General features: G+C 66.1%; 421 protein-coding genes, 2 tRNA genes, 1 other RNA gene and 1 pseudogene (2 of these 425 running past the window's edge). 197 read left to right on the top strand and 228 right to left on the bottom strand.

Annotation, left to right across the window (positions count from 1 at the left end; all coding sequences use genetic code 11):
• Window positions 1–268 carry the 5' portion of a hypothetical protein gene (locus ACSION_RS10925; protein WP_056881654.1) on the bottom strand. The gene continues 137 nt to the left of window position 1, outside the view, so the window shows 268 of its 405 coding nt (coding positions 1–268); its start codon is at window positions 266–268; its stop codon lies beyond the left edge, outside the window.
• Between the two features lie 152 nt (window positions 269–420).
• Here ACSION_RS10925 and ACSION_RS10930 point away from each other — a divergent pair, with 152 nt between their 5' ends.
• Together ACSION_RS10930 and ACSION_RS10935 are read left to right on the top strand one after the other, a co-directional pair.
• Window positions 421–783: a hypothetical protein gene (locus tag ACSION_RS10930; RefSeq protein WP_056881653.1), complete on the top strand. Its 363-nt coding sequence runs from the start codon at window positions 421–423 to the stop codon at window positions 781–783.
• 137 nt (window positions 784–920) lie between these two features.
• Window positions 921–3413: a heavy metal translocating P-type ATPase gene (locus ACSION_RS10935; protein WP_312771456.1), complete on the top strand. Its 2493-nt coding sequence runs from the start codon at window positions 921–923 to the stop codon at window positions 3411–3413.
• Between the two features lie 105 nt (window positions 3414–3518).
• On the opposite strand, the gene ACSION_RS10940 is transcribed toward ACSION_RS10935, so the two are convergent.
• Window positions 3519–4016: a DsbA family protein gene (locus tag ACSION_RS10940; RefSeq protein ID WP_312771709.1), complete on the bottom strand. Its 498-nt coding sequence runs from the start codon at window positions 4014–4016 to the stop codon at window positions 3519–3521.
• A 219-nt stretch (window positions 4017–4235) separates the two neighbouring features.
• Between ACSION_RS10940 and ACSION_RS10945 the strand changes: the two genes are divergently transcribed.
• Together ACSION_RS10945 and ACSION_RS10950 are read left to right on the top strand one after the other, a co-directional pair.
• Window positions 4236–4502 (top strand): BPSL0761 family protein, encoded by a 267-nt coding sequence (locus ACSION_RS10945; RefSeq protein WP_234882450.1) that lies wholly within the window; start codon window positions 4236–4238, stop codon window positions 4500–4502.
• Window positions 4503–4504: 2 nt separating this feature from the next.
• Window positions 4505–5266: an SseB family protein gene (locus tag ACSION_RS10950; protein WP_435305935.1), complete on the top strand. Its 762-nt coding sequence runs from the start codon at window positions 4505–4507 to the stop codon at window positions 5264–5266.
• Window positions 5267–5644: 378 nt separating this feature from the next.
• Here ACSION_RS10950 and ACSION_RS10955 read toward each other — a convergent pair whose 3' ends face one another.
• From ACSION_RS10955 to ACSION_RS10965, 3 genes are all read right to left on the bottom strand, one after another.
• Complete coding sequence (locus ACSION_RS10955) at window positions 5645–6127, bottom strand: copper resistance protein B (protein WP_435305936.1); 483 nt, start codon at window positions 6125–6127, stop codon at window positions 5645–5647.
• Window positions 6124–7926, bottom strand: a complete 1803-nt coding sequence (locus ACSION_RS10960; protein ID WP_435305937.1) for a copper resistance system multicopper oxidase — start codon at window positions 7924–7926, stop codon at window positions 6124–6126. The genes ACSION_RS10955 and ACSION_RS10960 overlap by 4 nt, the downstream gene beginning before the upstream one ends.
• 115 nt (window positions 7927–8041) lie before the next feature.
• Window positions 8042–8446: a CopL family metal-binding regulatory protein gene (locus ACSION_RS10965; RefSeq protein WP_435305938.1), complete on the bottom strand. Its 405-nt coding sequence runs from the start codon at window positions 8444–8446 to the stop codon at window positions 8042–8044.
• Window positions 8447–8598: 152 nt separating this feature from the next.
• On the opposite strand from ACSION_RS10965, the gene ACSION_RS10970 reads away from it, so the two are divergent.
• Window positions 8599–9594, top strand: a complete 996-nt coding sequence (locus ACSION_RS10970) for a glucokinase (protein ID WP_435305939.1) — start codon at window positions 8599–8601, stop codon at window positions 9592–9594.
• 312 nt (window positions 9595–9906) lie between these two features.
• Here ACSION_RS10970 and ACSION_RS10975 read toward each other — a convergent pair whose 3' ends face one another.
• From ACSION_RS10975 to ACSION_RS10990, 4 genes are all read right to left on the bottom strand, one after another.
• A complete protein-coding gene (locus ACSION_RS10975) occupies window positions 9907–10065 on the bottom strand; it encodes a hypothetical protein (RefSeq protein ID WP_435305940.1) in 159 nt (52 codons plus the stop codon).
• A gap of 18 nt (window positions 10066–10083) precedes the next feature.
• Window positions 10084–10845 carry an SseB family protein gene (locus ACSION_RS10980; protein WP_435305941.1) on the bottom strand — a complete coding sequence of 254 codons (762 nt, stop codon included), beginning with the start codon at window positions 10843–10845 and terminating at the stop codon, window positions 10084–10086.
• A 2-nt stretch (window positions 10846–10847) separates the two neighbouring features.
• Window positions 10848–11120 carry a BPSL0761 family protein gene (locus tag ACSION_RS10985; protein WP_435305942.1) on the bottom strand — a complete coding sequence of 91 codons (273 nt, stop codon included), beginning with the start codon at window positions 11118–11120 and terminating at the stop codon, window positions 10848–10850.
• A 74-nt stretch (window positions 11121–11194) separates the two neighbouring features.
• Window positions 11195–11329, bottom strand: a complete 135-nt coding sequence (locus ACSION_RS10990; RefSeq protein WP_435305943.1) for a hypothetical protein — start codon at window positions 11327–11329, stop codon at window positions 11195–11197.
• On the opposite strand from ACSION_RS10990, the gene ACSION_RS10995 reads away from it, so the two are divergent.
• Both ACSION_RS10995 and ACSION_RS11000 read left to right on the top strand, forming a co-directional pair.
• Window positions 11328–12410, top strand: a complete 1083-nt coding sequence (locus tag ACSION_RS10995) for a hypothetical protein (protein WP_435305944.1) — start codon at window positions 11328–11330, stop codon at window positions 12408–12410. The two genes, ACSION_RS10990 and ACSION_RS10995, sit on opposite strands and share 2 nt — an antisense overlap.
• Window positions 12410–12829 (top strand): hypothetical protein, encoded by a 420-nt coding sequence (locus tag ACSION_RS11000; protein WP_435305945.1) that lies wholly within the window; start codon window positions 12410–12412, stop codon window positions 12827–12829. Before ACSION_RS10995 ends, ACSION_RS11000 begins: the two co-directional genes overlap by 1 nt.
• A gap of 10 nt (window positions 12830–12839) precedes the next feature.
• On the opposite strand, the gene ACSION_RS11005 is transcribed toward ACSION_RS11000, so the two are convergent.
• Window positions 12840–13712 carry a DNA-binding protein gene (locus tag ACSION_RS11005; protein WP_435305946.1) on the bottom strand — a complete coding sequence of 291 codons (873 nt, stop codon included), beginning with the start codon at window positions 13710–13712 and terminating at the stop codon, window positions 12840–12842.
• 12 nt (window positions 13713–13724) lie between these two features.
• Window positions 13725–17438 carry a hypothetical protein gene (locus ACSION_RS11010; RefSeq protein WP_435305947.1) on the bottom strand — a complete coding sequence of 1238 codons (3714 nt, stop codon included), beginning with the start codon at window positions 17436–17438 and terminating at the stop codon, window positions 13725–13727.
• A 185-nt stretch (window positions 17439–17623) separates the two neighbouring features.
• On the opposite strand from ACSION_RS11010, the gene ACSION_RS11015 reads away from it, so the two are divergent.
• The gene (locus tag ACSION_RS11015; RefSeq protein WP_185896178.1) at window positions 17624–18736 is read left to right on the top strand and encodes a site-specific integrase; all 1113 of its coding nucleotides are present in this window, start codon (window positions 17624–17626) and stop codon (window positions 18734–18736) included.
• A gap of 21 nt (window positions 18737–18757) precedes the next feature.
• Here ACSION_RS11015 and ACSION_RS11020 read toward each other — a convergent pair whose 3' ends face one another.
• Window positions 18758–19111, bottom strand: a complete 354-nt coding sequence (locus ACSION_RS11020) for a helix-turn-helix domain-containing protein (RefSeq protein WP_185896177.1) — start codon at window positions 19109–19111, stop codon at window positions 18758–18760.
• Window positions 19112–19224: 113 nt separating this feature from the next.
• Between ACSION_RS11020 and ACSION_RS11025 the strand changes: the two genes are divergently transcribed.
• The 6 genes from ACSION_RS11025 to ACSION_RS11050 all read left to right on the top strand — a co-directional run bounded on the left by ACSION_RS11025 (window position 19225) and on the right by ACSION_RS11050 (window position 25807).
• Window positions 19225–20001 (top strand): hypothetical protein, encoded by a 777-nt coding sequence (locus tag ACSION_RS11025; protein WP_249720642.1) that lies wholly within the window; start codon window positions 19225–19227, stop codon window positions 19999–20001.
• 274 nt (window positions 20002–20275) lie between these two features.
• Complete coding sequence (locus ACSION_RS11030) at window positions 20276–20572, top strand: type II toxin-antitoxin system RelE/ParE family toxin (protein ID WP_185896994.1); 297 nt, start codon at window positions 20276–20278, stop codon at window positions 20570–20572.
• A 20-nt stretch (window positions 20573–20592) separates the two neighbouring features.
• Window positions 20593–21711: a HigA family addiction module antitoxin gene (locus tag ACSION_RS11035; RefSeq protein WP_185896176.1), complete on the top strand. Its 1119-nt coding sequence runs from the start codon at window positions 20593–20595 to the stop codon at window positions 21709–21711.
• A gap of 17 nt (window positions 21712–21728) precedes the next feature.
• Window positions 21729–22208 carry a hypothetical protein gene (locus ACSION_RS11040; protein WP_185896175.1) on the top strand — a complete coding sequence of 160 codons (480 nt, stop codon included), beginning with the start codon at window positions 21729–21731 and terminating at the stop codon, window positions 22206–22208.
• Window positions 22209–22275: 67 nt separating this feature from the next.
• Window positions 22276–22518, top strand: a complete 243-nt coding sequence (locus ACSION_RS11045; RefSeq protein ID WP_185896174.1) for a hypothetical protein — start codon at window positions 22276–22278, stop codon at window positions 22516–22518.
• Between the two features lie 7 nt (window positions 22519–22525).
• Window positions 22526–25807, top strand: a complete 3282-nt coding sequence (locus ACSION_RS11050; protein ID WP_435305948.1) for a hypothetical protein — start codon at window positions 22526–22528, stop codon at window positions 25805–25807.
• A 270-nt stretch (window positions 25808–26077) separates the two neighbouring features.
• Here the strand turns inward: ACSION_RS11050 and ACSION_RS11055 are convergent, their stop codons facing one another.
• The 3 genes from ACSION_RS11055 to ACSION_RS11065 form a co-directional block, all read right to left on the bottom strand.
• Complete coding sequence (locus ACSION_RS11055) at window positions 26078–26635, bottom strand: hypothetical protein (RefSeq protein WP_185896171.1); 558 nt, start codon at window positions 26633–26635, stop codon at window positions 26078–26080.
• Between the two features lie 104 nt (window positions 26636–26739).
• Complete coding sequence (locus tag ACSION_RS11060) at window positions 26740–27408, bottom strand: hypothetical protein (RefSeq protein ID WP_185896170.1); 669 nt, start codon at window positions 27406–27408, stop codon at window positions 26740–26742.
• 69 nt (window positions 27409–27477) lie between these two features.
• Window positions 27478–28008 (bottom strand): EYxxD motif small membrane protein, encoded by a 531-nt coding sequence (locus tag ACSION_RS11065; protein WP_185896169.1) that lies wholly within the window; start codon window positions 28006–28008, stop codon window positions 27478–27480.
• Between the two features lie 749 nt (window positions 28009–28757).
• Here ACSION_RS11065 and ACSION_RS11070 point away from each other — a divergent pair.
• Window positions 28758–30119, top strand: coding sequence for a transposase (locus ACSION_RS11070; protein ID WP_185896168.1), 1362 nt, complete (start codon window positions 28758–28760; stop codon window positions 30117–30119).
• A gap of 325 nt (window positions 30120–30444) precedes the next feature.
• Here the strand turns inward: ACSION_RS11070 and ACSION_RS11075 are convergent, their stop codons facing one another.
• From ACSION_RS11075 to ACSION_RS11090, 4 genes are read right to left on the bottom strand one after another with little or no spacing between them, the layout of a single operon-like run.
• Window positions 30445–31560, bottom strand: coding sequence for a hybrid sensor histidine kinase/response regulator (locus tag ACSION_RS11075; protein ID WP_394694839.1), 1116 nt, complete (start codon window positions 31558–31560; stop codon window positions 30445–30447).
• Window positions 31557–32147, bottom strand: coding sequence for a chemotaxis protein CheB (locus tag ACSION_RS11080; RefSeq protein WP_185896167.1), 591 nt, complete (start codon window positions 32145–32147; stop codon window positions 31557–31559). Before ACSION_RS11080 ends, ACSION_RS11075 begins: the two co-directional genes overlap by 4 nt.
• On the bottom strand, window positions 32144–32968 hold the full coding sequence (locus ACSION_RS11085) for a CheR family methyltransferase (RefSeq protein WP_425504916.1): 825 nt from the start codon (window positions 32966–32968) through the stop codon (window positions 32144–32146). The genes ACSION_RS11080 and ACSION_RS11085 overlap by 4 nt, the downstream gene beginning before the upstream one ends.
• Window positions 32965–36084 (bottom strand): hybrid sensor histidine kinase/response regulator, encoded by a 3120-nt coding sequence (locus tag ACSION_RS11090; RefSeq protein WP_185896165.1) that lies wholly within the window; start codon window positions 36082–36084, stop codon window positions 32965–32967. The genes ACSION_RS11085 and ACSION_RS11090 overlap by 4 nt, the downstream gene beginning before the upstream one ends.
• Window positions 36085–36220: 136 nt before the next feature.
• On the opposite strand from ACSION_RS11090, the gene ACSION_RS11095 reads away from it, so the two are divergent.
• Entirely contained in the window at window positions 36221–36610 is a 390-nt protein-coding gene (locus ACSION_RS11095; RefSeq protein WP_185896992.1) for a response regulator, read from the top strand.
• A 60-nt stretch (window positions 36611–36670) separates the two neighbouring features.
• Here ACSION_RS11095 and ACSION_RS11100 read toward each other — a convergent pair whose 3' ends face one another.
• The 8 genes from ACSION_RS11100 to ACSION_RS11135 all read right to left on the bottom strand — a co-directional run bounded on the left by ACSION_RS11100 (window position 36671) and on the right by ACSION_RS11135 (window position 43991).
• Complete coding sequence (locus tag ACSION_RS11100; protein ID WP_435305949.1) at window positions 36671–38965, bottom strand: xanthine dehydrogenase family protein molybdopterin-binding subunit; 2295 nt, start codon at window positions 38963–38965, stop codon at window positions 36671–36673.
• Window positions 38958–40016 carry an FAD binding domain-containing protein gene (locus tag ACSION_RS11105; protein ID WP_185896163.1) on the bottom strand — a complete coding sequence of 353 codons (1059 nt, stop codon included), beginning with the start codon at window positions 40014–40016 and terminating at the stop codon, window positions 38958–38960. The genes ACSION_RS11100 and ACSION_RS11105 overlap by 8 nt, the downstream gene beginning before the upstream one ends.
• Window positions 40013–40576, bottom strand: a complete 564-nt coding sequence (locus ACSION_RS11110) for a (2Fe-2S)-binding protein (RefSeq protein WP_185896162.1) — start codon at window positions 40574–40576, stop codon at window positions 40013–40015. Before ACSION_RS11110 ends, ACSION_RS11105 begins: the two co-directional genes overlap by 4 nt.
• Before the next feature lie 105 nt (window positions 40577–40681).
• Window positions 40682–41077, bottom strand: coding sequence for an H-NS histone family protein (locus tag ACSION_RS11115; protein WP_185896161.1), 396 nt, complete (start codon window positions 41075–41077; stop codon window positions 40682–40684).
• 92 nt (window positions 41078–41169) lie between these two features.
• Window positions 41170–41832, bottom strand: coding sequence for a M23 family metallopeptidase (locus tag ACSION_RS11120; protein WP_394694836.1), 663 nt, complete (start codon window positions 41830–41832; stop codon window positions 41170–41172).
• Window positions 41833–41834: 2 nt separating this feature from the next.
• Window positions 41835–42791 carry a L,D-transpeptidase family protein gene (locus ACSION_RS11125; protein ID WP_394694835.1) on the bottom strand — a complete coding sequence of 319 codons (957 nt, stop codon included), beginning with the start codon at window positions 42789–42791 and terminating at the stop codon, window positions 41835–41837.
• A gap of 76 nt (window positions 42792–42867) precedes the next feature.
• A complete protein-coding gene (locus ACSION_RS11130) occupies window positions 42868–43266 on the bottom strand; it encodes a hypothetical protein (RefSeq protein ID WP_185896160.1) in 399 nt (132 codons plus the stop codon).
• Window positions 43267–43271: 5 nt separating this feature from the next.
• Entirely contained in the window at window positions 43272–43991 is a 720-nt protein-coding gene (locus ACSION_RS11135; RefSeq protein ID WP_185896159.1) for a response regulator transcription factor, read from the bottom strand.
• A 417-nt stretch (window positions 43992–44408) separates the two neighbouring features.
• Between ACSION_RS11135 and ACSION_RS11140 the strand changes: the two genes are divergently transcribed.
• From ACSION_RS11140 to ACSION_RS11150, 3 genes are all read left to right on the top strand, one after another.
• Window positions 44409–45740 (top strand): hypothetical protein, encoded by a 1332-nt coding sequence (locus tag ACSION_RS11140; protein ID WP_185896158.1) that lies wholly within the window; start codon window positions 44409–44411, stop codon window positions 45738–45740.
• A 222-nt stretch (window positions 45741–45962) separates the two neighbouring features.
• On the top strand, window positions 45963–46886 hold the full coding sequence (locus ACSION_RS11145) for an NAD(P)/FAD-dependent oxidoreductase (protein WP_185896157.1): 924 nt from the start codon (window positions 45963–45965) through the stop codon (window positions 46884–46886).
• Window positions 46887–47276: 390 nt separating this feature from the next.
• Window positions 47277–48356 (top strand): catalase family protein, encoded by a 1080-nt coding sequence (locus ACSION_RS11150; RefSeq protein ID WP_185896156.1) that lies wholly within the window; start codon window positions 47277–47279, stop codon window positions 48354–48356.
• A gap of 100 nt (window positions 48357–48456) precedes the next feature.
• Here the strand turns inward: ACSION_RS11150 and ACSION_RS11155 are convergent, their stop codons facing one another.
• The gene (locus tag ACSION_RS11155; RefSeq protein ID WP_185896155.1) at window positions 48457–49116 is read right to left on the bottom strand and encodes a DUF6766 family protein; all 660 of its coding nucleotides are present in this window, start codon (window positions 49114–49116) and stop codon (window positions 48457–48459) included.
• Window positions 49117–49255: 139 nt separating this feature from the next.
• Between ACSION_RS11155 and ACSION_RS11160 the strand changes: the two genes are divergently transcribed.
• The gene (locus tag ACSION_RS11160; RefSeq protein ID WP_185896154.1) at window positions 49256–49687 is read left to right on the top strand and encodes a response regulator; all 432 of its coding nucleotides are present in this window, start codon (window positions 49256–49258) and stop codon (window positions 49685–49687) included.
• 96 nt (window positions 49688–49783) lie between these two features.
• Here ACSION_RS11160 and ACSION_RS11165 read toward each other — a convergent pair whose 3' ends face one another.
• Window positions 49784–52183 carry a catalase gene (locus ACSION_RS11165; protein WP_185896153.1) on the bottom strand — a complete coding sequence of 800 codons (2400 nt, stop codon included), beginning with the start codon at window positions 52181–52183 and terminating at the stop codon, window positions 49784–49786.
• Between the two features lie 87 nt (window positions 52184–52270).
• Window positions 52271–52879, bottom strand: coding sequence for a hypothetical protein (locus ACSION_RS11170; RefSeq protein ID WP_185896152.1), 609 nt, complete (start codon window positions 52877–52879; stop codon window positions 52271–52273).
• Between the two features lie 169 nt (window positions 52880–53048).
• Between ACSION_RS11170 and ACSION_RS11175 the strand changes: the two genes are divergently transcribed.
• Window positions 53049–53225: a hypothetical protein gene (locus tag ACSION_RS11175; RefSeq protein ID WP_249720555.1), complete on the top strand. Its 177-nt coding sequence runs from the start codon at window positions 53049–53051 to the stop codon at window positions 53223–53225.
• On the opposite strand, the gene ACSION_RS11180 is transcribed toward ACSION_RS11175, so the two are convergent.
• Window positions 53226–54251: a magnesium transporter CorA family protein gene (locus tag ACSION_RS11180; RefSeq protein WP_185896151.1), complete on the bottom strand. Its 1026-nt coding sequence runs from the start codon at window positions 54249–54251 to the stop codon at window positions 53226–53228. It lies immediately after the preceding gene.
• A 52-nt stretch (window positions 54252–54303) separates the two neighbouring features.
• On the opposite strand from ACSION_RS11180, the gene ACSION_RS11185 reads away from it, so the two are divergent.
• The 5 genes from ACSION_RS11185 to ACSION_RS11205 all read left to right on the top strand — a co-directional run bounded on the left by ACSION_RS11185 (window position 54304) and on the right by ACSION_RS11205 (window position 58377).
• Window positions 54304–54573, top strand: coding sequence for a hypothetical protein (locus tag ACSION_RS11185; RefSeq protein WP_185896150.1), 270 nt, complete (start codon window positions 54304–54306; stop codon window positions 54571–54573).
• Between the two features lie 565 nt (window positions 54574–55138).
• Window positions 55139–55522 (top strand): hypothetical protein, encoded by a 384-nt coding sequence (locus tag ACSION_RS11190; RefSeq protein WP_185896149.1) that lies wholly within the window; start codon window positions 55139–55141, stop codon window positions 55520–55522.
• A gap of 76 nt (window positions 55523–55598) precedes the next feature.
• Window positions 55599–56366, top strand: coding sequence for a histidine phosphatase family protein (locus ACSION_RS11195; RefSeq protein WP_308442946.1), 768 nt, complete (start codon window positions 55599–55601; stop codon window positions 56364–56366).
• On the top strand, window positions 56363–57241 hold the full coding sequence (locus ACSION_RS11200) for an NAD(P)H-hydrate dehydratase (RefSeq protein ID WP_185896147.1): 879 nt from the start codon (window positions 56363–56365) through the stop codon (window positions 57239–57241). Before ACSION_RS11195 ends, ACSION_RS11200 begins: the two co-directional genes overlap by 4 nt.
• A 131-nt stretch (window positions 57242–57372) precedes the next feature.
• The gene (locus ACSION_RS11205; RefSeq protein ID WP_185896146.1) at window positions 57373–58377 is read left to right on the top strand and encodes an SDR family oxidoreductase; all 1005 of its coding nucleotides are present in this window, start codon (window positions 57373–57375) and stop codon (window positions 58375–58377) included.
• A gap of 55 nt (window positions 58378–58432) precedes the next feature.
• On the opposite strand, the gene ACSION_RS11210 is transcribed toward ACSION_RS11205, so the two are convergent.
• A complete protein-coding gene (locus ACSION_RS11210; RefSeq protein ID WP_185896145.1) occupies window positions 58433–59182 on the bottom strand; it encodes a hypothetical protein in 750 nt (249 codons plus the stop codon).
• A 158-nt stretch (window positions 59183–59340) separates the two neighbouring features.
• On the bottom strand, window positions 59341–59496 hold the full coding sequence (locus tag ACSION_RS11215; RefSeq protein ID WP_185896144.1) for a hypothetical protein: 156 nt from the start codon (window positions 59494–59496) through the stop codon (window positions 59341–59343).
• 263 nt (window positions 59497–59759) lie between these two features.
• Between ACSION_RS11215 and ACSION_RS11220 the strand changes: the two genes are divergently transcribed.
• On the top strand, window positions 59760–62543 hold the full coding sequence (locus ACSION_RS11220) for a PAS domain-containing hybrid sensor histidine kinase/response regulator (protein WP_249720557.1): 2784 nt from the start codon (window positions 59760–59762) through the stop codon (window positions 62541–62543).
• A 295-nt stretch (window positions 62544–62838) separates the two neighbouring features.
• Here the strand turns inward: ACSION_RS11220 and ACSION_RS11225 are convergent, their stop codons facing one another.
• The 3 genes from ACSION_RS11225 to ACSION_RS11235 are packed head-to-tail and all read right to left on the bottom strand — an operon-like array spanning window position 62839 to window position 76726.
• Complete coding sequence (locus ACSION_RS11225) at window positions 62839–63840, bottom strand: OmpA family protein (RefSeq protein WP_435305950.1); 1002 nt, start codon at window positions 63838–63840, stop codon at window positions 62839–62841.
• 11 nt (window positions 63841–63851) lie between these two features.
• Complete coding sequence (locus tag ACSION_RS11230; RefSeq protein ID WP_213604977.1) at window positions 63852–67214, bottom strand: hypothetical protein; 3363 nt, start codon at window positions 67212–67214, stop codon at window positions 63852–63854.
• 44 nt (window positions 67215–67258) lie between these two features.
• Window positions 67259–76726, bottom strand: a complete 9468-nt coding sequence (locus tag ACSION_RS11235; RefSeq protein ID WP_435305951.1) for an SdrD B-like domain-containing protein — start codon at window positions 76724–76726, stop codon at window positions 67259–67261.
• A 733-nt stretch (window positions 76727–77459) separates the two neighbouring features.
• Between ACSION_RS11235 and ACSION_RS11240 the strand changes: the two genes are divergently transcribed.
• The 3 genes from ACSION_RS11240 to ACSION_RS11250 all read left to right on the top strand — a co-directional run bounded on the left by ACSION_RS11240 (window position 77460) and on the right by ACSION_RS11250 (window position 81331).
• Complete coding sequence (locus ACSION_RS11240) at window positions 77460–79703, top strand: DUF11 domain-containing protein (RefSeq protein WP_213604979.1); 2244 nt, start codon at window positions 77460–77462, stop codon at window positions 79701–79703.
• A 129-nt stretch (window positions 79704–79832) separates the two neighbouring features.
• Entirely contained in the window at window positions 79833–80981 is a 1149-nt protein-coding gene (locus tag ACSION_RS11245; protein ID WP_185896139.1) for a two-component system sensor histidine kinase NtrB, read from the top strand.
• Window positions 80978–81331: a response regulator gene (locus ACSION_RS11250; protein WP_249720559.1), complete on the top strand. Its 354-nt coding sequence runs from the start codon at window positions 80978–80980 to the stop codon at window positions 81329–81331. The genes ACSION_RS11245 and ACSION_RS11250 overlap by 4 nt, the downstream gene beginning before the upstream one ends.
• 18 nt (window positions 81332–81349) lie before the next feature.
• Here the strand turns inward: ACSION_RS11250 and ligD are convergent, their stop codons facing one another.
• The 8 genes from ligD to ACSION_RS11290 form a co-directional block, all read right to left on the bottom strand.
• The gene (gene ligD / locus ACSION_RS11255) at window positions 81350–83926 is read right to left on the bottom strand and encodes a DNA ligase D (protein WP_185896138.1); all 2577 of its coding nucleotides are present in this window, start codon (window positions 83924–83926) and stop codon (window positions 81350–81352) included.
• A 5-nt stretch (window positions 83927–83931) separates the two neighbouring features.
• A complete protein-coding gene (locus ACSION_RS11260) occupies window positions 83932–84108 on the bottom strand; it encodes a DUF3606 domain-containing protein (protein WP_185896137.1) in 177 nt (58 codons plus the stop codon).
• A 24-nt stretch (window positions 84109–84132) separates the two neighbouring features.
• Window positions 84133–85059 (bottom strand): Ku protein, encoded by a 927-nt coding sequence (locus ACSION_RS11265; RefSeq protein ID WP_185896136.1) that lies wholly within the window; start codon window positions 85057–85059, stop codon window positions 84133–84135.
• 78 nt (window positions 85060–85137) lie between these two features.
• Window positions 85138–85491 carry a hypothetical protein gene (locus ACSION_RS11270; RefSeq protein WP_185896135.1) on the bottom strand — a complete coding sequence of 118 codons (354 nt, stop codon included), beginning with the start codon at window positions 85489–85491 and terminating at the stop codon, window positions 85138–85140.
• Window positions 85492–85498: 7 nt separating this feature from the next.
• The gene (locus ACSION_RS11275; protein WP_185896134.1) at window positions 85499–85846 is read right to left on the bottom strand and encodes a response regulator; all 348 of its coding nucleotides are present in this window, start codon (window positions 85844–85846) and stop codon (window positions 85499–85501) included.
• Window positions 85847–85959: 113 nt separating this feature from the next.
• The gene (locus ACSION_RS11280) at window positions 85960–86907 is read right to left on the bottom strand and encodes an SOS response-associated peptidase family protein (RefSeq protein WP_308442947.1); all 948 of its coding nucleotides are present in this window, start codon (window positions 86905–86907) and stop codon (window positions 85960–85962) included.
• Window positions 86908–86946: 39 nt separating this feature from the next.
• Entirely contained in the window at window positions 86947–87375 is a 429-nt protein-coding gene (locus tag ACSION_RS11285) for a hypothetical protein (protein ID WP_185896132.1), read from the bottom strand.
• Complete coding sequence (locus ACSION_RS11290) at window positions 87372–87611, bottom strand: hypothetical protein (protein ID WP_185896131.1); 240 nt, start codon at window positions 87609–87611, stop codon at window positions 87372–87374. Before ACSION_RS11290 ends, ACSION_RS11285 begins: the two co-directional genes overlap by 4 nt.
• Before the next feature lie 262 nt (window positions 87612–87873).
• Here ACSION_RS11290 and ACSION_RS11295 point away from each other — a divergent pair, with 262 nt between their 5' ends.
• From ACSION_RS11295 to ACSION_RS11310, 4 genes are read left to right on the top strand one after another with little or no spacing between them, the layout of a single operon-like run.
• Window positions 87874–88341: a LexA family protein gene (locus tag ACSION_RS11295; protein WP_185896130.1), complete on the top strand. Its 468-nt coding sequence runs from the start codon at window positions 87874–87876 to the stop codon at window positions 88339–88341.
• 1 nt (window position 88342) lies between these two features.
• Window positions 88343–88750, top strand: a complete 408-nt coding sequence (locus ACSION_RS11300) for a hypothetical protein (protein WP_185896129.1) — start codon at window positions 88343–88345, stop codon at window positions 88748–88750.
• Between the two features lies 1 nt (window position 88751).
• Entirely contained in the window at window positions 88752–89198 is a 447-nt protein-coding gene (locus ACSION_RS11305) for a hypothetical protein (protein ID WP_308442948.1), read from the top strand.
• Window positions 89155–90015, top strand: a complete 861-nt coding sequence (locus ACSION_RS11310; RefSeq protein WP_313770789.1) for a DinB/UmuC family translesion DNA polymerase — start codon at window positions 89155–89157, stop codon at window positions 90013–90015. Before ACSION_RS11305 ends, ACSION_RS11310 begins: the two co-directional genes overlap by 44 nt.
• 6 nt (window positions 90016–90021) lie before the next feature.
• Here ACSION_RS11310 and ACSION_RS11315 read toward each other — a convergent pair whose 3' ends face one another.
• Entirely contained in the window at window positions 90022–91557 is a 1536-nt protein-coding gene (locus ACSION_RS11315) for a GGDEF domain-containing protein (RefSeq protein WP_435305952.1), read from the bottom strand.
• Between the two features lie 146 nt (window positions 91558–91703).
• Between ACSION_RS11315 and ACSION_RS11320 the strand changes: the two genes are divergently transcribed.
• The 3 genes from ACSION_RS11320 to ACSION_RS11330 are packed head-to-tail and all read left to right on the top strand — an operon-like array spanning window position 91704 to window position 93051.
• On the top strand, window positions 91704–91994 hold the full coding sequence (locus tag ACSION_RS11320) for a hypothetical protein (RefSeq protein WP_185896127.1): 291 nt from the start codon (window positions 91704–91706) through the stop codon (window positions 91992–91994).
• A gap of 9 nt (window positions 91995–92003) precedes the next feature.
• Entirely contained in the window at window positions 92004–92603 is a 600-nt protein-coding gene (locus ACSION_RS11325) for a DNA-3-methyladenine glycosylase (protein WP_185896126.1), read from the top strand.
• A 28-nt stretch (window positions 92604–92631) separates the two neighbouring features.
• Window positions 92632–93051, top strand: a complete 420-nt coding sequence (locus ACSION_RS11330; RefSeq protein WP_185896125.1) for a hypothetical protein — start codon at window positions 92632–92634, stop codon at window positions 93049–93051.
• A gap of 15 nt (window positions 93052–93066) precedes the next feature.
• Here ACSION_RS11330 and ACSION_RS11335 read toward each other — a convergent pair whose 3' ends face one another.
• A complete protein-coding gene (locus tag ACSION_RS11335) occupies window positions 93067–93993 on the bottom strand; it encodes an SDR family oxidoreductase (RefSeq protein WP_435305953.1) in 927 nt (308 codons plus the stop codon).
• 115 nt (window positions 93994–94108) lie between these two features.
• Between ACSION_RS11335 and ACSION_RS11340 the strand changes: the two genes are divergently transcribed.
• Window positions 94109–94828: an SOS response-associated peptidase gene (locus ACSION_RS11340; RefSeq protein WP_213604986.1), complete on the top strand. Its 720-nt coding sequence runs from the start codon at window positions 94109–94111 to the stop codon at window positions 94826–94828.
• A gap of 73 nt (window positions 94829–94901) precedes the next feature.
• Window positions 94902–95417 carry a lipocalin family protein gene (locus ACSION_RS11345; protein WP_213604987.1) on the top strand — a complete coding sequence of 172 codons (516 nt, stop codon included), beginning with the start codon at window positions 94902–94904 and terminating at the stop codon, window positions 95415–95417.
• 339 nt (window positions 95418–95756) lie between these two features.
• On the opposite strand, the gene ACSION_RS11350 is transcribed toward ACSION_RS11345, so the two are convergent.
• The 4 genes from ACSION_RS11350 to ACSION_RS11365 are packed head-to-tail and all read right to left on the bottom strand — an operon-like array spanning window position 95757 to window position 100607.
• Entirely contained in the window at window positions 95757–97058 is a 1302-nt protein-coding gene (locus ACSION_RS11350) for a hypothetical protein (protein ID WP_213604989.1), read from the bottom strand.
• Window positions 97059–97089: 31 nt separating this feature from the next.
• Entirely contained in the window at window positions 97090–98010 is a 921-nt protein-coding gene (locus ACSION_RS11355; protein ID WP_213604990.1) for an ATP-binding protein, read from the bottom strand.
• A complete protein-coding gene (locus ACSION_RS11360; RefSeq protein WP_435305954.1) occupies window positions 98000–99979 on the bottom strand; it encodes a hypothetical protein in 1980 nt (659 codons plus the stop codon). The genes ACSION_RS11355 and ACSION_RS11360 overlap by 11 nt, the downstream gene beginning before the upstream one ends.
• Entirely contained in the window at window positions 99972–100607 is a 636-nt protein-coding gene (locus ACSION_RS11365; protein WP_213604992.1) for a hypothetical protein, read from the bottom strand. The genes ACSION_RS11360 and ACSION_RS11365 overlap by 8 nt, the downstream gene beginning before the upstream one ends.
• 359 nt (window positions 100608–100966) lie before the next feature.
• On the opposite strand from ACSION_RS11365, the gene ACSION_RS11370 reads away from it, so the two are divergent.
• The gene (locus tag ACSION_RS11370) at window positions 100967–101806 is read left to right on the top strand and encodes a hypothetical protein (RefSeq protein WP_435305955.1); all 840 of its coding nucleotides are present in this window, start codon (window positions 100967–100969) and stop codon (window positions 101804–101806) included.
• Window positions 101778–103004, top strand: coding sequence for an IS256 family transposase (locus ACSION_RS11375; RefSeq protein ID WP_435304588.1), 1227 nt, complete (start codon window positions 101778–101780; stop codon window positions 103002–103004). The genes ACSION_RS11370 and ACSION_RS11375 overlap by 29 nt, the downstream gene beginning before the upstream one ends.
• Here ACSION_RS11375 and ACSION_RS11380 read toward each other — a convergent pair.
• The 7 genes from ACSION_RS11380 to ACSION_RS11410 form a co-directional block, all read right to left on the bottom strand.
• Window positions 102967–103446: a hypothetical protein gene (locus ACSION_RS11380; RefSeq protein ID WP_435305956.1), complete on the bottom strand. Its 480-nt coding sequence runs from the start codon at window positions 103444–103446 to the stop codon at window positions 102967–102969. The two genes, ACSION_RS11375 and ACSION_RS11380, sit on opposite strands and share 38 nt — an antisense overlap.
• A gap of 308 nt (window positions 103447–103754) precedes the next feature.
• Window positions 103755–104084: a DUF3325 domain-containing protein gene (locus tag ACSION_RS11385; RefSeq protein WP_435305957.1), complete on the bottom strand. Its 330-nt coding sequence runs from the start codon at window positions 104082–104084 to the stop codon at window positions 103755–103757.
• The gene (locus tag ACSION_RS11390; RefSeq protein ID WP_435305958.1) at window positions 104077–105747 is read right to left on the bottom strand and encodes a PepSY-associated TM helix domain-containing protein; all 1671 of its coding nucleotides are present in this window, start codon (window positions 105745–105747) and stop codon (window positions 104077–104079) included. Before ACSION_RS11390 ends, ACSION_RS11385 begins: the two co-directional genes overlap by 8 nt.
• A gap of 16 nt (window positions 105748–105763) precedes the next feature.
• Window positions 105764–106072: an iron uptake protein gene (locus tag ACSION_RS11395; protein ID WP_435305959.1), complete on the bottom strand. Its 309-nt coding sequence runs from the start codon at window positions 106070–106072 to the stop codon at window positions 105764–105766.
• Between the two features lie 29 nt (window positions 106073–106101).
• A complete protein-coding gene (locus tag ACSION_RS11400; protein WP_435305960.1) occupies window positions 106102–108279 on the bottom strand; it encodes a TonB-dependent siderophore receptor in 2178 nt (725 codons plus the stop codon).
• Between the two features lie 187 nt (window positions 108280–108466).
• Window positions 108467–109297 (bottom strand): formate dehydrogenase accessory sulfurtransferase FdhD, encoded by an 831-nt coding sequence (gene fdhD / locus ACSION_RS11405; protein WP_435305961.1) that lies wholly within the window; start codon window positions 109295–109297, stop codon window positions 108467–108469.
• Window positions 109287–111596: an FdhF/YdeP family oxidoreductase gene (locus ACSION_RS11410; protein WP_435305962.1), complete on the bottom strand. Its 2310-nt coding sequence runs from the start codon at window positions 111594–111596 to the stop codon at window positions 109287–109289. Before ACSION_RS11410 ends, fdhD begins: the two co-directional genes overlap by 11 nt.
• Before the next feature lie 168 nt (window positions 111597–111764).
• On the opposite strand from ACSION_RS11410, the gene ACSION_RS11415 reads away from it, so the two are divergent.
• On the top strand, window positions 111765–113012 hold the full coding sequence (locus tag ACSION_RS11415; RefSeq protein ID WP_435306698.1) for an MFS transporter: 1248 nt from the start codon (window positions 111765–111767) through the stop codon (window positions 113010–113012).
• A gap of 45 nt (window positions 113013–113057) precedes the next feature.
• Window positions 113058–114464: an oxygen-independent coproporphyrinogen III oxidase gene (gene hemN, locus ACSION_RS11420; protein ID WP_435305963.1), complete on the top strand. Its 1407-nt coding sequence runs from the start codon at window positions 113058–113060 to the stop codon at window positions 114462–114464.
• A 9-nt stretch (window positions 114465–114473) separates the two neighbouring features.
• Here the strand turns inward: hemN and ACSION_RS11425 are convergent, their stop codons facing one another.
• Window positions 114474–114605 carry a hypothetical protein gene (locus tag ACSION_RS11425; RefSeq protein WP_435305964.1) on the bottom strand — a complete coding sequence of 44 codons (132 nt, stop codon included), beginning with the start codon at window positions 114603–114605 and terminating at the stop codon, window positions 114474–114476.
• A 456-nt stretch (window positions 114606–115061) separates the two neighbouring features.
• Between ACSION_RS11425 and ACSION_RS11430 the strand changes: the two genes are divergently transcribed.
• Complete coding sequence (locus ACSION_RS11430) at window positions 115062–115436, top strand: DUF4345 domain-containing protein (RefSeq protein WP_435305965.1); 375 nt, start codon at window positions 115062–115064, stop codon at window positions 115434–115436.
• Window positions 115437–115448: 12 nt separating this feature from the next.
• Here the strand turns inward: ACSION_RS11430 and ACSION_RS11435 are convergent, their stop codons facing one another.
• The 9 genes from ACSION_RS11435 to ACSION_RS11475 all read right to left on the bottom strand — a co-directional run bounded on the left by ACSION_RS11435 (window position 115449) and on the right by ACSION_RS11475 (window position 125399).
• Entirely contained in the window at window positions 115449–116963 is a 1515-nt protein-coding gene (locus ACSION_RS11435) for a transporter (protein WP_435305966.1), read from the bottom strand.
• A gap of 51 nt (window positions 116964–117014) precedes the next feature.
• A complete protein-coding gene (locus ACSION_RS11440; RefSeq protein WP_435305967.1) occupies window positions 117015–117518 on the bottom strand; it encodes a hypothetical protein in 504 nt (167 codons plus the stop codon).
• A gap of 1 nt (window position 117519) precedes the next feature.
• Entirely contained in the window at window positions 117520–118218 is a 699-nt protein-coding gene (locus ACSION_RS11445; RefSeq protein ID WP_435305968.1) for a C39 family peptidase, read from the bottom strand.
• Window positions 118215–118550 carry a hypothetical protein gene (locus ACSION_RS11450; protein WP_435305969.1) on the bottom strand — a complete coding sequence of 112 codons (336 nt, stop codon included), beginning with the start codon at window positions 118548–118550 and terminating at the stop codon, window positions 118215–118217. The genes ACSION_RS11445 and ACSION_RS11450 overlap by 4 nt, the downstream gene beginning before the upstream one ends.
• A 202-nt stretch (window positions 118551–118752) precedes the next feature.
• Entirely contained in the window at window positions 118753–120279 is a 1527-nt protein-coding gene (locus tag ACSION_RS11455; RefSeq protein ID WP_435305970.1) for a hypothetical protein, read from the bottom strand.
• Between the two features lie 212 nt (window positions 120280–120491).
• Window positions 120492–120902, bottom strand: a complete 411-nt coding sequence (crcB, locus tag ACSION_RS11460) for a fluoride efflux transporter CrcB (RefSeq protein ID WP_435305971.1) — start codon at window positions 120900–120902, stop codon at window positions 120492–120494.
• Window positions 120903–120920: 18 nt separating this feature from the next.
• Entirely contained in the window at window positions 120921–122276 is a 1356-nt protein-coding gene (locus ACSION_RS11465) for a replication-associated recombination protein A (RefSeq protein ID WP_435305972.1), read from the bottom strand.
• 34 nt (window positions 122277–122310) lie between these two features.
• Window positions 122311–122934: an outer membrane lipoprotein chaperone LolA gene (gene lolA / locus ACSION_RS11470; RefSeq protein WP_435305973.1), complete on the bottom strand. Its 624-nt coding sequence runs from the start codon at window positions 122932–122934 to the stop codon at window positions 122311–122313.
• Between the two features lie 101 nt (window positions 122935–123035).
• On the bottom strand, window positions 123036–125399 hold the full coding sequence (locus tag ACSION_RS11475) for a DNA translocase FtsK (RefSeq protein WP_435305974.1): 2364 nt from the start codon (window positions 125397–125399) through the stop codon (window positions 123036–123038).
• A 288-nt stretch (window positions 125400–125687) separates the two neighbouring features.
• On the opposite strand from ACSION_RS11475, the gene trxB reads away from it, so the two are divergent.
• The 6 genes from trxB to ACSION_RS11505 all read left to right on the top strand — a co-directional run bounded on the left by trxB (window position 125688) and on the right by ACSION_RS11505 (window position 130331).
• On the top strand, window positions 125688–126641 hold the full coding sequence (trxB, locus tag ACSION_RS11480; protein WP_435305975.1) for a thioredoxin-disulfide reductase: 954 nt from the start codon (window positions 125688–125690) through the stop codon (window positions 126639–126641).
• A gap of 22 nt (window positions 126642–126663) precedes the next feature.
• Window positions 126664–127548 carry a metallophosphoesterase gene (locus tag ACSION_RS11485; protein WP_435305976.1) on the top strand — a complete coding sequence of 295 codons (885 nt, stop codon included), beginning with the start codon at window positions 126664–126666 and terminating at the stop codon, window positions 127546–127548.
• 10 nt (window positions 127549–127558) lie between these two features.
• Window positions 127559–128686: a GNAT family N-acetyltransferase gene (locus ACSION_RS11490; RefSeq protein WP_435305977.1), complete on the top strand. Its 1128-nt coding sequence runs from the start codon at window positions 127559–127561 to the stop codon at window positions 128684–128686.
• A 31-nt stretch (window positions 128687–128717) separates the two neighbouring features.
• On the top strand, window positions 128718–129464 hold the full coding sequence (aat, locus tag ACSION_RS11495; protein ID WP_435305978.1) for a leucyl/phenylalanyl-tRNA--protein transferase: 747 nt from the start codon (window positions 128718–128720) through the stop codon (window positions 129462–129464).
• Between the two features lie 86 nt (window positions 129465–129550).
• Entirely contained in the window at window positions 129551–129769 is a 219-nt protein-coding gene (gene infA / locus ACSION_RS11500) for a translation initiation factor IF-1 (RefSeq protein WP_055943174.1), read from the top strand.
• Between the two features lie 196 nt (window positions 129770–129965).
• Entirely contained in the window at window positions 129966–130331 is a 366-nt protein-coding gene (locus tag ACSION_RS11505) for a hypothetical protein (protein WP_435305979.1), read from the top strand.
• Window positions 130332–130400: 69 nt separating this feature from the next.
• Here the strand turns inward: ACSION_RS11505 and clpA are convergent, their stop codons facing one another.
• Window positions 130401–132680, bottom strand: coding sequence for an ATP-dependent Clp protease ATP-binding subunit ClpA (gene clpA / locus ACSION_RS11510; protein WP_435305980.1), 2280 nt, complete (start codon window positions 132678–132680; stop codon window positions 130401–130403).
• A gap of 152 nt (window positions 132681–132832) precedes the next feature.
• Window positions 132833–133153, bottom strand: coding sequence for an ATP-dependent Clp protease adapter ClpS (clpS, locus tag ACSION_RS11515; protein ID WP_056880281.1), 321 nt, complete (start codon window positions 133151–133153; stop codon window positions 132833–132835).
• Between the two features lie 112 nt (window positions 133154–133265).
• On the opposite strand from clpS, the gene ACSION_RS11520 reads away from it, so the two are divergent.
• Genes ACSION_RS11520 through hflD form a run of 4 tightly spaced genes read left to right on the top strand, consistent with a single transcriptional unit; the run spans window position 133266 to window position 135942 of the window.
• Entirely contained in the window at window positions 133266–133742 is a 477-nt protein-coding gene (locus tag ACSION_RS11520; RefSeq protein WP_435305981.1) for a hypothetical protein, read from the top strand.
• Window positions 133743–134219, top strand: coding sequence for an NUDIX hydrolase (locus ACSION_RS11525; RefSeq protein ID WP_435305982.1), 477 nt, complete (start codon window positions 133743–133745; stop codon window positions 134217–134219).
• The gene (gene mnmA / locus ACSION_RS11530; protein ID WP_435305983.1) at window positions 134216–135334 is read left to right on the top strand and encodes a tRNA 2-thiouridine(34) synthase MnmA; all 1119 of its coding nucleotides are present in this window, start codon (window positions 134216–134218) and stop codon (window positions 135332–135334) included. The genes ACSION_RS11525 and mnmA overlap by 4 nt, the downstream gene beginning before the upstream one ends.
• Window positions 135331–135942, top strand: coding sequence for a high frequency lysogenization protein HflD (gene hflD / locus ACSION_RS11535; RefSeq protein ID WP_435305984.1), 612 nt, complete (start codon window positions 135331–135333; stop codon window positions 135940–135942). The genes mnmA and hflD overlap by 4 nt, the downstream gene beginning before the upstream one ends.
• Window positions 135943–135999: 57 nt before the next feature.
• On the opposite strand, the gene acnB is transcribed toward hflD, so the two are convergent.
• From acnB to ACSION_RS11550, 3 genes are read right to left on the bottom strand one after another with little or no spacing between them, the layout of a single operon-like run.
• Window positions 136000–138591: a bifunctional aconitate hydratase 2/2-methylisocitrate dehydratase gene (gene acnB, locus ACSION_RS11540; RefSeq protein WP_435305985.1), complete on the bottom strand. Its 2592-nt coding sequence runs from the start codon at window positions 138589–138591 to the stop codon at window positions 136000–136002.
• 60 nt (window positions 138592–138651) lie between these two features.
• Complete coding sequence (locus tag ACSION_RS11545; RefSeq protein WP_435305986.1) at window positions 138652–139053, bottom strand: type II toxin-antitoxin system VapC family toxin; 402 nt, start codon at window positions 139051–139053, stop codon at window positions 138652–138654.
• On the bottom strand, window positions 139050–139256 hold the full coding sequence (locus tag ACSION_RS11550; RefSeq protein ID WP_435305987.1) for an AbrB/MazE/SpoVT family DNA-binding domain-containing protein: 207 nt from the start codon (window positions 139254–139256) through the stop codon (window positions 139050–139052). Before ACSION_RS11550 ends, ACSION_RS11545 begins: the two co-directional genes overlap by 4 nt.
• Before the next feature lie 224 nt (window positions 139257–139480).
• Between ACSION_RS11550 and acnA the strand changes: the two genes are divergently transcribed.
• Window positions 139481–142246: an aconitate hydratase AcnA gene (gene acnA / locus ACSION_RS11555; RefSeq protein ID WP_435305988.1), complete on the top strand. Its 2766-nt coding sequence runs from the start codon at window positions 139481–139483 to the stop codon at window positions 142244–142246.
• Window positions 142247–142312: 66 nt separating this feature from the next.
• Here acnA and ACSION_RS11560 read toward each other — a convergent pair whose 3' ends face one another.
• The gene (locus tag ACSION_RS11560) at window positions 142313–144769 is read right to left on the bottom strand and encodes a S9 family peptidase (protein ID WP_435305989.1); all 2457 of its coding nucleotides are present in this window, start codon (window positions 144767–144769) and stop codon (window positions 142313–142315) included.
• A gap of 124 nt (window positions 144770–144893) precedes the next feature.
• On the opposite strand from ACSION_RS11560, the gene ACSION_RS11565 reads away from it, so the two are divergent.
• Window positions 144894–145391, top strand: a complete 498-nt coding sequence (locus ACSION_RS11565; protein ID WP_435305990.1) for a hypothetical protein — start codon at window positions 144894–144896, stop codon at window positions 145389–145391.
• A gap of 3 nt (window positions 145392–145394) precedes the next feature.
• On the opposite strand, the gene ACSION_RS11570 is transcribed toward ACSION_RS11565, so the two are convergent.
• Entirely contained in the window at window positions 145395–145856 is a 462-nt protein-coding gene (locus tag ACSION_RS11570; protein ID WP_435305991.1) for a nuclear transport factor 2 family protein, read from the bottom strand.
• Between the two features lie 94 nt (window positions 145857–145950).
• Between ACSION_RS11570 and ACSION_RS11575 the strand changes: the two genes are divergently transcribed.
• Window positions 145951–147630 (top strand): long-chain fatty acid--CoA ligase, encoded by a 1680-nt coding sequence (locus ACSION_RS11575; RefSeq protein WP_435305992.1) that lies wholly within the window; start codon window positions 145951–145953, stop codon window positions 147628–147630.
• A 268-nt stretch (window positions 147631–147898) separates the two neighbouring features.
• Window positions 147899–148765 (top strand): crotonase/enoyl-CoA hydratase family protein, encoded by an 867-nt coding sequence (locus ACSION_RS11580; protein ID WP_093486051.1) that lies wholly within the window; start codon window positions 147899–147901, stop codon window positions 148763–148765.
• A 194-nt stretch (window positions 148766–148959) separates the two neighbouring features.
• On the opposite strand, the gene ACSION_RS11585 is transcribed toward ACSION_RS11580, so the two are convergent.
• From ACSION_RS11585 to prfB, 4 genes are all read right to left on the bottom strand, one after another.
• A complete protein-coding gene (locus tag ACSION_RS11585) occupies window positions 148960–151149 on the bottom strand; it encodes an ATP-binding protein (protein WP_435305993.1) in 2190 nt (729 codons plus the stop codon).
• Between the two features lie 3 nt (window positions 151150–151152).
• The gene (locus tag ACSION_RS11590) at window positions 151153–152292 is read right to left on the bottom strand and encodes a response regulator (protein WP_093486055.1); all 1140 of its coding nucleotides are present in this window, start codon (window positions 152290–152292) and stop codon (window positions 151153–151155) included.
• Between the two features lie 356 nt (window positions 152293–152648).
• Window positions 152649–154169, bottom strand: coding sequence for a lysine--tRNA ligase (gene lysS, locus ACSION_RS11595; protein WP_435305994.1), 1521 nt, complete (start codon window positions 154167–154169; stop codon window positions 152649–152651).
• Between the two features lie 71 nt (window positions 154170–154240).
• Window positions 154241–155366 (bottom strand): peptide chain release factor 2 gene (gene prfB, locus ACSION_RS11600; RefSeq protein ID WP_435305995.1). Its coding sequence is split into 2 segments (ribosomal slippage): window positions 154241–155290 and window positions 155292–155366, totalling 1125 coding nucleotides; the frame shifts between segments, so codons are not numbered across the junction.
• Between the two features lie 127 nt (window positions 155367–155493).
• Here prfB and ACSION_RS11605 point away from each other — a divergent pair.
• Window positions 155494–157404, top strand: coding sequence for a diguanylate cyclase domain-containing protein (locus tag ACSION_RS11605; RefSeq protein ID WP_435305996.1), 1911 nt, complete (start codon window positions 155494–155496; stop codon window positions 157402–157404).
• A gap of 4 nt (window positions 157405–157408) precedes the next feature.
• Here ACSION_RS11605 and ACSION_RS11610 read toward each other — a convergent pair whose 3' ends face one another.
• Window positions 157409–158293, bottom strand: a complete 885-nt coding sequence (locus tag ACSION_RS11610) for a LytTR family DNA-binding domain-containing protein (protein WP_435305997.1) — start codon at window positions 158291–158293, stop codon at window positions 157409–157411.
• Window positions 158294–158447: 154 nt separating this feature from the next.
• On the opposite strand from ACSION_RS11610, the gene ACSION_RS11615 reads away from it, so the two are divergent.
• Window positions 158448–159659, top strand: coding sequence for an acyltransferase family protein (locus ACSION_RS11615; protein ID WP_435305998.1), 1212 nt, complete (start codon window positions 158448–158450; stop codon window positions 159657–159659).
• 4 nt (window positions 159660–159663) lie between these two features.
• Here ACSION_RS11615 and recJ read toward each other — a convergent pair whose 3' ends face one another.
• The 15 genes from recJ to hrcA all read right to left on the bottom strand — a co-directional run bounded on the left by recJ (window position 159664) and on the right by hrcA (window position 180330).
• Window positions 159664–161385, bottom strand: a complete 1722-nt coding sequence (recJ, locus tag ACSION_RS11620; protein ID WP_435305999.1) for a single-stranded-DNA-specific exonuclease RecJ — start codon at window positions 161383–161385, stop codon at window positions 159664–159666.
• Window positions 161382–162335: a phosphoglycerate mutase gene (locus tag ACSION_RS11625; RefSeq protein WP_435306000.1), complete on the bottom strand. Its 954-nt coding sequence runs from the start codon at window positions 162333–162335 to the stop codon at window positions 161382–161384. The genes recJ and ACSION_RS11625 overlap by 4 nt, the downstream gene beginning before the upstream one ends.
• Window positions 162336–162341: 6 nt before the next feature.
• Window positions 162342–162809 carry a transcription elongation factor GreA gene (gene greA, locus ACSION_RS11630; RefSeq protein ID WP_175502069.1) on the bottom strand — a complete coding sequence of 156 codons (468 nt, stop codon included), beginning with the start codon at window positions 162807–162809 and terminating at the stop codon, window positions 162342–162344.
• A gap of 8 nt (window positions 162810–162817) precedes the next feature.
• Window positions 162818–166063 (bottom strand): carbamoyl-phosphate synthase large subunit, encoded by a 3246-nt coding sequence (gene carB / locus ACSION_RS11635; RefSeq protein ID WP_435306001.1) that lies wholly within the window; start codon window positions 166061–166063, stop codon window positions 162818–162820.
• An 18-nt stretch (window positions 166064–166081) separates the two neighbouring features.
• Window positions 166082–167980, bottom strand: a complete 1899-nt coding sequence (locus ACSION_RS11640; protein WP_435306002.1) for an alpha/beta hydrolase family protein — start codon at window positions 167978–167980, stop codon at window positions 166082–166084.
• Window positions 167981–168053: 73 nt separating this feature from the next.
• The gene (carA, locus tag ACSION_RS11645; protein WP_435306003.1) at window positions 168054–169187 is read right to left on the bottom strand and encodes a glutamine-hydrolyzing carbamoyl-phosphate synthase small subunit; all 1134 of its coding nucleotides are present in this window, start codon (window positions 169185–169187) and stop codon (window positions 168054–168056) included.
• 226 nt (window positions 169188–169413) lie between these two features.
• Window positions 169414–170133, bottom strand: a complete 720-nt coding sequence (dapB, locus tag ACSION_RS11650) for a 4-hydroxy-tetrahydrodipicolinate reductase (RefSeq protein ID WP_435306004.1) — start codon at window positions 170131–170133, stop codon at window positions 169414–169416.
• Window positions 170134–170178: 45 nt separating this feature from the next.
• The gene (locus ACSION_RS11655) at window positions 170179–171501 is read right to left on the bottom strand and encodes an EAL domain-containing protein (RefSeq protein ID WP_435306005.1); all 1323 of its coding nucleotides are present in this window, start codon (window positions 171499–171501) and stop codon (window positions 170179–170181) included.
• A 128-nt stretch (window positions 171502–171629) separates the two neighbouring features.
• The gene (locus ACSION_RS11660) at window positions 171630–172343 is read right to left on the bottom strand and encodes an MOSC domain-containing protein (RefSeq protein ID WP_435306006.1); all 714 of its coding nucleotides are present in this window, start codon (window positions 172341–172343) and stop codon (window positions 171630–171632) included.
• On the bottom strand, window positions 172340–173455 hold the full coding sequence (locus tag ACSION_RS11665) for a prephenate dehydrogenase (protein ID WP_435306007.1): 1116 nt from the start codon (window positions 173453–173455) through the stop codon (window positions 172340–172342). Before ACSION_RS11665 ends, ACSION_RS11660 begins: the two co-directional genes overlap by 4 nt.
• A gap of 19 nt (window positions 173456–173474) precedes the next feature.
• Entirely contained in the window at window positions 173475–175355 is a 1881-nt protein-coding gene (locus tag ACSION_RS11670; protein WP_435306008.1) for a DUF3857 domain-containing transglutaminase family protein, read from the bottom strand.
• Between the two features lie 116 nt (window positions 175356–175471).
• The gene (gene dnaJ, locus ACSION_RS11675; RefSeq protein WP_093486085.1) at window positions 175472–176593 is read right to left on the bottom strand and encodes a molecular chaperone DnaJ; all 1122 of its coding nucleotides are present in this window, start codon (window positions 176591–176593) and stop codon (window positions 175472–175474) included.
• A 94-nt stretch (window positions 176594–176687) separates the two neighbouring features.
• Window positions 176688–178607 carry a molecular chaperone DnaK gene (dnaK, locus tag ACSION_RS11680; RefSeq protein WP_093486087.1) on the bottom strand — a complete coding sequence of 640 codons (1920 nt, stop codon included), beginning with the start codon at window positions 178605–178607 and terminating at the stop codon, window positions 176688–176690.
• 110 nt (window positions 178608–178717) lie between these two features.
• The gene (grpE, locus tag ACSION_RS11685) at window positions 178718–179239 is read right to left on the bottom strand and encodes a nucleotide exchange factor GrpE (protein ID WP_435306009.1); all 522 of its coding nucleotides are present in this window, start codon (window positions 179237–179239) and stop codon (window positions 178718–178720) included.
• A 41-nt stretch (window positions 179240–179280) separates the two neighbouring features.
• Window positions 179281–180330: a heat-inducible transcriptional repressor HrcA gene (gene hrcA / locus ACSION_RS11690; protein WP_435306010.1), complete on the bottom strand. Its 1050-nt coding sequence runs from the start codon at window positions 180328–180330 to the stop codon at window positions 179281–179283.
• 126 nt (window positions 180331–180456) lie between these two features.
• On the opposite strand from hrcA, the gene recN reads away from it, so the two are divergent.
• Entirely contained in the window at window positions 180457–182124 is a 1668-nt protein-coding gene (gene recN, locus ACSION_RS11695; RefSeq protein ID WP_435306011.1) for a DNA repair protein RecN, read from the top strand.
• 25 nt (window positions 182125–182149) lie between these two features.
• Here recN and fur read toward each other — a convergent pair whose 3' ends face one another.
• The gene (gene fur / locus ACSION_RS11700; protein WP_435306012.1) at window positions 182150–182554 is read right to left on the bottom strand and encodes a ferric iron uptake transcriptional regulator; all 405 of its coding nucleotides are present in this window, start codon (window positions 182552–182554) and stop codon (window positions 182150–182152) included.
• A 102-nt stretch (window positions 182555–182656) separates the two neighbouring features.
• Between fur and ACSION_RS11705 the strand changes: the two genes are divergently transcribed.
• The gene (locus ACSION_RS11705) at window positions 182657–183049 is read left to right on the top strand and encodes an outer membrane protein assembly factor BamE (RefSeq protein WP_435306013.1); all 393 of its coding nucleotides are present in this window, start codon (window positions 182657–182659) and stop codon (window positions 183047–183049) included.
• A 9-nt stretch (window positions 183050–183058) separates the two neighbouring features.
• On the opposite strand, the gene ACSION_RS11710 is transcribed toward ACSION_RS11705, so the two are convergent.
• Both ACSION_RS11710 and ACSION_RS11715 read right to left on the bottom strand, forming a co-directional pair.
• Entirely contained in the window at window positions 183059–183310 is a 252-nt protein-coding gene (locus ACSION_RS11710) for an RnfH family protein (protein ID WP_435306014.1), read from the bottom strand.
• A 1-nt stretch (window position 183311) separates the two neighbouring features.
• Complete coding sequence (locus ACSION_RS11715; RefSeq protein WP_435306015.1) at window positions 183312–183740, bottom strand: type II toxin-antitoxin system RatA family toxin; 429 nt, start codon at window positions 183738–183740, stop codon at window positions 183312–183314.
• A gap of 41 nt (window positions 183741–183781) precedes the next feature.
• Here ACSION_RS11715 and smpB point away from each other — a divergent pair, with 41 nt between their 5' ends.
• The 6 genes from smpB (at window position 183782) to ACSION_RS11745 (ending at window position 188950) form a co-directional block, all read left to right on the top strand.
• A complete protein-coding gene (smpB, locus tag ACSION_RS11720) occupies window positions 183782–184270 on the top strand; it encodes an SsrA-binding protein SmpB (RefSeq protein WP_093486097.1) in 489 nt (162 codons plus the stop codon).
• A gap of 224 nt (window positions 184271–184494) precedes the next feature.
• Window positions 184495–184848: a transfer-messenger RNA gene (ssrA, locus tag ACSION_RS11725) on the top strand.
• Between the two features lie 99 nt (window positions 184849–184947).
• Window positions 184948–185610: a DUF3348 family protein gene (locus ACSION_RS11730; protein ID WP_435306016.1), complete on the top strand. Its 663-nt coding sequence runs from the start codon at window positions 184948–184950 to the stop codon at window positions 185608–185610.
• 16 nt (window positions 185611–185626) lie between these two features.
• Window positions 185627–187702 carry a DUF802 domain-containing protein gene (locus ACSION_RS11735; RefSeq protein ID WP_435306017.1) on the top strand — a complete coding sequence of 692 codons (2076 nt, stop codon included), beginning with the start codon at window positions 185627–185629 and terminating at the stop codon, window positions 187700–187702.
• Window positions 187699–188346, top strand: coding sequence for an OmpA family protein (locus ACSION_RS11740; RefSeq protein WP_435306018.1), 648 nt, complete (start codon window positions 187699–187701; stop codon window positions 188344–188346). Before ACSION_RS11735 ends, ACSION_RS11740 begins: the two co-directional genes overlap by 4 nt.
• A complete protein-coding gene (locus ACSION_RS11745) occupies window positions 188336–188950 on the top strand; it encodes a DUF2894 domain-containing protein (protein ID WP_435306019.1) in 615 nt (204 codons plus the stop codon). Before ACSION_RS11740 ends, ACSION_RS11745 begins: the two co-directional genes overlap by 11 nt.
• Before the next feature lie 543 nt (window positions 188951–189493).
• Here the strand turns inward: ACSION_RS11745 and ACSION_RS11750 are convergent.
• On the bottom strand, window positions 189494–190756 hold the full coding sequence (locus ACSION_RS11750) for an exo-beta-N-acetylmuramidase NamZ family protein (protein WP_435306020.1): 1263 nt from the start codon (window positions 190754–190756) through the stop codon (window positions 189494–189496).
• Between the two features lie 138 nt (window positions 190757–190894).
• Here ACSION_RS11750 and ACSION_RS11755 point away from each other — a divergent pair, with 138 nt between their 5' ends.
• On the top strand, window positions 190895–192964 hold the full coding sequence (locus tag ACSION_RS11755; protein WP_435306021.1) for a hypothetical protein: 2070 nt from the start codon (window positions 190895–190897) through the stop codon (window positions 192962–192964).
• Window positions 192965–193012: 48 nt separating this feature from the next.
• On the opposite strand, the gene ACSION_RS11760 is transcribed toward ACSION_RS11755, so the two are convergent.
• Entirely contained in the window at window positions 193013–195376 is a 2364-nt protein-coding gene (locus ACSION_RS11760; protein WP_435306022.1) for a Tex family protein, read from the bottom strand.
• 154 nt (window positions 195377–195530) lie between these two features.
• Here ACSION_RS11760 and pip point away from each other — a divergent pair, with 154 nt between their 5' ends.
• The gene (gene pip / locus ACSION_RS11765) at window positions 195531–196475 is read left to right on the top strand and encodes a prolyl aminopeptidase (protein WP_435306023.1); all 945 of its coding nucleotides are present in this window, start codon (window positions 195531–195533) and stop codon (window positions 196473–196475) included.
• Between the two features lie 54 nt (window positions 196476–196529).
• Here pip and ACSION_RS11770 read toward each other — a convergent pair whose 3' ends face one another.
• From ACSION_RS11770 to ACSION_RS11810, 9 genes are all read right to left on the bottom strand, one after another.
• Complete coding sequence (locus tag ACSION_RS11770) at window positions 196530–197204, bottom strand: OmpA family protein (protein ID WP_435306024.1); 675 nt, start codon at window positions 197202–197204, stop codon at window positions 196530–196532.
• A gap of 110 nt (window positions 197205–197314) precedes the next feature.
• Window positions 197315–198775, bottom strand: coding sequence for a WS/DGAT/MGAT family O-acyltransferase (locus ACSION_RS11775; RefSeq protein WP_435306025.1), 1461 nt, complete (start codon window positions 198773–198775; stop codon window positions 197315–197317).
• Between the two features lie 58 nt (window positions 198776–198833).
• Entirely contained in the window at window positions 198834–200252 is a 1419-nt protein-coding gene (locus tag ACSION_RS11780; RefSeq protein WP_435306026.1) for a cryptochrome/photolyase family protein, read from the bottom strand.
• 29 nt (window positions 200253–200281) lie between these two features.
• A complete protein-coding gene (gene alr, locus ACSION_RS11785; RefSeq protein ID WP_435306027.1) occupies window positions 200282–201475 on the bottom strand; it encodes an alanine racemase in 1194 nt (397 codons plus the stop codon).
• A gap of 40 nt (window positions 201476–201515) precedes the next feature.
• Window positions 201516–202916, bottom strand: a complete 1401-nt coding sequence (locus ACSION_RS11790; protein ID WP_093486126.1) for a replicative DNA helicase — start codon at window positions 202914–202916, stop codon at window positions 201516–201518.
• 202 nt (window positions 202917–203118) lie between these two features.
• Complete coding sequence (gene rplI / locus ACSION_RS11795) at window positions 203119–203568, bottom strand: 50S ribosomal protein L9 (protein WP_093486128.1); 450 nt, start codon at window positions 203566–203568, stop codon at window positions 203119–203121.
• A 97-nt stretch (window positions 203569–203665) separates the two neighbouring features.
• Entirely contained in the window at window positions 203666–203896 is a 231-nt protein-coding gene (gene rpsR / locus ACSION_RS11800) for a 30S ribosomal protein S18 (RefSeq protein ID WP_435306028.1), read from the bottom strand.
• 11 nt (window positions 203897–203907) lie between these two features.
• Window positions 203908–204336 carry a 30S ribosomal protein S6 gene (rpsF, locus tag ACSION_RS11805; protein ID WP_093486130.1) on the bottom strand — a complete coding sequence of 143 codons (429 nt, stop codon included), beginning with the start codon at window positions 204334–204336 and terminating at the stop codon, window positions 203908–203910.
• Between the two features lie 175 nt (window positions 204337–204511).
• Window positions 204512–204850, bottom strand: coding sequence for a HesB/IscA family protein (locus ACSION_RS11810; protein ID WP_435306029.1), 339 nt, complete (start codon window positions 204848–204850; stop codon window positions 204512–204514).
• A gap of 111 nt (window positions 204851–204961) precedes the next feature.
• On the opposite strand from ACSION_RS11810, the gene asnS reads away from it, so the two are divergent.
• From asnS to ACSION_RS11890, 16 genes are all read left to right on the top strand, one after another.
• Window positions 204962–206362: an asparagine--tRNA ligase gene (asnS, locus tag ACSION_RS11815; protein WP_435306030.1), complete on the top strand. Its 1401-nt coding sequence runs from the start codon at window positions 204962–204964 to the stop codon at window positions 206360–206362.
• Window positions 206362–206667 carry a hypothetical protein gene (locus ACSION_RS11820; protein WP_435306031.1) on the top strand — a complete coding sequence of 102 codons (306 nt, stop codon included), beginning with the start codon at window positions 206362–206364 and terminating at the stop codon, window positions 206665–206667. Before asnS ends, ACSION_RS11820 begins: the two co-directional genes overlap by 1 nt.
• Window positions 206664–206972 carry a hypothetical protein gene (locus tag ACSION_RS11825; protein WP_435306032.1) on the top strand — a complete coding sequence of 103 codons (309 nt, stop codon included), beginning with the start codon at window positions 206664–206666 and terminating at the stop codon, window positions 206970–206972. Before ACSION_RS11820 ends, ACSION_RS11825 begins: the two co-directional genes overlap by 4 nt.
• Before the next feature lie 7 nt (window positions 206973–206979).
• A complete protein-coding gene (locus tag ACSION_RS11830) occupies window positions 206980–207609 on the top strand; it encodes an FMN-binding negative transcriptional regulator (protein WP_435306033.1) in 630 nt (209 codons plus the stop codon).
• Window positions 207610–207666: 57 nt separating this feature from the next.
• Window positions 207667–208455, top strand: a complete 789-nt coding sequence (locus ACSION_RS11835) for an SDR family oxidoreductase (protein WP_435306034.1) — start codon at window positions 207667–207669, stop codon at window positions 208453–208455.
• A gap of 42 nt (window positions 208456–208497) precedes the next feature.
• Window positions 208498–209919, top strand: a complete 1422-nt coding sequence (locus ACSION_RS11840) for an aldehyde dehydrogenase (RefSeq protein ID WP_435306035.1) — start codon at window positions 208498–208500, stop codon at window positions 209917–209919.
• A gap of 15 nt (window positions 209920–209934) precedes the next feature.
• A complete protein-coding gene (gene can, locus ACSION_RS11845) occupies window positions 209935–210609 on the top strand; it encodes a carbonate dehydratase (RefSeq protein ID WP_435306036.1) in 675 nt (224 codons plus the stop codon).
• Complete coding sequence (locus ACSION_RS11850) at window positions 210602–210997, top strand: RidA family protein (RefSeq protein ID WP_435306037.1); 396 nt, start codon at window positions 210602–210604, stop codon at window positions 210995–210997. Before can ends, ACSION_RS11850 begins: the two co-directional genes overlap by 8 nt.
• Window position 210998: 1 nt before the next feature.
• Complete coding sequence (locus ACSION_RS11855) at window positions 210999–211529, top strand: 3-hydroxyanthranilate 3,4-dioxygenase (protein ID WP_435306038.1); 531 nt, start codon at window positions 210999–211001, stop codon at window positions 211527–211529.
• A gap of 19 nt (window positions 211530–211548) precedes the next feature.
• Complete coding sequence (locus ACSION_RS11860) at window positions 211549–212904, top strand: amidohydrolase family protein (protein ID WP_435306039.1); 1356 nt, start codon at window positions 211549–211551, stop codon at window positions 212902–212904.
• A 9-nt stretch (window positions 212905–212913) separates the two neighbouring features.
• Window positions 212914–213924, top strand: a complete 1011-nt coding sequence (locus ACSION_RS11865; protein WP_435306040.1) for an amidohydrolase family protein — start codon at window positions 212914–212916, stop codon at window positions 213922–213924.
• A gap of 58 nt (window positions 213925–213982) precedes the next feature.
• Window positions 213983–215257 (top strand): kynureninase, encoded by a 1275-nt coding sequence (gene kynU / locus ACSION_RS11870; RefSeq protein ID WP_435306041.1) that lies wholly within the window; start codon window positions 213983–213985, stop codon window positions 215255–215257.
• A gap of 15 nt (window positions 215258–215272) precedes the next feature.
• Window positions 215273–216643, top strand: a complete 1371-nt coding sequence (locus tag ACSION_RS11875) for an FAD-dependent oxidoreductase (RefSeq protein ID WP_435306042.1) — start codon at window positions 215273–215275, stop codon at window positions 216641–216643.
• Window positions 216640–218079 carry an exodeoxyribonuclease I gene (gene sbcB, locus ACSION_RS11880; RefSeq protein WP_435306043.1) on the top strand — a complete coding sequence of 480 codons (1440 nt, stop codon included), beginning with the start codon at window positions 216640–216642 and terminating at the stop codon, window positions 218077–218079. Before ACSION_RS11875 ends, sbcB begins: the two co-directional genes overlap by 4 nt.
• A 77-nt stretch (window positions 218080–218156) precedes the next feature.
• Window positions 218157–218843 (top strand): DUF2461 domain-containing protein, encoded by a 687-nt coding sequence (locus ACSION_RS11885; protein WP_435306044.1) that lies wholly within the window; start codon window positions 218157–218159, stop codon window positions 218841–218843.
• Between the two features lie 16 nt (window positions 218844–218859).
• Window positions 218860–219402, top strand: coding sequence for a DUF2939 domain-containing protein (locus tag ACSION_RS11890; RefSeq protein WP_435306045.1), 543 nt, complete (start codon window positions 218860–218862; stop codon window positions 219400–219402).
• Window positions 219403–219419: 17 nt separating this feature from the next.
• Here ACSION_RS11890 and ACSION_RS11895 read toward each other — a convergent pair whose 3' ends face one another.
• The 5 genes from ACSION_RS11895 to ACSION_RS11915 all read right to left on the bottom strand — a co-directional run bounded on the left by ACSION_RS11895 (window position 219420) and on the right by ACSION_RS11915 (window position 227534).
• Window positions 219420–220331: a 5'-nucleotidase gene (locus ACSION_RS11895; RefSeq protein ID WP_435306046.1), complete on the bottom strand. Its 912-nt coding sequence runs from the start codon at window positions 220329–220331 to the stop codon at window positions 219420–219422.
• A gap of 40 nt (window positions 220332–220371) precedes the next feature.
• Entirely contained in the window at window positions 220372–220863 is a 492-nt protein-coding gene (locus ACSION_RS11900; protein ID WP_435306047.1) for a hypothetical protein, read from the bottom strand.
• Window positions 220864–220982: 119 nt separating this feature from the next.
• Window positions 220983–221750, bottom strand: a complete 768-nt coding sequence (locus ACSION_RS11905; RefSeq protein ID WP_435306048.1) for an NAD kinase — start codon at window positions 221748–221750, stop codon at window positions 220983–220985.
• Between the two features lie 28 nt (window positions 221751–221778).
• A complete protein-coding gene (locus ACSION_RS11910; RefSeq protein WP_435306049.1) occupies window positions 221779–222291 on the bottom strand; it encodes a hypothetical protein in 513 nt (170 codons plus the stop codon).
• Between the two features lie 173 nt (window positions 222292–222464).
• Window positions 222465–227534, bottom strand: coding sequence for an NAD-glutamate dehydrogenase (locus ACSION_RS11915; RefSeq protein WP_435306050.1), 5070 nt, complete (start codon window positions 227532–227534; stop codon window positions 222465–222467).
• Between the two features lie 299 nt (window positions 227535–227833).
• Between ACSION_RS11915 and ACSION_RS11920 the strand changes: the two genes are divergently transcribed.
• The 6 genes from ACSION_RS11920 (at window position 227834) to ACSION_RS11945 (ending at window position 237570) form a co-directional block, all read left to right on the top strand.
• Window positions 227834–228544: a TetR/AcrR family transcriptional regulator gene (locus ACSION_RS11920; protein WP_435306051.1), complete on the top strand. Its 711-nt coding sequence runs from the start codon at window positions 227834–227836 to the stop codon at window positions 228542–228544.
• Window positions 228541–229722 carry an efflux RND transporter periplasmic adaptor subunit gene (locus ACSION_RS11925; RefSeq protein ID WP_435306052.1) on the top strand — a complete coding sequence of 394 codons (1182 nt, stop codon included), beginning with the start codon at window positions 228541–228543 and terminating at the stop codon, window positions 229720–229722. Before ACSION_RS11920 ends, ACSION_RS11925 begins: the two co-directional genes overlap by 4 nt.
• 15 nt (window positions 229723–229737) lie before the next feature.
• On the top strand, window positions 229738–232905 hold the full coding sequence (locus ACSION_RS11930; RefSeq protein WP_435306053.1) for a multidrug efflux RND transporter permease subunit: 3168 nt from the start codon (window positions 229738–229740) through the stop codon (window positions 232903–232905).
• 276 nt (window positions 232906–233181) lie between these two features.
• Window positions 233182–233679 carry a hypothetical protein gene (locus ACSION_RS11935; RefSeq protein ID WP_435306054.1) on the top strand — a complete coding sequence of 166 codons (498 nt, stop codon included), beginning with the start codon at window positions 233182–233184 and terminating at the stop codon, window positions 233677–233679.
• Window positions 233680–234378 (top strand): efflux RND transporter periplasmic adaptor subunit, encoded by a 699-nt coding sequence (locus tag ACSION_RS11940; protein WP_435306055.1) that lies wholly within the window; start codon window positions 233680–233682, stop codon window positions 234376–234378.
• Window positions 234379–234390: 12 nt separating this feature from the next.
• Complete coding sequence (locus tag ACSION_RS11945; protein WP_435306056.1) at window positions 234391–237570, top strand: efflux RND transporter permease subunit; 3180 nt, start codon at window positions 234391–234393, stop codon at window positions 237568–237570.
• A gap of 52 nt (window positions 237571–237622) precedes the next feature.
• On the opposite strand, the gene ACSION_RS11950 is transcribed toward ACSION_RS11945, so the two are convergent.
• Complete coding sequence (locus ACSION_RS11950) at window positions 237623–238006, bottom strand: winged helix-turn-helix transcriptional regulator (RefSeq protein WP_435306057.1); 384 nt, start codon at window positions 238004–238006, stop codon at window positions 237623–237625.
• Window positions 238007–238132: 126 nt separating this feature from the next.
• Here ACSION_RS11950 and ACSION_RS11955 point away from each other — a divergent pair, with 126 nt between their 5' ends.
• Together ACSION_RS11955 and ACSION_RS11960 are read left to right on the top strand one after the other, a co-directional pair.
• Window positions 238133–238675 carry an NmrA family NAD(P)-binding protein gene (locus ACSION_RS11955; protein ID WP_435306058.1) on the top strand — a complete coding sequence of 181 codons (543 nt, stop codon included), beginning with the start codon at window positions 238133–238135 and terminating at the stop codon, window positions 238673–238675.
• A 210-nt stretch (window positions 238676–238885) separates the two neighbouring features.
• A complete protein-coding gene (locus ACSION_RS11960; RefSeq protein WP_435306059.1) occupies window positions 238886–239029 on the top strand; it encodes a hypothetical protein in 144 nt (47 codons plus the stop codon).
• Between the two features lie 60 nt (window positions 239030–239089).
• Here the strand turns inward: ACSION_RS11960 and ACSION_RS11965 are convergent, their stop codons facing one another.
• Entirely contained in the window at window positions 239090–240964 is a 1875-nt protein-coding gene (locus ACSION_RS11965) for a DUF885 domain-containing protein (protein ID WP_435306060.1), read from the bottom strand.
• A gap of 169 nt (window positions 240965–241133) precedes the next feature.
• Window positions 241134–242282 (bottom strand): acyl-CoA dehydrogenase family protein, encoded by a 1149-nt coding sequence (locus ACSION_RS11970; RefSeq protein WP_435306061.1) that lies wholly within the window; start codon window positions 242280–242282, stop codon window positions 241134–241136.
• A gap of 130 nt (window positions 242283–242412) precedes the next feature.
• Between ACSION_RS11970 and ACSION_RS11975 the strand changes: the two genes are divergently transcribed.
• The 4 genes from ACSION_RS11975 to ACSION_RS11990 all read left to right on the top strand — a co-directional run bounded on the left by ACSION_RS11975 (window position 242413) and on the right by ACSION_RS11990 (window position 248421).
• Window positions 242413–243342, top strand: coding sequence for an ArsR/SmtB family transcription factor (locus tag ACSION_RS11975; protein WP_093486197.1), 930 nt, complete (start codon window positions 242413–242415; stop codon window positions 243340–243342).
• Window positions 243339–244424, top strand: a complete 1086-nt coding sequence (locus tag ACSION_RS11980; RefSeq protein ID WP_435306062.1) for a homocysteine S-methyltransferase family protein — start codon at window positions 243339–243341, stop codon at window positions 244422–244424. Before ACSION_RS11975 ends, ACSION_RS11980 begins: the two co-directional genes overlap by 4 nt.
• Complete coding sequence (metH, locus tag ACSION_RS11985) at window positions 244421–247108, top strand: methionine synthase (RefSeq protein WP_435306063.1); 2688 nt, start codon at window positions 244421–244423, stop codon at window positions 247106–247108. Before ACSION_RS11980 ends, metH begins: the two co-directional genes overlap by 4 nt.
• Before the next feature lie 119 nt (window positions 247109–247227).
• The gene (locus ACSION_RS11990) at window positions 247228–248421 is read left to right on the top strand and encodes an MFS transporter (RefSeq protein WP_435306064.1); all 1194 of its coding nucleotides are present in this window, start codon (window positions 247228–247230) and stop codon (window positions 248419–248421) included.
• Window positions 248422–248426: 5 nt separating this feature from the next.
• Here the strand turns inward: ACSION_RS11990 and ACSION_RS11995 are convergent, their stop codons facing one another.
• The 5 genes from ACSION_RS11995 to ACSION_RS12015 all read right to left on the bottom strand — a co-directional run bounded on the left by ACSION_RS11995 (window position 248427) and on the right by ACSION_RS12015 (window position 252292).
• Window positions 248427–249053, bottom strand: coding sequence for a DUF2058 domain-containing protein (locus ACSION_RS11995; protein WP_435306065.1), 627 nt, complete (start codon window positions 249051–249053; stop codon window positions 248427–248429).
• A gap of 36 nt (window positions 249054–249089) precedes the next feature.
• Window positions 249090–249326, bottom strand: coding sequence for a SlyX family protein (locus tag ACSION_RS12000; RefSeq protein ID WP_435306066.1), 237 nt, complete (start codon window positions 249324–249326; stop codon window positions 249090–249092).
• Entirely contained in the window at window positions 249316–250668 is a 1353-nt protein-coding gene (locus tag ACSION_RS12005) for a UDP-glucose dehydrogenase family protein (protein WP_435306067.1), read from the bottom strand. Before ACSION_RS12005 ends, ACSION_RS12000 begins: the two co-directional genes overlap by 11 nt.
• A 43-nt stretch (window positions 250669–250711) precedes the next feature.
• Complete coding sequence (locus ACSION_RS12010) at window positions 250712–251647, bottom strand: FKBP-type peptidyl-prolyl cis-trans isomerase N-terminal domain-containing protein (protein WP_435306068.1); 936 nt, start codon at window positions 251645–251647, stop codon at window positions 250712–250714.
• Window positions 251648–251731: 84 nt separating this feature from the next.
• Window positions 251732–252292, bottom strand: coding sequence for a glutathione peroxidase (locus ACSION_RS12015; protein WP_435306069.1), 561 nt, complete (start codon window positions 252290–252292; stop codon window positions 251732–251734).
• A 137-nt stretch (window positions 252293–252429) separates the two neighbouring features.
• Between ACSION_RS12015 and ACSION_RS12020 the strand changes: the two genes are divergently transcribed.
• The 7 genes from ACSION_RS12020 to ACSION_RS12050 are packed head-to-tail and all read left to right on the top strand — an operon-like array spanning window position 252430 to window position 257195.
• A complete protein-coding gene (locus ACSION_RS12020; protein WP_435306070.1) occupies window positions 252430–252690 on the top strand; it encodes a hypothetical protein in 261 nt (86 codons plus the stop codon).
• A 3-nt stretch (window positions 252691–252693) separates the two neighbouring features.
• The gene (locus tag ACSION_RS12025; RefSeq protein WP_093297801.1) at window positions 252694–253056 is read left to right on the top strand and encodes a GntR family transcriptional regulator; all 363 of its coding nucleotides are present in this window, start codon (window positions 252694–252696) and stop codon (window positions 253054–253056) included.
• Window positions 253056–253934, top strand: a complete 879-nt coding sequence (locus ACSION_RS12030; protein WP_435306071.1) for an ABC transporter ATP-binding protein — start codon at window positions 253056–253058, stop codon at window positions 253932–253934. The genes ACSION_RS12025 and ACSION_RS12030 overlap by 1 nt, the downstream gene beginning before the upstream one ends.
• Window positions 253931–254929, top strand: coding sequence for an ABC transporter permease (locus tag ACSION_RS12035; RefSeq protein WP_435306072.1), 999 nt, complete (start codon window positions 253931–253933; stop codon window positions 254927–254929). Before ACSION_RS12030 ends, ACSION_RS12035 begins: the two co-directional genes overlap by 4 nt.
• A 56-nt stretch (window positions 254930–254985) precedes the next feature.
• Window positions 254986–255645, top strand: a complete 660-nt coding sequence (locus ACSION_RS12040; protein ID WP_435306073.1) for a hypothetical protein — start codon at window positions 254986–254988, stop codon at window positions 255643–255645.
• A gap of 25 nt (window positions 255646–255670) precedes the next feature.
• Entirely contained in the window at window positions 255671–256513 is an 843-nt protein-coding gene (locus ACSION_RS12045) for a DUF4097 family beta strand repeat-containing protein (protein ID WP_435306074.1), read from the top strand.
• Between the two features lie 16 nt (window positions 256514–256529).
• Window positions 256530–257195: a DUF2884 family protein gene (locus ACSION_RS12050; protein WP_435306075.1), complete on the top strand. Its 666-nt coding sequence runs from the start codon at window positions 256530–256532 to the stop codon at window positions 257193–257195.
• Between the two features lie 42 nt (window positions 257196–257237).
• Here the strand turns inward: ACSION_RS12050 and ACSION_RS12055 are convergent, their stop codons facing one another.
• The gene (locus ACSION_RS12055) at window positions 257238–258659 is read right to left on the bottom strand and encodes a class II fumarate hydratase (RefSeq protein ID WP_435306076.1); all 1422 of its coding nucleotides are present in this window, start codon (window positions 258657–258659) and stop codon (window positions 257238–257240) included.
• Between the two features lie 139 nt (window positions 258660–258798).
• Here ACSION_RS12055 and purB point away from each other — a divergent pair, with 139 nt between their 5' ends.
• From purB to pilH, 11 genes are all read left to right on the top strand, one after another.
• Window positions 258799–260166, top strand: coding sequence for an adenylosuccinate lyase (gene purB / locus ACSION_RS12060; protein WP_435306077.1), 1368 nt, complete (start codon window positions 258799–258801; stop codon window positions 260164–260166).
• A gap of 21 nt (window positions 260167–260187) precedes the next feature.
• Window positions 260188–260586, top strand: coding sequence for a VOC family protein (locus ACSION_RS12065; protein ID WP_435306078.1), 399 nt, complete (start codon window positions 260188–260190; stop codon window positions 260584–260586).
• Window positions 260583–261491, top strand: a complete 909-nt coding sequence (gene bla / locus ACSION_RS12070) for a subclass B3 metallo-beta-lactamase (protein WP_435306079.1) — start codon at window positions 260583–260585, stop codon at window positions 261489–261491. The genes ACSION_RS12065 and bla overlap by 4 nt, the downstream gene beginning before the upstream one ends.
• Before the next feature lie 84 nt (window positions 261492–261575).
• Window positions 261576–262823 (top strand): JmjC domain-containing protein, encoded by a 1248-nt coding sequence (locus ACSION_RS12075; RefSeq protein ID WP_435306080.1) that lies wholly within the window; start codon window positions 261576–261578, stop codon window positions 262821–262823.
• The gene (locus ACSION_RS12080; RefSeq protein WP_435306081.1) at window positions 262820–263728 is read left to right on the top strand and encodes a GNAT family N-acetyltransferase; all 909 of its coding nucleotides are present in this window, start codon (window positions 262820–262822) and stop codon (window positions 263726–263728) included. Before ACSION_RS12075 ends, ACSION_RS12080 begins: the two co-directional genes overlap by 4 nt.
• Before the next feature lie 189 nt (window positions 263729–263917).
• Window positions 263918–266746: a 2-oxoglutarate dehydrogenase E1 component gene (locus tag ACSION_RS12085; RefSeq protein WP_435306082.1), complete on the top strand. Its 2829-nt coding sequence runs from the start codon at window positions 263918–263920 to the stop codon at window positions 266744–266746.
• Window positions 266747–266798: 52 nt separating this feature from the next.
• Entirely contained in the window at window positions 266799–268022 is a 1224-nt protein-coding gene (sucB, locus tag ACSION_RS12090; protein WP_435306083.1) for a dihydrolipoyllysine-residue succinyltransferase, read from the top strand.
• 110 nt (window positions 268023–268132) lie between these two features.
• On the top strand, window positions 268133–269569 hold the full coding sequence (gene lpdA / locus ACSION_RS12095; protein ID WP_435306084.1) for a dihydrolipoyl dehydrogenase: 1437 nt from the start codon (window positions 268133–268135) through the stop codon (window positions 269567–269569).
• A gap of 95 nt (window positions 269570–269664) precedes the next feature.
• A complete protein-coding gene (locus tag ACSION_RS12100; RefSeq protein ID WP_435306085.1) occupies window positions 269665–270258 on the top strand; it encodes a TIGR00730 family Rossman fold protein in 594 nt (197 codons plus the stop codon).
• A 107-nt stretch (window positions 270259–270365) separates the two neighbouring features.
• Entirely contained in the window at window positions 270366–271361 is a 996-nt protein-coding gene (locus tag ACSION_RS12105; protein WP_435306086.1) for an oxidoreductase, read from the top strand.
• A gap of 104 nt (window positions 271362–271465) precedes the next feature.
• On the top strand, window positions 271466–271858 hold the full coding sequence (gene pilH / locus ACSION_RS12110) for a twitching motility response regulator PilH (RefSeq protein ID WP_093297747.1): 393 nt from the start codon (window positions 271466–271468) through the stop codon (window positions 271856–271858).
• A 66-nt stretch (window positions 271859–271924) separates the two neighbouring features.
• Here the strand turns inward: pilH and cfa are convergent, their stop codons facing one another.
• The 3 genes from cfa to ACSION_RS12125 all read right to left on the bottom strand — a co-directional run bounded on the left by cfa (window position 271925) and on the right by ACSION_RS12125 (window position 274253).
• Entirely contained in the window at window positions 271925–273043 is a 1119-nt protein-coding gene (gene cfa / locus ACSION_RS12115) for a cyclopropane fatty acyl phospholipid synthase (RefSeq protein WP_435306087.1), read from the bottom strand.
• 7 nt (window positions 273044–273050) lie between these two features.
• Window positions 273051–273893 (bottom strand): PdaC/SigV domain-containing protein, encoded by an 843-nt coding sequence (locus ACSION_RS12120; RefSeq protein ID WP_435306088.1) that lies wholly within the window; start codon window positions 273891–273893, stop codon window positions 273051–273053.
• A 66-nt stretch (window positions 273894–273959) separates the two neighbouring features.
• Window positions 273960–274253, bottom strand: coding sequence for a GNAT family N-acetyltransferase (locus tag ACSION_RS12125; protein WP_435306089.1), 294 nt, complete (start codon window positions 274251–274253; stop codon window positions 273960–273962).
• 198 nt (window positions 274254–274451) lie between these two features.
• Between ACSION_RS12125 and ACSION_RS12130 the strand changes: the two genes are divergently transcribed.
• Window positions 274452–274655, top strand: coding sequence for a hypothetical protein (locus tag ACSION_RS12130; protein WP_056880390.1), 204 nt, complete (start codon window positions 274452–274454; stop codon window positions 274653–274655).
• A 148-nt stretch (window positions 274656–274803) separates the two neighbouring features.
• Here the strand turns inward: ACSION_RS12130 and ACSION_RS12135 are convergent, their stop codons facing one another.
• The 3 genes from ACSION_RS12135 to ACSION_RS12145 all read right to left on the bottom strand — a co-directional run bounded on the left by ACSION_RS12135 (window position 274804) and on the right by ACSION_RS12145 (window position 277826).
• Window positions 274804–275517: a hypothetical protein gene (locus ACSION_RS12135; protein WP_435306090.1), complete on the bottom strand. Its 714-nt coding sequence runs from the start codon at window positions 275515–275517 to the stop codon at window positions 274804–274806.
• 67 nt (window positions 275518–275584) lie between these two features.
• On the bottom strand, window positions 275585–276202 hold the full coding sequence (locus tag ACSION_RS12140; protein ID WP_435306091.1) for a rhomboid family intramembrane serine protease: 618 nt from the start codon (window positions 276200–276202) through the stop codon (window positions 275585–275587).
• Between the two features lie 7 nt (window positions 276203–276209).
• Window positions 276210–277826 carry a POT-type proton-dependent oligopeptide transporter gene (locus tag ACSION_RS12145; RefSeq protein ID WP_435306092.1) on the bottom strand — a complete coding sequence of 539 codons (1617 nt, stop codon included), beginning with the start codon at window positions 277824–277826 and terminating at the stop codon, window positions 276210–276212.
• Window positions 277827–277974: 148 nt separating this feature from the next.
• On the opposite strand from ACSION_RS12145, the gene ACSION_RS12150 reads away from it, so the two are divergent.
• Window positions 277975–279729, top strand: coding sequence for a M14 family metallopeptidase (locus ACSION_RS12150; protein WP_435306093.1), 1755 nt, complete (start codon window positions 277975–277977; stop codon window positions 279727–279729).
• An 18-nt stretch (window positions 279730–279747) separates the two neighbouring features.
• Here ACSION_RS12150 and ACSION_RS12155 read toward each other — a convergent pair whose 3' ends face one another.
• The 3 genes from ACSION_RS12155 to ACSION_RS12165 form a co-directional block, all read right to left on the bottom strand.
• Window positions 279748–280500, bottom strand: coding sequence for a glutathione S-transferase family protein (locus tag ACSION_RS12155; protein WP_435306094.1), 753 nt, complete (start codon window positions 280498–280500; stop codon window positions 279748–279750).
• Window positions 280501–280551: 51 nt separating this feature from the next.
• Window positions 280552–281436, bottom strand: coding sequence for a ZIP family metal transporter (locus ACSION_RS12160; RefSeq protein ID WP_435306095.1), 885 nt, complete (start codon window positions 281434–281436; stop codon window positions 280552–280554).
• A 123-nt stretch (window positions 281437–281559) separates the two neighbouring features.
• Entirely contained in the window at window positions 281560–282162 is a 603-nt protein-coding gene (locus ACSION_RS12165) for a YdeI/OmpD-associated family protein (RefSeq protein ID WP_435306096.1), read from the bottom strand.
• A gap of 116 nt (window positions 282163–282278) precedes the next feature.
• Here ACSION_RS12165 and ACSION_RS12170 point away from each other — a divergent pair, with 116 nt between their 5' ends.
• Genes ACSION_RS12170 through dbpA form a run of 4 tightly spaced genes read left to right on the top strand, consistent with a single transcriptional unit; the run spans window position 282279 to window position 285493 of the window.
• Window positions 282279–283058 (top strand): YbaY family lipoprotein, encoded by a 780-nt coding sequence (locus ACSION_RS12170; protein WP_435306097.1) that lies wholly within the window; start codon window positions 282279–282281, stop codon window positions 283056–283058.
• Window positions 283059–283101: 43 nt separating this feature from the next.
• Window positions 283102–283647, top strand: coding sequence for a ribonuclease domain-containing protein (locus tag ACSION_RS12175; RefSeq protein WP_435306699.1), 546 nt, complete (start codon window positions 283102–283104; stop codon window positions 283645–283647).
• The gene (locus ACSION_RS12180) at window positions 283644–284078 is read left to right on the top strand and encodes a barstar family protein (RefSeq protein ID WP_435306098.1); all 435 of its coding nucleotides are present in this window, start codon (window positions 283644–283646) and stop codon (window positions 284076–284078) included. The genes ACSION_RS12175 and ACSION_RS12180 overlap by 4 nt, the downstream gene beginning before the upstream one ends.
• Before the next feature lie 38 nt (window positions 284079–284116).
• Window positions 284117–285493, top strand: coding sequence for an ATP-dependent RNA helicase DbpA (gene dbpA, locus ACSION_RS12185; protein ID WP_435306099.1), 1377 nt, complete (start codon window positions 284117–284119; stop codon window positions 285491–285493).
• Between the two features lie 68 nt (window positions 285494–285561).
• On the opposite strand, the gene ACSION_RS12190 is transcribed toward dbpA, so the two are convergent.
• A complete protein-coding gene (locus tag ACSION_RS12190) occupies window positions 285562–285771 on the bottom strand; it encodes a cold-shock protein (RefSeq protein WP_056880400.1) in 210 nt (69 codons plus the stop codon).
• Window positions 285772–286080: 309 nt separating this feature from the next.
• Here ACSION_RS12190 and ACSION_RS12195 point away from each other — a divergent pair, with 309 nt between their 5' ends.
• From ACSION_RS12195 to ACSION_RS12205, 3 genes are all read left to right on the top strand, one after another.
• Window positions 286081–286638, top strand: a complete 558-nt coding sequence (locus tag ACSION_RS12195) for a YaeQ family protein (RefSeq protein ID WP_435306100.1) — start codon at window positions 286081–286083, stop codon at window positions 286636–286638.
• 1 nt (window position 286639) lies between these two features.
• Window positions 286640–287821 (top strand): NAD(P)/FAD-dependent oxidoreductase, encoded by a 1182-nt coding sequence (locus ACSION_RS12200; protein WP_435306101.1) that lies wholly within the window; start codon window positions 286640–286642, stop codon window positions 287819–287821.
• Window positions 287822–287890: 69 nt separating this feature from the next.
• Window positions 287891–289504 (top strand): carboxylesterase/lipase family protein, encoded by a 1614-nt coding sequence (locus ACSION_RS12205; RefSeq protein ID WP_435306102.1) that lies wholly within the window; start codon window positions 287891–287893, stop codon window positions 289502–289504.
• 102 nt (window positions 289505–289606) lie between these two features.
• On the opposite strand, the gene ACSION_RS12210 is transcribed toward ACSION_RS12205, so the two are convergent.
• From ACSION_RS12210 to ACSION_RS12225, 4 genes are all read right to left on the bottom strand, one after another.
• A complete protein-coding gene (locus tag ACSION_RS12210; RefSeq protein WP_435306103.1) occupies window positions 289607–290590 on the bottom strand; it encodes an LLM class flavin-dependent oxidoreductase in 984 nt (327 codons plus the stop codon).
• An 84-nt stretch (window positions 290591–290674) separates the two neighbouring features.
• Entirely contained in the window at window positions 290675–291346 is a 672-nt protein-coding gene (locus ACSION_RS12215) for a glutathione S-transferase (RefSeq protein ID WP_435306104.1), read from the bottom strand.
• Between the two features lie 44 nt (window positions 291347–291390).
• Window positions 291391–292950 (bottom strand): protein adenylyltransferase SelO, encoded by a 1560-nt coding sequence (locus tag ACSION_RS12220; RefSeq protein ID WP_435306700.1) that lies wholly within the window; start codon window positions 292948–292950, stop codon window positions 291391–291393.
• A gap of 5 nt (window positions 292951–292955) precedes the next feature.
• Complete coding sequence (locus ACSION_RS12225) at window positions 292956–293705, bottom strand: sulfurtransferase (RefSeq protein ID WP_435306105.1); 750 nt, start codon at window positions 293703–293705, stop codon at window positions 292956–292958.
• An 87-nt stretch (window positions 293706–293792) separates the two neighbouring features.
• Here ACSION_RS12225 and ACSION_RS12230 point away from each other — a divergent pair, with 87 nt between their 5' ends.
• Window positions 293793–294161 carry an ArsR/SmtB family transcription factor gene (locus ACSION_RS12230; RefSeq protein ID WP_435306106.1) on the top strand — a complete coding sequence of 123 codons (369 nt, stop codon included), beginning with the start codon at window positions 293793–293795 and terminating at the stop codon, window positions 294159–294161.
• A complete protein-coding gene (locus ACSION_RS12235) occupies window positions 294158–294610 on the top strand; it encodes an SRPBCC family protein (RefSeq protein ID WP_435306107.1) in 453 nt (150 codons plus the stop codon). The genes ACSION_RS12230 and ACSION_RS12235 overlap by 4 nt, the downstream gene beginning before the upstream one ends.
• A 16-nt stretch (window positions 294611–294626) precedes the next feature.
• Here ACSION_RS12235 and ACSION_RS12240 read toward each other — a convergent pair whose 3' ends face one another.
• Entirely contained in the window at window positions 294627–294989 is a 363-nt protein-coding gene (locus tag ACSION_RS12240; RefSeq protein ID WP_435306701.1) for a DUF6164 family protein, read from the bottom strand.
• A 77-nt stretch (window positions 294990–295066) separates the two neighbouring features.
• Here ACSION_RS12240 and ACSION_RS12245 point away from each other — a divergent pair, with 77 nt between their 5' ends.
• A complete protein-coding gene (locus ACSION_RS12245) occupies window positions 295067–295501 on the top strand; it encodes an FKBP-type peptidyl-prolyl cis-trans isomerase (RefSeq protein WP_435306108.1) in 435 nt (144 codons plus the stop codon).
• A gap of 4 nt (window positions 295502–295505) precedes the next feature.
• On the opposite strand, the gene ACSION_RS12250 is transcribed toward ACSION_RS12245, so the two are convergent.
• Complete coding sequence (locus tag ACSION_RS12250; protein WP_435306109.1) at window positions 295506–297116, bottom strand: serine hydrolase; 1611 nt, start codon at window positions 297114–297116, stop codon at window positions 295506–295508.
• Window positions 297117–297204: 88 nt separating this feature from the next.
• Between ACSION_RS12250 and ACSION_RS12255 the strand changes: the two genes are divergently transcribed.
• Entirely contained in the window at window positions 297205–298467 is a 1263-nt protein-coding gene (locus tag ACSION_RS12255; protein WP_435306110.1) for a TIGR03862 family flavoprotein, read from the top strand.
• A gap of 174 nt (window positions 298468–298641) precedes the next feature.
• Here the strand turns inward: ACSION_RS12255 and ACSION_RS12260 are convergent, their stop codons facing one another.
• The 3 genes from ACSION_RS12260 to ACSION_RS12270 are packed head-to-tail and all read right to left on the bottom strand — an operon-like array spanning window position 298642 to window position 299892.
• On the bottom strand, window positions 298642–298854 hold the full coding sequence (locus ACSION_RS12260; RefSeq protein ID WP_435306111.1) for a hypothetical protein: 213 nt from the start codon (window positions 298852–298854) through the stop codon (window positions 298642–298644).
• Between the two features lie 3 nt (window positions 298855–298857).
• The gene (locus ACSION_RS12265; protein WP_093486289.1) at window positions 298858–299202 is read right to left on the bottom strand and encodes a RidA family protein; all 345 of its coding nucleotides are present in this window, start codon (window positions 299200–299202) and stop codon (window positions 298858–298860) included.
• 30 nt (window positions 299203–299232) lie between these two features.
• Window positions 299233–299892: a DUF998 domain-containing protein gene (locus tag ACSION_RS12270; protein WP_435306112.1), complete on the bottom strand. Its 660-nt coding sequence runs from the start codon at window positions 299890–299892 to the stop codon at window positions 299233–299235.
• Window positions 299893–300070: 178 nt separating this feature from the next.
• Between ACSION_RS12270 and ACSION_RS12275 the strand changes: the two genes are divergently transcribed.
• Window positions 300071–301162 (top strand): diguanylate cyclase, encoded by a 1092-nt coding sequence (locus ACSION_RS12275; protein WP_435306113.1) that lies wholly within the window; start codon window positions 300071–300073, stop codon window positions 301160–301162.
• A 63-nt stretch (window positions 301163–301225) separates the two neighbouring features.
• Here the strand turns inward: ACSION_RS12275 and ACSION_RS12280 are convergent, their stop codons facing one another.
• The 6 genes from ACSION_RS12280 to ACSION_RS12305 form a co-directional block, all read right to left on the bottom strand.
• Window positions 301226–303019, bottom strand: a complete 1794-nt coding sequence (locus tag ACSION_RS12280) for a GGDEF domain-containing protein (RefSeq protein ID WP_435306114.1) — start codon at window positions 303017–303019, stop codon at window positions 301226–301228.
• Between the two features lie 63 nt (window positions 303020–303082).
• Window positions 303083–303307, bottom strand: a complete 225-nt coding sequence (locus ACSION_RS12285; protein ID WP_435306115.1) for a hypothetical protein — start codon at window positions 303305–303307, stop codon at window positions 303083–303085.
• Between the two features lie 173 nt (window positions 303308–303480).
• Window positions 303481–304287: an SAM-dependent methyltransferase gene (locus tag ACSION_RS12290; RefSeq protein WP_435306116.1), complete on the bottom strand. Its 807-nt coding sequence runs from the start codon at window positions 304285–304287 to the stop codon at window positions 303481–303483.
• 8 nt (window positions 304288–304295) lie between these two features.
• Window positions 304296–304796: a GNAT family N-acetyltransferase gene (locus ACSION_RS12295; RefSeq protein ID WP_435306117.1), complete on the bottom strand. Its 501-nt coding sequence runs from the start codon at window positions 304794–304796 to the stop codon at window positions 304296–304298.
• A gap of 70 nt (window positions 304797–304866) precedes the next feature.
• Window positions 304867–305307 carry a thioredoxin TrxC gene (trxC, locus tag ACSION_RS12300; protein ID WP_435306118.1) on the bottom strand — a complete coding sequence of 147 codons (441 nt, stop codon included), beginning with the start codon at window positions 305305–305307 and terminating at the stop codon, window positions 304867–304869.
• Window positions 305308–305339: 32 nt separating this feature from the next.
• Entirely contained in the window at window positions 305340–306692 is a 1353-nt protein-coding gene (locus tag ACSION_RS12305; RefSeq protein ID WP_435306119.1) for a M24 family metallopeptidase, read from the bottom strand.
• A 145-nt stretch (window positions 306693–306837) separates the two neighbouring features.
• Here ACSION_RS12305 and ACSION_RS12310 point away from each other — a divergent pair, with 145 nt between their 5' ends.
• Window positions 306838–307911, top strand: a complete 1074-nt coding sequence (locus tag ACSION_RS12310; protein ID WP_435306120.1) for a tetratricopeptide repeat protein — start codon at window positions 306838–306840, stop codon at window positions 307909–307911.
• 53 nt (window positions 307912–307964) lie between these two features.
• Here the strand turns inward: ACSION_RS12310 and ACSION_RS12315 are convergent, their stop codons facing one another.
• The 9 genes from ACSION_RS12315 to ACSION_RS12355 all read right to left on the bottom strand — a co-directional run bounded on the left by ACSION_RS12315 (window position 307965) and on the right by ACSION_RS12355 (window position 315452).
• Window positions 307965–308402, bottom strand: coding sequence for a hypothetical protein (locus tag ACSION_RS12315; protein ID WP_435306121.1), 438 nt, complete (start codon window positions 308400–308402; stop codon window positions 307965–307967).
• A 171-nt stretch (window positions 308403–308573) separates the two neighbouring features.
• Complete coding sequence (thpR, locus tag ACSION_RS12320) at window positions 308574–309167, bottom strand: RNA 2',3'-cyclic phosphodiesterase (protein ID WP_435306122.1); 594 nt, start codon at window positions 309165–309167, stop codon at window positions 308574–308576.
• A 116-nt stretch (window positions 309168–309283) separates the two neighbouring features.
• Window positions 309284–311404: a M13 family metallopeptidase gene (locus tag ACSION_RS12325; protein ID WP_435306123.1), complete on the bottom strand. Its 2121-nt coding sequence runs from the start codon at window positions 311402–311404 to the stop codon at window positions 309284–309286.
• An 89-nt stretch (window positions 311405–311493) separates the two neighbouring features.
• Window positions 311494–312375, bottom strand: coding sequence for a bifunctional helix-turn-helix transcriptional regulator/GNAT family N-acetyltransferase (locus ACSION_RS12330; RefSeq protein WP_435306124.1), 882 nt, complete (start codon window positions 312373–312375; stop codon window positions 311494–311496).
• A 51-nt stretch (window positions 312376–312426) separates the two neighbouring features.
• Window positions 312427–313017 (bottom strand): DUF6151 family protein, encoded by a 591-nt coding sequence (locus ACSION_RS12335; RefSeq protein ID WP_435306125.1) that lies wholly within the window; start codon window positions 313015–313017, stop codon window positions 312427–312429.
• A 104-nt stretch (window positions 313018–313121) separates the two neighbouring features.
• Entirely contained in the window at window positions 313122–314054 is a 933-nt protein-coding gene (locus ACSION_RS12340; RefSeq protein WP_435306126.1) for an HDOD domain-containing protein, read from the bottom strand.
• Window positions 314055–314117: 63 nt separating this feature from the next.
• The gene (locus ACSION_RS12345; RefSeq protein WP_435306127.1) at window positions 314118–314540 is read right to left on the bottom strand and encodes an NUDIX hydrolase; all 423 of its coding nucleotides are present in this window, start codon (window positions 314538–314540) and stop codon (window positions 314118–314120) included.
• A 34-nt stretch (window positions 314541–314574) separates the two neighbouring features.
• Window positions 314575–314841, bottom strand: coding sequence for a DksA/TraR family C4-type zinc finger protein (locus ACSION_RS12350; RefSeq protein ID WP_435306128.1), 267 nt, complete (start codon window positions 314839–314841; stop codon window positions 314575–314577).
• A gap of 65 nt (window positions 314842–314906) precedes the next feature.
• Window positions 314907–315452 (bottom strand): hypothetical protein, encoded by a 546-nt coding sequence (locus ACSION_RS12355; RefSeq protein WP_435306129.1) that lies wholly within the window; start codon window positions 315450–315452, stop codon window positions 314907–314909.
• Between the two features lie 223 nt (window positions 315453–315675).
• Here ACSION_RS12355 and ACSION_RS12360 point away from each other — a divergent pair, with 223 nt between their 5' ends.
• Window positions 315676–316533 carry an AraC family transcriptional regulator gene (locus ACSION_RS12360; protein ID WP_435306130.1) on the top strand — a complete coding sequence of 286 codons (858 nt, stop codon included), beginning with the start codon at window positions 315676–315678 and terminating at the stop codon, window positions 316531–316533.
• Window positions 316534–316612: 79 nt separating this feature from the next.
• A complete protein-coding gene (locus ACSION_RS12365) occupies window positions 316613–317698 on the top strand; it encodes a serine hydrolase domain-containing protein (RefSeq protein WP_435306131.1) in 1086 nt (361 codons plus the stop codon).
• A gap of 18 nt (window positions 317699–317716) precedes the next feature.
• Here the strand turns inward: ACSION_RS12365 and ACSION_RS12370 are convergent, their stop codons facing one another.
• Together ACSION_RS12370 and ACSION_RS12375 are read right to left on the bottom strand one after the other, a co-directional pair.
• Window positions 317717–318643: a M14 family metallopeptidase gene (locus ACSION_RS12370; protein WP_435306132.1), complete on the bottom strand. Its 927-nt coding sequence runs from the start codon at window positions 318641–318643 to the stop codon at window positions 317717–317719.
• A 63-nt stretch (window positions 318644–318706) separates the two neighbouring features.
• Window positions 318707–320557 (bottom strand): CPBP family intramembrane glutamic endopeptidase, encoded by a 1851-nt coding sequence (locus tag ACSION_RS12375; RefSeq protein ID WP_435306133.1) that lies wholly within the window; start codon window positions 320555–320557, stop codon window positions 318707–318709.
• 55 nt (window positions 320558–320612) lie between these two features.
• Between ACSION_RS12375 and ACSION_RS12380 the strand changes: the two genes are divergently transcribed.
• Both ACSION_RS12380 and ACSION_RS12385 read left to right on the top strand, forming a co-directional pair.
• Window positions 320613–321455 carry a class I SAM-dependent methyltransferase gene (locus ACSION_RS12380; RefSeq protein WP_435306134.1) on the top strand — a complete coding sequence of 281 codons (843 nt, stop codon included), beginning with the start codon at window positions 320613–320615 and terminating at the stop codon, window positions 321453–321455.
• An 81-nt stretch (window positions 321456–321536) separates the two neighbouring features.
• On the top strand, window positions 321537–322136 hold the full coding sequence (locus ACSION_RS12385) for a DUF1579 domain-containing protein (RefSeq protein ID WP_435306135.1): 600 nt from the start codon (window positions 321537–321539) through the stop codon (window positions 322134–322136).
• A gap of 12 nt (window positions 322137–322148) precedes the next feature.
• Here ACSION_RS12385 and ACSION_RS12390 read toward each other — a convergent pair whose 3' ends face one another.
• Both ACSION_RS12390 and ACSION_RS12395 read right to left on the bottom strand, forming a co-directional pair.
• Window positions 322149–323126 carry an AraC family transcriptional regulator gene (locus ACSION_RS12390; RefSeq protein ID WP_435306136.1) on the bottom strand — a complete coding sequence of 326 codons (978 nt, stop codon included), beginning with the start codon at window positions 323124–323126 and terminating at the stop codon, window positions 322149–322151.
• Between the two features lie 4 nt (window positions 323127–323130).
• The gene (locus ACSION_RS12395; protein ID WP_435306137.1) at window positions 323131–323676 is read right to left on the bottom strand and encodes an OsmC family protein; all 546 of its coding nucleotides are present in this window, start codon (window positions 323674–323676) and stop codon (window positions 323131–323133) included.
• Window positions 323677–323905: 229 nt separating this feature from the next.
• On the opposite strand from ACSION_RS12395, the gene ACSION_RS12400 reads away from it, so the two are divergent.
• Window positions 323906–324739, top strand: a complete 834-nt coding sequence (locus tag ACSION_RS12400) for a class I SAM-dependent methyltransferase (RefSeq protein WP_435306138.1) — start codon at window positions 323906–323908, stop codon at window positions 324737–324739.
• The gene (locus ACSION_RS12405) at window positions 324736–325581 is read left to right on the top strand and encodes a class I SAM-dependent methyltransferase (protein ID WP_435306139.1); all 846 of its coding nucleotides are present in this window, start codon (window positions 324736–324738) and stop codon (window positions 325579–325581) included. Before ACSION_RS12400 ends, ACSION_RS12405 begins: the two co-directional genes overlap by 4 nt.
• Before the next feature lie 13 nt (window positions 325582–325594).
• On the opposite strand, the gene ACSION_RS12410 is transcribed toward ACSION_RS12405, so the two are convergent.
• The gene (locus ACSION_RS12410) at window positions 325595–326914 is read right to left on the bottom strand and encodes an alpha/beta hydrolase (protein WP_435306140.1); all 1320 of its coding nucleotides are present in this window, start codon (window positions 326912–326914) and stop codon (window positions 325595–325597) included.
• A gap of 190 nt (window positions 326915–327104) precedes the next feature.
• Between ACSION_RS12410 and ACSION_RS12415 the strand changes: the two genes are divergently transcribed.
• From ACSION_RS12415 to ACSION_RS12425, 3 genes are read left to right on the top strand one after another with little or no spacing between them, the layout of a single operon-like run.
• On the top strand, window positions 327105–327257 hold the full coding sequence (locus ACSION_RS12415) for a hypothetical protein (protein ID WP_435306141.1): 153 nt from the start codon (window positions 327105–327107) through the stop codon (window positions 327255–327257).
• Window positions 327254–327721 (top strand): YaiI/YqxD family protein, encoded by a 468-nt coding sequence (locus tag ACSION_RS12420; protein ID WP_435306142.1) that lies wholly within the window; start codon window positions 327254–327256, stop codon window positions 327719–327721. The genes ACSION_RS12415 and ACSION_RS12420 overlap by 4 nt, the downstream gene beginning before the upstream one ends.
• Window positions 327722–327728: 7 nt before the next feature.
• The gene (locus ACSION_RS12425) at window positions 327729–328049 is read left to right on the top strand and encodes a DUF6122 family protein (protein WP_435306143.1); all 321 of its coding nucleotides are present in this window, start codon (window positions 327729–327731) and stop codon (window positions 328047–328049) included.
• Window positions 328050–328058: 9 nt separating this feature from the next.
• Here ACSION_RS12425 and ACSION_RS12430 read toward each other — a convergent pair whose 3' ends face one another.
• The 3 genes from ACSION_RS12430 to ACSION_RS12440 form a co-directional block, all read right to left on the bottom strand.
• Complete coding sequence (locus tag ACSION_RS12430; protein ID WP_435306144.1) at window positions 328059–328532, bottom strand: DUF1801 domain-containing protein; 474 nt, start codon at window positions 328530–328532, stop codon at window positions 328059–328061.
• 1 nt (window position 328533) lies between these two features.
• On the bottom strand, window positions 328534–328950 hold the full coding sequence (locus tag ACSION_RS12435) for a DUF1801 domain-containing protein (protein WP_435306145.1): 417 nt from the start codon (window positions 328948–328950) through the stop codon (window positions 328534–328536).
• A gap of 92 nt (window positions 328951–329042) precedes the next feature.
• Complete coding sequence (locus ACSION_RS12440; RefSeq protein ID WP_435306146.1) at window positions 329043–330059, bottom strand: S66 peptidase family protein; 1017 nt, start codon at window positions 330057–330059, stop codon at window positions 329043–329045.
• 177 nt (window positions 330060–330236) lie between these two features.
• On the opposite strand from ACSION_RS12440, the gene ACSION_RS12445 reads away from it, so the two are divergent.
• From ACSION_RS12445 to ACSION_RS12455, 3 genes are all read left to right on the top strand, one after another.
• On the top strand, window positions 330237–330854 hold the full coding sequence (locus ACSION_RS12445; protein WP_435306147.1) for a dihydrofolate reductase family protein: 618 nt from the start codon (window positions 330237–330239) through the stop codon (window positions 330852–330854).
• 91 nt (window positions 330855–330945) lie between these two features.
• Window positions 330946–331425 carry a VOC family protein gene (locus tag ACSION_RS12450; protein ID WP_435306148.1) on the top strand — a complete coding sequence of 160 codons (480 nt, stop codon included), beginning with the start codon at window positions 330946–330948 and terminating at the stop codon, window positions 331423–331425.
• A 105-nt stretch (window positions 331426–331530) separates the two neighbouring features.
• Entirely contained in the window at window positions 331531–334428 is a 2898-nt protein-coding gene (locus tag ACSION_RS12455) for a ligand-binding sensor domain-containing diguanylate cyclase (RefSeq protein WP_435306149.1), read from the top strand.
• 73 nt (window positions 334429–334501) lie between these two features.
• Here ACSION_RS12455 and ACSION_RS12460 read toward each other — a convergent pair whose 3' ends face one another.
• From ACSION_RS12460 to ACSION_RS12470, 3 genes are all read right to left on the bottom strand, one after another.
• The gene (locus ACSION_RS12460; RefSeq protein WP_435306150.1) at window positions 334502–335023 is read right to left on the bottom strand and encodes a hypothetical protein; all 522 of its coding nucleotides are present in this window, start codon (window positions 335021–335023) and stop codon (window positions 334502–334504) included.
• A gap of 2 nt (window positions 335024–335025) precedes the next feature.
• Window positions 335026–336108 carry a hypothetical protein gene (locus ACSION_RS12465; RefSeq protein WP_435306151.1) on the bottom strand — a complete coding sequence of 361 codons (1083 nt, stop codon included), beginning with the start codon at window positions 336106–336108 and terminating at the stop codon, window positions 335026–335028.
• A gap of 227 nt (window positions 336109–336335) precedes the next feature.
• Window positions 336336–336863 carry a hypothetical protein gene (locus tag ACSION_RS12470; RefSeq protein ID WP_435306152.1) on the bottom strand — a complete coding sequence of 176 codons (528 nt, stop codon included), beginning with the start codon at window positions 336861–336863 and terminating at the stop codon, window positions 336336–336338.
• A 175-nt stretch (window positions 336864–337038) separates the two neighbouring features.
• On the opposite strand from ACSION_RS12470, the gene ACSION_RS12475 reads away from it, so the two are divergent.
• From ACSION_RS12475 to ACSION_RS12485, 3 genes are read left to right on the top strand one after another with little or no spacing between them, the layout of a single operon-like run.
• Window positions 337039–338190 (top strand): SPFH domain-containing protein, encoded by a 1152-nt coding sequence (locus ACSION_RS12475; RefSeq protein WP_093486361.1) that lies wholly within the window; start codon window positions 337039–337041, stop codon window positions 338188–338190.
• A 14-nt stretch (window positions 338191–338204) separates the two neighbouring features.
• Window positions 338205–339527, top strand: coding sequence for a TFIIB-type zinc ribbon-containing protein (locus tag ACSION_RS12480; protein WP_435306153.1), 1323 nt, complete (start codon window positions 338205–338207; stop codon window positions 339525–339527).
• Window positions 339524–339784, top strand: a complete 261-nt coding sequence (locus tag ACSION_RS12485) for a hypothetical protein (RefSeq protein WP_093486365.1) — start codon at window positions 339524–339526, stop codon at window positions 339782–339784. Before ACSION_RS12480 ends, ACSION_RS12485 begins: the two co-directional genes overlap by 4 nt.
• A gap of 162 nt (window positions 339785–339946) precedes the next feature.
• Here ACSION_RS12485 and ACSION_RS12490 read toward each other — a convergent pair whose 3' ends face one another.
• Window positions 339947–342241 (bottom strand): putative bifunctional diguanylate cyclase/phosphodiesterase, encoded by a 2295-nt coding sequence (locus ACSION_RS12490; protein ID WP_435306154.1) that lies wholly within the window; start codon window positions 342239–342241, stop codon window positions 339947–339949.
• A gap of 218 nt (window positions 342242–342459) precedes the next feature.
• Window positions 342460–343533, bottom strand: coding sequence for a helix-turn-helix domain-containing protein (locus tag ACSION_RS12495; protein ID WP_435306155.1), 1074 nt, complete (start codon window positions 343531–343533; stop codon window positions 342460–342462).
• 188 nt (window positions 343534–343721) lie between these two features.
• Between ACSION_RS12495 and ACSION_RS12500 the strand changes: the two are divergent.
• Both ACSION_RS12500 and ACSION_RS12505 read left to right on the top strand, forming a co-directional pair.
• Window positions 343722–344336: pseudogene (locus tag ACSION_RS12500) on the top strand (DUF2306 domain-containing protein); the annotation flags it as partial.
• A 316-nt stretch (window positions 344337–344652) separates the two neighbouring features.
• Window positions 344653–345633: a hypothetical protein gene (locus ACSION_RS12505; RefSeq protein ID WP_435306156.1), complete on the top strand. Its 981-nt coding sequence runs from the start codon at window positions 344653–344655 to the stop codon at window positions 345631–345633.
• A 200-nt stretch (window positions 345634–345833) separates the two neighbouring features.
• On the opposite strand, the gene ACSION_RS12510 is transcribed toward ACSION_RS12505, so the two are convergent.
• The 3 genes from ACSION_RS12510 to ACSION_RS12520 are packed head-to-tail and all read right to left on the bottom strand — an operon-like array spanning window position 345834 to window position 348706.
• A complete protein-coding gene (locus ACSION_RS12510) occupies window positions 345834–347060 on the bottom strand; it encodes an IS256 family transposase (RefSeq protein ID WP_435304588.1) in 1227 nt (408 codons plus the stop codon).
• Between the two features lie 42 nt (window positions 347061–347102).
• Entirely contained in the window at window positions 347103–347438 is a 336-nt protein-coding gene (locus ACSION_RS12515) for an RloB family protein (protein ID WP_435306157.1), read from the bottom strand.
• Window positions 347435–348706 carry an AAA family ATPase gene (locus ACSION_RS12520; RefSeq protein ID WP_435306158.1) on the bottom strand — a complete coding sequence of 424 codons (1272 nt, stop codon included), beginning with the start codon at window positions 348704–348706 and terminating at the stop codon, window positions 347435–347437. The genes ACSION_RS12515 and ACSION_RS12520 overlap by 4 nt, the downstream gene beginning before the upstream one ends.
• Before the next feature lie 216 nt (window positions 348707–348922).
• Between ACSION_RS12520 and ACSION_RS12525 the strand changes: the two genes are divergently transcribed.
• On the top strand, window positions 348923–349798 hold the full coding sequence (locus tag ACSION_RS12525; protein ID WP_435306159.1) for a type II toxin-antitoxin system RelE/ParE family toxin: 876 nt from the start codon (window positions 348923–348925) through the stop codon (window positions 349796–349798).
• A gap of 166 nt (window positions 349799–349964) precedes the next feature.
• Here the strand turns inward: ACSION_RS12525 and ACSION_RS12530 are convergent, their stop codons facing one another.
• From ACSION_RS12530 to ACSION_RS12550, 5 genes are all read right to left on the bottom strand, one after another.
• Window positions 349965–350255, bottom strand: a complete 291-nt coding sequence (locus ACSION_RS12530) for a HigA family addiction module antitoxin (RefSeq protein WP_435306160.1) — start codon at window positions 350253–350255, stop codon at window positions 349965–349967.
• A 23-nt stretch (window positions 350256–350278) separates the two neighbouring features.
• Window positions 350279–350560 carry a type II toxin-antitoxin system RelE/ParE family toxin gene (locus tag ACSION_RS12535; RefSeq protein WP_435306161.1) on the bottom strand — a complete coding sequence of 94 codons (282 nt, stop codon included), beginning with the start codon at window positions 350558–350560 and terminating at the stop codon, window positions 350279–350281.
• 106 nt (window positions 350561–350666) lie between these two features.
• Window positions 350667–354272, bottom strand: coding sequence for a methylmalonyl-CoA mutase family protein (locus ACSION_RS12540; protein ID WP_435306162.1), 3606 nt, complete (start codon window positions 354270–354272; stop codon window positions 350667–350669).
• Between the two features lie 125 nt (window positions 354273–354397).
• Window positions 354398–355327 (bottom strand): alpha/beta hydrolase, encoded by a 930-nt coding sequence (locus ACSION_RS12545; RefSeq protein WP_435306163.1) that lies wholly within the window; start codon window positions 355325–355327, stop codon window positions 354398–354400.
• Between the two features lie 20 nt (window positions 355328–355347).
• Window positions 355348–355968 carry a TetR/AcrR family transcriptional regulator gene (locus ACSION_RS12550; protein ID WP_093486391.1) on the bottom strand — a complete coding sequence of 207 codons (621 nt, stop codon included), beginning with the start codon at window positions 355966–355968 and terminating at the stop codon, window positions 355348–355350.
• A 215-nt stretch (window positions 355969–356183) separates the two neighbouring features.
• Between ACSION_RS12550 and ACSION_RS12555 the strand changes: the two genes are divergently transcribed.
• Together ACSION_RS12555 and ACSION_RS12560 are read left to right on the top strand one after the other, a co-directional pair.
• On the top strand, window positions 356184–357284 hold the full coding sequence (locus ACSION_RS12555) for a Glu/Leu/Phe/Val dehydrogenase dimerization domain-containing protein (protein WP_093486393.1): 1101 nt from the start codon (window positions 356184–356186) through the stop codon (window positions 357282–357284).
• A 55-nt stretch (window positions 357285–357339) separates the two neighbouring features.
• Window positions 357340–358512, top strand: a complete 1173-nt coding sequence (locus ACSION_RS12560; protein ID WP_142125240.1) for an isovaleryl-CoA dehydrogenase — start codon at window positions 357340–357342, stop codon at window positions 358510–358512.
• Between the two features lie 71 nt (window positions 358513–358583).
• On the opposite strand, the gene ACSION_RS12565 is transcribed toward ACSION_RS12560, so the two are convergent.
• Window positions 358584–359372: a DUF2189 domain-containing protein gene (locus ACSION_RS12565; RefSeq protein WP_435306164.1), complete on the bottom strand. Its 789-nt coding sequence runs from the start codon at window positions 359370–359372 to the stop codon at window positions 358584–358586.
• A gap of 126 nt (window positions 359373–359498) precedes the next feature.
• Between ACSION_RS12565 and ACSION_RS12570 the strand changes: the two genes are divergently transcribed.
• From ACSION_RS12570 to ACSION_RS12600, 7 genes are all read left to right on the top strand, one after another.
• Window positions 359499–360674: a thiolase family protein gene (locus tag ACSION_RS12570; protein WP_435306165.1), complete on the top strand. Its 1176-nt coding sequence runs from the start codon at window positions 359499–359501 to the stop codon at window positions 360672–360674.
• Window positions 360675–360844: 170 nt separating this feature from the next.
• Window positions 360845–361189, top strand: coding sequence for a hypothetical protein (locus ACSION_RS12575; RefSeq protein ID WP_056880473.1), 345 nt, complete (start codon window positions 360845–360847; stop codon window positions 361187–361189).
• A gap of 163 nt (window positions 361190–361352) precedes the next feature.
• A complete protein-coding gene (locus ACSION_RS12580) occupies window positions 361353–361730 on the top strand; it encodes a hypothetical protein (protein WP_435306166.1) in 378 nt (125 codons plus the stop codon).
• Between the two features lie 121 nt (window positions 361731–361851).
• Window positions 361852–363459: a carboxyl transferase domain-containing protein gene (locus ACSION_RS12585; RefSeq protein WP_435306167.1), complete on the top strand. Its 1608-nt coding sequence runs from the start codon at window positions 361852–361854 to the stop codon at window positions 363457–363459.
• A 3-nt stretch (window positions 363460–363462) separates the two neighbouring features.
• Complete coding sequence (locus tag ACSION_RS12590) at window positions 363463–364212, top strand: SDR family oxidoreductase (protein WP_435306168.1); 750 nt, start codon at window positions 363463–363465, stop codon at window positions 364210–364212.
• 169 nt (window positions 364213–364381) lie between these two features.
• The gene (locus tag ACSION_RS12595; RefSeq protein ID WP_056880476.1) at window positions 364382–364918 is read left to right on the top strand and encodes a bactofilin family protein; all 537 of its coding nucleotides are present in this window, start codon (window positions 364382–364384) and stop codon (window positions 364916–364918) included.
• Window positions 364915–365283 carry a hypothetical protein gene (locus ACSION_RS12600; protein WP_435306169.1) on the top strand — a complete coding sequence of 123 codons (369 nt, stop codon included), beginning with the start codon at window positions 364915–364917 and terminating at the stop codon, window positions 365281–365283. Before ACSION_RS12595 ends, ACSION_RS12600 begins: the two co-directional genes overlap by 4 nt.
• Before the next feature lie 10 nt (window positions 365284–365293).
• Here the strand turns inward: ACSION_RS12600 and ACSION_RS12605 are convergent, their stop codons facing one another.
• Genes ACSION_RS12605 through ACSION_RS12615 form a run of 3 tightly spaced genes read right to left on the bottom strand, consistent with a single transcriptional unit; the run spans window position 365294 to window position 367656 of the window.
• Entirely contained in the window at window positions 365294–365545 is a 252-nt protein-coding gene (locus tag ACSION_RS12605; RefSeq protein ID WP_435306170.1) for a DUF6587 family protein, read from the bottom strand.
• Window positions 365546–365548: 3 nt separating this feature from the next.
• Window positions 365549–367414 (bottom strand): ferrous iron transport protein B, encoded by a 1866-nt coding sequence (gene feoB, locus ACSION_RS12610; protein ID WP_435306171.1) that lies wholly within the window; start codon window positions 367412–367414, stop codon window positions 365549–365551.
• A complete protein-coding gene (locus tag ACSION_RS12615) occupies window positions 367411–367656 on the bottom strand; it encodes a FeoA family protein (protein ID WP_435306172.1) in 246 nt (81 codons plus the stop codon). Before ACSION_RS12615 ends, feoB begins: the two co-directional genes overlap by 4 nt.
• Window positions 367657–367764: 108 nt before the next feature.
• Between ACSION_RS12615 and ACSION_RS12620 the strand changes: the two genes are divergently transcribed.
• The 8 genes from ACSION_RS12620 (at window position 367765) to yeiP (ending at window position 376521) form a co-directional block, all read left to right on the top strand.
• Window positions 367765–368565, top strand: a complete 801-nt coding sequence (locus ACSION_RS12620) for an enoyl-CoA hydratase-related protein (RefSeq protein ID WP_435306173.1) — start codon at window positions 367765–367767, stop codon at window positions 368563–368565.
• Window positions 368566–368569: 4 nt separating this feature from the next.
• Entirely contained in the window at window positions 368570–368971 is a 402-nt protein-coding gene (locus tag ACSION_RS12625; protein WP_435306174.1) for a VOC family protein, read from the top strand.
• Window positions 368971–370962: an acetyl-CoA carboxylase biotin carboxylase subunit gene (locus ACSION_RS12630; protein WP_435306175.1), complete on the top strand. Its 1992-nt coding sequence runs from the start codon at window positions 368971–368973 to the stop codon at window positions 370960–370962. The genes ACSION_RS12625 and ACSION_RS12630 overlap by 1 nt, the downstream gene beginning before the upstream one ends.
• 8 nt (window positions 370963–370970) lie before the next feature.
• Entirely contained in the window at window positions 370971–371582 is a 612-nt protein-coding gene (locus tag ACSION_RS12635; RefSeq protein WP_435306176.1) for a hypothetical protein, read from the top strand.
• Window positions 371579–372499 (top strand): hydroxymethylglutaryl-CoA lyase, encoded by a 921-nt coding sequence (locus tag ACSION_RS12640; RefSeq protein WP_093486425.1) that lies wholly within the window; start codon window positions 371579–371581, stop codon window positions 372497–372499. The genes ACSION_RS12635 and ACSION_RS12640 overlap by 4 nt, the downstream gene beginning before the upstream one ends.
• Window positions 372496–375060 (top strand): sensor domain-containing protein, encoded by a 2565-nt coding sequence (locus ACSION_RS12645; RefSeq protein WP_435306177.1) that lies wholly within the window; start codon window positions 372496–372498, stop codon window positions 375058–375060. Before ACSION_RS12640 ends, ACSION_RS12645 begins: the two co-directional genes overlap by 4 nt.
• 82 nt (window positions 375061–375142) lie before the next feature.
• Complete coding sequence (locus tag ACSION_RS12650) at window positions 375143–375913, top strand: SDR family NAD(P)-dependent oxidoreductase (RefSeq protein WP_435306178.1); 771 nt, start codon at window positions 375143–375145, stop codon at window positions 375911–375913.
• A gap of 41 nt (window positions 375914–375954) precedes the next feature.
• The gene (gene yeiP / locus ACSION_RS12655) at window positions 375955–376521 is read left to right on the top strand and encodes an elongation factor P-like protein YeiP (RefSeq protein WP_093486429.1); all 567 of its coding nucleotides are present in this window, start codon (window positions 375955–375957) and stop codon (window positions 376519–376521) included.
• Between the two features lie 7 nt (window positions 376522–376528).
• Here the strand turns inward: yeiP and ACSION_RS12660 are convergent, their stop codons facing one another.
• The 3 genes from ACSION_RS12660 to ACSION_RS12670 form a co-directional block, all read right to left on the bottom strand.
• Window positions 376529–378319, bottom strand: coding sequence for a DUF4105 domain-containing protein (locus ACSION_RS12660; RefSeq protein ID WP_435306179.1), 1791 nt, complete (start codon window positions 378317–378319; stop codon window positions 376529–376531).
• The gene (locus tag ACSION_RS12665; RefSeq protein ID WP_296278336.1) at window positions 378319–378618 is read right to left on the bottom strand and encodes a DUF2388 domain-containing protein; all 300 of its coding nucleotides are present in this window, start codon (window positions 378616–378618) and stop codon (window positions 378319–378321) included. The genes ACSION_RS12660 and ACSION_RS12665 overlap by 1 nt, the downstream gene beginning before the upstream one ends.
• Before the next feature lie 80 nt (window positions 378619–378698).
• Window positions 378699–380093, bottom strand: a complete 1395-nt coding sequence (locus ACSION_RS12670; RefSeq protein WP_435306180.1) for an FAD-binding oxidoreductase — start codon at window positions 380091–380093, stop codon at window positions 378699–378701.
• Between the two features lie 193 nt (window positions 380094–380286).
• Between ACSION_RS12670 and serA the strand changes: the two genes are divergently transcribed.
• Complete coding sequence (serA, locus tag ACSION_RS12675) at window positions 380287–381528, top strand: phosphoglycerate dehydrogenase (protein ID WP_435306181.1); 1242 nt, start codon at window positions 380287–380289, stop codon at window positions 381526–381528.
• 3 nt (window positions 381529–381531) lie between these two features.
• Here the strand turns inward: serA and ACSION_RS12680 are convergent, their stop codons facing one another.
• Complete coding sequence (locus ACSION_RS12680; RefSeq protein ID WP_435306182.1) at window positions 381532–382080, bottom strand: NUDIX hydrolase; 549 nt, start codon at window positions 382078–382080, stop codon at window positions 381532–381534.
• A gap of 188 nt (window positions 382081–382268) precedes the next feature.
• On the opposite strand from ACSION_RS12680, the gene ACSION_RS12685 reads away from it, so the two are divergent.
• The 6 genes from ACSION_RS12685 (at window position 382269) to yddG (ending at window position 388216) form a co-directional block, all read left to right on the top strand.
• Window positions 382269–383759, top strand: a complete 1491-nt coding sequence (locus ACSION_RS12685) for an amino acid permease (RefSeq protein WP_435306183.1) — start codon at window positions 382269–382271, stop codon at window positions 383757–383759.
• 75 nt (window positions 383760–383834) lie between these two features.
• Entirely contained in the window at window positions 383835–385274 is a 1440-nt protein-coding gene (locus tag ACSION_RS12690; protein ID WP_093486443.1) for an amino acid permease, read from the top strand.
• Window positions 385275–385299: 25 nt separating this feature from the next.
• A complete protein-coding gene (locus ACSION_RS12695) occupies window positions 385300–385944 on the top strand; it encodes a methylthioribulose 1-phosphate dehydratase (RefSeq protein ID WP_435306184.1) in 645 nt (214 codons plus the stop codon).
• 95 nt (window positions 385945–386039) lie between these two features.
• Window positions 386040–386600: a 1,2-dihydroxy-3-keto-5-methylthiopentene dioxygenase gene (locus tag ACSION_RS12700; protein WP_435306185.1), complete on the top strand. Its 561-nt coding sequence runs from the start codon at window positions 386040–386042 to the stop codon at window positions 386598–386600.
• Between the two features lie 33 nt (window positions 386601–386633).
• Window positions 386634–387335, top strand: coding sequence for an acireductone synthase (gene mtnC / locus ACSION_RS12705; RefSeq protein ID WP_435306186.1), 702 nt, complete (start codon window positions 386634–386636; stop codon window positions 387333–387335).
• A gap of 8 nt (window positions 387336–387343) precedes the next feature.
• Window positions 387344–388216 (top strand): aromatic amino acid exporter YddG, encoded by an 873-nt coding sequence (yddG, locus tag ACSION_RS12710; protein WP_435306187.1) that lies wholly within the window; start codon window positions 387344–387346, stop codon window positions 388214–388216.
• Window positions 388217–388370: 154 nt separating this feature from the next.
• Here the strand turns inward: yddG and ACSION_RS12715 are convergent, their stop codons facing one another.
• The 11 genes from ACSION_RS12715 to ACSION_RS12765 are packed head-to-tail and all read right to left on the bottom strand — an operon-like array spanning window position 388371 to window position 398007.
• Window positions 388371–388949, bottom strand: coding sequence for a YdeI/OmpD-associated family protein (locus ACSION_RS12715; protein WP_435306188.1), 579 nt, complete (start codon window positions 388947–388949; stop codon window positions 388371–388373).
• 2 nt (window positions 388950–388951) lie between these two features.
• The gene (locus tag ACSION_RS12720) at window positions 388952–390529 is read right to left on the bottom strand and encodes a calcineurin-like phosphoesterase C-terminal domain-containing protein (RefSeq protein ID WP_435306189.1); all 1578 of its coding nucleotides are present in this window, start codon (window positions 390527–390529) and stop codon (window positions 388952–388954) included.
• Window positions 390530–390582: 53 nt separating this feature from the next.
• The gene (gene hisIE / locus ACSION_RS12725; RefSeq protein WP_435306190.1) at window positions 390583–391206 is read right to left on the bottom strand and encodes a bifunctional phosphoribosyl-AMP cyclohydrolase/phosphoribosyl-ATP diphosphatase HisIE; all 624 of its coding nucleotides are present in this window, start codon (window positions 391204–391206) and stop codon (window positions 390583–390585) included.
• Complete coding sequence (gene hisF, locus ACSION_RS12730; protein ID WP_435306191.1) at window positions 391196–391972, bottom strand: imidazole glycerol phosphate synthase subunit HisF; 777 nt, start codon at window positions 391970–391972, stop codon at window positions 391196–391198. The genes hisIE and hisF overlap by 11 nt, the downstream gene beginning before the upstream one ends.
• Complete coding sequence (gene hisA / locus ACSION_RS12735) at window positions 391966–392703, bottom strand: 1-(5-phosphoribosyl)-5-[(5-phosphoribosylamino)methylideneamino]imidazole-4-carboxamide isomerase (protein WP_435306192.1); 738 nt, start codon at window positions 392701–392703, stop codon at window positions 391966–391968. Before hisA ends, hisF begins: the two co-directional genes overlap by 7 nt.
• Window positions 392700–393299 carry an imidazole glycerol phosphate synthase subunit HisH gene (gene hisH, locus ACSION_RS12740; protein WP_435306193.1) on the bottom strand — a complete coding sequence of 200 codons (600 nt, stop codon included), beginning with the start codon at window positions 393297–393299 and terminating at the stop codon, window positions 392700–392702. Before hisH ends, hisA begins: the two co-directional genes overlap by 4 nt.
• Window positions 393299–394372 carry a bifunctional histidinol-phosphatase/imidazoleglycerol-phosphate dehydratase HisB gene (gene hisB, locus ACSION_RS12745; protein ID WP_435306194.1) on the bottom strand — a complete coding sequence of 358 codons (1074 nt, stop codon included), beginning with the start codon at window positions 394370–394372 and terminating at the stop codon, window positions 393299–393301. Before hisB ends, hisH begins: the two co-directional genes overlap by 1 nt.
• Window positions 394369–395451, bottom strand: a complete 1083-nt coding sequence (hisC, locus tag ACSION_RS12750; RefSeq protein ID WP_435306195.1) for a histidinol-phosphate transaminase — start codon at window positions 395449–395451, stop codon at window positions 394369–394371. Before hisC ends, hisB begins: the two co-directional genes overlap by 4 nt.
• Complete coding sequence (hisD, locus tag ACSION_RS12755) at window positions 395448–396761, bottom strand: histidinol dehydrogenase (RefSeq protein WP_435306196.1); 1314 nt, start codon at window positions 396759–396761, stop codon at window positions 395448–395450. The genes hisC and hisD overlap by 4 nt, the downstream gene beginning before the upstream one ends.
• The gene (gene hisG, locus ACSION_RS12760) at window positions 396758–397672 is read right to left on the bottom strand and encodes an ATP phosphoribosyltransferase (RefSeq protein WP_435306197.1); all 915 of its coding nucleotides are present in this window, start codon (window positions 397670–397672) and stop codon (window positions 396758–396760) included. Before hisG ends, hisD begins: the two co-directional genes overlap by 4 nt.
• A gap of 8 nt (window positions 397673–397680) precedes the next feature.
• Window positions 397681–398007 (bottom strand): YerC/YecD family TrpR-related protein, encoded by a 327-nt coding sequence (locus ACSION_RS12765; protein ID WP_093486469.1) that lies wholly within the window; start codon window positions 398005–398007, stop codon window positions 397681–397683.
• 239 nt (window positions 398008–398246) lie between these two features.
• Here ACSION_RS12765 and ACSION_RS12770 point away from each other — a divergent pair, with 239 nt between their 5' ends.
• Window positions 398247–400073 (top strand): sensor domain-containing diguanylate cyclase, encoded by a 1827-nt coding sequence (locus tag ACSION_RS12770; RefSeq protein ID WP_435306198.1) that lies wholly within the window; start codon window positions 398247–398249, stop codon window positions 400071–400073.
• Window positions 400074–400097: 24 nt separating this feature from the next.
• Here ACSION_RS12770 and ACSION_RS12775 read toward each other — a convergent pair whose 3' ends face one another.
• On the bottom strand, window positions 400098–401987 hold the full coding sequence (locus ACSION_RS12775) for an HAL/PAL/TAL family ammonia-lyase (protein ID WP_435306199.1): 1890 nt from the start codon (window positions 401985–401987) through the stop codon (window positions 400098–400100).
• A 1-nt stretch (window position 401988) separates the two neighbouring features.
• Window positions 401989–403371 carry a histidine--tRNA ligase gene (gene hisS / locus ACSION_RS12780; protein ID WP_435306200.1) on the bottom strand — a complete coding sequence of 461 codons (1383 nt, stop codon included), beginning with the start codon at window positions 403369–403371 and terminating at the stop codon, window positions 401989–401991.
• Window positions 403372–403488: 117 nt separating this feature from the next.
• Between hisS and ACSION_RS12785 the strand changes: the two genes are divergently transcribed.
• The 5 genes from ACSION_RS12785 to pgaD all read left to right on the top strand — a co-directional run bounded on the left by ACSION_RS12785 (window position 403489) and on the right by pgaD (window position 409683).
• Window positions 403489–403565 (top strand) — tRNA-Pro (locus ACSION_RS12785).
• A gap of 451 nt (window positions 403566–404016) precedes the next feature.
• Window positions 404017–406077, top strand: coding sequence for a poly-beta-1,6 N-acetyl-D-glucosamine export porin PgaA (gene pgaA, locus ACSION_RS12790; RefSeq protein ID WP_435306201.1), 2061 nt, complete (start codon window positions 404017–404019; stop codon window positions 406075–406077).
• 2 nt (window positions 406078–406079) lie between these two features.
• Window positions 406080–407984 carry a poly-beta-1,6-N-acetyl-D-glucosamine N-deacetylase PgaB gene (gene pgaB, locus ACSION_RS12795; protein ID WP_435306202.1) on the top strand — a complete coding sequence of 635 codons (1905 nt, stop codon included), beginning with the start codon at window positions 406080–406082 and terminating at the stop codon, window positions 407982–407984.
• Complete coding sequence (gene pgaC, locus ACSION_RS12800; protein ID WP_435306203.1) at window positions 407981–409231, top strand: poly-beta-1,6-N-acetyl-D-glucosamine synthase; 1251 nt, start codon at window positions 407981–407983, stop codon at window positions 409229–409231. Before pgaB ends, pgaC begins: the two co-directional genes overlap by 4 nt.
• On the top strand, window positions 409228–409683 hold the full coding sequence (gene pgaD, locus ACSION_RS12805; RefSeq protein ID WP_435306204.1) for a poly-beta-1,6-N-acetyl-D-glucosamine biosynthesis protein PgaD: 456 nt from the start codon (window positions 409228–409230) through the stop codon (window positions 409681–409683). The genes pgaC and pgaD overlap by 4 nt, the downstream gene beginning before the upstream one ends.
• A 9-nt stretch (window positions 409684–409692) precedes the next feature.
• Here the strand turns inward: pgaD and ACSION_RS12810 are convergent, their stop codons facing one another.
• The 11 genes from ACSION_RS12810 to ACSION_RS12860 all read right to left on the bottom strand — a co-directional run bounded on the left by ACSION_RS12810 (window position 409693) and on the right by ACSION_RS12860 (window position 420768).
• Window positions 409693–410955 carry a glutamate-5-semialdehyde dehydrogenase gene (locus ACSION_RS12810; RefSeq protein ID WP_435306205.1) on the bottom strand — a complete coding sequence of 421 codons (1263 nt, stop codon included), beginning with the start codon at window positions 410953–410955 and terminating at the stop codon, window positions 409693–409695.
• Window positions 410956–410974: 19 nt separating this feature from the next.
• Window positions 410975–412123 (bottom strand): glutamate 5-kinase, encoded by a 1149-nt coding sequence (gene proB / locus ACSION_RS12815; protein WP_435306206.1) that lies wholly within the window; start codon window positions 412121–412123, stop codon window positions 410975–410977.
• A gap of 9 nt (window positions 412124–412132) precedes the next feature.
• On the bottom strand, window positions 412133–412372 hold the full coding sequence (locus ACSION_RS12820; RefSeq protein WP_435306702.1) for a YciI family protein: 240 nt from the start codon (window positions 412370–412372) through the stop codon (window positions 412133–412135).
• Window positions 412373–412386: 14 nt separating this feature from the next.
• Entirely contained in the window at window positions 412387–413679 is a 1293-nt protein-coding gene (argH, locus tag ACSION_RS12825) for an argininosuccinate lyase (RefSeq protein WP_435306207.1), read from the bottom strand.
• Window positions 413676–414638: an N-acetyl-gamma-glutamyl-phosphate reductase gene (gene argC / locus ACSION_RS12830; protein ID WP_435306208.1), complete on the bottom strand. Its 963-nt coding sequence runs from the start codon at window positions 414636–414638 to the stop codon at window positions 413676–413678. Before argC ends, argH begins: the two co-directional genes overlap by 4 nt.
• Window positions 414635–415255 carry a GNAT family N-acetyltransferase gene (locus ACSION_RS12835; RefSeq protein ID WP_435306209.1) on the bottom strand — a complete coding sequence of 207 codons (621 nt, stop codon included), beginning with the start codon at window positions 415253–415255 and terminating at the stop codon, window positions 414635–414637. Before ACSION_RS12835 ends, argC begins: the two co-directional genes overlap by 4 nt.
• A 1-nt stretch (window position 415256) precedes the next feature.
• Window positions 415257–416576 carry an acetylglutamate kinase gene (locus tag ACSION_RS12840; RefSeq protein ID WP_435306210.1) on the bottom strand — a complete coding sequence of 440 codons (1320 nt, stop codon included), beginning with the start codon at window positions 416574–416576 and terminating at the stop codon, window positions 415257–415259.
• An 81-nt stretch (window positions 416577–416657) separates the two neighbouring features.
• On the bottom strand, window positions 416658–417749 hold the full coding sequence (locus ACSION_RS12845) for an acetylornithine deacetylase (protein WP_435306211.1): 1092 nt from the start codon (window positions 417747–417749) through the stop codon (window positions 416658–416660).
• 19 nt (window positions 417750–417768) lie between these two features.
• Entirely contained in the window at window positions 417769–418977 is a 1209-nt protein-coding gene (locus ACSION_RS12850; protein WP_435306212.1) for an argininosuccinate synthase, read from the bottom strand.
• An 84-nt stretch (window positions 418978–419061) separates the two neighbouring features.
• Window positions 419062–420063, bottom strand: a complete 1002-nt coding sequence (locus ACSION_RS12855; RefSeq protein WP_435306213.1) for an N-acetylornithine carbamoyltransferase — start codon at window positions 420061–420063, stop codon at window positions 419062–419064.
• Window positions 420064–420324: 261 nt separating this feature from the next.
• Window positions 420325–420768 (bottom strand): hypothetical protein, encoded by a 444-nt coding sequence (locus tag ACSION_RS12860; RefSeq protein WP_435306703.1) that lies wholly within the window; start codon window positions 420766–420768, stop codon window positions 420325–420327.
• 197 nt (window positions 420769–420965) lie between these two features.
• On the opposite strand from ACSION_RS12860, the gene cysS reads away from it, so the two are divergent.
• From cysS to ACSION_RS12875, 3 genes are read left to right on the top strand one after another with little or no spacing between them, the layout of a single operon-like run.
• Window positions 420966–422357 (top strand): cysteine--tRNA ligase, encoded by a 1392-nt coding sequence (gene cysS, locus ACSION_RS12865; protein WP_435306214.1) that lies wholly within the window; start codon window positions 420966–420968, stop codon window positions 422355–422357.
• A gap of 46 nt (window positions 422358–422403) precedes the next feature.
• On the top strand, window positions 422404–422841 hold the full coding sequence (locus ACSION_RS12870; protein ID WP_435306215.1) for a SufE family protein: 438 nt from the start codon (window positions 422404–422406) through the stop codon (window positions 422839–422841).
• Window positions 422838–424079, top strand: a complete 1242-nt coding sequence (locus tag ACSION_RS12875) for an MFS transporter (protein ID WP_435306216.1) — start codon at window positions 422838–422840, stop codon at window positions 424077–424079. Before ACSION_RS12870 ends, ACSION_RS12875 begins: the two co-directional genes overlap by 4 nt.
• 72 nt (window positions 424080–424151) lie before the next feature.
• On the opposite strand, the gene dksA is transcribed toward ACSION_RS12875, so the two are convergent.
• Entirely contained in the window at window positions 424152–425246 is a 1095-nt protein-coding gene (gene dksA, locus ACSION_RS12880; RefSeq protein WP_435306704.1) for an RNA polymerase-binding protein DksA, read from the bottom strand.
• Between the two features lie 96 nt (window positions 425247–425342).
• On the opposite strand from dksA, the gene yidD reads away from it, so the two are divergent.
• Genes yidD through ACSION_RS12895 form a run of 3 tightly spaced genes read left to right on the top strand, consistent with a single transcriptional unit; the run spans window position 425343 to window position 427812 of the window.
• Window positions 425343–425606, top strand: a complete 264-nt coding sequence (gene yidD / locus ACSION_RS12885; RefSeq protein ID WP_435306217.1) for a membrane protein insertion efficiency factor YidD — start codon at window positions 425343–425345, stop codon at window positions 425604–425606.
• A complete protein-coding gene (locus ACSION_RS12890; protein ID WP_435306218.1) occupies window positions 425606–426952 on the top strand; it encodes a dihydroorotase in 1347 nt (448 codons plus the stop codon). The genes yidD and ACSION_RS12890 overlap by 1 nt, the downstream gene beginning before the upstream one ends.
• Before the next feature lie 44 nt (window positions 426953–426996).
• Entirely contained in the window at window positions 426997–427812 is an 816-nt protein-coding gene (locus tag ACSION_RS12895) for a M23 family metallopeptidase (protein WP_435306705.1), read from the top strand.
• A 94-nt stretch (window positions 427813–427906) separates the two neighbouring features.
• Here the strand turns inward: ACSION_RS12895 and folE2 are convergent, their stop codons facing one another.
• The 7 genes from folE2 to efp form a co-directional block, all read right to left on the bottom strand.
• Window positions 427907–428839 carry a GTP cyclohydrolase FolE2 gene (gene folE2, locus ACSION_RS12900; protein WP_435306219.1) on the bottom strand — a complete coding sequence of 311 codons (933 nt, stop codon included), beginning with the start codon at window positions 428837–428839 and terminating at the stop codon, window positions 427907–427909.
• 111 nt (window positions 428840–428950) lie between these two features.
• Window positions 428951–429658, bottom strand: coding sequence for a phytoene/squalene synthase family protein (locus ACSION_RS12905; RefSeq protein WP_435306220.1), 708 nt, complete (start codon window positions 429656–429658; stop codon window positions 428951–428953).
• A gap of 136 nt (window positions 429659–429794) precedes the next feature.
• A complete protein-coding gene (locus ACSION_RS12910; RefSeq protein WP_435306221.1) occupies window positions 429795–430478 on the bottom strand; it encodes a phosphoglycolate phosphatase in 684 nt (227 codons plus the stop codon).
• Entirely contained in the window at window positions 430475–431194 is a 720-nt protein-coding gene (gene ubiG / locus ACSION_RS12915; RefSeq protein ID WP_435306222.1) for a bifunctional 2-polyprenyl-6-hydroxyphenol methylase/3-demethylubiquinol 3-O-methyltransferase UbiG, read from the bottom strand. The genes ACSION_RS12910 and ubiG overlap by 4 nt, the downstream gene beginning before the upstream one ends.
• A gap of 46 nt (window positions 431195–431240) precedes the next feature.
• Entirely contained in the window at window positions 431241–432581 is a 1341-nt protein-coding gene (locus tag ACSION_RS12920; RefSeq protein WP_435306223.1) for a TRZ/ATZ family hydrolase, read from the bottom strand.
• 11 nt (window positions 432582–432592) lie between these two features.
• The gene (locus ACSION_RS12925; RefSeq protein ID WP_093486519.1) at window positions 432593–432802 is read right to left on the bottom strand and encodes a hypothetical protein; all 210 of its coding nucleotides are present in this window, start codon (window positions 432800–432802) and stop codon (window positions 432593–432595) included.
• Window positions 432802–433368 carry an elongation factor P gene (efp, locus tag ACSION_RS12930; protein WP_093486521.1) on the bottom strand — a complete coding sequence of 189 codons (567 nt, stop codon included), beginning with the start codon at window positions 433366–433368 and terminating at the stop codon, window positions 432802–432804. The genes ACSION_RS12925 and efp overlap by 1 nt, the downstream gene beginning before the upstream one ends.
• 101 nt (window positions 433369–433469) lie before the next feature.
• Here efp and epmB point away from each other — a divergent pair, with 101 nt between their 5' ends.
• Together epmB and ACSION_RS12940 are read left to right on the top strand one after the other, a co-directional pair.
• Window positions 433470–434489 (top strand): EF-P beta-lysylation protein EpmB, encoded by a 1020-nt coding sequence (epmB, locus tag ACSION_RS12935; RefSeq protein WP_435306224.1) that lies wholly within the window; start codon window positions 433470–433472, stop codon window positions 434487–434489.
• A gap of 99 nt (window positions 434490–434588) precedes the next feature.
• Window positions 434589–436664 (top strand): EAL domain-containing response regulator, encoded by a 2076-nt coding sequence (locus ACSION_RS12940; protein WP_435306225.1) that lies wholly within the window; start codon window positions 434589–434591, stop codon window positions 436662–436664.
• Between the two features lie 79 nt (window positions 436665–436743).
• Here the strand turns inward: ACSION_RS12940 and htpX are convergent, their stop codons facing one another.
• Window positions 436744–437625 (bottom strand): protease HtpX, encoded by an 882-nt coding sequence (gene htpX / locus ACSION_RS12945; RefSeq protein WP_435306226.1) that lies wholly within the window; start codon window positions 437623–437625, stop codon window positions 436744–436746.
• 115 nt (window positions 437626–437740) lie between these two features.
• On the opposite strand from htpX, the gene gluQRS reads away from it, so the two are divergent.
• From gluQRS to ACSION_RS12975, 6 genes are all read left to right on the top strand, one after another.
• Window positions 437741–438661: a tRNA glutamyl-Q(34) synthetase GluQRS gene (gene gluQRS, locus ACSION_RS12950; RefSeq protein WP_435306227.1), complete on the top strand. Its 921-nt coding sequence runs from the start codon at window positions 437741–437743 to the stop codon at window positions 438659–438661.
• Between the two features lie 45 nt (window positions 438662–438706).
• Window positions 438707–439447 carry a beta-ketoacyl-ACP reductase gene (locus tag ACSION_RS12955; RefSeq protein ID WP_093486532.1) on the top strand — a complete coding sequence of 247 codons (741 nt, stop codon included), beginning with the start codon at window positions 438707–438709 and terminating at the stop codon, window positions 439445–439447.
• Window positions 439448–439622: 175 nt separating this feature from the next.
• Complete coding sequence (phaR, locus tag ACSION_RS12960; RefSeq protein WP_093486534.1) at window positions 439623–440129, top strand: polyhydroxyalkanoate synthesis repressor PhaR; 507 nt, start codon at window positions 439623–439625, stop codon at window positions 440127–440129.
• Between the two features lie 73 nt (window positions 440130–440202).
• On the top strand, window positions 440203–440943 hold the full coding sequence (gene phbB, locus ACSION_RS12965; RefSeq protein WP_435306228.1) for an acetoacetyl-CoA reductase: 741 nt from the start codon (window positions 440203–440205) through the stop codon (window positions 440941–440943).
• Between the two features lie 54 nt (window positions 440944–440997).
• Complete coding sequence (locus ACSION_RS12970; RefSeq protein WP_155944648.1) at window positions 440998–441168, top strand: hypothetical protein; 171 nt, start codon at window positions 440998–441000, stop codon at window positions 441166–441168.
• A 43-nt stretch (window positions 441169–441211) separates the two neighbouring features.
• A complete protein-coding gene (locus ACSION_RS12975; protein ID WP_435306229.1) occupies window positions 441212–441427 on the top strand; it encodes a hypothetical protein in 216 nt (71 codons plus the stop codon).
• A 3-nt stretch (window positions 441428–441430) separates the two neighbouring features.
• Here ACSION_RS12975 and ACSION_RS12980 read toward each other — a convergent pair whose 3' ends face one another.
• The 6 genes from ACSION_RS12980 to ACSION_RS13005 form a co-directional block, all read right to left on the bottom strand.
• A complete protein-coding gene (locus tag ACSION_RS12980; protein WP_435306230.1) occupies window positions 441431–441871 on the bottom strand; it encodes a phage tail protein in 441 nt (146 codons plus the stop codon).
• A 79-nt stretch (window positions 441872–441950) separates the two neighbouring features.
• Complete coding sequence (locus ACSION_RS12985) at window positions 441951–442301, bottom strand: VOC family protein (RefSeq protein WP_435306231.1); 351 nt, start codon at window positions 442299–442301, stop codon at window positions 441951–441953.
• A 23-nt stretch (window positions 442302–442324) separates the two neighbouring features.
• A complete protein-coding gene (locus ACSION_RS12990; protein ID WP_435306232.1) occupies window positions 442325–442564 on the bottom strand; it encodes a hypothetical protein in 240 nt (79 codons plus the stop codon).
• A gap of 34 nt (window positions 442565–442598) precedes the next feature.
• Complete coding sequence (locus ACSION_RS12995; RefSeq protein WP_435306233.1) at window positions 442599–443141, bottom strand: SRPBCC domain-containing protein; 543 nt, start codon at window positions 443139–443141, stop codon at window positions 442599–442601.
• The gene (locus tag ACSION_RS13000) at window positions 443138–444049 is read right to left on the bottom strand and encodes a M48 family metallopeptidase (RefSeq protein WP_435306234.1); all 912 of its coding nucleotides are present in this window, start codon (window positions 444047–444049) and stop codon (window positions 443138–443140) included. The genes ACSION_RS12995 and ACSION_RS13000 overlap by 4 nt, the downstream gene beginning before the upstream one ends.
• Window positions 444050–444066: 17 nt before the next feature.
• The gene (locus ACSION_RS13005; RefSeq protein WP_435306706.1) at window positions 444067–445878 is read right to left on the bottom strand and encodes a formylglycine-generating enzyme family protein; all 1812 of its coding nucleotides are present in this window, start codon (window positions 445876–445878) and stop codon (window positions 444067–444069) included.
• A 162-nt stretch (window positions 445879–446040) separates the two neighbouring features.
• Here ACSION_RS13005 and rnd point away from each other — a divergent pair, with 162 nt between their 5' ends.
• Together rnd and ACSION_RS13015 are read left to right on the top strand one after the other, a co-directional pair.
• Window positions 446041–447150 (top strand): ribonuclease D, encoded by a 1110-nt coding sequence (gene rnd / locus ACSION_RS13010; protein WP_435306235.1) that lies wholly within the window; start codon window positions 446041–446043, stop codon window positions 447148–447150.
• Between the two features lie 15 nt (window positions 447151–447165).
• Window positions 447166–447241: transfer RNA gene (locus tag ACSION_RS13015), tRNA-Ala, on the top strand.
• A 491-nt stretch (window positions 447242–447732) separates the two neighbouring features.
• Here the strand turns inward: ACSION_RS13015 and ACSION_RS13020 are convergent.
• From ACSION_RS13020 to ACSION_RS13030, 3 genes are all read right to left on the bottom strand, one after another.
• Entirely contained in the window at window positions 447733–450483 is a 2751-nt protein-coding gene (locus ACSION_RS13020; RefSeq protein WP_435306236.1) for a TonB-dependent receptor, read from the bottom strand.
• A gap of 274 nt (window positions 450484–450757) precedes the next feature.
• Entirely contained in the window at window positions 450758–451672 is a 915-nt protein-coding gene (locus ACSION_RS13025; protein ID WP_435306237.1) for an alpha/beta hydrolase, read from the bottom strand.
• Between the two features lie 28 nt (window positions 451673–451700).
• Window positions 451701–453317: an alpha-glucosidase family protein gene (locus ACSION_RS13030; protein ID WP_435306238.1), complete on the bottom strand. Its 1617-nt coding sequence runs from the start codon at window positions 453315–453317 to the stop codon at window positions 451701–451703.
• A gap of 368 nt (window positions 453318–453685) precedes the next feature.
• On the opposite strand from ACSION_RS13030, the gene ACSION_RS13035 reads away from it, so the two are divergent.
• Both ACSION_RS13035 and ACSION_RS13040 read left to right on the top strand, forming a co-directional pair.
• Window positions 453686–455071, top strand: coding sequence for an MFS transporter (locus tag ACSION_RS13035; protein ID WP_435306239.1), 1386 nt, complete (start codon window positions 453686–453688; stop codon window positions 455069–455071).
• Between the two features lie 62 nt (window positions 455072–455133).
• A complete protein-coding gene (locus ACSION_RS13040) occupies window positions 455134–456753 on the top strand; it encodes an alpha-amylase family glycosyl hydrolase (RefSeq protein ID WP_435306707.1) in 1620 nt (539 codons plus the stop codon).
• 7 nt (window positions 456754–456760) lie between these two features.
• Here the strand turns inward: ACSION_RS13040 and ACSION_RS13045 are convergent, their stop codons facing one another.
• A protein-coding gene (locus ACSION_RS13045) for a LacI family DNA-binding transcriptional regulator (RefSeq protein ID WP_435306708.1) crosses the window boundary here: on the bottom strand, window positions 456761–457134 show its final stretch. 661 nt of this gene lie beyond the right edge of the window; 374 of the gene's 1035 nt are visible here — the last part of the coding sequence; its start codon lies beyond the right edge, outside the window — the gene reads right to left on this strand; the stop codon is at window positions 456761–456763.

Consider the following 457134-nt stretch of genomic DNA (forward strand, 5'->3'; position numbering starts at 1 on the left):
CGCACGCATGGGCGCCATGGACCAGCGCGTGCAGCAGATCGCCGGCCGAACCCTCGTCCTGATCGCCGGCATCCTGATCAACCACCGCGCTGGTGGCGTCATCGCTGACATCGCAGTGCTCCGGATCGGCATGATCGGCCACGGCCTGGGCCGACTCGTGGATATCGCCCACGGCCGCCAGCACCGGATTGGCCACCACCGCGAACAACAGCAGTGCCAGCGCCGGGAGGCGCAGGAGACGGCTGAGTTGGCGCAGGGCGCGTTTCATAGTGGGGGTATGGTAGTCAGCCCATTGCGCGTTAGACAATCACGTAATTCAGAAAACAGCGCTTCTTGTTAAGGCGTTACGGTGTAACAGCGCTTGGCGGACGCGAGGGTGTTCGGTATCGTCGGGTCATTCGTGCAAGCCGGGGCCACCGAGTGCGCATCCTGACCGCCAACGCCAAAACCTGGCTCGCCTTGGGCGTGTTGTGGCTGGTCGCGGTGGCAGTGCAGGCCCATCCGGTCTTGACCCAGCTCGGGCAGTTGCATGGCCTTGAGCACCAAACCACTCATCTCAGCGCCACTCAGCACGCGCACGACGCCAGCGGCGATGTGCCCGGTGAAGACGCCAAAGGCGCACACAGCCTGTTCCATCATTCGGACGTATGCGCACACGCGGTGATTCTGCCGGACTTCCCGGCACCTGGGCCGCTCATCCCCGGTCAGGCCTATACGCCCATCGCTGCGGTCCTGGCGCTGGCCCAGCGCTCTACGCACCCCTTACGCCCACCCATCGCGTGATCGCGCGGGCGCACGCCGCCTTGGCGTAGCCCCTACTTTGGGATCGCGTGCGCCGGTCGCAACGACCGTGCTGTCGCGTGGCACTCACCTGCGCTGTGGACACTCAGGTTCATCTGCGCAGCACTGACGAGATCGATATGGATACCTCCCCTGGCAAGTTGCGCCTGGACATTCCCGTTGTGCTTCCCCACGTGCGGGATGCCGCCGATGCGTGCATCGAGCGCCTGCAGAGCGAACTGCTCGCGCGGCCCGGCGTTGACCGCGTCCACATTCGACCTGCCGAGGGGGAGGGGCCGGGCCAACTGTGCGTGCACTTCGATCCGCAGGTGATGTCGCTGGCTCGCATTCGCGAGCTGGCCCAGGCCGCGGGTGCACGCGTCACGGAAAGCTTCGGTCACGTGACCTGGACGGTCACCGGCATCGGGCATGAGCGACGCGCCCGCAACGTGGCCGAACAGATGAGCTCGGTGTTTGGCGTACTGGAAGCTCGCGCTAGCTCGGCCGGTACGGTGTACCTGGAGTTCGAGCGCGAAAAGATCGACGAGGGCGGACTGGAAGCCTCCTTGAAGCGCATGGGCGTTGCACGCGTGGCGACGGGCAAGCCGTCCCAGCATGAGGATCACGCCGGTCATACGCATGACGGCAAAGAGGGCGAGCACGGGGGGGAGAAGCACGACCACGACCACGCCGGCGGCTTGCTCGGCCCCAACGCCGAGCTGATCTTCGCCCTGACGTGCGGTGCATTGCTGCTGGCGGGCTTTCTGATCGAGAAGTTCGCCGCCTCATTGCCGGGGTGGTTGTCCACGGCCTGCTACATCGGTGCGTACGTCTTTGGCGGTGCCTACACGCTGCTCGAGGCCTACGACAACCTCAAGCTCAAGCGCTTTGAAATCGACACCTTGATGCTGGTCGCCGCCGCCGGCGCCGCCGCGCTAGGCTCCTGGGCCGAAGGTGCGTTGCTGCTGTTCCTTTTCAGCTTGGGTCATGCGTTGGAGCACTACGCGATGGGACGCGCCAAGCGCGCCATCGAGGCGCTAGCCGAACTCGCACCCGACACGGCGATCGTCATCCGCGGCGAGACCACCACCGAGATTCCGGTCGGCGACCTGCAACTTGGTGATCGGGTACTGGTGCGTCCCAATGAGCGTCTGCCGGCCGATGGGTTCCTGCTGAAGGGCAACTCCAGCATCAACCAGGCACCGGTGACCGGCGAGTCCATCCCGGTGGACAAGCGGCCGGTGGAGGATGCCGCGCTGGCACGAAGCCGGCCCGACAGCGTCGATGCGGCCAGTCGGGTCTTCGCAGGCACCATCAATGGGGCCGGCGCGATCGAAGTGGAAGTGACCAAGCGCGCCGAGGATTCCGCGCTGGCGCGGGTGGTGAAGATGGTGAGCGAGGCCGAGACACGCAAGTCGGCCACCCAGCGCTTCACCGATCGCTTCGAGCGGATCTTCGTACCTGCGGTACTGGTGCTGGCGTTCCTACTGCTGTTTGCCTGGGTGGTGGTGGATGAGCCGTTCCGCGACAGCTTCTATCGCGCCATGGCCGTGCTGGTGGCCGCCAGTCCGTGCGCGTTGGCCATCGCCACCCCGAGCGCGGTCCTGTCCGGTATCGCCCGCGCGGCGCGTGGGGGCGTGCTGATCAAGGGCGGCGCGCCGCTAGAGGATCTGGGTTCGTTGAAGGCGATGGCCTTCGACAAGACCGGCACCCTGACCGAAGGGCGCCCGCGCATCACCGATGTGGTGCCGGTGGACGGCGCCTCGGAGACCGAGCTGCTGCAGGTAGCCGTTGCGGTGGAGTCGCTGAGTGATCATCCGCTGGCGGCCGCGATCGCGCGTGATGGTCGCAGCCGGTTGGATAGAGGCAAGTTGCCAACGGCCTCGGACTTGGAAAACCTGATCGGCCGCGGCGTCAAAGCCCGTCTGGGCGATCAGCCGGTATGGATCGGCAAGGCCGAGATGTTCGGCGCGGATGGAGTTCCCGCCCTGGGCGCCGCCGCGGCGGCGGCCATCGCCGCGTTACGCGAGCAGGGCAGGACGACCATGGTCGTGCGGTTGGGGGATCGGGAGCTCGGCGCGATCGGCTTGATGGACACGCCGCGCGAGGCGGCCAAGCAGGCGCTGGTGCGCCTGAAGGCCATGGGCATCGAGCGCATGATCATGATCTCTGGCGATCACCAGAAGGTGGCCCAGGCCGTGGCCAAGGAGGTCGGTCTGGATGAGGCGTGGGGCGACCTGATGCCCGAAGACAAGGTCGAGGCGATCCGCAAGCTGCGCGATCAGGACAAGGTCGCCATGGTCGGCGACGGCGTCAACGATGCGCCCGCGATGGCCAACGCCACCGTCGGCATCGCCATGGGCGCGGCCGGCTCGGACGTTGCCCTGGAAACGGCCGATGTGGCGTTGATGGCCGATGACCTGAAGCACCTGCCATTCGCCGTGGGCTTGAGTCGTCACACGCGCGGCATCATCCGGCAGAACGTCTTCGTCAGCCTCGGCATCGTCGCCTTCCTCGTGCCGGCCACGATCTTCGGTCTCGGTATCGGTCCGGCGGTGGCCGTGCACGAAGGCTCCACATTGTTGGTGGTCTTCAACGCGCTGCGTCTGCTGGCCTACAGGGACAGGTCATAACGCCACAGCCTCAAGCTGATGACATCACGGTCGCGGCGGCACCACGTCGTGATCCTTCTCTACGTCGTCACGGCCTGCCGAATACCTCGGCAGGCCGCGCCAAGATCAGGGCTTCTTACGGGTGCGCTGGAGTTCGGTTGCCACGAGCGCGCTCAATTGCTGAGGACCCAGTTCGGACAGCAGCTTGCCGTTGACGAAGAATGTCGGCGTGCCGCGAATGTCGGCCGCTTCCACGGCGGCCACTTCGCGTTTGATCAGGGTCTCGACGGCTCCGGTCGCCAGATAGCGCTGTGCGCGTGCGCGGTCCAGGCCCGCGGCGAGAGCGAACTCCCACACCTTCTTCGGATCCGACGCGCCATGGCTGGCCCACACAGGCTGGTTTCGCATCAAGGTCTCCAGCACCGGCTCAAACTTCTTCTGTTCCCGGGCTGCTTCCAGCACACCAATCGCCTCCTTGGATACCTGCCCATGGAAGGGTACGTAGCGGATCACCAGGCGCACGTCCTTGGGATGGGCGGCCAGCAGTTGCTTCACGTGGGGATACATCGCGCGGCAGGAGTCGCAGAACTCCACGATCGTGCCTGGCGCAGTCACCGGCCCCATGGGCGGTGCGCCGGCAAGCCAGTAGAAAGAGCGCGCGGAATCAATCAAGGATACCGGCCGCACCCCGGCTTTACATAAGCGACGTTATGCGAAGTAAGTTATTGATTATATTAGTTTAAGTTGGAATTCGCAAGATCCGTAACTGCGCCGTGCGCTGGCTGGCCACAGACGCGATAAGCTAAGCATTCCTTAGTTTTAGTCATTCTTGATGCCATGACGATGCCATCTGAGCGCACCCGCAATGTGCTGCAGGCAGGCGCGTTCCTCAGGCAGCTAGCCGCCAGCCAAGCCGTGCCCAAAGAGGTGCGGCAAGAGGCATACCGACTGCTGCGGCACTATCCAACGGTCAGCGACATTGAGGCGATTGCTGAGCACGAAGAGCGGCTGCGAGCGCTGACCCAGTCGGCCTTCGTACGACCCTACTTGAGCACCGAGATCGAGGCGGACTGGTTCTCCGGATACCCGCTTGGCCCTCATCGCATCTGACCATGAAGCAACCGAGCAGGCCGCGTGGAAGAGGGACTACGTCTGCGGAGGCAGCGCTGGAGGCTTCCTTTGAACGGGCCCGCGACAGCGCAGCCGAGGAACGCGCATTCTTCAAGCGACTGATGGATGCGATCGTGTACGTGCATGCGCCCGTCTCGGACGACGCGCGGACACTGCGGCTAGTCCAGTTCCGCCATCCTGACGGTTTCGACGCGATCCCTTTCTTTACCTCGCTCGACAAGGCGCAGGCGGCCAGCTCGGCTGCTGTCAGAATTCTGGGAGTTTCAGGCCGTGAGCTGCTAACCGGTACTCGCGGCGCGACGTTGATGCTCAATCCCAACGACGGCGGCGTTGTCCTGTACCCGGAAGAGGTTGCGACATTGTTGGATACGGGCTTTCTGGCCAGGGTAGAACGGCTGTCGCCGGCTGAGTTCGCGGTAAGACCTGCCCCGGCGGCACCGGCTTGGCTCGCTCCGGTCATCAGCGCCAGCCTTGAGCACGCCGACTTCGTCTCGTCGGCTTATCTCCTGGAAACTCACTCGTCAGGAGGCGTCGAACAGCCTCCCGGTCTGTTGATCTGGCTGGTGGTCGACCTGGCTTTCGCCGAGCGGGCCGCTCGTCTGGTGACCACCGCCATACAGCCCTTATGCTCAAATTTGGACGTCATCATCGACTTGGCGGTCCACGACGTATCGCAGCCTTTGCCGGCGGGCCTGGATGATCCCCAGATCCTGCCCATATTCACGAGAATCAAGTCAACTTGAGCGCAGCTCATCGGCCTATGAGCCCTGAAGACAAGCTACTAGCACTCCTTCCGGAATTGACCGAGGAAGAGAAAGATCGGCGAACGCGCAAGGGTATGGCCGACGTCGACGCTGGACGTACGATCCCGCACGAGGAACTGCTGCAATGGATCAGGCGACGGTCGGAGCCTTCTTGAGTGTTTTCGTTGGGTCAGGAGCGTGGAAACTCTTGAATCCAATATTCAAGAAGGGCACGCGTGCCTGAGCAGTACTCCAGGAATGCCTGTGTCACACGGTTTCTGGTTCGATCAAGCCTAGTTCTGTAATCCACGAACTGCCTGACGTCGAGGGGTGTTTCCTCGTTGAATCATGGTGTTAGAGCCGATTCGGCTGTTTTTCTCACGAATCCCTGCCGACCCTCAGCCACAGCCGGTCGGTGTCGGTGCCGAACCACGCCGTGCCCTCCCAGGCCTGACCGGTGCCTTCGTCGGCGTCCCATGCTTCCAGTCGGTTGAACGTTACCTTGCGGTTGAACGCCGGGGCGTGCTGCATCGCATGGTGGTCGATGTCGGGAAACGCGGCCGCCAAATCGTCGGCGGTCACCGGCGGAATGGGTTCGTGCGGCGTCGTGGCAGCGCCCTTCGTCATCGCAGCATGGTCATGCTGTGCGTGAGCGTCTTGCTCGGACGAGACGGTCGTCGCCTGCGTAGCGTGTTGCGCGTGGTCATGGTGCTGCGCGTGAGCGTCTTGCTCGGACGAGACGGTCGTCGCCTGCGTAGCGTGTTGCGCGTGGTCATGGTGCTGCGCGAAGGCTGGAACGCTCGCGCCCGCGAGCGCCGCGATCGCGGAGGCAACGCGCAGCAGGGTGGGGGAGGTCTTCATGCTTCGATCCTCACTTCCCGCATCATGCCGGCTTCCATGTGGTACAGCAGATGGCAGTGGAACGCCCATCGCCCCAGCGCGTCGGCGCGTACGCGGTAGCTGCGTCGCGTGCCCGGCGGCATGTCGATGGTGTGCTTGCGCAGGTGGAAGCCGCCCTCGGCGTTCTCCAGATCGCTCCAGACGCCATGCAGGTGGATGGGATGCTGCATCATCGTGTCGTTGACCAGCACGATGCGCATGCGCTCGCCGTATTTCAGGCGCAGCGGCTCGGCACTGGCGAACGGGATGCCATCGAACGACCAGGCGAACTTCTCCATATGCCCGGTGAGGTGCAACTCGATGGTGCGTCCTGGATCGCGACCGTCCGGATCGTCGAACAGGCTGCGCATCGCACCGTAGGTCAGTACCTGGCGCCCGTTGTCGCGCAAGCCGATGCCCGGATCGTCGAGCTTGGGGTCGCTGGCGGACGACTGCATGTCGACCAGCGGGTTGCCGGTCTCGCTGGCCGGATGATTCGGCGCGGTCGACGCCTTGCCACGGGCGCCATGGTCCATCGCACCCATGGTCGCGCCACAGCCGCCTTCACCCATCATCGCGCCGCAACCGCCCTCCATGCCTTTCGCTGCGCCATGTCCGCCCATGTCGTGGCCCATGTCGGCCATCGTCAACAACGGGCGTGGGTCGCGCGACGGGATCGGTGCCTCCAGCCCATCGCGCACGGCCAGCGTGCCGCGTGCATAGCCGGTGCGGCCCATGTCCTGCGCGAAAATCGTGAAGGCGTCCTGGCCGGCGGGTTCGACGATCACGTCGAAGGTTTCCGCCACTGCGATACGGAACTCGTCGACGCTGACCGGATGGATGTACTGCCCGTCGGCGGCGACCACGGTCATCTTCAGCCCGGGGATGCGCACGTCGAAGTAGGTCATCGCACTGCCGTTGATGAAGCGCAGCAGGACCTTCTCGCCCGGTTTGAACAGGCCGGTCCAGTTATGCGACGGCGCCGCGCCGTTCACCAGGTAGGTGTAGGTGTGCGCGTTGATGTCGGAGATGTCGGTGGGCGTCATCCGCATGCGTCCCCACATGCCGCGGTCTTCGATGGTCTCCGCCAATCCGTCGCGCTTCGCATCGCGCACGAAATCCACCAGCGTGCGCTGGTAGTAGTTGTCGTGCTCCGGCATCTTCTTCATGCGGCGGTACAGCGCGGCGGGTTCCAGGTCGGTCCAGTCCGACAGTAGTACGACGTGTTCGCGGTCGTGGTGGTAGGGCGGCGGGTCGCGCGGATCGATGATGAGCGCGCCGTACAGGCCGGCCTGTTCCTGGAACATGGAATGGCTGTGGTACCAGTACGTGCCGGACTGCTTCACCTGGAAGCGGTACTGGAAGGTCTCGCCCGGTGCGATGCCGTTGAAGCTGAGCCCCGGCACGCCATCCATGTTCGATGGCAGGAGGATGCCGTGCCAGTGGATCGAGGTCATGTCGCGCAGGCGGTTGCTGACGCGCACGGTGACCGTGTCGCCTTCGCGCCAGCGCAGCGTGGGTGCCGGCAAGCTGTTGTTGACGGTGATCGCGGGCCGCGTGCGGCCGGTGATGTCGACCGGCATCGCGCCGATGCTCAAGGCGAAGTCGGTGCCGGTCACGAGCGCGGCACCACCGCGGCGGGCGGGTGTTCCGGCGGAGGCGGGCAGGCGCGCCAGGCCGAGACCGAGTGCGGCACCGCCCGTGGCCAGGCCGGTGACGAACTGGCGGCGCGTGGGACGGAACGCGCCCAGGCGTCCCGGTGTGGGGTCATCGTGGTTCATGCAAGTTCATCCTGTGGATCCGTCGCAGGGTCGTAGCCCCGCGGCGGTTTCCGTGGTTTTCGCGAACCGGTCTGCGCGAGGCGACCGGCATTCGTACGGCGCCGCGCGTGCGGCGTCAGGCAGCCAGGATGGGAGGTCGGTGCCGGTGCGAGAGGCGAGCGGAGGCGTGGCCGTCCGCAGCGTAGTCGGGCGCGGCCGCATGCAGCGGCGCGCCGGTGCCCAGCCAGAGGGGCCAAACCAGCGCAGGCGCATGCTGGGTGCAGAAGCCATCACAGGTGCCGGCCTTGCAGCAGTCCGGCGCGGCGTCCTGCGCCTGGTGGTCGCCGGTATCCTGCATGCCGGCCATGTCCCCGATGTCCATGTCCTCATGACATGGTGGCGCGGGCATAGCGTCGCCGAGCATGGCGGCCGCCGGTGCGCCTTCCAATGCGGTGCTTGCGGCCATGTGCGCGGACGCGCTGCCGTTCACCAGCAGAAGCAGGCAGAGCAGGGCACGCAACAGGGGCGCGAATCGGGCCATGGCCGCATGATACGCCATCGCTGACGGACATACCTTGGCGTAGGGTCAAGGCTTGGCTTCATCCGTGCGCACCACGCCACGACAGGGACACGATATCCTTGCGGTGTTTCTTCGGCATTGGGCAGCGTGGCATTCGGATGGCGGGCACGGTAATGACGAGCAGGGTGCCGGCAGGCGTATCTGAGGGTCGTGGTTCGGAAGAGGCCCATCCCCGCATCATCGTTGCCGACGTGGGGGGCACCTATGCGCGCCTGGGCTGGACCGACGGCGTCGATGCCGACCAGGTCCACGACTACCGTCGCTATGCCTGCGCGGACCATCCGAATCTCGCTTCGATCCTTCACGACTACGCCGCGGGCAGCAACTGCCAAGGTGCGGTGGTCGCGATCGCGGGCGTGCTGGAAGGCGACCGGTTGATCAATTCCAACCTGCCATGGGCCGTCTCGGTCGAACAGACCCGCCAAGGCGCCGGACTGTCGTGGGTGCAGCTGATCAATGATTTCGAAGCGGTCGCCAACGCGATGCCCGTACTCGCGCGGGACACGTTATCGCCGTTGACCCACGTCACCGAAAGCACCACGAACTCGCCGGCGCTTGTGATCGGTCCGGGTACGGGCCTCGGTGCTGCTTTATGGATGGAAGGTCATCCGCCGCGTGTGCTGGCTACCGAAGTCGGCCAGGCTGCACTTGCTGCCGGCAACGATCTGGAAATGGACGTGGTGCGCCGGCTGCTGCGCGAGCGTCGCCATCTCAACAACGAACACGTGTTGTCCGGCACCGGCCTGATGAATCTTTACCGCTGCCTGTGCGAACTGCGCGGTGGCACGGCCATCCACGCCGACGCGGGCGCGCTGGTCGCCGCCGCGGAATCCGGCGACGGCCTTGCGCTTGAAACGCTGCAGATGTTCTGTGGCTGGCTCGGCAGCCTGGTCGGCGACCTGGCGATCATCTTCGGCGCCAAGGTCGTGTATCTCGCCGGCGGCGTCACCGCGCACATTCCCAAGTTCCTCCACGACGGCCACTTCCTCGAGCGCTACCTCAACAAAGGCGTGATGTCCGAACGCCTGGAGCAGGTACCGGTGTGGCGGGTGGAGCATGGGCAGCTGGGATTGCTGGGCGCTGCGGCCTGGTACCAGCAACATCAGTAGTGCTTTTACATAATAGGCATTATGCGAAATCGCCTATGGGGTGAACTGGGCTGGTCGGCCCGGCTCCTGGGCTGGTTCCTGAAAGTGGGCAGCGCACTCTTGGATGATCCTGCTACGCACTCTTTGTGCTCAGTGAACGCAGACAAGCGTGCCTATAGTTTGGGAATCGCATACATGGATGCCTGGATTTCTGGACCTCGCACTCAAGCATGCATGCATTTGCCTGCCCACTGATTTCCCCAGTTCCAACAGAAATCACGCTAACGCGCTTTCCGTGCCCCAGTTCTTACGCTCCTGAGCCATCGAGAACCTTCAGGAAGGCTCCAACAGCCGCCTGACCCATCGCAGCATTTCCTCGTGCGGGATCGTCCGTCCGGCGTCCACGTCGGCCAAACCCTCGCGGGTCCGGCGATCCTTCTCTTCCTCGGTCAGTTCCGGAAGGAGTGCTAGTAGCTTGTCTTCGGGGCTCATGGGACGGGCGAGCTGCGCTCAGGTTGGCGTGATTCTCGTGAATACGGGCATGATCTGCGGATCATCGAGGCCCGCCGGTAAAGGCTGCGATACGTCGTGGACCGCTACGTCGATGATGACGTCCACATCGGCGCACAAGGGCTGTATGGCGGTGGTGACCAGACGAGCGGCTCGCTCGGCGAACGCCAGGTCGACCACCAGCCAGATCAATAGCCCAGGTGGCTGTTCGGTGTCCGCTGACGAGTGAGTTTCCAGGAGATACGCCGACGAGACGAAGTTGGCGTGCTCGAGGCTGCGGCTAATGGCAGGAGCGAGCCAAGCCGGTGCGCCGATGGCAGGTCCCACCACGAACTCCGCCGGTGCCAGCCGTTCCACCCTGGCCAGAAAGCCCCTATCCAACCATGTCGCGATCTCCTCCGGGTACAGGACAACGCCACCGTCGTTGGGATTGAGCATCAAGGTGGCCCCGCGCGTACCGCTCAGCAGCTCACGGCCCGACACGCCCAGAATTTTGACCGCCGCCGAGCTGGCCATCTGCGCCTTGCCGAACGAGGTAAAGAACGGGATCGCATCGAAACCTTCAGGATGGCGGAACTGCACCAGTCGCGGTGTTCGCGCATCGTCCGACACCGGCGCATGCACGTACACGATCGCCTCCATCAGCCGCTTGAAGAATGCGAGTTCCTCGACCGCGCTGTCACGTGCCCGTTCAAACGAAGCCTCCAGTTCTGCCTCCGCAGCCGTGGTCCCTCTTCCATCCCCCATGCTCGGTGGCTTCATGGTCAGATCCGATGGGGGCCCAGGGAGTAGCCGCGGAACCAATCCGGTTCAATCTGGCGGGTCAGATAAGGGCGTACGAAAGCCGACTGGGTCAACTCCCGCAACCGTTCCTCGTGCTCAGCAATGGCCTCGACGTCGCTGACGGTTGGATAGTGCCGCAGCAGTCGGTATGCCTCTTGCCGCACCGCTTTGGGCACGGCTTGGCTGGCGGCCAGTTCTTTCAGATACGCGCCGGCCTGCAACAGATTGCGCGTACGCTCATCCGGTCGCGTCATACCTGACTCCCGTCACCAGAAACTAAGGAATTCTTAGCTTACCCCGGAAGTCCTCGCCGGACCATCGCCCTACCTCACGCCACAGCGTCGTCGTGCCGGCCGAACTTAAACGTGCGCGCGATCAGGCGTGTCCACGGCTTGCCGCCCAACTTGGGACCCTTCACCATGCTGACCACATACAGGTGGCCGTGAGCCGGAGCGTGCGACATGGAGTTTGACTCGATTGGAAAGGTCCTCCGGCAGGTCAATGCGGTTCCCGATGCGCTGAAGCAGGCAAGCGCCCTGTCCCGTCGCCTTGATCGCAGCATGGGGTCCGAGATCCGTCGCCTTCAGCGCATCGTCAATCCGCTGGGATATGCCGCGGCGCAGTTTGAGAACCCGCTGGGCCATGCCTTAGCGCAGTTGGAGAATCCCCTGGGCGCGTCGTTGTCGCAGATGCGGGCAGTGCTGGACAAGCTGCCGCGCGGCCTCCCTGCACCGGTGCGGCTCCCCCCCATAGGGGGGATGCTACCCCGCCCCGTGACCCTGCCGCCGTTGGACGCGGACTTTGTCCGTATCGGCGCCGCGGTGGCGGCCTCCGTGCCCAAGTTTGGGGGCTACGCCGACCTGTTCCGTGCCGTGACGGAGTTTCAGCAATGGTCGGGCCCCCTTGTGGCCGCAGGCGTTCTTGAATCCCGAGAAGTGCTGTTGCGCCGGTTCGGGATAGCCGACCTCGATCTGCACGGTGCTGCCGACGCGCAGGCACTGCGGACGGTCAGGGTCGACGGAGAAGGCGTGACGCTGACCTCGCTCGATGCGCGCATGGACACGCTCACGGCGATGGTGCAGCAAACGCATGAGCTGGTGGCCACGATGGCCAGCAAGCCAGATAGGAGCCTGCTGTACTTCCTTCTCGGCATCCTGTTCACCGTGTTGTTGGAGTTGTACGACCCCGAAGATAATCAGGCGCGCGATGCCACTCTGAATCGGCTGGACGCCGATGTCAGCGCGATGGTGGTGGACCAGCAGCAGACGCAGGCGCAGTTGGAACAGCTGCAGCAGCTGCAGGCGCAGCTGCTGGCATCGCTGGCGGCCTTGGAGCCGCACCTGTTGACGCATCAGGTCGTCAGGACAACGACCTTGCGGCTGAGCCCGGCCGGCCGCGCTGATGGCGTGGTGGCGGCCGGTCAGGCCTTCCATGTGCTGGACAAGCAGGGCCGTTGGATCCAGATCCAGTTTCATGATCCGGCGAACGAGGCGCCGCGGATCGGTTGGATCCTGAAAAAGCACGCCCAGGCGGTGCCGCTGTAATGGAGACCGAGCGCAAGCAGCCCCCACAGAGGGAACGCGACGACACTGTTTTTCTGAGCATGCGCACGGCCAACCTGCTGCTAGTGCGAAACGTACTCACCATCGAGCAGATTCGGGTGGCGATTGTGTCGGGGCAACTGGCGGACATCGGTCCCAAGGCATTGGCCGAATGCAGGCGCCTAGTCGGCTTCGATCCGCCGCTGGCGCCGGAGGTCATCGGTGCGGTGTGTCCGCGTTGCGGCGGCGACAGCGGCTACCGCGTCAACGTCCACGTCGCGCAGGTGCGCGAGTACACCTGGAAGGGCGCGCTGAGCCACGCCGGTGAGGAGCAGCTGAAAACCGAGTCTCAGCTGGTCTGCCGCGACTGCGAGCAGCGCATCGCCTTGACGGCGCCGCATCGGCGCCCCGCAGCAGGCTGACCGTTCGTTCTCAGCGAGCCGCCGTTCCGCGCCGACGGGGCGTGCCTGTCTTCTTGGCGGGGCGCGCTTTCGGGGGTGTTGCGGCGGTGAGCGCGTCCACGCGAGCCTGCGCCGCGGCACCGGCGCGCTCGGCCACGTGTTGGGCTTTCTCTGCGGTCCGCTGGGCCTGCTCGGCGGCACGCAGCGCAGCGGTGTGTTCGCGCGCTTGTGTGGTGAGGTGCGCCTTGGCCGCCTTGAGCTCCTGCCGCAGCCGATCGATCTCGGTGTAGGCGCGATCTTCGATCTGGCGCAAATGCGCCTGCAGCGTATCGCGTTCGACCTTTGCCACTGTACGCTCCTGTTCCAGACGCGTCAGCGCGGCTTGCAGTTGCGTCTCTTGGGCACCATGCCTCTGGTTCAACTCGTCTCCTTGACGTTGAAGATGGCTGACTTGCGTTGCAAGTTCGTCAGCTCGCCGCTCGCTGATCGCTAACGCCGTCTGGGCTGTCTGACTGGCAGACATTGCTTGCTGTTGTTGGGCTCGAGCCTGATTCACGTTTTCGCGGGCATCGGCCAGTCGTGCCTCGACATTGGCGAGTTCTTCAGAAAGCTGTGCGCGCATTGGCGCCAGTGCGCTCTCCGCTTGGGTGCGGCTGGTTTCGAGTGCCGTCTCCCATACTCTCGCCATGACGGCTGCGACAGCTTCCGGGACGTCGGGTAACGTCAGCTGATGCTGTAAGCGCTGGGAGACCTGAGTCCACCATCCTTCCAGCATGGGTCCGATCGTGTTCGGCGAGCCTCGGCCCAGCGCAAGTCGTATGCGCTCCACGGTCGGGCGCGTGCCGGCCGCCAGCAGAACGTCGGCGGCGTTATGAACCTCGTCGGAGGTAATGCTTCTAGCCATTCTTATGATTCCTCATCGTGTCCCCTCTCGCCAAAGCGCGGCGTCGTTGTCATGCCATCGCGCATCTCGGTCGTACGATCTGGCAATATCCTCGAGCGTTTCAGCCGTTCGCGGGAATGCCGCTAACAGGCGGTTCGCTCCGTCGCGAAACTGTTGGGCCAGTGTGCGTTCCTGATTCCCACCGGCATCAATGGCTCGGGAATGAACTCCACGATTGTTCAGAACTCCGATGATGAAGCCGTTGCGGATGCGCTCGTTACTCGGGTTCTCAAGCAGTTGCCGTACGACGATACATGGCCAATCACCTTCGGGTTCGGCGGGACACTCGGAGAGCCACGTTCCCAGGTTGCTAGCCGCGTGGTCCGTCAGATCTCGTTCGTGAGCAATCCGAAGCACGCCATCTATCCAGTCGAAGAACGCGCGCTCGTCAACAACGCCGCCTGCCTGTATGCCCGGCATACCGCGGCCGCTATGCAGCACACTCCAGGCGTGTGTTCGAGCGCTAGCCGACACCGCTTCGGGGTTGGTGGGTGCAGCGAGTGATACCACGTCCATGAATAGCGCCGGGTCGGTCGACATTTCTGAGAACAGGGTCGTCGCTTGATGGCCATGCCCGGCGCGCAATGCCTCAAAGTAGTGGTATTCCAGAACGGCGAGGTCACGCCGGGAGAACGACGCGTCCTGGCCCAGCGCCGCCAGCGCCCTGCCGATGCGCCATCCATCCAAGGCACCTCCCTCTGGATCGGCGCCGCTTCGAATCCCCTCCAGAATGCCAGCGAGCCGTTCACTGTCGACGCGCTCAGGGTGAAACTGCAGGGCGTTGAACGCCGCGCGATGCCGCCCGGCATCAAGCAACTGGTCGACGATGTAGCGTAGTTCCTCCGCCTCGCCCAAGACCGGGCCAGGCACGATCTCGCGCCAGTAGGCGGCCCGAAGTTCCGCAGGCAGGTTCTCAACGAAGGTCCACGTGCTCTGCTCGAAAGGCGATGCCAATAACAACGTCTTGATCACATGGACACTCTCCAGCGCACTGGCCTGGGTCCACAGCGCCGCGCGCCTGTCGGCCGGGAGTCCATGCATCAGGCCGCGCAGGAATCCATAGTCGCTCTCAGTCGTCCAAGCGCGTTGGCGATCAATGACCCAGTCCGGCAATGCGGTGGCAAGAAAGTCGGCCCGCGCGATCTCCCAACTGACCAGCGAGGGGGTTTCGGCCTGCGTGGCCAGTTCACTCAAACCAACCCAGCCAGTCGCATCGAATATCTCGGCAACAGCCTGAGCGCGAAGGTTGGCTCTCAGCTCGTCTGTCTGCTGGTAGTCGTCTTCTCGACCGTCCGGGAGGTCGACCCAGCCATTGCTGAAGATCCATGCGTGGCGTAGCACGAGATCATCGGGCGCCAACGCATCGAACAGTGGCCGGAAGCGGTGCGCTTCGGCCAAGACCGTGGGGTTCTCGTTGTTGTAGGAGAACTGGCGATTGAGGTATTCCCGTAGCGCGTCGCGTACCTGCTGGCGCTGGGCGTCGGGCAAGGCCACGGCACCGCGCAGCATCGCGATGACACGATCACGGTAGTCCTCCGCAAAGGCGTTGAGGTGACGCACAAGGGTGGCAATGCGTGCCGCGTGTCCCTCGGCCAGGTCAAGCACCCGTTGTCCCAGCGCTGGCATGTACTCCGCAAAACCTGCGCTTTCACCGGGCCCCGGCGCGCCGGCGTCATAGTCGCGCCAGCGGGGGGCCGCATTGGCGCTGGCATAGCCGTGACCATCTGGCAGGAAGTCCACCAGCAGGTCCCAGGCAACGTCTTCGAAGTCGCGAATCAGCCGGTCGAAAACCTGCAGGCGAAGGCCGGCGCTTGCAGTGGTCTGCGGCCACCACGGCCGCAGCAAGGACGCCAGGCTGTTGCTGGGGCGATTGGTGAGATTGCCGCGGATGGGGGCTGTCACCAGGCGTGCCAACGCCTCGCACACCCGAGCTAGGTGCCGAGGCGACCAAGCCAACACTTCCAGCGCCCAAAGCAAATCGACGTGGTAGTTGCGATCGGTCATCGCGTCATCGACACGATCAGAGAATAGAGCCTTCACCGGAGGGAGCGGCTGGCGAAGACTGGTGTCCAGTGCACGGAGGAATTCTTCGGGTGAGGCTTCGGCCAACTCCTGCAGGACGTTGGACAGGGAAAGCCACCGCGCCCCATCCGCCTCCATCAGTAGGTCACGCACCAGTCGGTCGACGCCATGGGCAAGTTCATCGTGCTGGTGATCTTCGGCATAGACCCGTAATTTGGTCAGCGAATCTACAAGCGAATCAATCACGATGCCGGATTGCTCACGTACCCGGCCGTAAACCGAGGCCATCCAGCGCCGTTCGGGCTCCAGTTCGAGGGTCGGATCCGGTTTGGCGAGAATTGCGTGAGCTGTGTCGAAGAAGCGCGCGATCTGGTCGCGGGTGAGTTGGGGTGCGAACAGATACAGCAGTTCCAGCGGGGCTTTGGCTTTCCATACATTGCCGATCCGCAACACAGGCGCATCGTCGAGCTGCGACAAACGCAGCAGGTCACGTTCAATCAACTCATAGGAGCGGCCCGTCACTGCCTCGATACAGGCACGATCGCCGGCGGTGCCTTCGTTCCAAGCACCGACCAGCACGACGGCGGTCAGGCATTCGGCCGCGGGATCTTGCATCCAGTCCGGACGCGAGAGCGTGGCATTGCGCGCGTGCCGACGCCGATACACGGACCAGGAGCGCCCGCAACTGCGTGCCAGACGTGCCGCATCACGGGGATCTTCGCCCATGGCAACGAGCGCTTCTTCAAAGCTTTGCGCATCCACTCGCTCTAGTGCGACCTCCGGGGTATTCGTCCGTGGGTTTCTGGCGGCGGCATCGCCGACGCTGGCCGGGACAATCAAACATTGGCCGGCGTGCGGCGCCCTGGCGGCCGCCACTGCAGCATTGGCCGCCAGTAGATAACGCAGGTTGGGATTGGCATCCACGAATGCCCAGCCGTCGGCGTGCGTGATGCAAACGGCGACATCGCCCAGTCCCTGGGCAACCAGTTGCGCGCTCACAATCGCAATGGCTTCTTCTGCGCTGTCGGCGCGGACCTGCAACAGCGCATGTCCTTGGCTCAGGGCCTCTTGCAGGTGCTCCATGGGAACGGCGCGACCTGTCGAGATGGCCTCGAACGTGATGGGCAGGGTTGTTTGGGTCCGCCACGTGTCCCACGCCTTGGCGACCGACCGCACTTGCGGGCCTTGGATGCCGAGCAGTTCGCCAAACCACAAGGCCACGCCGCCGGCGGTCTCCAGCCAGCTCTCCAGGTCGTCGGCGTCATAGGCGCGAACCTCCCGCCATGGAGTCCGGATGGCCGCGTTCTGTCGCCATGCAGTCTTGCCGGCCCAGATGCGCGGGGTGACAAAGACGAAGCCCAGCTCGCTCGCCTGGTCCGCCGGCGTGTCGTCGGTGCGCGTACCCAGATCGCTGTTGGCTTTTCTTTCGGGGGTTTCGGACACCCCCCATTCCCAGCGTGACGGCCCCGCAGGCACCCAAGCTGTGGCTTGGCCGGCGCTGATGGCGCCATCCCAGCCGGCGAAATTGGAGGTGTCTGCCCCCCGGATGGACAGCTCGGTGAGTTCCGTGCTGGCGCCGATCAGGCGTCGGATCAGCACGGCCAGCAAGCCTTGCGCTTCGGGCTGATCTGCCCACTGCTCAATCATGGTCGCCGTGATGCGCATGGTCAGCCTCCGATGCCGATATCGATGTCGATAAGTTCACGCGAAGTGTGGCGCCGCCGCGTCTCAGGAAGCGAGCCCTAGTGACGAGTTTTTGCGTCGCCCTCCCCCGTTGCGGATCTACTGCCGATAAGGGATAGTTATCGGAAGTAGATGCCCTATTTCATATAAAGTAATACATACAACATATGAAATCTAACACACTCGTGCCGCGTCCCGATGACCTCCCTGCCCTCGCCCCAGATCGGTTGGCGGCGCAGGCCGCCGAGGCCGTGCGCGAGCTGCTGGCCGAGGCCGCGGCGGCCAACACCACCCGCAGCTATGCCAGCGCGCTGCGTTACTGGGCGGCCTGGTTCCAGGGCCGATTTGGCCAGCCGATCGCGCTGCCGGTGCCCGAGCCGGCCGTGGTCCAGTTCGTAGTCGACCATCTGGCCCGGCGCGGCAAGACCGGCCTGGCCTGGGAGCTGCCGCCGGCGCTGGATGCGCAGCTTGTGGCCGCCGGCCTGAAGCAGAAACCCGGCGCATTCAAGCTCAGCACCGTCGTGCACCGCGTGGCCGTGCTCTCGGCCGCCCACCAGGCGCACAAGGCCGCCAACCCCTGCGAATCGCCAGCGGTGCGGCAGTTGCTTAAGCGCGGGCGCCGGGCCTCGGTCAAGCGTGGCGAGCGGCCGCACAAGAAGACCGCGATCACCCGTCCCGAGCTTGAGGCGCTGCTGGCGACCTGTGACGGCTCGCTGGAGGGGCTGCGCGACGCGGCGCTGCTGTTGTTCGGCTTTGCCAGTGGCGGGCGTCGGCGAAGCGAGATCGCCGCGGCCGACTGGCAGGACCTGCGCCGCGTGGGCGACGGCGCCTTCGTCTACCGCCTGGAGCACAGCAAAACCCAGCAGGCCGGCCCCAGTGCCAGCGCCACGCCCGACAAGCCTGTGCTGGGGCGGGCTGGCGCAGCGCTGGACGCGTGGCTGCGCGCGGCCAGCATCACCGAAGGCCCCCTCTTCCGCCGCCTATGGGGCGCACGCGTGGGTTCGGGGCTGTCACCCAAGTCCGTGGCCGCCATTGTCCAGCGGCGGGCGTTTCTGGCCGGATTGAATGGGGACTTTGCCGGCCACAGCCTGCGCTCGGGCTTCATCACCGAGGGCGGCCGCCAAGGCATCGCCCTGCCCGCTTTGATGGCGCTGACCGAGCATCGCTCGGTGGCGCAAGCGATCGGTTATTTCCAGGCCGGTGAGGCGACCCACAACCCAGCCGCGACGCTGCTTGAGGGCGCTCCGACGCCGCCCACCCCAGCCTCTCCCCAACCCTGAGTAAGCGGATCGTTTGCTCCCTTAACGGCTGGGGCTTTTTTTGGAGGTCTTTCCGCGGGGCGCTTTCTCCAGGCTCTTCAGTAAGGCCTTCTTCTTACTGACCGACAGGTCGTTCCACTGCAGCAACAGCTGCGCCAGCAGTTCGTCCTCGGTGTAGAAAAACGCCGGTGGCACGCCCAAGGCGTCCGCCAGCTGCTTGGCCGTCTTCAGTTGGGGCTCGTGCTTGCCCCGTTCGTACTGGTTGATGCGGGGAGAGGCCACGGAGGGATCCATGCCGGCAAGAAGGCCCAGCTGCGTCTGCGACAAGCCAGCGCGCTCGCGCACAAACGCCAAGCGTCGCGCAAAAACCGGGTGTTCAGCTGTCCGCCTGGCCACGTTCGCTCCCTCTGGAAGGGGTAAGCATGGCGAAATGACGGGCAGTTGGATACTAAGATATTCTTAGAGGAGGGGCAATGCCAATGCCCCCTCTCCCCGGGAATGCCCGCCTGGTGGCCTTTGTACGATCCATGAGAAAAACAAAGCCGCACCCGACCAGCACGCCCCGCCCTGACGGCCCCACCCTGCCCGATGTGAGTCACCTGGGAGGTCGTGCGGCGCTCTATCTCTTGGCGGTGGTGCGCGCCCACCACTCACGCAAGCGCGTGGCCCCTACCCCTAAGGGCAGCGACGCGGTGTTGTCCGCGCTCTCCACACTGGGGCTGATCGAGGTCGATCCTGGACTGGAGGGCTTTGTTGTACCTGGGGATACACCGGCCTGGTCGTACACGTGGCCAGCGGTCCCATTCGAGGAACTTGAAAGCTACCTTACAGACTATCTATTGCAGCGCGGGCGCGAACCGGAATACGCCATGACCTGGTTACGGGTATGGCAGGAGTTGCTACCGCAGGAGGTGATGGCGTATCTGCAGCACCAACTTCGCCTGCATCATTTTCCCGACCTTTACATGAGTGAACTCGCTCGGCTTATCCAGCCCCACGATGCCAGTTACAGCCTGGGTCACTGGCGCTATGCGTGCTGGGCGTCCGTCAGAAGCATGGCATCGGTATCCCTTCAATATCCGGGCAATGCAGAAATCCTTAAGTTCACGTTGAGCAGCGAGATGCCTCGGCGCCTGAAGATGGCGCGTAGTTCAACGGAGGGAAAACTTTGCTTCTCGGCCTCACACACATTGCCAGACAGTGCACTTACCACGGTCATTGCCACCGTCGCGACCGATCTTGGCGATCGATATTGGATGGTGCCGCCCTCCTTGGCGGCAATCTGATACTGCTCTCGCTAGATCAACGGAGGCCAGAGTGAAAACACAGCTAGCTACTGTGAAGCGCCTAAGCGGCTCCGATGGCTGCTGACGCTGGAGAAGGCCCTCTTGGCTAACGAGGGTATGGTTCGAGTCGACGTCGGACGGGGTGGGTGGTGTTCTCCCTTGTGATGTCTCCAGTCGGGTGTAGACGCGGGTAGTTCGAATTAAATTACCACTATTACACTAAGTGTAATAAGGTCATTTGACATCTTAGGGCCTGCGCCGTATCGTGCCCGCCATGGACGTGGATTTTGAAGATGCCTCGCTGCGCAGGCTGGAAACGGACCCGGCGTACACCGCAGGGTTCGATGCCGCCATCGTCAAGGCATTCCGAAAACGTCTGCAGTTCATCCGCGCCGCCCTGGACGAGCGCGCGTTCTACGCCATGAAGTCCCTGCACTACGAGAAGCTGAAAGGAAACCTGGACGGTCAAAGTTCGATGCGGCTTAACGACCAATGGCGGCTACTGCTGCGCCTGCGGCAAAACGAAGACGGCAAGACCGTCGTCGTTATCTCCATCGCCGATTACCACTAACCCTTCCCAGGATGAGCCCCATGAACACCCCCGTTGCCGAAGTCTTCCCGCCTGGCGAGTTCCTCCGAGAGGAACTGGAAGCTCGTGGCTGGTCGCAGACCGAACTGGCGGAGATCATTGGCCGTCCCGTGCGCCTGATCAATGAGCTGATCGCCGGCAAGAAGGCCATCACCCCGGAAACGGCCATCCAGCTTGGCGATTCGCTGGGCACGGGCCCGGAGGTCTGGATGAACCTGGAGAGCCAGTACCAACTGTCCAAGGTTCGGCCCACCGATGGCCTGATCGCCAGACGCGCCAAACTGTATGAGCGGTTTCCCGTGCGCGAGATGATCCGCCGCGGCTGGATCGAAAGCAGCAAGAGCATTGAGGTGCTTGAGCAGCAGTTCCTCACCTTCTTCGGTATCGAGGCGCTGGAGCAGGAAGTGCCTTTCTGCCATGCGGCCAAGAAGACTGCGCCATATGACGGTCCCAGCATGCTCCAACTGGCATGGCTGTGCCGGGCGCGCCGCCTGGCTTCTGAGCAGGTCCTTGGGGCGTATACCGAAGCCGCCCTGCGTCAGGCCCTGCCTCGCTTGTCGGCTCTGCTGTCTGCCCCGGAGGAAACCCGCCATGTGGCGCGCGTGCTGGCCGAGTGCGGCGTGCGGTTTGTCATCGTGGAGCCGATCCCCGGCGCGAAGATTGACGGCGCCTGCTTCTGGCTGACCTCGGCTCAGCCGGTGGTGGCCCTCTCACTGCGGCTGGATCGCATCGACAACTTCTGGTTCGTGCTGCGCCATGAGCTCGAACATGTGCTGCAACGCCACGGGCATGAGCGAGGGTACATCCTGGACCAGGACATTGAAGGATCCGCCGGCGATCAGATCGATGAGGAGGAGGCGCTGGCCAATCGGGCGGCAGCCGCCTTCTGTGTCTCAACCGATGAGATCAGCAACTTTATGCTGCGCGTATCGCCCTTCTTCAAGGAAGAGCGCGTGCTCTTGTTTGCCCAGCGCCTGAATGTGCACCCGGGCATTGTCGTAGGCCAGTTGCAGCGCCGATTGGGACGCTACGACCTGTTTCGCAAGCACCAGGTCAAGGTGCGGCAGTTCATCACCTCATCGGCCCTCACCGATGGCTGGGGCGTCATCCACACGGTCTGACAGTAGGAGCATCGCGCATGTCCGCTTATTCCAATGCCGTCAAAGAGTACGTCGAGCGCTACAAGGCCGAGGTCGGCTCGGATGGATTGCTCGATCCGCATGCGGTGGCCGAGTGGGCCTACCGCAATGGCCTGCACAAGCCCAACCTGACCACCGTAATCGATGCCATCGCCACCGACATCGCACAGGTCTTCCGCGAGGAATACCGTGTCGATCGCCACGGGCGGCGCTACCGCGCCAAGCATGCGGCCGTGGAAAAACGCGGCACGCGTTCGATCTCGCTGTGGGCCGACATGGACGATCCCAACGCACCACACAGCCACTTCCAAAAATCCTTTGGCCAGCGGCGCCACCAGATCGTGGACGACTGCGTGCAGCTGAAGACCGACGTGGATGTCTACAACGACAAGCGAAATCCGGCCGAGCCAATCCAGATCACGCTGGACTTCACCCTGGACGTGGCGGAGTTGCAGCAGGTACCTCGCAGGGTCGCCTGAACCCTCGGCCCTGGGCCTTCAGTGGGGGCCAGGGCCGATCCCTCCTTCCACTGAAGGAACTGATGCCATGGCCAAGAACGAATCCTCTGGTCCCAAGGTCGCCAAGACTGCCTCGGCAGTCTTGCGGGATCCGGGTGCGAGCAAGACCGCCAAGTCCCTCGCCGGCAGCGCGCTGTCGCAGACCCACACGACTAAGCAGTCCTCTGCCACCACGGCCAGCACCGCCTCCAAGGCACTCAACGATGGCCGCAGCAGCGGCTCGACCAAGTCCTTGGCCGGTAGTGTGCTGACCCAGAAGCCCAAGAAGTGACCTTGGCTTGCCGATGACCGAAGGTGCGCCGCTCGTCCGCGCACAAACGCCGACTCCCTCGGCGTTCATGCGTGGGCGACGCCCTACCCTGTACTCCGATTCCCTGGTCGAGTCGCGGGCGGCGTTGACCCGCCCCGAATTTGAGTACCAGCTGCAGACTATCACCGCGCGCAGCGAAGAAGCGCAGTTTCAGCGCTTCATCCACGCGTTGTTGGAAGTGGAGGTCTGTCCCAACCTCATCCCGCAGACTGGACCCACCGGGGGTGGCGACAGTAAGGTCGATGCCGAAACCTATGCGGTGGCCGATGCCATTGCCGAGCGCTGGTGGAGCGGCACCGCCCGTGAAGCGGCTAGCGAGCAATGGGCCTTTGCGATCAGTGCCATGGCCGATTGGCGCAAGAAGGCACGCTCGGACGTGGACAACGTCCTGGCCAGTGGCCGCACATACCAGCGCATCCACTATGTCACCAACCAGTTCGTCCGGGACAAGGATCGTGCCGCGCTTGAGAACGAACTCACGCGCCGAGCCGGCAACGTCCCGGTGCGCATTTTTGACCGTACTTGGATCCTTCAGGCGGTGTTTGACCATGAACACTGGGCCATCGCCGAACGCGAACTTGGCCTGCCGGCCGCACGGGCCACCTCTACGGGGGTGTTGGGGCCACTGGACGCTGACCGTGCGCGCGAGCTGGTCGAGCTAGAAGAAGAATTGGCAAATCCGGCGCGCTTTGCCAACAGCCCTATGCAATTGGCGCACGCGTGGCTGACCTCGGCGTTGTTGGCGCGTGGTTTGGGTCGCCGTCGCGAGGAACTGGATCAACGCTTCGATCGCGCGATCGAGGCCGCACGCCGTGGGCATAACGCCCGCGGGCAACGGCGCATGCTCTATCAGAAGGTGTGGACCGCATTTTGGTGGTTCGATGACTACGCCGCGGTCATCGGCGGTTTTGACACCATTGAGGCCTTGCTGGATGAGCAGGCCAACGCGTGGGATCTGGCTCAGCTCACCAACCTCTACAGCCTGCTGCATTCGGCCGAGCACCACGGCTGGCTGCCGCCAGCGGCCGCTAACCTGCAGGCGCGGCGTGAGCGGTTATGCGAGCGACTGGAGCCGCTCGCCAAGCGCCGCTCCCACCCCACTGATGCGGCCATGGCTCGCACCCATCTGCTGCACCTGGGCTTCTTGGCCGACCCGCACGATCCGCATCGGCAAGCCGAGACCGTCAAAGGGTTCAAGGCGTTGCTGCGTGAAGTCGAGCGGCTGCCCGATTATCCGGTGGAATCACTGTGTGAGACGATTTCCGTGTTTACCCAACTCCCTTTCTCGGTCGAGGGGATCGATGCCATCGCCGATCGTGCTGGCGAGCTGGTGGGCCAGCGCCTCGGCGCGCACGCTCAGGCGCGCCAGCTCCTGGATCGCGCAACCCACAAGGTGGAGAACAAGGCGCCGGAGGAGGCGTTGCGCCTGCTGGGGCGGGCCATTGGACTGCTGCAGCGACAACACTCCCGTGAGCTCTACTTGGAAGGAGCCTGGATCGCCTCCCGGGCGTATTGCGAGGTTGGATTGTTCTGGGCAGCCCGCGCGCACTTGCTGCTGGGCCTGAGCCGTTCGTTGCGCAGCGTGATCGAGGATGCAGAGATCTCTTTCGATTCGCTCAACTTCGCGGTGCGATTGGCGTGGGTAGAGTTGGCCGCTGGACGCTTGCCGCTGCTGCTTGAGGCTTTGTCGTACGCCGATATCATGGCCAGCGCGTTGGACTTGTCAGACCACGCCAAGACGGCCTACTTCGACGAACGGCAAGCCATCGAGGCGCGCTTGGCGTGGGCGATCGTCCAGGCCACGCCGGAGGACGCGCACGCTATTTCAATCGCACCGCCCATCCTGGCCGATCGTCAACTGGACCTGGCGGAGCAGGTCACGCTGGCCTTGCTCGGTCACCCGCAACAGGCCTTGCAGGACATGACCGATGGGACCGACTTAGCCGCGATCCAGGAGATGGATTGGGGTGCCGAGGCTGGTCGCATCGAGTGGGAACCAGGCCTTGCCCAGACGCTGCGCACACGCATCGTCGGGTGTGAAGTGGTCGCTGAGGGCATCACCACGTACGAATCGCATGCATTGGTGATGTCGATTTTCGCGGCTCTGGAAGGATTTGCTGCCACGGCTTTTGCAGATCGTCTGGCGCCAAGCAATGATCGCCTGCTGGTCACGGTCGACGACTCCCAACATTCACGCTCGCTATCGGTGTCGCTGGACGAGGACGAATGCGGCGATCCGTTGCTGCGACTGAGCTTTGCCCGCGGAACGCTGCCGTCCTATGCAACCACAAAGGAGTTCCAGAAAAAGGCCGTCGAAGCGGTGGCGTACATCATCGTGCATGTTTGCACACCGGGTGGCCGCACCGACATGAAGCGCATGTTTTCCCAGGATGCCGTGCATGAGCGTGCGTTCAACCTGCTGCAGGCCGTGGCCTTGGACGACAGCTCTCTCCGCTCACCGGGGCTGGCCGCGCTCTGCCCGGCAGATTGCGCGCTGGTGGAACTGCTAGATGGCGGCCGCTTCAAAGCGGCCACCGATTCGGCGAGCGAGAAAGGTATGTGGGAGGTACCGATGCAGACCGGTGCGCCTCCTGCTTACCTGCTGCAGTTCAACCATCGGCAAACGCGCATGGTGGGGGTGATCAACAGTCCTCTGTGGGATCGTGCCGGCTGGCGCGGTGTGGGCTTCACTTTCTGGGCCGATGGCGTGCCGGGCATGGAGTTGATGTTCACGAAAGCCGATGAGGCCGCCAAGATTCTGCGTAGTTGGCACCGCCGCATCGGTACGCTGGAACCGGATCAAGTCCTGCGGCTGGCCATTCTCACTGACGTGGATCAACACCACCGCCACCACTATAGGGTCGGCATCGCCCCGGCGGCCGCGGGGGGCACCGGTGACGCCACCAAAACGCTGATGATCGCCATGCGCTCGAAAACGTTGACGCCGCAAGACACGGTGAACCTCGACGTGTTCTTGACCGCCTTTGCCAAGTATGGGCGCTTTCGTCTGGGAGTGGCCGCGGCACCGGAAGATCCGAGCATCCCGTTCACGCCACTGGGGTTGAAGCCGATCGAGCTGACCAGGATCGAAAGGAAGGCAGCCTGGCAAATCGATGCCGGCGAGGTGCTGTACGGGATGATGCTCTGTGACGACGATACGCCATTCATCCCCGAGCATGTCGCTGCGCCGGATGAGCTGCCAGTGATGCAGATGATTGGGGCCCGGCAGTTACGAAAGCACCGCCGTTGAGTCAGTTGGAACGCCATCTCAAAGTGGTCATGCGCTAAACATGCGGCGTTGCGACGATCCGGCGCAGCGAAATTTCGAGATCGAGTGGGATGGGCATCAGCCTGCAACATCCGACAGCGTGCCTCGCTATCTGATGCTCCCCTGGTGCTCATGCTCAAGGGTATCGGCTGACCACTGAAGATGTCCGCTACCGGCCAGAAGCGGACATCGGTCAGCGCCTGAATTAAGCCGCGCCGCGACGCGGCGTCGACATGAAAGAAACGTTATCGCTCATCTGAAATCGTCTCCGCCGTTCGGATTTATGACGTAGCTGAAGGTTATCTCATCCTTCAAGTCAGACCTTGCGCTGTCCTTTATGTCGGAAACTTTCAAAGCCGCGTAATTGCCGTATCTATTCTTCAATACAACCACGTCGCCCTCTTGAGGAGTTCTCGATCGCGACGAGAAGTCTAGGTTAGAGACGCTCCTCAGGTCCTTTATGTGAGCCACTCCAAGGGCTATGGCGATGGAGTCAATCGAGGGTGGATCCTTGTAGATGTGGATCGAGGTATCACTTGCCTTGCTCCACGCCGTCTCAAACAACATTTCCTCTCGCCCGATGACGTATCGGCCATTGTTATTGGAATAGTTGAAAGTGACGGTCCCGGAAAGTCGCCTTGATGCATAGCTTTTTCTGCCGGTTGGCCACCACTGGGTGAAGAGACCCATCAGGCCGACAATCACAAACAGCCAAGGCTCAAAGCCTGGCTCGAAAAGCTGCCAAGCGATCCCGCCTGCTAGGGAAAGCAGAGATAGTGACAGGACAACTGTTCGCTGAGCCACTGTCATGAGCGTTAACACCTGAGTTCGGCCGACCTGTGCAGCAGCCGGGCTGTGTGATACACGTTACCGCACAAGCCAGGCCGCGCAGCAGCTTCGGATTGAAGGAGTTTTTAGACACCGCTTCGCAGTGACTCAAGCTGCTCCGGTGACAACTGCTTGGTTGTGCCCCAACCACGCAAGTACGTCTCAAGGATGCCCGTTGCTTCTCGGAAGCATCCCGCCACTTCAAGCCAACTGAACTCTGGAAATCTCTGGTCCTGGTCGGAGATCAAGAACTCAACGGTTCCGTCCCCGTCACTCAAGTCATTAATTGCATCTGTGATGTGGGAGCCGGAGAAGTGCACGTACCCACAAAGATGCTCGTAGACATCGGGAAGCCAAGGATGCTTGTCTTTGTGGAGTTTCACCAGATAGGCATCCGTAAGACGATCTCCTGATCTAGTCTTCAATTTGTCTATTCGTGCCCCCCTCAGAACCTCCATGGAGAAATCATGCGGGTTCTCGACGTGCCACGCTGCAGAAAATCTGAGCGAAGTGTCGATGTGAATTCTTAGAAGTGATCTTGCAACGACCATGTTCCAAGAATTGATGGCAGACACAAATGCACTGGTAGTACTGGCATGTCGTTTCGTAGCTGCGAAGGCCAGGAAATCCAAGGGGAACATAGGGCTCCCGGAAGGAGCAACCAGTTCGATCATGATGCGTTGCAACTTTCTCGCATCACTCTCCAGTTCCTCAAGGGCTACGACTACGTTCTTGCTATGCGTGGGATGCGTCATGAGCTATTTTGCGGTGTCTAACACCTGAGTCAAGCCGCGCCGCGAAGCGGCGTCGGACTCAATGAATTTTTAGGCAACAACGCCACGAAGTCGCCGATTTGCTAACCGAACAAACCTCTCATGCGCCAAAGTGAAGCTTGGCACTAGAGAATTGATCTCCATCGCCTCGGCCTTGATGTGATCAGGCGTGGGGCCGGCAGGCAGATAGTCGGGCTTTACTGATCGCAAGTGGCCCGTCGCTCCAATCGGAACGGTGTTCTTTGCAATAGTCCTGCCCAACTCAAGTGCTTTCTCATAGACTTCTCTGTGCGCCTTATTAAGAAGGGGGTCGATGAATTCATGATCGATCGTTCCCCAAGAATCTACGTAGCGAGAGAATGGCGACCAGTAGGCGCTTTCAAATGCGCCGAGAAAGTCGTGGCCCCGATAGAAGTCGGCGACTCCGCTATCAACTATCAACTCCCTATACCGCTTGTACAGGTCAATGTCGTGTTGGCTCCTCTTGCCTCCCCTGGAAAACAGCGCTCTAACCTTGTCCCAGAAGTAGCCGATGGCGGCAATTCCTCCAAGAATGGTTGCGATGACTAGCAGGTTATCCATACTGCCTCTTGTTGCCTAACGCTGGAATTAGGCTGCGCCGCGAAGCGGCGTCGACTTGAACGAATTGTTAGGTCTCAGCCGGGATGCCAGGTAACGGGCACAGACGGAAGCCCACGAAACAAGAAGAGCAAACGGGAGCCACGATCCGCTGCCAGGGCCGTAGAGCCTGACAAGGCTGATGAACTCCCACGCCTCAATCAAACTCAGTGCAATGAGCGCCGAGACGAGCACGTGACCAAACGGCCGTCCGCGGGTGATGCATAGCACTGCGATCCCAATTAGCAGTCCAAGAACGGCCACAACCGTTGATGTTACTACTACACGAACGGGCCACTCATACGATGCGCCCGTAAGAACCTCAACTCGAAAGCCCCCAAGTACCCACGCAGCAGCCAATAGGTACCAACCCGCCACACCAAGGTTGATCACTGAAAACAGCAGACGCGACAGGATTTTCATGAGGCTAAGCTACCTAATAGCCGGATCCCTGAGTCCTGTTATACGACTTGTCCGCTGCGCACGCTAGGGTGGGCTATCCCCTTGATACGGCTTGATCTTAGGGCTGCTGGGTCCGGCTAACACGCCGATGCATATTCTGACCCAGCGAGCTGAGCAGGCCGCACTTCGAAGGGCCGTGAGGAAGCGCTGATGAACGTCCGCTTTGGGTCTATTCCGTTGAAAAACTCTGTTGAATCGGCCTGCTGATGCTGATTCACTGACGTCCCATCGATCGAGCGGAAGTCCACGCGATGATGGGACGTCAGGAAGTCGGCCAAGTGCCGCTGTTCTACGCCTTCAACCTGGAAGACCACGTTCCAGCGAACCATCTGCTCCGCAGGATCGATCAGTTCCTGGACCTCGGCGAGCTGCATCGGCACCTCGCCCCGCACTACAGCCACACCGGCCGCCCCTCCGTTGATCCGGCGCTGCTGATCCGGATGCTGATCGTGGGCTACTGCTTCGGCATCCGCTCCGAGCGCCGGCTGTGCGAGGAGGTGCATTTGAACTTGGCCTACCGCTGGTTCTGTCGGTTGGGGCTGGAGGATGCAGTGCCGGACCATTCGACCTTTTCAAAGAACCGGCATGGACGGTTCCGCAACAGCGACACGCTGCGCTTCGTGTTCGAGAAGGTGCTGGAGCGCTGCTTGGCTGAGGGCCTGGTCGGAGGCGAAGGCTTCGCCATCGATGCCAGCGTCATCAAGGCCGACGCAAACCGCCAGCGCGGTGTCCCGGGCAGCGATGCCAGCTGGGACCGGGAGTCGTCGCTCACGCGCCCGGTACGCGAGTACCTGGAAGCGCTGGACGCCGCAGAGGAAGCGCGTAAGCCTCCGAAGAACGTGTCGCTCACCGACCCGGCCGCGCAGTGGACGGCCGCGCCCGGCGGCCCGGCGTTTTACGCCTATTCGACCAACTACCTGATCGACACCAAGGCCGGCGTCATCCTCGACGTCGAGGCCACGCCCGCACACCGCACGAACGAGGTGAACGCCACCAAGGTCATGGTGGATCGCGTCGAGGAACGGTTCGATATCAAGCCGACGCATCTGATCGGCGATACGGCCTACGGCACCGCCGAGATGCTGGGCTGGATGGTGGACGAGAAAGCGATCGAACCGCACGTTCCGGTGTGGGACAAGGCCGAGCGCAAGGATGGTTCGCTGGGACGTTCCGACTTCCGCTGGGAGGCCGAAGCCGACGAATATCGCTGCCCACAGGGCAAGCCGTTGCGCTCAACTGGCAAGCCTACGGCGGACGACACGCTGATCTATCGCAGCAGCGTCTACGACTGTGCTGGATGCGAGCTCAAGTCCCGGTGCTGCCCGAACACCACGCATCGGAAGATTGCACGGCAGGTCAACGAGTCCGCACGCGATGTGGCCCGCCAACTGGCGACGACATCTCGATACGCACGATCGCGTCGACATCGGAAGAAGGTCGAGATGCTGTTCGCACACCTCAAGCGCATCCTGCGGCTGGATCGCTTGCGGCTTCGGGGCCTGAAAGGTGCCCGCGACGAGTTCCTGTTGGCGGCGACTGCGCAAAATCTGCGAAGAATGGCGGCGTGGTTGATGCCGAAAGGCCCGGAAGCAGGAATTGCGGTGCCGATCTAAGGCATGGGGCGCTTGCGCGCCCCCATTTGCTTCATTGCGGATCGAACAAATCCGCTTCCGGCTGCCTGGTCACGTGACGCCCCTGCTCCGGGACCGAGTTTTTCAACAGAATAGGTCGGAAGCTGCCACCCCCTACCCCTGATAAACATCCCTAATCATCCTTTACCTAATGTGGCGCGCCGCTGGCGACGTCCGCCTTCTTCCATGTCAGGAAATCAAAGCTGTACTCGCGCGCTTGCGCGATGAGCTGGCCCAGTTGCCGACTAGGTACGTTGAGGGGAAATGTAGGACGCGCTAGCGCATGCCGATCTAGATCCCTACAGGCTCACGAAATTTTTTCGAAACGAGCTTCCAGGTGGACTTGCCCGTTGTCGTTGGTCGCCGACAGCGTGCCGCCGTGTGCCTTGACGAACTGGTCAGCAATGAACAGCCCGAGCCCGAGTCCTTGGCTGGCATGGAATGCTCCCTTGAATGGCTCGAATAGGCGAGGAAGCAACTCTTCGCTGATATGGCCGGGGTTTGAGACTCGCACCACCACAGCGCCCTGAGTCGCGCTTTCCAAGACGATACGAACCGATCCCTCTTTGCCATGGATTACCGCATTGCCGACCAGGTTGATCATTACTTGGGTCAGTCGATCCGGATCTGCCTTTACCGACAAGGGATTTCCGGCTTCAAAAGCAATGTCTGCGTTGGCATGGACGCGCTTTACTTCATCGATCGCGCCCAACAGCACCTGCGTTAGATCAATGGTCTGAGGCTCGATCTGGAAGCCGCCCGAGCGGATGCGGGAAAAATCCAGCAGTTGCTCCACCATCCGCGCCATCCGCCAACCACTGGTTTCCAGTTGGGACAGCGTCCGTTGGACGCGCTCGTCCCCGGGAAGCTGCAGTGCCAGCTTTTCTGCACACAGCAGCATGGCCGAGAGCGGTGTCCGCAGGTCGTGCGTCAACACCGCCATCATGGTCTCATTGAGCTTGAGGGCTCTCTCCAGCGATTCGGCGCGTTCTTTTAGCAGCTGCCGCTGCTGGAACAGCTGGACGAACACGTTCGTTTTGCTGAGGATGACGTGGGGCTCGATGGGCTTGTGCAAGAAGTCCACCGCACCGGCTTCATACCCCTTGAAAGCGCGCTTGGGGTCGTTCGGTGAGGCTGTCAAGAAGATGATCGGCACTTCCCGGCTACGCGCTGCACCTCGCATCAGCTCGGCCAGTGAAAAGCCGTCCATCTCCGGCATCTGCACATCAAGCAGGGCCACGGCTACCTCGTGGACGAGCAGCAGTTCCAGTGCCTGCGCGCCAGAGGCGGCGCACAGCACCTGCACCCCGTCGGCTTGCAGAAGCGCGCGCATGGCCACCAGGTTCTCGGGCACATCGTCCACGACGAGGATATTGATCGGCTCGCTACGCACCGGCTCAGGATTGGACAAGGTCAAGTTCAAGGCTGAAAGCTCCGTAAGCGGACACGCATCTGATCCAGGGTAAGTACCGCATCAGCGCCTGCATACGCCAGCGCTGAGGCGGGCATCATGGGTGAGCTGGCCTCTTCCGGTTGCTGTACCCATGCTTGTCCACCACCTGCCCGAATGGCGGCGACACCCTCGCTGCCATCGTTGGACGCACCGGTCAACAGGATCGCCAGCACGCGATCAGCAAACACGGCCGCTGCGCTTTCGAACAAGGGATCGATCGCGGGACGAGAGAACAGGACCGGCTCATCCAGGCTGAGCGACATCGTATCCCGATCTTCCACCATCAAGTGGTAGTCCGGTGGCGCGATCCAAACCGTGCTCGGCGTAAGTGGTGCCTTATCCTCTGCCTCGGCGACGGGAAGCGCGCAGTACTGTGCAAACAGTTCGGCCGCCTGACTGGGTCGATCGCGCGGCAGGTGCAGGACAATCATCACCACTGCCGGACAGTTCGCCGGCAAGGCCTCCAACAGCGCCCTCACGGCGCTCACACCTCCCGCTGAAGCGCCCACGACGATCACGTCTACGGTGTCGCAAAGGCGTGGCGCTGGAGAGCTCATGCGATCTTCCGGTAAAGCCGCTGCGCACGCGAGCTGACTTCAAAGTCCGCAGCGTGCTCACCAAACTGCAGCGATTCCTTGCTACCCAACCCCAGGAAACCGCGGTGCACCAAGGCCTCATGGAACAAGCTCACTGCCCTGTCCTGCAGGCTGCGCTTGAAGTAGATCAGTACATTGCGGCACGACACAAAGTGGACCTCGGAGAACACCGCATCGGTGGCCAAGCTGTGGTCGGCAAAGACGATGTTGCGCTTCAGGCGCCGATCGAACAGGGCGCCGTTGTAAGCGGTCGTGTAGTAGTCCGAGAGCGAGCCGCGACCGCCGGCAGCCAGGTAGCTACGGCTGAACTGAGCCATCCGATCCAATGCGAATACCCCCGCCTCGGCGCTGGCCACTGCCTCAGGATTGATGTCGGTGGCATAGAGCACCGTGCGCTCCAGCAAGCCCTCTTCATCCAGCAGGATGGCCAGCGACCACACCTCCTCCCCCGTGCTGCAACCGGCTACCCAGATCTTGCACGACGGGTAGGTCTTCAGCACTGGCACTACTTGCTCCCGCAGGACCCGAAAGTAGTCCGGATCCCGGAACATCTCAGAGACCTGGACCGTGAAGTACTGCATGGCCTGGGTAAACAGCGCCGGCTCGTGGAGCAGCCGATGTTGCAACGTGGCCACGCTATCGCACTGGAAACGATCCATGGCCTGGCGCACGCGCCTGCGTAGGGAGGAGATCGCGTATTCGCGAAAATCATAGTGGTAGCGTCGGTAAAGCGCCTCCAGCAAGACCCCCAGCTCCAGATCGAACAACTCGCTGGGGGTCATTGCCGCGCGCACCATACCCGGCACAAAGACACCAGCTTTTCCACATCGACCGGCTTTGCGATGTAGTCGTTCGCACCGGCCTCCAAGCAATGCTCGCGATCATCGGCCATGGCTTTAGCCGTCAGTGCAATGATCGGCAAATCCTGCCATTGCGGGTTGCGACGAATCTCGCGCATGGCCGTCAGTCCATCCATCTCCGGCATCATGATGTCCATGAGCACCAGATCGAAGTCCTGATTGACGAGGGTGTCCAACGCTTCACGTCCGTTGCGCGCGATTTGCAGCTTTACACCCAGCGGCTCCAATACACTGGACAAGGCGAAAATGTTGCGCACGTCGTCCTCGACCAGAAGGACATTGCGGCCGTCCAGAACCGCATCACGCCGACGGACTTCCCGCAGCATGCGCTGCTGGTCTCCGGGAAGCGTTGCCTCCACACTGTGCAGGAACAGGGTGACCTCATCCAATAGCCGTTCCGGCGAGCGTGCCCCCTTGATGATGATGCTCTTGGAATAGCGTCGTAGACGCTGCTCTTCATGGCGTGTGAGTGCTCGACCGGTATACACAATCACCGGTGGAAACGCGCCGGTGGCACTGGTCGACATCTTCTCCAGCAGGTCATAGCCGCTGCCATCGGGCAGGGCCAGATCGGTAATCATGCAGTCGAAAGTGGCGACATCAAGCTTTTCGATCGCCTCGGCAATCGTGCCGACGGCGACGATCTCCAACTGATCGCGAGCAAGCAAAAGCTGCAGGTTCTGTCGCAGTTCCTGATCATCTTCCACGATCAACAGTCGGCGCACATCGCGCGCGTGCGTCTGTTCCAGCTGTTCAATGGCACTGGCCAACCGCTCGCGGGTAGCCGGTTTGATCAGATAGCCCACCGCGCCCAGTTCCAGGGCCACCTGGGTGCGCTCCAGCGCGGACACCACATGCACAGGCACGTGACGGGTGACTGGATCGCGCTTCAGCCGCTCCAGCACGCTCAAGCCCGATACATCCGGCAAGCCAATATCCAACAGGATGCCATTGGGCCGCAGCTCAGCGGCCAATCGCAGCCCTTCCTCGGCGGTGGAGGCCACTACACAGTCAAACCTGAGTTCTTGGGCCAGGGCGACCAGAGCCTGGCCAAATTCGACGTCATCCTCAATCGCCAGGATCAGGCGGTCTGGATAGCGTCGCGTGATGGGACTGGCGGCCACCGGTGCGCTGGCGGGGGCCTGTGCGGTAGACGTCGTGGCGGGTACTGCGATCGGGCCGGTGGCCTGATTCGCCGGACTGATGGTCCGCGGTGCCGAGGGTGCAGCCTGCGAATCCTGATCGGCGGCAGGTGCTCCATCGGTGGGGATGACCAAGGTAAAGCAACTGCCGCGGCCGGGTTCGCTCTCCACGGTGAGTGCCCCGCCCATGCGGGCGGCCAAATCACGCGAGATCGCCAAACCGAGCCCCGTGCCGCCGAAGCGACGGCTGGTGCTGCCATCGGCCTGCCGAAACGCCTCGAAGATCACTTCAGTCTGCTCGCGGGCGATGCCGATACCGGTATCGCACACAACAAATCCGACGCGATTCTGGGCGTCATGCTTGACGTGCATCGTGACCGAGCCGCGCTCTGTGAACTTGATGGCGTTGGCCAGCAGGTTCTTCAGGATCTGCTGCAGGCGCTGTCCGTCGGCCACGAACTGGGACGGAGCGTCGGACGCAATCTCCAGCGCCAGGTCCAGCCCCTTTTGGCGCGCCAGCGGATCGAACGTCTCACGTAGGCGCTGCACCACGCTTTCGGTGCTGAGGGTGTCATCCTGCAGTTCAACGTGCCCTGCCTCGATCTTCGACAAGTCGAGAATGTCGTTGATCAGCGCCAGCAGGTCATTGTTGGACGAATGAATCGCTTGGGCGTATTTGACCTGGTCCGCAGTGAGCGTGCTTTCCTTATTGTCGGCCAGCAGTTTGGCCAGGATCAGCGAGCTGTTCAGCGGCGTGCGCAGTTCATGCGACATGTTGGCCAAGAACTCGGATTTGTAGCGCGAGGCGGCCAGCAGGTCTTCCCGACTGCGCATCAGGTTGTCCTGTGCCGACAGCAGCTGCTGTCGCTGCCCTTCGAGTTCGTGGGTCCGCTCTTCAAGCTGCACATTGGTCTGTTCCAACTCAGCCTGCTGCTGCTCCAAGTTGACCTGGGATTGCTGCAGGGTGCGGCTTTGTTCCTCCAGTTCCTCGTTGGCCACCCGCAGTTCTTCCTGCTGGGCCTGCAGTTCCTCGCCTTGGCGCTGGGTTTCTTCCAGCAGCTCAATCAGTTCACTGCGCAGCATGGCGGTTCTGAGGGCAATACCAATGGTATCGGCGCACCGCTGCAGCAGCTCCATGGCCGTGGACTCATCGACCGGGGACTCAATCAGGCCCAGCTCCAAGGCCCCACTGGCAGCGCCATCGGCGGTGAGCGGTGCCACGAGCAATTTGACTGCCGCGCTTCGACCTAGCGCCGACTCAACACCGACATGGGAAGCCTCAATGCCACGAACTACCCGGGCGCTTTGTTTGGCGATGGCTTCCCACAACTGGCCAGAGCCGGCGGCAATCCGGGTGGGAACCTCGCGCGCCAGGGCAACGCCGCCTACCAGGACCAGTTCCTGGCCGTTCAAACGGTACAGCACGCCGGTATGGGCACCCAGATGATCGCACAGCACCCGCAGCGCCCCCTCGGCCAAGCTGTGAGGGGTCTGCTCGCCTTGCAGCACGCCGGCAACCTCGTTTTCCACCTCCTGCAGCCACAGCGCTCGCTCGGCCTGCAAGCGAGCACGAATGGCCTGCATCACGATCAGCGCCGTGGTAAGGAAGCAAACCCCGCCCACCGTTCGATTCACTACGGAGAAGGCTGAATTGTGACTGGGGGGAGCCAAATTAAAACCGACCACCAGCAACGCGCACGCCAATGCGGCGATCGCCACCGGCACCCACGGCCGGCGCTGGTACACCGTCACGCCAATGGCCAGGAAGTACAACAGCCAAACGGCATAGCCCAACGGGATGACAGCCTCCAGCCCGATGGTGGTGGCCGCCAAACCCAACGAGATGATGGAAATGATGGTGTCGCGGTGACGCTTCCCCTGTTCCTGCTGGCTCATCGCCTGCCCTTGCCCCGAGTGCAAAACGCCATGCTACCTTCATTTACGTTTACAACTTCTTCACGCTCTTATCTCAATCCTTTTCCAACTTTTTTCAGGGGAGCGCGTGGCAGTGGACGACACCAACAGCAGGCAGATGGGTGCTTCGGACAGTCCTTCCTCGGATCTGACACCGGCGGGAGGCTCGATTCGGGTGCTGTTGGTCGAGGATCAGGTGGAGCTGCGCGCTCTGCTGTCCGATGTCCTTCAAGACGCGGGCATGGAAGTTCGCATTGCCGAGGATGCGCATAGCGCCAAGGTGATCCTGGAAGACTTCCCGTGCGATGTCCTGGTCAGCGATGTGCACATGCCAGGTTCGGAAAACGGCATTGATTTGGCCGAGCACCTGAAGCGCTCACGGCCGCAGGCGCGGGTGATTCTGGCCTCAGGCCATCCCCCACGGCAGCTCCCCAGCCTGCCCGGGTATGCGCACTTCCTGCAAAAGCCGTTTCGGCTCAATCAGCTGATGCAATTGCTGGCTGCGTAAGCTAAGCCAGGGAGTCCGACGTCGGGCGTTCTAGCTACAGTAGATCGACACACGCTTTCGCTAGATCGCCCCACTGTGTGCAAGTCCGGCCATGACCTTGTCTGGAGTGATGGGCGTGTCGTAGATCCTCACGCCCACGGCATGATGGATGGCATTGGCGATGGCCGCCGATACCCCTACAAGACCGATCTCACCCACCCCTTTGGCCCCCAGCCGGCTGACCACCCGATCGTCTTCATCGGCAAAGAGCACGTCAATCTCGTGGATGTCGGCATTCACGGCCAGGTGGTACTCAGCGAAATCGTGGTTCATGAAACGCCCCAGCCGAGGATCATCATGGGTTCCCTCATGCAGCGCATGGCTGATCCCCCATACCACGCCCCCCAGGATCTGACTGCGCGCCGCCATGGGGTTGATGATGCGGCCGGCGGCAATGGCGCTGACAACCCGCGTGACCCGTATCGTGCCCAATGCTTCGTCAACACGCACTTCGCAGAACACGGCCGAATGCGTGGCCCGCGCATATTTTGACTGCTCACGCTGGTTTGGCAGGAGCAGATGGCTGGCCCGGAGTTTTCCGTCCTTGGCCAACGCCATCAGCTCAATAATCGGAACGCTGGCCCCACCGGCCTTGCGCCGCAAACCCCCTTCGACACACTCGACATCGTCATCCTTGCAGCCAGAAAACAGCTCGCCGTGATGGCGTTTGGCAAGCTTGAGCAGGCCGGCGCGCAACTTATCGCAGACCCCTTCAATGGCCGATCCAATCGTGGCCACATGGGCAGAACCCCCCTGCACCGGTGCCACGGGCAGGGTCGAGTCACCCAGTTCAAAGGTGACGTGTTCCAGCGGCAAGCCCATGGCGTCAGCGGCGATTTGGGCCATCACGGTGTAGGTGCCCGTGCCGATGTCCGAGGCCGCGCTACTGACGCGAAGCCGGCCCTGCGCATCCAGGACTGCTTTGGCACGGGCAAACATCTGCAGGGCATCCCAGGTCCCGGTGGACATCCCCCACCCCACATACTCGGTACCGATCTTGGTGGCACGAGGTGCTGGGGGGCGTTGTGACCAGTTAAATCGCTCGGCCCCCAAAGCAAAGCACTCCCGCAACGCTTTGGAGGAGAACGGCTTGTCCTCAATGGGATGCACCTCGGCGTAATTGACCAGCCGAAACGCCAGCGGATCCATGCCGACCTCGCAGGCCATGGCATCGATAGCCACCTCCAAGGCATGGACGCCGTGGGCCGCGCCTGGTGCACGCATATCCATCGGCGTGAACCGGTCCAAGTCGACCAGCTTGTGCGATAGACGAATGTTCTCGCACGCATACAACTGGCCCGACCAGTTGGCCACGACCTCGGTGTAGTCCTCCGCGCGTGAGGTTTCCGTCAGCACATCATGCTCGATAGACTGGAGCTGGCCTTGGGCGTTCGCTGAAAGCCGGATCTGCTGCCACGTCTCGGGCCGATGCCCGAAGGTGAACATCTGCTGGCGTGTCAGTACGACACGAACCGAGCGGTCCAGATACTCGGAGGCCATCACTGCCAGCAGCGGGGCGTAGTTGGGCCGCAGCCCCGAGCCAAAGGCACCCCCCACGAAGGCGTTGCGCACGCTCAGTCGGGACTTCGGGATCCCCAGGGCATGGGAGGCGTACCAACGGCTGTTCTGGGAGCCTTGGGTCTTGTCGTGTACGACCATGCAACCTTGGGCATCCCGCACGACGGTGGTGGCAAACAGCTCCATCGGATTGTGGTGCTGGGCCTCGGCATAGAAGGTTGCCTGCATCCGGAACGGGGCGTTGTGCCACGCGGCTGAGGCATCACCCTTTTCTTTGGGAGGCGGCTTGTAGCCGAACTTGATGCCTTTTGGGCTGTGGCCTTTGTCCAGGTTCGCACGCAGTGAGGTCTCGTGGGGCTCGGGCGCCACCTCCACTCGCACCAACATCGCGGCCCGGCGCGCCGCCTCAAAACTGGTAGCGACCACCAACGCCACCGGCTGTCCGCTGTAGACCACATGCTCGTCGTAAAGCGGTCGGAACGGCTTGCCGCCAGGCGCGATCAAGTCTTTATGGAATACGCGCCCTGCCCGCATCCTGGGCCGCCGCTGGTGCGTGAGCACCTCCAATACTCCTTCCACGGCCAGGGCGGCATCCAGATCGATCGCAACAATCGTGCCCCTGGCCACGGCAGTGTTGACGACGACGCCGTAAGCCAGATCGGGGGCCGGGAATTCGGCGGCATAGCGGGCCTGACCCTGTACTTTGGCCGGTCCATCGATCCGGGTAAGCGGTTGCCCCTTGCGAACATGTCCGGTGCCTGGTGCGGCCACAGGCACGCGAGGATCGACCTCACTCATGGGCCTGCTCCCCAGATGATTCTTTGAGGGCCGTGTCATTGGTGACGGTGCCGTGGGCGGCCACGGTAATCCCGCGCACCACCAAGCGCCGGGCCAATTCGATCTTGAAGTCGTTGTCGCCCTGCCCGATGGCACCCTGCAGCAGCCGATCAGCCACGCGCGCGGCCGCCTCGGCAGTGGGAGGCTTGCCCACCAGCAGGGCTTCCGCCTCCTCCAGCCGCCACGGTTTATGGGCCACTCCACCGAGAGCCACGCGCGCCGACACCACGGCTCCCTTATCGGAGAGCTCCAACCCGACCGCCACCGAGACCAAAGCAAACGCATAAGAGGCGCGGTCGCGGATTTTCAGATACACCGAATGAGCCGCATAGGGATTGGGTGGAATCACCAGCGCCGTGATCAAGGCATCGGACGGCAAGTGCGTATCGTGTTCCGGGTGATCGCCGGGCAGGCGATGAAAATCGGAGAACGCGATCAGTTCGCGTCCTTGACCTCGCTCCACCTCGACATGTGCCTCCAAGGCGGCCAGGGCAACGCACATGTCGGAGGGGTGAGTGGCAATACAGGCCTCACTTGCGCCCAGGATGGCATGCTGACGGGTCACGCCCCCGATGGCGCTGCAGCCACTGCCTGGCGCACGTTTGTTGCACGGCAGCGCCACATCGTAGAAGTACATGCAGCGCGTGCGCTGGAGCAGATTGCCCCCGTTGGTGGCAGCATTGCGTATCTGGGGCGAGGCGCCGGCAAGAATCGCCGAAGCCAGCAGGGGGGCGTGCTCGCTGACCAAGGGGTGATAGGCCGTATCGGCGTTATGGGCGGTGGCGCCCAGCCGCAAGCCGTCCTCGGGCGACCATTCGATGCCATCCAGCCCCAGGCCGCTGATGTCGACCAGGCGACTGGGCTGGGTCACGCCGGCCTTCATCAGGTCCAGCACATTGGTGCCACCGGCGATGAACTGAGGACGGGTAATACGCGGCTGCTGCGCCACATGACCCAACGCCTGTCGGGCGCCACGAGAATCGCAGGCCGATACCAACGTAAACGGGTTCATGCCGGCACGCTCCCCACAATAGTGGGGCACTGGGGATCGCGTGCCTGCTCAATCCCCGCGACCTCGCACACCGCGGAGGTGATTTGGGTATAGGCGCCGCATCGGCACAGATTGCCGCTCATCAGTTCCCGCACGTCATCACGCGTGCGGGCGCGGCCTTCGTTGATCAAACCCACGGCCGAGCACAGTTGGCCGGGCGTGCAGTAGCCGCACTGGAATGCATCGTGCTGCAGGAAGGCTTCTTGCAGTGGATGAAGGGCTTGGCCATCGGACAAGCCTTCCACCGTGGTGATGGCTTTGCCCGCCTGAAGCGCGGCCAGCGTCAGGCAGCTATTGATCCTGCGCCCATCGATCAACACGGTACAAGCACCACACTGGCCGTGATCGCACCCTTTCTTGGTGCCGGTCAGAGCGAGCTGCTCACGCAGCACATCCAGCAGTGAGGACCAAGCCTGAACCTCAAGGGCGTGATCGTTGCCGTTGACTTGCAGGGTGACGGAGTGACGACTGGGTGTATCGGCGGTTTGGGGCGTTTGCTCTGCCACAGTATCGCGTGTCATGGCGGGCCTCCTTCTCGATCCGAGACTGAGGTCAACACAGTGAAGATGACGAGAACCCTCCCCTACCGTCACACCGCCTTGACCTCACACAGACCGATACGGCCGCTAGCCTGGGAACTTCGGGAACTTCTCGTTGGGGTGGCGTGCCTTCCATTCCTTGTAGGCGGCCGTGCCTTCCCAGGCAGCAAAGGCACGAGGCGCACGGCCTCGACCTGACCAGGTTTCACCGCTGTGTGGCAACCAGTACTTGGGGGCTACCTCTTTATTGCTCGATGCCTTCTTGCGCGGTGCGCGCTCACCACTGCCCAGCGCCGTCACCAGCTCGGCTTTCTGCTTGGCAGAGAAGTGGGCACCAAACTGGGTCAGAAGTTGCATCACATTGGCGTAGGCGTCCGAGGCCTGCTGCTGACGTAGCTGCTCTTCTTGCTTATCCAGATCGCGCAATTCTTCTTCCAGTCGAGCTCGCGTGGTCGCAATGGCGTCCAAGGTGGTCTTAGTCATTCAAGGATTCTTGTGGTCGGCTAGGCGCGGGGTGAATAGCCGATTCTATAGCAGCACCTGCGCCGCGAACCCAGGCAACGGCAGGAGTTACGTTATTGGCTTTGAGTCAGCGCTGGATACGGGTTGATCGCTGTGCCCTCCCACCAACGCTTCTCCGGGCCAAGTTCGAAGATGGCAAAATGCAGATGCGGTGCGTCAGGACTGGCGTTGCCGGTGGATCCTACATAGCCGAGCAGTTGGCCGCGGGTGATCTGCTGTTGCTCTGCCAGCCCCGGTGCATACCCTTGCAGATGCGCGTAGTAGTAGGCCAGTCGCCCAGCGGGGTCGAATTGGTAGATCGTCAGTCCGCCTCGCTCGCTGGTGAACAGTTTTTCGATGTGGCCATCGGCCACGGCCAGTACGGGAGTGCCGGCAGGAGCCATGATGTCGATCGCATCATGGCTTCGGCCCTGGCTTCTGGCATCGGTAAACGTGTCGACCAACGCGGTTGCCTGTACCCCTTGCACCGGTATCAGCAGAATGCCCGACGGATCCGTGCGTGCTGCCGGTGCAGGTAACGCAGGATCTGATGGAAGCTGCGTCATTGGCGCGTCCGGGCTCGCGACGACGGCCGGCTTAGCTGCGCCGACGTCAGTCGGGGTGGCCGATGCGCTGGGGGTAGCGTCAGGTGGGGAAGTCGGCGAAATCTCGACGCCGGTCCACAGCAAGGCGGCCAGCGTGCAGACCACGACAATCAGCGCAAGCAGGTATCTCACCCCTACTCCTGCATGGTCACTGACAGCGCCGGCGACACGGCACGCGCCACGCGCTCAACATCCCAGTTGGTAAGTCGCACACAGCCGTGTGACTGGGCTTTGCCGATGGCGCTGGGTTCTGGGGTGCCGTGCAGGCCGTAGTGCTTCTTGGACAGGTCGATCCAACGCGTGCCCACGGGATTGTTAGGCCCAGCGGCGATTTTGGCTTCCGCGTGCGCCGGGTCAGCGTCCCAGAACAGTTTGGGGTTGTAGTGGAAGGTCGGATTCTCTGCGACCCCGACGATCTTCCAATGTCCTACAGGAAGCGGATCCTTCTCGCTCCCTGAGGACACCGGAAACTGTGCAATAAGGGCACCGTTGGCATCCAGAAGTCCCAATGTGGAATCGGACTTGTCGATCACCACACTGGCCGCTTTCGGCAGCGCCGTGAGGCTGGCCACGTTTGGCACCTGCAACGGCGTACCGGCCTTTGAAAAGTCCGCGTTCGGATTCAGCGCCTTCAGCAATGCGGGTGAGATATGGAAGCGCTCGCCCAAGGCCTCTTCGATCGACTCAAAGGCCAACGAGGACAACGTGGCCTGCGCCATCATGTCCTCGGGTATGGAAGCCACGGGTTGTCCCACATCGTCGGCCGTCAGCGTGTAGGTCACCAAGGCAGGCGCTGCGTCTTGATTCAATGAGGTCCATGTCGCCTCATCCAGTTCTCCGGTGACCTTCAACTTCCGCGCCTGCTGATACCCGCGAACCGCACGCCGCTGATTCGAGCCGGCGCGCCCATCGATTTCCCCGGGTGAGAAATGGGCACGATCCAGCAACACTTGTGCTCGCACGAGGGCGGCCATGCCCTGGCGGGTTGCGGGATCATTGGCTTGGGCGGCCAGGGTGTTGTCGGGTGTGGCGGCATACCCCGGCAGCGTGAGCAGCAACACCATCCCCGCAAACAGACATTTCGAACGCATAGGCCTCTCCAAGTCAGTTATCCCTGATCTTGGTGGCCGTCATGTCATGGCCGTGTAAAGCAACCTCCCGTACAGGCTAGTGCATCAGACCGGTGGGATCGCTCTCGTCATGGCTAGCGCCTGGACCAGGCTCCTGCGCGGGTGGATTACTCAACCATGCCCACGTTGCCAGCACCAGCGGCCGCGCTTGCGCCCATACCTGCGTGGAATCGCCGCCAAGCTCATCCCACAGCACTTCCAGATATTCCTCATCCTGTGGCAGCACACAGCTGCCGTAGGTGATGAGCCCCAAGGCATAGGCAGGGCAAGCATCGCCCCACTCCATCTCTGCCCTGGCCGCATCCTGCCTGGCGAAGGCATCGAACCCGTCTGGAATCGGCGTCATGCCGGGATACGGCAGACAGTGCGCAACGCCTTCCTGTGCGGACAGGCGCTGCACCAGGTTCTCAAAAGCGTGGGAATCAATCCGGCCCATGCTACTCAGGCCGCCTGAGCATCCTGAGCATGGGACGCCTGACCGATGTTCGCCGCCAGGCGGTAGCCGGCGCTCTGCACCGTGTGCAGCATGGGCGTAGCGAAGCCCTTGTCGATGGCTTTGCGCAGGTTGTACATGTGACTGCGCAGGGCATCAGAATCGGGCAGATCATCCCCCCACAGCTCACGTTCGATTTCCCGGCGCGAGACCACGCGCGGGGATTCGCGCATCAAGATGGTCAACAGCCGCATTCCCGCGGGCGTAAGCTCCAAGCGACGTCCATCCCGTTGCACGATCTGCGAGGCAGGATCCAACGTGAGATCGCCCACCTGCAACACGGCTCTGGCGACTTCCTTACGATTGCGGCGGATGATGGCCTTCAAGCGCGCTTCCAGTTCCTGGGTCGCAAAGGGCTTGGTCAGGAAATCGTCCACGCCCGCCTCTAGGCCGACCAGCTTGTCCTCCAGGGTATCGCGCGCGGTCACCATGATGATGGGCGTCGCCACCCGCGCCTCCGTGCGCAGCTGTTTGACTACCTGCAGGCCATCCATGCGGGGGAGGTTGCCGTCCAGAATGATGGCGTCGTATCGATTTTCACTGGCCAGCCGATACCCTTCGGCGCCGTCGACCGCGTAGTCCACTTCCAGGCCCTTGGCTTCCAGGAAATAGCCCACGGTTTCAGCCAAACTGCGGTTGTCTTCAATGATCAGAACGACGGCAGACATCAACACGGCTCCTGTAGTTCAGTTTGGTGAAAAATAGCCTGATGACCTGTCGAGGCGGCGTGAAAACCGCCGTTGCAAGACCCAAGGCTATCTTGAGCCGTCGCCCCACTTCTGAGGCCATCATCAACTTGGATCAAGGCGTGCAAGTTGGCAGTAATGACAGAGGTGGTTTCTGGCGTGAACATGACCTGGAAGTCAGCATGAGCCCGCGCGCCGACTGCTAGGACAACATAATGGCTGCCGTGCCGGTTTGCCGGACACCCAATATTGCTCCATATATCCAACCGCGTGAGTCAGCGATCTGTGAGCCGGCGCATCGGCTCTCGACTGCATTGCCGTACCCCTCACCGCAGAGAGTCGGTGTAGTCTTCCCGCTGACCGGCAGGATCCGGCACTAGGGGGGTAGAGATGGGGACTATGGGCCGGCTGGCATTGGTCATTCTGTGCTTTTCAATTTTGGGCTTCCAAGCACTCGCATCCGAATCATCGGGCTGGCAAGCCGTCTCCTTCGCAGGCTTACAACGCGACGAAACTGTTCCCACAACCGATCATGCGGCCACGTGGGGCGTGCTTTCTTTATTGGCCGACACCAGCTGGGCCAAAAGCAGTGACCCCACCAGCATAGGCACCTTGCATGTCATCGACACTTTTACGTGGATCGAGAACCGAAAGGCCCTGAGGATCGAAAGCAACTCGTTCGGCATCATAGACGTCTGGACCGTCCGTCCCGGAAAGGTTCGCGGCGAACTGCAGGCCGAAGCTGTTTCACCCGTGGGCACACGTTACAAGACCACTATGCGCCACTTGGACAACCGCACGGTCGTTTCTGACTGGTACAAGGTTATCGGCAAGGTGTACTCGCGGCTCGTGTTCACACTCAACGGCAGTGCTGATCGCTTGATGCGTATCGAAACAGTGTCGCAAGACGGCTCCAGGCCGCCTTGGCAGGCCGTGACCGAAGATGAATTCGTCCAATTGGGCTGGCGGCAGACATCGGGCCCTGACACAGCCGCGCTGGTGCAGCAAGCCAACGCTACCTGGCAGGCCCAGTTGGCAAAGGCAGAAGCAGAGCGCAAGGCGGAGGACGCACGCAAGGCAGCCGATCGTCGCGAGCAGCGTGCCGCACTGCTTGGGGCGATTGTTTCGGGTACGACGCGTGCGCTTTCGGAGTCCGCCGAGGAGTATCGACAAGCGCGAGCGCATCAGGAGATATTCCTGGGCAGCACCGCGGCGCAGGTGGCCACCGTTGCCGCGCAGGCGGGGGACTTGCAGAAACAGGGAACAGCGGGGGACGTGCAAGACTTCGTGAGACCAGGTGCTTCACACCGACCCGCCGATCCGGCGCCGCCGCCTTCGCATCTTTCTAATCAAGCCGCCGCAACCCCAGCACGAGGACGCAATGGAGCCCTTCCTACGGCGGGAAAACCGCTGCGCTTCGTGATGATGATCTCCATGCGTAATCTCCCTGACGACAGTTCCAATTCAACATGCTTCTCAAATGTCGTATCTCGTCCTGGTCCGCCAGGCTGGGGTTCGGCTGGGTTCTTGCCACCTGGCTCTGGCGCACAAGCGACCGCGGACATTGAGAGCCTGAAGGCAAATTTCATCTCAAAATGCCGGGCCGCGAGCGGTCGAGAGATAACCAGCGAAGCTAACTTCACATATGTTTGGAATCAGTCGTCCGATGACGAGGCGCGAGTTGATGGCGCCGGTCCGCGTGTCCGTGAAGACGTCGCTGTGTCGCTCTGAGCCAAGGCGTCGGCTCAGCGACCCAATGGACGGGCGCGGAAGCGGGGCCCACCCCTCCTACGGCCGTGCGAGCGCCCATTCGATCTCCGCTTGATCGTCCGGCTTTAGATCGACTTCTATGCCGCTAGTCGGCTATACGATTTAGGTAGTCATTGATATTCCACGGTGCTTACAGGCATGGCTAGTCAAACCTCAGCACGCATAATGCGATCCCGAATGCCCATGAAGTCCTCCGCACCAACGAAGATTTGGGATTGCCTCATCGTCGGAGGCGGGCCGGCCGGTCTGACGGCGGCCACGTACTTGCGTCGTTTTCATCGCTCCGTGGCGCTCATCGATAACGGGCAGAGTCGGGCGAAATGGATTCCCAAGACCCACAACTGCCCCGGATTTCCGGCAGGCGTGGCGGGGAGCGCTCTGTTGGCCCGATTGGGCGAGCAAGCTGGCCAATACGGGGTCACGTGCATCAAGGCCGTGGCCTCCCGCATCGAAGTGGGGCTGGACGTTTTTACGATCACCCTGCCCCGACGGAGCCTGCAGGCTTACACGGTGATCCTGGCCACCGGCGTGGAAGACACGCTGCCCACCCTGAAGGTGCTGAGCCCCAAGACGGCCATTGAGCGCGGCTTGCTGCGCCTGTGTGCGATCTGCGATGGGTATGAAGCCACCGATGCGTCCATTGGCGTCCTGGGCCCACCGGAATCGGCCTTGCGCCACGCCTGTTTCCTGCGCGGGTTTTCCGCCAGGGTGAGCGCCCTGACGCTCAAAGACGGGTCGCGGGCCTCACAGCGATCCTTGCAGCAGGCCCGCGAGCTAAATATTGGCGTGTTCGAGTGCGAGCCCACGGTGCGTATGACGGGCAACCAGTGTCGGATCGTGGATCTCCAAGGCAGGGTCCATCGGTTCGACACGGTCTACGCTGCGTTGGGCACTACCTCTCGTTGCGAACTGGCCACGGCCGCCGGTGCCCGTCAAACGGCTTCCGGGGAACTGTTTACCGATGCCCACATGCAAACCTCCATCCCGGGTTTGTACGCCGTCGGCGATGTCAGCAGTGCGATCAATCAGATTTCCGTGGCCTTCGGTCAGGCAGCCATCGCCGCCACCGCCATCCATCGCCAACTGGCCACCGTTGCGCGTAGTTAGGATTCACCGACCTTACACGCACGGTTTGACAGCTTGCCTCGGGACCCCCTGCGCGCCATGACCTATGCCCCATTCGGATAAGCCTGCCTTACCGCCGGACTTTCAATGGGTAGAGGGCGCCGGAAAAGACACCGTGTGCATGGCCTCCATCCCGGTGGTGGATGTGCTTGGCGAGGGCCAGGCATGGTTGGCCGTGGTGGTGTTTGCCTCGCCCGAGGTGGTCCCCCAGCGGATGGCCTGCAGGAACAAGCAGGCGGCACTGCGCTGGGCGAGCCGATGGGTGCACCAACGTATCAACTTGCTCACGCGAGCGGCCGCCCGCATGCATCTGAACCCAGCTTCGGCTCCCGACAGGGGCTAGGAAAAACCGACCGTGACGAAAGTGACCCCGTGACCAAGTTTGCTTTGCCGGTTCTTTTCCGACCTTCCGTCGAATTCATCGGAGCGGAGGAGAACGACGCGATCCTCGAGCTGGAAACGCTCTTCTTGAGCATGGCCCACCGGGTGGCCCAGCAGGAAGGCGTGGCCCATCGTGCCGTGCATGCCAAAGGGCACGCACTGGTGCGGGGCACCTTTCAGGTCCATGGCGACCTGCCACCGGAATTGGCCCACGGCCTGTTTGCCAAAGCGCGGTGTTTCGAAGCATTGGTGCGCTTTTCCTCGCCTCCTGCCGAGCAATTGCCAGATACGGTCTCCACGCCACGGGCACTGGCGCTCAAGGTGCTACATGTGGAGGGCGAGCGTGCGGCCGGCAGTCTGCCGGGGCACTCCCAGGATTTCCTGATGGTCAATGGACCGGCCTTCACTGCGCCCACGCCTGCCGGTTTTGTCGGTCCAGCCAAGTTGCTGGCCGCCACCACCGAAAAGATGCCGCGCACCAAGACCGTCATCTCCGCCACGCTGCGAGGCGCCGAGGCGGCGTTGGAGGCGGTCGGCCTGCAGAGCGGTAAGCTCAAGGGCTTGGGCGGGGAGCCGCAGCGACATCCTTTGGGAGAAACCTACTTCACCCAGGTCCCATTCCTGTATGGACCGTACATGGCCAAGTTCTCGTTGGCCCCGCTATCGCCTGCACTGCAAGCGCTCGCTGGCACCGCCATCCCCAATGAAGGTGATGCCCAACGCCAAGCGATCCAGAGCGCGTTGGCCAGTGAGGAAGCGCTGTGGGCCTTTAACGTCCAACTGTGTCGAGACCTGGAGCGCATGCCGATCGAAGATGCCTCCATCGCCTGGCCTGAAGAGGTCAGCCCATGGATCACCGTGGCGACTTTGGCGCTGCCGCCCCAACGCTCCTGGTCGGGCCTGTCCGAGCAGACGGAAAAATCGCTGGCGTTCTCTCCCTGGAATGCGCTGGCGGCCCATCGCCCCCTGGGCGCCGTCAATCGAGCGCGCAAGCGCGTGATGGCTGTATCACGTCAGTTCCGCAGCAATTTCAATCGGTGCCCGATCACGGAGCCGGACGGCTCGAATTGAAGCGCTGCAGCCGCTAGCTCTTTCGCTGGCGCGACATCGGCCCCTCGATGCCCGCCTGTTGGGACCGACACGCTCCAACGACAGACGCCTTGCCCTGCGATCACGTCCCGGTTTGTCCATGCGGCGCGGCAAGGGCCTTGGACTCGGGTGATTTGTCCTGTCGCAGGAAGATGCTCAACACGACAATGGACAACACCGCTAAGAACTCGCTCTGCCAGTTCTGCATGGACTCAAACCAGAACTGCGCACCGCCCAGATGCGTGCTCCAGGGGATGGCGGCCAAACCCTGCGCGATGCGCTGCTCGTTCTCATGCAGCCAGCTTCCATAGGCATGCCCTATGAAGGCGCCCAGGAACAGTACGCCGAAGGCCACGCTCAAGGAATTGGCGTAGATCCACTTCCATACCCCCCCTTTCGTCACCGGCGTCGGGGTTGGACCGGGGTCGACCCGTTCTTGTTCCTGCGCCGGATCCAGCTCACGGGACTCTGCCGATCCGCGTTGCCGCAGCCACACCGTCAGCAGTACGTACATACCCATCTGCAGGAATTCGCTCTCCCAGTTCTCAAACGTCGCTGACAGGAAGTGACCTCCCTGCAGGTAGGTCGTCAGTGGCTGCGCCGGTTGTCCCTGCTGCACCCGTTCCTGGTTGTCTGCCCGCCAACCGGTCAACGTCTGGGCGGCAAAGAAGACCAAAAACATGCCCAGCAATACCAGCGACAGGCCATTGCGATACCAAAACGAGGTGCGTTGGGACGTCATAACCGGGCTCCTGTCGGGGACGGCAAGCTTGGGGGGATCAATCTCGAAGAACGAATGAAGTACGCCCTATTCATGTATGTGAGTTGGTATAGTGAACCGGTCTCATCCGCATGAAGAACCGATCATGTTGCCTCCTGTAATGCCGACCATCCTGTTGGCCGAAGACAGCGATAATGATGCCGAGATGGTGCTCGATGCATTTCGCGAGGCGCATCTGGCCAACCCTATCGTGCGCGTGTTCGATGGCGTGGAGGTGTTGGAGTACCTGCGTGGCGAAGGCAAGTTCTCTGAGCGGCCCGTTGACCGCCCAACTGTCTTGTTGCTGGACCTCGAGATGCCGCGACTGGGTGGTATCGAGACGTTGACGCAGATCCGCGCCGATCCCGCGCTGGCGCACCTGCCGGTGGTGATTCTTACCTCATCCCGACAGGAGTCCGATGCGATTGCCTCGTGGAATCTGGGCGTCAACGCATTCGTGCTCAAACCCGTGGAACCGGCTCAATTCGTGTCGGCACTGAAGGTGTTGGGGAAATTCTGGGCGGTCTTCAACCAGACCCCGCCGGCACCCTGACGATAGGATCTCGGCGCCGTGGGACACGCGTTGGGTGTCCCACACAGTGGATCTGCAATCAACGGCCAGATTCACCGTCCCCAGCCGCCAGCGGTTCTACAGCAGCGGCGGATCGGTTTCCCGCTCAAAGTGCTTATGTTTGGCCAAGGCCTCCAAGAAGCTAGCGATGGCACCCTTGGGCGGGTCGCTATGAAGCAGCAGACCGGCATCCTCCTCATCGCGCAAGACCCCTGCACCTTCCACGAAGGCCACCGCCTCGCCCAAGGCCAGAATCGTTTTCAGATGGCGGAACTGGTCTTTAACGAACTCGCCCGCCCGCCCATCGCGCGCCCACGCTTTCGCCGTTCCCTCGCCATCGGGAAGGATGACGCCGTCAAACAGGACGGACGGCTCGTTTTCGAAGGACGCATCGGCATCGATCTGGCTGCCGTCTGCCGCGCTAAAGGCGCCCACTCGGGGTCCGATTAGTCGACCCACAGCGCCGGCCTTGACCAGTGCCTTCTGTGCCGCCGCCACCTGCTCCCCATCCACGCCATCGCCGACGAAGATGGCGACCTTGCGCGTAGCCACCCCAACCTGACCGGGTAGCGCGAACATGGAGAGCGCCTCGGAGGAGGTCACTTCCGCCTTAGGCGGTTTTGGCAAGGCACGCGGCATGGGCTCGGGCAAGGTCATGCCTAACCCGTCTGCCACCTGGGCGGCCAGGTCCTCGGAGGCATTACGCAGCATGGAGACCACGCGCTGACGGATGGCCGGCACGGTGAGCTTGGACAGCTCGAAGCGGAACGCGGCGACGATGTGCGCCTGCTCTACCGGCCTCTGGCTGTTGAAGAACAACGCGGCCTGGTTGAAGTGCTCAGCGAATTTTTCCGGTTTACCGCGCACCTCGTCCTGCTCTACAGGCTCGGGAAAGGATACGAATCCGGCTGCTCCGGCCTGAAACGGACATCCGCCGCCGAGCGAGTTGGGCTCGTAGGCCACCTTGCCACGGTGAATGGCTTGGCGGTGCAGACCATCGCGCTGATTGTTGTGTACCGGGGCGATCGGTGCGTTGATGGGAATCTCATGGAAGTTGGGACCGCCCAGTCGAGAGAGCTGGGTATCGACGTAGGAGTGGATGCGACCGGCCAAGAGCGGATCGTTGGTGAAATCGATGCCAGGAATGACATGGGCCGTGCAAAAGGCGACCTGTTCGGTTTCGGCAAAGAAGTTGTCCGGATTGCGGTTGAGCACCATCCGTCCCAAGGGAGTGATAGGCACCAGTTCTTCGGGCACGATCTTGGTGGCATCCAGGATGTCGAAGGAGAAGCGCTCGGCGTCCTGCTCGGAGAACACCTGCACGCCCAGCTCCCACTCCGGGTAGGCGCCGGCCTCAATGGCTTCCCACAAGTCGCGCCGGTGGTAGTCCGGATCGCACCCGGAGATCTTGACCGCCTCGTCCCACAGCAGCGCATGGGTGCCCTGCAGCGGCGTCCAGTGAAACTTGACGAAGCAGGACTGGCCCTGGTCGTTGACGAAGCGGAACGTGTGCACGCCAAACCCCTGCATCATCCGGTAACTACGTGGAATGGCCCGGTCTGACATCAGCCACATCAGCATGTGGGTCGACTCGGGCATCAACGAGACGAAATCCCAGAACGTATCGTGGGCCGAGGCCGCCTGCGGCATGGCGTGATGGGGCTCAGGCTTGACCGCATGCACCAGGTCGGGAAACTTCATCGCATCCTGGATGAAGAACACCGGCATGTTATTGCCCACCAGGTCCCAGTTGCCTTCATCGGTATAGAACTTCACCGCAAAGCCGCGCACATCCCGAGCCGTGTCCTTGCTGCCACGCTCGCCGGCGACGGTGGAGAAGCGGACGAATACCGGCGTGATCTTTCCGGCTTCCTGAAACGGCGCGGCGCGGGTCAGTTTGGTGTGCTTCTTGTAGGACTCGAAATAGCCATGCGCCGCAGAACCGCGTGCATGCACGATGCGCTCGGGAATGCGCTCATGGTCGAAGTGGGTGATTTTTTCCCGCAGTATGAAATCCTTCAACAGCGCAGGCCCGCGCAACCCCGCCTTGAGCGAGTTCTGATTGTCGGCCACCGGCACGCCCTGATTGGTCGTCAGGCGCTGCCCGCTGCCATCTACCCTCACCCGATCCAGCGAACCCACGGTGGGGTTGGCCCCGGCGTCTGCACGCGTGCCCACTTTGGCTGATTCATTGCTTTCCGCCAGCGTACTGGCGCTCACCAACGGCGAGGGCGGAATGATCTCGGTGCCTTCCGGCGGCATGGTGGCCTGCTGCCGCCCATGCTCAGCAGCCTTGTTCTCATTGAAGGGCAAGGCCGCCACGGTGGCCTCGACGTCAGCGGCCTGCTTGGCAAGTAGATCACCCGTCCCCCGCCTCGGCGCCTTGGCAGCGGCACTGTCGGAGTTGCGAGCCGATGATTGTCCGCTCACGTTCTTTTTGGGAGCGGTCTTGGATCCGGGTTTACGCGAAGTTGCCATGTCGGTGCCTGCTTCAAAAGGTGCGCGCCTGAAGGCGCGGAACAAAGGTGGATGACAACAAACCCGCCGGTGGGCGGGTTTGTTGGGTTAGAGCATGTCCTCGCGGGCTTGCTCGGCGCGTGCGGCGCCGATGGCCGTTTCCACTTTCTTGACTTCTTCCGGCGGCGGTAGCACCGCGGGCATGCCCAGCGCCTGGATCCACAGTTCCCGGCACCAGCCCTTGGTGTGGTAGAGGTGATGGTCTTCATCCTCCTCCACTTCCTCGTAAGCGGCCTTCAGGATCTTGGCGAGCTTATCGGTGGAGGACTCGGCGACCTTGCCGATCAGCTCCCAGTTCGTATGGTCCTTGGTCTCTGCCAAGACCACACACTCACAGGCCACCAACTCTGCTGCAGCGGCATCGGCATTGGCGCGCGCCATTTCAATGGCGGCCACCAAGGAGGCGCCGTTATGCGCCACCACCTCTCTGCCCGGACTCATCTCTTCGGTGTCCAATCCCAGTTCTTCAAAAACCTGGGTCAGCACCTGCTCGTGATGCTTGGTCTCATCCAGGTATTCCTGCCACTCCTTGTGCAGGTCCTCATTCACTGCTGCGGCGATGGCGGCGGTGTAAATCTTGATGCCGCCGCGCTCGGTTTCCAACGCCTGCAGGAGAAGTTCTTTCACTTGTTTCGGATCATAGCCCTTGCTTGCCATTACTGACTCCATTAGCTGGGGATAAGCCATTGATATAGCGCCGGCCTCGCCAAGGGTTTGTGAAAGCAGGTTCACCCGACACACACCTCGGAGCTCTCAATCTCCCCTTCCCTGCCGGCTTGCCGCGATGGCCGGTTCGCCCCCCCCCACTCTCTTGTAGGAGATCGCAATGCGAGACCGTAAAGATCCTCCCAGCCCCGACGCGCCCCAGGCGCCGTCGGAGTCGCCTACCCAGCGCCGGGAGCGCAAGGCCCATGAGAGTGACAATCAGGATCAGGCGCTGGAGGAAACCTTTCCGGCCAGTGATCCGGTGTCGCCCTTTGTACCGGCCAAAGCGCCCGAGTAACTAGAACCAGCCCCTGCGCTTGCCCCAAAAGATGGAGGTAGCGGCCAGCACGAGCATCAGCACCACAGCCACGGTAAACCCGATGACCCCGGTCTTGAAGAATGGGGCCTCGAAATTCATCCCCAGGATGCCGCCCACGACGGCCAAGGCGCCCACCACCACCGTCACGAAGGTCAACACCTTCATCGTCTGGTTGGCCGACAACGCCGTTTGACTGCTGAACAGCTCGAAGCTGCCCACGACCAGATCGCGCGCGCTTTCCACCATGTCCATCGCACGCTCATAGTGGGTATCCAAGACCCGGAAGTGGCGTGCGGTGACCTCGTCCTCTTCGGGGCGGAAGTCAGGTCGTGACAGTGCAGTAAAGACGATGCGGTGCGGGGCCAGCATGCGCCGTAGACGAGAAGCCCCTTTGCGCAGATCCCGCAGTTCCTGCAGGCAGTTCCGGGGGTTGGAGGAGAGCACCTCCACCTCCAGTCGTTCCACCGCCCCTTCAAATCGGGCCACGGCCTCGAAGTAGGTGCCCAGATGCCACTCCAACAAGGCCGCCACGAAGCTGCCCGATCCCAAGGTGCCCACCGCACTTCTGGACGCGCGTCCCTCTCGGAACGTGTTCAAAAAGGGCACGGGCGCGTGATGAAGCGTGACCACCAGGTTCTTCCCTGCGATGAGGGTAAGCACGGTCCCGGTGAAGTTGGGGCTCGCCGATTCGGCCACGCCCACCACCCGCATCCAAAAACAGGGGCCACAGGTTTCCAAGGTGGGGTTGGTGTCCGAGCCCAGGAAGCCGGTGATCGCCGCGGCCGGCAAGGACAGCGCTTGAGCCAGGTGCGCGAGTTCTGACTGGCTCGGGGATTGAAGGTCGATCCATAGCAGCTGGTCGGCGTTAGGGTCGATCGCCAGCGCCTGGTCAACGTGCGCGATTTCACGGGAGTCTTGTCCGGTATGAAATAGCATCGCGTTGAAAGCACGGTCTTCAGCCTCCGGCATCGCGCTATCCGCGCCGGGCGTTCGGGTCTCATCCATGCGGTTCACTCATGTCACCTGCGGGATCTAAATCGACGATGGAGCGTGTTGTATGTCGCCTGATGTGATCGGCTGGTTAGCCTCGGCCATTCTGCTGGCCACCTTGGTTCGGCAGATCCAGAAGCAAGCGAGCACGCCCGAGAGTGAGGGGGTGTCCACCTGGCTGTTCCTGGGCCAAATGGCCGCCTCGCTGGGCTTCGTGCTCTACAGCTGGCTGGTGGAGAACTGGGTGTTCATCGTGACCAACAGTCTGATTTTGCTGACCGCGGTCGTGGGCCAGATCGTGATGTGGAAGAAAAAGCGCGCCAGTAAACCATCGTGAGCTAGAAGACCCGAGCCATGGCTGTGGATCTGCCGACGCCAAGCCATCGGTTCACCCCGCCTTACACCCAGGCCCCTATGCTGCGCCGCATCAGGAGTGTCTCATGCGCCGAAACACGACCCGTCAGGTTGCACGCCAACTCACCGATTTGAGCGTCGTGGCACCAGAGGTGATCTCCCATCGCGTGGTACGGCTAGCCAGCGGCGGCCTGCGCTCCGCTGCCGATCGCAGAGAGCTTTCCCGCATGTCCCTTGAGAAATGGGAAGCGGCCTGGCTGGCATGGGTGGCCATGGGTACTGCCGGGGCGGCCTTTTGGATGCGAATGGCCACCTCCTTTTCGCCCTGGACGGTAACGACGCCTCCGATGCCCTCTCACCAGACGTTTGAGCGGCTGCTGGGTCAAGTCACGACGGCGGGTTTGGCGCCCTATGTGCGCATGGCTAAGGCCAATCGCCGACGTCTGGGGCGTAACCTTCCCTCGTCATCGCGATAAGCCCGCGCCCCGCTTTCCTGGCTCTGTGCGCGAGACCGACATGATGCTTTCTAAGACCCACGTTGACTGCTAATGAGCTCAAGTGCGCCCCTATCCCAGCTTCAACATACCGTCGACGGACGCGCGCTCAAGACCGGTGACGGTGAGCGCGGGATTGCGGTACGCGTGGGCTCGTGCATAACGCTGCAGGTCAACCTCGCGCCGGGACAGCTAGCCGGATTTGCCGCAGGGACCGATTCAGTGGCGCTATCGGAGTGGAACGACACCGGTGCATTTGAGTTCCACGTACCCGAGCATTTCCAGGGTGAGGTCCTGCAGATCTACGTGGCGGTGCGCGCTAAAGCCTCCACCGGCGCTCAGACAAATCCATGGCTGGGTCCGGTCGATGCGCAGCGTGTGCTCACCTATCAGGTCCATCCAGGAGACGGGGACGCCACCACGCTGCCCTGCGCTTGAAGGCTAACATCAACGCAACTTCACCACGACACGACACGCGGGTTTCTAGCCTGACCCCTTTCTGGGAGCGATGCGTATGCCGCGGCTGTTACACACAGACTGGCCCGCCCATCTCTGGATCGTGCGTCATGGGCAAAGCGCCGGCAATGTGGCCCGTGATGCGGCCGAGTTGGCCGGCGATCGTCTGATCGAGCTGGAGCATCGCGACGCCGATACGCCTTTGTCGAGGTTGGGCGAGCAGCAAGCCGTGGCACTGGCCCAGTGGTTTTCAGAGCAACCGGCCTCGGCGCGTCCTACGGTGTTCTTCAGCTCGCCGTTCGTGCGCGCTTACCAGACGTGTCTGGCCACCGCGAAGGCTTTGGGACATGGAGCATCGGATATCGCCATCGATGAGCGCCTTCGCGAGAAAGAATTCGGCATCCTGGACCGCTACACAGTGCCCGGCATCAAGGCCACCTTTCCCGAGCTTGCCGAGCAGCGGGCACTGGTTGGCAAGTTCTACTTCCGTCCGCCTGGCGGTGAGAGCTGGTGCGATGTGATCCTGAGGCTGCGCAGCGTGCTGGAGGTTCTCAGGCGTGATCACGTGGGCGAGCATGTCCTCATCGTGGCCCATCAGGTGATCGTGAATTGCTTTCGGTATCTGCTCGAATGCCTGGATGAACACCAGATTCTGGACATCGACCGAGAGGCGGACGTGCCCAATTGCGGCATCACCCACTACCAGCTCACCGGTACCGGCGAAGGTGCCCGGTTTGAACTGGAAAGCGCCAACCTGATCGTTCCGCACATTGCGCAGTTGGCTGAGGTTACCAAGGCGCCCGACACGCCGGCAGGTCCCAAATGAGCCAGCCGCGGGATCACGTGCTGGATGAGACATGGTTGGCCGCCCACCCACTGCCGGCGGCACAGGGGGCCCATAGCAAGGAAGACCGTGGCCGGGTCATAGTGATCGGCGGATCGGTCGATATCCCAGGCGCGATCCTGTTGGCCGCGCAGGCCGCCCTGCGGGCGGGCGCGGGCAAGCTGCAAATGGCCGTTCCCGGCCCCTCAGCGTTCTTCCTAGCCCCGCATATGCCCGAGGCGCGCGTGCTGGGTCAGCCCAGTGACGAGCAGGGCCAAATTTCTGGAATGTGTCCTGCCTGCCGTCAGGAAGCCGAACGCGCCGATGCCATCGTCGTCGGACCTGGCATGTGCGACAGCCCCGCGTTGGCCAGTTTGCTGGGCGAGCTGCCAAACCACCCTACCCTCGTGCTGGATGCCGGCGCCATTACCTGTTTCAAGCAGGCTCACGTGCGCTCGCAGGCCGCGATCTTGACGCCGCACGCCGGCGAAATGGCCAAATTGCTGGGGTGCGAGGTGGACCAGATCTCCGGCGACGAACCCGCGTTGGCTCTACAAGCGGCCAAAGATCTGCATGTGGTCCTGGTACTCAAGGGCCCAAGCACGTGGGTTGCAAGCCCGACGGGCGAATTGGTGCGTTACGAAGGCGGCGGCGTGGGCCTGGCCACTTCCGGTTCGGGAGATGTGCTGGCGGGGGTGATTGGGGGATTGGCGGCACGCGGCGCCGAGCCCCTTATTGCCGCAGCCTGGGGGGTGTTCTTGCATGGACAGGCAGGCCGACATCTTGCTGAGCGCATGGGTGCATTGGGTTTTCTGGCGCGCGAAATCAGCCCCTGCATCCCTGAGATCATGCACGCGCTGAGCCCGCCGGCGCGCTGATTCACCTGCGAACGAACTACGGTTTTGGCCTGCGTTCGTCACTCTCAAGATACGCGGTCGGTGCCGTGGCATCACATGGCCGCCACACTGGCTGACGCGATGATGCGGTGTTTCCTTCGGAGGACTCCATCATGGCCAGCAAGAAAAAAACGGCTGCCACACGCCCCGCCACCACCTCAGCTGACACCACGGCGGCACGTCAGCGCAAACTACAGGCGCAGATCGATCGCAAGGATGCCCGCGGCAAGAAAAAGCCCACCAAGCAGGCCACCCAGGCCGGCACGCGCAAGCAGCCGGTGCGCATGCCTGCCCAACACCTGCCCAAGCCCGGTACCGAAGCCGATCTGATGTTGGCACCGGCCTTTGAAGCCCCCGACTACCGCGGCAGCGGAAAGCTCGAAGGGATGACCGCCGTGATTACGGGTGCGGATTCAGGGATCGGTCGCGCGGTGGCGGTACTGTTTGCCCGCGAAGGCGCAGATGTTGCGGTGCTGTATCTGAACGAGCACAAGGATGCCAAGGAAACGGCAAAGTGGATCGAAAAGGAAGGTCGTACCGCGCTACTGATTCCGGGTGACGTGCGCGATTCGAACTTCTGCAAGAAAGCCGCAGACAAGGTGGCCAAGCGCTTTGGCCGTATCGATGTGCTGGTGAACAATGCCGGCTTTCAGCTCCATGCCGAACGGCTGGAAGACCTGACCGATGAGCACCTGCAGGAGACGCTGCAGACGAATGTGGCCGGCTACATCCACATGGCACGTGCCTGCCTGCCGCATATGCAGCGTGGCGCGTCCATCGTCAATTGCGGCTCGGTCACCGGGCTGTTCGGCAGCCCCAAGCTGATCGATTATTCCGCCACCAAGGGCGCCATCCACGCCTTTACCAAAGCTTTGGCCTCCAACCTGCTCGAGCGCGGCATTCGGGTCAATGCGGTCGCCCCCGGTCCTGTGTGGACACCGTTCAATCCTGCTGACAAGCCGGCCGATGAAGTAGCCGAGTTTGGCAAAGACAGCGCGATGAAGCGGCCGGCGCAGCCGGAAGAGCTCTCACCGGCCTTCGTGTTCCTTGCCTCGCCGGTGATGTCGTCTTACGTCAATGGCATCGTGCTGCCGGTGATGGGCGGACCGACGGGGTAAAGGCAAGCCAAAAAAATGCCGCCTCCACTCCCGGAGGCGGCACAGGGGTTGCGTCTTAGTTCCGACGACGGTCGTCAGAGGTGAACGCATCGGCCACGGCATGCTTGGCCCGCTCCCAGGTCAGGCGCGAGGTGCCCTTGAAGCGCTCCCAACCGCGTTCCAGGTCGGAGGCAAGGCCATCGTCCCAGTCGCGGTCGGCGTACTGACCACGCGCGTAGGTGCCGTATCGGTAGGCCGGGCGATAGTCGTCGTACTCATCACCGTCCTGGCGATAGGCCGCGCTTTCGAAGCGCTTGGCGTAGGTGTCGTCGCTCCAGGCGTAGGCGTTGTAGGTGCGATCAGCGCGATCCCACGCATCCTTGGCAGCCGGACGTGCGCGGTCCCAATCCAGCGTGGACGTGCCGCGATCGGCCTCCCAGGTGGACTGAAGGCGACGCTCGGCATCGTCCCAGGACTCATTGGGGTATTCGCCGCGGGCCACGGCACCGGCCTGGTAGACGCCGGCATAGTCACGCTGGAAGTCATGCTCGCCGGAGTAATAGTCGCGCGTGGGCGCTTCGTTGCGCCAATAGTCGACTTCTGCGGTGGGATCGATGCGCTCGGCAACGCCCTTGCCCGCGGCGGCACCGGCCACCGTACCCACGGCCGCACCAATCAAGGTGCCGATCGGACCAAAAACGGTACCGGCCAACGCGCCGGCCGCCACGCCCCCGGCGACGCCGCCAACGCCCACCCCTACCGGATGTGAGCCCGGCGCGCCGGTGATGGGATCCCTGTTTGCATCGGGCTGAGTGTCACGTGTCATGGGTGTGTCCTTTCATGGTGTTGGCACGGGGTGCCAAGAAGTGGGGGATGTCGTTGAGGGGGAATGAAACGTTGCTGCTACGTCGAGAGGTCGATGCAGGCAAGCGATAGGCCAGGGAGCGAGAAAGGCAGCTGCCCTCCTCGCTCGGCCGTGCGGCATTACATCTGGTCGCGGTCTTTGCGCGACTTCTGCTGGGTGTCCTGCTTCTGACCCTGCTGATCGTTCTTGCCGCGGTTTTGCTGCGTGTTCTGGTTACCCTGATCCTGATTCCGACCGGGGCTCTGCTGCTTGTCTTTGGGGGTCTGGTTCGGCATAACCAAGTACCTGCGATACGCGACCGGGGTGGCCGCGCAGGTAATGTGCGCGCACCGATGTGAGCGACAAATGCACGTGGAGTTAATGAAGATCGACTTCACTGAACGATTTGGTTCCGAGGCCGAGCCGCCCCTTTCTGGGAGGCTCGCCACGCCTGGTAGCCAACCGGCAGCCGGGCTCGGATAGACTGCGTTGCAGCGCTTGTGGCCTGAGGGCCTGCCGCCGTTTGTCCCCGTTGAATAGCCCCACAGGTGACACCTCCATGCCCCACCGTTCAGATGCACCGTCGGACATGCTGGACCATGAGCGAGGTCGCGTTGCACTGGCCTCCGGTGCCGTTATCGGAACCTGGATTTGGGATATCACCACTGACAAGGTCAGGGTGGATGCCGCTCTGGAGCGTGCCTTCGGCATGGGGCCGATGACCAAACCGTGGGCACTGGCCGATCTCATCGGAGCGGTCCATCCGGACGACCAGTTTGATCTTCGCAGTGCCATCGCGGACGCCGTAGCACGGGGCGGACAGTACGTTCACCGCTACCGTATTCAAGGGCTGGACGATCAATGGCGCTGGGTGGAGGGCCGAGGGTGGGTCAATCGCGACGCTGCAGGCGTGCCCATCAGCTTGCCTGGTGTATTGATCGACATCAGCCAAACGCGCCGCGTCGAAGAGGCGCGGGACCGTGCCGAAGCGCTGCTGAATACGTTTGTCGAAGCGGTGCCCGGAGTGGTCTACGCAAAGGACCGGCAAGGTCGCCTGCTGATAGGTAATCGCGGTACCAACGAGCTGTTGGGCAGGACGCCAGAGGAGTATCTGGGGCGTACTGATGCCGAACTGCTGGAGGACCCCGTACAGGCAAAGGCGGTCATGGACGCTGATGCACGTATCATGGCCTCCGGCCAGCTTGAGCAGCTTGAGGAAGAAATCAATTTCCCCGACGGCAGGCGCGCGATTTGGCTGTCCACCAAGGCGCCGTTGCGGGATGCGCAAGGTCAGGTCATCGGTTTGATCGGTGCATCGCTGGATATCACCGATCGCAAGGCCGTGGAAGCTAGTCACCGTGAGATCGAGGAGCGCTACCGGCTCGCCGCCTTGGCCACGCGGGACGCCATTTGGGATTGGCGCATGTCCGATGGCGATGTGGTGTGGAATGAAGCCCTGACCACCCTCTTTGGCTATGACCAGCTGCAGAGCAGTGCACAGTGGTGGCTGGAGCATATCCACCCCGATGATCGCCAGCGCATTGACCACAGCATTCATGCGGTGATCGAGGACGGCGGCCACGCGTGGTCGGCCGAGTACCGCTTCCTTCGCGCCGATGGTCAGTACGCTGATGTGCTGGATCGTGGGACGGTGTTAAGAGGGCCTGCCGGCGAGCCGATCCGCATGATTGGCGCCATGTTGGACCTGACCGAACGCAAGGCCGCCCAGGCCGCGTTGGCCGAGAGCGAGGAGCGTCTTCGTCTGGCCACCGAGGCCTCGGACATCGGGTTTTGGGATGTTGATCTGGTCAACGATCTGCTGATCTGGCCAGCACGCACCAAAGCCATGTTCGGCATTTCGGCGCATGTGTCGTGCTCGATGGCCGATTTCTACGCCGGCCTGCACCCGGAGGATCGACAAAGGACCAGTGAGGCCTTTGCCGCGGCCGCCGACCCTGCACGGCGTGCGCTCTACGATGTGGAATATCGGACGATCGGCAAAGAAGATGGCGTTACTCGCTGGGTAGCGGCCACCGGGCGTGGACTGTTTGAAAGTGATCGCTGCATGCGCGTGGTTGGCGTGGCCATCGACGTCACAGCGAGGAATCTGGTTCAACGCCAGCTCAAGGAACTCAACGAGCAGTTGGAGAGCCGTATTCAGGCGGAAGTAGCCGAACGCATCCGCATCGAGGATGCGCTGCGGCAGAGTCAGAAAATGGAAGCGGTCGGCCAGTTGACCGGGGGCATTGCCCATGACTTCAACAACATGCTGGCCGCCATCGTCGGTCCGCTGGACCTGCTGGTCGGACGGCTGGATCCGGGCGATGAGCGCGCGCGACGCTATGTGGACATTGCCATGGAAGCGGCTAAGCGCGCTGCCCAGTTGACCCAACGCCTGCTGGCCTTCTCCCGCCAGCAACCGCTTCAACCCGAAGCCCTGGATGCGAACAAGCTGGTGGCTGGCATGTCGGAGCTGCTGGCGCACTCCTTGGGCGGAAACGTCCAGCTAGAGACGGTGTTGGCTGGCGGCCTCTGGCGTACCCATGCCGATCCCAACCAGCTCGAGAATGTGATCCTGAATCTGGCGGTCAACGCACGTGATGCGATGGCTGAAGGCGGTCGGGTCACGATCGAGACGGCCAACTGCCATCTCGATCACGGGTATACCGACGCCCACCCGGGAATCGCACCGGGCCAGTACGTCCTGATCGCCGTCTCAGACACCGGACAGGGCATGCCCGCAGAGGTCATTAACAAGGCCTTCGATCCGTTTTTTACTACCAAGGAAGTGGGTCGCGGTACGGGTCTGGGGCTCTCCCAGGTGTATGGCTTCGTCAAGCAGTCCGGCGGGCATGTGAAGATCTACTCGGAGGTGGGCAGTGGCACCACCGTGAAGGTTTATCTGCCCCGCCTGCAAGGCGCTGCGGCCGAGAGTGCAGCCTCCGCCCTCGTTCGTCCCCTGCCGCGTGGCGAGGCGCAGGAAGTCATTCTTGTGGTGGAGGACGAGCCGGCCGTGCGCCAAGTGTCGGTGGATGCATTGACTGAGCTGGGTTATCGCGTCCTGGAAGCCGACGGGGCCGCGGCCGCCTTGAAGATGCTGGAAATAGAGCCGGGCATCACCCTGTTGTTTACCGATGTGGTCATGCCGGAAATCAACGGACGCAAGCTCGCCGATCAAGCCCTCGCCCGCTGGCCGCACCTGAAAGTGCTCTTCACGACCGGCTATAGCCGCAACGCGATCATCCACAACGGTGTGCTGGACGCTGGCGTGCATCTGATCGTTAAGCCGTTCACCCTGCAAGAACTGGCTGTTCGAGTTCGGGCGGTTCTGGAGGAACCCTAGCTGCGCCGAGATCGGGGCGTGTTTGACGCAACCGTTTCTAATAACTAGTGAACGCTAAACCCGCTGTATCGAAATTTGGGAGTTCGCCATGAAGCGCCCGCTCGAACGTTGGATCTACTAACTCAACCAGCCCCGGTACTTGTCCCCCTCTGTCTGCTACAGTTGACCAGCTAATATTTGAGATTGCAGCTTGTAGCAATCTGGTACTTGCCAAACACCTACAAAGTTTTACCGCACCGTATTAAGCAGCGTCCACTGAGGCCACTGGTCGCTGCCAATCGAGTAACTAAGATTTTCAACGAGCGACGTGCAGGCGGACTTCGACGCGGCGGTTCGGGATCAGGCACTCGCGCAGCGCCGCCTGCGGCGTCACGCCGGCGCACTGCTGCACCTGCTCGCCATCGCCCTTGAAGCGGTAGCTCACCTTGGCCGCGTCGATGCCGCGCTCGACCAGCAAGGCACGCACGGTCTGCGCGCGACGCTCGGACAGCGCCTGGTTGTAGTCGTGGCCGCGGCCCTGCAGGCGATCGGCATGGCCCACCAGTTCGATGCCGGCCAGGGTCAGGCCTTCCTCGCGCACGCGGGCCAGTTCGCGGTCCAGGCTCTGCAACGAATAAGCGCGGATGTCGGCGCGACCGGAGCGATCGAACTCGAACAGCACGTTCGCGGTCAGCACCGTGTCCGCCGGCAGCCCAACGGGCGCGGCCGGCGTCGCGCCGCATTGGCGCGACAGCGCTTCGGCATCGCTCACCCAGTCTTCGGCGATCTGGATGTACGGCTTGGCGTGGCGCCACTGCTGCTGGTTGAACTCATTGCCGGCGTGCACCAGCTCCACTTCACCGCACGCGACCGCCTGCTGCGCGCAGGTGAACCCGGGCGTGCCATGGATCGCGCCCAGGCGTTTCCACAGGTCCTCGCGCACGCGCGCCGCTCCGTTGACCAGCGGCGTATCGGTCGGCAGCGGCGAGACGCCCTGCTCCATGCCCACGATCAGCTTTTCCGCCTCGGTCAGTGCTTCCTGCGGGAAGGCGCTGCGGTCGTTGCGCGAATACTCGTGGAAGGAGACGTCCAGCCAGCACTGCGCTTTCGACAGGTGGTAGTCGCGGACCGGACGGCCGCCGTCGTTCAAGGCCTGGATGCGGCCCTGGGTATGCTCGTAGCCCGACAGGTCGGCATGGATCGCCTCGTCGGTGATGCGGTCGCGCGCCGGCGTCAGCTGCGTCTGCTGCGCATGGGCGGTCGAAACGAGGCCGGCCAGCACGGCGGCGCACAGGAACGTGGTCTTGGTGTGGGTCATGTCGGTAATCCTCAGCGCACCGGATCGCGGTAGCGGGCGTCTTCCCTGCGGAAGAGGTCTTCGTCGAACTTGAAGCGCAGGCGGATGAACGCGCCCTGCTGCGTGTACTCGTAACCGGTCAGGTCGTCGTCGCCGCGGAAGCCGGTGGCGTTGTAGCCCACCGACAGCCACAGGTTCTGCCGCAACAAGCGACCCACTTCCATGCCGAACGCATACTGGTTGGCGCCGTCCTGGCCGCGGAACGTCGAGCCCAGCACGCCGATATCCCAGTTCTCGGTGATGTCGTAGACGATGCGGCCGGACAGCAGCACGGCATTGAAGTCGTCGTCGACGCGACCGGTGTCGGCGTAGAAGAAGCTGTCCTGCTGCCACTTCGCCGCCACGCGGCCGGTCAGCCACCACGGCCGCGACGGATGCCAGTCGGCATGTGCCGACACGATGTGCGCGCTGCTGCGGATGTCCTGGCCGGTATCCGAACCGAAGCCGGTGCCGTCCATGCCGCTTTCGTCCTTCTCCAGCTTGTACTCGTAGCGGGCCAGCGCGTTGACACGGTTGGTGTCGGTGTCGCGGTATGCCGCACCGATCTGGAAGCGGTCCTGCAACACATCACCACGCGCGTCGTACTCGGTGCGCAACAGGTAGTTGCGCGCCAGCAGCGTCCAGTCGCGGCTCAGCTTGCGCGCGGCCAGGAACTGCAGCAGCGTGGTGTTGTAGCCCTCGTTGGTCGGCGTGCCGGCGACGTCGTCGGAGATGCGGTGTTCCAGCCGCACGTTGCCGCGCCACAGTGGATTGGCGCTGTAATCCAGCGCGAAGCCGATGCCGGTGGAATCGCCGATGTTCCCCGAGATGACGTTGGTGTGTTCCAGCGTCGTATCCAGGCGCAGGCCTTCGCGCAGGTCCCAGCGGTTGCGCATGCCAGATGCCGCCTGGATGTCGCGGCCGGCGATGGCATCGCGCAGGCGGTACTCGGAGAACAGCTGCGTGTCCTTGATGAAGCTGGTGTCCACGCCCAGCGCCACCGTGTCCGCCTCGCGCCCGTCCTGGGTCAGGCCGTTCACGCCGCTGACGCCGGTCTGCTTCTCGTAGCGGCCATAGATCCGGCTGCGCTCGCGCAGCTGGTAATCCATGCCCAGCGCCACGCGGTTGCGGTCTTCGCCGTGGATGTCCTGCTCGATCTCGCCGCCGATACTGAAGCGGTCGCTGGCGCGATAACCGGCACCGATGCGCAGCATGTCCGACGACAGCTCGGTGCCCACCGGCAGGCCGCTGGCCACGTCGTTGGGATTGCCGCTGCTGATGATCGGCAGGCCGGTCAGCGGATCCAGTGGCTGCTGGCCATATCCGAGCGCACCGCCGCCGGAGCCGGTGGCGTAGCCACCCGACAGCCCGCCGATGTTGCCGTAGCCGCTGCCGGTGGCCCACGTGTAGTACGCGCCGACGGTTTCGCGGATGGCGCGGTAGCCGAAGTCGAGCGTCAGCTTGTCGGTGACCTTCACCCGAGTGCCCGCGCTGGCGGCCTCGCGCTCGCCCCCATCGGGGTTCCGGTCCTCGCTGCGCAGGCCTTCCGCGTACAACTCGAAGCGGTCGGTCAGGCGCCACCGCGTGGTCACACTGTACTCGCCACGGCCGCCGTAAAGCGGCGACGCCGGATTATTGAACGCGGGATCGGACTGGCCGGCGAACAGCTTCAGGTCCAGCGCCTTGCCGGCGTGGCCGAGCTCGACGCGCCAGGCATCGCCTTCCACCAGCCCGCTCAGGCCCTGCAGGCCGGGCGTGCCGTACTGGTTGACGCTGTTGGTGTTGACCTCGCTGCGCGTGCGCGCGGCTTCGGCGACCAGCCAGGTGTTGGCACCGAATCGGTAGCCGACGTTGGCGCTGCCCATCTCGAACGCGGCGAAGGGATTGCGGTCGTCGACATAGGAGCCTCCGATCTCGCCGTTCTTGCCGACGCGCAACTGCGCGTCCGCACCGACTACCAGGAACGTCTCGGTGCCCTGGTCCAGTTCGTAGGTGATGCGCAGCGACACCGGGTTGAGATCGCTGTCGAACGAAGGCAGGAAGCTGTTGAGCAGGATGCGGCCGGAGAATGGCTCGAAGCTGTAGTCGACCAGGCGGCCCAGCGGGCGCACGGAGACGATGCGCGAGGGCTGGTTGCGGTCGCGCACGACCACCTCCACGCGTTCGCTGCCTTCCAGCACGGCGTTGTTGCGCAGGCCGTACGGGCCGCTGCCGGCGGCCGGCAGTTCCTCGATCACCTGGCGCAGCGAATCCTCGATGGCGAAGACGTTGCCGCGCACGCGCGCGTTCTCGAAATGCCAGCCCAGGCCGGTGGCGGTGCGGTTGTAGGTGCCCAGCACGCGCTGGCCGGCCTGCGCTCCGACATCCATGCCGGTCTGCGTGGCGATGTTGTCGCCGGTCTGGAAATCGCCGTACAGCAGGTAGCTGCGGCCCTTGTCCACGCGCACGTACAGGCGCTCGGCCGAACGCGCGTCGAAACCGCGCAGCGATGCGTCGCCGTACACCGGATAGAACTCTTCCGGCTGGATGTCGCGCAACAGGCGTGCCCGCACCTCCTTGTCGGAGTCGTAGGCAGCGGTCAGCAGGTACTCGCCCTTGATCGTGCCCTTGACGAAGAACGCCGCGCGCGCGGCACCGTTCGCCTTGCCGCTGTTGAACTGCTTCTCCCAGCGGCGGATCTCGCGCTCGAAGCCATCCCCGCGCTGCGTGCCATTGACCAGGTTGTCGCCCTTGCGGCGGAAGTTGATGACGCCTTCGATCAGGCCGGTGGCGATCAGCTCGCGCATCTCCGGCACGAAACCGACGACGCCTTCGGCGCTGTGGCTGCCCGAGGTCACCCGCAGCAGCACGTCCTGCGGATCGTGCGGCGCCAGCAGTTCGAACTCGGCGCGGCCATCGCGCACGGCCAGCTGGATGCCGGGCGTGACTTCATCGGCATCGAGGCGGCCCGGACCGAATTCGTCCGTGCGGCCGTCGGCCAGCTTGATGCGGCCACCGCTGTGCTCGATGGTGGCGAAGGACTCGCCCGCCATCGGCTTGCCATCGGCGCCGTACAGCTGCACGACCACCTTGACCGGCGACTGGCCATCGGCCGGCACGCCGTCGCGGTCGACCTCGACCACGACGCGGTCCACGCCGACGTTGATGCTGTAGTCGACGTTGCCGGGCTGCGCATACAACGGTTGTGGCGCAGTGCGCTGCGATTCCGGCGATTGCGGATACAGCGGCGTGGCCTGGCCGATCGCCGGCGTGAAGCGCTGGTCGCCGGACACGGCCTGCGCCTGCACCAGCGCCGGCGTCACCGCCAGGGCGAGCGCCAACGCGAGGGGGTGGAACGAAGGACGTGAAGCTCGCATGGCACGGGATTCCAGGGACGTCGACGGACGCGGGGTGAAGCGGCTCATGGCTGCACCTCCCCGTTGCGGACTTCATCCGGCGCCGTCGGCCTCGGTTCGACGATCGGCCGCTGGTTGGCCGAGTCGGTACCCTGCTGCGGCGCGCGCGCAGGCTTGCTCTCGAAGCGCAGCGGTTGCTGGTTGCGCTCGGTTTCCGGTGCGCGGATCTCGCCCTGCGTGCGGCGCGCCTTCACCTGTTCGATCACCGGGTTGGAGCAGCTGCCCTCGATGAAGTCGGCGCGGTGCAGCTCGCCGTTCTTGAGGTCGATGAACAGGCTGTCCGCATCGCCCAGGTTGCGGTTGCTGCTGGTGGTCAGGCGCGAACCGACGGGCAGGGTCGACGGATCGATCTTCAGCGTGTGGCTCTTCGGCGGCAGGCCGCAGTAGCTGTACTTGCCCTCCGAGTCGCTGACCATCCAGGTGCCGTCCTCGAAGTACATGCGCACGCCGGGGATGCCCAGCTCTTCCCGGTCCTGCACGTGGTTGACGTTGCAGTCCACGAAGATCTTGCCCAGCACGCAGCCTTCGTCGGCGAACACGCCGCCGCTGACGATCACGCGGTACTCCGCCGGGTTGGACGGCACCACGCCGCCATTCGGATACGGCGTCAGCGTGGTCGGATCCACGCAGCCGCCGTCGATCGAACAGCCCCAGGCACGCGCCCGGTTGATGCCGTCGCCCTGCTGGCTGCCGACGCCCACGCGCACGCGGTAGGTCAGCACCTTCTGCTGGCCGACTGCGAGCGGGCCGACGTCGAACACCAGCGTCGGGCCGGGCTTGCCCAGCGGATTGGCGATGCCGGCGCTGTCGACGCGCGCGGTGCCATCGATGAAGGTGAAGCCGTGCGGCAGGCGGTCGATCACGTTGACCGTGCCCATCGACGCACCCGCCGTCTGGCGGATGGTGATGGTGTAGACCAGGCTGTCGCCCACTTCCACCGTCTTGCGGTCGCCGGTCTTGGTGATGACCAGGCCCGGCGCGATCTGCGGATCCAGCGGGATGTGGTTGTGCACCGGCACGGCGACGCCCGAACCCAGCGTCAGCTCCAGGTAGTACGTCGTCGATGTACCGACCGGACCGGTCGGTGCGGTCGCGTTCGTCTGCACCGGATAGCCTTCGCCCGGCGTGGACGGCGGCGTCAGCGGCGAGGTCTCGGCCGGAATCATGCCGGACTCGAACGTGTAGCCGGCCGGCGGCGTCACCGCCAGCTGGAAGCGGCACGACGCCGGTGCGTCCGGACCCAGCAGGAACTGGTAGAAGCCTTCCGCACCCACCGTCATCGATACCGATGTGCCCTGCACGGTGTAACCGCCCAGCGCGGCGTTCAGCACGTGCTGCTCGGGCGAGTAGCCCGCGCAGGTGCCGACCGGCGTCAGGGTGACGCGCGAACCCGGAACCGGCGTACGCGTCGTCGCGTCGTAGACCACACCGCCCGGGTTCAGCGGCAGGCTCTGCTGCGGCAGGTTCGCGCCCGGCGCCAGCACCACCGACAGGTGCGTGCTTCCGCCATCGCTGCTGCGGCACGAACTTGCGGTGCCATTGGCGATCGCGGCGGCGGCATCGCACGGCACCGGCGGACCGGCAATCGTGTCGCCGCTGACCGGCAGGCCCCACACCACGCCCGTCGCCGGATCGCGGAAGCGGATGTTCAGCGGAATGCCCGGCACCTGGTCGGCGATGGAGTACGTGCCGTCGACGGCGGTGGTCGCGGTACCGACGACCTGGCCGCTGCCGTTGACCACTTCCACGACCCAGCCGGACAGACGACGGTCGCCGCTGTCGATGCGGCCGAAGTCGCTGCCCTGGTCGAACCACACCGTGCCCGACACCGAGGCCGACAACTGCACCGGCGTCGGCAGGCGGCACGCGTTCTGCGTGATCGCCGGGTCGCACACCGGCAGGTCGCCCGGGTTGCCTTCGAAGTCGGCGCGTTCGTCCGGCGTCGGCGTGCGGAACTCGTTCTCGCCACCGCCCTCGACGATCACCGCGTTGTTCACCGGCGAACCGGTGGCGGCCGTCGCGGCGACGCGCACCGAGGCGACGATGGTGTCGGCCGAGGTGGCGCCGGCGGCGATCACCGTGCTGCTCGCGCAGCGGAAGCGGGTGTCGCCCGGCGCGCCGGTGCAGGTCCAGCCCGTGCCCACCGGCGTGGCCGCCAGCGTCAGGCCGGCCGGCAGGCGGTCTTCCACCACGTACTCGCCCGCGCTGGGCTGCTGCCCGATGTTGCGCACGCGCAGCGTGTAGGTGGCGGTGTTGTTGACGGTGAAGATCGCCGGCGTGGCGGTCTTGCTGACCACCAGGTCGGGCGAATCGCCGATCTCGCCGAAATTGTTGTCGATCGACTCGCCACCCGGCGGCAGCACGATGCCGCTGATCGCAGACGGCGTGGTCGTCACCGGCGTCGCAGTACCGACGGCGGTGCCGTCGATGGTGCCGGCGCTGGTGATGCCGTTGAGCGTTTCCGGCGGCTGCGTCGGTTCGGTCACCGTGTACGTCCCCGGACGCAGGTCGTCGAAGCGGTAACGGCCGTCGGCGTCGGTGGTCACGGTGACGTTGACCGCCTGGCCCAGGTCGTCGGTGCCGGTCAGCACCACCTGCACGTTCGCGTAGCCACCCTCGCCCGTGTCGATGACGCCGTTGTTGTTGCCGTCGTTGTAGACGCGGCCGCTGATCGCACCAGCCGGCACTTCGCCGAAGTCGTTGCCGGTGACGTCCTGGCCCACGCCCAGCGTGATGCCGCTGATGACGGACGGCGTGGACGTCGGCGGCGTGGCGGTACCGCCGCTGTTGCCGGCGTTGGTGATGCCGTTGAGGGTGCCCGCCGGCTGCTCGGGCTCGGTGATGGTGTACGTGCCCGGCGGCAGCTCGATGAAGGCGTACGTGCCGTCCGGTTGCGTGGTCACTTCGCGGGTGATCGTGTTGCCGGCCAGGTCGGTGCCGGTCAGGCGCACGACGACGTTGCCGATGCCGTCTTCCGACGGATCGATGACGCCATCGTTGTCGCTGTCGCGCCACACGCGCCCACCGATGGAACTGTTGAGCGGGATCTCGCCGAAGTTGTTGCCGACCGAGCTCGCGCCCGGCGTGGTCAGGTCGATCGCGCTGATCGCGCTGGGTACAGCGGTGATAGGCGTGGCGGCGCCCGACGGCGTGCCGCCGACGGTGCCGGCCACGGTCTGGCCGTTGCTGGTGCCGGTCGGCTGGGTCGGTTCGGTCACCGTGTAGGTGCCCGGACGCAGGCCTTCGAACGCGTAATCGCCGTTGGCGTCGGTGGTGGTGCTCAGCGACACGGCTGCGCCGGTGTCGTCGGTACCGGTCAGCGTGATGGTCACGCCCTCGATGCCGGTCTCGGCCGCGCCGGACTGCACGCCGTCGTTGTCGGCGTCGAAGAACACGCGACCCGACAGCGACACGCCGAGCGTCTCGCCGAAGTTGTTGTCGATCGACGCGCCGCCCGCGGGCAGCGCGATGCCGGCGACCGCGCTGGGCACGGTCGCGACCGGCGTGGCGGTACCGCTGGCGCTGCCGCCGATCCTGCCGGCCACGGTGGTGCCGTTGATCGTGGTGACGCCACCGACCACCGGTTGCGCGAGCTGCTCGCTGACGGCATACGTACCGGCCAGCAGGTCGTCGAAGCGGTAGTTGCCGTTGGCATCGGTGACGACCGCGGCCACGGCGTTGCCCAGCGCATCCACGGTGCCCGCGGGCAGCGCGACGCTGACGCCGGCGATGCCGTTCTCGCCCGCATCACGCACGCCGTCGTTGTCGGCGTCCAGCCACACGCTGCCGCTCAACGACGCGGCGCGCTCGCCGAAGTCGTTGCCACTGGAGCCGCTCGCCGGCAGGTTGGTGACGGTGATGGTGTTGGTCGGGTTTTCCTGGCCGTTCGCCAGCCCGGTGGGCTGCGTCTCGACGATGCGGTAGTTCTGCCCGGTGGTCGCACCGCCATAGCTGTAGCCGCCGTTGGCGTCTGTGGTCAGGGTGACCGGCGGCAGGTCGTCCGACGTGCCGAACACGCCATCCGGGCCCGCGCCCTCGATCACCACGGTGACGCCGGGAATGCCCGGCTCGCCGGCATCCTGGCCACCGTCGTCGTCGCGGTCCAGGTAGACCGTGCCGCTGATGATGGCGTTGGCGAGTTCGCCGAACAGATAACCGGTCGCCGCCTGGCCTTCGCTGATCGCGATGTCGTCGATGACGTTGGGCGTGGTCGCCGTACCCGGCGTCGCCGCATTGCCCGGCGTGTGCCGGCCGTCGATATAACCGGTCGGCTGCGTCTCGGTGATCGTGTACGTGGTGCCGGCCTGCGGCGGCAGCAGGTCGCGGAACACGTACGCACCCGTCGCATTGGTCTGCACGGTGACGTTGACCGGATTGCCGGACAGGTCGGTGCCGGTCAGCGTCAGCGTGGCGTTGGCGATCGGATTCTCGCCACCGTCGAAGCTGCCGTTGTTGTTGTTGGCCGGCGTGGTCGAGAAGTCCTCGAACACCGCGCCCGCCAGCGAGCCCAGCGTTTCGCCGAAGTCGCGACCGGTCACGCCGGCCAGCGGCAGCGCATTGACGTCGATGACGTTGGTCGGGTGTTCGGTGCCGTTGCCGTAACCGGCCGGCTGCGTTTCGGTGACGCGGTAGTTCTGCCCGACCACCAGGCCGGTGAACTGGTACGCGCCGTTCGCGTCGGTCTGCAGCGTCACCGGTGCCGGATCGTCGCCGTTGCCGAAGATGCCGTCCGCACCGGCGCCGGCCAGCGTGACCGTCACGCCCTGCAGGCCGCCGTTCGGGCGCGAATTGACCGCACCTGCATCGGCGGCGTCGAAGTCGCCGTTGCCGTTGCGGTCGACATAGACGCTGCCGCTGATGGCGGCCACGGCGTCTTCGCCGAAGTTGAACGCGGTACCGTCGGTGCCCGCCCCCAGGTCGATAGTGCTGATGCGGTCGGTGGTGGCGGCATCGCCGTTCACCGCCGTGCCCGGCGTACAGCCGGCGACGCAGGCCGCACCGCCGATCAGGCCCGGATTCACCGCGGTCGGACGGTTCTGGTAGTTGCCGGCCGGCAGCGCTTCGCGCAGCGTGTAGACGATCAGCGGATCGAGGTTGGTGAAGCTGTAGGCACCGCTGGCGTTCGTCGTCGCCGTGGTGATGACCGTGCCGGTGGCGGCGTTCAGCAGTTCGACCGTCGCACCGGCGATGACGCCGTCGCTGCCCTCGTGGGCGTTGCTGAAGTTGCGGTCGATGTAGACCAGGCCGGACAGCGACGGACGACGCACCTCGGGGAAGTTGTAGCGGACGCCGGTGTCGTTGGCGCCGACCGGGATCGCGGCGATCACCGAGTTCGGCGAACCCGCGCTGTACGTGCCGCCCAGCGACGGCTCGCTGCCACCGGTGGTCGGCAGCACGGACGGGCTGTTGACGTAGGCGGCCGGCTGGGTCTGCGTCAGCGTGTAGCCGGCCGCATTGGCCGGCGACAGGTTGGCGAAGCTGTAGGCGCCGCTGGCGTTCGTCGTGGTGGTGACGTTGACCGGATTGCCGTAGGCATCGGTGCCGGTCAGCGTAATGGTGACGCCGTTGATGCCCTGTTCGGTTCCCACGCCCTGATGCGTGCCGCCGTTGGCGCCCGTACGGTTGCGATCCTCGAACACCACGCCGGCCAGCGACGAGCGCGTGACGGTCAGCGGGATGGTGACCGTGTTGTTGCCGGGGATCGGATCGACCTGCTGGGTGGCGATGGTCGCGGTGTTGTTAACCGAGCCGCCGCTGGGATAGCTGTCCCAGCGCGACGGCACGATGATGCGCACGCGGCCGGTGGAGGTGACGTCGCCCAGGTTGCAGGTGACCGTGCTGCCCGCCTGCGTGCAGGTGCCGGTGCCGTCAGGCACTTCACCGCCGCCCGGATTCGGTCCCACCTTGCGCCAGGTGATCGGACCCGTGACCACCAGGCCCGCCGGCAGCGTGTCGGTGACCACCGTGCCGGTGCCGTTGAGGGGATTGGTTCCGGTGCGATCCAGCGACAGGCTGGCGCCAGGACCGTTGTTGACGCCTTCCACCACGTAGAAGAACGGCTGGCGCAGTGCGACGCTGGTGACCGTCGGCGGCAACGCGACAGCGGGGTCGCTGTCGGGAGACGCCACGACGGTCGTCTTGGTCATGCCCACGTCGGCACGTGCACGGATCGTCGTGTCCTGGTCGGCCGTGTTGTTGACCGGATTGGTGTCGGTTTCTTCCGACGTCGCCGTCACGGTGTTCAGCAGCGTATCGCCGGCGGCACCGGGCGCGGTCTCGTACTGGAATCGCACGTACAGTGTGCTGGTCTGTCCGCTGGCGACCACGCCGGGCTGATTGGGCGAGAAGCCTTGGCCCGGCATCTGGCAATCCAGCGTCATCGGCGCGCCGGTGGTGGGGTTGGCACCGGCGGTCACGCTGCATGCGCCCACCACGTAGGGACCGCCCGTCGTCGACGACGCGCCGACATAGCGCACGGTGCGGCCTGCCTGCGGCGTGATGGTGTCGGTCACGCGTACGTTGGTCGCCAGCGACGGACCGTTGTTGCGCACGGTCAGGCGATAGGTGATCACGTTCTGGCTGACGTCGTTGGCGTTGTAGCCCACCGGATCCACACCACCGGTAAAGCCCACGTCCACCTTGTTGGTGATCAGGTCTACCGCACCGCTGTTGAACGGCAGCGTGGCCGAACGCTGGTCGTCGGCGGTGTTGAGGTTGTAGTCGAAGCTGCCGTTGGCATCAGTGCCGGTGGCCGGATCCGGCGTACCGTTGTTGTCGCGGTCGAAATAGAAATCCGCCAGGTTGGTGAACGTGCGTCCCGTGTTGCCGACGTTGACGTTCGGCCGGATCACGACCGTCATGCTTTCGGTCTGTCCGTTGTTCATCGACAGCGGTTGGCAGGTCAGCGTGACCGTGGCCGTTCCGCCGGTGGGATTGGCATACGACGTACCGCCGCTGGCCGGTGTCGTCGTGACGCCCGCGCCCGCCGCCGCAGCACAAGTAGCCGTGCCGCCACCGGTGCGCGTGGCCGACACCAGTACGAAGCCGGCATCGTTCGCCGGCAGCGTGAACACGTCGCGGAACACCACGCCCGGCGCGATCGACGGGCCCTGGTTCTCGTACGACATCACATAGGTGGTGTTGACGCCGGCCTGGCCGGTGGCGCCGGAGGTGATGTTCTTCGCCGTCGTGCGCACGTTGGCGACGCGGTCGATCTGCAGCCAGTCCGAGGCGCTGTTGTTGGCGGTGTTCACCTCGCCGACCGAGCCCGCCACGTTCGCGTCGATGCCGACACCGGCGGTGTTGCAGAAGGCATTGCTGATCGGCACGCCACCACAGGTGCCGGCGCCGCTGCCCGCGCTGTCGAACAGCGCACGCTGCACGGTCAGCACGATGGTGGCGCTGGCGCCGTTGGCCAGCGGCGTGGTGCCGGAGCGGCAGATCACCGAGGCGCCGGTCGCGCAGGTCCAGCCGGCGGGAATGGTGCTGGCGGTGACGGTGGTACGGCCCGGAACGAAGCCCGGGATGTCGTCGTTGATCACCACGCCGGTGGTGCTGTCGGGGCCGTCGTTGGTGACCGTCAGCGTGTAGGTCACCGTGGTCTGGCTGGCGCTCAGTACGTTGTCCGCCGTGCCCGGGCCGTTGGTCTGCTTGGCGATGCGCAGGTCGGCGCGCTCGTTTGTGGTGCGTGTACCGGCGCCGTTGCAGTCGTTCCCGGTTTCAGGATCGGTGTTGATGCCGTTGCCGGTCAGCGGCTCCAGCGAGCCGTTCGAACCACCCGTACACGCCGTATTGTTCAGCGAACCGGCCGCACGTGCGCGGCTGACGATCTGCAGCTGCGGCGCGTTGGCGTTCACCGTCAACGGCAGCGAGCCCGCGTTGAGGTCGCAGGTGACGCGCTGGCGCGCCGGCGGCACCGCATAGGGAGTGTCGACGCTGCAGGTCCATGGGCCAGCGAAGGAAAGGAATTCCTCGCCCGCCGCCAGTTCATCCACCACCTGCACCTGGCCGGTGGCCGCGCGCGGACCGAGGTTGCGCACGACGATGGTCGAGGTCATGCGGCTGTCGGCATCGCTGCCGATGCCGTCCCACACGGCGATCAGCTCAGGCGTCTTGGCCTTGGTCAGCGACAGGTCGGCGCCGTCGGCGAGCACGGTGAACGTTGTCGTGCCGCTGTTGTTGTTGGTGCCGTTGCCGGGGCTGTTCGGATCCGGCGTAGCCGAGGTGATGGTGGCAGTGTTGGTGACGTCGCCGCTGCTGTTCGGACCCGTCGACGGCACGGTAGCCACGATGGTGATCGTCGCCACCTCGCCGACCGGCATGTCGCCGGTGCGGTTGCAGGTACGGACGCTGTTGGCCGCCTCGCTGCTGCAGCTCCACGCCGCGGGCGCGGTGCCGCCGGTGATGACAAAGCCGGCCGGCAGCGCATCGGTGATGCTCGCGTTCTGCGCGACGCTGGGACCCAGGTTGCGTGCGGTCAGCGTGAAGGTGATGGACTGTCCTGCGATGGCCGGCGCGGGCGCGGCTGACTTGCTGATCGCAAGGTCCGCACCCGGGGTGATGGCCGTGGTGACTTCGGCGTCGTTGTTGTCCGGATCCGGATCCGGCGTGCCGATGGCCTCGACCACCGCCGCGTTGGTGATGTTGCCGCTGCCGGCATTCACGCGCGCGCGGAAGCTGAAGGTCGAACTGGCGCCCACCGCCAGCGTACCGGCGTGGGTGGCGGTCATGGAGCCCTGTGCGAACGTCCAGCCGGCGCCATTGAAACTGCCGGCGACGAAGGTCGTCGCAGCGGGCAGCGTGTCGACCACGCGGAAGTTGGTCGACGGGCTGGGGCCGTCGTTGGTGACCGTCAGCGTGTAGGTCACGACGCCGCCACCGACGACCGGGTTCGGCGTGGCGCTCTTCTGCAGGCGCAGGTCGCCCGCCACGGTCAGCGTGGTGGCCTGGCTGCGGATGTTGTTGGCGGTATTGGTGTCGCCGGCGAAGAACGGATCGGTGACGGTGAGGCTGGCGATCGGCGTGGTGGCCGGCGGCGTGTTCGCGCTGAAGCCCACCGCACCGCGCATGGTGACGGTGCCGGGCGCCTGCCCGCCGGTGTTGACACCGATCTGGAAGGTGATCGGCGAGCCGCCGGCCAGCGTGCCCTGCAGCGGACCGTGGTTGCAGACGATGCGCGTCGGCGTGCCGACGGCCGCGGCGCAGAACGCCGGCAGGCTGCTGGCGGTGGTGCCGGCGGGAAGGTCGAAGATGCTGCTGGTCGCGGCCGACGTATCGCCGGCACCGTTTTCCAGGGTGATGCTGTAGACCACGTCGCTGCCCGCAGGCACCGGGTCGTAGCCGCTGTCGGACAGGTCGGTGAGCTGCAGGTCCGCCGCCAGGGCCGGCAGCGCCAGCAGGCTGCCCGCCACGAGCAGTGCCCGGGCGAGGACGCGCTTTAGCGAGCGAGCAGCGCGAGAATTGCGCGAGGTCATGGGCACATGGCCGCACACAACCGTCCCATGGTCATCGGCGACGCGCGCCAACCCGGCTTCCTGATTCACTGGCAATCCCCTGTAACAACGCTATCGCCCCACGGCGTCCCCAACAGCGCCTGAATCCCCCACTGCAGTCCCCCGACGGACTGTCAGTTGATCTAAGCGTGCTGCTCACGTCGCATCGCGACGGCGACCGAAAGGACGCACGCCACAGGATGTGACGGGGTAATGCTAATTATGCACACGTATCGCGGCCAAGTGTCATGTCACATTATTGGCCACAAGCTCACCAATAAGCCACTTGCACGGCAGCTAATGTTGGCGTGTCCGGCCGGCAATTCGCCGGTGCGCATCGTCTGGCCTGGTAGTTCGACACGAGCTGAACTGCGCCGGTAGCGCTAGGTACGCTTCTAGCGCGTTCAGCTGCTTGGTCGTCGTCGCCGGACTGAGTCGCGTTCAGCATCGATATCATCTAACGAAGAGTGCGCTGCGTGTTCAATGCGAGGTGACGCTGTGGGTCAGGATCTAACCCGTGGCGACCTTTACTTCAGCCGCTGATACTGGCTGGGCACCCTGGGGCCTCGGGGAGTGGGCTGAGTTTATGTTTGCTTGGCATGCTTGTTGCTGATGATCTGAGATCATTCGGAGCCCTGTATCCATGGTGAGAGGTCGCGTGATCTTTTCGGTAGGACGTTCCAAGCAAGATTGCGCCCAGGCATGTGCGGCGATCATGCGGGACAAGCCCACTGTCTGGCTTTTCCTGCTGGCAATCGCGCTCATCGCGCTCGCACCCTCAGCCTCGGCCCAGGTCTACCGGGCCTTTGACCAGCGTTATACCACCACGCTCAACGGCGACCTGCTGTTCCTCGCCAACACCAACCTCACCTGCAACGGCACCACCGGCAGTTGCGGCGCGACCATCAACGACGGGCTGACCATGGTGGCCACCAGGCTGCCGGCCGATGCCACCGACACCAGCATCACCAACTCCAGCAGCGCCACCCTAGCAGCGGCAGACTTGCCGGCCGGCGCGCAGATCGTGCGCGCGCAGTTGTACTGGGGTGGCCTGGTTGCTAGCGATGCCAGCAGCCAGCCCAGTCCGTCGCCAACAGCCACCTCGATCCGCTTCGGCCGACCGGGGCTTGGCTACCAGGCGCTTTCGGCGAGCGGCTGCGACGTGTCGCCGCGCTCTACCATCTGGGGCGCAGGACAACCGCACCACGTCTACACGTGCCGCGCCGACGTGACCACCGCCGTGCGTGCAAGCGGCGCGGGTACCTACCGTGTGGCCAACCTGCCGCTGCAGTCCGGCCTGGTGAACCGCTTCGGCGGCTGGACGCTGGTGCTGGTGGTGCAGAACCCCGCGCGTCCGCTTCGCAACTTCACCATCAATGATGGCCTGGCGGTGATCGCCACCACCGGCACGGCGCCGGTGAACCAGGTCTCGCTGACGGTGTCCGGCTTTCGCACGCCTTTTAGCGGGACGGTGGCTGCGCAACTGGGCTGGATGGCGATGGATGGCGACCGCGGCGCGGCCGACGGCTTCACCTTCCAAGGCCTGGGATCCTCGCTGGTCAACGTGTCAGACGCCTGCAACACCGCTGGGGATGTCTTCAACTCCACGATCTGCCGGCTCGGCAGTGTGGTCAACCAGCGCAGCCTGGCCAACAACAACCTGACCAACACGCTGGGCTTTGATGCCGACATCGTGCAGCTAGCCAACCCCGGCAACATCGCGCTGGCTAACGGCGCGACCTCCGCTACCCTCACCGCGCGCACCAGCAGCGAGGGCTATGCGATCTCGCTGCTGGCCACGGCCATTGATGTGTTCCAGCCCACCGTGGATGCGGCCACCGCCAAGACCCAGGCCAACCTGACCAATCCGGGCCTGCCCGCCGGCCAGGCGCGCGCGGGCGATCGCATCCGCTACACCATGACACTGCAGAACACTGGCCAGGACAATGCGGTCAATGTATCGATCCGCGATGCGATCCCGGCCAATACCGACTTTGAGGCCGGCAGCCTGCAGGTGAGCGCCGGTGCGAATACCGGAGCCAAGACCGATACGGTGGGCGATGACGTGGCGGAAGCGGCGTCAAACACGACCGTGTTTCGCGTGGGCACCGGCGCCGATGGCAGCCAGGGCGGATTGTTGCGCTGCCAAAGCTGCATTGGCACGCAGCCGACCTCCACCACGGTGAGCTTTGTGGTGCGCGTACGCGCCGATGCCGCCGACGGCACGGTGATCCGCAATCTGGCGCAGGTGAGCTACACCGGTGCCTCCAGCGGCGAGGTATTCACCGAGAGCACCAACACCACCGAGCTGCGCGTTCAGGCCCCGCCCCGATTGACGCTAGTGAAGACGATCGCCGGCCGCGCGGTGGCGACCGACCAGTTCACCGTGGCAATCGACAACGGCGGCCCGAGTGCGACCAGCACGGGCACGGCGAGCAGCGTGTCGACCACCGCCTTTACCGCCACCGCCGGCACGACCTACACGCTGTCCGAAAGCGGCGCGGGCACGCCGGCCGCCAACCTGGCGCTGTACGACACGCAATACAGTTGCGTAAACAGCATCGCCGGCACCACCGATGTGCCGCCAGGTCAAGGCCGCAGCTTCCAGGTCACGCCGGTGGCGGGCGACGACCTGACGTGCACTTTCGTTAACACCCCACGCACGGTGGACCTATCGGTCACCAAGACGTCCTTGGTCACGCAGGTCGTACAGGGCAATGCCATCGACTACACGGTGACCGTGACGCATGCGGCCGGAACCGTGGCCGCAGATGGGGCCATTGTCCGTGACACACCGGGTACCGGCCTGAGTGCGTGCACCGTGATCAGTTGCACGCCCAGTGGCGGGGCAAGCTGCCCTGCCACCCCGGCGGAGCTGCTGGCCGCCGGCGGTACACCCATTCCGCTGCTGCCGCCGGGCGGTCGTGTGGTCTTCGCGGTGAGTTGCATTGCCGACTAAGGCAGCGGCGGTTCACCTAAATGGCATTCGCATAGCTCTTATGTGCTGCTGTGCAACAGCCATACGTTGTCGCACATGCACGACTATTTCACCTGCGTTTCAATAGGGTCGCGGCAACGGAGATCCGGCATGCAAGCACGCCACCCAGAACGCGTTGACCTAACCGACCGCTTGCGGCAATTCGAACTGCTGCTCAACTCGGTCACCGACTATGCCATCTACATGCTTGATGCAGAGGGCTATGTCCGTTCGTGGAACGCCGGCGGAGAACGCATCAAGGGCTACCGGCAGGAGGAGATCGAAGGCACGCACTACTCAGCCTTCTACCTGCCTGAGGATGTCGCTCAGGGCATCCCGATGAAGAACCTGCATATCGCCGAGCGTGAGGGTCGCTTCGCCGGCGAGGGCTGGCGCCTGCGCAAGGATGGCTCCCGGTTCCGGGCCAGTGTGGTGATCGATCCCATCTGGGATGCCGGTGAGCTGGTGGGCTTTGCAAAGGTCACCCGCGATATCACCGAGCGGTATCTGGCCGAGCAACGCCTTGAGAAAGCGCGTCAGGACTTACTGCAATCCCAGAAAATGGAGGCCGTCGGCAAGCTCACCCTGGGTCTTGCCCACGATTTCAATAACCTGCTGACCATCATCATCAACAGCCTGGACGTGATCGATACGCGGGCCCAGAACGAGAAAGTCTCTGAGATGGTCCTTACCGCCTTGCGCGCTTCCGAGCGCGGCATCCTACTCTCGCGCCAGCTGCTGACCTTTGGCCGCGGCCAGAATTTGGTGCCAGAGCGTGTTGACCTAAATCGCCTGATCGAAAGCGGCAAGGACCTGTATCGCCGCTGCGCGGGTTCGGCCGTGTCGGTTTTTTTCGATCTGGCACCGGACCTGCCCATGATCGATGTCGATCGTGGACAGTTTGAAGCCAGCCTTCTCAATCTGGTCAGTAATGCGCGCGATGCCATGCCATCCGGTGGCGCTCTCTACCTGACCAGCTTTCACTGCGTCAAAGCCAATCCGGCCGATCCTGAGCACCGTCAACGTGAGTACGTCTGCGTGGCCGTCAAAGATACCGGTGTCGGCATTTCGGCCGAGCAGCAGGCCCAGGTGTTCGACCCGTTCTTCACGACCAAGCCAATCGGACGTGGCAGCGGACTGGGTTTGAGCCAGGTCCATGGCTTTGCCGCCCAATCTGGCGGATTTGCCGAGCTGGAAAGCGGCCTTGGCGCCGGCACCACCGTTACCCTTCATTTCCCCCTACCCGGAGCGTTTACATGAGCGAGATGTCCCTCTTGTTTGTAGAAGATGAGGACGATCTTCGCGTCATCATGCAGGATGCCCTTCAGAGCCACGGCTATCAGGTCAGTCTGGCCACCGATGGTGCCAGCGCGCTGTCCATGCTCGAGGGGGACACGGCGTACTCCCATGTCGTGACCGATGTACGTATGCCCGGGGAGGTCACCGGTCTGGAGGTGGCAACCAAGGCACTGGAACGCTCACCGCACTCACGCGTGGTGCTGGTATCGGGTTACCAGCGCGGTCAGCTGCCCCCCTTACCGGAGGGTGTGGTGTTCCTGAGCAAACCCTATCGCATCAAGCAACTGCTGCTGGCCCTGGAAGAAGGCTGACGCCTCTGGGAACCTGCCTCAGTCCTCGTCGGCCCATCGCGCCAGATTTTGCTTGATAGCTCCGATCCCTTCCCAGGGATCCTTGCGGCGTCGTTTCAACTTCGCCGGCACCTCATCGATCGTGAACGCATTGGCCTTGGTCAGTTTGGACAGCTCGCTCCATGCCACGGGCATCGCCACCGGCGCCCCGGCACGGGCACGCATCGAATAGGAGGCCACGGCCGTGGCCCCTCGCCCATTGCGCAGGTAATCCACGAAGATCTTTTTGGTTCGTTTGACTTTCGTGGCCGTGGCCACGAAGCGGTCCGGTTCTGAGCGCGCTAGCGCATCGGCAAAGCCGTGGGCAAAGCGCTTGGTCAAGGACCAATCGCAGCCGGGATTGAGCGGTACCACTACGTGCAAGCCCTTACCGCCGGAGACCCGCAGGAACGACTCCAGCTCCAGCTGGGCCAGCAACTTGCGGATATCCACGGCTGCCTGCTTGATCTCGGTAAATGGGACGCCCGGCCCCGGATCCAGATCGAACACCACCCGATCGGCGCGATCAGGTGCATCGGCGTGCGAGCCCCAGGGATGGAACTCCAGCGCATTGAATTGGACCAACTCCATGAGCCCCGGCAGGTCCTCCACCACCAGATAGTCGGCATTGTTGCCAGACTCCTCCTTGAGCTTGACCGTCTCCACGCGCTCAAGGCCGGCGGTCAGGTGCTTCTGGAAAAAGCACGGCCGCTCGATGCCCGCCGGGCAGCGAATGATGGATAGCGGACGACCCGCGATCTCAGGTAGCAGGTGGTCGGCCACGGCCAGGTAGTAATCCCAGACCTGCTGCTTGGTGATACGCGAGTCCGGGAACAACACTTTGGTGGGACTGGAGAGCGTGGGCAGCGCCGTGTCGCTCGCTTTTCGTGCCGCCTTCTTGCCTGCCTTCTTCGCCGTCTTGGCTTGCGTGGCGCGCGTGGCGGAGGCCTTCGAGGATGCTCGCGCCTTTGGATTGGCTTTGATGCGATCCCCCCTGGTCAGGTCCTCGACGTCCTTGTCGGTGCGAATGGCTTTGAGGCTGGGTTGACGCAGCAACTGCTGACGTCCGATGCCCCGAAAGAACACCTCCACCACGAACCGCGGTGCAAACCAGGTAGCCGCTCGCAGGTCGGTGTCGGTGGTGCCCACATAGGCGGTGGGCTTCTTGCCCCCTGCCCCGGCCAGTTGCTGGGTGACCTGGCGCATCAGCGCATCATTGAAGCCGGTGCCTACCCGCCCTACGTAGCGCCAACCATGCTCCGGATCGGGCTTGGCCAACAGCAACGAGCCAAACCCGGTCCGACTGCCTTTAGGGGCCGTGTAGCCGACCACGGCGAACTCGTCGGAGGCCAGCTGCTTGGTCTTGCGCCAGTCCTCGCTCCGCCCGCCCTGATACGGTCGGTCTGCGCGCTTGGAGATGATGCCTTCAAAGTGCCGCTGCCCCGCCAGTTGGTAGGCGCTTTGACCATCGCCGGCGATATGGGAGGAGAAGGCCAGGTGCGCCGGTGGATCGGACAGCATCGCCTGCAGCAGGGCCTTGCGCTCAATCAGCGGCGCCGCTGAGATATCCACCCCATCCACATGTAACAGATCAAACAGGGCCAGGGCCAACGTGCCTTGTCGCTCGCCCGAGAGCGTGGACTGCAGCAGGTTGAAGTCTTCCTTGGTGCCGGACCCGGCAATGAGTTCGCCATCCAGTGCGCCGGAGGTCAGCCCCAGTTGCGCGATGGCATCGCGGATGTCAGGAATCTTGTCGGTCCATTCCAACGCGTTGCGCGACCACAGGCGCACCTGACCCTTGGCGATGGTTGCCAGGATGCGATAGCCGTCCCATTTGAGCTCGTGGATCCACTGCTCGCCTTCAGGTGGAGCATCGCCCAGCTTGGCCAACTGCGGCTCGAAGGGGCCTGCAGGTGCGGGTGCCTTCTTGGCCCGTGTCAGCTTCAGGGCCTTTTTTGCCCAGGCATTTGCAGGTGCCTTTTTCGACGGTAACGCGGTGAGTTTTTTCTTGGCCGTCTTGCCCGAGCCTGCCCGCTTCAGATCCGCTGCCGGGGCCTGCGTCACATCGGCCAGCAGGTCATCGGCTTCCAGCGTGCCGGCATAGGCATCCTTGTCCTTGAACAGCAGCCACTGCGGCTGCTTGGCCGGTTTGCCCGAACGCACCAGATGCCAGCCGCCCTTGAGCTTGGTGCCGAACAACTCAAAGCGCAGATGCCCTTTGACCAATTGCGCTTCCGGATCGGTGTCGGTACTCCAGACGCCATGATCGAACTGCGCTACATGGCCGCCGCCGTACTCGCCCTTCGGGATGTCCCCTTCGAAGGAGGCGTAATCCAGCGGATGGTCTTCCACCTCCACCGCCATGCGCTTGACCGAGGGGTCATAGCTGGGCCCTTTGGGCACGGCCCAGCTCTTGAGCGCATCGCCGATCTGCAGGCGAAAATCGTAGTGCCGCCGGCTGGCGTGGTGAAGTTGCACCACGAAGATCGGTCGTCGGCCCTTGGGGGCAGCCTTGCCCGGCTCCGGCTCGCGCGTCTTGTCGAAGCTGCGCTTGCGACGGTAGTCGGTCAGGCTCATGGCCCTTACTTACCCAAGTGCGCGCGCACGGCCTTGGCGGTGTTGCCCACGGCCGACACTGCCGAGCGCAGTTGCGCTTCCGAAATTCCGAGCTCCTTGGTCCAGTACTGCACCTCGTAGTCTTCGCTCAGGTTGATGCGATCGCGATCGGGTGAGCCGGTATTGCGCTTGTCATCTGCCATCATGATTCTCCTGGGCTGGGGTGATCAGGACGCCTTGCGGCTGGCCGCTTTCTTGGCGGCTTTCTTGGGCGCTGAAGTGGCCTTGGCAGCCTTGGCCGGTGCTTGCTTGCTAGTGGGGGCTTTTTTGGCCGCGCTGGCTTTCTTGGCCGGGGTGCGCTTGTTGCTCTGCAGGCTCTGTTGCAGCAAGGACATGAAATCCACCACGTTGGTGGCCGCATCCTCGCGGGGCTCGGGCTCCTCGAACTTAGTCGTCGCCCCGGCCGACTTGATGCGCTTTTTGATGATGTCCGACAGCCGTGCACGAAATTCGTCGTGGTAATCGGCCGGATTCCATTCCGAGGTCATCGAGTCGATCAGCTGCTCAGCCATCTGCAACTCCTTGGGCGCCAAGCGGTAGTCCGCCGGCTTGCCTTCAGGCAGCTTGTACTCGTCGAAATCGACCAGCTCCTGCGGGTAGCGCAACAGGATCAGCACCAGAGCCGGGCCATCGGGCATGACCGCGCACATGTACTCGCGCGTACGAATGACCACCTTGGCAATGCCAACCTTGCCCGAGCTCTTCAGCGTCTCGCGCAGCAGGACATAGCCCTTTTCTGCCTTCTTGCCCGGAACGAGGACATAGGGCTTTTCGAAGTAGCGCAGGTTGATGCTGGCCGCATCGACGAAGGTTTCCACATCGACCGACTCGTGGGACTCGGGCGCCGCGGCGGCGATGTCCTCTTTCTCGATCACCACATAGCTGCCCTTGTCGTACTCGAAGGCTTTGACGATGTCCTTCCACGGCACCTCTTCACCCGTGTCGGCATTGACCCGCTCAAAGCGGATGGGCTTCTTGTCGCGCGAGTCGAGCATCCGGAAGCTCAGGTCGGTGCGCCGCTCGCCCGACATCAGCGAGACGGGGATGTTCAACAAGCCAAAGGAGAGGGATCCACTCCAGATGGGACGGGCCATGGCTGCCTCCAGAACGTGAGCGCCCCTTGTAGGACGGCAGGTGTGAAGCAGATGTTGAATAGGCCGTGCACGGTCGGCTTAGCCGCCAGCCTGCTCGGCATACCAGTGGGCGTAGGGCGAGTTCTTGGCCAAGGTGCGGGTGTAGTCCGGCGCGGCATCGTCCCACCACACCGGTCCACATTCGCCTAGCGCCGTTTTCGCAACATGCACCGCCTGCCGGGCTGCCTTCAGGTCGGGCGCGTTGCCACTGGCCAGGGCGCGCTTGACCGCGCCTCGGGCCGACATTAGGTCCTTGACCAGCGCACTGCGCTCGGGCTCGGACAGACGCGGATCGCTGGTGCGCCAGAGCCGTCCTCGCACGACCAGATAGCGCCCATCCGGGGTAAACAGTGGCCCGGAGGGCTGGGCTGCTGCGCTGGCAGGATCGTCCATCCCACGCCTACCGCGGGGTGAGCACGTCCAGCAGCAACGGCACGCTAAAGGGCTTGGTCATCAGCAGGGTTCCGGTGGGCAGATCCGTCATCTCCTCCTTGGGATGGCCCGAGACCACGCACACCGTGGCACGAGGATTGAGTACGCGCGCTTGGCGCGCCACCGCCGCCCCGGTATCGCCGGGCATGTTGTAGTCGGTGACCACACAATCGAAAGGCGACTTGGTCAGGTGATCCAGCGCCGCGGCCGCGTCGGCGGCCTGCGTGACCGCATGACCTGCGCCGGTCAGCGCCTGGGCCACCAAGTCTCGATGCTGATGATCATCGTCTACGTAGAGAATGGTCAGGCTTGTCATGTCGCGCAATGTGCGGATACCCGCGCGAGGTCAGCGTGAACGATTGACCGGTCTGGCCCGCGCCAGTGCCCCCGTTGGGATAGTGAGGCAACCGCATCTTCCGCCGAGCGCCGTCAGGCCGCTTGCTGGATCAGTTCATAGTACGGATGCCGCTTGTCATCGAAGATGGCAAACAACGCATCCAGATGGTTCGGATCTGGGTTGAGCCAGGCATCCACGTGCTCGGGCTTGATGTTGATGATGGTGCGATCGTGCCCGGCGGCGGCCACTTCCGGCTCTGGCTCATCGGTAATGGCCGCGCAGGACCACAGATCAGGCTCCTGTCCGTTCGGATCCACCCAGTGCGAATAGAGGCAGGCGATGTACATCGTCTCGCCGGTACGCGGCCGGAAATGGATCTCCTTGGATCCTCCCATGCCATCGTCGACGCTCTCATAGAACGTTTCAGCCAGCATCAGCCCGTGGGTGTAGCCGAACTGCTTGCGCCAGAACAAGGTGAGCTTGTCCCTACGGGCGTTGTAGGTCCCGGATACCCGCCCGTCCTTGGTCCAATCGATGGAAGGGTTCATGCCGGCGGGACGGCAGTGGTAGCGCATCGGGCGCACCACTTTCTTGCCGCCTTCCAAGATGAGGATGGGCACGTACCAGTCCGGATAGATCCGGTTGTCGCTAGCCGGTTCAATGCGCGTGCGCTTGGCATCTTCAATCCAGCGCAGCAGCTGTCTGATCTTGTTGCTTGCGATGCGCTGCTCGTTCAGCGCGCCCTTGGTCGGCCTGATGAGCAGCTTGGCCTCGGCTGCCTCCAGACGGGCCTGCTGGATAGTCAGTTCCGCCTCGCTTTGCGCCAGCTTGTGGCCGTTCCACTGCGAGATCAGCTCCTGGATCTGACGCTCTTGCGCCGAGCGTGGCGGGAGGAAATTGGCATCCATGCCCTTGGGAATCTTGGGCAACCCCTTGGCCGGGGTACGCACCCGATAGGCCTCATCACGCTTGAGGTACACCTTCCAGAATTCACCAATATCGATCTCGGCCCCGAATTCCTCCACGAACTTGTCGTACAAGGTCCACGCCTCAGCCGAATAGCACATCCAACTCCCCCTTCAGGCGCTGGCGACGGGCATGTGCTGACGGACCACCTCGGCTAGCGCCTCATCGCTGATAGAGGTCCCGGCACAGTGGGTGTCGATGAAATCGTCCACGGCTTTCATGAGTGGATCGTAGGCGGCCATCCAATACGCGTTCATCGGCAAGTCCAGGAAGTAGCTCGGGCAGATCACCTCCCGGCTATCCAGGGTCATGCCGTGCTCCAGCCACGCGTTGTCCAGGTCCGCATCCCCATGGACGTGACTGAGCGTGCTCCAGATCTCGGGGGTCAGCCCCAACTCGGCTTGCTTGGCGGCGATGAGCTGACCGAATTCACGGTAGGTGGTGCTCTCCCGGAACGCGGTGGTCATCGGATACGTACAGACCCAGGCATTGAGCTGGTTGAGCAGGTCCGCGTAGTGCGCAAGGTTGAGGGACTGGCTCATCTGCTCTCACGGCAAAGTTCATCATCACCGAAAATTAAACCAGCATCGCGCTGGATGCACTGCAGCCGGCCCCAGACATGATCGTAATGCGCCGCCGGTGTGTCTGCCAGCAGGGCGCTCATGACCGGGGCCAGTGCATCGGCGTGCTCGTCCGGCCGCGAATCGGCCAGTTGGGCGGGCAAGCTGCCGGCCAGTTCATCCAATGCCGTATCCAGCTCTCGCAAGGTCTTGGTCATGGTCCCCACTCCGGCAGCGTTGAGGTAGACCCTACAATCCGCGCGTCAATGCGCAGCGAAGACCATGGTCGACAGTTAGCCGGCTGCGCGTGGAACCGACCGTCTGCCTCATGTCACGGTTCCACGCAGCGCTGCAATCCTCGGTCTGACAAGCGCTTAGCCTCCTGCCGGCTGGCGCTCATTGGCAACCACGGCGGTCCGCTCTAGCCTGTCCCCCCGGCGCTGTCTCACCGGGTGATTCTGACTTGTAGAGACTCTGGCCATGCTCGACACCCTGCTGCCTCCTGGATACCTGGGCGCTGCCCCACACCATCCCCCCGCCATGTACCTACCGTTGCTGCCGGTGCGGGCCACCTGTGGCTTTCCCTCGCCGGCCGAAGATTTCTATGGCAACCAGGACGTGCTGGATATCAATCAGCGCGTGGTACGCAATCCGGTGGCCACGTTTTTCGTCGAGGCCGACACCGGCACCTCGATGGTCGAGTTCGGCATCTTTCCCGGCGATACGCTGGTGGTGGATCGCTCTCTGCACGCCAAACACGGGGATATCGTGATGGTGAACTGGGAGGGGGGCTTTACGGTGAAGCAGCTGCGACTGCGGGCTGGCCGGTACGAGCTGCACTCGGGCAATCCGGCCCACCTGCTGCCTCCCGTCGTCGTGCCGGAAGAGGTGGAACTGGATGTGTGGGGTGTGGTCACCTGGTCGTTCCGAAAACAGGTCCGGCGCTGACATGGCCGCCGTGCAAGACCGCACAGCACCTCTGGCGCCTGCGATGTCCGGTTCCCGTTGGCCGATTCGCTGTGCGCATACCTTCAGCGCGGCGGAAATGATGCGCCTGCGCGAGGGTGTCTTTCCCCGCGAGGAGCAGGATCGCTGGGCGCTGGGGCTGGAAGCTGACGTGCTGCGCTGCTGGCGCATCGATTCAAATGTCTGCATCTATGAAACGCGCCTGATCTCGGGTGAGGACGGCGGCGCCCTCGCCAGCGTGGTCGATGTACTGGACGATGAGGCTCTCTATCAGCGCGCCAGTACCGATGAGGGTGAGCTGGAACGCTTTGAGGGCGTGCTCTCATTCCTTCGCCGTCGAGAGGTGGAGACCACGGCGGCTGGGCCGGTGAGCCTGTCGAACGAGGCGTGAGATGTTTGGCTTGGTGGATGGCAACAACTTTTATGCCAGCTGCGAGCGGGTGTTCAACCCTGCCCTGTGCGAGCAGCCGGTGTGCATCTTGTCCAACAACGATGGGTGCGCCATCGCGCGCAGCCAGGAATGCAAGGACCTGGGGGTGCGGATGGGTCAACCCTTCCACGAAGTGGATCCCCACATTCGCCGCCAGCTGAAGATCTTGTCGGCCAACTTCGCCCTCTACGGCGATCTGTCTGGCCGGGTGGTGTCGGTCCTTCGGCACTGGTTCCCGCGCGTGGAGGTCTACTCGATCGATGAGTCCTTCATCACCTTCGAGGGTGTACCGGATGAACAACGGGAGCTCCTCGCCCAGCAAGCCCGTGCGCAGATCCTGCAATGGGGGGGGTATTCCGTGCTGCGTGGGCATCGGCCCGACCAAGACGCTGGCCAAGCTGGCCAATAAACTGGCCAAGAAGACCGCCCATGGTGTGGTCACCGTCCTGCCGGGCGCGCCGTTGTTAGATGCGTATCCGGTTGAGGACGTGTGGGGCGTGGGGCGCAAACTCACGGCCAAGTTGGGTGCCGATGGCATCCTGACGGCCGGCGACTTGGCGCGTGCGAATGCTGATACGTTGCGAGCCCGCTATGGAGTGACACTGGCGCGCACCCAGCGGGAGCTGCAGGGCGTGGTGTGCAGCGAGCTGGAGGAGCTTGAGCCGGATCGCCAGCAGATTGTGGTCTCCCGCTCGTTTGGTCGTGAGGTCAACGCAGTGGAAGACCTGCAACAGGCGGTCTCAACCTTTACCCAGCGCGCCTGCGAAAAGTTGCGCGCCCGCTCGCTGAAGGCCGGTGGGGTGTGGGTGTGGGTCAACACCAACCCCTTCAAAGCCGGTGCCGACCAGTACCACCCCTCCAAAGCCTTCACCTTCATCGGACCGACGTGCGATACGCGGGAGGTTCTGCTGATCGCCCAGGGGCTGACCAAGGCGATGTATCGACCCGGGTATCGCTACAAGAAAGCCGGCGTGGGGCTGCTGGATCTGACGGCCGGCGATGTACATCAGGGGGACCTGTTTGCCGGCATCGATCTGCGCTCCCACGCGCTGATGCAGGTGATGGATCAAGCCAATGCCAAATTCGGGCGCGGTGCGGTCTCGATGGCCTCCTCGGCCTGGCGGCAGGCCAAGACGGGGGCGGCCAAACCGCAGTGGGCGATGAACCAGAAAAACCTGTCGCCGTCCTACACCACCCGTTGGGATCAGTTGGTCAAAGCCCGCTAGGCTGGCTTAGACGGATTGGTCCGCCGGGAGCAGGTTGCCATCCAGGCCCTGGCTGTTGACCTGATCCCGCCCCCGCTTCTTGGCCGCATAGAGCGCAGCGTCCGCGTTCTCCAGCAACCCGGCCGGATAGGGATCCTCGCTGGCCGGAAAGGCCGAGGCGATACCGATGCTGATGCTCAACCTGCCACTGGCCGTGGCCATGTGGGCGATACCGGCGTGCCTGACCACCTCACGAACGTGTTCTGCGTGACGATGGGCCAAGGCCAGCGACGTGTGCGGCAGTACGATCACGAACTCTTCCCCACCGTAGCGTGCCACCAAGGCTTGGGGCATCGTGCCCACGGCCTGTTGCAGCAGCGCTGCCACCCGGGCCAGGCACTCATCGCCGGCCGCGTGCCCGAAGGTATCGTTGTAGAGCTTGAAGTGATCGATGTCGATGAACATGACGCTCACCGGGGCTTCGGCTTTTACATGCTCATCCCACTGCGCATTCAAGGCTTGGGTCAGCTGGCGACGGTTCGGCAAGCCGGTCAACGGATCATGCTCGGCCAACCAGCGCATGTGCGCGTGCGCCGCTTCCAGTTCCCGCTTGGCGCGTTGAAAGGCGTGCTGGGTCAGGACCGAGCGGGCCACATACAGACCCAGCGCTGCGCAGGCAATGGAGCCGGCCAGCACCGCATGGTAGTCCGCCAAGGCGATGCTGATCAGGATGATGGCCAAGGGAGATACGGCGGGGACCAGCAGCACCACGATGCTACGAAACCCGTTGACCGGCAGCGTGTCCGAGGTGGGGGTGCCTTGCGCCAACACCATCTGGTGCACCATGAAGACCGCGGCGGCCACATCGATCAGCAGGAACCACGGCGAGCCTGGCGGCGGCGCGATCCCGCCGATGATCAGGTGATTGACCACCAAGGCCGAGACGGCGTAGCTGACCAGCATGGCCGCCAGCCCGATCGCAAAATGCCGCTCGCTCATCGTCGGCTGCACCGGCACGAAGGCCACCGCCACTGCGGCGATGATGACGTTCACCAGCTCGTGGTAGGTGTACTGGTGCGCGCCGGTCAGCGGGATCGTAAAGGTGGCGCCGCCGGCAATTTGCGGAAAGTAGAGCAGGCACACCGCAAGGGTCAGCAGGGCGGACTGGGCGATATCGAACCGGCGCGTATGCGCCAGGATCTTGCGATTGCTGGTCAGCACGATGGCCAGCAACCAGGGGATCGCGCGCAGCGCGAACACCATCAGGTAGGGCAGCACCACGGAGGTGTCGGCCCCGGTCAGCTGGCTGTAGGCGCTCATGCCCCACCCCAGCATCCACAACCCGGTGCCCACGGCCAGCAGCCCCCAGCGCACCCGGAGTACACCGCTGGCGCCCTTGGCCTGTCCCAGGCAGTACGACAGCACCACCCCCAACGGCAAGCAGGCCCCTAGCGGGGTCACCCACACCTGCTGCGGATAGCTCACGGCCAATAGCGCATGTGCCAGCAGGGCGATCCCCAGCAGCACCAGCCATCCAGCAGTGGAAGGGATCTGAGAACGCACGGAGGCGAGATTAAGAGGGATGGAGCAAGCCGATGCAAGGCTTGTACCGGTCTGCGCAGCCGCCTTCCCTACCCCATGCGAAAGGTGATTGACGTGGATTTGACGCTCCTGCACCTAGCGTCGGCCCCAGCGTCGCAGGAGCCCCCATGGCCAGCCACAAACCGCTGTCACCCGAGTTCTCCTGGCACGAGGAAGCCAACCGGCTGGTCTTGCGCCTGCAGGAGATTCCGTTGGCGCAGGTAGAGCCCACCGGCAATGCATGGGTCGTGCGAACCCTGATGCACGATGGGGAACCGCCCTCCCGCATCGCCGTGCCCTCGGCCGAAGAGGGCAAGGCGTGGGTCACGCGATGGGCGCACTGTCGACAAGGCGCGCTGGTGCGCGCTATCGCCCAGCGACTTACCGCCCACAGGCCTGCCAACCTGCAGACGGGCTGAGCGCGGTCCGTGAAAGCCCTGCCTCGCTCGTTTTACCGGCGCGATCCGCGCGTGGTGGCCCCCGAACTTCTCAACAAAATCATCGTCGCCCCGGACGGGCGCGCCGGCAGGATCGTGGAAGTGGAGGCCTATTGCGGCGCTGAAGACCCCGCGGCCCACACCTACCGCGGCAAGACCGTGCGCAACGCCACCATGTTCGGCCCGGCCGGACACCTCTACGTGTACCTGAGCTATGGCATCCACCTGTGCGCCAATACGGTGTGCGGTGAGGTAGGCGAAGGGTATGGCGTGTTGTTGCGGGCTATCGAGCCCGTGCAGCGCGGGGAGGCGATCCGGGATGCCCGCGGGCACCCCCGGCAAGATCGAGAACTGGGCAGTGGGCCCGGTCGCTTGGCGCAGGGACTTGGCATCACCTTGGAGCTCAACGGCGCCGATCTTGTGACCCGTGATCGGGGCGTCTGGGTCGGCGATGACGGCACGCCGCCCCCAAGGCACCCCGCCAGTACGCCGCGCATCGGGATATCCAAGGCCACCACGCATCTGTGGCGGTGGCACGTCCCGGACCACCGCCACGTCTCCCGACCGCCTAAGCGCTTCATGCCCGATTGAGCACCCTCACCCTACTTCGAGCGCTGCTATGTTGAGCCACGATCAGATCACCGCCAGCCTGTCCGAGGCCGAACACGCCATTCGCACGGGCGCACTCACCGAAGACCCGCACCATTTTCTGGAGCGGTTGTGGGCGCAGGTGTATGAAGAATCGCCCACGGCTCTGCAGCCGGAGGTCTACGAGCGGCTTCAGGCCTTGGCACAGTTGCTAGGGATCGATCGTGGTACCGCCGCCCAGCAGCGACTGGGCGGGCCGGCGTGGGATACCTTCCTGGCCGCCTTGGAGGAGCTGCCCGATGCCACCGAGGATGCGTTGGTGTTCTGGCGAGCGATCGACCATGCCAGTGAGCCGCTGCTGCGTGGCATGCAAGGCGATGATCGCACCACGATGGAGCAGGCCATTGCGAGCGAGCTCAGCGTGCGCGGTATCGCCGAGCGCACCGGCTGATGCCTGCGTGATGACTTAACCCTGTGAGCGCGGATCAGCCGTGGTCTCCAGGATCTCGCCATCCTTGGATACACCATAAACCCGGCCGCTGTGGCCGGCCTTGAACAGTGTGCCATCCGGATCGCGTGGGGCCTGATCATGTTGTTGGCGCTTGGCCTGCAAGGCCGACATCCGATCGGCCAAAGCCGGCAGCACGTTGCTGGTAGCCGTATTGAGGTGCGCCATGGCGCCCACCTTGATGTTGCGCCCGCCCTCCACTGCCGCCTCCAGAATGGCCTCGGCAACGCGGTGTGGATCGATCAACGGACTAGGCAGCTTGGGCTCGCTGGGCAGGTAATTACGGGCGTGTTGCGGATAAGGGGTATTCACTGCGGTGGGCTGGATGAGCACGATGGACACCGGCGCCTCATCGACGTGCTCGTACTCCACGCGCAGCGCATCTGTGAAACCTTTGACCGCATGCTTGGAGGCCGAATACATCCCCTGCAGCGGCACCACCGCTTCGGAGACCTCACTGCCAACATTGATCAGCGTGCCTTGGGCGGACTGCAGGGCCGGCATGGCCAACAGCGAGCCGTTCACCACGCCCCAGAAATTGATCTCGAACAGTCGCTTGCTGTCAGCCTCGGTGACCTGGTCCAGCTTGCCGTAGATCGCCACGCCGGCATTGTTGACCCACGTGTCGATGCGGCCGTGCAAGGTGAGAATCTCGATCAGGGTGCGCTGCAATGCTTCCCGGTCGGACACATCGACCGTCATCGCATGCGCCCTGCCCCCTTCCACTGCAATGGCCTGGACGATTTCATCCAGCATCTGGCCGCTTCGGGCAAGCAGGACCACCTGCGCCCCGCGCTCGGCGGCGAGCAAGGCCGTGCACAAGCCTATGCCGCTGGAGGCGCCGGTGATGACGATGACCTGCTCGTTAAGCGGCTTGTGCTTCATGGCGGCGATCTCGCAGTCGGAAAGCCTGACCGTAAGTGCCCAGGCATGCGCATAAGGTGAACGCAGCTGCCTCGCCTAGACCCCGAGCTCACCAAGCCAGCGCTAGCCTGCGGGCATGCGACGATTCGCCCAGGCCATTGCCCAGCCGGACCAGCTTGACGGAGACCTTCCGCAGGCCATCGAGCATGCGCTGGTGGCTGGACCTGATCGCTACAACGTGGGCAAAGGCAAACCGGCGCAGGTGGTGGCCATGGCCGAGGGCCGGATGATCGTGGTGGCTGACATGGTCTGGGGCCTGGTCCCACGCTGGTCCAAGACACCTTTCACCCGCTACACCACCGTGACCGCACGGCTGGAGCGCGCCCCGCGCAGCCGTATCTTTGCTGATGCATGGAAGCAGCGACATTGCCTGGTGCCCCTGAGCGGCTACTACAAATGGGATCGCCAGCGAAAACCGCCGTGGCCTCACTTCATCCAGCGCACCGACGGCAATGCCTTGCTCGCTGCTGGGCTCTGGGAGCGCTGGGAGGGCGAGGAAGGCGTGCTGCATTCATTCGCGATACTGACCGCGCCCAATGCAAGCATTCCTGCTCCCCTGACGCCGGACGGACCGATCTTCCTGGAGGGCAAAGCGGCGATGCGCTGGCTCAGCGGCTCTATCTCTACGCCGCGATCGCTGCTGCGACATGGGCTGGTCCCGACGCTGGAGAGCTATACCGTCAGCCGCGCGATCGCCAAACCCGAGGTGGACGATTACACCCTGCTCGAGCCTGTCATGCCCGACGACACCCCGCTCCCCGAGCAGGACGAGGATGAGGTCTGGGAGGACGACTAGCCGGGCTGAAACGGCGCCTTCACGGCCCGCCCTCTAGCCTCGCGGACATCTTCCCTAACCCGGTGATCCCGCCATGACGCATTCCAATGAGCCCTCTACCGTGACCCTGGTGGATCTGAATCGCTATATCGGAACCTGGTATGAAATCGCCCGCTTACCGATGCGTCATGAGCCCGAGGATTACACGGACATCACTGCGACCTACTCCTTGAATGAAGACGGCAACGTGAAGGTAGACAACCGTGCGCGGGACGGGGATGGCAAGGCGCATCAGTCGATCGGTGAGGCCACCGTGGTTGACGGTTCGCACGGGGCCAAACTGGAAGTGTCTTTCATGCCCGATGGGCTGAAGTGGATTCCATTTACCAAGGGCGACTACTGGATACTGCGTCTGGATGAGGACTATCGCTACGCCCTGGTGGGCTCGCCCGACCGCAAGTATCTGTGGCTGCTGGCCCGTGAAGCGGTGGTCTCGGCCTCAGTCAGGGACGAGTATCTGGGTACGGCCCGCGAGAAGGGGTTCGACCTGAGCTCGCTCATCACCACGCCGCACCGCGGCATGCCCGTCAGCAATACCGAGCTGGGCTGACGCGGGAGAGGTACTGCACTCAAGCATTCAAGCGCTACCGGCGTGCCGATGCCCCGAGTTGATCCATGATCCAGCGGGCATCGGCCAACGCATCGTCCTGTGCGTGGGGAAGCGAGCGTCCTCCCAACGCAGCCAAGCGTTCGCCCATGCGGGTCACCTGCCCGCTTACGTGGCGGCACCGAATGGCTGTCCAATGAAAGGTATGGGACACGAAGGCGCGTGTGTTGGAAATGTTCTCTTCGGCCGGGCTGGGTGAGCTCGCCTCGACCAGGACATCCCAGAAAGCCTTCATAATCTGGGCGGCGAAGTCTTTAACAATGGAGTGCGAATCCGTGCGGGTCAGGCTGGCCGTGGAGCCGCCATGGACATGATCCACGCGACATCTTTGATCGTATCGCTGCTTTCTCCGCGAGTCGCACCTCGATCGAAGCTGGCCAGCTTTCGCACCATGCGCGCCACCCGTTGGTTGGGTCGCAGGCATCGTATGGCGGCCCATTGATGCTCGTGGCAGAGCAATCCGAGTTCGACCGCATCCCCCTTGGTGCGATCTTCGCTGCCGTTCACTCGCACCATCTTTGGCTCGAGAAATCGCAGTAGCATTCGGTAAGCATCCAGATCGCCGGTCGTCTCCCATTGTGTGTGGGCAAACCAGGCCACGGACAGACATAAGCCGAGATGGGCGCTTTCGAACTGTTCGGCATCCAGCTTGGCGGCGGGACCTTGCCTGGCGAACAAATCCTTGTGAACACGCCACGCCCAGAGCTGAAACCCCACCTGGCAGGGACAGCGTAGATCATCGTTTGCCTGATCACCCGGCGGCTCATCAAGACAGTCGTGGCCGGTCATCATCGCCAGTAGACGTACCCGCTTAAGGACACGGTGCACGCCTTCAAGATGGCTGACCGGCGCAGCGGACTCGGCATACGGCGGTGAAAGGAAGCGAAAATAGCGATCCAGCACCTGACTTTGCGCAGACCGCTGCCGAGGGTCCAGATAGCCCTCGGCATACAGGCTCCGCAGGTCCTGGGGACTGATGCCACACGCGTGCAGGGGATCATCGTCGTGGGGAAGACCTGCTATCAGGACGGTTTGAGCGATCTGCCTTTGTCGGGCAGTCGCCTGCGCCGCAAGCAGGCTGACGGTCTTATCTTTCTCCCAGTACCGGTATCCAACCCGCTTCATGCATCGGTTGCAGTAGAGGAACCTAGTACCACCCACGATGCGATAGCGACGCTCCATGCCACAGTAATCACAGAACCCACGCAGCGGTACTTCGTGCACAGGGCAATGATGTATTGCCCTGTGCTGATGCGCAATGAGGTGTGTTTCCTTCCTGATGCACAGCGGACACCATCGAAAAGCCGCCAGTAGCCATTCTGCCGGGACCTGTTGCAGGTCCTGTCGCGCGCGCCCCAGGACCATCGCTAGGAAGGCGCTCTCCAGACCGTGAATGTCTGGGTCAATACATGCTGCCCATCGCATGAATACGGTCAGGTGGATGACCGAAGGTGGCTTGAGGTGGGCCAGTTCCGATGATGCGAGCGCATCCACGATCCGTGCGATTTCCAAGGCGCTGCACAGGTTGAAGCGACTGATCGCAAACAGCGTCCCGAATAATGAGTGCTTCCAGTGATCGGGCAAACTAGGTACCCAGGTCCCGGTGAGGAGTGGTTTACTCACTAGGGACGCTCTGCAACACCTCTGCAGTGATCTTCAACTCGTCGCTGTCCAATTTGCGCAGCAGAATAAAGAGGTTAGCCAAGTACCCGGCCACACTGGACATGGCCACCACCGTGCCCACCCCCGGCAGGCGCCTTTTCTTGAGCTGCTGCCAGATCGGGTCACAGTGCGCCTGCAGCCGCCCCCCACTCTCATAGTACCTGGGCATGAGCAACTGCAAATACGTCAGACCCGAGCCGGCGGGGAACTCGGAACTGTCGTCAACAGCGGCCAAGACGGCTTTAAGCTCGCCCGCATTCTGGATGCCCTTAAGCTCATTGAGGGTGGACATGAAACGTTTCTCCAGATCAGAGCGTGCGGCTTTGAGCTGTTGACGCTTCTCCTTGAGCTCCACCTGCCCGAACAGCACCACCGTCACCTTGACGCGGTCGCGCACCAGACGATTGATCACCGACTTGAGCCAGGCGAACTCGTCACAGCTCAGCTCCTGGGCCTCATCGAAGATCAGAAACAGGTGCCGGGCTTCCCCTGACAGCGCCAATAGCGCGCGATGCACCTGCGTACGCTTTCCGGCCAGGTCACGTAGGATCTTGGGTGCGTAATCGATCTGATTGAGGATTTCCGCGAGCAATCGTCCTTCGGCCGGATTGGTGTCTTCAACCACCTCGAAGATCAGCACGCCGCAGCCGGGCTTCTTTCGCTTCATCTCCACCAGCAGCAGCTCGGCACAGGAGCTCTTGCCCGACAGAGGCTGGGCGAAGAAGGCAATGGAGCCCCTGCCCTTGCGGCCCAGCGCCCAGACACGGCCCAGGACATCCTTGGCCGCCAGGGTGGGCAGCACCGCCCGCTCAATGATCAGCGGATGCTCATCCCAAATCTGATCACGCAAACGCAGAATTTCCTCAGTAGTCATAACGATCTCCGTTGAAGGCACCAATGTCATCCCACTGCATGTAGTGGGAACTTGTTGATTCGCTGGCTCGATCCAGTAGCTCAGTCACCGCGACCTCGGCCTTTTGCACCTGCGCGGTGGTGGTGGCGACGTCATCGGGCACATCGCGACGGGCGTTGTGATCGCCCACATGTCGCACGGCTGTCTTGGCGGGCTTGGATTTGCCCTTGGCCTTGGCGTAGTCATCTGCCACCTTCTTCAGGAAGGCGGCCACGACATCGTCGTTCCTGTCGTTCTCGATGTAGCCCTCACGAAGCAGCTGATTGATGTGGCGCCGCAGATCAATCGAGTGATCGCTCCAGCGCCAGCGGCCGCCGGCCTGGCAGGTACCCAAGGGACGCCCGCGGTAGAAGGCGTCAACGAATCGGACGTTGGTGCGCGCCACATGAAGGTCTACCTGCTGATCCAGCAGACTCCAATCCTTGGCCACGGCCGGGTTCGTGTAGTCGACCTCCAGAAAGGAAAAGTAAGGGCGACGTCCGGTGGCTTTGTTGCCCCGAATGTCCGCGCTGAGAATCGACTTGGACAGATCCGCCTCGCCTTCCCGCAGCGGAGGTAGGAACGGAAACAGGTACTGATCGCGTTCGGGTCCGCAGATGAGCGCATGCATGCGCTGGGCAGGGCTGGCCGCCAAGTTAGCTTTGCCCTCTTTCTCGTTGAATTTGTGCACCAGAGCCGCCACGAGGGCCACGATCTCGCGCTCGGATATCACGCAGGCCCGTGCGGCTTCCTCGGCCTTCTGCCGCTTTGGGTCCTGCGGACCGGCACCGGTGGTCTGCGGAAGCCGTTTGAAGCCGGCCCGCTCCAGTTCATTGAAGACGCGCTCCACCAACTGGCGTCTGGCCGGCGTCTTGACCGGACCAAAGTTCACCGCGCATCCGCTTAGCGCCATGACGCGCGAGAGCAGCTCGTCGGCCAGATGGATGAGTGCGTTGTCCAGCAGCAGGCAGTTGAACCCACACCAGCCGAAGCGGTCATCCAGATCAACCAAAGGGCGCTTGGCGAGCTGATCGCCATTCCGGTGGGCCCAGTCCGGCTCGCCGACCATGCCCGCATGCAGCACGTCCATGGCATCGCCGGCGTTGGCCGCTTCGCGGAAGATCACCTTGAAGGCCATGATCCAGCCCTTGTGGCGATCAACCAGCAGCAGGAGCGTCATGCGGCCTGCATCCAAAAACCGGAAGCCTTCCGGTGTGTCGATCCTGACGGTGCCGATGCAGCCGATGGCGTGCTCGTCCATCTCGACGATGTCCATCGGCATGCAGGCGACCAGTCGGGAGACGTGGCCGTTGCCGGATTTGGCTTTGGTCGCCGCCTTGTCGCCATACTGAGTGGCCACGATCTCGTCATAGCGCTTGATCAGGAAGGCTTCGGTGAACTCCCGCACGGCCCCTGCCCCCTGCCGGCGGGAGGTAAACGGCCAAGACTGCTTGTCCGGATCCTTGGCCTCGCACAGGCGCAGGAATTCCCTGTGGACCGATTTGTGGCGAATGCCAGCTTCACCGCCGGGCTTTCGTTTGGCATTGCACAACAAGTACGACTCCAGCGCTGCGGCAATGTCGCTGTTTGTGCTTAGGAGCTGTCCCAGCGCTCCTGCCAGGCCTTTACTTTGGTGCTTCGGGAGGGGCGCCCGACGCTGGCGTGCCCGGATCTCCAGATAAGGCAACAGCCCCACCCAGCCGATTGGCGCGCCTCGCTCACCAGGGGTGACGCACTTGTCATAAGCGCGATAGAACACCTCTCTCCAGATCGACAACTCCTTCAGCTTGGGCGTGATCGGAGCGCCGCCCACATAGGCGAAAAGGGCGTCCTTGAGTGAGTGGAAACGCTTCTGCTGCGCTGCCTCCAGGCCTTCAAGGGACGGCATGGCCCAGCTGTCGAGCACCAAACGCTCGGGGGGCGTCGTCTTCAGGGTCAGGCGCTTACCCATGACGATGTGGCCGCAACACGGTGCCCGGCCCCCACAGGTGGGTGTCCACGTCGCTTTGGATCTCGCGTGCGCGCAGCAGCGTGGCCAGCGCGCCAGTCACCAGCGCGGTGCTCTCCGTGGCCAGCTGCTGGCACAGTGCTCGAACCGAGAGCTCGCCATGTTCTTCCAGAAGATGCCGGCATCGAATGATTACCGGGCCCAAGGAGTGCGATCGGCACCGGTTGATCGTGGGGACGATGGCCCGCCAGCTTTGAATGCGCACCTTGCCCGCGTTGAGCACCGCCAGGCTGATCAATCGCCGGCCCGCCACCGATGCCTTGTCGGCCTCAGGGGCCAGTTCGACATCGAGCTCGGTTCCCTCCAGCGTGGTGACGGTCGCGAAGTGCCGCCGCCCCGGCCGTGAGGGCGCTTGCCCGTGGCGCAGAGGGGCATAGTCGATGGATGTCAGGTCCGGCGAGCCTTCCAGATAGAAGAAGGTGTCCAGCTCGATGTCCGAACATAGCGTCAGCGGGAGCGACTGCGTGTCCTGTGGGGGGCTGACGAACCACAGGTTGTTGCCGCTGGCTCCTCTGGCCCGCACGGAGGCCAAGTACTGGCTGCGCTTCTGCTGCGCCGGTGTCTTAGCCATCGGCATGCCCGCACAGACCGACGGCGGCAGGCAAACGGGTACGACCTTGACCCGCCTGGCGGGAAGGGGTGTATAGTGTCTTTGGCATCAACAGGTCCTCCAACGACCTGGCCTCAAGAGTCCGACCATTGCCGTGGCGGGCTCTTTTTTATGAGCTAGTTGTTAATCCCAGTGGTACTGGCGTACAGGCTACCTGTCCGGGAGGTCGTCAAATCGAACCTCCGGCCGTGGTTTGATTTTCGATCCTCGCCCGAAGAGCCCCGATCATGGTGCCGGACTGTGCTAGCGGATTTCCTCAGTTAGGCGCCCGGGTCTGGACCCGATACCTGTTGAGGTCGTTGGACTGCGACGTCGAGTGGTTGAATCGCACCCTGCTTCTGCCCTGTGAAGGCTTCACGGAAGTGATCTATGAGGGGCTGACGCCTCGGGTCTTCGAGGAGATCCACCACGCGGGCAAGAAGCCCGACGGCGCCTATTGGAAAGAGATCAAGGACAAAACCAAGAAATTCAACCTGCTCGAACGGGTATGCGAGCGTGTGCCGGCCTCACGCGCCTGGTTGATGCGCGATTTCAACCGCTACATGCAGGTAGATCCGCCTTCATTGTTGGACTCACGCGAGCAACTGCTGGCCTACACCAACACGCGGGGGCTCATGCTTGTGCCGGGGCGCATCATGGCCGCCGTGAAGCACCTGGATCCGGCGCTGTACGCCGACCTTGAGCACCGGTGTACAAGCGCGCTAATCAAGGCAGCCACCCCCAGTACGCTGCTCTTCGTCCTCGCTTTTCTGCACGAGGTCACGTGGCGAAGGCGCTGGGAGAAAGAGGCGGCAAGGGAATTGGGTTACAACGCAGTAGCTGCATTCACTGCATCGATGCAAGAACGCGGCTTCGAAGATGGCCAGCGACTGGCCGAGCACCTTCATCTTCACCTGCTCGATGCGGTGGCCAATGTCTCGGTATGGGGTGATCGATCCGCGCCTTCGAGCCTCGCGCCGGCATTGGAGGACTTCTCGCCACTGCCCTTCCTGGTGGAGAGGAACCAGAACATGCTCGATGCCTGCGCCTGCCTGTATGCGGCTGGCGAAGCATGGTATGAGCGCAGAGCCTGTCCTAAATTTTGTGTAACCGGGCCCTTGGCAGGAAACTGCCGCCAGACCCGGAGACACGATGACAACCCGCAAGCACGAAGTACCTGAGGAATTGTTGGCCAGCTTGATGGCCAACTACAAGAAGCCCGAAGACCTGATCGGCGAGAACGGCCTGCTCAAGCAGCTGACCAAACTGCTGGTGGAGCGGGCGCTGGAAGCCGAGATGGCCGAGCACCTGGGCCATGAGAAGCACGACCCGGTCGGCAACGCCGAGGGCAACGCCCGCAACGGCAAGAGCCGCAAGGTGTTGAAGGGTGACTTCGGCGAGATGCCGATCGAGGTGCCGCGCGACCGGCAAGGCAGCTTCGAGCCGCAGATCGTGCCCAAGCACCAACGGCGCTGGAACGGCTTCGACGAGCGCATCCTGTCGTTGTACGCCCGCGGCATGACGGTGCGCGAGATCCAGGCGCACCTGCAGGAAATGTATGGCACGGAAGTGTCACCCAGCCTGATCTCCTCGGTCACCGACGCGGTGGTCGACGAGGTCAAGCTGTGGCAGGGCCGGCCGCTGGATGCGGTGTATCCGATCGTCTACCTCGACTGCATCCACGTGAAGGTGCGCGAGGGCGCGGTGCGGGTGAAGGCGGTGTACCTGGCGATTGGCGTCACGCTGGCCGGCGAGAAGGAAGTGCTGGGCCTGTGGCTGGCGCAGACGGAAGGGGCGAAGTTCTGGCTGCAGGTGGTGACCGAGCTGCGCAATCGCGGCGTGCAGGACATCTTCATCGCCTGCGTCGACGGGCTGAAGGGTTTCCCCGAAGCGATCGAGGCCGTGTTCCCGCAGACGCTGGTCCAGCTGTGCGTGGTGCACATGGTCCGACACAGCCTGAACTACGTGACCTGGAAACGCCGACCGGAAGTGGCCGCCGACCTGAAGCGCATCTACACCTGCGCCACGGCGGCGGAAGCCGAGCAGCGCCTGTCCGAGTTCGAGGCCAAGTGGGACGCCGAGTACCTGCCGATCAGCCAATCGTGGCGTCGCAACTGGGCGCGGCTGACGCCGTTCTTCGACTTCGCCCCGGAGATCCGCAAGGTGATCTACACCACCAACGCGATTGAGTCGGTGAACTTCAGCCTGCGCAAGCTGACCAAGCACCGCGGCGCGTTCCCGACCGACGAAGCGCTGGTGAAGCTGATGTACCTGGCGCTGCGCAACATCAGCAAGAAGTGGACGCTGCCGATCCGCGACTGGAAGGCCGCGTTGAACCAGTTTACGATCCAGTTCGAGGGACGACTCCCTCAGCTGTAAACCGAAATCCGGTTACACAAAAATCTGCACAGGCTCTCCATCGAAAGTGGAAAGGCAAGCGCCCGGCGTGTTCGAACAACGCCTTCTCCACACGCTCTGGTTGATTGTAGAAGTTCGCATACGTATGCCCGCATCTGACCGAAGCGGCGAAGCGCGAGAATGCGAGGTACGCCTGCGCGAGGCTCGCGCCTTGGTGCAACTCTTGGCGAAGCTGCTGGAAGCGCGCACGGGTCTGCTGCGGCGTCGCGTAGCGATACAGGCCGGGGTGCAACTGCGAGTAGGCCGATTCCAGCACGTCGACATCTTTCAGGAGGTCGGTGCCGTCGATCCACTGATATGCCGATGCCGACAGGACCGGACTGCGGGCAGGGTTTTCAGCCTGCGAAAAGCAGCATGAAAATACGAGCACAGCCGCGGTGATCACGCGGAAGAACATCTTCATGACCCCTCCCCTTGCGTGGACGGGGGCGACGGCCCCCGGTCGTCGCCACGCACCTCGTGGTTCGAGGTGCTTTTTCGTGCGACAGGTGCTTGCCCTCCGTTGGAGGTGGACAGCACGTGGGCGTACGGCGTGGGACCCGTATTGGATGCGGCCGCCGATGGGCGGTCACATGAGCATGGAAGCCGTGCTTACCTCGTCCGCAGCGCTGCATCCTGGAATACGTGGAATGCATCGGCGACAGGGCTGGCATCCATCGCCATCACGGGTGGCGACTAAGCTGGATGTGGCGAGGAGGCCTGGACGTGCCCTTACCGGCGCCGTATCCACGGCGCCAGTGCGCGCAGCCAATGAGGTCGCCAGCTCAGGGTGAACGCCACCGCGAGCGAAGCGCCTGCCAGTGCCATGAACCACACCAGCACGGCCATCGTGGCGTGATCGGCGCCCAGGCACAGCGCGAATGCGGCAAGCAGCGCGACACTGCCGAGCCACCGCAACACCTTGAGCTGCGTGGGAGACGGCAGGTGGTTCCAGGCCTGCTGAGCATGGACCTGCATCGACAGCGCGAGCCAGCCCATGCCGGCGACGCTGGCGAGGATGGCAAACGACAACAGGCTGCCGTGGGACGCCGGATCAGGCACGTGCCACCCCTTGCGAGGCCGCAGGGCCTTGCTCGGCCTGCAGCGCACGCCGGCGCAGTTTGATCGCTGTGAGGATGGCGATCATCGCACCGCCGAGGATGAAAAGATCGACGCCGGCCACCGGCCAGTAGCCCTGTGCAAGCGTGTGCACGAGATGGTCGCCCGTGGTCACCCAGTTGAGGATCACCACGGACACGGCGAGCACGGCGATGGCCCAGCATTGTTCACGCCATGCCGGATTCGCCAGGCCACGCGCCACCGGTGCGCTGCGCAGGCCCGCATGGAAGAAAGCCAAGGCCCACGTGCCCCAGAACGCATAACGTTCCCAGTCGCCACGCGCCGGCAGATCTTCGGGAAGCAGTCGGTTGGCGGCCAGGATGCCCAGCGTCGCCAGGACCATGCCGGTCACCGTCGTCACCGCGAGCGCATCGACGATCCGCGCGCCCTGGCTTCCCAGTTGGGCATGCTGGCGCTTGCGCTTCTCGACGAAGAAGACGAAGCCGGTCGCGATGCACACGGCGCCTGCCAGACCACCCAGCACATACAGCCAACGCAGCAACCAGTGGCGGAAATGCTGCAGATGAAGGCCGGTCAGGAACTCCGCCATGCGGCCCACCGGTGTGGCGGCAGGATCTTCGCGGATCAACTCGCCGGTGGCGGCCTTGAAGTGGATGCCGTCGCCGACCAGCGCGATGCGGTCGGTGCCCGCGCGGTAGACGCTGACGTAACCGTTGGCGTCGCCGACATGCTGGAGCACGAGGAAGCCCACGTCGCCCGCCTTGTCGTTGGCCTTCCAGCGCTGTTGTGCTTCGGCGACCATCGCATCGACATTCGCCAGGCCTGCGGGCACGCCGGCGCGCTGGTGCGGCAGGCCGGTCTCGCGCGCTTCCACTTCCGCATGCAGATCGTGGAGCTCGTGCAACTGCGTGTGGCCCAGCGGGAAGTAATAGGTCGCAGCGAAGATCAGCAGGCCGGTCAGAGCGAAGAAGAAATGGAACGGCAACGCCACTACGCCGGTGAGGTTGTGCAGGTCCAGCACGCTGCGCAGGCGTGCCTTGCCAGGGCGGAAGGTGAAGAACTCGCGAAAGATCTTGCGATGCATGACCACGCCGCTGACCAGCGCGGCGAGCATCACCAGCGCGGACAGGCCCACGATGAAGATGCCCAGGTTCTTCCAATCCAGCGTCAGGCTGTAGTGCATCGGATAGAAGAATCCGCTGCCGATCTTCAGGCGGTCGTTCGGTAGCGGCGTGCCGTTGCGCGGATCGATGGTGGTATCCGCCCAGATCGCCTCTTCCGGATCCTTCGCGTTGGGCACCTGGTAGCCGGCGAACAGCGCCAGCACCGGATCGCGATGCGTGGTGTAGGCGCTCCAGTTCACCACCGTGTCGAACCGTTCCGGCATGACGCCGTTGACGCGCGGCTTCATCGCATCGATGGCCTGCTGCGTAGGCTGCATGCGCTCGAACGCTGGCCGCAGCACCTTCTCGAAGGACGGCATGGGTTGCGGTTCGATGCGCGTGCTGGGGATCGCCCAGCGGTCGATCTCGCGGTCGAAGACCGACAGCGCACCGAAGAAGAACGCTGCCATCAACACGAACCCCAGCACGAGGCCGAACCAGGTGTGGAGCCAGGCCATCGCCTGTCGGAAGCTCTGGAACATGATGCCCTCCCCTGCCTCAGATCAACTGGGACTGCACGACGGAGCCCGTGGCCGCGAGTACGCCGCCACCGACCACCGTCACCAGCCACACCCAGCGCAACCGACGCGCTGCGATCGCCCACAGGAACACGCCAAGGAAGGCCAGCACGCCGATCATGCTGCCGAGGAACTCGGCGTCATGGAAATCCATGCCCGCGGCGACCATCAGGCTGGCGCCCGTGGCGACGATGCCCCAGGCGAATGCGTAGCCGCCCAGGATGGCGGCCGCCACGCGGGCGATGACCTGCGCGCGCGGCGAACGGGAGGGAAGCGCAGTGGTGGACATGGTGGCGTCGGCTACCTTCTTGCGGTGGATCAGAAACGGTATTCCAGGCTCAGCGACCAGTGGCGCGGGGCGCCGTAGTAGCCGATCTGGTACAGCGTGTTGATGTACTTCTCGTCGGTCAGGTTGCCGACGTTGGCGCGCACGGTCGCATTCTCCAGGAAATCCCACGCGGCGAACGCATTCACCACCGCATAGCTACCTTGTCGCACGGTCTGGCCGGTGTAGCTTTCGATGTTGGAAATGGCGCTCTGCCAGCGCCCGCCGATACCGAACGAGAAGGCCTCGTAGCTCGGCAGGCGTGCGCTGAGCATCAGGTTGGCGGTGCGGCGCGGCACCCAGTTGTAGGTCAGCGTACCTTCTTCACCGTCCATCTTCAGGTGCGTGTAACCAAACACCAGGTCGAGATGGTCGGTCAGCTTGCCGGTGGCTTCGAATTCCCAACCTTTCGATTCCACGTCCTTGGCGACGTAATAGTTCATCAGGGTATCGGGGTTGTAGCCCTGGTATGTCGCCAGGCCTTCCTGCTCCGCGGAGAAGTACGCGAGCGTGGTCAGCAGGCGGCTGTCGAGCCACTCGGCCTTGACGCCGGCTTCGTAGTTGACGCCCTTCGACGGCGCCAGGTAGAAGCCGTCGAAATCGCGCTGGTCCTGCGGCTGGTAGATGTCCGAGTAGCTGACGTAACCCAGGATGTTTTCGTTGAAGTCGTAGGTCAGGCCTGCGTACGGGCTGGTGTTGCTCTCGGTTTCTGCAAACGGCACGCCATCGTTATTGCCGTCGCGGTGGTACTCGGCGAAGTTCACGCCGACGATGGCCTTGAAATCCTCGGTCAGCGCGATGCGGGTGGCACCGAAGGCACGCTTCAGCCGCTGGTTGAACTCGCTCGAGGGCACCTGCGCGCCCCACACGGGTTCGGGCACGGAATCACCTGCGTACGGGAAGCCCGGAAGCGCACCGAACGCCGGCGAATCGAACGGCGCCGGGTTGAACCAGTATCCCTGCTCGCTCTCCGACTGGCTGATCCCGAACATCGCTTCGTGCTCGCGACCGAACAACTGGAAGCGACCGTTGAGGGTCAGGTCGACCATGTCGGATGTCAGTTCGTCCTGGCCCTTGTAGGCCCAGCCCACGAGGCCGGTGCCCGTAACCGGATCCAGGCCGGTCATCGAGTAGGCGAAGAACAACTCGTCGTCGTTGTCGCCCTTGCGATGGTTGTAGGTCGCCTTCAGCTGCCAGTTGTCGCCCAACTGGTGCGTGTATTCGACGAAGGCAGTCTGCGTATTGGTGTTCCAGTAGGTCCAGTCCAGCGTGGTGGAGGCGCCGACGTCCCAAGAAGGCTGGGTGCCATCGGCATTCACGAACGGCAGTGCGCCCCACATGTTGCCGGTGGTGTCGGCCTGCTGCCACGAGTAGCCGAACGCGAGCGTACCGTTTTCGCCGATCTGGCCATCGATCACCGCATACCCGAAGGTGCGCTCGGTTTCGTAGTCGCGCAGATAGGAGTCACCCTCTTCGCGCGCCACCACCACGCGGCCAGCCCAGGTGCCGACGTCGTTGAACGGCATGGAGTAGTCGAACTCGACGCGACGCTCGCCCCAGGAACCGATCTTCACGCCTACCTTGCCTTCGGCGTCGTTGGTCGGGCGCTTGCGCACGTAGTTGATCGTACCGGCCGAGTTGCCGACGCCGGTGAGCAGGCCGTTCGCACCGCGGATGACTTCCAGCTTCTCGTAACCGAATGCGTCCATCGCGCCGGTGGCGATGCCCCAGTCGTTGGGCATGCCGACGCCATCGATCTGCGTGCTCTTGATCTCGAAACCACGCGCCAGGTAGTTGGTGCGGTTGGTTTCCCACTCTTCCACCTGGATGCCGGTAGCCAGGCGCAGGGCGTCATTCAAACTGTCGGCACCGAACTGGATCATCTGTTCGTTGCTGACCACGCTGATGGACTGCGGCGTTTCCTTGATGGCCAGATCGAGGTTGGTGGCGCCGTTGCTGACACGGTTGGCGCGCTGGCCACGGACCAGCACCGTGTCCAGGTCGGTCGCCGTCACCTCGCCGCTCGGCTGCGCCCCCGCGGCATCCTGCGGGGCAGCGAGGGCCACCAAAGGTCCGCTGGCCAACGCGAAGCAGATGGCTGCGCGCAGTGCATTCGGCATGAAGGTCTTGCGGGTGTCGGAAACGGCGTGCGGACGATTCGGCATGGACATGGGGATACGGTGAGCCTGTGGGAGATGGCGGCGCACGCTCACGCGCGCCGGAGCCGCGTCGCCCGGGGCAACGCGTCTTCAGCGCAAGTGGCGAGGCACTTGATGACCGTATTAAATGCGAATGATTGTCATTTTGCAAGCAGCCTGAACAGGGCAGCCGACGTGCGGACGGCACTGACGGGCTGGACTACTTGGCGGCTGCTCCCTGCAGCCGGTGCGGATGGCTGTAAACCACATGCCGCCCCACCCGTGTGAAGCCGACCAGTGTCATCCCGCACCCCCGCGCGAGGTCGACAGCCAGCGCGGTGGGCGCGGAAATGGCGGCCAGCAACGTAACGCCCGCCACCGCCGCCTTGGCCACCATCTCGTAGCTGGCGCGGCTGGTGATGAGGATGAATCCATCCGCAGCGTCGATCCCCTCGCGCCCCATCGCACCGATCAGTTTGTCCAGTGCGTTATGACGGCCTACATCCTCGCGAACCCGTCGCACGCGTCCATGCCGGTCGGCAAAGGCGGCCGCATGGATGGCGCCCGTCGCGGCATTCAGCGGTTGCCCTGCTTCAAGGCAGTCCAGTGCCGCCTCCAGCGCGCTCGCGTCGAGAGCGCTGCCCTGCTCCACGGCTTCCGGATGCCTGATGACATCTTCGAGCCGTCGGTGACCGCAGATCCCGCAGCCGCTGCGCCCCGGAAGCCAGCGGGCATCGTCGCCCGACGATCCACGGAGTAGCGGCTCCAAGGTGTGGAGGTCCAACTGGATCCCTTCGAGCAGGGTCTGCACATCGACGGAAGCCAGTCCCCCGATCGCAATACCCAACTCGGTCAGCGCGAAGCCATGGGCAAAATCATCCAGATCGACCGGGCTCGCCATCATCACGGCCAGCGGCTCGCCGTTGACCTGGATGGCGATCGGGACCTCTTCGGCAAGCAGGTCTTGCCGATTGACGGCTACCCCGTTGCGGACATCCACAACATTACGGCGTGCGAGTCCCGGCGCGTGATCGTTACCGTCAGTCGACATCGGCGATGGCGCCACGCGATTTCATGATCTGCACGGGAATGGACTTGTAGGCCGGGGTTCCTGACTGCGGATCGTGGCTGTCCAGCGGCACCAGCCGGTTGCCTTCCGGGTAATACATCGCCGCGGATCCCCGAGGCAGGTCGTACCGAACCGCGGTGAAGCCGGACACGCGTCGCGGAGCTCTCTCGTTGCCGGCCATGTGCGACACGATATCGATGCGATCGCCATGCTGCAGGCCACGCGCGTCCAGGTCGTCGGCATTCATGAAGACCACGTCCCGCCGCCCGCTCACGCCACGATAGCGGTCGTCGAAGCCGTAGATCGTGGTGTTGTACTGATCGTGGGAGCGGACCGTGGTCATCGTCAGCAGATCAGGTGCGTGGATCGAAGGGTCTTCGTTGAGGCCCGGCGCCACCAGGAAACGCGCCTTGCCGATGCTCCCCCAAGCGCGCTCGGACGCGCCGATGTACAGGCGGAAGCCGCCGGGCTGGCGCACGCGCACGTTGTAATCCTTGAACATCGGGAACACGGCTTCGATGGCATCGCGGACGCGGTCGTAGTCCTCCACGAGCCAGTCCCAGTCGACTTTCGTTTGCGGAAGGGTGGCGCGGGCGATCCCGGCGACGATCGCCGGTTCCGACAGCAAGTGCTCGGAAGCCGGCGCAAGCCCGCCTTGCGAGGCATGCACCATCGACATCGAATCTTCCACCGTCACCGACTGCAGGCCGCTCGCCTGCACATCGCGTTCGGTGCGGCCCAGGCATGGCAGAAGGAACATCTGCTTCGCTGTGATCAGGTGCGAGCGGTTCAACTTGGTGGCGATGTGCACCACCAGGTCGAGGTTGCGCATGGCCGGAAGGGTCGTGTCCGGGTCAGGCATCGCCACCGCCAGGTTGCCGCCCATGCAGACCAGTGCGCGCGAACGGCCGTCGCGGATCGCACGCACGGCTTCCACCGCGTCATGGCCGTGCCTCAACGGGAACTCGAAGCCGAAACGCTGCCTGATCGCATCGACCAGCGCCTGCGTGGGTTTCTCGGTAATCCCCACGGTGCGGTCGCCCTGCACGTTGGAATGCCCGCGGATGGGCGCGATGCCGGCGCCCTGGCGACCGATGTTCCCGCGCAGCAGCAACAGGTTGGCCATCTGTTGCACGTTCTGGGTGCCGCGACGATGCTGGGTCATGCCCATGCCATAGCAGATGATCACGCGCTCCGCTCCCGCGTACAGCCGCGCGGCCGCGGCGGTGTCCTCGCGCGACAGACCGGACTGCTCGACGATATCGTCCCACGCCGTGTTTGCCAGGTCTTCGCGCAGGGTATCGAGACCTTGCGTGTGTTCGGCGATGAAGGCGTGGTCCAGAACACCCGGACCTCCGGCGGCGACGTCTTCGGCATCCGCATCGATCAGCCACTTCATCATGCCCTTGAGCAGGGCAAGGTCGCCGCCGATCTTCACCTGGTAGTACGTCTGTGCGATCGGCGTGGCGCGGTTGGTGAGCATCTCGGCCGGATCCTGTGGCGAGGTGAATCGCTCCAGTCCGCGCTCACGCAAGGGATTCACCGCGATGATAGGAACGCCACGTCGCGACACTTCGCGCAACGTGCCGAGCATGCGCGGATGATTCGTGCCCGGGTTGTGGCCGAAGCTGAAAAGCGCATCGCAATGCTCGAAGTCCTCCAGCGTCACCGTGCCCTTGCCGACGCCGATGGATTCCGGAAGGCCGACGCTCGTGGCTTCGTGGCACATGTTCGAGCAGTCGGGGAAATTGTTGGTGCCGTATTCGCGCACCATCAACTGGTAGAGGAAGGCGGCTTCGTTCGAGGTGCGACCGGAGGTATAGAACTCCGCCATGTCCGGGTTGGGCAAGGCGCGCAACGCCTCACCGATGCGCGCGAATGCGTCCTCCCAGCGGATCGGGACGTAACGATCCGATGCGTGGTCGTACGCCATCGGATGCGTCAGGCGTCCCTCGTCCTCCAGTGCATGGTCGCTCCACGCCCAGAGTTCGGACACCGTGTTCGCGGCGAAGAAGTCAGGCGTCGCGCGCTTGCCCGTCGCCTCCCACGACACCGCCTTCGCACCGTTCTCGCAGAACTCGAACGACGATGTGTGTCGCGGATCGGGCCACGCGCAACCGGGGCAATCGAACCCGCTTGGCTGGTTGACGCGGCGGAGCGCGGAGGTTTCGCGCCCGACGGCCATCTGCCCCTTCACTGCGCGCGCAACGGCTGCCAGCGCCCCCCAACCGCCCGCTGCGCCGTCGTATTCGTCGATGCCAGGCACCTTGCGCTCACTCATGGGATTCTCCTGCGGCACGTCGACGAAGCATCGAGGAAGGATACTCCAACGCCTCGACGCACTCCGCCTGAGCGAGGGTTCGAGCGGGTGTGAACTATCCGCTCAGGATCGCATTGCTAGCATGGGGTGATTCCCACGTGAGAACGCCGCGCCTTCGTGCTTCGCCTGTTGCTGCCCCTTACCGCACTGCTGGCCAGTGTCGCCTTGTTGCTCGGCGGCAATGGTCTGCTGGGCACGCTGCTTGCGGTCCGCAGCCAGACCGAGGGCTGGGGCGAACAGACGACGGGCCTGGTGATGTCGGGCTATTTCATCGGGTTCTTCCTGGGCACCTTCACCGCACCGCCGCTGATCCGGCGTGTGGGCCACATCCGTGCGTTCGCCTTCCACGCAGCACTGGCGGCCGCGGCCGTGCTGGTGTTCCCGCTGTGGGCGAATCCGGTGGCCTGGATGGCGTTGCGCATCGTCACCGGCATGGCACTCGTAGGCCTCTGTACGGTGATCGAGAGCTGGTTGAACGCGCAGTCGGCGCCGGAGCATCGGAGCCGCGTGTTCGGTGTGTACATGGTGGTGTCGTTGCTGGCGCTCGCGGCGGGGCAGCTGCTGCTCGATCTGCAACCGCCGCGCAGCCCCGTGCTCTTCAGCGTGGTGGCCATCCTGTTCGCGCTGGCCATCCTGCCGGTCAGCATCACCCGACTGTCACCGCCCCCCGTCGCAACCGCGCCCCGTGCCGGCATCCTGCAGATATGCCGCACGGCCCCCAGCGCTGCTGCTGGCGCGCTCTTGGCGGGCACGGCCCTCGGTGCCTTCTGGGGAATGGGTGCCGTCTATGCCGGGTCGCTGGGATTGGACCGGGCCGGCATCGGCACGTTCATGGCCGCCACGATCCTGGGCGGCGCCGCCTTGCAGCTGCCCATCGGCCGGCTGTCCGATCGTGGTGACCGCCGCAGCATGCTGGCCGGCGTGTCGGCGTTGGGTGCCGTGGTCGCCGCGTGTGCGCTCCAACTCGACCCGACGGCGCGCGCCGGTGTCCTGGCGTTGTTCTTCCTGTTCGGCGGGCTGGCGTTCGCGCTGTATCCCTTGGCGGTCGCCCATCTGCTGGATCGCCTGCCGGCCGAGCAGTTGCTGGCTGGCTGCAGCGCCCTCCTGCTGCTAAACGGCATCGGCGCCGCCATCGGGCCTGCCGCTGCCGGTCTGGTGATGGAGCGCTGGGGCGCCGGTGCCCTCCCCGTCTTCTTCGCGATCACCCTGGCCTTGCTCGCGCTGGTGGCCGGCGGACGCCGTTTGTTGAAGGCGCGCCACTTGCTCCATCCGGCGCGCTTCCATCCCATGGTGAGGACGACGCCCGTCGCCCTGGAGCTGCTGCCGGAGATTCCGGACCGCCCGTCGCGGCCAGCCCACGATCCGCGGCCGAATTGATCCCGATCAATGCGCCGGCACGGGCGCGGGCCTAGCCTGTACGTCATGGGCACTGTCTCTCCTTCCCCGATGTTCGACGCGGACCTGCTGCGGCGCTACGACACGCCAGGGCCGCGGTACACCTCCTATCCGACCGCACCACAGTTCAACCCGGCGTTCGGTGCGCAGCAGCTGCGCGAACATGCGAGCGCCAGCAACCAGGTCGAGCATGCGCGACCGCTATCCCTGTACGTCCACGTCCCGTTCTGCACCAGCCCTTGCTTCTACTGCGGTTGCAACCGGGTCATCACGCGCGACAAGGCGCGTGGCGAACTCTACCTGGACTATCTGTACCGCGAGATCGCACGGATGGCGCCGCTGTTCGAGAGTGGGCGGCCGGTCACCCAGCTGCACTTCGGCGGCGGTACGCCCAACTTCCTGACACCCGCGCAGATCGCCGATTGCGTGGCCGAACTCCGCAGCCAGTTCAGTTTCTTCGCGCCGGACAGGATGGATTTCTCGATCGAGCTCGATCCGAGATCGGTCACGCCCGAGGATATCGGCGAACTGGCACGCATCGGTTTCAACCGCGCGAGCCTGGGCGTGCAGGATTTCGATCCGGTCGTGCAGAAGGCGGTGAATCGGGTCCAGAGTGTCGAGGAAACGCTCGCGATCCTCGATGCTTGCCGGACCCATGGCATGCGCTCGGTGAACATTGATCTGATCTATGGATTGCCGAAGCAGACCCGGGAGGGTTTCCAGCGAACGCTGGACGTCGTGCTGAAGGCGCGCCCCGACCGCATCGCCGTTTACAGCTACGCGCACCTGCCGCAGCTCTTCAAGCCGCAACAGCGCATCGCGCTGGAGGACCTCCCGGATCCGGAAGCGAAACTCGGACTGCTGGAGTGCGCAATCGAGCGGCTGGTTGCGGCAGGCTATGTCTATATCGGCATGGACCACTTCGCCCTGCCTGATGACGATCTGGCGCGCGCGCAAGCACGCGGCGACCTGCACCGGAACTTCATGGGCTATACGACCCATGCGGAGAGCGACCTGGTCGGCTTCGGCGTCAGTGCGATCAGCCACATCGGCGACAGCTTCAGCCAGAATCCGCGCGACATCGCCAGCTGGGAGCGCGCTATCGACGACGGTCGCCTGCCTGTCTGGCGCGGCATGCCGCTGGACCGGGACGATGTGCTGCGGGCGGACGTCATCCAGGAGCTGATGTGCCATGGCCGGTTGGATTTTTCCCGACTCGGGCGCCGCCATGGCATCGACTTCGGCGAGTACTTCGCCGATGCCCTGCCGCGCTTGAAGGTGTTGGCGGACGACGGACTGCTCGAGTTCACTCGGGCGGGCATCCGGGCAACGCCACGTGGCCGGTTGCTGTTGCGCGTGATCGCGATGTGTTTCGACCGCTATCTGCAGGCGATGCCGACACCGGACGCACCGCGCTTCTCGCGCACGATCTGAGCGACGCCGTCAGCGACACGCGTCGTTGACCCGATCATCGAAGCGGCGGCTGGTGGCGAAATCGCGCTTCAGGCCAAGACGCGCATAGGCACGCTCTCGCGCTTGCTTTGCCCGCTCGCAGGCCTCCGGATCACGGTGCATCGAGATCACGGCTCCTTGCGCCGGGCCACTCCGACGGGTCGTCCGGGTACGTGTGGGTAAGGCATCTGCCCTTCGCGCCCCGCTTGGGCGTGCGACCTCAACGGTTGAAGGGGGATCAGGCGGATAGTCGCGCACCCACTCCGTGCGGTCGCTTGCGGCGCACGGCATCGCCTGATAGATCGCCCGCCCATCGGTAGCGCGGCACTTGTGGATGGGGTCCCCACCCCAGGTCGAGCTGCCTGCGACGATGAGCAGGCCGGCCAGCGCGATGCGCAACGGGTATGGAAATGAGCGCGACATGATGGGCTCCAGGGACAGGAGCACGCAGCATCGGATGGTGGCGTGTCGCGTCGGGATCGGTGCAGTCCACATCGCGCCGTCAGTGTTCCCCGGCCATTCACCGGATCCTCACCGCTCACAGGGCGAGATGGCGGTGTCCTGCCAGCGAGACATGTCATGACGACGGCCTACCTGTACCTCAACGCAGCGGTCTACTTCCTTTTCGCGGTCTGGTGCACGTTCGCACCCGCGCGCACCGCGATGGCTGTCGGTTACGCCTCACTGACCCGCTCCGGGCAGACGGAGTACCTGACGATCTACGGCGGGTTGCAACTCGGCCTGGCGTTCCTGTTCGCGTGGTTTGCTTGGACGCAGCAGATGCGTACCGGCCTGGTGCTCGCGATGGCGGTGTACGCACCCATCGTGCTGTATCGCAGCATCGGCTTGATGCGCTGGTGGCCGGTCGAGACCACCACGCTGCTGCTGGCAGCGACCGAGTGGCTGATGCTGGCGGCGGCCCTATGGCTGTGGTGGCAGGGCCGCGCCGGATGAATCTTCCGCATCTCAGAAACTGATCGGCAGCCGCGCCGTCAGTGTCAGATCCGGTGTGTCACGGGTCACACCGACGCCCAGGGCGACGTTGAGCGACGTGCGATCACTGAAGCGGTAGGTCCCGCCCAGCAGCAGGGTGCCCAGGGTCGTCCGTACCGCACCGGCGACCTCCTGCCCATCCTGCTTCGTCTTGCCGACGACGCTCTGGTCGTAGCCGATGCTGATGGCGGCCTTCTCGTTGAGCGCCAGGCCCATGCCCACGTTGAAACCGAGGATGTCGCCGGCCTTGATATCGCCCAGGAACTCCGTCTCACCGCCCAACACGCGCCGCGATACGTCGCTGCGCTTGAAATTGTGCAGGTAGCTCAGGCTGCCGAAGAACACCACGGGGTCGGATGGGTACAACCAGGTGATGCCCGGCTGAACCGCGTTGAAGCCGCTGCCGGTGGGCAGGTCGAGTGGCAGCCCGGTGCCGGTCGTGTTGGCGACGCAGCGCGTCACGCAATCCGTCGTGACTTCGAACAGGTCCTTGCCCGTGCGGCTCTTGTAGCGCAGCCATGCGATATAGAAGGGCTTGTCCGCGCCGCCGCGATTGAGTTGGTAGCGCCCAGTGATCTCGACATCGCCGATGCCGTTGCCGCGCGCGTTGAACACGCGATCCTGCGCCGAGCCGGTGAAGATCTCGCGGCTCACCGTGTCGCTGTGGATGTAGACGTAAGGCAGCTTGGCTTCCACCTCCATCCGCCGGCTGACGCCGTAACGACCGGTGAGCGTCGCGACCGCCGTGGTCGTCTTCACCTGGCGCACGTCGATCAGGCCGATCAGGATGGCCGGAATGATGGTGTAACCCACCAGCGCCACGCGATCGTTGGCCGAATAGCCGTACTGCAGCGACGGTTCCAACACCAGCTTGCCCTTGGGCGTCAGCACGCCGGGCTGATCGAAGATCTGCGCTACTTCCGGTGGTCGCGAATCGCTTTCCGGCGCCTGCCCGACGCGTTCGGGGGACTGCGCCTGCGCGGTCTGTGCGCCTTGCGCTTCCGGCGCCGGGCGCGCCTGTGGGGCTGCGGACTGCGCGTACGCCGGCATCGGCTGGGCGTCCTGCGATTGAGCGGTGGGCTGCGGTGCAGGGCCGACGACGATGTAGGGCTGCGAGGGCGGCACGTCACGGAAGGTGGGCGCCTGGTTGAGCGAAGGTACGATCACCGGCGTTGGCGCACCGCGCGCGCGCGCGTTGGCGAGCACTTCCTCGTTGAGCGCATTCTGCAAGGTGAAGATCTGCTGTTCCTGGGCCTGCATCAGCGCACGCATCTGGTCCAGGCGCTGTGTCTGTTCGTTGAGCTGACGCTGCAGTGCGTCCAGGCGGGCATCGGCCGTGATCTCATACGGCTGCAAAGGAGCCGGCGGCGACTCCGCCACCGGGATCGGCACCACACCGAGTGGCTCCTGTGCCCTCGCCTGTCCCGCCACGCCCAGCCCCACGGCCAGTGCGAGCGGTGCCACCTCGATCAACGACGTCCCTTTCATGTTGTTCCCCTTGAGTAGGTGAAGGCCGCGGGCCGGTCCTGCCGATGTGCGTCAGGGGCCGCCAGGTGCACGGATCAGCGCGTCCGTCAGCGCGCCATTGGCATTGAGGTTCTGGTACGCGCCCAACGTGTCGGTGCCGACTTCGACACGTGTCAGCGTGCGGATGTCCTGGTCGTCGAGCGTGTTCTGGATGACGATGCCCCCGGCGATCTGTGCGGGATCGAAACGGTTGCCTTCGCCGATCTGCACCACCAACCCGCGATTGAAATCGGCCAATGCCTGGGCCTGCTCGGGCGTGATGCGCGCCACGTCCGGCACCTGCACGGCGATGCGTGCGGTGACTTCGCCGTTGAGGTAGACCACGCGCTCGATGCCGAACGACAGCATCATGCCCGAGGGCATCTGGAAGCCCCCGCGCATCTGCGCAAGGCGGGCCGGATCCACGGCGCGCCATTCCGCGCCGAGTTCTCCACTCTGCCCGCGTGCCCCCGAGGGGGCGAGCAGGACCGCGAACAACATCGCGGCCCGCCACGCGGGATGCCGAATTCTGTCCATGTCAGATGTCTCCTGGTCCGCGCCGTGGCACGGTGATGTTGCGCAGGCCGTCGCGCTGGATTCCCATGTCGAGCGGCGCCGGAGGTGCGGTCTGCCAGTCGCGGGCCTGATTGAACCGGGCTTCGTTTCGTCGGTTGTGGACGACGAACACCACCCGGTTGTCCCACAGTGCTTCGAAGCGCGAGCGCGGCATCGCCCGCGTGCCGCGGGCGGGATCGCCGAGCAGTACACGACCGTTGCGCAACCCTTTCACCACGACGAAATGCCGGTAGCCGCGATCGTTGAGCAGCACGATCGCCGGCACGTTCTCTTCCTGCAGCTTGTCGAGCGGAAGTTCGAAGCCGTCCGCCTCGTATCCTTTCGATCGCAGGTAGCGCCGCATGTCGAGCAGCGAGAAGCCTTCCTTGCGGATCCTCGCCTGGTCGCCGTTGTTGTACATCTGCACGAAAACATCCACCTCGTTCACCGGGTGGCCGTACTGGTGCGTCAGCAGCGTCGCGGTCGCCGCCGAGCCGCAACTGAAGTCGTACTGCTGCGGCAGCGTGGTCTTGAACCGGGCTTCCTTGAGGCTGGTCAGGCGTATCTGGTAGCCGCCGTGCGGGATGCGCAGATCGGTCGTGGCGGCCGAAGCGCCTCCGAGCACGGCGAACGCGCAGGCGAGTGCCGTGATGCGCAACCGGTGCGGCGGCCGGCATGTCATGGCGGCCCGCCGCCGGTGAAGTCGACCGTCACGATCATCGCGTTCTGGATCAACACGTTGTTGCCGGTGTTCTGGATGACCGTATTGATCCCGCTGGCGTTGTTGAACGCACCGTCGGCGATGCTGTTCGTGCCGGTGGTGACATGGTGGGCGGTATTGCCGTCCACCGAACCGTCCACATCGACCAGGTTTTCCACCTGCGTGCCATCGCCGCCGCGAAGCCCCGCCAATCGACCAGGATCGATCGTGCGTCCCAGCTCACTGACGGGCTTGAAGGGCACCTGCATCGGTGCGGTTTCGATGACGGGGTCCTGCAGGGGGCGCAGTTCCACTCCGTCTGCGGCCCAGGCCGCGGGTGCGAGGGCACAGGCACCCAGGACCGCCAGGCGCAGTCCTTTCCGTTGATGCGTAAGCATGGTCAGTCTCCCTTGCCATGCGTTCCCCGTGCAGCCAGGCAACGTCCCGCCGTGAGCGGGACGCTGGCGTCCGCGCGGGATGCCCCGGCCGGTGAGGGCCAGGGCATCTGCGGAGCGCTTATGGGCCTACGGTCAGGTTGGCTTGCACGGTGATGCCCTGCTGGATCAGCGAGGCCATGCCGCTGTTCTGCGCGGCCACCATGATGCCCGCGGCGGACTGGCCGACGCTCGTCATGTTGTTGGACATGTCGAACGTGCCGGCGTCGACGGTGAGTGCACCGCCCGCGCCGCCCGCACCGCCGGTTGCGCCATTGCCGACGCCGCCGTTGCCGTCACCGCCGTTGCCGTCACCGCCATTGCCGGTGCCGCCTGCCCCGCCGGTCGCACCGATCGCGCCACTGGCGCCGTCGCCGGCCGTAGCATCGCCGTTGCTCGCGCTGGAGGATGCGCCGCCGTTGGTGGCATCGCCGTTGGTGGCATCGCCACCGTCGCCGCCGTTGCCTGCGGTCGCAGTCAGCGTGCCGCCCGCGCCACCGGTGCCGGTGCCCGCGCCGCCAGTGGACGTGGCGTCGCCGCCCATGCCACTGCCTGCACCGCCCGTGCCCGAACCGTCACCACCGGTGCCGGTACCGTCGCCCGACGTGCCCGCACCGGCCGTTGCCGTGCTCGAGCCACCGGTGGATGTTGCGTCGCCCGAGGTGCCTGCGCCGCCCGTGGCCGTGCCATCGCCGCTGGTGCCGTCACCGGCGCCGCGTTCACGCACGTTGCCACTGCCCGCACCAGCGTCGCCACCGGATGCACCGGCCATTGAGCCCGTGTCGCCACTCGCGCTGCCGGCGTCACCGCCGGATGCGCCGCTCGCGCCATCGCCGTCGCCGCCCCAGCCGCCAGCGTAGCCGCCACGACCGCGGCCGTTGCCTGCCGTGGAATTGCCGTCGCCACCCCAGCCACCGGCGTCGCCGCCATTCGCGCCGCGGGTGTCGTGGGTGCTGCCGCCACGGCCGCCGTTGCCTGCGGTCGCATCGCCGATGGTCGCGCTGCCGTTGGACGAATCGCCCGCGGTCGCGCTGCCGTTGTTGGCATCGCCACCACTGCCGCCGTCGCCGCCGGCGCCGCCGTCGCCGCCATCGCCGCCGTTTCCGGTGCCACCCGCTGCCGAGCCACCGTGGCCCTTGCCGCCGTAGCCAGCGCCGCCCCTGCCACCGTCACCACCGTCGGCGTTGCCCCAGTTCTGGGCGACGTTGCCGATGCCGTACACGGTCACGCCCGAAACGCTGCCTTCGAGCCGCGTTTCGGCCACGGCCTTGCTGTGGTTGAACGAGTTGGAAAACGTCGAGGTCGCGGTGCTGCCATTGTTGGCAGCCGTCGAGCCGTAACCTTCCGCATTCGCGCGACCCCGGTTGTTGCGGTTGTCGCCGTCATGCGTGCTGTTGTCGCTGTTGTCCGAGTTGTCGGAATTGTCGCTGTTGTCAGAATTGTCCGAGCTGTCCGTGTTCGTACTGTTGTTGCTCATGTCGACCGCGAGATTGACGAGGATGTCGTCTCCGGATCCATTCTCCGTATTGGTCTGTTGAGCAAAGGCCTGTCCCGTCGTTCCGAGCGCCAGCAATACGGCCGATGCGATCAGTGTCTTGCGAATGCACATAGTGAGTCTCCTTGTGGCCGCTCCGGAGCCCAGGGGAAGCCCTGAAAAGCGACGGTGGTCACACTCCCATAGCATTCGTTAGCCATTTTCGGCGCAAGCGTTAAATTTTCGTTCTGCTGTCTGCCGCTCGTCCGCCCACTGCAGGTGGTTGAAACATAAGACGGTGATGTGTCCGGGCGCGGCACGTCCCCACGTTGGCGGGCTCCGTTGCTTCAGGGGGACAAGGAGAGCGTCCCGGCGAGTCGTGCCCCCGCCCAGACCAGCACCAGGCCGGCGATGAGCGTCAAGGCGAGATAAGCCAGCATCATCGGCGGGCGGCCGGCGCGCAGGTAGACCAGACATTCCACCATCAGGGCCGAGTACGTGGTCAGCGCACCGAGCACGCCGACCACGAGGAAGGCGCGCCAGTAGACCGCGGAGGCACCGCGCGCTTGCAGCCAGATCAGGAGGAATCCCGCGGCGAAGGAGCCGATCATGTTGACCGCGAACGTTGCCCAGGGAAATCCGTCGCCCAGCCGCCGCATCAGCAAGCCACCGAGCGCGAAACGCCCTGCCGCGCCGAGTGCGCCACCGGCCATCACCAGCAACAGTTGCTGCCACCACAGCATTGCGTTCACCGGCATGCAGTGCTCCTTCTCGGCTCAGTCTTCGAGACGCGCCTGTCGCCGGGCTTCGCGCAGTCGGTCGAGTTTTTCCTTCAGCTTGATTTCCAGCCCGCGCTCGACCGGCCGGTAGTACACGCGCTCGCCCATCGCGTCCGGGAACGCGGTCTGGTCCAGCGCGATGCCGCCTTCGGCATCGTGGTCGTACTGGTAGCCGGTGCCGTAACCGAGCGACTTCATCAACTTGGTCGGCGCATTGCGCAGGTGCATTGGCACGTCCTGGGTGCCGTGTTCCCGCACATCGGACTTGGCGGCGTTGAAGGCCATGTAGCCCGCATTCGACTTGGCGGTGCTGGCCAGGTAGATCACCAGTTGGGCCAGGGCCAGATCGCCTTCGGGACTGCCCAGCCGCTCATAGGTGTCCCATGCGTCGATCGCCATCTGCAACGCGCGAGGATCGGCCAGGCCGATATCCTCGACCGCCATCCGCGTCATCCTGCGCGCCAGATAGGCCGGGTCGCAGCCGCCGTCGAGCATGCGCGCGAGCCAATAGACCGCGCCATCGGGGTTGGAACTGCGCACCGACTTGTGGAGCGCGGAGATCTGGTCGTAGAACTGTTCGCCGCCCTTGTCGAAGCGGCGCGTCCGGTCGGCGAGCACCTGCACCAGGGTCTGCGGCGTGATGCGTCCGCCTTCATCGGCGGCCAGCTCCGCGGCGATCTCCAGCAGGGTGAGCGCGCGCCGCACATCGCCGTCGGCGGCGGTCGCGATCTCGAGCAGCGCGGCATCGTCGACCTGCAGCCCCGACCCGCCGAGCCCGTGTTCGGCGTCTTCCAGCGCGGCTTGCAGCGCTTGCCGGATGTCGTCGGGCGAGACGGCCTCCATCACGTGCACGCGGCAGCGCGACAGGAGTGCCGAATTCAGTTCGAACGAGGGGTTCTCCGTGGTCGCGCCGACGAAGATGATCGTGCCACGCTCGATGTGCGGCAGGAACGCATCCTGCTGCGCCTTGTTGAAGCGGTGCACTTCGTCCACGAACAGCACCGTTCGTCGCCCGCTAGCAAAACGTTGTGCAGCTTCCGCCAGTACCTGCCTCACCTCGGGCAGGCCCGAGAGCACGGCGGAGATCGCCTTGAATTCGGCATCCGCATAGCGCGCCAGCAGCAGCGACAGCGTCGTCTTGCCGCAGCCCGGCGGCCCCCACAGGATCATCGAATGCACGTGGCCTGATTCGACCGCACGTCGTAACGCGCTCCCTGGCGCAAGCAGGCGTCGCTGGCCGACCATCTCGTCCAGCGTGCGTGGACGCATGCGCTCGGCCAGCGGCCGAAGCGCGCTGGTGTCGACGCTCAACAGGTCGGGCGAATCAGTGGAGGGACGGGACGCTCTGGGCACGCGCCCATTCTAGCGTCCCTGCCATGGATGCCGGTTACGGGCCGCCCACCACGTCCACGCCCTTTGCCGGCGCGTACTTGAACGTGCCCGCAGAAAAGGTCGGGTTGCGCTTCCAGCCGGTAAAACTGATCTCGGTGCGCTGGCCGACGGCATCCTTCACTTCCATCTTGACTAGCGTGCCGTTGGTAAACGCCAATCGTGCGGTCTGGAAGCTGGCATCGCCTTCCTGCTTCGGCGTGAGGGTCAGCCACTGCATGCCACCCTGCCCGGCTGCCTCGGCGACCTTGAACTGCTGGTCGAGTTTGCCGGGGTCGATCAAGGCCGCAAGCGGGCTGTTTTCTTCCTCGACGCCCTGCTCGCGCACGGTCGCTTGCTGCAGGTCGGGGTCGTAGACCCACACCTTCTTGCCGTCGGCGACGATCAATTGCTCGTACGGCTTGTTGTACTCCCAACGGAACAGGCGCGGCGCGGACAAAGCCACGCGGCCGCTGGAGCTTTCCTTGAGCTTGCCGCCGCCGTCATAGACCTTCTGGGTGAACTGGCCATCCAGTCCCTTCAGGCCGGTGGTGAAGGTCTTCAGTTCATCGCGCGCACCGGCAAGCGCCGTGGTCGCGAACAGAGCGGTGGCGAGGAGGGCGTAGCGTGCAGTACGGAGCATGGGCGTTCCGGGATGGGGGACGTTGTGAAGAGTGTGCCGTGGCGAAACTGAACAGGCTGCAGACCTGAGCGGGATGCCTACGAATTTGTTCAGGCGACGACTCAGCGCGGCGGTGGCGGCGCCAGCACCTGGCGGTCGCCGTTGTGCTCGGGCGGCGTCACGACACCCGCCGCTTCCATGGCCTCGATCAGGCGCGCGGCACGGTTGTAGCCGATCTTCAGGCGGCGCTGCACGCCGGAGATCGAGGCGCGCCTGCTTTCCGTGACGATCTTGACCGCTTCGTCGTACAGCGGGTCGGACTCGTCGCCACCCCCGCCGCCGGATTCCGGCAGGCCGGTGGGACCGACGACGATGCCATCGCCCATGGTCTGGATTTCTTCCAGCACGCCTTCGATGTAGTCGGCGCTGCCGCTGGCCTTGAGGTGCTCGACGACGCGATGCACTTCCTCGTCGCTGACGAAGGCGCCGTGGATACGCTCGGGCATCGCGGTGCCGGGCGGCAGGTACAGCATGTCGCCGTGGCCCAGCAGCGTCTCGGCACCTGACTGGTCCAGGATCGTGCGCGAGTCGATCTTCGAGCTGACCTGGAACGCGATGCGGGTAGGAATATTGGCCTTGATCAGGCCGGTGATGACGTCCACCGACGGGCGCTGGGTGGCCAGGATCAGATGGATGCCGGCGGCGCGCGCCTTCTGCGCCAGGCGCGCAATCAGTTCTTCGACCTTCTTGCCGACGATCATCATCATGTCGGCGAATTCGTCGATGAAGATGACGATGAAGGGCATCGGCTCGAGCGGACGCGGCGCCTCGGCCAAGTCGGGATTCGGCTTGAACAACGGGTCCATCAACGGCTGGCCCGCATCCATCGCGTCCTTGACCTTCTTGTTGAAGCCGGCCAGGTTGCGCACGCCCACCGCGCTCATCAGCTTGTAGCGGCGTTCCATCTCCGCAACGCACCAGCGCAGACCGTTGGCAGCCTCCTTCATGTCGGTGACCACCGGCGCCAACAGATGGGGAATGCCCTGATAGACGGACAGTTCCAGCATCTTCGGGTCGATCATCAGCATGCGCAGGTCTTTCGGCGATGCCTTGTACAGCAGGCTCAGCACCATCGCGTTGACCGCCACCGACTTGCCGGAACCGGTCGTGCCGGCGACCAGCAGGTGCGGCATGCGCGCCAGGTCGGCCACGGTCGGCCGGCCGGCGATGTCCTTGCCAAGCGCCAGCGTCAGCACGCTGCCGGACTTGTCGTACTCCTTCGAGCGCAACAGTTCGGACAGGAAGATCATCTCGCGGCTGGTGTTGGGGATCTCCAGGCCGATCACCGACTTGCCCGGGATCACGTCCACCACGCGCACCGACTTCACCGACAGGCCGCGGGCGATGTCCTTGTCCAGCGAACTGATCTGGCTGACCTTCACGCCGGGTGCGGGCTCCATCTCGAAGCGCGTGATCACCGGCCCCGGATAGGCGCCGACCACCTGCACATCGATGCGGAAGTCCTTGAGCTTGAATTCGATCTGGCGCGACAGGGTTTCCAGCGTCTCTTCGGAATACCCCTTGGTCTGCGGCTTTGGGTCATCGAGCAGCGACAGCGGCGGCAGACCGGACTCGTCCCCGCCGGTGCCGTGGAACAACGGGATCTGCTGTTCACGCTTTGCGCGTTCGCTCTTCTCGACCACCGCAGGCGCGGGCGGCTCGATCTTCACCGGCTCGCGTTTGGCGCGCGCCACCGCGTCCGTCTTGCGGACGACCTCGCGCTCCTCACGCATCGCGCGGGTCTGCTGCCATTCGTTGGCCTGCTGGCTGCCGCGGCGGAACAGGTCGGGCAGCATCAGCACGTACTTGCCGATGCGCTCCATCACCGCGAACCAGGACAGGCCGGTCGCCAGCGTCACCGAGGTCAGGAACAGCACCAGCAGGAACAGGTTGCCGCCCAGGCCGCCGAACAGCTTCAGCAGCGACTTGCCCACCAGCGTGCCGAGGATGCCGCCCGCGCCCGCTGAGAAATGTTCGGCTGGCACGCCCCGGAGGTGCAGCAGGCCGGTGGCGGAGATGAGGAAGGCCACCATGCCGATCAGCCGCAGCGCGGGCCCGAGATCGGCGTTCCCATCGCCGTCGGTGTCCATCCCGAACAGGGCGATCCAGGCGATTGCGCCCAGGATCAACGGCAGCAGGAAGGCCACATAGCCGAACAGCCACAGCAGCATGTCGGCCAGATAGGCGCCCGCCAGGCCGCCCATGTTATGCACGGGCGCCGTGAGGCTGCCGGACTGCGACCAGCTGGGGTCCTGCGGCGAAAAGGTGAAGAGGCTGGCCAGCAGATACAGCAGCAACGGCGCGATGGCGATCAGCGCGAGGTCGCGCCACAGGCGCTGCCGACGCGGGTTGGGCGGCGTCGCCTGCTTGCGCGTAGCGGCGGGCGCCGCCTTTGATTTGCCGTTGTCCGGGAGCTGCTTCGCCACCTTTGGACCAGACCTTAGGAAATTTCTGTTAGTGATTGATAGTAAACGAATCGTGTGCGGCGCAACAGCCGGTCTTCTCTGGCGCCACGGACCCCGGCCAGAGACCGGATAGCAAAAACGCCGCGCGGTCGCGCAGCGTCTTCGATCCCTTCCTTCGTGGTCCGGCCTGCATCACCGCTTTCCATCTGCGCGCCTTGATTCGCCGGATACGCAACGCCACTCTATGTGCCTGCGAACGATGCGCGAGCGCGTCGTTGCCTGCCCGTTTACCACCTTTCGCGAGTATACATGAGCACTTCCAAGCACTGCCGCCTGTTGATCCTGGGCTCCGGCCCTGCCGGTTGGACCGCTGCCGTCTACGCGGCCCGTGCCAACCTCAAGCCCGTGGTGATCACCGGGCTGCAGCAGGGAGGCCAGCTGATGACGACGACGGAAGTGGACAACTGGCCCGGCGATGCCCATGGCCTGATGGGGCCGGACCTGATGACGCGCATGCAGGCGCATGCCGAACGGTTCGAGACCGAAGTGATCTTCGACCACATCCATACCGCCGACCTGTCCAAGCGCCCGTTCAAGCTCATCGGCGACAGCGGCGAATACACCGCCGACGCCCTGATCATCGCGACCGGCGCGACCGCCAAGTACCTGGGTCTGGAATCGGAAGAGGCGTTCAAGGGCCGCGGCGTGTCCGCCTGCGCGACCTGCGACGGCTTCTTCTACCGCGACCAGGACGTGGCGGTGATCGGCGGCGGCAATACCGCCGTGGAAGAGGCGCTGTACCTGGCCAACATCGCGCGCAAGGTCTACCTGGTGCACCGCCGGGACACGCTGCGCGCCGAGAAGATCATGCAGGACAAGCTGTTCGCCAAGATCCAGGCGGGCAAGATCGAGCCGGTATGGCACCACACCGTCGACGAGGTGCTGGGCAACGAAGCCGGTGTGACGGGTCTGCGGGTGAAGTCGATGCTGGACGACAGCACGCGCGAAATCGACATCCACGGGTTCTTCGTCGCGATCGGCCACACGCCCAATACCAGCCTCTTCGAAGGCCAGCTCGACATGAGCAATGGCTACCTGAAGATCCGCTCCGGCATCGAAGGCAACGCGACTGCGACCACCATCCCCGGCGTATTCGCCGCCGGCGACGTGACCGACCAGCACTACCGTCAGGCCATCACTTCGGCTGGCTTCGGCTGCATGGCGGCGCTGGACGCGGAACGCTTCCTGGACAAGGACGCCTGACCCACCCGGGCGCGCGTGGCGCGTGGACAAGCTGCTGATCAAGCAGTGCCTGTTCTACGGCAGCTGGCTGGCCTGGCCGGCCATTGTCTGGCTGCTGTGGCGTCTGCGTCGGCGCACCTCCCGCGCGTGGACGGCGCTTTTGCTGGCGGGCGCCCTGGTGTTCGTCTGGGCCCGCTTCATCGAACCGCAGATGATCCGGGTGCAGCACACCACGATCGCCGGCACCGGCGCGGCGGCGCGGATCGCGCTGGTCAGCGACATCCACCTCGGCGTCTACAAGGGACCAGGGTTCCTCGAGCGGCTGGTGGACCGCATCAATGCCCAGCCCATCGATGCGGTGGTGATCGCCGGCGATTTCACCTATGAGCCCGACGATGCATCGCTGGAGCGCATGTTCGCGCCGTTGGCACGCCTGAGAGTGCCGGCCTATGCGGTCCTGGGTAACCACGACCAGCAAGCCCCCGGCCCGGATATCGATCAGGCGTTGCGTCACGCGCTCGCCGCTCATCGCGTGCAGGTCATCGAAGGCAGCTTCGCCGACGTGGGCGATCTCCGGCTTGCCGGGCTTGGCGACCGCTGGGCGCAGAAGGACGATGCAGGCTTCCTCGCGGCAAGCGCGCGGCGCCCCGTCGTCGTGCTGACCCACAACCCGGATAGCGCCATCCAGTTGGGACCCGCCGACGCTGCGCTGGTTCTTGCGGGGCATACCCACGGCGGTCAGATCCGCATTCCGTGGCTGTACCGCCATGTCATTCCCAGCCAGTACGGCTTCGATCGTGGATTGCAGACGCTGAAGACGCCCCACGGCGATGTTCGGGTATTCACGACGGTCGGAACCGGCGAGATCGGCTTGCCGATGCGCTTGTTCAACCCGCCGACCATCGACGTGCTGGACCTGCGACCGTAGCATCGTGTCGATGCCGGCCGTCCGTTTCCTTGCCTCGCTTGTCGATGTGCCCGCCCCTGCCTGGGACGCGCTGCACGACGGCCGCAATCCGTTCGTATCGCATGCCTTCCTGCACGGCCTGGAGGTCGAAGGCTGCCTGCGCGCGGATTGGGGATGGCGTCCCCACCACGCATCGCTGTGGGAGGGCGATCGCCTGATCGCGGCGTCGCCGGGATATCTCAAGGACAATTCACACGGCGAATTCGTCTTCGACCATGCCTGGGCGCACGCGTATGCACAGCATGGGATGGACTACTACCCGAAATGGCTGGGTGCCGTGCCCTATTCCCCGGTCACCGGGCCACGCCTGCTGGCGACGGATCCCCGCGATCGCGCAGCACTGCTGCAGGCAATCGAAGAGGAAGCGCGTCGCCTCGGGCTTTCGTCGGCGCACATCAACTTCCACCCTGCATCCGAGGATGCCGCCTACTCCGATGCTTGGTTGGCGCGTACCGACGTCCAGTATCACTGGCGCAACCCGGGCCACTGGCGGACCTTCGATGGATTCCTCGCCGATTTCGACCACAAGCACCGCAAGAACATCCGTCAGGAACGGGCGAAAGTCGCGAGTGCGGGCGTCAACTTCCGCGTGCTGCACGGCGACGAGGCCAGCGAGGCCGACCTGCAGGCCATGTTCGGCTTCTATCTGCGCACGTTCCGCGACTATGGCAACTCGCCTGCGCTCACGCTCGGGTTCCTGCGCCACCTCGCAGGCGCCATGCCGCGCAATCTGGTGATGTTCCTGGCCGACCAGGGGGGCGAGACCATCGCCGGTGCGCTGTGCCTACGGGGCGGCGATACGCTGTACGGCCGTTATTGGGGCGCCTTGACGACGTTGCCCGGACTGCATTTCGAGACCTGTTACTACCAGGGCATCGAGTACTGCCTCCAGCAAGGCCTTGCCCTGTTCGAACCCGGCGCGCAGGGCGAACACAAGATCGCGCGCGGCTTCCTGCCGGCCTTCGTGCATTCCCGGCACTGGATCGCCGAACCCGATTTCGCCGCCGCCCTCGCAGACTGGTGCGCGCAGGAAACGGCGGCCGTGCGCCGCTATGCGCGCACATTGCACGCACACACCCCTTTCAAGGATCAGGGCTGAATCCCGATTGGGTGATCCCTACAATCCCGGCATGAACCCCCGGCCCATCGTCCTTTCGCCCGACCCGTACGCACCCTTTCCCCCCGTCGAGCAGGCCATGCGTGATCCCGACGGACTGCTGGCGATCGGCGGCGACCTGTCGCTGCCGCGCCTGCTCAACGCGTACCGCCATGGGATATTCCCCTGGTTCTCCGCGGGCCAGCCGCCGCTGTGGTGGTCGCCGGACCCGCGCATGGTGTTCCGCACCGATGGCGTCCGGCTTTCTTCACGCTTCCGTCGCGCACTCAGGCAGAACACCTGGCTCGTCCGCGCCGATACCTGCTTCGAGCAGGTGATCACCGCGTGTGCCCAATCGCCCCGTCCCGGCCAACGAGGCACCTGGATCACCTCGGGCATGCGGCAGGCCTACATCGATCTTCATCGGCAAGGGCACGCGCATTCGGTCGAAGTCTTCGACAACGACGCTCTCGTTGGCGGTATCTACGGCGTGACGATCGGTCGGATGTTCTTCGGCGAAAGCATGTTCAGCGCCCGCAGCGGCGGATCGAAGGTAGCGCTCGCTTCGTTGGCGGCCTACTTGGCCGCGTCGGGCTGGCCGCTGATCGATGCGCAGGTGGAGAACCCCCATCTCGCCTCACTGGGCGCCTCGCTCATGCCGCGCGACGCGTTCACCGGGGCCATCGCCGAGCTCGTGGACCTGTCCTCTCCCGAGACCGCCTGGACCGAGGGATTCGGGGCCCGTGAAGCCTCCCGATTGGCGCAAGCATCGGGCCCATAACGGAATTTTTGCACCCAGCGCGTGTCAGGCGTACAATGCCCGGCTTCATGGCTCTCGCCATCCCTAGCGGCACAGCACAGGCATACATGTCGAAAGACGATTCCATTGAATTCGAAGGCACCGTCGCCGAGACGCTGCCCAACACCATGTTCCGGGTCAAGCTGGAGAATGGGCACGAGATCATCGCCCACATCTCCGGCCGCATGCGCAAGAACTACATCCGCATCCTGACCGGCGACAAGGTGAAGGTCGAAATGACCCCCTACGACCTGACCAAGGGTCGCATCACCTATCGCATGAAATAATTGCGTTAAGCAATTGATTAAAAAGGCGGCCTATGGCCGCCTTGCTCGTTTTAAGCGTCATGAAGGCGGTCGCCGTAAGACCCCGTGACTTCCTTCATTGGGTCACTCGTCATTGGTCCGTCAGGCAGATTCGTTCTCCTCGAGCCAGCACTAACGTGGGCACCGGCCAATCCGGGCCGCCATCTGACCCCACGCCATGAACGTCCGCCCCTTGTTTTCCCTCGCCCTGCTGGGCCTGGCTACCCTCGCCTTCACTGCCTCTGCCAGCGAATCCGCCACCGAGTGCGTGGACCTGGGGTCCAATCAGGAAATCGTGCGGGCCGGGAGCGGCCAGCAGATCTTCCTGCGCGACGGCCAGACCCACTACCGGATCGGCTTCGCGCGTGCGTGCGATTCCATCCAGATGACTCCCAGCCTGAAGATCAGCACCGATGGACAGGACAATCGTCTGTGCCCGTCCGGGACCAAGGTTCGTACGAAGCAGGCGAACTGTGCGGTGAATGCAGTCGAGATCATCAGCGCCGAAGAGTTCGCCAAGCGCAAGAAGCTCGGCTCCCGCTGAGGTTTGCCGTTCAGGCGCACAAAAAAAGGCGGCCCTTGGGCCGCCTTTTCTTCGCCGTGACAGCCGTGGTTAGACCGTCGCCGGCAGCAAACGCTCGGGCTCCGCCTGCGCGTCGACGATCAACTCGCCATCGCGCACATCGATGCTGACGCGCCCGCCGTTGACGAGTTTGCCGAACAGCAGCTCGTCCGCGAGCGGCCGCTTCACCTTGTCCTGGATCAGTCGCGACATGGGACGCGCGCCCATCAGCGGGTCGAACCCGTGCTGGGCCAGCCAGTCGCGTGCCGCCGGCGTCGCCGACAGGCTGACATGCTTCTCCTGCAGCAGCATTTCCAGCTCGATGATGAACTTGTCCACCACGCGCAGGATGTGATCGAAGCCCAGGCCCTGGAACTGGACGATGGCATCGAGGCGGTTGCGGAACTCCGGCGTGAAGCTCCGGCGGATCACTTCCATCGCATCTGTCGAGTGGTCCTGCTGCGTGAAGCCGATCGTCCGGCGCGAGGCCTGTGCGGCACCCGCGTTGGTCGTCATCACCAGGATGACGTTCTTGAAGTTCGCCTCGCGGCCGTTGGTATCCGTCAGCACACCGCGGTCCATGACCTGCAGCAGGATGTTGAAGATGTCGGGATGCGCCTTCTCGACCTCGTCCAGCAACAACACGCAATGCGGCGTCTTGACGATCTTTTCCGTCAGCAGGCCGCCCTGGTCGAAACCGACATAACCAGGAGGTGCGCCGATCAGTCGGCTGACCGAATGCGGCTCCATGTACTCGCTCATGTCGAAGCGGACCAGTTCGATGCCCAGCTGCAGCGCGAGTTGCTTGGTCACCTCGGTCTTGCCCACGCCGGTGGGGCCGGCGAACAGGAAGTTGCCGATCGGCTTGTCCGGGTTGCCCAAGCCGCTACGCGCGAGCTTGATCGCCGAGGCAAGCGTTTCGATGGCGGGATCCTGACCGAAGATGACCATCTTCAGGTTGCGCTCCAGGTGCTGCAGCACGTCCTTGTCGGACGAGGACACCTGTTTGGCGGGGATGCGCGCCATCTTGGCCACGATGGTTTCGATTTCCTCGACGTCGATCAGCTCCTTGCGCGTTTCCAGCGGCAGCAGCCGCTGGCGGGCGCCGGCTTCGTCGATGACGTCGATGGCCTTGTCGGGCAGCAGGCGATCGCCGATGTGCTTGACCGACAGGTCGACCGCAGCCTGCAACGCGTCGTCGGCGTAGGTCACGCCGTGGTGCGCCTCGTACTTGGGCTTCAGTCCCTGCAGGATCTGGTAAGTCTCGCCGACCGTGGGTTCCACGATGTCGATCTTCTGGAAGCGCCGTGCGAGCGCACGGTCCTTCTCGAAGATCCCGCGGTATTCCTGGAACGTGGTCGAGCCGATGCAACGCAGTTCGCCCGATGCCAGCGCCGGCTTGATCAAGTTGGACGCATCCATCGTGCCGCCGCTGGCGGAGCCGGCCCCGATGATGGTGTGGATCTCGTCGACGAACAGGATGGCGCCCGGGATCTTCTTGATCGACGCCAGTACGCCCTTCAGGCGCTTCTCGAAGTCGCCGCGGTACTTGGTGCCCGCCACCAACGCGCCGAGATCCAGCGAATAGATGACCGCATCCAGCAGCACGTCGGGCACTTCGCCCTCGACGATGCGCTTGGCCAGACCCTCCGCCAGCGCGGTCTTGCCGACGCCTGCTTCACCGACATAGAGCGGATTGTTCTTGCGGCGGCGGCACAGGACCTGGATGGTGCGCTCGATCTCGTCCCCGCGACCGACCAGCGGGTCGATCTTGCCCTGCCGTGCGAGGTCGTTGAGGTTGCTGGCGAACTCGGTAAGGGCGTCGCCCTTGCCTTCGCCGTCCGTTCCCTCTGCCTTGCCCTCGCCTTCCGGGTGACCTGCGGCGTCGTTTTCCTCGCCCTGCTTGGCGATGCCATGAGACAGATAGTTGACGATGTCCAGCCGGGTCACATCCTGCTGGTTGAGGAAGTACACCGCATGCGAATCCTTCTCGCCGAAGATCGCCACCAGCACGTTGGCGCCAGTGACCTCCTTCTTGCCCGAGGATTGCACGTGGTAGACGGCGCGCTGCAGCACGCGCTGGAAGCCCAACGTCGGCTGGGTGTCGCGGCCATCGTCTTCCGCCAGGCGGGAGACCGAGGCTTCGATCGCCTGTTCCAGGTCCGCACGCAGGCGGCCCGCGTCCGCGCCGGTCGCCTTCAGGACGGCCTGCGCCGAGGGATTTTCCAGGAGCGCGAGCAGCAGGTGCTCGACGGTCATGAATTCGTGCCGAGCTTCACGGGCGCGCTTGTAGCACTGGCCGATGGTTTGCTCGAGGTCTTTGCTGAACATGGTTGCCTCCGGGGCCGATGCCGACAATATGCGGCTTGGCGGGCGGTTTTCCATCACCCTACCGGATTTCAGTGTTCAGGGATCGTTACCTTGTACTGCGCGGCGGCGCCCCCACACCGTTCATGCCGGTCCGGCTGCCCTTGCCGGGTCCCTCAGGACTTCTCCATCGTGCACAGCAAGGGATGCTGGTTCATACGGGAAAACTCGTTGACCTGGGCCACCTTGGACTCGGCGACCTCGCGCGTGTAGACGCCGCAGACGCCCCGGCCTCGGGTATGCACGTGCAGCATCACCTGGGTGGCCTTTTCCAGGTCCATGACGAAGAACTGCTGCAGGACCGTCACCACGAAGTCCATGGGCGTGTAGTCGTCGTTGAGCAGCAACACCTGATACAGGGGCGGCGGCGCGACCTCGGGCCGGCTGGTCTCCACCAGCAAGCCGTGGTCGCGTTCGTTTTCGTTCTTGCGGGCCATGACGCGATTATAGGCGCTGGCGTCGCTCACCGCCGCCGTCGCGTCCGCGCGTGGACGCCATGCGTGACCACAGCCACAATGCGTACTCCCCTTCCCCGAATCCGCCAAGACCATGACGTTTGCCCGATCCGCTGCCGCCGTCCTCGCCTGCGCTGCCTCCCTCGCGGGGCCGGTGCATGCCACTGATGCCTCGGTGGAGGCGCGACTGAGCGCCCGCGGCCTGAAGTTCGAAGTCGATGCCGACGGCGACTACCGGGTGATGTATTCCTATCAGCAGGAGAACCGGACCCAGCTCGTCTTCGTCTCCGGCGCTACGCAACAGGTCAACGGACTGAGTATCCGTGAAGTCTTCTCGCCCGCCGGTCGCGTAGGGGCCGATGGCATCGACGGCAAGAAGGCGCTCGCCCTGCTGGCTGCCAGCCGCGCGCAGAAGCTTGGGGGCTGGGAGATCGAGGGCGACGTGCTGGTCTTCGTGATCAAGCTGCCCGACAGCGTGGACGCTGCCGCGCTGGAAGCCGCCATGGACATCGCGGCGGAAACGGCCGACAACAAGGAAATCGAACTCTCCGGCAACAAGGACGACCTCTAAGTGAGCTACCGCGAAGGCCGCTTCTGGCAACCCGACGTCACCGTGGCAACGGTGGTGGTCCGTGACGGAAAATTGCTGATGGTCGAGGAGCGCGCCCAGGGCCGTCTGGTGTTCAACCAGCCTGCCGGCCACCTTGAGCCGGACGAGAGCCTGCTGGAAGCCGCTCGCCGTGAAACCCTCGAGGAAACCGGCTGGGAAGTCGAGCTGACCGCGTTCATCGGGGCCTACCAGTGGAAGGCCACCAATCCCGATGGAAGCGGCGGCCGGCACTACCTGCGCTTCGCCTTCGCCGCCACGCCCGTGCGGCACCTGCCGGACCGTCCGCTGGACGACGGCATCGTACAGGCGCACTGGCTGACGCCGGAGGAGCTGCAACAGAGGGCCGAACGCCATCGCAGCCCGTTGGTCTGGCAGGTGGTCCAGGACTACCTGGGCGGCCGCCGGTCGCCGCTGTCCCTGCTCCAGCACGTGCCGTGAGCGCGCCACGCATCATCGTCGGGGTTTCGGGCGGCGTCGATTCATCGGTGGCCGCCCTGCAGCTTGTCCAGCAGGGAGAACCCGTCGCCGGGCTCTTCATGCAGAACTGGGCCGACGACGGCACCGGCGAGTGCCGTGCCGAGGACGACCGTCGCGATGCGGTGGCCGTCTGCGGCCGCCTGGGCATCCCCTTCCATTTCCGCGATTTCTCGTCGGAGTACTGGCAAGGGGTGTTCGAACACTTTCTGGCCGAATATGCCGCGGGCCGCACGCCGAATCCGGACGTGCTGTGCAACCGCGAAGTGAAGTTCAAGCATTTCCTCGACGCAGCCCGTGACCTGGGCGCCGAGAAAATCGCCACCGGCCACTACGCGCGCGTGGACGAGGTGGGCGGTCGCTGGCGCCTGCTGCGCGGGGTAGACCGCGGCAAGGACCAGAGCTATTTCCTGCACCAGCTCGGCCAGGCGCAACTGTCGGCCACGCTGTTCCCCATCGGTGGACTGCAGAAGTCCGATCTGCGCCGGATCGCCCGTGAGGCCGGCCTGCAGACCCACGACAAGAAGGACTCCACCGGCATCTGCTTCATCGGTGAACGAGACTTCCGAGAGTTCCTGGGCCGCTACCTCCCTGCGAAACGCGGCGAGATGCGCGACCCACAGGGCGAGGTGATCGGCGAGCACCCGGGCGTCTTCTACTTCACTCTGGGGCAGCGCGAAGGCCTGCAGATCGGCGGCGTGCGGGGTCGTCCACAGGCGCCGTGGTATGTCGTGGGCAAGGATGTCGCCCGCAACGTACTGTATGTCGATCAGGACACGCAGAGCCCGTACCTGATGTCCACGCGCCTGTGGACCGAATCGGCGCATTGGATCGCCGGCAGTCCGCCCGCTGGGCGCTTCGACTGCACGGCGCAGACCCGCTACCGGCAACCGGACGAGCCCTGCCGGGTGCATGTGCTCGACGATGGCACCGTGGCGGTGGAATTCGCCACGCCGCAGCGCGCCGTCACGCCGGGGCAGTCCTTGGTGCTGTATGACGGTGACGAGTGCCTGGGCGGCGCGGTCATCGCGCGCACCGATGCCCCTCTTGAAATGAAACTCGCGGAGCAAGCAGCTTGAGCAACCGATATTCCGACCGCGTGTTGGCCCTCGCCGGGCTGGCACAGGCCCTCCACCAGGTTCGGCGCATCGCCGAAACCGGCCAATCCGAGTCCTCGGCCGTGCAGGCATCGCTGGAAAGCGTGTTCCGCATCGACGCAGCATCGCCGATGGCGGTCTATGGCCGCCTCGGCGACATCACGCCCGGCCTGCGCGTGCTTCGCGGTTATCTGGCCAAGGAAGCGGGCGACGACGCGCTGCCCCGCCTGGCGATGTCCGTATTGCAGCTGGAGCGCCGCTTCGTCAGCGACGACGATACCGTGCATGCCGTCGTGCGCGGGTTGAACGAGATCGCTCCGCGCGCGGAACAACAGGGAAGCACGCATCCGGACACCCTGTCCGCGTTGGGCGGGCTGTATGCCGACACCATCAGCCATCTGCGACCGCGCGTGATGGTCCAGGGCAACCCGCACTACCTCGGCCAGCCGGGCGTGGTGGCGGAGATCCGCGCCATCCTGCTGGCCGCGGTGCGTTCGGCCGTGCTCTGGCGCCAACTCGGCGGCTCGATGTGGGATTTCCTGCTCGGCCGCCGGCAGATGCTCGACGCTGTCAACGCCTGGCTCGACTGATCGAAGAGGCGAAAAAAAGGCCCGGCAATGCCGGGCCTTTTCATTTCCTGCGGGCGATCAGGCCGCCACGGTCTTCGCGACGTCCTGATACTCCTCGATCTGATCGAAGTTCATGTAGCGATAGATCTCGGCGCCCTTCTCGTTGATCACGCCGATGTCGGCCATGTACTCGGCCTTGGTCGGGATCTTGCCCAGGCGCGAGCAGATCGCAGCCAGCTCGGCCGAACCCAGGAACACGTTGGAGTTGCGGCCCAGGCGATTCGGGAAGTTGCGGGTCGAGGTGGAGAACACCGTCGCGCCCTCGCGCACCTGCGCCTGGTTGCCCATGCACAGCGAGCAGCCGGGCATTTCCATGCGCGCTCCCGCGGTGCCGAACGTACCGTAGACGCCTTCCTTGGTCAGCTCCGAGGCGTCCATCTTGGTCGGCGGCGCGACCCACAGGCGGGTCGGGATGTCGCGCTTGCCTTCCAGCAGCTTGGCGGCGGCGCGGAAGTGACCGATGTTGGTCATGCACGAACCGATGAACACTTCGTCGATCACGGTACCCGCGACATCCGACAGCGTCTTCACATCGTCCGGGTCGTTCGGGCAAGCCAGCAGCGGCTCATGCACGTCGGCGAGATCGATGTCGATGATCGCCGCGTACTCGGCATCGGCATCCGGCTCCAGCAACTGCGGGTCGGCCAGCCACTCTTCCATCTTCGCGATGCGGCGGCTGAGCGAACGGGCGTCGGCGTAGCCTTCGGCGATCATCCACTTCAGCAGCGTGATGTTGCTGGTGAGGTACTCGATGATCGGCTCCTTGTTCAGGCGCACGGTGCAGCCGGCGGCGGAACGTTCGGCCGAGGCGTCGGACAGTTCGAACGCCTGCTCCACCTTCAAGTCCGGCAGGCCTTCGATCTCGAGGATGCGGCCGGAGAAGATGTTCTTCTTGCCCGCCTTGGCCACGGTCAGCAGCCCCGACTTGATGGCGTAGTACGGGATCGCGTTGACCAGGTCGCGCAGCGTCACGCCCGGCTGCAGCTCGCCCTTGAAACGGACCAGCACCGATTCCGGCATGTCCAGCGGCATCACGCCGGTGGCTGCGGCGAACGCGACCAGGCCGGAGCCGGCCGGGAACGAAATGCCCACCGGGAAGCGCGTGTGCGAGTCGCCGCCGGTACCGACGGTGTCGGGCATCAGCATGCGGTTGAGCCAGCTGTGGATCACGCCGTCGCCCGGGCGCAGCGAGATGCCGCCGCGGGTGGAAATGAACTCAGGCAGCGTGTGGTGCGTCTTCACGTCGACCGGCTTCGGATAGGGCGCGGTGTGGCAGAAGGACTGCATCACCAGATCGGCGGAGAAACCCAGGCAGGCCAGGTCCTTCAGCTCGTCGCGGGTCATCGGGCCGGTGGTGTCCTGCGAACCCACCGAGGTCATCTTCGGTTCGCAGTAGGCACCCGGGCGCACGCCCTGGCCTTCCGGCAGCCCGCAGGCGCGACCCACCATCTTTTGCGCGAGCGAGAAGCCCTTGCCGCTGTCGGCCGGCTGCTGCGGCTGGCGGAACAGGTCCGTCGCCGGCAGCTTCAGCGCTTCGCGCGCTTTCGCGGTCAGGCCGCGACCGATGATCAGCGGGATTCGGCCACCCGCACGCACTTCGTCGAACAGCACGTCGGACTTCACCTGGAACTCGGCGATCACGTCGCCGTTCTTCAGTGCCTTGCCGTCGTACGGGCGCAGCTCGACCACGTCGCCGTGGTTCATCTGCGACACGTCGAGTTCGATCGGCAGCGCGCCGGCGTCTTCCATCGTGTTGTAGAAGATGGGGGCGATCTTGCTGCCCAGGCAGACGCCACCGAAGCGCTTGTTCGGGATGAACGGGATGTCCTCGCCGGTGAACCACAGCACGCTGTTGGTCGCCGACTTGCGCGAGGAGCCGGTACCGACCACGTCGCCGACGTAGGCGACCAGATGGCCCTTGTCCTTCAGCGACAGGATCTCCTGGATCGGGCCGCGCTTGCCGTCCTCTTCCGGCACGAACGGCGCATCGGGGCGCTTGTTCTTCAGCATCGCCAATGCGTGCAGCGGGATGTCAGGACGCGTGGTGGCGTCGGGCGCCGGCGACAGGTCGTCGGTATTGGTCTCGCCCGGCACCTTGAAGACGGTGACGGTGAGGCTCTGCGGCACTTCCGGCTTGCTGGTGAACCATTCGGCGTCGGCCCAGCTCTTCAGCACGGCCTGCGCGTGGGCATTGCCCTGCTCCGCCTTCTCCTGCACGTCGTGGAAGCTGTCGAACATCAGCAGCGTGTGCTTCAGCCCTTCGGCGGCGGTCGCGCCCAGCTCGGCGTTGTCGAGCAGCTCGATCAGCGGGTGGATGTTGTAGCCGCCCAGCATCGTGCCCAGCAGCTCGGTGGCGCGCGCGGGCGTGATCAGCGGGGTCTTCTCGGTACCGAACGCGACGGCGGCCAGGTAGGACGCCTTCACCTTGGCGGCATCGTCGACGCCGGCGGGCACGCGGTGCGTGATCAGCTCGACCAGGAAGTCCTCTTCACCGGCCGGCGGGTTCTTCAGCAATTCGATGACCTCGGCCGTCTGCTGGGCCGACAGCGGCAGCGGCGGGATACCCAGCGCGGCGCGCTCGGCTACGTGGTGGCGATAGGCTTCCAACATGGGTGACTCCGGTCGTTCGATGGTGCGGTGGAAAGGGGTAACGGTGTAAGCGGGTACGGCTTATTCGTTCGCGGGCACGATCAGTTTCAGGCCCTTGAAATAGTCGCGGTGGAAAGCGGTGTCGAAGGTGATCAGGCCATCGCACTGCAGCAGCGCGTGCGCACCGACCAGGAAATCGGCGATGGGCCTCGCCTCGCCGGAGCGCTGGCGGTGGCGACGCTGCATCTCGCCGGCACGGAGCGCGGACTTGGCTTCCACGGCATGGAAGTGCACGCCCATCTCCTCGACCGCCGCCAGTGCGTCGGCGCCATTGCGCAACGAGGCGCACAACTGGGCCAGCGCAGCATCGCAGACCACCACGCGGCCGCTGCCCAGGCTCTGGCGCAGGCCCGCTTCGACGGCATCCGCGCGCGGGCCGTCGGTCAGCAACTCGATCAGGACGGGCGCATCGACGGCGATCATTCGGCGGGCGTATCCGCGGCGGGCGCCGCATCCAGGGCGAACTTGCCGCGCACGCGCGAGATCGCGTCGTCGACACTCTTCCGCAACACGATGCGGCTACCTTCCAGTTCGACCTTCAGCACGCTGCCTTTCGTGAGGCCCAGGGCATCCCGCACCGCCTTCGGCAGGGTGATCTGGCCGCGTTCTGCAACCGTGGCTTCCATCAGCGGGCCCTCTTGAGTATGGAAGAATTATACATACTTCCTTAGGCATACCCCAAACAGGAGCCTGCCCACCTGCCCCACCTCCGCCCCGTCCGCCTGAGGCTTTGGTCGGCTCACGGCTGTCTCAGTCTTGGCGGATAATCCGGGCAAGCATCGACAAGACGCCCAGGATCCGCGGCTTATGCTGCTCCTGCGCCCCTCCCCCAGCTACAGGAGCCTCCGCGATGAGTGATTCCTTCGCCACCCGCCGTTCCCTGGACGTTAACGGCACGTCCTACGCCTACTACAGCCTCCCTGCGCTGGCTGAACGGCTGGACCCCACTGGCGGCTTCGCCCGCCTGCCCTATTCCCTGAAGATCCTGCTCGAGAACCTGCTGCGCTGCGAGGACGGGGTCACCGTGCTGCCGGAGCATGTCCAGGCCGTCGCGGCCTGGGAGGCCGCCAAGGAGCCGGACACCGAAATCGCCTTCATGCCCGCGCGCGTGGTGCTGCAGGATTTCACCGGCGTGCCCTGCGTCGTCGACCTGGCCGCCATGCGCGATGCCGTAGTGAAACTCGGTGGCAGTCCGGACCAGATCAATCCGCTGATCCCCTCCGAGCTGGTCATCGACCATTCCGTGCAGGTGGACGTGTTCGGCAGCGCCGATGCGCTGGACCTCAACGGCAGGATCGAGTTCGACCGCAACAAGGAGCGCTACGGTTTCCTGCGCTGGGGCCAGAAGGCGTTCGACAACTTCAAAGTGGTGCCGCCGAACACCGGCATCGTCCACCAGGTGAACCTGGAAAACCTCGCCCGCGTGGTGATGACCGGCGAGAAGGACGGCCAGGCCATCGCCTATCCCGACACCGTCTTCGGCACCGACAGCCACACCACGATGATCAACGGCATCGGCGTGCTGGGCTGGGGCGTGGGCGGCATCGAGGCCGAGGCCGCGATGCTGGGCCAACCGTCATCGATGCTGATTCCGCAGGTCGTGGGCTTCAAGCTGACCGGCAAGCTGCCGGAAGGCGCGACCGCCACCGACCTGGTGCTGACCGTCACCCAGATGCTGCGCAAGCTGGGCGTGGTGGGCAAGTTCGTCGAGTTCTACGGCGACGGCCTGCAGCACCTGCCGCTCGCCGACCGCGCCACCATCGGCAACATGGCGCCCGAGTATGGCGCTACCTGCGGCATTTTCCCGATCGATCACGAATCGTTGAACTACCTGCGCCTGTCCGGTCGTAGCGAAGAACAGATCGCGCTGGTCGAGGCTTACGCCAAGGCACAGGGCCTGTGGCACACGCCGGACAGCCCGCATGCCGAATACAGCGCCACGCTGCACCTGGACATGGGCGATGTGAAGCCCTCGCTCGCCGGTCCCAAGCGACCGCAGGACCGCGTGCTGCTGCAGGATGTGAAGCAGAACTTCCGCGACAATCTCAAGCCGTTCGCCGACGCGCGCGACAAGCGCAGCCCGGAAGTGGCGGATTTCGTTTCCGAGGGAGGCGGCTCCGCGGTCGGCAACGATGCACTGAGCCGCGGCTACGCCGATATCGAAACCGAAGGGCAGAAGGTGCGCCTGAAGGACGGTGCGGTCGTCATCGCCGCGATCACCTCGTGCACCAACACCTCCAATCCCGCGGTGATGCTCGGTGCCGGCCTGCTGGCCCGTAACGCCGCCGCCAAGGGCCTCACCCGGAAGCCCTGGGTGAAGACCTCGCTCGGCCCGGGCTCGCGCGTGGTGACGGACTACCTCGAGAAGGCCGGGGTGCTGGACGATCTGGAGAAGCTCGGCTTCTACGTCGTCGGCTACGGCTGCACCACCTGCATCGGCAATTCCGGCCCGCTGCCGACCGAAGTCAGCGCAGGCATCGCCACCGGCGACCTGGTGGTGACCTCGGTGTTGTCGGGCAACCGCAACTTCGAGGGTCGCGTGCATCCCGAAGTGAAGATGAACTATCTGGCCAGCCCACCTCTCGTGGTGGCCTATGCCATCGCGGGCACGACGGATATCGACCTGAGCGCCGATCCGTTGGGCACCGGTAGCGACGGCCAACCGGTTTTCCTGAAAGACATCTGGCCCAGCAACAAGGAGATCGGCGACTTCATCGCCGCGACGATCGGGCCGGACATGTTCGCCAAGAACTACGCCGACGTATTCAAGGGCGATACGCGCTGGAACACCATCGCTTCACCCGACGGCGACCTGTACGCCTGGGATGGCGATTCCACCTACATCAAGAACCCGCCCTACTTCGACGGCATGTCGATGGCGATCGGCAGCATCGACGACGTCCATGGCGCGCGCGTGCTCGGCCTGTTCGGCGACTCGATCACCACCGACCATATTTCGCCCGCCGGCAACATCAAGAAGGACTCGCCTGCGGGCCGCTTCCTGATCTCGCGCGGCGTACAGCCGGTCGACTTCAACAGCTACGGCAGTCGCCGCGGCAACGATGACGTCATGGTGCGCGGCACCTTCGCCAACATCCGCATCAAGAACCTGATGTTCGGGGGCGAGGAAGGCGGCAACACGTTGTATTTCGGCAGCGCCCCGCCGGAGAAGATGTCCATCTACGACGCGTCGATGAAGTATCAGGCCGACGGTGTGCCGCTGGTCGTCATCGCGGGCAAGGAATACGGCACCGGCTCCTCGCGCGACTGGGCGGCCAAGGGCACCAACCTGCTGGGCGTGAAGGCGGTGATCGCAGAGAGCTTCGAACGCATCCATCGTTCCAACCTGGTCGGCATGGGCGTGCTGCCGCTGCAGTTCGTCGATGGACAGAATGCGCAGTCGCTGGGTCTGGACGGTTCGGAAACGTTCGATGTCACCGGCCTGCAGGACGGGGCGGCGAAAACCGCAACGGTCACCGCGCGCAAGGCGGACGGCCAGGCGGTCGAGTTCCAGGCCAAGGTCCTGCTGCTGACGCCGAAGGAAGTGGAGTACTTCCGTCATGGTGGCCTGCTGCACTACGTGCTGCGTCAGCTGGCGGCGCGCAAGGCCGGGTAAACCCTGCGTAGCGAAGAAAGAAAAAGGCCGCCCTGAGGCGGCCTTTTTCTTGCATGCAGCCGTGTTTCAGCGAGCCGCGGCCGGTGCTGCGCCCGCCGCCTGTCCCTTGTTCTTCACGTAACGCTCCAGCCACTGGTCCTGTTCCCACAGCAGGTGCAGGACCGATTCCTTCGCCGCGTAGCCATGGCTCTCCTTCGGCAGCAAGACCAGCCGCGTCGGCGCGCCGAACCCCTTCAAGGCATTGAAGTAACGCTCGCTTTGCATGGTGAACGTGCCGGAGTTGTTGTCGGCCTCGCCATGCACCAGCAGCAGCGGCGTCTTCATCTTCTCCACGTGCATGAAGGGCGACATGTCGTTGTAGACGCCGGGCGCTTCCCAGTAGTTGCGCTCCTCCTGCTGGAAGCCGAACGGCGTCAGCGTGCGGTTGTACGCGCCGCTGCGCGCGATGCCCGCGGCGAACAGATCCGAGTGCGTCAGCAGGTTGGCAGTCATGAACGCGCCGTACGAATGGCCACCCACGGCCACGCGCGCGCGATCGATGTAGCCGAGTCCGTCGACGGCGTCGATCGCTGCCTTTGCGTTGGCCACCAATTGCTTGATGAACGTGTCGTTCGGTTCGTCCTTGCCCTCGCCCACGATCGGGAACGCGGCATCGTCGAGCACGGCATAACCGCGCGCGACCCAGTACACGGGCGAGCCGTAGCTCGGGAAGATGAACTCGTTCGGATTGGTCGTGTTCTGGCCCGCGCTGTCGCGGTCCTTGTACTCGGTGGGATAGGCCCACATCACCAACGGCAGCTTCTCGCGCTTGGTGGTGCGGTCGTAGCCTGCCGGCAGGTAGAGAGTGCCGGTGAGCGGCAGCCCGTCGGCGCGCTTGTAGGTCAGGACTTCCTTGTATACGCCCTGGAGGGCCTTGAACGGATTCTCGAAACGCGTCACCGGGACCGGGGCGATCCGCTGCTTCAGGTGACGCACGTAGTAGTTCGGGAACTCGGTCGGCGATTCGATGCGTACCAGTACCGTGCCCTGCTCCGGGTCCAGCAACGCCTGGATGCTCTCCTTCTGGCCTTCCAGCCGCGACGTGTACAGGCGCTCCTTCTTGCCAGTGGCCAACTCCATCCTGTCGATGAAGGGGAACTGCCCTTCGGGCGTGAAGCCTTCGCCGATCAGATGGGCCTGCCCGTCATCCAGCGCGAGCACGGTCTCGCCGGACGCATTCTTCCGCGTCTCGAACTGGCCCGGATCGCTGTACTGATCCTGGTAGCTGCGGCTCACAAGTTCGCGCAGCGGCGCACCCGGCTTCGACGGATCCAGCACGTAGGTCCGTGTGTGGCGCGTGTTCCACCAGTAGTCGGTGACGATCGCATGCGTGTCGTCGCCCCACAGGATGCCCTGCATGCGGTCGACGGTCTTGAAGAGCGATTGCGGCGCGCCGGAGAACGGCGCCTGCCAGGCGAAGGCTTCGTCGCGGAACGGCACTTCATTCGCCGGGTCGCCCTTGTCGAGCGCTTCGGCCCAGACCAGCGTCGCGGGCTGGTCGGCGCGCCATTCGACATCGCGACGTCCCGCGCGCACCGCCATGAAACCCTTCGGCAGGTTTTCCGCCAAGGGGGCATCGACGACGGTCACCGCGGGCTTGCCCGTGGTTTCCACCACTTCCGCGCGGTACGGGAAGCGGCCATACGGCACCAGGTAGGAGAACGGCTTCTTCAGCGTGTGCAGCAAGACATAGCGGCCGTCCGGCGAGAACGATTCCCCGGTGTACATGTCCGCCGCGCGCCAGAGCGTGGCGCGCCCCTTCAACGGCACGCGGTGCAGTTCGGAGGTAGTGAGCACGGCGAAATTGCTTTCGTCCGAGGGGTTCTTCAGCAGGTCCTGGTAGGTGCGGTTCTGTGCCTTGCTGCCGTCACTCACCGATACGGTCGGTCCGGTCGGGACGGCGCGTGTGGTATCGAGCAGCGCCGGACGCTGCGCGGGCAACATGCGAACCAGCAACGCCTGGTTGTCGCGGAACCACGTCAGCGGATTTCCCGCGTTGCCGTTGACGCGGGCTTCGGTCAGCCGCATCGCCTTCCCTGTCGCCAGTTCCAGTACCCAGGCCTCCACGCCTGTCCGCGTGGTGTGGGTGAACGCTAGCCAGCGCTCGTCGGGGGACCAGGCGAAGTTCGCCAGGCGAGGGGTCGCAGGCAAACCTGCCACCTGTCGCGCAGTGCCTCCCTGCAGGCTCTGCACCTGCAGGTTGGTGAAATACGTGGTGGTACTGGCGATGTTGGTGCGCGGGTTCACGCGCAGGCCGCCGAGACGGAGCTCCTCATCGGACAGTTCTGCCAGCGATTTGAAGTTGTCGCGGTAGAACAGCACCAAATGCTGCTTGCGACTGTCCGTCACTACGGTGGGGGGGCGCTGCACATCGGCCAGTTGCAGGATCTCTGCAGGTGGTGTCTGGTACGGCAGGGCATCCTGAGCGAAGGCGTTTCCGGCGGCCAGCCACAGGCACGCCAGGAATTTCCAGCGAATCGACATAAGCGGTTTCCCCGATTGGATATCCGGATCATCCAGCCTGGCTCCGATGGTGGCAAGCCAGACCATCGGCGGGACATGCCCCACGTCATGTTGCCGGTCGTCCATCCCGTCTGCGTTTCCCAACATGCAGGCCTTCACCGAAGGCCGTGGGGAATCCGTCATGGCAAAGCCGATCCTTCAGATGCTGCCGCTCATCGCGCTTTCCGTCAGCCTGTCAGCGGGTGCGGCCACGCCCGATGCAGACCAGGCACGACGCATCGCCGAACAGTTCCTTGCCACCAAGCAGGCGACGGCCAGTCCGCAAGAAGCGTATGAGGCCGGGGACGTCGCTGTCGCCGATCTCGACGGCGACGGCCAAGCCGAGGTCGTGGTGCTGTGGACCATGCTGGGACCGACCTACTGGCACCACGGTGTCACCGCGCTCTCGCGAAAAGGACAGCACTACGCACCGGCCGGCGAAGCCGCAGAGCCGCTGGGCAGCGTGGAGGGCATGGTGGTCCGCAACGGCGTCATCGAACTGAAAACGAAGTGGCCTGGTCCCAACGACGCCCGCTGCTGCCCGACCGTACCCAAGACGCTGAGGTACCGCTGGAGCGCGGGCAAGGTCACGCTCGCGAAATAGCGTTCAGCGCGGTGCGTCCCATTGGGCATGGTAGATGCGCCATTCGCCCTCCTCCCGGCGCCAGGCGGTCGTGACGTCGTAGGTGCGCGCCTGCTCCGGCAGGAGCCGACCACTACTGCCCGTCAGCAGTACATGGAATGAGGCTGTCGCGTTATCGCCGTCTACGCGCACCTCCAGCGGCCCCACCGTGGCACCGACCCTGGCATTGGCGAACGTACGGGCCCGGATCAGGTTGTGCAGCGCAGCACGGTCCATGCCGCCCGATCCGACGAATTCCTCACTGACCCCGTCCATGAAGTCGTTCACCCGTTTTTCCTCGACCGCCTGCTGCATCGCATCGAAGCGCTGCCTCAGCTGCGCTTCTGGTGTCTCCGAGCTGCAGCCCGCCACGCCGGCGAGCAGCACCAGCACCACAGCAACATAGTTCATAGCCGTCTTCGCCATCGAAACCTTCGCCTTTTCCATCCGGAACGGTATGCTCCCGACAGGCGCCCCTGTCGGCGCTCGCCCATAAGCATGCCGCGTGGCAGCCCGAAGACCCTGGGGAGGGAGCAGAACGATGAGTCAGGAACGTCCGTGGTTCAAGAGTTACCCGCAAGGCGTACCGCATGCGGTTGACCTGGAGCAGTACCGCTCCATCGTGTCCGTGTTCGATGAAGCGATCAGCAAGTACCGCGACCGCCCCGCGTTCCGCAACTTCGGCAAGACCCTGACCTACGGCGAGATCGACAAGCTCAGCCGGCAGTTCGCGGCGTATCTGCTGGGGGAGCTCAAGCTCAAGAAAGGCGACCGCGTCGCCATCATGATGCCGAACTGCCTGCAGTACCCCATTGCGATTTTCGGCGTGCTGCGCGCCGGGCTGACGGTGGTGAACGTCAACCCGATGTACACCCCGCGCGAACTGAAGCACCAGCTGACGGATTCGGGCGCCAGCGTGCTGCTGGTCGTCGACAATTTCGGCAAGACCGCGCAGGAAGCACTCGCCGGCACGCAGGTGAAACAGGTGATCACCACGGCGCTCGGCGACCTGGTGGGCTTCCCGAAGGGCGCCATCGTCAACTTCGTCCTGAAGTACGTCAAGAAGATGGTCCCGGACTACGACATCCCCGGCACCGTGCGCTTCAAGGACACGCTGACGCTGGGGCAGATGCATACGCTGCCCGAGGTCGACATCGACTCCGGCGACATCGCCTTCCTGCAGTACACCGGCGGCACCACCGGCGTAGCGAAGGGCGCCATGCTGACGCACCGCAACCTGGTAGCGAACATGCAGCAGGCTGGCGTATGGGTCGGCACCGGACTGGACTACGGCAACGAGGTCATCATCACCGCGCTGCCGCTGTACCACATCTTCGCGTTGACCGCGAATTGCCTGGTCTTCATGAAGCTCGGCGGCCTCAATCACCTCATCACCAATCCGCGCGACATGCCAGGTTTCGTGAAGGAGCTTAAAGCCACGCGCTTCACCGCGATCACCGGCGTCAACACGCTGTTCAATGGTCTGTTGAACACGCCCGGTTTCGACGAAGTCGATTTCTCGAACCTCAAGATGACGCTGGGTGGCGGCATGGCCGTGCAGCGCGCCGTGGCCGAGAAATGGAAGAAGGTCACCGGGGTGACGCTGGTCGAAGCCTACGGCCTGACCGAAACCTCGCCTGCCGCCTGCATCAACCCGATGAACCTGCAGGACTACAACGGCGCGATCGGCCTGCCCGTGCCGTCGACCGACGCCTGTGTGAAAGACGACGACGGAAACATGCTGCCCACCGGCGAAGTCGGTGAGCTCTGCATCAAGGGCCCGCAGGTGATGAAGGGCTACTGGCAGCGCCCCGAGGAAACAGCGAACGTCATCGACGCCGACGGCTGGCTGCACACTGGCGACATGGCGAAGATGGATGAGAGCGGCTTCTTCTATATCGTCGATCGCAAGAAGGACATGATTCTGGTCTCCGGCTTCAACGTGTATCCGAACGAAGTGGAAGACGTCATCGCCGGCATGGACGGCGTGCTCGAAGTCGCGGCGATCGGTGTTCCCGACGAGAAATCGGGCGAAGCGGTGAAGGTGTTCATCGTGAAGAAGGATCCCGCACTCACCGCCGATCAAGTGAAGGCGTACTGTCGCGACAACCTGACCGGTTACAAGCAGCCACGCCAGATCGAGTTCCGCACGGAGTTGCCGAAGACCAACGTCGGCAAGATCCTGCGCAAGGAACTTCGGGACCCACCCAAGAGCAGCTAACAGCCCTGTTCATGTTTGAGAAAAGGCCGGCTTATCGCCGGCCTTTTTCTTTTCTGTTCAGGACTTTAGGGTCTTTTTTTTGACGTCCGTCACAAATATGGAGGCTGGTCGGGCCCGGACAAGGTTTCCTTGCTGCAAGCGCGCGCGTGCACTGGATTTTAATTATTCGTTCAGGTGTAGGATCGGCGCGTGATGCCACCTGCGTCACACAAATCCGCCTCACCCGCATCCCCTGCCGCGCGGGCAAAACCCCTCCAAGGAGCTCTCCATGAACAACGTCGAAAAACTGCAGCGCACCCGTTCCTTCCCGACCATCCGTGTCGAGTCCGAACCCAGCGGTGACGCCCACTGGATGTACATGCACTCCGACGTCGCGCCCGGCGTCCGTCCGTGCTTCCGCAGCCAGATGCTCGACGACGTGCTGAGCTTCATGAACTCGATCACCCTGCGCGAATCGCAGCGCCAGCCCGGCAAGCTGCGTCATCTCGTCGTCGCGTCCGACGCCACGGCGTTCAACCTCGGCGGCGACCTGGAACTTTTCTCGCAGCTGATCCGCGAGAACAACCGGGACCGACTGCTCAGCTATGCGCGTCGTTGCATCGATGGCGTCCACCACCTCAACACCGGCCTCGGCGGCGACGTGCGCACCATCGCGCTGATCCAGGGCGACGCGCTGGGTGGCGGCCTCGAGATCGCGCTGTCGTGCCACACCATCGTGGCCGAGGAAGGCGTCGACATGGGTTTGCCGGAGGTGTTGTTCGGCCTGTTCCCGGGCATGGGCGCCTACTCGTTCCTGTGCAAGCGCGTCTCGCCGCAGGTGGCCGAGAAGATCATCCTGGAAGGCAACATCTACACCAGCGACGAGCTGTACAAGATGGGCGTTGTCGACGTGCTGGTGCCGAAGGGCCAGGGTGCCGCCGCCGTGCAGACGATCATCGACAAGCAGCGTCGTTCGCCGCACGCGCACCTGGCGCTGAACGCCTGCCGCAACCTTGCCCAGCCGGTCGGCTACGACGAACTGATGGGTATCACCGAGGTGTGGGTCGACACGGCGCTGACGCTCGGCGACAAGTCGCTGAAGATGATGGAACGCATCGTGCGCGCGCAGGAAAAGCGTTCGACCCGCGCAGCTTGACGTACCTGCAGTAGTCCGCTGTCGCAGTAACGCACAGGGAATACAGGGGAAATCAGGGGGTTGAAGCGCTGATCGCGCTTCAAGGGCGAGTCCGGATCATCGTACTCGCCTGGGACCCGCCCATCGGGCGGGCCTGCCGCCGCCATCCCGTCCGGATCATCCGCGCAACGCGGCATCCGAGTGTCCGACCGGGATCAGGACGAAGAACCCTCGCCGCCTTTCTCGATCGCGCCACGCAACCGCTGGCGTGCTTCCAACGCAGCCCGGCCATGGCTCAGGTGCGAATTCAACGCGGCCAGGCGGTGACGCCATTCGCGCGTGATTTGCCAGTCTGCCAGGCGCATCATCTCGCCCGCCGCAGCGGCGAGCTTCACCAAGCCGAGGTTGCTGGCCACACCCTTCAGCGCGTGCGCATGTTCTCGCAGGTGTTCGCCATCGCCCCGCTCCATCGCATGGGCCATCGCGCCGATACAACCATCCGCGTCATTGAGGCACTGCTCGATGAACTCGCGTTCGAACGCATCGCCCATCCCGAGCGCGGTGAGTTCGTCCAGCACGCTGACGTCCAGCACGCCATCGGAGACTTCCGCTCGCGTCGGTACGACCGTGGCCGTTGCGGCGACGCGGCCGGACGTGGCGATGTCGGCCAGTGCATCCAACAGTCGCGAAGCGACCACCGGCTTCGCAAGGAAAGCGCGCGCGCCCGCCTGTTCGCAACGCTGGATGGACTCCGGCGTGACGTCGGCGCTCAGGATCAGCACCGGTGTGCGGCTGCCGCTGCCGGCCTCCATCACGCGCAATTGCTTCAGCAGATCGAGACCGCTCAGTCCCGGCATGTGCAAGTCGCAGATCACAGCGTCGTAGGACGCGGATTCCAGCGCGTCGAGCACTTCCTCGCCACCATTCACGCACGTGATGCGGTGGCCGGCCTTCTGCAGCAGGCGCTGCACGACCATGCGGTTCGCCTCATGGTCGTCGGCGACCAGGATCTGCATGCTGCGCACGCGGGCGCGATGGCGCAGGAACGGATCCGAGAACGCGATGATGTTTTCGGCGCTGTTCGCGTCCGGCTCTTCCTGCAGCCACTCCGCATGCCCCTGCACGGCAGGCACGATGACCCGGTCCGGAACTGCATCGAACGGCAGTTCCACCCAGAAGCAGCTGCCACGCTGTTCGTTGCTCTCGAAGCCGATCGTGCCGCCCATCGCTTCGGTGAGGCCCTTCGCGATCGTGGTGCCGAGGCCGGTGCCGCCATAGCGGCGCGACAGGCTGACGTCGGCTTGCTCGAACGCTTCGAACAGGCGCTCGCGCAGAGCGACTGGTACGCCGATGCCGGTATCGGTCACGGTGAAGCGCAGGCGCACGTGCTGGCCATCGACCAGGGTCGGTGCCACGGTCAGGCGCACTTCGCCTTCGTCGGTGAACTTGACCGCATTGCCCGCCAGGTTCAACAGGACCTGGCGCAGATGACCGGCATCGCCGCGCAGCTTGGCCGGGATGGCGTCGTCGACCTGGCCTTCATAGCGCACTTGTTTGCCGCGGGCCTGCGGCATCAGGATCAGGCCGATGCTCTCGACCAGTTCGCGCGGCGAGAACTCGACGACGTTGAGTTTGACCTTGCCCGCCTCGATCGCGGAGATGTCCAGCACGTCCTCGACCAGGCCCAGCAGGGTCCGGGTGGAGGCCTGGATCGTCGACAGGCATTCGCGCTGCTCGGTATCCAGGCGCGTGGTGGCCAACAACTCGGACATGCCCGCCAGACCGTTGAGCGGCGTGCGGAACTCATGGCTCATGTTGGCGAGGAAGCGGCTCTTGGCTTCGTTCGCGCGGCGCGCTTCGTCCGTGGCGCGGGTCAGGTCGCGCAACAGGCCCGAAAGGTACATCGGCACGGCGATCAGGCCGAGCACCAGGCCGATGCCCAGTGTCGCGTTCGCGCGCCAGTAATCGTTCATCCACACCACCGCGGCGAACGCGGTGCTGGCCATGGTGACCGCAACCACCAGATAGCGGTTGCCGTAACGCAAGCCGTTGCCCACGGTGATCCACATCAGCACGACGTACGCCCACGACAGCGGCTCGCCCATGCCGTTCATCGCTGCGGCCAGCAGGCCGTAGTCGGCGATCATGCCCAGCGCGCGACGGGCGTGGGACTTACCCGGCTGGACCAGCAGCCACGCGAAGATGCCCAGGCCATTGACCAGCCCGGACGTGATGATGGTCAGGACGATGGTGTATTCATCGGCCGGCAGGGCCGCGCGCGACGAGGGCAGCAGCGCATAGGTCAGGATGATGGAGATCAGCGCAACGCGGATCAGCGCCTGGCCGTGCTCGCTGTCGCCGCGGTGTGCCAGCCGGGATCGTACCCAGGAGAAGACGTTGGACATGGCTCACTCCATCCCTGGACGGCTCTGCACCGTCGAGTAGCGTTCGCAGATGTCGTCCAAACGCGTCCGCCCGCGGATCAACGCGTCGACACATGCGGGGTCGAACAGGCGGCCACGCTGGGCGTACAGGTAAGCCAAGGCGGCGTCCTTCTCCCAGGCCTTCTTGTACGGGCGCGGCGAAATCAGCGCATCGAACACGTCCGCAACCGCCACTATCCTTGCTTCCAACGGGATCTCGTCGCCGACGAGGCCATCGGGGTAGCCGCTGCCGTCGTAACGCTCGTGGTGGCGCAAGGCGATGATGGCGCCTGCCTGGATGAAGCGGTTCTGGCTGCCGGAGAGCAACTGGTGGCCGATCTTCGGGTGCCGGCGCATGACCTCGGTCTCGTCCTCGGTCAGCGGGCCCGCCTTCATCAGTACCGAATCCGGAATGGCGATCTTGCCCATGTCGTGCAGCGGGGCCGCCATCTCGATGGCGCGTACCTCGTCTTCCGGCAAGCCGAGCTGTTCGGCGATCAGGCCGGCCACATGCGCCATGCGCTCGAGGTAGGCACTGGTGCCGCTGTCGCGGTACTCGATCGCACGCGCCAGGCGCGACAGCGTCTCGCGCTCGCGCTCTTCGACCTCGTGCATGCTTGACAGCAGGCGCTGCTCCAGCGAAAGCGCACGCTGCTTGACGTTCTCGGACTGCTGGCGGAGCTGCAGCAGATTGCGGCAACGGGCACGCAGTTCGCGCGGACGGACAGGCTTGACCAAGAAGTCGATGACGCCCGCTTCGAGGGCGGCCTGGCGGATAGGCTCGTCGCCCACCACGGTGATCAGGATGATCGCGATGTCGCGATGCATCGGCAGCCGGCGGAAGCGGCGGGCGAATTCCAGCCCGTCCATGCCCGGCATGCGGTAATCGAGCAGCAGCAGGTCGGTACGGTTCTTCTCGCACCACTCCAGCGCGGCCAAGGGGTCGCCGAAATCGTGGACGGCCAACTCGGACGCGATGTCCTCGATGACATGGCGCAGCATCGTGCGCGCAGACGTCTGATCGTCGACGATGACGATATTCAAAGCGTTACCCACCCCTTGGGGCCACATCAAGTGGCTGTCGGGCAAGGATACTCCGGCGGTGGCAACGCTCGCATCTAACATGTCGGCAGTCCTGTTCGACGACGCAGACCCCACAGGGGTCCGAGATCCACGAAGGGAACCGATGCGAATCGCGGGGCCCCCTCCCCCGATCTCTATCGGCGCGGACGGCCTGAAATTAACCGCCCTGCGTGTGAATCCACGCAGGAAGCGTGCCAGCCGGGGCCAGGGCATCTTGGGCTGGAACAACGGGACCTCCGTCACGGAATGAGGCCGTTCCGTCCATCCGTGACGGGCGACACACTGCGGGGGCGGTGGTCCGGCAGGGGTCCTGCTGCCGGGGTTGGACCTGCCGCGTCACACCGGCCGGAGCCGATACTGCCCCGGTGCGTCACTATCTTGACGCACCGGGCCTGCCGTCAACCCTGGCTTTCGGGCCGCATGTAGGGAAACAGCAGGACGTCGCGGATCGAATCCGAGCCGGTCAGCAGCATCACCAGGCGGTCGATGCCGATGCCCAGGCCGCCGGTGGGCGGCAGGCCGACTTCCAGGGCGCGGATGTAATCGGCGTCGAAGTGCATGGCTTCGTCGTCCCCGCCTTCCTTGGCCTGGACCTGGGCCATGAAGCGCGCGGCCTGGTCTTCAGGGTCGTTGAGCTCGGAGAAGCCGTTGGCCAGCTCCTTGCCGTTGATGAACAGCTCGAAGCGGTCCGTGTAGCCCGGGTTGTCGTCGTTGGCGCGGGCCAGCGGCGAGACTTCCACCGGGTGGTCGGTGATGAAGGTCGGCTGGACCAGGGTGTGTTCCACGGTCTTCTCGAAGATCTCGAGCAGCAGCTTGCCCCAGCCGTAGGACGGCTTCACATGGATCTTGAGGCGCGCGCAGTGGGCCACCAGCGCCTCGCGGTCGGTGCAGTCGGCTGCGCTGATCTCCGGGTTGTGGTGGCGCACCGCTTCGTCCATGCGCCAGCGGCGGAAGGCGGGCTCCAGGTCGATGTCCTGCCCATCCCAGGTCACCTGGCCGGTGCCCAGCACCTCGTGGGCGACATCGCGGATGACGCCCTCGGTGAGGTCCATGATCTCGGTGTACGTGGCGTAGGCCTCGTACAACTCGAGCATCGTGAATTCCGGGTTGTGCCGCGTGCTGACGCCTTCGTTGCGGAAGTTGCGGTTGATCTCGTAGACGCGTTCCAGCCCGCCGACGACCAGTCGCTTCAGGTACAACTCGGGCGCCACGCGCAGGTACAGGTCAAGATCGAGCGCGTTGTGGTGCGTGGTGAACGGCTTGGCCGCCGCACCGCCGGGAATGTAATGCATCATCGGCGTCTCGACTTCCAGGAACCGCCGCGTGTCCAGCCACTCGCGGATCGCACGGATGATGCGCGAGCGCTTGATGAACACGTCGCGTGCTTCCGGCGTGACGATCAGGTCCACGTAGCGCTGGCGGTAACGCTGCTCGACATCCGACAGGCCATGCCACTTGTCCGGCAACGGCCGCAGCGACTTGGTCAGCAGGCGCAGGGCCCCTGCCTTGACCGACAGTTCGCCGGTACGGGTGCGGGTCAGCCCGCCCTCGACGCCGACGATGTCGCCGATGTCCCAGCCCTTGAAGGCGTCGTAGGTGTCTCCCAGCGCGTTGGACTGCAGGAACAGCTGGATGCGGCCGGATTCGTCCTGGATCTGCACGAAGCTGGCCTTGCCCATCACCCGCTTGGCCATCAGGCGGCCGGCGAGCTTCACGTGCCGGCCCGCCCCTTCCAGCGCTTCGACGGTCCACAGGTCGGCATCGCCATACTGCGTCTGCAGGTCGCCGGCATAGTCGCTGCGACGGAAGTCGTTCGGGAACGCGATGCCCTGCCCGCGCAGGGCCGTCAGTTTGGCGCGACGCTCGGCGATGAGGCTGTTCTCGTCGGCGAGGGGTGTCGCGGGAGTCTGGTCGGTCATGGCGTCTGCGGATTGGGGGGACGGAAAGGGACGGCGGCGGGTCGCGACCGGCCCGGGGGCGGATCGCGGGATCAGGCGTCGATGCGTTTGGCGCCGGCTTCCAGGCCGGATTTCAGGCTGGCCTCGACGAACTCGTCCAGGTCGCCATCGAGCACCTTCTGGGTATCCGAGCGCTCCACACCGGTGCGCAGGTCCTTGATGCGGCTCTGGTCCAGCACGTAGTTGCGGATCTGGCTGCCCCAGCCGATGTCGGACTTGGTCGCCTCCACGGCATCGCGTTCGGCGTTGCGCTTCTGGATCTCCAACTCGTACAGCTTCGCGGCCAGCATTTTCATCGCGTTGTCGCGGTTCTGGTGCTGGCTGCGGCCGGTCTGGCAGGCCACGACTATCCCGGTCGGCACGTGGGTGATGCGCACGGCCGACTCGGTCTTGTTGACGTGCTGGCCACCGGCACCGGACGAACGGTACACGTCGGTCTTCAGGTCGGCCGGATTGATATCGATGTCGATGTTGTCATCGACTTCCGGCGACACGAACACCGAGGTGAAGCTGGTGTGGCGGCGGTTGTCCGAGTCGAACGGCGACTTGCGCACCAGGCGGTGCACGCCGGTTTCGGTTTTCAGCCAGCCATAGGCGAAATCGCCTTCCACCCGCAGCGTGGCCGACTTGATGCCGGCGACGTCGCCACCGCTGGCTTCCATCAGCTCGGTCTTCCAGCCGCGCGATTCGCACCAGCGCAGGTACATGCGCAGGAGGATTTCCGCCCAGTCCTGGGCTTCGGTGCCACCGGCACCGGCCTGGATGTCGACGAAGGCGTTGGAGCTGTCCATCTTGCCGGAGAACATGCGCTGGAATTCCAGCTTGCCCACGTGCACGGCATAGCGCTCGACGTCGGCGACCACGGCCTGCGCGGTGTCCTCGTCGCTCTCCATTTCGGCCAGCTCAAGCAGCTCGGAGCCGCCGGCAAGACCTTCCTCGATCTCGCGGATGCCGTTGACGGTCTTGTCGAGCAGCGAGCGCTCGCGGCCCAGCTGCTGCGCGTAATCCGGGTTGTTCCAGATATCCGGGCTTTCCAGCTCGCGGTTTACTTCTTCCAGGCGTTCGCGCTTGGCATCGTAGTCAAAGATACCCCCGGAGCGAGGCCAGCCTGTCCTGCAGGTCGGCGATGCGCTGGCGGATGGGATTCAGCTCGATCATGGTGCTCGTGAACGGGGGACGGAAACGGCCGGCAAGGATACCAGAGCCGGGCGCCGGACCCGCCGGGAGCGTTTCCGGAACAGGAATTGCATCGGATCACACGCCCTGCCCCGAGTCGCCGCCGGCCATGTCCCTCCCTGCTCCGTCGTCCCGTTCCCTGCTGTCGGGCTTGCTCGCCCTGGCAATGCTGGTCACCCTGCCCTCGTCCGCGGCGGCACCTGCCGAAGACCGTGCTGCGCAGGTCGGCCTGTGCCTGAAGATTCGTCGCGACGAACCGGTGAAGGCGGTCGCGCTCGCGCACCGTCTGCTGCAGGCGACCGACCTGTCGCTCGAGGACGAACTCAAGACGCTCAGTTGCCTCGGCATCGCGGCCGGCCTGAGCGGCGAACCGGAACAGGCGCTCATCGCGGCCGAGCGCATGGAACGCCGCGTGGGCGAGCGCCCCGACCTGACGCCCGACCTGAAGATGCGTGCCTATTCGCAGGCCGGTTCCATCTACCAGGGCGCCGGACACATCCACAGTGCGGAAGCGGCGTACCTGCGCGCCTACGAAGTGTCGTCACGGCTGGATGCGCGCGACGCCGCGCTGGTGCAGGCTGCCACCCTGACCAACATCGGCCTGATCCACGCGGATTACCTCGATTCACCCGACGTGGCCGACGAGTACTACCGCAAGGCGCTGGCCGTCGCGGCCACGGTCGGGCTCGAAGATCCCCTCATCCTCCACAACCATGCGCTGAACCTGATCTCGCTCGGCCGCAATACCGAAGCCATGGCCGTCATCACGCAAGGCGAGGCCATGGCCAAGGCCAAGCAGGCGCACGCCGTGCTGGACCGCCTGCATGCGGAGCGTGCTGGCCTCTGGATCCTGCAGGGCAAGCGGACGCAGGCCAAACCGTTGCTCGACGCCGCCATCCGCTCGCAGGAAGCCAGCCACGATTTCCCCGGCCTGGCCGGCTCGCTGGCGAAGCGTTCGATCCTGCAGCGGCAGTCGGGCGATGCGCCTGGCGCGCTCGCGACCGCGCGACGTGCCTGGGCACTGGTCGATGGCCAGCCGCAGCCGCAGAAGCAGCGTGAGGTACTGCTGGCATGGATGGCCGCGCATGCGGCGATGGGCCAGTCGGACCAGGCGCTCGCGGTCGGTTCGCGCCTGCATGCGCTGGAGATGGAATCGCTGAAGCAGCAGCGTCTCGAGCTGCTGGCCGACCTGCAGGCGCGCAGCGAGAGCGCCGATGCGCAGCGCGAACTGGAACAACTGCGCCATCAGGCGCAGATCAGCGCCCTCAACGACGACAAGGCACGCCTGCTGCGCCGGGCCGGCGGCGCCTTGCTGGGCTTGCTGGTGGTCGCGGGCGTCGGCTTCGGACTGCTGCAACGGCGCAAGAACCGCCAGCTACGCACCGTCAGCGCAACCGACCCGCTCACCGGCCTGCGCAACCGCCGCGCCGCCGGCGACGCCCTGCAGGCCATGTCGGCGCAGCGCGCCTCTCCCGGCATGCGCCATGTGCTGTTCCTGATCGATATCGACCATTTCAAGAAGGTCAACGACGGCTTCGGTCATCACGCGGGCGACGATGTGCTGGTGGACATCGCCGATGCGCTTCGCGCCCTGTGCCGCCCGGGCGATGTGATTGCCCGTTGGGGTGGCGAGGAGTTCCTGATGGCCTGCCCCGACCTCACCGCGGCACAGGCCTGCACGGTTGCCGCGCGCCTGCACGAGCGTCTTGGCGGAGCCCGCGAACTCGCGCCGGGACGCGCCTGGGATCTCACCGTTTCGTTGGGTTTCGCGCCGTTCCCATTCTTCGAGGAGGGCCGTGAAGGCTGGGAGTACGCCATTCGGTTGGCAGACCGTGCGCTCTACGCCGCCAAGGACCGTCGGAATGCATGGGCGGGTCTGTGGGGCCGCACGCTGCCCGATGGGACCAGCGCCGCTGGCGTACTGGAAGAGCCCGAGAGCGCCGTGCGTGGTGGCCACGTGGATCTGATGGCGAGCTACGCCATCGAACGCCTGCCCAACGTGGTCATGCGGGCGGCCTGATCGTCTACGCCGGCTCCGCGCCGGTGCGCGCCCGCAGGTCCTGCCGATAACGCCGACTGCAGGGCAGCGTGGTGCCGTCGCGCAGGTGCACGCGCGCGTCGCCGGTATCCAGCGGCTCGATGGACGCGACATGGTCCAGCGCCACCACATAGCTGCGATGGATGCGCGCGAAGCGGCGGGGATCGAGGCGGGACTCGATGCCCGCGATCGTGCTGCGCAGCGGGTAGTCGTGGCCACGCACGCGCAGGTTGACGTAGTTGCCTGCTGCCTGCAGCCACTCGATATCGTTCGCCGCAACGAGGAATTCGCGCCCCAGCTTGCGGATCAGGAAGCGTTCGGGGCGGTCCACCGGCTCAAGGGCCGGGCCTTCGTCCGGTTCCGAGAGCAGGCTGGCTTCGCCCTGCCAACGTCGCAGCAGCAGGCGGTAAGCCTCCATGGTCAGCACGATGTAGGCGAAGCTGCGAATGTCCTTCAGGTATTCGTAAAGCAGTTCCCGCGGCCAGGGACCGAACTCGTAGGACATGCCCTGCGTCCGGTACACGGCCATGCGGAGCAGCACCATGCCCACCACGTGCACGAGGCAGACCACGATGCTGGCGACCGCATACCGCGCCAGCTGTCGACGCCAGTCGCCCCATTGGAACGGGTAGCGCCGGGTGAACCACGCCATGGCCGGCAGCACCACCAGCAACCACATGACCGCACTGCTGGTTTCCCACACCGCCGGTTCCCACGCCTGGATCGAGGACTCGCCCCGCCGCAGCTCCATCAGGGTCGTGATGCTGTTGGCGATGCAGTTCGCACCGGTCATCGCGACCCAGAAGCCGACCTCCGCCACGCGCCTCCAGGGCAGGTAGCGTTCGTAGGAAAGCGTGGCGCGGTCGGTCATGCGCGCATTCTAGCCCTGGGCCCTGCAAGCGCCTTCGCGATTCGTCCCCGCATGCCCTCCACTCGCCCCACAACCCGCCCGACATGTCCCTTCGCGATGGCCCCGCATGCGAGGACGACCCACGCTGGCACCTCCGCCGACGATGGAATCTCTCATGCAACGCCGCCACGACTTGGATTGGGTTCGCGTCTGTGCCTTCGGGCTGCTGGTGCTTTACCACGTGGGCATGTACTACGTGACCTGGGACTGGCACGTGAAAAGCCCTGCCGCCAGCGATGCGCTGGAGCCGTTCATGCTGCTCAGCTCGCCGTGGCGGTTGGCGCTGCTGTTCCTCGTCTCGGGCGCCGCTACCGCCTTCCTGCTCGAGAAGGTCCAGCGTGGCGCAACCGCTGAAGGGCGGCCTGCACGCTTCCTGGGCGGCCGTTCGTGGCGCCTGCTGCTGCCGCTGGTCTTCGGCATGCTGGTGATCGTGCCCCCGCAGTCCTACTACGAAGTCGTCGAGCAACTTCCCGGGGGCTACCACGAGGGCTATCTGGCCTTCTATCGCCGCTACCTGACCGGCTACGACGGGTTCTGCGACAGCGACGGTTGCCTTGACGTGCCGACCTGGAACCACCTGTGGTTCGTCGCCTACCTGTGGTGCTACACGGTGTTGCTCTGGTGCCTGTGGCGCGTGTTGCCGCGCGTGCTGGCAGCCGTGGGCACCGCGCTGGATCGGCCGTTGGCCGGCCTCGGGATACTCGTGTGGCCGGCGGTGTTCCTGGGTGCGGTGCGCGTGGCGCTGGTGGGTCGTTTCGAACAGACGCACGCGTTGGTTGACGATTGGTACAACCACGCGCAGTACTTCAGCGTGTTCCTGTTGGGCTTCCTGATCGCAAGGAAGGACGGGATATGGGACGCCATGGCCCGTGTGCGCTGGATCGCGCTGGCGCTCTGGCTGGCGAGCTGGGCGGGGCTGATCGCTTACTTCGTCCGCTTCGACGGCGTGCAGCCGCCCGAGCTGCTGCGGATGGCCATGAGGCTGGTGTGGGGACTGGACCAATGGTGCGCCATCGTCGCCGTGCTCGGCTTCGCACGACAATGGAACCCCGGGGATAGTCGTCTGCTTCGCTATCTGGTGCCGGCGGTGTTCCCGGTTTACATCCTGCACCAGACGGTCACGGTGGTGGTCGCGCACCATCTCAAGCCCCTGGCGATTCCGCCGCTGGCGGAAGGCCTGCTGCTGGTCGCGATCACCTTTGCCGCCTGCTTCGCAGGTTACGAGGCGATACGCAGGATCGGCGTGTTGCGGCCATTGTTCGGCCTAAAGAGAAAAGCCGACGCGCGTGCATCGGCGTCCGCACCTCTGGCCGCGTCAGACGCGTGAAGGCTCAGTCCGCGGCTTGCCAATGCCGGATCAGCAACTGGATGCCGCGACGGTTCTGCCAGTCGTCGGTCTCCAACTGGTAGGCCGCATGGATGCGGCTGGGCGGTGGCCGGTCGTGCCAGCCGTTGAAGTGGATCGCATTGAGCGGTGCGGCGTGGCCGGACAGACGCAGCGAGAACTTCAGGTGTTTCTCACCGATCACGCGCCAATCCAGCACGTCGAAACGGCCGTCGAACATCGGCTCGGGGAACCCCTGCCCCCAAGGCCCGGCGCTGCGCAGCGCGTCGGCATGGACGCGATCGAGTTCATCGGACAGCAACTCGCCATCGCTCAGCAGCACTTCCTGCAACATCGCGTCATCGAGCAGCTTCGAGGCCTGCTCGTGGAAGGCTTCACGGAAGGCGGGCAATGCGCTTTCGTCCAGCGACAACCCGGCCGCCATCGCATGACCACCGAAACGCTGCATCAAACCCGGGTTCGCCGCATCGATCGCGGCCAGCGCATCACGGATGTGGAACCCTGGGATGGAGCGCGCCGATCCGCGCAGAACATGGCTACCAGGCTCGGCGGGTGCGAATGCGATCACCGGGCGATGCAGGCGCTCCTTGATCTTCGAGGCCACCAACCCGACCACGCCCGGATGCCACTCCGGATCGAACAGGCACGGCGCGAGGGGTACGGTGCCCTCGACGTCGATGCGCGCCAGCGCGGCCTGTGCTTCGTCCACCATCTGCTGCTGGACGCCACGACGCTCGGCATTGATGCCGTCCAGCACGCGGGCCATCTCGCCAGCCTGGGTGGCATCGTCGGTCAGCAAACAGGCGATGCCGAGGGCCATGTCTTCCAATCGGCCTGCTGCGTTCAGGCGCGGCGCGATGGAGAAGCCGATATCCGCCGCGGTGAGCCGCGCTGCGTCACGACCGGCGACATGGATCAAGGCCTGCAATCCTGCGCAGGCCTGGCCCCCACGCAAGCGGCGCAGGCCCGCCCCGACGAGCGCACGGTTGTTGGCATCCAGGGGTACAAGGTCCGCGACGGTGCCGACGGCGACCAAGTCGAGCAGCGACGAAAGATCAGGCTCGGGACCGTCGAACGCGCCGCGCTCGCGCAGCACGCGCCGTAGCGCGAGCAGCACGTAGAACATCACGCCCACGCCCGCCAGCACCTTGCTGGGGAACGGATCGCCGCGCAGGTTGGGATTGACGATGGCATCCGCCGGCGGCAACGCCTCACCGGGCAGATGGTGATCGGTCACCAACACCTGCCAGCCGCGCGCCTTGGCCGCGGCGATGCCTGCATGGCACGCAATGCCGTGGTCGACGGTGACCAGCAGCTCGGGCGATAGCGCGTCCAGCTCCTCGACCAATGAAGGTGACAACCCGTAGCCATGGACCATGCGGTTGGGTACCGCCGGCGTGACCCGTCGAGCCCCCAGCAGGCAAAGGCCGCGCACACCGACCGCGCATGCCGTGGCGCCATCGCAGTCGAAATCGCCGACGATGACGATGTGGCGATTGGCGACGATGGCGTCGGCCAACAGCGCCGTGGCAGCGTCCATGCCACCGAGCAGATCGGGGGGCAGGAGTTGGGCAAGCCTGGGCTGCGCCTGCTCCATCGAACTCGCGCCGCGAGCTTCATACACCCGCTGCAGCAGGATGGGCACGCTCGCGGGCCAGGTGCCTGCCGCGCCGGCGTCGCGTCGCCGGATCCGCGCGTCGGACCTCATGCCGGCACGTGGTCGGGACGCACCGTGTCCAGGCGCGACAACGCGCGGCGCCAGAATCGCCAACGCTGGTCGCGGCGAAGCGCGAACAAGGCGCCGTCCTCGAAATCCAACGTCAACGTATCGAGCTCACCCTTCTTCAAAGCCTCCAGCAACGGACGCAGCGCATCGCGGCACAGCAGGTCGAGGTTGCGCAGATGGCGCAGGTCGATCAGCGCATCCACCCCACCCTCGCCACCCGCATGGCTGGCATCCACGCCCGCCGACTGCGCCAGCGCCTGCAGCAACACGTCATTGCCCTTCACCTGGCGGAAACCGGTGCGGACGAAATCCGGCAGCGTGCCCGCGCCCCAGAACCACAGCGAATTGACCGGCGGCTTGCCCTGGGCCACGCGCTGCGCGTTCCAAGGGTGGTTGTGCAGCAGTACTTGCGCCTCGCTCAGCAAGGCTCGCCAGCGTCGACCTGCATCGCCGTGCGGCAGGTGCGCGAACAGGTCGTCGCCCAGCACGTCGTCCACCGGTACGAACTCGGGCAACTGCGCATCCAGCGGCAGGCGCAGATACCAGCGCGCCGGATGCGGGGCATCCAGCAGCATGCCCGCGTCGCCGAACAGGGGCTTGAGCACTGGCAACAGGTTCGCCGCATCTTCCGCCGAAAGGCCGAGCGATTCGCCATGCGCGAGCATGCGCGCGCCGGTCATGTCGGGCGACACCCGCACGGGATCCGCGCGCAACCAGCGCGCACCCGCGGCATCGCCCGCATCGTGCTGGCGGGTCAACGCCGCGATCGGCCAGTGATCGGGCACCAGGTGGAACTGGCGCCGCAACTGCGCGCGCTCGCCCGCATCCACCTGACGGCTGTCGCTGCGGCCCAAGGCCCGTGCCACGTCATCGGGCAGCGCCTGCCCGACAAGGCGCGTGCGCGTGGGCAGCAGCAGGGTGGCCTGGGCCATCGGGGCTCAGTCGTCGCTGTACGAGACGCCGACGATTTCGTACTCGCGCTGGCCGGCCGGCGCATCGATGGTGACCGAATCGCCTTCGTGCTTGCCGATCAGGGCGCGGGCCAGCGGCGAGGAGATCGCGATCAGGCCCAGTTTGATATCGGCCTCAAGATCGCCGACGACCTGGTAGCGCTTCTCTTCGTCGGTATCCACGTCCGCCAGCACCACCTTCGCGCCGAACACGATGCGCGAGCCGGCATTGAGCTTGCTCACGTCGATGATCTCGGAATGCGAAAGCTCGCCTTCCAACTGCTTGATGCGGCCTTCGATGAAGCCCTGCTGCTCGCGGGCGGCGTGGTACTCGGCGTTTTCCTTCAAGTCGCCGTGCGCACGCGCCTCGGCGATCGCGGCGATCACTTCCGGACGCTTGACCGTCTTCAGAAGGTCCAGTTCCTGGCGCAGGCGCTGTGCGCCCTGCATCGTCAATGGGGCTCTCACCCTTGAAGCTCCTTGTGCAGTTCCTGCAACGCCAGCACCGGGCCCGTGCCGCGGTATTCCAGCGAATGCACCAGCGCCTTGGCGCCGGCGACGGTGGTCGAATAGGTGACGCGGTGCTGCAGGGCCTCGCGCCGGATGGAGAAGGAGTCGGCGATCGCCTGGCGTCCTTCCGTGGTGTTGACGATATACACGATTTCGCCGTTCTTGATCAGGTCCACCACGTGCGGTCGGCCTTCCAGCACCTTGTTGATCTGGGTGCAGTCGATGCCACGCTCGCGCAGCCACGCCGCGGTGCCTGCGGTGGCGACGATGGAGTAACCGCGGGCGACCAGTTCCTGCGCCACCGGCAGCACGCGCTTCTTGTCGGGATCGCGCACCGAGATGAACACCTTGCCCACTGGCGGCGCCTTGATGCCCCCGGCTTCCTGCGCGCGCGCCATGGCGGCTCCGAAGCTGCGGCCCACGCCCATCACTTCACCGGTGGAGCGCATCTCCGGCCCGAGGATCGGGTCCACGCCCTGGAACTTGGCGAACGGGAAGATCGCTTCCTTGACCGAATAGTAGTCGGGGACGATTTCCTTCGTGGCGCCCTGCCCGGCCAGCGTCTTGCCCGCCATGCAGCGGGCCGCGATCTTGGCCAGCGGCATGCCGGTGGCCTTGGAGACGAACGGCACGGTGCGCGAAGCGCGCGGGTTCACTTCCAGCAGGTAAACGATGTCGTCGCTGCCGTCCTCGCTCGCCTGGATGGCGAACTGGGTGTTCATCAGGCCGACGACCTTCAGGGCCTTGGCCAACTCGACCACCTGGCGACGCAGCTCGTCCTGCGTCTTCGCCGACAGCGAATACGGCGGCAGCGAGCACGAGGAGTCGCCCGAGTGCACGCCGGCTTCTTCGATGTGCTCCATCACGCCGCCGATCAGCACGTTGCCTTCGGCGTCGGCGATGATGTCCACGTCCACTTCGACCGCGTTGTCGAGGAAGCGGTCCAGCAGCACCGGCGAATCATTGGAGACCTTGACCGCATCGCGCACGTAGCGCGCGAGGTCGGATTCGCCGTACACGATTTCCATCGCACGGCCGCCCAGTACGTAGGACGGGCGCACCACCAGCGGATAGCCGATCTCGCGCGCCAGCAGCAGGGCTTCCTGGTCGTTGCGGGCGATGCGGTTCGGCGGCTGCTTCAGGCCCAGCTTGTCGACCAGCTGCTGGAAGCGCTCACGGTCCTCGGCCAGGTCGATCGAGTCGGGGCTGGTGCCGATGACGGGCACGCCGTTGGCTTCGAGCGCGCGCGCCAGCTTCAGCGGCGTCTGGCCACCGTACTGGACGATGACGCCCTTCGGTTGCTCGAGTTCGACGATTTCCAGTACGTCTTCCAGCGTCAGTGGCTCGAAGTACAGGCGATCCGAGGTGTCGTAGTCGGTGGACACGGTTTCCGGGTTGCAGTTGACCATGATGGTCTCGAACCCGTCTTCGCGCAGCGCGAGCGCCGCGTGCACGCAGCAGTAATCGAACTCGATGCCCTGACCGATGCGGTTGGGGCCGCCGCCGAGGATCATGATCTTCTCGCGACCGGTGGGGTGCGCCTCGCACTCGTCCTCGTAGGTCGAATACAGGTATGCGGTGCTCGTAGCGAACTCGGCCGCGCAGGAGTCCACCCGCTTGTAGACCGGCTTCACGCCCAGCGCCTTGCGTAGCACGCGCACGGCGGCCTCGTCGGTGCCGGCCAGCTGGGCCAGGCGCGCATCGGAGAAGCCCATGCGCTTCAGGCGGCGCATGCGCGCCTTGTCCAGCGAACCCAGGCCATCGGCGGCGAGCTGCTGCTCGGCCGCGATGATCTCTTCCATCTGGTCGAGGAACCAGGGGTCGATGAACGACAGCGCATGCACCTGCTCGACGCTCATGCCGGCACGGAAAGCGTCGGCTACGTAGAACAAACGTTCCGGACCCGGCGCCTTCAGCTCGCGGCGCAGCTTGGCCAGATCGTCTTCGTCGGCCAGGTCCAGTCCGGTGGGGTCGAGACCAACTTTGCCGGTTTCCAGGCCGCGCAGCGCCTTCTGCAGCGATTCCTGGAAGGTGCGACCCATCGCCATCACCTCGCCCACCGACTTCATCTGGGTGGTGAGACGGGCATCGGCCTGCGGGAACTTCTCGAACGCGAAGCGCGGGATCTTGGTGACGACGTAGTCGATCGCCGGCTCGAACGAGGCCGGCGTCTTGCCGCCGGTGATCTCGTTCTTCAGCTCATCCAGCGTATAGCCCACCGCCAGCTTGGCGGCGACCTTGGCGATCGGGAAGCCGGTCGCCTTGGACGCCAGCGCCGACGAACGCGACACGCGCGGGTTCATTTCGATGACGACCACACGGCCGGTCTGCGCATTGATACCGAACTGCACGTTCGAGCCGCCGGTGTCCACGCCGATCTTGCGCAGCACCGCGATGGACGCGTCACGCAGGCGCTGGTATTCCTTGTCGGTCAGCGTCTGCGCCGGTGCGACGGTGATGCTGTCGCCGGTGTGCACGCCCATCGGGTCCAGGTTCTCGATGGAGCAGACGATGATGCAGTTGTCCGCGGTGTCGCGGACAACTTCCATCTCGAACTCCTTCCAGCCCAGCACCGACTCTTCCACCAGCACTTCGGTCGTCGGCGACAGTTCCAGGCCGCGGGTGACGATGTCGACCAGCTCTTCCCGGTTGTAGGCGATGCCACCGCCGCTTCCGCCCAGCGTGAAGCTGGGGCGGATGATGGTGGGATAGCCGACGCGGGTCTGGATCTCTAGCGCTTCCTCCAGCGTGTGGGCGACCGCGGCCTTCGGGCACTCCAGTCCGATCTCGCCCATCGCCACGCGGAACAGCTCGCGGTCTTCCGCCATGCGGATGGCGTCGCGCTTGGCGCCGATCAGTTCGACGCCGTACTTCTCGAGCACCCCGTTGTCCGCCAGGTCCAAGGCGCAGTTCAGCGCGGTCTGTCCGCCCATGGTGGGCAGCAGCGCATCGGGCTTCTCCTTGGCGATGATCTTCTCGACCGTCTGCCAGTTGATCGGCTCGATGTAGACCGCGTCCGCCATCTCAGGGTCGGTCATGATGGTCGCGGGATTGCTGTTGACCAGCACCACCCGATACCCCTCCTCGCGCAACGCCTTGCACGCCTGGGCGCCGGAATAATCGAATTCGCAGGCCTGGCCGATGACGATCGGGCCTGCACCGATGATCAGGATGGTTTTGAGGTCGTTGCGCTTGGGCATGGGGGACTGCTTCCAGGGTTACTGAGCCGCGGCGGGTTGCGCCTTGGGCCCGATGTACTTGTCAAAGAACGCCAGCATCTTGGAGTAGAGGTTGACGTTGTTCTGAAGGTCGCGGAATCCGTGCGCTTCCTTCTTTTCCACGATCACGTCGTCCGGCTTCTTGCCGACCTTGGCCAGCTGCGAGATCAGGAAATGCATGTTCTTGATCGGCACGCGCACATCCTTCTCGCCGTGCACCAGCAGGATCGGCGCCTTGATGCGTTCTACGCCGAAGGCGGGCGACTGCGCCATGCGTTCGGCGGCCGTCGGCGGATAGACGTCCTTCAGATAGTTGCGGCCGCTTTCATGGCCCATGAAATCCGCATCGCGCTGCGCATCGAGATCGTAGACGCCAACGTAGCCGACGGTGCAGCGGTACAGGTCGGGTTCGCGTACCACGCTCATCAACGCCGCGTAGCCACCATATGAGGCGCCATAGATGCAAACACGATTCGGATCCGCGATGCCTTGGGCGATCGCCCACTTCACAGAGTCAGTCAGATCGTCCTGCATGGTCGTACCCCACTTGCGGTAACCCATGCCCTCGAACGCATTGCCGTAACCGCCCGAACCGCGGTAGTTCATCTGCAGGACGGCGTAACCGCGGTTCGCGAACAGCTGTACTTCCGGATTGAAACCCCACTCGTCGCGCGGCCCGTGCGGACCACCGTGCGGATTGATGATCAACGGCAATTTCTTGCCATTGCTGCCCTTGGGAATGGTGATATAGCCGTGCAGTTCGAGCCCATCGCGGGCCTTCACTACGATCGGTTTCATCGGCGACATCTCTTCCGACTTGATCCAGCCCATGCTGGCGGTCAGGAACTGCGCCTGGCCGGTCTGACGATCGAACAGGTACGCCTCGGGCGCTTGGACATCGGAGTACACCTGCATCATCAGATAACGACCATTGTCCGAAGCGCGCTGGAAGCGCACGGCCTTGCCCGGGAATGCCTTGGCGAGCCCGGCGTAGACCTTGGTTTCCGGATGATCGGGAGCCACCCAATCCCAATAGGGAATGCCATCTTCGTACCACACGCCCAGCAGCGTCTTGCGGTCGGCACTCCAGAGATAGCCGGAAGGGCTGACAGTACCGTTGTTCGAGAGCAATGTTTCGGCGCGGGTATCGACATCGAGCAGCACGATGGATTCAGGCTTTCCATCTGCGCCCTTCGCCATGTAGACCCGCTTGTTCTGCGCATCGAAGCCCAGCGGATAGTACGTCGCGCCATTGCGCTCGCTCTCGTGCACCAGGTTCCACTTGTCGCCATCGCGTCGGTAAGTGACGTTGCGACCGTCGTTCATGGCGCCCGCGACAAAGCGCACCTTGCGATCATGGTCGACCAAGAAGCTGCCTTGCTCGACCGGTGCGCTGGCCACATTCATGATGCGGCCATTATTGACGTTCAATTTGAAGAGGAACGAGGTCTCGACGGAGCGCTGGACCAGGATCGTGTCCGGATCCTCGGGGGTCAAATCAACGATGCTGTAGGTGTTTCCGTTGGGTATGTCGAGCCGACCCGTACCATCGATGTTGGCCGCATACATGTCGCCCCGCGCCGTCTCGAAATCGAAACGACCCGTCTTGAAGGTCACGACGAACAGGAGGCGGTTGTCGTTGACCCAGTACACCTGCCGAAAGTGCCGGTTCTCGCCGTAGTCGAACTTTCCGACCACTGCCTGGTCGGCAACCCGGACGACTGCCAGCAGTGTCCTGTCGGCCTGCGGCACATTGATCGCCATGTGCTTGCCATCGGGCGATAGCGAGACGGTGGTGAATTGCGGATCCTTGAAGAAATCCTGGATCGGCACTTCACGCGCGAAACCCTGCAGTGGCAGCAAGGCCAGCAGCAGCAACAGACGGACCATCACTTTCATCTTCCACTCCCTGAGATGGGGCGGCGTCCCCCGCCGCCCGGTACGGACAATCGATGGCGCTGGGCCATCCCCCTCACGATGACCGCGCCTGCTCCATGCAGGCAACGAAACGGTCGAACAGCGGTGCGACGTCATGCGGCCCCGGAGACGCTTCCGGATGGCCCTGGAACGAGAATGCGGGGGCGTCGGTCAACTCGATGCCCTGGTTGGTGCCGTCGAACAGCGAACGGTGGATCACCCGCACGTTCGCCGGCAGCGAGGCTTCATCCACGGCGAAGCCATGGTTCTGCGACGTGATCATCACGCGGCCGCTGTCGAGATCCTGGACCGGATGGTTGGCGCCGTGGTGGCCGTGGCCCATCTTCATGGTCTTCGCGCCGGCGGCGAGCGCCAGCAACTGGTGACCGAGGCAGATGCCGAAGGTCGGTGTCTTCTGCGCGATGAACTCGCGGATCGCGGTGATCGCGTAGTCGCAAGGCTCCGGATCGCCCGGGCCATTGGACAGGAATACACCGTCCGGCTGCAGCGCCAGCACGTCGGCTGCGCTGGTCTGCGCCGGCACCACGGTGACGTCGCAGCCCCGCTCGGCCAGCATGCGCAGGATGTTGTGCTTCACGCCGAAGTCGTAGGCCACGACCTTGTACTTCGCAGGCGCCTGGATGAAGGCATTGCGGTCCAGGTCCAACTGCCCGTCGCGCCAGGGGTAGGCCTTGTCGGTGGTGACCACTTTGGCCAAGTCCATACCCTTCAGGCCGGGGAACTTGCGCGCGGCTTCCAGCGCCTTCTCGACGTCGATGCCGTCGCCGGCCATCAACGCGCCGTTCTGAGCGCCGCGCTCGCGCAGCAGGCGGGTCAGCTTGCGGGTGTCGATGCCGGCGATGGCCACGATGCCGCGGGTTTGCAGCCACTCCGGCAGGGCCTGCTGGTTGCGCCAGCTGCTGGGGCGGCGCGGCACGTCGCGCACGATCAGGCCGGCGCACCAGACCTTCGACGCTTCGTCGTCCTGGTCTGTGCAGCCGGTGTTGCCGATATGGGGGTACGTCAGGGTGACGAGCTGGCGGGCGTAGGACGGGTCCGTCAGGACCTCCTGGTAGCCGGTCATCGCGGTGTTGAACACCACTTCGCCGACCGAAAGGCCATCTGCGCCTACGGATTCGCCCTCGAATACAGTGCCGTCTTCGAGTACGAGAATTGCGGGTCGAGTCACGGGGTTCGCCTTGGGGTGAAGGAACCCTGCCCCACCAACTTGCGGCTGCAAGAAACCGCAGACGCGGCGTTCATCCGGTCCGTGGCGATGGGTAACAGGCGAGCGGGAATTGTACGGGGAAGCCCTGTTCAGCGCCACCGTTTTTTGCACCCGGCCGCGGGAAACGGGCATCCCGGCGGGGCTGCGTGTTCAGGTTGAACAGCGGCGCGGCGCGCGACGCCACGTGTCAATCCAGCAGGTCGCGCACGCGGTAAGCGCCGGGCGCGCGGCCAGCCAACATCCGCGCCACATGCAGCGCGCCTCTCGCGAAGATGTCGCGGTGGGTAGCCCGGTGCGTCAACTCGATCCGCTCGCCGAGCCCCGCAAACTGCACCGTATGTTCCCCCACGATGTCACCCGCCCGGAGGCTGGCGTAATGCACCGCCTGCCCGGCACTGCCCGCTGCCTGGCCCAGGGTAAGCGCGGTGCCGGAGGGTGCGTCCTTCTTGTGGATATGGTGGGACTCGACGATATCCACGTCCCACCCCGGCAGCGCGGCCGCCGCGCGCTCCACCAACTCCGCGAGCACCGCGACGCCCAGGCTGAAATTGGTCGCCCAGACCAGCGGAATGCGCGTTGCGGCCGTTGCCAGCGCCCCCTGCTGGGTTTCGTCGATACCCGTCGTACCGGACACCAGCGGCAGGCCCCGCTCGACGCACAGCGCCAGTATCGGGTCGAAGCCTTCGGGCAGGCTGAAATCGATTGCCACGTCGAACGCGGGCACGCCCGACAATTCCGCCGCGGCGAAATGCGGCACGCCGTCCACGACGCGCTGCGCTGGGGAACGACGGGTCACGGCGGCAACGACGGTGTAGAGGGCGGGCTGCTCGGCGGCGAGGCGAAGCAGGGCCTGGCCCATTCGGCCGGAGGCACCGTGGATGAGCAAGCGTGTGGGGGCAGCGTTCATGGGGCCATGGTAGCGGCCCCTCGCGCATCGGCGTAGCCCCGCGACTCAGGGCGTCTGCGGATATCCCAGATGGAAGCCCTGCGCGAACGGGACGCCGAGGGCCTTGAGTGTCTCCAATTGCCGCTCGTTCTCCACGCCTTCGGCGATCAGGTCAGCCTGCGTGCCTTGCGCGAACGTCAACAGCGCGGCGATGAGCGCCTGCATGCGCGGCCGCTGGTCCACTTCGCGCACCAGGGTGATGTCGAGCTTGATGATGTCCGGCGCAAGCCGCAGCACGTGCCGCAGACTCGCGAAGCCGGCACCGGTATCGTCCACCGCGATGCGTACACCCGTCTCCTGCAAGGCCGACAGACATTTGTTCAAGCGCGCGTAGTCGTCCACTGCGGTGTGCTCGGTCACTTCCAGGACGAGGCGATACGGGTCGTGTCCCGCGATGAGGTGCCTCAAGCGCTCACTGCACGCGGTTTCGGGCGAGATGTTGATGGAGAGGAAGGCCTCCGTCGGCAGCGCCGCCAGATGGGTCAACGCCGCGGCGGCGGCGGCGAGCTCGAGTTCGACACTGAGCCCGCTGCGCGCGGCATCCTCGAACCAGCGCCCCGTGGACAGGTCGTACTCCAGGGGGAAACGCGCGAGGGCCTCATAACCGGCGACTGCGCCGTCGGCGAGGCGGATGATGGGCTGGAGCGCCATCGTGATCTGCCGTTCCTCCAACACTTGCAGCAAACGCTCGCGGGCATCGTGCACCTGCTTGCGATCACGCTCGCCCTGCCCCATGCGCGCCTCGAGCGCCGCGCGCATCTGCGCATGCTCGATCGCCTTGTACATGCTGGCGGCCACCAGCGTGCTCAACTGCTCCAGCGTCTTGCTGGCGGTGTCGTCGTAGGCGTTCGGCGTAGCGGCGAGCACCTTCAGCACACCGACAACCTGTCCGCGGAACCGAAGGGGCGCGACCAGCATCGATCGCAGGCCCACGTGGCGGCAGGCCTCTCGATTGACCCGCGGGTCTTCCTCGCTGTCATCGCAACGCAACACGCAGGCTTCGGTGATGCACCGCCCGGACAGGCTGCCTTCGACGGGCAGCGTCATCCCGATCTGGCTTTGGGCGATGCCACTGGCCGACCAGTAACGCATCAGGTCGCCATCCCGGATCTCGAGCACGGCGCCCGCAGAGCCCGTCAGTTCCTGAGCGCGGTGCGTGATGGCATCGACCACGTCCTGCGGTTCGGGGCCGGCCGCCGCTATTTCTCCCTGTGCCGCGACGATGCGCGTGAGCAGCGCAATGGCTTCTTCATCGGACACCGTCGCGCCCGATGTCGATGGCGCCAGCCGCACGGAAGACAAGGACGTTATTTTTCGATCCCGACTCATCTCCGACACTCCTTGCGGACGATGAACATGATGCATGCCCCGATGCATTGAGGTCGTGATGCTAGAGCGCCCCGTAGCTCGATGTCGAGTAAACGCGTTTACGGGAAAGGGCCGCCCGAAACCGGGTTTCAATCCGCGGGCGCCACGCCGGTCAGCCGTTTCTGCCAGTTCTCCACCGCACCACGCTCCAGCCGCCGCTCGAACAGGATTCGCCATGACGGCACCAACGGCAGCGCAAGCAGGTCATGCAGAACGTCGACCTCGATGGCGCGCTGATACAGCAGGTCGATGAAGCGGGAAAGCGGCCACGCGGGATATGGGCGCGCTTCCAGCACGATGGCGTCGCCTTGTTGCACTTGCCCCGCGTCGATCACACGGTAGTACCACCCCGTACGCCCGGTGTCCTGCACGCGGCGCGCCATGTCCGGAATCTCGAAACGGTCGGACAATTTCCAGCAGGGTTGGCGCGACTGCGAAACTTCCACCAGCGCCGAGCCCAACCGGAAGCGATCCGCCAGGCACACGTCGGCTTCGGTCATCCCCGTCGTGCTGATGTTCTCACCGAATGCGCCTGCCTTTGCCAACAACGGATGGGGCCCGACGTCCTCACGCCACGCCGTGTAGTGATCGTGGGGATAGTGATGGATTGCCTTGTCGGGACCGCCATGAACCCGCAGGTCACCCTGCTCATCGCTGGCCAGCCCCAACGTGGTGACACGTTGAGGCCCACGCACGCTCGCCTTGGCGATCGCACTGACGCTCCCGGCACGCGTGAACGGCACGGCCTTGCCGACGAGGACGTCTTCGATGACGCATGTCGTCGTGGTGGTCTTCAAATTCATGGCAATACCCTGCCCAAACCACGGGAATCTATCTCGCCCGCGGCACGCGCCAATGCCTCGCCATCCAAGTCCGCATCGAATCCGATACGGAAATGCACTTCGCCATCCGGCGTACGCGAAGAATGGATGGACGACAAACTGACGCCATGCCGTTCGAACACGTGCAGCAGCGCACGCAGCGAACCGGGCCGATCTTGCGGAAGGTGCACGCTGAGCGCTTCGCGCCCGGCGAGGTCCGCCAACAGGTACCCGATCCGCTCGTAGCTGTAGTTGCTTTCCGCGAGCATCGCGGCGCCGATCGCGTCGTGGTTGTCGGCAAGGAATTCCCGGCGGAACGCAGTGCGTGCCGCATCGCTCCCCTCCCCCACCAGTTCGGCCATGCGCCCGATCTGCCGGCCCAGCGACGCCAGCACGTCGCCCGCGTAGGGATTGCCGAACTGGATGTCCTCGTAGATCGCGGGGTTGAGCGACAGGATGCGGGCGATGATGGCGGCATCCATTTCGAACGACGCCGAGCGGAATGGCATCAGCGCCGCCAGGTCGCCAGTGTGCGCGGCTTCGTTGCGCAGTACGCCGGCCTGCGCCAGATGGGTGGCATGGACCATCGCCTGTACCAGCGCCATCACGCGGTCATGCTGTTCGGGCGAGGCCTGCACGCATTCGGCCTCCAGCGCAGCGAGCAACGATGCGACCCAGGGTCGCCAGGTCACCAGTCGCGCCTCGCTGACCACCATCACCCGGCCTTTCAGCGTCGGCGCCTTCGGCGGTGCGGTCATCGGATGCAGGCCCACGACCTCGGCCCCCGAGGCGAGCATTGCCGCGATAGGCGCCGCCTTGATGGAGGTCACGTCCAACCACAACCGCCCCGATTCCGTGCCGCCGGCGATATCGACGTAGCGGGCAATCAGGGCCGCTGTGTGGCGGATGGGAGCGCAGAACACGAGTACGTCGGCGCGCGCGACCAGCTCCACCTCGTCCACGCTCGAGGCATCGGCCGGATCATGACCGATGACCTCCAGGCTCATCCGCGCGCGGAAGAACCGCGCCAGCCATTGCCCGTACGCACCGGCGCTGCCGACGATGCCGATCAGTGGGTTAAGTGTGGGCGTCACGCGCGGCATTCGGCGGTATTCACTGCTGCACCGCTCCTTCCCCGGTCAGGTAGACCACCTGCGCACGCAGGTCGGGCATGATCTTGCGCATGACCCGGGCGAAGCCGTCGTTGTACTCCGGCGAGCACACCGGGCCCGGCGTGCGGTCGTCCAGCGTGCGCCGTACATGCAGGCGAGCGCCCTCCTGCCGGAACGTCGAGACGTAGCTGAGCGTACCTTCGCGCACACTGACGTCCTTCGGTACGGCGACGATCCGCATCGATGCCGGAAACTCGAAGGTGTACTCCTCGTCCGAGTGATAGGCACCACAGCTGCTCTCGCCCGCGGGCTGGTCCGGATCGCCAAGTTGCGAGGCGACCAGCATGGAGACCGGGGTGAAACTGAGGAACCACGGTTGCACCTGGAAGCCGCCGCTCGTGGGGAGCATCCGGTCGACTTCGAAGTCGGCATCCATGTTGAAGGTTTCGAGCATCGGCACGGGGTCGTCGTACGTCACCTTGCCGCTCGCGTTCAGCGCGTTCCCGCGGAAGTAATTGCGTACCAGCTTGTCGGCGTCGCTGGCGCCGACGTTGCGGAACTGCGCGCGCGCCGCCACGGCCATGCGTCCGCTCAACTCGACCCGCTGCGATCCCTTGATCGAACCGTCCGATTGGATCCGGAGGGTCGTGCGCAGCTTCTGCGATTCCGAACCCACCTGCGTCACCGGCGTGGTGGTGCCATCGCGATGCCCATCCACCAGCAACACCGGCTTGCCCGCCGCACCGTCCGGCAGGCTGCCGAAGGGCACCGTCGCCGCGGTGGAGTCCACGTAAAGATCAAGGCTGGGGATGTAGTTGATCACGTGGTTGACGACCGACGCGACCGGGATGTCCGGCAACGTGTACGTACCGCCAGCGTTGATGAGCGCCTGGGTGCTGTCGATGCCGCGCGCCTTCAGCAAGGCCTGCAGCAGGGTCGCATGGTCCTTGCAATCGCCCATGCGGTTGTCGAGCACCACGTCCAGGTCGCGCGGGACCACCGCGCCCAAGCCGATGCAGTTGCCTGCATAGGTGATCTTCGTGGAGACCCATTCGTAGAGCTTCTTCGCCGTCTCGCGCGGGTCCTTGCTCTTGCCCGCGATCTCCGCGGCGAGCGTGCGTAACCGGGGCGTCAGCGCAGCCTTGGCGTTGGCCGGACCACCATAGGCCGCCGCGATGTCGGCATAGCTGGCGAAGGTGGAGAACGCGTAGCCCGGATAGCGATCGGCGGTGAAGACCGTATCGCGCAAGCTCTCGCGGTCGACCGGCTGGCGGTTGCTCCATTGCCAGCGGACGATCCGGCGGCCGTCTCGTGTTTCGACGGCGGGCTGCGTCATCTGCCAGTTGCGCCACGTCGCCTGCATGGCCTCCGGCGCATCGATGGTCACCTTGACGTCGCCGTAGTACGCCGCGGGGCTGTAGTTGCGGATCACCGAGAAGTGGCCAGGGAACATCGGCTGCGTTGCGGTCACCCGGTAGGTGAACACCGTGGTGTCGCCGACGGCGAGCTCCGGGAACACGACGGTGAGTGTCGTCTGGTCGGAGTAGATCGGTGAATCGCCCTCCCGCCCCGAACTGCTGCTCACCTGGTAGTTGCCTCGCGGCACATCGACGCGGCGACCGTCGGGCTTCAACGTGTAGGCTTCGACCACCTCGGCCTTCTGGATGCTGGTGCTGTAACTGACCGACGCATCCTTGGCCGCTTCCAGGGCGCTGTCCTTCAGCACCTTGATCGCGGTTTCCTGCTCCTGCACGAAACTGCCGTCGGCATTGAGCACGAAGCGCGTCGACTCGCGCTCGACCTGCAGGGGCCTGTCATCGGCCGCCCATGCGGGCGCCATGACGACCAGTGCCAACCATCCCCACCCCTTCCCCATGTTCATGCGCACGCGATCTCCCTTCTTCGTGGACGTGAATGAAAACGGCCCCGGGGTTGCCGGGGCCGTCGCAGGATGCCACAAGCCGCGCACAGGCGCGGGCGGCGGGATGTCGCGGGGGCTCAGGACGTCATGCGGTCCCAGAAGCCCTTGACGCCATCGAGGAAGGTGGCGGACTTGGGCGAATGCTTGCGCGCTTCGTCGCCGACGAACGTGGCCTCGAACTTCTCCAGCAGCTCACGCTGTTCGGTCGTCAGGTTGACGGGGGTTTCCACCACCACGCGGCAGTAGAGATCGCCTTCGCTGCGGCTGCGGACCGACTTCACGCCCTTGCCGCGCAGGCGGAACAGCTTGCCGGTCTGCGTCTCGGCAGGCACGCGGATCTCCGCCTCGCCGTGCAGCGTGGGCACGCGGATCGTGTCGCCCAGCGCCGCCTGCGAGATGCGGATCGGCACCTCGCAATGCAGGTCGTCGCCATCGCGCTGGAAGATGTCGTGCTCGCGCACGCGCACTTCCACGTACAGGTCGCCCGGGGGCGTGCCGGGCGGGCCCGCCTCGCCTTCGCCGGTCAGGCGGATGCGGTCACCGTTGTCCACGCCCGCCGGGATCTTGACCGACAGGACCTTCTCTTCTTCCACGCGACCGGCGCCATGGCACTCGGTGCAGGGATTCTTGATGGTCTGCCCGCGCCCGCCGCAGGCCGGACAAGCCTGTTGCATGGCGAAGATGCCGCGCTGCATGCGCACGTTGCCGCGTCCGCCGCAGGTGCTGCAGGTCTCGACCTTGCCATCCGCGGAGCCCGAGCCCTTGCAGGGTTCGCAGGCGACCAGCGACGGGATCTCGATGCGCTTCTCGACACCCGCGACCGCTTCCTCCAGGTCGAGCTCCATCACGTAGCCGACATCGGCGCCACGCCGCGCGGCACGCGCGCCACCGCCGCCGAAGATGTTGCCGAAGATGTCGCCGAAGATATCGCCCATGTCCGGGCCGCCGGGACCGCCGGCGCCACCCATGCCGTGCTCGAACGCGGCGTGCCCATGCGCGTCGTAGGTGCGGCGCTTGGCGCCGTCCGACAGCACTTCGTAGGCTTCCTTGCACTCCTTGAACGCCGCTTCGGCCGCGGCATCGCCAGGATTGCGGTCGGGATGGTGCTTCATCGCGCAGCGGCGATAGGCCTTCTTCAGGTCTTCGTCGCTGGCGTCGCGGGCCACGCCCAGGACTTCGTAGTAATCGCGCTTGCTCATGTGCTGTCTGGCTGGTCTCGCAGGGTCGCCGGATGGCAAAACGGGAGGCCGTGGCAGGCCACGTCTCCCGTTCGCCGCATCCCGTGGGCCGGGATTACTTCTTGTCGTCCTTCACCTCGGTGAACTCCGCATCGACCACGTCGTCGGCCGGCGCAGAGGGGCCACCCGCGCCACCGGCACCCGGCTGTTCGCTGGAAGCGGCCGCCGCGTACAGCGACTGGCCGGCCTCCTCGAGCGCCTTGGCCTTGGCTTCGATCTGGGTCTTCTCATCGCCCTTCATCGCCGACTCGAGTTCGGCGATCGCCGACTCGACGCGGCCGATCACATCGCCCGGCACCTTGCTGCCGTGCTCGGTGATGGCGCTGCGGGTGGCGTGGATCAGGCCGTCGGCGTGGTTGCGCGCCTGGACCAGTTCCTGGAACTTCTTGTCTTCCTCGCGATGCGCCTCGGCATCGGCCACCATCCGCGCGATCTCGTCCTCGGACAGGCCCGAGCCGGCCTTGATCTCGACCTTCTGTTCCTTGTTGGTCTTCTTGTCCTTGGCCGACACGTGCAGGATGCCGTTGGCGTCGATGTCGAACGACACCTCCACCTGCGGCATGCCGCGCGGCGCGGCATCGATGCCGGACAGATCGAACTTGGCCAGCGACTTGTTGAAGCGGGCCTGCTCGCGCTCGCCCTGCAGCACGTGCACCGTCACCGCGGACTGGTTGTCCTCGGCGGTGGAGAAGGTCTGCGAGGCCTTGGTCGGGATGGTGGTGTTCTTCTCGATGATCTTGGTGAACACGCCACCCAGCGTCTCGATGCCCAGGCTCAGCGGGGTCACGTCGAGCAGCAGCACGTCCTTGACGTCGCCGGCCAGCACGCCACCCTGGATCGCGGCGCCCAGCGCAACGGCCTCATCGGGGTTGACGTCCTTGCGCGGCTCCTTGCCGAAGAACTCGGCCACGGCCTGCTGCACCTTCGGCATGCGGGTCTGGCCGCCGACGAGGATGACTTCGCCGATGTCGCTGGCGCGCAGGCCGGCGTCGTTCAGCGCGATGCGGCACGGCTCGATCGTCTTCTTCACCAGGTCTTCGACCAACGCTTCCAGCTTGGCGCGGGTGAGCTTGATGTTGAGGTGCTTCGGGCCCGAGGCGTCGGCAGTGACGTACGGCAGGTTCACTTCGGTCTGCTGCGAGCTGGACAGCTCGATCTTGGCGCGCTCGGCGGCGTCCTTCAGGCGCTGCAGGGCCAGCGGATCCTTGCGCAGGTCGATGCCCTGGTCCTTCTGGAATTCCTCGACGAGGTAATCGATGACGCGCTTGTCGAAGTCTTCGCCACCCAGGAAGGTGTCGCCATTGGTCGCCAGCACTTCGAACTGCTTCTCGCCGTCGACATTGGCGATCTCGATGATCGACACGTCGAAGGTGCCGCCACCCAGGTCGTAGACGACGATCTTGCGGTCGGCGCCGCCTTCACCCTTGTCCAGGCCATAGGCCAGCGCGGCCGCGGTGGGCTCGTTGATGATGCGCTTGACGTCCAGGCCGGCGATCTTGCCCGCGTCCTTGGTCGCCTGGCGCTGGCTGTCGTTGAAGTAGGCCGGCACGGTGATGACGGCTTCGGTGACGGTTTCGCCCAGGAAGGCCTCGGCCGTCTTCTTCATCTTTTCCAGGATGCGCGCGGAGATTTCCTGCGCCGACAGCTTCTTGCCGTCGTTGGTCTGCACCCAGGCGTCGCCGTTCTCGTGCGCGATGATGTCGTACGGGACCAGGTCGAGGTCCTTCTTCACTTCCGCATCGGTGAACTTGCGGCCGATCAGGCGCTTCACCGCGTAGAAGGTGTTCTTCGGGTTGGTGACGGCCTGGCGCTTGGCCGAGGCGCCGACCAGCACTTCGCCGTCCTTGGTATAGGCGACGATGGAGGGCGTGGTGCGGTCGCCTTCCGAGTTTTCGATGACGCGGGCCTTGCCGCCGTCCATGATCGCCACGCACGAGTTCGTCGTGCCCAGGTCGATGCCGATGATCTTGCCCATGATGGATGTCGCTCCCTAGCGAATGCTGATGTTGTACCCGGCGATCAGCCGGGTGGATGGTCCCGATATAGGGGTGCGATGGCGCGGTTCAAGCGCCGTCGCGAGGTCGTTCAGTCGTGCTTGGCCACGACCACGAGGGCCGGGCGCAGCAGGCGGCCGTTGAGCACGTAGCCCTTCTGGAACACCTGCACGACGCTGCCTGGCGCCGCGCCGGGGGCGTCGGCCTGGCTGATGGCCTGGTGGTGTTCGGGGTTGAAGGCTTCGCCGGTGGGGTCCAGCAAGGCCAGACCGTTGTCGCCCGCCACCTTCAACAACTGCTTGAAGGTCAGTTCGAGGCCATCCTTGAGCGGATTCGGTTCGGCGCCTGCCGCGGCCAGGCCGGCGTCCAGGCTGTCGAACACGGGCAGCAGGTCGCCCAGCAGGCGCTCGTTGGCGAACTTGCGGGCCTGCTCGATGTCGCGGGCCACGCGCTTGCGCTGGTTCTCCAGGTCGGCGCGCTCCAGCAGCGTGGTGGCGCGCAGCTGGTCCAGCTCGTTGCGCAGCGTTTCCAGCTCGGCCAGCAGGGCGGCGTCGGTATCGGGGGACTCGGGCGCGTCGCCCGGCGAGGTGTCGTGATCGTGCGGTTCGTTCATTTCGGTTCCCTGGCGGCAGGTCCAGCCGCCCAACCGGGAACCTATGGGGCCGGCGTTTCCGGATTCAAGGCTGCCCCGAGCACATCGGCCGCAGCCTGCACCACGGGAATCACCCGGTCATAGGCCATCCGCGTGGGCCCGATCACTCCCAGCACGCCCAGCACCTGGCCACCCGCCATGTAGGGTGCCGTCACCACCGAGACGCCGTCGTGCGGGGCCAGGCCGGTGTCTTCACCGATGAAGATGCGCACGCCCGGCGCATGGATCGTCCGCTCCAGCAGCTGCAGGATCTCGCGCTTGCGGGCGAAGGCCTCGAACAGGTCGCGCAGGCGCTCCAGGTCGGACAGCTCCTGCACGCCCATCAGGCGGGTCTGCCCTGCCAGGACGACGTCGTCGTTCGGGGGGGCCAGCGCCTGTTCGGCCAGCTCGATGGATTCGGCCAGCAGCCCTTCCATCTCGGTCTGGGCGCTGCGCAGGTCGCGCAGCAAGGTGGCGCGGATGTCCGCCAGCGGCCGGCCGGCGAAATGGATGTTCAGGTAGTTGGAGACGCGCTCGAGCTCGGAACGTTCATAGGATCTGCGCGTTTCGATGACCCGGTTCTGCACATCGTTGTCGGCGAAGACCAGGATCGCCATCACCCGCTTGCCATCCAACGGCACGAAGTCGATGTAGCGGAAGGCGAACTGTTCGCGCCGGGGCACACTGACCACCCCGACGAAATGGGTCATCGCCGACAACAGCTCGGACGCATTGCCTAGCAGGGCCTGCGTGCCGGCGCCACTGGGCAACTCGGAGCGCAATCGCGCCACCTCGCCCTCGCCCAACGACTTCACCTGCACCAGGCTGTCGACGAACACCCGATAGCCCTGCGCGGTGGGAATGCGGCCGGCCGAGGTGTGCGGCGAGCTCAGCAGCCCGACTTCCTCGAGCTCGGCCAGGATGTTGCGGATCGTGGCCGGGCTGACCTCCAGGCCCGCGTGCCGGGCCAGTGTCTGCGACCCCACCGGCTCACCGTCGCGGATGTAGCGCGAAATCAGCGTGCGCAACAGATGGCGGGCGCGTGGGTCCAGCGGGGGCGACGTCGACGACATGCCGCATAGATAGCGCCAACGCGGAGGCGCCCGCAAGCACCTTGGTTCCCGTCTCGGCCGGTGCGACGCCCGAGGGTGAGCATCGCGCGCCTTCGAACCGCCATCGCCCGGCCCTACACTATCGCCATGCTGACCCATCTCGCGATCAAGGATTTCGCCGTCGTCCGCGCTGCCGAACTCGAGTTCGGAGAGGGCATGACCGTCATTTCGGGTGAAACCGGCGCAGGCAAGTCCCTGCTGGTGGACGCGCTGGGCTTCCTGTCCGGGTTGCGCGCCGACAGCGGCGTGGTCCGCCATGGCGCCGAACGCGCCGAGCTTTCCGCCGAGTTCCAGCCCGTGGCCGGATCGCCTGCCCTCGCTTGGCTGTCCGACCATGAGCTGGACGACGACGGCCAATGCCAATTGCGCCGCGTCATCCGCGCCGACGGCGGCTCCCGCGCCTGGATCAACGGCCGCAGCGTCACGCTGTCCCAGTTGACCGACCTGGCCGGCCGCCTGGTCGAAATCCATGGCCAGCACGAGCACCAGGCGCTGCTGGCCCGCCACAGCCAGTTGGAACTGCTCGACGCTTATGCAGGCAACCAGGCCGAGGCGCGCGCCGTCCGCGATGCCGCGCGCCACTGGAATGCGCTGCTGGGCGAACGCGAGCAGCTGTCGGGCCAGGGCGACGTCTCGGACCGCATCAACTATCTGGAGCACCAGCTCGCTGAACTCCAGCGCGAAGACCTGGCGCCCGCCGCACTCGAAGCCCTGGTCGCCGGCCATCGCCGCCAGGCCCATGCGGCCGGCCTGATCGCGGCGTGCGACGCCGCACTGGTCGGCCTGTCGGGCGACGACGGCCCGTCGTTCTCGCGCCAGTTGCAGCACACCCGCGCGGACCTGGCCCGCCAGGTCGAACACGAACCACGGCTGCGGGGTGTCGACAACCTGCTGGAAAGCGCAACGATCCAGATCGAAGAAGCCCTGGCGCTCCTCGGCCAGGTGCGCGATGACCTGGACGTCGATCCCAGCCAGCTCGACGAGCTCGAGCGCCGCCTGGCGCGCGTCCACGATCTCGCCCGCAAGCATCGGGTCCCACTGGACGGCCTGCAGGAGCAGCACGATCGGCTGGCCGCGGAACTGGAATCCCTGCGTGGCGCCGGCGAGCGCCTGATTAAACTCAACGACGAAATAGAAGCCGCGCGCGCGCAGTGGCGCACCACCGCCGATGCACTCAGCCGGACGCGGCACCGCGCCGCCAAGGCGCTCGGCGACACCACCACCGCCCTGATTGCCGAACTCGGCATGGGCGGTGGGCGCTTCGAAGTGGCGCTGGAACCGCATGACGGCGAACGGCCCGACCCGTCAGGCGCCGAGCGCACCGAATTCCTGGTATCGGCGAACGCCGGCCAGCCGCCGCGTCCGCTGCGCAAGGTCGCTTCAGGCGGCGAACTGGCCCGCATCTCGCTCGCCATCGAAGTCGCGGCGCTGGGTCTGGACGCGGTGCCGACGATGGTCTTCGACGAAGTCGATACCGGCATCGGCGGCGCCGTCGCCGAGATCGTGGGCCAGAAGCTGCGCGCGCTCGGTGCGCAGCGGCAGGTCCTGTGCGTGACCCACCTGCCCCAGGTCGCCGCGCAGGGCCACGCGCATTACCGCGTCAGCAAGGCGCCCGTGGACGGAATGACGCAGAGCGCCGTCGAGAAACTGGGCGCGAAGCAACGCGAAGAAGAACTCGCCCGCATGCTGGGCGGCGTGGAAGTCAGCAAGGAAGCGCACGCGGCAGCGAAACGGCTGCTCGCCAACGCCGTCTGAATTCCTTTTTCTAGGGGATCTCGAACTAGCGCTTCTTGCGCACGTAGAGCACCAATGAGTGCTCTTCCAGCTCGTAGCCGTGCTTGGCGGCGATTTCGCGCTGCAGCTTCTCGATCTCGCCGCTTTCGAACTCGATGATCTTGCCGGTATCCACGTCCACCATGTGGTCGTGGTGTCCGCCGCGGTCCAGCTCATAGACGGCCTGGCCGCCCTCGAAGTTGTGCTTGAGCACCAGCCCCGCCGCCTCGAACTGGGTCAGCACGCGGTAGACCGTCGCCAGCCCGATTTCATCGCCGTGGTCCAACAGCTGCCGGTAGATGTCTTCCGCGCTCAGGTGGTGCTGGGAGTTCTTCTGCTCCAGCAGTTCCAGGATGCGCATGCGCGGGTGGGTGACCTTGAGGCCGACTTTGCGTAGATCCTGCGATTCCATGGCGTCTCCGTTCACTCTCGGTTTAGCGCCAGCTGCCTGAAGCTCGGTTGCGGCGGTCCGTGTGAGTGTATCATCGGCCCGGTTTCCCACCGTACCTGTCCCATGCGCAAATTCCTGCTGGTTGCCGTCCTCGCTTCCGCCACCGCTGGCTGCGGCATCCTCTACAAGCAGCCGATCTACCAGGGCAGCCTGCTCGAGAAGACGTCGGTGGACCAATTGCAGGTGGGCCAGAACAAGCAGCAGGTGCAGTCGCTGTTGGGCAGCCCGTCCATTGCCGATCCGTTCCACGCGCAGCGCTGGGACTACACCGCGAGCAACCGCACCAACCGCCGCGGCACCACGGAAGTGAAGAACCTCACCCTGCTGTTCAACGGCGACACGCTCGCCAGCTGGGAAGGCGAGTACTTCCCCGAAGCCGACCTGCAGCTGTCCAAGGACGTGCGCAAGTTCGGCCCGAACCTGGCCAAGGAAAAGAAGAAGGGCCGTCGCCGCTGAGGCGAGGCGTTACCTGCGCGCCCGTCGGCGGCGCGCTTCCTTCGGGTCCAGCAACAACGGGCGCAGCACTTCCACGCGATCGCCCTCGCGCAATACCACGCCAGCGTCTGCCATCACGCCATGGACCGCCGTGGGCTGCGTCGGCGCAAGGTCGTCGAAGCCACTGGCAGCCAACGCATCCGCGACGGTCGAACCCTCGGGCACATCCAGCATCACCGACTCGACGCGGTGCGGCCACGCCCGGATCACCTCTACCTGCATCTCAGGCGCCGCGGTCCGCGGCCCGGACGAAATCATCGACCATCCGGTCGGCCAGGCTCTGGAAGCCCAGCGCCATCGCCGGCGCAAGCAATCGGCTTGAAGGCTCGAACTCCAGCGTCAGCGTGACCTTGCAGGCCGACTCGTCCAGCGCATGGAAGTCCCAGCGCCCGTGCAGCTTGCGGAATGGGCCATCGACCAGGTTCATGTCGATCCGGTGCGGCCTGTCCAGCGCGTTCTCGGTGGTGAACCACGTCCGCAGCGAACCCAGGCCCAGGTCGAGCCGGGCCACCAGCCGCTCCTCGCCCTGCTCGATCAGCTGCGCGGCGCTGCACCAGTCGAACCGGCGCGGGTAGGCCGCCACGTCGTTGACCAGGTCGAACATCCGGGTGGCCGAGTGTTCGACCAGGGCGCTGCGGCGGATCGTGTGCATGTGGCTCGCGTAGGGTTCCGCCTTCGGCGACAATAGGACGGATGGCAAAGAAACCGGACAAGAATAAAGCAACGGGCACGATCGCGCTGAACAAGCGCGCGCGGCACGAGTACCACTTCGAGGAGCGCTACGAGGCGGGCCTTGCCCTGCAGGGATGGGAGCTGAAGGCCATCCGCGCCGGACGCGCCAACATCACCGAGGCCTACGCGATCGTCCGCCATGGCGAGATCTTCCTGTTCGGCGCGCAGATCACCCCACTGATCCAGGCCTCCACCCATGTGGTCGCCGACGACCGCCGTACCCGCAAGCTGCTGCTGCACCGGAACGAGATCGACAGCCTGATCGGCAAGGTCGAGCGCGACGGCTACACATTGGTGCCCACCTCGCTGTACTGGAAGGGTAACAAGGTGAAGGCCGAAGTCGCGCTCGCCAAGGGCAAGCAGACCCACGACAAGCGCGCCACCGAGAAGGACCGCGACTGGGCCCGCGAAAAATCGCGCGTGATGCGCCAGCACAACAAGAATGCGTAGCAGCATCGCGACGCGTTGAAGTTCCAGGATTCGCCGCGCGAATCCTGGGCCCCGACGCACGCTGCCGATCCCCCACGCGCGCTGACGCGCGAATTCGCCCCTTACCAAGGGGGCTGACACGAGCGGGGTTGGTGTCTCACCAGGCTGAACACACCAAGGCGGAAGCCTTGTGAAGGCTGACATCCATCCCTACACTGGCTCTTGTCAGGACGTTTCTGACTCCCGGGGGTGCACTGGCTTCGACGGGGGTTGCGAAGTTGCCTGGTGCATGCCGAGGGGGCAGCTTTCCTCGTAAATCCAGCGGCAAAACTCTAGTTGCCAACGACGACAACTACGCTCTCGCCGCTTAAGGCGTAAGCCCTGAAACTGCTTGTGTCCGTGCTCGCAGCGTAAGGTCATTATCACGGAATCGCCGGGGGTGGCTGCCTGTCAGCGCCCGGTCAACCTAAAACAGGCTGGTCCTGCGGTGCGCTTCGCCCACCGTGCTGCTGCAGGACGAGATCCAACGGGGGGATAAGCATGTAGTACCGGGGATGGAGTGCCTTCGGACGGCGGTTCAATTCCGCCCACCTCCACCATTCAGCGAAAAGGCCGGGCCCGCGAGGGTCCGGCCTTTTCGTTTCCGGCGCCCGGCGACGGGTCATCGCGGCGGGGGTTCCTGTAAAATCCCCGCTCTTTTGAGCCACCGTGTGACCACAGTGCAGTACCGGACGCCCACGGCGGCCCCCGCCTTCGTCCGCCTCCTCGCCCGCCTGGGCGGCGCCGAACTCCCCGATGCCACGCCGGCCCTGTCCGAGCGCCTCGGCCAATGGATCGACTGGAACCGCGCGGTCTCGCTGTCGCGGGCGCTCGATGGCGCCGTCGCGCCCGAGGCAGGCGCGCCGGCGTCCGACGACACGCATCACGCCGCCGTCGCGCGGGTGCGGGCATCGCTGTCGGACGCGATCCTGCGCGGCCCGCCACCTGACGCGGGCGACGACGACTTCGCGCCTTACCGTCGCTACTGCCTCGAACGCCAGCGCGCCATGCTGACTGGCACCGGCCCGCTGCGCGGGCGCCTGCGCGATGCCCTGGCGCAGCGCGGCGGCGACCTGGCCCGCCTGGCCGAGGTGGATGCCGTGATGGAAATGACGCTCAGCCCGCGCGAGAACGCCCTGCTGGCCAACACGCCGGTCCTGCTCGGCCTCCATTTCGACCGCCTCCGCGCCGGTGCGGAGGCCGCCTCCGGCCCCGCATGGCGGGCGCTTTTCCGGCGCGACCTGCAGGACGCCCTGCTCGCCGAACTCGACCTCCGTTTCCACCCGCTCGACGCGCTGCTCGCCGCGCTTCGGCCTTCGTAATGCCTGGATGCCCTTGATGAAACAGCACCTCTCCACCGCCCTCTTCCTCGCCGGCCTGGCCATCGTCGGCTGGATCGGCGTCGGCTACGTCGGCACGCACGCGCTGGGCGTGGTGGTCACCCTCGTGATCGGGGCCTGCTATGTCACCGGTGCGGTGGAGTTGCTTCGCTACCGCCAGGCGACCGCCACCCTCGCCCACGCGCTCGACGACACCACACCGGCGGGCAACGGGCTGCAGGCCTGGCTCGCGCCGATGCATGCCAGCCTTCGCCAGGCCGTGCGCCTGCGCGTGGAAGGCGAGCGCGTCGCGCTGCCGGCGCCTGCACTGACGCCGTACCTGGTCGGCCTGCTGGTGCTGCTGGGCATGCTGGGCACGCTGCTGGGCATGATGGTCACCCTGCGCGGCACCGGCCTGGCGCTCGAAGGCGCCACCGACATCGACGCCATCCGTGGCTCGCTGGCGGCGCCAGTGAAAGGCCTGGGCTTCGCCTTCGGCACCTCGATTGCCGGCGTGGCGGCCTCCGCCGTGCTGGGCTTGCTGTCCGCCCTCGCGCGCCGCGAGCGCGTGCTGGTCGCGCAGCGGCTGGACGACGAGATCGCCACCTCGCTGCACGTGCATTCGCAGTCGTTCCAGCGCGAGACCTCGTTCCGCCTGCTGCAGCAGCAGGCCGCGCTGATGCCGGAACTGGTCGAGCGCCTGCAGGCCATGGTCGCCTCCATCGAACAACAGAACACCGACGCTGCCGCGCAGCAGTCCGCGCGCCAGGAAAGCTTCCACGCCCGCACCGAAGCCGCGCAGGCGCAGCTGTCGGCCACGCTGGTCGCGTCGATGCAGGCGGGCGTCGAAGGCAGCGCTCGTGCGGTCGGCGCCGCGCTGCAGCCGGCGATGGAAACCACGCTCGCCGGCCTGGCCCGTGAAACCACCGCCCTGCAGCAGACCGTCGCCACCGCGGTACAGCAGCAGCTCGACGCGCTGACCACCGGCTTCGGCACTGCCACCACCGCGGCCGCCGCCTCGTGGGACGACGCCCTCGCCCGCCAGCAACACGCGCACGACGCGCTCGCCGCGCGCCTGCAGGGCGATGCCGAACAGCAGGCGGCGCAGTTCGACCAGCGCGCCAACGCGTGGCTCGATGCGGCGTCCGGCCAGCTCCAGCAGACCGCCACCACGCTCGCCGAAGGCTTCACCCAGGCGCTCGCCCAGCAGGCCAGCACGACCGACGGCATCGCCTCGCGCAACACCGACGCGCTGGCCGCCGCCGGCGCCGACTTCCGCACGCAGGCCACCGCGCTGGTGCAGGCCGTGGACGCATCGCATGCCTCGCTGCAGCAGACCCTCGTCGCGCAGGACGAGGCGCGCCTCGCCGCGTGGGCCGCGCAGCTGGCCACGATGAGCACCACCCTGCGTGGCGACTGGGAACGCACCGCCGGCGAAGCCGCGCGCCTGCAGCAGGAGATCTGCGATGCGCTCGCGCGCAGTGCCAGCGACATCACCACCCAGGCGCAGACGCACGCGCAGCAGACCATCGCCGAGATCTCGCAGCTGGTGCAGGTCGCCTCGGAAGCGCCGCGCGCCGCCGCCGACGTGGTCGCCGAACTGCGCCAGAAGCTGTCCGACAGCATGGTCCGCGACACCGCGCTGCTGGAAGAACGCACCCAGATGATGGGCACGCTGCAGACCTTGCTGGATGCGGTGAACCACGCCTCCACCGAGCAGCGCACCGCGATCGATGCGCTGGTGGCCACCTCGGCCGACCTGCTGGAACGCGTCGGCACGCGCTTCACCGACCATGTGCAGGCCGAGACCGGCAAGCTGGAACACGTCGCCGCGCAGGTCGCCGCCGGCGCCACCGAAGTCGCCGGTCTCGGCGATGCGCTGGGCAGCGTGGTGGAACGCTTCGGCCAGACCAACGACGCGTTGCTCGAGCGCCTGCAGGCCATCGAAGGCGCGCTGGAGCGCTCGCTGGTCCGCAGCGACGAGCAGCTGGCCTACTACGTCGCGCAGGCGCGCGAAGTGGTCGACCTCAGCTTGTCCGCGCAGCGCCAGATCACCGTCGACCTGCAGCGCCTGTCCGGGGCCGAAGCCGCATGAGCGTGGAAACCGGAGACGACTCCGACCTCGGCGCGCCCGTCTGGGCCAGCTTCGGCGACCTGATGTCGGTGCTGCTGGGCGCCTTCGTGCTGGTGCTGGTGGGCGTGATCGCCGTGCAGGCGCAGCTCGCCCAGCGCCTGGACGAGGAAACCCGCCGGCGCGAACAGGAAGCGCAGCAGCGCAAGGCGCTGGAAGACGCGCTCGCCGCGCCGCTGGCCGAAGGTCGGGTGACGCTGGTGGACGGGCGCATCGGCATCCGCGGCAACGTACTGTTCGCGCTGAACTCCGACCAGTTGCAGCCCGAAGGCCGCGACCTGCTGAAGAGCCTCGCCACGCCACTCGCCGGCTACTTGCGCACGCGCGAGGACATCCTGATGGTCAGCGGCTTCACCGACGACCGACAGGTCAGCGGCAGCAACCAGAAGTTCGCCGACAACTGGGACCTCTCCGCGCAGCGCGCACTCACCGTCACCCGCACGCTGATCGACGAAGGCGTGCCGTCTTCGTCGGTGTTCGCCGCGGCGTTCGGTGCCGAGCAGCCGGTCAGCGCCAACACCAGCGAAGAAGGCCGCGCGCGGAACCGTCGCGTCGAGATCGCTCCCATTCCCCGCCCTGCCAAGCGCAGCGGTGACGATGGACGGTGACGCCCTGCCCCCGGCGGCGCAGTTGCAGGCGTGGCGCGCACAGGGCGCGGATCGCGTGGATCCCACGCGCTTCGACATCCTGCTGGCGTTGGCCGCGCGCGTGCCCACGCAGCAGGACGAAGCCCGTCGCCTGCTGGAAGCCCGCCTCGCCGGGCTGATGCGCGCATACGCGGAACGCGTCGTGCAACAGCCGGCGGTTGCGCCACCCGTGCCCGTGCGTGATACCGGGCTGCGCGCGCTGGTCGCTGCGCTGCAGGCGCGCAGCGAGGGCGAGCCACTCCCCGATGCAGCATCGCCGGCGCCCTCCGCCCTCACCCAGGCCCGCGAAGTCTGGGCGCAGGTGCGCACCGACAGCCAACTGCGCGCGTCGTTGCACGAGGTGCCGGCCGATGCCGGCCCGTTGAACTCCGGCATGCTGGTCCACCGCGCCCTGCACCTGATGCGTGCGGTATCGCCGGGCTATCTGCAGCACTTCATCGCTTACGCCGACACCCTGTCGTCGCTGGAACAGCTCCAGCAGGCCGTGGCACCCTTGACGGCGGCCGCGGATGCCCCGCGCCCTGCGCGTCGCGCACCCCGCAAGAAGAAAGCCGCGGGGCCGTAACCGCGGCTGCCCCCCCGAAGTCTCCAGATGATGGTGTGGGAGCGACGTAAGTCGCGATGACGCGCCATCGACTGCCCTTCGCGACTCACGTCGCTCCCACAGATGACCAGTCTCACAAGCATCCTCGTCCTGTGGATCACTTTCCGAGCCCCATCGATCGGGCTCCCTGTGAGACAGATGGCCTTCCTAGCCCCATCTGCAAGGCGCCGAGCTCGGCAGATCGCCCTCGGAATGTCATTCGCCGGCCTCCGGCGCTCCATCGATCGCGCTCCGAATGCCATCGATGGCTTTCAGTGTGAGACAGATCGCATTCCGAGCCCCATCCACGAAGCTCATCGCTCGGCAGATCACACGCCGAATGCCATGGCATGGCATTCGGAGAGCGATCGATGGCTTTCCGAGAGCCATCGATCGCTCTCCATGTGAGACAGATCGGGCTCCGAGTGCCATCGATGGAGCTCCCCCACCCGGCGCGTCACATGTAGAGCTCCATCGACGGCGCAATACGTGAGATGAGAGCGGCGCCCGGCCCCTCCCCCGCGCTCAGGGATACAGCAGGTGCTGCCGGCGCAGGGCGTCAAACGCGGTGATGGCCGGCTGCCAGCGCGCCTCGATGGCATCCAGGGTGTCGCCGCGTTCGAGAGCGGCGCGCAGGTCGCCCACGCCGGCGAGGCGGTCGAAGAACGGCGGCTCGCCCGGCAGGAAGGCGAAGTCCTTCGGGTGCTGGTCGCGCAGGGCCTTCAGCACGGCGAGCCCGGTCCGCACCGGGCGGAACGCCGCGCGGTCGGTCACGTGCAACTGCACGCCCGCGCAGGCCTTGCCCGCGTGCTTGGAGAACGTCGGCGTGAACCAGGTCGGCCGGAACCGCACGCCCGGCAGGTCCATCGCATTGAGCCGCGCCGCCAAGGCCTGCGCATCCACCCACGGCGCGCCCACGGTCTCGAACGGCCGCGTGGTGCCACGGCCTTCGGACACGTTGGTGCCTTCCAGCAGGCCCATGCCGGGATAGACCAAGGCGGTGTCCGCCGTGGGCATGTTCGGCGACGGCGGCACCCACGGCAGTGCGCCGCGCCACGGGTCGTCACCGCGCCTCCAGCCCTGCATCGTCACCACGTGCAGCTCGGCGCCGATGCCGAACGCGGTGTTGAACAGCGTGGCCAACTCGCCCAGCGTCATGCCGTGGCGGATCGGGATCGGGAACTGGCCGATGAACGAGGCCAGCGCCGGGTCCAGCACCGGTCCTTCGATCAACACACCCCCGAGCGGATCGGGACGATCGGCCACGACGACGGGAATGCCGGCGCGCTTCGCCGCACGCATCACCCCGGCCAGCGTGTACGGGTAGGTGTAGAAGCGCGTGCCGACGTCCTGGATGTCGAACACCAGCACGTCGATGCCGTCGAGCATCGCCGACGTCGGTTCGCGGTGTTCGCCGTAGAGGCTGTGTACCGGCAGGCCGGTGGCGGCATCGCGCGCGGAGGCCACATGGTCGCCCGCCTGCACATCGCCGCGCACGCCGTGCTCGGGACCGAACAGTGCGACCAGCGTGAATTCCTTGCGTTCGGCGAAGCGATCCACGTCGCTGCGCAACTGGCGATCCACGCCGGTGGCGTTGGTCACCAGGCCCACGCGCTTGCCGCGCAGCAGGTCCATGCGCTGATCGAGCAGGACCTCGATGCCGAGCGTCGGCGCGGCATCCGCAGGCGCCGCCGCGCCCGCACGCGCATGCAACACACCGAGCAACAGCAGCACGCCGAGGCCCATAGGGCGCAGTGCAGCGTGCAGCGGACGAGCGAACCGGGGCATAGTGTCACGACCGTTTGCTATCGTGGTCGTGACGATAGCAGCCTGCGTGCGGCACCGTGCAAGGGGATCATCGCCGGTATCGACGCATTCTTCCGTTGTCAGGTGAGGGATCCGATGTCCCGTAGGGCGAACCGCATCATGCGCAGCATGTCTTTCCTCGTGATGGCCTCGGCGGCGTTGCCCGCCGCCGCACAACCGGCACCCGACCGCCTGGGTGTCGCTCCGTCGGCGCAATCGCGGGACTTCGTGGCGAACAAGCAGCAGTTCCAGCTGCACAGCCTGCTGACCGAACAGCGCCACCCGCGCAGCTTCGACCTGAGCACGCGGATCGCCGCCGACACCACCGACGGCCTGGCCGCGCTGCTGTCCGTGGACGAAGACATCACCGCCGCGCTGCAGGGCGTCGCCGACGATCCCGCGCGCTTGGCAGCGCTGGAAGACGCCAGCCGCGCGATCACCCGCGCCTTGCGCGAAGGGCATCGCCTGTACTTCTACGGCACCGGCTCCACCGGTCGCCTGGCCGAGACGATCGAAAGCGGCCTGTGGCGGCCGTTCTGGCAGCGCACCGCGGCATCACCCGCGATGGCGAAGATCGAGGCGCGCTTCCCGGGCCTCGGCGAGCGCGTGCGCGGCGAGATCACCGGTGGCGACCGCGCCCTGATCGCCTCACTGGAAGGTTTCGAAGACATTCCCGAGATCGGCCGCCTGCAGCTGCAGGACAACGGCATCCAGCCGCAGGACCTGGTGTTCGCCGTCACCGAAGGCGGCGAGACCTCCGCGGTGATCGGCACGGCGCTGGCCGCGGCCGACCAGTCGGGCGCCGACACGCGCCGCACGTGGTTCGTCTACAACAATCCGGATGCGGTGCTGCGCCCGTTCGAGCGCAGCCGCCGCGTACTCGACGATGCGCGCATCACCAAGATCCCGCTGCCCACCGGGCCGCAGGCGATCACCGGCTCCACCCGCATGCAGGCCACCACCACCAGCCTGTACGTGCTGGGCGTGGTGCTGGAGGATGCGACACGCGCGCTGCTGCGCGACGTGCTGACGGCCGACGAACTCGCCGCGCTCGGTTTCAACGACGCCAGCATTGCCGACCGCCTGCGCGGTTTCGCCGCGATCCAGCGCACCGTCGCGGCCGCCGCACCGAAACTGGCCGCATGGACCGATCGCGAAGCGGCGAGCTATGCCGCCGCACGACACGCCACGTACCTGGCCACGCGCGCGCTGATGCCGGTGTTCGTCGACGTGACCGAACGCGCGCCCACGTTCCGCCTGTCGCCGCTGGATACGGTGAACACACCGGAGCGGCGCTCGTGGATCCAGGTGTGGACGCCGGCCACCGATGGCGCGCAGGCCTGGCAGGCGCTGCTGCACCGCCCGTTCCACGGGCTGGATAAGGCGCTGTACCTGCCGCCGTTCGAGACCGGCATCCCGGACCCGTACCTGCGCGAAGCCGCGCTGCGTGGACTGTCGAATGCGGGCGACGAACAACAAACGCTGTACGACCTGTCGTACTCGCCCGCCAACCTGCAGCGCAGCGGCCCGCAGGCAGGCGACGCCGGCGCGCTGATCCTGCTCGGCGATGAGGCGCATGCCGATGCCAACCGGCAGTGGCTGGAGGCCTTCGCCGCGGCCGGTGCGGAGCCGGTGCTGGTGTCGGTCTCCGCGCGCCCGGTGGCGAGCGAGGTGCTGGCCGACGTGGCCGCCCTGCCCCGCGCGGTGCCGGTGATCGCGGTGACGGTGCCGCAGCGCGATGCGTTCGAGCTCAACCAGACCATCGCCCTGAAGATGCTGATCAACGCGCACTCCACCGGCGTGATGGCCAAGCGCGGGCGCGTGGTCGGCAACACCATGACCAGCGTGCAGCCGGGCAACCTGAAACTGATCGGCCGCGCGACGTGGCTGATCCTCTCCCACGTCAACGCCGTGCTGGAAACGCCGGCGTGGCGCGATGCCGTCGGCAGCACGGCGCCGCTGGGCTATGCGGAAGCCAATGCCGTGCTGTTCGAGGCGATCGAACAGCGCCGCAACGCGCCCGGTGCGAGCGGCCTGCCGGAAGTGGAACTTTCGGTGGTCGCGGTGCTGGACGCACTCAAGGCCGGTGCGCCCATCGACTGGCATCAGGCCGCCGCGCACCTGCGCGACGGTGGACTGAGTCGCTATCTGGCGCCGTACGCAACGGCGACCGCGCGCCCCACCCCCTGAGTCCACGCCCAGGCCTCTCCCTCGGCGGGGAGAGGCAGGCGCTTCGGATCAGCCGTTGCCTTTCGCCCGCGCGAACGCGGCGGCCAGCGCGTTGTCGGCGGGCGGTGCGCTGGTCTTCGCCGGTGCAGGACCACGACGCGGATCGCGCGCGTTGCCACGGTCGGGCCCGCGCGGCGGACGCGGATCATTCGTCCGGGCTTCGCGCGGCGCCTGCGGTGCGGGTGCGTCGTCGAGGCGGCGCGTCAATGCGATGCGCTTGCGGGCCACGTCGACCTCCAGCACCTTCACCTTGACGATGTCGCCGGCCTTCACCACCTCGCGCGGGTCCTTCACGTAGCGGTCGGCCAGTGCGGAGATGTGGATCAGGCCGTCCTGGTGCACGCCGATGTCGACGAACGCACCGAACGCAGCCACGTTGCTGACCACGCCTTCCAGGATCATGCCTTCGCGCAGGTCCTTGATGTCTTCCACGCCATCGGCGAAGCGCGCGGCCTTGAACTCGGGACGCGGATCGCGGCCGGGCTTCTCCAGTTCCTTCAGGATGTCGCGGATGGTCGGCACGCCGAACGTCGCGTCGGTGTACTGCTCGGCCTTCACCGCACGCAGGAACGCGGTGTCGCCGACGATCTGCTTCACGTGCCGGCCGCTGCCGGCCAGGATGCGCTCCACCACCGGATAGGCTTCCGGATGCACGGACGAGGCATCCAGCGGCTCGTCGCCATCGGCGATGCGCAGGAAGCCGGCGCACTGTTCGAAGGTCTTCTCGCCCAGGCGCGGCACGCCGAGCAGCGCCTTGCGCGTGCGGAACGCACCATGTTCATCGCGGAAGCGCACGATGTTCTCGGCCACCGTCGACGACAGCCCGGACACGCGCGTCAGCAGCGCGGCCGAGGCGGTGTTCACGTCCACGCCCACGGCGTTCACGCAGTCCTCCACCCGCGCATCGAGGGCGCGCGCCAGGCGGAACTGGTCCACGTCGTGCTGGTACTGGCCGACACCAATGGCCTTGGGTTCGATCTTCACCAGCTCCGCCAACGGGTCCTGCAGGCGGCGTGCGATCGACACGGCACCGCGGATGCTGACGTCGAGATCGGGGAATTCCTTGGACGCGAATTCGGAGGCCGAGTACACCGACGCGCCCGCCTCGCTGACGACGATCTTGTCCATCTTCAGTTCCGGCGCCTGCTTGATCAGGTCGCCCGCCAGCTTGTCGGTCTCGCGGCTGGCGGTGCCGTTGCCGATCGCGATCAGGTCCACCTGGTGCCTGGCGCACAGCGCACGCAGCACGTGCAGCGACTGGTCCCACTGGCGCTTGGGTTCGTGCGGGTAGATCGTCGCGGTGTCCACCAGCTTGCCGGTGCGGTCGACCACGGCGACCTTCACGCCGGTGCGCAGGCCCGGATCGAGGCCGAGCACGGCTTTCGGACCGGCGGGCGCGGCCAGCAACAGGTCCTTGAGGTTGTCGCCGAACACCGCGATGGCCTCGGCTTCGGCCTTCTCGCGCGCCTGGTTGAACAGGTCCAGCAGCAGGTGCATGTGCAGCTTGGCGCGCCACGTCAGGCGGCAGGCATCCAGCAGCCACTTGTCGGCGGCGCGGCCCTGCGCTGACACGCCGGCATGGACGGCCACGCGTCCTTCGGCTTGCAGGTGGCCCGCCTCGGCCTCCATGCCGGGGTCGAGATCGAGCAGCAGGATCTCTTCACGACGCGCACGGAACAGCGCGAGCAGGCGGTGCGAGGGGATCTTCGCCAGCGATTCGGCGTGGTCGAAGTAGTCGCGGTATTTCGCGCCTTCGTTCTCCTTGCCTTGCGCGACCTTGGCGCGGATCACGCCGACATCGGCCATCCAGTGGCGTAGTTCGCCGACCAACGCGGCGTTCTCGCCCCAGCGCTCCATCAGGATGGCGCGCGCACCGTCGAGGGCGGCCTTGGCATCGGCCACGCCTTTCTCGGCGTCGACGTACGCGGCAGCGGCGACGTCCGGTGCCTGGCTGGGATCGGCGAGCAAGCCATCGGCGAGCGGCTCCAGGCCGGCTTCCCGCGCGATCTGCGCGCGCGTGCGGCGCTTGGGCTTGTATGGCAGGTAGAGATCTTCCAGGCGTGCCTTGCTGTCGGCGCCTTCGATCTCGGCGCGCAGTTCGTCGGTCAGCTTGCCCTGCTCGTCGATGCTGGCGAGCACGGCCGCGCGGCGGTCTTCCAATTCGCGCAGGTAAGTCAGGCGCACTTCGAGGTTGCGCAACTGGGTGTCGTCAAGCCCGCCGGTGACTTCCTTGCGGTAGCGGGCGATGAAGGGCACGGTGGCGCCTTCGTCGAGCAATGCGATGGCGGCCTTGGCCTGCGCGGTCTGGGCGCCGATCTCGGCGGCGATGGTGGCGGCGATGTGCTGGGCGATCTGGGGCGTACGGTCTTGCATTGCGTCCGGTGCTGGAAAACCCGATGGATCGGGTGGGACCCGGATTGTGGCAATGGATGGCCGCGCGGGAAACGGGTTGACACGCGCGCCCGATGCGGGCTGACGGACGGGGCGCCGCTGGCTATGCTCGGACACCCCGCAAGGACCCCTGCCCATGCGCACGCTGTATCCCGAGATCGCGCCGTACCGCACGCACCGGCTTGCCGTCGATGCCCTGCACACGCTCCATGTGGAGGAATGCGGGAATCCGGACGGCATCCCCGCGATCTTCCTGCACGGCGGCCCGGGCGCGGGCCTGTCGCCGGTGCATCGGCGCTTCTTCGATCCGGCACGCTACCGCATCGTCCTGTTCGACCAGCGCGGTACCGGCCGGTCGACACCGTTCGGCGAGCTGCGCGACAACACCACCGCACACCTGATCGCGGACATCGAAGCCGTGCGCGCGCTCGCCGGCATCGAGCGCTGGCTGGTATTCGGCGGCTCGTGGGGTTCGACGCTGGCCCTGGCCTACGCGCAAGCGCACCCCGCGCGAGCGACCGGGGTGATCGTGCGCGGCGTCTATCTCGGCCGGGAGGAAGAGAACCGCTGGTTCAACGAGGCCGACGGCGGTGCGCGCTGGGTGTTTCCGGAACGCTGGGCGCGCTACGAGGCGCATATCCCGGCGGAAGAACGCAGCACGATGATCGAGGCTTACTGGCGCCGCATGGACGATCCCGATGCGGCCATCGCGATGGCCGCCGCCCAGGCCTGGCTGGGCTGGGAAGACGGTGCGGCCACGCTGCTGCACGACCCGGATGCCACGTCGGACGAGGATCCCGCCAAGGTCCTGGCCAAGGCGCGGATCGAGGCGCACTACTTCCGCCACAACGCCTTTCTCTCGCACGGGCAGTTGCTGCGCGACATCGACCGCATCCGCCACCTGCCCGGTGTGATCGTGCAAGGCCGCTACGACATCATCTGCCCGCCGCGCAGTGCCTGGGACCTGGCGCAGGCGTGGCCCGAAGCACGCCTGGAGATGGTGTTGGCTGGCCACGGCGCCACCGAGCCGGCGATCACCGATGCGCTGATCCGCGCGACGGACGCGTTCTCGGACCGCTGAAACGAAGACGGGCCGCGCGAGGCGGCCCGTCGATGGTGCAACGTGCGGGGGTACTTACGAACGCACCGGCAGCACGCGGATTTCGACGCGACGGTTGAGCGCACGGCCCGCGTCGGTGTCGTTGCTGGCGACCGGATAGCGCTTGCCCATGCCGACGATTTCGAAGCGCTCGCGCTGTAGGCCCTGGCCGATCAGGTAGTTGCCCACCGAGGCGGCGCGCTGCTCCGACAACCGCTGGTTAACCGCGTCCGTACCGATGCTGTCGGTGTGGCCGCTGACTTCCACGATGGTCTGGTTGTACTCGCGCAAGGTCGAGGCGACGTTGTTGAGGGCCGGATAGAACTGCGACTTCAGGTCGGCCTTGCCGAAATCGAAGGTCACGCCATCGGGCAGGTTGAGCTTGATGACGTCACCATCGCGGCTGACATCGATGCCCGTGCCGGCCGTCTGGCGGCGCAGTTCGGCTTCCTGGCGGTCCTGGTAGGCACCGATCGAGCCGCCCGCGATACCGCCGATGCCCGCGCCGACCAGGGCGCGCTGACGACGCTCGGTGGCATCGCTGCCGCTGAGCAGGCCGGCCACCGCGCCGATGCCTGCGCCGATCAGGGCGCCGGTACGGGTGCGGTTAGGATCGTTGGGATCGTTGGTCTGGCCGGTGTAGCTGGCGCAGCCGCCGAGCAGGGTGACAGTGAGCGCCGCCAGGGCGCCGGTCTTCAGCATCACATTCATAGATCCTCCTTGGTGGCGTGCGGGGGAATGCCCGGAACGGTCGCAAGCCTACCCAGCGAAATGTTTACAACGCGCGATTTGACCCCTGTTCATTCAGGTGCCGTCGGGCTTCAGTCCATCAGCGCCACAGCACCTTCGGCGTCCAGCGTGTGCTCCCAGTTCCCCATCAGCGACAGGTACAGCAGCTTGTCGAACTCGGGGCCGAAGCGCCGGATGACCGCATCCGGGTCGGGGATCAGCTTGGCATCGGCGATTAGCCCGAAGTGCACGCGCCCGTTGTAGCTGAGGATGGACACGCCGATGCCGATGGAGCCGGTCTGCGGCACCCAGAACATCATGTCCCGCAGGCGCGAGCCGCCCATGTAGAGCGGCTGCTGCGGGCCGGGCACGTTGGTGGCCACGGCGGTGGCTTTGCGCGAGAACAGCTCCAGTGCCACGCCCTGGATGGCCGAGGGCGCCATGCCAAGCGCTGCAAGAAGCCCAAACGCAACAATGGCTTGGCGCGAGTTCTTCAGGTCACGCATGCACTGGGCGACGCGCTCGAGACGGCGGATCGGGTTGTCCTCGCCCACGGGCAGATCCAGGAATACCAGGCCGAAATGGTTGCCCAGCTTGCGGGCGTGCTCGAGGGGACGCAGGTTCACCGGCACGGTCGCACGCAGGGTGACGCCATCGAGCTGCTCGCCCCGCTCCAGCATGTAGCTGCGCAGCGCACCGGCGGCGGCGGCCATCAGCACATCGTTGACGGTGCAGTCGCAGGCGCGGCCGACCGCTTTCACGTCTTCCAGGTCCAGCGGTTCGGCCCAGGCCACCCGCTTGCTGACACCAAGCTTGCCACGCAGCAGCGTGGGCGGGTCGTCCGAGAGCGACAGCGCGTGCAGCAGTTCGCGGCCGATCTCGCCACCCTCCTTCGCCAGCATCGTGGCCAGCGTCGGGTCCTGCATCATCTCCATGCCCTTGCCGAGCACCTTGCCGCCGATCTGCACGTAACGGTCGATGGCGCCAACGCGGCGCACGACCTCCGCCCCGTCCTTCTTGAGCCAGGCCGAACGCAGGTCCTTGCCGGTGTCGGGCTTGCGGCTGGTATCGGTGAGCGACAGCAGCACCTGTACCAGCGCGATGCCATCGGCGTAGCTGTGGTGGATGCGCGCGACCAGCGCCGACCCGGTGCCATAGCGTTCGATCAGATGGAATTGCCACAGCGGCTTGGTCTTGTCCAAGGGCGTGGACGCCATCTGGCTGGTGAAGCGTTCCAGGGCCTTCTTCTCGGATTTCGGATCGTGCCGACCAGGCAGCGCGGACAGGCGAACATGCCAATCGAGGTCGAAGTCGGGATCGGTCACCCAGGACGCGCCTGCCGGCGTGTCGACCGCCTTCTGCAGGAACCGGGGATAGGCGAGGAAACGCTTCTTCACCACCTGCTTCAGCGTGTCGAGCGTCATCGACTCGTCGAACATCAGCACGCCGGTGATCATCATCGGATTCGTCGGACGACACATCCGCAACCAGGCGGTGTCCACCCGCGACATCGGCTCGCGACGCGGCTTTGCCGGCGCCTTCTTCGTGGCCATGCTTGCCCTCCTCTCCCGCGCCGAGTGAAGCACGCGGCGACGAAAGGCGCAACGCGGCTCAGTCGCCGGTCTTTCGGTAGGCGGCCAGCGCGCCTTCGCGTCCTTCCATCAGATCTACCAAGGGCCGGCGCGGATAGTCGGATGCGACACGCGCGAGCACGTCCGGTTTCTGCCATGGCGCGAAACGCAGCGGCACCGGCACATCCGTCAGCTCCGGCACCCATCGTGCGATGTAAGTGCCCTTCGGATCGAATTTCTCCGCCTGGGTCACCGGGTTGAACACGCGGAAGTACGGCGCGGCATCCGCGCCGGTGCCTGCGGTCCATTGCCAGCCCAGGGTGTTGTTCGCCAGGTCGGCATCGACCAGCGTGTCCCAGAACCAGCGCGCCCCGTGCAGCCAGTGGTAGCGCAGGTGCTTGACGAGGTAACTGGCCACGATCATCCGCACGCGGTTGTGCATATAGCCCGTCGCCCACAACTCGCGCAGGCCCGCATCGACGATGGGCACGCCCGTGCGTCCCTGTTGCCAGGCGGCCAGCGCGTCCTGGTCGACCTTCGCCCACTCGAAATGCTCGAAGCGCGGATTGAGGTTCTGCGTGGGCGTGTGCGGGAAATGGTGCAGCAGGTGATAGGCGAATTCGCGCCACCCGAGTTCGCGGATGTAACCGTCCATGTCCGCGCCGTTGGCGGCTGTGCGTGCTCGCTCCAACTCCGCGGTGATGCGCCAGGGCGCGATTTCGCCGAAATGCAGGTGCGCGGACAGCTTGGACGTGCCGGTGCGGTCGGGCCGATCCCGGTCGGTGCGGTAGCCGCGCAATGCGCCGTCGATGAAGACGTCCAGCGCTTCACCGGCACCGGCTTCGCCCGGCGTCCAGGTTTCCCAGAAACCGGCATCCCAGCCCAGCGCAGGCTTCAGTTGCCAGGTATCGAGGAGATCTCCCTGCACCTTCTTGTCAAAGGTGGGCAAGGTGTCCGGTGCATCCCAGGGTGCGGGGGCGCGCCACTGCGCGAGCGCCGAGCGCCAGAACGGCGTGAACACTTTGTACGGCCCGCCCTGCTGCGTGGCCAGGTCCCAGGGTTCGAACAGCAGGCTGCCGTTGAAGCTCTCCACGCGCAGCCCACGTTCGCGCAGCACCTTCTTCAGCGCGGCATCGCGCGGCTGGGTGGCCGGTTCGTACTTGCGGTTCCAGAACACCGCTTCGGCGCCGGTGTCCGTCAGCACCTCATCCAGCACGGCCGCACTGGCGCCGCGTCGCATCAGCAGGCGTGAGCCGCGGCTGCGGAGGTCGGCATCCAGAGCCGCCAGCGAGCGATGCAGCCACGCATCCGACGCACCACCCGGCGCCCACTCGCCTTCTTCGCGGGGTGCGCGGATGTAAAGCGGGATTGGCGTATAGCCTTCCTCGAGCGCGGCACGCAGCGCCGGATTGTCGTCAAGGCGCAGGTCGTGCCGGAACCAGACGAGGGCGTGGGGCATGGTGGAACTCGCGCAGGATGACGGGACGCTTACGCAGGAAGCGCAGATCCGGATGCAGGCGCCGTGAGGTACTCGCGCGGGATCCGCTCGTTCAGGCCGGTCAGGATCTCGTACGGAATGGTGTCCGCCGCCCGCGCGACGTCCTCGCAGCGGATCGCCACGCCGGCCTGTTCGCCGATCAGCACCACGTCGTCTTCGTTGTACGCGGAGCCGTCCGTGCCGAGGTCCACCATGAACTGGTCCATGCAGATGCGGCCGATGATGGGGCGGCGCTCGCCGCGCACCAGGACTTCGCCACGCGATGAGAGTGCGCGGGGGAAACCGTCGCCATAGCCGATCGGCACGGTCACCACGCGGGTGTCGTGCGGCGCGGTCCAGGTGGCGCCATAACTGACGGTCCGGCCGGCACGCACGATCTTGAAGTAGACGACCTGCGAGACCAGCGAGAGCGCCGGCTTCAGGTCGATCGTCGCGCGCGACGCGGGGTCCGGCAGTACACCGTACAACGCGATGCCGGGACGCACCATGTCCAGCCAGGTATCGGGGAAATGCAGCACGCCGCCGGAGTTGGCCAGGTGCCGGACCGGCATCGGCGCGCCCAGTCGATCAAAGTGCGCGCACGCGTCGAGGAAGCGCTCGCGCTGCTCGGCCGTCATCGGCGAAGCCGGATCGTCCGCGCACGCCAGGTGCGAATAGATGCCCTTCACCGAGCACCACGGCGACGCCACGGCCGCCTCGATGAAGGCACCGGCGTTCTCGCTGTGCACGCCGATACGCTCCATGCCGGTGTCCACCTTCAGGTGCACCACCGCCTTGCGTCCGGTGGCCTCAGCGGTCGCCTCGACCTGCCGCAGTTTGGCGATCGACGACACCGTCACTTCCAGGTCGTGCGTCAGGAACTGCGTCACCTGTGGCGCATGGATGCCGCCGAGCACGAGGATCGGCACGGTGATGCCGGCGCGGCGCAAGGCGATACCCTCTTCCACGAACGCAACGCCGAGTTGTTCGACACCTTGTGCTTCGAGATGGCGCGCCACTGGCACCAGCCCATGGCCGTAAGCGTTGGCCTTGACGATGCCCATGACCGGCACGCCAACGTGGCCCTGGATGGCGCGCAGGTTGTGCGTCAGCGCATCCAGCGCAACGCGGATGCGCGTGGGGCGGTCGTTCGCTTCGGGACGCGTATGCGGGGCTGACAAGGCGGCATCCAGCGGAGTATCCATGTTGCGATTGTAGCCTCCGGCTCCCGCCGCTTCGCCCTGGCTACTCGAAGCTGCCGACCGAGTCGTGGGCCAGGTTGTCGAAACGCGTGTATTCGCCGAAGAACCGCAGCTTGCACGAACCCGTCGGACCCGAACGCTGCTTGCCGATGATGATCTCGGCCAGGCCTTTGTCCGGCGAGGTTTCCTTGTTGTAGTAGTCGTCGCGGTAGATGAAGACGATCATGTCCGCGTCCTGCTCGATGGCGCCCGATTCGCGCAGGTCGGCCATCACGGGGCGCTTGTCGGTGCGCGTTTCCAACGAACGGTTGAGCTGCGACAGCGCCAGCACCGGCACGTTGAGCTCTTTCGCAAGACCCTTCAGCGAACGCGAGATCTCGGAGATCTCGGTGGCGCGGTTCTCGCTGTTGCCCGGCACCGACATCAGCTGCAGGTAGTCGATGACGATCAGGCCCAGGTCGTGCTCGCGCTTCAGACGGCGCGCCTTCGAGCGCAGCACGTCCGGCGACAGGCCCGGCGTATCGTCGATGAAGACCTTCGCCTGGTCCTTGAGGATGCGAATGGCGCTGGTGACGCGGCTCCAGTCCTCGTCTTCCAGCGAGCCCGTGCGCAGGCGGGTCGCATTGATGCGCCCGACCGACGAAATCAGGCGCATGGCCAGCTGGCCCGCCGACATTTCCATCGAGAACACGGCCACGGCCTTCTTCGACTTGATCGCCGCGTACTCCGCGATGTTCAGCGCGAACGTGGTCTTGCCCATGGCAGGGCGCGCGGCCAGGATCACCAGGTCCGTGGGCTGCAGGCCGGCGGTCATCATGTCGAATTCGTTGTAGCCCGTCGGCAGGCCGGTCACGGTGCCGCCGCTTTCCGAACGGATGCGCAGGACCTCGAAGGCGTCCTTCAGTGCATCGTTCATCGCCACGAAGTCGGTGCGCCCGCGGGCGCCCTGCTCGGCGATGGCGAAGACCTTCTGCTCGGCGATCGCGAGCATCTCGTCGCTTTCCTTGCCCTCGGGCTGGAACGCGTCGTTGACGATGTCGGTGCCCACCTCGATCAGCTGGCGCATCACCGCCTTGTCGCGGACGATCTCGGCATAAGCCGTGATGTTGGCGGCGGATGGCGTGGTGCTGGCCAGTTCGACCAGATAAGCGCCACCGGCCACCAGGTCCATCTGGCCCTGGGACTCGAACCATTCGCCCAGGGTGACGGCGTCGAACGGCCGGCTCCGCTCGGCCAGTTCCGCGATCGCGCGATAGATCAGCTGATGGTCGCGACGATAGAAATCGTTGGCGGTGAGCTTGTCGTTGATGCGGTCGTAGGCTTCCGGCGCAAGCATGAGGCCGCCCAGTACCGCTTGCTCCGCCTCGGTGGAGTGCGGCGGCACGCGGAGCTGTTCGATGCGCGAATCGTGGGGATCCTGGCGGAAACCGGTGCGTGCGGACATGGGCGGTGCAAGCTCCTGCGGCGCATGCGGGGCGAAGGCCCGCACGGCCGGACATGGTAGGCAGTCCGTGCCCGGGGGTGTTGCAGATAAGTGTGTGGATAACCGGTGGGCATCTCAGCGCCTGCGACAGGCGCGCCCACAAAACAGGACGGGCGCCTTGCGGCGCCCGTCTGTCGGCATCACGGGGTGATGCGCGGGTGGATCAGGCTTCGGCCTGCACGACGACCTTGACGGTCGTCTGCACGTCGGCGTGCAGCTTCACGACGATCTCGTACTCGCCGATGTTGCGCAGCGCGCCTTCGCCCATGATGACCTCGCTCTTCTCGAGCGGCAGGCCGGCGGCGGTGAAAGCGTCGGCGATGTCGCGCGGGCCGACCGAACCGAACAGCTTGCCTTCGGTCGCGGCATTGGCGGTGATCGTGACGCTCGCGCCTTCCAGCTTGGCGGCACGGCTTTCGGCGTCGTCATGCACGGCCTTGGCCTTGGCTTCGTACTCGGCGCGCTTGGCTTCGAACTCGGCGACGTTGGCGGCGGTGGCCGGCACGGCCTTGCCCTGCGGCACCAGGTAGTTGCGGCCGTAGCCCGGCTTCACGTTGACCTTGTCACCCAGGACGCCCAGGTTGGTCACTTTCTGCAGAAGAATCAGTTCCATCGTATTGCTCCGTATTCGTTAGCAGGCGGGCCTGCAGCGATTGGCTGTCCGAATGACAGTGGGAAGAAGGAACCTCCCCGTGCGGGGAGGCCCTGGATTACACGTCGTGGTTGTCCGTGTACGGGATCAGCGCCAGGAAACGGGCGCGCTTGACCGCGGTGGACAGGTGGCGCTGGTAGCGCGACTTGGTGCCGGTGACGCGGCTCGGCACGATCTTGCCGTTCTCGGTCAGGTACTGGCGCAGGGTGTTGAGATCCTTGTAGTCGATCTCTTTCACGCCTTCGGCGGTGAACTTGCAGAACTTGCGGCGACGGAAGAACTTGGACATGGGTGGGCTCCTTAGGCGGCTTCGGCGTTGTCGGAATCGGTCGAAGCGGCGTTGCCGGCCTCGCCTTCATCGTCGTCACGGCGACGACGCTCGCCACGCTCGGGCTTGTCGCCCTTCTCGTCCTTGTTCTTCATGATCAGCGACTGCTCGGTATCCGGGCCATCACGCTTGATGACCAGGTTGCGCAGCACTGCATCGTTGAAGCGGAAGCTCTCGACCAGCTCGTTCAGCACGGCCTGGTCGGCCTCGATGTTGAGCAGCACGTAGTGGGCCTTCACCAGGTTCTGGATCGGGTACGCCAGCTGACGGCGGCCCCAGTCTTCCAGGCGGTGGATCGTACCGTTGCCGCCCTCGATCAGCGCCTTGTAGCGCTCGATCATGGCCGGCACCTGCTCGCTCTGGTCCGGATGGACCAGGAACACGACTTCATAGTGACGCATCGTTTTATACCTTTCGGATGTGGGCCCGACGGGAAAAATCCCGTGGGCGGAACAGCCCCCCGAACACCCGGAACGGACGCGGTGGGGCAAGGACCCGGTTGCCAGACTGGCGGCCGGGAGCAGGAAAGTATGGCAGGTCAGTCACTTAGGGGCAAGTCCTGCCCCTGGACGTGGCTCAGGCGGCGTCCGCCGAGGTCGTGAAGCTCTCGCCGCAGCCGCATTCGGCGGCCGCATTGGGGTTGCGGAAGGTGAACGTCTCGGACAACCCCTGCTTGGCGAAGTCGATCTCGGTCCCGTCCACCAGCGGCAGGCTGTCGGCGTCCACATAGATCCGCACGCCTTCGAACTCGAACACCGCATCGCCTTCGCGCTGGTCGCGGGCGAGGTCCGCCACATGGCCCCAACCGGAGCAGCCGGTGCGGGTGACCCCGAACCGCAGGCCCAGCGCGCCCGGCGTCTGCGCGACGAAACGCTGCACGCGTTCGAGTGCGACCGGGGTGAGGGTGATGGCCATGGGAAGCTCCTGTGCGACGGGATGATTATAGCCCCGGGTGCGCCGTCGGCCGCGCGGCTCTTGCTAAACTCCGCGTTCCATAAATAAGACTGTTACCGAAGGATTCAAGCCATGACGGTGGTAAGCGTCGAACATGCGCTGGCGGGCAAGCTCCCGGCCGGCGGCGAGGTCACGGTGCGCGGCTGGGTGCGCACGCGGCGCGACTCCAAGGCGGGGCTTTCCTTCGTCAACGTCAGTGACGGCTCGTGCTTCGCCCCGATCCAGGTGGTGGCGCCCGACGCGCTGTCCAACTATGAATCCGAGATCAAGCACCTGACCACCGGCTGCGCGGTCGTCGCCACCGGCACCCTGGTGGCCTCGCAGGGCCAGGGCCAGAGCTTCGAGATCCAGGCCTCGTCGATCGAGGTGGTGGGCTGGGTGGAAGATCCCCTCACCTACCCCATGCAGCCCAAGCAGCACTCGCTGGAATACCTGCGCGAATTCGCCCATCTGCGCCCGCGCACCAACCTGTTCGGCGCGGTCACTCGCATCCGCAATTCGCTGGCGCAGGCCGTGCACCGGTTCTTCCACGAGAACGGCTACTTCTGGATCAGCACGCCGATCATCACCACGTCCGACGCCGAAGGTGCCGGCCAGATGTTCCGCGTGTCCACGCTGGACCTGGTCAACCTGCCGCGCGACAAGGAAGGCGCTGTTGATTTCTCGCGCGACTTCTTCGGCAAGGAAACCTTCCTGACCGTGTCCGGGCAGCTCAACGCCGAGGCGTACGCGCTGGCCATGAGCAAGGTCTACACGTTCGGCCCCACCTTCCGCGCCGAGAACAGCAACACCACCCGCCACCTTGCCGAATTCTGGATGATCGAGCCGGAAGTCGCGTTCAACGACCTGGCTGCCAACGCGCAGCTGGCCGAGGACTTCCTGAAGTACCTGTTCCGTGCCGTGCTCGCCGAGCGCGCCGACGACCTGGCGTTCATCGCCGAACGGGTCGAGCCGACCGCGTTGACCCGCCTGGAAGCCTTCGTTAACTCGCCGTTCGAGCGCATCGACTACACCGATGCGATCTCGCTGCTGCAGAAGTCGGGGCAGAAGTTCGAGTTCCCGGTCGAATGGGGCCTGGACCTCCAGACCGAACACGAGCGCTGGCTGACCGAACAGCACGTCGGCCGCCCGGTCGTGGTGACCAACTACCCCGAGCACTTCAAGGCCTTCTACATGCGCCTGAACGACGACGGCAAGACCGTCGCCGCGATGGACGTGTTGGCACCCGGTATCGGCGAGATCATCGGCGGCAGCCAGCGCGAAGAGCGCCTGGATGTGCTGGATGCGCGCATGGCCCAGTTCGGCCTGGATCCGGCGCATTACGGCTGGTACCGCGACTTCCGCCGCTATGGCTCGGTGCCGCACGCCGGCTTCGGCCTGGGCTTCGAGCGCCTGGTGGTGTACGTGTGCGGATTGAGCAACATCCGTGACGCCATCGCCTACCCGCGCGCGCCCGGCAACGCGGAGTTCTGATGATCCTGTTCTTCGCCCTGTGCTTCGTCGGCGTGGCGATCGCAGGCTTCTGCGCCTTCGTCATCTTCTGGCCGTTGACCCTCGTGCACGTCCGCGACCGTCATGGCGCGCTCGGGGCCCAATGGGGCGAAGGTGCTTTCCTGAAGCCCGTCGCCCTGCGCTGGCTGCTCGGTGGCGATTACCGCGCGATTCCGGACCCGTCGCTGTCGGGCCTGGCGACGCCGGCGCGGATCTCGCTCTGCGTCATCCTGTTCGGCCTTGCGATGGCCGGCTTGTTGGCCCTGTGGGCCGAGGCATTCGCATGAATCCGTTCCTCCGCGAAGACTGGTACCTGGCCTCGCTCGGCCGCACCCTGATCTGGGCACGCCTGCGCGTGTTGGAAGCCGGCACGGCCGAAGTGCTCGACAGCGACGGCAACACCCTGCCCTACGACAGCGAGGACAGCGCCCGCGCGGCCCTGTTCGACGCGGAATTCGTGGCGTTCGACGGCCTGGACGAAGACGACGCGCTGGCGCGCGGCTTCGCCCTGACTGACGTAGCGCCACCGCAAGGCGAGGACGATGCCGCATTGATCCCGCAGATGGTGCGCTCGCTGGGCGGTCGCGCCTGACACCCGCGTGTACACGCCGCGCGCCTTCGCCGAAGCCGACCTCGCCGAACTCGACGGGCTGATCGCCCGCGATGCCTTCGTCACCCTGGTGACTGTCGCGGACGGACTGCCCTTCGTGAGCCACCTGCCCGTGCTGTATGCGCGGGAGGGCGAACAGGTCGTCGTGGAGGGCCACTGGGCACGACCGAACCCCCAGGCACGCCACGCCGGTCCCGCCTTGCTCATCGTCCACGGTCCCCACGCCTACGTGTCGCCCGGCTGGTACGCGGACAAGGAAGAAGCGGCGCGCGTCCCCACCTGGAACTACGCGGTCGCGCACCTGCATGGCATGTTGGAAACCACCGACAACACCGCGCGTCTGGCGTCGATCGTCGACCGCCTCAGCCAGAAGAACGAAGCGCATGTCGGCAACGACTGGCGCTTCGAACATGACCGCGATGACCACATGCGCCAGTTGCGCGGCATCATCGGCTTCCGCTTCGTCGCCGAACGGATCGAACTGAAGTTCAAGCTCAACCAGAACCATCCGGCCGCGAATGTCGAAGGCGCCGCGGATGCGCTGCAGCAACTGGGCGGCGAGGACAACCTGGAAATCGCGGCCCTGATGCGCGATCGGCTCGCACGCCGGACCGACTGAGGCTTGCGCACCCACGCACCGGTACACTCGACGCACTCTTATCCCGGAACACGCCGCATGGACTTGAACCTCGCTGGTCGACACGCGCTGGTCTGCGGCGCCTCCGAGGGCATAGGCCGTGCCGCGGCCGTCGAACTCGCCCTCCTCGGCGCGAACGTCACGGTGCTGGCCCGTCGCGCGACCGCGCTGGCGGAGGTGGTCGCCGCCCTGCCCCTCGTCGTGGAAGGCCAGCGTCACGGCGCGCTCGCGCAGGACGTCGCGGAGACCGCAGCGCTGGAGGCCGGCGTCCGCGCGCTTGTGGTCGATCGGCCCGTCCATATCCTGGTCAACAACACCGGTGGCCCACCCGGCGGCCGCGCGCTCGATGCCGGCGCCGACGACTACCTCGCCGCGTTCCAGCGCCACCTGCTGGCGAACCAGGTGCTAGCAAGCGCCGTGGTGCCCGGCATGCGCGCCGCCCACTGGGGCCGGATCATCAACGTGGTCTCCACCTCGGTGAAGGAACCGATCGCCAACCTCGGCGTGTCCAACACCATCCGCGGCGCGGTAGCCAGCTGGGCCAAGACGCTGTCGAAGGAGCTCGGCGTTGACGGCATCACCGTCAACAACGTGCTGCCCGGCTACACGCGCACGCAGCGGCTGGAACAGATCCTGCGCGACCGGGTACAGGCGACCGGCAAGGATGAGGCGGCCATCAGCGCCGCAATGCTGGCCAGCGTGCCCGCCGGCCGCTTCGCCGACGCGCACGAGGTGGCGGCCGCGATCGCCTTCCTCGCCACGCCGGCCGCGGGGTATGTCAACGGTGTCAGCCTGGCCGTCGACGGCGGCCGCATGCAGTCGCTCTGACGCCGGTCCGGGGGGCTTGCCAGCCGGGTTAAGCTAATGGGCATGGAACGCTACAGCCACTTCATCGATGGCGAACCTCGCGCCGGTGGCGCCTGGCGTCCCGTCTTCGAGCCGGCTTCTGCCGAGGTCTATGCCGAGGTGGCCGATGGCACCGAGAGCGATGTACTGCAGGCGATAGATGCCGCAGAAACCGCCTTCCCGGGGTGGGCAGCCCTTTCGCCCAGCGCTCGTGCGCGTTGGCTTGAGCGCCTGGCCGATGCCCTGGAAGCGCGCCTGGACGCCTTCGCCGCCGCGGAGTCGCGGGATGCCGGCAAGCCATTGGCGCTGGCGCGCGACATCGAGATCCCCCGCGCGATCGCCAACCTGCGCTTCTTCGCGCATGCCGCGACCCAGTTCGCCAGCGAATCGCACCACGGCGAGGCCGGCCTCAACTACACGCTGCGCATGCCGCTGGGCGTCGTGGCCGCGATATCGCCGTGGAACCTGCCGCTCTACCTCTTCACGTGGAAGATCGCGCCCGCACTGGCTGCCGGCAACACCGTCGTCGCGAAACCGTCGGAGATCACGCCCGCCACCGCGACGATGCTGGGCGAACTCGCCGCGGAGATCGGCTTTCCGCGCGGCGTGCTGAACATCGTGCACGGAACCGGACCCGCCGTCGGCGAGTCCCTGGTCGTGCATCCGGCGGTCAAAGCCGTGTCGTTCACGGGCAGTACGGCGGTGGGCCGGCGCATCGCCGGGCTGGCCGGACCGCTATTGAAGAAAGTCTCGTTGGAGCTCGGCGGCAAGAACGCCACGCTGGTCTTCGCCAACAGCGACTGGCGGGCCCATCTGGACACCCTGCTCCGCTCGGCGTTCCAGAACGCGGGCCAGATTTGTCTGTGCGGATCCCGCCTGCTCGTGCAGCAGGCGATCTACGAGGAGTTCCGCGAAGCGCTGATCGACCGTGCGCGGGCGCTGCAGGCCGGACCGCTGGACGACCCCGCCACGCGGCTCGGCGCCATGGTGTCGCAGGCCCACTTCGACAAGGTGCTGGGCTGCATCGCCCGTGCACGCGTCGAAGGCGGGCGCCTGCTCACCGGCGGGCACGCGCTGGACCGGCCCGGCTGGTTCATCGCGCCGACGATCATCGAAGGTCTGGGACCCGAAGCGGTCACCAACCGCGAGGAAATCTTCGGGCCCGTGGTGACGTTGCAGCCCTTCGAAGACGAATCCCATGCCTTGGCCCTGGCCAATGCCGGCGACTACGGGCTGGCCGTGACCGTCTGGACGCGCGATCTGGACCGCGCCCACCGCCTGGCCGCGCAGCTGCGCGCCGGCATCGTCTGGATCAACACCTGGATGACCCGCGACCTGCGCACGCCGTTCGGCGGCACCGGCGCGTCCGGCCTGGGCCGCGAAGGCGGCCTGGAGGCCATGCGTTTCTTCACTGAACCCAAGAACGTCTGCGTGGCGTTGCGCTGAGGACGAACCAAGCGAATGTCTGACCTATCCGAACTCGAACAACTGCTGCAGAACAACCGCGACTGGGCCGACCGCATCAAGCAGGAGGATCCCGGCTTCTTCAAGCGGCTGTCGCAGCAGCAATCCCCGCGCTACCTGTGGATCGGCTGCTCCGATTCGCGCGTGCCGGCCAACCAGATCCTCGGCCTCGACCCTGGCGAAGTCTTCGTCCACCGCAACATTGCCAACGTGATGTCGCATGGCGACCTCAATGCGTTGTCGGTGGTGCAGTTCGCCGTCGACATCCTGAAGGTCGAGCACATCCTGCTGGTCGGCCACTACGGCTGCGGCGGCGTGCATGCCGCCATGACCGGCCTGCGCGTGGGCCTGGCCGACAACTGGCTGCGCCATGTGGCCGACGTGGCGATGAAGCACGCGGACCTGCTGGAGCAGGTCGACACCGAATCGCTGCGCCACGCGCGCCTGTGCGAACTCAATGTGATCGAACAGGTCTTCAATGTGTGCCAGACCACGGTGGTCCAGGACGCCTGGGCGCGCGGACAGCCGCTGGCGATCCATGGCTGGGTCTACAGCCTGTTCGACGGTCGCGTGCGCGAACTGGGCATGGACGTGGCCGGTGCGGAAGACCTCCAGCCGGCCTACCAACGGGCCCTGTCGAGCGTGCCACCGAAGGGAAAACGCGATGAGTGAGGTCGTCCAGGCGGGCGATGCACCGAAGCCGGTCGGCCGCTACCCGCATGCGCGGCGCGTCGGTGATCTGGTGTTCCTGTCCGGGATCGGCCCGCGCGATCCGGCGACGAATGCCATTCCTGCCGGCATCCAGGCGCAGAGCCGCGCGGTGTTCGCCAACGTGCGCGCCGTGTTGGAGGCCAGCGGCGCCCGCTGGGAAGACCTGGTGGACGTCACGGTCTACCTGACCGACATGGCCGGCGATTTCCCGGGTTACAACCAGGTCTGGGCCGACTATTTTCCCGATGCCGCCGCCGCGCCCTGCCGCACCACGCTGGGCATCACCGCCTTGCCCACGCCGATCTCCATCGAACTGAAGTGCATCGCGCACGTGCCGGAGCGTCGCTGACATGCTGCCCAATCCGCTCAACCTGCAGGCCTGGATCGAGGAACATCGCCACCTGCTGAAGCCGCCCGTCGGCAACAAGGTCATCTACGCCGGCGACTTCATCGTCATGGTGGTGGGCGGCCCGAATGCGCGCACCGACTACCACTACGACGAAGGCCCGGAGTGGTTCTACCAGCTCGAAGGCGAAATGGTGCTGCGTATCCAGGAGGACGGCGCCCCACGCGACATCCCGCTGCGCGCCGGGGAAATCTTCCTGCTGCCGCCGCGCGTGCCGCACTCGCCACAGCGGATGCCGGATTCCGTCGGCCTGGTCATCGAACGCAAGCGACTGCCGCACGAGCAGGACGGGCTGATGTGGTTTTGCGAGCGATGCAACCAGAAGCTGTATGAAGAGTACTTCACCCTGCACAACATCGAGACGGATTTCCCGCCGGTGTTCGAACGGTTCTACGCCTCGCGCGAGCACCGCACCTGCACGGCATGCGGACATCTGAATCCGGCGCCGTCCAAGTACGTGATGCCCGATACCTGATCGCCTACGGTCCGCGCCCATGACCCGTCTTCCGCACCGCACGGCCGCCGCCCTTCTCTTCCTGATGGTGTCGGCGGGCTCGCTGGCGCAGCCGGCACCACCGCCCGCGGCGAAGCCAGCGCCCACGGTGATCCTGGCAGGCCATATCATCGCCGAACCCGGCGATCCGGCGTTGGGACCGCACACGCTGCTGATCCGCGAAGGGCGCATCGAGAAAGTGGTTCCCGGGCTACAGCGCGACCTGAGCCCAGGCGCCCGGATCGTCGACCTCAGCCATCTGCACGTGTTGCCGGGGCTGATCGACGCCCACATGCATCTCGCCATCGACATGCATGCGGACACCGCGACCAGCACCTCCGAAACGAGGTTGGCGCTATCGACGGCGTCGTATGCGCGCCGGCTGCTGCGTGCAGGCGTCACCACCGTGCGCGACGTGGGCGACAACGGCGGCACGGTTTACGCGGTCCGGGATGCGATCAACGACGGACTGATCGAAGGGCCACGGATTCTTGCCGCCGGGCGCGTGGTCTCGCGCACGGGCGGACATGGGGCGAAGCAGGCGTCGGCGGTCGAGATCCCCTATGTACCCGCTTCTTGCGATGGCACGGAGTCCTGCCGCCGCGTCGTCCGGGAAAACATCGAAGCCGGGGCGGACTGGATCAAGATCACCGTCTCAGGCTCGGGCCGCGAGGCCGGTGGCAGGCCCGAGGCGTTGCCCAACCTGTTTGACGATGAAGTCGAGAGCGCGATTGCCGCCGCCCGCCAGGCCGGGCGCCCCGTCGCCGCGCACGCCCACAGCACGGCAGCGATCAATCTCGCGCTGCGCGCCGGCGCACGCACGATCGAACACGGGACCTATTTCGACGACGCCTCTGTGTCCCTATTCAAGCGAAAGCAGGCCTACCTCGTGCCGACGGCCTTCGTCGCCGCTTACGTCGGCTCGAAGCTGGACATGTTCGCCGGCGGCCGGGATGGCCGTTCCCAGGACGACCTGCGCCAGTGGGTCGATGCCGCCAAGGCCGGTCCGGGACGTGCATGGCGGGCAGGCGTCCCGCTCGCCTTGGGCACCGACGGCGGTCCCAGCTTCGATGTCTTCGCCACCGCACAGGAAGTGGCGTTGTACGTGGCCTCCGGCGTGCCAGCGCCCGCCGCACTGCGTGCCGCCACGGCGGGCAACGCGGACGCGCTGGCGCTCGCCGAATCCATCGGCCACCTTCGCGCAGGCGCATGGGCCGACATCATCGCCGTGCCCGGTGACCCGCAAGCGGATGTGGCGCAGTTGCGCCAGATCCGCATGGTGATGAAGGAGGGCCGGCTCATCTGCATGGACGATTGCGGCGATGCAGCGTCGCCAGCCGGGGAACCGGCGAAGTAGACTCGCGGCATGCTGAAGATCGATACCCATGCGCACTTCCTGCCACGCGACTGGCCCGACCTGGCCGCGAAGTACGGGGACGTGCGCTTTCCGGTGATCCACCACGGCGACGACGGACGCCACCGCATCTACAAGGACGGCAAGTTCTTCCGCGAAATCTGGCCCAAGACCTGGGACCCGGAAGAGCGGATCGCCGATTACGCCCGCTTCGGTGTGCAGGTGCAGGTCATCAGCACCGTGCCGGTGATGTTCAGTTACTGGGCCAAACCGCACCATGCGCTCGAGTTGCACCAGGCCCTCAACGACCACACCGCCGCGGCGTGTCGTGCGTACCCTCGCCATTACGCCGGCATCGGCACCGTGCCGCTGCAATCGCCGCGTTTGGCCGTGCAGGAGTTGGAGCGCTGCATGGACCAGCTCGGCCTGCAGGGCGTGCAGATCGGCAGCCACGTCAACGACTGGAACCTCGATGCGCCGGAGCTGTTCGAGTTCTTCCAGGCGGCCAGCGAGCTCGGCGCCGCCGTCCTTGTGCATCCGTGGGACATGATGGGCGCGGCATCGATGCCGAAATACTGGTTGCCCTGGCTGGTCGGCATGCCGGCGGAACAATCGCGCGCGGCCTGCTGCCTGATCTTCGGCGGCGTGCTGGAACGCCTGCCGGAGCTCAAGGTGTGTTTCGCGCACGGCGGCGGCAGCTTTCCCTACACCATCGGCCGCATCGAACACGGCTTCAACATGCGCCCGGATCTGGTGGCCACCGACAATCCGCGCAACCCGCGCGATTACCTCGGTCGCGTGTACTTCGACTCGTGGGTCGCAGACCCGCGTGCCCTGCACTACCTGCTGGACACCGTCGGCCACGAGCGCGTCATGCTGGGCACCGACTACCCGTTTCCGCTCGGCGAACAGGAGCCCGGCGCCGGCATTGCCGCGCTCGGCCTCGATGAAACCCAGCAGGCGCGCCTGTATCACGGCACCGCGCTTGAATGGCTGGGCCTGTCCGCCTCCCGCTTTGCATGATCCCGACTTCCGTCCCGGTGCATCGCCACCGGCTTCGTTCCGCCTGACCTGACTTTCCATGACCGACCCGCTGTCCCGCACCCACATCATCGCCCTGGACGCCGCCGATCCGCTGCGCGCGCTCCGCAACGAATTCCTGATCCCGCGCCACAAGCACAACGACCAGATCTACTTCTGCGGCAACTCGCTGGGCCTGCAGCCCCGAGGAGCACGCGGGTACATCAACGAAGTGATGGACAAGTGGGCGAACGAAGCCGTCGAAGGCCACTTCACCGGCAACGCCCAATGGATGACCTACCACGAACTGGTGCGCGAACCGCTGGCGCGGCTGGTGGGCGCGCAGCCGTCTGAAGTGGTGGCGATGAACACGCTTACCGCCAACCTGCACCTGATGATGGTGAGCTTCTACCGGCCGACCGCCGCGCGTCCGGCGATCCTGATGGAGGCTGGCGCGTTCCCCTCGGATCGCCACGCCGTCGAATCGCAGATCCGTTTCCATGGTTTCGATCCGGCAACCGACCTGATCGAACTGGCGCCCGACCAGGCGGACGGCACGTTCTCGATGGCCGCCATCGAACGCGCCATCGCCGAACACGGCCCTCGCCTTTCACTGGTGCTGTGGCCCGGCGTGCAATACCGCACCGGGCAGGCGTTCGATCTGGCGGAGATCGTCCGGCTGGGTCAAGCGCAGGGCGCCATCGTCGGCGTCGATCTCGCGCATGCGGTCGGCAACCTGCCCCTCGCACTGCATGACAGCGGCGTCGATTTCGCGGTGTGGTGCCACTACAAGTACCTCAACTCCGGCCCCGGCGCGGTCGCCGGATGCTTCGTGCACGAACGGCACGCCAACACGGATCGCCCGCGCTTCGCCGGCTGGTGGGGCCACGAGAAGAACACCCGATTCAGGATGGCGCCGGAGTTCGTGCCGACGCCGGGCGCCGAGGGCTGGCAGCTGAGCAACCCGCCGATCCTCGGCCTGGCGCCGTTGCGCGCATCGCTGGAGCTGTTCGACAAGGCCGGCGGCATGGATGCGATCCGGACCAAGTCGATCAAGCTCACCTGCCTGCTGGAAGCATTGATCCAGGCGCGGCTGTCCGATGTCCTGCAGATCGTCACGCCCTCGGACACCGCCCAGCGCGGTGCGCAGCTGTCGTTGCGCGTGATCGGCGGACGCGAACGCGGACGCGAGCTGTTCGATTACCTGCTGTCGGTCGGCACCGTCGGCGACTGGCGCGAACCGGACGTGATACGCATCTCCCCCGCCCCGTTGTACAACCGCTTCATGGACGTCCATCGCTTCGTCGAGGAAGTCGAGACGTGGCGCGGCTTCTGACCAGGAGGAACGACCTTGGGCGTTGACGGCACGCGGCACATCACCCTCATCGGCGCCGGCCTCGCAGGCGCGTTGCTGGCCACGCTGATGGCGCGCGCGGGATGGCGAGTCGACGTACACGAGAAGCGCGGCGATCCGCGGGTCAAGGGCTACGAAGGTGGCCGCTCCATCAACCTCGCCCTGGCCGAGCGCGGACGCCATGCGCTGCGGATGGCCGACGCCGACGGGGCGGTGATGCGCCATGCGGTGATGATGCGCGGGCGCATGGTGCACGCGCTGGATGGCCGCCAGCAGCTCCAGCGCTATGGGCGTGACGATTCCGAGGTGATCTGGTCGATCCATCGCGGCGACCTCAACATCACGCTCCTCGATCTGGCCGAACAGGCGGGCGCGAACCTGCACTTCCACCATCGGCTCGACAGCGTCGACTTCGACGCCTCCGTTGCGCGCTTCGTCGATGATCGGGATGGCCGTCGCATCGAATCCGGTTTCTCCGCGCTCGTCGGCGCCGATGGCGCCGGCTCCTCCCTGCGTGCCGCCATGATGGCGCGCGAGGACCTGGGCGAACGCACCGAGTTCCTCGACCATGCCTACAAGGAACTGGAGATTCCGCCGGCGGCGGATGGCAGCTTCATCATGGAGCCCAACGCGTTGCACATCTGGCCCCGTGGCCATTACATGTGCATCGCACTGCCCAATGACGAACGCACGTTCACCGTCACGCTGTTCTTGCCGAATGAGGGCGACCCCAGCTTCGCCAGCGTTCGCACGGGTGCCGAAGCCATGGCGCTGTTCCTGCGCGACTTCCCGGACGCCGTGCCGCTGATTCCTGAGCTTGAAAAAGACTGGGAAGCCAACCCGGTCGGCTTGCTCGCCACGCTCTACCTGGACCGCTGGCATCTCGGTGGCCAAGCCGTCCTGCTGGGCGATGCCGCGCACGCGATGGTGCCTTTCCACGGCCAGGGCATGAACTGCGCCTTCGAAGACTGCGTCGCGCTGGCCCGCCACCTGCAGGCCACCGAGGACCTGGCCGCCGCTTTCGCCGCCTTCGAAGCCGAGCGCAAACCCGACGCACTCGCGATCCAGGAAATGGCGCTCGAGAACTACGTGGAGATGCGCGACAAGGTCGACGACAGCGGCTTCCTGCTGCAGCGCGAGCTTGAGCTGGCCCTGCAACAGCGCCACCCTGACCGCTTCGTGCCTCATTACACGATGGTCAGTTTCATGCGTATCCCCTACTCCGTCGCCCAGCATCGCAGCGAAGTGCAGCGCGCCTTGCTGGTGCGCCACACCACCGGTCGCAACACGATCGACCAGGTGGACTGGGCGGCCGTGGATGCGGACGTGGCGTCCACGCTCGCACCCCTGGAGGATGCGGCGCCGTGAGCGCCAGCTTCCTCTTCTACGATTTGGAAACCTTCGGCGCCGATCCGCGCCGCAGTCGCCTGGCCCAGTTCGCCGCGATCCGCACCACGCCCGCGCTGGATGTCATCGACGAACCGATCAGTTTCTTCGTACAGCCTGCTGACGACCTGCTGCCTTCCCCGGTCGCCACGCTGATCACCGGCATCACCCCGCAGCGTGCCCTGCGCGAGGGTGTCAACGAAGCAGAAGCGTTCGCCCGCATCGCCGACGAGATGGCGCGCCCAGAGACCTGCACCCTCGGCTACAACAGCCTGCGCTTCGACGACGAATTCGTCCGCCATGGCCTGTTCCGCAATTTCCACGAACCTTATGAGCGGGAGTGGCGCGGCGGCAATTCGCGCTGGGACCTGCTCGACGTCATGCGGCTGATGCGGGCCCTGCGCCCCGACGGCATCACCTGGCCGCGGCGCGAGGACGGCGCCACGTCCTTCAAGCTGGAGCACCTGGCACTGGCAAACCATGTGCGCGATGGCGACGCGCATGAGGCGCTGTCGGACGTCGTCGCCACCATCGGGCTGGCGCGCCTGATGCGCCAGGCACAGCCGCGCCTGTGGGACTACGCGCTGCAGCTTCGCGACAAGCGCTTCGCGGCGCGCCTGCTGGACACCGTGGCGATGCAGCCGGTCCTGCACGTTTCGCAACGCTACCCGGCCAGCCGCCTGTGCGCTGCGCCGGTACTGCCACTTGTCCGACACCCGCGCTTCGACAGCCGCGTGATCGTGTTCGACCTGGACAGCGATCCGGCGCCGTTGCTGGCGATGTCGCCGACCGACATCGCTGATCGGCTCTACACGCCGGCTGCCGACCTGCCGGAAGGCGAACAGCGCATTCCATTGAAGGAAGTCCACCTCAACAAGGCTCCGGCCCTCGTGGCGTGGGCGCACCTTCGACCCGATGATCTGCATCGCATGCAGATCGATGCCGACCGCGTCGCACGCCATGCCGAAGTCCTGCGCCAGGCCGGGCCGGACCTGGCCGAGAAGGTGCGACAGGTTTTCGCAGGCGCACAAGAGTATCCACCCGGCGACGTCGATGGTTCGCTGTACGACGGCTTCCTTGCTGATGCCGACAAGCGCCGCTTCACCGATGTGCGCACGACCCCGCCCGCGCTGCTAGGACAGCGGGACTTCGGCTTCCGCGATCCGCGCTTGCCCGAATTGCTGTTCCGCTACCGCGCCCGCAACTGGCCCGGCACGCTGGACGCCACGGAGCGCGCTCGCTGGGACGATTACCGCCGTACCCGTCTGCAGACCGAAAGCGGACTGTCCGAACTGAGCTTCACCGCCTTCGACCAGGAACTCGCCGCGTTGCGGACCGCCCACGCGGGCGATGGGTCGCGCTTGGGTCTGCTCGACCATTTGCAGCAGTGGCGCGACGACCTGGGCGAGACCCTCTGACGCCCTCCCACCGGGTGCGGCCGTCATCGAGGACAGCCTTGTCGGCCATTTGACACCGGCGTGACTACAATCGACGCATGGCCACCTACTTCTCCGATGCCAGCTTCAAGTTCCTGCGCGGGCTGGCGCGACACAACGACAAGACCTGGTTCAACACCCACAAAGCGAAGTACGAGGAGCATGTCCGCCAACCGTTCCTGCGTCTGCTGACCGATCTCCAGCCCGACCTCGCCGAGGTCAGCCTGCATTTCCGGTCGGACCCCAAGACCGTCGGGGGGTCGCTGTTCCGCATCTACCGCGACGCGCGGTTCTCGAACGACAAATCGCCGTACAAATCCTGGCAGGGCGCGCGGCTGTTCCACGAGCGTCACAAGCAGGTGCCCGCGCCTTCGTTCTACCTGCATCTGCAGCCGGGCGAATGCTTTGTCGGCGCCGGCCTGTGGCATCCCGAGCCCGACACGCAACGCCGGGTGCGGCAGTTCATCCTGGACAATCCAGGCAGCTGGAAGAAGGCCGCGCACGACGCACCCTTCCGCCGTCGCTTCGAGTTCGAAGAGAGCGAGAAGCTCGTGCGCCCGCCGCGCGGGTTTCCCGCCGACTTCGAGTTCATCGAGGACCTGAAGCACCGCAACTTCGTGTTCTGGCGCTCGCTCGATGATGCGACGATGACCGGCGCGCGCCTGCGTCAGACCGTCGCCGGCGACCTCAAGGCACTGGGGCCGTTCGTGGACTATCTGTGTGCCGCGCTGGACCTGGAGTTCTGACCCGGAGGCCTTGCCGATGAAGAAGTCGCTCGTGATCGGATTGCTGCTCGCCTCGCTCATCGGCGTCGCCAGCTACGTCGCCGCTGGGCCCTACCTGGCCATCCATGGCATCCGCACCGCGCTGGCGGAACAAGACACCGGCCGGCTGCAGAAACACGTGGACTTCCCCGCGTTGCGCGTCAACCTGCGCGCTCAGGTGGAAGATGCACTGGCACGGCGCGCGGGTACCGACGTCGCATCCAACCTGTTCGGCGCCGCCGCCCTGTCCATCGCCAACAGCCTGCTTGGCCGTGGTGTCGACACCCTGGTGACGCCGATGGGCATCGCCGCGATCCTGGAGGGCCGCGCGACATGGAAACGTGCCATCGGCGAGACGGTCGGTGGCGACACCTACGCGCCTGCCGTCCCGGCCGATCCGCTCAAGGAAGCGACGCACCGGTACGAATCCCTGTCGCGGTTCACGGCCACCATCCGTGATGCCGAGGGCGACCCCGTCGTGTTCGTCTTCACCCGCCAGGGCCTGCGCTGGCGCCTGACGGATATCCGACTGCCGCTTTAGCGCGAATTCCCAGAACGTCAGGGATTGGCGACGCCATGCGGGACGTGGCCGGCGGCGACGTGCTGGCGTGCGCTATCGATGTTGTGCTGCGAATCGTCGAAGAAGATGTCCGCGCCGAACGCTTCGAGGAACGGCCCTTTGTGGCGCCCGCCCAGGAATAGCGCTTCGTCCAGTCGCACACCCCACTCGCGCAACGTACGGATTACCCGCTCATGCGCAGGGGCCGAGCGCGCCGTCACCAGCGCCGTCCGGATCGGCGAACGCTCGTCGGCCGGGAATACCTGCTGGAGCTGGTGCAACGCAGACAGGAAGTTGCGGAACGGACCACCGGAAAGCGGCTCGCGCGCGCGCGCCTGCTCGTGCTTGCCGAACGCCTCAACGCCCTGCTCGCGGGAGATGCGTTCGCTTTCATCGCTGAAGATCACCGCATCGCCGTCGAAGGCGATCCGCAACTGATGCTCGTGGCGCTGCTGCTGCGGCGCGCTGGCCGGCAGGATGGTCGCGGCGGCGATGCCATGCTCCAGCGACCGCCTGACCGACTCGGGGTTGGCTGACAGGAACAGATCCGTGCCGAATGGCTTGACGTAGGGCCAGGTCGCCTCACCCGCCGTGAACGTGGCGCGGACAATGCCCAAGCCGTGGTGCTGGATGGAATTGAAGATGCGCAGGCCGGTATCGGCGGAGTTGCGCGACAGCAGGATCACCTCGACGCGCGGCGTGTCCTCCGGGGCACCGGCATTGAGCGCCAGCAGCTTGCGCACCACCGGGAACGCGATACCGGGCGCGAGGATGTCGTCCTCGTGCGCACGCTGGTAGTCGCTGTAGGCCTCCACGCCTTCGCGCTCATAGAGCGCGTGGCTCTCTTCGAGGTCGAACAGCGCACGCGAGGTGACGGCAACGGTGAGTAGGCGGGGGGTGTTGTCGGGCATGCGCACAGTATCCGTCATCCGGTGCGCACGGCGTGAGACACTAGCTGCCAGGTGCGGCGGCGATGCGCAATTGGGCTGGCGGTCCGCGTCGGTTGTCCGGCGTCACGGCGCGCACCTCCACCACCAGGTCGATGGGACCTTGCTGTGCTGGCGGCCCGTCCTGCCAGAGGAAGACGAACTCGCTGCGCCGCCCGTCGACGCGACCGGTCACCGGCGCCTTCGGGAAAATGGACAGCCGATCCTCGCCACCTACCACCCGGAACTCGAAGCCGAGGTCGCGTAGTTTGTAGTCCGTGCCCCGCGGCCACTCCACGCTGACCGTCAGCAGGCCGCTGGTGTCGCAGGAGGCACGTCCGTTGATGCCGCGTGTCAGGCTGACCATCTCGAGCGCCGGGGCGCGCAAGCCATCGCCCGCGTCCGCCGCGGGAGCGGCTGCGACGGCGAACGGCGTGGTGCCGGTGGACAGGTTGCAGGCCGCTGCATCGGCCATGAAAAGACAGGCGCAGATCGCCAACGTGCATTTCAACTGCATCGGAACCCCTCCCCGGGTGGATGCGAACCGAACCGCTACGCGGCGCTGGATAGCATGCGTTTGGAGAGGCGGCAAGCCGCAGTGCGGCGGAATCGCGCTGTCCTCGTGGACATTGCGACTCAGGTCATGAATTGCTCGCTGAGGATGCGCTCTTCGAGGTTGTGCTCGCGATCGAACAGCAGGGTGACCATGCGGTCGCGAGATTCGCGGATGGTCACCTCCACCACGTCGCGCACCTCGTGCGAATCGGCGGTGGCGCTCACCGGTCGTTTGTAAGGGTCGAGCACACGGAAGCGGACTTCGGTGTCGGCCTTGAGGATGGCGCCGCGCCAGCGGCGCGGGCGGAACGGCGCGATCGGCGTGAGTGCGATGGTGTTCGAGCCCAACGGAAGGATCGGCCCGTGCGCGGAGAAGTTGTACGCGGTGCTACCGGCTGGCGTGGCCGTTAGCACGCCGTCGCAGATCAGTTCGTCCAGTCGGGTCTCGCCATTGAGGTCGATGCGGATGTGGGCCGCCTGGCGGGTCTGGCGCAACAGCGACACTTCGTTGTACGCCAGCGACGCGGTCGTAATACCGGACTCGGTCAGCGCCTGCATCTCCAGCGGACGCAGCTTGGCGGGCTCGGCCGCGGCGATGCGCTCGACCAATCCGTCCGGACGATACTGGTTCATCAGGAATCCGACGGTGCCCAGCTTCATGCCGAACACCGGCTTGCCCAACGCGCCGTGCCGATGCAGCGTCTGCAGCATGAAACCATCACCGCCGAGCGCGCACAGCACATCGGCCTGCTCGGGTGCATGCGCACCATGCTCGGCCTGCAGTGCGGCCAAGGCTTCCTGCGCTTCGGGCGTGGGGCTGGCGAGGAAGGCGATGCGGGGGGTGGTCATCCGTGGCTCCAGTCGGCGGCGCGAGCGATCAGGTCGTGGGGCAGCGGGCGATCATCGAAGTCACGTCGAGGGCTTCCGCGATCTTCGCTGGCTCGGTGATCATGAACGCGCCATGGTCCCGGGTCCAGTAATCGTACGCTGAAGCCCTGATCTCACGATCGTTGAAGGTCAGGTGCCCTTCCGATTCCGTCCGCTCAAGCATCACGCGCGCCGCATCGAAGGCTTCCACGCCCGCTTGCTGGAACAACAGGCGGCCACCGCCGAACTCATCGTACAAACGCCGCTGGAGTGCGATGTTGCCGGCCAGCATGTCGACCACCATCACGCGTTGCACAGGGTCCTCCGGCAATTGGTAGCCACTGCCGCTGCAGTCCGCGTAACGCTTGATCGCGGCTTCAATGTCTGCGCGTTGTGCAGGTGTAGGCCTGGCTGTCTGTGCGTGAGCCCGCATCCAGGACTGGAGGATCGGCGCCATGAACAACCGGCGCGCTTCGTCTGCGCGAGCCTGCGGTGTATCGCCGGCGATCTGGTCGGCATACACCGGCACTCCCTGGACCCTACCCACCTCCCTTCGCGGGTCTGACGCATATGCGCCCAGTGCCCAGGCCAACAACAACACGCCTCCTGCGATCCTGCGCATGCACCTGTCTCCTGAAAGAAAAAGGGCGACCCAAGGGCCGCCCTGATTCTATCCGCGAAGGCCGATGTCGGGCATCAGCCCTGCGACGCCAGTTGGCCCAGTCGCTGCACGGCCACCGACGCGGTCGGGTAGTCCAGCGTCTTCTGCGCCGCCAGCTCGTTGAGCATGTTCAGCGTGAAGCGCAGGCCCGCGTCGTCGCGACCCAGCCAGGCCTGGACCTTGGCGTCGGCGTTGCCACCGGGCAGCGACAGTACCTGGTTGGTCAGCGTGCGCTGGTGCGCGGCGAGTTCGTCGCGCAACACGCCACGCGCCACCGCATGCCAGCGACCGTCGACCTTGAGGGCTTCGATCTGGTCCTGCAGCCACGGCAGGTGCAGGGCTTCGCCCAGGCGGTAGTGGACCTTCGACACCTCGACCGGCTTGAGCTTGCGCGCACGCGCCAGTTCGATGATGTCGCACGACGGTTCCAGGTACGGCAGCGCCGCGATCTGGCCAGCGAGGGCGGGCGGCAGGCCCTTGTCCTTCCAGTCCTGCAAGCTGGCGTTGTACGCCGGGCGCAGCGAATCCGGCAGCACGCCGTCGGCCGCGCGGATCTCGTTGAAGCCGTCGTGATAGCGCTCCACCGCGGTGGCGATCGCCGGGATCGGACCCTGGCGGGTCAGCAGCCAGCGGGTGAAGTTGCGCTGCACCTGCCAGATGACTTGCAGCGCGTCGATCTGCACCGACTCCGGCACCAAGCCGTCCAGCGCATCGATCTGGTTCCACAGCGCCCGCGCATCCAGCGTCTCGCGGGTGATGGTGAAGGCCTTGGCGACCTCCGCCGGCGAACGGCCGGTGTCTTCCTGCATGCGCAGCAGGAAGGTCGCACCCATGCGGTTGATGGTGGTGTTGGTGACCGCCGTGGCGATGATCTCGCGCTTCAGGCGGTGCTTCTCCATCTCGGAGGCGTACTTCTTCTGCAGCGGCTGCGGGAAGTACCGCTGCAGCTCCTTGGAGAGGTACGGATCCTCGGGGATGTCGGACTCCAGCAGTTGCTGGAACGCCACCAGCTTGGAATACGACAGCAGCACCGACAGCTCCGGCCGGGTCAGGCCCTGCCCACGCGCCTTGCGCTCGGCAAGCTCCGCATCGGACGGCAGGAACTCGATCTGGCGGTCCAGCAGGCCCTGCGATTCCAGCGTCTGGATGAAGTGCTGCTTGGAACCCAGGCGCGAGACGCTCATGCGCTCCATCAGGCTGATCGCCTGGTTCTGGCGGTAGTTGTCCCACAGCACCAGTTCCGCCACTTCGTCCGTCATGTCGGCCAGCAGCTTGTTGCGGGCGTCCATCGACAGCTTCTTCGCCTGCACCACGCCATTGAGCAGGATCTTGATGTTCACCTCGTGGTCGGAGGTGTCCACGCCGGCGGAGTTGTCGATGAAGTCGGTGTTGAGCAGCACGCCATGTTGCGCGGCTTCGATGCGGCCCAACTGGGTCAAGCCCAGGTTGCCGCCCTCGCCCACCACCTTGCAACGCAGGTCCCGCCCGTCCACGCGCAGGCCATTGTTGGCGCGATCGCCCACGTCGGCGTGGGTCTCGCTGGCGGCCTTGACGTAGGTGCCGATGCCGCCGTTCCACAGCAGGTCGACCGGCGACTTCAGGATGGCGCTCATCAGCTCGTTGGGCGTCATCGCTTTCACGCCGTCGGCGATGCCGAGCACGGCGCGCACTTCCGGCGTGATCTCGATGGACTTCGCGCTACGCGGGTGGATGCCACCGCCCTTGGAGATCAGCTTGGCGTCGTAGTCCGCCCAGCTGGAACGCGGCACCTTGAACATGCGGTCGCGTTCCTTGAACGACTTCGCCGCATCCGGATCCGGATCCAGGAAGATATGGCGGTGGTCGAACGCCGCGACCAGGCGGATGTGTTCCGACAGCAGCATGCCGTTGCCGAACACGTCGCCGGACATGTCGCCGATGCCCACGCAGGTGAAATCCTGCGTCTGCGAATCGCGGCCAAGCGCACGGAAGTGACGCTTGACGGATTCCCAGGCGCCGCGGGCGGTGATGCCCATGCCCTTGTGGTCGTAGCCCACCGAACCGCCGGAGGCGAATGCATCGCCCATCCAGAAACCGTGCGCGATGGCCAGGCCGTTGGCGATGTCGGAGAACGTGGCCGTGCCCTTGTCGGCCGCGACCACCAGGTACGGATCGTCCTGGTCGTGACGCACCACGTCGACCGGCGGCACGATCTTGTTGCCGACGATGTTGTCGGTGATGTCCAGCAGGCCCTGGATGAACAACTTGTAGCAGGCGATGCCCTCGGCGAGCACGGCATCGCGGTCGCCGCCCACCGGCGGGCGCTTGACGAAGAAACCACCCTTCGCGCCGACCGGCACGATGACGGTGTTCTTCACCATCTGCGCCTTCACCAGGCCGAGCACCTCGGTGCGGAAGTCTTCGCGACGGTCGGACCAGCGCAGGCCACCGCGCGCGACCGGGCCGAAGCGCAGGTGCACGCCCTCCACGCGCGGGCCGTACACGAAGATCTCGCGGTACGGGCGCGGCTTGGGCAGATCGGGCACCTTGGCCGAATCGAACTTGAAGCTGATCGTGTGGGCCGGCTGGCCGTCCTTGCCGCGCTGGTAGAAGCTCGTGCGCAGCGTGGCTTCGATAGCGCCCATGAAGCCGCGCAGGATGCGGTCCTCATCCAGGCTCGACACGCGATCCATCAGCTTCAACAGCGACTGGTGCGCGGCCTCGACCTGCTGTTCGCGCTTGCCGCCACGGGCATCGATCAGCGCGGCCAGCGTCTTGGCGGCCGCCTCGTCGTCGCCGGCCAGCGGCTTCAGTTGTGCCGCGAAGCGCTCCTGGCCTTCCTTGATCTGCGCCTTGCTCTCGCTGCCGGTCGCCGGATCGAAGCGCGCTTCGAACAGCTCCACCAGCAGGCGGGCCAGCAGCGGATAGCGGTTGAGCGTCTCTTCGACGTAGCTCTGCGAGAACGGCACGCCGGTCTGCAGCAGGTACTTGCAGTAGCCGCGCAGCAGCGCGACCTGGCGCCAGGCCAGCCCGGCGCCCAGTACCAGCTTGTTGAAGCCGTCGTTCTCGGCATCGCCGCGCCAGATGCACGCGAATGCATCCTCGAAGGCAGGCGCCAGGCGCTCGACATCGAACGCACCGTTGACCGGCTCGACTTCGAACTCCTGGATGTACCGCGCACCCTGCGCAGTCTCCAGGCGGAACGGATGTTCCGAGATCACGCGCAAGCCCATGTTCTCCATCAGCGGCAGCGCATCGGAGAGCGGGATGTCGGTTTCCTGGCGATACAGGTTCAGGCGCAGGCGGCCCTGGCCGGGCCGCTTGCGGCGCGACTCATGCAGGCTCAGGCGCAGGTCGTCCTTGCCCGTCAGCGCGGCCAGCAGTTCGACATCGCGCGCAGCACCCTCGGGGGACACCACTTCGATGTAGCCCGCCGGCAGGGCGCGGCCATAACCACCGGCCAGCAACAAGCCCTTCGATTCGCCATGGCGGGAGATCAGGGTCTCGCGCAGGTCGTCCTGCCAGTTGCGCAGCAGGTGGGCGATGTCGCCCTCGAGCGCGGACGTGTCGACATCGACCTGTTCGCCCGCCTTCGGACGGATGGTGATGTGCAACTGCGCCAGCGGCGATTCGCCCAGCAGCACGCTGCTGTCCACGTACTCGCCACGCATGGCGTCCTTCAACAGCGATTCGATGCGCAGGCGCACGTCGGTGTTGAAACGCTCGCGCGGGATGTAGACCAGCGCCGAATAGAACCGGCCATAGCGGTCGCGGCGCAGGAACAGCTTGCTGCGCACGCGCTCCTGCAGGCCAAGGATGCCCATCGAGGTGCGGAAGAGCTCTTCATCGCTGGACTGGAACAACTCCTCGCGCGGCAGGGTTTCCAGGATGTGGCGCAGCGCCTTGCCGCTGTGGCCGCTGGGCGACAGCCCGGACTTCTGCATCACGTACTCGTGGCGCTCGCGGACCAGCGGGATTTCCCACGGGCGGCGGTTGTAGGCGCTGGAGGTGTACAGGCCGATGAAGCGCTGCTCGGCGATCGGATTGCCCTGCGCGTCGAACTCCAGCACGCCGATGTAGTCCATGTTGCCCGGACGGTGCACGGTGGAACGGCGGTTGGTCTTGGTGAGGATCAGCGCATCCACCGAACCGCCTTGCGGCAGGTAGTGCGCGGCCAGCGTCTTGATGTTGCGCGGCGGCGTGGTGTCGCCCTCGCGCAGCAGGCCCAGGCCGCTGTCCTCGATGGCACCGAGGATGCCGGTGCTCTTCTCCACGCGGTATTCGCGGTAGCCGAAGAAGGTGAAATGGTCCGCGGCCGCCCAGCGCAGGAATTCCTGCGCCTCGCGGCGGCCGTCGTCGTCCACCGGCATGCGGCGGGTGGCCAGGTCGTCGGCGAGCGCCAGCATCTTCTCGCGCATCGCGCTCCAGTCGCGGACGATCGCGCGCACTTCCTCCAGCACGCCGCGGATGCGCTTCTCGATCTGCGCCATCTCTTCCGCCGGCAGGCGGTCGATCTCGAGCAGCATCAGCGACTCGGGCTTGCCCTCGCCCACGGCGGATACCTTGCCGGCCTTGTCGCGGGTGAAGCGCACCAGCGGATGGCCGAGCACATGCACGCCCACGCTCATGTCGGCCAGCGCCATGCTCACCGAGTCCACGAGGAACGGCATGTCTTCGTTGACGATCTGGAGCACGGTGTGGGGCGATTCCCAGCCGTGCGACTTCTGCGTGGCATTGAACACACGGACGTTAGCCGTGCCCGTCTTGCGGGTCCGCGCGAACGCCAGCATGTCGGCGGCGATGGCCGCCCAGCCTTCCGCACTGTGGTGGGGGAACTCGTCCTCCTCCATGCGCTTGTAGAAAGCTTCCGCGAAGGTCTGCGCCTCGGCCTGCGCCGTGGCACCGGAAACGCGCTTGCGGATCGCTTCGAGGATCGGCGACAACGAGAACGCGTCGTCGGCCTTCGCCACCACTGCCTTGCCCTTCGCGGCCTTCGCCGCCTGCACCGGTCGGGCCGCCACCTTCTTGGTGGGGGTCGCCTTCGGGGTCACCGACTTGGTGGCCCTGGAGGCTTCCGGTTTAGACGTCTTTTTCGAGGCTTTTTTCGGGCTGCGTGCAGCGTTCATGCAGGGAGTGGCTCAACGATTGGTAGTCGAATGGTCATTGTATCCCTCGCCGCCATGACAAGACTTGCTGCGCGGCCACATAAGCTTCGCTTGCAAACGCATGCCGAATTTGTTTGGCACAGCGATCCGCATGCACTCGCCCGGGTGTCCGCGATGCGTCCGCCACCATGCGGATGCGCATGGAAGCCCACGCGCTTCGTCACGCGGTCATAACAACGACGCGCGCCTGCTTTGTGCACGGAAATGCCCTGAAATCAAGGCTGTGAAATTTGTAAACTGGACGGTATAGTCTAGTCCGCATGCGCCCCGCCCCCACCCTCTCCGCGCCCGACCAGCGTCGCTCCCGCGTCCACCAGGCCGTGCGCGAACTCATGGCCGAACAGGGGTTCCGGATCAGCATGGATGCGGTCGCGGCGCGTGCGGGCTGCTCGAAGCAGACGCTCTACGCGCATTTCGGCAGCAAGCAGGAGCTGTTGCGCAGCGTGATCGCCGAGCACCAGGAGCTGGCGACCGCGCAGTTGTCGCCGACGTCCGATGCGCCCCGCGAGGCGCTGCTGGCCTTCGCGGAAGAGCACCTCCGCCACCTGTGCGACCCATCGGTCGTCGCCGCCAGCCAATTGCTGGCCGCAGAAGCGCACCAATTTCCCCAGGAAGCACGCGACCTGTATCGCGACGCTTGCGATACTCTGGTACAGCGCCTCGCCGCCTGGCTGCAGCACGCCATGGACCAGGAATGGCTGAGGCATGACGACCCGCACTACGCCGCGGAGTTGCTGCTCAGCATGATCGTCGGGATGGATTTCGAGCGGCAGCGCTTCGGCGTCCCCCATCGCGCGAGCCGCCAGGCGCGCCAGCGGTGGTCGATATTCGCCGTCGATACCTTCCTGCGTGCGTTCGCGCCCTCCCCCGACGACGAACCTGCTTCCCCGGACCAGCCCCCTGGCCGTCGCATCCGCTCATTGCGCCCCCTTCCCACGTCTTCAAGAAAAAGAAACGGAGCTTCCCCATGACGTCCCCCGTCCGTCCCCTCGTCCTGGCCAGCGCCCTGCTGGCGGTCCTGGCCGCCTGCAGCAAGCCCGAGCAGCAGCAGATGCCTCCGCCTGAAGTGGTCGTGGCGACCGCCACGCCGCAGAACGTGCCGTTGCAGCGCGATCTCGTCGGTCGGCTGTCGCCGTTCCGCAGCTCCGACGTGCGTGCCCGCGTCGCCGGCGTGGTGCAGAAGCGCGTGTACCAGGAAGGCAGCGACGTGAAGGAAGGCCAGGTGCTGTTCCTGATCGATCCGGCGCCGCTGCAGGCATCGCTGAGCGCGGCGCAGGCGAACCTGGCCTCGGCGCAGGCCACGTATGCCAATGCGAAGGTCTCCGCCGACCGCGCGCGCCAGCTCGCGCCGCAGAAGTTCGTTTCCAAGTCCGACCTCGACAACGCCGAGGCCGCCGAACGCAGCGCTGCCGCCGCCGTGCAGCAGGCGCGCGCCAACGTCGAGACCGCCCGCATCAACCTGGGCTATGCCAGCGTCACCGCGCCGATCTCCGGCCGCGCCGGCAAGCAGCAGGTCACCGAGGGTGCGCTGGTCGGCCAGGGCGACGCCACGCTGCTGACCACGATCGACCAGATCGATCCGCTCTACGCCAACTTCTCGATGAGCTCCAGCGAGATGCAGGCCATCCAGCAGGCGCAGGGCGAAGGCAAGGTCGAGCTGGCCGGCGCAGGCCAGCGCACGGTGCAGATCGTGCTGCCGAACGGCCAGGTGATCGACCAGGCCGGCACGCTCGACTTCTCCGACACCGTGGTCGATCCGGCTACCGGCAGCGTCTCGCTGCGCGCCACCGTGCCCAACGAAGGCCGCACGCTGCTGCCGGGCACCTTCGTCACCCTGCGTGCGACGCTGGGCGAGCAGAAGGGCGCCTTCCTGATCCCGCAGGGCGCGGTCCAGCGCGATACCGTCAGCGCCTACGCGATGATCGTCGGCAAGGACGGCAACGTCGTCCGCAAGAACGTCGTCACCCAGCAGGCCGTCGGCGCGAACTGGTTGATCACCGACGGTCTGGCCGCCGGCGACCAGGTGATCGTCGAAGGGCTGCAGAAGGTCAAGGAAGGCGCGCCCGCCAAGGGCATCACCGCCGAACAGGCCGCCGCCGCCAAGGCCGCGCAGGCCAAGCCGGCGCCCGCGCAAGGCAAGGCCGAGTAAGAAGGACCCTCCCCCATGCCCAAGTTCTTCATCAATCACCCGATCTTTGCCTGGGTCGTGTCGATCCTGATCTCGCTCGCCGGCGTGATCTCGATCCTCAACCTCGGCATCGAGTCCTATCCCTCGATCGCGCCGCCGCAGGTGACCGTCAGCGCCACCTACCCCGGCGCCAGTGCGGAAACCACCGAGCGCTCCGTCACCCAGGTGATCGAGCAACAGCTGACCGGCATCGACAACCTGCTGTACTTCAGCTCCAGCTCCAGTTCCGCCGGCCAGGCCTCGATCACCCTGACCTTCCAGACCGGTACCGACGCGGACATCGCGCAGGTGCAGGTGCAGAACAAGGTGTCGCTGGCCACGCCGCGCCTGCCCAGTGAAGTCACCGCGCAGGGCGTGGTGGTCGCGAAGGCCAACGCGGGCTTCCTGATGGTCGTGGGCCTGCAATCCGACAACCCGAGCATCGACCGCAACCGCCTGAACGACATCGTCGCCTCGCGCGTGCTGGACCAGATCGCGCGCGTGCCCGGCGTCGGCAGCACCCAGCACTTCGGCTCCGAGTACGCCATGAACCTGTGGCTGGACCCGGGCAAGCTGCAGGGCTTCAACCTGTCGGCTACCGAAGTGCTCACCGCCGTGCGCAGCCAGAACGTGCAGTTCGCTGCAGGCTCGGTCGGTTCCGATCCGGCGCCGGAAGGCCAGGCGTTCACCGCCACGGTGTCCGCCGAAGGACGCTTCACCACGCCGCAGCAGTTCGAGCAGATCATCCTGCGCGCCAACAGCGATGGTTCCACCGTCCGCCTGAAGGACGTGGCCCGGGTCGAGTTCGGCGCCCAGAACTTCGGCTTCGACACCCAGTTCAACGGCAAGCCGGTCGGCGCGTTCGCCATCCAGCTGCTGCCGGGCGCCAATGCGCTGAACGTGGCCGAGGCCGTGCGCGCCAAGATGGACGAGCTGCAGCCCAGCTTCCCGCCCGGCGTCAGCTGGTTCTCGCCGTACGACACCACCACGTTCGTGAAGATCTCGATCGAGGAAGTGGTCAAGACGCTGATCGAGGCGGTGATCCTGGTGTTCCTGGTGATGCTGGTGTTCCTGCAGAACTTCCGCGCCACCATCATCCCCACCCTCGTCATCCCGGTCGCGTTGCTGGGCACGTTCTGGGGCCTGAGCGTCATCGGCTTCACCATCAACCAGCTGACGATGTTCGCGCTGGTGCTGGCCATCGGCATCGTGGTCGATGATGCGATCGTGGTGATCGAGAACGTCGAGCGCATCATGGCGGAAGAAAAACTGCCGCCGCGCGAAGCGACCATCAAGGCGATGGGCCAGATCACCGGCGCCGTCATCGCGATCACCGTGGTGCTGGCGGCGGTGTTCATTCCGTCGGCGCTCCAGGGCGGCGCATCGGGCGAGATCTACAAGCAGTTCGCGCTGACCATCGCCATCTCGATGGCGTTCTCGGCCTTCCTGGCGCTGGGCTTCACCCCGGCCCTGTGCGCGACCTTCCTGAAGCAGCACGAGCACGACAGCCACGAGAAGAAGAACATCGTCTTCCGTACGTTCGAGAAGTACTACGGCAAGATCGAGAAGACCTACGTGGGCCACATCGGCTCGGCGATCAAGCACGCGCCGCGCTGGATGGTGGTGTTCGCCCTGCTGACGGTGCTGGCGGGCTTCCTGTTCACGCGCCTGCCGAGTAGCTTCGTGCCGGAAGAAGACCAGGGTTATGCGTTGGCCATCGTGCAGCTGCCGCCGGGCAATTCGCTGCAGAAGACCAAGCAGGTGTTCAACCAGGTCCGCGGCACGCTGCAGCAGATGGACGGCTTCGACGGCGTGATGGAAGTGGCGGGTTTCAGCTTCCTGGGCCGCGGCGAGAACGTCGGCATGGCGTTCATCCGGCTCAAGCCCTGGGACGACCGCGACGTCACCGTGCCGGAGTTCATCCAGCAGGCCAACCAGCGGTTGTACGGCATCAAGGGCGCGCAGATCTTCGTGGTGAACCTGCCGACCATCCAGGGCCTGGGCCAGTTCGGTGGCTTCGACATGTGGCTGCAGGACCGCGCCGGCCTCGGCCAGGAGGCCCTGATGTCCGCGCGCAACCAGTTGCTGGGGGCCGCATCGCAGGACAAGAGCCTGATGGCGGTCCGCCCGAACACGCTGGAGAACGCGCCGCAGCTGCAATTGCATGTTGATCGCGTGCAAGCACAGGCGATGGGGCTGTCGGTCAGCGACATCTACAACGGCATCCAGCTGATGCTGGCGCCGGTGTACGTCAACGACTTCTTCTATGAGGGCCGCATCAAGCGCGTGAACATGCGTGCCGATGCCGCCTACCGCACGGGTGCCGACTCGCTGGGCCGCATCTACACGCCCAGCAGCCAGCAAACCGACGCTTCAGGTGGTCGCGCGATGATCCCGCTGTCCAACGTGGTGCAGTCCAGCTGGGCCTCGGTGCCGCCGTCGCTGTCGCGCTACAACGGCTACTCGGCGGTGAACATCAATGGTTCCGCCGCGCCGGGCAGTTCGTCCGGCCAGTCGATGACCACGATGGAGCACATCGTCACCGACCAGCTGCCGCAGGGCTTCGGCTACGACTGGAGCGGCATGTCGTACCAGGAGATCCTGGCCGGCAACAGCGCCACGCTGCTGATGGTGCTGTCGATCGTGGTGGTGTTCCTCTGCCTCGCCGCGCTGTACGAAAGCTGGTCGATCCCGGTCGCCGTGCTGCTGGTCGTGCCGCTGGGCGCCCTGGGTGCGGTGCTGTTCACCATGCTGCGCCCCGGCCTGTCGAACGACCTGTTCTTCAAGATCGGCTTGATCACCATCATCGGCCTGGCGGCGAAGAACGCGATCCTGATCGTCGAGTTCGCGGTCATGGAGCGCAAGCAGGGCAAGACGCTGCGCGAAGCGGTAGTCTCGGCGTCGCACCTGCGCTTCCGCCCGATCCTGATGACCTCGTTCGCCTTCATCATGGGCGTGCTGCCGATGGCGATCTCCACCGGCGCTGGCGCCAACGCGCGCCACGCCATCGGCACCGGTGTCATCGGCGGCATGATGTTCGCCACCTTCCTCGGCCTGCTGCTGATCCCGGTGTTCTTCGTGTCGGTCCGGCGCATGCTGGGCGACAAGATGGACGAGCCGTCGAAGGAGTACCTGGAAGAACAGGGCAAGCCAGCCTCGCGCTGATTCGGTCTGTTCCCCACGAAAAAGCCCCGGTCCTGCCGGGGCTTTTTCTTTGCATCGAGGGCGTTGCGGCCGCTGGATTGACCGCGATGACCCGCTTTCCTCGTGTCTGACCGACCCGCCCACCTGCGTGCCCGTGCGCGAGGCTCCGGGCCGGGTAAACGAACCACACTTCAAGCCGGCGTCTCAAATCGTGATAATCCGGCGCTTCATGCTGTCGAACCGGCCCCCGCCCGTTCGTCGCCCTGACGACCTCCCTGACCTGCCGAAGACCTCCCCATGACACGGAAAGACCCCACCGCACGGAAAAAGCCCTCCACGCCCTTGCGCATGACGCTCATGCTGATCGCCGTCGCGATCATCATCGGCGGCGTGTTCGTCGCCAAGGCGATCATGGGCAACCTGTTGAACGGCTTCTTCGACAACATGCCGCAACCCGCTTCCACCGTCACCGACTGGACGGCCAAGGAAGAGGAATGGGTCGATGCGCAGCAGGCGGTGGGCACCTTCGTGGCGATCAACGGCACCGACGTCACCACCGAAGCCGGTGGCGTGGTCCGCAGCCTGTCGATCGACGTGGGCAAGCCGGTCAAGGCCGGCACGGTGCTGGCCCAGCTCAATACCGCCAATGAACTGGCCGTACTGAAATCGCTGGAAGCCTCGGCCAAGCTGGCCGCCGTGCAGCGCGACCGCTGGCAGGCGCTCGCGCGGGACAAACTGGTCTCGCAAGCCGAAGCCGAAGAGCGCGCCACGGTCGCCGCGACCTCGCTGGCCTAGGTGGAGGCCCAGCGTGCGCTGATCGCGCAGAAGACCATCCGTGCGCCGTTCGACGGCGTGCTCGGCATCCGCAAGGTCAACCTCGGCCAGTTCATCAACCCGGGTGACCCCATCGTCAGCCTGCAGGCGCTGGACCCGATCTACCTCGACTTCACCCTGCCTGAGCGCCAGGTCGGCCAGGTGTTGCCGGGCACCGCCATCCGCGCCACGGTCGACGCGCTGCCGGGCCAGGTCTTCGAGGGCAAGGTGACCGCCGTCGAGCCGCAGGTCGATGCCGCTACCCGCAACTTCAAGGTGCAGGCCACGCTGGACAACGGCGAATACAACCTGCGCCCCGGCGCGTTCGCGCACGTCGGTTTCGACACCGGCGACAGTCGCAAGGTCGTGGTGGTGCCGCAGACGGCGATCAGCTTCAATCCATACGGCAATGCGGTGTACGTGATCCAGGATGTGCAGCGCGCCGAAGGCGAGAAGGACGCGCAGGGCAAGCCGCTCACCGGCAAGAAGCTGGTCGTGCGCCAGCGCTTCGTCAAGACCGGCGCCACCCGTGGCGACCTGATCGCCGTGACCGAAGGCCTGAAGCCGGGTGAGCGCGTGGCGACGACCGGCCTGCTCAAGCTGCGCAACGACGCCGAAGTCGTGGTGAACAACAAGGTGCAGCCGGTGATCGAGGCCCAGCCGAAGCCCGAGAATCGCTGACGGAGCGCCGGCATGAAATTCACCGACATCTTCATCAACAAACCGGTACTGGCGATCGTCGTCAGCCTCTTCATCCTGCTGTTCGGCCTGCGCTCGTTCACCGAATTGAACGTGCGCCAGTACCCCGAGCTGCGCAACGCCGTGGTCAACATCAGCACGGTCTACTACGGCGCCGACGCGGACCTGATCCAGGGCTTCATCACCACGCCGCTGGAGCGGGAAGTCGCGAGCGCGGAAGGCATCGAGTACCTCAGTTCGACCAGCTCCGCCGGCGTCAGCCAGATCCAGGCCTACATCCGCCTGGACCAGGACCCGAACGAGGCGCTCACCCAGATCGCCGCCAAGGTCAACAAGATGCGCGGCCAGCTGCCGCCGGAGTCCGAGGACCCGGTGATCGACCTGCAGCAGGGCCAGCAGATCGCGGCCATGTACGTGTCCTTCGCCAGCGAGACCCTGGACAACAACCAGATCACCGACTACCTGACCCGCGTGGTCCAGCCCAAGCTGGTCACCGTGTCGGGCGTGCAGCGCGCCGACATCCTCGGTGCGGGCACGTTCGCCATGCGCGTCTGGTTGAAACCGGACCGCATGACGGCTTTGCAGGTGACGGCCAGCGACGTGTCCACGGCGTTGTCGTCCAACAACGTGCTGGCGGCGGTGGGTTCCACCAAGGGCCAGATGGTCGCCATCGACATGACGGCCCGCACCGACCTGCGCAATGCCGACGAGTTCCGCCAGCTGATCATCCGTGAGCAGAACGGCGCCATCGTCCGCCTCGGCGACGTGGCCGACGTGCAGCTGGGTTCCGAAAGCTACGGCACCTCGGTCCGCATCAACGGGGAAGCGGCGACGTTCATGGGCATCTTCGTGTCGCCCGACGCGAACTCGCTGGACGTCATCAAGAACGTGCGCACACTGTGGGACAACGAGATCGTTCCCCAGCTGCCCGAGGGCATCAAGGCGACGATCCCGTACGACAGCACCGAGCAGATCCAGGACGCCATCGACGAGGTCGTCAGTACGATCGTGGAAGCGGTCATCATCGTCATCGTGGTGATCTTCCTGTTCCTGGGGTCGCTGCGCAGTGTGCTGATCCCGGCGGTGACGGTGCCGCTGTCGCTGGTTGGCGCGTTGTTCCTGATGCTGCTGATGGGGTTCACCATCAACCTGCTGACCCTGCTGGCGATGGTGCTGGCGATCGGCATCGTGGTGGACGACGCGATCATCGTGCTGGAGAACATCCACCGCCACATCGAAGAAGGCATGTCGCCTTACGATGCGGCGATCAAGGGCGCGCGCGAGCTCGCCTGGCCGGTCGTGGCGATGACCACCACGCTGGTGGCGGTGTACCTGCCGATCGGCTTCCAGGGCGGCCTGACCGGCGTGCTGTTCACCGAGTTCGCCTTCACCCTCGCCGGTGCGGTGCTGCTGTCCGGCGTGATCGCGCTGACGCTGAGCCCGATGATGTGCGCCAAGCTGCTCAAGCCGCACACCGAAGGCGGCAAGGGCAAGCTGGAGAAGTGGCTGGACACGCGCTTCGAGAAGCTCAATGCCGGCTACCAGCGTCGCCTGCATGGCACGCTGGAAACCAAATCGGTGATCGGCGTACTCGGCCTGATCGTGCTGGTGTCGTGCGTGTTCCTGTACATCACCGCGCCGAAGGAACCCGCGCCGCTGGAAGACGAGGGCTTCATCTTCTCGGTCGCCAGCGCGGACCCCTACTCCACCCTGGACTACGTGGAGCGCTACACCGAAGAGGTCACCTCGATCGCCAAGGGCGTGCCGGAAGTGCAGGACTACTTCCTGTTCAACGGTGGCTTCGGCGGCAGCGGTGGTGGCGCCAGCCCGATGGCGATGGCCGGTTTCGTGCTGAAACCGTGGAGCGAGCGCGACCGCTCGACCAATGCCGTGCTCCAGCAGGAACTGCAGCCAAAGATGAGCCAGGTCAGCGGCCTGAACATCTTCGCGCTGGTGCCCCCCTCGCTCCCGAGCGCGGGCGGCGACGGCGGCGGTGGCGAGTTCGTCATCGGCGGCGTCGGCGAGTTGAGCCAGTTGGCCGAGCTGGCCGACCAGATCCTGATGAAGGCGATGGAGAGCAAGCGCTTCATCTTCCTCGACAAGGACCTGAAGATCGACAAGCCGCGCATCGAGGTCAACATCGACCGCGACAAGGCGGCCAGCCTGGGCATCGACATGCGTACGCTGGCGGCCGACATGGCGGCGATGCTGTCAGGCGGCTACACGAACCGCTTCGCGATGCAGAACCGCTCGTACCTGGTGATCCCGCAGGTGCAGCGCAGCGACCGCCTCAATGCCAGCGATCTGGAGAACTACTACACGCGCGCCCGCAACGGCGAGCTGATCCCGCTCTCCACCATCGTGACGCTGAAGGAAAGCGCACAGCCGCAGTCGCTCAAGCGCTTCCAGCAGTTGAACGCGGTGTCGATCACCTTTGCCCCGCGCCCCGGCGTGAGCAAGGGCGAGGCGCTGGCCATCCTCGACCAGGCGGCGAAGGAAGTACTGCCGCAGGGCTACTCGGTGGACTACGCCGGCGAATCGCGCCAGTTCAAGCAGGAAGGTGCGGCGATGCTGGTGACGCTGGCGTTGGCGCTGATCGTGATCTTCCTGGTGTTGTCGGCCCAGTTCGAGAGCTTCCGCGATGCGCTGATCATGCTGCTGACGGTTCCGATGGCGATCTGCGGCGCGCTGCTGACACTGAACGCATTGGCCTTGCTCAGCGGCATCCTGGGGTTCATGCAGATCGAAGCTTTCCCCGGCATGAGCATCAACATCTACACGCAGGTAGGCCTGGTGACACTGGTCGGCGTGATCTCCAAGCACGGCATCCTGATCGTGGAGTTCGCCAACAAGCTGCAGGTCGAGCGTGGGCTTTCCAAGCGCGAGGCGATCGAGGAAGCGGCGGCGATCCGCCTGCGGCCGGTGCTGATGACCACCGCAGCGCTGGTGTTCGCGATGATCCCGCTGCTGATCGCCAGTGGTCCGGGTGCGGCGTCGCGCTTCTCGATGGGCGTGGTGATCGCCTCGGGCATGACGATCGGCACGATGTTCACCCTGTTCGTGCTGCCGGCGTTCTACCTGTACCTGGCACGCGACCATGCGCACGACCGCGATCGCGAGCGGGCGCAGGACGACGAAGGCACGCTGCCCGCGGAGCCTGCAGGCGGCCATTGATCCAACGATGTAGTGCAGAACCAAAAAGCCCCGGCATTGCCGGGGCTTTTTTTCATTTCGGCGCGTTCGCCGCCGGCGCCACATAGGCCTTGCGCGCAGCACGGACTTCGTCGTGGTGATCCGATGCCCACTGCGCCAGCATCTCCACGCGTTCGGAGAACGATTCGCCCAACGGCGTCAGCGCATAGTCGACGCGCGGCGGCACCGTGGGAAACACCGCGCGGCTGACCAGGCCATCCTGCTCCAGGTGCCGCAGCGTCTGCGCGAGCATGCGCGGCGAGATGTCGGCCACGCGTTTGCGGACCTCGGAAAAACGCAGCGTGCCCATGGCCAACTCGTGCAGCACGAGCACCGTCCAGCGGTCGCCGAGGCGGTCCAGCACGTCCCGGATCGGGCAGTTCTCGACGAGGATCAGGGATTGGCGGTGTAGGGTCATGGGGATCTCCGGGATCGGTTACCTCGGGGTAACCGGGTTACTTCGAACGCCCTGCTTGTACGGGCGCCGTCCATTACTACTATAGCGTAACCAATGTCCTTTTCGTTACCAAGCTCAGGAGCCGCCATGTCTTCCCCCACCCTGCTCGTCACCGGCGCGTCCGGTCATCTCGGCCGCGCCGTGGTGCGCCACCTGCTGGAAACCCTGAAGGTTCCGCCCGCCCGGATCATCGCCACCAGCCGCAAGCCGGAGACCCTCGCCGACCTCGCAGCCGCCGGCGTGATCGTGCGCGCCGCGGACTTTGACGCGCCCGCCACGCTGGCGGCCGCCTTCGCCGGCGCGGACCGGGTGCTGCTGGTCAGCACCGACGCACTGCTCGAACCGGGCAAGCGCCTGGCGCAACACCGTACCGCCGTGCAGGCGGCGGTCGAGGCCGGCGTGAAGCATGTCGTCTATACATCGCTGCCCTCGCCCGCCACGTCGCACGTCTCGTTCGCACCCGACCATCTGGGTACCGAACAAGCACTGGAGGCCAGCGGTCTAGGATGGACCGTGCTTCGCAATGCCTGGTATGCCGAGAACCTGGCGTACTCGCTTCCGTCCGCGCTCGCATCGGGCGAATGGGTCACCGCTGCCGGTGAGGGTTGCGTCGCCTACATCGCTCGCTAAGACCTGGCGCATGCCGCGGCCGTCGCGCTCGCCGCCGACAGCACCGCGAACCGCACGTTCACGCTCACCGGCGCGCAAGCACTGAACGCCCGCGAGATTGCCGCAAAGGTCAGCGCGGCGCTCGGCAAGCCGCTGGCGGTCGTCAGCGTCACCGCAGAGCAACTGGCCGAGGGCTTGCGCGGACATGGGTTTCCGCCGGTGCTGGCGGACGTGTTCACTTCGTTCGATGTGGCGGCGGCGGCGGGCGACCTGGGCGAAGTGACCGATGATTTCGCCGCGCTGACCGGTCAGCCACCGGCGACGTTCGATGCGTGGCTCCCCGCACACCTCGACCTGCTGACCACGCCGCACTGAAGGCTGAAACAAGAACCCCGGCCTGAGCCGGGGTTCCTTTCTTACCGTGGAAGGAATGACTCAGGCCTGCTTGGCCTTCTCCTTCGCGATCCACTGGTCCACGCGTCGCTCGAGCAGCGTCAGCGGCAGTGCACCGCCGCCCAACACGGTGTCGTGGAACCCCTTGATGTCGAACTTGTCGCCCAGTTCCGTCTCGGCCTTCCGGCGCAGTTCCTGGATCTTGATCATGCCCACTTTGTAGCCGGTGGCCTGGCCCGGCATGATCAGGTAGCGCTTCACTTCGGATTCGATCGCGGCGCGCGGCACCGCGCTGTTGGCGTCGAAGTACTCCACCGCCTGCTGTTCGGTCCAGCCCTTGGCGTGCAGGCCGGTGTCCACCACCAGGCGGATCGCGCGCCACATTTCCGAGCTCAGGCGACCGAACTCCGAATACGGATCCTGATAGGTGCCCGGCATCTCCTTCGCCAGCCATTCCGCGTACAGGCCCCAACCCTCGGCATAGGCCGTGGTGTTGTACTGGGTGCGGAACTTCGGCACGCCCGTCAGTTCCTGGGCGATGGAGATCTGCATGTGGTGGCCCGGAATGCCCTCGTGGTACGCGATGACTTCCAGCTCGGGCTTCGGCATCGCGTTCATGTCGGACAGGTGCGCGTAGTACACGCCCGGGCGCGAACCATCCGGCGTGCCGGGGTAGTAGTGCTGCGCGGCGCCGTCCTGCTCGCGGAACGCCTCGACGCGCTTCACCACCAGGTCTGCCTTCGGCGTCAGGCCGAAGTACTCGGGCAATACCTTCTTGATGTTGTCGATGGCGCGCGTGGCGTCATCGATATAGGCCTGGCGACCTGCATCGGTGTTGGGATACTTGAACTGCTTGTCGCTGTCGATAAAGGCGAAGAACGCATCCAGGTCGCCCTTGAAGCCGACCTTGTCCTTCAACGCCGTCATCTCGCCCTTGATGCGCTCGACTTCCTTCAGGCCCAGCGCATGGATCTCCTCGGCGCTCATGCCGGTGGTCGTCATCTGGCGCAGCTGGTACTCGTAATACGCCTTGCCGTTCGGGTGCGTGCTGCCCACGCCAGTGGCATTCACCGCGGCCTTCGGGAGCTCTTCCTCGCTCCACGCGATCACGCGGTCGTAGGCCGGCTTGAACTGCTCCAGCAGCGCCTTGCGGGCTTCTTCCTTCAATGCGGTGGCGCGGGCGGCGTCGATCTTGCCCGCCTTCACCAGCTCATCGGCCTTGGCCTGGGCATCGGCCCAGATCGCGGCGTCGGCGCCAGCCGAGAACGGTGCACCGGTGATGACCTTCTTCGCCTGGTCGATGACGCCTTCGTACGCGAACTTGGGCGGACGGATGCCCTGCGTCGCCGAGGCGCGTGCGCGCTCCAGCAACTGGTCGAACGCACGGCCGGTCGCCGTGATGCGCGCGATATACGCCGTGTAGTCGGATTCCTCTTCCACCTTGTGGAAGCTGATCAGGAAGGTCGGCCAGAAGCCCTGGGCGCCGTTCATCTGGTCGAACGCGTAGCCGTCGACCATGAACGGCAGGCCGTCGCGTGCGTTCTCGTACTGCAGCTTCCAGAGGTCGTAGGACAGCTTCGCTTCGTCGTCGAGCTTGGCGTACGCGAAGGTCTTTTCCATCTCCTCGACGCTGGCCTTCTGCCAGGCGACCTGGTCGCGCGTGGCTTTCTCAGACATGTCGTCCACCTGGTCGTACAGGTCCTTGCGGCCCTGGAAAGTCAGCTGGATGGGGCTGAACTTCAACTGCTCCTCGTACTTCTTGTCGAACCACTCGTTCAGCCGCTTGCTCTCGGCGGCGATGTCGGCGGCGGACGCCACCGGGGCCGCGGCGTCGGCAGCGCCAGCCGCCGGGGCATTGCCCTTGTCGCAGGCAGCGAGGGCCAAGGTGAGGGCACAGACGATCAGGGTTTTGCGCATCGGGGTCTCCAGGAGGAAAACGGGGGACGCACCCCCGCATCAGGCCACTCTAGCGGACGGTCGGCCCCGTGGTCCCATGACCAAAGACGGGGGTCTCCGATACCCGTCGCCCAGAACGGAAAACGCCGCCTCGCGGCGGCGCTCTCGCTCAGCGGGATGGCAGCGGAACTCAGCGCAGCCCGGTCTCGTTGCGCGCGATCACCAGGCGCTGGATCTCCGAGGTGCCCTCGTAGATCTCGGTGATCTTGGCATCGCGGAAGTAGCGCTCGATCGGCATTTCCTTCGAATAGCCCATGCCGCCGTGGATCTGCAGCGCCTGGTGGGTGATCCACATGGCCGCTTCCGACGCCGTCAGCTTGGCGATCGCCGCTTCGTTGCTGAAACGCTGGCCCTGCCCCTTCACCCAGGCCGCGCGCAGCGTCAGCAGCGTGGCGGCGTCCAGCTTGCACTTCATGTCGGCGATCTTGGCCTGCGTCATCTGGAACGTGCCGATCGGCGCGCCGAAGGCCTTGCGCTCCTTCACGTAGGCGATCGTAGCCTCGTAGGCCGCGCGCGCGATGCCGATGGCCTGGCTGGCGATGCCGATGCGGCCGGCATCCAGCACGCTCATGGCGATCTTGAAGCCCTCGCCTTCCTTGCCCAGCACGTCTTCCGGACGCACCACATAGTCGGTGAACTCGATCTCGCAGGTGGCCGACGCGCGGATGCCCAGCTTCGGCTCGGTCTTGCCGCGGTGGAAGCCCGCCTGGGTGGTGTCGATCATGAACGCGGTGATACCGCGTGCGCCCTTGTCGGGTTCGCTCATCGCGAACAGCACGATGTACTTGGCCACCGGGCCCGAGGTGATCCAGCTCTTCTTGCCGTTGACGACAAAGCTGCCATCGGCCTGCTTCACGGCACGGCAGCGCATCGCGGTGGCGTCGGAGCCGGACTGCGGCTCGGTCAGCGCGAACGCGCCGATCTCGCGGCCTTCGGCGATGGCGCGCACGTACTTCTGCTTCTGCTCTTCCGTACCGAAGGTCAGGATGCCGTTGCAGAACAGCGAATTGTTGACCGACACGATGGTAGAGTGAGCGGCATCGCCCGCGGCGATCTCCACCATCGCCAGCACGTAGGCGACCGGGTCCATGCCAGCGCCGCCGTATTCGGCCGGCACTTCGATGCCCATCAGGCCGTTCTCGCCGAGCAGGCGGATGTTCTCCAGGGGGAACTCGCCGGTCTTGTCATGGTGCTCGGCACTGGGGGCGATCTTTTCCTGGGCAATCCGGCGCGCCACGTCCTGGATCATCAACTGCTCTTCGTTAAACGCGAAATCCACGGCTACCCCTCGGCAAGCAAATTTTGAATACCAATTGTAACCCGCGGACCATCCGCGGCCGTATGCCAAGGGTTGACCCGGCCGGGGCCGGCCCGTCAAAATATCTCTATATCGCGATAGGAAGATATTTATGGATCTGGAAGCTTGGTCCACCCGGCTGAAGGTCTTCGCCGACGCCACCCGTGTCCGCCTGCTGGCCCTGCTGGCCGGCGAGGAACTGACCGTCGCCGAGCTCTCCGCCATCACCCAGCTGGCGCAACCGCGCGTATCCACCCATCTGGCGAAGCTGAAGGAAGCCGGCCTGGTACGCGACCGGCGCGCCGGCGTGTCGGCCTACTACCGCTTCGACGAAGACAACCTCGACACGGTCCAGCGCGAACTCTGGCGCAGCCTGCGCGGCGGCAGCGACGATCCGCTGCTGCGCCAGGATGCCGAACGCGTGGCCAGCGTGCTGGCCAACCGCGCCGCCGACCAGAACTGGGCCGACAGCGTCGCCGGGGACATGGAGCGCCATTATTCGCCCGGCCGCACCTGGGAAGCCCTGGCGCGCACCGCACTGCCGCTGCTCGAGACCGGCGACGTGCTCGACATCGCTTCCGGCGACGGCGTGCTGGCCGAGCTGCTCTCCCCGCACTCCAACCGCTACATCTGCATCGACACCAGCGCGCGCGTGGTCGCGGCCGCCGGCGAGCGTTTACGCCGTTTCCCCAACGTGGAAGTGCGTGAAGGGGACATGCATGCCTTGCCGTTCAAGGACGCCAGTTTCGACCTGGTCGTGCTGATGCATGCGCTCACCTACTCCACCAAACCGGCACAGGCGGTGGCGGAAGCTGCGCGCGTGCTTCGACGGGGCGGTCGCCTGCTGCTCAGCAGCCTGGCGAAGCACGAGCACCGCTCCGTGGTCGAAGCCTACAGCCACGTCAATCTGGGTTTTTCGGAGAAGGAACTGCGCAAGTTCGCCGAAAAGGCCGGACTGGAGATCGCCAATGCCGAGACCGTCACCCGTGAACGCCGCCCACCCCATTTCGAAGTGCTGTCGCTAACTGCCCAGAAGCCATGAAGACTCTCCCCTGGTTGCATCCCACCCGCGCTGCGCTGCTGCTGAAAGCCCTCGAAGAGCGCATCCTGATCATCGACGGCGCCATGGGCACCATGATCCAGCGCCACGGCCTGCAGGAAGCCGACTACCGCGGGGAGCGGTTCGCCGACGGTTGCGACACGCAGCATGCGCACGAACACGGCCCGGGCTGCGACCACGACCTGAAAGGCAACAACGACCTGCTCCTGCTGACCAAGCCGGAGGTAATTGCCGGCGTGCACACCGCCTACCTCGAGGCCGGCGCGGACCTGGTCGAAACCAACACCTTCAACGCGACGTCGGTCAGCCAGGCCGACTATCACCTCGAACACCTGGTCTACGAGTTGAACAAGGCCGGCGCCCACGTCGCGCGCGCATGCTGCGACGCCGCCGAGGCCAGGACGCCGGACAAGCCGCGCTTCGTCATCGGCGTGCTGGGCCCCACCAGCCGCACCGCCTCCATCAGCCCCGACGTCAACGACCCGGGCTTCCGCAACACCAGTTTCGACGAATTGCGCGGCACCTACCGCGAGGCCATCGAAGGCCTGATCGACGGTGGCGCCGACACGCTGATGGTGGAAACCATCTTTGACACGCTCAATGCGAAAGCTGCGCTGTATGCCATCGAGGAAGTTTTCGACGCACGCGGTGGCCGCCTGCCGATCATGATCTCGGGCACCATTACCGATGCGTCCGGCCGCACGCTGTCCGGCCAGACCGCAGAGGCCTTCTACACCTCCGTCGCGCACAGCCGTCCGTTGTCGGTGGGCTTGAATTGCGCGCTGGGCGCCAAGGACCTGCGCGAGCATGTCGATACGCTGTCCACCGTCGCCGACGCCTATGTCAGTGCGCACCCGAATGCCGGCCTGCCCAACGCGTTCGGCGAGTACGAAGAGACGCCCGAAGAGATGGCTGCGACGTTGAAGGAGTTCGCCGAGTCGGGCTTGCTGAATCTGGTGGGCGGCTGCTGCGGCACCACGCCGGCCCACATCAAGGCCATCGCCGACGTGGTCGCCGGCTTGCCGCCCCGTCGCCAGCGCACTGCCCTGGAGCAGGCAGCATGAGCACCGCCGCACGTCATACGCGCCTGTCCGGCCTGGAACCGTTGGTCATCACGCCGGACTTGCTTTTCGTCAACGTGGGGGAACGCACCAACGTCACCGGCAGCGCGCAGTTCCGCAAGCTGGTGAAGGAAGAACGCTACGAGGAAGCCGTCGAGGTCGCGCGCCAACAGGTCGCCAACGGGGCGCAGATCCTCGACGTCAACATGGACGAGGGCCTGATCGATTCCGAGAAGGCGATGGTCCGTTTCCTCAACCTGATCGCCTCCGAGCCCGACATCGCGCGCATCCCGGTGATGGTGGACTCGTCCAAGTGGAGCGTGATCGAGGCCGGCCTGAAGTGCCTGCAGGGCAAGGGCGTGGTCAACTCGATTTCGCTCAAGGAAGGCGAAGAGGCCTTCATCGACCATGCGCGCAAGGTGCTTCGTTACGGCGCGGCGGCGGTTGTGATGGCGTTCGACGAAACCGGCCAGGCGGACACCTGCGCGCGCAAGGTCGAGATCTGCACGCGCGCTTATCGCATCCTGGTCGATGACGTGGGCTTCCCGCCGGAAGACATCATCTTCGACCCCAACATCTTCGCGGTCGCCACCGGCATCGAGGAGCATGACAACTACGCGGTGGACTTCATCGAAGCCACGCGCATCATCAAGCAGACCCTGCCGCACTGCCACGTATCGGGCGGCGTCTCGAACGTGTCGTTCTCGTTCCGTGGCAACGAGCCGGTACGCGCGGCCATCCACTCCGTGTTCCTCTATCACGCCATCCAGGCCGGCATGGACATGGGCATCGTCAACGCTGGCGGGTTGCCGGTCTACGACGACCTGGACGCGGAACTGCGCGAGCGCGTCGAGGACGTCATCCTCAACCGCCGCAAGGATTCGACCGAGCGGTTGCTGGAGATCGCTGATCGCTACAAGGGCAAGAAGGGCGAAGCGCCGGTGGAGAACCTGGCCTGGCGCGAGAAGCCGGTGCGCGAGCGCCTGGCCCATGCGCTCGTGCACGGCATCGACGCCTTCGTCGACGAGGACACCGAGGAAGCGCGCCAGCAGGCCTCGCGTCCGCTCGATGTCATCGAGGGCGCCCTGATGGACGGCATGAACGTCGTCGGCGACCTGTTTGGCGCCGGCAAGATGTTTCTGCCTCAGGTGGTGAAGTCCGCACGCGTGATGAAGAAGGCCGTGGCCTACCTGCTGCCCTTCATCGAGGCCGAGAAGCTGCGCACGGGCGATGTCGGAAAGTCCAACGGCAAGATCGTCATGGCCACGGTCAAGGGCGACGTGCACGACATCGGCAAGAACATCGTCGGCGTGGTGCTGGCCTGCAACAACTTCGACGTCGTCGACCTGGGCGTGATGGTGCCGACGCAGAAGATCCTGGACACCGCGCGCGCCGAGAACGCCGATTTGATCGGCCTGTCGGGCCTGATCACGCCGTCGCTGGAAGAAATGACCCACGTGGCGCGCGAGATGCAGCGCCAGGGCTTCGAAACGCCGCTGTTGATCGGGGGCGCGACCACCTCGCGCGCACATACGGCACTGAAGATCGACCCGCACTACAAGGCCCCCACGGTCTGGGTGAAGGACGCGTCGCGTGCGGTGGGCGTGGCCCAGTCGTTGATTTCGCGCGACATGCGCACGGCATTCGTGGCCGCCAACGACGCCGACTACGCCGAGATCCGCGAACGCCACAAGAACCGCGGTGATGCGAAGCGCCTGGTATCGCTGGAGAAGGCCCGCGGGCAGAGGTTCGATGGCGGATGGGCCGACTATGTGCCGCCCGCGCCGCACCAGCCGGGGCTGCACGTGTTCGAGGACTACCCGCTCGATGAGCTGGTGGACTGCATCGACTGGACGCCGTTCTTCAATGCCTGGGAACTGTTCGGCAAGTATCCGGCGATCCTCACCGACGGCGTGGTCGGTGCGCAGGCCAGTGAGTTGTACCGGGATGCCCGGGCGATGCTTGCGAAGATCGTCGAAGAAAAATGGCTGACGGCAAAGGCGGTATTCGGGCTGTGGCCCGCCAACAGCATCGGCGACGACGTCGAACTGCAGGCCGATGGCAAGGTGGAGCGTCTGCATTTCCTGCGCCAGCAGGTCGACAAGCCGGTCGAACGCCCTGACTTCTGCCTCGCCGACTTCATCGCCCCGAAGGATTCAGGCCGGCAGGACTGGATCGGCATGTTCGCCGTCACCGCCGGCATCGGGATCGACACGCACGTGGCCCGATTCGAAGCCGACCACGACGACTACAACGCGATCCTGCTGAAAGCCCTGGCCGACCGCCTGGCCGAAGCGCTCGCCGAACGCCTCCACCAGCGAGTGCGTACCGAATTCTGGGGCTACGTCGGCGACGAGACCCTCGACAACGAAGCGCTGATCGCGGAGAAGTATGTCGGCATCCGACCGGCACCCGGCTATCCGGCCTGCCCGGAGCACAGCGAGAAAGGCACGCTGTTCCGCCTCCTGGATGCGGGCGCCAACGCTGGCATGTCGCTGACCGAGAGCTTCGCGATGCTGCCGACCGCGGCCGTATCCGGTTACTACTTCAGCCATCCGCAGAGCCAGTACTTCGTGGTTGGGCGGGTGTCGAAGGAGCAGGTGGCGGACTACGCGAAACGCAAGGGCGTGGAGATCGCGCAGGTGGAGCGTTGGCTGGCCTCGAACCTGGACTACGATCCCGAGTAAGCCAGGCTGCTCCCGGCTAGAATGCGCCACCCTTTCTCAGGCCAGCGCACCATGCCGTCCCTCGTTCCCGCCTGCCCCAGCCCCGCGATGCGCAGCGCGGGCCTGAAGGGGCGTGCGCGATGAAGGCAACGACGGATCCAACGGGTTACCCGGCCGCGCGGCTATCCAGCTTCTATTTCTTCTACTACGCAGTGCTGGGCGCGTTCACGCCCTACTGGAGCCTCTACCTGGAGTCGCGCGGACTGGGCGTGACGGCGATCAGCGTACTGATGAGCCTGTGGTACGCCACGCGCATCGTCTCGCCCTCGTTGTGGACCACGCTTGCCGCGCGCTCACCGCACCCGATCCGTTGGTTGCATCTGGGATGCGCGCTGGCTGTGGGCAGCTTCGCCCTGTTCCTGCTGCCCTGGGGCTACGTGGGCCTGTTCGTCGTGATGACGGCGTTCTGCTTCGCCTACAACGCCGTGATGCCGCAATTCGAATCGATCACGATGTCGCACCTGGCCACACGCAGCGATCGCTACGGCCTGATCCGCGTCTGGGGATCGATCGGCTTCATCGTGGTGGTCGCCTCGTTCGGCTGGCTGATCGACGCACGCCGACTGGGCATCGGCGCCCTGCCGTGGCTGATGCTGCCCGTGCTGGCCGCCGTACTGGGCTCGGCGCTGGTCAACCGCTACGCGCACGAGCCGGATGCCCACCGGGAGACGGCGCATGAAGGATTCCGTACACGACTGCGGCAACCGCAGGTGATCGCCTTCTTCGTCGCGGCATTCCTCACGCAGATCTCGTTCGGCCCGTTCTACACCTTCTTCTCGATCTACCTTTCCGAACACGGTTACAGCACCGGCACGCAGGGTGTGTTGTGGACCGTCGGTGTACTGGCCGAGATCGTGGTGTTCTTCCTCTCCAGCCGGATCTTCCGCCGCTGGGACGCCACACGCGTGCTGATGCTGGCCTTGCTCAGCGCCTCGGTGCGCTGGCTGGTGACGGCGCTGTTCCCGGACAACACGCCGGTGATGGTGCTGGCGCAGCTGACCCATGCGCTCAACTTTGGCGCGTTCTTCGCGGCCGCGATGCAACTGCTGGTGCGCTTCTTCCCTGGCCGCCTCAATGGCCACGGCCAAGGCGTGTTCTACGGCCTGTCGTCCGGCGTCGGCGGCGTCTGCGGCGCGTTGCTCGCCGGCCAACTGTGGCGCTTCGGTGGCGAAGTCGCTTTCATGGCATCGTCCGGTATCGCCTTGCTTGCCGCGGTGATCGTGTGGCGGTGGCTGGTTCGCCCGGGCGCACTTGCTGGTTCAAGCCGCGCCTGATCGATTCACCACACCAGGTCGTCTGGCACCTGGTACTGGGGATCGGCGTAGGGATCGTCCCCCGCAGGCGCATTCGAATCGACCTTCAAGGCAACGGCAGGCGCGAAGATGGCTTCGGCCTCGACCAGGACGGCGGACGAGACCAGCAGGTAGCGTCCGTTCTGCTGCACCACGCCGAGCTCGCCGGCATTGAGCGACTTCAGCTGCTCGGCATTGACGTAGATGCGCTTGATTTTGCCGCCATAGGGGAAATGTCGGGCGATGTCGGCTTCGGCATCGTTCAATGCCTTGTCCTTGAGGAACTCCTCCAGCTTGGCCTTCGCCTCGCGACGCAGGCGCGCTTCTTCCTGTTTCACGCGCTCGGCTTCGATCCGCTCGTCCTTCTCGCGCTGTGCGCGGATGGCATAAGCCTTGGCCAGGTCGATGTCTTCCTGTGACCTCGGCTTGCGCGATGGGCCTTGCGGAGGCCGCGGCTTCCCTGCGTGGCCAGGACGCGGCGGCGCGGCACCCTTCCCATGCGGCTTCTGTCCGGGCTTGCGCGCATCGGGCTTGCGCGTGTCGGGCTTGCGTTCGGGCTTGGGCGCTGGCTTGAAGCCCAGGCCCATCAACTGGTCGCGGAGGGAATCGCTCATGGTCTTTCAGAGGGGGACGTGCTGTCCCACAGCGTATCAATAATGGGGCGGCGGCGGCTCGTTGGCGGGGTCCTCGAACAACGAGGACCGCACCTTGCCCAGCTCTTCCACCATGTGCCTCAGCAACAACGCGGTGCGCTGGTTCTCGGCACGCGCGTCGGCGAGCGCTTCGCTCAGTTCGCCCAGCGCGTGCTCCTGGAACGCCAGGCGCGTCTCCAGTTCCACCAGGCGCTGCTCCAGCGCGTCGCGCTGGAGTGGCAGGTCAGCCTGCATCTATCGATCTCCCTCGTCCGATCCCGTAGTAGGCGACGCCTGCCGCCTCGACTTCGGCGGGATCGTAAAGGTTGCGGCCGTCGAACACCACGGCGTCGGCCAGTGTTTCGCGCAAACGGGCGAAGTCGGGGCTCCGGAATTGCTTCCACTCCGTCACCACCACGAGCGCGTCGGCGCCCTCCAGCGCGGCGCGGGCGTCGGTACAGAGCACCAAGTCCTCGCGCTCGCCGAAGATGCGGGAGGCTTCCTCGCGGGCTTCCGGATCGTAGGCGCGGACGTGCGCGCCGGCATCCCAAAGCTCCGCCAGCAGCCGACGACTGCTCGCCTCGCGCATGTCATCGGTGTTGGGCTTGAAGGCCAAGCCCCAGACCGCAAAGGTCTTGCCGCGCACGCCTTCGTCCTCGCCACGGTCGTAATGCCGCTGGATCAGCTCGAACAGGTGGCCCTTCTGGCGTTCGTTGACGCTCTCCACGGCCTGCAGCAACTCTGGCGCGTAGCCGTACTGCTGCGCGGTCTTCGCCAGCGCCTGCACATCCTTCGGGAAGCACGAGCCGCCATAGCCGGCGCCCGGGTAGATGAAGTGCCAACCGATGCGTGGGTCCGAACCAATGCCCTGCCGCACGTGCTCCACATCCGCGCCCACCCGCTCGGCGATGTTGGCGATCTCGTTCATGAAGCTGATCTTCGTCGCCAGCATCGCGTTGGCGGCGTACTTGGTCAGCTCGGCCGAGCGTACGTCCATCACCACGATGCGTTCGTGGTTGCGATTGAACGGTGCGTACAGCCGGCGCAGCTTGTCTACCGCCTGTGGGCGCGCCGCACCGATGATGATGCGGTCTGGCCGCATGCAGTCGTTGACCGCATCGCCTTCTTTCAGGAATTCCGGGTTGGACACCACATCGAACGCGACATCGACCCCGCGCGATGCGAGCTCGGCCTCGATCGTGGCCTTCACCTTGTCCGCGGTACCGACCGGCACGGTGGATTTGTTCACCACCGTGCAAGACCGTTCGATATGACGGCCGATGGTCCTGGCGACCGCCAGCACGTACTGCAGGTCCGCGCTGCCATCCTCGTCCGGTGGCGTGCCGACCGCGATGAAGAGCACGTCGCCATGCGTGATGGCAGCCGCCGCATCGGTCGTGAAGCGCAAGCGGCCCGCTGCGTGGTTGGCTTTCACCATCGGCGACAAGCCGGGCTCGTAGATCGGCACGATGCCGTGATTCAGGCCATCGACCTTTGCCGGGTCGATATCGACGCAAACCACGTCATGCCCGACTTCCGCCAGGCACGTGCCTGTGACCAACCCAACGTAACCCGTGCCGAAAATGGCTACTCGCATGCAGCGGCCTCCTGGACCTAGTCTTGGCTATTACAGCCGACGACTATTGCAGGATGCCCATCAACTCCACGTCAAACGTCAGCGTCGCATCGGGGCCGATCTTGCCGCCGGGCGCGCCATTCGCACCGTAAGCCAGGCCGGACGGAATCCAGAAACGGTATTTCGCGCCGACTGGCATCAGCGAGACGCCTTCGGTCCAACCTGCGATCACGCCATTGAGCGGGAATTCAGCCGGCTGGCCTCGCTCGTAAGAGCTATCGAAGACATCGCCGCTCAACAGCTTGCCTTCGTAATTCACGCGAACGCGGCTGGTCGCCATCGGACGCTGGCCGTTGCCTTGGCGCAGCACCATGTACTGCAGGCCCGACGGCGTGGTGATGACGCCCGGCTTGCTCTTGTTCTCGGCGAGGAATTTCGCGCCCTCGTCACGGTTGCGTTGGGCGGCGCCCGCCTGGCGCTTGGTCAGGTAGGCCTTCATCTCGGCCTGCGCCTGCTCCACCGTCATCAACGGCGTGCCGTCTTTGCCGGCGACGGCGCGCACGGCCTGCGCGAGGACCGACGGATCGACTTCATCCTTGAACGGCAACAGCGACGGACCGACGACGTAGGTGCCCAGGAACAGGCCCACCTTGGTCTTGTCGACCGGCGGCGGCGTGCTGCCCGGCGGCATGCCGGGGATCGGCTGGCCATCGGCCACAGCCAGGTTCACGCGCAGCAGCTGGTCGGTGGCCTGCGCTTCCTGCTCGGTGATCAGCGGCGGCTTGCCGGCGAAGGTGTTGACGATAGCGCGCTCGAACGCGGCGGTATCGAGAAACTGACCCACAGGCTGCAGCGAACTGCCGACGTCCACGCCAATGGCGTAGCTGACCTTGTCACGCTCGGTGGCAAGCGCGGTTTTTTCCTGTGCAGACACGCTGCCTCCCAGCATCGAAAACGAGATTCCCAACAACGCGGCAATGCCGCGGACCGACCGCTTCATCCTTCTCACTCCTGGAACCTGCGCCGGGAAGATGGCGCCAACCTCTTATTGTGGCACGCCCGCCGCCCCACACGGCAGCAGGCGTCAGGGTTTGGCGCGCGGTGCCGCCAGTTCGCGTTCGATCGCAGCAACCAACGCGGGATCGTCGGGTTTGATCTTGCTGGGGAAGTTCGCGACCACGCGTCCGTCGCGCGAAATCAGGTACTTGTGGAAGTTCCATCCGGGCGCAGTGCCGGTCGCCTGCGTCAGCGACTTGTACAACGGCGTGGCGTTTTCACCGGTCACGGACACCTTCTCGAACATCGGGAACTTCACGCCGTAAGTGAGCGTGCAGAACTCCTGGATCTCCTTCTCCGTGCCGGGCTCCTGGCCTTTGAAGTCGTTCGAGGGAAACCCAAGGACAGCGAAACCTTTGCCCGCGTAGTGCTGATGAAGGGCTTCCAGGCCCTCGTATTGCGGCGTGTAACCGCACTTACTGGCGGTATTGACCACCAGGAGCACCTGTCCTGCGTACTGTTTCTTCAGGTTCACAGGGGTTTTTCCCGTCAACGGGCGATAGCTGAGATCCAGCAGACCCGCCGCCAAAGCCACTGAAGCGGCGCCAAAAAGCACCACAAAAACAAGATATTTCAATAGCTTGGACATCACCGGCTGCTCCGCTAGTACGAACATGACAAGTATGCCTTCAGTTGGGTGACAAAACATTGCAAGGGAGTTGACGCCCTGTGTTTTGGTGTTATAGTTGAATACAACACCACTCACCCAACGCAGCGGGGGATGCCATGAACCAGAAACTGACCCACACACTGCCCAGCCTGGCCGTCGGCGGCCTGCTGCTGGCGATCGGGGTGCTGGCGACCGTCACCGGGGCCCGCACGGCCGAAGCAGAATCCGCCGCGCTGGTCGGCGCGCTGGAATCCGATACCCGCGAGATCGCAGGCGATGACGGCAACCCGGATGCGCGGCAGCACAAGCGCCGCGCCCGGGCCTCGCTGGCCATGCCGTACTTTTCCTTTGGCCAATCGCTGCGTCCGAGGAGCTGAGCCATGACGTCCATCCAATGGAGCGACGGCGCTCCCATCTACCGCCAGCTGAAGGATCGCGTGATCGCGATGATGCTGGACGGGATCCTGAAGCCGGGCGACGCCCTGCCCTCCGTCCGTCAGGTGGCGGCGGAGTACCAGCTGAATCCGATTACCGTATCGCGCGCCTACCAGGAACTCGCCGACGAGGCCCTGGTGGAGAAGCGCCGCGGCCTGGGCATGTTCGTCACCGACGAAGCGTCCAAGAAGCTGCGCGGCAGCGAGCGCGAACGGTTCCTGACAGAAGAGTGGCCGGCCGTCGCCGAGCGCATCGAGCGCCTGGGCCTGTCCATCGAAGAGCTGCTGCAATCCAAGGGGAACAAGTGATGAATGCCGCAATCGCCAACACCGTGGTCAACGCCCACGGTCTACGCAAGGCCTACAAGAACAAGCTCGCGCTGGACAACACCAGCTTCGAGATCGAAGCGGGCAAGATCATCGGCCTGATCGGTCCGAACGGCGCGGGCAAGACCACCGCGCTCAAGGCCATCCTCGGGCTGACGCCGTTCGAGGGCCAGCTCAAGGTGCTGGGCCTGGATCCGCGCAAGGACCGCGACGAACTGATGAAGGATGTCTGCTTCATCGCCGACGTCGCCGTGCTGCCGCGCTGGATGAAGGTCAAGGAAGCCATCGACTTCGTCGAAGGCGTGCATCCGCGCTTCGACCGGGCCAAGTGCGAGCGCTTCATCGCCAACACCCAACTCAAGCCCAACCTGCGCGTCCGCGAGATGTCCAAGGGCATGATCGTGCAGCTGCACCTGGCGCTGGTCATGGCCATCGATGCCAAGCTGCTGGTGCTGGACGAACCCACGCTGGGCCTGGACATCCTCTACCGCAAACAGTTCTACCAGCGCCTGCTGGAAGACTACTTCGACGAGCAGAAGACCATCATCGTCACCACCCACCAGGTCGAGGAGATCGAACACATTCTCACCGACGTGATGTTCATCCGCGACGGCAAGATCGCGTTGACCGCGCAGATGGACGAAGTGGCCGAGCGTTACACCGAAGTGCTTGTCAGCGGCAGCGATACGGCCGACCAGGCGCGCGCCCTGAAGCCCATCGACGAGCGCGCCCTGCCCTTCGGCAAGACCGTGCTGCTGTTCGACGGCGTGCCGAAGGCGCAACTCGCCCCGCTGGGCGAAACCCGTACCCCTGGCCTGGCCGACCTGTTCGTCGCCATCATGAAAGGAACCTACGCATGAACGCCGTGACTTCGACGTTGGGCAAATCCTCCAAGCCGGGCGCGTTCAAGTGGCTGATCAAGCGCGAGTTCTGGGAGAACCGCGGCGGCTTCTTCTGGGCGCCGGTGATCACCGGCGGCATCTTCGTGGTGCTCAACCTGATCCTGGCCGTCATCGGCAGCATCGCCGCGCGCGGCTCCATGGACGGCGGCGGCTTCAGTGTCGAGGAAGCGCCCCGGAAAGCGGAGATGATCGTCGGCGGCATCGGCGACGGCATGCTGCTCGGTGGCGTGATCCTGGCCTGCGTGGTGCTGGCGTTCGTGGTGTTCTTCTACGCACTGGGCACGCTGTACGACGACCGTCGCGACCGCAGCGTCCTGTTCTGGAAGTCGCTGCCGGTGTCCGACACCCACATGGTCCTGTCGAAGCTGGCCTGGGCCCTGGTGCTGGCGCCGCTGCTGGCCGTGACAGTAGGCATCCTGATCGGACTGTGCATGTGGCTGATCTCGGCGCTGACCATCAGCATCAACGGTCTGCCCGCTGGCGGCGCGATCTTCACCCACTCGCATCCGCTGCGCGTCATCGGCGGCGTGGTCAGCTCCCTGCCGGTCTACATGTTCTGGTCGCTGCCGGCGATCGGCTGGCTGATGTTCTGCTCCGCCTGGGCACGCAGCAAGCCGTTCCTGTGGGCCGTGCTGGTGCCGGTGCTGGCCTGCGTGATCATCAGCATGACCGACATCCTGCCGGGCCTGAAGATCCGCCACGACCTGGTCTGGTACACGGTGGTCTACCGCGGCCTGCTGAGCGTGGTGCCGGGCGCCTGGTTCCCGACCTTGCAGGGCGGTGCCGCCAACCCGCACACCGAGATCAACTCGCCTGACGAACTTGCCAACGCGATCGATCTGACCCGCAGCTGGCAAGCCTTCGCTTCGGCCGACCTGTGGATCGGTGCGGCCATCGGCGTGGCCCTGATCGTCGGTGCGATCTACCTGCGCCGCTGGCGCGAAAGCGAATAAGCCCGACCCCGGTGGCGGCCCCGGCCGCCACCTTCCCGATACCGAGAGGACGACCTATGCCCCGCACGCCTGCCCTCCTGCGCACGCTCCCCTTCGTTGCCGTGATCGCACTGGCCGCCTGCCAACCCGCACCGGACAAGAACGACAACGCGCCCACCGGCATCGCCGCCAAGGCGATGGACGAAGCCCGCAAGGGGCTGGGTGAAGCCAGCCAGGAACTGCAGAAAGCCCAGAGCGAGATCGACGCGGCACGCCAGAAGCTGGCCACCGAGAACCTCACGCTCAACCGCAACGAGAACCAGAACCTGCCCAAAGCGGAGATCACCCCGGCGGGCGAGCTGCTGATCGAAGGCAAGTCGGTAGCGACCACGCCGGAGCAGAAGGAAAAGGTACTTGCCTATCGCGGCGCCATGATCACCGTGGTCGGCGATGGCATGGCGATCGGCATGGAGGGTGCGAAGGTCGGCATCGATGCCGCCGCCAGCGCGCTCAAGGGCGTCCTGGCCGGACAGTCCGGCGACGAGATCGGCAAGCAGGTCGGCGCGGAAGCGAAGACCAAGATGAAGCCGATGGTCGACCAGCTCTGCGGTCGCCTGCCGGCCCTGCTCACCGCCCAGCAGGCGCTCGCGGCCTCCGTGCCCGAGTTCAAGCCCTATGCCAGCATGGACCAGGCCGACGTCGACGACTGCGCCAGCCAGTCCGACTGGAATTTCTGATTCCCGCGACACGGAGAACCGCCGCATGCGTATTTCCACCACCGCTCCCTGGCTGCTCCTCGCGACCACGTTGCTGGCGACGCCCGCGTTCGCGCAGGACGAACACTGCAAGCATTCCGCTCCGCGCCAGCTGAAGCTGGACACCGCCGGGGCCAAGGCCATCGTGTTCGACATCGGCCACAACGACCTGCGTGTCGACGCGTCGCCGGGTGCGGCAGTTTCGCTGCAGGGCAAGGCATGCGCTTCGCAGGCCGATGCGCTGCCCAGCCTGAAGCTGACCCAGGAGCGCGTCGGCGACAAGCTGGTGGTGCGCGTCTGGCGCGAGGGCCGTTTCAGCGGCGTGTTCTTCGGCAACAACTACGCTTACCAGACCCTGTCCGTCACCCTGCCCGATACGCTTCCCGTGCAGCTCAAGGTCGGCTCCGGCGATGCCACCGTCACCGGCGTGCCGGTGCTCAGCGCCGACGTGGGCTCGGGCGATGTCGCCGCGCGCGGCATCCGTGGCCTGGCCGCCGTTTCCGTCGGCTCGGGCGATATCGAACTCGACGACGTCGGCGCATTGCGCGTGATCTCCATCGGCTCGGGCGACGTCACCGCACGTGGCGTGCGTGGCGCCGTGCATGTCGGCAGCATCGGGTCGGGCGATTTCACGCTTGCACGCGGCACCGGCGACGTCGAGATCGGCTCGATCGGTTCCGGCGATGCCGAACTGCGCGATGTCGGTGGCGACATCGTCGTCGGTTCGGTCGGCTCTGGTCGCGTGGAAGCGCGCAACGTCGCGGGCGCCCTGACCGTGCGGTCGGTCGGCAGCGGCGATGTGCACCACGAAGGCGTCAAGGGCGCCATCGACCTCCCGAAACACCATTGAGTTCCAAGGAATGACCATGACCCGATTCGCACCGCTTGCCCTCGCGCTTTCCCTCGTGTTCCTGGCCGCCTGCTCCGGCAAGGACAAGGCGCCCGACAGTGGCAACAGCATCGAGGCCTCGGGGGCGCTGTGGGGCCAGAACCTCACGCTCAACGCCACCGGCCAGCCGAAGGCGGAGATCTCCGCCAAGGGCGATTTCATCGTCGATGGAAAGAAGGTCGACGTGAACGACGCGCAGCGCGCCCTGCTGGTGGCGTATCACCGCCAACTGGGTGGTATTGCCGATGCCGGCATCGAGACCGGCAAGGAAGGCGCCAAGCTGGCCGGCAAGGCCGTGGGTGCGGCGGTGAAGGGCATCTTCAGCGGCAACCCGGACCAGATCGACAAGGAAATCGAAGCCGAGGCCAAGAAGGTCGAAGCCGAAGCGATGAAGATCTGCGACCTGCTGCCGGGCCTGTACAAGGCGCAGCAGGAACTCGCCGCCGCCCTGCCCGCGTTCCAGCCGTACGCATCGATGGACGAAGGCGACGTGGAAGACTGCCGCTCGAACCAGAACGACAGCCATGAGGCCGGCGAGGATGTCGGCCGCGCCATTGGCCAGGCGATCAAGGGCGAGAACGGCGACGAGAAGAATGCCGCGTCCGAGGCGGATGCCGCCGCTGCGGAACCTGCCACGCCCTGATCTCGTCGAACACCGTCTGCCGCCGCATCGCGGCAGACGGACTCAGCCGCCTCCGCCGCCCGCTTTGCCGTGGATGCCGCCCTTGGCGAGCACGGCCGGATCCAGCAGCGGCTTGAGCGTGCTCTCCGGCAACCCGGTGACCTCGCGCGCAACCTCCAACACCGGCCGGTTCTGCTTGTAGGCCTGCTTGGCGATGGCAGCGCCCTTCTCGTAACCGATCACCGGATTGAGCGCGGTGACCAGGATCGGATTGCGGTCCAGTGCTTCCTTGACGCGATCACCGCGCACCTTCAATCCGGCGATGCAGTCGTCGGCGAGCAGTCGCGACACGTTCGATAGCAGGTGCATCGCATCCAGCAGGTTGTGCGCGATCAGCGGCAGGGTCACGTTGAGCTGGAAGTTGCCGGTCTGCCCCGCCACCGTCACCGCGGTGTGGTAACCCATCACCTGCGCGCAGACCATCACCGTCGCTTCGGGGATCACCGGGTTCACCTTGCCCGGCATGATCGAACTGCCGGGCTGCAGTGCCGGCAGTTCCACCTCGCCCAGGCCCGCCAGCGGCCCGGAGTTCATCCAGCGCAGGTCGTTGGCGATCTTGGTCAGCGCGACGGCCAGCGCACTGAGCTGGCCCGAGAGCTCGACCGCGTCGTCTTGTGCCGCCAGTCCCTCGAACTTGTTGGCCGCGCTTTCGAAACGGGTGCCCGTGCGGGCCGACAGTGCCTTGGCCACGCGCGTGCCGAAGCGCGGATCGGCATTGATGCCGGTGCCGATCGCCGTGCCGCCCAGCGGCAGCCGGCGCACGCGCTTGAGCGTGTCTTCGATCCGCGCCTGCGCCGACGACAGCTGCGCCGACCAGGCCGAAAATTCCTGGCCGAAGGTCAGCGGCATCGCATCCATCAGGTGCGTGCGCCCGGTCTTGACCACCTTGCCCAGTGCACGGCCGCGCGCATCGATGGTCTTGCGCAGGTGCTTGATGGCCGGCAACAGGTCTTCCATCGCCGCCAACTGCGCGGCGACGCGGATCGCGGTGGGGACGACGTCGTTCGAACTCTGGCCGAGGTTGACGTGATCGTTCGGGTGCACCTTCGCCTTGCCCGCGCGTGAGGCCAGCGTGGCGATTACTTCGTTGGCATTCATGTTGGACGACGTGCCGGAACCGGTCTGGTAGACGTCGATCGGGAAATGCGCGTCGTACGCGCCTTCGGCAACCTCGAGCGCGGCGCCCTGCACGGACTTCGCGATGCCTTTGGGCAGCAGGCCCAGGCCCGCATTGACCTCGGCCGCCGCGGCTTTCACCAGGCCCAGCGCCCGGATGAATCCACGTGGCATCGGTCGGCCGGAAATCGGGAAGTTCTGCACCGCGCGCTGCGTCTGCGCGCCCCAGAGGGCCTCCGCAGGCACCTGCAGCTCGCCCATGCTGTCGTGTTCGACGCGGGTCCGGCCCACGGTCTTCTTGCTGGTCATCACCGTCTCCTGGAAGGAATTCACGGCTTGCGCGCCGGCGAAGGCCGGTGGCTGGCGGGGGCCGACAGGATACGCCAGGCCGGTTCGGCCGCTTCCCGGGGTAAAATGAAACGATCCTTTTCAGCCCTCCCCGCCCCCCATGTCGGAATCGTCCCTGCTCGCCCTCTCCCCGCTCGATGGCCGCTACGCCGGCAAGGTCGATGCGTTGCGCCCGATCTTTTCCGAATACGGCCTGATCCGCGCCCGCGTGAAGGTGGAAGTCGAGTGGCTGCTGGCGCTGGCCGCGGAGCACGGCATCGTTGAACTGCCCGACTTCTCCGACGGTGCGAAGGCGCGCCTTCGCGCGCTGGCCGACGGCTTCAGCGTCGCCCATGCCGCGCGTGTGAAAGAGATCGAGCGCACCACCAACCATGACGTCAAGGCGGTGGAGTACTTCATCAAGGAGCAGCTGAAGGACGATGCCGAACTCGCGCCGGCGCTGGAGTTCGTCCATTTCGCCTGCACCAGCGAAGACATCAACAACCTGTCCTACGGGCTGATGCTGGAACAGGCACGCCGCGACGTGCTGCTGCCCGCGCTGGACGGCGTCGCCGCCACGCTGCGCGCGCTGGCCCATGCGCAGGCGGCGCAACCGATGCTGTCGCGCACGCACGGCCAGACCGCCTCGCCGACCACGCTGGGCAAGGAGATCGCCAACGTCGTCGCCCGCCTCGAGCGCCAGCGCACGCAGATCGCCGCGGTGGAACTGACCGGCAAGATCAATGGTGCGGTGGGCAACTACAACGCGCATGTGGCCAGCTACCCGGACGTGGACTGGCCGCTGTTCGCGCAACGCTTCGTCGAAGGCCTGGGCCTGGTGTTCAACCCGTACACCACCCAGATCGAGCCGCACGACAACGTCGCCGAGCTCGGTGATGCCGCGCGTCGCGCCAACACCATCCTGGTCGACCTGGCGCGCGACATCTGGGGCTACATCTCGCTGGGCTACTTCAAACAGCGGCTCAAGGAAGGCGAAGTCGGCAGCTCCACCATGCCGCACAAGGTCAACCCGATCGACTTCGAGAACGCGGAAGGCAACTTCGGCATCGCCAACGCGCTGTTCGAGCATTTCAGCGCCAAGCTGCCGATCAGCCGCTGGCAGCGCGACCTGACCGATTCCACCGTGCTGCGCGCCCTGGGCACCGCGTTCGGCCATACCCAGGTGGCGCTGGATTCGCTGGCGAAGGGCCTGGGCAAGCTCGAAATGAACCCGCAGCGCCTGGACGCCGACCTCGATGCGGCGTGGGAAGTGCTGGCCGAGGCCGTGCAGACGGTGATGCGCCGTCATGGCCTGCCGAACCCGTACGAACAGCTCAAGGCGCTGACGCGCGGCCAGGGCATCACCGCCGACTCCATGCGCAGCTTCATCGAATCGCTCGATCTGCCGGCGGACGCCAAGCAGCGCCTGCGCGACATGACGCCGGGCAGCTACACCGGCCTGGCCGAGCGCCTCGCCCGGGACATCTGACCTGCGGAGGCGGGAACGGCGATGCACCTGCTGATCAACATCGACGTCCCCGATCTTCCCGCTGCGGAAGCGCTTTACACCCGCGCCTTCGGGCTCACCGCCGGGCGACGCTTCGGCACCGGTGGCGTGGAGCTGCTGGGTGCGCAGGCGCCGATTTACGTGCTGCAGAACGCCGCCGGCAGCATTGCCGCCGCGGATATGCGCCGCGACTACGCCCGCCACTGGACGCCCGTGCACCTGGACGTGGTGGTGGACCACCTCGAGCCTGCCCTCGACCGTGCCCTGGAAGCCGGACTGGTGCAGGAATCCGACATCCGCGACGCGAACTGGGGCCGCATCGTCCGCCTGGCCGATCCTTGGGGCCATGGCTGGTGCCTGCTGCAGTTCGTCAATCGTGGTTACGACGAGATCGCCACATGATGCTCCGTGCCTTCCTTCTTGTGGGCGGCTTGCTCGCCTCCGCGCTTCCGTTCGCCGCGCACGCGGCCGATGCGCCGCTTGCCAAGGCCTGCGCGGACGACGCCGGCTGGAACGATCCCGCCACGCCCCTGCGGGTCTACGGCAACACCTGGTTCGTCGGCACCTGCGGCATCAGCGCCTTGCTGGTGACCTCCGATGCCGGCCACATCCTGATCGATGCCGCCACGCCACAGGCCGGCCCGCAGATCCTGGCCAACATCCGCGCGCTCGGCTTCAAGCCCGAGGATGTACGCGCGATCGTGTTCTCGCACGAACACTACGACCATGCCGGCAGCCTGGCCGAGTTGCAGCGCGCCACCGGCGCGCCGGTGTACGCACGTGCGCCCGCCGTCGGCACGTTGAAGCGCGGCACCCCGGACCGCAGCGATCCGCAGCTCGAGGTGTCCGAACCGATCGCCCCGGTCGAGCGCGTCGTCAGCCTCGCCGACGACGGCGTCGTGCGTGTCGGGCAGCTGGCCCTGCACGCCGTCGCTTCGCCCGGCCACACACCCGGCGGCACCAGCTGGACCTGGCGTTCGTGCGAAGGCGATGCGTGCCACCAGATGGTCTATGCCGACAGCCTGACCGCGATCTCCGACGACGTGTACCGCTACAGCGACGAGCAAGCACACCCGGGCTACGTGGCGGCATTCCGCAACACGCTGGCGCGGATCGCCTCGCTGGATTGCGACGTACTGATTACGCCGCACCCGTCGGCGAGCCAGCTGTGGTCGCGCATCGGCCCCGGCGCCCGCGCGCCGCTCTCCGACACCGGCGCTTGCCGGGCCTACGCAAACACCGCCACCCAGCGACTCGACAAACGCCTGGCCGACGAAGCCGCCACGACGACGCCCGCCCATCCTTGATCGGCATCAATGCCCGGCGTGCCGCCTTCGGCGATGCTGGCCTCCTCTTTCCTGCATGACGCATCGCCGCGCGAACACCTCCCGATGAACAAGAAAACGTCCTCACGCGCCACTTCGCTTCCGTTCGAGATCGACGCCACGCGCGACTACCCGCTGGGCATGCCCGCCGATCGCTTCCTGCGCGACTACTGGCACAAGCGGCCGCTGCTGATCCGCAACGCGTTCCCCGGCTTCGAGACCCCGGTGCAGCCGGAGGATCTCGCCGGGCTGGCCTGCGAAGAAGGCGTGCTGGCGCGGATGATCAGCCTGGACCGCGCCACCGGCGCGTGGGATGTCCGCACGGGCCCGTTCCAGGAAGAGGATTTCCCCGGCCTGCCCGACCACGACTGGACCCTGCTGGTGCAGGACGTGGACAAGTGGGACGCCGACGTGCGGGCGCTGCTGGAGCAGTTCCGCTTCCTGCCGCGCTGGCGGGTGGACGACATCATGATCAGCTTCGCGGCCACCGGTGGTTCGGTCGGAGCGCACGTGGATCACTACGACGTGTTCCTGCTGCAAGCGCAGGGCGAGCGCCGCTGGGCGATCGATGCCCGCGTGGCGATGGGGCGACCCGCGCCGGACCTGGGTTTCCAGGAGGACGTGGCGATCAAGCTGTTGCGCACGTTCGAACCCACCCACGAATGGGTCCTCTCTCCCGGCGACATGCTGTACCTGCCGCCGCTGGTTCCCCATCACGGCGTGGCCGAGAACCCGTGCCTGACGTTCTCGGTGGGCATGCGTGCGCCGTCGTCGGCCGAACTGATCGGCGACTACCTGGACACGCTGATCGCCGAAGCGGACGAGGCCGTGCGCTACCACGACGAAGACCTGGCCGCGCCGCAGGACCCGAACGAAATCGACGCGCGCGCCATGGAGCGCGTGGTCGAAGCCTTGAATGCCTTGCGCATGAACGATCCCGACCTGGTCGGCGACTGGTTCGGCCGTTTCATCACCACCTACCGCGCCTCCGGTGACGTGATGCCGTCGCCCGACACGCCCTCTCGGATCGAGATGGAGTGGGACCTGCAGCAAGGCGCGCGCCTGCTGCGACACCCGTTCTCGCGATTCGCCTGGCGCCGGCGCAAGAAGGCCGCCACCCTGTTCTGCAACGGCCTGGACTACACCCTGCCGGTCAAGGACGCACAGGCGCTGGCTGCACTGGAAAGCCTCGACGGCCCCACCTATGCAGCCCTGAGCGACGCAGGGCGCGACGCGGTGATGGCGCTCGCGGCACAAGGCCATTACCAGCTGGCCCTGGACGACGACGCGGCCCCGGAGGACGAAGACCCATGACCACCGCCGATGTCCGCGTCGAAGCGGTCGACTACGCCACCGCGCTGCAGGACCTGCGGCGCGTCCGCGAGGCGGTCTTCATCGAGGAACAAGGCGTCCCGCGCGACCTCGAACAGGACGCGCTCGATCCGCTCTGCCACCACGTGATCGCCCGCGATGCCGACGGCGCGCCCATTGGGACCGCCCGGCTCACTCCGGACCACCGGATCGGGCGGATGGCCGTGCTGTCGGCCTGGCGCGGCCGCGGCGTCGGCGAGGCCCTGCTGCGCGCCCTGATGGTCGAAGCCCGCCAGCGCCAGTGGCCGGCCGTCTCCCTGCACGCCCAGGTGAACGCCGAACGGTTCTACGCCCGCCACGGGTTCCTGCCCGAGGGTGACCGCTTCGTCGAAGCCGGCATCGAGCACCAGGGCATGCGCCGGGTGCTGGGCGGCACCGCCACCATCGCCCACCGGGCCGAAGCCGTCGCCATCACCACCGCCGTCATCGTGCAGGCACGTCGCTCGCTTGCGATCTACAGCCGCGCGCTAGATCCCGGGCTGTGGGATGCGCCGCCCGTGCTGGATGCCCTGCGCCGTTTCACCACGCACCGCACGGGTGTGCAGGTCCAGGTCCTCCTGCAGGATGCGGCAACGCCCCAGCATGCCCTGGCCCCCCTCATCGGCCTGGGCCAGCGCCTGCCCAGCGTCTTCGCCTTCCGCGAGGTCCAGGACCCGGTGGATCTGCCTTATGTCGCGGCCTTCGTCGCCAACGACGACCACGGCTACTACCACCGCCCGCTGGGCCATCGCTTCGATGGCGAGGCCGGGCTGGAGCATGCGGGACGCGCCCGCCAGCTGCGCGACGAGTTCACGCAGATGTGGGAACGCGCACGCCCGGTGACGGAATTCCGCGCGCTCGGACTCTGAGCGAAGCCCGCGAGAACCGCGCCACAGGGGCCTTCGCGGGCCCATGCCCTGCGTCTTTAGTCCAATCCGGTTACGCCCCCTTCCCGGCATGGGGGTATAATTTCTGGGTTTTCGTCCATGTCCGTCGGACATCGCGCGACATGGACCGTAAGCGCCTCCTCGACTACCCCACAGCACGCCATCGCCATCGTGGACAATCTCCTGAAGCAGTTCGCGCAATCCTCGCAGCTCAACGGAGGCAATGCCTCCTACGTCGAAGACCTGTACGAGCAGTACCTCGTCGCCCCGGACAGCGTGGGCCCCAAGTGGAAGGCCTACTTCGATGGCTTCAAGGGCCACGAAGCCGGTGACGTACCGCATTCGGTCGTCATCCAGCAGATCACCGAAGCCGCCCGCCAGGCCGCCAACAACGGCCATGTCGTGGCCGGCGGTGGCGATGAGCGCGAGCGCAATGTCGGCCGCCTGATCACGGCTTACCGTTCGCGCGGCCATCTTGGCGCGCAGATCGACCCGCTGGGCCTGACCCCGCCGGTCAACCCGCCGGACCTGGAACTGTCGTTCCACGACCTGTCCGACAAGGACCTCGACAGCGAGTTCAGCACCGGCAACGTCGGCGGCAACTCGCGCATGAAGCTGCGCGACCTGCTGGCGCGCCTGAAGGCGACCTACACCGGCCCGATCGGTGTCGAGTTCATGCACATCTCGGAAGTCGACCAGCGCCAGTGGCTGTACCAGCGCCTGGAGACGGCTAGCGGCCAGTTCGGCCTGTCCGACGACGCCAAGCGCCGCACGCTCGAGCGCCTGACCGCCGCCGAGGGCCTGGAACGCTACCTGCACACCAAGTACGTCGGCCAGAAGCGCTTCTCGCTGGAAGGCGGCGACGCGCTGATCCCGTTGCTGGACACCACGATCCGCAGCGCCGGCGAAGGCGGCGTCAAGGACATCGTGGTCGGCATGGCCCACCGCGGCCGCCTGAACGTGCTGGTCAACACGCTTGGCAAGAACCCGCGCAAGCTGTTCGACGAGTTCGAAGGCAAGTTCGAACACGACAACAGCCTCGCGCACGCCGGCGACGTGAAGTACCACATGGGCTTCTCCGCCGACATCGCCACCCCGGGCGGCCCGGTCCACCTGGCCCTGGCCTTCAACCCGTCGCACCTCGAGATCGTCGACCCCGTCGTGGCCGGCAGCGTCCGTTCGCGCCAGGAGCGCCGCAACGACGCCGCGCGCCAGGCCGTGTTGCCGATCATCATGCACGGCGACGCCGCGTTCGCCGGCCAGGGCGTGGTGATGGAACTGTTCCAGATGTCGCAGGCGCGCGGTTTCGCCGTCGGCGGCACGTTGCACATCGTCATCAACAACCAGATCGGTTTCACCACCAGCAACAAGGAAGACTCGCGCTCCACGTTGTATTGCACGGACGTGGCCAAGATGGTCGGCGCGCCGGTGTTCCATGTGAATGGCGACGATCCGGAAGCAGTGGTGTTCGTGGCCCAACTGGCCTACGACTTCCGCCAGCAGTTCAAGAAGGACGTGGTCATCGACCTGGTGTGCTACCGCCGCCACGGCCACAACGAAGCCGACGAGCCGGCCGCGACCCAGCCGGTCATGTACCAGACCATCCGCAAGCACGCGACCACGCGCGAGATGTACGCCGCCAAGCTGGAAGGCGCCGGCGTGATCCCGGCCGAGGGCGGCAAGTCGCTGGCGGACGAATACCGCAACAAGCTGGACTCCGGCGAAGTCACCACCGAACTCGCCAAGCAGAAGGGCGACGAGCTGGCGATCGACTGGTCGCGCTATCTCTCGGGCAAGCTCAGCGATGCGGTCGACACCAAGGTCAAGCGCAAGTCGCTGGACTCGCTGGCCAAGATCATCACCACGATCCCGGCCGGCGTCGCGCTGCATCCGCGCGTGGCGAAGATCTACGAGGACCGCGTGAAGATGGCGGCAGGCGAACAGCTCGCCGATTGGGGCTTCGCCGAGAACCTCGCCTACGCCACGCTGTTGGCCGAAGGCAACGGCCTGCGCCTGGTCGGCCAGGACGCGGGACGCGGCACGTTCTTCCACCGCCATGCGATCCTTCACGATCAGAAGACCGACAGCTACTACCTGCCGCTGCGCCAGCTGGTGGAACAGGCCGAACAGGCCACCATCATCGACTCGCTGCTCAGCGAAGAAGCGGTGATGGCGTTCGAATACGGCTTCTCGACCACCGATCCCAATACCCTGTGCATCTGGGAAGCGCAGTTCGGCGACTTCGCCAACGGCGCACAGGTCGTGATCGACCAGTTCATCGCCGCCGGCGAAGCCAAGTGGGGCCGCATCAGCGGCCTGACGCTGCTGCTGCCGCACGGCTACGAAGGCCAGGGCCCCGAGCACAGCTCGGCGCGCCTGGAGCGCTTCCTGCAGCTGTGCGCCGTCGAGAACATGCTGGTCTGCGTGCCGACCACGCCCGCGCAGTGCTACCACATGCTCCGCCGGCAGATGCGCATGACCACGCGCAAGCCGCTGGTCGTGATGACGCCCAAGTCGCTGCTGCGCCACAAGCTGGCCGTATCCACGCTGGACGAACTCGCCAACGGCGAGTTCCAGCACCTGATCCCGGACGCCGCCGCCGACGCCAAGAAGGTCAAGCGCGTCGTCGCCTGCTCGGGCAAGGTCTACTACGACCTGCTGGAAGACGCGCAGAAGCGTGGCCAGGACGATGTGGCCATCCTGCGCGTCGAACAGCTCTATCCGTTCCCGCGCGAGCAGCTGGCCGCCGAACTGAAGCGCTATGGCAAGGCGACCGAAGTCATCTGGTGCCAGGAAGAGCCGCAGAACCAGGGCGCGTGGTACCAGATCAAGCACCACCTGCAGGCCTGCCTGGCCGACAAGCAGACGCTGCACTACGCGGGCCGCTCGCGCTCGCCCTCGCCCGCTGCCGGCCATTTCGCCGAGCACGTCGAGGAGCAGCTGAAGCTGGTCGCCGATGCGCTGGTCAACAAGCTCGGCAGCGACAACGTCGCCGAGTAAGTACGCGTCACCCATTCCAACGAACAACAACACCACCAGGACGTCCCATCCAATGGCCACTGAAGTCAAAGTTCCGGTTCTTCCCGAGTCCGTCTCCGACGCCACCATCGCCGCCTGGCACAAGAAGGTGGGTGATGCCGTCAAGCGCGACGAGAACCTGATGGACCTGGAAACCGACAAGGTCGTGCTGGAAGTGCCCTCGCCCGTCGACGGCGTGCTGAAGGAGATCAAGTTCAAGGAAGGCGACACGGTGACCAGCCAGCAGCTGCTGGCGATCATCGAGGAAGGTGCGGCCGCTGCTGCGCCCGCCCCCGCCGCGGAGGAGAAGAAGCCGGCCGCCGGCGCCCAGGAAGTGCAGCCGAAGGCCGAAGCCGCCAAGGCCGACGCCGCCGCCCCGGCCAGCACCAAGCCGGCCCCGGCCGGCGCCGACGCGCTGCCCCCGGGCGCGCGCTTCACCGCCATCACCCAGGGCATCGATCCGGCCGCCGTGGAAGGCACCGGTCGCCGCGGCGCCGTGACCAAGGAAGACCTGGTCAATTACGCCAGCGGCAAGACCGCGGGTGTGTCCGGTGGCGCGCGTCCTGAAGAGCGCGTGCCGATGACGCGCATCCGTACCCGCATCGCCGAGCGCCTGATGCAGTCCAAGAACTCCATCGCCATGCTGACCTCGTTCAACGAAGTCAACCTGGGCAAGGTCATGGAGATGCGCAAGGAGCTGCAGGACGACTTCGTGAAGGCCAACGGCATCAAGCTCGGCTTCATGAGCTTCTTCGCCAAGGCCGCCGCCAACGCGCTGCAGCGCCACCCGATCGTCAATGCGTCGGTCGATGGCAACGACATCATCTACCACGGCTACTCCGACATCTCGATCGCCGTCTCCACCGAGAAGGGCCTGGTCACGCCGGTGCTGCGCAATGTCGAGCGCATGGGCTTCGGCGACATCGAGAAGGGCATCGCCGAGTACGCCAAGAAGGCGCGCGACGGCAAGCTGGGCCTGGAAGACCTGCAGGGCGGCACGTTCACCATCACCAACGGCGGCACCTTCGGTTCGCTGATGTCCACGCCGATCGTCAACCCGCCGCAGAGCGCCATCCTGGGCATGCACGCCATCAAGGACCGCGCCATCGTCGAGAACGGCCAGGTCATCGCCGCGCCGATGATGTACATCGCATTGTCCTACGACCACCGCATCATCGACGGCAAGGACGCGGTGCTGTTCCTGGTGGACATCAAGAACCAGCTGGAAAACCCGCACCGCATGCTCCTGGGCATGTGATCCACGCGGCTCCCCGCGGGGAGCTGGAAAGGGGCCCTGCGGGGCCCCATTTCCTTCCATGAGACATCGCCCCCGTCCACTGATGGACGCACAAGGCAAAGGACACTGAAATGGCTGAACAATTCGACGTCGTCGTCATCGGTGCCGGTCCCGCCGGCTACCACGCCGCCATCCGCGCCGCGCAGCTTGGCATGAAGGTCGCGTGCATCGACGCTGCGCTGGGCAAGGACGGCAAGCCCGCGCTGGGCGGCACCTGCCTGCGCGTGGGTTGCGTGCCCTCCAAGGCACTGCTGGATTCCTCGCGCCAGTTCTGGAACATGGGCCACCTGTTCGGCGACCACGGCATCAGCTTTAAGGACGCGAAGATCGACGTCGAAGCGATGGTCGGCCGCAAGGACAAGATCGTGAAGCAGTTCACCGGCGGCATCGCGATGCTGTTCAAGGCGAACAAGATCACCCCGTACTACGGCTTCGGGCAGCTGCAGCCGGGCAACGTCGTCAAGGTGAAGCAGCACGACGGCAGCGACGTGGAGCTCAAGGGCACCAACGTCATCATCGCCGCCGGTTCGGATTCGATCGAACTGCCGTTCGCCAAGTTCGATGGCGAGACCATCGTCGACAACGTCGGCGCGTTGGACTTCACCGAAGTGCCGAAGCGCCTGGCCGTGATCGGCGCCGGCGTGATCGGCCTGGAACTGGGCAGCGTGTGGAAGCGCCTCGGTGCCGAGGTCGTGATTCTGGAAGCGCTGCCGGACTTCCTCGCCGCCGCCGACACCGAGATCGCCAAGGTCGCGGCCAAGGAATTCAAGAAGCAGGGCCTGGATATCCGCCTGGGTGCCAAGGTCAGCAAGACCGAGGTCACCGGCAAGGGCAAGAAGAAGGAAGTCGTGGTCACCTACAGCGACGCCGAAGGCGAGAAGACGCTGACGGTGGACAAGCTGCTGGTCGCCGTGGGCCGCAAGGCCGCGAGCAAGGGCCTGTTGGCCGATGGCACCGGCGTGAAGCTGACCGACCGCGGCCAGATCGAAGTCGACGACCATTGCCACACCGGCGTGGACGGCGTGTGGGCGGTCGGCGACTGCGTGCGCGGCCCGATGCTCGCGCACAAGGGCTTCGAGGAAGGCATCGCCGTGGCCGAACTGATCGCGGGCCTGCCTGGCCATGTCAATTTCGACACCGTGCCGTGGGTCATCTACACCGAGCCGGAAATCGCCTGGGTGGGCAAGACCGAGCAGCAGCTCAAGGCGGAGGGCGTGCCGTACAAGGTCGGCACCTTCCCGTTCGCCGCGATCGCGCGCGCGGTCGCCATGGGTGAACCGGCCGGCCTGGTGAAGGTGATCGCCCACGAGGAAACCGACCTGATCCTGGGTCTGCACGCCGTCGGCGTGGGCGTCTCGGAACTGGTCCACGAAGGCGTCATCGCGATGGAGTTCAAGGGTTCGGCCGACGACCTGGCGCGCATCTGCCATGCCCACCCCACCCTGTCCGAAGCCATCCACGACGCTGCGATGGCCGTGCACAAGCGTTCGATCCACAAGGCCAACTGAGGCCGCACGGCGACGCACCGTCGCCGGAACACCGCATGCGCCAGGCGAAGCCTGGCGTTTTGCGTTTCAGACAACAGGCACTACAGGACACCACCATGAAGAGCATCTGCGTCTACTGCGGCTCCAACGCCGGCAGCAAGCCGGCCTACACCGAGCGCGCCATCGCGCTGGGCGACCGCATCGCGAAGGAAGGCCTGCAGCTGGTCTACGGTGGCGGCAACGTCGGCCTGATGGGCATCGTGGCCGATGCGGTACTTGCCGCCGGCGGTGACGTCGTCGGCGTGATCCCCGAGCAACTCGTGGGCTGGGAAGTCGCGCACAAGGGCGTCACCCGCCTGGAGGTGGTCGCCAACATGCATGAGCGCAAGAAGCGGATGTTCGACCTGTCCGACGCCTTCGTCGCCCTGCCCGGCGGCTTCGGCACGCTCGACGAGATGTTCGAGATGCTGACCTGGCGCCAGCTCGGCATCGGCGACAAGCCCTGCGCCTTCCTCGATGTCGAAGGTTTCTACACGCCGCTGATGGGCATGATCGACCGCATGGTCGAAGAACGCTTCCTGCACCCGGAACAGCGCAACGACCTGTGGCATGGCGACGACCTCGATGCCATGGTCGCCTGGATGCGCGCCTATTCGCCGGCGCAGGCGGACAAGTGGATGGACGAGAAGCGGCGGAAGTCGTTGCGCTGATCGCGCGTTAGACCAAAGTCCGGCGCGCTCAAGGCAAGGCGGCAGGCAGAATCGGTACCACGCCCTTCCCTGTCGTCCACTGCGACGGCGCGAACAAGGAAACCCCCATGAGCCTGCCAACGACCTTCAACGCCTTCCGCATCCATAACGACGACGCCGGCTATCGCGCCGGCATCGAGACGCTGACGCTCGACGGATTGAATCCGGGCGAAGTGGTCATCAAGACGGCGTACTCCTCCGTCAATTACAAGGACGCGCTGGCCGGTACCGGCGAGGGCAAGATCCTGCGGCGTTTCCCGCTGGTCGGCGGCATCGACGTCGCGGGCCATGTGGTGGCCTCGACCGATCCCGCGTTCAAGGAAGGCGATGCCGTGCTTGTCACCGGCTGCGGCCTCAGCGAGACCCGCGACGGCGGCTATGCCGAGTACGCGCGGTTGGAGGCCAAGTGGGTCATTCCCCTGCCCGCCGGCCTGAGCCTGCGCGAAAGCATGATCCTGGGCACGGCCGGCTTCACCGCGGCGCTGGCCCTGTTCCGCATGCGCGAGAACCGGCAGACCCCCGACCTGGGGCCGCTCGCCGTCACCGGCGCGACCGGCGGCGTCGGCTCGCTGGCGGTGGACATCTTCAGCAAGGCCGGGTTCGAGGTGCACGCGATCAGCGGAAAGCCGGAGAACACGGGTTACCTGACCTCCATCGGCGCCACTCAGGTCCTTGGACGGGATGCCCTCGCTACGACGCGCCCGCTGGAATCGGCGCGCTTCGGCGGCGGACTCGATAACGTCGGCGGCGCGATGCTGGCCAGCCTGTTGGCGCAGACCACGCCTTACGGCAACGTCGCCACGGCCGGACTCGCCGCCAGCCACGACCTGCCCACCACGGTGATGCCCTTCATCATCCGCGGCGTGTCCTTGCTGGGCGTGGCCTCGGCGGGCACCGCGCGGGATGTGCGCGAGGCGGTCTGGGCCCACCTGGCCAGCGACTGGAAGCCCGCCCACCTGGAGACGATCTGCACCCGGGAAACCCCCTTGGACGGTCTGCCCGAGGTCTTCCGGACCATGCTGGCCGGCCAGTCCTTCGGCCGCACACTCGTGCGAATGGGATGAACGGCAGTGGCGGCACGACAGGCGTCATAGCCTGGCCGCCATCCCCATTTGTCTTGTCTCAAACTCGCTCTACAATCCTCGGCGGGGACAACTTGGGGAACTCCATGGCAAAGATTCTGATCGTCGACGATTCACCGTCGCAGCTGCTGGGCATCCAGCGTATCGTCGAGAAACTGGGGCACGAGTCCATCACCGCCGAAGACGGTGCCGCGGGCGTGGAAGTCGCCAAGCGGGAACTGCCCGACATGGTCCTGATGGATGTGGTGATGCCCAACCTGAATGGGTTCCAGGCCACCCGCACCCTGAGCCGCGAAGCGACGACCAAGCACATCCCGGTGATCCTGGTGACCACCAAGGACCAGGACACGGACCGCATGTGGGGCCTGCGCCAGGGCGCCAAGGCCTACCTGACCAAGCCGTTCTCGGAAGACGAACTGGCCGAGGTCATCGAGCGCATCTTCAACGCGCGCGAACTGCCCTCCCCGCCGTCCGCCTGACCCAGGCCTACATGCAGACCGAAGAGCAGGCGCGAGCCTGCTCTTTTCGTTTCTGGACGCGTCCGTTCAGCGCGGTGCGGTGTATCCCCCGCGCACGCCGCGGGGCGACAGCACCAGTTGCCACAATTGCGACCGGCGTGCACGGAACGTGGCCATCGAGGCACTGAGGTAAAAGCGCCACATCCTGCGGAATCGCCCGTCATAGCGCGGATCGAGATCCTGCCAGGCCGCCTCCACGTTGTTCCGCCATGCCTGCAGCGTGAGGTCGTAGTCGGCGCCGAAACCGTGCCAGTCCTCCAGCACGAACCGCCCCTCGATCGCATGGGTGAGTTGCGCCGCGGACGGCAGCATCGAGTTGGGGAAGATGTAGCGCGCGATCCAAGGATCGGTGCGGTGCACCGAGCGGTTCGTGCCGATGCTGTGCAGCAGGAACAGGCCATCGGCAGGCAGGCATCGTCGGACGACGTCGAAGAACGTGGCGTAGTTCTTCACGCCGACGTGCTCGAACATGCCCAGCGAGAAGGCGGCATCGAAGCGCTCGTCGAGATCGCGGTAATCCTCCAGGCGGATCTCGATCGGCAGGCCCGCGCACAGCCGGCGTGCGTACTCCGCCTGCTCGGCCGAGATGGTCACGCCAACCCCGCTGACGCCATATCGTTCGGCGGCGAACTTCAACGCCTCGCCCCAGCCACAGCCGATGTCGAGCACCCGCATGCCGGGTGCCAAGCGCAATTTTCGACAGACCAGGTCCAGCTTGGCCTCCTGGGCTGCGTCCAGGTATCTGGCCTCGCGCCAATAGGCGCAGCTGTACACCAGACGGCGTCCGAGCATCGCCGCATACAGGTCATTGCCCAGGTCGTAGTGGCGGCGCCCGACTTCACCGCTGCGGCGACGCGACTGCAGGTTGGTCAGACGCGCCCGCAGCGCATCGAAGAGTTCGCCAGGCCCGTGCAACCGCTCGTCCAACCGGGCATCCAGCAGGCGGAACAGCAGGCCGTCCAGCGCGTCCGCGTCCCACCAGCCGTCCATGTAGCTTTCGCCCAGCCCCAGCGAAGCCTGACCCAGCACGCGCGCATGCACGCGGGGGTCGTTGACCCGGAAGTCCCACGGCCGATCGCCATCGATCCGCACATCCGCTTCGGCCAACAGGGATCGCATCCTGTGCTCGAAGCGGGTGTGCGACATGGCGGACTCAGCGGGCGAACAGCCCCGCGTACTCCGGTGCGACGTGCGGAAGCAGGACCGCCGCGGGCACGTCGACGGTCTGCGTGCCGTCTGCATACGGCCCCACCTGGTACGGCGGGAACACGAAACGCAGTGCGGTGATGCGGCCTGCGGCGTCGAGCACCGGCACGAACTCGCTGAAGTTGCCGGGCTCGGGCTCCGTGCCCTCGTCGATCATCCGCGACGTGCTCTTGATGAGGGCAGCGCGGTCCACCGCCGCCAGTTCGTCTTCGTCGGCGCGCGTGACCACGGCAGTGTGCAAGTGTTCGCGCACGTAATCGCTGATGGCCTGCCAGCCTTTGGCCCCGGTGACGAGGGCGGCCGACGTCAGGCGCTGGTCCTGCTGCGGCAACCAGACGAAACGCGCGATCAGCGGCTGGCCGTGCGCGCCGCCCGTGTAGCGGCTGCCATCGGCGGCCACGGCGACGATCTGCGGTGTATCCACGACTTGCTCGAACGCCAGCGAGAGTTCGTAAGGCGCCGAAGGCTTGTCGTTGCCAAACGCCTCCACCGCCTCCATCAATTCGGCCCGCTCGGTGGCCGAATAGTCGGCCAGCGCCTTCGCCAGGCCGGGATAGCGATTCACGGACGCGGGATAGCTGATGCCGACCACATAGTGATCCGTCGTCTCGATGACATCCTTCAGTGCCACCGGCGCCGTTGCGACGTCAGGGGCCGACGCCGCCGGTGTCGCGGGCGCATCGGTGGGCGCGCCGGATGGAGATTCGCGCTTGCAGGCCGCGAGCGAGGCAGCCAACAGCATGGCCAGGCAGGCCAGTCGCAAGGTGTGGGGGGTCTTACAGGGGGACACGTTCGGGCTCCTTCCGCGTGTGATGGCCGTCATTCTAGGGCGCACCACCCATTGCCTCCAGCAGCCTCACCCGTCAATGAGTTCCGCGTATTCAGGATGCCGTTCGATGTAGGCCGCGGAATAGGAGCAGGCGGGTACCACCCGCCAGCCCTGCGCGCGCGCATGGTCGAGCGCGGCTTTCACCAGCGCCGCGGCCACGCCGCGGCCGCCGATCTGGTTCGGCACGCCCGTGTGGTTGATGACCATCCGGTCGTCCCGCAGCGAATACAGCAGTTCGGCCTCATGACCGTCCACTTGGGTATGGAAACGATGGGCACCGGGGTCGTGATGGACATCCGGGAGAGGCGCGTCGGGGGTCATGGGATCTCCGTGGTGGGGGGCTCATCGGCATTGTGACGCACTGCCCAGCAGTGCCAGAGGCAAAACTGACGTAGCGCGTCACATTCATGCTTGTGAAAGGATTCTTCGCGGACCTGAAACGTGACCCGGTTCGCGAAACAGGAGTTGGCACGATTGCTGCGTGTACTGGGCCATAGACCCGCACTTCGGAGTTCCGCCATGAGCCTGATCGAAGAATTGCCCGACGTCTCCAACGCCAGCGATTTCACGCTGCTGGAAGGCCTGTTCCAACTCACCGTCACCGGCCATACCAGCGATTGGGAATTCGAGCGCCTCAACAACGCTGTGTACGAGCGCCTGATGTCTGCCTACTCCAGCGCCGAGATCGGCAGCGTGCACGCCGTGCACTCGCTGATGGACTAAGCAGCACCGCAAGACGTTCACCCTACCGGGCGCTCCGGCGCGGCGCAGGGGTCCGCCTTCGGGTGCGACTGCCGCGCCGGAGTCCCGTCCCTCCCGTCTTCGCGGGAGGCATCGGATCCACCTCACTCGTTTCGCCGAAATCGTGGCATCACTCGCCGCGATGATCGCGCTTGCCCTGATTGCGCCGGTCCTGCGTTCCCGAACTGCCCTGGATGGCTTTCATCCGGCTCTCTGCCGCGTGCAATTCCAGTGCTTTGGCAGCGGCTTCGGATGACACGAAGCCGGTGCCCGGCGTCGACCCGTGACCGTTTTCGTCGAGTTGCTGCCACGGTGCCGGCTGGCGATCGTGCTCCTGCTTCTGCTCAAGCAACGCCTTCGCGGTCTGCAGCGCCTGCTCGGGGGTGATCTTCTTCGGTGTGCGCTTGCGTGCCGGGGCCTTGCGTGCCGACGTCGTAGCCTTTTGCGGCTTCACGACCTGCTTGGCGCGAGGTGCCGCAGCGATGCGTTTCGCCGCCTTCTTCACGACTTTCTTGATCGCCTTCTTCGCGACGGCCTTGCGTGCGACCTTCGTCACGGTCTTCTTCGCGGGAGTGCGCTTGCTCGCCGCCTTGCGTGGCGCCTTCTTCGCCGCGGCCTTCTTCGCGGGCTTACGGACAGCGGACTTCTTGACCACTTTCTTCACGGCCTTGCTGGCCGCCTTCTTCGTGGCGCGGACGTTCGTTTTCTTCACCGCTTTCTTGGCCGGTTTCTTGGCCGGTTTCTTCACGGCTTTCTTTGCGGCCTTCTTGGTCACCTTTTTTACTGCCTTCTTGGCGGCCTTCTTACCCGTCGCCTTGCGTGCCGTTGCCATGCGCTGCTCCACGTGGGGACATGACATGGGAATAGCACGGAGAACCTTCAGTGCAGGTGATCACCGCCGCAATGGCGGCTTAACCGAAGCTGGGCCGCGACAATGCACCGATGAAGTGGGTCAGCACGGCCGGCTCCAACGCGATCAGGAACAGGATGCCGTACGCCGCACCCGCCAGGTGGGCACCATGATTGATGTTGTCGCCGCCGCGCTTGTCCATCCAGATGCTGTACGCGATGTAGAGCACGGCGAACACGATCGCGGGCATGGGAATGAAGAACACACCGATCATCGCCCATGGATCGATCAGGATGTACGCGAACAGCACGGCCGATACCGCGCCGGACGCGCCCAGGCTGCGGTAATTCGGATCCTTCTGGTGCTTGAGGTAGGTGGGCAGGATCGACACCACCAGCGCCGAGAAATAGAAGGCTACGAAGGTCCAACCGCTACCGCTGAGTTGGGTGATGATCTGCTCCATCAACCGACCGAAGAAGAACAGCGTGAACATATTGAACAACAGGTGCCAGAAATCGGCATGGATGAAGCCGTAGGTCACCAGCCGGTCGTACTGGCGGTGGCGGTCGATCGCCGGCGGCCAAAGGATCAACCGCATCAGCAGCGACGGCGTGCGGAACGCGATGAAACTCACCACGCAGGTGACCGCGATCAACAGCAGGGTGATCGGTGCGCTCATGGTGTCCTCAGCCCGCCGTGCGGTAGTTGTCCTGCATCGGGTAAGTGCGCGCGTAGAGCGCGAACGCCAGTGCCGCCACGAACGCGAAGCCGGCGAAGAAGAACATCAGGAAGGCGTTCTCCGTCCAGCCTTGCCCCTGGATCCAGCCGATCACGGCCGGGTCGCGCACGCTGGCATTGGTCAGCAGCACCCACAAGCCGCCGAAGGTGCTGGTGAGGTACCAGAACGCCATGATCACGCCCTTCATCGCCATCGGCGCCTGGCTGTACGCGAACTCCAGCGCCGTAGCCGACACCAGCACCTCACCGAAGGTCAGCAGCAGGTAAGGCAACGTCTGCCATGCGAGCGAGACCTTTTCGCCGTCGTCCATCTGCAACTGCAGCAGTCCCGCCACGATCCAGGACAACGCGGAGATCGCGATGCCCCACCCCATGCGGCGCAGCGCGGTGACGTTGAAGCCCATCTTCCGCAGTGCGGGGTACAGCACCAGGTTGTTGAACGGGATCAGCAGCATGACCATCAGCGGATTCAGCGCCTGCATCTGCGTCGCGTCCTTCACCAGCCGGCTCGGCCACCACCACGCGTCGTGCGGGATCACCATGTCCTTGCCCTGGATGACCCAGGTGGAGGCCTTCTGGTCGAACAGCGACCAGAACGGCGTCACCAGCGCGAAGACGATCAGGATGCGTAGCACGGAGCGCACGCCCTCGATGGCGGCATCCGGATGCAAGCCGCGGGCGCGCTCCAGTTGCAGCGATGCGCCGAAGCCGACACCGGCGATGATGGCGCCCAGTGCAAGGCACGCGGTGATGACGAACCCCCAAGCCTCCGGCCACGCTGCGACGTGCGCAAACTTGAGCGCCCACAACGCAAGCATCACCACGGCACCGATCAAGCCGATCGCGGCGACCACCGTACCGATGCCCACGCCCTTGCCCAGCAGCGCGCTGCGCACGATGTTGAGGAACGAATCCGGATCGGTGCCACGCGACGGCGGCACGTTGACGTACTTCCTGCGCCCCGCCCAGAAGATCAGCGTGGCGATGAACATCAGGATGCCCGGAATGCCGAACGCCCACGCCGGCCCCCAGCTGGCCAGCACCAGCGGCATCAGCAGGGAAGCGAAGAACGAACCGAAATTGATGATCCAGTAGAAGGCGTCGAAGACGATCTTCGCCTTGCTCTTGTTCGTCTGGTCGAACTGGTCGCCGCAGAAGGTCACCACCAGCGGCTTGATGCCGCCAGACCCCAGCGCAATCAGGAACAAGCCGGTATAGAAACCGGTCGCGTTGCTCTCGAACAGCGCCAGGCACGCGTGGCCGGCACAGTAGATCAGCGAGAACCACAGGACGGTGTTGTACTTACCGAAGTAGCGGTCCGACAGCCAGCCGCCCAGCAACGGGAAGAAATACACACCGATGACGAAGCTGTGGAAGATGTCCTTGGCCGCGCCATTGCGCGACGCTTCATCCGGCAGGTACGCCAGCAGCACCGAGCTGATCAGGAACGGCACCAGGATGTTGCGCATCCCGTAGAAGCTGAACCGTTCGCACGCCTCGTTGCCGATGATGTAGGGGATCTGGCGGGGCATGCGGCCCGGGCTGGCTTCTGCGGTCGTGCTCATCCGATCTTCCGGTGAAAAAGTCCCGGAAGGTTACCGTATTGGCCCGCGGCGGGTCGAACCTCCAGACCCGCGTTCGGCCGTGCAATAGGGACTGGGACTGACCGCGATTGCGGGGCATCATGCGCCCTGCCCTGTTCAGGATACGACCATGCTGCGAATGCTCTGCACCACGCTGCTGCTGGCCCTCGCGCCGCTCGCGCAGGCCCAGCCTGCCCTCACCACCGTGTCCGAGCGTTCGGGATTCGTCGACACCGGTCGCTACGACGAAGTGGTCGCGCTCTGCGATGCTTTCGCACGGCAATATCCGAAGGCCGTGCGCTGCACGACGTTCGGCACCACGCCGGAGGGTCGGCCGATGAAGGCGTTGGTGGCGTCCACCAGCGGCGCGCTCACCCCGGAACAGGCGCAACGCCGCCAGCTACCCGTCGTGCTCGTGCAAGGCGGCATCCATGCCGGCGAGATCGACGGCAAGGACGCAGGCTTCCTGGCGTTGCGCGAAGTGCTTGAAGGCAAAGCGGCTCCAGGTGCGCTCGACAAACTGGTCTGGGTGTTCGTGCCGGTGTTCAACGTCGATGGCCACGAGCGTTTCGGCGCCTGGAACCGCCCCAACCAGCGCGGCCCGAAGGAAATGGGCTGGCGGACCACCGCGCAGAACTACAACCTCAACCGCGACTACGTGAAGGCGGACACGGCGGAGATGCAGGCCATGCTGCAACTGGTGCAGCGTTGGGACCCGATCGTCGCGGTGGACCTGCACGCGACCAACGGTGCGCAGTTCGAACACGACATCTCCATCCAGGTCGAACCCGTGCATGCCGGTGATGCCGGATTGCGCAAAGCAGGCCTCGCACTGCGCAGCGGCGTGATCGACGACCTGGCGAAGCAGGGGTCGCTGCCGCTGCCCTACTACCCTTCGTTCGTCGTGCAGGACGATCCCACCTCCGGCTTCGAGGACGGCGTACCGCCGCCGCGCTTCTCCCATGGCTATTTCCTGCTGCGCAACCGCATCGGCATGCTGGTGGAAACGCATTCGTGGAAGGAGTACCCGGTACGCGTGCGGATTACCCGCAACACCGTCGTCTCGGTGCTGGAGCACGTCGCCCGTGATGGCACTGCGTGGTACGCCGCCGCGAAGCAGGCGGATGCGTCCGCCGCGCAGCTGGCCGGCACCGCCGAGCCGCTGACCTGGGCCGCAGCACCGACGTCGCGCACGGTCGACTTCCGTGGCTATGCCTACACCCGGACGAAGTCCGACGTCTCAGGCGCGTTGATGACGCGCTATGACGAGAACACACCGCAGATCTGGAAGGTGCCGCTGAAGGACGACATCCGTCCCGGCGTCGTCATGGAGGCGCCGCGTGGCGGCTATCTGGTCCCCGCCGCGGAAGCCGCCTGGGTCGCGCCCGTTCTGAAGACGCATGGGGTTGAGTACCGCCTGCTCGGCAAGCCGTGGCAAGGCGACGCGCAGGTGTTCCGTGCGACGAAGAGCAGCTTCGGCGGCGCTTCCGTGGAGACGCACCAGCGCTTGACCGTCGAGGGCGACTGGACACGTGAACAACGCACCACCCCTACCGGTGCGTTGTTCGTGCCGATCACGCAACCCAAGGCGCGCCTGGTGATGGCGTTGCTGGAGCCTAAAGCGCCGGATTCGCTGCTGGCATGGGGGCGCTTCAACAATGCGTTCGAACGCAAGGAGTACATGGAGGACTACGTCGCCGAGAGCGTCGCGCGCGAGATGCTCCGGAACCCTGAGGTGAAGGCCGAATTCGAGCGGCGGCTGCGCGAAGACAAAGCCTTCGCCAACGATCCCGCTGCGCGCCTGGAGTTCTTCTACCGTCGCCATCCTTCCTGGGACGAGCGCTACCAGTTGTATCCGGTACTGCGGGTGGATGCGGCACCGTAAGGCGAGGAATCCGCGCTTTCACCCCAGCCGCATCACGCCATAACGCGGCGCCGCATTGCCGCACGTCGTTTCGGTAAGCGGCGCCCCCATCTCGGCGAGCACGGCGCGCTGCTCCGGCAGCGGCGTGCGCAACGTGCGGTCCTCGAACGCGGCCAACCGGGCGAATGCCGGGAGCCCCAGCGCGCGATCGAGAAAGGCCGCGGTGCGGGGCCATCGCTGCGCGTCCACCTGGTACTTCACGAAGGCCGCGTTGCGGAAGAAGCTGGCGATGCTGATGTCGGCGATCGACAGATCGCCGAAGAGCCAGCCTGCTTCCGGCAAGCGCGCCTCGAGATAATCCAGCGCGACGGGCAACTCTTCCTCGCGCGCCTTGCGGAAGACTTCCTCGTCCGTGCCTTCGTTGAACAGGAACCGGCGCACGCCTTTCTGGAAGAACATCCGCCAGATCACCACGTCGCCGAGGTAGGAATCCGCGTACTCCTCCAGCCAACGCGCCTTCGCGCGATCCACCGGATCGGCCGGATACAGCGACGGCGACGGGAAGCGGTCCTGCAGGTATTCGCAGATCACCGTGGAGTCGTTGAGCACCAGGTCGCCGTCGATCAGCACCGGGATGCGGCGCAGCGGACTGAGCTTGCTGAAGTCCTCGTCGCCCACGAACGGCGCGATGGGATCGATGCGATAGGGAATGCCTTTCAGCTCGAGGCAGACCAGCACCTTCCGCACGTAGGGCGAGATGTAATTGCCGATGATCGTCAGCGGTTCCGCCATGTGCCTGCTCCGTCGGGATGGCACGCAGCGTGCGCACTCGCCGCAGCCGGGTCAACCCAGGGCGGTATCCAACGCCATCATCAGGCAGAAGCCGATGGCCAGGCCCCACGAGGCGATCGCGCCGTGGCCATGCCGGTTGGATTCGGGAATCACGCTGTGTCCCACCGCGATGAGCATCGCGCCCGCCGCGAACGCCAGGCCCCACGGGAGCAGCATCGAGGACAGGCCCACGGCCCATGCACTGGGCACGGCCGCCAATGGCTCGGCCACGCCGGACAACGCGCCGATGAAGACCGCCTTGCTGCGCGCCATGCCCGCCGTCGCCAACACCAGCGCCACGACCAGCCCCTCGGGCACGTCCTGCAGGGCGATGCCCATGGCGAGTCCTTCCGCACCGCTCAAGCGGCCGCCGGCCGAGACGCCGACCGCCATGCCTTCCGGCACGTTGTGCAACACGATGGCGAGCACGAACAACATCACCCGCGACGGCACCAGATGCCGCTGCGCGTCCAGCGGGTCGTCCACCAGCACGCGGTCCATCACCAACAGTACGCCAGCGCCAAGCAGGATGCCGCCGCTGACCAGTGCCGCAGCGCCCCATGGCGAGTAGCCCGCACCGGTGGCCGCATCCAGGCCTGGCAGCACCAGTGAGAAGGCGGTGGCGGCCAGCATCACGCCAGCCCCGAATCCCAACAGGCCATCGGACACGCGTTGCGGGATCGCCCGCACCACCAGCACCGGCAGCGCCCCCAGGGCCGTTGCCAGTGCGCACAAGGCGCCGCCTCGCAAGGCCTGCCGTACGCCACCCTGTGCGGGATCGGCAGGCATGCCGACCACACACCAGAGCGCGAAAGCGATGATCGCGGCCACGGCCAACAGATACGGCCAGGACGTCTGGGTGCGGGTGTGGGCGAACGGCTGCAGGACGCGGTTCATGCCGGGGGCTCCGGTTCGCGATGCGTTTCGTCTTGTCGTTCCATCGTAGCGCCGGCCCGCGCGTCCGTGTCATCGCAAAACTGAATCGATGCGATGGACGGACTCAATCTCCTGCGCGACGCATCAGCGTCCCTCGTACTTCCAATTGCGGGTCTTGCCCTCGGCAAGCCAGGCGACGGCCTGTTCGAGGCGGCGCGCACGCGTCTCGGCGCGCTTGGCTTCGATGATCCACTCGATGTAGTCGCGCCGGGCACTGGGGCTGAAGCCATCGAATGTGGTTTTCGCGGCGGCGTTACCCGCCAACGCATCGCGCAGGTCGGCGGGCACACGCAACGCGGGGCGTGCGGTACGCGCGGCGTCCTTCGACCCCGGCTTCGTGCCGGCATCGATCAACGCCATCGCCTTGCGGATCAACGCGACCAGGGTGCGCTTCGCGGGGAAGTCGCCGACCTTCGTCATCTTGCCGAAGCTGCCCATGCCGGCCCGCTCCCCCGTCTCCATGACCTGCGCGTGCTGCCAGAAACCGAACGACGCATGCTGCTTGAACGCCGCCATCCCGCACAGGATGCGCCCCCCGTACTGGAACGTCGGCATGCCCCACTTGACCGTCTCCTCGACCTGCGGGCACGCCTCGTGCACGACGGCACGCGCATGCAACAGGATCGGCTGGGCGAAGTCGGCCGCCTTGGCGATGTAGGCGTCGATACGCGGATCGGTCGTCGGCATGTCGGGCTTCCCTATGGGCTGGCGCACTGTAGCGCGGCCTACGCCCTCCCCGCATTGACGAACCATTACACGACGGATGGCTATGCTGGGCCACCTCGAACGCGGGAGCGCCCTCGATGATCCGTCCCCTGCTGGCCGTCGCCTGTCTGTCGCTGGCGGCGTGCACGCCGCGCCCCGACACCCATCCGGGCTCACCGACCCCTGCGGCCGACGCGCCGCACCCGACTGCCACCCTCGAAGGCCGCGCCACCTACCTGGAACGGATCGCGGCGCCGCCCGGCGCACGCCTGAGCGTGCAGTTGGTCGACGCGCAGTTGGCCGATACTCCGGCGGCCGTTGTCGCCAGCCAGGAATTCACCGACCTGTCCGGCCCGCCGTATGCCTTCTCGCTGACCTACGACCCGGCGAAGCTCCGGCCCAACGGCCAGTACGGCCTGCATGCCGGCCTGCGCGATGCGCAAGGGAAGCTGTGGTTCGTCACCGATACCCGCGTGCCGGTCACGCTGGGCACGTCGTCCCCGGTGGAATTCCGCATGGTGCGCGCCGGTGGAGACCCGGTCCCGCCGACCGGCTCCCCCTGGGATCAGGCGAAGGCGCGTGGCATCGTCTTCCGCGGTATCGGCACCGAACCGGGCTGGCTGGTCGAAGTCGGCGCCGGTCCTAGCCCGCCATTGCATGCGGAACTCGACTACGGCGAGCGCAAGCTCGATGTGGCGCGCCTGGATCGGACCCCGGACGGCTATCGGGGCAAGACCGCCGACCAGACCGCGGTATCGCTGAGCACCCGACGCGAACCCTGCAGCGACGGCATGAGCGATACCGAGTACCCCGCTTCCATGACGCTGGTCGTGGGCGAACAGACCTACCGCGGCTGCGGCCGCTTCCTCAACGAATGAGTCCCTGATGAGCCGACGCTCCCGCCGCCGCCAGTCCTCCGGCCTGCGCCTTCCCCTGCTCGCCTTCGTGGCGTTGCTCCTGATCGGCGCCGGCGCCTGGTGGTGGTCCCAGCGCGGGGACGCGCCCGACGCGCCTGCGGTCGTCGCCGCGCAGGACGCCGGCGACCCGAAGCGCGTCAATGAAACGCTGGCGCTGCCGCCGGTCGAGGACACGCGACCTGGCGGTCTTGCCGGGCAGGTGCCCACGCTTGAACCGGAACCTGCGCGTTCGTCCCCGGCCACGACGCAGGCGGCGGATGCCCTGCCCGCTTTCCTGCCACCGGAGGCCCGCACCACGCTGGACCTCATCCAGCGCGGTGGCCCTTTCCCGCACCGACAGGATGGCGCCGTCTTCCAGAACCGCGAAGGCCGTCTTCCGCGGCAGGCGCGTGGCTATTACCACGAGTACACGGTGGATACGCCCGGCCTCGATCACCGCGGCACGCGGCGCATCGTCACCGGGGGGACGCCGCCGAGCGAGTACTACTACACCGACGACCACTACGACAGCTTCCGCCGGTTCGAGATCGGCCGGAGCAGCACGCCATGAGCGACTCCGGTTTCGATCCCGGCCTGACCGATCCCGCGCACGCCGGCGTGTTCTTCGTCACCGAGGACGACCTGGGCGCGCTCGCCGCCGTGGGGCGCGATGCCGGACTGCTCGCGCGCCGCATCGATCTTTCCGGCTGCGACGGCAAGGCGGCGCTGCTGCTGCGCATCGCGACGGTACTGGACTTCCCCGATACCTCGGGCCGGAACTGGGATGCCCTGTCGGACAGCCTGCGCGATCTCTCCTGGCTGCCCGCCCCGGGCTATGTGCTGCTGTTCGAAGAGGCGCATGCGCTGCGTGAGCGCAACGAGGCCGATTTCGACACCCTGCTCGACATCCTGGACGAGGCTTCGCAGGCCTGGGCCACCGACGAAGTGCCTTTCTGGTCCTTCATCGCGTTGCCCGAGGAAGATTTCCCGGACCTGCAATAGCGGCCGGCGAGGCACGCGCCGATCTGCGAAAATGGCGCATGCACGATTTCTCCCATCTCCCGTTGTCGCCCGGCCTGCAGCAGGGCGTCGACGCCCTCGGCTACACCCAGCCGACCCCCATCCAGGCGCAGAGCCTGCCCGCCATCCTCGACGGCCGCGATGTCATCGCGCAGGCCCCGACCGGCAGCGGCAAGACCGCCGCGTTCGGCATCGGTCTGCTGCACCGGCTGGATCTGGCCAGCGTGCGCACCCAGGCGCTGGTGCTGTGCCCGACCCGTGAACTCGCTGACCAGGTCGCGCAACAGATTCGCAAGCTCGCGGTCGGGCTGCCCAACCTGAAAGTGCTGACGCTGTGCGGCGGCCTGCCGCTGGAGCCACAGATCCGCTCGCTGGAAGCGCACGACCCGCATGTCGTCGTCGGCACGCCGGGCCGCATCCAGGAACTGCTGCGGAAGAAGGTGTTGCACCTGGCAGGCGTGCGCACGCTGGTGCTGGACGAAGCCGACCGCATGCTGGACATGGGTTTCGAGGAACCGATCCGCGAAATCATCGGCAAGACGCCGAAGGATCGCCAGAGCCTGCTGTTCTCCGCCACCTTCACCGACGCCATCCGCACGATCGCCCGCAATACCCTGCGCGATCCGCTTGAAGTGACCGTGGATGCGCCGCAGGAACAGGCGACGATCGAGCAACGCTTCGTGCAGGTCGAACCGGCGCGCAAGCAGATCGCACTGGCGGGGCTGATCGCGCAGCAACGCGTGGAAACCTGCGTGGTGTTCTGCAACATGCGCAAGGATGTCGACGAAGTCGCCGGCTCGCTGCAGCACTTCGGCTTCTCCGCCCTCGCCCTGCACGGCGACATGGAGCAGCGCGACCGCGACGAAGTGCTGGTGCGCTTCGCCAACCGCAGTTGCAACGTGCTGGTGGCCAGCGACGTGGCCGCGCGCGGCCTCGACATCGAAGACCTGGGCCTGGTGGTCAATTTCGACATGCCCAGCGATGCCGATACCTACATCCACCGCATCGGCCGCACCGGCCGTGCGGGCCGCGACGGCATGGCGATCAGCCTGTGTACGCCACGCGAACTACCGCGCGCGACGATGCTGGAAGAAAGACTCGGCGGACCTTTGCTGTGGGACCGCAACGTACCTACCGCGCCCAAGGCGCACGCCGCGCCGCCAGCGGCCATGACCACGCTGCGGATCGACGCAGGCAAGACGGACAAGCTGCGTCCGGGCGATGTGCTCGGTGCGCTGACCGGCGATGCGGGGCTGTCCGCGGCGGCCATCGGCAAGATCAACGTCTTCCCCACCCGCACCTACGTGGCGGTTGCACGCGACAAGGCAGGCGCTGCACTGGCGCGGCTCAACGCGGGCAAGATCAAGGGACGACGCTTCCGCGTGCGCAAGCTGTAGCGCGCACAAACAAAAACGCCGGCGCTTGCGCACCGGCGTTTTCTTGAACCGTAGGGTTCAGGGCTGGATTACAGCGCCTGCACCTGGTCGGCCTGCATGCCCTTCTGGCCCTGCACGGCGACGAAGGTGACCTGCTGGCCTTCCTTCAGCGACTTGAAGCCATTGCCCTGGATCGAGCGGAAGTGCACGAACAGGTCGGGGCCGCTCTGCGGGGTGATGAAGCCGAAGCCCTTGGCGTCGTTGAACCACTTGACGGTGCCGGTCTGACGATCAGACATCTTTACTAACTCCTGAAAACATGGATTGAAGGACCACGATTCCAGCATTGGCTGGAACGGGACTGGGTTTGCAGGCGTTGGTAAAGCGGGAAGATGTAGCAGATGTATCTACCGCATCAGGCTCACGATTCACGGTGACCCTGGCAAGCACAGTGCCGCGCACTCTACCGGGGTTTTGACGTAAAAGCGAATCCCTTCACGATCGAAGCTGAACAGGGCGATCCGAGCGACCCGTGTAACCGGTTGCAGCCCCCGGTGGGCGCCCCGCCGCGCGGCGTATGATGGCGCCCCTTTCCGCGAACCCTCGCCATGGCGCTCAAAGCCACCGTCGTCAAAGCCGAACTGCAGGTCAGCGACATGGACCGTCATTACTACGGCGGCCACACCCTCACCCTGGCCCAGCACCCCTCGGAGACCGACCAACGGCTGATGGTCCGCCTGCTGGCCTTCGCCCTGTTCGCCGACGAACGCCTGGAGTTCGGCCGCGGCCTGAGCACCGATGACGAACCGGACCTCTGGCGCAAGGACTACACCGGTGACATTACCCAGTGGATCGACCTGGGCCAGCCGGACGAGTCCCGCATCCGCAAGGCCTGCGGCCGGGCCAACGAAGTCATCGTGGTGAATTACGGTGGTCGTGCGGCCGATCTGTGGTGGGACAAGAATGCCAGCGCCCTGGCCCGCCACGCCCACCTGACCGTCATCGACATCCCCTTTTCCGCGGTCGAGACCCTGGAAACATGGATGAACCGCACCATGCGCTTCAACGTGATGATCCAGGACGGCGAACTGCATTGGATCGGAGACGAAGGCACGCTGGACCTTCGCCCCGTGGTGCGCCAGGCCGGCACGGCGCGCGGGCGCTGAGGTGCTGCCCACCCACGACGTGCTGGTCATCGGCGGCGGTGCCGCCGGCCTGATGACCGCCCTCACCGCCGGCCAGCGCGGTCTGCGCGTGCTGGTCGTCGAGCACGCCAACAAGGTGGGCAAGAAGATCCTGATGTCCGGCGGCGGGCGCTGCAACTTCACCAATACCGGCACCACGCCGGCCAACTTCCTGTCCGCGAACCCGCATTTCTGCAAGTCGGCGCTCGCCCGCTACACGCCCGCCGATTTCATCGAGATGGTCGAGCGGCACCGCATCGCGTATCACGAGAAGGAACTTGGGCAGCTGTTCTGCGATGTCTCCTCCAAGCTGATCGTGAAGATGCTGGTGGACGAGTGTCTCGCCGCCGGTGTCCGCATCGAGACGGATTGCCGCGTGGAGCGCATCGAACAGGCCGACGGCGTGTTCCGCGTCGACACCTCGCTGGGCCGCTTCGGTGCGCCGTCGCTGGTCGTCGCCACCGGCGGGCTATCGATCCCCAGCATGGGTGCCAGCGGCTTCGGCTACGACCTGGCCCGGCAGTTCGGTCACGACGTGCTGCCCACGCGCGCGGGGCTGGTTCCGCTGACTCTCAGCGGCAAGCACCAGGAGCGACTGGCCGATCTGAGTGGCGTGTCGTTTCCGGTGGAAGCGCGCTGCGGCAAGGCCCGCTTTCGCAATTTCGTGCTGCTGACCCATCGGGGCGTCAGCGGTCCGTCGATCCTGCAGATCTCTTCGTACTGGCAACCTGGCGACGACCTGCGCCTGGACCTGCTGCCCGACCGCGATGCGCTGGACTGGCTGGAAACCCAGCAGAAGCAGAGACCCGATGCCGAACTGAAGACGGTCCTGTCCGACGCGTTGCCGCGCCGCTTCGCCCAGCGCCTGTGCGAGGTCTGGCTGCCCAACCGGCCGATGAAGCAGTTCAACGCGCCGCAGCTGAAAGACGCTGCCGCGCTGCTGGCCGACTGGCCACTGGTCGCCAGCGGCACCGAAGGCTATCGCACCGCAGAGGTGACGCTGGGTGGCGTGGATACCGACGGCGTATCCAGCAGCACCATGATGTCGAAGCACGTGCCCGGCCTGTTCTTCGTCGGTGAAGTGCTCGATGTGACCGGCTGGCTGGGCGGCTACAACTTCCAGTGGGCCTGGGCGTCGGGCCATGCGGCCGGCATGGCGGTCTGACGCACTGCGGCGTTCCTGTCCGCAACGGCCTTGCTACCCTCTGGAAACCGGTGTCATTCGAAGGTTTCCATGGCTCCTGCCGATTACGCGCCACGCCGTCAGTTCCTGATCCAGTGCGCCGGCACGTCCCTACTTGCCGCGGTGTCGGCCGCGTTGCCTGTCGGTACCGCGGCTACCCGAGGCGCGCCCGTCGCGGCCACACGCAGTGGCCGCATCGCCGGCCGGACTGAGCGCGGCATCCATGCCTTCCTCGGCGTGCCCTACGGCGCGGATACGTCGACACGCCGCTTCCAGCGCGCGTCCCGGGAGCTGGCCTGGACCGGCGTGCGTGATGCGACCCGCCACGGCGCCTCCGCCCCGCAGCGCGGTGACGCCGACGGTCAGCCGATCAGCGAAGACTGCCTGTTCCTCAACATCCACACGCCCGCACTGCGGGACGGGCGGAAGCGCCCGATCCTGGTCTATATCCATGGCGGCGGCTACAACAACGGCTCCGGTTCGCATCCGCTCTACGACGGCGCAAACCTGTGCCGCCGGGGCGACGTCGTCGTGGTCACCGTCAACCACCGGCTCAACGCGTTCGGCTATCTCTACCTGGGCGAAAGCGGCGACGAACGCCTGCGCGACGCCGGCAACGCCGGCCAGCTGGATCTGATCGACGCGCTGCGCTGGGTGCGCGAGCATGCGCACGAGTTCGGCGGCGATGCGGGCAATGTCACCGTGTTCGGCCAGTCCGGCGGCGGCGCCAAGATCGCTACGCTGATGGCGATGCCCGAAGCCGATGGCCTGTTCCACAAGGCGATGACGATGAGCGGGCAACAAGTCACCGCCGCCGGTCCGCGCGCCGGAGCGCAGCGCACGGCGCTGTTCCTGGCAGAACTCGGACTCAGTCCGCGCGACACGGACGCACTGCTGACGATGCCGATGACGCGCCTGCTGGAGGCCACGCGCGTGCGCGATCCCTCGCGGGTGGAGAACACCGCGCTCTACTTCGGCCCCGTGCTGGATACGCACAACCTCCCGCGGCATCCGTTCTATCCCGACGCACCCGCGCAGTCGGCGCGCATCCCGATGGTCATCGGCAACACGCGCGATGAAACCCGCGCGTTCCTGGGTAACGACGAGGCGAACTTCACCCTGACGTGGGACGCGTTGCCGCAGAAGCTACGCGAACAGCAATACGTGGATCTGTCCCCGGACGTGGTCATCGCGGAGTATCGCCGGCTGTATCCGGACTACACGCCATCGGAGGTGTTCTTCGCCGCCACCACGGCCGGCCGTTCGTGGCGCGGCGCCGTCATCGAGGCCGAAACCCGTGCGTTGCAGGGCGCGCCTGCCTGGGTCTACCAGTTGGACTGGCGCTCGCCCGCCGAAGGTGGTCGCCTGCGCGCGTTCCACACGCTCGATATTCCGCTGGTCTTCGATAACGTCGCGGCAGAGGGATCGAAGACCGGTACCCATGCGCGCGCCCGCGCGATGGCGGCGCGTATGAGCAACGCGTTGATCGCCCTCGCCCGTCACGGTGACCCGAACCACGCGGACATCCCGTCGTGGTCGCCCTACACCCTGCCGCAGCGGCAGACGATGGTGTTCGACGACGACAGCAGCGTGCAGGACGATCCGCGCAGTGGTGAACGCAAACTCTACGAGCGCGTGCCCTTCATCCAACGCGGCACTTTGTAGGGTGGGCCTTGGCCCACCGTTGTGCCGCATCCGCTCGCGGGGCTAAAGATCGGGATCCAACCCCGTGCCCCACACCGTGCGATGGTGGGCCACAGGCCCACCCTACGACTGCATGACCTCGGCGGCAATCTCGAACGACCGCAGCCGCTTGGCGTGATCGAAGATGTTGGCGGTCAGCATCAGCTCGTCGGGACGATGCCGCTGGATGAACTCCGCGATGCCCTTGCGCACGGTCTCGCGGCTGCCGATCACGGCGCAGGCCAGCGCCTGTGCCACGCCCGCCTTCTCATGCGGTTCCCAGAACGTTTCGATATCGTCGATCGGTGGCGGCACCAGGCCCGCACGGCCACGTCGCAGATTGACGAAGGCCTGTTGCTGGGTGGTGAACAGGTGCTTCGCTTCGGCATCGGTCTCCGCCGCCACCACGTTCAGCGCGAGCATCGCGTGCGGCTTCGGTTGCCGCTTCGACGGACGGAAATCGCGGTGGTACAGCAACAGCGCCTGGTCCATCGCGTCCGGCGCGAAGTGCGACGCGAATGCATACGGCAAGCCGAGCGCGGCCGAGAGCTGCGCGCCGAACAGGCTTGACCCCAGCAACCACACCGGCACGTCCAGGCCCGCGCCGGGCACGGCGCGTACCGCCTGGCCTTCCTGCACCGGTTCGAAATAGCGCAACAGCTCCTGCACGTCCTGCGGGAACTGCTCTGCACTGTCGAAGTAGCGGCGCAACGCGCGGGCGGTGGGTTGATCGGTGCCGGGCGCGCGGCCCAGGCCCAGGTCGATGCGGCCCGGATACAGCGAGGCCAACGTGCCGAACTGCTCGGCCACCTGCAGCGGTGAATGGTTGGGCAGCATGATGCCGCCCGCACCGACGCGGATCGTCGACGTGGCGCCCGCCACATGGCCGATCAGCACGGCCGTCGCCGCGCTGGCGATGCCCGGCATGTTGTGGTGCTCGGCCAGCCAGTAGCGCGTGTAGCCCCAGCGCTCGGCGTGCTGCGCCAGGTCGCGCATGTGGACGAAGGCCTGCGTGGTGTCGCTGCCTTCGCAGACGGGGGCAAGATCGAGGAGCGAATACGGAATCATGGGTCCACCAGCGATGACGATGCCATCGTCATGGGGTCGCGCGTGGCGCGATTCCACCTCAACGGGCGGGATGCTGTATCCCGCTCACCCCAACAGGTCGAATAGGCCACCCTGCTCCAGCGCACGCTGGTAGGCCGGTCGCGCATGGATGCGCTGCAGGAAGCCGGCGAGGTTCGGATACGCGTCCAAGCCGGCGCGCACGGCGGCGGCTTCGACCGGGAAACTCATCTGGATGTCGGCTGCGCTGAACTGTTCGCCCGCGAACCACGCCGCCTTGCCAAGTTCGCTTTCCATGTAACCCAAATGGAGCTTCACTTGCGGCCCGACGAAGGTCTTCAGCGCCTTGTCGGCGATGCCGCGCGCGATCGGCCGGGCGAAGAACGGCATCGGCGCCTTCTTCAACCGCGAGAACACCAGGCTCAGCAGCATCGGCGGCATCGCCGAACCCTCGGCGTAATGCAGCCAGTAGCGATAGCGCAGATGCTCCGCCGTGCCGGGCGACGGCGCGTAGCGCCGTGCGGCGTCGTAGCGCTCCACCAGGTACTCCAGCACCGCACCGGATTCGGCCAGCACGTGCTCGCCATCGACCACCACTGGCGATTTGCCCAGGGGATGCACCTTCTTCAGTTCCGGCGGTGCCAGCATCGTCTGCGGGTCGCGCTGGTAGCGCACCACCGTGTAGTCCAGCCCAAGCTCCTCCAGCAGCCAAAGCACCCGCTGGGACCGGGAATTGTTGAGGTGGTGGACCGTGATCATGCAGGCACTCCGCGGGGATGCCGCATCCTACCGCGCGCCGACCCTCAGGAACTGCACGACAGCATCGAACACCCCGCGCGGTCGCGGGCCCAGTCCGGCCGGCGCTGCGCGAACCGTTCGCGACCGGGTTGGTCGTCGTAGGGCCGGCGCATGACCTCGAGCAATTCGTGCACGCCGGACAGGTCGCCGGTCTCCGCCGCATCGATCGCCTGCTGCGCCAGGTAATTGCGCAACACGTAGCGGGGATTGGCCAGGCGCATCCGCTCGCGGCGCGCCGCAGGGTCCTGCGGATCGCCGTCGATCCGTCGCGCGTGCACGGCGAGCCAGTCGCGCAACGCGGGCGCCACCGCCTCGCGTTTCGACGCATCGTAGAAGGCAGCGTCGAACGCCGACAGCGACGCGTCGCCCAGATCCGCATCCATCAGCGCACGGAAGAACAGCGTCATGTCGATCTCGCCTTGCTGCAGCAGGAGCTGCAACGCCTGCATGTGCTCGGTATCGCCATCGCGATGCGCCGCCAGGCCGAGCTTGCGCGCGGTGTTGTCGCGCTCTTCGCGCGCGTGGGTGTCGGCGAACCGTTGCAGTCCGTCCTGCAGCGCATCGACGCCATCGAACAATGGCGACAGCGCATGGGCCAGGCGGGTCAGGTTCCACCCCGCCACGCGTGGCTGCCAGCCGAAGCGATAGCGACGGCCCTGCGCATCGGTGGTGTTCGGCGTCCAGTCCGGGTCGTAGTCGTCGATCCAGCCGTAGGGCCCGTAGTCGATCGTCAGGCCCAGCACCGACATGTTGTCGGTGTTCATCACGCCATGGACGAAGCCCACCCGCATCCAGTGCGCCACCATCACTGCCGTGCGCTCGCAGACCTCGGCGAACCACGCGCCATACAGCGCTTCGCCCTCGCCCTCCAGGTGGGGGAAGTCGCGCCGGATGGTGAAATCCACCAGCGTGCGCAGCACCTCGGTTTCGCCCCGCGACATGGGCAACTGGTAGTGACCGAAACGCAGGAAGGAAGGCGCCACCCGGCACACCACCGCACCAGGCTCTGCCACGGGGTGACCGTCGTAGAACATGTCGCGCACGACCTGTTCGCCGGTTCCCACGAGGCTGAGCGCGCGCGTGGTCGGCACGCCCAGGTGATGCATGGCCTCGCTGCAAAGGAACTCGCGGATGGACGAGCGGAGCACCGCACGCCCGTCGGCGGTACGCGAATACGGCGTCGGTCCGGCGCCCTTGAGCTGCAGTTCCCAGCGCTCGCCACGCGCATTGACCACTTCGCCCAGGGTGATGGCGCGTCCATCGCCCAGTTGCCCGGCCCAACTGCCGAACTGGTGGCCACCGTAGTTGCCCGCGTAAGGCTGCATGCCCGGCAGCAGCGCGTTGCCGCCGAAGACCCGGGCGAACTCGGGCGATGCCACGTCCGCTTCATCGATGCCCACGAGCGCGGCCACCTCGGGCGAATGCGCCAGCAACACGGGCGCAGCGACCGGGGTAGGCGCTACCGCCGACCACAGCGCAGCGCGCACCTCGCGGCGATGCGATGACTGCTCGGGATCGCCCGGCAGTTCGTCGACGTAGCGGTTGTCGAAGCGCAGCGCGTGCATCGCGCTCACGCGGCGTCGGCCGCGTCGTCCACCAGCGGCGTGAGGTCCGGGTGCAGTGCGATGCGCTCGTCGAAGACGAAACAGGTGCCGTCGTAGCCGAAGCCACCCACCTGCTCGAAGTAACCGAGGATGCCGTCATCCAACTGCAGCACGTTGTCCATGCCATCGGCCTGCATCCACAACGCGGCCTTCTCGCAGCGGATACCGCCGGTGCAGAAACTCACCACCGTGGCGTCCTTCAAGGCGTCGCGATGGGGATCCAGCGCGGCCGGCAGGTCGGTGAACTTGTCGATCGGCAAGCTCAGTGCGCCGGTGAAGGTGCCGTAAGCCACTTCCTGCGCATTGCGCGTATCCAGCATCACCACGCGACGTCCGGCGTCGTCATGGCCCTGCGCCAACCAGCGGGCCAGCGTGCGGGGTTCGACCGTGGGTGCACGCACGTCTTCCGGCGTAGTGCCGGGGCGGCGGAAGCTGATGATCTCCGGCTTCACCTTGACCTTGAGCCGCGCGAACGGCACCTGCGCGCTGGTGCTGTACTTGACCCGCAAGCCGGCGAAGCGCGGGTCTGCATGCAACGGCGCGAGGAACGTTTCGATGGCGTCGGCGGCGCCGGCAAGGAACAGGTTCACGCCCTCGCCCGCTACCAGCACCGAGCCTCGCAGCGCCAGCGCTTCGGCGCGCGCGCGGATCTCGGCCGCGAATGCCTCGGGGGCATCGATGGGCGTGAAGTGGTAGGCGGCAATGTTGGTAACCATGCGGTGATTTTACCGTCCGTCGGCACCCCGCCCCATCATTCAACCGAAGGGTTGATAGTTTTCGGGGAGCGCCCAATACTCAACCACATGGTTGAACTTGAATCCCCCAGGCTCGATGCCGTCTTCCACGCCCTCGCCGACGGCACCCGCCGGCGCATGCTGCGCAGCCTCGGTGGGCAGCCGCGCAGCGTGGGCGAACTGGCAGCCCCCTTCCATATCTCGCTCTCGGCGGCCTCCAAGCACATCAAGGTGCTGGAGCGCGCCGGGCTGGTGACGCGGCAGATCCGGGGACGCACGCATCTCTGCCACCTGCAGCCGCAGGCGCTCGCCGAAGGCCAGGCGTGGTTGCGCCACTACGAGCAGTTCTGGAATGCGCGACTGGATGCGCTCGACGCCGTGCTCCATGCCGAAGCGACGCCCCTTCCACCGGCCCCACGCCCTCGGAAACAACCATGAAAGTTCCGCCCTCCACCGATACCGTGGACGTCTCCGTACAGCGGGTATTCCCGGTTCCCGCCGAGCGGGTATTCGATGCCTGGCTTACGCCACGCCTGTTGGGGCAGTGGATGTTCGGCCCGGGCGTGCGCGACGAGAAGGTGCTGCGGCTGGATGTCGACCCGCGCGTCGGTGGCCGCTTTTCGATGCTGGTGGAGCGCGGTGGTCAACGCATCGACCATGTCGGCGAATACCTCGTGATCGATCGTCCGCATCGGCTGTCGTTCACCTGGGGAATCGCAGGCGAGTCGGACCAGGACGGCAGTCGCGTGGACATCGTCATCGCGCCCACACCGATGGGATGCGAGCTCCGCCTCACCCACGCACTGCCGCGCGCCTGGGCAGACTACGCCGATCGCACGCAGCAGGGTTGGGCGCACATGCTCGGTGCCCTGCACGCGCTGTTCTGATGCCACGGCCTGAACCTCAGAGCAGCAACCAGGGCAAGGCCAGCGTCACCGCGATGATGAAAAGCATCGCCGCGACGATGCCAGCCACGTAGAGCGGGCGGTCGCGCAGCAGTCCGCCGAAGGTTTCCGCGCGTCCTTCGCGTTCGGCGGTGGCGCGCTCGGACCGTGCATGGTCGCGCCGTTGCGCCTGGTAGCCGGCCATCAGGACTTTCGCACGCGCCCACTGGTCGGCGTCCTCGATCCACAACCCGCCTGCGGAAATGCCCCACGGGCTCGGCTGCGTTTCGTAGAAGTCGATCGCGTTCGACCGCAGCAGATCGCGCACCTCATCGGCTTCATCGGCCGGTACGTTGCGCAAGTTGAGGAAGAGTTTCGCCATGGCGACAGTGTAGCCGGTCAGCTTCCCGCGCATCCGCGTGGGTTACCCTGCACGCCCCCCGTATGCCAGGATGATCGATGCGCTCCCTGTTGCTCGCTGTTTCGCTGGCCTTCCTTGCTGCCTGTGCTCCGTCAGGCCCGCCGCCCGGCGGCAGCGTCGCCGAACTCCAGCGTCTGGACACCCAGGCAGGCACCGGTACCGTCGCCACCAGCGGCAGCGATGTCACCGTGCACTACACCGGCTGGCTGTACGACGAGAACGCGTCCGACAAGCACGGGATGAAATTCGACAGCTCGGTGGATCGCGGCGAACCTTTCACCTTCCTGCTTGGTGCGGGCCAGGTGATCCGCGGATGGGATGAAGGCGTCGCTGGCATGAAGGTGGGCGGCAAGCGCACCCTGCTGATCCCGTCGGACCTCGGTTATGGCAGCAGCGGCGCCGGCGGCGTGATTCCGCCCGGCGCCTCGTTGGTGTTCGACGTCGAACTGCTCGACGTCAAACCGCACGAGTGATCCCTCACTCCTTGCCTTCCGCGACCGGCGCCAGCCGCAGGTCGTGGAAGTCGAAGCTGAAATCCGTCAGCGGCGAGATCGCTTCCATCCGCGCTTCGCGGATGCCGCCATCGGGCTTCAGCGAGAAGGTCAGGAAGGCATCGGCGTTGAGCCAGCGTTCGCGCCAGCGCACCACGAAGGTGTCGTGCTGCCAGGGCTGGAGGTCACCGACCAGCTCCGGCGTGCGACTGAAGCGCAACACCAGCCCTTTGCCCTCCTGGGCCACGGTGACGTCGCCGTACCAGGGGTCGCGCAAGGTGCCGGCGTACTTCGCCAGCGGCAGCGACGGCTTCGACGTCGCATCGCGCGCGGCCTGCAGCTTCTGCCAGTGTTCGTCGGCGTTGTCGTTGGCTTGCGCCACTTGCGCAAGATAGGCCGCCAGCCAGTCGGTGCCGCTGTTGGCAAGGTAGGCGTCCAGTACCTTCAGGGTGATCGCGTGGAACGCGGCGCCCACTTCCTGGTTCGTCAGCACCACCACGCCGAGCTTCTGTTCCGGCACCAGCGTCACCCGCGAGACCATGCCCGGCCAGCCACCGGTGTGCCACACCAGCTTGCGGCCCTGGAAGTCGGACACCATCCAGCCTTCGCCGTAACCGAGGAAGTTCGGCTTCGCGGCCTTCAGCGCTTCCACCTTGGGCTCGGAAATCGGGATCGGCGTGACGAGCGACCACATCGCCTTCTGCCGGGCGGGCGTGAATAGCGCCTGCTCGCGACCGCTCGCATCGCGGTAGGTGCCGCCGGCCAGTTGCGCGTTCATCCAGCGCGCCATGTCCGACACGCTGGAATACACGCCGCCTGCGCCGGCCACGTTCTTCCACGTCATACGCGGCGCGGGCTGCAGCGTGGTGAAGTCGGCCTTGGCATGGCCGGTGGCGACGTTGTCGCCCGCCTTCAGCGCATCGCTGTTGTAGCGGGTCTCGCGCATGCCGAGCGGCTGGAAGATGCGCGTGCGCAGGAAGTGCTCATAGGACTGCCCGCTGGCCTCTTCGACCACCAGCTGCGCGATGCCGTACAGGATGTTGTCGTAGGCATAGCGCTCGCGGAAGCCACCGGTCAGCGGCACGTCGCGCAGGCGCTCGGCCACTTCGCGGTTGCTGTACGTGGTGGTGGGCCAGTACAGCAGGTCACCCGCGCCCAGGCCCAGCCCGCTACGGTGGACCAGCAGGTCGCGGATGCGCATCTCGCGGGTCACGTACGGGTCCGCCATGCGGAACCACGGCAGGTGGTCGATCACACGGTCGTCCAACGAGAGCTTGCCTTCATCGGCCAGCATGGACAGCGAGGCCGAGGTGAAGGCCTTCGTGTTGGACGCAATGGCGAACATCGTGTGCGCATCGACCTTCGCCGGCTTGCCGAGCTCGCGCTCTCCCCACCCTTTCGCCAAGACCACTTCGCCGTCCTTCACCACCGCGACCGCGATACCGGGCACGTCGAACGCCTGGCGGACGGATTCGACGTACGCGTCGAGGTCCTGTAACGCGGACGGTGGCGCGGCGTCCTTCGCAACGGCTGCAGGTGCGGCCAGGCACAGCAACAACAGGGCGCGGCGCAGGGCCGCGGGCGACGTCAGAGGCATCAGGCATTCCCGTTCGAACATTTCGCGCGACGATACCGCAGCCAACGCACCTGCCGGGAATGCTGATCGGGCACGGCATACTATGCAGATGCCTTCGCCGAGCCCCGACACCCCGCATTCGCCACCCACCGTCGCCATCATCGGCGGCGGCCCGGCCGGCCTAATGGCCGCCGAAACGTTGCGCGCGGCAGGGGTACAGGTCGATCTGTACGACGCGAAGGGCTCCGTGGGAAGGAAGTTCCTTATCGCCGGCAAGGGCGGCATGAACCTCACCCACTCCGATCCGTTCGATATCTTCGTCACGCGCTACGGCGAGCGCGCGAATGACGTCGCCGCGTGGCTGCGCGATTTCGACGCGGATGCGCTGCGCGCCTGGGCGCGCGGACTCGGCGTGGAGACGTTCGTGGGGACGTCAGGCCGCGTGTTCCCTACCGATCTCAAGGCCGCGCCGCTGCTGCGTGGCTGGGTGCGACGCCTGCGCGAACAGGGTGTGCGCTTCCATGTGTTGCATCGCTGGCACGGCTGGGACGAGGCCGGCGCGTTGCGCTTCACCACGCCGGAAGGCGACCTCCGCGTACGACCCGATGCGGTCGTGCTGGCGATGGGCGGCGGCAGCTGGCCGGAACTGGGCTCGGACGGCGCCTGGGTCGAGGCATTGCAAGCGCGCGGGGTCGAGACAGCGCCACTGCAGCCTTCCAACTGCGGTTTCGACATCGGCTGGAGCGAGCATCTGGCAACGCGTTTCGCCGGTGAACCGCTGAAACCCGTCACCGCGCACTGGCATGCCGCCGACGGCACGCCACAGCAACGACAGGGCGAGTGCGTGGTTACCGCCACGGGCATCGAAGGCAGTCTGGTCTACGCGATCTCGCCGATGTTGCGCGACGCCATCGCACGCGAGGGTCACGCCACGTTGGTACTGGATCTCCTACCCGGGCGCGAGGAGCACGACCTGGTGCGCCGGCTGGCCAAACCGCGGGGTTCGCGCAGCCTGAGCGAACACTTGCGTCGCGAAGCGGGGGTCAGCGGCGTGCGTGCCGCGCTGCTTTACGAAGTGCTCGACAAGACGGCGCTGGCTGATCCTGCGCGGATCGCGCGTACCTTGAAGCGGTTTCCGTTCCACCTGCAGCGCACGCGCCCCATCGAGGAAGCGATCAGCAGCGCGGGTGGCCTGCCGCTGGAAGCTCTCGACGAAGGCCTGATGTTGCGCGGACTGCCGGGCGTGTTCGCCGCCGGCGAAATGCTCGACTGGGAAGCACCCACCGGCGGCTACCTGCTGACGGCGTGCTTCGCCAGCGGTCGCCAGGCCGCGCAGGGCGTGGTCGACTGGCTGGCGCAACGCAACGCCTGACTGGTCGTCCGCAGGGGCTGCGGCGCGCACCCCGGGAAGTGCGTGCCGCAGCGGCTGCGGAACGTGGGCGCACGATACGCGAGCCGTTGTTGAAGTCCGGTTAGCGTTTCAAAGCAGTTTTATTACAGACATTTACGGCCGAATATGCATGCTGTGCCTGAGGCCGCTGAATGCTCATTCAGACTCGTCCGTGACGGACTGTTTTCCCTCGCCCTCGCGTCGCGCCTTCGCGGCCACATACATGTTGTCGACGAGATTGGGGTAGCGCCGACCCGCGGCTTCGGCGCGGGCGCGAGCTTCTTCCACCTGGGCGGGCGTGAGCGTGAGGCCACCGCCGCGCCTCTTCGGTGCGGGACGCTGCCACGGCCCAGGCTTGCGGGTCGCCATCGGTCAGACCGCCGCGGTCACCACGATCTCGATCAGCCATCCCGGACGCGCCAGGTTCGCCTGCACCGTCGCGCGCGGCGGTGCATTGCCCTCCGGCACCCACGCATCCCACACGCGGTTCATCGCTTCGAAGTCCTGCAGGTCCTTGATGAAGATCTCCGCGCGCAGGATCTTCGCCTTGTCGCTGCCCGCACGCGCCAGCAACGCGTCGATCTCGGCGAGCACCTGCTGGGTCTGCCCTGCGATGCCCTGCGTGGCGTCTTCCGCCACCTGCCCTGCCAGGTAAATCACGCCGTTGTGGATGGCCATCTCGGAGAGGCGTGCGCCGACGTCGAACCGCTGGATCATGAGGGGATCTCCTGTGTGATTACCCGAAGCTTAGCGCCACGCTTCGGTGCCCGCACGGCGGGCGGCACGCCAGAGCCACGTACCCGCCAACAGCATCGCGGAGACGATCAGCGTGATCAGCAGTTTCTGCACCCAACCCTTTCCGGCCGGCGCCCACAGCGCGTGCACCCACAGCAAGGCGAAGCACGCGAGCGACCAGGCCGCGGCCAGCGGGAAATGCGCGCGCCACGCCGCATCGAGACGGAAGCGCCACGCCTGCAGCACCATGCCCGCGGTGACGCTCAGGAACGCCGTGATCGCACAGGTGTGGTGGAACCAGACGTGGAATTCCGGCGCAATCGCGGGCAACCAGGAATCGCCGACCGCCACGCCAGCGAGCGCGACCGCGCCGAGGGCGAACAGCACTACCGGAGCGCCGCTCCGCGCCTGCGGTGCCAGCTGGGCGCGCAGGCCTAATGCCAGCAGCACGATGGTGGCCGCCAGCAGGCAATAGGCCGACCGCAATAGCAGACCGTAGGGACCGCTCAGATATTGGCTCAGGGTGGCTTGGGGCCAAGCCAGATCGTGGCGGACTACCTGCAGCGCCCCCGCCACCAGCAGGAACAAGACCGCTCCGATGATCGCCAGCGCGGCCGTCAGTCGGATCGTACGGGCCTGCGAGGTGGAAGCGGTCGGCGCGACAGCGGGCATGACGGAACCTTGGCGGGTGTCGAACCGATTATCCGCCAAGGCTCAAGTTCGCCGGATTCAGGCCGTTGTCGTGGGCAGAAGTCCGTGGCGTGCCCGCCGTCACGGTTTGACCTACACTCCACCCTCTCCCGGGGTACCGGGGGACTGGCCGCCACGAGCGAGGGGACTCCACGCGCCAATGCCGTTCGACGTATCGCCATCCGGCGCCTATCCGGCGCGCCACCACGCCCAGCGCCTGCCGCGCCGGATCTACCGGCTGCGCATGCTGGGCATGGGCCTGGCCGCCCTCCCCGTCGGCGCCGTGCTGCTGGAGAACGGCGCGGGCTGGGGCCTGTGGGCGTGGCTGGGTTTCACTGCCCTGCTGTGGCCGCAAGTGGCCTACGGTCTGGCGCTGCGGCACCGCGAACCCTTCCGCGGCGAAATCCGCAATCTGCTGTTCGATTCGATGCTCGCCGGCATGTGGGTGCCGTTGATGGCGTTCAACCTGCTGCCGAGCGTGTTGCTGGTGACCCTGGCCACCGTGGACAAGATCAGCACCGGCATCGATCGCCTCTGGTACTGGTCGTTGCCGCTGATGCTGGCGGGCGCGCTGCTGGCCGGTGCGCTCACCGGCTTCGAGATGCGTCCCGTGACCAGCATGCCGGTGATGCTGGCCTGCCTGCCGATGCTGTTGATCCACTCGATTGCGGTCAGCCAGGCCAGCTACCGGCTGGTCCGCAAGGTGAAGCGGCAGAACCGCCTGCTGGACGAACTCAGCCGGCGCGACACGCTCAGCGGGCTGGACAGCCGTGGCCATTGGCAGGAACAGGCGTCGATGCTGCTCGCGCAATGCGCCGAGACTGGCGAGCAGGCCACGCTGATGATGATCGACATCGATCACTTCAAGACCATCAACGATCGTCACGGCCACGCGGCCGGCGACGATGTGCTGCGTGCAGTCGCCGGCGTGATCCGCCACAGCATCCGCACACTGGACTGCGCAGGCCGCCTGGGCGGCGACGAGTTCGCGGTGCTCCTGCGCGGCAGCGACCTGGTTGCCGCCGAAAACGTGGCGCAGCGTATCCGCGAAGGTGTGGAGGCGCTCCGCCTGCAGAGCGCGCCCGGCCTGCACCCGACGGTCAGCCTCGGGCTGGCGCGGGCGGATGCCCCCTCCGCCGGACTGCGCGTATGGCTGGAAGCGGCCGACCGCGCGCTCTATCGGGCCAAGAGCAATGGCCGCAACCAGTGGGCCATCCACGAAGGGCTGCACACGGCCACCGTCACGCCCTGACGCGTCGTCAGGGCATTTCCATCGTTCTTGCTTGCACGGACCGCTGCCTGGGCGGCCCGGCGATCAGGCGCCGATGTGGTGTTCGGCGCGGCCTTCGCGCGTGGGCAGTTCCAGCACGTTGCTGGCTTCGCGCGCGTGTTCCTGCGTGGGCTCGTAGACGCACACGCGATTGCGGCCCTGGTGCTTGGCGCGGTACAGCTGTTTGTCGGCGTGCGAGAGCAGCTTGGCCAGGCTGTAGCCGGACTGCATGCTGGAGGTCACGCCGAAGCTGCCGGTGATGGCGAACACATGGCCGGTCTCGCGGGTGTCGATCTGGGCCAGGCGCACGCGGCAATCCTCAGCCACGCGCGCGGCGGCGCGCAGGTCGCAGCCGTACATCAGGATGGCGAATTCTTCGCCGCCCAGGCGGCCGATCACGTCGATGCGCCGGCAGAAGCCCTTGCTGGCATCGGAGACTTCCTTCAGCGCCCAGTCGCCGGTGCCATGGCCGAAGCGGTCGTTGATGTTCTTGAAGTGGTCCAGGTCGAACATGATCAGCGCGGCCTGCTCGCCATTGCGGGCGCATTCGGCCAGCGCGCGTTCGGCGCGGATGGTGAAGTGGTGGCGGTTGCAGATGCCGGTCAGGGCGTCGGTCTCGGCCATCTTCTTCAGCGACAGCTGCACACGCTTGATCTTGAACGCCCAGTAGCCGATGGAAGCCACCAGCACGATGAGCAGGATCACGATCAGCCGCGTGTTCTGTGCCGCCTGCTGGTCGACCTTGCCCTGCAACTGCAGCACCTGGTTCTGCTGGTCCAGCAGATTGATCTGCTGCGTCTTCTGCAGGGTTTCCTGGCGGACGATCTGGTAGGCGAGTTCGCGGGCCTTCACCTCGTTGAGATAGGCCTTGTCGGCTTCGGCGAAGCTCTGGTAGTAACCGAGCGCCTTCTCGGTGTCGCTCTTTTTCTGCGCGACCTGGTAGAGCGTGCGGTAGGCCTTCACCAACGGGAGGGTACTGGTTAGGTTGCCGCTCTGTGCGAGCACTCCTTGTGCATACGCCTCGGCGGCCCCCATGTCGCCCTTCTCCAAGCTCAATTCAGCCAACAACGCCTTCACTTCCGCGATCAGGTGGGGGTAGCGCGTGGCTTCGATCTCGCGCAGGTGCGTCTGCAGCATGCTGACCGCGCGGTCGCGCTGACCCTGGTCCGCCCACTTCTTGGCGAGCGTAATCCGGATGAAATTGGCCGCAGCGGGCTCCCGTTCCTTCGTGCACTGCTCGATGCCGCGAGTCAACTCGGAATCGTCCGCCCCGAGCAGCGCAAGATTGTGCTTGGCATCCAGCTGGACCTGCCGCGCGAGGCATGCCGTCCGGCCATCCGGCTTGTCCGCGAGGATGCGCTCGGAATAGAACAGTGCCTGGCGGTTCTGCCCTATCTGCAGGTTCATCAGCGCGGCAACACCCAGACCTTGGTGGCGAACGTCGCGCGAACGCACATCGTTTACGAGCGACAGCGACTCCTCCAACTGGCGCAGTCCTTCCGTGAACTGCCGGTTCAGTGCATACGCATTGACGACGAGGACGCCTGCGCGGAATTTCGTGTCGACATCCTTCGTCGATGCCATCAGGGCGCGTGCATTGGCTACCGCGAGATCGATCTTCCCCTCGAAAACCAGCGAATAGGATTTCAGGTACTCGATCCGTTCCCGCTGCGCCGCATCGGCTTCGTCGCTGCGTTCCTCCAACTGCCGCAGCAGGCGCAGGAACGACTTGGGATCCGAGCTCCTGAGGGCCTCCGCCTGGTCGATCACTTTCTCGAGGGGTGCGAAGGCCGACGCCGGAGCCGTACCGATGCTCGCCAGGAGCATCAATGCAGCCATGACATATCCGATTGTCTTGCGCGCCAACATATCCTTACTCCTGTAGCGATCGCGCGCCCCACCTCACTCCTGAGCGGGGGGCGCTTCCTCGTCGGGCACATCCGTGTCCGACCTGTCGTCGTCTTCCTTTGCCGGCGCATCGTCGGGTGCCCACACCATGCAGATCATGTTCGGGCGAGCCCCCAGGATACCCGCGAGCGCGGAGGCGTCGCGCGCCTTCAACGCCACGGCCTCGGTCTGATCGATCTCCAACTCGTCTACGGCGGCCTCGTATTCGGCCACCGACATGCGACGAACGGACGAACTACGTCCCATGGATTCAAGGAACTGGATGCTATTCGACACGACTCCCCCATGAAATTTGAGAAACTTCGGCCAAGGTGGACTGTTCCCCGACAGACAGCACCCAGCCTCTGGCGGCGAAGATACCCCGTTTCCTACCGGCCGACCATAGTCGTCGCCTAGCCGTCGGTCGCCGACAGCCGCCTCAAGCGTGCAATCACCCCGGTGTTGGGCTCCATCGGACGGCTGGGGGGCAGCACGAGGGTGGCCGCGTCATTCAGGGTCGCATGCAGAAGCTCGCGGAGGGGCATCCGGTCGGCCCGCGGCATTTCCATGGGGAGCGTCGCGGCTTGATAGACCACGACCTCATGGTCGTCCCCGTAGATCGGTCGAAGCAGCTCGAGCAGGATTTCGCGATACGCCGCCCCAGTGCCCCTGCTCATCAACGTCGGGTCTCCCGCGACGCCGATCTGCCAAAGCACCAGGTAAGCGCTCGGATCCACCGCGCGGCGATACATCATGAACTGGCTCGCTTCGTAGTGCTGACAGCCGAATGTACCGGGGTCGATGCCGAGATCGGCATAAAGACAGTCTTCCGCTGAAACAGCGGCCTCCATGACCGCGTCATGGCCTGCGTCGCGCGCCTGCTCCACTGCACGATGCGGCACGCAGGCAAAGACGCCCGGATGGCCATAGAAAGCGCCGCAGACGCGCTTGCCGGCGACAACCTGCTCGAGCATCGCCGCGACCATCTCGTCGTAGGTCCTGCTGCGCATCTTGTCCGTTGCGTAGTAGGGCTGAAGGCTCCGCACGTCCGGGTGCATCCCCTGCACCCAGAGTTCCACCAATGGATCCGATGCCGCCACAAACACCACGTCGGCCTCTTCTATGAAACTCCTCGCACGTGGCGCCAGATGCGCCCCCAGCGTCATTCCCAGCCCGACGCAAGCCAAACTGCCTGATTTCACTTCAAATTCCCCCTGCATTCACTTCTTCAGCCGCGCTCGCGCCGCCACCTTAACCAGTCCGGCCGCACCATCGCTTCCTCCACACGCTGGAACCCACTCCGCTCCATCAATCGCTCCCAGCCGACATTGTGCGCACCCTGGCGCGATTCGACACGGGCCACGCCCAAGGTATTGAAACCGTAATCGGTGAGTGTGCGCACTGCGCAGGTCCCTAGGCCACGTCCCTGCCATTCCGGCAGCAACAGCATTCCGATCTCGGCGCTCGTCCCGTCCGCCATCAGCAAGGCAATTCCCGCATCGTCCGCCGGGTCGGTCATGGAAACAGCCCACATCCAATAGGCGGGATCAGGGGATTGCGTCATCCGGCATGCGGCGCTGAAGCGTGAGCGGGCCGTGTCCGCATCCACTACCGCAGACACGTGACGCATGGTCTGGGCGGAAGCGTGAAGGCGGAGATACAAGTCTTCATCCCGCGCATCAAGAGGACGCAGACACATCGATCCTTCCGCCAGCAACGGTGCCGTCACGAGCGCATGCTTGTCGGGGCTCCCAGGCACGCACTGCACCCGCACCCGAACGGATCTCGGCGCAACCGGATCACCCCACCTGCCCCCGCGCCCACCTGACGATCGCCTCGGCGGCCATCGCACCACTCTGCCGGGCGATCTCGCGACCGCCCTGCAGCAGCACCATCGTCGGGATGCTGCGGATACCGAAGCGATTGCCCAGCCCCGGGCACGCTTCGGTGTCGACCTTGGCCAGGCGCATCGCTGGTTCAAGCAAGCCCGCCGCCTGCTGGAAATGCGGGGCCATCTGCAGGCAGGGGCCGCACCAGGGCGCCCAGAAATCCACCAGCAATGGCAGCGTGCTGCGCAGTGCATGTCGGTCGAAGTCCGCCTCGCCCAGCGCCAGTGGCAGACCGGTGAACAAGGGGTGGTGGCAGCGCCCGCAGTTCGGTGCCTCTGCCAGGCGCGCCGGCGGCACACGGTTCATCGCCGCACAGTGCGGACAGGCGATCAGGTGGGCGTCGGCGCTCATGCCGGCATCCTACCGTCCGTGCGTCCGGCGCGTCACCGCACGACGTGCCAGACCACCTGGCGCCCGGCCAGATAGACCACCTTGCGCCCGTCGAACACCGCCATCTGCTCCAGCTTGACCTGCACGTTCTGCCCGCCCCACTCCGTGACGCGCGCCTTCACGTTGCCTTCGATGGCGTAGACGGTATCGGCATGCAGCGGCCAGTCTCCCTGCCCCACGGTAGGCCCCTGGTTGTCCCACATGCCGATCGTCGGCCCGGGCGCGTGGCCCACGAAACCCACCGGATGCGAATAGGTCGCCGCCCTCAGGCCTTGCCGGGCCGCTTCACGCTGCGTCGCCGCCAGGATCTCGTTGCCCGTGCGGCCGGCGACGAACTGCCCCGTCAATGCGTCCTGCCAGCGGTTGCCCTGGGCGAGCGCGGCACGCAGCCCAGCGGGTGCTTCGGTTTCACCGGCGCGCGCCACGTAGGCCATTTCCTGCGTATCGGTACACAGCTTGAGGTAGCACAGGCCCACGTCGGTGTGCAGCACGTCGCCAGGCTGGATGACGCCTTCCTCGCCGCAGAACGGCGCATCGTCCGCGCAGGCCGTTCCGGCGCGCTGGAGGTTGACGTCAGGCATGAACCAGGGCGCCAGCCCCAACGATTCGAAACGCTCGCGGATGTACCACGCCACATCGTCCGTGGTGGTGACGCCGGGTGTGATGACCTTGCTGGAAAACGCTTCGGCGACCACGCCGCGCGCGAGCGACACGATATGCGGATACGCCGCGAGTTCCCCAGGGCTGCGTGTTTCCATCCAACGTACGACCAGCGCTTCGGCAGGCACGAGCCGGTCGTGCAGCGCGGCCGGCAGCACCGAGCGCAGGCGCTCATGCAGCGCATGCGTCAGGCCATCGGCAATCGCCCACTCGCGGGAGACATTGATGCCGATCCTGTGCGGGTCCCGCGCGGCGATCAGCGCGCCCAGCGCTTCCCACTGCGTGTTGAGGTCGCCGCCCGACCACGCCGTCTCGTAGGGCGCGCCGAATGGATAGCGGTTGATGGAGAGCCGCTGCACGCTGCCATCCGCTTGGCGGTGGAAGACCAGCATCGTCGTGCGACGCGCCGCATGTGCCGGCTGCGGCACGAGGGTGAAGTACACCGGGTCTTCGGCATATTCCCGCGCGATCACCACCCACATGTCGAGGTCGGCTTCCTTCATCAGGCGAGGCAGCAGCGTGTCGAGCCGCTCGCGGAGCATGCGGTTCTCCGGCTCCACCCGCTCCCGCGGCGACAGCACCGCCCCGACGGTGATCCCGTCCCGACCCTGTTCCGGCACCGGTGCCGCGTGGGAAACCGGCGTCAGGCTGGCCAGCAACAGGATCAAGGGGATGGCAGCGCGCATGCGGGAGCTTCCGGCAAAAGGGCCATGACGCTAGCCGCACCGCCACGACCGCGTCAACGCAGCCGGACGGTCCATGCCGCACTGCGATGCAGGTCTACACTCGGGCCGCGCGCACGCGTCCCGATGCGGGACCCGGAGGTGGGTGATGTGGACGAAGTGGCTCGGCACCCTGCTGCTGGCGTCGTCGGCCCTGTCCGCGGTCGCCCAACCTATCGCTCCCCCTGCCCCCAACGATGTGTTGGCGATACCGGAACCCCTTCGCCAGCAGTTCCGCGAACAGGTTCTGGACCGTACCCGGCAGCCGAATGCCCGTCTGGAGCGGCTGGTGGATTTCCTGTTCAGTCCGCAGGGCCTGGGCATGCGTTACGAACCCGATGCCAACCACACCGTGGCCGAGGCCTACGCCACGCGCCAGGCGAACTGCATGAGCTTCACCCTGCTGACGGTGGCGCTGGCGAGGGAAGCGGGACTGACAGCGTATGCGCAGCAAGTCGACGAAACCCTGGCCTGGCGCCAAGACCACAACACGCTCTACCGCAGCCAGCACGTCAACGCCGGTGTGCGCATCCGCGAAAGGCGCTTCACCGTCGACGTGGCCTGGAACGAAGTCATCACCCGCAAGCCGCCCGAACCGGTCCGTGACGACCGCATGATCGCCCACTACTACAACAACCGCGCGGCGCAGCTACTGGAACAGGGGTCGCTGGATGATGCGCTCCGCCATGCGGAGATCGCGCTGAAGCTGGATCCCAGTTATGCGACCAGCTGGAGCAATACCGGCGTCCTGTACCTGCGCGATGGCGATCAGGCGCGCGCCGAGCAAGCGTACCGGCATGCCCTCGAACTCGATCGCGACAATGCCGGTGCATTGTTCAATCTGGTGACGTTCTACCTGCGGGCGGGCAACGCCGATGCCGCACGGCCGCTGCAGAAGCGCCTGGACGACGTGCAGGCGCGCGACCCGTTCCACCATTTCCTGCTCGCTGCCGGGTTCGAGCGCGACGGCGACCTGGAACGCGCGGCGGAACACTACCGCAAGGCCATCCACCTGTATGACGGCGAACACCGTTTCCACTTCGGCCTGGCACGCGTCTATTTCCAGCAGGGCGACCACCATCGCGCGAGCCGTGAATTGGCACGTGCCCGCGAACTCAGCCAGGGCGATACCCGTGCGCTCTACCAGGCCAAGCTGGATACGCTGCGCAGGCAGGGCCACTGAGCCGGGTTCCCGATCGCGGGACCACGCCCGTTGCGTGGCCCCGCAAACCGCCGTCACTTCAACTTCAACTCGCGGATCAGTTGGCTGCCCAGGATCTGGCGCATCTTGCCGCGATCGGCGAAGGCCGTGTTCGCTTGCGCGGTGTTCTGTCCGGTGACCTTGCTGGACACGGCTTCCGAGCGGTCCCGCAGGCCATCGAAGGCGGCCATGTTGGGATAGACCACGGTCAGGTAGAGGTCGGGATCCTCCGGACGCCGCGGATCGGCGGCATAGATCGTGTAGCCGAGGATGATGCCCGCGTCCTTCTGCGCATCCATGACGCGCTTGTACTGGGTCTGCAGGTGCTTCATGTAGTTGTCGAACTGGCCGTCCTTGATCTTGACCGCCGTGACTTCCATGACCGGCCCCTCGGTGTAGCTGCGGTCCTGCGCAGACAGCGGGAATGACAGCACGCACAGCAACAGCGCCCACAGCATCGGCAAGCGTCTCATGTCGGTGTCCTCGTTCAAGGTTGCCCGGAGGATTCCGGGTGTCCTCCCGAACGCAACCAGACGCGCGCAGCCGGCCATGCGAAGACGCCCATGCCGTGCCGGACCGACAGACGCAAACCCAGACAACCCTGTATTACAGATTCTCCCGGCCGACAGGCGCGAAGGGCCCGTCTAGTCCGCCAGCGACCACTCGCCGAGTCGCGTGTAGTCCGCCTCGCCTTCGACGCTCTGCAGCAGATGGATCGCCTGCGGGTGCAGCACCATCGGCAGCACGTCCACCGGCGCGGTACGCGGAGGGACATAGGCCAGGGTGAGATGCGGGACGAAGCTGCGGCCCACATGCTGCTTGAAGCCCGCGCGCAACAGGCGCTGCTGCAGGCTGCGCCAGAACGCCACCACCGAGGCCGAGGGCTGCAGGGCGGCGAGCGTCAGCGCCGGGTTCTTCGGGTTGCCCAGGCACAGCAGATGGTCGAGGGTGATACCCACCGGTTCCGGCTGCCAGTCGCGCATGGCCTCGTGCGCCGCGGCCACCATGTCGTCGCGTGGCCCGTCGCTTTCGCCGAGGAAATGCAGGGTCAGATGGTAGCGTTCCGGCCGCACCCAGCGCGCCTGCGGGAACGCCGCCTTGAGGTCCTCGGCCCGATGCCGGAGCGCCTCGCCTTCGCCCGGCGAGGGCACCAGGGCGAAAAACAGGCGGTGCAGCCGGCCCGGTTGCGGGCCGCCGAACAGATCGCCTTGTTGGGAGGGCGCGGGCGTGGCGGGCATGACGCGAGAGGCACGGAAACGACGACGATGCCGCGCATCATCGGCGCGATGGCCATGTCGTGCAACCCGCAACGGAAGGCGGGACGCATGCGTCCCACCCTCCATCCTTCACCGCATCACCAGATCCGCACACGGTCCTGCGGGGCGATGTACAGCGGATCGCCCGGCTTGATGCCGAACGCGTCGTACCAGGCATCGATGTTGCGCAGCGGGGCGAAGGACCGGATGTGGCCCGGCGAATGCGTGCCGTTGACCAACTGCTGGCGCAGGGCATCGTCGCGCCACAGGGTGCGCCAGATCTGGCCCCAACCCATGAAGAAGCGCTGGTCGCCCGTGAAGCCGTCGACCACCGGCGCCGGCTTGCCGCCCAGCGAACGCCGGTAGGCCTCCAGCGCGATCGTCAGGCCACCCAGGTCGCCGATGTTCTCGCCCATCGCCACGCGCCCGTTGATGTGCATGCCCGGCAGCGGCGCAAAGGTGTACGCCTCGTATTGGGCGCCGAGCTTGGCGGCCTGCACTTCGAACTTGGCCGCGTCGTCGGCGGTCCACCAGTCGCGCAGCACGCCCTTGCCGTCGGACTTGCGGCCCTGGTCGTCGAAACCGTGGATGATTTCGTGGCCGATCACGCCGCCGATGGCGCCGTAGTTCACGGCCGGATCGGCGTCCGGATCGAAGAAGGGCGGCTGCAGGATGGCGGCCGGGAACACGATCTCGTTCTTCACCGAGTTGTAGTACGCATTGACCGTCTGCGGGGTCATGCCCCACTCGCCCTTGTCCACGGACTGGCCGATCCGCGCGCGGCGGTACTCCCACTCGAACTGGGCGGCGCGCTGCGCGTTGCCGAACAGGTCGCCGTTCTTCACCACCAGCGCGCTGTAGTCGCGGTACGTGTCCGGATGCCCGATCTTCAGGCCGAAGCCGGCCAGCTTGGCGTGCGCCTCGGCCTTGGTCGCCGGGCTCATCCACGCCAGCGTATCCAGGCGCGCACCCATGGCCGCCTTCACGTTGGCGACCAGCGCATCCATCTTGGCCTTGGCCTCAGGCGGGAAGTACAGCGCCACATAGTCGCGACCGATCGCCTCGCCCATGGCCGATTCGGCGAAGGACACGCCGCGCTTCCAGCGTTCGCGCTGCTGCGGCTGTCCGGACAGGAACTTGTCGCGGAATTCGTACTGCGCCACCGAGAAATCCTTCGACAGCAGCGGCGCGGCGTTGTCGGCGGCGTGGAAGGCCTGCCACGCCCGCAGCGTGGCGACGTCGGCGTCGGCGAAGATGGCCGCGATCTTCGGGATCGCGCTGTCCTGGCGGATCACCGCCCGGCCCGCGCCCTCGACACCGGCAGCCTTGAAGAAAGACGCCCACGGGAACCCCGGTGATGTCGTGGCGAAGTCCGCCATCGCCAGCGGGTTGTAGGTCTTGTCGCGGTTGCGGCTCTCCGCGCGCGTCCAGTGCGCGTCGGCGATGCGGGTCTCCAGCGCCAGGATGGCCTTCGCGTTCTCCTGCGGCTTGTCCCAGCCCGCGAGCTGCAGCATCTGCGCGATGTAGGCTTCGTAGCGTTCGCGTTGCGGCTTGAAGTTGTCGCGCAGGTACATCTCGCGATCGCCCAGGCCCAGGCCGCCTTGGCTGAGGTAGAGCGTGTAGCGGTCGGGGTCCTTCTGGTCGTCGCTGACACCCAGGTTGAAGAAGCTGTCGTAGAAACCGCCGCGCTGGCCCATCAGCGCCGCCACGGCCTGCTTGTCCTTCGCCGCGCGGATACCGTCCAGCACCGGCTGCAGCGGCTTCGCGCCGAGCGCGTCGATCTTCGCTTCGTCCATGAAGCCCCGGTAGAGCGCCGCGATCTTCGCCGCGTCGCCACCCGTCGCAGGGTCGCCCAGCGCATACCCTTCCACCAGCACGCGCAGGCGGGCCTCGGAGAGGTCGCGCAGGATCGCGAAACCACCGTAGCTGGAACGGTCGGCCGGGATCTCCGTGGTGTCCGCCCAGGTACCGCTGACGTAGCGGAAGAAGTCGTCGCCCGGCTTGGCGGTGCGGTCCATGCCGGCGGTATCGATGCCCCAGGCCCCGAAGCGGCGCGCCGAGATGCCCGTTGCCGACGAGGCCGCGGCAGCGTCGCCTTCGAACAGGGCCTGCAGGGTGCAACCCTCGTCAAGGCAGTCGGCGTCGGCGTCGTGTGCGGCGAGCGGGCCGCTCAGGGCGAGGGCCAGCAGGGTCGCGCTGGACAGCAGGGTCTTCTTCAAAACGGAACTCCGGGACGGTCGCGCATGCGCGCGGGCCCGACAGGGTAACGGCTACGTCCGTCGCGGGACCGTGCCAGAGGTTGGCCGCGTCAACCCCGCAGCGACTTCTCGAACCAATGGTCCGCGTACGGGTTGTCGTTGTAGGCGGGAATTTCCCGATAGCCGTTGCGTGCATAGAGCGCTCGCGCTTCGACCAGCGTGCGGTTGGTGTCCAGCCGCAAGCGCCCGAGCCCGAACGCATGGGCATGCCCTTCCAGCGCATCGAGCAAACGCTGCGCGACACCCAGGCCGCGCGCGCCAGACGCGACCCACATGCGCTTGATCTCGCCGGTGCCCTCGCCCGTCACTTTCAAACCGCCGCATCCGATCGCCGCGCCATCCAGCCAACCCAGCAGGAACACACCCTGCGGCGGCACCAGTTCGTGCGGATTGGCCGAAACGCTGCGTGCGGCGTCGAAGCCTGTCTCGAAACGGGCATCGAGCTCATCGAGATAGGCGCGGATGCAGGCCTGCGCCTCCACACTGGCCGGATCCGCCACCCGGATCTCCACCGCGGAAGCACGCAGCAGGGCCTCCACTTCGTCCATCGCCGCCAGCATGCGCGCGCGTTGCCGTTCCGACAGCGGCGCCAACAGGGCATCGGCCAGCGCCTGCGAATCGCGGTCGAGTGCATCCACTTCACGACGGCCCTTCGCCGTCAGCACCACGCGACGCGCTCGGGCATCGGCCGTGGACGCGTGCACCCGGACCAGGCCCTGCGCTTCCAACGCGCGCAGCAGCCGACTGGCATAGCCCGAGTCGAGTGCCAGGCGCGCACGCAGATCGCGAACGTCGCCCCCTTCGCGCCCCACTTCGAACAGCAGGCGCGATTCGGCCAGCGGACGGCCGTGCCCGAGGTAGTCGTCGGTCAGCACGCCGATGCGGCGGGTAACGGTACGGTTGAAACGGCGCAGCCGCTGGGTGTCGTCCATTGCCTGACTTTAGTCAGACAAATATCCAAGGTCAATCCGGGGGGCGACCCATCAGCCGGTCTCCAGACCAACGGCGTGGCGCTCCCCGGCATTGAGCGGATACGCCGTACGGAGCGTCTGCCCGGATGGGTTGAAAAACAGGCCAGGCGTCTGGCGACGGACCTTGGCGCCCAGGATGCCGGCGGCGATGCGTGCTCCGCCCAACAGGAACCCAACCGGCGTTCCCCCGACAGCGCCGGTCGCGGATCCGGTGTTGAGCACGACCCGTCCCGCGGGCCCGAATGCGGCATCCAACCCCGCCGCAGGTGCCAGGCAGGTCGTGACCATGCCCACGTACGCCACGCGGCCGTCGTGCGGCGTGTTGCCGAGGGGGGTGCGGCAACACGCCGCGTACCAGCGGAACAGGCCGCCGTCGCGCAGGCACAGGCCCGCGATGTTTTCTTCGCCCGCCGTGAATCGCACGGCGAGCGGATTCATCGCCACGATGTCGGTGCCGCCCTGCGCATCCATCAGGCCCGGCTGGCCAAGATGGCGCGCGTAGGCTTGGCAATCCTTGCAGTAACAGGTGGCGCGCACGTAGGCGCGCTGGGTCGAAACGATTCCTTTCACTTGCCCGCAACGGCAACGCAGCGCCAGCGTCATTGGTACACCTCGCCTGGTTCCCTGACGATGCAGGAATACCGCAGCGGATATGAGCGCAACGTCAAACCACGGCCCGTTGCCTGACTGGCGCTGCAACCGGGTGATCAGGCGGCGTCGGCGATCCGTGCGGATGCCATTGCGGCGCTGGCGTGAGGGGCCGCAGCTGCCAGCGCACGCCCGAGGCCGGTCATGCGTGCGGTATCGTCGATGGCCTGGTCATCCAGGCCTTGCAGCAGGCGTTCGGACAATCCCCACTCGCGTGCCACGGCGCGCCCCAAGCGCGGCGACGCATCCTGCAAGAGATGCGCCGCGATCACCACATCCGGTACACCACCGTGCTGCACGCACGCGTCGCGGAGCGCCTGCGCCACGAGGATGGCGCCCAACCCCTGGAGCAACGCGAGCAACTGGGCGGCGAAGGCGTCTTCGCGTTCCACCGTTTTAGCGAACTGCGCGGCGGCGAGCGCCGTGCGCTGCGTGTGGTCCCAGATCAGGTCGGGCAGCGCACCGAGCGCACCGCCATCCATCCGCATGACGGGCTGCATTACCGCCATCGCCACGAGTTGGCGGAGACCTTCCGTGCCGACCAGCGCGACGGCGCGGTCGAGGTTTTCGATCGGTGCGGGCTGGGTGCGGTACAGCGCGCTGTTCGCGAGCCGGAGCAGATGCGCCGCCAGTGCGGGGTCGCGCGCGATGACGCCGGCGATCTCGCGACCGGAGGCCTCATCGTCGTTGAGGGTGCTCAGCAGCTGGGGGAGCAACTGCGGGCGACGCGGCAGGCGCTGCGGCGCCTCTGCGAAGCGCGCCAATGTCTTTTCGGCGGCCTCCCGGACGGCCGCCGTCGCCTCGGGCGGCAGCGGTGCTGGTTGGCCCTCGTATGCCAGTTCAAGCAATGCGCTTGCCCAGTTGCGGTCAACGGCGGGCGCCGTGGTGGTGGCCGCCATGGCGCGCGGCGGCGCAATCGAAGCCGCGCCCGGCGTGACGACCGCTGTGCGCCCGCGTTGCCACCACGATGTCAGTGCCCCCAGCAGTGCCACGCGCGTCCCCAGACGTACCCGTTGAGACGGTAGCGGCGGATGCACAGGGAACTTGAGGTCGGATCAGGACGGGATCGCCGTGCCCCTGCCCTGCCACGCCAGCAAAGCGGGCAGGATGTGCCCCGCGCTCAGTGGCGCGATCGTCACCGGGTACGGGCCCGCAGGGTCGACCCACACGAACGCTTCGATCTCGGCCTGGGGCGCGGGCGTGCCGTGCACCGCGCAGCGATACGCATGCGCACGCACGCGGAGGCCGGGTTCGTTGACCGCCTCCGCCTCGAATTCGCCCAGCCACACGGCCGACGCATGGTCGAGTTGTACGCCTAGCTCTTCGTCCAGTTCGCGCGCGAGCGCGGACAACGGCTCTTCGCCCGGCTCGGTCTTGCCTCCCGGCTGGATGAAGATGGCCGATGCGCGCTTGCGCACCAGCAGCACCTCGCCCTGCGCATTGAGGATGACGGCGGCGACGGTATGAAGAGTCGTCATGCAGATCGAACCAAGGCAGGCACGTGCGAACGTATCAACGCAGCTGGCTGTCCTTGCTGCCCCGTCGGTTGTAGAGGCCGCCGGCTTGTTCGTCCTGGTCGGCTGCTTCCTGGCAGCCCACGCACAGGCGTACGCCGGGAACAGCCTTCTGCCGCGCCAGGGGAATCGGCTTGTCGCATTCCTCGCACTGGCTGAGACTGGGGCCCTTCGGCAACGCGCGCCGCGCCCGCTCGATGCCGTCCTTCACGGTCGCATCGATCTGGTCCTGTACCGCACCATCGCCTGCCCATCCGGTCGCCATGACCCGCTCCCACATCGACACTGTGCGGGCAGCCTACACCCGGCCACCTGACTCGTGCCCGGCCCTCAGTTCGACCAGATCGGTCCGGCGAGATACATGCGCTCTCCGTCGCCGGCGTTGGGGTCGGCGCACTTGCCCTGTGCGATGTTGGTGCACGTGAGCACACGCCAGCGCACGACAGGTTTGCTACCCGGCGGCTTGGCCGCCACGGCGGGCGTCGTGCGATAGACCTCGCCGACCTTCAACGGCTCGACAAGCGTCCCGCGCAGGCAAGAGGCCGGCGCGGGCTGCCACCAGCACTGCTGTGGCCCCTTTCCCTGCGCACCCCAGACCGACACCGACTTGCTCAGGCAATAGCCATAGCCGGCACCGGCGGGCTTGTTCGCCTGGCAGAACGCTCCGCCATCGCACGTCAACGGTGCCGCGTTCTGGAAGACCAGGCAGCCGCCGCCGGTATTGAGATCGGTGCCCTGCCAGCGCCGCTCGAACTTGAAGGTACCGACGATCTTTCCCTGCGCCAGCGGCTCCACCGCACGCGGTACCACCTGGAACTTGCAGCCGACCATCACGCCGACCGCCACGATCAATCCTGCATGCAAGACCTGACGCATGAGCCGTTCCTCCGGAGCGAATCGCCCACAAGGACAAGACGCCGCCCTCCCGGGCGCACGGCCACGCAAACCCGACCGTTCACGACGTTCATGCGTGTAGCAGACGAACGGCAGGCCGTCTCGTCGGGCTTTCGTCGCTTCCTTCCCCGTTTCGTCGCACCGGCGGTGCCCGCATCGAGCGCGCGTGCGACTGTCGTTGCGCCCCACCGACCCTCGAGATCGCATGCCTGCCACCGCTTGTGCTTCCCGTGCGCCACTGACGCATGCCGGTGCGGCGACACCCGACGACACCCCGCGACGCGCCGGGAGCCTCGGGGCGGGCACTGTCCGACGCCTCGCCAATGGTGTGCAGATCGCGCGACTCGTGCCGACGGTGCCGGCTCGCGCCCTGGTGCGGCACACCCACGACGAGGCACACCTCGTGCTGCTGTTGCGTGGCCGCTACCTGACGTCCGCGACGGGCGGCCCGCCGGAATGCACCCCAGGCACGCTCATCTACACGCCACCGGCCACCACGCATCGCGACCGTTTCCATGACCTGGACGGCGAATTCATGACCGTTGCACTGCCTTCCACGATGGAAGGCGTGTTGAAGCGTGGCCTGGACCAGGGCGCCGTGCGTGCGGGTCGCCGCGCACAGGCCTTCGCGCATGGCTTGGCACACGCCTGCACCGATTGGCGTGGCGACGACGGATTGCTGGCGGAGCCCCTGTTCGACGAGCTGCTCGACGCCGTCGCCAACCCGGCACCTGCATGCCGTGGTTGGCCCGCTTGGCTGGCCCGCGCTGAAGCCTGGCTGCATGACCATCACGACACTCCCGCAGACACTCTCTCGCTGGCGCAAGCGTGCGACGTGCACCCGGTGCATCTGGCGCGCGTGTTCCGTCGCCGCCACGGCTGCACGCCGACGGAGTACTCGCGCCGCCTGCGGATCGCACGCGCTGCGGGCATGCTCCGGCAAGGACGCGCCACCGTCGCGACGATCGCCACGGACTGCGGGTTCGCCGATCAGGCGCATTTCCATCGCCTGTTCGTCCGTGCCTACCGGATGCCGCCCACGGCCTTCCGCTCGACTCTCTGAACGAACACGTTGCCCGCGTGCAAGCCATCACCTGCGCGCTTCGTCATCGTGCCTCCTTCTTCACTCAAAGGACCTGCCCATGCGTCACCTGATAACGCCGTTGTTGCTGTCGTGCGCCCTGCTCGCTCCGCCGGTCCATGCCGCGGACTGGCGACGGGGAGCGCCGGCCGACCACGGCCTGGATGCCGCCGCACTCGCCGAGATGGAGCGCGTCGTCGCCGCCGGCGAGTTCAAGCAGGTGACCAGCGTGCTCATCGCCCGCGATGGCGTGCTGGTGTACGAGCGCTACTTCGACGAAGCGGGTCCCGAGGCACGGCGCAACACCCGCTCGGCCACCAAGACCGTGGCCGGCATGCTGGCCGGCATCGCAGTGGGCCAAGGCAAGCTGGAAGGCGCACAGGCGCGGATCCTGCCGCTGCTCAAGCGCCCATCGCCGGCGCTGCCCGACCCGCGCAAGGATGCGATCACCTTCGAAGACCTGATGACGATGTCTTCTTCGCTGGAATGCGATGACTGGAATACCTGGTCGCGCGGCAATGAAGAGCGCATGTACCTGATCGAGGACTGGGTGGGCTTCTACCTCGATCTGCCCATCCAGGGCTACACCGCCTGGATGACCCCGCCCAAGGATGCCCCGTACGGCCGCAGCTTCCGCTACTGCACTGCCGGCGTCACCACGCTCGGTGCGGTCGTCCAGTCCGCCGCGGGCGAACCGCTGGCCACTTTCGCGCAGCGCACGCTGTTCGATCCGCTCGGCATCGCCGCACCGGCGTGGCAGTTCTCGCCACAGGGACTGGCACAGGCCGGCGGCGGGCTGGGTTTGCGCAGCCGGGACCTGCTCGCACTCGGCGAGTTGTACCGCAACGGCGGACGCTGGCAGGGCAAGCAGATCGTGCCTGCCGCCTGGGTCGCCGATTCGATCCGCCCGCATGCGCGCATCGAAGATGGTATCGACTATGGCTACCTGTGGTGGCTGCACCACGAGACCAGCGGCGGTCGCACGTTCGATTCGTACGCGATGAACGGCACGGGTGGCAATACCGTGCGGGTGTTCCCGGAACAGAAGCTGGTGGTCGTCGTCACGACCACCAACTACCAGGTGCAGAACGCGCCGAGGCTGACCTTCCGCCTGATCACCGAGAAGCTGCTGCCGGCCGTCAAATGAGCGAGGGCTGGCCCGTCCTCACGGATGGGCCAGCGCGTAGTCGATCGCGGCGACCACGGCCGCGACCTGCGCGTCGTTGCACTGCACCGGGGTAGCCTTCGGACTATCGGGATAGACCTCGGTGATGGTGGTGTAGCGCGCGTCGGTGATGCCGGTGCACAGGCCCAGCGACTTCACCGGATATTCGATGACGCCTTCGGCGACCACCGGCGACCCGATGATCTCGCCCTGGGCGTCGGCGGGTGCGATGTGGGTCACTCGCGCCACCGCGGCGATCACCGCCTGCTGGAATACGGGCTGCCGGTTCTCGCTGTCGTCCACCAGGTAGAAGCCGTCGGGAATCTCGCCGGGCTCGAACGGCTTGCCATCGCGCGCAGCGAGCGCGGGCCGGAACTCGGTCTCGTCGCTGTCGGTGGTTTCGTGCAGGTCGATGTGCATCAGCACGCGGTCCTTCACCGGCGCCACCAGCGCGATCAGGGCCGCGGATTCCTGCGCAGGGCTATCTGCGCGGAAGGAGCGGTTCGGGTCCAGCGCATCGGCGTTCCATCGATGGATGCGCTCGTAGCCCCACGGGCTCACGCACGGCACCACCAACAGGTTGGCACGGCCGGCGTACTCGACGGCGCGCTGTTCGAGGAACTGCAGCGCACCGTGCACGCCACTGGTCTCGTAGCCATGCACGCCGCCGGTGACGAGCATCAGCGGCAGCGTATCGTTCCAGGCGCGGCTGCGCACCGCATACAGCGGATAGCGTTCGCCCGGACCGTAGTCGAGCTCACCATACGTGTCCACGTCGAAACGCTCGCGCAGGCGATCGAGCGACACCACCACGTCGTCCGCATAACGCCGCCGCACGCGCTGCTGCGCGCGCCATGCGGCTTTCTCCCCCGCGCCCCAAGGCGTGCCCGGCGTACCGATGGGGTGGAAACGTTCGATGGTGTGCATGGCAATGGGTCCGGAACGGGGCACGCACTATAACAACCCGATTCGCGCGGACACGAACGACGCCTAGGTGGCCAACAGGAAGAACACTCCATTGTTGATGGCATGCAACAGGATCGCCGGCACGAGCGACCCTGTCCTGCGAACGAGCATTCCCGCCAACAATCCCATGGCGAAATAGAAGAAGAAGCGCGGCAGGTCGTTGTGGACGGCGGCGAACAACAACGCCTGGAGGACGTTGGACCATCCGAAACTGATATGGCGCGCCATGCCTCCGAGCAGCATGCCCCGGAACATCAGTTCCTCGACGATGGGCCCCAGCATCGCGATCAGCAGGAACGTCAGGACGGTCCCATAGATCGACTGCCCGCCCGTGAGGAGGCGTTCGATCGCTTCCGTCTGCCCGGTGCGACTGTCTTCCGCACGCCACTGGAGCCAGGCGCCTTGCAGGTAGATCACCGCGGACAGCATCACCAGCGCAGCGAGCAGCCAGGCCGCCTGCCGCCACCAGGTGATGCGGCCGCTGAAGCCCTCTCGTCCCAGGCACCAGGCGACAGGCACCAGCAGCGCCAGGCTTGCGACCGAACTCCAGAAATTGATCCTCGCGAACGCATTGGCGTCCGGCAGAGCATCCCCGGAAAAAAGGCTGGCAATCGAACGTGGCTCGACCACGCCGGCAATCAGGAACGGCAACGCCAGCATGAGCGCCATGCCCCACCACGCGTGTCGCAACCCGATGCCCGGGAACAGTGCCACGGGCGCGCGGCCCTGCACGCGTCGCGCCAGTCCCCGGTAGTGCACGGGAACAAGGAGCATCAGCGGCAACAAGGCCAGGACCAGCAGGATGCCGCCGGACATCAGGGCCATGCCGAGCATCGGGAGGCGGAAGATGGAAGCAGGATGCTGGTTCGCCAGTACGGCGAAGCGCTCCAGGTGGGTCGCAATCTCGCCGGTGTCGGTAACATCGATCTGCGCGACCGCCGCCGGGATGTCCGCCTGCGCCAGCGCGAGGTCGAAGCGCGCGCGGACTTCATCGTCGCCCTCACCTGCCTTCTCCAGCGCGCGATGGGCTGCCGCCAGGTCGCCGGCATTGAGATGCGTGCGTGCGACCAGTGCAGCATCCAGGTCGAGATCCTTGCCGTCGTAACGTTTCAGTTCCCCTTGGGCGACGCGCGCATCCTTGAACTTCAAGGCAGCCGCCAAGCGCTGATCGGCGCGCCAGGCATCGGTCGCCGCGGGCGAGTCGCGCAACAAGCGGGTGGCAGCGGCCACGTCCTGCTTCGCCAGGAGGCCCTCGACCGCCAGCGGCACGCTCTCCGGGTTGCCGAGACGGGCCGCCCGCAAGGCCATCTCCTGGGCTTTCTCCTTTTCGTGAAGGCCTTCCAGCAACTTCGACTGGCGGGCGTACAGGTCGGCGCGCAGGGCAGCCGGCCATGCGTTCGACCGCTCGATCAGCGCAGCCCCTTCTTCGACCGCGTCCTCGCCCCACATCTGCTGGTAGAGGAACAACTGCGCCTCAGGCTTGCTTGCCCAGCGCTGGCGGAGACGTTCGAGGCAAGCCTCGTAGTCCTCGGACGCCGACGCGATCCAGTCGCCATAATCTTCTTCGGTGTAATTTCCGATGAATCGACACCGGGCGATCAACGCAGCGGCGCCCGAAGATTCGGATGCATCGAAGCGGGCCAGCATTTCGCGATAAGCCGCCTCCTTCGCGTTCGTCACTGCTTCGACCGCGACATCGTGATCCGGCACCGGTGCAGATCCCGACGCCGGCAGCACCGTCTCCGCATGCGCAACTCCACCCCCGCTGAGCAGCAGCAACGCTGCCATGCACCACTGACGCATCCCCATGCGTGCCTCCCTGTGCTGTCCGGTCGCGATGGTAGCAGTTGTCAGTGGCGCGCCAACCGCGTCCAATAGCGCCCTCGAAATCCCAGGCCGTCCATGAAGGCGGCAAGTCCGGACTCCCCGCATGCCCCACTACACCGGCCCCCTCCTCACCCGCGACGCGGCGAACGCGCTGCGCGCCGCGCGCGATCGTGGCGACGGCACCTGGCAGGGTTCGCTCGACCTCGGCCGAACGCAGGACGAAGCCCGGTTGGGCGCGGATGCCTGGCAGTGGAAGGACGCGGCCTATCCGTATCCGGACGGCCTGAAGGACCGCACGCTGTACCACTGGGATGGCGAGGAATTCGCGCCGATCTCGCGCTTCGCCGGTTCGCTGATCAAGCTCGTACCCACGGAATGGGGCGTGCCGACCTTCGAGATCGACGGCATCAAGATGCTGCCCACGTCGAAGGAATCGCCGTTGGACGACGCGCAGCGCAAGGTCGCGCTGGTGGAACCGCGCGGCAAGGTGGTGCTGGATACCTGCGGCGGACTGGGCTATTTCGCCGCCTGCTGCCTGGCGGCCGGCGCGGCGCGCATCCGCTCGTTCGAAAAGAACGAAGACGTGTTGTGGCTGCGCACCCTCAACCCGTGGTCGCCGGACCCTGAAGCTCCCGGGCACGGCGGCCGCCTCGAACTCATGCATGCAGACGTGTCCCGCGCCATCGCCGACATCGCTGATGCGTCCGTCGATGCGGTGCTGCACGATCCACCGCGCTTCGGCATCGCCGGCGAGCTGTATTCGCAGGCGTTCTACGACCAACTTGCGCGCGTATTGCGTCGCGGCGGCAAGCTCTTCCACTACACCGGCAGCCCCAACAAGCTCACCAGCGGTCGTGACGTGCCGGGGGAAGTCGCCAAGCGGCTGGAGAAGGCGGGCTTCAAGGCACAGCGCGCATTGGACGGCGTCGTCGGCCTGCGCCGCTGACGGCGGCCGCATCGGTCTTCACGCCAACTGAGCGCGACGAGGCGCACAACGGCGCCACCGCCACGCCCGGGAGGGGCCGCCATGCACCGCGTCATCCTGTTGACCGTTTCAGTTTCCGCCCTGCTCCTCGCAGGTTCCGCGACTGCCCAGGACAAGCCGCCGGCGATGACGCCGGAGATGCAGGCCATGATGGAGGCCTACCAGAAGGCCGGCACGCCGGGCATGGAGCACGGCAGGCTGGCGTCGATGGCCGGCACCTACGATCTGGTCGTGAAGAGCTGGTACGCGCCCGGCGCACCGCCCAGCACCGATGGCGGCACCGCCACGCGCAAGATGATCCTCGGCAATCGCGTGATGCTGGAGGAAGTGACCTCGCAGATGATGGGCCAGCCCTTCAGTGGGCAGGGCCTGCATGGGTTCGACAACGTCACCGGCAAGTACTGGGGCACCTGGAACGACAGCATGAGCACGGGGCTGATGGTCAGCGAGGGCACCTGCGACGCGCAGCTCAGCTGCACCTACACCGGTACCCACAACGACGCGGTGACGAAGAAGCCGCAGAGCAGCCGGATGACCACACGCTGGACCGACAAGAACACCGAGGTCCTCGAAATGTACGGCCCGGGCCCGGATGGCAAGGAAACAAAAATGATGGAGATCACCTACAAGCGGCGGCCTTGACCGTTGCGTGGATCAGGCGTGCGTGGCCTGGCCGGCCTCGGCCAGGTTGCGCCGCCAGGCGGCCGGCGGCTGCCCGTATTCGCGACGGAACGCGCGACTGAAGGACGTGTCGTTCTGGTAGCCCACCTCTTCGGCCACCCGCGACAGCGGCGCATTGCTGCGCCGTAACAGGTTGGCCGCCATCAGCATCCGCCACTGGGTCAGGTACTGCATGGGCGAGGTGCCGACCAACTGCTGGAAGCGTTCGGCCAGCACCGACCGCGATGTGCCGGCGACGCGCGCGAGGTCGGCGAGCGTCCACTCGCGGCACGGCTGTTGGTGCAGCGCATTCAGCGCCATGCCGACGACGCGGTCGCCCAGGCCCGCGAGCCAACCAGCGTGGCCCTCATGCTGGTGCACGTAGCGACGCAGCACTTCGATGAACAACAGCTCCGCCAGACGCGACAGCAGGCTGGCCCCGCCAGGACGCGGCGTGCGGGCTTCGGCCAGCGCGTAGCGCACGGACGATTCCAGCCAAGCGCCGGCATCGGAATCGCGCAGGCTGATCCGCACCACTTGCGGCAGACCATCCAGCAGCAAGCGCGCGAGCCGGGTATCGCAGGCCAGGTAGCCGCAGACGATGCGGGTCGGCGCGCCGCCACCGCCATACGCCAACCGTCGTGGACGGCTCGAGAACAGCTTCTTGAGATCGGCCGCGCCGCGTGGGGGCGGCAGACCCGGTGCGGATGCCATGCGATGCGCCGCACCACCGGGGAACATCACCACGTCGCCCTCGCGCATGGCCAGCGGCGGCATGCCTTCCATCTCCACCAAGCATTCGCCTTCGGTGACCAGATGGAAGATCACCACCTGTTCGGCCGTGGGGTCGAGCCACGGCGCCGCCAATGCGGCCTTCGGCGACTGGTAGCACCAGGGCGCACTGAAGCGCGCGTTGACGAAGAACGCGCCCGACATCTGCACCACGCGCAGGATTTCCGACAACGCATCCATGCGCTCAGGCCGCTCGCGCGGGTGTCGTCGCCACATCGACGGTCAATGGCGGCCGGCCGAGCAGCGCACCCTGCATCGGCGAGCGGCGCAGTGCTTCCTGCACGACGGCATGCAGTCGGTCGTCTTCGACGTCCTGCGCGTGCAGCACCACGTCCACGTGCATCGACGCGGGGCAGGCACCGATCGGGGCACCCTCGGCATCGCGCATGCCGAGCAGGCCGCGCGTATCGGAGCGGCTGCCGACGTCCACTTCGAGATGGTCGAGTGCAATGCCTTGCTCGGCGGCGACCATCGCGATCGCGGTCGCCGTGCACGCCGCGATGCCCGCCCGGAAGAACCAGCCCGGCGATGGCCGGTCGCCGGTACCGCCCAGCTCCACCGGCATGTCGGATTCGATGCGCGTGCCGCTGGCGTGCGCCGCCACGATCCGCGCCCCGTGCTGCCACGACGCGCGGGCCGCCGCGTCGTCGTGCAGGCCCATGTCGGGCCGGCGGGCGAACACGCTGACGGCGCGTTGCATCGCCTGGGCGATGTCTTGGGGGGTACTCATGGGACGGGGGACTCCATCGAACGGCAGGGCAGCCGGATTCTGAGCGCAACAACGCGGGCCGGGAGCCCGCGCGGCCAGCCGCCGGACGATCGGCAATGAATCGCGGAAGCCGGGGAAACCGCGCCACCGACGCCGGACGCCCGGCCAGCTCCGGCAGACGCCCCGTCAGGACGGCGACCCCGCGCGACGGCGACGCTGCGCACCTCCCAATCCCTGGAGTTTCCCCCGCATGAACGCCGTTGCCGTCTCCCTCCCCACCCCGCCCGACCTGAACGCCATCAAGCAACGCCAGCAGGCCGCCTGGTCCAGTGGCAACTACGCCGTGGTCGGCACCACCTTGCAGATCGTCGGCGAGCGCCTGGCCGAAGCCGTCGACCTGCGCTGGGACGAGCGCGTGCTCGACGTCGCCGCCGGCAACGGCAACGCGACACTGGCGGCGGCACGTCGCGGCGGCCAGGTCGTGTCCACCGACTACGTGCCCGCCCTGCTCGACCTGGGCCAGGCGCGCGCCGATGCCGAACAGCTGCACGTCGCGTTCGCCGAAGCCGATGCCGAGGCCCTGCCCTTCGCCGATGCGAGTTTCGATGTGGTGCTGTCCACGTTTGGCGTGATGTTCACCCCGGACCACGCGCGCGCGGCGGGCGAACTGGCGCGCGTCTGCCGTCCCGGCGGCCGCATCGGCCTCGCCAACTGGACGCCGGAGGGCTTCATCGGCCAGATGTTCAAGGTGCTCGGCCGCCACCTCGCACCGCCGGCCGGCGTGCAGCCACCCTCGCTGTGGGGCACCACCGCGCACGTGCAGTCGCTGTTCGGCGACCGCGCCGGCGCCATCGGCGTCACCGCGCGCATGTTCAATTTCCGCTACCGCGATGCGGCGCACATGATCGACGTGTTCCGCACCTGGTACGGACCGGTGCAGAAGGCTTTCCAGGCATTGCCTGCCGAAAAGGCGGCCGAACTCGAACAGGACCTGCACGCGCTGATGGACCGCATGGACCGCGGCAACGGCAACGGCCTGGTCATCCCCAGCGAGTACCTCGAAATCGTGGTCGTGCGCCGGTGAAGGACCATGCGCGACTGCAGCGGCGGGTCCAGCGCTACGGCTGGGACCTCGCCGCCTCCCGCTACGACGCGCTGTGGCAGGCGCAGCTGTCGGACGCGCACCGTCGGTTGCTGGCGTTGGCGCCAGCAGCCGCGGGCGAATCCGTGCTCGACGTCGCCTGCGGCACCGGCGTGATGGCGCTGGCGGCGGCGGAAGCGGTCGGTACCAGCGGTCGCGTGGTCGGCGTGGACATCGCCGAACGCATGGTCGGCGAAGCCAACGCTCAGGCGCGGGCGCGCGGGCTGCACCATGCGCGCTTCCTGCGCATGGACGGCGAAGCGCTGGACACCTCCGGCGTCGGTTTCGACCTTGCGTACTGCGCGTTGGGCCTGATGTACATGCCCGACCCCGACCAGGCGATGCGCGGCATCCACGGCGCGCTGCGTCCGGGAGGCCGCGTCGCGGTCGCGGTCTGGGGCCAGCGCGCCCGCTGCGGCTGGTCGCCGGTGTTTCCGATCGTCGATGAAGAGGTCGCGAGCGACGTTTGTCCGCTGTTCTTCCAACTCGGCCACGAGGGGATGCTCACCGAGCTCTGTGCGCGCGCCGGTTTCGTCGATGCGGAAGAGCACCGCGTCGAAGCCGTGCTGGCTTACGCCGATGACGAGGAGGCCTGCGATGCCGCCTTCGTCGGTGGTCCGGTGGCGATGGCCTGGTCGCGCTTCGACGAAACGACCCGCCGGCGCGTCCGCGCGCGTTACCTGCAGGCGATCCAGCCGTGGCGCATCGGCCAGGGCTACCGCATGCCGGGCGAGTTCGTGGTCGCCACGGCCCGCACGCGCGCAGCGCTTTCCGCCACGGGGTGATGCCTGAAACGCGTCACGGCGGCGGCAGGATCTTCCAGAACATGCCCGCGCCCAGCTTCACCGATTGCAGCGGCTTGCGCTGCGCAGCCGGCTGGTTGGCGCGGAACATCTCGCGGATGTCGCCCATCACCTTGTCCGACTCCATGAAGTAGGAGTGCGCCAGCACGCTCTGGTCCACGCCGGAGACATCGATGGTGTCCACGCCGGAAACCAGCACGACACCTTCGCTGGTGTCGCCGGCGCGCGGCCCGCGGTTGACCTGCTTGGACGCCTTCAGCGCCAGGTCCTCCGACGACGCGTAGAGCGTGACCCGGCCACTCGCCCGCTGCAGCGCGGGCGCCAGTTCGGTGCGGAATACCTTTGCGTCGATATCCGGTGCCGCCAGGATGATGCCGCGGAAGCGCCCGCGCAGCTCCGGACGCCGGGTAACCAGGTTGCGCACCGCCTGGGTCAGCCCGCGCGTGCCCATGCTGTGCCCGATCACGTACAGGTTCTGCGCGCCGGAGCGGTCGGCGAGGTCCGACAGGAAGTTCTCGATGTACGGCACCGAGCGCGCGATGCTCTGCTCGTCGGTAAAGTAGCCCGACAGGGCGGCCTGCGAAGGCCAGCTGTAGAACACCGGCGCACCGTCGAAGCGCAAGTCGTAAGCAAGCTGCGCCGTACGCCGGGCGGCGTCGCGGAAGCTGACGTTGTACCCGTGCACGAACACGAACGCATTGCTGCCGTGCGATTCGCCGACGCGGCCGTACAGCCGCGCGAAGAACGGCGATTTCTCCAGCCGCCCGACGTCCTGCAGGATGACGTGCTGCTTGGCGTCTTCCTTGAACTCAAGCAGGTACCAGCGCGGCGACTCGAGCTCGCCCGCCACATGCGACTTCGGAATGCTGATCCGCGCGGTGCCGTAAGTGAGCTGGCGCGCCAGCGACGACGTGAAGCGGTCGCCCGGCGGCAGCGAAGCGAACGCCGCCGCCGGCACCCGGTTGGTGGCGTAGAACACGTCGACGTTGACGAAATCCTTCTCCGGCGGCTTGCCAGACTGCGCCGCCTCACGGGCGCGTGCGGCACGCTCGGCGGCTTCCCGCGCGGTCGCATCCCGCTGCTGGCGGGCGCGTGCTTCGGCCTCGGCGGCGGCGGCACGTCGCTGGGCTTCGGCGCGTGCAGCCGCTTCCGCGGCGCTGCTGGGCGGCGGCGGCGGCGGCGGCGGCGGCGGAGGCGGGGGTGGAGGCGGCACCGGCGTCTCCTCCGGCGGAGGCGGCGGCAATTCGTGGACGACGCGCTTCGAACAGCCAGCCAGCACCAAGGCCGCCAGCACCAGGCAGAGGATCCGCCGCATTCTTCACCCCATGGAAGGACGTCCTGACCGCCCCAGTCCCCGGAGGCGGCCGACGACCCGATGGTATCGCAGGGCCGGTGGCGCGGCGAGCCGGAAACGGTCCGTATTAGCCAGCAACCGCGCCCGCGGGCTATCGTGTGAGGGTACGGACCGCCACCGGCGGGCCCCTTCCCTCACCTGGACCCCCTGCATGCCTACGCCCAACTACTCCTTCGAGAAACGACAGCGCGAGCTGGCCAAGAAGAAGAAGAAAGAAGAGAAAGACGCCAAGAAGCGCGCCGAGCGCGACGCCGCCCGGACCGATACCGGCACCGAGGATGCCCCGGCCGACACGCCGGAATGAGTGACGCCGCGGCACCGCCGCAAGTGTGGGTGGATGCCGATGCATGCCCGGGGCCGGTGAAGGAGATCCTGTTCCGCGCCGCCGAACGTGCGCAGGTTCAGGTGACCCTGATCGCCAACCAGTGGCTGCGTACCCCGCCCTCGCGCTTCATCCGCGCCTTGCAGGTGCAGGGCGGCTTCGACGTGGCCGATGACGCCATCGCCGAACGCGCGCGCAGCGGCGACCTCGTCGTCACCCAGGACATCCCGTTGGCGGCACGCGTGCTGGCCAACGGCGCGCAGGCGATCAATCCGCGCGGCGAGCGGTTCACGCCGGACAACATCGCCGAACGGCTGTCGATGCGGAACTTCATGGACGAGCTGCGTGGGGCCGGCGTGCAGACCGGTGGCCCGGCGGCCTTCAACGCGCGCGACCGGCAGGCGTTCGCCAACCAGCTGGATCGCTGGCTGGCATCGCGACGCTGAGGTCGCGATGCCGGAATTCGAGTTCCGCCCTGCCTTCCACCTCGTGCTGCACGTCATCGTGCCGCTGGTGGTGGCCCGCCTGTTCTGGCCCGCACACTGGAAACGGGCCGCGCTGTGGATGCTTGCTGCCTGGGTGATCGACCTCGACCACCTGCTGGCCAACCCGATCTACGCCCCTGGGCGCTGCAGCATCGGCTTCCACCCACTGCACACCTGGCCCGCCATCGCGATGTACGCGGGCCTGACCGTGCCGAAGAAGACCCGTTGGTTCGGCATCGGCCTGTTGATCCACATCGTGCTGGACGGGATCGATTGCCTCCTGATGTAGCGGCAGCGCCTACATCTTCTCGCCAGGCAACCCACTCGCCTGCGTGATCCAGTCCGCCAGCTGCACTTCGTCGAACGCCTCGCCTTCGCGCAGGTGGGCGTAGCGGACGTCGGCCACCTTCGAGGCTTCAGGCGGTACCGGCGTCAGCGATTGGCCGCGGAAGAAGGTCACCTTGAGATAGCGTTCGAAGCAATGGAACGAGAGGAACCATCCCTCCGCGCCGGGCGCGCCGTAGAAGGGCGAGTTCCACTTCACCGCCTTGCGCACGCCGGGCACGGTTGCGTCGATCAGCGCATCAAGGCGCTTGGCGACGGTCTTCTTCCATCCAGGCACTGCGGCCAGGTAAGCGCGCACCGGTGCATCGCCCTCGCCCTTCGGAATCTGCGGATTGCCACCAGACAGCAGGCGCGGCGCTGACGACGTCTTCTTCTTCGCAAGCGTCTTCGCAGGCACTTTCTTCGCGGCGGCCTTCTTCGTCGCCATCTCAGGCCTTGGCCTTCTTGGCCTTGTTGAACGTCACCGCGCGCAGGAACAGCGCCTTGAAGGCCGCCGAATCCAGCACATCGCGCTCGCGCACGTCGATGGCGCGGCGCGTACCGCCGTCCAGGCTGGCGTTGAAGAGATCGTCGGGATCGTCCAGCTTCGCGCCGTGCGCGAAGGTCAGCTTCACGTAGGCCTTGTAGACCTCGCCGGTGCACACCAGCCCGTTGTGCGACCACGTCGGCACGCCATGCGGGTTGGTCGGCTTGACCCATTTCACGTCTTCCACGACGTCCGGATCGGCGTCGTGGATCAGGGCGCGCACGCGCGCCAGCACATCGCCCCGCCAGTCGCGCAGCTCATCGATGCGCGCGTCGATGCGGCGCGACGCGTCGCTGGTGTCCTTCGGGGCGGTGGTCATGCGGTGCTCCTTGCGGTGACTTTCAGTCGACGGGGTGCTCGAATGACGGAAGAATGTCGCTTCGATTGTTCAAAGCGCGCGAAACGGTGTTCTCACCCCTGGAACACCGGCTCCAGCATCCGGAACGTACCGGCGTCTGCATCCATTTCCACCCGCCCGCCGACGGGCACGATGAACTGCTGGCGGATGTGGCCGATCATCGCGCCGCGGTAGGTCGGCACCTTCAGCGGTTTGAAGTAGTCGTCGAAGATTTCCGGCAGCGTCAGCGAGCCATAGCCGTTGCCGGGATCGCAGTCGGTGCATTCGCCGAAGATCACGCCGGCTACCTGGTCGAGCGCGCCCATCAGGCGCAGCGTGCTGAGCATGCGATCGATGCGGTACGGGGCCTCGGAGACATCTTCGAGGAACAGGATCTTGCCGCGGAAATCCGGCAAGTACGGCGAACCCGCCAGCGCCACCAGCACCGACAGGTTGCCGCCCACCAGTTCGCCCTGCGCCTTGCCACCGGTGAGGGTGACGGTGCGGTTGCGCCGCTGGACGAGCTCGTCGCCCTTGTCGGCGCTGTTGCGGTATTCCATCTGCTCGCGCTGGAAGAACACCCGGCGGAACTGGTCCGCGTTGAAGGCATTCCAGCTGCCGATGCCGATGGGCCCATGGAAACTCACCAAGCCTGCCTGCGACAGCAACGCGTTGTGCAGCGCGGTGATGTCGGAGTAGCCCAGCAGGATCTTCGGATTGCGGCGGATCGCCGCGTAGTCGAGCAGCGGCAACAGGCGCGCCGCGCCGGACCCGCCGCGCGCGCAGACGATCGCCTTGACCTCGCGGTCGGCGAACATCGCGTTGAGGTCGCCGGCCCGCTCGGCATCTGTGCCCGCCAGATGGCCGCGACGCGATGCGAGGTGCGGGGCCACCTTGACCTTCAGGCCCAGTGCTTCCATCGCCTCCTGTGCCAGCTGCAGGTCGAGCGGCTCGTCGGTGGCCGCGGACGGGCTGACCAGGCCGACCGTATCGCCGGGATTCAAGGCCACCGGCAGCAATCGCTTGCGCGGCGCGGCGGCGAATGCATTCGGGCCGGCCGCCAGCGGCAGCATCAGGGTCGTGGCGGCCAACGCCGCTGTTCCGAGGAAATTCCGCCTGCGCATGTCACCGCCTGTCGTAGGGAACCGGCCCCAGCTTAACAAGCCCGGCGCGCCTTCCTGAACGATCGCGCGCGCACCGTGTCGATTCCGCCGTGATCCGTTCGTCGCTGGTGAAAAGGCGGAGGTACCGCCAGCGAGGAACACCACATGCGCAAGCTCATCGTCGCCGTCATGGTCAGTCTCGACGGCGTCATCCAGGGCCCCGGTGGCCCCGACGAAGACCGCAGTGGCGGCTTCGCCCTCGGCGGCTGGGCCTGGCCGTACGCCAGCGATGGCGAAGCGATGGACGGCCTGTTCTCGCATCCCTTCGCGCTGGTGCTGGGCCGCCGCACCTACGACATCTTCGCCGGCTACTGGCCGAAGGTGTCCAGCGATGCGCCACACGGCGCCATCGCCGATGCGTTCAATGCCGCCACCAAGTACGTCGCCACGCATCATGCGGCCACGCTGGCCTGGGCGAACAGCAAAGCGCTCGGCAAGGACGTAGTCGGTGCGCTACGCACGCTCAAACAGCAAGACGGCCCCGACCTGGTGACCCAGGGCAGCAGCGACCTGCTGCATCAACTGCTCGCGAGCGACGTCGTCGACGAACTGCGGCTGTTGGTCTACCCGGTGCTGCTCGGCCGGGGCAAGCGCCTGTTCGACGACAGTGCGCAGCCGACGGCGTTCCGGTTGTCGGGTTCGCGCACCACATCCACGGGCGTGATCGTCAGTCGCTATCTCCGCGACGGCGATGTCCGCACCGGTTCGTTCGGCGACGACTGAACCGCCTCCCCTCCGGCAGTTTCACCGTGCCTTCCCACGCGAACCGGATGCTGTGTCCTTCGCGCCTTTCTGTTCGATAACGGAGCTTCCCATGATTCCCAAGAACACCATCTGCCTCTGGTACGACACCGACGCGCTGGACGCCGCCACGTTCTACGCGAAGACCTTTCCCGACAGCACCGTGGGCGCGGTGCATCGTGCGCCGGCGGATTTCCCCTCTGGCAAGGAAGGCGACGTGCTGACCGTGGAGTTCACGGTGCTCGGCATCCCCTGCGTGGGCCTCAACGGCGGCAAGGCGTTCAAGCAGACCGAGGCGTTCTCGTTCCAGGTCGCCACCGACGACCAGGAAGAGACCGACCGCCTGTGGAATGCGATCGTCGGCAACGGCGGTGCGGAGAGCTCGTGCGGCTGGTGCAAGGACAAATGGGGCCTCAACTGGCAGATCACGCCCCGCGTGCTGACCGACGCGTTCACCAGCCCGGACAAGGGTGTCGCCAAGCGCGCATTCGAGGCGATGATGGAGATGCGCAAGATCGACATCGCGAAGATCGAGGCTGCCGTCCGGGGATGAACCCGTCCCACCCGGGGTCTTGGCCCTCAATTCCACGCCACCGGTGCCGCTATCAGCTGGTAGCATGAAGCGACACCGGTGGGGGACCGATGCCTCGAATTCCGCATGTTTCCTGACGTACGGCGCACCTGCGCCCTGCTGGCTTTCGTGCTGTGCGCGCTCCTCCTGCTCCCCGCCCATGCGCTGGAGCCGCGTCGGGCGATCGGCCAGTTCACCCATGCCTGGTACGAGAACGAGCTGCCCCAAGGCACCGTACTGTCCATCGCCCAGCAGGCCGACGGGGCGATCTGGTTGGCGACCTACGGCGGCCTGGCGCGCCATAGCGGCGATGGCTTCGAAACGATCGACCCGCGCGTCGCACCGGCGCTGAAGAGCTCGGCCATCACCGCGGTCAGCGCCGATCGCGCCGGCGGCGTCTGGGTCGGCACGCTCAACGGCGGGCTCTATCACCGCCAGGGCCGCGCCCTCGCCCAGGTTCCCCTGCCGGAAGGCATCGAAAGCGTGTTCGGCATCGTCACCGACACCGCCGGCGGTGTGTGGCTGACCACCAACGCGGGCGTGGTGCGGATGGTGAACGGACAGCCGCGGCTGCTCGGCGACGCCGATGGCTTCCCGCCGCGTGGCTTCTACCGGGCCATCGTCGCCGACCGCAACGGCGGCATCTGGATCGCGGCCGACGGCGTCGGCGTGGTCCATTGGCTGGACGGAAAGGCGCAGCTCTACGACGAAGCGGACGGCCTGCCCAGCAACGCGGTCTACAGCCTCGCCATCGATGCCGCCGGCACCGCATGGGTCGGTACCCAGGCGGGCCCGGCGTTCTTCCGCGACGGCCGCTTCCAACGTGACCCGCGCGCCGCCGCGCTCGACGGCCGGCGCATCTACAGCCTGTACGGCGACCGCGACGGCAGCGTGTGGTTCGCGCCGCTGGACATGGGGCTGTGCCGGCTGGTGTCCGGCCACTTCAGCTGCGACAACACCCTCGCCGGCCTGCAGGGCGAGACCGTGCGGTCGATGTTCGAGGATCGCGAAGGCAACCTGTGGATCGGCACGACCTCCAGCGGCCTGCACCGGTTGAGCCCGTCCAAGCTGGTCACGGTGACCGGACAGATGGTCTCCAACGCCGTGCGTGCCGTGCACCAGGCGCCCGATGGGGCGCTTTGGGTGGGCACCGACGGCGCTGGATTGTCGCGGTACGACGGCGCGGTGCTGCAACCGGCTGCGGACTACAACCGGCAACTTCCCAGCCAACTGATCCGCGCGATCCGCTCCGACGACCGCGGCCAACTGTGGGTCGCCGGCACCGAGGGTGTCACCCGATTCGATGCCGCTGGTCGCGCACGCACCTTCAGCCTGGCCGAAGGCCTGCCAGGCACGATCGTGTTCGCCTTCGCGCCGGCCCGCGACGGCGGCATGTGGACCGGCACGCTGCAGGGTGTCGCGCGTATCGACGGCACGCAGGTCGACGTGGTGGAAGGCACCCGCGGCGACGACACCCGTGCGCTGTACGAAGACCCCGACGGCCGCCTGTGGATCGGCCTGCGCAGCGGCCTGCGCTGCCTGTCGCGCGGCGTGGTGGATACGTGCGGCACCGACGGCCTCCCCGGCACCAGCGTGTTCGCCTTCCACCGCGCCGCCGACGGCGCCCTGTGGCTGGGCACCAGCGTAGGCATCGTGCGGGTCCACGCGGGCAAGGTCACCCGCTATCTGCAGCGCGCCGGCTTCCATGGCGATGCGGTGTTCGCGTTGCTGGACGACGGGCGCGGCAACCTGTGGTTCAGTTCGAACCGCGGCATCGGCCGACTGTCCAACGCCGGCTTCGCTGCGCTGGATCGCGGCGACGTTCAGCAGATCGAACCGCACTGGTACGGCACCAGCGACGGCATGCTCAACGCGCAGGGCAACGGCGCCTCGCAGACGCCAGCGGACCGCAGCGAGGATGGGCGGCTCTGGTTCGGTACCGCCAAGGGCGTGGTGATCGTCGACCCGGACCGCATGCAGGGCAACCCGCAACCGCCACCGGTCGCCATCGAGCGCTTGCTCGTGGATGGCGCGGACGTGGATCCGTCGCGCGCCGCCCGGCTGGGCCCGGGCGTGGAGCGCTTGGAGCTGCACTTCGCGGCGATGAGCTACGTTGCACCCTCGGCCGTGCGCTACCGCTACAAGCTGGAGGGCTTCGACCGCGCGTGGAGCGAGTCCGGCACCGGCCGCGCTGCCTACTACACCAACCTGCCGCCCGGTGATTACGTGTTCCGGGTGATGGCCAGCAACAACGACGGCGTATGGAACGAGCGAGGCGCGCAGCTGCGCTTCACCCTGCTGCCGCAATGGCACCAGACCTGGTGGCTGCGCACGCTGGCGACGCTGATGGTGCTGGGCCTGCTGGCCGCGCTGGTGCGGTTGCGACTGCGCGCCGCACGCGCCCGCGAACGCGCCCTCACCCACGAAGTGGCCCAGCGCACCGATGCGCTGCGCGAAGCCAATGCGCGACTGCAACTGCTGGCGGCCAGCGATGCGCTTACCGGCATCGCCAACCGGCGCGAATTCACCCGTTGCCTGCAACTGGCCTGGGACGATCACGCGCTTCGCGATGCACCGCTGGCGGTGCTGCTCGTCGACGTGGATGAATTCAAGGCCTACAACGACAGTTATGGCCACCTCGGTGGCGATACCGCGCTGGCCACCATCGCCACCCACCTGGCCGCGAGCCTGCGCAGCGACGACGACCTGGCGGCGCGCTACGGCGGCGAAGAGTTCGCCGTGCTGCTCCCGGACTGCGACGCCGAAACGGCCCTCGCCCTTGCCCGACAGCTGGTGGAGGACGTGCAACACCTCGCCCTGCCGCACCGGGCGTCGAGCGTGGCGGACATCGTCACCGTCAGTATCGGTGCGGCCAGCCTGCGCCCGGCGCAGGGCGATACGCCCGATGCGTTGCTGCATGCCGCCGATGCGGCGCTCTACCGGGCCAAGGGCGAAGGACGGAACCGAGCCCTGCCGGCCCGTTGACGTCGGTCACGCGACACGTCCGGACATGCATCGCATGCCCGGACGTTCGTTGCCCGATGCAATGCGCGGTGGATCAGCCTTTCCGGCAACCTGCGTCCAGTCGCGCGACCAACTGCGCCATCGCATCGTCGAGCGCACGGGCATACCCTGCGTAGGCTTCGTCCTCGGTGCCGTTCCAGTTCATCGAGGGCTTCTGCGAACGCAAGGTGAACGCCGGCTGCTGGCCCGCGGTCGCGCTCAACACCACGACCGGAATCTTGGTGCCCAGGTTCTGCGTCATGTACATGTGCAGGACCTTCACGTCGACCGTGTCGCCCTCGCCCTGCGGCGCGATGCCGACGGCGGTCATCCGCCCACGCACGATGGCGGCGGCATCGTCCACCAGGAACAGGTGCTCGCTCAGCCCGCCGGCACGTCCGGTCGATGGGCGCGCATCCACCACCTCGCCCTGCCGGTACGCGCACGCCACCTTGCGCTCGACCTTGCCGGCCAGCCGCGTGGGATCCATCTGCACGCGGTTCACCTTCATCGCACAGCCGCCAAGCATCGTGGCCGCCAGGCCGACGGCCAGCGCGCCCCACGTCGCACGCGCCATGCTCAACCTCCGACCGGCGCGGTCGCAGCTGCGGCGTCGGCCGGCGTGGTCGCCGGTGCGACGTCCGGTGCCGCCTGCGTGGCAGGTTCGGCCGCCGGCGCGGGCGCCGCAGCGTCCACGGCGCCGGTGGCGATCGCCTCCGCCGGTGTTTCGCCGGTCACGCCCTCCGCCGCGGCCACCATCGTCGGCGCGGCCGGCGGCACGAACGCCGCGGGCAACGGCGCACCGGCCAGCAGCGGCTCCAGGCCCAGCAGGGTCTGCATGTGGCCACGGCCCATGCGCAGCCACGACCAGCCTTCGCCCTGGCGCACCGGTACGCCGGAGTAGCGCATGCCCGACAGGTTGACCGCTTCCGCCTTCACCTTGGCGTTCCACGCCGCACGGCTCTCGGCCGTGAAGTCGTTCACCAGCATGTCGACCGACTGCTGGATGCCACGGTCCACCACCGCCGCCAGACCGGGCGCACCCAACGCCACCCAGTCCTGGATCGGCTCCGGGCTGCGCGCGCCGGACATCGGGAACTGATAGCTGTAGTCGCGCGTGAGGCGCGGCACGACCTTGATCTTGCCGTTCGATTTGACGCTGCGCTCGACGAACTGCGCATGCACCAGCACCGTCAGCTGGGTGAACTGGCTGTCCACCGAATAGCTCGGCGTCAGCACCAACGCCTGTGGCGGCAGCTGCGCCTTCTGCTGCGCATCGTAGGCTTCCCACGTGGAGGGCATCACCGTCACCTGCGGGTTCGGCGAAATGCCCTCGGACACCAGCTTGGCGCGCAGTGCGTCCTGCATCTTCTGGTTGAACGGATAGCCCACCAGCAGGTCGCGCAGCGGCACCACCGCTTCCTCGGCGTTCTTCACCTGCGAGTTCTGCACCGCGCTGCCGATCAGCGCGCCAATCAGGCCGAACTGCATGCCCATGTTCTGGGCCGTGGCCGGCACGACCACCCCGAGTTCCTGTTGCGCCTCGACGATCTCGACCGGCAACGATTCGCCGAGCGGCATCGGCAGCTCGATCGGCTTCGCCGCCAGGCACAGCCCCGACCACGACAACGCCCACAGCAGTACGCCTACGCGCTTCAACATGATTCCCTTCCCCTGAGTGATGTACATGACGGACGTGGCCGAGATGCGGCATCGCGCGCGCCGCATGGAGCGCGCCCAACGCATGTCGGTTCGTCGAAGAAAAACCCCCTGGCGCCGACCACCGGACTTCCGGTCCCCACCGGCACGACAGGCAGCACCCCCGCGCTGCACGCGCACGATACGCGAACCGGCGCCGTCTGCACCATGCGTTGCAGCAGACCGGGCGGTCAGAGCCCCAGGTGGTCGCGCAGGGCTAGGCGCACGCGTTCGGCGTAGTCCTGCGATCCGTAACGCCCGGCATCGAACACACCGCCGGCGCCGGCCGCCTCCGCCAGCCCGGAGAAGGTTGGCCGCGGCACGATGACGACCTGCCAGGGCGCGTCGTCGTGGTCGGCATCCTCGCTCCTGCGCACCTCGATGGCCGCCACGTTCGTCGTGGTCAGGCGCGTGATCGTCTGCCGGCCCCAGGCTCTGCGCTGGACGAGCACCGTGTGCGGCGGATAGGTCCAGTGGTCGCCCCAACCGGACAGCCCGGCGCGGATGAACTGCAACCCCACGTAAGCCGCACCGCCCACGATGACCGCGAAAAACGGCGTGGCGAAGTTCAACGGCCACAGGCCACGGCCCAGCTCCCACAGCGGCATGACGATGGCGAACGCGCCGGCAGCGACGCAACCCACGCGGATCGGCCACGGGAACTCGCGGCGCACCAGCGGCAGGTCGGCTTCGAAGACGTCGGCATCGTGGGCAGGCATGCCGCATGGTAGCCGCATCCGGTGTCTTCGCCACCGCGCGCGCCGTAACGTTTTTGCAACGTTCTCCCGCATCCCGCGTCCATGACCTCTGCGCCATGGACGCTGCGTATCGCTCTGTATACTCGGCAGTGCACGGCGGGTACCCCTTCCCGCCTTTGAATCACGGAGCGATGTCATGGGTCTTGTACAGGCGGTGGTGGGTGCGGTCGGCGGCGTGTTGGGCGACCAGTGGAAGGATTTCTACACCGTGCCGGATGGCCTGCCGGCGACGGCGGCGCTGTTCGCGGCGGTGCCGCGCGGCACCAATGCCGGGCGCGGCTCCAACACCAGTGGCTCGAACAACATCATCACCAACGGCTCGAAGATCGTCGTGCCCGAGGGCTACGGCCTGCTGCTGATGCAGGACGGCGCGATCACCGCGTTCGTCGCCGAGCCGGGTGGCTATGAGTGGCGTTCGGACGACATCAACTCGAAGTCGATCTTCGCTGGCGACGGCATCGTCTCGACCTTCATCACCCAGAGCTGGGAGCGCTTCAAGTTCGGCGGCCAGCCGGGCTCGCAGCAGGCGGCCTTCTTCGTCTCGCTGAAGGAGCTGCCGGAGAACCGCTTCGGCACCCAGTCCGAGATCTACTGGGACGACGGCTTCCTCAACACCCAGGTCGGCGCGGTCACCCGCGGCTCGTACACGCTGAAGATCGTCGACCCGATCCTGTTCGTGAAGAACTTCGTGCCCGCCGCCTACCTGCAGCCGGGCAAGGTGTTCGACTTCACCGACCTGGACAACGCGGCCGCCGGCCAGCTGTTCAACGAAGTCGTCGGTTCGCTGGCGCCCGCTTTCAGCCTGTATACGAACGATCCGTCCAAGGGCAACCGCATCACCAAGATCCAGCAAGATTCGCTCGGCTTCGCGCAGAGCCTGTCGGCGGCGGTGGAACAGGGTTACCAGTGGAAGTCCGACCGCGGCCTGGCCATCGTCAAGACCGCCATCGTCTCCATCGAGTACGACGCCAACACCCGTGAACTGCTGAAGACCGTGCAGCGCGCCGATGCGCTGGCCGGGTCGCGCGGCAATTCCAACCTGCAGGCCAGCGTCGCGCAGGGCATCCAGTCCGCCGGCGAAACCGGCGGTGCCGCCGGCCTGGTCGGCGTGGGCATGGCCTCGGGCATGGTGGGGGGCCTCGGCGCGCTGCAGCAGCCGGCCACGCCGGCCGCGCCCGCTGCCGAAGATCCGGTCGCCAAGCTGCAGAAGGCCAAGCAGATGCTCGACCTCGGCCTGATCACCCAGGCCGATTACGACGCGCTGAAGGCGAAGGCACTGGGCCTGTAATCCGCACACCGCCCATGTCCAACCCGAACCGTCCGGCGCCCCCGCCGTTGCCGCCGGCCCCACCCGTGGGGCCCGGCTCACCGCAGGACGTGCCGCCGCTGCCCGGCACGTTCCCGGTCGATCCCGCCACCCTGCCCGACGCCATCCGCGACGAGCTGCAGGCGCCCGATCCGGTCGCCATCGATACCGCGTCGGCCGAACTGCGCGACGGGCAGAACCGCTGCCCGAAGTGCGGCGCCACCGACATCCGCCACAAGCCCGGCACCGACCTGCTGGTCTGCCTGTACTGCCGCAACGAGTGGGACGGCGCGCGCGTCGAGGAAGCCTTCGGCTTCGGCACGGGCCATGCCGATCTGCGCGGCACCGTCGTCGCCTCGGGCGCGAAGGACATCGACGCCGATGTCGCGGCGCTGATGACCTTCAAATGCACCGGCTGCGGCGCCGAGGTCACGGTCAACACCGAGAACGCGATGACGGCGCGCTGCCACTGGTGCCGCCACGTGTTCGGCGTGAACGAGCAGATCGCCAACGGCGCGGTACCCGACGCGGTGCTGCCCTTCCATATCAAGAAGGACGATGCGGTTGCGCGGATCCGCCAGTTCGTCGACAAGCGCCGGCTGTTCGCACTGAAGGAATTCAAGGACCAGTTCACGCCCGAGAACGTCGTCGGCGTGTACCTGCCCTACATGATCGTGGACGGCAACGCGAGCGCCGAGGTGTCGGGCAAGGGCGAGATCCTGATCCGTCGCTACACCCGCGGCACCGAGAAGAACAAGAAGACCTACTACGACGCCGACCTCTACCAGGTCGAACGCCAGGTGGACTTCACCGTCGACGACCTGCCGCTGGAATCCTCGCGCGAGCGCGGCAACCTCGACACCGCCGTCAACACGCAGAACATCATCAACACCATCCTGCCGTTCGACACCAAGAACGCGGTGAAGTGGAACGCCTCGTACCTGTCCGGCTTCACCTCCGAGAAGCGCGATACCGACGTGGAGCAGTTGCGGCCGCGGCTGGAAGACCAGTTGCTGTCGATCGCGCGGTCGCAGGTCGAGGATTCGGTGAACCGCTACGACCGCGGCGTACGCTGGGAACGCGAGCGCCTGGACGTGCACGGCACCCGCTGGGTGTCGATGTACCTGCCGGTGTGGCTGTACTCGTACCACCAGCCGGGCCGCAACGGCGGCATGCTGCATTACATCGCCGTTAACGGCCGCACCGGCGAAACGATGGGCAGCGTGCCCGTGCAGCACTGGAAGCTGCTGCTGGCGGCGCTGACGGTGGGCACCTTCCTCGAGGGCATCGCCCTCGCGATCATCTGGGCGGGCGCATGAGCGACGACAACGGTCTATGGCTGCTGGCACTGGGCCCCGCGGGTGCCAGCGCGCTGTACTGGGCGCTGTACCGGTATTACCGCAACACCGACAAGTCGCACGCGTTCGAGCGCGAGACGGACGTCGTCGCCAAGCCGGTCACCGGCGCGGACCGCAAGATCGACGAGATCCGCGGCACCCAGCGCAGCGGTATCGACGGCGACAACGTCAGCGCCTACCGCCAGCGCGTGGAGCGCGTACGCGGCGACAGTAGTTAGCGGCCCGCCATAACGCGCGGCGGCGTATTCGTAGGCTGGGTTGGCTCCATCAACCCAGCATCACGCGGTCTTCAGGGTCGCAGGACGCATGCAAGACGCATTCACTGGCCCGGTCAGTCGTTGCGCTCGATTGACGAAGAGCGCTGGGTTTCTCAACCCAGCCTACGAAAGCTGTAGCGCGGGACGCCGCTCGATCTCGGCGATCACGTCCGGCAACGCGCCTGCGTCCACCGGCGGCGAGAACCAGTAGCCCTGCGCGGCGAAGCAGTTCATGCGCCGCAACGCCGCCGCGGTGCCGGCGTCTTCCACGCCTTCGGCCACCACGTACATGCCCAGCCTGCGGGCCAGCCGGATCGTCGAGCCGACGATGGCGGCGCTGGCATCGTGACGCACCAGCTTGCCGATGAAGCTCTTGTCCAGCTTCAGCTCCTCCACCGGCATCTCCTGCAGGTAAGCCAGCGAACTGTGGCCGGTGCCGTAGTCGTCGATCGACAGGTGCACACCCGAGGCCGACAGCGCCCGTAGCGTGTCCAGGCTCGTGCGTGGGTCCAGCATTGCGGCCGATTCAGTGATCTCCAGCGCCAGCCGCCGCGGCGACACCTTCGCGCGGGCGAGCCGCGTACCCACGTCGGCCGGCAAGGCGACATCGAGCAGGCTGCACATCGACAGATTCACCGCGACGGTCAGCCCCATGCCCTCGCGCTGCCACGCCGCGCATTGCCGGAGCGCGAGGTCCAGCACGTGCCGCGTTACCTCGCCCATCAGGTCGGTGCGCTCGATCAACGGAATGAAGTCGCCCGGCGGCACCAGCCCCTTCACCGGATGCTGCCAGCGCAGCAAGGCTTCCACGCCGATCACCCGCATGTCGCGCAGCCTGACCTTCGGCTGGTACTGCAACCACAACTGCCCCTGCGGAATCGCATCGCGCAGGTCGTTGAGCAACAACAGCGTGCGCGGGTCGTCACGCCGCAACGCCGGGGTGAAGCGCAACACCTTGCCCGGGTGCTGGCGCGCGCCCTGCATGGCGACGGTCGCCTGCTGCACCAGGCTCCATGGGTCGTGGCCGTCCTGCGGGGCGAGCGAAAAGCCCATGCTGGCCGACACCCTGAGCGCCTCCCCCGCTATCCACAGCGGCTCACGCAAGCCATCCTGCAGCCGCCGTGCGAGCGCCAGCATGTGCGCCTCGTCGAAGACCGACGGCATCACCACGCAGAACGCATCGGCGCCCAGATGCGCGATGGCGTACCGTGCCGGCAACAGGCCCCGCCATCGTGTCGCGAGTTCGCACAGCACCGCGTCGCCCGCGTGGTGTCCGTAGGCCTCGTTGACGGCGCCGAAGCGGTCGACATCGATCACCAGCACGCCGACCGACGCACCGGCATCCAAGGCCTGCGCGATCACTTCCTCGATCCGCCGCTGGTTCGGCAGGCCCGTCAGCGGATCGAGGTCGGCGACCAGCGCAAGCGCATCACGCTCGCGCTCGACGCTGCCGCGCAGTCCGCGCAGGCGCCACCCCAACAGGAGCGCAGCCACGCCGGTGATCAGCACGGCGGCCAGGGTCGCAGTCAGCGCATCGGGCCGCGCCGGTGCCAACAGGCTCACCGGCGTGGCGAGCAGGACCAGCGCGACCAGTGACAGCCGCCCCGCCGTGCCATGCACGCGTGCGGCATCGCGGATCGCGAGCAATCGATGGCGCGAGGGATGCAGCGCCGCCGCGCCCCAGCTGACGTAGGAGAACAGCCACATCAGCAACAACGGCTCCACCGGGGTCTCCACGCCGAAACTCATGGCGTGGTACAGCGCGTCGCCCGCCGTCCAGAACACCAGCCCCAGCACCAGCAACGTCAGCGAGGGCGAACGCGTTTCCGGCGCACTGGCGAGCCATGCAGCCAGCGCCAGCAGCACGAGGTCGGCCACCGGAAACAGCATGCGGAACCGTTGCGGTGACGGAAACGCCGGCGCCCCGTCCAGCGTCGGCTGGACGAACACCCACCACCCCACCAATCCGGCGCAGAGCAGGATGACCGCACCGTCCAGCGCACCGCGCCACGGGATCACGCCCGCCTTCTGGTCGCGGATGAAGCCGAGCAAGGCCCACGCGAACATCGCGGTCGCCAGCGTGTAGAAGAAGTCCGCGGCGGTCAGGCCCGCCGCCGACGTACCCGCTTCATCGGTACCCGCCTGCACGAACGCGCCCGCGACGAACAGCGCGTGCGCCACGGCCAGCGCCCACCACGGCCCCCATCGACCGCCGTGCACCTGCGCGGCGCCGATGACCAGGCCGATCGTGCCGCACCACATCAGCAGCCGACCGTACCAGGGCAGGCCGATCATTCCGAGTGCGATGGCGAACACGACCAGCATCCACCACGCCTGCCCGAGCGTTCCCGATGCCAGCGGAAACCACGCGCGTCGACGCACGTGCATCCAGCGGACGATGCTCGCTGTGATCAGCACGATGGCATTCCTTGAGCGCGATGGTGCGCGGCGGTCGGTGTTGCGACCGAGTGATGCGGGGCCATGCCTCAATCCTTGAAACGACCGTTTTCCGCGCGGAATCTAGCACGCGATTCCACGCAGATCGGGGATATTTCAAGTCACGATTGCAGCTGAAAATGTGAGGCGAAATGCAGGCACGACACCCCTCATTCGCGCACCGTGGACAACGCGTCCCGCTATGACAGTTCCAACGCGCGGGCGGTCGCACGATGCGCCGCGCGATAGGCCGTCGGCGTGCATGCCATCGCGGCCTTGAACGCGCGATTGAACGGACCCAGCGAAGCGAAGCCGGCATCGCCGCTGATGTCGAGGATGGTCGCCTCGTCGTCCGCATCCGCCAGGCGCGCACAGGCATAAGCGATGCGGTGGCGGTTGATCATCTGGTTGAAGTTCTTCTCGCCCAACCCCTGCGTGAGCAGGCGGCTGAGTTTGTGTTCTGCGGTGCCCAGGCGATGGGCGAGATCGGCCACCTTCAGCTCCGGCTCGCGGTACACCTGCAGCGTGTCGAGTTGGCGCCGCAAGGCACGCGCCAGGCGCGCGTCCTCGTCGCCGAGCGGGCCGGGCGTCGCACGCGTCTCCGGTGCCGCGTCCACCGTCGCCACTGGCAGGCGGCGGCGTTGCCACAGCGCGGCATGGGTGAACAGGATCATCGCCATCGCGCACACCGGGATCACCCCGCCGCGCACCGAGGCGAGCCACGGCCAGGTGCCGGCCAGCGCGCCCATCAGCGTGGTGGTCAGCACGCAGCCGGCGAACAGCAGCAGGAAGGCGACGCGCAGCCGGCGTTCGGGGTGCGGCAACGATGCGAAGCCACCGCGCAACGCTTCCAGGAACGTCAACACCAGCAAGGTGGAACTGGCCAGCGTCAGCAGGCTGTCCAGGCCGGAGGCCCACGGCGACACCGCACCGTGCACGCCCAGCGTCGCACCGCGGTAGCCGGCGATCAGCAGGGCCACGCCGGCCGCGACCAGCACGTGCACGCGGCCCACGCCGCCTTCGCCACGAAACAGCGCCCGCGACACCAGCCAGAAGCCATTGCAGGTCGCGCTGCCGCCGATGGCGACCGCCCACCGCATCCAGGTCGGCGCACCGTCCATCCACGGCGACATCAGCGAGAGCGCCATCGAGCCGCTGACCACGGCGAAGATCACGTCGATATCGCGCTTCGGTCGCTGCCACAGCAGCGCCAGCAACGACACCACCGCCACCGCGACGGCCACTCCGGTTGCGCCTGCCTGCCAGCCTTGCATGGTCTCGTCCTCGCGGGTCCCGGCACAGGGTGCGGCACCCGCCCTGCCCGGCCAAGCGCCATCGGTCATGGCCGCGCGGTCGCATGCCGAATCGCCACGCGCGATCCGGCTGGCCGAATTCCGAATCGGCGAGACGCCCTTGGCCGGCGCTGCGCATCGTGCGCGCTGTCCCCACCGGAGCCTCCACCATGCCCGTCACGCGTTCCCTGCCCGCCCCACCCCGCGTCCTCTCTTCCGGCGCCACCGCCTGGTTCATCGCCGCCACGTTCGGGCAATGGGCCTTCGTCGCGTTCATCGTGTTGTTCTTCGGCGGGCCGGTGCTCGGCGGCGATCTGTCGCCCCTCAACGCCAAGCCGCACGTCACCGGCTATGTGCCCGGCGATGTCGTGGGCAACCTGCAGTTCGTCGGCCATGCGCTGCTGGCCGGGCTGGTGACCTTCGCCGGCGCCTGGCAGTTGGTGCCGGCGCTGCGCCGGCGCTGGCCCGCGCTGCACCGCTGGAACGGCCGCGTCTTCCTGTCGGTCGCCCTGGTCGTCACCCTCACCGGCTTCTATCTGGTCTGGGTGCGCGGCTCGCAGCTGGGGCCGGCCAGCAACCTATCCATTTCGTTGAACGGGTTGCTGATCGTGGTCTTCGCGCTGCTGGCCTGGCGCAGTGCGCGGGCGAAGGACCTCGCCACCCATCGCCGCCACGCGCTGCGCGCCTACCTGCTGGTCAACGGGGTGTGGTTCCTGCGCATCGGCATCATGCTGGCCGGGCTGGTGCTCACGCCGCTGGGCATCACGATCGACTACACCGGCGCGCCCTTCATCCTGGTCAGCTTCGGCAGTTGGCTGCTGCCGCTGGCGGTGCTGACGCTGTACTTCGGCGCCGAGCGTTCGCGCCACGCCGGCGCGAAGGTCGCGATGGGCGCCCTGCTCTGGCTGCTCGCGCTGCTCACCGTGGCGGGCAGCGCGGCGGCGATCGCCTTCATGTGGTGGCCGGTGCTGTAGGCCACGCTTCATGCGCGCCGCTGTTACGACGAAGTGAACATCGCGCGCGCACGACGTACGGTTGGCCGTCGCGTCGCAAGCGGGGCGTTGGACCGAATGCACGGCATGTCGCCGAAGGAGTCGCATCATGGCCGACCGTCCCCGTTTTCCCGGCGGTACTTTTGGCAATCGCTTCGATCCCGCCATCGATGGCGAAGTACTGCCACCGCCGATCGACCCGGAACGCTTCCGGCATATCCAGTTGCTCAACGAAGCGGTGCTGGTCAACTTCGCGGCGTCGCCCAACCCGCGCACGCCGTGGGGATGGTCGACGCTGGCGTGGGACGTGACGATGCCCACCACCTTCCTGCCCGGCGTGCACGTGGAAGCGGTGCTGTTCGGCGAAGGCGAGCAGATCGTGCCTGCGCAGGGCACGCGGCCGGCGCGGCCGTACAACGAGACCACCTACACGCTGTCGCTGCGCACGCCGCTGGCGGTGCGGATGATGGGCCAGGTAACGCTGGGCATCGACTTCGGCGCGTGCTTCGAGCTGCCGCAACGCAGCGACGTGATCCGCGACCTCATCCGCGAGGAAGTGCGCCGCGCCTTCCCGTCATCGGGCCAGGTGACGTTGCGCGGCAGCGAGATCGGCGTGGATTTCGGCATCAACAGTTTCGTCGTCGATATCCCGCTGACGGCGGATGTGCCGAACTGGTTCGACGCCGACATCGACATGACGCTGGGCTTCGAGGTATTCCCGGTGGACGGCCGGGTCGCGGCGCGCTACGGCTTCGCGCGGACCAACGTGTCGTTCGGCACCGCGTCGGCCATCCTCTCCGGGGGCTGTTCGTCGGCGGTGGCGAAGGCGCTGGAAGCGGCCTGCGACGGGTTCTTCGATGGCTTCATCGGCCCGGCCATCGCGCGGCAACTGCGCGACCAGGTGCAGGCCGGCATGAACACCGCCCTCGCCGAGTTCAACCAGGGCCGTTCACCGCCGTACAAGGTGCACGACTTCACCCTGACCGAATTCAACCTGCTGGTGCGCGTGTGCCCGGTCAGCGCACCGCCACCGCCGCCGGACCCGAATCGTCCAGGACGCGATGGCGGTTTCGAACCGCTGCACAGCTGAGCGCACGTCAACGCACGACCGGCGCCGTTGAGCCCAACGGCGCCGGTGGCTCCGTAGGCTGGGTTGCAAACCCAGCTAGGCGCGACACGACCGAAGCACGCGGCCCGCCCGACACCGCGCCCAGGCATTTCGGCTCATGCGCCAGCCTATGTGTGTGTAGAACCGAGCCTGTGCAGATTTTTGTGTAACCGGATTTCGGTTTACAGCTGAGGGAGTCGTCCCTCGAACTGGATCGTAAACTGGTTCAACGCGGCCTTCCAGTCGCGGATCGGCAGCGTCCACTTCTTGCTGATGTTGCGCAGCGCCAGGTACATCAGCTTCACCAGCGCTTCGTCGGTCGGGAACGCGCCGCGGTGCTTGGTCAGCTTGCGCAGGCTGAAGTTCACCGACTCAATCGCGTTGGTGGTGTAGATCACCTTGCGGATCTCCGGGGCGAAGTCGAAGAACGGCGTCAGCCGCGCCCAGTTGCGACGCCACGATTGGCTGATCGGCAGGTACTCGGCGTCCCACTTGGCCTCGAACTCGGACAGGCGCTGCTCGGCTTCCGCCGCCGTGGCGCAGGTGTAGATGCGCTTCAGGTCGGCGGCCACTTCCGGTCGGCGTTTCCAGGTCACGTAGTTCAGGCTGTGTCGGACCATGTGCACCACGCACAGCTGGACCAGCGTCTGCGGGAACACGGCCTCGATCGCTTCGGGGAAACCCTTCAGCCCGTCGACGCAGGCGATGAAGATGTCCTGCACGCCGCGATTGCGCAGCTCGGTCACCACCTGCAGCCAGAACTTCGCCCCTTCCGTCTGCGCCAGCCACAGGCCCAGCACTTCCTTCTCGCCGGCCAGCGTGACGCCAATCGCCAGGTACACCGCCTTCACCCGCACCGCGCCCTCGCGCACCTTCACGTGGATGCAGTCGAGGTAGACGATCGGATACACCGCATCCAGCGGCCGGCCCTGCCACAGCTTGACCTCGTCGACCACCGCGTCGGTGACCGAGGAGATCAGGCTGGGTGACACTTCCGTGCCATACATTTCCTGCAGGTGCGCCTGGATCTCGCGCACCGTCATGCCGCGGGCGTACAACGACAGGATGCGCTCGTCGAAGCCGTTCCAGCGCCGTTGGTGCTTGGGCACGATCTGCGGCTCGAAGCTGCCTTGCCGGTCGCGCGGCACCTCGATCGGCATCTCGCCGAAGTCACCCTTCAACACCTTGCGGCTCTTGCCGTTGCGGGCGTTGCCCTCGGCGTTGCCGACCGGGTCGTGCTTCTCATGGCCCAGGTGCTCGGCCATCTCGGCTTCCAGCGCCCGCTCCACCAGCAGTTTGGTCAGCTGCTTGAGCAGGCCGTTCTCGCCGATCAGGTCTTCGGGCTTCTTGTAGTTGGCCATCAAGCTGGCCAACAATTCCTCAGGTACTTCGTGCTTGCGGGTTGTCATCGTGTCTCCGGGTCTGGCGGCAGTTTCCTGCCAAGGGCCCGGTTACACAAAATTTAGGACAGGCTCATGGTCGCATTTAGCGATCGCAGCTTGGTAGTCAGGGTGACCATCCCTATCGAAAACACAAAATATCCGGTCATAGTCCCTGCTTGATCTAAATTTCTCGATCGCAAACTCCACAACCGTCATCGGGCTTGAGCCGCATTGCTCTCCAAGCACTAAGATATTTGCCGTACCCAAGCGCAACTCATTGCGAAGAGAAGCGAAATAATGAGGTTCGGTTTTCGCACCTTCGCAAACTATCAATACAACATCGATAGGCTCACGAATCTCCCTTGCAACCCTAACCTCCCGTCCCCGTCTCGCCCGCGACGTCATTCAAATAACCCGCCACCAAGATATGGAATAGCTCCATATCTCCCTTCCAAATAGCCCTTCGCAAGAGAAACGTCCTTCCTGGGCTTGAAGTCAGTTAATGGATACACTTTAGTTGCACCAGACTCTTTCTCCACAAACCATATCTGATCCCTCCTAAGAATATCCAAATCGAGCATCGAGGTTGCGTGCGTGACCACCAGCATCTGTGCGTTTGATCTGTTCATCTTAGGGTTGTTCATCATCTGCAGTATTCTCTTCGCTAGCAGTGGGTGCATACTATTATTAAGCTCATCCACAACCATTACATAACCACTGTCCAGAGTATCTAAGATGGGCCCCGCAAAACCAAAAAGCTTTTGAGTTCCTCTTGATTCCTCATCATGAGAAAACCACACTTGCTCTCCTGCAGAGGAAACCCTCCCCCACATTACCTCTACGCTTTCTGTCTCCAGAATATGCTCGACCATACTATCGGCCTCTTCTTTTGGCATAAGCTTTCTAACAAAATCAATCTGCTCCTGATCCACCGCTTTCTCACGAGTGGAAAGAGTCGAAAAATCAATGTCGCAGAGCCTAAGGAAACTCTCAATCCTATGTCTCGAGCTATCAGTTCCCAACATTCCTTTCGAGAACGTCGGAAATAACTCCCCCGACATCAAAACCCTGAGATTCTCATCAAACCAGTCGTAGACTGGCTGAAGTTGTTCAGACTTCAACTGACCAGCAACACTCAACAGAAGCGCGCCGTCCTTTGTCGAACTACTCCAAATTTGCTTCGGGCCTTTCAGCGAACCACCAAACTTCCAAGAATACTCGAGAGACTTTTCGTCAAATACACGATGGAACCACATTTGGGCGCGCTTCTCCGGAAACGCGTAAAGCCACTCCTCAATAATTCTCGTTGAATTAAGCGAGAATCCATACTGATACTTCACAGAATCAGCGACGAATACGATCTCAAATACAGAGGGTTCTCTGACACTATCGTCTAATCTGAAGGGCTTTATTCTTGCCCTCGCAGACTTTCCTGCATCCTTGGCAGAATCAATGACCATGTCATGAACTAGATCCAATCCCATTAAAAAATTGGACTTTCCCGCTGCATTGGCCCCATAGAGAACAGCGCATCTCAGGAGTCGATCAACCCCAGGCGCGACATCTTTTACAACGTTCGAGTCTTCATGCTCTTTGTCTGCAGACGCTACGAACGACAGCACCTGCCTCTCTCGAATCGATCGGAAATTGGAGATCGAGAACTCGATCAGCATGCGCGACTCCGGGGGTTTTTTGAGAAAAATTCACAAATTCAAGCGCAAGTCTACATCATCACTGTACTTTGGTGTCTGGACAACGGCGGCAACTTGGACTGCTCTAAGGTGTGGCTTGTACCCTTAGCGACGTTTACCCACCTCCATGACGCCAAGTTTCGAACCGCGCGCCATCTAGCCCCCAATGCCCTCCCCTACCCACGCCCTCACCCCCACATGAGCGACGCGCCAAGCCGCACCCGCGCGGCGTTGCTCCACCCGCTGGACAGGGAAGACGTCTACATCAAGCAGAAGGAGCGCCGGATCGGCGTTCTGGTCAGCCTGTTGGTGCACGTCCTGTTCGTGCTGGCCCTGCTGTACACCTCCCAGCTGGAACTGGCCCCGCCCGAGGGCAGCAGCAGCGGCGGTGCGCGCGTCAAAGTGGACTTCCTGGGCGAGACCGACCGCGACGACCAGCGCCCGCCTGTCCCGCCGACCGGCGTCCAGACCCCGCGCGAACGCCCCAAGCCCCTCAAACCCCTGGTGACCACCCCCGTCACCTCGCCCGTCGACGCCACCCGCGTGACCGAGGCCGAGAACCCCGTGGCCGAAGAAGAAGCCGCGCCCCAACCGACCTCCTCCGAACAGGCCCTGCCCCAACCCCAGACCCGGCCGCCCGCCAGCCAACCCGCCTGGCGCCGCTCCGCCCAATGGGGCCAACCGCCCGGCATGCTCGCCCAGGACACCGCCCCCGAAAACCGCGGCTATACCACCGGCAGCGGCCGCAGCGAAGGCCGTGGCCAGGACAACGCCGCCAGCCCCAGCATGGATGTGGACGGCCACCAGATCTATTACGACCTGCGCAACGAGATCCGCGTGCAGGAATGGCAGGCCCGCGGCATGACCGAACTCTCCTTCCCCCTGCCCGGCCGCCGCGAATACATGGTCTGCCCCCTGGAGATCGTCGCCCGCCGCGGCTCCGGCGGCTGCCGCCTGGTGCAACCGAACGACCCCGCCATGGCCGGCATCGGCGACGCCCGCGACGTGGTCACCGTCGAACGCGTCTACCGCCGAGGCGAACTGATCTGGCGCGGGCCGGGGGCGTATCGCTGACGGACCCGTAGGCTGGGTCGACAGACCCAGCATCGGAAGTTTCCGCGCACGCGATGCTGGGTCTGTCGACCCAGCCTACAAAAGCCGACTTCGTGATCCGCAAAGAAAAACCCCGCCGAAGCGGGGTTTTTCGTGGTCGGTCGAGCGGCGCCTTGTCGCGCAGGGTTCACGCCGCGATCCGCTCGATCCGCGCAACCGCCTTTCCCAGCACGCGATGTGCCTCTTCCAGATCGTAGTCCGCCTGCAGACCCAGCCAGAAACGCTCGCTCGTACCCAGTGCGGCAGCCAGCCTGACTGCCGTGTCGGCGGTGATGCCGCGCTTTCCAAGCACGATCTCATTGATACGGCGCGGCGGCACGTTGGCGGCGCGCGCCAGCGCGTTCTGGCTGATCCCCATCGGCAGCAGGAACTCTTCCAGCAGCACTTCACCGGGATGGATATTGGGCAGGGTCTTCATGGAAGAACTCCTCTGGTGACAGTTCAGTGGTAATCGACGATTTCCACGTCGTGCACGTCGCCGTCCTTCCAGCGGAAGCAGACGCGCCATTGATCGTTGATCCGGATACTGTGCTGGCCCTTGCGGTCGCCTTTCAGCGCTTCCAGCCGGTTCGCCGGCGGGATACGCAGATCGTCCAACGTCGCCGCGTTGTTCAGCATGCGCAGCTTGCGACGGGCAACGGCCTGCATGTCGGACGGCAGACGCCGCGAAGGCGTGCCGTTCCAGACTTTCTCGGCTTCCTTGTCGGCGAAGTCCCGGATCACGGCACTACCATAACGCCATCCGTTATGTAACGCAATCCGTCATAGCCACTCTCGGGCAAACAAAAGGCCCGCAGATGCGGGCCTTTCGAGGGACGGGGGTGGCGGCTTACATGTTCCGCCGGTACTCGCCACCCACGTCGTACAGCGCGTGGCTGATCTGCCCCAGGCTGTGCGTCTTGACCGCTTCGACCAGGGCGGCGAACACGTTGCGGCGTTCGCGGGCGGTGCGTTGCAGGTAGGCCAGGCCGTGGCCGTCGTGGATTTCCGGGTCGGCGTGTTCTTCCAGCGCGGTGGCGTGGCTGTGGTCGGTTTCGCCTTCCGGCGCCAGCGCGTTGCGCGAGGCCTGCCAGGCGCGGACGTTGGCGATCTGCTGGCCCTTCTCTTCCTCGGTCGAGCGGATCAGCTCGATCTCGGTGGCGATCTCGCCGCCGTGCTCGCGCGGCAGGAAGGTGTTCACACCCACCAGCGGCAGGCTGCCGTCGTGCTTCTTGTGCTCGTAGTAGAGCGACTCTTCCTGGATCTTGCCGCGCTGGTACATGGTGTCCATCGCGCCGAGCACGCCGCCGCGCTCGCTGATGGCTTCGAACTCCTTGTAGACCGCCTCTTCCACGATGTCGGTCAGCTGGTCGACGACGAAGCTGCCCTGCCAGGGGTTCTCGTTGAAGTTCAGCCCCAGCTCCTTGTTGATGATCATCTGGATGGCGACCGCGCGGCGCACGCTTTCTTCCGTCGGCGTGGTGATCGCCTCGTCGTACGCGTTCGTGTGCAGGCTGTTGCAGTTGTCGAACAACGCGTACAGCGCCTGCAGCGTGGTGCGGATGTCGTTGAACTGGATTTCCTGCGCGTGCAGCGACCGGCCGGAGGTCTGGATGTGGTACTTCATCATCTGGCTGCGCTCGTTGGCGCCGTAGCGCTCGCGCATGGCGCGCGCCCAGATGCGGCGGGCGACGCGGCCGATGACGGTGTACTCCGGGTCCATGCCGTTGCTGAAGAAGAACGACAGGTTGGGCGCGAAGTCGTCGATCTTCATGCCGCGGGCCAGGTAGTACTCCACGATGGTGAAGCCGTTGCTCAGGGTGAAAGCGAGCTGGCTGATCGGGTTCGCCCCGGCCTCGGCGATGTGGTAGCCCGAAATCGACACCGAGTAGAAATTGCGCACCGCGTGGTCGACGAAGTACTGCTGGATGTCGCCCATCATGCGCAGGGCGAACTCCGTGCTGAAGATGCAGGTGTTCTGCGCCTGGTCTTCCTTGAGGATGTCGGCCTGCACGGTGCCGCGCACGGTGGCCAGCGTCTCGGTCTTGATGCGGGTGTAGGTGTCTTCATCGACCAGCTGGTCGCCGGTGATGCCCAGCAGGCCCAGGCCGAGGCCGTTGTTGGTCGGCGGCAGTTCGCCGTGGTACTGCGGACGCGCGCGACCTTCGAAGAACGCATCGATCTTCGCGCTCGCGTCGGCCCAGCGCGCGTCGTCGGCCTTCAGGTACTTCTCCACCTGCTGGTCGACGGCGGTGTTCATGAACATCGCCAGGATGATCGGCGCCGGACCGTTGATCGTCATCGACACCGAGGTGGTCGGCGCGCATAGGTCGAAGCCGGAGTACAGCTTCTTCATGTCGTCCAGCGTGGGGATGTTGACGCCGGAGTTGCCGATCTTGCCGTAGATGTCCGGGCGCGGCGCCGGGTCCTCGCCGTACAGCGTGACGCTGTCGAACGCGGTGGACAGGCGCGCGGCCGGCTGGCCGACCGACAGGTAATGGAAGCGGCGGTTGGTGCGCTCCGGCGTGCCTTCGCCGGCGAACATGCGGATGGGATCCTCGCCGGTGCGGCGGTACGGATACACGCCGCCGGTGTACGGATAGCTGCCGGGCAGGTTCTCTTTCTGCAGGAACGTCAGCAGTTCGCCCCAGCCCTGGTACGGCGGCGGCGCGATCTTCGGGATCTGCTGGTGGCTGAGCGATTCGCGGTAGTTCTCGATGCGGATGGTCTTGCCGCGCACTTGGTACTCGTTGACCGGATCGGTGACGGCCTTGTGCCGGGCCGGCCACTCACGCAGCAGCTTCAACGCGTCGGACGACAGCGACTGGATGGCATCGTTGTAGCGCTGACGCAACGTCAGCAACGAACGATCCACCTGTAGGGCGGGCCCTGGCCCGCCATCGTTGACCTCGCCCGCCTCCGGATGGCGGGCCGAGGCCCGCCCTACGAGATCGTCGTTGGCGTACAGCTCCAGCGCCTTGGGCAGTGCGGCGTCGCCGAGGTCCTTCAGCGCGTTCCAGTAATGCTGCGCGCGGCTGGCGGTCTCGGCTTCGGTCTCGATGCGGCGGTTGATGCCGCGGCCCTGTTCGGCGATCTCGGCCAGGTAGCGCACGCGGCTGCCGGGAATCAGCACGGTGGCGCGCGGCTCCTTCAGTTCGGTATCGAGCGCGGGCGTCCACTTCTCGGCCGGCAGCTGCAGCTTCTCGCGCAGCAGGCGGCACAGGTTGGCGAACATCCAGCTGACGCCGGGGTCGTTGAACTGGCTGGCGATGGTGGGATACACCGGCACGTCGGCGTCCGGCGTCTGGAACGCCACGCGGTTGCGCTTCCACTGCTTGCGCACGTCGCGCAGCGCGTCTTCGGCGCCGCGCTTGTCGTACTTGTTCAGCACGATCAACTCGGCGAAGTCGATCATGTCGATCTTCTCCAGCTGGCTGGCCGCGCCGTAGTCGCTGGTCATCACGTACATCGGGAAGTCGACCAGGTCGACGATTTCCGAATCGCTCTGGCCGATGCCGGCGGTCTCGACGATCACCAGGTCAAAGCCCAGCGACTTCAGGAACGCGATGCAGTCCTTCAACACTGCATTGGTCGCCACGTGCTGGCGGCGCGTGGCCATCGAGCGCATGTAGATGCGGTCGCTGCGCAGCGCGTTCATGCGGATGCGGTCGCCGAGCAGCGCGCCGCCGGTGCGGCGACGGGTGGGATCGACCGAAATCACCGCGATATGCATCTGCGGGAAGCAGGACAGGAAACGGTTCATCAGTTCGTCGGTGACCGACGACTTGCCGGCGCCGCCGGTGCCGGTGATGCCGACCACCGGCGTGGGCCGCGCGGGGAACGGCGCATGCGGGCCCTTGGCCCACTGCGCGCGCAGCTTCTCCAGGTCGGCGTCGGAATAGCGGCCGTCCTCGATGGCGCTGAGCACGCGGCCGATGCCCGCCTCGTCGGTGAGCTTCGGCTGCGCGGGCGCGGCGTCGCGATCGGCGGCGACCTGCACGCGGCCTTCTTCGGCGCGCTTGACCACGTCCTGGATCATTTCCACCAGGCCCATCTTCATGCCGTCGTTCGGGTGGTAGATGCGCTCCACGCCGTAGGCCTGCAGTTCGGCGATCTCTTCCGGCGTGATGGTGCCGCCGCCGCCGCCGAACACACGCACGTGGCCGGCGCCGCGCTCCTTCAGCATGTCGACCATGTACTTGAAGTACTCGACGTGCCCGCCCTGGTAGCTGGACAGCGCGATGCCGTCGGCGTCTTCCTGCAGCGCGGCGCGGACGACGTCCTCGACGCTGCGGTTGTGGCCCAGGTGGATCACTTCCGCGCCCTCGCCCTGGATCAGGCGGCGCATGATGTTGATGGCCGCGTCGTGCCCGTCGAACAGGCTGGCAGCGGTGACGAAGCGCAGCGGCGTGGCGTCGGCCTGGGTGGCGGGGAACTGGCTGGCGGGTGTACTCACGCGTGCTCACTTGCAGGACGGACAGGCGCGGGATTGTAGCCGCTCGCGCGTGATCACCTCACCAATTGCACACCAGTGGACGCCGCACGCGCACCCTACGGTGGCGTGCGGTCACGCCGTTCGCGTCAGCACAGGCCGAACGGCAGCTCGCGCGTGGACACCACGCGCTGGCCGACGGTTTCGCCGCGCAGGAAGCGCAAGGCGGCATCGAGCGTTTCCGGCGCGATGGTCACGCGATGGTGGCCGAGCCCGTTCGTGCTGAGCAGCGTGGCCTGCGGCCAGTAGCGCGCGTAACGCTCGCCTTCGCACCACGGCACGTCGGTGTCTTCCAGGTCGTGCACGACCAAGCCGGGCCGCGCGATCTGCGGCGCGGTGGCCTGCGCGTGCAGATCGCGGATGTCGTGCGCGGTGAGTTCCTGGTACTCGTCGAACAACCGCCGGCTGAGGAACTGCGCCAGCCCCACCATGCCGCCGAAGCGGCGCGCGGCATCGAACGGATCGGCGGCGGGCGCCAGCAGGATCACGCGCTCGGCCTGCAGCCCGCGCGCCATTGCGATCGCGCTTGCGGCGCCGCCGAGCGAATGACCGACGACGGCGGCCAGCGGACCGGTGTGGTCGGCGACCCGGGCGATCGCTTCGGCGAACATCGGCAGCGTGGCGCGGCGTCCGCTGCTGCGGCCATGCGCGGGCTGGTCGAACGTCACCACGGCATAGCCGGCGCGGCGCAGCGGTTCCACCCACGGCAGGAAGCGCAGGCCGAAGCTGGACCAGCCATGGGCCAGCAGCACCGTCGGTTCGCGGGCCGGATCCCCCCACGTATAGGTAGTCAGGCGTTCGCGGCCGAAGGCCAGTTCGCCCAGGCGCGCGCCGCCGGTGTCGGCCTGCCTGGCCCGCGTGCGGGCACCGGGCATGGGCGTGCAGAACAGCTGGAACGCCCGGGTCAGCGTGCTGCGCGGGGCGAGCCAGCTGCCGACGGCGAGACGGGCGCTCAGAAGACGCAGTGCGAGGGGTTTACGAACGGTCGTGCTATTTTGACGGACAGTGACAGCAGCCATGGCGGTGGACCTCGGGGGCGTCAGGCGGGGGTGGAGACAGCGGGGGCGCCGTAGGACGCCAGCAGGCGGTCCAGGGAACGGCGGGCGAGCAACGGGGCTTGCTCGGCATCGTAAAGCCGGGCGTCGTGCAGGCCCTGGGCGACGGCGAACAGTTCGAACGCAAGCAGGACCGGATCGGTCTTCGGCGACAGCTCACCGGTGTCGATGCACATGCCGATCGCCTTGACCAATTGCTGGCGCAGCTGGAGCAGCCAATCGACGATGCGGTCGCGCAGCAGGCCCGGGCGGGCGTCGTATTCGTGGGCGGCGGCCAGGATCACGCAGCCGTCCGGGTTGTCGCAGACCCACTGGAACCAGTGTTCCATGATGGCGCGCAGGCGCGGCAGGCCGCGCGGTTGGCTGATGGCCGGGCCGATCACGGCGCGTGCATAGCGCTCGGCCGTCCACTCCAGCACGGTCAGCTGCAGGTCTTCGCGGGAGCCGAAGTGGGCGAAGACGCCGCTCTTCGACATGCCGGCGGCCGTGGCCAGCTCACCGATCGACAGGCCTTCCAGCCCGTGCCGGGCAGCGATGTCGTAGGCCCGCGCGACGATCATCTCGCGGGTGGCATTGCCTTTGTGGGTGGCGGCCTGGGGACTCATGGCGACAGAAATGGCACGGTCGTTCGCTTCTCACAATAGGCCGGAGGTCACCCCGCCCCCAGGCGGCTGTCATCTCGCCGGAGGACGATTGGATTAAACTGGCGCCCAGCGACGACCACGGCGGAATCCGGAAACGTCGCTTTTTTCTTTTCTGACAACCCGTTAGCCGTGAAGGCAAGCCCGCGCCGGTTCCACCCGCGCACCGGAGCCCACCCATGATTTTCGAAACGCTCGACACCTCCGGCCACGAACAGGTCATCTTCTGCCACAACCCGGATGCCGGGCTGAAGGCCATCATCGCCATCCACAGCACCGTGCTCGGCCCGGCGCTGGGCGGCGTGCGCATGCGGCCCTACGCCGACAGCGCGCTGGCGCTGACCGACGCACTGCGGCTGAGCCGCACCATGACCTACAAGAACGCGCTGGCCGGCCTCAACGTCGGAGGCGGCAAGGCCGTGATCATCGGCGACAGCAGCCAGGACAAGACCGAGGTGCTGTTCCGTTCCTTCGGCCGCTACGTGGATTCGCTGGGCGGCCGCTACATCACCGCCGAGGACGTCGGTACCGACGTCAACGACATGGAAAACGTCTACCGCGAGACCGAATACGTGGTCGGCGTGCACCAGGTGCATGGCGGCTCGGGCGACCCGGCCCCGTTCACCGCCTACGGCGCACTGCAGGGCCTGATGGCCACGCTGAACCGCAAGTTCGGCAACGAAGAGATCGGCAAGTACAGCTATGCCGTGCAGGGCCTGGGCCACATCGGCATGGAGTTCGTGAAGCTGCTGAAGGAGCGCGGCGCCAAGCTGTTCGTCACCGACCTCAACCCGGCGCTGGTCGAGCACGCGGTGGAGGAATACGGCGCCGAAGCGGTGAAGCCGGACGAGATCTACGACCTGCCGGTGGACGTGTTCAGCCCCTGCGCGCTGGAGTACGCGATCAACGAACAGACCCTGCCCCGCCTGAAGGCGAAGGTGATCTGCGGCACCGCGAACAACCAGATGTCGCACGTGACAGGCGTGGAAGCGGCCAAGCGCGGCATCCTGTACGCGCCGGACTACGCGGTGAACGCGGGCGGCGTGATGAACGTATCGCTGGAGATCGACGGCTACAACCGCGAACGCGCGATGCGCATGATGCGGACGATCTACCACACGGTCGGCAAGATCTTCGACCTGGCCGAGAAGGAAGGCATCGCGCCGCAATACGCGGCCGACCAGATCGCCGAGGCGCGCATGAAGGCCATCGGCAAGTTGAAGCTGCCGCTGGGCCGCACCGCGCCGCGCTTCATGGGCCACCTGCGCGGCGAGCACTGAGACCGAAGGCGTTACCGAAAACCTGGAAGTTGGGCCGCGGAGGAGGGAGGACCGAATGCGACCGGATACCGTCAGCGGGTTTCCGCTGGGCGAAGAGTTGGATGCGCTGCGCGAGGCCGTGCAGCGGTTCGCGCAGACCGAGATCGCGCCGCGTGCGGCGCAGATCGACCACGACAATGCGTTCCCGCAGGACCTGTGGCCCAAGCTGGGCGAGCTGGGCCTGCTGGGCATCACCGTCGACCCCGAGTTCGGCGGCAGCGGCATGGGCTATCTGGCCCACCTGGTCGCGATGGAGGAAATCTCGCGGGCGTCGGGTTCGGTCGGCCTGAGTTACGGCGCGCACTCCAACCTGTGCGTGTCCAATCTCTACCTCAACGGCAACGCCGCGCAACGCGCGAAGTACCTGCCGAAGCTGTCCAGCGGCGAGTGGAAAGGCGCGCTCGCGATGAGCGAACCGGGCGCCGGCTCCGACGTGGTCGGTTCGATGAGCTGCCGTGCCGAGCTCAGGGACGGTGTCTGGGTCGCCAACGGCAACAAGATGTGGATCACCAACGGGCCGGAAGCCGACGTGCTGCTGGTCTACATGCGCACCGCCGGCAAGGATGCGGGCAGCAAGTGCATGACCGCCTTCATCGTCGAGCGCGGCATGAAGGGCTTCTCCACCGCGCAGAAGCTCGACAAGCTGGGCATGCGCGGCAGCAACACCTGCGAACTGGTGTTCGAGAACTGCGAGATCCCCGCCGAGAACGTGCTGGGCGAGGTCAACCAGGGCGTGCGCGTGCTGATGAGCGGCCTGAACACCGAGCGATTGGTGCTGAGCGGCGGACCCATCGGCCTGATGCAGGCCGCGCTCGACATCACCCTGCCCTACGTGCGCGAGCGCAAGCAGTTCGACGCGGCCATCGGTACGTTCGGCCTGATGCAGGGCAAGCTGGCCGACATGTACACCGCGCTGCAGTCCAGCCGCGCCTTCGCCTACCAGGTGGCACGCGGCTTCGACGAAGGCCAGGGTTCGCGCGCCGCGGCGGCAGGCTGCCTGCTGCACGCGTCGGAAGCCGCCGTGCAGGTGACGCTGGAAGCGATCCAGTCGCTGGGTGGCAACGGCTACATCAACGAGTACCCCGCCGGCCGCCTGTTGCGCGATGCGAAGCTCTACGCCATCGGCGCCGGGACCAATGAAATCCGCCGCATGCTGATCGGGCGGGAGCTGTTCGACGGCCGGGGTTGATCCTCCCGTCGTCGCAGGGTGGGCCATGGCCCACCGTCTTCATGGATAGTGATGGCGGGCTGAAGCCCGCCCTACCGCGCGCCAGCCCCTTCCAGGGCTGGCCACGAAGTCGCATCCAGCGTTTCCCGATAGGCGTGCCAACTGGCGTAGGCCAGCCAGGGCATCAGGATCGCCAGCCCGAGTAGCGCGGTGGCGAAGCCGATCGCGGTCAGGGTCACCAGCACCAGGCCCCATACGGCCATCACGCCCTTGTTGCGCATCACCGCATGCACGCTGGAGACGGCGGCCGTGACCATGTCGACGTCGCGGTCTGCGATCATTGGCAGCGAGAACGCGGTCACCGCGAACGTCAGCGCGGCGAACACCGCGCCGATGGCCGACCCCAGCGCCAGGAATTCCCAGAACGCGCCCGGATCGCTTCCATCGAACGGGAAGAACGCACTGACCATCATCCCGGCGCGCGACCACAGCAGGATGATCACCCCCTGCCCCAGCGCGAATACGCCCGCCTGCCCCAGCACGCGACGGGCGAGCACGAACGAATCGCGCAGGCGCGGCGTGCGCCCCTGCTCCAGCGCACGGCTCACGCAATACAGGCCTACGCAGATCAGCGGTGCGACGAACACGAACCCCGACAACAGGGTCGCCAGCAGCGCGAACCGGCCCAGCACGAAGGCCAGCCACGAGATGCCGGCGCTCACCAGCACGATCACGCCACCAAACAGCAACGACAGGCCTGGCGCCCGGCGCAGATCTCGCCAGCCGGCGCGCAACCAGCGCCATGGAGCGCCCGCGTCCAGGGTCGCGCAGGGCACGACAAAGGCGCGCGGTACCGCATCTGCGGACGATTCTTCTGACATATAGCTCTCCCCTCCGGCCCGAGCATACGCCGCGCCGGGGCATGCGACCCTGTACGAACGGCCGATTTGCCCGCCGTCGGGCCGGGGCGGGATAATCGGGATCTCACTCCACGCGGGAAGTCCCCCATGTCCGACATCGTCATCGCCGCCGCCAAGCGCACCGCCATCGGTTCGTTCCTTGGCCAGTTCAACGGCGTTCCCACTCCTACGCTGGGCGCGGCCGCCATCGCGGCGGCGCTGGAACAGTCGGGCATCCCGGCCGCGGACGTGTCCGAGGTCATCATGGGCTGCGTGCTGCCGGCCAACCTCGGCCAGGCACCCGCGCGCCAGGCCTCGCGCGCGGCGGGCATCCCGGACGCCGCGGGCGCCACGACCATCAACAAGGTCTGTGGCTCGGGCATGAAGGCGATCATGCTGGGCCATGACCTGATCAAGGCCGGGTCGGCCAGCATCGTGGTCGCCGGCGGCATGGAATCGATGAGCAATGCCCCGCACCTGATCCCGAACTCGCGCACCGGCAACCGCTACGGCAACTTCCAGGCGGTGGACCACATGGCGTGGGACGGCCTGACCAGCCCGTACGACGGCCAGCCGATGGGCGTGTTCGCCGAAGCCACCGTGGCCAAGTTCGGCTTCACCCGCGAAGAGCAGGATGCCTACTCCATCGAATCGGTGACCCGCGCCCAGGCCGCGCAGGCCTCCGGCGCGTTCGACGGTGAGATCGTCCCGGTCAAGGTCGCGACCCGCAAGGGCGAGGTCGAGGTGGCCACCGACGAGCAGCCGGGCAAGTCGGACATCGCCAAGATCCCGACCCTCAAGCCCGCCTTCAAGAAGGATGGCAGCGTCACCGCTGCCAGCTCGTCCAGCATCTCCGACGGCGCCGCCGCGACGGTCCTGCTGAGCGCCGACGAAGCCGCCAAGCGCGACCTGCAGCCGTTGGCGAAGATCGTCGGCCATGCCACCTATTCCCAAGCGCCGGAATGGTTCACCACCGCGCCGGTCGCCGCCATCGACAAGCTGCTGAAGCAGGTCGGTTGGACCGTGGACCAGGTGGACCTGTTCGAAGTCAATGAAGCGTTCGCCGTGGTGGCGATGGCGCCGATCAAGGAACTGGGCATCCCGCACGCCAAGGTCAACGTCAACGGCGGTGCCTGTGCGCTGGGCCATCCGATCGGCGCGTCCGGTGCCCGCCTGGTGGTGACCCTGATCAACGCGCTGCGCGTCCGTGGCCTCAAGCGCGGCATCGCGACCCTGTGCATCGGCGGTGGCGAAGCGACCGCGATCGCGGTCGAGGTGGCCTGAGGTTTTGCGCAGTTTGGGGCGAAGGCGTGCGCGTTTTCCTTTGCCCCATAGTGTTTAACAACGGATTGACAAAGATAACCGGCCAACCGCTTGACAGCGGTAATGGGCTTGTCATCATGTTGCAGGCGCGCAATTGCGCGTTGCCTAACTAACGACGAGGAAATGCAAAGATGACCATGAACAAGGCTCTGATCGCGCTGGCTCTGGGTTTCGCCCTGGCTGCGTGCTCGAACCAGGAGCAGGCTGCTGACGCCGCCGCTGACGCCGCTGCCGCTTCGACCGAAGCCCAGGCTGCTGCCGACGCCTCGGCCGCCGCTGGCGAAGCCACCGCCGACGCCGCCCAGCAGTCGGCCGACGCCGCTGCCGCTGCCGCCGACGCTGCTTCGACCGCCGCGACCGACGCTGCTGCCGCCACCACCGGCGAAGCCGCTGACGCTGCTGCCGACGCCGCTGCCCAGGCTGCTGACACCGCCGAAGCTGCGACCGACGCTGCCAAGGAAGCCACCAAGCAGTAATCTGCTGGCGGTTGCCTGATTTAGCGTTAAACTGAAGAAGCCGCCAGTTCGCTGGCGGCTTTTTCTGTATCCGGGTCCGGCATCCCGGTTCGGCCTCCTGAACGGACGAACACGTCGCCTTCCCGGCGCCACCTTCCACACACATACCGATTTGGGGATCCACATGAAGATCAAGAGCACCGTCCTGCTGGTCGCCGCCGTCCTGGCTCTGAGCGCCTGCACGAAGAGCGAGTCCACCGACGCCGCCGCCGCCGACGCCGCCGCTGCCGCCGACCAGGCCGCCGCTGCCGCGGGTGACGCTGCCGCCGCCGCTGGCGACGCCGCTTCCGCTGCCGGCGACGCCGCCGCTGCCGCGACCTCCGACGCCGCTGCTGCCGCGACCGCCGCCGCTGGCGACGCCGCCGCCGCGACCGAAGCCGCTGCCACCGACGCTGCCGCCGCCGCTGCTTCGGCCACCGCCGACGCCGCCCAGGCGACCGCCGACAAGGCTGCTGAAGTGGCCGACAAGGCCGAAGCCAAGGCTGAAGAAGTCAAGAAGTAATCGACTCGCCTTCGCGCGAATCGGAAAAGGCCCGCGCAAGCGGGCCTTTTCTTTTGCACTGCGGTTTGGCGCATGCCGGGCTTTGTGGTCTGATGCCGCCTTTCCCGCTTTCGCGTGCCGCATGCCTGCCATCGCTTCGCAACTCGATCCGCGCTCGCCCGACTTCACCGCCAACGCGGCCTACCACCGGGTGCTTGTGCAGGAACTGGACCGCCGGCTCGCGCGTGCCGCCGACGGCGGCGGCGAGAAAGCGCGTGGCAAGCACACCGAGCGCGGCAAGCTGCTTGCGCGTGATCGCATCACCGCCCTGCTCGACCCGGGTTCGCCGTTCCTGGAAATCGCGCCGCTCGCCGCCGAAGACATGTACGACGGTGCGGCACCGGCGGCCGGCATGGTGTGCGGCATTGGCCGCGTGATGGGGCTGGAAGTGGTCGTCGTCGCCAACGACGCCACCGTCAAGGGCGGCACCTACTTCCCGATGACGGTGAAGAAGCACCTGCGCGCGCAGGAGATCGCCCGCGAGAACCGGCTGCCCTGCATCTACCTGGTCGACTCCGGCGGCGCGTTCCTGCCGCTGCAGGACGAGGTCTTCCCGGACCGCGAGCACTTCGGCCGCATCTTCTACAACCAGGCACGACTCAGCGCGGAGAACATCCCGCAGGTCGCGGTGGTGATGGGCAGCTGCACCGCCGGCGGCGCCTACGTACCGGCGATGTGCGACGAAAGCGTCATCGTCCGCGAGCAGGGCACGATCTTCCTCGGCGGCCCACCATTGGTAAAGGCCGCCACCGGCGAAGTGGTGGATGCCGAAGCGCTCGGCGGCGCCGACGTGCATACCAGCGTATCGGGCGTGGCCGACCACTTCGCCGAGGACGACCGCCACGCGCTGGAGATCGCGCGCGGCATCGTCGGCCATCTCAACCGGCGCAAATCCGTTCCGGTCGCCGTGCGCGACGCGCGCGAGCCGCTCTACGCCGCCGAAGAGCTCTACGGCATCGTGCCGAAGGATACGCGTCGGCCGTTCGACATCCGCGAGGTCATCGCCCGCATCACCGACGGCAGCGAGCTGGATGAATTCAAGGCGCGCTACGGCAAGACGCTGGTCACCGGCTTCGCGCACCTGCACGGCTATCCCGTCGGCATCATCGCCAACAACGGCATCCTGTTCGGCGAGAGCGCGCTCAAGGGCGCGCACTTCATCGAGCTGTGCAACCAGCGCGGCATTCCGCTGGTGTTCCTGCAGAACATCACCGGCTTCATGGTCGGCCGCAAGTATGAGAACGCCGGCATCGCCAAGGACGGGGCGAAGATGGTCACCGCAGTCGCGTGCTCGTCCGTACCCAAGTTCACCGTCGTCATTGGTGGCAGTTTCGGCGCCGGCAATTACGCGATGTGCGGGCGTGCCTATGGCGCGCGCTTCCTGTGGATGTGGCCCAATGCGCGTATCAGCGTGATGGGCGGCGAACAGGCCGCCAGCGTGCTGGCCACCGTAAAGCGCGACGGCATCGAGGCCGCAGGCAAGACGTGGTCGCCAGAGGACGAGGACGCGTTCAAGGCCCCGATCCGCGAGCAATACGAAAGCCAGGGTAGCCCGTGGTACGCCACGGCCCGCTTGTGGGACGACGGCATCATTGACCCCGCCGACACGCGTCGCGTGCTGGGGCTGGGCATCTCGGCGTCGCTCAACGCGCCGATCGAGCCGGCGAAGTTCGGCGTGTTCCGGATGTAGTCGATGGCATCGCAGGTGGTTCTCGTCACCGGAGGAAGTCGCGGCATCGGCGCGGCAACCGCCGTGCTGGCCGCGGAACGCGGCTATGCCGTCGGGGTCAACTATCGCCTCGATGCGGATGCGGCGGCTTCCATCGTGCAGCGGATCACCGAGGCAGGTGGCCGCGCCGTCGCCCTGCGCGCCGATGTGTCGGACGAAGCGGACGTGGTCGCCATGTTCGCTCGGCTGGATGAGACGCTGGGGCCGGTGACCGCACTGGTCAACAACGCCGGCATCCTGGAAACGCAGATGCGCGTGGACGCGATGGACGCCGCCCGCATTGGCCGCATCCTTGCCACCAACGTCACCGGCACCCTGCTCTGCTGCCGCGAAGCCGTGCGACGGATGTCCACCCGTCACGGCGGCCTGGGCGGTGCGATCGTCAACGTATCGTCGGTCGCGGCGAAGACCGGCTCGCCGGGCGAGTACGTCGACTACGCCGCATCCAAGGGCGCAATGGACTCATTGACCGTGGGCCTGGCACAGGAAGTCGCGCAGGAAGGGATACGCGTCAACGCGGTCCGACCGGGCTTCATCTACACCGGTATGCACGCCGACGGTGGCGAACCTGGACGGGTGGAGCGGGTCAAGGCCTTCGTGCCGATGCGGCGCGGCGGCCAGCCCGAGGAAGTGGCCGAAGCCATCCTGTGGCTGCTCTCCACGCAGGCGGCGTATTCGACGGGCACGTTCATCGACGTCGCCGGCGGGCGCTGAGTCTCGCCCCCACTTCAGACATGTGAGAGGCGCGTCGACAACTCCGGCTGGCAGGTGAACCGGTGCGACGCGGGCGATGTGGCATTGCCGTTTGGCAGGCGTGATCACAACGTGAGGGGCCCGCCATTGGCGATAGTCCAGTGTCCACGTCACCCGGAGCATCCCCTGCATGTCCATCTGGAAAGACCAAGGCCCCGCGAAAAAAGAGGCCACGCCGCCCCTCCCCGAGCCCACGCCCGCCGCTGTGCGTGAGGCGCCGGCCGTCGCCGACTTCTCGCCCACGGTGACCGCTCCCCCCGGCACGCGCGCGCCCGAGCGGGCACCACAGGAGGCGTTGAAGGAATCGTTGATCGCCTCCGACCTGACCATCGAAGGCAAGATCGAGGGTACGGGCCACATCCGCATCGCCGGCAAGTTCAAGGGCGACGTCAACGTGCAGGGCGACCTGACCATCGAGACCGGCGCCAAGCTCAATGGCGGCGTGCGGGCGAAGAAGGTCACCATCGCCGGCGAACTCGAGGGCAACATCGAATCGGCCGCGCGCGTCGAACTGCTCGCCTCCGGCGTGCTGATCGGCGACGTCAAGGCCGGTTCGCTCACGGTCGCCGCGGGTTCGCGGATGCGCGGCCAGGCCGATTTCGGCTGGGACGAAGTCGCCAGCAAGGGCGGCAAGTCCGGCGGTACGGAGTCCGGCGCGGCCGCATGAGCCAACCCCGCCCTGGCAGTGCCGGCGCCACCCGCACCTGCCCGCACTGCAAGGCGACCATTCTGGAGAGCGCGGCGGTCTGTCCCGGCTGCCGCCACCACCTGCGCTTCGAACCGGACGCGGGCGCCAACGCGGCGCCTGCGCTCACTCCGCTACGCATCGAAGGCACGCTGCAGCCGCCCGCCGAAGGCGCGGCCTGGGAGTACAGCGTCGTGTTGTCCATTCGCAACGACCGCGGCGAGGAAGTGACCCGCCAGGTCGTGGGCGTCGGCGCGATGCAACCGCATGAGCAACGTAGCTTCGTCCTGTCGGTCGAGCTCAACCCTGCCACGGGCAAGGCCGCAGGCCGCCGCACGCGGCACTGACCTCGCGGGATCAGTTTTTCTTGTCTGGCCCGCAACTGCTGCAGCCGCCACATGCGGCATCGCTGGCAGATGATCCGGCGGGCGCGATCCAGCGCCCCAGCATGCGTTGCCAGTTCGCATTCCCTTCGCGCAGCAACGGCAGCGCCATCGCGATCCGTGCTTTGCGCAGCGGACCGGGGAACTGCTTCTTCAGCACCACCCACACGCTGGCCACCACCAGGATGGCGATGATGGCGTATTGCAGTGCGAGCGAGACATCCATGGCTCAGCCACCGCCCAGGGCGCTGGCCACCTGGTAGGTCACCAGCGAGGCCAGGTAGGCCAGCGCGAACAGGTAGAACGTCGCGAAGCCCATCTGTTTCCACGAGTTGGTCTCGCGCTTGATCGTCGCCAGCGTAGAGATGCACATCGGCGCGTAGATGAACCAGACCAGCAGCGACAGCGCGGTGGCCAGCGACCAGCCATCGCTGATCACCGGCGTCAACGCCTGGATCGCAGCGTCGTCGTCGGCGGCAGCGAGCGCATAGATCGTGGCCAGCGACGATACGGCGACTTCCCGCGCCGCCAGGCCGGGAATCAGCGCGATGCAGATCTGCCAGTTGAAGCCCAGCGGCGAGAAGAAGACCGCCATGGCATGGCCGATGCGACCCGCGAAGCTATAGTCGATCGCCGGCCCGATCGCGCCTTCCGGCGGTGCCGGAAAGTTAAGCAGAAACCAAAGAAGGATGGTCAGCGCCAGGATGATCCCGCCGACGCGCTTGAGGAAGATCATCGCGCGCTCCCACAGGCCGATCAGCAGGTCGCGCGGATGCGGAATGCGGTACGAAGGCAGTTCCAGCAGCAGCGCATGCTCGCTTTTGTCGCGACGCCACTTCTTCATCACCCATGACACGATCAATGCGCTGACGATACCGGCGGCATACAGGCCGAACAGCACCAGACCCTGTTGGTTGAAGACGCCCCAGACGGTCTTCTGCGGAATGAACGCACCGATCAGCAGCGCGTAGACCGGCAGCCGCGCCGAGCAGGTCATCAGCGGCGCAACCAGGATCGTCGCCAGGCGATCACGCGGGTCCTGGATGCTGCGCGTGGCCATGATGCCGGGGATGGCGCAGGCGAAACTCGAGAGCAGCGGAATGAACGAACGACCCGACAGACCCGCCGAGGCCATCATGCGGTCGAGCAGGAACGCCGCGCGCGGCAGGTAGCCGCTTTCCTCGAGCGCGAGGATGAAGGCGAACAGGATCAGGATCTGCGGCAGGAACACGATCACGCCACCCAGACCCGCGATGATGCCGTCCACCAGCAGACTGTTGAGCGGTCCGTCCGGCAAGAAGGCCCCGGCCCACTCGCCCAGCGCGCCTGTACCCGCTTCGATCAAATCCATCATCGGCGTGGCCCAGGCATAGACAGCCTGGAAAATCAGGAACATCACCACCGCCAGTGCCAGCAAACCGAACACCGGATGCAGCAACCAGCGGTCCAACGCATCGTCGATCTTCGCGGTGCGGGTCGGCATGCTGACCGCCAGCGATAGCAGGCGGCGCGTTTCGGCGTGCAGGTCTGCACCTTCCGCGAGGCGGGCGGCGGGTTCGTGCGGTCGCGCCGCCGTGCGGTCGATCTGCTCGATGAGCGCGCGCGCGCCGTTGTGCTTCACGGCCACGGTCTCGACGACGGGCACGCCCAGTTCGCGCTCCAGCGCGGCGAGGTCGATGGCGATGCCGCGACGCTGCGCGGCATCCATCATGTTCACCGCGAGGATCATCGGCTTGCCGAGTTCGCGCACTTCCAATGCGAAGCGCAGGTGCAGGCGCAGGTTGGTCGCATCGACGACGCAGACGAGCACGTCGGGCGCGGCTTCGCCCGGATAGAAACCGCGGCAGACATCGCGGGTGACGGCCTCGTCCAGGCTGGCCGCATGCAGGCTGTAAGCGCCCGGCAGATCGAGCACGGCGTACTGGCGGCCGGATGCGGCGGAATGCAGGCGGCCTTCCTTGCGCTCCACGGTCACGCCGGCGTAGTTGGCGACCTTCTGCCGGCTGCCGGTCAGCTGGTTGAACAGCGCGGTCTTGCCACAGTTCGGGTTGCCGACCAGCGCCAACCGCAACGTCGAGGCTTCCGCCGCGCTCATACGCCCGCTCCGTTGCGCAGGCGGATGCGCGCGGCTTCGGAGCGGCGCAGCGCGAAGCGGGTGAAGCCCACCTGCACCAGCAGCGGCTCGGCGCCCAGCGGGCCCTTCGCGACCACTTCCACTTCCTCGCCGTTGACGAAGCCCAGTTCGCGCAAGCGACGGGCGATCGAATCCTGGGGACCGTGGTCTTCCACGGTGTCGACGATGGCGGGGGTACGCGAAGGCAGCTCTGTCAGGATCACGCCGGGCTCTCAAATGCGAACTATTCTCATTGTAGCATCGCCGCAGTGCAGGAAGGCCGCAACGCAGCGTGCCGTTATCATTCAGCGACTTCGCAAGGAACGGTCGCAATGGCGGAATTCCCGCAGGAACACCCCTTCGTGCTGGAACGCACCGGCGCCATCGCCCGTCTCCGGCTGGACCGCCCCACCCTCCACAACGCCTTCGATGCAGGCCTGATCTCGGACCTGACTGCCGCACTGAACCAGTTGGCGGCCGACGCCGAGGTGCGCGTGGTCGTGCTCGAAGGCAGCGGCGCCTCGTTCTCCGCCGGTGCCGACCTGAACTGGATGCGCGGCATGGCGTCGGCCAGCGAGGCCGAGAACCGCGAGGACGCCCTCGCCCTCGCCCGCCTCATGCGCACGCTGGACGAACTGCCCAAGCCGACGATCGCCCGCGTGCACGGCGCGGCTTTCGGCGGCGGCGTGGGACTGGTCGCCTGCTGCGATATCGCCATCGGCGTGCCGCCGGCGAAGTTCGGCCTGACCGAAAGCAAGCTGGGCCTGCTGCCGGCGGTGATCTCGCCCTACGTGATCGCCGCGATCGGTGCGCGCGAGGCGCGTCGCTGGTTCGCGACGGCGGAGATCTTCGATGCGGCCACGGCGTTGCGGATCGGCCTGCTGCATGAAGTCGTCGAAGCAGAGGCGCTCGATGCCGCCATCGAGCGGCAGATCGCCCTCTTGCTGAAGGCCGGACCACAGGCCGCTGCCGGCGCGAAGCGGCTGGTCGCGCGCATCGCGTCCACGACCGACCGGGACCGCGCCGACAGCGACAACGCCGATCTGATTGCCCGCCTGCGGGTCTCACCCGAGGGACAGGAAGGCCTGTCTGCCTTCCTCGACAAACGCGCGCCCGGTTGGGCCAAGGAATGAATCGATGATCGATCATCTGGGCATTGAAGTTGCCGACTATGCGCGCAGCCGCGCGTTCTACACGCGCGTGCTCGCCACGCTCGGCTACGGCGTCGTCATGGAGGTCACGCACGAGATGAGTGGCGGCTATGAAGGCTGCGGCTTCGGTCCGCCCAACCGCCCGCATTTCTGGGTCGGCAAAGGCAGCGGCGAGCCTGGCCGTGGATCGCATATCGCGTTCACTGCGGGCAGCCGCGCGCAGGTGGACGCCTTCCACGCCGAAGCATTGGCCGCCGGCGCACGCGACAACGGCGCGCCCGGCCTGCGCGCGCATTACCACCCGAACTACTACGGCGCCTTCGCCATCGATCCGGATGGCCACAACATCGAAGCCGTCTGCCACCTGCCCGCGGATACCGACGCCTGATGTTTTCCAAGATCCTGATCGCCAACCGCGGCGAAATCGCCTGCCGCGTCATCCGTACCTGTCGTCGGCTGGGCATCGCCACGGTGGCCGTGTATTCCGAGGCCGACGCCGACGCGCAACACGTGCGCCAGGCGGACGAGGCCTATCTGATCGGCGGCCCGCGACCGGCAGACAGCTATCTGCGCGGTGACGCGGTCATCGCCGCGGCCAAGGAAGCGGGCGCGCAAGCCATCCACCCCGGCTACGGCTTCCTGTCCGAGAACGCGGACTTTGCCGACGCCGTCGCCGCGGCAGGCCTGGTGTTCATCGGTCCTTCCGGGACATCGATGCGCAAGATGGGCAGCAAGGCCGGCGCGAAGGAACTGATGGCGGCGGCAGGCGTACCCGTGGTGCCGGGCTACACCGGCGAGGACCAGACGCCGAACACGCTGTCGCGCGAAGCGGCACGCATCGGTTTCCCGTTGATGATCAAGGCGGTCCACGGCGGCGGCGGCAAGGGCATGCGCGTCGTGCACCGGCTGGAGGACTTCATCGCCCAGTTGGAGAGCTGCCAGCGCGAAGCCACCAATGCCTTCGGCCGCGACCGCGTGCTGCTGGAGCGCTACGTGTCGTCGCCGCGCCACATCGAGATCCAGGTGTTCGCCGATGCGCACGGCCACACGCTGCATCTCAACGAACGCGAATGCTCGGCGCAGCGCCGCTACCAGAAGGTGCTCGAGGAATCGCCCTCGCCCTTCCTGACCCCGGCGCTGCGCACCGCGATGGGCGATGCCGCGGTGAAGGCCGCGCAAGCGATCGACTATGTCAACGCGGGCACGGTGGAATTCATCGTCGATCCCGACGGGCAGTTCTACTTCATGGAGATCAACACCCGCCTGCAGGTGGAGCATCCAGTCACCGAACTGGTCACCGGCCTCGACCTGGTGGAGTGGCAGTTGCGCGTCGCCGCGGGCGAGCCGTTGCCACTGGCGCAGGACGATATCCGCCAGCAGGGCCACGCGATCGAAGTACGCCTTTATGCCGAAGATCCGGAAGCGGGTTTCCTGCCCGGCTCCGGGCGTCTCGAGCGACTCGCGCTTCCGCCACCGTCACCGGGCGTGCGGATCGATGCCGGCGTGGTGGAAGGCGACACGGTGACGATCTTCTACGACCCGATGATCGCCAAGCTCATCGTCCACGGCGCCGACCGCGCCGAGGCCCTCGGTCGCCTGCGCGAGTCGCTGGCCCAGTGCGATATCGCGGGCCCCAAATCCAACATCGCCTTCCTGGAACGGCTCACGCGCCACCCCGCCGTCATCGAGGGCCGGATCGACACCGGCTACCTCGACCGGCATCTGGACGAGTTCATGCCATCGGCGACATTGCCGACCGGACATCGCGTCGCCATCGCCGTGGCCGAGTTGCTGCGCCAGGAAACCGAGGCCCAGGCCACCGCCGCGCGCAGCAGCGACCCTGGCTCGCCCTGGGCGGTCACCGACGGCTGGCGGCTGGGTCATGCGGGCGCACGGCCGCTGGCCTTCCAGCACCGGGGAGAAGCCTGGGAAGGCCGGGCGCACGGCCACGGGGGTCGTTACCGGGTCGACCTCGACGACGGCCAGCATGACGTGGAGGCCGCCCAGCTGACCGGCGGCCTGCTCGGTTTGCGTATTCATGGACAGGCGCGGCGATTCCGCGTCCTGCGGCATGGCACCCGCCTGACGCTGCACGATGGGGAACAACGGACGACGGTGGAGACGGTGCCTGCCTACCGGCGCGCGGATGCGACCGAGGCGTCGGGCAGCGGGAAGATCGTCGCGCCGATGCCGGGACGCGTGGTGCTGGTGAAGGCGCGGCCCGGGGATGCGGTGGTGGCCGGACAGGAGTTGCTGGTGGTGGAAGCGATGAAAATGGAGCTTGCCGTCAAGGCACCGCGCGATGGCGTGGTGGCTGAAGTGCGCGCCGCGGCGGGCGACTTCGTCGAGGCCGATACCGTCCTCGTGGCGCTGGAATGAGGGCCGCCATGACGTCGCTGCGTCCGTTGACCGTCCTGCTGCTGGCGGCCAGCCTGTTGACCGGCTGCGTCATGTTCGAACAAGCCCCTGCCCCACTCGCCTGCGACCCGGCCCTGGTCGGACGCTGGATTCCCTTGCCCGACAGCCCGCAGGACCGGGTGCCACTGGGCAAGGACGACTACGCGGACGTCGACGCCAAATGCCATGTTCGCCTCCGCGACAACCATCGCCAGGACGAACCGGGCTTCGATGCACTCGGCTTCGAGGTGGACGGTGATCGCTACCTGGCCCTCGGCTTCAAGGAGCTGGAAGGCCTGTTCGGCACCGGGAAGGCCGCCGCGCCGCCGATTCCGAAAGGCATGCCCGCGGGTGCCGTCACGTTGCTGAAATACCGCATCCACGACGATACGCTGCAGATCGCGATGCTCGACACGGTGACCATCATGCAGCGGGTCCAACAGGGCGGCCTCAAGGCGCGCGAGACCGACGCCAGCACGTACCTGTTCGAAGGCAGTCCCGCCCAGCTGCGCGACCTGCTGCGCAAGCATCCGGAACTCTTCGAAGCGTTCGACGGCAAGGCCAAGACGCTGCGCATGCGTCGCGCAAAGGCGGGCACATGACCCTGCCCACGCCGTCTCCCGGCGGAGACTTCGTCCGCATCGTCGAAGTGGGCCCGCGTGATGGCCTGCAGAACGAAAAGACGCAGGTCGCGACCGCCGACAAGGTGGAGCTGATCGACCGCCTGACGCGCACCGGCCTGCTGAGCATCGAGGCCACGAGCTTCGTCAGCCCGAAATGGGTCCCGCAGCTCGCCGATGCCGCCGAGGTGTTCTCGGCCATCCACCGGCGGCCGGGCACGGCCTATCCGGTGCTCGTTCCGAACGAAACGGGTTACGACCGAGCGCGCGCCGTGGGCGTGGAGGAAGTCGCCGTGTTCACGGCGGCCTCCGAAGCCTTCAACCAGAAGAACATCAACGCCTCGATCGACGAATCCATCGAGCGCTTCCGTCCGGTGCTGGCCCGCGCAGCGAGCGACGGCGTGAGGGTCCGCGGCTACGTGTCCACCGTGCTCGGCTGCCCCTACCAGGGCGACGTGCCGCTGGCGGACGTGGTACGCGTGGCGAAGCAGCTGCATGCCCTGGGCTGCTATGAAATTTCCCTCGGCGACACCATCGGCGTGGGCACGCCGCGCAAGGCGGCGGAGATGCTGAAAGCCGTCGCCGCTGAAGTCCCGATGCCGGCGCTGGCGGTGCATTTCCACGACACCTACGGCCAGGCACTCGCGAACCTGCTAGCCTGCCTGGACGTGGGCGTGCGCGTCGTCGACGCCGCGGTGTCCGGCGCGGGCGGTTGTCCCTACGCCAAGGGTGCCAGCGGAAACGTGGCCAGCGAGGATGTGGTGTACCTGTTGCACGGCCAGGGCCTGCGCACCGGCGTGGACCTGGACCTGCTGGCCGAGACCGGCCGCTGGCTGGCGACCCGGCTGGGCCGCGAGACCGGCAGCCGCGTTGGCAAGGCACTGGCGGCCGCGGCATGAACCACGACGCGGCCAGCGAAGGTCTCGACCTGCCGGCGCTTGTCGCCGCGCTGGAACGCGCTGCCGCCGAGCGCGGCCCGGACGACGCCACCGCCCTGCTGCTGTGGCAGGCCCGCGACGCGCTGCTTGCCAAGCAACATGAAGCCGACACCGAGCGCTCGCGCTACCGCAACCTGTTCGACGCGGTCCCCGACCCGGTCAGCATCATCGCCGAGGACGGCACGGTGCTCGACCTCAACAAGGCCGGCATGTCGGCTTACAAGCGGCCGCCTGAAGAGATCGTCGGCCGCAACATCAACGTGCTCAACCCCGACCTCCCCCGCGACCACCTGATGCCGGTGTGGGAGACGCTGAACCGGGGCGAGACCTACGTCATCGAAGTCACCAACATGCGCGGCGACGGGACGCGGTTCCCGGTCGAAGTGCACTCGGCGAACATCAACTTCGACGGCCGCAAGAGCATCGTCGCCGTGGCACGCGACATCAGCTCCCGGCGTCTCGCGGAAATGCGCTACCGCGAGCTGATGGAAACCATCGACAAGGGCATCGTCGTCAACAACCGCGACCTCGTCGTGCAGTACTGCAACGGGGCCGCGATGCGCATCTTCGGCATCCGCGAAGATCAGCGCGTCGGCCAGGAACTTTCGCTGGACCGCTGGCATGTCGTCGACGAGCACGGCCGCGAGATGCAGCGGCACGAGCTTCCCGCACAGCGCGCCCTGGACAGTGGGCAGATGGTGGAGAGCGTGCTGTTGGGCATGTACCACCGCGAGCGCAAGCACCTGATCTGGGTCACGGCCACGTCGGTCCCGCAGTTCGCCCCCGGCGAGAGTCGTCCCTCCCAGGTGACCACGCTCTTCAGCGACGTCACCGAGCTCAAGCGCGACAGCGCACTGTTCGATCGCGCGCAGTCGCTGGCCCACATCGGCGGCTGGGAATGGGACATCGGGCGCGATCGCATGTACCTGACCGACGAAGCGCAGCGCATCCTCGGCGCCGCGCGCCCGCTGATCACCCTCGACGACGTGCTCACCTGCCTGCGCGAATCCGACCGCAGGCGGCTGCGCGGTGCGCTGAACCTGATCACCGGGGGCGGCAAGGGCTTCGACCTGGAACTCCAGGGCACGCAGGCCGACGGCCACCCTTTCTGGATCCGCGTGATCGGTGATGCAGAACCTGGCGATCCCGGCGCGTCCCGCATCACCGGCACCATGCAGGACATCTCGCAGGACAAGCAGGCGGAGGAGACGCTGCGCATCCAGGCGCGTACCGATCCGCTGACCGGCCTGATGAACCGCGATGCCGTGCTGACCGAACTCGGCGCGCGCCTGAGCGACCCGGAACGTGCACAGGTCGCGGTGCTCTACATCGACCTCGACCGCTTCAAGATGGTCAACGACGTGCTGGGCCACAACGCGGGCGATGAACTGCTGGTGCAGGCGTCCGACCGCATCCGTGGCGCGGTGGGCACCGACGGCATGATCGCGCGCTTCGGCGGCGACGAATTCCTGGTCATCTGCGATGCCGGCGACGACCCGCAATTGCCCGAACAGCTGGCGCACGCGGTACTGGGCGCGTTTGCCGACTCGTTCCGCTTCGGCAAGGACGAATTCGCCATCACCGCCAGCATCGGCCTCGCGGTCGCGCCAGGCGATGGCCTGCGCCCGCAACAACTGATCCAGAACGCCGACATCGCGATGTACGACAGCAAGCATCGCGCCCGCAACGGCTGGCAGAGCTTCACCCAGGAGCTCGCGCAGCGGCAGCAGGACCGCCTGCAGATCGAGACGCAGCTGCGCCGCGCGGTGGACAACGAGGAATTCCGCCTCGTCTATCAGCCTCAGGTCGACCTGCGCAACGGCCACATCATCGCGGCCGAAGCGCTGATCCGCTGGCAGAACCACCAACTGGGCGAACTGCGCCCGGACGTGTTCATCAGCCATGCCGAGACCACGGGCGACATCGTGCGGATCGGCAGCTGGGTGCTGCGCGAGGCCTGCCGCCAGGTGGCGGCATGGCGCGACCAGGGCCTGGGCATCGTGCGGGTGGCGGTCAACGTGTCGTACCGCCAGTTCGCCGGCGATGACCTCGCCGACCGCGTGCGCGCGATCCTCACCGAGTTCAACCTGCCGGGCGCTGCGCTGGAACTGGAATTCACCGAGCGCGTCCTGATCGAGGATGCGCCCGCCACGCTGCGCACCTTCGCCGACCTGCGCCAGTTGGGCGTGGTGCTGACCATCGACGATTTCGGCGAGGGCTACAGCGCGCTCAACTACCTGCGCCGGCTGCCGATCCATGGTCTGAAACTCAGCCCACTGTTCACCGAGGGCGTGCCCAACAATCGCTCGGACGTGGCGGTCTGCCAGGCCGTCTCGGCGATCGCGCGCAGCCTGGGGCTGGGACTGGTGGCCGAAGGCGTGGAATCCGAGGCGCAGCGCCAGTTCCTGCTCAACCTGGGCGTCCCGGTCGGCCAGGGCTTCCTGTTCGCGCCGGGCCTGTCGCCGGACGAGTTCGCGCGCCGGTTGGCCGACACCCCGCTGGAGCGGGCGCTGCACGCCTGAGCCCAGCCGGCTCACCTGCGGGTGCGACGCCCGTCACCCGCCATCGCGTAAAATGCCGGCCTTTCCGTACCAGGTCCGCCGCATGCAGCTTTCCGATACCCGTGCCGTCATCACCGGCGGCGTCTCCGGCCTGGGGCTGGCCGTCGCCCGCCACCTCGTCCGCCACGGCGGCAAGGCCGTCCTGTTCGACGTCAACGATGAGAAAGGCGCCGCTGCCGTCGCCGAACTGGGCGAAGGCAACGCGCGATACGTGCGTACCGACGTGACCGACGAAGCCGGCGTTACGGCGAACATCGCCGCGGCCAGGGAATTCCTGGGCGGGCTGAATGCCGCGATCAACTGCGCCGGCATCCTCGGTGCCGGACGCGTGCTGGGCAAGGAAGCACCGATGCCGCTGTCCACCTTCCAGGCCACGGTGATGGTGAACCTGGTGGGCAGTTTCAACGTGGCCAAGGCGGCCGCGGACGCGATGCAGCACAACACCCCGAACGCCGACGGCGAGCGCGGCATCATCGTCAACACGGCGAGCGTGGCGGCCTACGAAGGCCAGATCGGCCAGGCGGCCTATTCGGCCTCGAAGGGCGGCGTGGTCGGCATGACCCTGCCGATGGCGCGCGAACTGTCGCGCTTCGGCATCCGCGTGATGACCGTGGCGCCCGGTATCTTCTGGACCCCGATGGTCGATGGCATGCCCGAAGCCGTGCAGCAGTCGCTCAGCGCGTCGATCCCCTTCCCGTCCCGCCTCGGCAAGCCGGAAGAGTTCGCCGACCTGGTCGCCTACATCCTGGGCAATCCCTATCTCAACGGCGAGACGATCCGCCTGGACGGCGCCGTGCGGCTGGCGCCGAAGTAAGCCATCGCTTCCCTCTTTCCTTTCCTACTGACGGTTCATCCATGAAGGCTTTTGACATCAAGAAGGGCAACGTCGTCGAACACAACGGCGGCGTGTACCAGATCCGCGACATCGAGCGCAGCTCGCCGCAGGGCCGCGGCGGCAACGTGCGCTTCCGTTTCATCATGTACAGCGTGCCCGGCGGCAACAAGCTGGACGCCAGCTTCGACGCCGACGACAACCTGTCCGAAGTGGAGCTGCTGCGCCGCCAGGCGACTTACTCCTACAAGGACGGCGATGCCTTCGTGTTCCTCGACGACGAGGACTACACGCCTTACACCCTCGACGCGAACGTGATCGGCGACGATGCCGGTTACATCACCGATGGCCTGAGCGGTTGCTACGTGCAGGTGATCGACGAACTGCCGGTCGCGCTGCAGCTGCCGCAGCACGTCACGCTCGAAGTGGTGGAAACGCCGCCGGAACTGAAGGGCGGCACCGCTACCAAGCGTCCGAAGCCGGCCCGGCTCAGCACCGGCATCGAGATCATGGTGCCCGAGTACATCACCAACGGCGAACGCATCCTGGTCAACACGACCACCGGCGAATTCGGCGGCCGCGCGGACTGACCCGCGGTTACGGCGCGCCTGCCGCGGCCAAGGCCCGCAGGCGCGTACCGATCGCGTCCACGTTGGATTCGATCCCGCGCAGGGCTTCCCGCTGGTCTTCGGGAAGCCAGCGCTCCAGGTCCTTCCGCAGGACCGCATCCTCGCCCCGGAGCTTGTCGACACGCACCCGTGCCTCGACGGCGATGCGCTCGCGTTCCTCCGATTGCGGCAATCCGTACCCTGCCGGCGCGAGCTCGGCGGGCTGGCTGACGAAGCTGGTATCACCCAACCACGCTCTCAGCGCCTGCACGGCGGGCGCGGCATCGGCAGGCACGTCACGGCCGAGGTAGCGCCGCTTCAGCTCATCGCGCAACAGCAACTGCTGGCGGCGCAGCGCGGCGTTCTCGAGCACGAGCAAAGCCGCGCTCGCCTTCAGGTCGGCCTGCGACAGCCACGGCGCCCGCTCTGTCGGCGAGAGCGCCAACCATGCCTGTGCATCGGCTTGCGGCAGGGCGAGCGCCTGGCGGGCGACGGAATATAGAGTGTCGTAACGTGCGCTCATCGGTTCGAAGTAGTAGCCGAGACGGCGCGCCTGTTCGCCATCCTCTAGCACGCGCCGGTCCGCGATGCCCGCCCGCTCCAGCTTCCTCAGCAGCCCTGTCGGCGTGATGCTCGCCAATGGCTCACCGGCAAGCCGCGGCACGCCATCGTGCAGCAGCTTCCAAGTTTCCACGGCGCAGTTGTTGCTGATGAAGTAATAGCGCCCGTCATAGCTCCAGTGGAGTTGCGCGGCGCGCTCCAGCAGCGAGGCGACCTCGTCCCGCTGGAGCCGCAGCGGAATGGATTGCAGGCCGCGCAGTTCGACCTTCGTGTATTCCTCGATGACCTGGTCCAGCGGCAGCAGGAACACGCGCGACGGATACGAGCCTGTCAGTCCCCGCCAGCTCGAAATCTGTACGTCGCCGACGAACGCGCGGAACGACAGCACGCGATGATGGGCAAGGTCCAGCCGGCAATCCGGTCCCGGCGCACGCCCCGGCGCGCAAACGACCAGCCGCAGCATGCTGTGGCCCCAGCGGCTCATCGCTTCGCTGTTGCCCTCGGCGAGCAGGTAGTCGACTTCGTAGATGCGCGCGGGATCCAGCGCCAACAGCGACGCATTGCCACGTGCCGCATCCGCCTCGAGGAAAGGCAGTCCCTCCGCGCACTCGGCCGCCACGGACGATTCGCCGAAATGCGATGCGAAATAGCGGTACAGCGCCGGACGCCGGCACGCGTAACTGCCGTCCAGCACGAAGTGCTCGAGATTGACGGCAACGAACTCCGACGGCCGCGTCAGCTCGTAGGCATCGGGGCTCCGGGCGATGAAATCATTGCGGCTGCGCCGGCCGGCGACGCGGAACACGCTGCGCTGCCAACCGGCCAGCTCGCGCAGGCGCGCATCCCCGGACAACACGTTGCGATGCGCGCGATCGTAGGCATGCGCAAGTTCGTGGACGAGCGCCTTGCGCGCCGCCGGGACGCGTGCGTCATCCAGCAATGCGCGGTCGAGCCACAGCCGGTGGCCGACACGGCGGCCTTGCACGTCGTGCGGAAGATCGGCGCGCCACCCCAGGATGAGGTCTGGCGGCAATCCGTCTCGCCACGTGCGCGGCAAGCGGGCGAGGACATCGTCGACGAGCGCCTGCGTGGATGCGACCTGGGCCGTGTCGAGACCCGCGGGATCGACGCGAAGGGCGAAAGCAGGAAGCGCGTGGCCCAGCAGTGCAGAAGCCAGGACCACGCCGATGCGTCGGCTCCATGGCCGACGCGGGAACATCAACGCGCCAGGATGGCCTGGGCCAGCTGCATGTCGCTGGCGCGGCGCGCGGCTTCATCGGTCTCGCGCAGGTGGCGCAGCGCGGCTTCCAGCTGTGCACCGCGGATGCGGCCATTGCTGGCGACGAAGCTGGCCGCGTCTTCGCGGGCCTGCAGCACGATCTTGTCGTCGCCGGACGAGCTGTCGGACGATGCCGACGAACCGGCGGACGAGGCGCCCGCGGAACTGCCGGCGAAGCTGCCGGCCAGGGCCGGGACGGAAAGTGCCAGCAACACGCCGGCCAGGATCAAACGGGACATGGATGTTTCCGGAGGGGACGCCGTCACCGGCGCGGTGCGCAAAGCCTACCTGCAATCGACGCGTGCAGGATGAACCCGCATCACCCTTGCGCGTCGAACAGCTTGCCGGGGTTCATCAGGCCGTTCGGGTCGAGCACGCGTTTCACGCCGCGCATCACCGCGATTTCCTCGGGGCTGCGCGTGCTTTCCAGGTAGCCCTTCTTCACCAGGCCGATGCCGTGTTCCGCCGAAATGCTGCCACGGTGGCGCTGCAGCGATGCCGCCAGAAGCTTGGTCACCTGCTCGCACTGGGTGACGAAGTCGGCGTCGCCGACGTCGTCGGGCTTCAGCACGTTGATATGCAGGTTGCCATCGCCGATGTGGCCGAACCACACCACGTCGAACTGCGGATACGCCTCGCCCAGCAATGCCTGGGTTTCGGCGAGGAAGGCCGGCATGGCGGAGATGCGCACCGACACGTCGTTCTTGTAGGGCTTGTAGCGCGCCAGCGCCTCGGTGATGCCTTCGCGCAGGCGCCACAGCTGCGCCGCCTGCGCATCGGACTGGCTGATCACGCCATCGCTGACCCAGCCCTGCTCCATGCAGGCTTCGAAAGCCGCCATCGCGGCGGCCTCCTTCGCATCGTCACCGATGGCGAATTCGGTGACCACGTAATACGGATGCACCTCGTCGAACGGCTTCTGCGCGCCATGCGCCAGCACATGGTGCAGCGCGCGGTCGGTGAAGAACTCGAAGGCTTCCAGTTGCAGACGCTCGCGGAACGCGGCGAAGACCTGCATCAGCACGTCGAACGACGGCAGCGCCAGCAACATGACGTTGGTCGGCGGCGGCGGATCGGTCAGACGGACGGTGGCTTCGACGACCACGCCGAGCGTGCCTTCCGAACCGATGAACAGGTGGCGCAGGTCGTAGCCGCTCGAGTTCTTGATCAGGGCCTTGTTGAGTTCCAGCACGTCGCCGGCGCCGGTGACCACCTTGAGCCCGGCGATCCATTCGCGCGTGTTGCCGTAGCGGATCACCCGGATGCCGCCCGCGTTCGTCGCGATGTTGCCACCGATGGCGCAGGAGCCACGCGCGGCGAAATCCACGGGATAGACAAGGCCGTGCTCGCGCGCCGCATTGTGCACGGCTTCCAGCGGCATGCCGGCCTGCACGGTGAGCGTGCGGTCCACGGCATTGAAATCCAGCGACTGGTTCATGCGCTCCAGGCTGAGCACCAGTTCTCCGTTCGCCGCGACAGCGCCGCCGGACAGTCCGGTGCGACCGCCCGAAGGCACGACGGCGACATGATGGTCGTTCGCCCACTGCACGACGGCTTGCACATCCTCGACGGTGGCGGGCAACGCGATCGCCAGCGGGGCCGGCGCCCAGCGCCGGGTCCAGTCGCGACCGTAATGTTCGAGGTCGGCGGGATCGGTCTTCAGGCGCAGCCCGGGGGCGGCGTCGAGCAGGGCTTGCAGGCGCGGATCGCTCATTGCACGGGTGGATTTTCGGGGGCGCTCAGGGTGCCAGCGATGCTGCGCTGCGTCCAGCCGACAGGCAGGTCGTTTCAGGGGCAACCAAGCCGAAAAAACGGCAACCGAGCATTCCATTCCGCGCTGCAGCATCACGGGCCGGCATCTGGCATAGTGGCGACCCTTTCCCACTCCCGTTTGCGACCTTCCGGCAATGTCGAACAAGAAGACCTCGTACCCGAAGCAGGACATCCGCGTGCTGTTGCTGGAGGGGGTCAGCCAGACGGCCGTGGAGACCTTCCGCGCAGCGGGTTACACGCAGATCGAATTCCACGAGAAGTCGCTGCCGGAAGCCGAACTCAAGCAACGCATCGCCGAGGCCCACATCGTCGGCATCCGGTCGCGCACCCACCTGACCGACGACGTCCTGGCGCAGGCGCGCCGTCTGATCGCGGTGGGCTGCTTCTGCATCGGCACCAACCAGGTGGATCTTGAAGCAGCGGAACTGGCCGGCATCCCGGTCTTCAATGCGCCCTACTCCAACACCCGCAGCGTGGCCGAGCTGGTCATCGCGCAGGCCATCCTGCTGATGCGCGGCATTCCGCAGAAGAACGCCGAATGCCATCGCGGCGGCTGGAGCAAGTCGGCCTCAGGCAGCCACGAAGTGCGCGGCAAGACGCTGGGCATCATCGGCTACGGCCATATCGGCACCCAGGTCGGCGTGCTCGCCGAGTCGCTGGGCATGCACGTGCTCTTCCACGACATCGAGACCAAGCTCTCGCTCGGCAATGCGCGCCCTGCGATCAGCCTGGACGACCTGCTGGCGCTGAGCGACGTGGTGACCCTGCACGTGCCGGAAACAGCGGCGACCAAGGACATGTTCGGCGCGGCGCAGATCGCGAAGATGAAGCGCGGTGCCCACCTGATCAACGCCTCGCGCGGCACCGTGGTCGACATCGACGCGCTGGCGGATGCGCTGAAGTCCGGCCAGGTCGGCGGCGCGGCGGTGGATGTGTTCCCGGTGGAGCCCAAGGGCAACGCCGAATCGTTCGAATCGCCGCTGCGCGGGCTGGACAACGTCATCCTGACCCCGCACGTCGGCGGTTCCACGCTGGAAGCGCAGGACAACATCGGTATCGAGGTGGCGGCCAAGCTGGTCCGTTACAGCGACAACGGCAGCACACTGTCGGCGGTGAACTTCCCCGAAGTCACCCTGCCCGGCCACGACGGCAGCCGCCGCATCATGCACATCCACCGCAACGTGCCGGGCGTGCTGTCGCAGATCAACGACATCTTCCGCGACCGCGGCATCAACATCGACGGCCAGTTCCTGCGTACCGATCCCAAGGTCGGTTACGTGGTCATCGATGTCACCGCCGACGAAGAGCAGACCACCAGCTTGCGTGAAGCAATGGCGGCCATTCCCGGGACGCTGCGCGTACGCGTGCTGTACTGACGCTCACCCCGCGTCGCGGGCCAGCCACTTGCGCGCCATGCGGCTGAGCGATTCGTCGGGCTCGTCGGCGATGGGTGCGACCTCGCGCCAGGCCAGGTCCAGCGATTCCTCACTGATCACGTACGCTTCGCTGCCGCCGGCGCGCACGACGTAGCGCACGTCGTAATGCCAGTGGCCAGGAACGTCCTTGCGTTCCGGGATCCAGTGCCGGTCCAGGTCGAAGATGTCGCCCTCCACGCTGAGATCGACCAGGCCGGATTCCTCTTCCGCCTCCTTCAGCGCCACCCGGGCCATGTCGATGTCGCCATCGGCGTGTCCGCCCAGCTGCAGCCAGCGCCCGAGCTTGCGATGGTGCGTCAGCAGGGTGCGCCGCCCATCGCCGCTGACCAGCCAGGCACCGCCGGTCAGATGGCCTTCCAACCGTTCGCGGACGAAGGGGTCGGCCGGGTCGTCGAGCAGCACAAGGAATTGCGCCACCACCGGCTGTTCGTCGGGCCAGCGGCGACCGTAGTCGGCCAGGTCTGCGCGGAGGCGTGCGTAAGCGGCTGACACGGCGTGGTTTTTCCTTTCAGGGTGCGGCGAAGGCGCCGCGATTATCGCCCGCCATGCTGCAACCGCGCTTGTGATCCCCCGCCCGCTTTGGCAAGGTACGGCCTTCCGTGGGGACGGTCCCCATGACAGTCGCCACCGCCCGGCGGGTCTTTCCGCCGGCACTCACGTCATCCAAGGGGACGCTGCGAATGCTCAAAGCTCTGTTCAGGGTCAAGCCGGTCGCGCCGGCGGGCCACGTCGATGCCGGTGAACCCTTCGAAGGCAGCCTGGACGGCGAAGCCACCCTGAAACGGACGCTGACCGCCAAGCACTTGGTGATGCTGGGCGTGGGCGCGGTGATCGGTGCGGGCATCTTCGTGCTCACCGGCCAGGCCGCCGCCAACCATGCCGGCCCCGCGATCATGCTGAGCTTCGTGATCGCTGGCTTCGCCTGCGCCATGGCGGGCCTTTGCTACGCCGAATTCGCTTCCATGATGCCGGTCTCCGGCAGTGCCTATTCGTACTCATATGCCACCCTCGGCGAGGCCGTCGCCTGGTTCATCGGCTGGTGCCTGGTGCTCGAGTACCTGTTCGCATCTTCCACTGTGGCGGTGGGCTGGTCCGGCTATCTGGTCAGCTTCCTAACCTCGACGCTCGGCGTACCCTTCCCCGAACAACTTGCCACCGCGCCGATTACCTGGGCCGACGGCGGGTTCGTCGCCACCAACGGCATCATCAATCTGCCCGCGGTGTTGATCGTCGCGGCTGTCAGTGGCCTGTGCTATGTCGGCATCACCCAATCCGCCTTCGTCAACGCGATCATCGTGGCGATCAAGGTGGTGGTGATCGCCGCTTTCCTGGGCTTCGGCGTCCAGTACGTTGATCCGGCCAACTGGACTCCCTTCATCCCCGAGAACACCGGTCCCGGGCAGTTCGGCATGGAGGGCGTGTTCCGTGCCGCGACCATCGTGTTCTTCGCGTACATCGGCTTCGATGCCGTTTCGACGGCGGCCGGTGAAGCGAAGAATCCCCAGCGCGACATGCCCAAGGGCATCCTGGGTTCGCTGGCTATCTGCACCGTCATCTACATCGCGGTCTGCGCGGTGCTGACCGGCATGACCCACTACAGCCTGCTGGGGACCGCGAAGCCGGTAGCCACCGCGCTGGAAGAAGTGCTGAAGGCAGATCCAGGCGCCAGCGTCGGCTGGTTGAAGACCGCAGTGGAAATCGGCGCCATTGCCGGCCTGTCGTCGGTGATCCTGGTCATGCTGATGGCGCAGCCTCGCATCTTCTATTCGATGTCCCGGGACGGGCTGCTGCCGCGCCTGTTCGGCAAGGTGCATCCGAAGTTCCACACCCCTTATGTCGGCACGATCATCGTCGGCGTGCTGGCGTGCCTGCTGGCCGGCTTCATGCCGCTGAGCGTGCTGGGCGAACTGGTGTCGATGGGCACGCTGCTGGCTTTCGCTACCGTGTGCCTCGGCGTTCTGGTGCTTCGCTTTACGCGTCCCGACCTCAGCCGTCCGTTCCGCGTGCCGCTGTTCTGGCTGATCTGCCCGCTTGGCGTGCTCGCGTGCTTGTTCCTGTTCATGCAGTCGTTCATGGAGCACTGGCAGATCTTCGTGGGCTGGACCGTGCTGGGCCAACTGATCTACTTCGCCTACGGCTTCCGTAACAGCAAGCTCAGGCAGAAGGCCTGATCCTCTTCAAGGCCGGCGGGCGCACCGCCGGCCTTTTTGGTTGCACTCCTCGATAACGTCCCGAGATCACGCACGATGCTCCGACAGCTCCTGGCCACCAAGCACCCCCATGCCGCCCACAACGAAGCCGAAGGGCTCAGCCTGCGTCGCACCCTCGGCCCCTGGGGGCTGACCGCGCTCGGCATTGGCGCGGTGATCGGTGGCGGCATCTTCGTGATCACCGGCCAGGCCGCGGCCAACCACGCCGGCCCGGCGATCATGCTGTCGTTCGTGCTCGCCGCGATCTGCTGCACGTTCTGCGCGCTCGCCTACGCGGAATTCGCCGCGATGGTTCCGGTATCCGGCAGCGCCTACACCTACACGTACGCGACCCTGGGCGAACTCGCCGCGTGGTTCATCGGCTGGATGCTGGTGCTGGAGTACGGCGTGTCGGCCTCTGCGGTCGCCGTCAGTTGGACCGGCTACCTGCTGAGTCTGCTGGAGCACGCCAACATCTATCTGCCACAGGCCTTCGTCAGTGCCCCGCTGGACGCGCAACTGCGCCCCACCGGCGCGATCGCCAACGTGCCGGCCGCCGTGCTGGTGCTGTTGCTGACCTGGCTGTGCTACGTCGGCATCCGCAAGTCGTCGGCCATGAACATGGCGATGGTGGTGCTGAAGACCGGCCTGATCGTGCTGGTGATCTTCGCCGGCTGGCAGTACGTCGACCCGGGCAACTGGGAACCCTTCATCCCCGCCAACGAAGGTCCGGGCAAGTTCGGCTGGGATGGCGTGCTGCGTGGCGCGGCGATGGTGTTCTTCGCCTACATCGGCTTCGAGGCGGTGTCGGTCGCGGCGCAGGAATCCCATCGCCCGCAGAAGGACCTGCCCATCGGCATGCTGGCGTCGCTGGTGATCTGCACCATCCTCTACATCGCCATGGCCGCCGTGATGACGGGCCTGGTGCCTTACACCGCGCTTGGCACTGCCGAACCGGTGGTCACCGCGGTGGCCGCCCATCCGGAGCTGGACTGGCTCCGCATCACGGTGGAAATCGGCGCCCTGATCGGCCTGTCGTCCGTCGTGCTGGTGATGATCATCGGCCAGCCGCGCATTTTCATGATCATGGGCCGCGACGGCCTGCTGCCGCCGGTGTTCACCAAGATCCATCCGGAATACCGCACGCCGCACATCAACACGGTCATCACCGGCATCGGCATCGCCCTGTTGGCGGCGCTGTTCCCGCTCGACATCCTCGGCGAGCTGACCTCGATGGGCACGCTGATCGCGTTCGCCTCGGTGTGCATCGGCGTGCTGGTGCTCCGCCGCACCCAGCCCGACCTGCCGCGCCCGTTCCGCATTCCCGCCGCCTGGCTGATCTGCTCGCTGGGCGTGTTGAGCTGCATGGCGCTGCTGTCGGCGATGACTGCGCACAACTGGATGCTGATGGCGGTGTGGACGGCGGCCGGCTTCCTGATCTACTTCGGATACGGCTATCGCCACAGCCGCCTGCGCGCGCAGGGCCGAGCCCCGTAATCCTCCAGGCGCTAGAATGGGCGGCATGAACGCCGCCCTCCCCTACGACGCCGACCAGCTGCGCGACCGCGCGCACTCGATCATCAGCAACGTGCGCGAGCTGTCGCAGCTCGGCTGGACGCCTGCGACCAGCAGCAACTTCTCCGAGCGCCTGGACGAGCGGCATGCTGCCATCACCGTGTCCGGCCGCGACAAGGGCCGGCTGGTCGAAGCCGACATCATGGTGGTGGATTTCGAAGGCAAGGCGGTCGGCAGTGACCACCGACCGTCGGCGGAAACCCTGCTGCACACCCAACTGTATCGCCGCTACCCGGAGATCGGCTGCGTGCTGCATACGCATTCGCTGGTACAGACAGTGGCCTCGCGGCTGTTCGCCGGTGCCGGCCACGTCCGACTGGAAGGCTTCGAACTGCTGAAGGCCTTCCAGGGCAACCAGACGCACGAAATGGCGATCGACGTGCCGGTGTTCGCGAACACGCAGGACATGCCGACCCTGGCCGCCCAGGTCGATGCCCTGCTCGACCGCCAGCCGCTGTGGGGCTACCTGATCGACGGCCACGGCCTGTACGCGTGGGGCCGCACCATGGCCGAGGCGCGCCGGCACCTGGAGGCATTCGAATTCCTGTTCGCCGCGGAACTGGAGCTGCGCAAGCTCGGCTGCCGCCGCTGATAACCGCCGGTTATCGCAGCGTTCCGTTTCCGCAACAGGGCGCGGGGACCGGGTTTGCTACCCTAGCGTCCCCCTCGCCGCCTCACGCCATCGCCATGAGCCGCCTGCGTATCTTCAAGGAATCCGACCCGGCTACCCCGGAGTTCGCCAGCTACGATCCCGACTTCATCGCCACCGAGCTGAAGAAGATCGGCGTGACCTTCGAGCGCTGGAAAGCGAACAAGGCCATCGAACCGGGCGCCTCGCCCGACGATGTGATGGATGCCTACCGCGCCGATATCGACCGCCTGGTCGCCGAACGCGGCTTCAAGACCGTCGACGTGGTCAGCATCGCACCGGACAACCCGCAGCGCGAGGCGATGCGCGCGAAGTTCCTCGACGAGCATTACCACAAGGAAGACGAAGTGCGCTTCTTCGTGGCCGGCTCCGGCCTGTTCACGCTGCACGTGGACGGCAAGGTCTACGAGATCGAATGCGTGCAGGACGACCTGATCGGCGTACCGGACAGCACGCTGCACTGGTTCGACATGGGCCCGGAACCGCGGTTCGTCGCGATCCGCTTCTTCACCGAGCCGGATGGCTGGGTCGGTCATTTCACCGGCACCACCATTGCGCAGGATTTCCCGCGCTATGAAGGCCTGACCCAGGGCCACTGAGCTCCCGCTCACCGACACTCACGACCAAGCACCATGCCCGTTTCCGCCATCCTCACCGACATCGAAGGCACCACCAGCAGCATCTCGTTCGTCAAGGACGTGCTGTTCCCTTATGCGCGCCGCGCCCTGCCCGGGTTCGTCCGTGAGCACGGCGATGAGCCGGAGGTCCGTCGCTGGCTGGACGTGGTGGCTACCGAACACGGCAGCATCTGCAGCGATGACGTCATCGTGGAGACGCTGCAGGGCTGGATCGACCAGGACCGCAAGCACACCGCGCTGAAGGCACTGCAGGGACTGATCTGGGAAGCGGGCTACCGCGATGCCGATTTCACGGCGCATGTGTATCCCGACACCGCGCCCGCCCTGCGTGCGTGGTACGACCAGGGTTATCCGTTGTACGTGTATTCGTCCGGCTCGGTGCCGGCGCAGAAGCTGCTCTTCGGGCACACCGACGCAGGCGATCTGACGCCGATGTTCTCGGGCTGGTTCGATACTGAAGTCGGCGGCAAGCGCGAAGCCGGCAGCTATCGCGTGATCGCCGATCGGATCGGCGTGCCCGCGGAAAAAATCCTGTTCCTGTCGGATGTGGTCGAAGAGCTGGATGCCGCGCGCGAGGCCGGCCTGCAGACACGCCTGATCGACCGACTGGACGACTATCCCGTGCCGCGCGAAGGCGACGCGGTGCACGGCCACCTGCGCGCCACCACGTTCGACGCGATCGAACTTCCGCGCTGAATCTCAGCATGGCATCGCAACGCACGGCCACGCTGATCGGGTTGGCGGCCATCCTGCTGTGGGCTTCGCTGGCAGTGCTCACGACGGCGACCGGCACGCTGCCGCCCTTCCAGGTCTTGGCGATCAGCTTCGGCGTGGCCGCGCTCCTCGGGCTCGCACGTGCGGCGCTTCGAGGGGGATCTGGTTGGCGTGAACTACGCCAGCCCTGGGCGGCCCTGGCGCTGGCCACGCTGGCCCTGTTCGGGTACCACGCGCTCTACTTCATCGCATTGAAGCGCGCGCCCGCTGTCGAAGCGAACCTGCTGAACTACATGTGGCCGCTGTTGATCGTGGTATTCGCCGGGCTGCTCGGTGGGGTCGCGGTGCGCGGCGGGCAGTGGGTGGGCACGCTGCTGGGCTTGATCGCCGCCGTCCTGCTGGTGACGCGCGGCCGAGGGCTGCAGGTCGATCCTGCGCACGTTCCCGGATACGTTGCCGCGCTCAGTGCTGCGGTGATCTGGGCGGCCTACTCCGTCCTCAACCGGCGCTTCGCCGACGTCCCGACCGCTGCCATCACCGTGGCCTGCGTCGGCGTCGCGATCCTGGGCGGCATTGCGCATCTGCTGTTTGAGCGCACCGTCGTCCCGGATGCCTCGCAGTGGGTGGTGCTGGTCGTGATGGGCATCGGCCCCGTGGGCGCCGCGTTCTGGCTCTGGGACCACGGCACCAAGCGTGGCGACATTGCCTTGCTGGGCAGCCTGTCCTATCTCGCGCCCTTGTTGTCGACGTTGCTGTTGGTCGTCTCGGGTCGTGCGGAGCCGCACTGGATCCAGGCGGTCGCGATCGCGCTGCTGCTGATCGGCGCGTGGCTCAGCGTGCGATCCAGCCGCGCTGCTCGATGAGAGCGATTCGCGTTTCTACACGCCTCGTGCGATTTGCCTAGACTGCGCGCCACGTCGCCCGCCAGCCTTCGCCAGCCAGCCACGTCAGCCTCGCCCGCCAGCCTCCGCTCGCCCGCCAGGTTCCAGGACGCCTCCTTCGGGAGGCGTTTCCGTTTCAGGCGCCGTGGATCTTCTCGCCGCGCGCGAGCATGCCGACGAGCTTCTCGATCCGCGCGAGGCGGGTCTCTGGCTTTACCGCCGTCTGCACGCGCCAGCACACCGCATACCGGTTGGTCTTGTCGAGCGCGTCGAAGAACGCCTTGGCCTTGCGGTTCTTCGCCAGCGCCTTCGCGAGTTCCACCGGCACCTCCATCGACTTGGCGCCATCGTAGGCCGCCTCCCAGCGCCCGTCGGCCTTGGCCGCATCGACCTCGCGTTGCCCCGATGGCCGCATCCGCCCCGCTGCCACCAGGGTTTCGATCTTGGCGACGTTGATCTTCGACCATGTGCTGCGCGCGCGCCGCGGCGTGAAGCGCTGCAGGAAGAACTGCGCGTCGAATCCCTTTTTCTGGCCGTCGATCCATCCGTGGCAAAGCGCCACGTCGAGTGCTTCGGCATAGCTGACCGAGGCGATGCCCGACTCCTTCTTCGCGATCTTCAGCCAGACGCCCATGGAGGCCGGATGGCGCTCCAGCCAGCGCTCCCACGCGGACGCGTCCGCGAAGTGTTCGATGGGAAGTTCCGCGGTCGCCACGATCAAGGCTCCCCGACCTGCAGCCGGTAGGACGTCTTCGCCGACTGCTCACCACGCCAGCGGTCGAACACGCGCACCTCGATGGCATGTTCGCCTACATCCAGATCAGTAGGCAGCGCGCCCCGCCACAGGTGCTGGGACGCTTCGGCTTCGGGCGAGCGGTCGTAGCCGCGCAGCGCACCGGCCGCGTCGTCGCGCATGTTCTCTGCCAGCAAGCGCGGATCGGGTTGTTCGACGCGCTTCATCGGCTTCCACGCGCCCTCATCGACGCGGTACTCCACGCGCGTCCCGGCATCGCCCATGTAGACGTTGGCGAACACACCCCACGCGGGGTACGCGCCCTTCCGCAGCACGCGCGGTGCGTGGAGTCCGATACCGCTGTCGTTCTCACTGCGGGCGGAATGCCACGACAGCGCATAGTCGCCGCCTGCACGCACGCGCAGCCTGGCGTAGCCGTTGGGCGTGCCATCGGCCATGGTCGTGTCGGGGACACCCTCGGCATCCTTGACGCCCGACCAATAGGCACCGCACGCGGCACCGACGTTGTACTCATGCAACGGCTGGAGGCCCTGCCAGCCGGTGGAGGCGTCGTGATACCAGTGGCGCTGCGTGTGCGTGTGGCCGCTGAGCAGCAGCACGTGCGGGAAGTCCTTCAGCATCGCGAACAGGCGCTCCCGATCCGCCGCACGGAAGCCACGCGCACCGGGCTCATAGAAGGGGATATGCACGCCGATCACCAGCAGCCGGTCCTTCCGTACCGTGGGCAGGTAGGCCTGCAGGAAGGCGAACTGGTCTTCGCGCAACCCGCCGAAGTAGGCCGGCGACCTGCCCGGCTGGTAGATCACGTCATCCAGGCCGATGAACGTCGCGGCTTCCTCTTCCCAAGCGAACGTGTCCGGCCCCAGGTGATGACGGAACGTACGCAGCGATTCTTCATCGCTGGCCGCATCGAAATCGAGGTCATGGTTGCCGGGAATGAAAAGCCACGGCACCTGCAGGCTCATCGTCGTGCGCAGGATCTCCGGGTACAGCGACAGATCGTCGTTGGTCACATCGCCCAGCGTCAGCCCGAGCGCAGCGCCGTGCTTGCCCACGAGCGGCTGCACGATGTCGCGCCAGTAGTAGTCCACATCCTTCACCGACGACGTCTGGCTGTCGGCGAACAGCAGTACGTCGAGGTCACCCTGTACCGCCGGCTTCGGCCTCAGCGCGAAATGGGTGCAGTCCGGCTGGCGCTGCGGGATGCCGCCGTACTTGAGCGCGGGCGCGGTGTGGTACTGCAGGTTCCGCCAACGGGCCGGCAAGCCATCCCGTCGTACCGCGAGGTCGTAACCAGGCGGCTTGATGACGAACACGGTGCGGCCGTCCACGTAATCGAGGGCGTACTCGCCCTGCGCGTTGCTGGTGGCGATATCGATGCCGTTGGACACCTTGATGCCCGGCAGGCCCGGTTCGCCGATATCTCGGACCCCGTTGCCGTTGCGATCCTCGAATACCTGCCCCCAACTGCAGGGCGGCGGCAACGCGTGGGCAGGGATGGCGAGGCAAGCCAGGAAGCAAGCGGTCAGCGAAGCGCGCACGGCGACTCCAGCGGGGGCGACCGCCGGATTATGACCCGAGGTGACCGATGCGGTCAGCGTGCGTGGCGCTGGGCGAGCATGGCGACCGCATCATCGAGGGAGAGACCCCGCGCGCGCAGCAGGACGATCAGGTGGTACAGCAGGTCGGCGCTCTCGCCGAGGAGCGCGGCATCGTCCTGGGCGACCGCCGCGAGCGCGGTCTCCACGCCCTCCTCGCCGACTTTCTGCGCGATGCGGCGCACGCCGGCATCGAACAGGCGGGTGGTGTAGCTGTCGGTCGGTCGCTCGCGCTCGCGTCGTGCGATCACCGTATCGAGCTCGGCGAGGAACGCACCGGGCGCGTCCGGGAAACAACTGGCACGCTGCAGGTGGCAGGTCGGTCCGCGCGGATGTGCGAGCACCAGCAGGCTGTCGTCGTCGCAGTCGACGTCCACCGACACCAGCTCCAGCACGTGGCCCGAACTCTCGCCCTTGGTCCACAAGCGTTGCTTGCTGCGGCTGAAGAACGTCACCCGGCGACTATCCAGCGTCGCGTCCAACGCATCGCGATTCATGTAGCCCAGCATCAGCACGCGGAGCGTCGCCGCGTCCTGGACGATGGCGGGCAGCAACCCATCGCCCTTGGCCCAGTCCAGCCGTGCTGGATCGATCACTTGCCCACGGGATTCAGTTGCCACGTCGCACCTCGATGCCCTGCCCATCCAACACCTGTTTCAACGCGGGGATCGCGATGTGCCCACTGTGGAAGACACTCGCGGCCAACGCCCCGTCCACGTCCGCGTACCGGAATACATCGCTGAAATGCCCAACTTCGCCGGCACCACCCGAAGCAATGAGCGGCACCTCGCAGATCGCACGGACCGCCTGCAACTGCACCAGGTCGTAACCCCGACGAACGCCGTCCTGGTCCATGCAATTCAGCACGATCTCGCCGGCGCCCAAGCGTTGGGCCTGCGCCACCCAGTCCAGCGTACGCAAGCCGGCGCCCCGCATCTTCGAAGGATCGCCCGTGTAGCGGCGCACGCGCCATTCGCCATCGGCTTCCAGGATGGAGTCCACACCGACCACCACGCATTGCACGCCGAACGCCTGCGCCAGTTCGCCGATCAGCGCCGGCCGTTCCAGCGCCGGTGTATTGACCGAGACCTTGTCGGCCCCGCTGTACAGCACGCGACGCGCCGTCTCCACGTCGCGGATGCCGCCCGCCACGCAGAACGGGATGTCCAGCAGCCGCGATACGCGTTCGATCCACGCGTAGTCGACGGAGCGGCCTTCCGGACTGGCGCCGATGTCATAGAAGACCAGTTCGTCCGCGCCTTCGTCGCGATATCGCAAGGCCAATTCAGCGATGTCGCCCATGTCGACGTGGTCGCGGAACTTCACGCCCTTGACGACACGGCCCTCGCGGACGTCGAGGCACGGGATGATGCGCCGGCTCAGCATGCAAGCGCTTCCGGCAGCGCGAAGCGTCCTTCAAGCAGAGCCCGACCCAGCACGATGCCTGCGCAGCCGGCTTCGCGCGCCCCACTGACGTCGGCGATGGCGCTCACGCCACCGGAGGCCTGTACGGCCAGCGCAGGCACGATACCGCGCAGATACGCATACAAGTCCAGGTTCGGCCCGGTCAACATGCCGTCGCGGGCGATATCGGTGCACAGTAGATGACGCAGGCCGGCTTCGGCATAGCGCGTAGCCAGGGAATCCAGTGTTTCGGCAGCGGTTTCCGTCCAGCCATGCACGGGAAGACGCCAGACGCCATCCTCATCGCGACGCGTGTCGAGCGCCACGGTGATGCGCTCGCTGCCGAATTCGGCAAGCCACGCCAGCACGGTGTCGGGCGCGCGTACGGAAAGCGAGCCGATCACCACGCGCTGCGCCCCGGCGTCGAGCAACTTCGCCACGTCATCGCGCTCCCGGACACCACCGCCCGTCTGCACGCGGAGCGAGGTCGTGCGCGCAATCTCCTGCAGCAGCGGCTCCAGCGTGTAACCGCCCGCGCGCGCGGCGTCCAGGTCAACGAGGTGCAGCCACTCGGCACCTTGCGCCGCATAGCGCGCGGCCACCTCGGACGGCGAGCCTTCGTAACGGGTCTCGCGCGCGTAGTCGCCCTGCGCCAGGCGCACCACGCGGCCGTCGCGAACATCAATGGCGGGATAAACGGTGAAGCCTGTCATTGCAATCCGTACTCGATGAAATTCCTGAGCAATCTCGCGCCCACACCGGCCGAGCGCTCGGGATGGAACTGGGCGCCGGCGACCCGGCCACGCTGCACGACGGCAGCGAAACGCTCCCCGTGCTCACTGCTGCACAGGCAGTCGTCGTCGACCGGCGCAGCGTAGCTATGGACGAAGTAGGCGTGGTCGCCCTCGCCGATGCCTTCCATCAGCGCGCTGTCGCGATGCCGTTGCAGCGTGTTCCAGCCCATGTGCGGCACCCGGATGCCGGGCGACACCGGCAGCTTGCGGACCCGGCCCGGCAACAGGCCGAGGCACGGCGTGTCGTCTTCTTCCGAGTGGGCGAACAACAACTGCACGCCGACGCAGACGCCGAGCAATGGCGACTCCAGCGTGCGCAGCGTGTCGACCAGTTCCAGCTCCCGCAGGCGCGCCATGCACACCGCCGCGGCACCCACGCCCGGCAGGATGACCCGGTCTGCGGCGCGAATCGCCGCGACGTCGCCGGTGAGCTCCGCTTCGACACCGAGCCGCTGCAGGGCGTAACGCACCGAGCCGATGTTGGAGCCGCCGGCATCGACGAGTACGACGCGCATCAGAGCGCACCCTTGGTCGAAGGCAGCTCCGCGCCTTCGCGCTTGATGGCCTGCCGCAACGCACGCGCGAGCGCCTTGAAACTGGCTTCGACCTTGTGGTGGTCGTTGTCGCCGTGCACCTTCAGGTTGAGGTTCAGACCCGACGCATCGCACAGCGAACGGAAGAAATGCGGCACCAGCTCGGTCGGCAGGTCGCCCACGCGTTCGCGCTTGAACTCGCCGTCGAAGACGAAGTACGGCCGGCCGCTGAAGTCCAGCGCGGCGCTGGCCAGGGTCTCGTCCATTGGCAAGGTGAAGCCGTAGCGCCCGATGCCGCGCTTGTCGCCCAACGCTTCCTTCAACGCTTGGCCCAATGCAAGACCCGTATCCTCGACCGTGTGATGTTCGTCGATATGCAGATCGCCGTCGGCACGGACGTCGAGGGCGAAGCCACCGTGCTTGCCGATCTGTTCCAGCATGTGGTCGAAGAACGGCAGACCGGTCTTCGCCACGGGCTCGGCGACGCGATCCAGGTCGACCTCGACACGGATCTTCGTTTCCTTGGTGTTGCGCTGGACGACGGCGCGACGCGGTGCGTCCGCCAATTCGTGCGCGATCCCGGCCCAATCCCACTCGCCGCCGAACTGCGCGGTCTTCAACTGGAACGCACGAATCTTGAGGTTGTCGGCAAACTGGTTGTCGGTCGGCCGGTCGCCGACCATCGCCGAGCGCGACCAGTCGATGCTGCGGTCTTGCAGGTACGGGATGACCAGACCGATGCCGGGCTTGCGCGTGGGCTTGTTCTCGTGTGGCCAGCTCTCATCGATCAAGACATCGCGGAAGCGGATGCCCTGGCTTTCGAAGACCTGCATCATCAGGGTGTGCGGGCCGTCGAACGTGGCGCGTGGATACTGGTCCGAACCCAGGCCGTCCTGGTTGCTGACCATCACGAACTGGTAGCCCGCATCGCGCAGTCTCAGCAGCGCAGGGATGACACCGGCGACGAAGCGCAACTTCTCGTAAGCATCGATCTGGAAGTCTTCCGGCTCCTCGATGAGGGTGCCGTCGCGGTCGATGAAGAGGATGGGCGTCATGCCGCCTGCTCCCGGGCGTCGAGGGCCGCGATCACGCGGTCGTTCTGGGCCGGCGAACCGACGGTGATGCGCAGGGCATCGCCCAGTTGCGGTGCCGCCCGCTGGTCGCGGACCACCACGCCGGTGGCCAGCAATGCACGGAACGCCCTTTCCGCATCATCGAAACGCACCAGCAGATAATTGCCCTGCGACGCATAGACGCGACGCACGCCCGGCGTCCGCACCAGCGCCTCGGCCAAGCGGCTGCGCTCGTCCCGCACCAGCGCGACCCGTTCGCGCGTCTGCGCCAGCGCCGCGTCGGACAGTCCCGCAAACGCCAGGTCGGCACAAGGCGTTGGCACCGGGTAAGGCGCCTGGCAGCGCTGCAGGACGGCAATCAGTTCCTCGTCGCCGATCACCACGCCGATGCGTGCGGCGGCCAGCGCGTGCGCCTTGGACAGCGTCCGCAGCACGGCGATGTTCGACTGCGTGGGCAGGAGCGTCGTGGCAGAAGGGCCATCGGCGAACTCGCCATAAGCCTCGTCCACTACCACCAGCGCCTTCCCCTCCAATGCACGGGCGAGCGACGCGATCGCGTCGAGCGGAATGGCGGCCCCCGCGGGATTGGAGGGCGAACACAGGAACACCAGCTTCGCACGGCGCGTCAGTGCGGCGTCGCGGATCGCATCCAGGTCGGCGGAGAAGCCCGCGGCATCGTCCACGAGCGGAACCTCGACCAAGGCAGCACCCTGCAGGCGCGCGCACACCGCATACATGCCGAAGACCGGGGGCGTGACCACGACCGCGTCCTGTCCCGGTACGCACAGCGCGCGCACGAGCAAATCGATGGCTTCATCACTACCGCGCCCCACCAGCAGCGCGGCGGGCGCGACGCCGTACAGCTCGGCAAGGCGCGCACGCAGGGCCGGTGGCTGCGGATCCGGATAGCGGCGACTGCGCCCTTCCCCATCGGCGGAATTGGCCCAGGCCGACTCGTTGGCGTTCAGCCATACGTCGCCGCGCAGCGCTTCGCTGCGTGCCGACTTGTAACCGGCGAAATCACGCAGGTCCGGGCGTACCAGCGAGAGCAACCCACTCATGCGGCCACCCCACTCAGTCGCAGCGCAACGGCATGGGCGTGCGCATCCAGGCCTTCCGCCCGCGCCAGCGTCAACGCGCACGCGCCGATGGCCGCGATGCCGGCACGACTGGCCGACTGCACGCTGACGAAGTTCTGGAAGCTCGCCACGCTGACGCCGCTGTAGGCCCGCGCAGCACCTGCCGTCGGCAGCACGTGGTTGGTGCCGCTGCAGTAATCGCCCAACGCTTCCGGCGTGTAGTCGCCAAGGAACACCGAGCCCGCCGCTTCAACGCGTTCGAGCCACGCGCGCGGCTCGCGCAACGCCAGGATCAGGTGCTCGGGTGCGTAGCGGTTGCTGATGGCGAAGGCCTCGTCCAGCTTCGACACCTTGATCAACCGCGACGCAGCCAAGGCCTGGCGCGCGATATCGGCACGGCCCAACGCGGCGAGCTGCGTGGCGAGTTCGTCCTGCACGCGCGCGATCAGTGCATCGTCGTCACTCAGCAGAATTACCTGCGAATCCGGACCGTGCTCGGCCTGCGACAGCAGATCCGCCGCGACGAAGGCGGCATCGGCGCCGGCATCGGCGATCACCAGCACTTCGGACGGCCCGGCCGGCATGTCGATCGCAGCTGCGCCACGTTGCGCCACCTGCTGCTTGGCCTCGGTGACGTAGCTGTTACCGGGGCCGAACAACTTGTCGCACTTCGGCACGCTGTCCGTGCCGAAGGCCATCGCGGCGATCGCCTGCGCGCCGCCCAGCTTGAATACGCGCCGTACGCCGGTCATCTGCGCGGCGACCAGCACGGCGGGATCGGCCGTTCCGTCCTTGCGCGGCGGCGTGCACAGCACGACCTCGCGACAACCTGCCAGCCGCGCCGGCACGCCCAGCATCAACGCCGTGGACGGCAGCGGGGCCGTACCTGCAGGCACGTAAAGGCCCACGCGCGGAATCGGCCGGATCACACGTTCGCAGACCACGCCCGGTGCTGTTTCCATTGCATAAGGCTGCGCCATGCCCGCCTTGTGGAAGGCCTCGATGCGCCCGGCCGCCTCCCGCATCGCGTCGCGCAATTCCGTGGGTACGGTGGCCTGCGCGGCCGCGAATTCCTCGTCGCTGACGGCGAAGCTGGCCAGTTCGACACCATCGAAACGAGCGGTCACGTCGCGTAGCGCCGCATCGCCGCGCGCGCTCACGTCGGCCAGCAGGCCGGCGACCGCGTCGCGCGTGCGCTGCGCGACGGCCTGCACCGGACGTGCGAGCAACCCTGCGCGCGCGGCCTCGTCGAGCGTGGTCCAGTCGTAACGGGGAGCAGACGATGCGCTCATGCCAGCGACCTCTCGACCGACAGCACCATCAATCCCTGCGCACCGGCGCGCTGCAGTTCTTCCAGCCTTTGCCAGGTGACGGCGCCGTGGCACATGGCCTGCAGCGATACCGGACCCTCTTCGTTGCCCGGCAGCGCGACCACGCCATCGCTGTCCGTCAGCAGGCGCGCCAGCGCCGGCACGATGTCGCGTTCGGCACGGAACATCAGCAGCTTGCTGTCCTTGAGTTTCAGCACGCCGTCGAGGCGGCGCAGCAGCATGTCGGCCAGGCCTGCACGGGCGTCGTCGAAGGCGCGTGCGGGGCCGGCCAGGACGGCCTCGCTGTCCAGCAGGGTTTCCACCGGCTTCAACTGGTTCGCCGCCAACGTGGCGCCACTGGATACGAGGTCGCAGATCAGGTCCGCCGTACCCAGCTTCGGGGCGATCTCCACCGAACCGGACAGCTCGACCACCGCGGCATCGATGCCCCGCGCCTGCAGCCACTGGCGCAGGACGGACGGGTAGCTGGTGGCAATGCGCAGGCCTTGCAGTTGCTCGGGACCTGTCCATTCCCAGCTCTCGGGAATCGCCAGCATCAGGCGGCAGCTACCGAACCCCAGCGGACGCAGTTCACGGTAAGCCTGCGGCAGCCCGATCAGGGTGCGCTCGCCGGCTTGTTCGTCCAGTTCATTGCGGCCGACGATGCCGAAATCGCAGACGCCGTCGGCGATCAGGCCTGGGATGTCGTCGTCGCGCACGAGCAGCAGGTCGACCGGCAGCGATTCGCCGTAGCAGAAGAGCTTGTCGCGGCTCTCGCGCCAGCTCAGGCCGCACGCGGCCAGCAGGGTGCGCGCCGGCTCGGCGAGCCGTCCGCTTTTTTGGATGGCGATACGCAGACGCTCGCGCGTCGCGGGGGTCAGGGAGGGACTCATGGGGAGGCTCAGTGGGAAGCGGTGGCCGTCGCCGCCTGCTGGCGGTGGACGGCGGCGGCATAGCCGCCTGCGCCGCGCTCGAGGGTGCGGGCGACGCGGCCGATCGTGGTCACGCTGACCTGGGTGAGGTCGTGGATCTCCCGGTACGGGACACCCTTCAGCAGCAGGGGCACCACCCGCCAGCGGTCGGCCATGGCCTCCAGCTCCGCAGGCGTGCAGAGGTCCTCCAGGAAGGCGCGCACCTCGCCCGCCTCCGCCAGCGCGGCCAGGGCTTCGGAAAGCGCCTGCAGCGGGGCGTTGTCGGCGATCTCTTCCTGGGTCGGACGGCGCTTCATGTATGGGATCAATGCACTAATGTATTAACGTGCTAATACATTAATTCATGACGGCGAACCTCGTCAACCCGGCACCTGTCTGGATTGACGGGGTTTTCCCGTTACTTCCGGCATAGCCACACCAGGGGACCGACGATGGGCTGGAGCGGGCAAGGACGATGAGTACACTGCCAAGGACGCCGGACCGCCGGCCCGGCGCCATCGCCGGAAGGCGGAAGGGCCACCCGGGGGGGATGGGCATGCAGGGACGACGCGATCGCAGGGCGAACCATCCACACTGGCTGGCGTGGCTCTTCGTGCTGCTGCTATGGCCGATGGCGGCGGCGGCCTCCGGTCCGGCCCGCATCGGCGCCGACGCCAGCTATGCCGCGCTCGCGCCCAACACCACCTATTTCCACGACGCCGGCGGCACCACAACGCCGGAAGAAGCCGACCGCCTGCTCGACACCGGCCGCTTTGCCCCGTTGCCGAACGGCGATGCCTCGTTCGGCTTCCAGACCGGCGCGTTCTGGTTCCATGTCGAAGTTACCAACACCAATTCCCGCGAACAGCGCTGGCTGCTGGTGCAGCAGTACGCGCTGAGCGACCGCATCGACATCTACGCGCGCTACCCCGACGGGCGCACGGTGCATCACACCGGCGGCGACACCTTCCCGTTCGAACATCGCAGCATCCGTTACCGGCATCCGAACTTCTGGCTGGACCTGCCCACCGGCCAGCCCGTGGACCTGTTGGTGCGGGTGCAGAGCCAGAGTTCGATGCAGGTGCCGCTGTTCCTGTACACGCCCGCCGCCTTCGCCGAGCTCTCGCGCGATGGCCAACTCGGCATCGGCATCTACTACGGCATCCTGGTCGCGCTGTTCTTCTACAACCTGGTGTTGTGGCTGGTGCTGCGCGATGGCAGCTACTTCTGGTACCTGTTCCACATCACCGCGTTCGGCCTGGTGCTGTTCACCCTCAACGGGCTGGGCTTCGAATACTTCTGGCCGCACTCCACCTGGCTCGCCGACAAATCGGTCCCGCTATCGGTCTGCCTGGCGCAGATCGGCATGCAGCAGTTCTCGCGGACCTTCCTCGGCTTGAACACGCGATGGCGACTGGGCGACCGCATCAGCAAGGGCATCATCGCGTTCTTCGTACTGCTGGGCATCGCCGCCACGCAACTGCCCTATCACGTGGCCACGCCGATCGCGTCGGCGGCGGTCTTCCCGAGCATCCTGTGGATCGCGGTGATCACGCTGGTGGTCGTGCGCAGCGGCTACCGCCCAGCGAAGGTGTTCCTGCTGGCCTGGGCGATGTTCCTGCTGGGCACCGGCATCTTCGTCGCGCTGGCCTTCGGCCTGCTGCCCAAGACCTTCATGACCGAGTACGGCGTGCAGATCGGCTCGGCGCTGGAAATGCTGCTGCTGTCGGTGGCACTGGGCTACCGCTACGCCGCGCTGCGCAACGAGAACGAACGCATCGTGCGCGATGCCAAGAACCAGCTCGAGGAACAGGTCATCACCCGCACGGCCGAACTGCGCCAGGCGATGTCCGAACTGGAAAGCGCGCACCACCGGCTACGCGAATCCAGCCGCCTCGACGGCCTGACCGACCTCTACAACCGCACGCACTTCCGCGAAGCGTTCGAGCACCTGCTGTCGCAGTCGCGCAATTCGCAGCGGCCGATCTCGCTGTTGATGATCGACCTGGACCACTTCAAGCGCATCAACGACACCTACGGCCACCTGGTCGGCGACGACTGCCTGCGCTGCACGTCGAACACGCTGGCCGAGACGCTGCGCCCGCACGGCGCGCTGCTGGCGCGTTTCGGCGGCGAGGAATTCATCGCCGCCCTGCCCGGCCTGGGCCTGGGCGAGGCCAGCGTGGTGGCAGAGGAGTTGCGACAGGCCCTGCGTGCGCAACCGTGCCGCAGCGGCGAACTGGAGATCGCGGTGTCCGCCAGCATCGGCGTGCACTGCGTCGACCTGGAAGCCCGCGACAGCCTGGAATCCGCCCTGCAGGTGGCGGACCAGGCGCTCTATACCGCCAAAGCCGAGGGGCGTGACTGCGTGCGGACGCTCTGAGGAGCGGCTCCGCACGCCGTGCACTCAGCGGTTGCGCACCGCCGACAGGATTTCGCCCGATTCCACCAGGCGCACCGCGGTAGCGACTTCGCCATCGAGCGCGCGATCGCGATCCAGGAACGGGATCTTCGCGCGGATGGCCGCGTGGGCGGCCGCGACGGCATGGCCCGGATAGAAGGCTTCGCTGGCCGCGAGTGCGCCACGCAACGCATCCACTTCGTCGAGGAAGCCATCACGTCCTTCCCCGCCAGGCGACGGGCCGCCGGCTACCTTGGCCGCCATGCCTTCGGCGTCGGTCCGGTCCGCCAGTCCGCGCGCCGCGTTGATCATGTCGCGACGCAGATCGAGCGCCTGCGCGGCGGTGTAGAGCTCCAGCGCCAAGACCTTGCCCAGGTCCTGGGCCATCGCCAGCACGTGACGCGCCTCGTTGGCGCCCATCGACACATGGTCTTCCGCGTTGGCGCTGGTCGGCACCGAGAACACGCTGGCCGGGTGCGCGCGGCTGGCCAGGTCGTTGACGATGGCGGCGGCGCTGTACTGCACGATCATGTGGCCCGACTCGGTACCGTCTTCGTTGCCGATCAGGAACGCAGGCAGGCCGTCGTTGGTCGCAGGGTCGACCAGCTTGTTCAAACGGCGCTCCGAGATCGACGCCAGCGTCGGGATGGCGGCCTTCACGTAGCTCATCGCGAGTGCGAGCGGCATGCCGTGGAAGTGGCCGGCGGAAATCACCTGCTCTTCGACATGCTCGGCTTGCTTGTCGGGGAACACCAGCGGGTTGTCGGTGACAGAATTGAGTTCGATCTCCAGCACGCGCTTGGCCTGGTCGACGGCGTCGCGCACGGCGCCATGCACCTGCGGGATGCAGCGCAGCGAATAGCTGTCCTGCGGCTGGTGCTTCTTGCCACCGCGGAACGGCATGAAGCGCCGGTAGAACTTCTCGCGGCCGTGGCGTTGCCCGGTAGGCACCCAATCCCAGCCGATGTCGAAGCGCAGCGCCTGCGCTTCCGGTGTATCCCAGCTGTCGGGCAGCCAGGTACGGAAGCGCGGGACCAGATGGTAGGGAATGTCGGCCAGCGTCGAGCCGGCCAGCAATTCGCGCAGGCGCGCGGCGACGTGCACCTGGCCCGGATGCGGGCGCAGCGCGTGCACTTCTTCGGCGAATGCACCCAGGCGGCCGGCGAAGGCATCGATCGTCATCGCGGCGGCGAGATCCGCCGTATCCAGCAAGTGGTCCAGGCGGTACGTGGCGAGCACGCCCATGGCGAGCATCTGCGCGGTGCCGTTGTTCAGCGCCAGGCCTTCCTTGTAGGACAGCGACACCGGCGACAGGCCGGCGCGCTTCAGCGCCTCCGCACCGGGCATGCGCTCACCCTCGTGGAAGGCTTCGCCACCGCCCAGCAGCACGATGGCCAGGTGCGACAGCGGCGCCAGGTCGCCCGATGCGCCCACCGAGCCCAGCGAGGGCACGACCGGCACGATGCCGGCGTTGAGCATCGCGGCGAGGGCCTGCAGGGTTTCCACGCGGATGCCGGAATGCCCTTTCAGCAGCGTGTTGATGCGGATGCCGAGCATGGCGCGGACGATCTCCGGCGCCATCGGCTCGCCCACGCACACCGCGTGGGTGACGATCAGGTTGTACTGCAGCTCTTCATGCAGCGAACGCCCGGACTTCGCCGCGCCCGGCAGTTCGTCGCGCACCGGATGCGCACCCAGCAGCTTGTCGGCGTTGCTGCCGAAGCCGGTGGAAACGCCGTAGATCGGTTCCTCACGGCGGACCTGTTCGGCGAGGAAGTCGGCCGCGCGTGCGACCGCCTTCAGCGCACCCTTGTCCAGTTCGACGCTGGCGCCGAACGCGATCTCGACCAGCTTGTCGCGGGTGAGCGAGGCACCATCCAGCAGGATCGGCTTCATGTCAGCGCCCCGCCAGTGCGCGTGCCTGTTCCAGCTCCACCTTCAGGCTGCTGGCCAGTTCCTCGCGCTTCACTTCGAACTGCTGCTCGCGCAACAGGTCCTTCACCGTCACCGCACCGCGTGCCCGCTCGTCTTCGCCGGCCAACACCACGAAGCGAATGCCCGCGCGCGAGGCGTACTGGAACTGTTTGGCGAGCTTGCGGCCTTCCATCTGCACCTCGGTGTTGATGCCAGCCGCACGCAGGCGCCGGGCGATATCCAACGATTCAGCCAACTCGCCTTCATCCATCAGCGCGACCATCGCTTGCACGCTGCTTTCATCACTGCCAGCGATCAGGCCGGCTTCGCGCAGCTGCCAGAACAGGCGCGTCAACCCGATCGAGATGCCCACGCCCGGCAGCTTCGACTTGGTGTAGTGGCTGGCGAGGTCTTCGTAGCGGCCGCCGGAGCAGATCGAGCCGATCTGCGGGTAGCCGTCCAGCTGCGTCTCGTAGACGGTGCCCGTGTAGTAGTCCAGCCCGCGCGCGATCGAGAAGTTCAGGCAGTACGCCGCTTCCGGCACGCCGAGCGCCTTGACCAGCTCCAGCACTTCGCGCAGCTCGGCGATGCCCTGGTTGAAGATCTCGCTGCCCTGCCCCAGCGCATCGAGCTTGGCCAGCGCGTCGGCGTGGCTGCTGCTGCGCATGGCAACGAAGTCGAGGATCCGGTCCACGCCCTCGGCGGACATCCCGAAGCCTTCACCGGTCAGCGTCTCGCGCACGTAGTCGGCGCCGCGCTTGTCCAGCTTGTCGACTTCGCGCAGGACCAGTGCCTGCTGCTCGCCGTCGGTGACGCCCTGCGCCCCGAAGAAGCCGCGCATCAGCTTGCGGTTGTTCAACTGGATGGTGAAGTCGCCGATCCCCAGGTCGCTGAAGACCGCATGGATCACGGCGAGGATCTCGGCATCGAAGCGCACGCTGAGCGCGTCCTTGCCGATCACGTCGATGTCGCACTGGTAGAACTCGCGGAAGCGGCCGCGCTGCGCGCGCTCGCCACGGTAGACGCGCTGGATCTGGTAGCGGCGGAACGGGAACGTCAGCTCATGCTCGTGTTCGGCCACGTAGCGCGCGAGCGGCACGGTCAGGTCGAAGCGCAACGCCAGTTCGGGCAAGCCCTCGCCTTCCTTCGCCAGCGCACCGGTGGACTGGACGAAATACACCTGCCGCTCGGTTTCGCCACCGGACTTGGTCAACAGCGTCTCGGACAGTTCGAATACCGGCGTTTCCACCGGCAGGAAACCGAAGCGCTCGTAGTTGCGTCGGATGGTATCCAGCATGCGCTGGAAGGCGATCTGCTCGCGCGGCAGCAGTTCCATCACTCCAGGCGGCGTACGGGGCTTGATCAAGCGAAAAACTCCGGCAGAAGGCAACAGCGCATTCTAAATGGGAAGGCCCCGGACCAACAGGAAAAGCACTCGCCCTATTGCCGCCCGCGCGACGACTGCATACAATGCGCGGCTCCACGGGGTGTAGCTCAGTCTGGTAGAGCGCTACGTTCGGGACGTAGAGGTCGCAGGTTCGAATCCTGTCTCCCCGACCAACACATGAAACCCGGGAAACGAAAGTTTCCCGGGTTTTTTGTTGTCCGCCTTCTGACCCCCGTGAACGTCCGTTCGGGCATGCCGGTGCGGTCTTCAGCCGGGCATCGCCCCCCCCCCCCCCGCCTCGCATCGCGAGGGGTGCCCGGACCGCGATTTCAAATAGTGTCGGCCGTCACAGAAAACTGCCGCTGAGCGTCACTCTTTGTCCGCGCCTTGCCGGAACCATGACCACCGGTAGTCCTGCCATGGGTGCATCCCAGCCCTGCCTGCGTCTTCTTCCCCCCTTGTGCCTGAAGTTGCGCGCAGATCGGTTCACTTATATTTACGAAAAATGAACATTTGTCGCCCCCATCTGACCTTCTGGGTGCTCATTCGGAGAATTGGCAGAGTTTTTGCTTTAGATCGGTCTTGAAGGACCGCGTCTCCCGCGCCCGTACATCAGGCCTGCTCTTGAAACTCCGTTTGTTGCACCTCGCCCTCGCCTGCGCCTCGGGCTTTTCCCTGCAGCTCCCGTCCGCCCTGGCGGCTTCCGTCGACACGCCACCCGCGTCGCGCGAAGCCCAGCTGGACGAGGCCGCGCGCCTGCGCGACGAACGCCACTGGCTGGCCGCATTGTCGATCTACGAGCGCTTGCTGGCGGCCACGCCCGGCGACGACGAGGCTTACCGGCTGCGCACGCTGACGCTGGCCGACCTGGGCAACGCCCAGCGCGCATGGCAGCTCTATAGCGATCGACCCCATGCGTTCACCGCCGCACAAGCGACCCGGCTCGAGAATGATCGCCTGGCGCGGCTGATCGTGTGGGGCGGCCTGTATGCGCAGGAGACCGCCTCGCGACTCGACGAGATGCGCTTGGCCGAACGCGCGATGGCCGAGCACCTCGCACGCCTGACACCGGCCGAGCGTGCCGACGCGTCACGTGCGCGCCTGGACACGCTGATCATCCTCAACACGCTCGAGAAGCACGAGGAGGTGGTTGCCGCCTATCGTGCCCTGCAGGCCGACGGCGTGCGCGTGCCGCCCTATGCCCTGGCGAAGGTCGGCGATTCGCTGCTGGCAACACGCCATCCTGAGGAAGCGGCCGCGGCGCTCGAAGCCTCCCTGGTGGACATGCCGGGTGAGTTCGACATCCAGTTGCTGCTCGCCTACGCCTATCTCGAATCGGAGCAGCACGACCGCGCATTGGCTCAACTCGAGAGTCTCGCCAAGGCAAACGAGCCCTGGCCGCGCGCCGCGGGCGCGCGTCGCGGCCATCAGAACTGGCAGCGATTCGAGGCCGACACGAACCACGCGATGGTGACCGCGTACGGCAATCGGCTTCGCGAGGCGGAAACGGCGCTCCAGGCGCTCGTTGCGCTGGCGCCCAACAATGCCGGCCTCCAGTCGCGCCTCGGCTCGGTCTTCAGCATGCGGGGCTGGACCGAGCGTGCGCTCGAACGGCAGCGCATGGCGATGACCCTGGATCCGCGCAGCACCGAGGCGCGTATCGGAGCGACCGAATCGCTGCTGTCACTCGACCGTATCGAAGAAGCGCGTGTGCTCCGTGACGGATTGATTCAGCAATACCCCGGCAATACCCATGTACGCCGGCTCGAGCGGTACTGGGATGCGCGCCAGGGCTGGCACGGGCGCGCGTGGGCGGCTACCGGTCGCAGCGATGCCACAGGCAACGGCAGCACCGCGTCGCCGCTCGGCAATCGCGACGGCGAATACGGCCTGGCGGTAGAGAGTCCGCTGCTGGGCGATCGCTGGCGCGTCACCGCACAAGCCAGTGACGCGTGGGCGGACTTCCAGGGCGAGCGCGTGCATGGTCGCTATGCCGGCATGGGGCTGCGCTATGTGCACGATCGCCTTTCGCTGGAAGCACAGGCCCTGCGTCCCGACGATCGCTATCTGGACGACACGGCGATCGGCCTGCAGGCGGGCTGGCGTTTCAACGACACCTGGTCCGCCACCGCCGCGGCGTTCCATGCGGACCCGGAAGCCTCGTTGCAGGCGCGCCGCAGCGGTATCGGTGCGAACGCATGGCAGGCAGCGGTGACGTGGACGCCTTCCGAGCAGGGCCAGCTGGGTCTTCGCTACAAGCATTGGGACTACGACGACGGCAACCGGCGCCAGGAGCTGGGGCTTGCCGGCCAGCGCCGGTGGATCACACGACCCCACCTGCTGGTCGACGTGATCGGTGACGCGTATGCCTCGCGCGGCAGCCGGGACGACGCGCCGTACTTCAATCCTTCGAGCGACCACGCCCTCAATGGCGGCGTGCGCCTCGACCACATCGCATGGCGTCGCTACGAACGCCACCTGCGGCAGCGCCTCGAAGTCACTGCCGGAACCTACTGGCAGGAGGGCTATGGCACTGCCTGGGTGCCGCGGGCGAGCTATCGGCACGAATGGAAGCTGGGCATGGGTCATCTGCTGGACTACGGCGTGTCCTGGTCGCGCCCCGTGTACGACGGACAGCGGGAACAGCGCGTTGCGCTGGATATCGAATATCGGTGGGGAGAATGACCATGACGCGCATCCTGTTCGCACTCGTACTGCGTGCCTGTCTCGCCGTGGTCGCCGCATCGCCCTTCGCGGCCCTCGCGGCCGGTACGGGCGTGGGCGCCAGTACGCTCCAGGTGGGCGGCAACCGCCTGCTGGTCCTGAGCTACCACGACATCCGCGACGACGTCGCCCGCAAGGGAGACCCGGACGGCTACGCGGTCAGTGCGCAGAACTTCGCCGCGCACCTCGACTGGTTGTCGGGCCACGGCTATCACCCGGTCAGCCTCGGCGATGTGATGGCTGCCTCCCGCGGCGAACACGCCCTGCCGGAGAAGGCGGTGCTGCTGACGTTCGATGACGGCCTCCGCAGCGTGTACACGCATGCGTTTCCGCTGCTGCGCGCATACGGCTACCCGGCACTGGTAGCGGTGGTCACCGACTGGGTCGAACTTCCCAAGGATCGTCAGGTCGACTATGGCCCGCGCATGTTCACGGGCGACGACTTCCTGACCTGGGCGCAACTGCGCGAAATGCAGGCCACCGGCCTGGTCGAAATCGCGTCGCACAGCCACGACCTGCACCACGGCGTGCAGTCGAACCCGCAGGGCAACATGACGCCGGCGGCCATCACCCGTCGTTACGATGCCGGCGCGCAGCACTACGAGACCGAAGCCGACTACCGCGCCCGCATCCAGGCTGACCTGCAGACGAGCGCCGACTTGCTTCAGCGTGAGCTTGGCGTGCGGCCGCGCGCGATCGTCTGGCCGTATGCCGCGTACAACAGCATCAGCAACGGCATCGCCGAAGCGCTTGGCATGACGGTTTCTTTCGATCTGGAAGGTCGTGAGCAGGTGCTGGGCCAGGATCTGCACGGATTGGCGCGCCTCCTGCTGAGTGACAACCCGAGCGTCAACGACTTGGCCTACGAGCTGCGGCGCGACGAGAACGTGACCGGCGTGCGCGCCATGCAGGTCGACCTGGACTATGTCTACGATGCGGACCCGGCGCAGTTGAACCGCAATCTCGACGTGCTGCTGGAGCGGGTCAAGCGGATCGGGCCCACCCACGTGTTCCTGCAGGCCTTCGCCGACCCCGACGGCAATGGCTCTGCGGACGCACTGTACTTTCCGAACCGGCACTTGCCGGTGCGCGCCGACCTCTTCAATCGCGTGGCCTGGCAGCTGCGCACGCGTGCGGGCGTCAAGGTGCTCGCGTGGCTGCCGGTGCTGGGCTTCGAGCCAGCCGATCCCGAGCAGCAACGGGCCCTCGCCCTGCCGGAGCGCAAGGGCGACATCTTCCGCTTGGATCCGAGCAACCCCCGCGCCCGCGCGATGGTCAGCGACATCTACGAAGACCTCGCGATCGCAAGCTACTTCGAAGGCCTGCTGTTCCACGATGATGCCTACCTGCGCGACGACGAAGTGCCCGCGGTCGGCGATGCCGAGGCGCGCGCGCAACTGCTGGTGGACTTCACCCTCGAGTTGAAGCGCTCCGCCGAGCGCTGGCGGCCCAAGCTGCTCACCGTCCGCAACCTGTACGCGCGCACGGTGCTGGAACCGGAAAGCCAGCAGTGGTTCGGCCAGCGGTTGGATACGTTCCTCACGGTTTACGACTACACCGCCCTGATGGCCATGCCGTGGATGGAAGGCGAGCATCGCCGGCCCGCGGCCTGGATGCGCGAACTGGCCGACGCGGTGCGTACGCACGATCCGTCGTTCAACAAGACTCTGTTCGAACTGCAGACGCGCGATTGGCGGAACAACACGCCGATTCCAGGCGAGACCCTGCAGGCCCTGGTTCGCCAGCTACAGGCGGACGGCGTGCGCCACCTCGGCTGGTACCCGGACGACTTCATCGGCGACCAGCCACGCCTGCCCGATGTGCGCGGCAGCCTGTCGGCGCGCAGCTTCCCGTACGAGGAACGATGATGGGCACGTACCTCGAGACGCTGTTCCAGTTCGCGTTCCTGTATCCCATCGTGATGTCCTTCTTCTGGATGTCCGGCGGGCTCTACTACTACTTCCGCCGCGAACGGCAAGCGCGTCCGCGCAACGATCCGCCGCCGATGGCGGTGATGCCGTTCGCCACGCTGCTGATCCCCTGCCACAACGAGGGCGACAACGTCGAAGACACGATCGGCGGCGCGCTCGCGCAGCGGTATCCGGACTTCGAGGTGATCGCGATCAACGATGGCAGCCGCGACGATACCGGCGATCGATTGAATGCCCTGGCGGCGATACATCCGCGCTTGCGCGTGATCCACCTGGACAAGAACCTGGGCAAGGCGAACGCGCTGCGCATGGGCGCACTGGCTGCGCGCAGCGAGTACCTCGTCTGCATCGACGGCGATGCGCTGCTGGATGAATACGCCACGCACTGGATGGTCTGGCACCTGACGTCCGGTCCCCGCGTGGGCGCGGTAACCGGCAACCCGCGCATCCGCAACCGATCCACGCTGCTCGGCCGTCTGCAGGTGGGCGAGTTCTCTTCGATCATCGGCATGATCAAGCGCGCGCAACGCGTTTACGGCCGGATCTTCACCGTGTCGGGCGTGATCAGCGGCTTCCGTCGCACCGCGCTGCATCGTATCGGCTACTGGGCCGACGACATGGTGACCGAGGACATCGACATCAGCTGGCGCCTGCAGCTCGACCATTGGGACATCCGCTACGAGCCCAATGCGCTGTGCTTCATCCTGATGCCGGAAACCCTCAAAGGCCTGTGGCGACAGCGCCTGCGCTGGGCACAGGGCGGCGTCGAAGTCCTGATCCGCCACAGCGTCGACATGTTCACATGGCGCAAGCGCCGCATGTGGGCGGTACTGGCGGAATACCTTCTCAGCGTGGTCTGGGCCTACACGATGCTGCTCATCATCGTGCTGTGGGCATTGGGCAAATTCGTGCAGATGCCGCCAGGCCTGTACGTACATACCCTGCTGCCATCCTGGCACGGCGTGATCCTTGCGCTGATCTGCATGCTGCAGTTCGCCAGCAGCATCGTCATCGACCGCCGCTACGAGACCGCCGTAGGCCGCAACTATTTCTGGATGATCTGGTACCCGATGGCGTACTGGATGCTGAGCCTGTTCACCACCGTCGTGGCGGTGCCGAAGACGTTGCTGCGTCGTCGGCGTGGGCGCGCCACGTGGGTCAGTCCTGACCGGGGAATACAATGAAATTCGATTCGCGCTTGATCCGCAAACCCATGAAGCAGCCGCGCCTGCAACGCGCGGCGTGGGGCTTCGTCACCCTGGGCTTCTGGATGATGTACGTCTACTTGTGGACGCCGCTGGTGACCCTGGTCCTGTGGCTGCTCGGCATCCGCACGGCCTTCTTCGAACTCTACGTGCGCGAGCACACCATCGAGCCGTTCCTGCTGTTCACGCTACCGGTACTGGCCATCGCATGCGCATTGCTGTTGATCGCATGGGCCGAGTACAACCGATTCCGGTTCAGTCGGGTGGACAGGCGCAGCCAGCCACGCAGCGCGACGTTGACGGAAGTCGCGGATGCCTTGGGCGCACCCCCTGCGGTCGCGCGCGCGCTGGTACTGGGCAAGGTGACGGTCCTGCACATGGGTGAGGACGCCCGCCCACATGGCTTCACCGCGCTGTCCGGGCCTGTCTGAGGCCTGCGGTCAGCGCAGGTCCGGGTGTCTCACCTGGCCTTCTCCGCGAACGACGAAACGCTCCACCGTCAGGGCTTCCAGCCCCATCGGACCGTAGGAGTGCAGGCGCGTGGTCGAGATACCGATCTCCGCCCCCAGCCCGAGCTCGCCGCCATCGGAGAACCGCGAAGACGCGTTGACCATGACCACGGCGGAACGGAGCGCCTGGATGAACCGTTCGGCATGGGCCGGGGTACGGGTGACGATCACCTCGGTATGGTCGGAGGTGTGGCGGCGCACGTGGGCGATGGCGGCGTCCAGGTCGTCGACCACGCCGATGGCGAGTACCAGATCGAGGTACTCGGCCGCGAAGTCGTCCTCGGTCGCCGGGACGGCATCGGGCACCCATGCCCTACCCGCTTCGTCGATGCGCACATCCACGCCACGGGCGCGCAAGGCTTCCACGGCGCGTGGCAGGAAAGTCGGTGCGATATCGCGGTGAACCAACAGCGTCTCCAGCGCATTGCACGCGGAAGGACGTGAAACCTTGCCGTCGAGCAGCAGGCCGAGCGCCACGTCCTGGTCTGCATCCGCGTCCACGTACTGGTGGCAGACGCCCTTGTAGTGCTTGATCACCGGCACGCGTGCATGTTCGGCGACGAAGCGGATCAGGCCCTCGCCGCCGCGCGGAATCACCAGGTCGATGACGTCGCTGAGCTGGATCAACTCCAGGATGGTTTCGCGCCGCAGGTCCTCGACCAGCGTCAGGACGGCCTCGGGCAGGCCGGCCTCGCGCAGGGCACGACGCAGTGCTGCCGCGATGGCGGTGTTGGAATGGATGGCCTCCGATCCGCCGCGCAGGATCACCGCATTGCCGGCCTTCAGGCACAGTGCCGCGGCATCGGCCGTCACGTTGGGGCGCGCCTCGTAGATCATGGCGATCACACCCAGCGGCACGCGCACGCGCTCCACGTGGATGCCGTTCGGCCGGTCATAGGCGCGGGTGACCTGTCCCACCGGGTCCGGCAGGTCGGCGACTTCGCGCACGGCGGCCGCAATCCCGTGAAGCCGTTTGGCGTCCAGGCGCAACCGATCCAGCATCGCACTGCCGGTGCCCTTGGCTTCCGCGGCTTCGATGTCGCGTGCGTTGGCGGCCAGGATCCCCGCTTCATCCGCAAGCAACGCGTCCGCCATCGCCCGCAGCAGCGCGTCCTTCGCCCCGGTCGGCAGCGTGGCGATCGCATGCGCGGCATCGCGGCATTGCAGGGCTTGCTGGGTGATCGCGCCAGTCATGCGGACTCCGGGAGAAACGTCAGAGGAGGACGAGATCGTCGCGATGCACGACGTTCTCGCCGTAGGTGTAACCGAGTATGCCTTCGATGTCGCGCGAATGACGGCGCGCGATGCGGCGGATATCCACGGCCGAATACTGGCTCACGCCGCGTGCGACGGGGCGGTCTCCTTCGCCGTCGCGCAACACTACCTCGACCATGTCGCCGCGCCGGAAATCGCCTTCGGCCGTGGTCACGCCGCCCGGCAACAGCGACGCGCCCTTGCCCGTCATCGCGCCGGCCGCCCCGGTGTCGACGACGATCGCACCGGCTTCGACCGGCACGTTGCGAAGCCAGTACTTGCGCGCGGCGAGGCGGTTCTGCGCCGGACGGAACCGCGTGCCGAGCAGCGATCCGCGCGCGAGCGCCGAGACAGCGGCCGCCTGCGTACCGTTGAACAGGAACGTCTCGATGCCCGCGGCGGCGGCCTTAGCGGCCGCTTCGAGCTTGGTGTGCATGCCGCCCGTGCCGACGCCGCTGCCGGCGCCCCCCGCCATCGCGAAGAACGCGGGCGTCAGCGCCTCGACGTCGAGGATCGGCTGGGCATCGGCGTGCGTGCGCGGGTTGGCGGTGTAGAAGCCGTCGATGTCGGTGGCGATGAAGAGCGCATCCGCATCGATCAGCGCCGCCACGACGGCGGCCAGGTTGTCGTTGTCGCCGAGTTTCAGCTCGTCGACGGAGACGGTGTCGTTCTCGTTGATGATCGGCAGCGCACCCAGCGCCAGCAACTCCTGCAAGGTCGCCCGCGCGTTGAGGTAACGCCGGCGATTGCGCAGGTCGTCGTGGGTCAGCAGCACCTGCGCCACCGGCCGATCGAAGAAGCGCTGCCAAAGCGCGATCAACTGCGCCTGACCGAGCGCGGCCAGCGCCTGCCGCTCGGCCATCGCGACGCCGGCCTGCGGTTTGCGATGCAGCAGGCCGCGCCCGGCGGCCACCGCACCCGACGACACGATCACCACTTCCCTGCCCGCTGCGATGCTGGAGGACACGAATTGCGCCAGTGCCAGCGCATGGCGCGGGGTCAAGCCTTCGTCGCCGCCGGCCAGCAGGCTGCTGCCGACCTTCAGCACGGCGCGACGCCATGTCGGCAACGCTTGTTCTTCGAACGGTGGCGGCGCGGCGTGGGTCATCGTGTCAGCTCAGCGTGTGTTCCATTCGTAGACGGTGAGGTCGGACGTGCCGAGCGTCGCCAGCGGATCGCGTGCCGCGATCGCACGGGCCTGCTCCAGCGAATCGAGGTTGACCAGCACATAGGCACCACCGGTCTTGTCACTGAAACCCCCGGTCACCTCGAGGTGGCCGCTGTCGCGCAGCTGGTCCAGGAACGCGAGGTGCGGTGCGACCGCGCCTTCATCGAACGCAGGGCGCCGCATGGCCATGACGAGATAGCGCTTCACAGGGCGTCCCAGCGCGCCATCAGCGCGTCCAGGCGGAGGTCCGCGCCAGCTCCCGGCGATACGCGCGCCGCCAGGCTGCTCTCGGGCGTGCGTCCCCGCCCGGCCGTGTCCGCGGAGGCGGCCGCTGCCTTGTAGGCTTCGCGGAACGGCACGCCGGCGACGGCTGCTTCCACGGCGACGTCGGTGGCGTACATGCCGGAATCGATCGCGGCACGCAGGCGGTCTTCGCGCCACTCCAGGTTCGCGAGCAATGCCGGTAGCAGTTCGAGCGCCGGCAGGCCGCGGCCGAAGCCATGGAAGATCGCGCCCTTGCTGGCCTGCAGATCGCGGTGATACCCCGACGGCAACGACAGCAACTGCTCGATCTCCGTGCGCGCCGCCGCCACGCTGGCGTGGGTGGCGCGCATCAGTTCGATGACGTCGGGATTGCGCTTGTTCGGCATGATCGAACTGCCCGTCGTGTACTGCGCAGGCAGCGCGACGAAGCCGAACTCCGCGCTGGTGAACAGCGACAGGTCCCACGCGATGCGGCGCAGGTCGAGGGTGGCGCCACCGAGCGCTTCCAGCGCGGCCAGTTCGAACTTCCCACGCGAGAGCTGCGCGTAGATCGGGCTCACCTGCATGCGCGCGAAGCCGAGCGCGGCGGTCGTGTGCTCGCGATCGAGCTTCAGGTTGACGCCGTAGCCAGCCGCGGTGCCGAGCGGATTGGCGTCCACCAGCTTCAGCGTGTCGCGGGCGCGCATCGTGTTGTCGATGAAGGCCTCGGCCCACCCCGCCCACCACATGCCGGCAGACGACACCACGGCACGCTGGATATGGGTATAGCCCGGGATCGGCAGGTCGCGTTCGGCCCGCGCGCGGTCCAGCGCCACCTTGGCCACTTCGCGCGACAGCACCGCCACGCGCGCCAGCTTCTCCTTCAGCCACAGCCGCGTGGCGACCAGAATCTGGTCGTTCCGGCTGCGACCGGTATGGATCTTGCGACCCGCATCGCCCAGCCGCTCCGTCAGCCTGGCCTCGATGGCGGAGTGGCCGTCTTCGTAGCGTTCGTCGAGGACGAAGTCGCCGCGACGGAAATCATCCGCCAGCGACGCCAGCTCACGCTTGAGGCCCGCCAGCTCGTCGCCGGACAGGATGCCGATGCGCTGCAGGCCTTCGGCATGCGCCGTGCTGGCCTGGATGTCGTGCAGGAAGAATTCGCGGTCCAGCACCACGTCGTCGCCGGCCAGGAAACGCTGGATCTCCGCATCCACTGCCACGCCGGGCTTCTGCCACAACAGGTCGCTCATGCCGTCGTCTCCTGCGGAATGCTGTCGCGTTCGTCGAATCCGAACGCAAGGTTGAGGTTCTGCATCGCCTGCGTCGCCGCGCCCTTCAGCAGGTTGTCGAGGGTCGCGACCACCACCAGGCGCTTGCCACCGGGCGCCAGGGTGAAGCCGCCGATCTCGACGCCATGCCGGCCGGCGATGCGACTGACCCACGGCGCCTCGTCCAGCACCTGGATCAACGGTTCGCCCGCATAGCGATCACGGTAGAGCGCACGGATGTCTTCGATCTTCGCCGGTTGCTGCAGCCACAGGTTGACCGTCATGGTGATGCCGCGGAAGTGCGGCGCGACATGCGGCATGAACTCGACGGGCAGGCCCAGGTGGCGGCTGACCTCGCGCTCGTGCATGTGGTCCGTCAATGCGTAGGGCATCAGATTGTCGCGCAGCAGGTCGGTATTGTTCTTGTCCGACGGCGAGGTTCCGGCGCCGGAATAACCGGACACGCCGAAACATTGCGGCGGACCCGCCAGGCGACCGAGCAGCGGCGCAATCGCCAGTTGCATGGCGGTGGCATAGCAACCGGGATTGCTGATGCGCTTCTCGCCGGCGTACGTTTGCCGGGTCAGTTCGGGCAGGCCGTAGTACCAGTGCTCGTCGAAGCGAAAATCCGCCGACAGGTCGACCACCACGGTGTCCGGTGCCTGCGCATCGATCGCGGCGACCAGCTCGGCCGCCTTGCCGTTCGGCAAAGCGAGGATCACCGCATCCGCCCCCTTGCCGCCGACCTGTTCGTGGCTCAGGTTCTCGTAGCGGAGCTCGCCTGCGAACTCGGGAATGTAGTCGCTGACCTTCTGCCCATCCAGCTCGCGCGAGGATACGAACGCCAGCTCAAGGTGCGGATGGCGGGCGATCAGGCGGATCAACTCGGCGCCGGTATGGCCTCGGGCGCCGACGATGCCGACGGTCTTGGTCGTGCTCATGGGGAATCCTGTTCGTGCCGGGCGAGCTTCGCCAGCAGGTTGCGCTTCACCGCCGGCCATTCGCCATCGATGATCGAGAAGACGACGGTGTCGCGCGGCGATCCGTCGGTATGCCGCTTGTGGTTGCGCAGCACGCCGTCCTGCTTTGCGCCGAGCCGGGCGATCGCCGCACGCGAGCGATGGTTGAACCAGCTGGTCTCGAAGACCACGCTGATGCAGCCCAGTGTCTCGAAGGCATGCGTGAGCAGCAGCAGCTTGGTCTCGGTGTTGACACCCGTGCGCTGTACGTCGGGCGCATACCAGGTGTAGCCGATGCTGAGCTTGGGCACGTCGGCTTCCAGTCCGTAGAAACGGGTGCTGCCCACGATGCGGCCGCCCGCATCCCGCACCACGAACGGCAGCACGCGGCCGTCGGCCTGCGCCGCGAGCACCGCATCGACGTAGCCCGCCGCATCCGCGGACTTCGGCACCTGCGTGAACCACAAGGCCGCCAGTTCGTCGCCGGCCAGCGCCGCACGCAGGCCCTCCACATGGTCGCGCGACATCGGTTCGAGGCGCGCATGGCGGCCCGTCAGGACCGGTACCTGCTGCCAAGCCATTGGAATCGAAGCGCCCATCTCAGTCCTTCAAGGTCGGCAGACGCGTACGGCAATGCGCCACGCAGCGCTCGATGTCGGCGAAGCCGTCGATGCCGTACCAGAACACCTTCCACTTCTCCTGCTTGTAGCAACCGTCGGACTCGGCGTAGTAGAAGATGTTGACCTGGTTGTTGTGGCGGGAGCGCCAGAACAGCTGCGGATTCTCTTCGCGCATCACGTGCCACACGGCACGGCCAAGGCCTTCGCCCTGTGCATCGTCGAGCACGGCGAACTTGTCGAGATAGGCAAAGCCTTCCTCGCGGGTGAGGATCAGCGCGGTACGGTAGTTTTCGCTGATGTAGACGCGGTACGGCGTGGTGCGCTCGAAGTAGTCCGGCAGCAGCGTGCGCCCGAAACTGGATTCGATCAGCGTCTTCAACCGCGGCAAGTCCACGCCATCCCAGCCGCCCTCGAAACGCAGTACGCGTTCGCCCTTGCGCACCAGCGTGCCGGAGCCGCGATGGGTGAACAGTTCCTTGGCCAGCTCCGCCGGCTTGGTGATGGAGACCGACGAGGTCAGCGGCAGCCGGTCGAGCAGATCCTTGATCTGCTCGATCTTCACCCGCATCCCACCGTTGATCCAGGGCTGCGCCATCAGCTCGTCGTACTCGGTCGACAGGTTGATCGAATCGATCACGCGCCCTTCCGCATCCAGCAGGCCCCCGGTACCGGTCAGGAAAATGATCTTGTACGGCTGCAGCACCTGCACCAGTTCGTTGGCGGCGAAGTCGGCGTTGATGTTGAGGATCTGGCCGCCGACGGTTTCGCCCATGCTGGCGATGACCGGGATGGAGCCGGCCTTCAGGCTCGCCTCGATCGGCGCCTGGTTGATGCGGGTGACCTCGCCAACCAGGCCATAGCTCGCCTGGTCCTTGTACTCGGCCTCGAACACACCCGAGACGATGGAGGTGGCGCGTGCGCCGACCTGCTGCAAGGCTTCGACCAACGCGAGGTTCTGCTGCAGGAACACCTTGCGCACGATGGCCAGGACTTCGGGCGTGGTCACGCGCAGGCCGTTGACGGTCTGCTTAGCGATCCCTGCCGCCGTCATTTCCTCATCCAGCTGCGGCCCCGCGCCGTGCACGACGATGGGCGTCAGGCCGACTTCCTGCAGGAAAGTCAGCGAGGACGTCAGCGACTCCAGGTCGTCGCGCAACACGGCGCCACCCACCTTCACGACGGCGAAGCGCTTGGCGTCCAGCTGCGAGAAGCGCTTGACGTACTGCGAGATCTCCTTCGCGCTGGCCATGCTGGACAGCAGGCGGATGATGGTCTGGCGGGTTTGCTTGTTCGATTCCATGTCTTCTTGCTTTTCGTAGGGTGGGCCCTGGCCCACCAGATCATCGGTTGCGCATGGCGGGCAGAGGCCCGCCCCACGTCGCTACTGGAGGATTCTCGCCACGCTGTCGACGTATTGCTGCAACTGCTCCAGCGATACCCACTCATCGGCGGTATGGGCTTGTGCGATGTCGCCCGGGCCGTAGACGAAGGCGGTCAGGCCAGCGGCGGAAAACAGCGACGCCTCCGTCCAGAAGTCCACGGCATTGCCGATCGGCAAGCCGAGTTCGTCGGCGAGATCGCGTGCGGCCAGGCGACGCTCCTCCGCCCGCGCGACATCGCCGGACGGCAGCGACGGCCCGCGGAAGGTTTCTTCGTAGTCGGCCAAGGCATCGGGATTGGCGAAACCACGGAACGTCGCGTGCAGGTCGGCAGGGTCCTGCGAAGGCAGCGGACGGAAGCCGAAGCGCACCTCGGCGCTGGGCGCGATCATGTTGGCCTTGATGCCACCCTCGACCCGACCGATGTTGAATCGCAAGCCGGTCAGCCCGCCGAAGCGCAGATGATGATGGGCCTGCACGAAATCCAGCGCCGACGTGCCCCAGCGCATCGCGTTGTGCAGGGCGCTCAACGACAACGCGTTCTCGGCGGAGGCATGCCCGGCCTGCCCCGTGAACGCCATCCGGACGGCGCTGATGCCGCGGTGCGCGAGCACCGCCTGGCACTGCGTCGGCTCGGCGATGATCGCCTCGCCGAAGCCATGGTCGCGGGCGAGGAAGGCGGCGATGCAGCGCGCATCGTTCGCTTCTTCGTCCGTCGTGAACAGGAACGCCGCATCGCCCTGCGTCACCTGTGCAGCGGCCACGAGTGCCGCTGCCGCGCCCTTGATGTCGCAGGCACCCAGGCCGATCGCGCGGTCGCCTTCGATGCGCAGCACGTGCGGATCGGCGCTCCATGCCGGCGACGAGGGCACGGTGTCCAGATGCACGTTGAACACGCGCTTGGGCTGCCCGCGCACCGCGAACAACGTGACCGCACCGGCGCCATGGTCGATGACCTCGACCTGGAAATCCGGCAACTGCGCGCGCAGGTAGTCGAAGATGCCGCCGGTACCGATATCGCGGGGCGGATTGCGGGTGTCGAACGACACCAGCGCTTCGAGGTGCTGCAGCGTGCTGGCGAGCAGGTCGGTCATGCGGGTTCCTTGTTTATGATCAGCCGCGATTGATCTCGGCCCACAGGGTCGAGCTCATGCCGAACAGCTTGATGAAGCCCTCGGCCTCCTCGACGCCCCAATCGGCCGACTGCGCGTACGTCGCGCCCTTGGCATTGAGGATGTGCGGGGACTTCACCGCGACCGCATCGACGCGGCCGCCGCGAGTCTCCAGCACCACGTCGCCGTTGACCGTAGCCTGCGAAGACTGCAGGAACGCCTCCAGGTCGGCCTTGAGCGGATCGTGGTAGAAGCCTTCGTACACCAGCTCCACCCACTTGCGCGCGATCTCGGGCTTGAAACGGTTCTGCTGCTTGGTCAGCACGGCCTCTTCCAGCGCGCGGTGCGCCGCCAGCAGCGACACCAGGCCCGGCGCTTCGAACACGATGCGGCCCTTCAGGCCGATCACGGTGTCGCCGGTGTAGACGCCGCGGCCCACACCGTAAGGCGCGAACAACGCATTCAACTTCGCCAGCAGCGCAGCGCCGGCGACCGGCTGGCCGTCCAGGCTGACCGCTTCGCCGTTCTTGAAGCCGACCGTGACGCGCAGCGGTTCCACCGGCCATTCGGCGCGCGGTGCGCACCAGCCACGCGCGCCTTCGCCGGGGGCGGACCAGGTGTCGATCTCCCCGCCGGACATGGTCAGGCCGAGCAGGTTCTCGTTGATGGTGTAGCTCTTCTGCTTGGCACGCACGCCGAAGCCACGCTCTTCGAGATACGCCTGTTCGTAGGCGCGGGTCTGGGTGTGTTCCTTCTGGATCTCGCGAATCGGCGCCACGATGCGGTAGTCGCCGCTGGCCTTGACCGCGAGGTCGAAGCGCACCTGGTCGTTACCCATGCCGGTGCAGCCATGCGCAATCGCGTTCGTGCCCAGTTCGGCCGCCCGCTTCAGCGCGGCATCGACGATCAGGTAGCGGTCGGACACCAGCAGCGGGTACTGCCCCTGGTAGCCCTCGCCAGCCCACACGAACGGCCTGACGAAGCCGTCCCAGATCGCCGGACCACCATCGACGGTGACGTGGCTGGCCACGCCCAGGTCGGCGGCGCGCTGTTCGATGTAGGCGCGTTCTTCGGCATCCACGCCGCCGGTGTCGGCGAACACGGTGTGTACGTTCCAGCCGCGCTCCTTCAGGTAGGGCACGCAGAAGCTGGTGTCGAGGCCGCCGGAGAAGGCGAGGACGATGTCTTTGGATTCGTGGGGGGTGGTCATCTTGAGTCTCGTAGGGCGGGCCTTGGCCCGCCGGATCTGGTTTGTGGTGTGGTGTCGGTCAGGAACGGCGGGCCAAGGCCCGCCCTACTTGATCAGCGCGGCCATGATGGCCTTCTGCACGTGCAGGCGGTTCTCGGCTTCGTCGATGGCGATGCACTGCGGTGAATCCATCACGCCGTCGGTGGCCTTCACGTTGCGGCGCAGTGGCAGGCAGTGGCTGAAGACACCGTTGTTGGTCAGCGCCATCTTCCGCTCGTCGACGATGAAGTGTTTGTACTGGTCGCGGATCGGCTTCTCGGGCTCCCAGTTGCCGAAGAACGGCAGCGCGCCCCAGCTCTTGGCGTACACCACGTCGGCGCCGGCATAAGCGCTGTCGATGTCATGGCTGACCTGCAGCGAACCGCCGCTTTCGGCCACGTTCTGCTCGGCCCAGCCCATGTAGCGTTCATCGAGCACGTAGTCGGGCGTGGGGCACAGCAAGGTCACGTCCATGCCCATGCGGGTGGCGATGGTCAGCGCCGAGTTGGCGACCGCGGTATTGAGCGGCTTGGGGTGGTAGGTCCACGTGAGGACGTACTTCTTGCCACGCAGGTCGGACGTGCCGAAGTGCTCTTGCAGCGCCAGCGCATGCGCGAGTTCCTGGCAGGGATGGGTGATCGTCTCCATGTTGATCACCGGCACCGGCGAATACTTCGCGAACGACTTCAGGACGATGTCCTCGCGGTCGTAGGCCCAGTCGACGAACTTCGGGAAGGCACGCACGCCGATCAGGTCCACGTAGCGGCCCAGCACCTTCGCCACCTCGGCGATGTGCTCCTCGGTGTCGCCGTCCATCACCGTGCCCAGGTTGAACTCGATCGGCCACGCGTCCTTGCCCGGCTGCAGCACCACGGCGTGGCCGCCCAGCTGGAAAGCACCCAGTTCGAAGCTGGTGCGGGTGCGCATGGACGGGTTGAAGAACACCAACGCGATCGACTTGCCCTTGAGCGCGTCGCCGAGCTTGTGCTGCTTGTAGAGGGCGGCCTGCGTCAGCAGGGCGTCCAGCTCGGTGCGGCTCCAGTCCTGCGTGTTCAAGAAGTGCTTCATTACGGCATCCTGGTTTCGGGAATGTGGCAAAACGGGCTTCAGAAACGAAAAAACCCAGCCTCTGGCTGGGTTCCGGTGAACAAGCGACGACGTCCGGGGTACCCAGCTAGATGCAGGATTCCGGTCGACGGGCACGCGACGTCATGCTCGAGGCCTGGCGGGCCGCGCTGTCAGCATGGGCGTGTGCGTTCATCTTCATGGGCGCGAATGCTCGCATGTGCTGCGGCGCAGCGCAAGGCTACCTTGGACGCACGCCGGGCGTCAGGGCGTGCTGGCGGCGGGCAGCGTGGGCACGACGTAAGGCACCACCGAAACCCGGATCCGCAGGCGGTTGCCCGGATCCTCGGCGAGGCGGGAGCGGTACTTCACGCCCTTGTAGATGTAGTCCACGTCATAAGCGATGGGGCGCTGAAACTCGCGTTCCACCGGCACCGCACGGCAATTGGTCCGCACGGTCCCCGTCGGCGGGGCCACCGGAGGCGCCGCTTCTTCCTCGCCCCCGAACCAGCCTTTCACGGAACTGACCACCTTCGACCAACGACTTTCGTCCGCGCGTGCGGCGGGCTCGGGCTTGGCCGCGGGCACTTCCTCGCAGCGCTGCTCGGTACGGGTGGCCCGCAGTGTCTGGTACACCGGCTCCACGCTGAGCACCTGGGCATAGTCCAGCCGCACGTTCTCCGTCGGGATCACCCGCTCCTGCGCCATCACGGCGGCGCAAGCGAGCAGGCAGGACAGAAGAAGGGCGGCGCGGAAGCGGTGCATGTGGCCTGTAAGTGGTATCCCGGTGTCACAGTGTAGGCATCGCGCCTTGAGTGGGGCTGAACATCGGCCCCACGGAGCGTGTCGAGTGCCCGGTCCGGGCGCAGGCGGTAGAATCGTCGCGTACCCCCTGCCCCACGCCCATGACCCTGCGCCTGCACAACAACCTGACGCGCCGGGTCGAGCCGTTCGCGCCGCTCGATCCTGCCTGCCCCACGATGTACGTCTGCGGGCCCACCGTCTACAACTACGTCCATATCGGCAATGCACGCGGCCCGGTGGTCTTCGGCGTCCTGGCGGCCCTGCTGCGCCGACGGTTCGGCCAGCTGCGCTACGCGCGCAACATCACCGACGTGGACGACAAGATCAATGCCGCAGCCAAGGAACTCGGCGTGGCGATCTCGGCCATCACCGACCGCTACGCGGCGGCCTACCGCGAGGACATGGCCGGCCTGGGCGTGACGGGCGAGTTCTCCCCGGACATCGAGCCCGCGGCGACCGCCCACATCCCGCACATCATCGCGATGATCGAGCAGTTGATCGCGGGTGGGCATGCGTATGCCGCGGAAGGCCACGTGCTGTTCGCGGTAGCCAGTTTCGCCGAGTACGGCAAGCTTTCGCGTCGCGATCCGGACGAGATGCTGGCCGGCGCACGCGTGGAAGTGGCGCCCTACAAGCGCGACCCGGGCGACTTCGTGTTGTGGAAGCCGTCCACCCCGGACCTGCCGGGCTGGGAGTCGCCTTGGGGCGTTGGCCGCCCGGGCTGGCACATCGAATGCTCGGCGATGGCGGCAGCCCACCTGGGCGAAACCATCGACATCCACGCCGGTGGTGTGGACCTGCAGTTCCCGCACCACGAAAACGAAGTGGCGCAGAGCGAGTGCGCGCACAAGCATGCCGACGGCTCGCACAAGACGTTCGCGCGCTTCTGGCTGCACAACGGCATGCTGAACTTCGGCGGCGCCAAGATGAGCAAGTCGCTGGGCAACATCGAGAAAGTCCACGACCTGCTGCAGCAGCATCCGCCGGAAGCGCTGCGCTACGCCCTGCTCTCCGCCCACTACCGCCAGCCGCTGGACTGGTCCGAGGCGCTTGTCGAGCAATCCAAGAACACGCTGGACCGCCTCTACGGCACGTTGCGCGACCTCGGCGATGTCACTGTCGATGCCGATACTCCGCAGACCATCGAGGATGCGCTGGACGACGACCTCAACACCCCGCTCGCGCTGGCGGAAGTCGCCCGCATCGCCGCCGACGCCCGCAAGGCGACGACGGCAGGCGACAGGCAACGCTTCAAGGCGGAGCTGATCGGTGCTGGGCGCGTGCTGGGGCTGCTGCAGCAGGATCCCGCCGAGTGGTTCGGTCGCGGCACGTCCGGCGACGACGATGCGCGCATCCAGGCGCTGATCGACGAACGCGCGGCCGCGAAGCAGTCACGCGACTTCGCCCGTTCCGACGCGATCCGCGACCAGCTCGCCGCCGAAGGCATTCTGCTGGAAGACACGCCGCAGGGCGTACGCTGGAAGCGAGCCTGATCCATATCCATCAGGAAGCCGGCGACGCCGCGCTTCCGGAACTCCCATGACCGACACCATCTTCCCGCTCGAACCGACCGCCGCCGACGCACAGGCGGCGATCAAGGACGAATTCGCCTTCTTCGGCGACTGGTCCGAACGCTACCAGTACCTGATCGACCTGGGCCGCAAGCTGCCGCCGTTCCCGGACGATTGGAAGCGCGAGGAGCATCGTCTGCTCGGCTGCCAGTCGATGGTCTGGATCGTGCCCGAGGGTGATGCGACGAAGCTGGATTTCCATGCCATCAGCGACTCGGCGATCGTCTCGGGCCTGATCTTCCTGGCCCTGCGCGTCTATTCGGGCCGATCGGCGGCCGAGATCCTGGACACCACGCCGGACTACATCGCCGACATCGGCCTGGCCAAGCATCTCTCGCCCACCCGCAGCAACGGCCTGGCGTCGCTGCTGGCCTTCATCCGCGAGACGGCTGCCCACACGAAGTGAGCGACAGCCGGGCGCCCTCCGCCTTCTCGCTGCTGCGCAATCGCGGCTATGCGGCGGTACTCGCGTATCGCATCTGCGCGCTGCTGTCGTACCAGATCGTCGCGGTCACCGTCGGCTGGCATATCTACGAGTTGACCCGCGATACGTTCTCGCTCGGCCTGGTGGGCCTGGCGGAAGTGCTCCCGTTCTTCTGCGTGGCGCCGTTCGCGGGTTATCTGGTCGATCACCTGCCCCGCCGGCGCGTCGGCATGGTGGCGTGCGCCGCGTTGGCGACCACCGCGGTGATCCTGGTCGCGGTGTCGGCAGGATGGCTCCCCTTCAACGGCACGTGGCCTATCTACGCCGCCATCGCGCTGACCGGCATGGCGCGCTCGTTCCTCAGCCCCGTCTACAACGCGCTGTTCGCCAAGGTGCTGCCGCGCGAGGACTTCGTACGCGCGGCGGGCCTGGGCAGTGTGGTCTTCCAGACCGCACTGGTCACCGGACCAGCGCTCGGCGGTGTGCTCGTGGGATTCGGGGGCAAGACCCTGTCGTATGCGATTGCCGTGGTGTTCGCACTGCTCGCTGCCACCGTGCTCGCGCGCTTGAAGGTGGAAGAACCCGGCCCACCGGCGGTGAGCCTGCCGGTGTTTGCCAGCATCGCGCAGGGCGCGCGCTTCGTGCTGAACAACCAGATCATGCTGGGCGCGATGGCGCTGGACATGTTCTCGGTGCTGCTTGGTGGCGTGGTGGCCATGCTGCCGGCGTTCATCCACGACATCCTCCACTACGGACCGGAAGGACTCGGCATCCTGCGTGCGATGCCAGCCGCCGGCTCGGTCTGCGTCGGCCTGTGGCTGGCGCGGCATCCGCTGCAGAAGCATGCGGGCCGCGTGCTGCTGTTTGCGGTGCTGGGCTTCGGCCTGAGCGTGATCGCATTCGGCCTGTCGCGCAGCTTCTGGCTATCCGCAGCGATCCTGCTGTTCTACGGCATGTGCGACGGGGTGTCGGTGGTCGTCCGCTCGACGATCCTGCAGCTGTCCACGCCGGACGAGATGCGCGGGCGCGTCTCGTCGATCAACGGCATCTTCGTCAGCTCGTCGAACGAACTCGGCGCGTTCTACGCCGGCACGATGGCCAAACTGCTCGGGCTGGTGCCTGCGGTGATCATCGGCGGCTTCGCGATCCTGTCGGTGGCCGGCATCACCGCTTGGAAAGCGCCTCGCCTGCGGCGCTTGGACCTCCGGGACCTCCAGTAACTCGGATATCAGCGCTGGAGAAAAGAAAAACCCCGCCGAAGCGGGGTTTTTCATGCGCGGAGAACGCCGGACTCAGTCGCCCTGCTGCTTCTGCAGGTGCTCCCAACGCTCCTGGGCGTCGATGGTGCGCTCGGCGGTCAGACGGGCTTCGAGGCGATCGAGGCCGATCTCTTCGCCGGTGTCGACGCAGTAGCCGTAATCGCCACCCTCCAAGCGCTTCAGCGTGCTGTCGATCTTGCCGATCAGCTTGCGGTAGCGGTCGCGGGTGCGCAGCTCCAGCGAGTTCTCCGTCTCGCGGGTCGCGCGCTCGGCTTCATCGCCGATGTCGCGGACTTCATCCTTGAGGTTCTCGATGGTCTGCTTGGATTCCTCGACCAGGTCGGCGCGCCACTGCAGCAGGCGCTGACGGAAGTACTCGAGCTGCAACGCGCTCATGTACTCCTCTTCGGGCGAGGGCTTGTAGCCGGTCGGCACGATCGGACGACCGGTGGCTTCGTCGGTCTTGTAGGGCACTTCTTTCACCTTGCCGCGCACGACCGGCGCGGCAGGCTTGGCGGCCACGGCCACCGCGACCTTGCCCACGGGGCGAGGGGTGACGGCGGGACGCGTGCTCACGGGAGCTGCGGCGGGAGTCGGGGCTTTGGCGGGTTTGCTATTGGATTTCGGGACTGGCACAGGCTTCGGGGGGGACGGAACCTTGGCGGCGGGGGCCGGAGCCGCAGCAGCTGCCTTGGGGGCAGGCGCCGGGGCGGGGGACTTGGTCGCAGCCGCGGTGGGGGCGGACTTCGCCGGAGCCGGCTTGGCAGCAGGCTTCGGTGCGGGCTTGGCAGGAGCGGGTTTCGTGGCCTTGGCCGGTGCCTTCACCGGCGCCGCCTTGGCGACGGGTTTGGCGGCCGGCACGGGCTTCTTGGCGACAACGGGCTTGGCAGCCGCCTTCTTGACCGGCGCAGCCTTCTTCGCCACCGGCTTGGCAGCCGGCTTCTTCACCGGCGCCGCCTTCTTGGCAACGGGCTTCTTGGCGACAGGCTTGGGAGCCGCTTTCTTCGCCGCCGGCTTGGGAGCCGGTTTCTTGGCGACAGCCTTCTTCACGACAGGCTTCTTGGCGACGGTCTGAGCGGGTTTCTTGGCGGCCTTGGCGGCCTTCTTCGCAGGTTTCTTTGCAGCCACGAACAGCGCTTCCTTGTTCTTCCCGAGCATCGGGAAAGCGCGCTTTTATAGCCTACCCGGGAGGCAGCGGCAACCCGACGCGTTATCATCGGGTCCATGCTCTCCCGCCTGCTCATCCTGTTGCTGAAGGGATACAAGCGCTTCATCAGCCCGCTACTGGGGCCTCGCTGCCGCTTCGTGCCCTCCTGCTCGGAGTACGCCATGGAAGCCATCGGCCGCTTCGGTCCGCTGAAGGGCGGCTGGCTGGCGATCCGCCGGATCGCCCGCTGCCATCCGTTGCACCCCGGCGGCCACGATCCTGTACCGTCGTCGTGCGGCCACGCGCACGCCCCCTCCCCCCGCCCTTCCAGGAACCCCTGATGCCCGCCACCGTCATCGTCAACGCCCGCCTGGTCAACGAAGGCCGCGTCACCGAGGGTGACCTGCGGATCGAGAACGGCCGCATCGCCCGCATCGCCGCCGAGATCCGCCCCCAGGGCGAAGACACCGTGATCGATGCCGCGGGTCGCCTGCTGCTCCCGGGGATGATCGACGACCAGGTGCACTTCCGCGAACCGGGCATGCCGCACAAGGGCGACATGGCCACCGAATCGGCCGCCGCGGTCGCGGGTGGCCTGACCACGTTCATGGACATGCCCAACACCAGTCCGCCGACGCTGGACGCCACCGCGCTGGAGGACAAGTACCAGCGCGCCAAGGGCCGGGCCTGGGGCAACTACGGCTTCTACATGGGCGCCAGCAACGACAACCTGGAGGCGATCCGCACGCTGGACCCGAAGACCGCGCCGGGCATCAAGGTGTTCATGGGCGCTTCCACCGGCAACATGCTGGTCGACAACCCCGACACCCTGGACGCGATCTTCCGCGAAGCGCCCACGCCGATCATCACGCACTGCGAAGACACGCCGATGATCGACGCCAACCTGGCGGCGTTCCAGGCCAAGTACGGCGATGCGCTCGGTGCCGAACACCACCCGGACATCCGCAGCCGCGAGGCCTGCATCAAGTCCACGCGACTGGCGATGTCGCTGGCGCGCAAGCACGGCACCCGCCTGCACGTGCTGCACATCTCCACCGCCGATGAGCTGGCGTTGTTCACGCCGGGCCCACTGGTGCACCCGGACGGTGCGCGCAAGCGCATCACCGCGGAAACCTGCATCCACTTCCTGCGCTTCGACCGCGCGGATTACGCGGCGCTGGGCAACCTGATCAAGTGCAATCCCGCCATCAAGGACGCCAGCGACCGCGAAGCACTGATCAAGGCGCTGGTGGAGGACGTGATCGACGTGCTCGCCACCGACCACGCTCCGCACACGCTGGAAGAAAAGGAAAAGCCCTACGTGCAGGCGCCCTCCGGCCTGCCGCTGGTGCAGTACGCGCTGGTGGCCGCCCTGGAGCTGGTCCACGAGAAGCGCATGGACGTCACCCGCGTGGTGCAGAAGTTCGCGCACGCCCCCGCGCAGTTGTTCGACGTGAAGGAACGCGGCTACCTGCGCGAAGGCTACTTCGCCGATCTCGTGCTGATCGACGACGAACCGTTCACCGTGAAGCGCGAGGATGTGCTGTCCAAGGTCGGCTGGTCGCCGTTCGAAGGCCGCACGTTCCGCTCGCGGATCGGCGCCACCTGGGTTAACGGCCGCATGGTCTGGAACGGCGAACACCTGGTCGGCACGCCGAATGGTCAGCGCCTGGAGTTCGCGCGTTGAAGTGGGTGGTCGCGGCGCTGCTGGCCGCGATCTGCATGGGCGGTATGCCGCGCGTGGCGGCCCAGGACGTCGCTCCGCCACCCGTGGCGGATGAGCGCGTCGTCTTCCCCGCCAGTGTTTCGCAAGGCGCCCTGGTCTTCGGCAAGGTGCCGCCGGGCAGCGTGGTGCACTACGCAGGACGCACGCTGCGCGTCAGCGGCTACGGCACCGTTGTGTTCGGTGTTGGCCGCGACGAGCAGGGCACGATACGGGTGGGCGTGATCCTCCCCGGCCCTCCCAGCCATGATGTGGCGGAGATCGTTGCCGACATCAGAGTCACCCCGCGCGACTGGCCGGTCGAACACGTCAACGGCGTGCCGCCGAAGACCGTGAACCCGCCGCCCGAGATTGCCGCGCGCATCGAACGCGAACAGGCCCTGGTTACTGCCGCACGCCTCCGCGACGACGAACGCACCGACTTCGCCCAACCCTTCCAGTGGCCGGTGCAGGGCCGCATCAGCGGCCGCTTCGGCAATGCCCGGGTCTACAACGGTCAGCCGGGCGCGGGTCATTCGGGCATGGATATCGCTGCCCCCACCGGCACGCCGGTAAGGGCGCCCGCCGGTGGCGTGGTGACGTTCGCCGCGCCGGACCTGTACCTGACGGGCGGCACGGTGCTGCTCGATCATGGCTACGGGATCAGCTCGAACTTCCTGCACCTGTCGCGCATCGACGTGAAGGTGGGGGATCGCATCGAACCCGGCCAGGTCATCGGCGCGGTCGGCGCCACCGGGCGCGCCACGGGGCCGCATCTGCACTGGGGGATGAACTGGTTCGACGTACGCGTGGACCCGCTGCTGGTGCTCGAACGCGGGAAGTAATCCACCCTGCCATTGTGGGAGCGACGTAAGTCGCGAAGCTTTGCTTTGAGAGCGATCGCGACTTGCGTCGCTCCCACATCCGGCAACCGAGGCCTCAGTCGTTGCTGCCGCTGACCCGGGCGACCGCGTCGTGCGGGTGCAGGCTCTCGTAGTGCGCGACGGTGGCGTCGTAGCGGGCGATGCGCGCATCGCCGGCCAGCACCGACGCCACCCGACGGGCTGCGTCTTCGCAGAACATCAGGTTTTCGGCGTTGAGGCGGGCGAACGCCTGTTCGTCCACGCGCTTGACGGCCGTCTGCACGGGCGTCGCCAGCGCGGCTTCGAGCGCATCGACCAGCGCCACCAACGGGAGTTCATCGAATTGCGGACGCAACTCGACGCGCACGCTGGCGCGACTGCGCTGCGCATGCGGCGTGGCGGCCAGCCCGCGCTCGGAGGCGAGCCAGTCATGCACCACGTTGACCGACAGCGGATGCGCCGCGGCGAAGTCCTCGGTGAACCGCTCGGCATTGGCCTGGCGGGACAGCGCAGCCGACGCCGGGCAGGTACTGGAATACTCGACGGAGAACGCCAGTGCCAGGGTCAGGTGGCCGTCGGCGAGCGTGGCCTCGATCTCGACCGGGTAACGCTTCCAGCCGGCGTAGTCGCTTTCGAGCGCCTTCCGCTGCAGCAGCGCTTCGTAACGGATGCGCAGGCGCGCCTGGGTGGCCAGGCCGGCCTGCGAGTCGACACTGGTCTGCAGCAGATGGCGCAGACCGGCCGGGGTGATGGCTTCACGCGCCAGGCCCTCCTGCAGTTCCAGGTACAGCCGGGACATGTGGATGCCACGCGCATCGGCATTGGCCAGGTTCACCGAAAGATCGATGCTTGCCGCCACCTGCAGCTGACCGCCCTGCCCGTCCGGAATGCGGACCGGCAGCGCGATGTTCTCCATGCCCACCCAGTCCAGCGGACGCGCCAGCGGCACGCGCTGGTGGGCGACGTCGGGAAGGTCGGCGCGGGGCGCCACGGGGAGCGAGGAAGTCATCGTCGTGCACGGGGGAGTGATGGCGTGCATTGTACCCCCTGCCCCGAATCACCAGATGAAACAGTCCGTTACGTCGCCTTTCGCAGGCTATCGCGACGATAGGCAGCGTGTTCAGCCGCCACGCGCGGCGCGCCAGCCGGCGAACAACAGCGAGGCCTGCGACGGCAGCGGCGCAGGTTCGCCCCGGCGTGCGAAACGGAGAAGCCGCCCATGCACATAGGCGGACAGCAGGCGACGCTCGCGCGCGCCGTCGCGCGGCGGCCAGGCTTCGAGCAACGCGGTGGCCCAGGCCCTGAGCTGGCCCGCTTCATCCGCGCCTTGCCGCAGGTTCACCGGCACGGCCGCGCCGCCGACCTCCATCAAGCGGGCAGCCAGCATCTCCGCGACGATGGCCTGCGAGGCGGGCATGCGCCCCAGCACCCCGCTCTCCACGGCAGCAACCGCTTCGCCATAACGCGACAACGCGGCGAAGCCCGCCTCGCGATCCCACGCTACCGCGCGCGCTTCTGCAAGCGTGGGCAACGCAGCGGCAAGCCGCGCCCAGTCGGCGCGCACCGGTTCGAGGCGACGGCCGAGCGGATGTCGCGAACGTTGCGAGGCCCAGCCACGCAGTTCCTCGCCCCACCACGCCAGCTTGGCGTCCGCCGGCAGCGGGTCGCCGGCGATGTTCAGGATGTCCTCGAACTCCTGCAGCAGCGCGAACCATGCCACCACGATGTCACGTCGCGCGGGCGCAACGAATACTTCGGCGACCGACCATTCCGGCCATCGGGCGCGCCATTTTTCCAGGAAGCTGTCGAGGGCGGCGGAGTCGGACATGCCATCAAACCTTGTAGGAGCGACGCAAGTCGCGACCGTGATGCTGGCGCGCACGGGCGACTGGACGCAATACGTTCTCTATTCGCGGCTGAAACAATTGAGGACTGCAACCGTGCGGTCGCGACTTGCGTCGCTCCTACAACGGCCGGATCGAGGGCCAGGCCGACGGTGCGATGAGGGCATCGGGCAACTCGACCATGACATCCGCCTGCCACTGCGCAGGCTCCTCATGCGCCTGCCGGTATCCCCACAATGCCGCGATGGACGGCATGCCGGCGGCACGCGCCGACTGGATGTCGCGCTCGTCGTCGCCTACGTACACGCAATCGGCGATGGCGATGCCGATGCGTTCGGCCGCGACCTGCAGCGGCAACGGGTGCGGCTTCTTCTCGGCCAGCGTGTCGCCGCCGATCAGGACGGCGCACCGGGTCTCCCAACCGAGCTGCGGCAGGATGTCGCGCGCCAGGTACTCCGGCTTGTTGGTGACGATGCCCCAGGTGCTGCCCGCGGCTTCCAGCGCCACCAACATCTCGGCGATGCCATCGAAGAGCACACTGTGCCGGCCAAGTTCTTCCTGGTAGATCGCCAGGAACTCGGGCACCAACGCCTCGCGTGGGGCCTGCTCCATCTCCGGGAACGCTGCGGCGAGCATCGCGCGTGCGCCCTTGGATACGTGCGGGCGCAGGACGTCCAGCGTCATCGGTCCCGCGCCACGCGCGGCCAGCATGCGGTTGGCGGTGGCCAGCATGTCCGGCGCGCTGTCGAGCAGCGTGCCGTCCAGGTCGAACAACGCGGCGCGCGGAAACCCCGCGACGGTCATGCCTTCACCGCGCTGGCGAGGTAGTTCACGTCGGTGCGCGACGACAGTCGTGCGCGGTGGCGCCACGGTTCGTAGGCCAGTCCGGTCACGTCCTCGAGCTGGAAGCCCGCCTCGCGCAGCCAGCCGGCCAGCTCGGAAGGACGGATGAATTCCTGGTAGTGGTGCGTGCCCTTGGGCAGCAGGCGCGCGATGTACTCCGCGCCGACGATCGCCAACGCGAACGCCGCGGGCGTGCGGTTGAGCGTGGACAGGAACAGCCGCCCACCCGGCTTCAGCAGCGTGTGGCAGGCACGGATGATCGAAGCCGGATCGGGCACATGCTCCAGCATCTCCATGCACGTCACCACATCGAAACTGCCGGGACGCTCCTCGGCCAGCGATTCGACCGAACGCAGCTGGTAGTCCACCTGCACGCCGGATTCCAGCTTGTGCAAACGCCCCACTTTCACCAGTTCCGGCGCCAGGTCGATCGCAGTGACCTGCGCACCCTCGCGCGCCAGCGCTTCGCTCAGCAATCCGCCGCCACAGCCCACGTCCAGCGCGGCCACACCGGCAAGACGCACCCGGTCGCGCACGTACTGCACGCGGACCGGGTTGAGTGCATGCAGCGCCTTCTGGGGACCGTCCGGGTCCCACCAGCGGTTGGCCAGTGCGCCGAACTTGTCGAGTTCGGCCTGGCTGAAGTTATCGTCGCGGGGCGCAGTCGAGGTCGTCATGAGGCCATTGTAAGACGACGCCGGCCATGACGCCGTCACGCATCGCTCAGGAAAGACGGATCCCGGCGATCCGTTCGCGCCATTGGCGCGCATTCGCGATGACGCCGTCGATGTCGATATCGACCAGCGTGCGCTGCAGCAGCTTCGGCCGGCCCGCGATCCAGACGTCGCTGACCTGTTGACGGCCCGTCGCGTAGATCAGTTGGGATACCACGTGGTGCAGCGGTTGGGTCTCCAGCGCGGACAGGTCGACGCAGACCAGGTCGGCCTCCTTGCCCGGCTCGATGGAGCCGATGCGGTCGTCGAAGCCGATCGCCTTGGCGCCGCCCAGCGTGGCCGCGCGCAACGCGCTGAACGCATCCAGCGCGGCCGCATCCTGGGCCACCGCCTTGGCCAGCAGCGCGGCGGTGCGCGTTTCGCTGAACATGTCCAAGTCGTTGTTGCTGGCGCAGCCATCGGTGCCGACCGCCATGTTCACACCTGCCCGCTCCAGCGCACACGCCGGGCAGAAGCCCGAGGCGAGCTTGAGGTTGGATTCCGGGCAATGCACCACGCTGACGCCGCGTTCGGCACAGAGATGGATCTCGGCGTCCGTCAGCTGGGTCATGTGGATGGCGATCAGGCGGTCGTTGACCAGGCCAAGCCGGTCCAGGCGCGCGATCGGGCGTTGGCCGTGCTTCTCGATCGACTGTTCCACTTCCTGCGCCGTCTCGTGCAGGTGCAGGTGAACCGGCACGTCCAGCTGGTCGGACAGCATGCGGACGCGTTCGAAGTTGGCGTCGTTGACCGTGTACGGCGCATGCGGGGCGAACGCCGTCGCGATCAGCGCGTCGTCGCGCCACTGATCGTGGACCTCGCCGGCCTTCTCGAAGTATTCATCGTCCGACGTCGCCCACGCGGTGGGGAAATCGATCACCGGCAGGCCCACGCGCGCACGGAACCCGTATCGCTTGTAGGTGGCCGCCTGCACGTCGGGGAAGAAATAGTTCTCGTTGACGCAGGTGGTGCCGCCGCGGAGCATTTCGGCGATGGCCAGGGTGATGCCGTCGGCCACGAAGTCCGGACCGATCACCGCACCCTCGATCGGCCAGATGTGCTCCTGCAGCCAGACCTTCAGTGGCAGGTCGTCCGCGACGCCGCGCAGCAGCGTCATCGGGTTGTGCGTGTGCGCATTCACCAGACCGGGGATCAGCGCTGCGTCCGGGCGCGACACCGTCTCCCGCGGCGCGAAACGCGTCCGCGCCTCGCGCACCGGCAGGATCGCCACGATGCGGCCGCCGGTGACGGCGACCGCGTGGTCTTCCAGCACAACCCCGTGCGGGACGACCGGCACCACGAAACCGGCTTCGATCAACAGGTCGCAGGCGTCGGGGGTGCGGTCGCTCATGGGGCCTCGGCTCAGAATCCCAGCGTGTAGCTCAGGCCGATGGCGCCGGCGCCGAACAGCAGCCAGCACAGCAGCATCAAGGCCAGGGCGCGTCCATAGCCCAGCCGCGGCACGCTGGGGAACAGCCGCGGCAGGGTTGCGTTCCAGCACAGCATCACGCCTAGCCCGGCGATCAATACGCCGACGGCCCAGACGCCGAGGTAGAGCGCGAGCTGTTCCATCACTTCACGCGGCTGACATATTCGCCGGTGCGGGTGTCGACCTTGATGATCTCTTCCTGCCCGACGAACAGCGGCACGCGCACGACGGCGCCGGTTTCCAGCGTGGCCGGCTTGCCGCCGGTACCGGCGGTATCGCCCTTCACGCCCGGGTCGGTCTCGGTGATCTGCAGCTCGACGAAGTTCGGCGGGGTCACCTGGATCGGGTTGCCGTTCCACAGCGTCACCACGCAGTCTTCCTCGCCCTTCAGCCACTTCTCGGCGCCCGCCATGCCGGCCTTGTCGGCCTGCACCTGCTCGAAGGTCTCCTGCTGCATGAAGTGCCAGTACTCGCCATCGGAGTACAGGTACTGCATGTCGGTATCCACCACGTCCGCCGCCTCGACCGAGTCGGTGCTCTTCATGGTGATTTCCTGCACGCGGCCGCTCTTGATCAGGCGGTACTTCACGCGGGTGAACGCCTGGCCCTTGCCCGGCTTCACGTACTCGGTATCGCTGATGATCGCCGGCTCGTTGTTGATCAGGATCTTCATCCCGTTCTTGACATCGTTCATGCCGTAACTGGCCATGGATAAACTCCTTGGGTAAGACAAACCCGCCGCGGGACACGGCCGGCCGGATAGAATGGGAAGCCCGCCGGACCCGGCGGGCGCTTGTTTTCAGACCCGATATGATAACCGCAGCCCCCGACCCCCGACAGCCTGCCGCGCTGCAGCCCGCCCGCTGGCAGCAGGCCATGCGGGATGCCGTGCGCGACCCGCGCGAGCTGTTGGACCTGCTCGGACTCGCGACCCTGGCCCCACGCCTCTCGGATGAAGCCGCGGCACAGTTCCCGTTGCGCGTGCCGCGAGGCTTCGTGGCCCGCATGCGCCATGGCGATCCGCACGACCCCCTGCTGCGCCAGGTGCTGCCGCTCGACGACGAGATGAAGCCGACCCCCGGCTACGGCCTGGATGCCGTGGGCGACGCTGCAGCCCGCACCGGCACCGGCATCCTTCAGAAGTACCGCGGCCGCGCCCTGCTGGTGGCCACCGGCAGTTGCGCGATCAATTGCCGCTACTGCTTCCGCCGACACTTCCCGTATGCCGAGGAAACCGCCGCGCGTGAAGGCTGGCGCGAGGCGGTGGACCTGATCCGGGGTGATGCGTCCGTCGAGGAAGTCCTGCTGTCCGGGGGCGATCCGCTGTCGCTCTCCAACGGCAAGCTGGCCGAACTGACGCACGCGCTGGCCGACATCCCGCACCTGCGCCGCCTTCGCATCCATAGCCGCCTGCCCATCGTGCTGCCCGAGCGCGTCGACGACGGCCTGCTGGCCTGGCTCGCGGCCCTGCCCTGGCCGGTCGCCCTGGTGGTGCATGCCAACCATGCCAACGAATTCGACCCTGCCGTGGACACCGCGCTCGGCCGCCTGCGCGCCGCCGGCGTGCAGTTGCTCAACCAGGCCGTGCTGCTCAGGGGCGTGAACGACAGCGTGGACGCCCTGGCGGCGCTGAGCGAACGCGGTTTCGCGGCTGGCGTGCTGCCGTACTACCTCCACCAGCTCGACCGTGTCGCCGGCGTCGCCCATTTCGAAGTGGATGACGAACGAGCGCGTTCACTGCATGCCCAGCTCGCCGCGCGACTGTCCGGCTACCTGGTCCCGCGCCTGGTGCGCGAGGTCCCCGGCGACACCGGCAAGCGTCCGCTGTAAGCACGGAAACCTGCGACGGCGCGCCGCATCTGCGACGCTCGCATTGGACGCTCCGCGCCCCTTCGTGTATTAAACCCGCACCCCTGGCGGACCCGCTGCATGCAGATCGGCAAAGACACCACCCTTCGATTGACCCTCGTGGACGACAGCGCCGAGGACGCCGAGGCGATCGTCTCCGCGCTGCGCAATGGCGGCATTGCCGTCCGGCCGCTCCGTCCGGTGGACCCGGCCGAGCTGGCGCAGATGGTCGCCTCTCAACCAATGGACCTGCTGCTGGCCTCGCGGTCGGCCAAGGGCATCCCGCTCGCCACCGTCCTGTCCCAGGTGGATGCCAGCGGCAAGGACATCCCGGTGATCGTGCTGGCCGACGGCCTGACCGAAGCCGACCTGCTGGCCGACCAGGCCGCCGGTGCCCGCGCCAGTGCGCTGCGCGGCCGCTTCGATCATGTCCTCACCGTGCTGCGCCGCGAATGGGGTGACCTGGATGCTCGTCGTTCCCAGCGCCGACTGGAAGGCCAACTGCGCGAAACCGAGCGCCGCTGCGATGCGCTGATCTCGTCTTCGCGCGACCCGATCGCCTACATCCACGAGGGCATGCATATCCGGGCGAACGACGCCTACCTGGAGATGTTCGGCTTCGAATCCTTCGAGGACGTCGAAGGCCTGTCGCTGCTCGACCTGGTGGGTCCGCAGTACGTCAACGACTTCAAGGCCCTGCTGAAGAAGCTGAGCAAGGGCGAACCGCCGCCGCCGCGCTTCGAGCTGGAAGCCCGCAGCATCGACGGCGACAGCTTTCCGGCCACCCTGGAGTTCGCCACCGCCACTTACGAGGGCGAGCCCTGCGTGCAGGTGGTATTCCGCCGCCGCGAAGAATTCGATCCGGAACTGGCGCGCGAGGTCGAGGATCTCCGCCAGCGCGACATGGTCACCGGCCTGATGAACCGCGCCACCTTCCTGCGCGAGCTGGAAACCGCGGTGGCCCAGGTCGCCCGTGGCGAGGACCAGTACGCCTTGCTGTTGCTGGAACCGGACCACTACCAGCGCCTGCTGCAGGACATCGGCATCGACTCCGCCGACGCGCTGGCGGCCGCCCTCGCCGCGCGCTTGTCGGAAAAACTCGACGATGCCTGCACCGCCGCCCGCTTCGGCGAACGCACGTTCGCCGTCCTGCTGCGCGGCAACCATGCGCACACGGCAGCGCTGGCCGACAAGCTGCGCGCGGCGTATGCCTCGCATGTGTTCAACGTGGGCGACCGCTCGGCTTCGGTGACGACCAGCATCGGCGGCGTGCAGATCGGCGAGAAGATCGCCAGCGTCGGCCAGGTGCTCACGCGCGCCACCGATTGCCTGCAGGCCGCCACCAACCTCGGCGGCAACCGCTTCGAGATCTTCGACCCCGGCGCGGTGGACCGTGCCGAGGAAGAGCGTGTGCAGAACTGGGTCAAGCGCATCCAGGAAGCGCTGCAGGACGGTAGTTTCCGCCTCTACTTCCAGCCCATGGTCAGCCTGCAGGGCGAACCCGGCGAGGTCTACGAGGCCCTCCTGCGGATGGAGACGAACGGCGAAGTGGTGCCGCCGCAATCCTTCATCGGCATCGCCGAAGACAACGGACTGCTGGACGATATCGATCGCTGGGTCGTGAACCGCGCCATCGAGGTCCTGGCCGAACGCAAGCGCGCGGGCCACGACACCCGCATGGTGGTCAAGGTCAGTCCGGCGTCGTTCGCCGACAACCGCCTGCTGGACCTGATCGCCCGCCAGCTCGCGGCCCTCGACGTGCCCGGTGATCGCCTGTGGCTGCAGACGCCGGAAGCCAAGGTGTTCACCCATCTGCGCCAGGCGCAGGCCTTCCAGGCTGCCGCCGCGAAACTCGGCTGCCAGGTGGGACTGGAGCACTTCGGCGCGGGCCTGGATTCGTTCCAGCTGCTTTCGCACTTCCAACCGACCTTCCTCAAGATCGACCGCGTCTTCAGCGAGGACCTGGGCAAGACAGTGGAGCACCAGCAGAAGATCCGCGAGATCGCCGAGCGCGCTCAGGCGCTGGGCATCCTCACGGTTGCCGAGCACGTGCAGGACGCCGCCACGATGGCGTTCCTGTTCACCACGGGCGTTGATTACGTGGAGGGCAACTTCCTCGCCACGCCAGGCCCGGTTATGAACTACGACTTCGGCTGAAGCCGCTGCGCCTCCGCGACGAAGCAAAAAGAAACCCGCCGGAAGGCGGGTTTCTCGTTCACGACATCGGGTCGGCGGCTCAGGCGAAGGTGCCCTGCTGCGCGCGCAGCGCGGCGATGCGCTCTTCCAGCGGCGGATGGCTCAGGAACAGCTTCTTCATACCCTGGCCGATGCCGCCGGCGATGCCGAACGCCTCGACCTGCGCCGGCAGCGTGCTCGGACGCTGCTGCTGAGACAGCCGCTCCAGCGCGGAGATCATCTTCTGGCGGCCGGCCAACGACGCGCCACCGTGGTCGGCGCGGAATTCGCGACGACGCGAGAACCACATGGCGATCATCGTCGCGAACAGGCCGAACACCACTTCCAGCACCATTACGATGATGTAGTAACCGAAGCCGCGGCCGCCGCCCTCGCGGTTGCCGGACAGGAAACCATCGACGATGCCGCCCACCACGCGGGCCAGCACGATGACGAAGGTGTTCAGCACGCCCTGCAGCAGCGCCATGGTGACCATATCGCCGTTGGCGACGTGACTGACTTCATGGCCCAGCACGGCTTCGGCCTCGTCGCGACTCATCGAGCGCAGCAGGCCCGTGGACACGGCCACCAGTGCGTTGTTGCGATTGGCGCCGGTGGCGAAGGCATTGATCTCGGGCGCGTCGTAGATCGCGACCTCCGGCATGCCGATGCCCGCCGCTTGCGCCTGGCGCTGCACGGTGGACACCAGCCAGCGTTCCGCGTCGTTGCGCGGCTGCTCGATGACTTGCGCACCGGTGGCGCGCTTGGCCATCCATTTGGACGTCAGCAGGGAAATCAGCGAGCCACCGAAACCGAACACTGCTGCCATCACCAGCAGCCCCCCCATCTGGCTGGGATTGACGCCCAGCAGGGACATGACGATGCCCGCCAGGACCAGGACGGCGAGATTGGTGGCGAGGAACAGCGCGACACGCGTGAACACGACAGGAGCTCCGGGAGAATATGCGAAGGTATACGGACGCAGAACTGCGGTTGCGGACACGTGAATTCAAGCAACTGCCTGACTACGTGGTTCAGCTTTCCCTTCTTTCCGACGAATGACCGAGACCGATCCCCACCTCACGTATCGCGGACGCTTCGCGCCCTCGCCTACCGGCCGCTTGCATTTCGGCTCGCTCGTGGCCGCGCTCGGCAGCTGGCTGCTCGCGCGCCATCACCGTGGGGAGTGGCTCATCCGCGTGGAAGACCTCGATCCACCACGCGAGGTCCCCGGTGCTGCCCAGGCGCAGCTCGCGACGCTGGCCGCGTTCGGCATGACCTCCGATCTGCCCGTCGTCTGGCAGAGCCGGCGCCATGACCGTTACGCCGAAGCGCTAGGACAGCTCCTGGCTGATGGTGCCGCCTTCGAATGCCGCTGCAGCCGCACCGACCTGGCGGCCGTCGGCGGCATCCATCGCGTCTGCGTCGCCCACGACCCGGCGCGCCCGCCCGCCATTCGCATGCGGGTTGCCGACGACAGTCGCGTGGCTTTCGCTGATGGCCTGCAGGGCTTCGTGGAACAGGCCGTGGACCGGGAGGTGGGCGATGTCGTCCTGCGGCGCGCGGATGGCTTCTGGGCCTATCAGCTCGCCGTCGTGGTCGACGACGCCGACCAGGCCATCACCGACGTAGTGCGCGGCGCGGACCTGCTCGATTCCACGCCCCGGCAGATCCTGCTGCATCGCGCCTTGGGCCTACCCATGCCGCGTTACCTGCACCTGCCGCTGATCGTCGATGCGGACGGGCAAAAGCTGTCCAAGTCCATGGCCGCGCTGCCGATCGACAATGACACCCCGCTGCCTGCGCTACGGGCTGCGTGGACGGCACTGGGCCAGCCCGCCGGCGCGCTGGCCGATGCTCCGTCGGTGGCGGCGGCACTCGCGTCTGCGCAGCGGCATTTCCAGGCGGATGCGCTGCCGAAAGTGACACATATGACGTTCGCTGCAGCGCACAACAAACCTGTCGCAGGCGCTGTCTAGAATCGAGGGGCCGTCGGCTTGCGACGGTCCAAGGAGATCTCCCACATGACAGCGCGCGTCGCCCTGGTCACCGGCGGCACCGGAGGTATCGGTACCGCCATCTGCAAGAAGCTGGCCGACATGGGCCACAAGGTCGCCACCAATTACCGCAACGAAGAGAAGGCGCGTGCGTGGCAGGCGCAGATGAAGGCCGATGGCTATGACATTGCGCTGGTCAAGGGCGATGTGACGTCGCCCGACGAAGCTCAGGCGATGGTGAAGGAAGTCGAACAGACGCTCGGTCCGGTCGAAGTGCTGGTCAACAACGCCGGCATCACCCGTGACGGCACCTTCCACAAGATGTCGGCCACGCAGTGGGGCGATGTCATCAACACCAACCTCAACTCGGTGTTCAACGTCACCCGTCCGGTCATCGACGGCATGCGCGACCGCAAGTGGGGCCGCATCATCCAGATCAGTTCGATCAACGGCCTGAAGGGCCAGTATGGCCAGGCCAACTACGCCGCGGCAAAGGCCGGCATGCACGGCTTCACCATTTCGCTCGCACGCGAGAACGCCAAGCTCGGCATTACGGTCAACACCGTCTCGCCCGGCTACGTCGCCACCGACATGGTGATGGCGGTGCCGGAAGAAGTACGCGCCAAGATCGCCGCCGACATCCCCACCGGCCGCCTGGGCAAACCGGAGGAGATCGCCTACGCGGTGGCGTTCCTGGTGGACGAGCAGGCCAGCTGGATCACCGGCTCCAACCTGGATATCAACGGCGGTCACCACATGGGCTGGTAAGCCCACCCGCCGAGCCTAGACCGTTTCCCACGACGCCCCGCAAGGGGCGTCGTCCGTTTCGATGCTGCGCAGCATTTTTCCTTTGCCTGAACAGGGAGTCCCTGCCTTGTGGCCTGTTGCAAGGGCTGTTGCGCTGCGTCATGCTGCCGCCATACGCGTTTAGAGCGAAGACTCAATGGCTGCGATCCGCATCATCAAGAAGTACCCCAACCGTCGTCTGTACGACACCGAGATCTCCAGCTACATCACCATCGAGGACGTGCGCCAGCTGATCGTCGACGGCGAGGATTTCGAAGTCCGCGACGCCAAGACCGGTAACGACCTGACCCGCACCGTGCTGCTGCAGATCATCAGCGAGCAGGAGCAGGACGGCGAGCCGGTCCTCTCCACCCAGCTGCTGAGCCAGATCATCCGTTTCTACGGCGACTCCCTGCAGGGCTTCATGGGCAACTACCTGGAGCGCAGCATGCAGCTGTTCATGGAGCAGCAGCAGCAGTTCCGCAGCCAGATGGGCAACCTGCTGGGACAGACGCCGTGGACCATGATGAACCAGCTGACCGAGCGCAACCTCGAGCTGTGGCAGGAGTTCCAGCGCAACCTCAGCGGCGGCCTGGGCCGCCCGACGACGGTCAAGCCTAAGGAACAACCGCAGCGCGAGACGCCCAAGACGCGCGCGCGCTGAAACACCCTGTAGTGAAACCCGGCCCGCGCACGTTGCGCGGGCCTTTTTTTAGTCCGCGACACAGGAATTCTTCATGACGCAACGCATCGCGGTGGTCACCGGTGGCCTGGGCGGCCTGGGTTTGGCGATCAGCCAGGCACTGACGCGTGCAGGACGCAAAGTGGTGGCTGCCGACCTTCCCACCTCGCCGGAGCGCCTTGAGCGCTTTCGCGCTGAAACTGTTGGCCTCGACATCGAACACGCCGCCGTCGACGTCGCCGACTTCGATGCTTGCGCCGCCTTCGTCCAAGGCGTCGAAGCGCAGCATGGCGCGCTCGACATCCTGGTCAACAACGCCGGCATCACCCGCGACGCCACCCTGCGCAAGATGGACAGGGCGCAATGGGATGCCGTGATCGGGGTGAACCTGGACAGCGTGTTCAATCTCTGTCGCCACGTCGTGGACGGCATGCAGGCGCGCGGCTTCGGCCGCATCGTCAACATCAGTTCGGTGAGCGGCCAGACCGGCAACTTCGGCCAGGTGAACTACGCCGCGGCCAAGGCCGGCCTTCACGGCTTCTCGATGTCGCTCGCGCGCGAAGTCGCGCGCAAGGGCGTCACCGTCAACAGCGTCTCGCCCGGTTACGTGGAAACCCCGATGACGGCCGCCATGCCCGGTGAAGTGCGCGAGCGCACCGTCGCCTCGGTCCCGGTGGGCCGCATCGGCCAGCCGGACGACATCGCACGCGCGGTCGCGTTCCTCACCGCCGACGACGCGGGCTACATCACGGGCGCCAACCTGCCGGTCAACGGCGGCCTGTTCATGAGCTTCTGACCGGAATCCCGGTCCCCCGCCGACACACCTATCGAATCCACACGAGGCTCCCGCATGAAACTCACCCCTCCCACCTTCGGCGTCTGGCTGATCGCGCTGCTGCTCGGCGGCGGCGGCATCGCCGCCAAGTTCGGCTACGTGCCGGTACTGGCACCGCACGCGTTCTGGCTGGTGGTCGCCGGCTTCGGCTTGCTGGTCGCGGCGACGGTCTTCAGCAAGCTCTGAACACACCGGCTATGCTTCCGGCGCCGACCGTCGGGAGCGCACCATGAATCCGTTCGCGTGGTTTCTGGGCGATGTGCTGACCAGGCCGCGCCTCGTCGTCCCGATCTTGCTGGGAATCGGGACAGGCGTGGCCCTGTTCCACCTGACGGGCAAGGAACCTTCCTCTGCCGCCATGGCGCTCGGTTGCGCGGCGCTCGGCCTGGTTGCCGGATTCGTCCTGGAATACCTGCGCGACACGCCGCGCGATCCGCTGGACTGACCCCTACTCCATCTCGAAACGCTCGAACGCGATCTCCAGCGTCTCGAACAGCGTGTCGCCCAGCGCCGCGTCCATCGGCGAAGGCGTGTACGCCGCCGGTCGCGCCCGCAGGAAGCGCCAGCGCATCACCGGGTTGCCCTGCTCGTCCAGCAGCGTGATAGCGACGGTGCGTCGCGCGTCGCCGCCGTTGCGGGCCTCGTCCCACCACCGGTACCACGCGAGCGAACCGATCACGCCCCGGCGCAGCACCAGGTTGTCGTAGTGGGTCAGCGTGGACAGCTTGGTGGCTTCCAGCGTCTTGTCGTTGCCGTTTCGGTATTCGTTGACCTGCAGCCGCGCTTCGGGAAACAACACCTCGGCCACGCCCCCGTCAGGCCCGTCGCCCAGGCCGAGGTCGACGAGGAAGTTCATTCCGGCATACGGGCGATCACGCTGGACGGGCATGGCAGGGGTTCCATGTGGGAAGGGAGATGTACCCGCATGGGGAACACTCTCTTCCAACGCGATCCTTCGCCCGCAGAGGTCAGGTCGCCTTCGCCTGCCCGATCCACAACCGATTGCCGTCCGGATCGTCGATCCGGAACTCGCGCATGCCGTAGAACGTCGTATCCAGCGCGGGCACCTCCAGGCCGTTCGCACGCGCCTGCGCGTGGAAGGCATCGAGATCATCGGGATACAGGTACAGCACGGCCCCGCGCGGCGCGTCCGGATTCACGTTGATCGACTGGTCCAGCATCACGCGGCACTCGCCCCAGCGCAGCTTCGCCCAGCCCCAATCGTCGCGTCGGTCCTCGACCATGAAGCCCAACTGTTCGTAGAACGCAATCGCCCGCGGCAGGTGGCGGACGGGTTGCATGGGGATGATGTGGGACATGGACGTCGCTCCTTACGGTCGCCCTACTCCGCCGCCCACACCACATCGACACCTTCGGACTCGCCCACCGCCGTGCGCAACAGCGCGACGAAATCAGCACTCGCGCCCAGGCTTTCCAGCGCATCGATGGCGGTGTGCTCGACGTAGTAATCCTGGTCCTTGGAGGATTCTTCTTCCATGTAGTCCACCAGCATCTGGAAATCCGCTTCCGAGATGTTGCCCAGCGTGCGGCCACTGTCCTTTTCCGACAAACGAATGCTCATGCGGTCTTCCTTTCCTAGAACGTTGGAGTGATTGTCAGCGCCGCGCGCCGTCGGCGCCCTTGCGCAGGAAGGCGGCCAGCCCGCCCAGTTGCAGGCCCTGCACCTTGTCCACGACGGGCGCGAATGTGCTCATGTCGTCCGGCGTGTAACCGCCGGCGCGGTACCACAGAGTAATGCGGGTGCCGCCTTTCTCTTCGACGAAGCGCCATTCCAGCGCGCCGTCCAGGCCCATGCCCTGCAACGGGCCGAGGCCGCCGGTCATGCGCATCAGCTTGCCCGGATCGGTGAAGGTCACCGTCATGTGCCAGGCCTGCTGCGCGCCGTTGATCTCGCAGAAACAGCCGCCCACCTTGTCGCTGATGGACAGCTTCGACGCATCGCCCCACCAGGTGTGATCGGCTGGCCACCAGCGGCCGACATCATTCACCAGCGCCGCATAGGCCACCTGCGGGCTGACAGGCACCCATTCGGAGTTCTCGACGGTGAACCCATTCGGCTTCGCGTCCTTGATCGCCGCCTGCGCCGGCGCGCTGACCATCGCGACGGCCAGCAGGAATGCGCCGGCCAGCGCCTTCACTTCGCCGCTCCCTGCGGGCAGAACTTCGCGCGGTAGGCCATCGCCTTGGGCATCAGCGCGGTGAGGTTCTGGATACGCGTGCCGGGATTCGGGTGGGTGGACGAGAATTCCGGCGGCGCCTGCCCGCCGCTGGCTTCGCTCATGCGCTGCCACAGCGGCACGGCTTCCTCCGGGTTGAAGCAGGCCGCGGCGGCCAGCATCAAGCCCACTTCATCGGCCTGCGTCTCGTGTTCACGTGCATACGGCAGCAGGTAGCCATAGCCCATCGCCGCCATCACCATCTGCTGCTGTTGCGGATCCATGCCACTCATCGCGCCGGCCATCTGGCCGATCTGGGTGAGCTTCTGCTGCGACATGCGCTGGGCGCCGTGGCGCAGCAGCGCGTGGGCGATCTCGTGGCCCATCACCACGGCGACGGCGTCGGCGTTCTGGGCCACCGGGATCAGCCCGGTATAGACCGCCATCTTGCCGCCGGGCAGGCAGAACGCGTTGGCCTGGTCGGACTGGATGACATTGACGTCCCACTCGAAGGACTTCCAGTTGCCGCTGGGCTGGGTGCCTTTCTCGGCCGCGATGGCCGCTTCGACCTCGGGGATCTTCGCGATCAGGCGCTGCGCGATGGTGCGCACCTGCTGGGCGATCTGCGAATTGGGATCGACCGGCTGCTCCTGCTGCAGGATTTCCTCGTAAGCCTGCAGGCCGAGCGCCTTCTCCTCTTCCACGCCGATCGAGTTGTCGATCAGCACCTTCTCGCCGGTGTAGGGATCGACGACGCGGTTGTTCAGGTAGTAGCAGCCGCCGTAGACCAGGAACCCCAGCAGGATGATCCAGCGGAGGTTGCCCAGTCCGCCGCCCCGCCGCCCGCCGCCCTGCCCGTACTGCGAGCGCCCGTAAGGATCTTGCCTCATCACCCTCTCCCTGGCGGCTAGATGCCGCGAACGACGCGGAAACCCACCCGCGCATTAGTCATATCCGAATCCGATGACGAACGCCATGCGGCGCGCACCTGCGCCGGCGAACTGGCCCAGGAACCGCCACGCACCACCCGCGACCGGCAGCCGGGATTGAACCACGCCGCACCGTCCGCCGGCGCGCGGCGGTAGCTGGCGTGCCAGCAGTCGCCGACCCATTCGCTGGTGTTACCTTCGAGGTCCTTCAGGCCGAAGGCATTGGCGCGGAACCGTCCCACCGGTGCTGGCCCCCAGTAGCCGTCGCCGTACGCGACGAAGGCGTTGTTCCAGTTGCGGCCGCTGGGGGAGCGATCGTTGCCCCCGGTCAGGTTTGCGACGCCGCGCGGGGGCTGGCCGTTGCCCCACGGATAACGGCCTTGCTGGCCACCGCGCAGGGCGTATTCGTACTCGGCCTCGCTGGGCAGGCGGTAACCGTGGCCCGTCTGCCCCGCCAGCCACTCGGCATAGGCTTCGGCGTCGTACACGCTGACATGCAGCACCGGCATGTCGTCGCTGGCGGGGTCGCCGGCATAGTCGGATTGCCAGTCCACGCCGCTGCGCCGCACGAAGTTGCCGCTGCGCTCGTCATAGACCACGGAATGACCGCGTCGGGTGGCGCGCGGCCGGTACTGGGTAGCCTGTACGAAGCGGCGGAATTCGCCGACCGTCACCGCGTGCCGCGCCATCGCGAAACCACGGTCGAAGCGGACGTAGTGCCCGGGCTTCTCGGCATCGGCCGCATCGGCTTCGTCCTCCGCTGCCCCCATCAGGAAGCCACCGTGCGGCACCACCACCATCTCGGGCCCGCGGCCACCGTGGTGGAGCGCATCGGTGAAGGCCTGGCCCGGACGGAACAGCCCGTAGTACGTGGCCAGGTCGATGCGCTGGCGGAGGTCGGCGGCAACGCGGTTGCCGGGCTCCGCGATGCGCAGCACCTCGGCGAGCTTCACGCGCGCCGCCTTGATCCCTTGTGGGGTGGCGATGTCGCGTACACCGGCATCGCGCAGTTCGATGATGCGGGCGATACGGATGGCCTCAACGCGCATGCGGGCGTCGGCCACGGTCTGCGCGTCTTCGCGTACGCGTGCGGCGGCGTCGAGCCAGCGCTTGGCGGTATCGAAATCACTGGCGTTCGCGGCGTCCTCCGCACGACGGACCAACGCGCTCTCCACCGCAGCCACGCCCTGCATCGCGCGTGGCTGGCCGGGCTTCCACTTCAGTACTTCGCGGAAGCCCGCCAGGGCGCCACCGCCCTCCTCGCCCAACCGCCCCTCCCGCAAGGCGCGCTCGGCGGCCACGTTCAGGCGCGTGAGCTGGTCGGCATCGTCCACACGCGAGAGGTAGGCGGTGACGGCCGGATCGGCGGGCGCCAAGGTGCGCGCCACTGCGGCGATCTGGCGGGCGCGGCGCAGGGATTCGGTACGATCCTCCGCGTGGCGCAGCGCCTGCGCGCCCTGTTCCAACAATGCATCCAGGCAGCGCTCCAGGCCCGTCTTGGCGCGCGCATCGGTCGGCTCAAGACGCTGCAGCGCAAGGTAGAGCGGGATCGCATCATCGGGACCGTCGAACAGACGCCCCTCCGCCAGCGCGGCCGCGGCGCGCTGACGCGCGTCGGTCGCGTCTTCGGCGGTCAGTGCGACGGCGGGCGCTCGCCACGTCAGTTCGTCCATGCCGCTGTCGTCGCCGCTGACGGTAACGCGCGGCATGCGCACGCTGTCGCCGGCAGCCTGGGCCCCTTGCGGCGCTTCGTCGTCGCGCGAGCATGCGGCCAACCACGGCAGTGACATCAACAAGGCGAGAAGGAGCGCGCGCAAACATCCTCCGTGAAGGGAACAACCGGCCCCCGTGAGAGAATGCCGGCCAACAGACCGGCACACGATACTGTCAGAGCCGGGACCTTGGGTTATTTTCACCCGACTGAGCAGACGACGCATCACGCGGAGATTACGTTGCCCCACTGGATAGACACCCCCGCTGCGCTGGATGCGCACCTGCAGCGCCGCCCGACACGGATCGGCCTGGATACCGAGTTCGTCCGCGAACGCACCTTCTGGCCCCAACTCGCGCTGGTGCAGATCGCCCTCGACGACGATGTCCTGCTCGTCGACCCGCTGGCACCGGGCATGACCGCTGCCTTGCGGCCCTGGTTGGCCGATCCATCGATCACCAAGGTGATGCACAGCGCCAGCGAGGACCTGGTGGCGTTCAAGGTGGCCTGCGGCGTGCTGCCGGCGCCGCTGTTCGACACCCAGATGGCCGCTGCCCTGGCCGGCGTGGCGGCCGGCATCGGTTACCAGAAGCTGGTGGAGCGTGTCGCCGGTGTCGTATTGCCGAAGGGCGAGACGCGCTCGGACTGGTTACGCCGGCCACTCAGCGAATCGCAGCTGCACTATGCCGCCGACGATGTCCGCTACCTGTTCGCCGTGCACGATGCGCTGCGGACCGAACTGGTTTCCACCGACCGCTTGGGTTGGCTGGAAGAAGACTGCACGCGCTTCGTGGAGAACGCGGCGCAGGACGAAGGAGAGCGCTGGCCGCACCTGTCGATGCGAAGCGCGCAGTTCCTGGATGCCGATGCACAGCGTCGACTGGTGCGCCTGCTGCGCTGGCGCGAAGTGCAGGCACGCGCGAGCGACAAACCCCGCAGCTGGATCCTCGACAATGAACTGGCTGTGGCGTTGGCGCGCACGCCACCGATCGACAAACCGGCGTTGTTGCGCTTCTTCGACACCCAGCCCAAGGCTCCGCGCAAGCTGGCGGACGCGATCTGGCAGGCTCTGGACACCCCGTTGGACGACGAAGCCGACATGCCGGTGGCCCGCAATGCGACTGACGGCGACAAGGCCCGCCTAAAGCGCCTGCAGGATGCCGTGGCCCAGCGCAGCAGCGAACTTGGGTTGCCCGACGGCGTGCTGGCATCGCGTCGCTACCTGGAAAGCCTGCTGGACTCGGGCCAGTGGCCGGCCGCGCTGAGCGGCTGGCGCCGGCGCGAACTGGAACCGGTCCTGGCGCCCGTGCTGGACGGCACAGGCTTGGCACAGCCAGCGGCTGCGGGCTAGAATGGCGCCGCTTGTGGGGCCATAGCTCAGCTGGGAGAGCGCGTCGTTCGCAATGACGAGGTCGGGAGTTCGATCCTCCCTGGCTCCACCAAATACAAAAAGCCCCGCTCACGCGGGGCTTTTTTTGTTTCCAGTCGTCCAACGATCCTGCAATGGACGCCCTTGCAACAGAACCCGCTCGACGGTCGTGCCGTCCCCTACGCAGGAAACGGGTTCGGCCTGAATGACCTCACCGCGCGCCTTTCTTTTCCTGCTTGTCTGCCCGCTTTTCCTTCAGCGTCTTGGCGGGCTTCTTCTTCTGCTCTTTCTTCTTGTCCAGGCCCTTGGCCATCTCCGTATCCTTTGGTGGGTGTCGACGACGGCATGATGGCATCTGGGTCGCACCGACGCGAGCGCCGGACGCACCGCCGCTTGGCGTCCAGCACCAGGATGAGGTTGGGAGTTCGATCCTTCCTGGCTCCATCCTCCCTACGAAAGGCCGGGCGAATGCCTGGCCTTTCCGTTTGCGCCGTCCACCGGTTCCCAAAGAAAAAGCCCGCCGGCAGGACGCCGACGGGCTGGGAGAGCAAGGTATCGCGTGGATCAGAACTTGTAGTTGACGCCCAGCAGGTAGGTACGGCCCCACTCGACGTATTCCAGCGGACGGTCCTTGGTGCCGGCGTAGGTCTGGTAGGCCTCGTCGGTCAGGTTGCTGACCTGGAACAGGAAGCTCAGACCGCCCAGTGCGTGGCCCTCGGGGAAGGAGTAGCTGACCTGCGCATCGGTGAGGTCTTCGCCGACCACGTAACGCAGCGTGCGGTCGCCGTCGAAGTTGCCGATCTCGCCGATGAAGTCCGAACGCTTGCGCTGGCTGACGCGGGCTTCGAAACCGTTGCGCTCGTAGTACACGGTCAGGTTGTACGTACGCTCGGACAGGCCCGGCAGCATGATGTTCTGGCTGCCCACGCTGTTGGTCGAACCCGGCGGCGGCGGAATGGTGATGTCGCTGTCGTTGAAGCCGGCGCTGGCGACGACGCCGAAACCTTCCAGCGTATCGGTGAACAGATCCAGCGGCAGCGATGCGGTGAGTTCCAAACCCTTCAGCGTGCCGCCCTTGCCGTTGTACGGCGCCGTGAAGCGGCCGGTGCTCTGTGTCGGCGGCTCGCCCGGGCCCGGCACGTAGTCCACGAGGAAATCGCTGAAGTCGAAACCGTCGCGCGATTCGGTGTAGATGTAGGTACGCAGGTCCTTGTAGAAGAACGAGGCCGCCACATAGGCCTTGGTGCCGAAATACTTCTCATAGGAGAGGTCGAACGCATAGGCACGCCACGGTTCCAGCTCCGGGTTGCCGCCGCTGCCACCGGGTTCGCCGGTCGCCGTGTTCACGCCGAACTCCAGCGAGGCGCGGAGCTCATCCACGCGCGGACGTGCGACCTGCTCGGCCAGGCCGACGCGGATCGTCTGTTCCGCCGGCAGCGAGAACGCCAGGTTCAGGCTGGGCAACACCTCGGTGTAGGTCTTGCCGCGCTCCACGGGCTGGACGTTGCTGCCGGCCGGCTGGGTGCTGTCCCAGTAGCGCGACTTCGACGACTGATCCACGTGCTGGACCTGCACGCCGATGTTGCCGCGCACGGGCACCGAACCCCACTCGGTATCGATGTTGGCGCGGGCGAAACCGGTGGAGATCTTTTCGTTGACATCCCACGCCTTCGGGATCAGGTAGGACAGGTTGTCCACCGGATTGAAGGTCATGTAGCGCGCGACCGCGGCCGGCACGTTCCAGGACGGGATGTAGCCGATGCCGGCGAAGCGGAGGTCGACCAGCCCGTACTGCAGGTCGGACGCGATCGAGGTGATGCCCTGCGCACCGAGGTTGATGTTGCCCTCGGGCTGGCGCTTGGTCTTCTCGCGGTCGGCGTAGTTCAGGCCCACGTCGAGGTCGGAGAACCAGCCCAGCGCCTCCGGCAGCGGGAACGACGCCATCAGCTTCACGCCCTTCAACTCGTCCTCGACCTTCGGCGTCTTGCCATAACCCGAGCCGTAGATCGTGTTGGCCAGGAAGAGTTGCGAGGGGTCGGAGTAGTCGAAGCCCGGATTGATCTGGGAGAAGCCGCCCGAACGGAACGTCAAGCCCACCGAGTCCAGCTGCGGCGCAGGCAGGCGCTGGGTGTTGTTCTCGAGGCTGATCTCGTCACGCTTGGTCTTCGACCAGCTGACGTCTGCGACGACGCGGACCGAACCGGCATTGAACTCGTTGTTCCAGCCGAACGCGTTGATCTCGTCTTCGCGGTAGTTGTACATGCCGCGCACCAGCGGGTACACGTTGTTGGCGGTACCGCCGGTGAACGTGTTGTTGCCGTTGATGATGGGGTTGTCGACGTCCAGGCGGCCGTAGTTGCCGTTGTAGTCGCCGATATGCACTTCGAACTGGTTCGCGGTGCTGACCTGCTCGGCTTCCGAATGGAACACGTCGAGGGTGCTGGTCCAGGCATTGGACGGGCGGAACTGGAACGTGGCCATCACGCCGTCGCGCTTGGTCTCGCCCGTGCGACGCAGCGCCTTGATGCCGTCCGAGTAGTACGTGCCTGCCGGCACACCCGGGCGCCAGTTGTCGCCGATCGCCTGCCACGGCTCGTACAGGCCTACCTGGTTCTCCTGGATCGGCGTGGTCGCATGCGAGTAGCCGATCGAGAAGCCGAACGTGCGCGCTTCGTTCTGGGTGATGTAGCTCGCGTTGATGCGCTCGCCGTAGGCGGACGCATCCGCCGCGTTGCCCAGCGAATTGCGCTGGCCGCGGATGCCGACGGCGCCGACCGGCGCATCGAAACTCAGCGGGCGAACGGTCTGCATGTCGACGGTGCCGGACAGGCCCTGGCCGACCAGGCCGGCGTCGGGCGTCTTGTACACGGTCACGCCGCTGACGAGTTCGGACGGGTACTGGTCGAACTCGACGCTGCGGTTGTCGCCGGTGCTGACCATCTCGCGGCCATTCAGCAGCGTGGTGGAGAAGTCGGGCGACAGACCGCGCACGCTGATCACCTGCGCGCGGCCGGCGACGCGCTGCGCCGCCAAGCCCGGCAGGCGCGCGAGCGATTCGGCGATGCTGACGTCGGGCAACTTGCCGATGTCTTCAGCGGAGATCGCCTCGACGATGGAGGTGGAATCGCGCTTGACCGAGATCGCGCTCTCGATGCCGCGGCGGATACCGGTCACCACCACCGTGTCCAGCTCGGTGGCTTCGGCCTGTTCATTCGTTTGTTCGGCGGGCTGTGCCGTCTGGGCGTTGACGCCGGCAGCGGTGAGCGCGATGGCGGACGCCAACGCCGCGCTCAGCAGGTTGCGCTTGAGTTGCATGTTCCCCTCTCCAAGGACGTTGTATGCGGCGAACCGGGTACGTCACGCAATGCGATCGCCCGGGTCTTACACGTTGGGGCACGGGGCCCCGTAACGTGCGGCCATGGTAGTGGCGCGTGCAGCTGCACAAACCGGCCTGCATACGTATTCATGCATATTCCGCACAGTGGCGTAACACGCGTTCCGTACGCACGGACAGGCGCGCGTATGCGTGTCGCGAGAGACCGCGACATCGTTCAGAAAGGCGCCGGGACGAGCAGCCGCGTGGTGCGGATCAGGGCCGCAGCAGGAACATCAGCGGCACTTCGATGCGGTCGCGCCAGGCGGCTTCGTTGTGGGTCGCACCGAGGTAGCGATGGCTCAGCAGATCTGCGCCAGGACGATAGCCGCGTGCGCGCATCATGCCGTCGATGCGCTGCTGGTAAGGCTCGTACTGCGCGTCGATGGCTTCGGTGCCGTAGTCGAAGTAGAAGCGGTTGCCGCCGGGCGCAGGCAGGTGTTGTGCCAGGTAGCCCTCGACGATGCCGCCCGCGATCGGCCAGTGCGTGGACACGCACCCGGCGCCGCCGAACACGTCCGGATACTCCAGTACCGCATACGCGGAGATCAGCCCTCCCATGCTGGAGCCCATCACCGACGTATCCGCCGGACCGGTCAACGTGCGGTACTGCGCATCGATGAAAGGCTTCAGTTCGGTGACGAGGAACGCGAGGTAGTCGTCAGCGACGATATCGGAGGTCGGGAAAGGCGGATCGCCCGGCGAGGGAACGAACGTTTCGCCCGTGATGGCCCTGCGCGGCATGTATTCCTGCAGGCGCTTGGGCGTGTTCCATACCGCCACGACGATGGCGGCACGTGCATGTCCGTTGGCGATCAGGCGCGTCATCGCTTCATCCACGCCCCAATCCACATGGGTATAGGACGTGGAAGGGTCGAACACGTTCTGCCCGTCGTGCATGTAGAGCACCGGATACCGTGTATCCGACGCTTCGTCGTAGCCGGGTGGTAGCCAGACATCGACGTTCCTCGCGGCCACGCGGCGCGAGGGGAACTGCGCATGGCGCAACAGCGTGCCGGTGACGCCCTCTCCGGTCACCGCCTGTGCCGCAGGGACGGACGGCTGCTTCTGCTGTGCGTGCGCAGTTGAGGCCGAGACGAACAGCAGCAGCGCCACGCCAAACGTTCCCATCCGCATGTCCATCGTCGCGCCTCGTCGTTCAGTCGATGAGCGCGTAGTACACGCCACGGGCCGGCAGCATGAGCGTGCCATCCTGCACGATGCCGGATGGCAGGCCATGGCTGTCCACTGCACGCAGCGACATGCTTTCCGGCAGCGACCACGTGACGCGCTCTGACGACAGGTTGAACACCACCAGCATCGTGCTGCCCTCCATCTCGCGCTGGAATGCGAGCACAGGCTCCGGTGCGTCCAGGAAGCGGATGCTGCCCACGCGCAACGCGGGCTGGCCGCGACGCCATGCGAGGAATCGTCGTACCTGGTTGAGCACCGAGCCGGCATCCGCTTCCTGCGTGGCGATGCTGATCGCGCGGTGTTCGGCGGGAATCGGCAACCACGGATCTCCACTGCTGAATCCCGCCCGCTCGTCGTCCTGCCACGGCATCGGCGTACGGCACCCGTCGCGGCCCTTGAAGTTCGGCCAGAACGTCTTGCCGTAAGGGTCCTGCAGTGCTTCGTAGGGCACGTCGGCCTCGGGCAGGCCCAGCTCCTCGCCTTGGTACAGGCAGACCGAGCCGCGCAGCGAGCACACCAGCGCCACCAATTGCGCCGCCAGGGACGGCGACGCATCGCCGCGCCCCCAGCGCGTCACGGCGCGCTGCACGTCGTGGTTGGAGATTGCCCAGCAGGGCCAGCCCTCCACCATCGCCGCTTCCAGGCGCTCCACGGTGTCGCGGATATAGCCCGCCGTGCCGTCATCGGTCAGCAGCTCGAAGCTGTAGCCCATGTGCAGGCGCTGGTCGGTGACGTACTCGGCGGTGGTGGCGAGCGAGTCCTCGGAGGAGATTTCGCCCAGAGCGCCGGCGTCCGGATACTGATCCAGCAGTCCGCGCAAACGCTCGAGGAACCCGATGTTCTCCGGCTGCGTGTTGTTGTGGTAGTGGTACTGGTACGCATACGGATTGTCGGGGCTGAAGCCGCGCCCCACCCGCTTTTCCTTCGGCTTGGGCGGGTTGTCGCGCAGCTGCGCGTCGTGGAAGCAGAAGTTGATCGCATCCAGTCGCAGGCCATCGACGCCCTTGTCCAGCCAGAACTTCACGTTGTCCAGCGTGGCGTCCTGCACGGCCGGGTTGTGGAAGTTGAGGTCCGGCTGGCTGGCCAGGAAGTTGTGCAGGTAGTACTGCTCGCGACGCGGCTCCCAACGCCAGGCCACGCCACCGAACAGCGACATCCAGTTGTTGGGCGGCGTGCCGTCTTCCTTCGGATCCGCCCAGACGTACCAGTCGGCCTTCGGATTGTCGCGGCTTTCGCGGCTCTCCTTGAACCAGGCATGGTCCACCGAGCAATGGCTCAGCACCTGGTCGATCATGACCTTGATCCCCAGCGAGTGCGCTTTGGCCAGCAGTCGGTCGAAGTCGGACAGCGTGCCGAACAGCGGGTCCACGTCGCGATAGTCGGCGATGTCGTAGCCGAAGTCGGCCATCGGCGACTTGAAGAAGGGCGAGATCCAGATAGCGTCCACGCCCAGGCCCGCGATGTAATCCAGCTTCTCGACGATGCCCGGCAAGTCGCCGACGCCATCGCCGTTGGTGTCGAGGAAGCTGCGGGGGTAGATCTGGTAGATCACCGCGCCGCGCCACCAGTTGTTCTTCGTCATTGCAGCACCAGCTCGCATGCATGGCGCACCCCTCCGGTGCGCTCGGCGGGCGCCACTATTCCACGAGCCACGGATGCGCGTGGGCGCAAGGTGTCATGGGCGTGCATGAATACGTATGCATGCACGGCTCGCTTCCGGGGTTGCCTCGCTCTTCCGTCGCGCCGTTCGCGGATGATCGAAATCGCCGAAACCCAAGTGCCACAAGGCTCTCCGCCCTTCGCGACAATGCAATGACGAGAAAGTACCGCGCCTGGCGCGAGCCCCACGTTGTTTGCGGTGCAGCATGGAAACGCCTGCGCTTGCCTGCAAGATGCCGCCACGCCGCGTTCGCGCGCGCCTTCCGTCCACGTGCCACCAGGAATTCCTGCATGACCGCCAAGCCGCGCCTGTCCTTCTGGCAGATCTGGAACATGTCATTCGGCTTCCTCGGCATCCAGTTCGGCTTCGCGCTGCAGGGCGGCTTCATGTCCCGCATCTTCCAGACGCTGGGCGCGGAGAAGGACGCGTTGCCGCTGCTGTGGATCGCCGCACCCCTGACCGGCCTGCTGGTTCAGCCGATCATCGGCTATCTCAGCGACCGCACCTGGCACCCACGCCTCGGGCGCCGACGGCCCTTCTTCCTGATCGGTGCCATCCTCAGCTCCATCGCGCTGGTGTTCATGCCGCACTCGCCCACGCTGTGGATCGCGGCCGGCCTGCTGTGGGTGCTGGATGCCAGCATCAACATCAGCATGGAACCCTTTCGCGCGCTGGTGGCCGACAAGCTGCCCGAGGAGCAGCGCTCGTTCGGCTTCGTGCTGCAAACGCTGATCATCGGCGTGGGCACCTGGGTGGCCAGCAACCTGCCCTGGTTCATCACCCAGCTCGGCGTGCCGAACGAAGCCGGTCCTGGCGTGGTGCCGCCCTCGGTGAAGGTGGCGTTCGCTATCGGCGCGTTCGTGTTCATGGCCAGCATCCTGGTGACCATCCTCACCACGCCCGAGTACCCGCCGGACGATCTGGAGCGGTTCCGCGACGCGCAGAAGCGCCGTGGCAACTTCGCCGGCGAGATCGTCTACCACGTCGTCCACATGCCCGCGCAGATGCTCCGCCTGGGCCTGGTGCAGTTCTTCAGCTGGCTCGCGTTTTTCGCGATGTGGAGCATGGCCACGCCCGGCCTGACCGAGCACGTGTTCAAGGCGCCCGCTCCCGACCCCGCCGCCTTCGACATGGCCGTGCCCGCGCAGGCCACCGCCTTCCAGTCGGCCAACGCGGCGTTCCAGAACGCGGCGGACCTGGTGGGGTCGTACATGGGCTACTACGGGCTGTCGTCGATGCTGGTCGCCCTCCTGTTGAGCTTCTATGCGGCGCGTTTCCCGCTCAACCGCAAGGCGGTGCACGCCGCCTCGCTGATCCTCGGCGGCATCGGCTTCCTGTCGATGTGGTTCGTGCCCAGCCCGGCGTGGTTGATCGGCTCGTTCGCGCTCGTTGGCGTGGCCTGGGCCAGCATCCTGTCGATGCCGTACGCGCTGCTGTCCAGCCACGTGCCGGCGGAGAAGATGGGCATCTACATGGGCATCTTCAACATGTTCATCGTGATCCCGCAGATCGTGGCCGCCACGCTGCTCGGCCCGTCGCTGCGCACGTTCTTCGCCAACGAATCCGTCTTCGCCCTGGTCATCAGCGGCACCAGCCTGCTGCTCGCCGCCGCGGCGCTGGTCTTCGTGCGCGAACCCTCGCACACCTCCACCTCCCTTTCCTCGCAGGCGCATTGATGAAGCACGCCCACCGCTCCCTCGCTCTGGCACTCGCTGCGCTCGTGGCGCCCGCATCGGCGCTGGCCGTCGTCCCCGTGGACGAGGTCTACGGCACCGCCGAGCCGTTCGCGAGGGAAGCGGTCTACTTCGTGCTGACCGATCGCTTCGTCAACGGCGACCCGTCGAACGATCACCGCGACCAGGGTGGCAAGAACGCCACCTTCGACCGTCCCACGCCGGGCGCACCGGAGGGCCAGATCGACAACGTCGGCTACCTCGGCGGTGACTTCAAGGGCGTGCTGGACAACGCCGGCTACATCCGCGACCTCGGCTTCACCTCGGTGTGGATCACGCCGATCATCGACAACCCGGACGAAGCCTTCACCGGCGGCGAAGAAGTGAAGTGGGCCGGGATGTTCACCGACCGCGGCAAGACGGGCTACCACGGCTACTGGGGCATCAACTTCTACAAGCTGGACGAACACCTGCCCAGCGAAGGGCTGGATTTCGCCGGCTTCACCCGCGCCATGAAGGATCAGAAGCTCGACGTGGTGCTGGACATTGTCGGCAACCACGGCTCGCCCGCGTACTCGATGCCGAAGATGCAACCGCAGTACGGCAAAGTCTGGGACAAGGACGGCAAGCTGATCGCCGACCACCAGAACCTGGACCCGGACAAGCTGGACCCGCGTCGCAAGCCGATGCACGCCTTCTACAACACCGGCGGTGGCCTGGCGCAGCTGTCCGACTTCAACGAGAACAACCCGGCGGTGATGGAGTACCTGGTCGGCGCTTACGAGCAGTGGATCGACCAGGGTGCAGCCGCGTTCCGCGTGGATACCATCGCGTGGATGCCGCACGCGTTCTGGAAGGAATTCGCCGACCGCATCCGCGCGAAGAAGCCGGGCTTCTTCATGTTCGGCGAGAACTTCAACTACGACGCCGCCAGCATTGCGGGCCACACCTGGGCCCGCAACGGCAGCTACAGCGTCTTGGACTTCCCGCTGAAGGGGAAGCTGACCGAGGTGTTCGAGAAGGCCGGCACCAGTTACGAGGAGATCGGCAAGGCGCTGTACCTGGAGGATGGCCCGTACGCGAACCCCTACGAGCTGATGACCTTCTACGACAATCACGACATGGCGCGCATGAACGCCAGTGACGCGGGCTTCATCGACGCGCACAACTGGTTGTTCACCGCGCGCGGCATCCCGGTGGTCTATTACGGATCGGAGATCGGTTTCGAACGTGGCCGCGCCGAGCATGCGGGCAACCGCAACTACTTCGGCCAGGAGCGCATCGACGCGGCGCCCAAGAGCCCGATCTTCGCGCCGCTCAAGCGCATCGCGCAGCTGCGACGCGACACGCCGGCCTTGCAGCGCGGCCTGCAGCTCAACGTGCGCCTGAAGGGCGACCAGGCGATCTTCTACCGCTTGCTCCAGCATGAAGGAACCACCCAGACCGCACTGGTGCTGCTCAACAAGGCGGACACCCCCGCGAAGCTGTCGGTCTCCGACCACCTGGAACCGGGCCAATGGCGCGATGCGTTCACCGGCAAGAAGCAACGGGTGCGCAACCGCCTTCAGGCCGAGGTGCCGGCGCACGGCGTGCGGGTGTTCCTGCTGGACGCACCGATCACCCGCACCGACACCCGCGCGCGCTTGGCCGAACTGATGGCGCGCAAGGCGCCGAAGGCGGATTGAACGTGGCTTACTTCGCCGCCGTCGATCCGCGTAGTGCCAGCCTGACCGGGATCGTCTGACTCTCGGCAGGTTCGCCGTTGATCAGGGCCAGCAGGGTCTCGACCAGCAAGGCGCCCGCCAACTTGGTGTCCTGCTGCACGGTGGACAGACCGGGATTGACGAAGCTGGCCAGCGGGATGTCGTCGAAGCCCGCCACCGCGACGTCTTCCGGCACCCGCAGGCCGCGCTCGAGCAAGGCTTTCATGGCACCGACGGCGATCAGGTCGCTGGCCGCGAAGATCGCATCGAACGGCACGCCGCGCGCCAGCAGCTCGCTCGCCGCCTCGTGACCGGATTGTTCGGTGGTGATCGCATCGACCTGCAGCGCGGGATCGGCCGCCA

This window comes from Pseudoxanthomonas sp. LjRoot125, assembly GCF_964252705.1.
Lineage (GTDB): Bacteria > Pseudomonadota > Gammaproteobacteria > Xanthomonadales > Xanthomonadaceae > Pseudoxanthomonas_A.

Bases quoted from the DNA above. Each gene is read 5' to 3' on its own strand.
- ACSION_RS11640 (WP_435306002.1), bottom strand. From the start codon at position 167,980: ATGAAAGTGATGGTCCGTCTGTTGCTGCTGCTGGCCTTGCTGCCACTG.
- ACSION_RS12180 (WP_435306098.1), top strand. From the start codon at position 283,644: ATGAGCGACTCCGGTTTCGATCCCGGCCTGACCGATCCCGCGCACGCC.
- fdhD (WP_435305961.1), bottom strand. From the start codon at position 109,297: ATGTCGACTGACGGTAACGATCACGCGCCGGGACTCGCACGCCGTAAT.
- ACSION_RS11570 (WP_435305991.1), bottom strand. From the start codon at position 145,856: ATGGAAAAGGCGAAGGTTTCGATGGCGAAGACGGCTATGAACTATGTT.
- ACSION_RS12545 (WP_435306163.1), bottom strand. From the start codon at position 355,327: ATGGCTGCTGTCACTGTCCGTCAAAATAGCACGACCGTTCGTAAACCC.
- ACSION_RS11575 (WP_435305992.1), top strand. From the start codon at position 145,951: ATGAGTCAGGAACGTCCGTGGTTCAAGAGTTACCCGCAAGGCGTACCG.
- bla (WP_435306079.1), top strand. From the start codon at position 260,583: ATGATGCTCCGTGCCTTCCTTCTTGTGGGCGGCTTGCTCGCCTCCGCG.
- ACSION_RS11780 (WP_435306026.1), bottom strand. From the start codon at position 200,252: ATGCCCCACGCCCTCGTCTGGTTCCGGCACGACCTGCGCCTTGACGAC.
- yddG (WP_435306187.1), top strand. From the start codon at position 387,344: ATGGCATCGCAACGCACGGCCACGCTGATCGGGTTGGCGGCCATCCTG.
- hisB (WP_435306194.1), bottom strand. From the start codon at position 394,372: ATGACGCCCATCCTCTTCATCGACCGCGACGGCACCCTCATCGAGGAG.
- ACSION_RS11045 (WP_185896174.1), top strand. From the start codon at position 22,276: ATGGCCAAGAACGAATCCTCTGGTCCCAAGGTCGCCAAGACTGCCTCG.
- ACSION_RS13035 (WP_435306239.1), top strand. From the start codon at position 453,686: ATGACCGCCAAGCCGCGCCTGTCCTTCTGGCAGATCTGGAACATGTCA.
- ACSION_RS12590 (WP_435306168.1), top strand. From the start codon at position 363,463: ATGGCATCGCAGGTGGTTCTCGTCACCGGAGGAAGTCGCGGCATCGGC.
- ACSION_RS10945 (WP_234882450.1), top strand. From the start codon at position 4,236: ATGCCATCTGAGCGCACCCGCAATGTGCTGCAGGCAGGCGCGTTCCTC.
- ACSION_RS12075 (WP_435306080.1), top strand. From the start codon at position 261,576: ATGAACAAGAAAACGTCCTCACGCGCCACTTCGCTTCCGTTCGAGATC.
- ACSION_RS11945 (WP_435306056.1), top strand. From the start codon at position 234,391: ATGAAATTCACCGACATCTTCATCAACAAACCGGTACTGGCGATCGTC.
- ACSION_RS12420 (WP_435306142.1), top strand. From the start codon at position 327,254: ATGAGTGACGCCGCGGCACCGCCGCAAGTGTGGGTGGATGCCGATGCA.
- ACSION_RS12220 (WP_435306700.1), bottom strand. From the start codon at position 292,950: ATGCACGCGCTGCGCTTCGACAACCGCTACGTCGACGAACTGCCGGGC.
- ACSION_RS11390 (WP_435305958.1), bottom strand. From the start codon at position 105,747: ATGTTCCAGAGCTTCCGACAGGCGATGGCCTGGCTCCACACCTGGTTC.
- ACSION_RS11435 (WP_435305966.1), bottom strand. From the start codon at position 116,963: ATGAAAGGGACGTCGTTGATCGAGGTGGCACCGCTCGCACTGGCCGTG.
- ACSION_RS12525 (WP_435306159.1), top strand. From the start codon at position 348,923: ATGAGCGACGCGCCAAGCCGCACCCGCGCGGCGTTGCTCCACCCGCTG.
- ACSION_RS12415 (WP_435306141.1), top strand. From the start codon at position 327,105: ATGCCTACGCCCAACTACTCCTTCGAGAAACGACAGCGCGAGCTGGCC.
- ACSION_RS12895 (WP_435306705.1), top strand. From the start codon at position 426,997: ATGCCGCGCGTGGCGGCCCAGGACGTCGCTCCGCCACCCGTGGCGGAT.
- ACSION_RS11995 (WP_435306065.1), bottom strand. From the start codon at position 249,053: ATGAGCGATTCCCTCCGCGACCAGTTGATGGGCCTGGGCTTCAAGCCA.
- grpE (WP_435306009.1), bottom strand. From the start codon at position 179,239: ATGAACGAACCGCACGATCACGACACCTCGCCGGGCGACGCGCCCGAG.
- ACSION_RS11220 (WP_249720557.1), top strand. From the start codon at position 59,760: ATGCCCCACCGTTCAGATGCACCGTCGGACATGCTGGACCATGAGCGA.
- ACSION_RS11615 (WP_435305998.1), top strand. From the start codon at position 158,448: ATGCAACGCCGCCACGACTTGGATTGGGTTCGCGTCTGTGCCTTCGGG.
- ACSION_RS11560 (WP_435305989.1), bottom strand. From the start codon at position 144,769: ATGTCGATTCGCTGGAAATTCCTGGCGTGCCTGTGGCTGGCCGCCGGA.
- ACSION_RS11990 (WP_435306064.1), top strand. From the start codon at position 247,228: ATGAAGGCAACGACGGATCCAACGGGTTACCCGGCCGCGCGGCTATCC.
- ACSION_RS12905 (WP_435306220.1), bottom strand. From the start codon at position 429,658: ATGTCCGACTCCGCCGCCCTCGACAGCTTCCTGGAAAAATGGCGCGCC.
- hrcA (WP_435306010.1), bottom strand. From the start codon at position 180,330: ATGTCGTCGACGTCGCCCCCGCTGGACCCACGCGCCCGCCATCTGTTG.
- ACSION_RS12025 (WP_093297801.1), top strand. From the start codon at position 252,694: ATGACGTCCATCCAATGGAGCGACGGCGCTCCCATCTACCGCCAGCTG.
- ACSION_RS11610 (WP_435305997.1), bottom strand. From the start codon at position 158,293: ATGACCGACCGCGCCACGCTTTCCTACGAACGCTACCTGCCCTGGAGG.
- sucB (WP_435306083.1), top strand. From the start codon at position 266,799: ATGGCCACTGAAGTCAAAGTTCCGGTTCTTCCCGAGTCCGTCTCCGAC.
- ACSION_RS12080 (WP_435306081.1), top strand. From the start codon at position 262,820: ATGACCACCGCCGATGTCCGCGTCGAAGCGGTCGACTACGCCACCGCG.
- ACSION_RS12130 (WP_056880390.1), top strand. From the start codon at position 274,452: ATGAGCCTGATCGAAGAATTGCCCGACGTCTCCAACGCCAGCGATTTC.
- ACSION_RS12190 (WP_056880400.1), bottom strand. From the start codon at position 285,771: ATGTCTGATCGTCAGACCGGCACCGTCAAGTGGTTCAACGACGCCAAG.
- ACSION_RS12560 (WP_142125240.1), top strand. From the start codon at position 357,340: ATGCGACCGGATACCGTCAGCGGGTTTCCGCTGGGCGAAGAGTTGGAT.
- ACSION_RS12395 (WP_435306137.1), bottom strand. From the start codon at position 323,676: ATGAGTACCCCCCAAGACATCGCCCAGGCGATGCAACGCGCCGTCAGC.
- ACSION_RS11380 (WP_435305956.1), bottom strand. From the start codon at position 103,446: ATGAAGATGTTCTTCCGCGTGATCACCGCGGCTGTGCTCGTATTTTCA.
- ACSION_RS12890 (WP_435306218.1), top strand. From the start codon at position 425,606: ATGCCCGCCACCGTCATCGTCAACGCCCGCCTGGTCAACGAAGGCCGC.
- ACSION_RS11160 (WP_185896154.1), top strand. From the start codon at position 49,256: ATGCCGACCATCCTGTTGGCCGAAGACAGCGATAATGATGCCGAGATG.
- ACSION_RS11080 (WP_185896167.1), bottom strand. From the start codon at position 32,147: ATGAGCTCTCCAGCGCCACGCCTTTGCGACACCGTAGACGTGATCGTC.
- ACSION_RS12350 (WP_435306128.1), bottom strand. From the start codon at position 314,841: ATGGCGACCGGATGGGCAGGCGATGGTGCGGTACAGGACCAGATCGAT.
- ACSION_RS12485 (WP_093486365.1), top strand. From the start codon at position 339,524: ATGAGCGACGACAACGGTCTATGGCTGCTGGCACTGGGCCCCGCGGGT.
- purB (WP_435306077.1), top strand. From the start codon at position 258,799: ATGTCGGAATCGTCCCTGCTCGCCCTCTCCCCGCTCGATGGCCGCTAC.
- ACSION_RS11590 (WP_093486055.1), bottom strand. From the start codon at position 152,292: ATGTTAGATGCGAGCGTTGCCACCGCCGGAGTATCCTTGCCCGACAGC.
- ACSION_RS11270 (WP_185896135.1), bottom strand. From the start codon at position 85,491: ATGGACGATCCTGCCAGCGCAGCAGCCCAGCCCTCCGGGCCACTGTTT.
- ACSION_RS11840 (WP_435306035.1), top strand. From the start codon at position 208,498: ATGGAACGCTACAGCCACTTCATCGATGGCGAACCTCGCGCCGGTGGC.
- carB (WP_435306001.1), bottom strand. From the start codon at position 166,063: ATGCCCAAGCGCAACGACCTCAAAACCATCCTGATCATCGGTGCAGGC.
- phaR (WP_093486534.1), top strand. From the start codon at position 439,623: ATGGCTGCGATCCGCATCATCAAGAAGTACCCCAACCGTCGTCTGTAC.
- ACSION_RS12620 (WP_435306173.1), top strand. From the start codon at position 367,765: ATGGCGGAATTCCCGCAGGAACACCCCTTCGTGCTGGAACGCACCGGC.
- ACSION_RS11170 (WP_185896152.1), bottom strand. From the start codon at position 52,879: ATGGCAAGCAAGGGCTATGATCCGAAACAAGTGAAAGAACTTCTCCTG.
- ACSION_RS11975 (WP_093486197.1), top strand. From the start codon at position 242,413: ATGGATCTGGAAGCTTGGTCCACCCGGCTGAAGGTCTTCGCCGACGCC.
- smpB (WP_093486097.1), top strand. From the start codon at position 183,782: ATGGCAAAGAAACCGGACAAGAATAAAGCAACGGGCACGATCGCGCTG.
- ACSION_RS12150 (WP_435306093.1), top strand. From the start codon at position 277,975: ATGCTGCGAATGCTCTGCACCACGCTGCTGCTGGCCCTCGCGCCGCTC.
- ACSION_RS12630 (WP_435306175.1), top strand. From the start codon at position 368,971: ATGTTTTCCAAGATCCTGATCGCCAACCGCGGCGAAATCGCCTGCCGC.
- ACSION_RS10960 (WP_435305937.1), bottom strand. From the start codon at position 7,926: ATGAACCACGATGACCCCACACCGGGACGCCTGGGCGCGTTCCGTCCC.
- phbB (WP_435306228.1), top strand. From the start codon at position 440,203: ATGACGCAACGCATCGCGGTGGTCACCGGTGGCCTGGGCGGCCTGGGT.
- ACSION_RS12005 (WP_435306067.1), bottom strand. From the start codon at position 250,668: ATGCGAGTAGCCATTTTCGGCACGGGTTACGTTGGGTTGGTCACAGGC.
- fur (WP_435306012.1), bottom strand. From the start codon at position 182,554: ATGGAATCGCAGGATCTACGCAAAGTCGGCCTCAAGGTCACCCACCCG.
- ACSION_RS11790 (WP_093486126.1), bottom strand. From the start codon at position 202,916: ATGTCCGCACGCACCGGTTTCCGCCAGGATCCCCACGATTCGCGCATC.
- hisD (WP_435306196.1), bottom strand. From the start codon at position 396,761: ATGAGCGCATCGTCTGCTCCCCGTTACGACTGGACCACGCTCGACGAG.
- trxC (WP_435306118.1), bottom strand. From the start codon at position 305,307: ATGAGCGCCGACGCCCACCTGATCGCCTGTCCGCACTGTGCGGCGATG.
- ACSION_RS12650 (WP_435306178.1), top strand. From the start codon at position 375,143: ATGCAGCTTTCCGATACCCGTGCCGTCATCACCGGCGGCGTCTCCGGC.
- ACSION_RS12270 (WP_435306112.1), bottom strand. From the start codon at position 299,892: ATGCCCGCTGTCGCGCCGACCGCTTCCACCTCGCAGGCCCGTACGATC.
- ACSION_RS11200 (WP_185896147.1), top strand. From the start codon at position 56,363: ATGAGCCAGCCGCGGGATCACGTGCTGGATGAGACATGGTTGGCCGCC.
- lysS (WP_435305994.1), bottom strand. From the start codon at position 154,169: ATGACCGACCAGACTCCCGCGACACCCCTCGCCGACGAGAACAGCCTC.
- ACSION_RS12635 (WP_435306176.1), top strand. From the start codon at position 370,971: ATGACGTCGCTGCGTCCGTTGACCGTCCTGCTGCTGGCGGCCAGCCTG.
- ACSION_RS13020 (WP_435306236.1), bottom strand. From the start codon at position 450,483: ATGCAACTCAAGCGCAACCTGCTGAGCGCGGCGTTGGCGTCCGCCATC.
- ACSION_RS10935 (WP_312771456.1), top strand. From the start codon at position 921: ATGGATACCTCCCCTGGCAAGTTGCGCCTGGACATTCCCGTTGTGCTT.
- ACSION_RS11760 (WP_435306022.1), bottom strand. From the start codon at position 195,376: ATGCAAGACCGTACGCCCCAGATCGCCCAGCACATCGCCGCCACCATC.
- ligD (WP_185896138.1), bottom strand. From the start codon at position 83,926: ATGAGCCTGACCGACTACCGTCGCAAGCGCAGCTTCGACAAGACGCGC.
- ACSION_RS12330 (WP_435306124.1), bottom strand. From the start codon at position 312,375: ATGGACGACACCCAGCGGCTGCGCCGTTTCAACCGTACCGTTACCCGC.
- ACSION_RS11710 (WP_435306014.1), bottom strand. From the start codon at position 183,310: ATGCAGGTAGAGGTGATCCGGGCGTGGCCGCACCGCGTCGAGTCGGTG.
- dnaJ (WP_093486085.1), bottom strand. From the start codon at position 176,593: ATGAGCAAGCGCGATTACTACGAAGTCCTGGGCGTGGCCCGCGACGCC.
- ACSION_RS11365 (WP_213604992.1), bottom strand. From the start codon at position 100,607: ATGGCTAAGACACCGGCGCAGCAGAAGCGCAGCCAGTACTTGGCCTCC.
- ACSION_RS12265 (WP_093486289.1), bottom strand. From the start codon at position 299,202: ATGATCCAGCGGTTCGACGTCGGCGCACGCCTCTCCGAGATGGCCATC.
- hisC (WP_435306195.1), bottom strand. From the start codon at position 395,451: ATGAGTGGGTTGCTCTCGCTGGTACGCCCGGACCTGCGTGATTTCGCC.
- pip (WP_435306023.1), top strand. From the start codon at position 195,531: ATGCGCACGCTGTATCCCGAGATCGCGCCGTACCGCACGCACCGGCTT.
- dapB (WP_435306004.1), bottom strand. From the start codon at position 170,133: ATGAACGCTGCCCCCACACGCTTGCTCATCCACGGTGCCTCCGGCCGA.
- ACSION_RS11425 (WP_435305964.1), bottom strand. From the start codon at position 114,605: ATGCACCGTGATCCGGAGGCCTGCGAGCGGGCAAAGCAAGCGCGAGAG.
- ACSION_RS11355 (WP_213604990.1), bottom strand. From the start codon at position 98,010: ATGACTACTGAGGAAATTCTGCGTTTGCGTGATCAGATTTGGGATGAG.
- cysS (WP_435306214.1), top strand. From the start codon at position 420,966: ATGACCCTGCGCCTGCACAACAACCTGACGCGCCGGGTCGAGCCGTTC.
- crcB (WP_435305971.1), bottom strand. From the start codon at position 120,902: ATGCCGGTGAACGCAATGCTGTGGTGGCAGCAACTGTTGCTGGTGATG.
- ACSION_RS11670 (WP_435306008.1), bottom strand. From the start codon at position 175,355: ATGAACATGGGGAAGGGGTGGGGATGGTTGGCACTGGTCGTCATGGCG.
- ACSION_RS12530 (WP_435306160.1), bottom strand. From the start codon at position 350,255: ATGAAGACCCTGCCCAATATCCATCCCGGTGAAGTGCTGCTGGAAGAG.
- ACSION_RS12250 (WP_435306109.1), bottom strand. From the start codon at position 297,116: ATGCCTCTGACGTCGCCCGCGGCCCTGCGCCGCGCCCTGTTGTTGCTG.
- ACSION_RS12690 (WP_093486443.1), top strand. From the start codon at position 383,835: ATGCTCCGACAGCTCCTGGCCACCAAGCACCCCCATGCCGCCCACAAC.
- ACSION_RS11950 (WP_435306057.1), bottom strand. From the start codon at position 238,006: ATGACCCTACACCGCCAATCCCTGATCCTCGTCGAGAACTGCCCGATC.
- ACSION_RS11035 (WP_185896176.1), top strand. From the start codon at position 20,593: ATGAACACCCCCGTTGCCGAAGTCTTCCCGCCTGGCGAGTTCCTCCGA.
- ACSION_RS12470 (WP_435306152.1), bottom strand. From the start codon at position 336,863: ATGCCTGCCCACGATGCCGACGTCTTCGAAGCCGACCTGCCGCTGGTG.
- metH (WP_435306063.1), top strand. From the start codon at position 244,421: ATGAGCACCGCCGCACGTCATACGCGCCTGTCCGGCCTGGAACCGTTG.
- ACSION_RS12435 (WP_435306145.1), bottom strand. From the start codon at position 328,950: ATGACCACCGCCCCGAAGGACACCAGCGACGCGTCGCGCCGCATCGAC.
- ACSION_RS11225 (WP_435305950.1), bottom strand. From the start codon at position 63,840: ATGACCCACACCAAGACCACGTTCCTGTGCGCCGCCGTGCTGGCCGGC.
- ACSION_RS12455 (WP_435306149.1), top strand. From the start codon at position 331,531: ATGTTTCCTGACGTACGGCGCACCTGCGCCCTGCTGGCTTTCGTGCTG.
- ACSION_RS11375 (WP_435304588.1), top strand. From the start codon at position 101,778: ATGACAACCCGCAAGCACGAAGTACCTGAGGAATTGTTGGCCAGCTTG.
- ACSION_RS11905 (WP_435306048.1), bottom strand. From the start codon at position 221,750: ATGACCACCCCCCGCATCGCCTTCCTCGCCAGCCCCACGCCCGAAGCG.
- ACSION_RS11770 (WP_435306024.1), bottom strand. From the start codon at position 197,204: ATGAATGTGATGCTGAAGACCGGCGCCCTGGCGGCGCTCACTGTCACC.
- ACSION_RS11745 (WP_435306019.1), top strand. From the start codon at position 188,336: ATGGACGGTGACGCCCTGCCCCCGGCGGCGCAGTTGCAGGCGTGGCGC.
- ACSION_RS12215 (WP_435306104.1), bottom strand. From the start codon at position 291,346: ATGATCACGGTCCACCACCTCAACAATTCCCGGTCCCAGCGGGTGCTT.
- ACSION_RS11125 (WP_394694835.1), bottom strand. From the start codon at position 42,791: ATGCGTTCGAAATGTCTGTTTGCGGGGATGGTGTTGCTGCTCACGCTG.
- ACSION_RS12985 (WP_435306231.1), bottom strand. From the start codon at position 442,301: ATGTCCCACATCATCCCCATGCAACCCGTCCGCCACCTGCCGCGGGCG.
- ACSION_RS11265 (WP_185896136.1), bottom strand. From the start codon at position 85,059: ATGGCCCGTCCCATCTGGAGTGGATCCCTCTCCTTTGGCTTGTTGAAC.
- ACSION_RS12390 (WP_435306136.1), bottom strand. From the start codon at position 323,126: ATGGATGCGTTGTCGGAAATCCTGCGCGTGGTGCAGATGTCGGGCGCG.
- ACSION_RS11140 (WP_185896158.1), top strand. From the start codon at position 44,409: ATGGGCCGGCTGGCATTGGTCATTCTGTGCTTTTCAATTTTGGGCTTC.
- ACSION_RS11735 (WP_435306017.1), top strand. From the start codon at position 185,627: ATGAAACAGCACCTCTCCACCGCCCTCTTCCTCGCCGGCCTGGCCATC.
- ACSION_RS11275 (WP_185896134.1), bottom strand. From the start codon at position 85,846: ATGACAAGCCTGACCATTCTCTACGTAGACGATGATCATCAGCATCGA.
- ACSION_RS12465 (WP_435306151.1), bottom strand. From the start codon at position 336,108: ATGTTGAAGCGCGTAGGCGTACTGCTGTGGGCGTTGTCGTGGTCGGGG.
- serA (WP_435306181.1), top strand. From the start codon at position 380,287: ATGTCGAACAAGAAGACCTCGTACCCGAAGCAGGACATCCGCGTGCTG.
- ACSION_RS12140 (WP_435306091.1), bottom strand. From the start codon at position 276,202: ATGAGCGCACCGATCACCCTGCTGTTGATCGCGGTCACCTGCGTGGTG.
- ACSION_RS10970 (WP_435305939.1), top strand. From the start codon at position 8,599: ATGACGAGCAGGGTGCCGGCAGGCGTATCTGAGGGTCGTGGTTCGGAA.
- ACSION_RS11860 (WP_435306039.1), top strand. From the start codon at position 211,549: ATGACCCGTCTTCCGCACCGCACGGCCGCCGCCCTTCTCTTCCTGATG.
- ACSION_RS11885 (WP_435306044.1), top strand. From the start codon at position 218,157: ATGGCCACCTACTTCTCCGATGCCAGCTTCAAGTTCCTGCGCGGGCTG.
- ACSION_RS12450 (WP_435306148.1), top strand. From the start codon at position 330,946: ATGATTCCCAAGAACACCATCTGCCTCTGGTACGACACCGACGCGCTG.
- ACSION_RS11100 (WP_435305949.1), bottom strand. From the start codon at position 38,965: ATGAGTGAGGTCGATCCTCGCGTGCCTGTGGCCGCACCAGGCACCGGA.
- dnaK (WP_093486087.1), bottom strand. From the start codon at position 178,607: ATGGGCAAGATCATCGGCATCGACCTGGGCACGACGAACTCGTGCGTG.
- ACSION_RS12670 (WP_435306180.1), bottom strand. From the start codon at position 380,093: ATGAGCGATCCGCGCCTGCAAGCCCTGCTCGACGCCGCCCCCGGGCTG.
- ACSION_RS12105 (WP_435306086.1), top strand. From the start codon at position 270,366: ATGAGCCTGCCAACGACCTTCAACGCCTTCCGCATCCATAACGACGAC.
- dbpA (WP_435306099.1), top strand. From the start codon at position 284,117: ATGCACGATTTCTCCCATCTCCCGTTGTCGCCCGGCCTGCAGCAGGGC.
- ACSION_RS11110 (WP_185896162.1), bottom strand. From the start codon at position 40,576: ATGACACGCGATACTGTGGCAGAGCAAACGCCCCAAACCGCCGATACA.
- ACSION_RS11240 (WP_213604979.1), top strand. From the start codon at position 77,460: ATGCGGGACAAGCCCACTGTCTGGCTTTTCCTGCTGGCAATCGCGCTC.
- ACSION_RS11965 (WP_435306060.1), bottom strand. From the start codon at position 240,964: ATGCGCAAAACCCTGATCGTCTGTGCCCTCACCTTGGCCCTCGCTGCC.
- ACSION_RS11520 (WP_435305981.1), top strand. From the start codon at position 133,266: ATGACGTTTGCCCGATCCGCTGCCGCCGTCCTCGCCTGCGCTGCCTCC.
- ACSION_RS11825 (WP_435306032.1), top strand. From the start codon at position 206,664: ATGAATCCGTTCCTCCGCGAAGACTGGTACCTGGCCTCGCTCGGCCGC.
- ACSION_RS11775 (WP_435306025.1), bottom strand. From the start codon at position 198,775: ATGGCCACGAAGAAGGCGCCGGCAAAGCCGCGTCGCGAGCCGATGTCG.
- ACSION_RS11445 (WP_435305968.1), bottom strand. From the start codon at position 118,218: ATGACATGCCGGCCGCCGCACCGGTTGCGCATCACGGCACTCGCCTGC.
- ACSION_RS11180 (WP_185896151.1), bottom strand. From the start codon at position 54,251: ATGGATGAGACCCGAACGCCCGGCGCGGATAGCGCGATGCCGGAGGCT.
- ACSION_RS11750 (WP_435306020.1), bottom strand. From the start codon at position 190,756: ATGCCCCGGTTCGCTCGTCCGCTGCACGCTGCACTGCGCCCTATGGGC.
- ACSION_RS11290 (WP_185896131.1), bottom strand. From the start codon at position 87,611: ATGACCAAGACCTTGCGAGAGCTGGATACGGCATTGGATGAACTGGCC.
- ACSION_RS11305 (WP_308442948.1), top strand. From the start codon at position 88,752: ATGTTTGGCTTGGTGGATGGCAACAACTTTTATGCCAGCTGCGAGCGG.
- thpR (WP_435306122.1), bottom strand. From the start codon at position 309,167: ATGCCCGCCACGCCCGCGCCCTCCCAACAAGGCGATCTGTTCGGCGGC.
- ACSION_RS11245 (WP_185896139.1), top strand. From the start codon at position 79,833: ATGCAAGCACGCCACCCAGAACGCGTTGACCTAACCGACCGCTTGCGG.
- feoB (WP_435306171.1), bottom strand. From the start codon at position 367,414: ATGAGCGCGGCGGAAGCCTCGACGTTGCGGTTGGCGCTGGTCGGCAAC.
- ACSION_RS10985 (WP_435305942.1), bottom strand. From the start codon at position 11,120: ATGACGCGACCGGATGAGCGTACGCGCAATCTGTTGCAGGCCGGCGCG.
- ACSION_RS12625 (WP_435306174.1), top strand. From the start codon at position 368,570: ATGATCGATCATCTGGGCATTGAAGTTGCCGACTATGCGCGCAGCCGC.
- ACSION_RS10965 (WP_435305938.1), bottom strand. From the start codon at position 8,446: ATGGCCCGATTCGCGCCCCTGTTGCGTGCCCTGCTCTGCCTGCTTCTG.
- ACSION_RS11360 (WP_435305954.1), bottom strand. From the start codon at position 99,979: ATGGGTAAGCGCCTGACCCTGAAGACGACGCCCCCCGAGCGTTTGGTG.
- ACSION_RS12255 (WP_435306110.1), top strand. From the start codon at position 297,205: ATGCCTTCGCCGAGCCCCGACACCCCGCATTCGCCACCCACCGTCGCC.
- clpS (WP_056880281.1), bottom strand. From the start codon at position 133,153: ATGGCCCGCAAGAACGAAAACGAACGCGACCACGGCTTGCTGGTGGAG.
- ACSION_RS12170 (WP_435306097.1), top strand. From the start codon at position 282,279: ATGATCCGTCCCCTGCTGGCCGTCGCCTGTCTGTCGCTGGCGGCGTGC.
- ACSION_RS11835 (WP_435306034.1), top strand. From the start codon at position 207,667: ATGGACTTGAACCTCGCTGGTCGACACGCGCTGGTCTGCGGCGCCTCC.
- ACSION_RS10940 (WP_312771709.1), bottom strand. From the start codon at position 4,016: ATGGGGCCGGTGACTGCGCCAGGCACGATCGTGGAGTTCTGCGACTCC.
- ACSION_RS11625 (WP_435306000.1), bottom strand. From the start codon at position 162,335: ATGGCCCAGGCCACCCTGCTGCTGCCCACGCGCACGCGCCTTGTCGGG.
- ACSION_RS12100 (WP_435306085.1), top strand. From the start codon at position 269,665: ATGAAGAGCATCTGCGTCTACTGCGGCTCCAACGCCGGCAGCAAGCCG.
- ACSION_RS12925 (WP_093486519.1), bottom strand. From the start codon at position 432,802: ATGGAACAGCTCGCGCTCTACCTCGGCGTCTGGGCCGTCGGCGTATTG.
- ACSION_RS12840 (WP_435306210.1), bottom strand. From the start codon at position 416,576: ATGGAATCGAACAAGCAAACCCGCCAGACCATCATCCGCCTGCTGTCC.
- ACSION_RS12205 (WP_435306102.1), top strand. From the start codon at position 287,891: ATGGCTCCTGCCGATTACGCGCCACGCCGTCAGTTCCTGATCCAGTGC.
- ACSION_RS12045 (WP_435306074.1), top strand. From the start codon at position 255,671: ATGCGTATTTCCACCACCGCTCCCTGGCTGCTCCTCGCGACCACGTTG.
- alr (WP_435306027.1), bottom strand. From the start codon at position 201,475: ATGGATACTCCGCTGGATGCCGCCTTGTCAGCCCCGCATACGCGTCCC.
- ACSION_RS11060 (WP_185896170.1), bottom strand. From the start codon at position 27,408: ATGACGCATCCCACGCATAGCAAGAACGTAGTCGTAGCCCTTGAGGAA.
- ACSION_RS13030 (WP_435306238.1), bottom strand. From the start codon at position 453,317: ATGACGAAGAACAACTGGTGGCGCGGCGCGGTGATCTACCAGATCTAC.
- infA (WP_055943174.1), top strand. From the start codon at position 129,551: ATGTCGAAAGACGATTCCATTGAATTCGAAGGCACCGTCGCCGAGACG.
- ACSION_RS12565 (WP_435306164.1), bottom strand. From the start codon at position 359,372: ATGTCAGAAGAATCGTCCGCAGATGCGGTACCGCGCGCCTTTGTCGTG.
- ACSION_RS11895 (WP_435306046.1), bottom strand. From the start codon at position 220,331: ATGCCCGACAACACCCCCCGCCTACTCACCGTTGCCGTCACCTCGCGT.
- rplI (WP_093486128.1), bottom strand. From the start codon at position 203,568: ATGGAACTGATTCTTCTGCAGAAAGTGACCAACCTGGGCGTCCTGGGT.
- ACSION_RS11190 (WP_185896149.1), top strand. From the start codon at position 55,139: ATGAGCTCAAGTGCGCCCCTATCCCAGCTTCAACATACCGTCGACGGA.
- acnB (WP_435305985.1), bottom strand. From the start codon at position 138,591: ATGTTGGAAGCCTATCGCCACCACGTAGCCGAGCGCGCCGCGCTGGGT.
- ACSION_RS12640 (WP_093486425.1), top strand. From the start codon at position 371,579: ATGACCCTGCCCACGCCGTCTCCCGGCGGAGACTTCGTCCGCATCGTC.
- ACSION_RS12275 (WP_435306113.1), top strand. From the start codon at position 300,071: ATGCCGTTCGACGTATCGCCATCCGGCGCCTATCCGGCGCGCCACCAC.
- ACSION_RS12165 (WP_435306096.1), bottom strand. From the start codon at position 282,162: ATGCCGACGACCGATCCGCGTATCGACGCCTACATCGCCAAGGCGGCC.
- ACSION_RS11000 (WP_435305945.1), top strand. From the start codon at position 12,410: ATGGAGACCGAGCGCAAGCAGCCCCCACAGAGGGAACGCGACGACACT.
- ACSION_RS11260 (WP_185896137.1), bottom strand. From the start codon at position 84,108: ATGGCAGATGACAAGCGCAATACCGGCTCACCCGATCGCGATCGCATC.
- ACSION_RS12505 (WP_435306156.1), top strand. From the start codon at position 344,653: ATGGCCGACCGTCCCCGTTTTCCCGGCGGTACTTTTGGCAATCGCTTC.
- ACSION_RS10950 (WP_435305935.1), top strand. From the start codon at position 4,505: ATGAAGCAACCGAGCAGGCCGCGTGGAAGAGGGACTACGTCTGCGGAG.
- ACSION_RS12570 (WP_435306165.1), top strand. From the start codon at position 359,499: ATGTCCGACATCGTCATCGCCGCCGCCAAGCGCACCGCCATCGGTTCG.
- ACSION_RS12765 (WP_093486469.1), bottom strand. From the start codon at position 398,007: ATGAAGCGCCGTCCGACCCAGGAAGAGATCGCCGACAACGCCCCGCTG.
- ACSION_RS12695 (WP_435306184.1), top strand. From the start codon at position 385,300: ATGAACGCCGCCCTCCCCTACGACGCCGACCAGCTGCGCGACCGCGCG.
- ACSION_RS11085 (WP_425504916.1), bottom strand. From the start codon at position 32,968: ATGACCCCCAGCGAGTTGTTCGATCTGGAGCTGGGGGTCTTGCTGGAG.
- ACSION_RS11505 (WP_435305979.1), top strand. From the start codon at position 129,966: ATGAACGTCCGCCCCTTGTTTTCCCTCGCCCTGCTGGGCCTGGCTACC.
- ACSION_RS12020 (WP_435306070.1), top strand. From the start codon at position 252,430: ATGAACCAGAAACTGACCCACACACTGCCCAGCCTGGCCGTCGGCGGC.
- ACSION_RS12365 (WP_435306131.1), top strand. From the start codon at position 316,613: ATGCGTCACCTGATAACGCCGTTGTTGCTGTCGTGCGCCCTGCTCGCT.
- ACSION_RS11195 (WP_308442946.1), top strand. From the start codon at position 55,599: ATGCCGCGGCTGTTACACACAGACTGGCCCGCCCATCTCTGGATCGTG.
- cfa (WP_435306087.1), bottom strand. From the start codon at position 273,043: ATGTCGCACACCCGCTTCGAGCACAGGATGCGATCCCTGTTGGCCGAA.
- ACSION_RS11230 (WP_213604977.1), bottom strand. From the start codon at position 67,214: ATGCGAGCTTCACGTCCTTCGTTCCACCCCCTCGCGTTGGCGCTCGCC.
- ACSION_RS11930 (WP_435306053.1), top strand. From the start codon at position 229,738: ATGCCCAAGTTCTTCATCAATCACCCGATCTTTGCCTGGGTCGTGTCG.
- ACSION_RS12380 (WP_435306134.1), top strand. From the start codon at position 320,613: ATGCCCCACTACACCGGCCCCCTCCTCACCCGCGACGCGGCGAACGCG.
- ACSION_RS11920 (WP_435306051.1), top strand. From the start codon at position 227,834: ATGCGCCCCGCCCCCACCCTCTCCGCGCCCGACCAGCGTCGCTCCCGC.
- ACSION_RS11890 (WP_435306045.1), top strand. From the start codon at position 218,860: ATGAAGAAGTCGCTCGTGATCGGATTGCTGCTCGCCTCGCTCATCGGC.
- ACSION_RS12290 (WP_435306116.1), bottom strand. From the start codon at position 304,287: ATGCAGGGGGAATTTGAAGTGAAATCAGGCAGTTTGGCTTGCGTCGGG.
- ACSION_RS11335 (WP_435305953.1), bottom strand. From the start codon at position 93,993: ATGAAGCACAAGCCGCTTAACGAGCAGGTCATCGTCATCACCGGCGCC.
- lpdA (WP_435306084.1), top strand. From the start codon at position 268,133: ATGGCTGAACAATTCGACGTCGTCGTCATCGGTGCCGGTCCCGCCGGC.
- ACSION_RS12160 (WP_435306095.1), bottom strand. From the start codon at position 281,436: ATGAACCGCGTCCTGCAGCCGTTCGCCCACACCCGCACCCAGACGTCC.
- hisF (WP_435306191.1), bottom strand. From the start codon at position 391,972: ATGCTGAGCCGGCGCATCATCCCGTGCCTCGACGTCCGCGAGGGCCGT.
- ACSION_RS12475 (WP_093486361.1), top strand. From the start codon at position 337,039: ATGGGTCTTGTACAGGCGGTGGTGGGTGCGGTCGGCGGCGTGTTGGGC.
- ACSION_RS13005 (WP_435306706.1), bottom strand. From the start codon at position 445,878: ATGTCACTGCCGTGGTTGGCCGCATGCTCGCGCGACGACGAAGCGCCG.
- ACSION_RS12940 (WP_435306225.1), top strand. From the start codon at position 434,589: ATGCAGATCGGCAAAGACACCACCCTTCGATTGACCCTCGTGGACGAC.
- ACSION_RS12015 (WP_435306069.1), bottom strand. From the start codon at position 252,292: ATGTCCAAGCTATTGAAATATCTTGTTTTTGTGGTGCTTTTTGGCGCC.
- ACSION_RS12575 (WP_056880473.1), top strand. From the start codon at position 360,845: ATGACCATGAACAAGGCTCTGATCGCGCTGGCTCTGGGTTTCGCCCTG.
- ACSION_RS12685 (WP_435306183.1), top strand. From the start codon at position 382,269: ATGCTCAAAGCTCTGTTCAGGGTCAAGCCGGTCGCGCCGGCGGGCCAC.
- ACSION_RS12230 (WP_435306106.1), top strand. From the start codon at position 293,793: ATGGTTGAACTTGAATCCCCCAGGCTCGATGCCGTCTTCCACGCCCTC.
- ACSION_RS11925 (WP_435306052.1), top strand. From the start codon at position 228,541: ATGACGTCCCCCGTCCGTCCCCTCGTCCTGGCCAGCGCCCTGCTGGCG.
- ACSION_RS11580 (WP_093486051.1), top strand. From the start codon at position 147,899: ATGAACAACGTCGAAAAACTGCAGCGCACCCGTTCCTTCCCGACCATC.
- ACSION_RS11015 (WP_185896178.1), top strand. From the start codon at position 17,624: ATGAAATCTAACACACTCGTGCCGCGTCCCGATGACCTCCCTGCCCTC.
- ACSION_RS12360 (WP_435306130.1), top strand. From the start codon at position 315,676: ATGCCTGCCACCGCTTGTGCTTCCCGTGCGCCACTGACGCATGCCGGT.
- ACSION_RS13000 (WP_435306234.1), bottom strand. From the start codon at position 444,049: ATGAGGCAAGATCCTTACGGGCGCTCGCAGTACGGGCAGGGCGGCGGG.
- ACSION_RS11010 (WP_435305947.1), bottom strand. From the start codon at position 17,438: ATGCGCATCACGGCGACCATGATTGAGCAGTGGGCAGATCAGCCCGAA.
- ACSION_RS10975 (WP_435305940.1), bottom strand. From the start codon at position 10,065: ATGAGCCCCGAAGACAAGCTACTAGCACTCCTTCCGGAACTGACCGAG.
- ACSION_RS12430 (WP_435306144.1), bottom strand. From the start codon at position 328,532: ATGGCGACGAAGAAGGCCGCCGCGAAGAAAGTGCCTGCGAAGACGCTT.
- ACSION_RS11740 (WP_435306018.1), top strand. From the start codon at position 187,699: ATGAGCGTGGAAACCGGAGACGACTCCGACCTCGGCGCGCCCGTCTGG.
- ACSION_RS12770 (WP_435306198.1), top strand. From the start codon at position 398,247: ATGCAGGGACGACGCGATCGCAGGGCGAACCATCCACACTGGCTGGCG.
- ACSION_RS12400 (WP_435306138.1), top strand. From the start codon at position 323,906: ATGAACGCCGTTGCCGTCTCCCTCCCCACCCCGCCCGACCTGAACGCC.
- ACSION_RS11810 (WP_435306029.1), bottom strand. From the start codon at position 204,850: ATGGCCATCACCCTCACCCCGGTCGCACTCGAACGCGTGCAGCGTTTC.
- folE2 (WP_435306219.1), bottom strand. From the start codon at position 428,839: ATGACTTCCTCGCTCCCCGTGGCGCCCCGCGCCGACCTTCCCGACGTC.
- ACSION_RS11250 (WP_249720559.1), top strand. From the start codon at position 80,978: ATGAGCGAGATGTCCCTCTTGTTTGTAGAAGATGAGGACGATCTTCGC.
- ACSION_RS11005 (WP_435305946.1), bottom strand. From the start codon at position 13,712: ATGGCTAGAAGCATTACCTCCGACGAGGTTCATAACGCCGCCGACGTT.
- gluQRS (WP_435306227.1), top strand. From the start codon at position 437,741: ATGACCGAGACCGATCCCCACCTCACGTATCGCGGACGCTTCGCGCCC.
- ACSION_RS11850 (WP_435306037.1), top strand. From the start codon at position 210,602: ATGAGTGAGGTCGTCCAGGCGGGCGATGCACCGAAGCCGGTCGGCCGC.
- ACSION_RS12125 (WP_435306089.1), bottom strand. From the start codon at position 274,253: ATGACCCCCGACGCGCCTCTCCCGGATGTCCATCACGACCCCGGTGCC.
- ACSION_RS11340 (WP_213604986.1), top strand. From the start codon at position 94,109: ATGCGACGATTCGCCCAGGCCATTGCCCAGCCGGACCAGCTTGACGGA.
- ACSION_RS12835 (WP_435306209.1), bottom strand. From the start codon at position 415,255: ATGGGCGCTTCGATTCCAATGGCTTGGCAGCAGGTACCGGTCCTGACG.
- ACSION_RS11040 (WP_185896175.1), top strand. From the start codon at position 21,729: ATGTCCGCTTATTCCAATGCCGTCAAAGAGTACGTCGAGCGCTACAAG.
- ACSION_RS12065 (WP_435306078.1), top strand. From the start codon at position 260,188: ATGCACCTGCTGATCAACATCGACGTCCCCGATCTTCCCGCTGCGGAA.
- ACSION_RS11865 (WP_435306040.1), top strand. From the start codon at position 212,914: ATGCTGAAGATCGATACCCATGCGCACTTCCTGCCACGCGACTGGCCC.
- ACSION_RS12030 (WP_435306071.1), top strand. From the start codon at position 253,056: ATGAATGCCGCAATCGCCAACACCGTGGTCAACGCCCACGGTCTACGC.
- ACSION_RS10955 (WP_435305936.1), bottom strand. From the start codon at position 6,127: ATGAAGACCTCCCCCACCCTGCTGCGCGTTGCCTCCGCGATCGCGGCG.
- ACSION_RS11855 (WP_435306038.1), top strand. From the start codon at position 210,999: ATGCTGCCCAATCCGCTCAACCTGCAGGCCTGGATCGAGGAACATCGC.
- ACSION_RS11295 (WP_185896130.1), top strand. From the start codon at position 87,874: ATGCTCGACACCCTGCTGCCTCCTGGATACCTGGGCGCTGCCCCACAC.
- ACSION_RS12550 (WP_093486391.1), bottom strand. From the start codon at position 355,968: ATGAGTCCCCAGGCCGCCACCCACAAAGGCAATGCCACCCGCGAGATG.
- ACSION_RS12195 (WP_435306100.1), top strand. From the start codon at position 286,081: ATGGCGCTCAAAGCCACCGTCGTCAAAGCCGAACTGCAGGTCAGCGAC.
- ACSION_RS12910 (WP_435306221.1), bottom strand. From the start codon at position 430,478: ATGACCGTCGCGGGGTTTCCGCGCGCCGCGTTGTTCGACCTGGACGGC.
- ACSION_RS12315 (WP_435306121.1), bottom strand. From the start codon at position 308,402: ATGAGACGCTTGCCGATGCTGTGGGCGCTGTTGCTGTGCGTGCTGTCA.
- ACSION_RS10990 (WP_435305943.1), bottom strand. From the start codon at position 11,329: ATGTCGCACGCTCCGGCTCACGGCCACCTGTATGTGGTCAGCATGGTG.
- ACSION_RS11095 (WP_185896992.1), top strand. From the start codon at position 36,221: ATGGGTGCTTCGGACAGTCCTTCCTCGGATCTGACACCGGCGGGAGGC.
- yeiP (WP_093486429.1), top strand. From the start codon at position 375,955: ATGAAGGCTTTTGACATCAAGAAGGGCAACGTCGTCGAACACAACGGC.
- ACSION_RS11055 (WP_185896171.1), bottom strand. From the start codon at position 26,635: ATGACAGTGGCTCAGCGAACAGTTGTCCTGTCACTATCTCTGCTTTCC.
- yidD (WP_435306217.1), top strand. From the start codon at position 425,343: ATGCTCTCCCGCCTGCTCATCCTGTTGCTGAAGGGATACAAGCGCTTC.
- ACSION_RS11660 (WP_435306006.1), bottom strand. From the start codon at position 172,343: ATGAATTTGAAGACCACCACGACGACATGCGTCATCGAAGACGTCCTC.
- ACSION_RS12495 (WP_435306155.1), bottom strand. From the start codon at position 343,533: ATGCAAGGCTGGCAGGCAGGCGCAACCGGAGTGGCCGTCGCGGTGGCG.
- ACSION_RS11550 (WP_435305987.1), bottom strand. From the start codon at position 139,256: ATGGAAGCCACGGTTGCAGAACGCGGCCAGATCACCCTGCCGAAGGCG.
- ACSION_RS11755 (WP_435306021.1), top strand. From the start codon at position 190,895: ATGCGCAGCATGTCTTTCCTCGTGATGGCCTCGGCGGCGTTGCCCGCC.
- ACSION_RS11320 (WP_185896127.1), top strand. From the start codon at position 91,704: ATGGCCAGCCACAAACCGCTGTCACCCGAGTTCTCCTGGCACGAGGAA.
- ACSION_RS12845 (WP_435306211.1), bottom strand. From the start codon at position 417,749: ATGACCGACCTGCTCGCCAGCACGCTGCAGCACCTCGAAGCGCTGGTG.
- ACSION_RS12515 (WP_435306157.1), bottom strand. From the start codon at position 347,438: ATGACGTCGCGGGCGAGACGGGGACGGGAGGTTAGGGTTGCAAGGGAG.
- pgaC (WP_435306203.1), top strand. From the start codon at position 407,981: ATGATGGGCACGTACCTCGAGACGCTGTTCCAGTTCGCGTTCCTGTAT.
- ACSION_RS12600 (WP_435306169.1), top strand. From the start codon at position 364,915: ATGAGCCAACCCCGCCCTGGCAGTGCCGGCGCCACCCGCACCTGCCCG.
- ACSION_RS10995 (WP_435305944.1), top strand. From the start codon at position 11,328: ATGGAGTTTGACTCGATTGGAAAGGTCCTCCGGCAGGTCAATGCGGTT.
- ACSION_RS11070 (WP_185896168.1), top strand. From the start codon at position 28,758: ATGATGGGACGTCAGGAAGTCGGCCAAGTGCCGCTGTTCTACGCCTTC.
- kynU (WP_435306041.1), top strand. From the start codon at position 213,983: ATGACCGACCCGCTGTCCCGCACCCACATCATCGCCCTGGACGCCGCC.
- ACSION_RS11165 (WP_185896153.1), bottom strand. From the start codon at position 52,183: ATGGCAACTTCGCGTAAACCCGGATCCAAGACCGCTCCCAAAAAGAAC.
- hisG (WP_435306197.1), bottom strand. From the start codon at position 397,672: ATGAGTCCCTCCCTGACCCCCGCGACGCGCGAGCGTCTGCGTATCGCC.
- efp (WP_093486521.1), bottom strand. From the start codon at position 433,368: ATGGCCAGTTACGGCATGAACGATGTCAAGAACGGGATGAAGATCCTG.
- ACSION_RS12480 (WP_435306153.1), top strand. From the start codon at position 338,205: ATGTCCAACCCGAACCGTCCGGCGCCCCCGCCGTTGCCGCCGGCCCCA.
- ACSION_RS11820 (WP_435306031.1), top strand. From the start codon at position 206,362: ATGATCCTGTTCTTCGCCCTGTGCTTCGTCGGCGTGGCGATCGCAGGC.
- can (WP_435306036.1), top strand. From the start codon at position 209,935: ATGTCTGACCTATCCGAACTCGAACAACTGCTGCAGAACAACCGCGAC.
- ACSION_RS12445 (WP_435306147.1), top strand. From the start codon at position 330,237: ATGCGCAAGCTCATCGTCGCCGTCATGGTCAGTCTCGACGGCGTCATC.
- ACSION_RS11395 (WP_435305959.1), bottom strand. From the start codon at position 106,072: ATGTCCACCACTGCGCTTCCCTCCCGTTCGCCGCGCGCGCAGGTCATC.
- ACSION_RS12510 (WP_435304588.1), bottom strand. From the start codon at position 347,060: ATGACAACCCGCAAGCACGAAGTACCTGAGGAATTGTTGGCCAGCTTG.
- trxB (WP_435305975.1), top strand. From the start codon at position 125,688: ATGAGCACTTCCAAGCACTGCCGCCTGTTGATCCTGGGCTCCGGCCCT.
- ACSION_RS12975 (WP_435306229.1), top strand. From the start codon at position 441,212: ATGAATCCGTTCGCGTGGTTTCTGGGCGATGTGCTGACCAGGCCGCGC.
- ACSION_RS11205 (WP_185896146.1), top strand. From the start codon at position 57,373: ATGGCCAGCAAGAAAAAAACGGCTGCCACACGCCCCGCCACCACCTCA.
- rpsR (WP_435306028.1), bottom strand. From the start codon at position 203,896: ATGTCCAAGTTCTTCCGTCGCCGCAAGTTCTGCAAGTTCACCGCCGAA.
- hemN (WP_435305963.1), top strand. From the start codon at position 113,058: ATGGGCACTGTCTCTCCTTCCCCGATGTTCGACGCGGACCTGCTGCGG.
- ACSION_RS12645 (WP_435306177.1), top strand. From the start codon at position 372,496: ATGAACCACGACGCGGCCAGCGAAGGTCTCGACCTGCCGGCGCTTGTC.
- ACSION_RS12035 (WP_435306072.1), top strand. From the start codon at position 253,931: ATGAACGCCGTGACTTCGACGTTGGGCAAATCCTCCAAGCCGGGCGCG.
- ACSION_RS11105 (WP_185896163.1), bottom strand. From the start codon at position 40,016: ATGAACCCGTTTACGTTGGTATCGGCCTGCGATTCTCGTGGCGCCCGA.
- ACSION_RS11400 (WP_435305960.1), bottom strand. From the start codon at position 108,279: ATGTCCATGCCGAATCGTCCGCACGCCGTTTCCGACACCCGCAAGACC.
- ACSION_RS13025 (WP_435306237.1), bottom strand. From the start codon at position 451,672: ATGGGAACGTTTGGCGTGGCGCTGCTGCTGTTCGTCTCGGCCTCAACT.
- ACSION_RS12355 (WP_435306129.1), bottom strand. From the start codon at position 315,452: ATGCGTCAGGTCTTGCATGCAGGATTGATCGTGGCGGTCGGCGTGATG.
- ACSION_RS12605 (WP_435306170.1), bottom strand. From the start codon at position 365,545: ATGGATGTCTCGCTCGCACTGCAATACGCCATCATCGCCATCCTGGTG.
- ACSION_RS12955 (WP_093486532.1), top strand. From the start codon at position 438,707: ATGACAGCGCGCGTCGCCCTGGTCACCGGCGGCACCGGAGGTATCGGT.
- ACSION_RS12040 (WP_435306073.1), top strand. From the start codon at position 254,986: ATGCCCCGCACGCCTGCCCTCCTGCGCACGCTCCCCTTCGTTGCCGTG.
- ACSION_RS12585 (WP_435306167.1), top strand. From the start codon at position 361,852: ATGCCTGCCATCGCTTCGCAACTCGATCCGCGCTCGCCCGACTTCACC.
- ACSION_RS12410 (WP_435306140.1), bottom strand. From the start codon at position 326,914: ATGCGGCGGATCCTCTGCCTGGTGCTGGCGGCCTTGGTGCTGGCTGGC.
- ACSION_RS12240 (WP_435306701.1), bottom strand. From the start codon at position 294,989: ATGGCGAAACTCTTCCTCAACTTGCGCAACGTACCGGCCGATGAAGCC.
- ACSION_RS11900 (WP_435306047.1), bottom strand. From the start codon at position 220,863: ATGCAGTTGAAATGCACGTTGGCGATCTGCGCCTGTCTTTTCATGGCC.
- ACSION_RS12860 (WP_435306703.1), bottom strand. From the start codon at position 420,768: ATGGCGCAGGAGCGGGTGATCCCGACGGAGAACGTGCGGCTGGACTAT.
- ACSION_RS12010 (WP_435306068.1), bottom strand. From the start codon at position 251,647: ATGAAGCGGTCGGTCCGCGGCATTGCCGCGTTGTTGGGAATCTCGTTT.
- ACSION_RS12970 (WP_155944648.1), top strand. From the start codon at position 440,998: ATGAAACTCACCCCTCCCACCTTCGGCGTCTGGCTGATCGCGCTGCTG.
- ACSION_RS12055 (WP_435306076.1), bottom strand. From the start codon at position 258,659: ATGACCAGCAAGAAGACCGTGGGCCGGACCCGCGTCGAACACGACAGC.
- ACSION_RS12595 (WP_056880476.1), top strand. From the start codon at position 364,382: ATGTCCATCTGGAAAGACCAAGGCCCCGCGAAAAAAGAGGCCACGCCG.
- epmB (WP_435306224.1), top strand. From the start codon at position 433,470: ATGATAACCGCAGCCCCCGACCCCCGACAGCCTGCCGCGCTGCAGCCC.
- lolA (WP_435305973.1), bottom strand. From the start codon at position 122,934: ATGCTCCGTACTGCACGCTACGCCCTCCTCGCCACCGCTCTGTTCGCG.
- acnA (WP_435305988.1), top strand. From the start codon at position 139,481: ATGAGTGATTCCTTCGCCACCCGCCGTTCCCTGGACGTTAACGGCACG.
- clpA (WP_435305980.1), bottom strand. From the start codon at position 132,680: ATGTTCAGCAAAGACCTCGAGCAAACCATCGGCCAGTGCTACAAGCGC.
- rpsF (WP_093486130.1), bottom strand. From the start codon at position 204,336: ATGCGTCACTATGAAGTCGTGTTCCTGGTCCATCCGGACCAGAGCGAG.
- ACSION_RS12260 (WP_435306111.1), bottom strand. From the start codon at position 298,854: ATGGCGACCCGCAAGCCTGGGCCGTGGCAGCGTCCCGCACCGAAGAGG.
- ACSION_RS11915 (WP_435306050.1), bottom strand. From the start codon at position 227,534: ATGAACGCTGCACGCAGCCCGAAAAAAGCCTCGAAAAAGACGTCTAAA.
- ACSION_RS12210 (WP_435306103.1), bottom strand. From the start codon at position 290,590: ATGATTCCGTATTCGCTCCTCGATCTTGCCCCCGTCTGCGAAGGCAGC.
- ACSION_RS11430 (WP_435305965.1), top strand. From the start codon at position 115,062: ATGACGACGGCCTACCTGTACCTCAACGCAGCGGTCTACTTCCTTTTC.
- ACSION_RS11065 (WP_185896169.1), bottom strand. From the start codon at position 28,008: ATGGATAACCTGCTAGTCATCGCAACCATTCTTGGAGGAATTGCCGCC.
- hisA (WP_435306192.1), bottom strand. From the start codon at position 392,703: ATGACAGGCTTCACCGTTTATCCCGCCATTGATGTTCGCGACGGCCGC.
- ACSION_RS12280 (WP_435306114.1), bottom strand. From the start codon at position 303,019: ATGGCTGCATTGATGCTCCTGGCGAGCATCGGTACGGCTCCGGCGTCG.
- ACSION_RS12980 (WP_435306230.1), bottom strand. From the start codon at position 441,871: ATGCCCGTCCAGCGTGATCGCCCGTATGCCGGAATGAACTTCCTCGTC.
- ACSION_RS11285 (WP_185896132.1), bottom strand. From the start codon at position 87,375: ATGAGCCAGTCCCTCAACCTTGCGCACTACGCGGACCTGCTCAACCAG.
- ACSION_RS11030 (WP_185896994.1), top strand. From the start codon at position 20,276: ATGGACGTGGATTTTGAAGATGCCTCGCTGCGCAGGCTGGAAACGGAC.
- ACSION_RS12370 (WP_435306132.1), bottom strand. From the start codon at position 318,643: ATGCACACCATCGAACGTTTCCACCCCATCGGTACGCCGGGCACGCCT.
- ACSION_RS12245 (WP_435306108.1), top strand. From the start codon at position 295,067: ATGCGCTCCCTGTTGCTCGCTGTTTCGCTGGCCTTCCTTGCTGCCTGT.
- ACSION_RS12155 (WP_435306094.1), bottom strand. From the start codon at position 280,500: ATGGCGGAACCGCTGACGATCATCGGCAATTACATCTCGCCCTACGTG.
- ACSION_RS11090 (WP_185896165.1), bottom strand. From the start codon at position 36,084: ATGAGCCAGCAGGAACAGGGGAAGCGTCACCGCGACACCATCATTTCC.
- ACSION_RS11545 (WP_435305986.1), bottom strand. From the start codon at position 139,053: ATGATCGCCGTCGATGCGCCCGTCCTGATCGAGTTGCTGACCGACGGC.
- ACSION_RS11215 (WP_185896144.1), bottom strand. From the start codon at position 59,496: ATGCCGAACCAGACCCCCAAAGACAAGCAGCAGAGCCCCGGTCGGAAT.
- asnS (WP_435306030.1), top strand. From the start codon at position 204,962: ATGACGGTGGTAAGCGTCGAACATGCGCTGGCGGGCAAGCTCCCGGCC.
- ACSION_RS11605 (WP_435305996.1), top strand. From the start codon at position 155,494: ATGTCCCTCCCTGCTCCGTCGTCCCGTTCCCTGCTGTCGGGCTTGCTC.
- ACSION_RS11130 (WP_185896160.1), bottom strand. From the start codon at position 43,266: ATGGGCCGGATTGATTCCCACGCTTTTGAGAACCTGGTGCAGCGCCTG.
- mtnC (WP_435306186.1), top strand. From the start codon at position 386,634: ATGCCCGTTTCCGCCATCCTCACCGACATCGAAGGCACCACCAGCAGC.
- argH (WP_435306207.1), bottom strand. From the start codon at position 413,679: ATGAGCGACCTGTTGTGGCAGAAGCCCGGCGTGGCAGTGGATGCGGAG.
- ACSION_RS12920 (WP_435306223.1), bottom strand. From the start codon at position 432,581: ATGAGCGACCGCACCCCCGACGCCTGCGACCTGTTGATCGAAGCCGGT.
- ACSION_RS12520 (WP_435306158.1), bottom strand. From the start codon at position 348,706: ATGCTGATCGAGTTCTCGATCTCCAATTTCCGATCGATTCGAGAGAGG.
- hisH (WP_435306193.1), bottom strand. From the start codon at position 393,299: ATGCGCGTCGTACTCGTCGATGCCGGCGGCTCCAACATCGGCTCGGTG.
- ACSION_RS10980 (WP_435305941.1), bottom strand. From the start codon at position 10,845: ATGAAGCCACCGAGCATGGGGGATGGAAGAGGGACCACGGCTGCGGAG.
- ACSION_RS12580 (WP_435306166.1), top strand. From the start codon at position 361,353: ATGAAGATCAAGAGCACCGTCCTGCTGGTCGCCGCCGTCCTGGCTCTG.
- ACSION_RS11235 (WP_435305951.1), bottom strand. From the start codon at position 76,726: ATGACCTCGCGCAATTCTCGCGCTGCTCGCTCGCTAAAGCGCGTCCTC.
- ACSION_RS11115 (WP_185896161.1), bottom strand. From the start codon at position 41,077: ATGACTAAGACCACCTTGGACGCCATTGCGACCACGCGAGCTCGACTG.
- ACSION_RS11705 (WP_435306013.1), top strand. From the start codon at position 182,657: ATGCGCAAATTCCTGCTGGTTGCCGTCCTCGCTTCCGCCACCGCTGGC.
- ACSION_RS12555 (WP_093486393.1), top strand. From the start codon at position 356,184: ATGATTTTCGAAACGCTCGACACCTCCGGCCACGAACAGGTCATCTTC.
- ACSION_RS11300 (WP_185896129.1), top strand. From the start codon at position 88,343: ATGGCCGCCGTGCAAGACCGCACAGCACCTCTGGCGCCTGCGATGTCC.
- ACSION_RS11955 (WP_435306058.1), top strand. From the start codon at position 238,133: ATGTCTTCCCCCACCCTGCTCGTCACCGGCGCGTCCGGTCATCTCGGC.
- ACSION_RS11185 (WP_185896150.1), top strand. From the start codon at position 54,304: ATGTCGCCTGATGTGATCGGCTGGTTAGCCTCGGCCATTCTGCTGGCC.
- ACSION_RS12660 (WP_435306179.1), bottom strand. From the start codon at position 378,319: ATGTTCCCGCGTCGGCCATGGAGCCGACGCATCGGCGTGGTCCTGGCT.
- ACSION_RS12235 (WP_435306107.1), top strand. From the start codon at position 294,158: ATGAAAGTTCCGCCCTCCACCGATACCGTGGACGTCTCCGTACAGCGG.
- ACSION_RS11175 (WP_249720555.1), top strand. From the start codon at position 53,049: ATGCGAGACCGTAAAGATCCTCCCAGCCCCGACGCGCCCCAGGCGCCG.
- ACSION_RS12345 (WP_435306127.1), bottom strand. From the start codon at position 314,540: ATGACGACTCTTCATACCGTCGCCGCCGTCATCCTCAATGCGCAGGGC.
- ACSION_RS12665 (WP_296278336.1), bottom strand. From the start codon at position 378,618: ATGTCCCGTTTGATCCTGGCCGGCGTGTTGCTGGCACTTTCCGTCCCG.
- proB (WP_435306206.1), bottom strand. From the start codon at position 412,123: ATGACCCACGCCGCGCCGCCACCGTTCGAAGAACAAGCGTTGCCGACA.
- recJ (WP_435305999.1), bottom strand. From the start codon at position 161,385: ATGAGGTCCGACGCGCGGATCCGGCGACGCGACGCCGGCGCGGCAGGC.
- ACSION_RS11155 (WP_185896155.1), bottom strand. From the start codon at position 49,116: ATGACGTCCCAACGCACCTCGTTTTGGTATCGCAATGGCCTGTCGCTG.
- ACSION_RS12820 (WP_435306702.1), bottom strand. From the start codon at position 412,372: ATGGCCATGCGGCGCCCTGCGTTCGATGAAGGCGCGGTCGCACCGCAC.
- ACSION_RS11935 (WP_435306054.1), top strand. From the start codon at position 233,182: ATGACACGGAAAGACCCCACCGCACGGAAAAAGCCCTCCACGCCCTTG.
- ACSION_RS12850 (WP_435306212.1), bottom strand. From the start codon at position 418,977: ATGACCACCCCCCACGAATCCAAAGACATCGTCCTCGCCTTCTCCGGC.
- ACSION_RS11330 (WP_185896125.1), top strand. From the start codon at position 92,632: ATGTTGAGCCACGATCAGATCACCGCCAGCCTGTCCGAGGCCGAACAC.
- ACSION_RS12225 (WP_435306105.1), bottom strand. From the start codon at position 293,705: ATGGTTACCAACATTGCCGCCTACCACTTCACGCCCATCGATGCCCCC.
- ACSION_RS11585 (WP_435305993.1), bottom strand. From the start codon at position 151,149: ATGTCCAACGTCTTCTCCTGGGTACGATCCCGGCTGGCACACCGCGGC.
- ubiG (WP_435306222.1), bottom strand. From the start codon at position 431,194: ATGACGACCTCGACTGCGCCCCGCGACGATAACTTCAGCCAGGCCGAA.
- ACSION_RS12305 (WP_435306119.1), bottom strand. From the start codon at position 306,692: ATGCGCGCTGCCATCCCCTTGATCCTGTTGCTGGCCAGCCTGACGCCG.
- ACSION_RS12385 (WP_435306135.1), top strand. From the start codon at position 321,537: ATGCACCGCGTCATCCTGTTGACCGTTTCAGTTTCCGCCCTGCTCCTC.
- recN (WP_435306011.1), top strand. From the start codon at position 180,457: ATGCTGACCCATCTCGCGATCAAGGATTTCGCCGTCGTCCGCGCTGCC.
- ACSION_RS12775 (WP_435306199.1), bottom strand. From the start codon at position 401,987: ATGAAGCCGATCCTGCTGGATGGTGCCTCGCTCACCCGCGACAAGCTG.
- ACSION_RS12460 (WP_435306150.1), bottom strand. From the start codon at position 335,023: ATGGCGCGTGCGACGTGGGGCGCGCTGGCCGTCGGCCTGGCGGCCACG.
- ACSION_RS12990 (WP_435306232.1), bottom strand. From the start codon at position 442,564: ATGAGCATTCGTTTGTCGGAAAAGGACAGTGGCCGCACGCTGGGCAAC.
- pgaB (WP_435306202.1), top strand. From the start codon at position 406,080: ATGACGCGCATCCTGTTCGCACTCGTACTGCGTGCCTGTCTCGCCGTG.
- ACSION_RS12050 (WP_435306075.1), top strand. From the start codon at position 256,530: ATGACCCGATTCGCACCGCTTGCCCTCGCGCTTTCCCTCGTGTTCCTG.
- aat (WP_435305978.1), top strand. From the start codon at position 128,718: ATGAACCCCCGGCCCATCGTCCTTTCGCCCGACCCGTACGCACCCTTT.
- ACSION_RS12425 (WP_435306143.1), top strand. From the start codon at position 327,729: ATGCCGGAATTCGAGTTCCGCCCTGCCTTCCACCTCGTGCTGCACGTC.
- ACSION_RS12310 (WP_435306120.1), top strand. From the start codon at position 306,838: ATGTGGACGAAGTGGCTCGGCACCCTGCTGCTGGCGTCGTCGGCCCTG.
- ACSION_RS12810 (WP_435306205.1), bottom strand. From the start codon at position 410,955: ATGACTGGCGCGATCACCCAGCAAGCCCTGCAATGCCGCGATGCCGCG.
- ACSION_RS11145 (WP_185896157.1), top strand. From the start codon at position 45,963: ATGAAGTCCTCCGCACCAACGAAGATTTGGGATTGCCTCATCGTCGGA.
- ACSION_RS11490 (WP_435305977.1), top strand. From the start codon at position 127,559: ATGCCGGCCGTCCGTTTCCTTGCCTCGCTTGTCGATGTGCCCGCCCCT.
- ACSION_RS11440 (WP_435305967.1), bottom strand. From the start codon at position 117,518: ATGGACAGAATTCGGCATCCCGCGTGGCGGGCCGCGATGTTGTTCGCG.
- ACSION_RS11455 (WP_435305970.1), bottom strand. From the start codon at position 120,279: ATGTGCATTCGCAAGACACTGATCGCATCGGCCGTATTGCTGGCGCTC.
- ACSION_RS12855 (WP_435306213.1), bottom strand. From the start codon at position 420,063: ATGAAGCACTTCTTGAACACGCAGGACTGGAGCCGCACCGAGCTGGAC.
- ACSION_RS11565 (WP_435305990.1), top strand. From the start codon at position 144,894: ATGCAGGCCTTCACCGAAGGCCGTGGGGAATCCGTCATGGCAAAGCCG.
- ACSION_RS12145 (WP_435306092.1), bottom strand. From the start codon at position 277,826: ATGAGCACGACCGCAGAAGCCAGCCCGGGCCGCATGCCCCGCCAGATC.
- ACSION_RS11345 (WP_213604987.1), top strand. From the start codon at position 94,902: ATGACGCATTCCAATGAGCCCTCTACCGTGACCCTGGTGGATCTGAAT.
- ACSION_RS11980 (WP_435306062.1), top strand. From the start codon at position 243,339: ATGAAGACTCTCCCCTGGTTGCATCCCACCCGCGCTGCGCTGCTGCTG.
- pilH (WP_093297747.1), top strand. From the start codon at position 271,466: ATGGCAAAGATTCTGATCGTCGACGATTCACCGTCGCAGCTGCTGGGC.
- ACSION_RS12700 (WP_435306185.1), top strand. From the start codon at position 386,040: ATGAGCCGCCTGCGTATCTTCAAGGAATCCGACCCGGCTACCCCGGAG.
- pgaD (WP_435306204.1), top strand. From the start codon at position 409,228: ATGAAATTCGATTCGCGCTTGATCCGCAAACCCATGAAGCAGCCGCGC.
- argC (WP_435306208.1), bottom strand. From the start codon at position 414,638: ATGAGCACGACCAAGACCGTCGGCATCGTCGGCGCCCGAGGCCATACC.
- ACSION_RS12870 (WP_435306215.1), top strand. From the start codon at position 422,404: ATGACCGACACCATCTTCCCGCTCGAACCGACCGCCGCCGACGCACAG.
- ACSION_RS12335 (WP_435306125.1), bottom strand. From the start codon at position 313,017: ATGACGCTGGCGCTGCGTTGCCGTTGCGGGCAAGTGAAAGGAATCGTT.
- ACSION_RS11410 (WP_435305962.1), bottom strand. From the start codon at position 111,596: ATGAGTGAGCGCAAGGTGCCTGGCATCGACGAATACGACGGCGCAGCG.
- ACSION_RS12285 (WP_435306115.1), bottom strand. From the start codon at position 303,307: ATGTCGGTGGCCGAATACGAGGCCGCCGTAGACGAGTTGGAGATCGAT.
- ACSION_RS11655 (WP_435306005.1), bottom strand. From the start codon at position 171,501: ATGAGTCGGGATCGAAAAATAACGTCCTTGTCTTCCGTGCGGCTGGCG.
- ACSION_RS11715 (WP_435306015.1), bottom strand. From the start codon at position 183,740: ATGCACACGATCCGCCGCAGCGCCCTGGTCGAACACTCGGCCACCCGG.
- ACSION_RS11210 (WP_185896145.1), bottom strand. From the start codon at position 59,182: ATGACACGTGACACTCAGCCCGATGCAAACAGGGATCCCATCACCGGC.
- ACSION_RS11135 (WP_185896159.1), bottom strand. From the start codon at position 43,991: ATGTCTGCCGTCGTTCTGATCATTGAAGACAACCGCAGTTTGGCTGAA.
- ACSION_RS12000 (WP_435306066.1), bottom strand. From the start codon at position 249,326: ATGCAGGCTGACCTGCCACTCCAGCGCGACGCGCTGGAGCAGCGCCTG.